The organism is Polyangium jinanense (assembly GCF_028435365.1).
Genome location: NZ_JAGTJJ010000001.1, coordinates 57,672 through 519,044, shown reverse-complemented (window position 1 = coordinate 519,044; position 461,373 = coordinate 57,672). Strand labels below are relative to the sequence as shown.

Sequence of the window (461,373 nt, the reverse complement as noted above, 5' to 3'; positions counted from 1 at the left end):
TCGCCGAGCTCAGGGGCGCGCCGCGGCCGCGCTCGGATGATTGGTAATCAAACGATCGGTGAGAGCTAGGGCCAGCCGATCGTCATGAACCGGACGCGGCCGGTGCCGCCGATGGCGTCGTCGCCGAAGAAGAGCGAGGTGCCCTCGCGGCCGGCGAACGAGGGGGAGACGTCCGCGTTGGCGCCGCCCGTGAGCGTGACGAGGGCCTTGAGCGGGCCAGGCGGCGCGCCAGGCGAGAGCTCGAACGCGTCGAGGATCATGCTGTCGCGGAGCGCCGAGGTGAGGACGCCGCGGCACTTCGAAGGGCCGCACGCGAGGGCCACGGAGGTGACCGCGCTCTGCTCCTCGCCGCGCACGAGGCGAGAGCTGCCGGCGAGGGTGCCGCGCTCGTCGAGGATGGCGATGCGCACGCCCGCCTCGGTTTCTTCGGGCTTTGCGTCGTGGGCGGCTTCCTCGATCCACGCGACGACCACGCGATCGCCGGCGAGCGCGATCGTGGGAGAGCGCGAGTGCCCGGGGGACGTGTAGAGGCGCGTCTCGGGGCCGACCTTCTGCAGCGTGCGCGTGTCGAGGCGGACGACGTGGATGTCGCCGGCACCCTCGTCGGGGTTTCCGCGCGCGTCGGACCACACGAGGAAGGTCTCCTTGCCGCGCACCGCGATCTGCACCTCGGTGGAGTCGCCGGGGGCCTCGGTGATGCGTCGGTCCTGGACGACCTTGCGCAGCGTGCGATCGACGCGCGCGGCGTAAATCTCGGCGTTGCCGTCGCGCGTGTCGACCCACGCGACGATGAAGCCGTCGTCGGTGCTCTTGCCCGGATCCGACGGAGGCGCGTAGGCGACGGCGACATCGGAGACCTCGCTCGGGACGCCGTCCTTGCTCGGCTTGCGCGCGATCGTGGTGAGCGGTTTTTGCGCGAGTTTGTCGCCCTCGGGGCCGAGCTTGGCGATCTGGACCTGCGCTTCGTTCTTGTCGCGCGCGGCCCAGACGAGCGCGCTTTCTTCGGTTTTGCCGCCCGGCGCGGAGGCGATCGCGACGCCGCCGATCGAGAGCGCGCGGCGGGAGAGGATCTGGGTTTTTCCGGGAACACCGGCCGCGGAGACGGGTCGCACGCCGACGGTGGCGAGCGGGTCGTCCTTGCGGGCAGGTTTGCCGCCGGCGCCGTCGTTGTTGCCTTCGATGAAGTAGGTGACCCACGCAGCAAGCGAGCCGCCGGAGGGGCGTTCCGTCGCGGCCACGCGGGCGAGGTGTTCGCCGTCGTAGAGGGCCGTGACGCCGAGCGGGCGCGGCGGGGTGTCGTCGGGATCGCGCGAGGCCGGCGCGCGCCACGGGCTTTGCCGCACGGGCAAGCCGACCGCCGCGAGCGTCGCCGGGGAGCCCTCGTTCGCCGCGAGCGTGGTGCAAGCGCCTGCCTGGCAGGACAAACCTCGCGTGAGGTAGGGGATGCCGTCGCTCGTCGCGAAGGCCTCGGCGCGCACCGGCTCGGCGGCGCGGACCTGGAGGTCGGGGCCGAAGCGCACGAACGTGGGCCAGATCGGCGCGTCCTTGGGCAGCGGGCCCGGCTCGCTCGACGCGGGCGCGAGCGTGAGCGCGGCGAAGCCGTCGCCGTCGGCGATGATGTCGGGCGGGCCGCTCGCGCTGAACACGAGCGTGGTGCGCTCGGCGCCGAGCTTGCCGTCGGGGTCCATCGTGGCGAGGTGGATGAGGCGTCCATCGCGCGGCGATCGCAGGAGATCCTCCCACGCGAGCAGCGCGCGTTTGCCCGCGCCTCCGCCCGAGACGAGCGAGACGAGCGCCTGCTCGCCGACGGGCGTGGTGGCGCGCTTCGGAGGCGTGACGATCTTGCCGCCGGGCTCGACGGCCGCGACGTACACGCTGGAGTCGATGTTGCGCACGTCGGTCCAGCCGATGAGCGTGCGGCCGCCCGCGCGGCCCACGATGATGTCGTTCTGCGCCGTGGCCTCGGGGTTCACGACGACGGGCGCCGAGACCTTCCCGGTGAAATCGACGTCGGCGTAGAGCACGCGGCCCACGCGGCCTTGCTCGGCCTGGTTCTGCGCGCCGCCCGCGCCGGCGACGACGCTCGCGATCGCGGCGCCGCGATCGGTCGCGACGAGGTCCCAGCCGAGGGCGTCGTGGGCGAGGACGACGGCGGGGGAGGGGGTTTTTCCGGGCGTCACGGGCGCCGCGAGCACGTCGGAGTGATCGTCGCGAGGAACCTCCCAGACGACGAGCGCCGAGCTCGGACCCGCCACGATCTGGACCCAGCTCACCTCGTCGGCGGACTGCGCGATCGTGACGGGCGCGCCACGCGCGGCGCCCGTGGCGTCGAGCGAGAGCAGCTTCACCGCGGCGTTGCTCTTCATGCCCTCGACCCACGCGGCGAGGTAGCCGTCGCCGACGGCCTCGACCGTCGCGACGGGAATCTCCGCCGCGGCGGGTCCGATGTCGATGGGCTCGGCCGTCCTCGGCTTTCCATCCGGCCCGCAAAGGCGCGTGAAGAGCCGGCCGCGCGCGTCGTAAAAGACGAGCATGTCCTCGCCGCGTCGCGCGACGTACGGCGCCGCGTTCTCGTTGTCGAGCCGCGCGATCACGTACGAGGGCAAGAGCGCCGGGCCCGGGATCGCGGCGGCGGGCTTGGGGTTTGCCGTGGGGCGGAGCGTGGTCTTCGGGCGCGAGGTGCGGGACTGCTTCGGAGGCGCGCCGCCGCAACCCAGCACGAGCGACGAGAGAGCCACGAGCGAGAGGGCGAACCGAGCGCGTGCCGTCGAGCTTCGCATGGTCGGACCATGCCAGAGCCGATCGAGGCAGGCCAGCGCCGAAGGCCCGCTTTTCAGACCTGGAGCGGAATGACTCGAAAGGGTTAAACGCTCTTGTCGGGCCCCCGAAGCGTGGCCTCGATCGCGGGCGGTTTGTCGAGCAGCGGCGGGCCGGACACGGGGAGCCACACCTCGAAGACCGCGCCGCCCTTCATCGCCTCGCGGTACGTGATCTCGCCGCCGTGCTCGAACACGATGCGCTGGACGATCGCGAGGCCGAGGCCGGTCCCCTTCTCCTTCGTCGTCGCGTACGCCTCGAAGAGCCGCGGCACCATCTCCGCCGGTACGCCCGGGCCGTTGTCGCGCACGACGATGCGGACTTTGTTGTCCGGTTGTGGCCCGATCGTCACGAGCACACGCGGGTCCGGACGCACGGCGCTCGCCGCGTCGAGGCCGTTCTGGATCAGGTTGGTCAAGACCTGCACCATCTGATCCCGATCAGCCATCACGTTCGGGATCGGCTCGGACGAAAGGTCGACCCGCCGCGTCCCCGTGCGCTCGACGCCTTCGCCCGCCGAGGCGTGCAGCGTGACCACGCCCTTCGCCACGGAGACGAGATCGATCGGCGCGGGGTTCGGCGGGGGCAGGCGCGCGAAGCGGGTGAACTCCGTGACGATGTTCGCGATCCGGTGGACCTCTTGAAGGACCGTGACCGTCGCCTCCTCGAAGTACTCGTCGAAGGCTGGATCTTCGCGGGCACGGAGCCTGCGGAGCGTCTCGACGGCGGCACGGATCGGGGCGAGCGGGTTCTTGATCTCGTGCGCGATCTGCCGCGCGACCTCGCGTTGCGCGGCGATGCGTTCCGTCGCGGCGAGGCGCCTGCGGATCGCGGCGAGCTCGGCGATCGTGCGGTTCCAGGCGTCGGCGAGGTCCGAGAGCTCGCGGCCCCCGCGCCCCTTCACCGTGCGCGGCGCGCCGGCCACGACCTCGCGCGTCTCGCGGGCGAGCTCGACGAGCGGTCGCGAGAGGCTTCGCGCGAGGACGAACGCGATCGCGAGGCCGAGGACGAGCGCGACGGAGCCGGCGAAGAGCATCGCGCGATCGAGCTTCGCGAGCGCGCCGTGGAGCTTGTCACGCGTGGCGATGGCGACGACGCGCAGGCCCGGGACCTCGGCGACGTCGATCGGACGGACGACGGCGTCGCCCGTCCCCTTCGCGCGATCCGGCCCTTCGACGCGCAGCTCGACGCCGTGCGAGGCGCCGATGCGCTCGAGGATCTTGCCGACGCGGCGCGCGCCGACGAGCCCGACCTCGACGCCGCCGCCCGAGCGCGCGCAGTGCACTTCGAGCGAGGCCTCGCCGCCCTTCGGATCGGGGCGGAGACGCGGCGCGCCGCCCGCCGGCGATCGCAAAAGCTTCGCGAGCTCGGGGGCCTTCGTGCCCGTGAGCGAGACATCCGAGGCGGCCAGGATCAGGCCCTTGTCCGTGACGAGCACGAGGTCGTCGAGCCCGAGCGCGCGCGCTTGATCCGGAACGAAATGCCGCATCGAGATGCGCGCATCCGACTCGAGCGCGGACTCGTCCCCCCGCGCGCGTTCGAGCAAGAGGTGCGCTTTGTCCACGAACGTATCGTGCGCGCAGAGCGGCCCGAGCAAGCCTTCGAGCGCGCGCGCTTCCCTCGCGAGCTCGCGACGAACGCCCACCGCGGCGGCCTCGATCCGGTCCTCGAAATCGCTCTCGATGATCTGACGCGAGGCGTCGCGCAGCGACAGACCCACGAGCGCCGCGGCGAAGATGGCGACGAGGCCGAAGGCGAGGAGCAGCCGGGCAGCGAGGGTCACAGGCGACGAGGCGTTGAAAGGGCCCGCATCATAAGCGCACCGGCGCTCTCGCGCCGCAACGTCCCTTGCGAGCGAGACTTCGCGTGGGCGAAAAATTCTCCACCCACGCCGTAGGGTGTCCAGGCCTGCCGACGTTCACCGAGTTCGGGGTTCCGAACATCAGCACATGGAGGTTCTTCCATGAGGAGACTCGTCGGCTTGCTGCTTCTTTCCGGGATGCTTGTGGGATGCGGCACGTTCATCGGCTCGAACGACCGTGCCCCGACCCGCAGACCTCCGCATCGTCGCGGATACGACAAGCCCTTCGGGACGTCGCCGGACTACAGCACGCCGGCGAAAAACGGCGCGGGGCAGGGGGATTCTCGGCGGACGGGCGGCGAGGGGGCCGAGGGGAGGGGCGGGTCCTAGGCCTCGATCGCGAGGAAATGATCCCTCTCCTTGCACCCGAGGCCCCGGCGCTCTTAACCTCGGCGAGCGTTCGCGTGTCGGCTCGGGCCTGCCTCTCGGCCGGAGCATCGTCCGACCCGCGCCACCCGCAAGCCGCTTCAGACCATGAACTCAAGGCAGCTCGGCCCCCCCGCCGTCGTCCTCGTCGCCGCCGTTCTCTTCGGCATCGGAACCAAGTCCTTCCTCAAGGACTTCACGTCCGAGCTCTTCTACCTGATAGGCCTCGTCGCCGCGGGCGCGGTCTTCGTCGCCAGCGCGTCCCAGGGCGCGAACGTCAAGCTCGGCGGGCTTGTCGACGCGCTGAAAGCCGCAGCCCGCGGCAAGAAGCCGGCGCTGCCCGAAGGCGTGACCGGAGAGCTCGCGGACGTCTACGAGGAGATCCAGCGTCTCTCGAAGAAGACCGCGGAACTCAATGAAGAGGTCGCGAAGCTCGAGCAGAACGCAGGCACGAGCAGCGTGAACGTCGACGAGGTGATCGAAGCCCTCGGTCGCGCCGCGGCTGGCGAGCGTCTGCGCGCTCCGGCCGGCGCGAAGCCCGACATGGCGCGCATCTACGCGGAGCTCTCGGGCGTCTCCGAGGTGGTCCGCGACGCGACGAAGGATGCGGACAAGAAAGTCCAGTTCGCCGAGGAGCGCGCGAACGTCGCGGAGCAACGCGCCGGCAGCGCCGAGCAGCGCCTCCAGTCGCTCGAGGCGCGGATCTCGGCCGCCGAGTCGCGCGCGATCGCCGCGGAGCAAGGGCTCGCCGCCGCCGAGCAACGCGCGCAGACCGCCGAGCAGCGCGAGACCCAGCGCCGCAGCGAGCTCACCGAGACGCTCGCGAACGTCGAGGCCGACGTCATCGACGCGGTCCAGCGCGTCGCCGAGGGCGAGCGCGTTCGTCCCCCGCCCGGTGCGAAGCCGGAGGTGGCCCGCATCTTCATGGAGCTCGCGTCGATCGGCGATCGCCTGACCCAGGCCGAGCAGCGCGAGCAGAAGCGCCGCGCCGAGCTCGCCGAGGCGATGCAGATCCTCGAGGGCGAGATCGTCAACGCCGTGCAGCGCGCCGGCGAGGGCGAGCGTGTTCGTGCGCCGGTGGGCGCGAAGCCCGAGGTCGCGCGGATCTACATGGAGCTCGCGTCGATCGGCGAGCGTCTCGCGGGCTCGGAGCAGCGCGAGCAGAAGCGGCGCGCGGAGCTCGGCGAGGCCCTCGGCGTCATCGACGAGTACCTGCCGCGGCTCGGCGACGGCCTCGGCACCGTGCTCACCTCGGCCGAGCAGGCGACGGCGCACGCGCGCGACATCAACGCCTCCCTGTCGACCTTCTCGCAATCGATCGAGATGCTCGCGACGAGCGCCGAAGAAAGCTCGTCGAGCATCCTCGAGATGACGGCGACGAGCGACGAGGTCGCCGAGAACGTCGGTGAGCTCGCGGCGAGCGTGCGCGAGACGGTCTCCTCGATCGAGGAGATGGCCTACTCGATCCGCGAGGTCGCGAAGAACGTCGACGGCCTGTCGCTGACGGCCGAAGAGACGAGCTCCTCGATGAACCAGATGGACGTGTCCATCGACCAGGTTCAGTCGAACGCGAACGAGACGGCGCGTCTGTCCGAGGAGGTCGCCATGGACGCCGAGAAGGGCGCCGAGGCGATCCTGAAGACGATCAGCGAGATCTACCGCATCAAGGAGTCGAGCCAGGAGGCCGTGAGCGTCATCTCGAACCTCGGCTTCCGCATCGAGGCGATCGGCCAGATCCTCGCCGTCATCGACGACGTCGCCGAGCAGACGAACCTGCTCGCGCTGAACGCCGCCATCCTCTCGGCCCAGGCCGGCGAGCACGGCAAGGGTTTTGCGGTCGTCGCCGACGAGATCAAAGAGCTCGCGGATCGCGCGGGCGGCAGCACCAAGGAGATCGCGGACCTCATCAAGACGATCCAGGCCGAGTCGAAGAACGCGATCGCCGCCGTCGAGCGCGGCGCGCACAACGTCGACCGCGGCGTGGAGGTCTCGAACGAGGCCGAGCGCGCGCTGAAGAAGATCCTCGACAGCTCGCAGAAGAGCACGAACATGGTGCGCGCCATCGCGCGCGCCACGGTCGAGCAGGCCAAGGGCTCGAAGCAGGTCACCGACGCGATCGGCCGCATCGCCGAGACCGTGCAGCAGATCGCCGCGGCCACGGCCGAGCAGGCGCGCGGCTCGGAGCTCATCATGAAGAGCGCCGAGAAGATGCGCACGATCACGCAGCACGTGGAGCGCTCGAGCCAGGAGCAAGCCCGCGGCGGTCGTCAGATGACGAGCTCGATCGAGCAGATCTCCGCGATGGTCAACAACCTGAACGCCTCGCAGCGCAACCAGAACCGCGGCTTCGAACAGCTCCTCGACGCCTCCAAGAAGATCGAGGAGGCGGCGCGTATTCAGGAGCAGACGATGCGCCAGCTCGGCAACGCCGTGGAGCGCGTGCGCCGGAGCATCGGCGCCTAGCGGCACGCGCGGCGAAGCCTTCCGCCGCGCGTTCGCCCGAGGATTCATGGCAGTCACGATCACGGTGCGGACGGGGGAAACGAGCGAGGAGCTCTCGCTCACCTTCGACATGCCGCGCGTGTTCATCGGCCGCGGCGAGGGCGCAGACCTCCGCCTCCCCGACCCCAGCGTCAGCCTCCGTCACGCCTCGATCCGGCAACGCGGCCACGAGTACGTGATCGTCGACGAGGGGAGCACGAACGGCACGGCCCTCGGCTCCGTGCTCCTGCCGCCGCAATCGCCACGCGTCCTCCGATCCGGAGAGCTCTTCCGCCTCGGCCGCGTGTGGCTCGAAGTGAAGATCGATCCGCTCGCGACCGCACGCGCGACGCCCGCGACGACGAAGGCGCTCGCACTCGAGCTCGTCACACGTGGGCTCGCCGCGCAGGGCGAGGACGCGGGCCCGAGGCTCGTCGTCGTCTCGGGGCCCGACGAAGGCAAGACGCTCGCGCTCACGGACGCGGGCAGGCGTTACGTGCTCGGCCGCGCGCGCGAGGTCGACCTCCCGCTCGACGATCCGGAGACCGCGTTCCGGCACGTCGAGGTGGGCCTCAAGGGCGAACACCTGCTCGTGCGGGACCTCGGCGCGAAGGCCGCGTTGCTCGAAGGCGCGCCGCTCGGCGCGACGGACGTCGCCTGGCGTGCCGGACAAACCCTCGCCATCGGCCGCAACGCCCTCGTGTTCGTGTATCCGGCAGCCGAGGCGCTCGCGGAGCTATCGCGGTGCGCGGACGAGCCGATGCGCCCCGAGGACGCGCCTCCGCCGCCCGTCGCGGAGGACGACACGCCTTCCGCGGCTGCCGCGCCCGAGCCCACGCCCGCCCCGGAGGACGCCTCGCGCCCGCTTCGGCCCGAGCGATCTGCCACGCCGGCGCCCGAGTCTGGCTGGAGTCTCACCGACGGTGTGGTGCTCGTCTTTGCGGCCTGCGTCCTCGTGCTCAGCGTCGTCGGGTTCTTCTGGTTGATCCGGCGTTAGGTGCTTGACGCCGCGACTCCGTGCGGGCCGGATGAAACGAGCGGCCGGACGGAGGTTTGGATGCAAGCGGTGTGGATGAGCCCGAGCGAGCGCGTGTGCAGCCCCGAGGAGCTGCGGGCCGAGGGGATCCTCGCCGAGGCGTTCGATCCACGGTCGATGCAGCCGTTCGTCGATCGCATCTGCGCCGAGCGTGGTTTCACCAAGCAGGACGACGTCCGGCTCAGCGTGGCGAACCCGCGCGACGAGGCGACCATCGCGCGCGAAATCGATGAGCATCTGCACCTCATCGCCGAGGTGCGGCTCTTCCTCGAAGGTGAGGGCGTCTACGACGTCCGCGCGACGGACGAGCGCTGGGTGCGGATCTGGGTCGGCCCCGGCGACGCGCTCGTGATCCCGGAGAAGCGTTATCACCGCTTCCTGCCGAGCGCGCAGACGTCGCTCCGCTACCTGCAGCCTTACGCGGAGCGCGGGGGCCTCTCGCCGCTGTATCGCGCGTCGAGCGAGGATACCCGCGCCGGCTAGTGCCGCGTCTTCTTCGTCTTCGCGACTTTTTTCGTCTTTGTCTTCTTCGGCCCGTTCGTGCCGCCGCGCGTGAGGCGACCTTTCGCCTCGGCCTTCGTCACCTTGCCACGGGCGCGTTTGTCTGGGCCGTTCGTCGACGCCGTGCGGCGGACCTTGCGGGGCCTCGCCTCGGACACGCCTTCCTCGTCCACCGCGATCACGCGCCTTCCGTAGATCGAGCGGCGCAGCACGGCGACGTCCTCGATCTGCACGAGCATCGTGTCGCCGAGCTTGATCTGCTCGCCGCTGCGCGTGCCCGTCACGTAGAGGCCCGTCTCGTCGACCTCGTAGCCGTCGGGGCCGAGGGCATCGAGCCGCACGAGCACGTCCACGAAGGGGTTGTCGATCGCCACGAACAGGCCCGTGCCCACGACGGCCGTCACCGTGCCTTCGTAGATCTCACCGATGTGCGAGCGCATGTAGAGCGCGCGGTAGAGGTCGACCACCTCGCGCTCGATGTCCATCCCGCGGCGCTCGCAGTCGGACGCGGTCGACGCGGCGAGGCGTAGTTTTTCCTCGGCCTCGGGGCTCGTGTCGATCCGCTCTCTCTGGAGCAGCGCGCGCACCATCCGGTGCACGACGAGGTCCGGGTAGCGGCGGATCGGCGAGGTGAAGTGCAGGTACGCCGTCGACGCGAGGCCGAAGTGTCCGCCGTTGTTCACGTCGTAGACGGCCTGCTTCATCGCGCGGAGCAGCAGCGAGTGCAGCACCTGCTTCTGCGGGTGGTTCGCGATGCGCTTCAGGAACGTCGAGAGCTTCTTCGGATCCGAGGCGTCTTCGAGCTCGAAGCCCACGTCGAGCGTCTCGCACATCGTGACGAAGCGCTCGAGGCGCTCGGGGTTCGGCGGCGCGTGCACGCGGAAGATCCCCGGCACGTTGCGGGTCACGAGCTCGCGCGCGACCGTCTCGTTCGCGAGCAGCATCAGCTCCTCGATGAGCTCGTAGGCCTTCTTCACGCCCGGATCGTGGGCGCGCTTTTCCACGTCGAGCGGCGCGCCCGTTTCCAGATCGAGCACGACCTTCGCCTCGGGCAGATCAAAATCGAGTGCGCCGCGCCGCATGCGCCGCGCGCGGAGCAGCCGCGAGAGCTCCCACAACACCGCGAGGTCCTCGCGCATCGCTTCCGCGTCGGGGTTTGCCACCGCGTGCTTGGCGAGCCCGAGCGCGCGCGCCACGGACGGGTACGTGAGAGCCGCGCGCGAGCGCATGAAGCCTTCGAAGATACGCGCGTGCGTCACGGTCCCGGTCGGGTCGAGGTCGATCTCCACGCACAAGCACAGGCGCGTGACATTCGGCACGAGTGAGCACAGGTTCGAGGAGAGCGCGCGCGGCAGCATCGGGATCGCTCGATCCGGCAGATAGATCGAGTTGCCACGCGTCATCGCGCTCTCGTCGAGCGCGGTCCCGAGCCGCACGTAGTGCGACACGTCGGCGATCGCGATCCACGCCCGATACGAGCCGTCTTCCTTCCGCACGGCCCAGACCGCGTCGTCGTGATCACGCGCGTCTTCCGGGTCGATCGTCGGCAGCGGCAGGTGCGTCAGATCCTCGCGGCCGGCGAGCGCCTCGTGCGGCACCTCGTCGCCGTACGCCTCCGCTTCCGCGATCGCCTCGGCCGGATGCTCCTCCTCGATCGCCTCGCGCACGAGCACCTTGGCGACCTCGACGTTCGGATCACCGGGCACGCCGAGCACGGCTTCGAGCACGCCCTCGGGGTTCTCGTCGGGCAGCTCCGGGAAGCGCGTGATCGTGGCGACGGCGGCGAGCCCGTCTTCGAGCTTCGTGCGCGGCTCGGATTTCAGGACGATCGGGCCACGCAGCCGCGAATCGTCCGGCTCGATCCACACGCTGCGCCCGCGCTTGCGCAAGACGCCCGCGACGCGCGTCGTCTTGCGTTTCACGACGCGCACCACCTCGCCCTCGATGCCTCGGCGCGACGTCGTCACCACGCGGATCGCCACGGTGTCGCCGTGCAGCGCGCCGGCCATCGCCTCGGGCGGCACGTACACGTCGTCGGGCAGATCGAGCACCGTGACGAACCCGAAGCCGCGCGGGTTCACGTTCAGCGTCCCCTCGTACTCCTTGGCGCGCCGCTCCTCGCGGGCGCGTGCGAGGCGGAAGCGCTGGCCTGGCAAGGCCACGACACTTCCGTCCCAGCAGAGGTCGTCGAGCACGCGCCGCAGCGGCTCGTAGGCGCCTTCCGTGAGGCCGAGCCGGCTGGCGATCTCGTGGATGTGCAGGGGGCGACTGTGCTCGGCGAGCACATCGGCGATGGTTACGCGGCCGATCGACGTCATGGGTCGTGGAGCCCGGAGGCCGGACTTCCCCTCCTGTTCGCGTTTTTGGGCACGCGCTGGGCGGTTTCCTAGCATGTCCCGAACCAAAGCCGGCTGCGAAAGGACGGCGCTTGTGCGAAACATGAGCCGATGCGCACCTTGCCCGTCCTCTTGCTCCGTTTGCCTCTGCTCGTCGCGATCGCCGCTTCCGCCGCGCTCGTCGTCGAGTACACGAACGCGGGCGATCCCGCGTTCTGCGGCGTGACGTCGGGCTGCTTCGCGGTGCGCATGTCCCCCTGGTCGCGCCTGTTCGGCCTCGCCCCGCTGCCGAGCCTCGGCCTCGCGGCCTACGCGCTTCTCTTCGGGCTGACCCTCGTCGCTCGGCGCAAATCGCAGCACGTGCTCGTCGCGTCGCTCGCCGTGCCCGGTGGCCTCTTCGCGGCCTTCCTCCTGTGGCTGCAAAAGACCGAGATCGGCGCGTTCTGCGCGTGGTGTGTCGCCGTCGACCTCTCCGCGATCGTCGCGGCGTTGGCCTCGGTGTGGGTCGCTCTCCGCGCGTGGAAGGACGAAGGCAGCGTCCTCTTGCCGCAACGCAGGTCCGTCACGACGGCCTGGGTCACGGCCGCGATGCTCGCGGTGCTCGTGCCTTTCGTCTGGGGTCGATACCCCGTCGAGCCGCCGCTGCCCGCGGCCATCCAGACCGCGAGCACGCCGGGCAAGGTCACGATCATCGGGTTCACCGACTTCGAGTGCCCCTTCTGCCGGCGCATGCACCCCGTGCTGCACGGCGTCGTCGAGAAGTACGGCGACCGCGTGACGCTCGTGCGCAAGATGATGCCGCTCTCGGGCCACCCGGGCGCCGAGCCCGCGGCGCTCGCCTACCTCTGCACGCCTCTCCCGAAGCGCGAGATCGTCGCCGACGAGCTCTACGCGGCCGAGCCCGAAGAACTCACGCACGAAAAGATCCCGAAGCTCCTCGCGCAGAAGGCGGGCCTCGACGCGGACGTCCTCGCGGGCTGCATGAAGGCGCCGGAGACGAGGGCCGAACTAGAGCGGGACAAAAAACTCTTCGAGGACCTCGGCGGCCGTGGTTTGCCGTTCACGTTCGTCGGCAAGCGCGTGGTGCTCGGGTTCAACCCGGACCGCGTCGAGATGGCCATGACGCAGGAGCTCGGGGGTCCGCGCTTGTCGCTGCCGCTCTGGGGCATGTTCGTCGTGCTCGGCGTGGCGTTCCTCCTCGCGGTGCTCGTCACGCTGATGACGCCGGTGGGCGACCCGGACGGAGACGCGCCGCGCAAGGACCGCTCGCCCTCCGCGTGACCCTTGCTGGCCGGGCGGATCGGCCTCCCCTCGCGGCGCCGTCCGTGTAACACTTCACCATGGATACAGATACAGCGACCGGCGGCGTAAGTACGCTGCCGCTCGAGTTCTTCCAGCAGCTTCCGAAGACGGACCTTCACGTCCATCTCGACGGCTCGCTGCGACTCGAGACGATCATCGACCTCGCCAAGAAACACGGCGTCGAGATGCCGTCGTACGACCCGGCAGAGCTCCGGCGCGCGATGCGGCTCGGCCAGAACACGGGTTCGCTCGTCGAGTACCTCAAGGCCTTCGACGTCACGCTGCGCGTCTTGCAGACCGAGGACGCGCTCTTCCGCTGCGCTTACGAGCTCGCCGAGGACGCGGCGCGCGAGAACGTCCGCTACATGGAGGTTCGTTACGCGCCGATGCTCCACACGCGGCTCGGGCTCAAGCTCACGAGCGTCGTCGAGGCGGTGCTCGCGGGCCTGCGCGCCGCGCACGACAACCTCGGCATCGAGAGCGCGGTCATCGTGTGCGGCATCCGCAACATCTCGCCGCACTCCTCGCTGGAGATGGCCGAGCTCGCGGTGGCGTACAAGAACCGCGGCGTCGTCGGCTTCGACCTCGCCGGCGCCGAGTACGACAACCCCGCCAAGCACCACAAGGCCGCCTTCCAGCTCGTCCGCGACAACAACATCAACTGCACGATCCACGCGGGCGAGGCGTACGGGCCCGAGTCGATCGCGCAGGCGATCCACGTCTGCGGCGCGCATCGCATCGGCCACGGCTGCCGCCTGCGCGAAAACGGCGACCTTTTGCATTACGTGAACGACCACCGCATCCCGCTCGAAGCCTGCCCGTCGTCGAACGTGCAGACCGGCGCGGTGCGTGATCTCGCGTCGCACCCGCTGAAGCTCTATTACAACCTGGGCCTGCGCGTCACGGTCAACACGGACAACCGGCTCGTCACGGACACGACGGTGTCGAACGAGCTTTGGCTCTGCCACACGAAGATGGGCATGTCGCTGAAGGACATCAAGACGATCCTCGTCTCGGGGTTCAAGAGCGCGTTCATGCCGTTCCACATCAAGCAGTCGTATCTCCGGCGCGTGACCGAGGAGCTCGAGCGGTTCCAGCCGGATGGGCGCATCCTGCCGGCGCGCAAGCCCGAGTCGTCGCGGAGCGAGCAGGAGACGTGGCTGCCGCGCGGCGTGCTGCCGCCGGTGAGCTTCGACGTGCAGAAGCCCGCGAGCGACGTTTCTCCGGTGCACGCCGCCGTCGAGCGCGCCATCGAGGACGGCGCGAACTGACACCCCGATCCGCGCGGACCGTACACACGGCCCGCGCGGCGTCTTTCGCCTGCTCTCCCCTCCAAACCATCCCCGCGGATTGCGCTGTCGGAACCAGGAGCGCCGAAACATTCGCCGTTCGCGGCGGACGGGCGCTGTTCGGCCATGGGACGAGCAGGCGAGCGACAGCGCGGGGAGGGTCTGGCGCCGGAACGACCCTGGCGCGCAGCATGCGGGCCCTCGGGGACGGAACAACGGTGGGACCCTGACGCGGCCCCGGGTTGTTTCCGGGAAACACGGCGCGGACGTCGCGTCGCCCCGGGGTTGTTTCGGGCGAAAACGGCCGGTGGGCAGGGCTCACGGGAGTGGTCGGGCGGCCGAACAGGGGGCGGCGTCCGCGACGGCATTGGCTTCGGGCGGGGACCGAGGACGAGCGGCCGGCTTGGAAAGCGGTCACGCGGGACCGGCGAGGGTCGACGTAGATCCCGAGGTCGTTTGGTTGGCAGGACAGGCGCCGGTTTTTTCCGCGGCGCTTGTTTGGGCGATTCGAGGGAGCACCGTCCCTCCGCCGCACCATTGGCGCGCTACGTTCGGGCCTTTGCCTTGAGCGCGGCGGCCTTTTCGAGCAGGGCTTTGGCCTGCGCCTCGAGCTCCTCGACCGCTTGCACCTGGGCCAGGCGCTCCTCGGCGGCGCGGGCTTCGGCCTCGGCTTCTGCTTCGAGTTTCGCGAGGAGCGCCTGCCGCTCTTCGAGCTGGGCCTGAAGCTCCTCGATCGACGTCTTGACCTCGTCGATCGTCTCCTCCTCGTCCCGCGGCGACTCGCTATAGAAGAAGCCATCGGCGAAATCCCGCGGCAGAGCGAGGTTCTCGAATGGCAGCTTGCCGAGCCCGCCATGCGCCTCCTTGCGGGCGGCATTGACCTTGTCGAGGAACTGCTTGCGCGTGCCGACGTCGCGGAAGTCGCGATTGGTCGATTGCGCATGCTTGCGTTGGTTTTCGGCGTCCTGGCCCGCGGCGATGAGCGTCTCGGCCTCGGGCGCAAGGGCGACGAGCGCCGGCACGCCGCATTTCGCGAGCGTCTCGGCCCAATCGCTCATGAGCTCGAGTTGCCCACCGAGTACCGGCCGCCGGAACTTCGCGAGCGGCTTGTTCTTGAAGAGCGCGGAGCGTAGCTGCTTGCGCGAATGGCCGCTGGTCGACTCGTCCGTGATGCGGGAGACGCGGCCGGCGAAAGCATCGAGCCCCTCGTCGGCCTTGTTGACGCTGGCCTGCGCCTGCGCCAGCGAATCGAGGATATCGATTTCCTCGAGGAGGATGAGCTTCCATTCGTCGCGAAGCGCCTGGAAGACCGGCACATAACCTGCCGCGAGCGGCTCCTGCTTGGCGCGGGAGAGGGTGTATTGCAGCTCCCGGAGGAGCGTGAAAAGGCCAATACGATAGGCGAGGATGCGAGCGGACATGGCGGGACGGTAACCGAGGCTACGGGGGAGGTGTCAAGAGGATTTGTGCGGATGGGTACCGGAAGGGCGCGGGCCCGCGGCGTCGTGTCGTATGCTCATGGCTCGGATGGCTGCCCGCCGATGGGGGTGAGGGCTGGTCCATTCCGAGAGACAGGAGCGGTCCATGCGACGATCGACTCGATTGGCTCGCCTTTGGCATTTCCTCGTCACGGCGCTTGTCCTGTGCTTCGTTTTGATTTTGACCGGATGCGCCTCCTCGCGCGATCCCACGATGGCGCGGATCTTCGAGGCGCCGAACGTCGTCCACGTCTGCGTACGTCCGCCGAACGTGGCGAAAGACAAGCGAATCTGGGGGGTCACCACCGATGGCACGCCCTTCTTCGGGGCCCGGGAGGTGGACCGCGCGAGAAGCAATGGCAGCCCCATCTTCGTTTTCGACGAGAGCTCGCCTCCCGCGAGCGCGAAACTCCTGCCGATTCCGTACAACACGCTCGAATGTCCGGCGCGGACTCCGCCGCCGAAGCCGCGCGTCGCCGCGGCGAAGGTCGACAGCAAAAAGAAGGACGAGGCCAAACAGGTCGAGCGACCGAAGCCGCTGCCGCGACCGATCGCGAGGTCGTCGGAGGAGCAGCGGTGCGCAGCGTATCGGGAGCCGGGCCAGACGCGGAGACGGAGCGGGACGGGCGCGGGTGCCTGTACGAGGTTGCTCGTCAAGTGGCGCTGCGCGAAGCAGGCTGTCGCGGACAAACAGCCGCCCGCGGCCGAGCCTTGCCCATTCCAGGAGCCCGAGCCGGCCGAGCCGAGAGAGTTGCCGGAGAGCGCGGCCCAGGCGTATGAGGACTGGGGACTCAGCCGTGCGGATACCTCCGCGCTCGCGAAAGACCGGGCCAGGGAGTGCCTCGAGGGGCTTTGCCATGCCCGGCATCCGAACTTTGTTCCGAAGTCCAAGAAGAAGCCCGCCGAGACGCACAACGGGCAATCGTTGTCAACGGGCAGCGGGAGCGGTGGGGGAGCGAGCGCGCCACAGGCCGCGCCGAAGACGACGACGGTCAAGACGACGACGAAGCCGGTCTCGAAGCCGAACGGCGCGGCGTCGGGGCAGGCGGGGTCGAGCGGAGGGAAGACGGCGGGAAGTGGAGGCGGTACGGTTGTTCCGGAGGGCAGGAGAATTCCTAACGATGAGCTCAAAGCGCCGCCGGCAAAACGTGGAAAAGCACCAACAGGAAGCGATGGGCATCCGGTTGAGTTGCACCACCGCGGGCAGAAACCGGATAGCCCTCTGGACGAAATGACTCGCACCGAGCACCGTGGCAAAGGGAACTTCTCGGAAAATCACTCGAATACCGGGCAAGAGCCCAGCAAAATTGATAGAAGGACCTGGAAAGAGCAGCAGCGGCGGTACTGGACGAAGGAGCACGACCGTGGGCGATTCGACGGCAAAAAGCAATGAGGTTCTCTTGCGCTTCGATCATCCGGATGGAAGCCTTGCGGTCGTCTTGGATGATGACAATCGAGTGGCGTACGCATACCTCCTTGAAGACGAGGAGGTCGTGGGCGATGTATGGCTTTATAATGTCATGGAGTCACCCGACACAGTCAATTGGGAGGACCCCAGTCCGATGCCCTTCCTCAATCCGAGAGACTACTGCAAATCCGAGAAGGTGCGTCGGTTGACCCCGCAGTCTGCTGTCCAGTGTGCATGGTTCGACGCGGGGGTTGAAGTAAGTATCGATGGCATACTATGGGCTCGGATCGAGCGCGGTTCGAAGCCGGGTTGGTCGCGTCTCGCGGCGCAACCCGGGCCGCTCGCCATCCCGTTGGAAGCACGTATGCCTAGCCGATAAGCCCCCAGGGCATCGTTTCCCGCTGGAGGACGGAAATCGACGCGAGCCGGTCGATTCCTTCGATCCAAATGTCTCGCCCGATCATGTAGGGGGACATGGCGCGCGCTACGATTCCCTCTCCGCTCACGACTGAACTGGTCGCGCTTCGTTCCCAGGTGGCAGGTATTCTGCAACGCCAGGCGGACACCCTCGCGACGGACAGGATGCAGGAGCTCATGCTGCGGGGATTCGCGGCGCTCTCCGGCTACACGTCCCACCCCGACGGGGTGCGTCCCTGGCTGTTCGGCATCGCCAAGAACCTACGGAGCGAGGAAAAGCGCCGGGCGCGGCGCGAGCGCGAGCATTTCTGTCCGGACCTCGGGGACGCCGAGCGCACGGCAATGCCCGACGTGTCGCCCGAGGAGGACGCTTTTCGTTCCGAGGCCCGCCGCGCGCTCCTATCGGCGCTGAAGACGCTCTCGCCGGAGCAGCTCGCCGTGCTCGTCCTCGTCGACCTCGCCGAGTGCTCGTGCTCGGAGGCGGCCGAGTTGCTCGACAGCCCGCTCGGCACCGTCAAGTCGAGGCTCCTCGCGGCGCGCACGAACATGCAGCGCGCCCGTTCGTTCCTTCGACGATATCGCCTCCGCCCGCGCCTGGTTCGACGAGCTCCAGTGGAATCACGCCTGACCGATCCATCCGCGACTTCTTGAACCGTCGTTGACGGCGGCCGAATGTCCCCGCATCGTCTGACCCTTGCTCGGATGGCTGCCCGCCGATGGGGGTGAGGGCTGGTCCATTCCGAGAGACAGGAGCGGTCCATGCGACGATCGACTCGATTGGCTCGCCTTTTCCTCGTCACGGCGTTCGCCGTTCTGTGGTTCGTTTTGATTTTGTCCGGATGCGCCTCCTCGCGTGATCCCACGATGGCCCGGATCTTCGAGGCGCCGAACGTCGTCCACGTCTGCGTACGTCCGCCGAACGTACCGAACGACAAGCGAATTTGGGGGGTCACCTCCGACGGCGCGCCCTTCTTCGGGGTCCGGGAGGTGGACCTCGCGAGAGACAATGGCAGCCCCGTGTTCGTATTCAATGCGGACTCGCCTCCAGAGAGCGCGCGGCTCTTACCGATTCCGTACAACAAGCTCGAATGCCCCGCGCGGACCCCGCCGCCAAAGCCCCGCGTCGCCGCGGCGACGGAGGAGGCCAAAGAGGCAGAAAAGAAGAAGGACGAGATCCAAAAGGCCGAGCAGCCGAAGCCGCTGCCGCGGCCGATCGCGAGGTCGCCGGAGCCGCAGCGGTGCACGGCGTATCGGGAGCCAGGCCAGACGAGGAGACGGAGCGGGACGGGCGCGGGTGCCTGTACGAGGTTGCTCGTCAAGTGGCGCTGCGCGAAGCAGGCTGTCGCGGACAAACGGCCGCCCGCGGCCGAGCCTTGCCCCGTCCTGGAGCCCGAGCGGGCTGAGCCGAGGGAGTTGCCGGAGAGCGCGGCCCAGGCGTATGAGGACTGGGACTCAGCCGTGCGGACACCTCCGCGCTCGCGAAAGACCGAGCCAGGGAGTGCCTCGAGGGGCTTTGCCATGCCCGGCATCCGAACTTCGTTCCGAAGTCCAAGAAGAAGCCCGCCGAGACGCACAACGGGCAGTCGTTGTCGACGGGGAGCGGCAGCGGTGGGGGAGCGAGCGCGCCACAGGCCGCGCCGAAGACGACGACGGTCAAGACGACCACGAAGCCCGTCTCGAAGCCGAACGGCGCGGCGGCGGAGCAGGCGTCAGCGGCGGGCAGCCCAGATACAGCCGCGGCGACGAACGGAAAGCGCGTGCCGAATCCGAACGGCAAGAAGGGCGGGAAGGCGCATCAGAACAAGGTGGCAGAGGTCGCGGCCGACATCGAGAAGCGCGGCCTCGAGCCGGTGAAGGAACATCCCGTCGACACCCCGGGCGGCGCGAAGAAGAGACGCTACGTGGACGTCGCCGGGCTGGATGAAAACAAGAAGCCTGTTGAGTTCCACCAGGTCGGAAAACAAACCAAGGACGGGCGGCCGGTGGCGCGAGAACGGAAAGCTATGGACGATGTGGAGCGCGCGAAGGGTGAGCGGCCGACGTTCCACCCGTACAATAAGGAGAAGTGACGAGAGCCATGGGACACCAGTCGACCTTCTACATCACGCCCAAGGATGAGGCGGACCTGGAGCAGCGGCTCCGGGAGCGGACGGACCTCGTCATCCTCCACTCTCGGTCGCCCACCGCCTCGCCGCGCATGGTGGACACGTTGAGCTTCTTCGAGAACGGAAAGCCGTGGTACTTCCTGTACCTCGCACGGCCCGAGGACCTGAACGCGGTCGTCATGCGCCACGTACCCGAGCAGGGGTATTGGAGGCTGCAGGACAGCCCATCGCCGGTGGTCGAGCTCCTTCGCTGCCGGTTGGACGGGAAGACCCTGTCGGAAGGACGCGTGTACTACGTCGACAAGTTCTTGGGTCCCGACAAGGACTGGGTGGAGAAGAGCGAGGCATTCCGGAAGTGGGCCAGGATGGTGCATACGACCATCAAGAAATCGTTGAAGCGCCGTGATTCGAAGTATGTCGACTACATCGGCGAGGACGCCCAGGCGTGGGTCGACGCCGGAGGACAGCTCGTGACTGGCGACGGGCGGCCCGTCACCTGGTAGCGGGCGGCCTGTAGACGGAGCCCAAGCCCTCCTCGCGTCGAGCGTCGTGCCGGTTGTCGCTGCGCCAAACGCTAGGGCGGCGACCGGCACGTGCGCAGAGGATGGAGCCACCTCGCTCCCTTTCGGCGGGGGCTGATTGCGGCGGCGAGCCTTGCGCGCAGTCCGTGTGGTCCTGGCCGCTCCCCGGACCGACGAGTGAATCCTGCCCGTCGATCACGAAGCCTGCCACCTCCACGACCACGACCGATTGGAAGTGGATTGGCCTCGCCTGCGAGGCGAAGGAGCGCGAGGGCACGTGCGAGACGTCCACGCACCGATGCTTGTACGATCTGCCGTACCCGTTCCTCCAGTGCGTCGCGCTCCGGGGGAAACACGACAAGTGTCCTGGCAATTACGACCGCTACGACCCCATCCACCTCTACGCGGAGCAGCCGGTCGACACGCGTGGCTGCACCTCGCCTACATGCCCGGCCTCTGCCTCGCGACGCGCGGGGAGCCCACGGGCGCGGCCTCGGAAGATCCCGCAGACGTCGTCACGTTCTGCTGCCTCGCGCCGTGTTCGGCCTCGGGCGGGTTTTCCGCGAAACGAAACGGCCCGCAGGGGAGGGCGATGGGGGCGGAGCGCGTCTGGGCAAGCACCTCTCGCCTCCATCGTCCTCTCCTGCGGGTCGTTTGTCCCTGATGTGCGCTTTTGAAAAAAGGAGAGCGCGACCATTGACCGGAGTGCCGAAAAGGCGGTTTTTCTCGGCCCGTCTCCCGGAGACCGGGTGGGTGACTCGAGTTCGTGGATCCGGTGTAGCCGCGCTCTCCGACACCTAGTTTGTCCAAGAACGGGTGTTCCGTCAAGCCAAACGTTTCTCGACCCGCAGAAGAGGGCGATGGGGGCGCGCGCATCTGGGCAAGCACCTCTCGCCTCCATCGTCCTCTCCTGCAGGTCGGATCCGTGACTTCCTGGAGGGAAACGGTACGACCTGTCGACGGACCCCCCTGACACGCTCTACCATCGCGTTCGTGTCCGGCTCCCCGCACCCTCCTCGCCCCACGCCTCTCATCAAGACACGGAAGATCGAGCGCCGCGTCGTCCTCGCAGTGCTCGTGACCGCCGTCATCCCGCTCGTCGCCGCGCTGCTCATGGCCCGGGCCATGGTGGCGCGTGTCAGCGCGACCGCGTTTCAGCCGGAGTTCGGCGCGCACCTCGACCGGGCCCTCGGCGTGTATGCCGACCTCGCGAAGACGATCAAGCAAGGCATGCGGTACGAGGCCGACGCCATTGCGATGCGGCCCGAGCTCTCCCGCGTGGCGAAGGCGGGGGAGGGGGATCGGGTCTCGGCCGAGCTCGCGCGGGAGTTTTCCGCACATCCCTCGCTCGTCTCCCTGAAAATCGAGGATGCGTCGGGTGCGGTCCTCGGCAAACACGAGCGCGAGCGGCCCGTGGATCCGGCCGTGGAGCGCACCCTGCTCGTGCGCAGGCCGCTCGGCGAGGCCTCCGAGGACGATGGCCCCTTCCTCGTCGCCACGTTCGCCGCGCCAAACGCGCGGTTCGCCGAGATGGAGTCCGCGCAGGAGTTCGTTCAGGCATACCATCAGATCGAACGGCATCACCGCGAGGAGTACGTCGACCGGACGTACACGCGGGCGTTTGGCCTCCTGTTCGGGCTTTTGATCTTGCTCGCGGCGCTCACCGGAATCGTGGTGGCACGGCCCGTCACGCGGCGGATCGCCGAGCTCGCGGCGGCGACGCGTCCCGTGGCGGCGGGTGATTTGACGGTGCGGGTCACGGTGACGGGGGACGACGAGGTCGGCGACCTCGGGCGGGCGTTCAATCGAATGCTCGAGGAACTCGACGAAAGTCGCGCCCGGATCGAGTTCCTCCGGCGCATGAGCGAATGGCAGAAGATGGCGCGGCACCTCGCGCACGAAATCAAGAATCCGCTCACGCCGATCCAGCTCGCCGTGCAGGAATGCCATCGCCGGTATGCCGGCGACGATCCCGATTATCGGCGCATCGTGCAAACCACACTGGAGGTCGTCGAGGAGGAAGTGGGCACGCTGCGCCGCCTCGTCGGCGAGTTCTCGAGCTTCGCGCGGCTGCCGCGGGCAGAGCTCGCGTCCGTCGACCTCGGGACCTTTTTGCGCGAGCAGCGGGACCATTTCTCGGCCCGGACGGAGGGCCCCATGAGCTCCGACGAAGAGGCGCTGCTCTCGCGGATCGATCTGCGCTTCGACGTGCCCGAGGGCGCGATGCCCGCGGTCCTCGATCGGGAAATGCTCCACCGCGTGCTCACGAATGTCGTGCAGAATGCGGCGCAGGCGCTCCGCGATGCGCGTAAGCGCGCCGGAAAGAGCGAGGGGACCTGGGGGCGCGTCATGGTTTCGGCGCGGACCGTGGGCGGCTCGTACGTCGTCGACGTGGACGACGATGGCCCGGGCATTGCGACCGAGGTGCGCGATGTGCTCTTCGATCCTTACGTGACGACGAAGCGCGACGGCACGGGGCTCGGGCTTACCATCGTGAAGAAAATCGTCGTCGATCACGGCGGCATCATCGAGGCCACGACCTCACCGCTCGGGGGCGCGCGGTTTCGGATTCGGCTGCCCCGCGCGGACAGCGCCGAGGCGCGCGCTGCCGTCGAGCGCTCTCTCGCGGCGGATGACGAAGAGGCGGTGCGATCGTCCTCCGCCGGTGCGTAGCGTCGTGCACGACGGCAACACCCTACGTGGCACGACCGCTGCAATGGTCACCCGTTCATGGCGCCCTGGCTCCGTATCGTTCTCTGGGTGGTGGCGATCGTGGCGCCCGGTGGATTCGCGCTCTTGCCCTTCCTCGCGGGTGAACACGTCAAGCGGAGGCGCGACGAGCAGTCGCGCGCCCTTGCCACCTCTTCGGTGAAGGCGGGGCGGTAGCGCGAGGTCCGCCTGGGACGGCCTCCGGGCGAGCTCGACTTTTTGCGTCAATTCTGCGGTCGAGTTTGGCGGGCCGAGCATCGAAGAATGGGCGTCGGGCCATTGCTCCTAGCTTGACGAAGAGGACCGATGAACAACGAGGCAGGGACCAAGACGCGTTCGCCGCTCCGCACGTTGCGCCTGGGCACGGTGACGGCGGGATCGGCCGAGACGGCGCAGCCCGTGTCCGAACGGTACGGGCCTCGATCCGTAATGCGCCCAATGGCGCCGGATTACTTCTCGATTCCGCCGGAGCCCTCGGGCGTGGTCCAGGCGCTCTCCGCGGAGCCGCGTTCGGGCCCCGGGAGCCGGAAATTTCGGACACCGCTGGACGAGGTGAGCGAACTCATCCGTAAAATGGAGATTCGCGAGCTCGGGGATGTTCTCCTCTATGCGCAACGATTGCTCGCAGCGCGCGGCAAGGCGCCCGACCCGGACGTGATTTCCGCGGTCCTCGCGGCCATGGGCCGACTGTACGCGGCCTATCGCAATGCACCCGGCGTGCCCGTGCCGATTCTGCGTGGGGCGCTCCCGGACATCCCGCGCAAGACGCTCGACGACGCGCTGCTCGAAGCGGAGGCGCGGCGCATGCTTCGGCTCGTCGTGGTCTCGCCGCTCACGCCGTTCGTCGAGCGGGCGGCGGGCCTTCACGATCCGCGGCGCGGACTCCTGTATTTCGTGTCGGCGCCGGACGGCACGCCGCGCGAGCCCGAGCCCATGCGAAAGCGTTGAATCGGGCCGCGCCCGATCCTCAGCCGAGGGCGGCGAGCACCTCGTCCGAGGCGCGCTCGCCGGCTTCGACGGCGCCTTCCATGTAACCGGTCCACACGCGCGCCGTCTCCGTCCCGGCCCAATGCACGCGGCCCACGGGCGCGCGCAAAGCCGAAGCGTGCGCGGTGAGCACGCCCGGGCCGAGGACCATCGAATAGCAACCACGCGACCAGCGCTCGGCGGGCCAGTCCTGATCGACGTAATCGATCGGCGCGGCCGCGCTCGGGCCGAAGAAACGCGTCAACGAATCGACGGCGGCCTTTTTCCGCTCCTCGGGGCTTTTTCCGCTCATGGCGCGCGCGTCCTTGCCCATGAAGAATCCGACGAGCGCGCCGTGCGAGCCGTCCTCGGGAGAATCGTCGAACACGAGTTTCACCGATCCCACGTCGGAGAGCGCTTCCCCCGAATATCCAGCTTGCCGCCAAAACGGTGACGCGTAGGTCGCGACGCACTTGATCACGCTGCCCATCGGCGACCGCTGCGTGAGCTGGTCCCGCGACGCGGGCAGGCCCGGCTCGTAATCGATCCGCCCTGCGAGCGCCGGCGGCACGGCCACGATCACCCGCTTGCACCGCCACGTCCCCGCGTCCGAGGTCACGGTCACGCCGCCCGCGTCCTGCGCGATGCGCCGCACCGGCGCGCCGAGGACCACCCGCTCCTCGCCGAGGGCGCGCGCGATCCGCTTCGAGACCTCCTGAAAACCCTCCGCGAGGCGCGTCTCCTGCGCGCCATTCACGATCTCCGTCAGGCGCATGAGTCCGCCGCCCTGACGGAGGTAATACAGGAAAAACAAGAGGGACAGCTCGGACGGCTCCGCCGCGAAGACGGCCCGCACCGCCGTGTCGAGCATCGCTTTGGCGCCGCGGGTCTTCACGTTTTTGCGTTTCCACGCCTCGACCGTGGTCCCGTCCCATTCGAAGGCTTTTGCGGCCGAAAGCGGATCCTCGATCGGGACCTCCTTCACGAGCGTCTCGATGCGCTGGATTGTGATTCCGAGGTCGACGGCGCCGATCAAGGACAGGCTCGGGATCGACGTCTTGTACGTCGTCAGCGTCCCGCCGAGCGACAGCACCTTCTTGCCGTCGTACCATTGCTTGAACGTCGACAAACCGAGCTCGGCGACGAGCTTCGTCATCCGGTCCTGCGTGGGGCCGATCCATTGCGCGCCGAGGTCCACGCGGTCGCCCTGCGCCGTCGTGTGGCTCAACGTCCGGCCGCCGACCCGGTCCCGCGCCTCCAGCACCACGACCGAGACGCCCGCGGCCGCGAGCCGCCGGGCCGCCACGAGGCCACTGAGCCCCGCGCCCACGACCACCACGGACGCCTCGCGCGGCGCTCCTTGCCCAGTTTCTTCCATCGCGGGGGCAGGATACCGCTGTTCGGGTCGGTCGTGTGCTCCGATTACGTGCGGGGCGCGAGCAGCGCGCGGACCTTCGAAAGGATCGCGACATCCGCCGGCGGGAAGAGCTCGTCCTGCAGATCTTCGGGCCCGGCCCACTTCACGTCCGCGACGTCGAGCGCCTGCGGATCGGGCGATCCGACCGCGCGCGTCACCGCAAAAAACAGGAGCAGCACGGATTTTTCCGGGTATCGATGGAACGTCACCTCGACGGGATCGCCGACCGAGACCTCCATCCCGATCTCCTCGCGCAGCTCACGCACGAGGGCCGCGCGCGGATCCTCGCCGGGCTCGACCTTGCCGCCGGGGAACTCCCAGGCGCCGGCGAGGTGTGTGCCGCGCTTGCGCTGGGTGAGCAGGACACGCCCCTCCTCGACGAGGACGGCGGCGGAGACGAGGACGGGCGGACGCAGCGAATCGGTCATGACGGCGACGAACCCTAGCACCTCGCCCCAAGCTGTGACATTCCGCCGGCATGCCCATCACCTACAGCCAGGCAGGCGTGGACATCGACCGCGGCGACGCCCTCGTCGAGCGCATCAAGAAGCTCGCGCGCCCGACGCGCATCCCCGAGGTCGTCGCCGACGTCGGCGGCTTCGCGGGCCTCTGCGCCCTGCCGAGCGGGCTCGTCGACCCGATCCTCGTGAGCGGCACCGACGGCGTCGGCACGAAGCTCAAGGTCGCCTTCGCCGCGAACGTGCACGACACCGTGGGTCAGGACCTCGTGGCGATGTGTGTGAACGACGTGATCACCGTCGGCGCGCGCCCCCTGTTTTTCCTGGACTATTTCGCGACCGGCACGCTCGAGCTCGACGTGGGCGAGGCCGTCGTGCGGGGCATCGCCGAGGGCTGCAAGCTCGCCGGCTGCGCGCTGCTCGGCGGCGAGACGGCGGAGCTGCCGGGCATGTACGCGCCGGGCGAGTACGACCTCGCGGGCTTCGCGGTGGGCGTGGTCGAGCGGGCGAAGATGCTCGACGGCACGAAGGCGCGGGCAGGCGACGTCGTGCTCGGCGTCGCGTCGAGTGGTTTGCACTCGAACGGTTATTCGCTGGCGCGCAAGGTGCTCTTCGAGCGCATGGGGCTCGGCATCCACGACCAGGTCCCCGGGCTCGGGCGCACGGCAGCCGAGGCGCTTCTCGTGCCGACGCGCATTTACGCCCGCGCGGTGCGCGAGCTGCTCGCGGCGTTGCCCGAGGCCGTGCGCGGACTCTCGCACATCACGGGCGGGGGCTTGCCGGGCAACCTCCCGCGTGTCCTGCCGGAGGGGCTTGGCGCGCGGCTCGATTTGTCCGCGTACGAAAGGCCTGCGATTTTCCGGGTGATCGCCGAGCAAGGGCCGGTCGAGGAAGCCGAGATGCGCCGCACGTTCAACCTCGGTGTCGGGCTCGTCGTGGTGGTCGCGCCCGAGGCCGAGGCCGCCGCGCTCGGCGCGCTGCGTGGCGCCGGCGAGCAGGCCTTCCGGCTCGGCGAGGTCATCGAGGTCGGCGCCGACGTGCCGTTCGAGGATCGGGTGCAATTCGACCGATAGCCCGTGGTGGACGCGTTTGCGCCGGTTACATTGGCGCGACCATGGATCCGCTCCTCCTCGTGCTCGGGTTTCTCCTTCTGGCGTACCTCCTCGCGGGCATCCGGCAGATCAACCAGTGGGAGGTCGCGCTGCGCTTCACGCTCGGCAAGCTCTCGGGCCGGGTCGAGCCCGGCGTGACGCTGTTCCTGCCGGGCTTCCAGTCGCTCCGCAAAATCGACACGCGCACGAAAAACCGCGACCTTTTGCGGCAAATGGTGATCACGCGCGACAACGTGACGACCATGGTCGACACCGTGCTCTATTACCGCGTCGTCGACCCGGAGAAGGCCACGCTGGCGGTGGAGAACTACGAGGCGGCGGTGAAGGATCGGGCGAAGGTCGTGCTGCGCGACGTCGTCGGCGAGACGCGCCTCGACGAGCTGCTCGCGCACCGCGAGGAGGTCGCCGCCAAGGTGCGCGCGCAGGTCGAGACCACGGTCTCGCAGTGGGGCCTGCACGTCGAGCTCATCGGCCTCCAGGACGTGCAGCTCCCGCCGCAAATGCAGGAGGTCCTGGCGAAGGTCGCGATCGCCGAGCGGGACAGGAAGTACGTGGTCATCAAGAGCGAGGCCGACGTGGAGAGCGCGAAGAACTTCGCCGAGGCGGCCACGATCCTCTCGAAGTCGCCGGGCGCGATGGAGCTGCGGCGCTTCGAGGCCCTCGCGAACCTGAGTCAGGGCAACACGAAGGTCATCTTCGACCTCGCCAAGCCCTACGACGACGTCCGGCACACGGCGGCGGCGATGGCCGAGGCGGCCACGACCGAGCCGCAACGCGTGCGCGTCGACAACCCCGGCGCAGGCGCGCTCCGCACGGCCTCGCAGCACGAGGCCGAGGCCATCGCCGAGGCCGAGGCCGAGCTCCAGGCCCGCAAGTTCATGGCGTCGGGCCGGAAGATCTAGCCGCGATGATCCCCGAAGGCAGCGCGCTCGCCGCGGGCGCGAGGAGCCTGCTCGACGTGTGGGGCGAGGCCGAGCTCTCGGCGCTCGTCGAGCGCAGCGCGGTCGAGCTCGCCGGCGCGGCCGATCGCTGGTCGATGGGCTCGCGCGAGGTGTGCGCGTATCGCGTCGTGCTCACGGTCTCCGCGACGGATCACGTCCTCCTCACCGCGCAACCGAACCTGCTCTCCACCGTGCGCGACGCGTTCGCCGCGGCCGCGCGGACGCCTGAAACCGAGCTCGAGAGCCTCTCGCTCGTGCTCGCGCTCCCGCCCACGGGCGTGGGGTTTCATCGCCACGCCTACCGCGACGCGCCGATGGCACGCGCCGAGCCGCCGCCCCCGCCCGCGGCCGTGCTCTCGGGTGCGGCCGAGCTCTGCAAGGCCCGGAAGAACCGCGACGCGGAGGGCATCCTGCGGCGGGCGTCGATGGAGCAATCATACGTGCAGGCCGCGGCCCGCTCGATGCGCCGCTTCTTGCTGCGCCTCGACCCGGCCGACTTTGCGCGGATCGAGCGGGATCCGCCGCTCGCCGAGAGCCTCCTGTCGGCCGTGCGGGATGCGGCGGCGACGGCGGACGACCCGGCGTCGGCCATTCATTTCGGCCTGCGCCTCGACGGGCCTCTGCCGGAGCTCCTGGACCCCGAGGCCCGGCTCGCGCTCTCGCTCGCGGAGAAGGGCGTCGCGTGCGTGCCCGTGGCGCGGCTCGAGGGAAAGAGCGTGCTCGCGGCGATGGGCTCTTCGGGGGTCGTGCTCGTGGAGGTCGCGTCAGGCGGGCAGGGCACCGCTACACGCGGCGGCGAGGTGAAGGTCTCGCGCCTGCGCGTGCCGGAGGGCGCGCTCGCGACGGCGGAAGGTGCCGATAACGTGAGCGTCCAGATCGTGGCCGCGCTCGGGGCTGCAAAAATCCGTTAAGGCGTCCCGAAATCCTGCGTCCAGTAGTTCTTGTACCCCGTCGTCCCCTGGTAATACCCCACGCCGATCTGCTTGAGCGAGGCATTCATGATGTTCTTGCAATGCCCCGTGCTCGTCATCCATCCGTTCACGACGGCCGTCGGCGTGCTATACCCGGCCGCGATGTTCTCGGCTGCGCTCTTGTATGTGTAGGCGGCGTTCTTGATGCGCTGCCACGGCGTCGAGCCATTCGATCCGGTGTGGCTGAAGAAATTGTTCACCCCCATGTCTTTCGAATGCTTGCGCGCGGCACACCGCAGCCGCTCGTCGAGCACGAGCGCGGGCGCGGGCGCATACGCTACTCCTCCACAGGTCGCGCCGGCCGCGCGTTTCTGGTTTACCAGCGTCAGCACCTGCGCCTCGTAATCGGACCAGGTCTGATTCCAGCTCACGATGTCGTCGCACCAGGCCACGAGATCCGCTTCGCTCTCCTCTTCGAGGGCAAAGGCCTTCGTGTCCTCGTCGTCGCCGATCTCCAGCGCCTCCCCCAGCGCTTCGCCCATTTCCTCGGCCACTTCGTCCGCGTAGTCGTCCTCTGCTTCCATGGGGCCACCGCAGCCGATCAGCGCCAGCGACCCCATCACGAAGAGCACGGAGCATGAAATGGTTTTCATGAACGAGGACGTTATCATCGTGTCCTCGATTCTCGAATCCCTCAATGGCGCCGCATTCGTGCTTCCATCGTAATCGTAATGGTTCGCCGTGGGCGGCACTCGTTTGAGGTAGAACAATCAGCGAACTGGGCCGTGTCCCCGCGCGATCCGGAGCGCGTATGCCACGCCGTCCCGCAGCGTGCCTTTTGTCACAATCGTTCCTAGCTCTGCACCATTTTCCACGAATGCCCGCGCGAGCTCCGGCCCCGTCCCCGTCGTGACCACCTCCGCGCCGAGCAGCCGCGCCGCCTGCGCCGCCCGCACGAGCGCCTCGGCCGCCTCCGCGGTCGCCTCTTTCACGCCCGTCAGGTCGAGGATCACGACCTTTGCGTTCTGCTGCCCGATCCCTTCGAGCAGCACACCAAGCATCCGCTCGGCCCGCGCCGGCTCGATCACCCCGACGAGCGGCATCACGAGCACGCCCTCCGCGATCGGCACGAGCGGCGTTCCGAGCTCTTCGAGCGCTGCTTTTTGCGTCGCGATCACCTCGGCCGCGAGCTTGCGCCGCTCCTCCTCCGCGCGTCGCGCCTCCGTCAGATCCCGGATGATCGCGCACCGCGCGACGCCTCGGCCTCGCTCGTCGCGCACGAGGAACGCCGTCACGTGCGCGTCGAACGTCGCCCCATCGGCGCGCTGGTACGTGAGCTCCCCGCTCCACGAGCCTCGTTCGAGCACCGCCTTCGCCACCTGTTCCCGATGCATCGACTCCGCGTGCAGCGCCACGAGCTCGTAGATCGAGCGGCCCAGGAGATCGCTCCGCCCGAGCAGCCGCTCGAGCGCCGGGTTCACATAGTGCAGCGTCCCGTCGGGCGTCGCCACGCCCATCCCGTCCGGCGCGTGGTGGATCAGCGCCTCGAAGATCTGCGCTTTGCGGTGCAAAAATTCCGCCCGCGCGCGGAGCTCTTCGTCGATGAGGTACAGCGCCTCGCTCGACGAGCGGATGAACGCGCGGATCTTCGACGTCGCCTCCGGCACGCCGGCCGCGCGGAGCTCGAGACCCGCGTCGATGAACACCTGCCGCATCGCGCCGAGCACACCCTGCAGCGTCGTCGCCGACCAGCCGCGCTGCACCGAGCTGTCGATCCAGCGCTTCCAGCTCTGCGTCGCGAACGACATGGTGCCGTCTTGGAGCGCCTCGATCGCCACATCGACCTCCCAGGCGCGATCCGCGCGGAAGGCCTCCATCGGCGCCCCGAGCGTCCCGCCGAGGGCCGTGAGCGCCTCCTCGGTCAGCCGCTCGACGAGTTTGTCCCGGTGCGAAGCAAACACCTCCGCGAACGACGCGTCCCCCGCTCCCTCGGGCCCGCTCATCGCAGAGGTCCCGCCCCTCGGCGCATCTGCCGCCGCTTCTGCCGCTCGTGCCCGATCGCGTGCGCCACGCCCGCGCGCAGCGTGCTCCACGTATCCATGCCGCCGAGATCCACGTCGAGATCGACCAGCGTCTTCGCCACCGCGCCTCGCACGCCCGTCAGGACCACCTCCGCGCCGACGAGCTCGGCGGCTCTCGCCGCGCGCACGATCGACTCGGCCACCTCCGCGTCCACCACCGGCACGCCCGTGATGTCCACGATCACGTGCCCCGCGCCTGTCCGCGTGATCCCTTCGAGCATCAACTCGATGATCCGCGGCGTCCGCGCGGCGTCGAGCGAGCCGACGAGTGGCATCGCCAGGACCCCTTCGGCGAGCGGCAGAAGCGGCGCGGCGAGCTCCCGCAGCGCCTCGGCTTGCGCCCTTTGTATCTCCTCTTCGAGCGCGCGCCGCTGCTCCTCGGACCGCTCTTCCGGCGTCGCATCGCGCACGAGCACGCACCGCGCGATCGTCTCGCCGTTCGCCGACTTCACGCGGAACGCCTTGAGCCGCGCGTTGAACGACGTCCCGTCGGCGCGCTTGTACCGGAGGTGTCCGTCCCAGTGCCCCACGTGCTCTGCGACCTCGGCGATCTGCGCGAGCTTCGGGCCCTCGTCCGGGTGCACGAAATCCGCGAAGTGCCCGCGGCTGGCCTCTTCCGAGCCCATCATCGTGCAGAACGCCGGGTTCGCGTACATCACCGACCCATCGGGTTTGGCGATGCCGATCCCGTCGGGTGCGTTCTCCGCGACCGAGCGGAGCACCGCCGCACGTTTCGCCGCTTCCTCCGCTTTCACCCGGAACGCTCGATTGAACGCGGCCGCGGCCGTGTTCATCGCGCCGACGACCCGCCGCGCGCCCACGTCCGCGCCCGGCACGCCCTCTTCCACCGCGTCGAGCGCTGCTTCGAGCATCGCTTGGCCGATACGTTCGAGCCAGATGAGCACCCTGCGCTCGTTCCAGCCGCGCGTCTGGGCGTCTTCGCCCAGGCGCGAGGCCCACGTTTCTGCCAGGTCCGCCGCCGGTTTTTCCAGGCCGTCGAGCCATGCGTCGAAGCTCGCGTCGAGCTCGGCGCGGAACGACGGCGGCACCTCGCCGAGCTCGGATGACGCGGGATCCGCGGCCGTATCCACGAGGCGTGCAAGGACGTCGGGGCGCCGTTGCAGCATCGCCCGTCGGAACGCGGAAACTTCGGCTCCCGACATGTAGGGCCCAGCGTAAGAGCATCCTGGTCGCGCTCGCAAGCGCTCCTGCCGCGCTGCGTGCGCCCGAACCGTGCCTCTCGCGACGACGCGGGGCGGCATACGTTGCGGCCGTGCCCGTGTTCGCCCTTGGGCCTTGTCGCGGGGAGAAAATCACGGTTGATTGTGCTCGGCGCGTCTCGCTCTGCCCCCGTCGGGGCGGAGGTGGCGCGCGCGAGGGGGGAAGGGCGAAAGGCCCACGTCAGGAGGAGGATCGTCGTTTTATGCGCGTGCTCGAGAACTTCATCAACGGCGCCTGGGTTGCTTCTGCGGGCACCACGTTGCTCGACGTGAAGAATCCCGCGACCGGGGAGGTGCTTGCCAAGGTCCCGCTCTCGACCTCGGCCGACGTCGACGCCGCGGTGCAGGCGGCCAAGGCTGCGTTCCCTGCGTGGCGCGCCGTCCCGCCGGTGCAGCGCGCGCGGTACCTCTTCAAGCTGAAGAGCCTCTTCGACCAGCACCGCGAGGAGATCGCGAACATCTGCACGAGCGAGCATGGCAAGACGTTCGCCGAGTCGTTCAACGATTTCGGTCGCGGCATCGAGAACGTCGAGCACGCGTGTGGCACCCCGTCCTTGCTCATGGGGCAGAACCTCGAGGACGTCGCCTCGGGCATCGACTCGAAAGTCCTGCGCCAGCCGCTCGGCGTCTTCGCGGCGATCACGCCGTTCAACTTTCCGCCGATGGTGCCGCTCTGGTTCCTCCCGTACGCGATCGCCACGGGCAACACGTTCGTGCTCAAACCGAGTGAGCAGGTGCCGCTCTCGCAGCGCCGCATCTTCGAGCTCATCCAGCAGATCGGCCTGCCGAACGGCGTCGTGAACCTGGTGAACGGCGGCCGTGAGGTCGTCGAGGCGATCTGCGAGCACCCGGACGTGAAGGGCGTCTCCTTCGTCGGCTCCTCGAACGTCGCGAAGATCGTCTACCGGAAGTGCGGCGAGACCGGCAAGCGCGTCCAGGCGCTCGGCGGCGCCAAGAATTTCATCGTGATCATGCCCGACGCGGACATGGAGCGCGCGGTGCAGAACGCGGTCGAGTCCTGCTACGGCTGCGCGGGCCAGCGCTGTCTCGCGGGCAGCGTGATCGTCCCCGTCGGCGACGCGTACGAGCGCGTGCGTGACCTCTTCGTCGCGTACGCGAAGAAGATCGTGCTCGGCGACGGCAAGGACCCGGCCACCACGCTCGGCCCCGTCATCTCGCGGGCGCACAAGGACCGCGTCCTCTCGTACATCGAGAAGGGCCTGCAGGAGGGCGCGAAGCTCGTGCTCGACGGCCGCAACGCGACCGTCCCGGGCCTCCCGGACGGCAACTGGATCGGGCCGACGATCTTCGAGGACGTGCGCCCCGACATGGTGATCGGCCGCGAGGAGATCTTCGGGCCGGTGGCTTCGTTCATGCGTGCGAAGGACCTCGACGAGGCGATCCGGCTCGCGAACGCGAGCGAATTCGGCAACGCGGCGAGCATCTACACGACGAACGGCAAGGCCGCGCGCGAGTTCGGTGCCCGCGTCGAGGCGGGCATGGTCGGCGTGAACATCGGCGTCGCTGCGCCCATGTCGTTCTTCCCGTTCGGTGGCCAGAAGGCGAGCCTCTTCGGCGACACGAAGGCGCACGGATCGGCTGGCATCGATTTCTACACCGAGCGCAAGATCGTCATCGAGAGGTGGTTCTAATGGCCAGGAAAGTCATCGGCGGGCTCATCCAGTGCTCGAACGCGCTCAATGATCCGGGCGCCTCGGTCCTCCAGATCCGCGACGCGATGTTCGAGAAGCACCTCCCGTACATCGAGGAGGCGGGCAAGAAGGGCGTGCAGATCCTCTGCTTGCAGGAGGTCTTCAACACCCCGTATTTCTGCCCCTCGCAGGACGCGAAATGGTGCGACACGGCCGAGGCGGTCCCGAACGGCCCCACGGTCCAGCGGCTCACCGAGTACGCGAAGAAGTACCAGATGGCGATGATCATTCCCGTCTACGAGCGGGAGCAGGCCGGCGTGTATTACAACACGGCCGCCGTCATCGACGCGGACGGGACGTATCTCGGCAAGTACCGGAAAAACCACATCCCGCAGACGAACGGCTTCTGGGAGAAGTACTTCTTCAAGCCGGGCAACCTCGGCTATCCCACGTTCCAGACGCGGTACGCGAAGATCGGCGTCTACATCTGCTACGACCGCCATTTCCCGGAGGGCGCGCGACTTCTCGGCCTGAACGGCGCCGAGATCGTCTTCAACCCCTCGGCGACCGTGGCCGGTTTGTCCCAGTACCTCTGGAAGCTCGAGCAGCCCGCGCACGCCGTGGCGAACGGGTATTACATCGCGGCGAGTAACCGCGTCGGCACCGAGGCGCCGTGGAACATCGGCAAGTTCTACGGGACGAGCTATTTCTGCGATCCGCGGGGCAATTTCCTCGCCGTCGGAAGCGAGGATCGTGACGAGCTCGTCGTCGCGGAGATGGACCTCGACGTGATCGAGGAGGTGCGTCGCACCTGGCAGTTCTATCGCGACCGCAGGCCCGAGACGTACGAGGACATGGTCAAGCTCTTGCCCTGATCGAGGGGCGTTCGGGAGGACGAGATGGGCATCCTGATCAAGAACGGCGAGATCGTCACCGCCTCCGATAAGTTTGTCGGTGACGTATATTGCGATGGCGACAAGATCGTGGCGGTCGGGTCCGGGCTCGTGAAGCAGGGCGCGGACGACGTCGTCATCGACGCCTCGGGCCAGCTCGTCTTCCCGGGCGGCATCGACGCGCACGTGCACATGGAGCTGCCGTTCATGGGGACGGAGAGCTCCGACGATTTCGAGACGGGCACCGCGGCGGGCGTCGCCGGCGGTACCACGTCGATCATCGATTTCGTCATCCCGGCGCGTGGCCAGCATTTGCTCGACGGCCTAGCCATGTGGAAGGAGAAGGCGAAGAAGGCCGTCGCCGATTATGCCTTCCACATGGCGGTCACCTGGTGGGGCGACCGCACGAAGTCCGAGATGGAGCAGTGCGTCCGCGAGGAGGGCATTCCCTCCTTCAAGACGTTCATGGCCTATCGCGGCGCGATCGGCGTCGACGACGTCGAGCTCATCCAGGTCATGCAGACCGCGAAGGACCTCGGCGCGCTCGTCACGGTGCACGCCGAGCACGGCGACATCGTCGTTGCTTTGCAGAAGAAGCTCGTGGCCGAGGGCAAACTCGAGCCGAAATACCACGCCCTCTCGCGCCCCGCGCCCGTCGAGGGCGAGGCCACGAACCGCGCGATCATGATGGCGCGTATGATCGGCGAGCCCATTTACATCGTCCACCTCACGTGTCGCGAGGCGCTCGACGCCGTCACCGACGCGCGCCGGCGTGGCCAGCTCGTCATGGCCGAGACGTGCCCGCAATACCTCATCCTCGACGACTCGGTCTACGACAAACCCGATTTCGAGGGCGCGGCGTACGTCATGAGCCCGCCGATCCGGCCGAAGGGCCACCAGGAGGCGCTCTGGGCGGGCATCGCTTCGGGGCTCATCCAGGTGGTCGCGACGGACCATTGCCCCTTCAATCAGGTCGGCCAGAAGGACATGGGCCGGGACAATTTCACGAAGATCCCGAACGGCGCGGCGGGCATCGAGAATCGCCTCGGTCTGCTCTGGACCTACGGCGTGCTCGGCGGCCACATCGACGTGAACCGCTTCGTCGATCTCTTCTCCACGCAGCCCGCGAAGATCTTCGGCCTCTATCCGCGCAAGGGCGCGATCGTGCCGGGCGCGGACGCCGATCTCGTGGTCTTCGATCCGAAGGGGTCGAGCGTCATCTCGGCGAAGACGCACCACCACCGCTGCGATCGCAACATCTTCGAGGGATTCGAGGTCAAGGGCAAGGTGAGCCACACCATCGTCCACGGCCGCGTCCAATACAAGGACGGCAAGCTCGACGTCGTGCGCGGCGCGGGGCGTTATCTCCCGCGCAAGCTCGAGGCGCCGGCTGCCGCAAGGGAGCTTCGATGAGCCATCATTCGCCGCACATCCCGGACGTCGAGGGGGACCGGCTCGAGGTCCTTTACGAGGACAAGAAGCCGCCGTACGAGGATGCCGAGGCCATCGCCGAGGCGAATCGCTGCTTGTATTGCGTCGACGCGCCCTGCATCAAGGCGTGCCCGACCGCGATCGACATCCCCACGTTCATCCGGAAGATCGGCACGGGCAACGTCAAGGGCGCGGCGCGCACCATTCTCACGCAGAACCTGCTCGGCAAGTCGTGCGGCCAGGTTTGTCCGGTGGAGGTCCTCTGCGCCGGCGCCTGCGTCTACAATGATTGGCACCGCGATCCGATCAAGATCGGCCGGCTCCAGCGATATGCGGTGGAGAAAGCGCTCGCCGAGGATCCGCAGCTCTTCAAGCCCAAGGCGCCGACGGGCAAACGCGTCGCGCTCGTCGGCGCGGGCCCGGCGTCCATTGCGGCGGCCGGCTGGCTCGCGCTCGAAGGGCACGAGGTGGCCATTTACGAGAAGAAGCTCCTGCCGGGCGGGCTCAATACGCTCGGCATCGCCCCGTACAAGATGAAGGTCGAGGAGGCGCTCACGGAGATCACGTGGGTGCTCTCGCTCGGCAATGTCGAGCTTTATCAGGGCGTGGAGATCGTCCCCGTCTCGGGCTCGCCCGAGGAGGTCTCGGTCGCGACGCTGCTCCAGCAATACGACGCGGTCCTCCTCGGCCTCGGCCTCGGTCCGGATTCGCGCCTCAAGATCCCCGGCGAGGACGGCGGCGGCGTGGTTGGCGCGACGCACCTCATCGAGCGGCTCAAGGCCGACCCGACGCTTCGCTTCAAAGGCGTCGATCGGGTGATCATCGTCGGCGGCGGCAACACGGCCGTCGACGTCGCGCACGAGCTTGCATTGCTCGGCATCGACGCGACCATGCTCTACCGCGGCGGCGACCACGAGCTCTCGGCCTACGAGCACGAGCTTGCGAGCGGCCGCGTCGACGGCATGAAGGTCCTCTGCGAGCGCTCGCCGGTCGCGGTTTTACGGGACAACATGGGCAAGGTCACGGGCGTCCGCGTGGTCCGGACCGAGGACAAAAAGCCTGTCCCCGGCACCGAGGAGGACCTGCGTGCGGACCTCGTGGTCGTCGCGGTCGGCCAGAGCCGGGCGACCGAGGTCGCGCGCTCGTTCCCGGGCGTCGAGCTCGACACGCGCGGCCGGGTCATCGTCGATCCGAAGACCCATCGCACCGGAAACCCCAAGGTCTGGAGCGCCGGCGATTGCGTCAACGGCGGCAAGGAGGTCGTGAACGCGGTCGCCGAGGCGAAGATCGCGGTCACGAGCATGCACGCGTTCCTCATGGGCGTGGGAGCCTGAGACATGGCAGATCTATCGATTGATTTCGCGGGTATCAAGAGCCCGAACCCGTTCTGGCTCGCCTCGGCGCCGCCCACGAATACGGGCGACCAGGTCATGCGCGCGTTCGACGCCGGCTGGGGCGGCGCCGTCTGGAAGACGCTCGGCAATCCGATCGTCAACGTGTCGAGCCGGTTCGGCGGCATCGATTACGGCAATACGCGCATGATGGGCCTCAACAACATCGAGCTCATCACGGACCGGCCGCTCGAGGTGAACCTGCGCGAGATTCGCGAGGTCAAGCGCCGGTATCCGAACCACGCCGTCATCACTTCGCTCATGGTCGAGACGAAGGAGGAGTGGAAGGAGATCATCCAGCGCGCCGAGGAGGCGGGCTCGGACGGCCATGAGCTCAATTTCGGCTGTCCGCACGGCATGTGCGAGCGCGGCATGGGCTCGGCCGTGAGCTCGGAGCCGAAGGTGCTCCGGGAGATCGCGCGCTGGGCCGTCGAATTCGCGACGAAGCCGGTCATCGTCAAGCTGAGCCCGAACGTGACGGACATCGTCGAGCCGGGCGAGGCGGTGCTCGAATCGGGGGCGCACGGGATCAGCTTGATCAACACGATCAAGTCGATCATGGGCATCGACCTCGACCGCATGGTGCCGCTGCCGCGCGTCGGCGACGCCTCGACGAACGGCGGTTATTGTGGCCCGGCGGTCAAGCCCGTCGCGCTGCACATGGTCGGCGAGTTGACGCGGCATCCGTACGTCGCGAAGCTGCCGATCTCGGGCATTGGCGGCATCTCGAACTGGCGCGACGCGGCCGAGTTCATCGCGCTCGGGTGCACGAGCGTGCAGGTCTGCACGGCGGTCATGCATTATGGCTACCGCATCGTCGAGGACATGATCGAGGGCCTGAACGATTTCCTCGATTCGAAGGGCCTGAAATCAGTCCTCGAGCTCCGGGGCCAGGCGGCGCAGCAATACAAGAACTGGGGCGATCTCGACCTCGGGTATCGCGTCGTCGCGGACATCTCGACCGACAAATGCATCGGCTGCCAGCTCTGTTACACGGCCTGCATGGATGGCGCGCACCAGTGCATCCACCTGCCTGGCCGCACGGAGGAGCAGGCGCGCAAGGCCGGGCATACGCATATCCCCAAGCTCATCCCGGACCGCGCGGTCACGGCGAAGGGCGGGACGCCGGGCGCGCGCGTGCCGTTTGTGGACGAGGAGGAGTGCATCGGCTGCAATCTTTGCCAGCTCGTTTGCCCCGTCTCGGGCTGCATCACGATGAAGGAAGTGTCCTCGGACAAACCGCACGAGACCTGGAACGACCGCGTCCAGCGCGGCGCCGATTTCGTACCCGGCGGGCTTCACGTCACGGAGATCGAGCGCGCCAAGCGGTAACGGCTGATCCTACCAAATCGGGGGTTCCCTCCATGATGAGCGACGCTCGCCTCGCCGTACGTGTCTCGGGTGACATTCACGAGCTCGAGGGCGAGATCGTCTCGCCCTACATCAATCACGACCTCGAGCCGACCCGGATCAAGCAGCGCAAGTGGGCGATGAAGGACATCGCCGCGCTCTGGATCTCCATGTCGGCCTGCGTGCCCACGTACATGCTCGCCTCCTCGCTCATCGCCGAGGGAATGAGCTGGTGGCAGGCCGTGGTGACGATCTTCCTCGGCAACACGATCGTCCTCTTGCCGATGATCTTGAATGCGCACGCGGGCACGAAATACGGCATTCCATTCCCGGTGTATTGCCGCCCGTCGTTCGGCATTCTCGGCGCGAACATCCCGGCGATCCTGCGCGCGCTCGTCGCGTGCGGCTGGTTCGGGATCCAGGCGTGGATCGGGGGCTGGGCGATTTTCAAGATCATCGCCGTCTTCGTCCCCTCGTGGGAGAGCGCGCCCACGGAAATCCTTGGCATCAGCCTCCCCCAGCTCCTTTGCTTCCTGTTTTTCTGGGGGATCAACATGTGGGTCATCCACAAGGGGATCGATTCGATCCGGATCCTCCTGAACATCAAGGCGCCCTTGCTCATCGCGCTCGGGCTCGCGCTGCTCGCGTGGGCGTATGGCAAGGCGGGCGGGTTTGGCCCGATGCTCGACACGCCCTCGGCATTCTCCGCGGGCGGGAAGAAAGAGGGCCAGTTCTGGTCGTTTTTCTTCCCCGCGCTCACGGGCATGATCGGCTTCTGGGCTACGCTTTCGCTGAACATCCCCGATTTCACGCGTTATGCGTACTCGCAGCGGGATCAGGTCGTGGGGCAGGCGCTCGGCCTGCCCACCACGATGGGGCTTTATTCGTTCATCGGCGTGGCGGTCACCTCGGCGACGGCAGTGATTTACGGCGAGACCATCTGGGACCCGGTCGTGCTCCTCACGAAGTTCAAGAGCCCGGTCCTGCTCGTGGTCGCGCTCTTCTCGCTTTGTATTGCGACGCTCGCGACGAACATCGCGGCGAACGTGGTGAGCCCGGCGAATGATTTCGCGAACCTCTGGCCGAAGGGCATCTCGTTCCGGACGGGCGGTTTCATCACGGGCGTGATCGGCATCCTGATCCAGCCCTGGCGGCTCGTTTCGGACCCGTCGGGGTACATCTTCACGTGGCTCGTCGGGTATTCGGCGCTGCTCGGCGCGATCGGCGGGATCCTCATCGCGGACTATTTCATCGTCCGCAAAACGAAGCTCGACCTCGTGCAGCTTTACGTCCGCGAGGGCTCGTACTGGTATCGGGGCGGCTTCAATCCGGCGGCCATCCTCGCGCTGCTCGCGGGCATCCTGCCGAACCTGCCGGGTTTCCTCGGGACGAGCAAGGTCATGACCGTCGCTCCGATCTGGATGAAGCTCTACAACTATGCTTGGTTCGTGGGTTTCTTCATCTCGGGCGCGCTTTACGTCCTCCTCGCGCCGATCCTCGGCCGGAGCGAGGCGACGCCGGTGAAGGTCGAGTCCTGACGAAACCTCCGTTTTAGCGGCCGGCGCCCTCTTTCCTGCCACGCCGCGCATCGACAAAGGAATTGAAATCTCGGTGGATCCCGGGATAATCGTGACTTAGGTCGCGGCTTTCCCGACGGAGGCGTCGATGCGGTTCGGTGTTTTGTCTGCCCTCATGGCCCTTGCCCTCGCGGGTCTGGGCGTCGCGAGCTGTACCCAGAATTTCGACCAGTTCGAACCGACGGGGGGCAGCGGCGGCAATGGCGGCTCGTCTCCGTGCCCGACCGGCCAGGTGAGCTGCAATGACACGTGCGTCTCCGCCGACGATCCGGCGTTCGGCTGCGGCACCGGGTGCACGCCGTGCAACGTCCCCCATGCGACGGCCGCCTGCGTCAGCGGCGCCTGCGCCGTGGGCACGTGCAACGCGGGGTTCTCCGATTGCGACGGCCTCGCGACGAGCGGGTGCGAATCGGATACGGCCACCGATCCGAACAACTGCGGCGCCTGCGGCACGGTCTGCACGGCGCCGAACGCTATGCCCACGTGCGCGGCGAGCATGTGCGGTGTCGGCCCGTGCACGCCGGGGTTCGCCGATTGCGACATGATGGCGGAGACCGGCTGCGAGACGAACACCGAGTCTGATCCGCAGCATTGTGGCGGTTGTGACTCGGCCTGCACCGTCTTCGAGACCTGCACCAATGGCGGTTGCGAGCCGAACCCCTGCGAACCGGGCACAGCCGATTGCAACATGGACAACGCCGACGGCTGCGAGACCACGCTCGGCACGCTGCTCGATTGCAATTTCTGCGGCGACGTGTGCGACCTCGCGAACGCAGCCGAGACGTGCGACATGGGCGCGTGCACGCTCGGCGCATGTGACGGCGGGTTTGCCGATTGCGACATGATGGGCGCGACGGGCTGCGAGGTGAACCTCCAGAACGACCCGATGAACTGCGGCGCGTGTAGCAACGTCTGTCCCGGCGGCGCGCTCGCGGCCTGCACGAACGGCATGTGTGGTATCGAGTGTGCGGCGGGGACGGCCGATTGTAATAACGACCCGTCGGATGGCTGCGAGGTGAACACGCAGACCGACGTGATGCATTGCGGCGCGTGCGGCCATGCTTGCTCGAACGCGAACGCGTCGGCCACCGTGTGCACGGCCGGCGCGTGCGTGCCCACGTGTAATGCCGGCTCCGGCGATTGCACGAAGCCCATGGCGCCCGCGGCGGACGACGGCTGCGAGACGAACACGGCGACGAGCGTCGACCATTGCGGCGCCTGCGGCCGCGCGTGCTCCGGGACGAACGTCGCCTCGAAGAGCTGCGCGGCGGGCGTGTGCGATTCGTCGTGTGATCTCGGGTTTGCGAACTGCGACATGCCCGCGATGGGCAATGACGACGGCTGCGAGCTCAACACCCAGCAGAACGACACGAACTGCGGCGGCTGCGGCAATGATTGCAGCGGCACGCTCGATTGCGACCGCGGCCCCCTCACGCAGAAGTTCTGCGGCTGCAACACGAACAACGAGTGTGGCGGGGGCGGCACGTGCAACGGCGGCACGGGGCTCTGTGCCTGCCTCTTGACGACCTGCGCGGCGGGCGAGGTCTGCGGGGCTGTGGGGTGCTCGTGCAATGGCGGCGCCGCGTGCGGCGCGAACATGCTCTGCTGCCAGAGCCCGGCGGGCTGCGTCAACCCGTACACCGACGCCGCGAACTGCGGCGCTTGCGGCCGCGAATGCCCCACAGGCTTCGTTTGCGGCGGCATGGCCCCGCAGGCGCCCACGTGCCGCTGCGACGCGGACGCCGATTGTAATGCCGGATCGGCGGGCACGTGCGGGGGCAACGGGCAATGCACCTGCGGCGGCACGCAATGCGCTGTCGGCGAGCGGTGCTTGCCGAACGGGATGTGCGGCTGATCAGAAGCGACGGCCGCGCCGCCGCGCGACGAGCGCCACGCACGCGCCTGCGAGCGCGAGAAGCGACCCGGCGTTCGTCTCGCGGCGCGCCGGCGCGGCCGTGCAGCCGCTTTCCTCCGCGACGGGATTGACGTTCGTCGGCGGAGGCGGGATTTCCTCTTCCGGAGGCACCGTCTCGGGCCGCGTCGTGTACGCGTCGTCGAGCTTCGGGCACGGCGAGGCGGGCGGTGGGCCTACCGGCACCGCGCAATCGCCGCCCGGGGAATCCGGCGTGCAGGTCGTGAACGGAAAGACGAGATCCTCGGTCGGGGAGACGCCGGTGAGCGTCTTGATCGATTTGTGCAGGGACGCGGTGTATTTCGTGGCCGCTTTCCAGGGCTCTTGCGCCGTGACCAGGACGACGTTCGCCCACTTGTCCCCGCGATACACGCTGACCTTCGTCGGGACCACGGACCCCGCGTCGTCGCGCACGGTCACGACCGCGTCGTCGATCGTGGCCCGGTCCATTCCCTCGCCGAAGAACAGCACGATTCGACCATCGGGCCGCGTGTTGTCGAGCGTGACGAGCGGATAGGCCTCGTCCGGATAGGCGCCGATGACGACGCCATCGGCGGACGAATTGCCATCGAGGCGGCGGAGGATCTCGCGGTAATAACCCTTCGTGACCCGGGCGCCGAACGGATATCCGCCGGGCGTCCGCGGATCACGCAGGCTTTGCCTGGCCCAGGGGAACCTCTTCCCGTAATCGTCGGCGCCGATGTAGAGGTATTGTGCGACCAGGAAGATACCGGACCTGGCCGTCGACATGGCCTTCTTGATGGCGTCGGGCGTGACGGGGTGGGCGATCTTCTGCTCGAAGATTTCGCTTTGCGTCTGCGTGTCGACGGCGATCTCGGGCAGGTAATATCGCGGATGGTCGTGGACGAGGAAGATGTCCATCGCCATGTCGAAGGTATCCATGTCCCCGGGATCGACCTGATCCGCGCGCTCGTAGAGGAGCGAATCGAATGTCGAATCCGTGATCCCGTGGGCGGCGAGGCCCATCAAGAACGCCACGTGCGCCGCGGCGTCCGGATTCTCGAGGGGTTTGTCGCCGTATCGGCTGCGGATGAGCTCGACGTAGCCCTGGACGTATTGCTCCCAGTGCGGAATTTCGCCTTGATCGTGGTCTTCGGCTGTGTAGCCGGAGTCGGGGAAGAAGGCGCCGTTCGAGAGGTCGTTCAGGTGCGCGTCGAACACGGCGCGCAGACGCGTATCCGTGACCTGCTCGGCGGCGCACTGGGCCATGTAGATATGGCCCTGCATGCCCGTGGCCGAGGCGGTCCCCGCGGCGCCGAGGGTCGAGAGGAGACAAGCGAGGGCGGCGAGGGGTCTCTCCTTCGAGGAAATGCGGGGGGCGTGCATCATCACCTCCAGGGAGGGATGATACATGGAAATCGAGGGGAGGGCGTCAGTTCGGCACGGCGCCGCACTCGACGCCGGTATAAAGCGCGTCGTTGTTCTTCTCGTGGCACTCGAGCGTCTGCGTTTGCGGGTCGACGCGGACGTAGATGTCGAGCCTCTTGCCCCCGAGATCGGCCTGGCAACTCACGATCGTGCACTCCGAGACGCCGAGCGCGACCGGGATCGCGGCCGTGCACAGCGCGGGCCCCTCGGCCGAGCCGTCATAAAAGGTGACCTCGGTGCCGCTGACCATCGGGAGCGTGCCGCGGTTGCATACCCGAGCCTCGATCGTCGCGAGGGTCCCGACGCATTTCACCGCGCCGACATCGCCGCCGGCCGTGAGATCGGGCTGCCCGAGCGCTTCGAGGTCGCCCTGCACGTTCTGGCGGAAATTGTTGAGCGCGGGATCTTTCCAGTTGAGCGCCACGCTCGACGATTTGGGGATCTCACCGTGATTGCCGACGTGCGTGACGGCATAGGCGTGCTGGTTCCACACCGGCCGCGAAGCTGCCCAGCGCTCCTGCTCGTCGCGCAGGACCAGGATGCCGTGGTTCTGGCTGAACGTCGCGTTCGGGAAGAGCGGATCCGTGGCCGGGCAGCCGAGGTTGCCCGCATAGTTGTTCACGGCCGTGACGATTTCGGTGTGGTAATCGCCGTCCACGTCGACGATCACCGGATTCTCGTACGTCGTCCCCGACGACCGCGCGACGCTGTAGATGACGGTGCCCGTCGTGCCGTCGTAGACCCGGAGGAAACACTCGTCCGCGTAGACCGCCTCGGCTTTGCCGTCGTAATCGAAATCGAAGACGCTCGACCCGGTCACGTTGGAGCTCGCGTCCTTCGAGGGCTGGCTCCAGAGGATGCCCGTCCCCGGGGACTGGCCTCCGCATTTCGCGGGGTCGCCGCCCGCGAGGCAGTCGAAATCGAACACGACGTACTGCGTGCCGCCCGCGCTCGCGAATTCGCGACGGCCATCCCCATCGAAATCGGCGATCGTGGGGGGACCACCGGTTCCGCCGCCTGGAATCGTGACCGGCCCGAAGACGACGGTACCGGCGAGCGTCTGCACGCGGATGGTCCCGCCCGACACGACCACGACCTCGGCGCGATCCTGCCCGCCGAACGCGTCGAGCGGGAAGCTCCCGAGCTCGGCGATGGCGACCTGACCGGCGGCGAGGTTGCCCGGCGTGAAGTACGCCTCCGCGACCCAGTCGCCGGTCGCGGCATCCCATTGATGAATGCCATTGCCGAGGACGAGCTCCATCTTCCCGTCCTCGTCGACGTCGGCGACGACGGGCACGTAGCCTTTGCTGTACGCCGGGAAGCCGAGGCTCGTCGAGGCCATGCACCCATCGGCGCGGTAGACCGCGGCGCCGTAAATGATCTCGGGTTTGCCGTCGTCGTCGAGGTCGTGAATCGACGGACCGCTCCATTTGTCATTGCCGCCCGTCGTATCGAACGTGGTCGGCGGGCCGGAGCCTCCGGGGCAGGTGCCGGAGCGCCAGAGCTGGGAGAACTTGTTCGCCGCGGGATCGAAACGGAACGCGATGACACCGCCGCCGTGGCGCGCCGCGACGATCTCCGCGCGCCCGTCGCCGTCGAGGTCCCCGGCGGCCACCGACGCGGGCGCCATGGTCGCGTCGGCCGCGTCGGCGAAGCTCCATTGCTGCGAGCAATCCTTCCCGCTGATGACGCGCAGCACGCCCGGATTCGAGTAGCTCCCCGTCGTGGGGAACGAGCTGAAGACGATGGACGGCGAGAGCGTCGTGGGATCGCTATCGAAATCGAAATCGACGACGATGGGCGTGGCCATCACTTGGAAGCTGTCCGGATGCGCGTCCCCGTCGGGCGGCCCCGTCCAGCGGCATTGCTCGGACGGCACGATGGCACCGATCTCGACGGGGCTCGTGCAGCTCGGATCGTTCTCCTGCGCGCCCGGAATCCCGTAAGGAATGCACTGCCCCGCGTTGCAGTAACTATCGAACAAGCAATCGTCGTTCGTCACGCAAGCCGGCTGCTCGCGGGCGCACGTGGTCCCGAGCACGCACGTCTCGCCCGTGGGGCAGCACGTGTCTCCGCAGATCAGCGCCGGCGGGCACCCGGCGTCCGTGAATACGTCACCGCCCGACCCCGCGTCCCCGCCCGTGCCGCCGCCGCCGGTATTCCCGCCGCCCGTGCCCCCGGAGCCGCCCGCGTTCGTGCCCGTGGGGGCCGTGCCGCTGCCGCCTCCGCAGGCGAACACCATTCCGCCCGTGAGCAGGCCGAGCGCCGCGAAGCGCATCGTTCCGCGCATCTTCATGATGGATTCCTCGCTTTCGCGGCGATCCTAGGCCGGCTTCGAGAGCGAGGTCAATGCCGGATCAGGCAGGCGCGGACTCCGCCACGGCCTTGCCGATGGCCTCACAAAGCGGTCGTATCTCCGCCGCGCGGAGCTTGTACGCCGCGCGGTTCGCGATGAGCATCGTGCTCACCTCGGCCACCGTCTCGATCACCTCGAGGTCATTCTCTTCGAGGGTTTTTCCCGTCTCGACCACGTCGACGATCAGGTCCGACAAACCCACGAGCGGCGCGAGCTCCACCGAGCCGGAGACGGGGATCACCTCGGCCTGAATCCCCTTTTTCGCGAAAAACTCCGCCGTGACGCGCGGGTATTTCGTGGCCACGCGTGGCACGTCCGGCGCCCGTTTGCCCCGCGGCCCGGCCACCGCGAGGCGGCAGCGGCCGATGCCGAGGTCGAGTGGCGTGTAGAGGTCCGCCTTCTTTTCGAGCAGCGTATCCCGCCCGGCGATGCCGAGGTCGACCGCGCCGTACTCCACGTACGTTGGCACGTCGTCGGGCTTCAGGAACACGTATCGGAGGCGGCCCGCCGCGTCGTCGCGCACGAGCCGCCGATCGTCGGCGACGAGCGGGCCCACGTCGAGGCCCGCGCGGGAAAACAGGGGCGCGAGCGCCTTGAGGATGCGGCCTTTCGGGACGGCGATCGAGAGCGGACCCTCGTTCACCCCGGCTGCCCCTTCATCCGCACCGTATCGGCCCCGAGCTGCGCGAGCTTGCGCTCCATGTACTCGTAGCCGCGATCGAGGTGATAGACGCGCAAGACCTCCGTCTCGCCCTCCGTCGCGAGCAGGCCCGCGATGACGAGCGACGCGCTCGCGCGCAGATCCGTGGCCATCACCTTCGCGCCCGACAGCGGGCGGCCGCCGTGCACGTGCGCCGTGTGCCCGTCGGTGTCGATCTCCGCGCCCATGCGGCGCAGCTCCGGCACGTGCATGAACCGGTTCTCGAAGATCGTCTCGACGATCCGCGACGTCCCGCGCGCCAGGCACATGAGCACCATGAACTGCGCTTGCATGTCCGTGGGGAAGCCCGGGTGCGGCGCGGTCATCACGTCCACGGGGCGCAGCGGCCGATCGGGGTCGCGGCGGATGCGCACGCAGTCGCCCTCGCGCCCGACCTCCACGCCCGTCGCGCGGAGCTTCGACACCACGGCTTCGAGGTCCTCGAGCGGCGCGTTCTCGAGCAGCACGTCGCCGCCCGCCGCGGCCGCCGCGACCATGTACGTCCCCGTCTCGATGCGATCCGAGATGATCGCGTGATCGAACGGATCGAGCTCGTCGCGCCCCTCGATGTGGATGACGTCGGTGCCCGCGCCGTCGACGCGCGCGCCCATCTTGTTGAGCACGCGGCCGAGCTCCTCGACCTCCGGCTCGCGGGCGCAGTTGACCAGCGTGGTGCGTCCCTTCGCGAGCGCGGCGGCCATCATGATGTTCTCGGTGCCCGTCACGGTGGGCATGTCGAAGACGACCTCGGCGCCCTTCAGCCGCTTGCACTCGGCGTGGATGTAGCCGTTCGAGAGGCGGATCGTCGCGCCGAGCGCTTCGAGGCCCTTCAGGTGCTGATCGACGGGGCGCGAGCCGATCTGGCATCCGCCGGGGAGGCTGACCTTGGCGCGGCCGTACCGCGCGACGAGGGGCCCGAGCACGAGCACGCTGGCGCGCATCTGCTTGACGAGCTCGTAGGGGGCCTCGGGGTTCGCCTCGGGGCCGCCGGCGACGCGCACAAGCGGCGGGTCGACCATCACGTTGCGGCCGAGCACGCGCAAAAGCTCGCCCGTGGTCTCGATGTCCTTGAGGGCCGGCACGTTGCGCAGGATGCTCTCGCCGTCCGAGAGGAGCGTCGCGCACAGGATCGGCAGCGCCGCGTTCTTCGCGCCGCTCACGCGGATCTTGCCCTGAAGCTGCTTTCCACCGCGAATCCGGATGACGTCCATGGCTTCGACTCTTCGCATGATTCGCTCGGGAAGGCGAACGTTTGGCGAGCGTCCCCCGGGGCCGCGCATGTAGGCGTGGGTAGGATCCGCGTGTCAGCTCGCAGGGCACGAGGTACGATGGGTCGCGGAGAGCGCATGGATTCCGAGGAACACGAACGCGACGAGGAGCCCGAGGCGCCGGCCGAAGACAGGGCCCCGCCGAGCCCCGAGATGGTCCCCTTCGCGCCGCCCGAGGCTACGCTCGCGGCGCCCGAACCGACGCCCTCCACGCACAGCCGACTCGCGGACGCCGCGCTCGTGATGTTGCTCGTCATCGGGTACGTCTCGCCGACCGTCGCGGCTCTCGTCGCGCTTGCCACGGGAGCCCGCGGCCTCGCGTTCATCTGCTTCGGGATCGCGGCCGTCGGCATCGGGATCTGGGCCGTCATCAGGCTCTACCGTCGCACCCGAACGCACGGGCGGGGCGCGGCTCTGGCGTGGGCGGATGTCCTCGTCCTCGGCATCCTCCCCGCGTGGGGGCTGCTCTACAACCACATCGTCAACGCGACGTGCCAGGTGATCGAGTGCGAGGCGAGCGGCGAGGTTTTCCGCCCGCTCGCCGAGCCCGAGGTCTTTGGCCTGCTCGCGTTTCACCTCGTGACGGCGCTCGCGTACGTGGTCTCGCGGCGCAGGCGCGCGGCGTTGCACCCGCCGATGGCCGAGCTTCTCGTGCACGCGGGCATGCTCGCGGGAATGGCCATCCACGTGCTGCTCGCGGTGCATTTCGGCAAATGGGTGCTCATTGGCGTGGTGTTCCCGCCGGCCTTCTTGCCCTGTTTGTCCCCGGTCCTGACCGTGATCCTCTACGGCGCGGAGCTTCGCCACCGCCTGCGCCTGCGCGGCGCGGACGCGCGGGCGATCGGAAAGCCGCTCGCCGTGTATCGCGAAGGCCCGGAGCAAACCTTCCTCCCGGAGAGGATCCACCACCCGACGCTCCTCCGCGCCCTCGCCCTGTCTCCGGTCGTGCTCGGCGTGCACGCGGTCCTCCAGGCGGTTTGGCTGGGCCATGCGGCGGGCGCGCTCCAGGTCTTCACGCGGACGTGCGACTACACGCTCTCGCGGCTCCCGGTGGAGTTGCTCCCCGGCGATTGCCATTACCTCTGCACCGTGGCCGCGCGCGGCCATTCCTGGCTCGTGCGCCCGCTCCGCATGGGCCGGCGCGGCGGCGTGCCGATCGTCGTGAACCGGCAGCTCGCGGTGGCGAACGCGTTCGAGGACCTGCTCCACGAGCGCTGGCCCCGGTTCGGTCGTTTGGCACGACGCACGTACGACCTCCTCGCCCGGCCCGTGTGCAACTACCTCCGCCCAGCGTGGGTCTCGGACGTCGTGTACCTCTTCATGAAGCCGGCGGAGTGGGTCTTCTACCTCGTGCTCGTGCTCCTGGATCCGCGGTCGCCGGAGACGCGGATCGACCGGATGTATCGGTGATCCGTTTGGGGCGAAGAACCCCGGGGACCAACATCGCCCCCTTTTCCCCGAGGTTTCACCTGGGCTAACCTACGCCCGCGTCATGCCTTTCTTCTCTTCGCGACTTGCCACGGGCCTCGCGCTCGCCGCGTCCCTCGTGGCGCGTTCGGCCGCGGCCATCGAGCCTGATCCCGTGCCCTCGCTTGATCTGCGCGGGTACCGTCCTTCCACCGATCCCGCCGCGGGCCTCTTCCTCGAACCCGTCTCCACGCCGGCGCACGGCGACTGGAACGTCGCCGTCTACGGATCGTATGCGTACAAATCAATCACGCTTCGCGATCCCGTGACGAACGAGCACGCGTTCGACGTCCTGACCCATCAGCTCACCGGCGACCTCGTCGCCAACATCGGCGCCCTCGGCCGCCTTTCCTTCGGCGTCAACCTGCCCTTCGCCCTGTACCAGAAGGGCAACCCCCCCGACTTCGACTCGATCGCTACGCTCGGACCGACGAACATCCCCGAGCAGGCCCTCGGCGACCTCGCGTTCACCGGCAAGCTCGTGATCGTAAAACCCACCGGCGGCGACCTCGGCGGGTTTGCCCTCGGCCTCCACGAGCGGTTCACCGTCCCCACCGGCGATCGGGGCTCCTTCCTCGGCGAAGGCGCCATCACCAGCACCACGCGCCTGCTCGCCGAGTACCGCCTCCTCGTCCTCGGCTTCCACCTCGCCGCGGGCGTCAAGCTTCGCGCGGAGACCGAGAATTTCGCCTGCGCGCACGTCCCCGTCACCGACCGCCCCTACGGCTGCCGCCAGCGCATCGGACACGAGCTCCCGTTCTCCTTCGGCCTCTCCTTCCGACCGCAAGCCCTCGGCATCGACGAAGCTGGGCGCTTCACCGTGTTCGTCGAGACGAACGGGCACGTGCCGGTCTACCCCATGGTGCCCACCCAGAACCGCACCCTCACCGCGTTCGAGGCCGCGGTCGGGGCGCGGGCGCAGCTCGGGGATTTTTCGATCCTCGCCGGCGCGTCGCGCGGGTTCTTCGGCGGCATCGGCACGGGGCCCTTGCGCGTCATGCTGGGCATCGGCTGGGCGCCGCGCGTGCGCGACGTCGACGAGGACGGCGTGCCGGACGAGGCCGACCAGTGCCGCGAGCTCGCCGAGGACAAGGACGGCTTCGAGGACCAAGACGGCTGCCCCGACGGCGACAACGACGACGACGGCGTGCCCGACAACGAAGACAAGTGCCCCAAGACCAAGGAAGACGAGGACGGCAAGGACGACGACGACGGCTGCCCCGAGCCCGAGTGATGTGAGTGGCCCTTGGACGGAATAATCCTGGGAGGGAAGAATCCGTTGGGGTCGATGAAGTAAGGTGGTTGACGGGCGAGGTGTCCCGTAGGATGCTGGGTGGTCTGCCTCGATGGCGCAACACCGCTTCCACTTCACGACGACTTCGCCCGATCGGGTCACGATCGAGATCGGCGGTGCGCTCGGGGATCTGATCGCGGAGGAGCTCACGGCGAAGACCGTGGAGGCGCTCGCGAACCAGACGACCACGAAGTTCGTGCTTCTGGACATCCGCGGGCTCACGGATTTCACGGTGATGGCGCGCGTCGGCCTCGGCACGTGCCAGAAGCTCCTCCGGCGGCGGCAGATCCGGACGGCGTGGCTCGTCTCGACGCCGCGGCAACACGGGCTCGCCACGCTCGTCACGTACAGCGCCGCCGATGACGGGGCGGGCGTGTTTCAGACGCTCGCGCAGGCCGAGGCGTGGTTCGCTGCGAAGAAGTCTACGTGAGCGAGCCGTTCTCCCGCGAGGGCTGAGCATGGGTCTCATCGCGAGGCGTCGCGCCGGGGCGCTGCCCCGGGCCCCGCGGGGGCTATTCGCCCCTCGACCCGAACCAGGGCAAGCCCTGGACTCGGGGTGGAAGAACTGCGCGATGCGCAGTTCTTCCAACAGGCCGCTGGGATCGCCCCGCCCGTCGAGACGTCAGCGCTGCTGTCGCCCGTCTCGACCGGGCCTGCGCGATGAACTGCGCACCGCGCAGTTCATCGTCCTGGGTCCAGCCCCTGGCTGGTCCGGGTGCAGGGGCGGACAGCCCCTGCTGGGGCCTGGGGCAACGCCCCAGCGCAGCGGCGTCGACATCTCAGGACACTAGGACGGCACGATCGGCAAGCGGACGGCCTTCTTCCGCTCCTGCTTGGCGAGATCGTGCTCCTTCACGGTGAGGGCGTTCTCGAATTCGGGCAGGGGCAGGTCCTTGTTCTTTGCGTAGATCGGGTGCCTACCGTATTTGCGGTACCACTCGGCGACCGTGGCGTTCGCCTTGATCTTTTCGAGCACGTTGCGCCAGCCGACGCCCGTGTTGTAGGCGCAGAAGCTGATCTCGCCCATCTGCGTGCCGTAGGGGATGATGCACATCTCCGTCCGGCGGAAATCGTAATTGAAAAGGTCCTGGAACCACATGCCGGCGACGAAGAGCACCCGCCACTCGTAGTCCTTCGCGTCGTTCTCGCCCGCGTGCGCGGCGCCCGTCTGGCTCATGAACTGCTTCACGAGCGTCTTCACGTCGAACCCGGGCGGCGCCATTTCCGGCTTGTAATGGCGGAGGATGCTCGTGAGCACCTGCGCCTTCGTCCATTTCGAGCCCCGGCCCGCGTCGAAGATCGTCCGGAAATCCCGCAGGATGCCTTCCATGTCGAGGAACTCGAGCAAGGGGACCATCTGCTTCGTCTTCTTGTTGACGAAGAGCACGGTGCCGATGCCGCAATTCGGGTGACATCCGCAATTGAGCTGGCCGAAATCCTTGTCCGGGCCGTCGAGCAGATCGACGACGTCGCCGAACGGCGAGAGCGCCGAGAGCGGGAACCAATCGCGCAAGGGCTCGGTGACGCCGGTCTGCGCCGCCACGTCGCGCGCCAGATGGCTCAGCGTGTACCGTTGCTTTTCGCGCAGCTCGTCGGAGATGTCCTCGTCGCGGCCGGTGAAGCTCACCGGCTGGAAGCTCACGACCGTGACCTTGTCGGCGTTCTCGATCGCGAACTGGATGATCGGACCGACCATGTCGTTGTTCACGCCATTGACGACCGTCACGACGAGGATGACGTCGATGCCCGCCGCCGCGAGCTCCTCGATCGCCCGGAGCTTCACGTCGTAGAGGTTCGCGATTTTGCGGTGGCTGTTCGCCTCGTTCGTGACCCCGTCGAACTGGAGATAGGCCATCCGCAGGCCCGCCTCTTTGCATTGCTGGGCGAAGCCGGGCTCCTGGGCGAAGCGCAGGCCATTCGTCGCGCATTGCACGGCGAAATAACCCTTCTTGCGGGCGTAGCGGATCGCGTCGAGGAAATGGGGCGAGAGCGTGGGCTCGCCGCCGGAGAACTGGATCGACATCTGCCGCCGCGGCCGCACGTCGGCTGCGTCGTCGAGGATCTGCGTGATCTCCTCCCAGGAGAGCTCGTGCACGTAGCCGACCTGATTCGCGTCCATGAAACACGGATCGCACATCATGTTGCAGCGATTCGTGAGATCGACCGTGAGCACCGAGCCGCGGCCGTACTTGATGGAGCTCGATCCATGCTGGTGGATACGGTCGGGCGTCATCACCACGTCGCGACCCTGGAAGAGGCTCTCGATCCGCTCGAGGAATTTCGGATCGATCGAGAGGACGTCGCTCACGCGCCCGTGCTTCGGGCACTCCTTCTCCATCCGGATCTGGCCGTCGCGCTCGACGATGTGCGCCTTGATCTCGCCGGGGCTCTCCGTGACGAGCTTCGTCCAGTCCGCGTCGCCGCGCAGGATCTCCGCGCGCGCCTCCTTGACGCACGTGGGGCACAAGCTGTCCGTCATCCGAGGCCAGCCGAGCGGCGGCTTCGTCCGCTCCTTGCCGCGCGGGATGGGGCGATCGCTCCATCGAGGCTTGAACGGCACGGGCTCCGGGCCGAGCGTGTTCAGCGTTTGCATCACCGACCAGGCCCGATTCGCGGAGGCCGTGACGAATTTCTCCAGATGGCGCACGGACAACATCGGTGCTGTTTTCCTCCTCGGCCCCCCCGAAGAGTGACGTAACGTAGTTGCTGCCCGCCGGGCCGACCAGCAATTTCGTTTCGTTCTGTCGATACGGAATCGTACGCGGGGCGTCATTTGGGGCCTGGCGAGCTATCGAAGGATTCACCCCCGAACAACCGAACGGTTCGACGCGCTGGAGGATGAGGCGTGACAACCCGGCATCCCTCGTCGATAGTGGCGCCTCGATGTCGCGCTGCTCCCGGGCTTTTACCGCGCTCTCCTTCGCGCTCTCCTTCGCCGCGTCTTCGCTCGTGCCCGTGGCGGCGAGCGCGCAAGGGATCGCGGTGGGCGTGGCGCGCAGGGCCGAAGCCGACGACGACTACGGCGAGCTGTCCGCTCCGAGCCGAGGGACGCTGCGTGGTCTGTTCGGCGTACCCGTGGCCGAGCGGCTGCTCGCGGCGGGGTCGGTCGAGGAGCGGCTGCGCGGCGTGCGCAGGCTCGGCGCGATCGGGACGCCCGAGGCGATCGACGCCCTGACGAACGCGTTCGAGCAGTCGTCGCTCCTTTCGCGCGACGGGCGCACGCGGCTCGAAGGCGTGCGGATCCTCGCGGCGCACGCCGATCGCGAGGCGGTGCGGCCGCTGCTCATCCGTGAGCTGACCGAAGGCGGACCCGAGGCGCGCGCCGTGTCACACGGAGGGCTCGCGCGCGGGGCCGCGGCGCTCGCGCTCGCGAGGAGCCGCGACAAGAAGGCCACGTCGGCGCTCGTGAGCGCGGTGCTTCAAGGCGGGCCGGGCGGAGAGGCGGCGTCCGCGGCGCTCGTGGTGTACCCGCCGGTGTCGATCGCTCCGCTGCTCGAAGGGCGTCGCCGGATCGAGCCAGCCCTCGCCGCGCTGCTCGGCGACCTCGGTGATGTGCGGGCGATCCCGCGGCTGCGGCAGGCCCTCGAGGACACGGATCCGGGCTTTCGCGCGGCCGCGGCGCTCGCGCTCGCGCGGCTCGGCGATACGAGCGCGCAGGTCGCGGCCCGCTCGTGGGTGAAGAGCGACGACGTGAAGCAAAAGCGCGCAGGCGCCGAGGTGCTCGCGCGGCTCGGCGTGGACGGCGCGGCCGAGGCGATCACGGCGCTGCTCGCAGCAGGCCCGACGCGCGTCGACGGCGTGCGCCTCGCGCTCACCGCGCCCTCGCCGGCGCTCGTCAAACCACTCGTCGCGGCGCTCGATGCGCTCGACGGCGACGATCGGGAGCAAGCCATCGCGGCGATCGGTCGCGCGGGCGGGCCGGAGGCCGCGGCGGCGCTGCTCGCGCAGCTCGGCAAGCCCGAGCATGCGACGGCCGCGGCGTTCGCGCTGGCACGGATGCCGGGCAAGGAGGCGCGCGCGGCCCTCGAACGGGCGCTCGGGAGCACGTCGGCGAAGAAGGGCGCGCCGCGCCGGCTGATCACGCGTGCGGCGCTCGTGCGCGCGCTCGTGCTCGGGGACGAGCCGAGCGGCCTCGGGGAAGCGCTCGACGCGATGGCGAACGAGAAGGAGCCGGCCGACCGCGCGGTGAGCGTCTTCGGCCGGGTCGCGACGGGCCGCACGAGCGTGCGCGCCGCGCTCGACGCGGCTTGCCCCGAGAAACGCCCGTGCGACGTGGCCCTCGTGGCCGCCGTGGCGCGCGCCTCGCTCGCGCGCGCGGCCACCGGCAAGGACGAGGCGCCGGCGGAGCTCTCGCGCGTGCTCGGCGCGAAGGCGGCGGGCAAGGGGGACGCACCTTCGGCGATCGAGGTCGCGGCGGGCGTCGCGCTCCTCGCCGATCCGAGCGGCACGGGCCTGTCGACGGCGCTGCTCGCGCGCTGGGCCGAAGGGGAGAGCCCGCTCGCGCCGCTCGCCGCGCGCGCCTTGCCGAGCCGCGACGACGAGGCGATCCGCGCCCGCATCAAGCGCCTGCTCGCGGGCACCGACCCGGTCATCCGCGCGCACACGGCGCTCGGCCTCGCGCTCGACCCCGAGCCGGACGCGACGTCGTTGCTCGCAAATGCCTACCGCTTCGAGGACGATCCGACCGTGCGCCGCGCGGTCGTGCGAGCCCTCTCCGCGCGTCGCGAGCCCCTGCGCGCGGCGACGCTCGAGCTTGCGCGCGACTTCGATCCGGACGACCAGGTCCGTGCTCTCGCGCGTGCGGCCTTGTCCGGCCGCACGCTTCTCCCGACGCTGGCCGTGACGGGCGGCCCGGTTGCGTGGATCTCGCTCGTGGCGAACGCGCCTTCGGCGCTCCCGTCGATTCAGGGACGCGCGGCGCGGCTCGTTCGCTCCGACGGCGTGGCTGTGCCGATCGTGGCGGATCCGGACGGCGTGGTGCTCGTCCCGGGCCTGCCGGACGGCCCGGCCGCGCTCACGCTTGCGCCCGAGGCCATCCCGGGGGACGCTGGGTCGCCATGAGCCAAGAGACGGCTTCGATGACCAAGCCTACCGGACCGGAGCAGGTGTCTGCGCTCTCGTTCGAGGAGTCGACGCGGAGGCTCTCCGCGATCGTGGAGGAGCTCGAAGGCGGGGAGCTCCCGCTCGAGCGATCGCTCGCGCTCTTCGAGGAGGGCGTTCGCCTTGCGCGTGCGGCGAAGGAGCGGCTCGACCGGGCCGAGCGTCGGGTCGAGGAGCTCCTCGGCGTCGACGCGCAGGGCAAGCCCATCGTGCGCGAGTTCGAGAGCTAGGAGCATTTTCCGTGCGAACGGCGGCGGCGCTCATCATCGGCAACGAGTTGCTCAGCGGCAAGATCGCGGACGCGAACGTGGTCGTGCTCGCGCGGGCCCTGCGTTCGCTCGGCGTGGTCCTTCGGCGCGTGGTGATGGTGCTCGACGAGATCGACGTCATCGCCGAGGAAGTGCGGACGCTGTCGAAAACGCACGACTGGCTCTTCACCTCGGGTGGTGTCGGCCCGACGCACGACGACGTCACGATCGACGGGGTGGCGCGGGCGTTTGGCACGCACGTCGTGAGCGAGCCGTCGATGGAGTCGATGCTGCGGACCTACTACGGCGAGAAGCTGACCGAGGGGCACCTCTTGATGGCGCGCATGCCGCATGGCGCGCGCCTCGCCGCGTCGAAGTCGATGCCGTGGCCGACGGTGGTGATGAACAACGTGTGGATCCTGCCGGGCGTGCCGGAGATCTTCCAGGCGAAGATCCCGCTGATCGCGGAGGAGCTCGGCGCGGACAAGCCGTTCATCTCGCACGCGGTGTTCACGACGCTCGACGAGGGGACGATCAAGCCGATGCTGGACCGCGTGGTCTCGGAGCACCCGGACGTGGAGGTCGGCTCGTATCCGCGGTGGAGCGCGGTCGAATATCGGACGAAGCTGACGTTCGATGGGCGCGACGCGGAGAAGGTGCGGACGGCGCGGGATGCGTTCGCGGCGAGTTTGCCGGAAGAGGCGGTTGTTCGGGTGGAGTGAGGGATCCACGCCCCGAACCTCAACGCGTATCGGTTCCGGCCCTCCCCCCCACGACCGGAACCTCAACGCGTATCACTTCCGGTCCTCCCCCCCACGACCGAAACCTCAACGCGTATCGGTTCCGGTCCTCCCCCCCACGACCGAAACCTCAACGCGTATCGGTTCCAGTCCTCCCCCCCACGACCGGAACCTCAACGCGTATCGGTTCCGATCCTCCCCCCCACGCCCCGAACCTCAACGCGTATCGGTTCCAGTCCTCCCCTGGACCTCCCGCACCTCAACGCCCGGCACCCTTCCAGCACCCACGCACGTTTCCGTCATGACTACGCCAGCCCGGCGTCCGTCCCACCCTCCGCTGCACCCCACACGTCCCCCGGCTCTGACCGGGAGGAGGAATCCGGATGCCTCGCTCGTTCTCGCCCATCCAGCTCGTCTCCTTGCCTCGCATGACCGCCGTCTCCACCGCTCGCCTCCTCGCCGAGCTCCTCGAGACGGCCTTCCGTGAGCCGATGCTCCCCGCCCCCATTGCCGACGATCGCACGACGCTCTCCGCCCTGCACGAGACCCTCCAGGTCGAGCTCGGCAAGCGTGTGGTCGCGGAGGGCGAGGCGCCGCCGGTCGTCAGCGTCGTCGATCGCATCGAGGACAATGCGTTCGGCGCGCTTTCGGATTGGCTCCTTTCCTTCAAGCGATTGCCGACGGAGCGTCATCCCGTGGCCGCGGACGCCGCGATGGTGCACGACACCCTCTTCGGCCAGGGACTCGGCTTCCTCAGGCTGCGCGCCGCCGACGAGTGGCAGGAGGCCGAGACGCGAATGCGAATCCTCAAGGAGAAAGGGCTCGACGTCGTGATCGAAAAGCTCGGAGGGAAGCCTTTCCTCGACGAGCTCACCTTCGCACACACAGCGTACGGAGAGGCACTCGGGATCACGAAGCCCCGGCCCGCGTCCGATCCGCCCAGCTTGGGCAAGGCCCAGAGCGAGGCGATCGATGCCCTGCGGAGTTACGTGCTGCGCGTCGCGGCGCACGTACGGGAGAACGAGCCCGCCACGGCGGAGCTCGCGGAGAGGCTGCTCGCGCCCCTCGCACAGTGGAGGGACCGGCCTTCGAAGAAACGCCGAAGCGCGAAAGCGGACGATTCCACGCGCTGACGGACCCCCCCACCCCCTGGCGGCCGCCAGGCGGATGTTTCGTTTCGCCACCCCCTGAGCCCTCCCATTGCCGCGAAGAACCGCGCGGCCTGGATCCTGCTCCAGCCGGGGCATGGACGCGATGCTCGAACTGGCGACGGCCAGTGAAACCCTCTTCGAGCCGATGCCGCTCGGGCCACGCGGCCCCCGCGAGCGCGCGCTCGAAGAGGGGATCTTGATGCTCTCGGACGCCGATCTGCTCGCCATCGTGCTCGGCACCGGGCTCGTCGGCTGCTCCGTCTTTCGCCTCGCGAACGAGCTGCTCGATCGGGTCGGCGGGCTCGAAGGGCTCGGGCGCCTCGGGCCGTCGGCGATCGCCGAGATCCCCGGCGTGGGCACCGCCAAGGCCCTGCGCCTCCTGGCCGGGCTCGAGATCGGACGGCGCTCGCTCATGCGCTCGATCCGGCCGCGCCCCGCGGTCTGCAACTCCGCCACCGTGGCCGCGTGGTTCACGAGCCGCCTCGCCTGGCGCGAGTACGAAGAGCTCTGGGTGATCTCGCTCGACGGCCGCAACGGCCTGCGCAGCGCGCGCCGCGTCGCCCAGGGCGGCGTGCACGGGCTCGGCATCACCTCGCGCGACGTCCTGCGTGTCGCCCTCCAGGACACCGCGGCGGCCCTGATCCTCGTGCACAACCACCCGAGCGGCGACCCCACGCCCTCGGACGCCGACGTGGCCATGACCCGCAAGGTCGCCGAGGCCAGCAACGTCGTGGGCGTACCCCTGCTCGATCACGTGATCGTTTCGAGCACGGGCGACTACTGCTCGATGCTGGACCGCGGGATCCTGCCCTTCGAGTGAGCCGTCGGGTTCGTACGGTCGCTCCCGTGGGGCACCAAGGTTCGCCGAGATCTTCCCTTTCGTGCCGGGATGATCGGACACTCGCACGTGGAGCTCCCTGATGCATGAACTGCTCTCCCGGCTCGGTCTCGCGCGCGACGAGAATTTCGGCGGCTTCGACGGCGAGCACTGGCTCGGCGAAGGCAAGCCCATCGACGTGATCACCCCGATCGACGGCTCGCGGATCGCCTCCGTGCGCCCGATCCACCGTGGCGAATACGAGCACATCGTCGCCCGCGCCGAGTCCGCCTTCCGTACGTGGCGCGAGGTGCCGGCGCCGAAGCGCGGCGAGGTCGTGCGCAGGCTCGGCGACGCCCTGCGCGCGCGCAAGAAGGACCTCGGCGCCCTCGTCACCCTGGAGATGGGCAAGATCACGGCCGAGGGCGAGGGCGAGGTGCAGGAGATGGTCGACGTCTGCGATTTCGCCTGCGGCCTGTCGCGCCAGCTCCACGGCCTCACCATGCACAGCGAGCGGCCGCGGCATCGCATGTACGAGCAATGGCATCCGCTCGGCGTCATCGGCGTGATCACCGCCTTCAATTTCCCCGTGGCCGTGTGGAGCTGGAATGCGGCGATCGCGGCCGTCTCTGGCGACACCACGGTCTGGAAGCCCTCGCCGAAGACCCCGCTCACGGCCATTGCCACCACGAACATCGCGGCGCGCGTCTGCCGCGAGAGCGGCGTTGATCCGGCCATCTTCTCCCTCGCCTTCGGCAGCGTCGAGGACGTCGGAGAGCCCATGCTCGCCGATGCACGATTGCCGCTCGTCTCGGCCACGGGCAGCACCCGCATGGGCCGGCGCGTCGCCGAGGTCGTCGGCCGGCGCCTCGGCCGCACCTTGCTGGAGCTCGGCGGCAACAATGCGCTCCTCGTGACGAGTCATGCCGACCTCGACCTCGCCACGCGGGCCATCCTTTTCGGCGCGGTCGGCACCGCCGGGCAACGTTGCACCTCGACCCGGCGCATTCTCGTGCACCGCTCGGTCCGGGACGAGCTCGTCGCGCGGCTCGTTCGCGCGTACGCCTCCATCAAGATCGGCGATCCACGCGAGCCCGGCACGCTCATGGGGCCCCTCGTCAGCCACGACGCCGTCGCCGCCATGCAATCGGCCCTCGCACGGCTGAAAGAGGAGGGCGGCGAGGTGCTCTACGGCGGCGCGCCGCAGGTCGGCCCCGCGTTCCCCGGCGGGCATTACGTCGAGCCTTGCATCGCCGCGGCGAAAAACGAGTATCGCATCGTGCAGGAGGAGACGTTCGCGCCGATCCTCTACGTCATCGAATACGGCGGCGCCTCACGGCCGAGCGATCACGCGACGCTCATGCGCGAGATGCGCGAGGCGATCACGCTCCACAACGCCGTCCCGCAAGGCCTCTCCGGCTCGATCTTCACGCACCACCTCATCGAGGCCGAGGCCTTCCTCTCCCACGCCGGCAGCGATTGCGGGATCGCGAACGTCAACATCGGCACGAGCGGCGCGGAGATCGGCGGCGCGTTCGGCGGCGAAAAAGACACGGGCGGCGGACGCGAGAGCGGCTCCGATGCCTGGAAAGCCTACATGCGACGACAAACCAACACCCTCAACTGGGGCATGGACCTGCCCCTGTCGCAGGGAATTGCCTTCGGGGAGCCCTGAGCATGCCGCGCCTGCCTCTCACCGAACCGGAACTGCTCTTTTCGAGCCAGGCCCCGCGCCCCTGGTCGGGCTTCCTCGAGCGGCCCGTCGTGACCGAGGAGGGCGTCCTCCTCGCGGGCGACGACGCCTCCGCCGTATGCGTCGACGCCGCGACCGGACGCACCATTTACACGCTCCACGTCCCGCTCGAAACCACCGACGCCTACACGGGGCTGCCAATCCCCTGGAACGACGGCCGCGCGCTCGTGCCGGTCTACCAGAAAGACACCTCGCTCAAGGTCTATGACGTCAGCCCCGCCGGGGCCATCGGCCTCGTCGATTCGCCCGGCGCCGAGGAGGAGGCCCGCGGCAACGACATGCGCATCCTCGCGAGCGACGCGGGCTGCAAGCTCTTCTTGATGCCCCTCGCCCGCGCGGCCGACGATCATTACCTGATTTCGTGGCTCTACCGCCAGGTCCGGTTTTACCGCACCGAATGCCGCTCCTTCACGCGAGGCCTTCGCTGGGGCAGCGAGGAGGCCATGCTCACCACCACCGCGGACGTCGTGCTCGGCGTGACCGCGCCCGTGCGCGGGACCGACGATCGGGGGACGCTCGTCGCGAGATCGGCCAAGGATGGCGAGGTCCTCTGGTCGCTCGGCGCCCGCAGCCGCACCGTCGCCGGGGCCGGCGCGGGCATGTTTTTCCTTCTGGATCGATCGGCCCGCGTGGCCGAGGACGCCGCGCGCAAGATCGCTTGCGACGAGGAGCTGCTCGAAGCGCTCGCCGAGGAGCCGGCGCTCATGGGAGAGGCCCTCCAATCGCTCCTCCGCGGCTTGCTCGCGCAGCGGCCCGTCCGCGCGCCCTCGCGGATCGCCGCGCTCGACGCCGAGACGGGGATCGTCCGCTGGGAGGCGCAGGTGCCCGGGGACGTCGTCTCGATGGGCGGACCGGGCGGGGGCGTGCTCGCGGCCGTGGGCGTCGAGGGCACGGCCGCGCATCTGTACCGGTTCGACGTCGAGACGGGCGCGCCGCGGGGCGCCTCGTCGCTCGGCACGGGCTGGCCCGGCTCGCCCTTCGATCCGTGGAGCGGGCGCCTCTCGTTCGAGCTCTGGTCGACCGAAATGCCGGCGATCGTCGCCGTCGACGAGCACGCCATTGCCTGGTCGAGCCCCGAGGGCCTTTTCGTCGAGCGCCTCGAAGAGCCGTTCACCCGGCTCTGGCGGTGGACCTTGCCGGCCCCTTGCCGCGCTTTCCGCCCTCGCGTCCTCGACCGCGTGCTCAACGAGCCGGCCATCAGCGTGGGCGATGGCCGCATCTACCTCCGCGACAGCTGGAGCCTCTGGGGCATTGGCGAGCGTCGGTAGCGCTGCCGACGTTCTTGCGTGTTTCACGCGGCGAGTTTTGCGCCCGAGGCCGGAAAATCGGCCAATGCTCCCATTTATTCGCGGGCAAACGCTCGTTCAAGCTTGATCGGGCTGCACGCTCGAATCACGTTCGGCTCCATCCGGGGGGGAACTTCAACCGGATGGAAGACAAATGATTGCACGCCGTGAATGGTCTTACTTCGTCGCCATGGCTCTCGCCGCCGTGGCGTATGGTTGTCAGGGAGAACAGGGCGAGACCGGAATCGACGACGCGGCGGATCCCACCGCGTCCGAGGCCGAAACGTCGGCCGATTCCGAGGGCGCCGCGTCCGCCGAGGTGACCGACGAGGCGCTCCTCTCCGCCTTCGGGGATGGCCAGCCCGAGGCGCCGGGCTCCTTGCGGGTTGGCAGTGGGGATCTCGAGCCGAACGATGCGAGCGCGACCGCCCAGCAAGCGCCGCTCGGCGTCACGAACAACCTCTCCATTACCAAGGGCGATGAAGACTGGTATCGTGTCGTCGTGCCCGCGCGCACCATCGCGCGTGTCGGCATCGAGATGAATCACGCGGCCGGGGATCTGGATCTCGTGGCGTATGATGCGCAGGGACACTTGCTCGGCTCCCGCAACGGCGCCGAGTACCCCTACACGTGGCGCGGCCAGGAGACGAACAGCGAATATTATGGCTTTTATTCCGAGGACGGCGGCGCGGTGTATTACGTCCGCGTCCTCGGGCATGCGGGCGCGACGAACACGTACAGCCTGCACGTCAATCATTACTCTTACGTGGACGGCCAGACCTGCACGGGCGCCGGTTTTTCCCTCGCCGATTGCGATGGGCGCGGCAGCGGCGGCAGCGGCCTGATCCCGTTCCCCTTCCCGGATCCTTCCGATTCCGTCGTCGGGGACGGGTACGACTTTGCCTCGTATTCCAACTACCGCTTTGCCCGGCGCGAGCTCGTCATGCTCGTGCGCCACGCCCTCGCCGAGACGCAGAAGGCGTTCCCGGGCACGAAGCCGCTCTCGCTCATCGACATCTGCCAGATGGACGGCGTCACGCCGGGCTACGACATCGGCGACCCGCGCCATCCGCAGAGCACGCATGATCAGGGCGGCAACATCGACATCTCGTACTTCCAGACCGACGGCTCGAACGACGCCGAGATCGTGTGCAACGACGGCGCGAACCACGCCGACGGGTATTGCACGTCCGCCGCGGCGCAGAAGCACATCGTCGATCTGCCCCGCCAGGCCTATTTCATGGCCAAGCTCTTTGCTTCGCCGCGCACGCGCGTGATCGGCACGGACACGGTCCTCGCGCCCCTGCTCCGCCAGACCGCGCAAGCGCTCGCCGCGCTCCCTGCCGGGGATCGCCGGAAGATCAGCCAGTCCGAGCTCAGCTCGTTCTCGAGCCGGCTCGCGTATGGCTCGGGGTGGCCGTACCACCACCACCACATTCACCTGAGCCTGCAATGGCTGCCGCAGGGCAGCAGCGCGCGTGGGGGAGAGCCGATGCCGCTGTCGGCGCCCGCGCCGTTCCACACGCTGCAGGCGCCCGGCGAGTCTGTCGATTCGCTCGACATGGCCTGGCCGCCGCGCCCCTGAGGCGCTCCGATCGCAGAGGCGCGGCGAGGGCTTTTCTTTCGCCCGCGCCTCTGCGATCGTCCTTTCATGACGGATGCCCGCATCCCGCTCACCGCCGAGGACCGCGTCCTGGTCTCGACCCAGCTCGCGAGCCGGCGCTCGGTGGCGAACCGGTTCGCGACCATCGTTGCGATCGCGACCGCCGTTTTCCTTCTGAAACTGGTCGTGAGCGTGCGCGGGGGCAATGGGCCCGCCCTGGCCGGCCTCGGGATCGCCTTCGTGATCGCGATCGGCCTGCTCGTCTGGTATTTCGGCTATCGCCTCGTGTCCCGCATCACCGCGGACCTCGCCGCGGGCGAGAAGCGGGCGATCACCGGCAAGATCGAGGACATTTCGAGCACCGGCAATGCGTACGGCGAGACGATCACGTACGTCACCGTGGGCGGCGAGAAGTTCGTGACGCGCGGCCGGTTCTTCGACAGATGCCGCGGCGGCGAGCCTGTCGTGCTGGAGATCCTGCCCCGCTCACGCGTGGCCATCCGGGGCCGCGTGCTCGAAGCCGAGGGCGCGTCGATCTGAATCAGGACGGTTCGTGGTTGTCGTCGTCGCCGAGCTTGCGCCAGCGGGCGAGGTCACGCGCGCCGGCGACGTTCTTGTAGCCGAGGAAGCAAAGCGCGCCCGAGAGCAGGAGGGAGCCCAGCGCCGTCGGGTGAAAAGTCTCCACGCCCGTGACGATCGCGGGCAGGCCGGTGACCGCGCCCATCGCGATCGACGTCGCGCCCCAGCCGAGGCTCGGCTTGCCGCGCCCGAGGTGCACGAGGTTCTTCACGATGACGAAGACCATCGCGCCCCAGACGACGAGGTGCACGACGACGAGGACGATGGCGAGGAGGACGAGGGCCTCGAGGAGGCGCTCCAGCTCCCGACCGTTGCACCCCGGCAAGAGGGCCATCGAGGCCACGAGGGCGGCGAGGATGGCGGCGCGGCGGGGGTACGAGGAGCCTTCGTGCTTGGTACTTGGGACCATGTTCGTTTGCGGCTCCCACTGAGCAAGAACCGCTCCCGCGACGAACGGGCCCTTTTCCGCGGCTTTTTGAGGCTCGCGCGGCTCGAAGAGCGCAGCGCCTTGCGCGATCGCCGCGATACGCGCTTCGCACGCGGCGCGTCGTTTACCCAGACAACCTGCGTCCAACGCAATGCGCGACGCTGTGCTTCGGGTTACCATTCTGACGCGAAGGCAAAAAAAGAGCGCCTACTCGACGGCGGGGGGGGGGACCGGAGCAGGCGCTCGCGTAGAGATAGAGCAACCTCTGGGCCAGGTACTTCCTGACCTGATTTCGAGGGGTTAACGCAACCAGGCCCCCTCAGCCCTTCAACCCTGCAACCACGAGCCGACAACCATGCAGGACCGGAGCTGGCTGCGGACGCCCACGAGGCGCACGCGAGGGCCGGCCGGACGCGCGGGTCAGGCGGCTCAGGCAGGCCTTTGGCTGCGGCACGGACGGAGGCGCGAGCGGACAGCCGGGAAGGGCGTCCACGGGCTCGCGCTGCGGCGTCTCGGCTGGCAGCGGACAAAAAAAGAGCGCCTACTCGACGGCGGGGGGGGGGACCGGAGCAGGCGCTCGCGTAGAGATAGAGCAAGCGCTGGGCCAGGTACTTCCAGACGTGAATTCGCTGGGTTTGCGATCAGGCGGCCCCCTCGGCATCGCATCGGTGAAATTCCTGATGACGAACCTGCAGGGGACGTAGGTGGTGGACCCTACGGACGCCGGATCAGTCGACCTTGGGGGCGGCGCGGTGGAAGCGCATCACGACGTTCGGGTCGGGGACGAGCGAGATGCCCGCGTCCTTCTTGCCCCTGTACTCGAGGATCGACAGCACGTGCCGGATGCTCTCGAGCCGCGCCTTCCGCTTGTTGTTGGCCTGCACGATGATCCACGGGCTGAAGCTCGTGTGCGTCCGGCCAAACATGCTCTCCTTGTACCGCGTGTAGCTGTCCCAGAGCGCCTCGGCTTTCCCGTCGAGGGGCGAGAGCTTCCATTGCTTGAGCGGGTTTTTTCGGCGTGCTTCGATGCGCGCGCTCTGGATCTCCTTCGAGATCGAGAACCAGAACTTCACGAGCACCACGCCGTCCTCGACGAGCATGTGCTCGAACTCCGGCACCTGGCGCATGAAGCGCTCGTATTGCTCCTGCGTGCAAAAACCGTTCACGGGCTCGACGACGGCGCGGTTGTACCAGCTCCGGTCGAAGAACACGATCTCGCCGCGGTTCGGGAGCTGGCGCATGTAGCGCTGGAAATACCATTGCCCCGTCTCCTCGTCCGTCGGCTTGGGCAGCGCCACCACGCGCATCGCCCGCGGGTTCAGGTACTCCGTGAAACGCCTGATCGTGCCGCCTTTGCCCGCCGCGTCGCGCCCCTCGAACACGACCGCGATCCGCCTGCCCTCCTCCTGCACCCAGCGCTGCATCTTCACGAGCTCGACCTGCAGCTTCTCCAGCTCGTTCTCGTAATCGACGGCCGCCTTGATGCGTCGGGCGTCCACGTTCTTCGAGCGCAAGAGCTGGATGAACTCGCGTGACGAGTGCAAGTCGGAGAGCTCTTCGAGCGAAAGGACGGACTCCGGCATGCTCGCCGGCGGCAGGTCGCAGAGCGCCTGCATCACGGGCCCGACCTCGCACGACACTCCGGGCGGATGAACCCGCACGCCATCCTGCTCCCCGCGCGCTTCTCGGCCCTCACCATTGCCTTCGTCCCGCCTGACCTCGCTGCTCCGATCGAGCGACATGCGCACCTCACCTCGCCTTGGTGGTCGTGGTGGCAAATGCTACCCATCGAAAGGTGAGCTGGCGCGTCGTCTTGTTCAATTTCGACGGTCACCCGCCGCCGAGCAAGCTCGTACGAGGCTTTCGGCCGAGGCCCATGGGCTCGCCTGCCTACGTCCGGGAGTCGATCTCGGCGCTGCTTTGCGACGTCGACTGGTCGGATCCGTCCCGGGCTATCTTCGACGAGGGCGAATACACGATGTGGCTCGCCTTGCCGGCCGGCGACGTCGTGGATCGTGTCGAGGTCGAGGTCGTGGGCGGCGGCAACCCCGTGCCCGTGCTCTCACATCTTTGCCAGGTCAACGGGTGGTTCGCGTACGACGTCGGCGAGCGTGTCTTTCTCGATCCCGAAGAGCCGCGGGCGAGCGGCTGGGAAGCGAGCTTGCGCGTGCCAAAGGACTGACGTGCAAGTGTGCTGTAACGACGTGCCATCGAGCTCAATCGCAGTCGCCCGCGTGCCTGCTTGACGCCGCGTCGAAATGCAATGACCCTGGGATCGGCCCCCCATGCCGGATGAGGACCCGCGAGCCCGGCTCGAATCGCTGGAGCGCGAGAACGAGCACCTGCGCCGGGAGAACCAGCGATTGCTGGAGGTACAACGCGGAGAATCCTCCGTTTCGGACGGATGCCTCCCGCCGAGCGCGCGGAGCTTGCGCCCGATCGCCGAGGCGCTGCCGCACCTCGTATGGATCTGGGGTCCGGACGGGGTCGAATACTACAATCGTCGATTCGTGGAGTATACAGGCCGGACGCTCGAGACCGGACGGAAGGTGAGCTGGCTCGAGTGGGTTCACCCCGACGACCGGGAAAGGGCCGGGCGCGCGTTCGGACGTTGCCAGCAGACAGGCGAGATTTTCGAGTGCGAGGAGCGGATACGCGGGATGGACGGCCAGTATCGCTGGTTTCTCTCGCGCGCCTGGCCTTTGCTCGGCCCGGACGGACGCCCCGAGCGATGGTTCGGCGCGCTCACGGACATCGACCAGCAAAAGCGCAACGAGGCGACCCTTGCGAATCTTTACGAAACGGCCGAGCGTGAGCGCAAGCGCATGGAGCGGCTGCAGGCATTCACCGCGGAGCTCTCGGCCGCGCGCACGATCCGCGAGGTGATCGACGCGACCGTGATCGAGGGGTGCGTGTCGTTCGGAGCCTCGCGCGGAGTGTTCGCGAAGGTCGTGGCGGAGCAGGGGGTTTTGGAGATCGTACGCCTTTGGGGTTTTTCCGAGGAGATGCACGCGATCTGGCATGGCCGGCGTTTGCCGCTCGTCGAGGAGCTGCCGCTGACCGACGCGGCGCGCACGGATTCTACTGTTTGTCTTGGCAATCGTCGCGTGATCGAAGCGCGTTATCCTCGATTCGCGGGGCGCGTCCTCGACCTTTCGGCGATGCTCGTCTTGCCGATCCGCGCGGGCGGCAGCCAGCTCGGGGTGCTCGGGCTCCTGTACGATGGTCCGGTCGAGTTCTCGGACGACGACGATCACCGGGAAATGCAGACGTTCGCGCGGCTCGCGGGGCAGGCGCTCGAGCGGGGCCAGCTCTTCGACACGGCCAAGGCCGAGATGCGGCGCGCGGAGGAGGCGAACCACGCGAAGGACCTCTTTCTCGGAATGATGAGCCATGAATTGCGCACGCCGCTCACGGCCATCCTCGGCTGGGCGACGATTCTGCGCGCGAGGACGCCGCCGCCGGAGACGCTGGCGAAGGCGCTGCAGGTGATCGAGCGGAACGCGCGGGCCCAGGCGCAGCTCATCGACGATCTCCTCGACGTGACGAAAATTCTCGCGGGATCGCTGCGGATCGAGGTGCAAGAGGTGGAGCCGATCGCCGTGATGGAAAAGGCGATCGACGACATGCGGGAGGCGGCGACGGCAAAAGGCGTGGAGCTCATCCGGGCCCTCGACACGGGCGTTCGCCCGCTGCGCGCCGATCCGGCGCGGCTCCAGCAGGTCGTGTGGAACCTGCTCTCGAATGCGGTGAAATTCACGCCGGCCGGGGGGCAAGTCTTCGTCTCGTTGCTCGGCGACGACAGCCATGTCGAGTTTGCCGTGGAGGACACGGGCAAAGGCATTTCGGCGGCGTTTTTGCCGCATGTGTTCGAGCCCTTTCGCCAGGCGGACGTGGGCACGACGCGCGCGCACGGCGGGCTCGGGCTCGGGCTTGCGCTCGTGCGCCATCTCGTCGAATTGCACGGGGGCGTGATCGAGGTGACGAGCAAGGGCGAGGGCAAGGGCGCGCGTTTCGTGGTGCGGCTGCCGCGAAAGCAGGATTCGCTCGTGGTGTCGGAGGGCGCGTCCTCGTTTTGGGGCCTCGGGAAAGCGCCAGGTCCGAGCCTCGAAGGTCACCGGATCCTGGTCATCGACGACGAGCCCGACGTGCTCGAAATGCTCTCCTCGTATCTGTCGAGCCGTGGCGCCACGGTCCTCGTGGCCGGCAGCGCCGCCGAGGGACTCGGGAAAATCAAGGAAGCGCGGCCGGACATCGTGATTTGCGACATCGGCATGCCGGGGCAGGATGGGTACGGGTTCATCGAGGAGCTTCGTAACTCGTCGCCCGCGGAGGGAAGCGCGACGCCGGTCGTCGCGCTCACGGCGTACGCGCGCCCCGAGGACCGGAATCGCGCGATCTTGCATGGATTCGACACGCACTTGGCGAAGCCGCTCGATCCGGGCGAGCTCGCCAGCGTGATCGAGCGGCTCTCTACTTCAAAGGCGGCTGTGCGATCTCGCGCAAGTTGAGCCCGCCGGGGTACCCATGAACGGGCCCTTCCCGGAAGGCCGCGGTCCCAGGTAGACTGCTTGTGATGCGTGTTCGTCGTTTCGCGCTCGTCGCCCTGTTCCTCGGGCTCGCAGGCTGCGGCGCGGCCGCCCCGGCGAACCCTTCTGCGTTCCCGGGAAAGGCCGCCGCGACGAAGGGACGCGCGGACGTGGAGTACGTCGCGATAGGTCCTCGCGCGCTGCTCGAAGGAATCGAGCCGCTGCTCGTGCACCGCGAGGCGCGGGGCCTCCGGGTCGCGCGGGTTTCGCTGGAAGAGATCGCCCGGCCGAACGGCGGCGGCGCGCCGTCGCCGGAGCAGATCGAAGGGGCGATCCGGCAGGTCGCGTCGCATGCGGGGAAACGACTTCGGTTCGTCCTGCTCGTGGGGGACGCGCCGGGGTATGGCGAGTCACGGGGCGGGTCCTCGTTCGTGCCGACGTTTTACCGGACAAAGATTCACTACGAGAACGAGGACATCGAGGAGTATGCGTTCCTGGAGGCGAATCTACGGGAGGAGGATCGCGGCCTCCTGCGTCACATGGAGGGGAGTTATGCGACGGACTTCCCGTATTCCCTCGCGCACATTGGTGCGCCCGGACAACCAGAGCTCTCGGCCCAGCGCGCGCCCACGGCGCTCGCGGTGGGGCGGGTGCCGGCGCGGACCGCGGACGAGGCGCGCGATTTCGCGAAGAAGGTGGTCGCGTACGAGACAGCGCGCCCCGAGCGCGCGTGGCGCCGCAGCATCACGCTTTTCAGCGCACCAGCGCGTTTTGGCCCGGTCGCCGATCTCCTGATCGAGAGAAGGATGACGCGTATCCTGGACGATCAGGTCCCGTACGACTGGGACGTGGACATCGTTTTCCCGAAGGCAGGGTCGCCGTACGCGTATCCCTTTCCGGAGCTTCGCCATCGGCTCGTCGAGCGGCTCGACGCGGGCGCGCTGATCGCCGGCTACGTCGGCCACGGGTCGCCGATGTTCCTCGACTCCGTCCGCTTCAATGGCGCTCGGTACAGCACCGGGAGCATCCTGGATCTGGAGCACCTGCGTATCCCCGATGGCAAGCCGTTTTTCGTGGCGATCACGTGCAGCACGGGGTTTTTTGATCTCCGAAACGGGCGCCGCTCCGTCGCGGAGGCCCTCGTCATGAATCCGGAGGGCGTGATCGCCGCGTTCGCGTCGAGCCGCGAGAGCCATCCTTATCCGAATGCGCTTTATGGAGAGGCGATCGTGCAGACGTTCGTCGAGGAGCGCGCGCCGACGATCGGGGAGGGGATCGTGACGGCGAAGCGGAGAATGCGCGAGGGCGAGGTCCCGCTCGCGCCGCTGCTCTTTCAATCGGACCCGGAGGAGCTCGCGGAGGAGCACCTCGGCCTCTACAACCTGCTCGGCGATCCAGCGACGGTGCTGCAATACCCGGCGAGCGCCAAGGTGTTGCTCGAAGGCGGCCCCGGGCCGCGCGCGCCGTCCGCCGATGTGGTCGTCTCGGTGGATACGCCGTCGATTCCGATGGGGAAAGCGCTTTTCACGCTGGAGACGAAGCGCAGCGTGGTGCGGACGAAGGTCCCGGGCGAGGCGGAGCTCGAGTCGATGCCCGAGGAAGCGGCGTGGGAGGCGTTGCGAAAGACCTACGCCGCGGCCTCGGACAAGGTGATCACGCGCATGGAAAAGGCCGTCAGCGATGGACGCGCGGAGTTTCTCGTGAGGTTGCCGCTCGACCCGGGTGATTACGTGATCAAGGTGTTCGTCGCGGGCAGTGGGCAGGCGGCCGCGGGGCACGCGCGGGTCCAGGTGGCGAAGCCGTAGGCACGGGCGCTGTCGCAATGCATGACGTTGGACAGCGCCTCTACGCGTCCGCTTTATCGACCGCTCTCGCCGGAAGGTTCTTCCACGCCGCGATCGCCATCCCCACGGCGACGGCCGCGGCCACGAGCGCCACCACGCCCCGCGCGCGCGGCCCGTCTCCGAGCAGCCCGCTCTTCCACGTCACGTCGACGAGCCCGCCGCGCAGCCCCACGCCTGCCAGCAGGATGAAGCCCGCGTGCGCCGCGACCGACGCCCACGCGACGCCCGTGCGCACCCAGAGCACCGCGAACAGCGCGCCCTGGGCGGCCGCGAGCACGAGCGCCTCCCATGACGCACCCGGCACGAGCGCGAGCGCCGCTGCGCCCGCGAGCACCGCGTACCCGATCCCGAAGCGCGTCCCGAGCCCCGCGCGCGCAGCCACCACGAGCGGCAACCCCCGGTAGAGCAGCTCGTCCCGCGTCGCCACGGCCGCCGCGCGGAGCAGGGCAAACCCGAGCGAGCTCGACGGGCTGCCCAGAGAGACCGAGGCAAACCCCGCGAGCACGGCCACGAGGAGCGGCACGGCCACGAGCACGAGCGCGACGCCGAGCCCGAGCCCGATGCCACGGAGCGCGCGTGCTCGTGGCTCCTTGCCGGTGCTCGGATCCGGGTCCCAGCGCACGCCGGCGCGGTACGTCCCGAGGTCCACGATGATCGCGCCGACGAGCGCAGCGACGAGCGGATTGCGACCGACGACGACCTCGGCGAGGCGCACGGCGGCCGCGGTGCCGAGCAGCCACGCGGAGCCCTTGGCGATCTCGCGCAAGGCGGAGCGGGATGCGTCGAGCCGTACGGTCGCGGAAGGCACGGGCCGCATGGTGGCATGTTTCCGCGAGGGACGCTTCGCTTGCCGCGGCGTGCGTGGCCCCGACAGACAGGCGTTGCGGGCCGGATCGCCTTGGAGTAGCTTGCGCGCGCTTTCCGCCCCGCGCGTGTTTCGCCGTGGCGGACGCGAACGTGGAGAAGAGGTCCATGGTCCGAGCGCCGGCGATGCAAGAGAACGATCTCGATACGAGCGGCTCCGTGCTCGGGCGCGGCACGCGCGTGCGTGGCCGCGTCGTGGGCGAGGGAGATCTGCGCGTGGAGGGCCACGTCGAGGGCGGCGTGAATCTCACGGGCGAGCTCTTGATCGAGGAGGGCGCCGAGGTGACCGGCGATGTCGAGGCCGCGGTCGTGACGATCGCCGGCACCTTGACCGGAGACGTCTCGGCGCGTGGTCCCGTGGCGATCCGCGCGTCGGCGAAGGTCTCGGGCAACCTCGGCGGCACCGAGGTGAGCCTCGACGAGGGCGCCGAGTTCTCCGGGCGAATCGAGGCGGATTTCGAGCTGCCGGCCGAGCTCACAGAGGGCCGCGCCGGCGGTCGGTGAAGGTTTTTCCGAGGAACACGAACGTGCTGCGGCGGGCGCGGCGAGGGAGCGTGGAAGGTGGCGGGTACGATCATCGGCAGCGGCATCACGATCGAGGGTGAGATCACCTCCGACGAGGAGGTGGTCGTGGCCGGCACGGTTCGCGGCAAGCTCAGCGTCGACGGCGGCGTGACCGTCGAGGGAGGCGCGGTCGTCGAGGCGGACATCGCGGCGGCCTCGCTCTCGGTCGGCGGCAACGTGACGGGCAACGTGAGCGCCTCGGATCGCGTCGATCTGCTCACCGGCGGGCGCCTCGTCGGCGACGTCAAGGCGGCGCGGCTGACCATCGCGGACGGTGCCTCGTTCAAGGGCAACGTCGACATGGACGTGTAGCCGATGACCACCCCCTCGACCATCGGCCGCGGGACCACGATCCGCGGCTCCATCCGCGGCGACGGGGACCTCGACCTCCACGGCTTCGTGGAGGGAAGCGTCACTGTCCAGGGTGAGCTGCTCATCGGCGAGACGGCGCTCGTCAAGAGCGACGTCTCCGGCCGCCGCATCATCGTGCGCGGCGCCGTCGCGGGCAACGTGTCGGCGACCGAGCTCGTCGTGCTCGAGCCCGGCGCGCGCGTCGTCGGCGACATCGGCGCCCCGCAGATCGGCATCCGGCCCGGCGCGCTCGTGCGAGGCAACGTCTCGACCGGCGCCCCGCTGCCGGCCCGCGCCCCGCAGCCCGCGGCCGCCGCGCCTGCACAGGCGGCCCCGCGTGGTCGTGCAGCTGCGCCTGCCGCCGCGCCTGCGCGTCCCGCGCCCGCCCCGGCCCGCGCGCCTGCGCCCGCGGCTCGCCCGGCGCCTGCGCCTGCGGCTCGCCCGGCGCCTGCGCCTGCGGCTCGCCCGGCCCCGGCGCGCCCGGCGCCTGCGCCTGCCGCGCCTCCTCCCCCGCCTGCTGCCGCCGCCGAGCCTGAGCTGGCTGCTGCGGAAGAGGCGCCGGAGAGCGCTCCTGCCGAACATTTGGGCGGCCCCCCGCCCCCGGTCGTGCCTGCGGTGCCCAAGGGTGCCAAGGCGCAGATCAGGCGCGGCAAGGGCGCGAAGTGAGCAAAACCGAGCGGGAGCGGCTCGTCGAGCTGCTCCGCGAACGATCATTCGAACGCAAACGAGTCGTGCTCGCCTCCGGGCGCGAGAGCGACTTCTTCATCGACTGCAAGCAGACGGCCTTGACCGCCGAGGGGCACTTTCTCCTCGGCGCGCTCATGTTCGACGCGCTCGACGGCCTGCCGCGATGCGACGCGGTCGCGGGCGTGGAGCTCGGCGGCTGTCCGCTCGCGAGCGCCGTCTCCCTGACGAGCTTCGTCCGCGGCCGGCCGCTCCCTGCGCTCTACGTGCGCAAGGAGGCGAAGGACCACGGCTCGAAGCGGCTCATCGAGGGGGATCGCGCGCTCGTGCCAGGGATGGCGGTGGTGATGTTGGAGGACGTGATCACGACGGGCGGGTCGACGCTCAAGGCCGTCGACAAGATCACGGCGGCGGGCGCGCGCGTGGTGGGCGTGGTGGCGATCGTGGATCGGCTCGAAGGCGGGGCCGAGGCGATCCGTCAGGCGGGTTTGCCGGTGGTCTCGATCTGCACGCGGCGCGATTTCATTCCGGACACGTGACGCGAGCGTTTGTCCGAGGGTGGGACGACCCGTGGACAGCGGCGGAGGAGGCGGGTAGGGTAGGCGTATGGCGCCGCCCGATCCTGCGTACGTGGTTGATCCGGCCGATCCTCGCGCGCCGAGCGAGGAGAGGTGGGCGTGCATGAGCGTGGAGGAGCGGGCGCGGGTCGTGGATCTGTTGCCGCCAGCCGAGAAGCACCTCGCGGCCGAAGCTGCAATCGCGGAAGAGCGAAAGCGCGCGGAGGCTGCCGAGGCCAAGGCGGAAGCGGCCGAGGTGGAGAAGCAGCGCGCAGAGGCAGAGAAGCAGCGCGCAGAGACAGAGAAGCAACGCGCCGAAGCGCGCCTCGCCGAGGCCCTCGCCGAGCTGGAGAAACTTCGGGGGCGGTAACCCCTTCGGCAACCGCCCCCTCCGCGCCTCACTCCGCCGCTTCAGCCACCTTCGGCATCAGCGGATACCCCAGCGCTTCCCGCTGCGCCAGATAGCTCTCGGCCACGAGCTTCGCGAGCCCGCGCACGCGACCGATGAACCTCTGCCGCTCCGTCACGCTGATCGCGCCGCGCGCGTCGAGCACGTTGAACCGGTGCGCTGCCTTCACCACGAAGTCGTAGGCGGGCAGCACGAGCGCCTTCTTCGGGTCCGGCTTCGCACCCTTCGCCGTCGCGTCGACGCCTCGGAAGAGCAGCCGCTTCACCTCGGACTCGCACTTGTCGAAGGCCGCGAAGTGCTCCTCCACGTCGGCTTCCTCGAAGTTGTACGTCGACCACTCCCACTCGGCCCGCTGGAACAGCTCGCCGTAACGCACCACCTGCCCGCCCGTGTTCGAGTACACGAGGTCGTACATGCTGTCCTTGTCCTGCAGGTACATCGCGATGCGCTCGAGCCCGTACGTCAGCTCGCCCGAGATCGGCTTGCAGTCGATGCCGCCGATCTGCTGGAAGTAGGTGAACTGCGAGATCTCCTGCCCGTCGAGCCACACCTGCCAGCCGAGGCCCCAGGCGCCGAGGGTCGGCGATTCCCAGTCGTCCTCGATGAACCGCACGTCGTGCTGCAGCGGGTCCGTGCCGAGCGCGCGGAGCGACTCCAGGTAGAGCTCCTGGATGTTCAGCGGGCTCGGCTTCAGGATCACCTGGAACTGGTGGAACTGCTGCGCGCGGTTCGGGTTCTCGCCGTAGCGGCCGTCCGAGGGCCTGCGCGAGGGCTCCACGAAGGCCACGTTCCACGGCTCCGGTCCGAGCGCGCGGAGGAACGTCGCGGGGTTGTACGTGCCTGCGCCGACCTCGGAGTTGTAGGGCTGCACGATGAGGCAGCCGCGCTCGGCCCAGAAGCGCTGGAGCGTCAGGATGATGTCTTGGAACGTCATGGCGACGGGCAAGCCATACCCCAGGCCCGACCGCTCGTCGACGGCGACCTCGCGCCTCGTGGCGCCCGGGGCGAACGGCTCCCCTCGTGCCTGTCCAGTCTTTTGTGTACGAACCGTCACAAACCGAAAATTACGCCAGAATTCGCTTGCGTATGAGGTTCAAACCTTGAACAATCGGTCCATACGTTGAACAAACGTAGAACAACAACCCTGGCCGGAAAACGCCCTTGACGCCCAAACCGAGGAGCGATACCCGCAATCACCAGGTGCCAAACAACTGACGCTTGTTTGGTGGGTTACCTCGGGGTCGGAGGGAATAGAACGGCTCTCGATGGTTCGGCCTGAGCAAGGTCGTGTCCGTCGGCATGGGTCGGTTAGCTTGGTCGGGGGCGCCGGGGAACGCCCACGGGAGGACGGTCCGATGCCGCGCATCCTGATCATCGACGACGACGCGATCTTCGGCGCCAGCGCGGTGCGGACCCTGGAGAGCGCAGGCTTCTCGGCGCGCTTCCACCGCGGCCCCTTCGGCAGCTTGCAGGCCATCCGCGAGACGGTCTGCGACCTCGTGCTGCTCGACGTCAACATGCCGAAGCTCGACGGTCCTCTGCTCGTCCGCATGATCCGCGACGCCTTCGGCCGCGGCGGCGTGAAGGTCCTGCTCTGCAGCGACATGGAGCCCGGGCCCCTCGAGCGGCTCGCGAAGGTGATGGGCGTGCACGGCGCCGTCCCCAAGCACCTGCCCGAAACGCATCTCGTCGATCAGGTGCGCGCCGCGTTGCCGCCGCGCGCCACGGCCTGATTCGAAGCGAACACGCTGTTCGCGCGGCGCTCAGCCGTGCTGTTTTTCCAGCGCCTTCTTGTCGATCTTGCCCGCGCCCGTGCGCGGTAGCTCGCGGACGAACACCACCGACTGCGGAACCTTGTACTTCGCGAGCCGCGCGCGGCAGTGCGCGAGGATCGGCTCGGCGTCGGGCGACGCGCCCGGGGCGAGCACCACGATCGCCCGGCCCACCTGGCCCCATTTCTCGTGCGGCACGCCGATGAGCGCCGCCTCCGCGACCGACGGGTGCCCCGCGATCACCGTCTCGACCTCGGCCGGATACACGTTTTCACCGCCGGAAATGAGCAGATCCTTGCTACGGCCCGCGATGTAGAAATGCCCCTCGTCGTCGCAGCGCGCGAGATCCCCTGTCTTTAACCAGCCGTCGACCACCACCTTCGCCGTCTCCTCGGGCCGGCCCCAGTAGCCGCCGAAGACGTGCGGTCCGCGCACCTCGAGCTCGCCCACCTCGCCGGGACGAACGGCATCACGCGCCGCGTCGACGACCCGCGCTTCCACGAAAAACAGCGGCGCGCCCACGGATCCGACCTTTCGACGCACATCCGCGGGCGGCAGCCAGAAATTGTTCGGCCCCGCCTCGGTCAGCCCGTAGCCCGTCTTCAGATCGATCCCTCGCTCCCAGTACGTGTGGAACAAGGGCTCCGGACACGGCGCGCCGCCGCTGATGCAGATGCGCAAGCTCCGGAGCTCGCCCTCGCCGAACCGGCGATGCTGCGACAGCGAGAGGAACATCGTTGGAACACCAAAGAACACCGTCACGCCCTGGTCGCGCACGCCCGCGTACACCTCGTCCGGATCGAAGGCGCGACAGACCACGGACGTGCCGCCCGCGAGCACGAGCGGCGCCGTGAACACGTTGAGCCCGCCCGTGTGGAAGAGCGGCGCGTTGAGCAGCGCCACGTCCGAGGACGAAAGCCCCCAGCTCGAGATCGTGTTCACCGCGTTTGCCGTGATCGACCGGTACGTCAGCATCGCCGCCTTCGGTGTGCCCGTCGTCCCGCCCGTCCCGCAAAGTACCCAGGGTTCGTCCCAGCCGATCTGGAGCGCCGGCGGCGGCCTGTCCGTGGCGGCGTCGCGCTCGCCGAGATCCACGTCGTCCCCGCGCGCCCGCGACGCGCCCTGCATCGCCACGAACGCGCGCGGGACGAAGCTCGCCTCGCGCCGGATCGCCTCGCTCGTCGCGGCGAAATCCGGCCCGTAGACGAGCACCTCGGGCGTCGTCGCGGCGAGGTACTGCCCGAGCTCGCCCGGCGTGAGCCTGTAGTTCAGCGGCGCGAAGATCGCGCCGAGCTTGCCGCAGGCGAACCAGAGATCGAGCATCGCGACATCGTTCATCGCGAGCGCCGCGACCCTATCGCCGCGACGCACCCCGAGTCGCTCCCGCAGGAAATGCGCCGTGCGGTTCGCCGTGTGATCCCAGGCTCGGTAAGTCAGGGCCCGCCCGCCTGCGCCGTTGTCGAGCAGCGCTATCTTGTCGGGGGTCAACGCCGCGCGTCGTCCGAGCCAGTCGCCGAGGTGCATGGCGCCCTGCGTAGCAAAGCCGCGCGCGCGCTGGAATGGCTCGCGTGCATTGTTGCGGCGCAACAGGCCATTGCGATCTGGACGATCGGGGTGTACGACCGTCCGCATGGTCGTGAAGAAGTACGGCAACCGGAGGCTGTACGACACCGAGGCGAGTCGTTACGTCACGCTCGAAGAGGTGGAGGCGCGTGTCAGGCGTGGCGACGACGTCGAGGTCGTCGACGCGAAGACCGGCCGCGACCTGACGCAGGCGACGCTGGCGCAGATCATCCTGGAGAGCCGCGGCGCCGCGCGCCTCTTGCCCGTGCCGCTCCTGCGCCAGCTCATCCGCATGGGCGACGATGCGCTGGCCGAGTTCTTCGAGCGCACGGTGATCTGGGCGCTCGACATCTACTTGCTCGCGAAGAAGGGCGCGCGTGTCTTTCCGATCGGCCCCCTCGGCGCGCTTCCGTTCCTCAACGCGATGCTCGGCGGCGGCAAGAGCCCGCCGTGGTCTCAGCCGCGCGAGCCCGAGCCCGAAGAGCAGGTCCCTCCGCCCGACCCGAACGAACGTGGCGAGCAGGCCGAGGAGATCGCCGCGCTCCGCCGCGAGCTCGAGGAGCTCAAGCGCATCGTCGGCAAGAAGCGCCGCGAGCCCTGAGCATTGTTGCAGTGCAACAATGTTTGCTTGACAGCGTGTAGGGCGGGGTTTAGGTTCGGCTCCCGACGGACGTGAATCGTCGTGAAATCAAGGCGATCCTGCTGGGGTGAGGAGCAGACGATGAGCGAAGGGGCCGATTCGCAGGTGCAGCAAAGTCGCGACGTCTTGCAGGGACGGAGCGCGCTCGCCGACGTGTTCGAGGGGCTCGCTGCGCTGGAGACGGCGGGGGTGGCGCAGATGGGCGTGATGCTGCGCGGCATGGCGCGCATCGGCCAGGCGTCGCTGCTCTACGGCGCGCGTGTGGCCGCGGAATGGCAGCGGATGGCGCTCGAAGCGACGAAACGCGCGGGCGACACGTTCGGCGCGCCGTTCCTTTGAGCGGCCTTCCAAGCAAAGCCGAGCTCGCGTAAACTCGGTTCGGTCCGGGCGAAACCAGCGAACACGCGCCGGCGAGCGGAGAAAAAGAGCATGTACATCGGGGACTGGATGGAGCGCGGTGAGCGGTATTTCCCGGAATCGCTCGCCGTCGTCGACGTGGCCAAGGGGGACGCCGGCCGCTTTTCGTATCGCGAAATGAACCGCCGCGCGAATCGCCTCGCCGGGTTCCTCCGCGACGAGGCCGCGATTGGCAAGGGCGATCGCGTGGGCATCCTGGCCATGAACGGCGTCGAATTCCTCGACGCGTTCTTCGCGTGCGCGAAGCTCGGCGCCGTGCTCGTCCCGTTCAACTGGCGCAGCCATCCGCGCGAAATCGCCGAGCTCACGAGCCAGACCGAGCCGAAGGTGATGATCTTCGGCGACGATTTCCGCGCCGGAATCAGCGAAATCGCGGGCCTTCCGGCGTGTGCGTCGGTCAAGACGTGGCTGCACCTCGATGGCGAGGGCATCGCGGGGAGCCTGCCGTATGCAGCGACGGTGCAGACGCGCGAGGCGCATCCCGTGAAGAATGACGCCGTCGAGGCCGAGGACATCGTTTGCCTGCTCTTCACGGGCGGCACGACGGGCCTGCCGAAGGGCGCGAAGATCTCCTACCGAATGATCGCGTGGAACACGCTGAACACGGTGGTCCACGAGCTCTCGCGCGGCGACGTCACGCTCACGCACACGCCGATGTTCCACACGGGCGCGCTCTTCGTGTACACGCTGCCCCTGCTCACGCTCGGCGGGACGGTGGTCATCATGCGCAAATGGACCGCCGACGACATGCTCTCGCTCATCGAGCACGAGAAGGCGACGGTGCTCTTCTGCGTGCCGACGCAATACCAGATGATGATGCAATCGCCGCGCTTCGAATCGGCGAAATTGTCCTCCCTGCGCTTCTTGACGAGCGGCGGCGCGCCCCTGCCCGTGCCGATCATCCGCGCGTACCGGGAAAAACACGGCGTCGTCTTCAAGCAGGGCTTCGGCATGACCGAGTTCGGCCCGGGCATCTTCTCGATGGACCCCGAATTCGCCGAGACGAAGGCCGGCAGCATCGGGAAGCCGAACTATTTCATCGACGCCCGGATCGTCGATGACGATAACACCCCCTTGCCCGTGGGCGAGGTCGGCGAGCTCGTGCTCAAGGGGCCGAGCGCGTGTTCGGGGTATTTCAACAATCCCGAGGCCTCGAAAGCGTCCGTGGACGCGGAGGGCTGGTTCCATACGGGCGACATGGCCCGCGTGGACGAGGACGGGTTCTATTACATCGCCGACCGCAAGAAGGACATGTTCATCTCGGGCGGCGAGAACGTCTACCCGGCCGAGATCGAAAAGGTCCTCTACGAGCACCCCGCCGTGGCGCAGGTCGCGGTGATCGGCGTTCCGGACGAGAAATGGGGCGAGGTCGGCCGGGCCATCGTGATCACGAAGCCGGGCGCGAGCACGACCGAGGAGGCGATCCTGGCCCATTGTCGCGATCACCTTGCGAAATACAAGGTGCCGAAATCGGTCGTCTTCGTGGACGCGATGCCGATCTCGGCGGCCGGCAAGATTCTGAAGAGGGAGCTGAAGGAAAAATACGCGCGGTGAGGCGCGAGAGGGAGAGGATGCCGTGGCAAAACAACCCACGAACAAACAACCGAAGCTCTTGACCCGCGTGGTGAAGGGCCTCGGTCATTGGCTCGGGCCGGAGACGCCGACGGGCAAGGCGTTCGTCGCCGCCGAGAAGGGCATGACCAAGGCGTTCGACAAGCTCGGCCGCAGCGAGCGGTACCTCGACCTCGTCGGCGGCGCCCTGAACCGCGCCCTGCGCGTCCGCAAAGCGTACGTCGAGGCCCAGGAAAATTGGCTCCACCTCCTCCGCCTGCCCACGTCGACGGAGATGGACGACCTGCGCGAAGAGGTACGCGACGTCAAGAACCAGATCGAGGCCCTCTCGTCGCAGCTCGAGCTGGTCGTCGACGCGTTCGAAAAGAGCCGCCGCGATGCCGAAGGGGTCGAGGTTGTCCGGACGAACGCGAACGGGAGCGCGTCGACCGATCGCCCCTCCTGACGGGGAGAAGGACGGGAAACACCATGACGACGCAATCGACCACAGCGCGCCTCCGCGCCCTCGTGGAGGGCCAGATCGAGCTCTCGCGCGAGATCATACACGCCGCGCAGAAGGGCTCGATGAGCCCGTACCACTACGTAAAACCGTTCATCCTCCGCGCCGCGGACGTCGGCGAGCCCCCGCTCGCGCCGACCCCGCACAAGGTGGTCTACACGAACGGCAAGATGCGCCTGCTCCGCTTCGAGCCCACGGTCCGCAAGCACGCGACGCCGATCCTCTTCGTCTACTCGCTCATCAATCGTTATTACATCCTCGACTTCCTGCCCGGCCGCAGCATCATCGAATTCATGGTCGGCCAGGGCTACGACGTCTACGCGATCGACTGGGGCACGCCCGGCGCAGCCGAGCGGCGGATGGGCTGGGACGACGTGCTCAACGTGCTCATCAAGAACGCCGTGAAGTGGACGCTCCGCCTGAGCGGCGCGAAGGACCTCACGCTGTACGGCTACTGCATGGGCGGCACGATGGCGCTCGCTTATGCGGCGCTGCACCCGCAGGGCCTCCGCAATTTCGTGGCACAGGCGACGCCGGTCGATTTCCACGAGGGCGGCGTCTTCGCCGAATGGACGAAGCCGAACCGCTTCGACGTCGACGCGCTCGTCGACGCCTACGGCAACGTGCCGATCGAGCTCATGGAGACAGGCTTCTCGTCGATGGCGCCGATCCAGCGCATGACGAAATGGCTCGAGGTCTTCCGCCGGATCGACGACCCCGACTTCGTGACCACGTTTCTCGGCATGGAACACTGGGCGTCGGACAACGTGCAGTTCCCCGGCGAGATTTACCGGCAATACATCAAGGATTGCTACCAGTACAACAACTTCTGCAAGGGCCGCATGAAGGTCGCCGGGCAGACCGTGGACCTCTCGAAGATCAAGGTTCCGCTGCTCAACATCATCGCCGACAACGACACGATCGCGCCCCCGAAGTCGAGCGAGATCCTGAACACGATCGTGGCCTCGACCGACAAGGAGATCATGCGCTTCCCGGTCGGGCACATCGGTTTGTCCACGTCGAGCAAAGGCCCGAAGCAGATCTGGCCGAAGGTCGCCGGATGGATCGCGAAGCGATCCGATCCGTGGACCGAAGTCTGAGCTTCGCTTCGATCAGGGGTTCGGCGGCGGGGCGTGGAACTGAAACTGCCCCGGCCGCTGGACCGGGGGGGCCTCGCCGAGGCGAGGCGGATAGGGCGCGAGAGGCTCGAGCTCCGTGATGAGCGCATCGACGAACGGGTCGGGCCCCTGCTGCTCCCGGATGCGACGCAACGCCGGGAGGTTGTGCGCGCAGACGGGGAAGGCGCCCCAGGGGCAATTCTTGCAAGGGTCGTCGAGGCGTTTGGCGCGGAGGCGCAAGGCCACCGTGCCGAGGCCGACGGTCGTCGCGACGACCGCGACGCGGATCACCCAGCCCCAAAGGGTGTTCGGGACGATCCACGCCGCGCCCGCGACGAGGCCAAAGCCCACGCCGAGGACGAAGCGCGCCGGGATTTTGTACCAGCGACGCTGGATGAAGGGCTGAAAGAAAGTCGGCACGGCGCAGCCGAGGGCCGCCATGGCGACCCAGAAAGCGGTCGCCATGTCGTGCGCGGGTGAAACGAAGAAAAGGGCGATGAGCGCGACCCCGATACCCGGATACATGCAGGCGCAGCCCAGGCACAAAGGCACGCCAAACGGGCGGACGAGGTGATGATCGTGCCGCCCGCAGGTCGGATGATGAGCGAAGGAAGGATAACGGCCGAGCTCGCTCAACGCGAACGCAGCCGGAGGTACCCCCGCGAGCTCGAGCCTGCGCGGGGATACGGGATCAGCCACGCTTGAAGACCAGCACGGCACAACGCTTGGGGCAGAACGGACCAAACGCGCTGCGCACGTCCATGAAGACGTTGGAGAGAACGAAGCCCTGCGCGCCCATCTGGTTCGCGAGGTCGGCGATCTTGCTGTGCTCGATGGTGCCGCCGCAGCCAGCATCGATCGTCAAGACCTGGAACGAAGCGCCGCCAGCCTGCGCGCCAGCGTAGCCACCACCATAACCGGGATTCTGTTGCACGACCGGGATCCTTTCCTGAAAGGAGACCAGGCGAACGCTACGTCCGAGACGGGGCGCAAGTCAACACCCTCGCGACGATCAACGCCACGTCGTCCCGGCCGAACCGTTCGTCCGTCCGCTCTGTTCCTGGCACAGTTTGCGCCGCCCGGAGGAGCCGCGCGCACGTCTCCCCCACGTCGTCCCCGCCGTCCCGGAGGATCTCGGTGATGCGGGCATCGTCGACCGGGTCCCAAAGGCCGTCGGTGCAGAGGAGAAATCGGTCGTTCGGACAAACCTCGATCTCGACGAGGTCGACGTCCACGGTGTCCTTGATGCCGAGCGAGCGCGTGAGGATGTTCGCGACGACGTTCTCCAGGTCGGCCTCCGGGATGCCGAGCTCCGCGCGCTTGTCGGGGTTCTGCCGGAGGAAGTGGGCGAGGGAATGGTCTTCCGTCAGGCGCCGGAGCGCGCCGTCTCGATAAAGGTAGACCCGGCTGTCGCCCACGTGCGCGACATAGGCGACCCGGCCGTCGTGCGGGAGGAAGAGGAGCGCCACCGTCGAGCCCATGCCGAGGAGCCGCCGGTCCGTGCTGCTCCGGTGGAAGATCTCTCGATTGGCTGCGGCGACGGCAGCGCGAATACGATCGGGCGCGGGGCCTTCACCCGGCGCGACGAGGAGGTCGGTCGTGAAGGAGACGGCGATGCCGGAGGCGACGTCCCCCGCGCCGTGCCCGCCCATCCCGTCCGCCACGACGCACACGTGTCCGGAAGGGCCGCTTAGAATGCGGAAGGCGTCGTCGTTCTGAAACCGCACTCCGCGCTGCGTGACGCCGAAGGCCTGGACCCCGCGCCCGATCGTCATGTCACTTCGGCGGCTCGAGCGGCGCGCACGTGGAGACGCCGGCCCCGACGATGCGGAAGCCGATGTTGGTCATGTACGCATTGTCGATGGTGCCCGCCACCGGGTCGTACTTCGTCACGTTCGAATAGTCGAGGCCCGCGGCGGCATAGAGGTAAAACGATCCGCCCCAGAACGAGAATGCCCACGCCGAGGGCGTCGCCAGGCCCGTGATCGCCTTGGCGTTCGTCACGGCGCCGGTCGCTTTGTTGATCTGGCCGACCTGGACCGGGCTTGTCGTGTAATACCCATAGAGCCGACCGTCACCCGTGCCCGTGAGCTCGGCGCTCTGGCCCGTGAACGCCCCGGGGGAGAAGTTCGCAATCGTCTCGACGCCGAACGAGAGCGGATTGATCTTCCCGAGCCCGGGGCTATCACCCGCGCCGATCGTGCCCGTGCCCGTGATGTAGAGCGTCTCGCCCATTCCGCCGTCGTTCGTGGAAAAACCCATTCCGAGGCGGAACCAGTTCGAGATGAGCTGCACCGTGGGCTGCGGGTCGCAGCTCGCGTCCTTCGTGCTGACCTTGTAGATCACGCCGTTGATGTCGTCCCCGAGGAACGGGTCGGATTCGACGTAGTTCACCCAGGCGACCGCGTTCCGGTCGACGGCCATCGAGTTCGGCTGCATCGTGGTGTTGCAGCCGAGCGTGCCGATCTTCGTGAACTTCTTCGCCGGCGGGTCGAAGCTGTAGAGCTCGTTCTCGTCCGAGAGCACGTAAATCAGCTTCGCCGCGTCGGTGCAATCCTCGCCGGGCGTGGAGCCGCCGCTCCCGCCCGCGCCCGGGATGAAGCCGCCGCCGGCGCCGCCGGCACCGCCCTGGTTCCCCGCGCCCGAGCCGCCGTCGCCCGAGCCGCCGCCGCCCTCATTGTCGAATTGACTGCCGCCCCCCGTCGCGCTGCAGCCGACGGCGAGGCCAATCGTAAGCACACTCAAAGAACCCCAGAAAAGCTTCATGTCGCTCACCTCCGAGCCGAGGGCCAGTATATCCGAGCGCGCCGCCCGCGAGGGGCGCAGGTGGTCATAAAATCGTCACCAGATCACGGCCGTGGGGGCGCCGCGATCCGTGGTCGTGCCGTCGCCGACCTCGCCGGCCCCATTTCCGCCCCAGCATCGTGTTGCCCCGCCTTCGAGCATCACGCACGTGTGCGCGCCGCCCGCGGAAAGAGCGCGCACGCCCGCGAGACCGGGCACGGGGACGGGGGAAGGTCGCGCCTCGGTCGTGCCGTCGCCGAGCTGGTTCCGATCGTTTTTGCCCCAGCACACGACCACGCCGCCTTCCTTCCGCGCGCACCCGTGCTCGGCGCCGAGCGCGATCGCCGTCGCGCCGGTCAGGCCCTTGACGAGCACCGATTCCGCCCGCGCCTCGGTCGTGCCATCACCGAGCTGCCCCGCGGCATTGTCGCCCCAGCAGCGCACGGATCCCTCTTCGAGCAGGGCGCAGCCGAACGCGGCGCCGAGCGCGATCGCGCTCGCCCCCTCGATGCCCTTGACGGAGACGAGGCGTGAGGTCGGGCGCGGGCCGGGTTTGGGTTTGGCAGGGGACGACGGGCGGAAATGGCCGAGCTCGCCGCTCTCGTTTTCGCCCCAGCAAGCGACCTGGCCGCCGGGCCCGAGCGCGCAGGCATGCCGGCCGCCGAGCGCGATTTTCGTGGCGCCGAGCAGGCCCGCGACAGGCGAAGGCGCGCCGCCCGAGGAGGCAGGGAGAGGCGAGGGGACCTCGCTCGCCGGGGGTTTGCCCGCGGGCCCCGCGGGTTTCGCGCCGAGCTGCCCGCGGCCTTCGCGTCCCCAGCAGACGACCTTGCCGCCGTTCACGATCGCGCAGGTATGCGCCGCGCCCGCCGCGATCGCGGTCGCGCCCGCGAGGCCGACGACTTGTGTGGGCGGGCGAGGCCCTTCCGTCGTGCCATCGCCGACCTGCCCGAATGCATTGTGACCCCAGCAAAGCGCGGTTCCATCGGCCCGCCGCGCGCAGGCGTGCGCGCCCCCGAGCGCGAGCTCGACCGCGCCGACGACGCCCGGGACCGGCGGCGCTCCGTACGCGCCCCGCCGCACGCCCGAGGCGCCGAAGCACGATGCCGATCCATCCTCGAAAAGCGCGCAGGTATGCGCCCCGCCGGCCGCGATTTGCCGGATCCCCACGCACGCTTTTTCCTTGCAGATCGGGCGTCCCTCGGGGCAGACCGCTGCCTTCCACGCGCCCTCGTCGTTGCACGTCGCGACGGCGTTCCCCTCGCAGCGCTCGGCTCCGGGCAGACACGCCCCGCACGCGCCTTTGCCGTTGCACACGCCGTCTTCGCCGCACGACTCGCCGACCGGGGCCGGCTCGTGCACGCCCGCGCCTTCCTTGCAGGTCGCTATCGTGCACTCGTTGTCGTCGTCGCCCGGCACGTCGACGTCGTCGTCGATCTCCATCGTGTGGCCATTGCCATCGCATACCCGCATGTGGCAATCGCCCGCCTCTTGATCACGCACGACCGTGTTCTGCGCGGCCGCCACCATCGCGCACTGCTGCTCGAAGCAGGTCGACACGATGCACGGATCGTTCGAGGGCGGGCAGTCCATCACGTTGAAACACGGGATCGGCTGCGTCGGGCTCTCCGCGACCCGGAGCCCGCATCCCGAGGCCTCGGGCAGCCCTCCGGCGAGCGCGAGCGCGGCCGCGAGCGCGAAGGAGCGCGGCAGGGAGGAAAATTGCGCTCGGGCCCACATGGTATCCGCGACTCTATCGAAGTCGGGCCCTTCGTCGCAAGGCGGTTCGCCTTCGGCGAACGGCGGCGCTTGGCACTCGAACGACGTTTCTGTATCGTTTCCGCCCCGATCGTGGGGCAGCGAGCGCGAGCCATGGAAGAGACGACGAGAGCCGAGCGCGGGGGCTGGGGCAAGGTGGCCGAGGTCGAAGGCGAAGACGCCGAGGCGAAAGCGCCGCGGATCAAGGAACGCGCGAAGACGCTCGCGCGCGACGTGGGCGCGGCGATCGAAGGTCGCGTCGCGCCCGCCGCGGACCGGGCGGCGCAGGCGGTGAAGAGCGGCGCGGGGACGGCCCTGCGTGCGCTCGAAGATCCGACGGCGTTCCAGGTCTCGGAGATCCTCGCGCAGGCGGATCTGCCCACGGTCTCGGGTGAGGACCCGCTCGCGGATCTCGCGATCCGGCTCGATCGCGAGGCCGATCTGCACCGCGGGATCGCCCTGCGGCAGCACGCGCGGGCGGCGTGGATGGATCGGCTCGGCGCGATCGGCGCTGTCGTCGCGCTCGTGGGGATCGTCGTCCTCGCCGCCATTGCAGGGTTTCGGGCCCTGTTCGCCCCGGAGGGCGCGCTCTTCGTGTCGCTGCTCCTCGGCGTCGGCGCGCTTCTCCTTTTGCTCGGCGCCTTCTCGCTCGGCCGCGCGACCGCGCGGATCCGCGCGAGCCAGGCGCAATCGGCGCGCGAGGCGCTCGTCCGATCGGACCTCGCGGAGGCGCGCCTGCACCGCGTCGCCGCGCTCCTCGCCTTGCGGCAGCTCGATCCGGAGGCCTTCAGCAAGGCGACCCAGGACCTCGAGCGCGACATGCGCGCCTCCGGATGAACGACATGACCGAACCCGACGTGATCGAGCGCCTCGCCTTTGCCCTCTCCGCGGCCTTCACGCGTGATTTCGGCGGCCCCGCCTTTCCGAATCCGGAGGGCTGGCGAAACAAGGGCGCCCGCCTCCGCACGTTTCGCCGCACCGTGCCCGTTGTCGAGCTCGAAATGGAGGGACGAACCCTCTCGTTCATCGTCACGCCCACGGATCCGGCCGAGCCCGCGTATCGCCGTTCGTCCCGGTACGATATCGTGTATTTCTCCGAGGACGTGCCCGATCACGAGCAATCACGCATTTATGCCCGCGACCGCGCCACGATCGATCGTTTCGTGGCCTGGGTGAAGGCCTGGGACCAGGCCGGCGGGGGATCCGTTTGAGCACCAACGAAACGGCGCTCGCGCGGCCCGAGGCGTCGGGGATGGAGATGGCCCTCGTGCCGCTCAGGCTCGGGGGATTTTCCTGCAAGGCGATCCTGCTCGAAGGCGAAGACCGGCTCACGGCGCGGTTCGAGGCGAAGGGCAGCGCGGACTGGGTCGAGGTCACGGTCCTGCCGCTCGGCGCGCCCGGCCCCGTGTTCCGGCGGCTCACGCACGCGGCCGTGCGGTATCGCGGCGCGATCGCCGAGCGCACGCCCGAGCGGCGCGAGGAGGTCTCGCGGCTCGTGATGGCCGTCGCGGCCTCGATCGACGCGCTGCTCGAACGGAGCCCGGGAAAAACGATCGCCGAGGTCCTCGGCCGCTCCCGCGAACGAGGACGCCTGATCTTCGGCCGCGACGGCCTGCGCGCCCTGCTCTCGCCGGAGATCGTCGAAGGCGCGCCCGCCGCGGCGGGGTTTTCCCTGGTCGACGTCTATCCGAGCTCGTACCTGCAAAAATCGCACGAAGGAGGCCTCGAGCTCGTGCTGGATTTCCGCCGGGAATCGGACGCGCGCAGGCTCCTCGTCCTCGTCGGGCGCCGCGACGACAACAAGCCCGCATTCGCCACGACAGCGCATTTTTCGATCAAGCACCTCTCGCTCGGCGCCGCCGATCCTCCCGGCGCGGACGAGCTCCGCGCGCTCGTCGCGTTCGTCCTGCAATTGCGCGATCACGAGGGACTCGATGTCGTTTTTCCGGACATCCTCTCGGACGTCGCCCCGGCGCTTCTCTTGCCGTCGGCATCCGAGGCGGTCGAGCCCTCGGCCGACGGCGAGGTCTTGAACCTCGCGATCGACGCCGATTGCGGGCAATCCTGCGCGTTCTGCTCGATCAAGGAGACGGCCCCGCCCGAGGACGGCGGGGATCGCGTGCTCGCCCGGCTCTACGCCGACCTCGAATCGAACCGCCGCCGCGGCGTGCGCAAAGTCCGCATCAATGGATACGATCCGCTCGCGCATTCGCGGATCCTCGACGTCCTCCGCCGCGCCAAGGACCTCGGCTACCAGACCGCGCACGTCTTCTCCCCGTGCACGCGCCTCGCCGACCCGGCCTTCTGCGACGACGTCGTCGCCGCGCTCCCCGAGGAAACACGCTTCCACGTGCCGCTTTATTCGGTATCACCCGAGGCGCACGACCGGATCGTCGGCCGCAAGGGCGCGCATGCGGAGGTCACCCGCGCCATAGGCAACCTCCTCGCCCGCGTCTCGCCCGAATCCGTGTGGATCCTCTGCGTTGCCACGCGCGAGGGCCTCGGCGAACTCGAAGGCGTCGCGCGATTCGCCGCCGCGCGAGGTTTGTCCTTCTACCCGCACATGCCGTACCCGAGCTTCGAATCGCGCGCCGATCGGTACTTTTCGTCCGCGCCGCGCATGACCGACGTGGCTGAAGTGATGTCCCGGGCGCTCGCGCGCGGCGTGCGCATGAACGTGCAGGGCGTCGTCCCTTGCGTGGTTTTTCGGCGGATGCGCGAAGACGGCGCGCCGCCGCGGACCTGGCTCGACGCGCCCGCCGAGCGGCCTCCGCTTCCGGGCACCGAGTACCGCGACCCGCGCTTCCGTCATCGCGCCGGCGAGGCAGAACACGCGGCCTTCCATGCTTCCGCGATCTCCTGTCCTCACGAGACCCGCTGCGTGCTCGCCTCCGCCTGCCCGGGCGAGATCCTGCGCAGTTATGCCGAGATCCACGGCCTCGCCGAGCTCGAGCCCGTCTCGTTGCGAGAGCTCGTGGAAGCGACGTAAAACTGCGCTAGATCGCGTGCAAGTGGCCGGACGGACCGGTCCTGTTTGCCAGAACCCCTTTCAACGAGCCGCGCGTTTGGTCTAGGATGCGCGAGCCGGTCTCCTCCATGCTCGTCACAGGCGCCTTGTTCCACGACCGTTACCGCGTCGTCCGCAGCATCAAGGCGGGCGGTATGGGCGCGGTGTTCGAGGTCCACGACGAGCCGACGAACCGCAAGCGCGCGCTGAAGGTCATGCACCCGGCCGTGCTGGAGAATTCGGTGATGCGCGGCCGCTTCGCGCAGGAGGCCACGGTCACCGGCGGCATCGAGAGCGAGCACCTCGTGCAGGTGCTCGACGCGGGCGTGGACAGCTCGACGCAACTGCCGTTTCTCGTGATGGAGCTGCTCGTCGGCGAGGAGCTCGGCGGCATGGTGAAGCGCCGCGGCCCATTGCCCGAGCCCGAGGCCGTGCTCTACCTCTCCCAGGTCGCGCTCGCCCTCGACAAGACGCACGCCGCGAACATCGTCCACCGCGATCTCAAGCCGGAAAATCTCTTCGTCACGACGCGCGACGACGGCCGGCCCTGCGTGAAGATCCTCGACTTCGGCGTGGCCAAGGTCGCCGTCGCATCGACCCTCGCGCACACCACCGCCGTCGTCGGTACGCCTCTCTACATGGCGCCGGAACAAATTCACGGCGATGGCGGGATCCGGGCATCCGCCGATATTTATTCGCTCGCCCACGTTGCTTATACACTGCTCGTCGGCGAGGCATACTGGAGGCCGGAGCTCTTGCAGCTTCCGTCCGTTTATGCGCTCTTCGGCAAGATCATCGCCGGCGAGCTGCCGGAGCCGCCCACGACACGCGCGTCGAGGCGCGGCGTGCAGCTCCCGGCGGGATTCGACGAGTGGTTCCGCAAGGTCGGGGCGCGCGAGCCCAAGGAGCGGCCCGAGCGGGCGAGCACGGCGATCGGCCTGCTCGCCGAGCTCTTCCGCGTCCCGATGTCCGTGCCGCCGTCCGGGCCCCTCCTGCCGCTCTCCGAGCTGCCTCCGCCCTCGCAGGCGGCGCGGCGCATCTCCCAGCGCCCGCCCATGGCCATTCCCGCGCCGCGCCCGTCGCGCGACCGGCTGCGTGACGACCCGACGCCGCCCCCGAGCGCGCCCGCGCCGGGCAGCACGAAGCCGCGGTCCCGGTTCAGCGACGCCCCCGTGACGTACGAGCCGACCTTGCGGAGCGAGGTGAAGGGCGTGCTCGACCAGCCAGGGCTCACGGAGGCCCTCGAGGCCGAGTACCAATTCAGCGCGAGCACGGGCATTCCTTTCTCGGTGCTCGTGTTCCAGGTGCAGGAGCCGTCGAAGCTGGAGGGGCCTCGCGCGCGGCCGCCCTTCGCCGGCTGGGGGCTCGAGCGCACGATCGGCGAGCTCGTCCATCTCGCTCGCGCGCTCGGTCCGGAGAAATCGACGATCGGGCGCTGGCCGAGCAGCACGATCGTGGTCGTCGTCCGCGCCTCGCTCGGCATCACGCTCTCGCCGAGCGAGGCCCGCGACATCCTCGCATTCGTGGGCAAACAGCTCGCGGGCCGGGACGAACTGCCCGAGATCCGCGGCGGTTATTCGCAATGCTGGCTCACGGACCGGTCGGGCATGGATGCCCTCGACCGCGCCCGTTTCGCCTTGAAGCCCTTCAACCGCTGATCAAGCGCCCGCGGCCGCGTCGAGGGCCTGCAAGAGATCCGCGACCACGTCCTCGGTCTCCTCGATTCCTACGGCGAGCCGCACGAGCCCCGGCGCGATCCCGACCGCCACGAGCTCCTCGGGCCCGAGCTCCGAATAACTCATGATCGCGGGCTGCTCGATGAGCGTCTCCACGCCGCCGAGGCTCGGCGCGATCCGCGCGAGCTTGCACGCGTCCACCACGCGCCGCGCCCCGTCCTTGCCGCCGCGCACCACGAACGACACGACGCCGCCGCCGCCCGCGAGGTGCTTCTTGGCGATCGCGTGATCCGGGTGGGATTCGAGCATCGGGTAATACACGCGCTCCACGGCCGGGTGCGCTTCCAGGCCGCGCGCGACCGCGAGCGCCGTCTGGTTTTGCCGGGATACGCGCAAGGACAGCGTCTTGATGCCACGCCCGATGAGCATCGCCGCGTGTGGATCGGACACGGCGCCGAGCACGTCGCGCGCCTCGTGCACGAGCGAGAGCAGCGACGACGGCCCCGACACGCTCCCGCCGAGCACGTCGTTGTGCCCGCCGAGGTACTTCGTCGCGCTGTGCACCACGAGGTCGATGCCCACGGCCGAGAACATCGCATTGACGGGCGTGGCGAACGTCGCGTCCACGAGCGTCTTCGCCCGCGTCTTCTTGCAGATGTCCGCGAGCCTCTCCACGTCGACGCAGCGCAGGTACGGGTTCGTCGGCATCTCGGTGATGACGAGCCGCGTCTTCGGTCCGATCGCCGCCGCGAGCCCGTCGAGGTCTCCGGGCTCGAGCAGCGTGTGCGACACGCCGAGCCGCGACAGCATCTTCACCACGAACTGACGCGTCCTGCGGTACGTGTCGCGGAAGAGCACCACGTCGTCGCCGGCCTTCACGAACGAGAGGATCGTCGTCGTCAGCGCGGCCATGCCGCTCGGGAAGAGCAGCGCGTCCTCGGTCCCGTCGAGCGCGGCGATGCGCGCCTCGACCTCGCGTACGGTCGGGTTTCCGTAGCGCCCGTAGTCGAGCCGCCCGGGGTCCGGATCCTCGCCGCGCATGAACCGTTCGAGGTCGTCCGAGTCGTCGAACGTGTACGTCGCGGTGAGCGCGATCGAAGGCGCGAGCGTGTGGTGCGGGCGATCGACGCGTTCCCCTGCGTGAACGGAGTCCGTGCTGGTCGGGAGGGCGGTCTTCACGGAACCGTCCTAGCGGAATTGGAAGCGGGCGCGAAGGCCCCAGCATCCTTCCGAGGTCTCCGGCCTCGAAAGATTGTCACACTTGACGCGTCGGAAAAGTGAGGGATAAAGTTGGCTGCCATGTCTGACGCAGCGTCACGTATGCAGACCGCGCTCGACGAGTACGCGGAGAACATTCAGCGGTTCAAGCGGGGGGAGATCACACCGGACCAGTTTCGCCCGCTTCGCCTCGGGATGGGCGTGTACGCGCAGCTCGCGCACGTGAAGCACATGCAGCGCATCAAGGTCCCGGGCGGGCGCATGACGGCGGCGCAGCTCGAGGTGGTCGCGGAGGTGACGGAGCGCTGGGCGCTCGGGCTCGCGCACGTCACGACGCGTCAAGACATCCAGCTCCACCACCTGGAGATCGAGGAGACGGTGGAGCTGCAGCGTGTTCTCGCGAAGGCGGACGTGACCACGGTGGGCGCCTGCGCCGACACGGTGCGCAACGTGACCGCGTCGCACCTCGCGGGCGTCGCCCCGGACGAAGTCTTCGACGTGACGCCGCACGCCCATGCGATCACGCAATACTTCCTGTTCCACCCGCACAACCGCAAGCTTCCGCGCAAGTTCAAGATCGGCCTGTCCGGCAGCGTTCGCGACCACGCGCAGATCATGATCAACGACCTCGGCCTGCTCGCGCGCGTCACCGACGCGGGGCGGGGCTTTGCCGTGTACGTCGCAGGCGGACTCGGATCGACGCCGGAGATCGCGCACCTCTGGCGTGACTTCGTGCCGGAGCGGGACGTGCTCGCCGCGTGCGACGCGGTGATTCGTGTTTTCTGGCGCGACGGCGAGCGCAAGAACCGCAAGAAGGCGCGCATCAAGTTCCTCCTGCGCAAGCTCGGCGAGGCCGAGTTCTTGAAGCGGCTCGACGACGAGCTCGCGAAGATCAAGGCCGAAGAGGGCGCGAAGATCGAGGCGGACCTCGATCGATACCTCGGCGAATACACGAACGAGGAGGCGCCTCCGCCGGCCCCGGGCGGCGACGCGATCGGCGACGCAGCCTTCGCGCGCTGGAAGAGGACGAACACGCTGGCGCAGACCCAGGCCGGCTACCGAGTCGTCACGATCAAACTCCCGCTCGGCGACATCACGGCCGAGCAGATGCGCAGGCTCGCGGCGCTGTCGCGCGAGTTTGGCAACGGCGAGGTTCGCACCACGAACACGCAGAACTTCGTGATGCGCTTCGTTCCCGAGGGTCACCTCGTGGGCTTGCACCGCGCGCTCTCGCAGATCGGCCTCGCCGAGCCCGACGCCGGGCACATCACGGACATCGTGGCCTGTCCCGGCGCCGATTATTGCTCGCTCGCGATCACGAAGAGCATGGGCGTCGGCGCCCGCGTGCGCGAGCACCTCTCGGAGAGCGGAAACCGCGCCGAGGCCGACGATCTCGTGCAGAAGATCGGCGCCTTCGACATCAAGATCTCGGGCTGCCCGAACTCGTGCGGCCAGCACCACGTGGCCGACATCGGCATGACGGGGCTCATGGTGAAGGGCAAAGACGGCGTCGAGCGCCCGCATTATTCGCTGCGCGTCGGCGGCGGCTGCGGCCCGGACGCGAAGATCGGCGACCGCCTCGACGGCCGCGTGCCCGAGGAGGAGACGCCCAAGGTGATCGCCGCGATCGCGAGGCATTACGTGACCGAGCGGGCCGAGGGCGAGAGCTTCCGCGAATTCGTGGCGCGCAAGGGCGCGAGCGAGATCGGGAGGATCGGATTCGCGGCGGCGACCGACGTGATCTGAACACGCGCGCCGGCCTCGTATCGGCCGGCCGGTCCTCCGTGATACCGTCGCGGCCACTGGAGGATCTTTCCATGCGTCGAACTCGTCTTGCCTACGCGCTCGTGCTCGCCACCCTCGGCGCGGCCGGGTGCGGCTCGGACCCCGCGCCCGTGACGCCGCCGCCCGCGGCGCCCAACGAATACAGCCTCGGAGGCACCGTATCGGGCCTCGAAGGGAAGGGCCTCGTCCTCGAGGTCGCCCTCCCCGGGGATCTCTTCTCGAATCTCGCCATCGAGGCGAACGGCGAATTCACCTTCAAGCCCGCCCTCGAAGGCGGCGACAGCTACGAGGTCACGGTGGCCGTGCAGCCCGCGGATCCCGCGCAGAGCTGTACCGTCAAGGGGGGCAAGGGCGTCGTGGCAAGCGCCGACGTGACCGGCGTCTCCGTCGAATGCGTGAGGCTCCCGGCGGATCCGCGCTGGATTGGCGGCGAGGTCTCGGGCCTCAAAGGAACGGGCCTCGTCCTCCAGAACAATGGCAAGGACGACCTCTCCGTCACGATGGACGGCGCCTTCCAGTTCGCGACGCCCCAGGCCGACGGCGAGACGTACGACGTCACCGTCTCCGCGCAGCCCACGAATCCCGCGCAGACGTGCGCCATCGAGGCGGGAAAGGGGACCGTGGACGGCGCCGACGTGAAGGGCGTCCTCGTTAAATGCACCGACGACCCGCCGGTCTTCAACGTGGATCCCAGCACGATCGACGTGACGAACGCGGATCGCTGCGATTTCCTGGACACCGCCCATTGCCTCTTCCCCTGGCCGAACGACCATTTCACCGTGGCCGACCCCACGACGAGCACGGGCCGCCGCGTCGCGCTCCACCCGCTTTCGATGCCCGTCAATGCCGAGGTCGACCTCTCCCCGGCGGTGAATGCACCGGCGGGCACGATCGTGAGCCCCGGCGGGATCGGAATGGATCCGACGGACTGGAACCGCGCCGATGGTTTTTCCCCGGGCCAGATGCTGCTCACGTACGTGCCGGGCCTCGACCTCGGCATGACCGGAATCGGTCCGATCACGCACATGGAGCGCTCACTCGAAGCCGATTCGCCGCTCGTGGTGATCGACGCCGAGACCCTCGAACGCCATCTCGTCTGGGGCGAGCTCGATTCGTATGCGACGAGCGACGCCACGCGCGCCCTCATCATCCGCGCCGGCATGAATTTCCGCGAAGGACACCGGTACGTCGTGGCGCTGCGCAACTTGAAGGACAGCGCCGGGCAGATCCTCGAAGCCTCGGACGCGTTCCAGGTCTACCGCGACGCGATCCCCTCGAACGTGCCGGCGATCGAGGCCCGGCGTGATTCGATGGAGAAGATCTTCGACGTCCTCGCGGGCGCGGGCGTCGAGCGCAAGGAGCTCTACCTCGCCTGGGATTTTACGGTTGCCAGCGCGAACAGCCTCGCCGGCCGCATGCTCCACATCCGCGACGACGCCTTCGAAAAACTCGGCAATGCGGCGCCCACGTTCACGATCACGCAGGTCCTCCAGAACCCCGACGCGAACCGCTCGCGCCGCATCATCGGCACGTTCACCGTCCCGAATTACCTGAACCAGGCGAACGGCGTCGCGGGTGCGTCCTTCAATTACAATGCGCCGGACGACGGCCTCCCGGATCAGTTCGACGGCAGTGGCACGCTCCAGGCGAACTTCATCTGCAACATCCCGCGCGCGGCCCTCCCGGACGGGAACGACGCGACCTCACCCGTCGTGCCCGGCCGCGCGGCGCTGTATGGCCACGGCCAGCAGGGATCGGCGAGCCAGGTGAACGGCGGAGCCGCGACCGGCGAGCTCTCGAACACGTACAATTTCGTGTTCTGCGCGACGGACTTCATCGGCATGTCCTCGGGCGACAACGAGAACATCCTCCGCCTCGTCACCGAGTTTGGCAGGATGAACACGCTCGCCGACCGGCTCCAGCAGGGCCTCTTGAACAACCTCTTCCTCGCGCGGCTCATGATCCACCCGCAGGGCTTCATCTCGGATCCGGCGTTCCGGGGCGGCCCGCAGAACCAGCCGCTCATCGACACGAGCGACGTCTTTTATTACGGCATCAGCCAGGGCGGCATCCTCGGCGGTGCGCTCGTCGCGATCTCGCAGGACATCCGCCGTGGCGTGCTCGGCGTCACGGGCATGAACTACAGCCTCCTTCTCGACCGCGCCACGGGCTTCGATCAGCTCCGCGTCTTCTTCGACCAGGCCTACACGAACGAGTTCGACCGGCGTTTCGTCTTCTCGTCCGTGCAAATGCTCTGGGATCGCGGCGAGACGAACGGGTATGCCTGGCACGTCGGCAATGATCCGCTCCCGAAGACGCCGACGCACGCGGTGCTCATGCAAAACGCGTTCGCCGATCATCAGGTCACGCAATGGTCGGCCGACGTCGAGGCCCGCACCATCGGCGCGGGGATCCACGTACCCGTCGTGAATCCGGGCCGCTCGATCGACACGACGCCTTATTTCGGCATCGAGCCGATCGCGAGTTATCCGCACTTCGGCTCGGCGGTCTTCGTCTGGGATACGGGGCCGTTCGATGCGATGCAGAACAAGGGCACGCCGCCGCCGCCCGTCGAGAACAAGCCGCTGCGCGACGGCGTCGATCCCCACGGCGTTCCGCGCGTGCAGCCCGGCGCGCGTCTTCAGATCTCCGAGTTCCTGCGCTCGACCGGCAAAATCATCGATCCGTGTGGTGACATGCCCTGCCTCGCGCCGTAGCAAGGCCCGCTAAGCGCGTTCGAGCGCGCGGGCCACGACCCGGTAGTGCTCGAGCATCTCCGCATACGAAAAATGCGCATTGCGCCCGCTGGGGTTCGGGACCACGAAGACCCGGGCCCCGCAGACCTCCTCTGGCTGCTCGCCGCAGGGGATGGGCTCCGAGGCCTTCTTGTTCAAATAACTCCGACAAACCGTGATGCCCACGAAGACCACCATGCGGGGCCTGAACTTCCGGATCTTCGTGGTGAGCGCGCGCCTGCCCGCGTCGTAGTCCTCGCGCCCAAGGTCCATCACGCCGCGTGTCGCGCGGGCGACCAGGTTCGTCAGCCCGAGGCCGTGATCGAGCAGGCGCATCTCGTCCTCGGGGGCGAGGCGCACGGGGACGAGGCCGCTCTCGTGGAGCAATTTCCAGAACGCGTTCGCCGGATTGGCGAAGTTGTGCCCCTTCTGCGCCGAGAGGAGCCCCGGGTTGATCCCGATGAACAAGGCGTCGAGGTCCGGAGCGAGGATGTCGGGGGTGGCAAACGTTCGCGAGGGCATGGCGAGAAATGCCCGATCTTAGTCCCCTCGCAGGGTTTGTCCACGGGAACCGTGATATCGTGCGGCCACCATGCCGTCTGCTCCTCCCGTCCTCGGCCTCGACCTCGGCGCGACCCTCACGAAGATCGCGTTTCGCCAAGGCGAGCTTCACACCGAGCGATGGCCCTCGCGCGACCTCGACGCCATCCGCGCGCGTATCGCCGAGCTCGCTCCCCGAAGCATCGTGGTGACGGGCGGCGGCGCGAGCGCCCTCGGCGCGGCCGTGGAGGGCGTCTCCGAGTTCGAGGCCTGGTCGCTCGGCGCCGCGGCCCTCGCCGCCGAGGAGGGCCTGGCCTTGCCCGCGCGGCACTTGCTCGTCTCGGCGGGCACGGGCACGTCGGTGCTCGTCGTCGACGGCGACTCGGCCGTGCGCGCGGGCGGGACGGGGCTCGGTGGGGGCACGCTCGTCGGGCTCGGAAGGTTGCTCGTGGGCGCGGCCTCGTTCGCCGAGCTTTCGGCGCTCGCGGCGCGCGGCAAGCGCGGGTCGGTGGACCTGCTCGTCGGTGACATCTATTCGCAAGGGGCGCCCATTCCGCCGCACCTCACGGCGTCCAATTTCGCGAAGCTCGCCTCGACGGAGCCGGCCGACCTCGCGCATGCGCTCGTCGGGCTCGTCGGCGAGAACATCGCGCTCGTTTGCGCGGGGATCGCGCGGCTTGCCGGCGCGGATACGGTCGTGCTCGGCGGCTCCACGCTCGCGGAGAACCCGGCGCTCGTCGAGGTCCTCACGCAGACGCTCGGGCTCACGGGGCTTTCCGCGCGTTTTCTTCGACGCGGCGCGTATTGCGGCGCCGTCGGGGCCCTCGTGGCCGGCGAGCGCCTCGCTCGGTCCGCCTGAGCGCTGCTTGCGAGCGCGAAACGAAGCGCGATACGATGTCACGACGATCGAGGGGCATGGGGCGATGAAACGCAATTGGCAACGAACGTTCGTGGTCGCAGCGGCGAGCCTCGCGCTCGTCGTGGCCTCCTCCGTGGCAGGGGCCGAGGGCGCGCCCTCGCAGCCGCAGCCGGGCTCCGCGCCGCCCGATCCGCGTTATCCTGCCCCGTATCCGTATCCCTATCCGTATCCTCCTCCGCCGTACGGATATCGTTTGCCGAGCGTCGACCCGCAGCCCGAGATCATCGAGTACGAGGAGGGCAAGCCGATCCCGCTCGGATACACGCGGGTCCATCGAAACCGCAGGAAGCTCGTCATCGCCGGCACGGTCTTGCTCGCGACGGCCTACGGGATCTCGCTCATGGGCGCGACGACCTCGGTGCTTTCGGGGGACGAACGATTCGCGATGATGTACATCCCCGTCGCGGGGCCTTTCCTCACCATCGGCGCGGCGAAGCGCGACTTGCCCAGCGGCCTGAAAACCGTGTTCTTGCTCGACGGTTTGACCCAGGTCGTCGGTACGGCGCTGCTCGTCACCGGCATCGCGTGGAAAGAGGATTTCCTCCAGCGGGACGATACGATCAAGCCCAAAGAAGCGCTCGTGCCGGAGCTCTTGATCGGGCCGGGATCGGCGGGTGTGCGCTTGCGGTTTTGAGCGAGTTCGTCCGGGCTAGCCCACGTCGAAGACCGTGCGTAGCTCGCCTTCCCGCGTGAAATAAGTGACGCAGGACGAGGAGCGATTGCCACGCAGCATCCGGAGCGCGTGCTCCAGCGTGGCGCGGCGTTCGCGCTCGTCCTCGACCGCGGGCAAGGCGAGGCCGAGCGCCTCCTCGGCGGCGTCCGCGAGGAGCCACGGCGCGCGACGCGTGAGCTCTTTCCAAGCTGCATCACGTGCATCGGTGTGGCCGAGGTCGTCCTCCGCGAGCCAGAGGTTCACCCAGGCGCTCGCGCGGGAGGGTGTGTCGCGGCACGTGCGCGCGAGGTCTTCCACGGCTGCGGAGTGATCCCCTCGCAATCGATGCGCCTCGCCACGAACCCCGTACAGCGTGGGACCCACGAGCGCCGGGGCGCAATCGATGCTGCGCTGGAAACAGGCGAGCGCCGCGGCGTATTCGCTCCTGAGGACGTGCACCGCGCCCATGCCGATGTGCAGCCATCGGGCGCGAGGCTGGATGGCGAGGCCACGACGGAAATCCTCCTCGGCCTCGTCGACGCGCCCGAGCCAGAGGAGCAATTCGCCCCGGTAGGCATGCGGGTGATGCGAGCGCGGATGATCTCGCAAAATGGCGTCGAATTCGCCGAGCACGTCCGCGGGGGTGCGGCTCCGGATCGACCATTGCAAGATCTTGGCGCGTTGCCGCGCCGAGCTGCGGAGCGGCGGCAGCGTGCGCGTGGGCGGGTCGCCGAGCCGCGCGAGCATCGCCTCGGGGAAGAGGTGCGCGAGGAGCCGGAGCCTTCGCGCGCGTGGAGCCGTGAGACCGCCTTCCTCCTCGTAGGATGCGTCTCGGAGTCCCCACGCGAGTGGCGCGAGCGCGGCCTCCGGGAGCACGTCCCAGGCGCGGTTCACGAGGCGCACGGCGCGATCGAGGGCGGGGGCCAGAAACCGCCGATACCGCGCGTGCTCGATTTCGGCTTTGCGGCTGGGTTCGTCCGGGCCACGGACCATCGCCGTGAGCGCCTCGACGTCGAGGAACCCGAAATGCCGCCGGCCGAGCGCGACGAGCTCCAGATCGATCACCCAGATCTGCGCCTCGTCCGCGATGTGTTTGGCCGCGAGCAGATCCCGAACAGCGCCGCGCGGGTCGCCGCTCGCGCTCTTCTCCCGGGCGCGCATCACGAGCGCTTCGGCCTCCGCGGACCGAGGATGGGATGTCTCCGAAAAGCTTGTTTCGTTTGGCGCGCCGAACGCATGCAGGAGGACGCCCGCGCGCTCCCGCAGCGCGGGTTCGTCGGGCGCCAGCGCGATCACTCGCTCGACGTGCCGTTTGCAGCCCAAAAACCGCCCCGCGCTGCGCTCGAAGCTCGCCGCGGCGAGGTGCACCTTCGCCGCCGCGCGTGGGCCCTCCGCCGTCGCGAGCGCGAGCGCCTGCGTGATCCATGCATCGAAGAGGCGAAGGTCGCCGAGGCGAAACGCGAGGCGCGCGGCTTCGAGCGCCTGATTCACGTCGCGGGCGGACGCCGGAGCGTGGCGCCCGAGCGCTTCCCAGGCTGCACGTGCTCCACCTTTGCGCCCCTCGTCGATCGTCACGACACGTTTCGATACGTCGAGCGTTCGCCGGCGTAAAGCGGGAACCGCCCTTTTTCGTTGGCACGCACGCGCCGGCGGGGCGAAGATGCGCGCTCGATGGTGCCCGCCCGCCGGATTCTGCCCCTCGCCGCGCTGCTCGTATCGGCCTGCGGATCTTCGAAGCCGCCCGAGGTCGCGAAGGCCGAGGGCCGCGACATGCAGTTCGCGCGCCCCTCGATGCAGCCGCCCGTGTTCCTCGATCCGCAGCGGAAAGAGAAGCTCGCCGCGGCCTTCCCCGCGATCGAGCGATATGTCGCGGACGAGGTTTCGCGCCGGGGGTTGCCCGGCGTGGCCGTCGGGATCGTGATCGACGGCGAGCTCGTTTATGCGAAGGGATTCGGCGTGGCTGACGTCGCGACGAAGGCGCCCGTCGACAAGGACTCCGTGTTTCGGATCGCCTCGGTGACGAAGAGCTTCACGGCGATGACCATTCTGCAGCTCCGGGACGAGGGAAAACTCTCGCTCGACGATCCGGCCGCGAGATATGTCCCCGAGCTTGCCGGCCTCCGGTATCCCACGCGCGACGCGGCGCCGATCACGCTCCGGCAGCTCCTCGGGCACGGCGCCGGGTTCCCCGAGGACAATCCCTGGGGCGATCGGCAGCTCGGCATTTCCGAGGCCGAGTTCTCGAAGATGATGCGCGAGGGGTTTCCCTTCTCGACGTCGCCCGGATCGACGTTCGAGTATTCGAACACGGGATTCGCGATCCTCGGGCGCGTGATCACGAACGTCTCGGGAATCGATTACGCGGACTCTTTGCGTACGCGGATTCTCTCGCCGCTCGGGATGAACCGGACGGTCCTCGACGAGCGGATGGTCGAAAAGAAGCATCTCGCGCGCGGATATCGGAAGGAGGGGGATACGCTCGTGCCCGAGGTGAACCTGCCGCACGGCGCGTACGGGGCCATGGGCGGGCTTTATTCGTCGGTCGCCGACATGGCGAAGTACGTGGCGTATCACCTCGCGGCGTGGCCGCCGCGTGACGAGCGGGAGGCGGGGCCGGTCCGGCGAAGCACGCTGCGCGAGATGCACGAGATCGGCCGCTCGACGGGGCTCTGGGCCTCGCCCGGACTCGGGGACGAGCCGCCGTCCGTGCGCGCGACGGGATATACGTTCGGGCTCGGCACGTTCGAGACGTGCGAATTTTCGCGAGGCGTCTCGCACACCGGGGGTTTGCCCGGGTATGGGTCGGTGATCCAGTTCTTGCCGGATCACGGCGTCGGGGTGATCGCCATGTCGAACCTCACGTACGCGCCCATGTGGCGGATCGCGCGCGAGGCGTTGCGGCGCCTGCACGAGACGGGCGCGCTCGTGCCGCGCGCGTTCGTGCCCTCGGAGGCGCTCGTGCGGGCGAAGGAGGCCACGAGCCGGCTCGTCGCGAAATGGAGCGATGCGGAGGCGAATGCGATCTTCGCGGATTCGATTTACCTCGACAAACCACGCGAAAGATGGGCGGCGGATGTCGGCAAGCTCCGCGCCGCGCACGGCGCTTGCCGAGAGGAGGGGACGTTCGAGGCGGAGAACGCGCTCCGCGGAACGTTCCGGCTCGAATGCGAGAAGGGGTGGATCGGCGTGTCGTTCACGCTCGCGCCGACCTCGCCGCCGCGGATCCAGTTCCTCGATTTCCGCAGCGTGCTGCCGCCGCCGAGCGCGCTCGCGTCGGGCGGGGACAAACTCGTCCGGCTCGTGAATCGATGGGACGACGCCGCGGCGGCGGAGCTCTTCGATGCGAGCGTGGACCTCGGTCGCATGAAGGCATCCCTCGCGAGCCTGAAGGAGATTCGCGGGGCGTGCCGGATCGGCGACGTGATCGGGGGCGACGGCGCCACGCGGGCGGGCTTCCGCCTTTCGTGCGAGCGATATCCGGTGGCCGTGGAGATCACGCGGAAGGCGGGCGCCGAGAAGATCGACGGCGCCCGGTTTTTCCCGGTACCCGGGGAGGCCGCGCGGTGCGCGCAATAGGCGCGCACCCGCTCATTGCTGCGGAACGCCCTCCGGCTTGACGCGCAGGACCACCTTGCCCGGCCCGTCGGCCGTCGCGCCGTCGAAGCGGTCGAAGACCAGGAGGTACCGCGAAACGCCGTCCGCGGCCGATTGCACGAGCCAGGTGGCGTCCGTCGGCGCGGGCGTCGCCGCCGCCCGATCGATCCAGTAGTCCGACAACGCGCTGAAGATCCGATCGCCCCGCCAAACGAGCTTCGGATCGGACAGCTCCGCATGTCCGACCGCGTCGAACCGCGGGAGCTCGGAATCATCCGTGCGCGTTTTGACGATGTCGAGCGTTTCGTCCTTCGTCTCGGCCGCGTGCAGATCGACGGCGGTCACGCCGCGCGGCCCGCCGAGCTCGCCATTGACGCTGACCGAGGCGCGGCGGAAGCAGAGGTGCCAGTCCTTCGTGGTGAGCGCCTCGGCCGGCGTGTGTTTCGTCCGCGCGCCCGTGCCGAGATCGAGGCATTCGCTGGGCGCGTCCTCGGGCGCCTGCGAGCCGCCCGCGGTGCCGTCGATGTCGGCGAGCGTCTGCGTCGGGCCCACGCCGGCGGACGTCACCTCGGCCCACCGGACCCGATAAATGGCCGCCACCGGCGCGCCTTGTTGCTCGGCGTAATACCCGAGGACCTGCACCTTCCATTGCTTGTCGCCGTCGCGCACGCCGTACACGTGATAACGCACCCAGAGCACGTGGACGCTCGGATCGTACGCCCAGAAATCACGGAACGCGCCGCCCGATTCGTCCTTCGTCATGAAGGGGACCGCCGGCGCGATGCCGTCGTCGAACGTCACCGCGTCGAGCGGACCGAACGCCCCGCCCTCGCCGGACCCGGACGCGCCGCTGTTCGTGAAGACGTCGAGTTTCTCGAATGCGAGATCCCAGGCCGTCGAGGCCGTGGCGTCACCCTCGGGCACGACGATCTCGGGTTTTGCGAGCGAGACGTAGGTACGCCCCTCGGCGGGGACGGGCACTTCGAACGTCGCGTCGTTCTCGTTGCCCGGGGGCTCTCCCGTCGTCGCGGGTTTGCCCACCTCCTCGCTGCAGGCGCAAAGAAGGAGCGGAAAAGCTGCGGCCAATACTGATCGTTTCATGGTTCCTCCGCGGGAAAGTCGGCCGTGAGGCCAAGGTAAAGGGTCCGCCCCTGGACCGGCCGCTGGTCGCCCAATCGGCTGGGGTCTTTCTGGGCGCCGAGCGCGTTGAGCACCCCGGCATAGGCGCGGACCCCGCGAAAAATCGGGCGCGCGATCCGCGCGTCGATCGTCTGGAAGCCGGGCGTGCGCAAGCCCTCGTCGAGGAAGGCATCGGTAACCATGCGATACCGGAGCACGAGCTCGAGCCGCAGCGGCAGGTCGGCCCGGATCGCGGTGACCACGGTGTGCGGCGGGCGGCCTTCGAGCGGGCGCTCGTTCTCGTCGTCCCGGGTCCAGAGATAGGAATACCCGGCCTCCGCGCGCAGCACGTTCGCGAGGGTGAAGGCGCCGTCGATCTGCGCGCCGAACGTGCGCGCACGGCCGATGTTGCGGTAGGTATAATCGTCGATGCCGCCCTGGCTCGCCGAGGGCCGGATGTCGATGTCGATGAGGCCGTCGATCCAGTTCGCGAAGACGCTGCCGCGGATCTGAAAGCCGTTTTTCGATCGATAACTCACGTCCCCACTCGTGCCCCACGAGGTTTCGGGGCCGAGATTGGGATTTCCGAGCACGCGATATCCGAGGGCGCCGTGATCGAAGGCGAACCCGATTTCCTTTGCCGCCGGGGCGCGAAACCCGCGCCCGACGGAGGCCCGCACGGTGACGCTCGGCGAGGGCTGATACGAGAGCGCGAGCCGCGGCACGGCGACGCCGCCATAACGCAGGTGCATCTCCACGCGGCCGCCGGCGAGCAGGGTGAGCGAATCGAAGAGCTTCCAGCCGAGCTGCGCATACCCCGCGACGCTGCCCAGCGTGACGGGGACGAGCTCCTCGATCGTTTTCGTCTGCACGGCGCCGCTGATGAGCTCGGCGCGCGTGAGCGATTGCGAGAGTTTTTCCACCTCGGCGCGCATGCCCACGACCCAGGTGCGCCGGCCGTCCGCGATGGTGCCGGTCGCCTCCAGGCTGGAGAGCGAGGCCTCGCGGTCGCGGGTCTCGTCGATCGGCGATTCGTATCGGTCTTTCTGGGTCGTGTCGAACGCCCATTGTTGCCCGAGCGCGAGGCGCAGGGTCGATCCGCGGCCGAGATCGACGAGCTCGACGAGATGGACGGCAAATCGATTCGTGCTCTGCGGCAGGTCGATCCGGTACGTCCCGAGGCCCGGGACGACCTGGCTTTGCCGGCCCTCGGATGCGTCGTGGATCCAGCGCACGCGGCCTTGCAGGCGCGTGCGAGTATTGATGTTTCCGCCGACCCGGAGCCCGACCATTCCCTGCAGGCGCGAGGGCATGGCGAGGTCGACCGCGTCTTCGAGGAGCGAGACCCCGTCCGTGCGGAAGAAATTGCCGTCGAGCGTGGCCCAGGCCCGCTCGCCGCGCCACGCCGCATTGCCCTGGGCGATGACGCCGCGGCGATTGCGACCTTCGAGCCGCGCCCGCCCGCTGAATCCCGGGTGCAGGGGTTGTCCTGTGACGACATTGACGACCCCGCCGATCGCGCTCGTGCCATAGAGCGAGCTCATCGGCCCGGCGACGACCTCGACGCGGGCGACGTCCGAGAGCGGCATGCGTGAGAGATCGATCGCGCCGCCCACGTCGCCGATGACGCGCTCGCCGTCTTCGAGGACGAGCACGCGTTGTTTGTCGAGGCCCTGGATCTGGATCGCGCTCGGATTGCCGATGTCGCCGTACGCCGACGGATTGATCTGGACGCCGGGCTGCCCCGCGATTGCCTCGGCCACGTTCGTCGCGCCGCGCCGCTCGGCCTCCTCGCGGGTGACGACGTCGACGCGCACCGTGGCGCGCTGGCTCTGCTCGGGCATGCGTGTGCCCGTGACGACGACCTCGGCGCCTTTGTCCTTGCCGCTCGGCGCAGGCTCCTCGGCGTGTGCCGTCGCCGCAGCCAGCAGCGAGGCCCCGAAACACAGGACGGCCGAGGTTGAAAGTCTCATCTGCGTAGATGAAAGTGACTTTCAAGTTCTAGACGGGAACGCTGAAGAAGTCAAGAACAAGCGGAAGACGTCCGGCCGCGTACGGTCTTCCGCTTGTTCTGTGTGCGTTGTCTCAGAGGTTCCGCACGAAATAGTCGCGGATGAGCTCCTCCATGTAGATGCGGTCCGGGGGACGGCGGGGCATGTGGCGCTCGTCCGGGAAGAGGAGGAGGTCGTACGGCTTGCGGGCGGCGATCATGGCATTGATGAGCCGCGCCGTGTGTCGGAAATGAACATTCTCGTCGATGAGGCCGTGCACGAGCATGAGCTTGCCGCGGATGCCATCGACGTGGCGCATCACGCTGCTGTCCTCGTAGCCGCGCATGTTCTCCGACGGCATACCCATGTACCGCTCGGTGTAATGGGTGTCGTAGCCGTCCCAGTGCGTGACCGGAGCGCCCGAGACCGCGACCTTGAACGTCTCCGGCGCACGCGCGAGGCACATCGCGGCCATGTATCCGCCGTAGCTCCAGCCATAGACGCCGACACGCGTCGGATCCGCGAGTCCCTGGGAGACGAGAAAGCGGACGCCGTCGACCTGATCGTCGACCTCGATCGAGCCCATGCGGTGCTTGATCGCACCCTCGAACGCGAGCCCGCGCCGCGCGCTGCCGCGGTTGTCCACCATGAACACGAGATACCCGAGGCTACGCAGCCATTGCGGGCGCATCGTGACCGTCATGTTCCAGCCGTTCGTCACGAGCTGCACGTGAGGGCCGCCATATACGTAGACGATCGTCGGGAAGGGGCCCTTGCCGAAATGCGCCGGCGGGCGATAGAGCGCGCCATACAAAGTCTCGCCGTCCCGCGAGGGGAACGAGACGATCTCGGGCGGCGTGAGGCCGAGCGCGGTGATGCGAGGATCGGGCTCGTCGTGGATCGTGGCGAGCACGGCGCCGTCCTCGATCGACCGGAGTTTTACGGTGGGCGGGCGATCGTTCGCGTGATGGACGTCGACGAAACGACGGCAGGCGCGGTCGCAGGTGACCACGTGCATGCCAGGCTCGGTGGTGATGCGTCGCATCTCGCCGCCGTCGAGAGGCACGGCATAGAGGTGGCTTTCGAGCGGGCCCGCGGCCGTGGCCGTGAAATAAACGAAGCCGCCCTTTTCATCGACGCCGCGGACGTCGTCGACCATCCACGCCCCGCGCGTCAGCTCGGCGACGAGGGTTCCTTCGTGGTCGTAGCGATAAAGGTGTCGATACCCCGTCCGCTCCGAAGCCCACAAGAATCCACCGTCCGCGAGCGGGCGGAGGAGGTCGTGCAGGTTGATCCAGACGTTCGTCTCCTCGCGCAAGAGGCGCGTCCGCGCGCCCGTCGCGCGGTCGAAGCTCACGAGCTCGAGCCAGGTCTGCACCCGATTCTGGAGCTCCGCCGCGAGCCGGCCGCCCGCGAGCCAATGGACGCGGGCGAGATACACTTCTTCGCCGTAGCTCGTATCCACCCAGACGGGCTCGCCACCCGACACGGAGACGACGCCGAGCCGCACGCGGGCGTTCTCCTTGCCGGTGAAGGGGTAATGGTGGTCCTCTTCCGCCTCGACGCCCGTCGTGGCCTTGCCCTGGTGGACGATTCGATAAATGGGGATATGCGTCTCGTCGACCTCGGCGAACGCAATCCATTTCCCGTCCGGCGACCACCAGTACCCGTGGTGCCGCGACATCTCCTCCTGCGCCACGTATTCGGCGAGGCCGTGCGTCTTGCCCGTGCCCCGCGCGCCCGAGGTGATCTGCCGCGGCGAGCCGCCGGCCGCATCGACCACATAAAGCTCCGCGTCACGGACGAACGCGACAAAAGCGCCGTCGGGCGAGAGCTGCGGGTCGAGGATCGGCGCGCCGCCGGACGCGACAAGCTTGCGGAGCGGCGCGCCGGGACCGTCCTGCACGTAGAGATCACCCTTGATGGGCACGAGCACGCGGCTTGCGCGGTTCGCCCAGGCGTACGTGGTGACGCCGATCTCGCGCTGGCGCAGCCGCTCGCGGCGTAGCGCCTCCGCGAGCGAGACGTTCTCCTCGGTGGTACCGCCGTCGGGCGGCGAGACGAAGAGGTTTTCTTTCCCCGTCTGGGGGTCGAAGACGAAGAGTTGCCGCACGAGGCTGCGCTCGGGGCTCTTCAGATAGGTGATCAGGCGATCGTCGGGGCTAAAAGCCACCTGATCGGGGATCGCCATGCCCGGCAGCGGGTGGCGGGCGACCTCCTCCACAGCGAGGGTGCCCTCGGCGGCTTCGAGGGCCTTCGGGGCGTCGGTTTCGGTAACGGACATCGTGGTTCTTTCCGGGTGAGCGTGGCGCGCAACGTATACCATCGCCGCGGGAAACTCCACGCGAGCGACCACGCCCGAGGGAGACGACGAAGAGGGCGGATCGTGAGCGGGTGTGATGTCGGCCACGGTTTGACCGGATTGCGCAACGGGTCGGGGGCGGGTTGCGCGAATTGCGCAACGGGCGTTTCACAATTCGCGCAAATGGCGCGGGGCGTCAGGAGCTCTCCTGGGCTTTCCGGGGGTGGATGGTCGGGCACGTTCATTGCCGATCGTCCGGACGAATCCCACGGGACGGCCAGGATGCGCGTCCCTTTAGCGCCCCGTGCAGGTACACAGGCAGGTAACCGCATGCGAATCTCCCTTCTCGTCGCCTCGAAGCTCGCGCTCCTCGCAACCCTCGTGACGGTCTCGGCGAGCGCCGCCGAGGACGCGCCCGTGGATGCGCCGCCGCCTGTGCCCGCGAAGCCGCGCCTGTTCCACGTGGGCATCTCGGGCGGCGTGGCCTACCAGACGGTGCGCGTGCCGATGGTGATCCCGACGGCGTACGCGGCCGCGACGCTCGGCCTGCACGCGGGTTACAACGTGACCGACCGGCTCTCGATTGGCTTCGAGGTGTCGACCATCGAGAAGAACATGGGGCGCGGGGGGCCCTTCCAGAGTTTCGATCCGGGGCTCGCGCCGCAAGCGGGGTGCAACAACTGCGAGCCGCCGCCGTTCGGCGGCTGGGTGAAGAACACGACGGCGGTCTTCGGGACCCTCGGGCCGCGCATCGAGTTTTCGCCCTTCGGCAAGGACGGCCTTTACCTCGGCGCCGCGGCCGGGCTCGCGTTCCTCTGGGGCGTCGATTCGACCTACGGCTTCGGCGGCGCGGGTCGCGTGGGTTATCGCGTGCGCATCGCCGACATCCTCGGCCTCGCCGTCGAAGGCGGCGCCCAGGCGCAGGCGTTCGGCAGCGGCGCCTACACGACCGCGCCTTACGGGATGGTTTATTTCCGGCCTTATTTCTGAGGGCATCACAAAGCCGCCCCCGATCCCGGATTGACGGGTGAAATTGGAGGGCGGTAGCCTCCGGACCCCGTGACCCAGATCCACGACGTGGTGGTGCTCGGCGGCGGGCCTTCCGGGCTCGCCGCTGCGATCGCACTCGGCGCGCGAGGCCGGAGTGTCGTCGTCCTCGAGCGGGGGCGGCTCGGGCGGCCACGCGTGGGCGAGACATTCGGGCCCGAAATCGAGCCGCACCTCGCCACGCTCGGGGTCCGCGAAGTGTTTCGGGCCGAGGCATGCGTGCCCTTTCGAGGCGTGCGTTCGGCCTGGGGCTCGGCGGAGATCACGGCGCGCCCGTCGATCGTTCATCCGCTCGGCGAGGGGTTTCACGTGGACCGCGCCCGCTTCGACGCGATGCTCGCGGGCGCCGCAGCCGAGCGCGGGGTCGTGCTCCGCGAAGAGACCGGGGTCCCGACGATCGAGGAGGCCGCCGAGGGATTTTTCGTGCGTTCGCGCGATGGCGTCGAGGTTCGGTGCAGGTTTGTCGTGGACGCGAGCGGTCGCGGCGCGCCCGCGGGCGCCGTGGGATCGAGCGCGCGGCGCTGGGTCGCGTGTGATCGCACGATCGCGATCCTCGCGCGGATGACGCCGCCCGAGGGCCGGGACGTGGAGCCCGAGCTGCTGATCGAGTCCGCCGAGGAGGGGTGGTGGTACGTCGCGCCGCAGCCCGGCCGGAAGCTCTTCTGCGTGCTCCTGACGGACGCGGACCTCACGGCCGGGGCGCCTCGCGCAGAGCCCCTCGAACGATTTCGCGCGGCGCTCGAAAGGACGAACCACGTGCGTGCGCTCGCGGAGGGATGCACGATCGACGAGCCGCCACGCGTGGTGCGGGCCGACGTGGGGATGCTCGTGCCGGGTCGGGGCGCGCGTTGGTGCGCGGTCGGGGACGCGCTCGTCGCGGGGGATCCGCTGGCCGGAGACGGCGTGGCGCGGGGGTTTCATTCGGCGATCGAGGCGGCGACGGACATCGATCGGGCCCTCGCGGAGGGCGCGGACGCCTTGCCCGAGGCGGCCACGGATGCGGCGGCGTTCCTCGCGGGGCATCTCGATCGACGCGCCCGATACTACGGCATGGAGCCCCGTTTTTCCGAGGCGCTCTTCTGGAAGCGGCGCCAGGCGTTCGATTGGCAGGCCGCGCCGATCGGCCTGGATCCGCGGGTGACCCTGCGATGGGACGGACGCGAGCCCGATCCGCATGCGATCGCGCCGATCGAGGCGCTCGTGCCGCCGAAGGCGCTCGCCTCCGTGCTCGATTTCCTCCGGAGCCCGCGCGCCGCGCACGAGGCGCTCGCCGCGCTCCGGTCCGCGGCGCCGCTCGGCGATCGACGTCTGCTCGTCGGGCTCGAAGGGCTCGTCGCGCTGGGGATCGTGAACGAAGAGGCCGTGAGCGCTCTCAGAGGATGAACGGGATCAGGGCGCGCCGTTCGACCGGGTAATCGGGGAATTTTTCGCGGTACCAGGCGTGCGTGGCGAACGCGCGCGGCACGAGGTTCGCCGCGCTGATGGCGAAGATGAAGACGCCGGCGAGCGACCACGTGCACAGGGCAAACCCGGCCCAGCCCGTGAGCTCGGTCAGGTAGCTCGGATTCGTGACCCATTGGAAGAGGCCGCCGCGGGGGATGCGGTAGATCCGCTCGCCGCTGTCGATCTCCGCGCGGGTGCGCAGGTTCCTGAGGATCGAGTCCGAGTGCAAGGTGAGGCCGAACGAAATGTAATAGACTACGAAACCCACAAGAAAGCGCGGGTCCGTGAGCCATTCGGGGCCGTACTGGGGGCCGAGGCGCGAGATGAAGTCGGCGTGGAGGTAGCCGTGCATCGTGGTGACGAGGACGCCCGTGCCCACGACGAGCAGGCCGAACGAGGAGCGCTGGCCTTTCGGGACGCGCATCGAGAGCGGGAAATAAAAGCCGCGGTTGCCGTAATGGAGGAGCCACATCCCCAGGAAGACGAGCGGGACGAGCTCGCCGCGGTGCGGGCCGCGAATGTAAAAGTACAGGAACGAGAGCGTCGCGGGCAGCTCCATGAGGAACCAGCCGAGGCGTGGATCGAGCGCGACGCCGAAGCGTGGGCTCGCGAAGCGTCCATACGGCGAGGGGACGAACCACGCGGCGACCGCGACGAACAGGGCAAAGCCGAGCGCGATCGAGAGGACGAGGTCGTAGGTGGCGTCGCCGGTGTAGGTGAGCACGGTTTCCGGGGTGATACTACAGCCTGCGCGGCGGGCACAAGCCAGCTCGAGGGGCGGCTGCTAGGATGGGCCTTATGCGATGGATGTCTTTTTTCACCGGAGCCGCGCTCCTTTCGGGGCTCCTTTGCGCGTGCGAGCCGGAGCCCGAGATCGTGGAGGGCTCCGCGGAAGACCACGGCAAGGCGCTCTTTTCGGACCCGACGATCACCGAGACCCAGGCGAATTCGTTCTCCTGCGCGACGTGCCACCCGACGTCGAAGCCGTCCGCGGACGGACCCATCCTGCCCGGCGCGCCGCTCGCAGGCGTGACGCGGCGGACCTCGTACTGGGGCGGAATGGAGCTCGAGCTGCTCCGCTCGATGAACCATTGCCTTTATTATTTCATGCTGTCGAGCAAATCCTGGTCGGCCGAGGACGAGCGGAGCCGCGCGCTGTATGCGTACCTCGACGCATTGCCCGCAGGGCCGGAGGACGAGCAGGCATGGCCGTTCACGGTGCCCGTGCAGATCTCGGCGCCGGCCGCGGCGGGCGACGCGACCGCGGGCGCGTCCGTTTACAGGCGCGCGTGCGAGAGCTGTCACGGCGCGGCAAAGACGGGGGAGGGGCGCCTCGTGGCGCGGGCGCCGATCCTACCGGATCAGACGCTCGCCGAGCACCCGCTCGGCATGTATACGGCGGAGCAACGCAGGCTCGTCTTCGTGCAGAAGACGCGGCACGGCGGGTTTTTGGGGTACGGCGGGCAGATGCCGCCGTTCTCGATGGAGGTGCTTTCGGATGAGCAGATGGCGGATCTGCTCACGTATCTCGGCGTTCCTTGACAGGCTCGATACCCTCGTCAGAGATGACATTCATCATGTCAGAATCCGACCTCTATCTGCTCGGGGGCAGCGCGCGGGAGGCAGAGCGTCTCCGCAAGCAAATTCAGGAGCTCGCGGGTGAGGCCCGGTGGTTGCTTGATCAACTCCAGATTCGCCCGGGTGCAAGGGCCATCGAGCTCGGCTGCGGGCCGCAGGGGGTGCTCGAGCTGCTCTCCGAGCGCGTGGGGCCGTCTGGGACCGTGGTCGGGCTGGATAAGAACGAGGGTTTCGTCGCTTCGGCACGCAAGCATATGGCGGAGCAACGGCGAACCAACGTCGAGGTCGTGCAAGGGGACGCGAGGGCCACGAACCTCCCCAAAGAATCGTTCGACGTGGTGTTCTGTCGGTTGCTGCTCGTGAACGTCCCAGAGCCAGAACAAGTCGTCCAGGAGATGGTCTCTTTGCTGCGTCCCGGAGGCGTCATTGCGAGCCACGAGGCAGACTATCTACCGCACATGTGCGACCCACCTTCCCCGGCCTGGGATCGTCTGTTCGAGATTTTTCAGGCATATACGCGCGCAAAGGGCGTCGACCTGTTCGTCGGGCGGAGAGTCCACCGGATGCTGCGTGACGCCGGGATCGTGGAGATTCAAGTGAATCCAGTGATCCACGTCTACCCGCATGGCCATAACCGCCGGAGCATCTTCCTCGACTTCGTCCAGAATATCCGCGACGAGCTCGTCAGGGACGGTTTCGCCAAGGACGAGGAGCTGAACGCGCTCACGCAAGACCTGAAGCGCCATTGCGACGACCCCGATACACTGGTCGTTTCGCACCTGTTCTTTCAGGTTTGGGGCCGCAAACCGGAAGGTCAGATATCGAGCGGGCCGAGGAGCCAGTGGCCGGGGGAGTCGGGTGATTCGTCGAAGTAATAACCGCGAATGGTCTCGACCAGATCGCTGACGGTGATGAAGCCGTCGTTGTCCTTGTCGATGCGGTGGAACGCATCTCGAACGACCTGTTCGGGCACGCGCATCAGCGTTCCCATCCAGCGAACCTCGTCGGTCATGGTGAGCTTCCCGTCGCGATCCAGATCGACGACATCCATCACCGCGTTGATGTAGGGGACATAGCTCTGATCGAACGTTTCGGGCGTCTCGAGCATGCCCGCCGCGAACGCAGCCTTGTACTCGGCCAGGCTGATGCGATCGTCTGCGTCGAAGTCGGCGACCTTCCGCAGGTGCTCCCACAAGCCCAAGCTGATCTCGACGAGCCTTTGCCGGGCGGGAGACTCGGGCCCGTGACCGAACTCCTCGGCCATACGCACGGCCGAGATCTCGAAATCACGTCGCTGCAAAAAAACATTGAGATCGTGGTCGTGAGCGCGAAAGCGTCGTGCGAGCCTGCGCGCGAGAAAGTCCGTCATCTGGGTCATGCGGTGGCCGGTACCACAGCGATGGGGAGGGTGTCAATCGGTGGCAGCGTCGGCTCAGGGATTCGCGCCCGGGATCTGCGCAATGCCGTCGGGATACACGCCGACGACAGTCTCGCTCTTCGTCTCGAGCGTCGCTGCGTCGAGCGTGAGGACCTTGCCTGCCGCCACGTGATCACCCTCGCAGATGAGGGCCACGCGCGTGTCGTCGAGTCGATCGACGACGTGCGGCCATTTGCATTCGTCGGCTGTAAAATCGCGGCGGGTGATCTCCTGGTCCGTTTCGAGATCCCAGAGGATGAGCGCGTCGGGGGATTGCGTGGGGATCCAGAGGCGCTTGCCGTCCGCGGAGAAGGCCGGGAAAAAGGGCGCGCCGAGCGTCTTGATCTGGCGGTCGGGGTCCATCGCGTTCGCCTCGACGTCGAAGAAACGGACGTCCTTCGAGACCGTGTTGCCGAGCACCAGGGTTTTTCCGTCGGGGGAGAGGATGGCCGAGTAGGGGCCATAGTCCGGATCGCCGATCGAGCCGCCGGAGGCGTCGACGGGAATGCGATCGATCACCTCGCGTTTGTCGAGGTCGACCACGGTGACGACGTCTTCGCCATAACAGGCGACGTAGGCGCGGGCGCCGTCGGGGCGCGAGAGGGCCATGCCGTGCGGCGCGACGCAGGTGGTGATCCGCGGCGGATCGACCGAGCCCGTGGGAAGGACGGCCGCGGGGTCGACGAGGGCGATCGTGGCGCGGGCCCTGTCGAGGTCCCCCGGGTACTTGATGGCGCGCTGCAGATCGTAATGGGAGACGACGACGCGACGGCCGTCGTCCGAGGCCACGATTTCGCCGGGATTCGCGTCGACGCGGACCTGGCCGAGGATGCGGAAATCGTCGAGTGCGAACTTTTGCACGTAGCCGGGCTGGATGCTGCTGCCGTGCGAGGCGTGCGGGCCGCCGGTCGCGACGACGGGATACGAGAGGCCGATGTAGGCGAAGCCGCCGGTTCGGTCGATGGCGACGTGGTGGGGGCCGTCGAGGCCGACGGGATCCCGGCCGACCGGGACATGCCCGATTTTCTCGCCGGTGCCGAGGTCGAGCAGCGAGAGCGTATCCGAGAGGCTGTCCGTGACGATTCCGAGTCCGCCCGGAGGGACGGCGACGGGCTCACGGCGATCGGGGAATGCTTCGCCCGTGTACGGGTCGTATCGATATTCGATGGGGGCGTCCCCGCACGCAGGCAGGGCGGCAAGCAGGGCGGCGCCGGCGAGGGCGCGAAGGTGAGGAGCGCTCATGGCGTGATCGTAAAGGTGGTTTTGCTGCCCTGGAAGGGGCCGCCATCCATGTCGATGCGGTTGTCGACGAGCTGCGCGCCCTGGAGCTCGACCGTGATGGTCGCCTTGGCCGCGGTGATACGCGCCCAGATCGCGTCCGTGGGTTTCCACGAGGTCTCGCTCGTGAAGACGCGGGCGAGCTTGGGATCGGCGTCGGAGGAGACGACGAGCCAGGTCGCATACCCGGTGAACGGCGTGCCATGCGCGTGCGCCGCGCGGACGGGGCCGAGGAGCGCGGCGAGCGGGGCGAGGAGGGGCTCGGCGCGCGGCTCGGCGGGCAGGAGCGACGGCGGCGCGGACGGCGTGAGGCGCGAGGTGGCGCCGACGGCCCAGGAGAATGTGGGAATGGTGGAGGCCGAGAGCATGGTGCCGGCTGGTGGCGAGAGCAGCCCGGGCGCCTGGGAGGGGACATTCGCCGGCGGGTTCGCATCGGTTGCGGTGAGGAACGCGGCGAGGGCCTCGTCGGTGGTCGTCCCGCCGTAGACGACGTCTTCGTATCCCGCGGGGACGCCCTCCTCCTCGTGACCGCAGGCATAGAGGGATACCGAGGCGAGCGGGATCAAAAGGGCGAGGCGATAAAGGTTTTTCATGGCAAGCTCCGTGTGGCGCGCGGGCCGTCGCTCTTCGGAGCGTAGCGCATCGGGCGCCCGGGGCCAGCGCGGCGTTCAGCGGGCGCGACGGACGAGGGCCGCCGCGTCCGTGGCGAGCGTGAGCGTCGGGCCCGAGAGCCGCACCTCGTCGAGGGAGAAGAGGAGCGACGCGGAAGGGAATTCGTCGTCTTCGAGGTCGACGTCGACGGGGGCGCCGAGATTGACGGCGACGTCGATGACCTCGCCCTCGTGGGCGCGGCGGAAGATGAAGAGGCTGCCCTCGGCGAAGACGATTTCGACCGTGCCGCAGCGGAGCGCGGGGGAATGCGCGCGGAGGGCGAGGAGGGAACGCACGATCGAAAAGGCACGCGCGCCGGCGGGGTCGGGGTGAAGTGGGAGGGGCATTCGATCGGGCCAGACGTCTTCGGGTTCGGTGACGGGCGTTTCGGCGAAGAGGTCGTATTCCTCGCCATAAAGAATCGAAGGGACGCCGGGCCATGCGAGGAGGACGAAGAGGCCGAGGAGTCCGTGGCGCGAAGGGCCGCCGTGTTTGCGCGTGATGCTGGCGAAGCGTGGGTGGTCGTGTGTCGAGACGAACCGGAGCGAGCGGGCGCCGGGGGCGCCTCGATCGAGGTCGAGGAGGGCGAGCCGCTGGGCCGCGAGCTCGGCGGGGACGGCGCGTTTCGCGAGGAAATCGACGAGGACGTCGTGGAAGCCGAAATCGGTGGCGCAATCGAGGGCGCCGCGGCTCGTCCAGCGGTGGGCGTGGGCCGGGACGAGCTCGCCGAGGACGACGGCGTCGTGAATTTCGCGGCGGAAGGTTTCGCGAATGGCGACGGCGAGGTCGTGCGGGACCTCGGCGGCCATGTCGAGCCGCAGGCCGGAGGCGCCGCGCTTCGCCCAGCGGGACGTGGCGGAGAGGACGAGGGCCCGGACCTCGGGGTGATCGAGATTGAGCAAAGGGGCGTCCTTGCGCCGGCCGTAATGGCGGAGCTTGGGCGCGCCGCGGGACGGGATTGTCCAGTGAAACCAGGCGGCGAACGGGGAATCGAGGCCGCGTGCGCGGACGTCCTCGTAGGGGGGAAAGCCGCGGCCGGCGTGCGAGAAGGCGAGGTCGACGAGGATGCGGATTCCGCGTGCGCGGGCCTCCGCGACGAGGCGTTCGAAGGCGGGTTCGCCGCCGACGGCGGGGTCGATCTGGAGAGGATCGACGAGGTCGTAGCGATGGCAGGAGGCGGCGAGGATCGTGGGGGTGAGGTAAAGGACGGTGATGCCGAGGTCGGCGAGGCGAGGCAATGCGAGGCGAATGCCGTCGAGGTGGCCGCCGGCGGGGCGATCACGGCCGGGATCATGGCCCCAGGAGGCGCCGGGGCGCGGGGCGAAACGGTCGACGAAAATCGTGTAGAGGACGGCGTTTTTCCACCAGGCGGGGAGATCGTCCGTGGGCGTGGGGACGAGGGAAAATGCTTCGCGCGGGCCGGGATCAAATCGGATGCGGAGAGGCCTCGTCGGGCCGGGAAGCGAGGCGCGGAAAAAGAGGTGCTCGTCCTCCTCGGCGACGCGGGTCATTTCGATTTCGCCGCCTTCCCAAAGGAGTCGCAGGTGCTCCCCGTGGCCACGACGCAGGCCGGCGCTGACGATAAGATGGTCTTCCTCGGGCGCGCGCACGACGAAAGGCGGCGCAGGGGCGAAGAGCAGCGGCTCGGGCGCGCCGCCGACGGAGAGAACGCTATTTCGAATTCGATCCCGCGAGCGCGTCCGCGGGTTGTCGAGGTCGAGCGACCAGTGGCCGCCGGCGCGGAGCTTGTACGAATACACGCCCACGGGGAGGTCGAGCGTGGCCTCGGCGATTCGTTCGCCGGGCGTTTCGGCAGGCATCGACGCCAGGGGGATCCCCGTTTGCCAGTCGCAGACCTCGCCGAGGAGCTCCACGGGCGCGCCGGGCTTCGCGCCGGGGAAGGCGCAACGCGCGCGCAGGTGGACGGAACGGGGATCGGGCGGAGAGGCCGGATCAGGCGGGAGGGGTGTGGTCGGGTCTTGTCGCGGCACGTGGCTTCATCTTACCCTCGGACAATGATCAAGGTGAGGGTGCGAAAGGCGGGGACGGGCGTCGCCGCGGCGTCGGGGCTCATCGCCCTTTCGGGGGCGCAAACGGGGTGCGTAGCCGAGCCGATCGAGCCGGGCGACGAGTCCATCGCCGAGGCCGAAGACGAGCTCTCGCCGGGCACCGGCACGCTCGCGCTCGACGGCTTCCCGGGGAACTTCAACGTGAAGCTCGTCAACGCGAACACGGACGAGTTCCTGCGCGCCGGCCAGGCGCTCACGATCGAGCTGCCCGTGTGGATGCTCTGGGACAAGCTCTACGCGGGGACGCCGCTGCCCAATGATCTCGAGCGGCTCAAGCAGATCACGGCGACGGTGACCGTGAGCGCGGTCGACAAGACGACGACGATCGCATCGCTGAAGGCGCCGGTGACGACCTACGCCGGCATGGATTCGTATGGGTTCAAAGCGATCACGAAGACGTTCATCGTGCCGTCGAAGGCTGACTGGCTCGGCTTCGCGATCACGATCACGGACCTAGAGCCCGGGGGCCTGAGCGCGAGCATCACGGCGGCGGAGCTCTCGACGCTCGCGGTCTTCGGCGGGGAGTTGCCGAACAAGAGCCTGTTCATGGATTGGGCGCAGGCGACGAAACGAAACCGGATCATCGAGGGCGACGATCCGATCGCGGGGGCGGAGCTTTTGCTCGCGGTGTCGGACTGGCGGGCCGACGTGGTCGTGGACAAATCGCTGATCGACACGCAGATCGGCAAGGCGCAGAGCGCGAGCCGGTTCGGCTGGGTGACGATCCCGATTTACGGCAAGATCGTGCACGAGGTCGCCTACGCGGTGCATTTCGACGACGGGCTCGACTGGCGGCCCGAGGTGATGCTCACGGAAAAACCGAATTCGCGCTTCCTGGGATCGGGCCGCACGACGTACGAGGGGACGATCCAGGTGCCCGCGAAGGCGCGGCGTATGATGCTGTACATGCACGTGAAGACGTACCTCGTCGCCGATTACACGGGCTATGCGAACATCACGGAGAAGTGGTACGCGGACGGGGCGAAGATGCTGAAGGCCGACAAGTACGACAACCCGAACGGGGCCTTCACGAATTATTCGTTCTCGATCGCGAACTCGCTCTGAATGCTCCTCCCGACGGACCTGCACGGGCACACGTTGTTCTCCGACGGCCGCGCGACGCCGGAGGCGTACGTGGATTTCCGTCGCGAGATCGGGATGCGCGTGATCGCCGTGGCGGATCACGACGTGCTCGCCGCCGTGCCGCGCGCCGCGCGGGCGGCGGCGGCGGCGGGGCTTCTGTTCGTGCCGGCCCTGGAGGTGACGTCGTTTCTGCATTTCGGGACGGAGCGGGCCGAGCAGTTTCACGTGCTCGCGTATTTTCCGCCGCGTTTCTCGGTGCTGCCGCTCCTCCGGCAGACGGCGCTGTTCCGGCGAGGCGAGCGGGTGCAGGCGAAATGGAAGGCGTTCGTGCTGGCCTGGATGGAAGGGATTTCGGAAGAGGAGCGGCGCGCGATTGATCCGGAAGGTACATTCGAAGCCCTCGCGCCGGTCGATTTTCCGGCGCTGCAATCGATGCTGGATCGGGTCGCCGCGCGGACGACGCTGTTTCCGGCGTTCCGTGATCATCACGTGCGGTTCTGGGAAGAGGATCGAGAGCTCTTCGGCTGGACGCCGGAGGAGGCGATCGAATGCATCCGGCAGGACGGCGCGCTCGACGTGGTGGCCCACCCGGGCCGGTACCGCGACAAGGAGAGGACACGCGCGGTGCTGCTGCGGGCGAGCGGGATCGAGGTTTATACGTCGCGCCACAAGGCAGAGGTGGCCGAGTCGTTTCGCGCATTCGCGGAGGAGCACAAGAAATGCTGGACGGCATCGTCGGACGATCACCAGAATGCACGGTACGTGAGGCCCGCCGCGGGGACGCCGGTCGCGACGATCGAGCGGATCCTGGGGCGAGCGCTGCCGATCGAGTCGATTCTCTCGGCTTGAAGCGTCGCTCGCTCGGGCTCCTGTCGGCGGCGCTCTTGCTCGCGCCCGGCGCGGCGCGCGCGGCCGATCCGCCGGCGGCGCCGGCACCGGTGCAGCCAGCGCCGACCCCGGGAGGATGGGCGGGCGAGCTCGATGCGCTGTCGAAATGGATCGCGGACCGGGGCAAAGGGCCGTCGTGCGCGGCGCGATGTTACACGCTCGAACGATTGAAGCTCTCGGGGCGGGTCGGGGAGGGGCCGCTCGAATTCGAGCTCGTGGGCCGGGTGCTCGCGGACGGGGCCGTGGATGTGCCGCTGTTCGGGCCGCCGAAAGAGGTGCGGCTCGAAGGCGTGACGGAGAACGACAAGGAAGCGGCGATCGGGTTCGAGGGCGATCGGTATTTCCTGCACACGTCCGCCAAGCGGTTCGTGCTCAAAGGAAAGATGACGCTCGGGAGTGATCTGACGCTCCAGATCCCCGGGCCCTTGAACACGCTGGAAGCGGATCTCGCGTCGGGCGCGGTCGTCGAGGGATCACGTTTGTCCGGGATCATGGGGACGACGATCCACCTGAATCGGCAGGACAAGGCGGCCGAGGCCGGGCCCACGGTGTTTCAGCTCTCGCGCGCGGTGCGCGTGGGGCGCGAGATCGGCTTCGAATATCGGCTCGTGATGCGCTCGGGGACGGACCTCGGGGTCGTGCGATTGCCGCTCACGCTCGGCGAGAAGGTGCTCGACGTGACGGGCGCGGCGGGGTTCCGGGTCGAGGGAAATGAGCTCATCTTGCCGACGTCGGGGCGGACGGCGGAGATGACGATCACGGGCACGCTCGCGAAGCTCGGCGCCATCGCGCCGGACGCGCGCTCGGGCTACGAGTGGTGGCTCATCGAGAGTGATCCGGAGCATCGCGTGGCGGTGGCCGGGGACGCGCGGCAGGTGGATTCGGCGGAGTCGCCCATTCCGCGGTCGCAGCCGACGTCGCGGCTGTTTCTGGTGCAAAAAGGCCAGAAGATGGAGGCGACCGTGACGCCGCTCGCGGCCGTGGACGCGCTCGCCGCCGTGGTGCAATCGCATCAGCGCACGGTCGTGGTGACGGCGCGCGGAGACGTGGTCTCGCAGGATCAGGTGAACTACGAGAACAATGGCGTCGATTACCTCGCGTATTCGCCCTCGGGCCGGCCGATCTTCCTGTCGACGTCGGGGAAGGCCGAGCGGATCATGCGGCAGGGCGCGGATGCGGAGGAAATCCTGGTGCCGCTCCGGACGGGGAGCCAGTCGGTGCAGGTGCAATCGCTCTCGCAGACGGGGCTCAAGCCGCTCTTCGGAACGGTGACGGTGCCGATGCCGTCGTATGCATTGACGGCGAGCCGCGTGCACCTGACCGTGGGATTGCCCGCGGGGGTGTTCCCGCTGGCGTTGCTCGGTGGGGATCGGCCGAAATGGGCGGTGGAGGGGAGTGATCTCCTGGTGTCGGGCATCGGCTTCGCGGCCGGGTTGGCCGCGGTGCGGCCGGGGCCGGGGACGAGCCCGGCGCGATTGCGGACGCTTCGGATTCTTGGGGGAATCGTGCTCGCGTCGTTGTGGTTCCTCTGGAAGCCGGGGTTCGTTCTTTCGCTCATCGCGCTCGGGCTCTGGGCGCTCATCTGGGCCGTGGGCGTGTTCGCGAAGGGCGCGGCGCGGGTGGCGGCGACGGTCGTGCTCGTGGGCGGGCTCGGGCTCGTGGGGCTCATCGGCCTCGCCGCGATGAGTTCGCGGTCGCCGGTGAAGTCGTCGGACATCAGCTACGAGCCGCCGGCGCAGCGGGCCGCCGCGCCGGCCTCGACGCTAAGCGGCGGAAAACTCGACGACGATCGATCGGGCAATGGGTGGGTGGACAAGGGCGGCGGGGTGCTGGAGGGCGTGACGCCGGTGCCGCTGCCGTTGCCGGATTATCGGCATTCGATGAGCGCGAGCCGCGAGCTCGTGACGAAGGATCGGCCGTTCCGGCCGACCTTGGTGTACGTGACGGACACGGCCGTGGCGCCCTTCGCGGTGCTCTGGCTCGTGGGGTTGGCGATCGTGGTGAGCGCGCATCGAGAGCGTATGAAGGATGGATACCGGCGGCTGCGCGAGCGGATCGACCGCGCGGCGGCACAGCCACCGGCCGAGGCGAAGGCGGCAATCGTCGAGGCGCCGAAGGACAAGGAAGGAGAAGAGGGATGATGAAGGCAAGCAAAGGCGGTTTCGTGTCGCTCCTCGCCGCGACGCTGCTCATGGCGTGTGGCGGTGGAACCCCGGAGCCCGTGACGCCCGCGGAAAAGGCGCCCGAGAAGGCCGTCGAGGCGCCGAAGCCCGAGGCGGCGCCGGCCGGGCCGGACGCGGAGAAGGCCGCGCAATGTATTGCGACGGCAAACGCGCAGCGCGCGAAGTTCAGCGGTGAGCCGCCGAAGGTGACGGTCAAGCACATCCTGGTGAGGTACAAAGGCACGAAGAACGCGGACGCGTCGATCACGCGCACGCGCGAGGAAGCGTGCCTGCGGGCGATGGAGGCGCGCGACAAGCTGCGCGAGGGCGCGGATTTCGACGAGATGGTGAAGGAGTACAGCGAGGAGCCCGGCGCGGCGTCGCGCGGCGGATCCGTAGGGGAGATCGAGCGCTCGATGGTCGTGAAGAACTTCGCGGACGCGGCGTTCGAGCTGTCCGTGAACCAGATGAGCGACGTCGTGGAGACGGAGTTCGGCTTCCACCTGATCGTCCGCTCGCAGTGAGCAGAAACGAAAAGGCGCGCCCCCGGCTCTCCGGGAGGCGCGCCTTTTTCATTTTCTTACGACGTCGAACGAATCAGCCCTTGCCGATCGCCTTCCGCCAGGACGGGCGCTCGCTGATGCGGCCCCACCACGCCGCGACGTTCGGGCGCTCCTTGACGATGTCGCCGAGGCCCGTGTCGAAGAGGTACTGGAAGTACGGCGCGTAGGTGATCTCCGCGATCGAGAACGAGCCGGCGATCCACTCCTTGCCGACGAGCGCGCGCTCGAGCACGTCGAGCGCCTTCGCCGCGCCCTCCTTGCCATTCTTCACGACCTCCGGGTCCGGCGTCGTGCCCTTCATCGGCGAGAAAAAGATCTCGAGGATCGCCTTCATCGCGGGCGGGCTGAAGTACGACTGCTCGACGCTGATCCACTGCTCCATGACGCCGAGGTCCTTCGCGTCCGTCGGGGCGAGGCCGCCGAACTTCGCGTTGAGGTAACGCAGGATCGCGCGCGACTCGTAGAGCACGAAGCCGTCGTCATCGAGGACGGGCACGACGCCAAAGGGCTGACGGGCGAGGTGCTCGGGGCTCTTCTGATCGCCCTTCATGATGTCGACGAGCACGAACTCGTAATCCACGCCCTTCTCTGCCAGAGCACAAAGGACCTTGCGCACACACGTGCTCGCCGGATGACCGTAGACCTTCATGTGAATCCTCCTCCCCGTCACGCAACGGGACGTTTCGCTCCGCTGCATACTCCCCATTCTCGGCGCCGTCTACCGTCGCGATAGGCCACGCGTGATTGTGCGCCGCGTCGGGCGCGGGCGTCACAATCCGTAAACGTGGACGTCGTCGATTCGCCATTCCTCGGCGAAGCCGTCGCCCCCGCCCGTCTGGTCGTCGTAATGGAAGCGGACGACGAACGGCTTGCCGGCGACGAGCGCCGAGAGGTCGAGGCGGACATGGCCCGAGGCGTCGAGCGTGTACGTGGCGACGGGGCTGAAAGCGCCCATGACGGAGATCTCGACGCTGGCGCGGTCCGTGGCCGAGGTCCAGTGGTCGAAGGCGTGGTCGAATTCGAGGAAGACACGCGTGAAGGGGCCCGCGTCGAGGGAAGGTGTCGCGAGGATCTCGCCGTCGAGCGCGACGTTGCTCTCGTCCTTGACGAGCATGAACGCGCCGCCGGAGGCGCTGCCCGTGGTGTTGTCCTGGGAGCAGCCGAGGAGCGGATCGCAGCGGTAGAAGCTCTTGCCGTCGCTGTTCGCGTCGGTGACGACGAACGGCTCGAAGCCGCTGGAAAAGTCTTGCGCGAGGAGGCTCGTCACGGCGGCGCATTTCGGGCCCATGCCGAGATCAACGCAGGCCGCGCCGTCAGCACAGCGGTTCGTCTTTCCAGACGCATCGCAGGCGAGGCCCGGGGCAAGGACGGGGCGGACCGTGGCTTCGAGGGCATACGCGCCGACATCCATGGCGCTGAAGCCGTCGACGACGACGTAATACGTGCCGGCCGCGAGGTTCGTCAGGTCGAATGACTCGGGATGGCCGCCGAGCTGGGTGTCGGCGCAGGCGAGCTCGCCCGCATTCATCGTGCAAGCGTCGAGCAGGTATACGCCGACGTCGAAGAGGGGCGAGGAGGGCGCGACGCGGACGGAGAGATCGGCCGGGCCAGGAAGCGTGAGCGCATAAACGGCCTCGGGGCCGGCGCCGGTGCAGCTCGCGGAGAGGGCGGCGCCGTCCGAGACGAGCGTGGTGCCGGCGTAGTTGCCCGCGGAGGCGACGGAGGAGGGCATTGCGCAGGTGCCCGAAGCGTCGACGAGGGCAAAAGGCTGCTCGGTGACGCGGAGCTCGTAGGGGCCGACATTCGCGGCCGCATACCCGGAGACGACGAGGAAGACGGGCGTCTGGGGCGGCAAAACCGCGGTTTCGAGGCGCGCGAGGGGGCCGTCGCCGCTGTCGTCGTCGCAAGCGTGCTCGGCGCTGGTGTCGAGGCAGTCGAGGTAGGCCCAGGCGACGGTATCGGCGAGCGCGCCGCCGATGTCGGTGGTCTCGAAGGTGACGCGCGCGAGGGAGGAGCCCGTGATGTAACGGTGCACGACGGAAGGCGCCGCGGTGCCGCCGGCCGAGCAGGTTTTCGTGCCGAACCCGACGACGGGCGAGCCCATCGTGGTGCCCGCATAAACGAGCGTATCGCCCTGCGTTTGTCCCTTCGTGAGGAGATCGACGGCGTCACCGCACGTGGTGCCGGGTTCGAGGAGACATTGGGAGGAGCAACCATCGGCAGGCATCGTGTTGCCGTCGTCGCAGGTCTCGCCGGGCTCGATGAGGTCGTTGCCGCAGACGAACGAGGAGCCGCCTTGGCCACCGGCGCCGCCATTTCCGATGCCACCGGCGCCGCCAGCGCCGCCTTGGCCACCGGCGCCGCCAACGCCACCGCTGCCGCCAACACCACCGCTGCCGCCAGCGCCACCGATTCCGCCAGCGCCGCCGGTGCCTCCGACGCCGCCAGTGCCGCCCGCGCCGCCTTCCCCGGCCGCGCCACCTTGCCCGCCTACGCCGCCTGCGCCTGCGCTTCCCCCTTGTCCCCCGGCGCCGCCGCTGCCCCCGTTGCCGCCTGCGGCGCCCTGTCCTCCCGCGCCTGCCGTGCCGCTGCTCGAGCTCGACGTGGACGTGGATGCGCCTTCGTCTCCACACGCGGCGAGCGCCACGGTCGAGGCGAACATGCAGGCAAGAAAAGCGTCGCGGACGTGCGCCATGAATCCTCCGTTCGAGGCGCGATGAAAGCATGCCGAACGGGGAATTTGGAGCCCGCTTTGCGTCACGAACGGCGCGGATCGGGGAAAGGCGGGCCCCCGTCGGGAAAGCACGCAGGCCCATGCACGCCCTCGCCGGAGGCACGAACGGTGGGGTTCACCGGTTGTTCACCGTTCGTGTTCGAAGCATTCTCGACATGTCGCGTTTCGTCCGCGCGATAGACGAATTCATGCGGACGAACGATACGCGGCGGTGCGGAGTCTCCGGGGGGAGGTTTCGATGCACGACCTATCGACGTTCTCGCTCGACGACATGATCAGTTGCGGCGCAATGCTGCGCGGGCTCGGAGAGGGCGCCCGGAGCATGGAAGACACGGCCGGCCGGGTCGTTCGCGCGCTCTACGAAAACCTGGCGCGCCCCGCGACGGGCGAGCGCTCGTGTGCGCTCGTGAGGTTCTTCGAGACAGAGCGATTCGACGCGCTGCCGGCGGACCCGCGGAAATTCGCGCAGCGGATGGCCGGCGGAGAGGCGCTCGCGCCGGACACGACGTGCCTGCAATTGCTGGCGACCGCAGGCGACGAGCCGGCCTGGAACGATCCGAGGGCGTCGGCCGGGCACGTCGCGATTCCGCTGCCGAGCGAGACGGCGCTCGCGCGCATGCCGATGATCGCGCGGCTCTGCGCGCAGCTCGGGATCGCGACGAGCTCGGTGCTGCGCCCCGCGCGGTTCACGGAGCTCGCGGAGCGGACGTACGACGTGTTCCACGTGGAGCACGCCGCCGAGAGCCCGTACGTGCCGGCCAAGGCGAGCTTCGTGGAGCGATACGGGATCCGCTCGGTCGTCGGCTGCGGCGGCATCTTGCCGAGCGGGCAGATGTTCGCCGTGCTCCTGTTCTCGAAGGTGCACGTGGAGCCCGCGACGGCGCAGCTCTTCCGGCCGCTCGCGCTCGCGATCAAGCTCGCGATCCTGCCGTGGTCGTTCGCCGAGCAAGAGGACCCCACCACGAGCGAGGCGCGGCGCGCCCGGGAGGTGGTCTCTTGCGCCCCGTGACGCTCGACAGTGAGACCGCGGTCCTGAGGGCCCGGGTGGCGACGCTCGAAGCGCTGCTCACGGAGCACGAGCGCGCCGCGGCGGAGCGCGTGCAGCGGATGGAGCAGCTCATCGCGGATCTGTCGGCGCGTACGCAGGTCTTCGAGGCGACGCTGCAGAGCATCGTCGACGGGGTGGTCGTGAGCGACACGGCGGGACGAATCACGCACGTGAACGAGGCCGCGACGTCGATCATGGGGTTGGGCCGGCCCGGCGTCGACGCCGCCGAGAACTGGGAGGAGAGGTACGGGTTCTTCTACGCGGACGGCGTGACGCCGTACCCGAGGGAGGAGATTCCGCTCCATCGCGCGGTGCGTGGTGAGCCGGTCGACCACGCGGAGATGCTCGTCCGAAGCGCGCAAACGCCGGAAGGGATGATTCTCGAGACGAGCGCGCGGACGATCCACGACGCGCGAGGGGAGCGGCTCGGCGCCGTGGTGGTCTTCCGCGACATCACCGATCGCAAGCGGCGCGAGCGGGAGATGGCGCAGCAGCTCGTGGCCGAGCGGGAGAGAAACGAGACGCTCGAGCGGCTGCGGATCGCCGTGCACGAGCTGTCGACGCCAATCCTCGAGGTCTGGGACGGCGTGCTGGCGCTGCCGCTGATCGGGGTCGTCGACTCGAAGCGGTCAGCGCAGGTGATGGAGACGCTGCTCGAGTCGGTGGTGCGGATGAAGGGCCGGTACGTGATCCTCGACGTGACCGGCGTGGACGTGCTCGATACGGCGACGGCCGATCACCTGCTCAAGATCGTGCGCGCGGTGGAGCTGCTCGGGACACGCTGCGTGCTGAGCGGCGTGCGGCCATCCGTCGCGCAGACGCTGGTCGAGCTCGGGGTTTCGTTCGGCAAACTGGTGACGCTCCGCAACCTGAAGCACGGCCTCAAGGCGTGCATGCGGTGGAAGGAGGGGGATGCGGAGCGTGCAGGAAGAGAGGCTGCACCTTTGACCGTATCTCCTCCAGGAATGCGGTGAGCCCCCGCCCCCGGCTCACCCCTCCGCGTCCTCGTTCGTCCCGGCCGCCTCGTCCTCGCTCGTCCCTTCGCTCGGCTTCTCGCCCTTCAGGAAGAACGACTCCACGAAGTCCCGTTGCCCCGGGAAGAGCGCGCCGAGCGATCGGTGCACGCGCTCGAGCTCCAGCCGGAGCCGGCCCTTCGCGACGAGTTCCTCGGAGCGCTCCTTCGACCAGCCCATCTGCGCGCCGTCGTTCGCGTCGATCGCCTTCTGCGCGCGCTCGGCGGCGTCCTTCAGCTTGCCCACGAGGCCCCCGCGCTCGCCGAAGTCTTCGCCGGCTTCGAGGCGCCCGGCCGCCTCGTTCGCGCGCTTGGGCCGCTCGTCGATCGGTGCGCGCGTAAAACCCGTGAGCAGGCCAGGCAGGAAGGAGAGGACCGCCGGGTGCTTCTTCGAGCCTCCACCAAGACGGATCGTGACGAGCGCGAGCGCCTCGTCGATCCTGCGCTTGAGCAAGACGAGCGTCGCGTTCTGCTTGGCCTGCGCGGAGGGGCGGCCGAAGAGCTGGACCTCCTGCGTGTCGCGCGCCTCCTTGAGGAGGGAGTCGATGTGGGTCTTGAGGGACGCCGCGAGCTTTTCGAGCTCGGTCCGATCGCTCGGCTTGAGGTCCGGAAACTCCGCCCAGGCGCAGACGGAAGACCACGAGAAGGATGCAAAGACGAGGTGAACCCAGGAGGAAGCTGTCTCGTTGGGCAGGCGCATGGGGAGAAGGCTCCGGAAAGGTTGGGGGACGTACGAGGAGGCGGGAAGGACGCTAACGAAAGCGAGGAGGACGCGTCAAGGCGGTGTGGAGGAGGCAGACGCTGCGTTGCAGGAGGGTCAGGGAGGCGGGGAGGTGGCGCCCGAGGCGTCACTGAAGCGTCCGTGCGGCGGGGAGGGGCCGACTGGCTAGTGCAACAGGAACCGACTGAGCACGAACAGCGCGATCATCCCGAGCGCGATGCCGATGCCCGCGGCGAGGATCAGGATGCCGCTACCGCTCGACGCCGTGTTCGGCGCGACCATCGGCTCCATCGGCGCGGGCGCCGCATGCGCCGCGGGCGCTGAAGGCATGTTCGGACGCGGCATGCTCTGCGGCACGCTCGGCAGGCGCATGCCGGCGTGCGCGCTGCCCTGCGCGCCGTAACGCATCGGCTGCATCTCGTGCAGCGCTGCTTCGAGACGCGCCGCGAGCACGCCCGCCGTCGGACGGCGATCGCGATCGCGGCGCAGGCAGTCGTCGACGATCGAGGCGAGCGCGGGCGGTAGGTCCGGCCTGCGCGAGACCACGGGGTCGGCGTCGCGCGTCATGATGCGGACCATGAGCGCGTTGTAGTTCGGCGCCTCGTGCGGGAGCGTCGCCGTGAGCGCCTCGTGCATGACCACGCCGAGCGACCAGACGTCCGCGCGGCCGTCGATGTCGTCGCGCCCCGCGGCCTGCTCGGGGCTCATGTACGCGGGCGATCCGACGACGGTGCCCGTGCGCGTGAGCGTGAGGTGCTCGGGGTTGCCTTCGAGCATCTTGCTGATGCCGAAGTCGAGGATCTTCAGGACGAGCTCGCCCGTGGCCGCGCGGTGCGCGTAGAGGTTCGCGGGCTTGAGGTCGCGGTGGATGATCCCCTGCTGGTGCGCGCTGTCGAGCGCGCGGACCACGCCGACGAAGAGATCGGTGAGCATCCCCGGGTCGAGCATGCGCTCGCGCGCGATCCACGCGTCGAGCCCCTCGCCGTGGAGGAGCTCGAACACGAGGAAGGGCGAGCCGTCCTCGGCCTGTCCGAGGTCGAGGATCTCGACGATGCTCGGGCTTCGTACGCGGCCGCTTGCCTTCGCTTCGTTGAAGAAGCGCTGCAACGACACGGCGTCGGCCGCGACGTCGGGGTGCAGGATTTTGAGCGCGACCTCGCGGTCGATGAGCTCGTTCTTTGCAGCCCAAACGGTGCCGCTCGCGCCGGATCCGAGCATCCGGACGAGGCGGTACCGTGACTGGATGAGATCGCCAGGGTTCAACCGGCTGGGGAGGATACCAAAGCTCGGCCCGCCGGCGTAGCCGAGAGACGCGCGGCGGGCGTTCCCGTCCTACGGATCAAGTGTCGTAGTAGAGGAAGAACTCGTAGGGGACGGGGCGGAGGCGCACAGCATCGAGCTCGCGCTCGCGCTTGTACTCGATCCACGTGTGGATGATGTCCCGCGTGAAGACGTCGCCCCGGAGCAGGAACTCGTGGTCGCGCTCGAGGGCCGTGAGCGCCTCGTCGAGCGAGCCAGGGCACTTCGGCACCTCCTTGAGCTCCTCGGGCGAGAGCGCGTAGATGTCCTTGTCGAGCGGATCGCCCGGATCGATGCGGTTCTGGATGCCGTCGAGGCCCGCCATCATCATCGCCGCGAACGCGAGGTAGGGGTTGCACGAGGCGTCCGGGAAGCGGACCTCGATGCGACGGCCCTTCGGCGAGTTGCCAGCGGCGACCGGGATGCGGATCGCGGCCGAGCGGTTGCGGCTCGAGTACGCGAGGTTCACGGGCGCCTCGTAGCCGGGGACGAGCCTTCGGTAGCTGTTCGTCGTCGGGTTCGTGAGGGCCGCGAGCGCCTTCGCGTGCTTCAGGATGCCGCCGATGTACCAGAGGCCGATGTCCGACAGGCCCGCGTAGCCGTCGCCCGCGAAGAGGGGCTTGCCGTCCTTCCAGAGCGACTGATGGCAGTGCATGCCGCTGCCGTTGTCGCCGAAGAGGGGCTTCGGCATGAACGTCGCGGTCTTGTTGTGGCGCTTGGCCACGTTCTTCACGACGTACTTGAACCACATGAGCGTGTCGGCCATCGAAGTGAGCTTGTCGAAGCGCACGCCGATCTCACACTGGCCCGCGCTCGCGACCTCGTGGTGGCCGACCTCGACGAAGACGCCGCTCTCGATGAGCGTGGTCATCATGTCGCCACGCACGTCGCCGAGCGAGTCCGTGGGCGAGACCGGGAAATACCCTTCCTTGTGGCGGATCTTGTGCCCGAGGTTCGGGCCCGCCTTGCCCGTGTTCCACACGGCCTCGTCCGAGTCGATCTCGTAGAAGGCGCCGCGCGGCGAGTTGTCGTAACGGACCGAGTCGAAGACGAAGAACTCCGCCTCGGGGCCGAAGAACGTCGTGTCGGCGATGCCCGTCGCGCGGACGTGGTTCTCCGCCTTCTGCGCGATGTACCGCGGGTCGCGGCCGTAGGGCTGGCCCGTGACCGGGTCGGAGATTTTGCAGATGAGCGAGAGTGTCTTCTGCGCGTGGAACGGGTCGATCTTCGCCGTCGTCGGATCGGGCGTCATCGACATGTCCGACGCGTTGATGGGCTGCCAGCCGCGCACGGAGGAGCCGTCGAAGCCGATGCCCTCCTCGAACATGTCCTCGTTCAGCCGACTCGCAGGGATCGTCGTGTGCTGCCAGATGCCCGGCAGGTCGATGAACTTGAGGTCGACGAACTTGCAGTCGTGATCCTTCGCGAATTGAATGACGTCTTTCGGCTTCATGATTTGTTCTCCGTCAGATCGCGTCCTCGCCGCGCTCCCCGGTGCGGATGCGGACGGCTTCGTCGACCGGGACGACGAAGATCTTTCCATCGCCGATGCGACCGGTCTTCGCGCTCTTCTCGATGGCGTCGATGACGCTCTGGACCATGTGGTCCGGGACGACGATGTCGAGCTTCACCTTGGGGACGAAGTCGACGACGTACGCCGAGCCGCGATAGACCTCTTTCTTGCCGCCGGTGCGACCGAAACCCTTCACCTCGGTCACGGTCATGCCCTGGATGCCGACCTCTGCGAGGGCATCCTTGACCTCGTCGAGCTTGAACGGCTTGATGATCGCCTCGACCTTCTTCATCTCTCGGACCTCTCGCTCGGGGGGCCGGACGTGGTCTACGGCCCCCTCGGTTTCGGGAATGTTTCAGGCCACGCGGGGCGGGAGAAATTCCGCGCCCCCCGCATGGAGGACGGAAATTTGGTGACCTTCGTCGCCAACATCCAGCCTCGGAGTGCAAGAGCCCACGGGAAGGCGTTCGCCCGAGGCCCGCACTTCCGGGCGTTCCGAAGGCAATCGGCATCCGCCTACGTCGTAGAGTTGTCGGCGGGTTCCACCTCGCCTACCCTCGCGGGCGAGTTCGCCCTTTTCCGTTCGTCGCCGATGACCTGATGGCCTCACCGACCTCGACGAAGCTACCGGTAGGTACCATCCTGTCGGGGAAGTACAAGATCACCCGCGAGATCGGCCGTGGTGGGATGGCGGCCGTCTACGAGGCCGAGAACATCGACATCGGCAAGCGGATCGCGATCAAGGTCCTCGCGCAGGAGCTGACCACCTCGATGGTGGTGGTGGAGCGCTTCTTCCGTGAAGCACGCGCCGCCGCCGCGATCCGCAGCCCGTACATCTGCGACGTGTACGACTCGGGCCGCCTCGAGGATGGTCCGCCGTTCCTCGTGCTCGAGCTGCTCGAAGGCGAGTCGCTCTACGAGCGGATGACGAAGGTCCGCTACTTCGACGTGCCGACGACGCTGGCGATCGTCACGCAGGTCTGTCGCGGCCTCACGAAGGCGCACGCCGCGAACATCGTCCATCGCGATCTCAAGCCCGAGAACATCTTCCTCGGCAAGGACGAGGACGGGCAGCTGCTCGCGAAGATCCTCGATTTCGGGCTCGCCAAGTTCTACACGCCGCTCGACGGATCGGGCGGGGCGCAACAAGCGCGTCTCACGCGTGAAGGCGCGGTGTTCGGAACACCCGCGTACATGAGCCCCGAGCAGGTCCGCGGGCAGGGCGCCGTGGATCATCGCGCCGATCTCTGGGCGCTCGCGTGCATCGTCTACGAGTGCTTCACGGGACGGACCGTGTGGCAGACGGAGCAAGGCGTGGCGATGACGTTCGCGCAGATCGCGAGCGCGCAGCCGCCCGATCCACTCGTCTACCGGCCCGATCTTCCGGCGACGTTCAAGGCGTGGTTCGACAAGGCGCTCGATCGAAAGATCGATCATCGCTTCCAGACCGCGCGCGAGTTCGCTGAGGAGCTGTCCGCCGCGTTCGAGACGACGCGGCCGGAGTTTTCCGGGCTCTTCCCCGCCGAGCAGCTCAACTCGATGGGCCGGACCGTGCCCGCGCCGCCGCCCTCGAAGTCGGGCCTGACGGCGACGGGAAGCGACCTTCCGAGGGTGTCGATGTCGCCGCCGTCGTCGACGATGCCGCACCCGTTCGCATCGATGCCGCCGTCCGTGCGCGGAGGTGCGCCGTCGGAGGGCGGGTCGCCGCGCCACACGAAGTCGACGTTCGAAGCGCCGCCGGGCACGCTGGAGCCGCTCGGCCCGGGTTTGTCGCAAGCGCCTCCGAAGCCGAAGACGGCGGCGCTCGGGATCGTGACGGCCGTGGTGCTGGTCGCGCTCGTGGGCGGCGGATACGCGGCCTGGTCGAAGTTCGGTCCAAGCACGAAGGGCGGCGAAGTGGGGACCACGTCGTCGTCTTCGCCAAACGGGAGCGCGAGCGTCGCAGCGCCGCAACCGGCGTCGTCGTCGAGCGTGCGCCCGGCGTCGTCGACGGAGCCCTCGTCGTCCCCGTCGACGCTGCCGTGGAGGCCGCTCGTCGCGGAGGCGCAAACGACGCTCGCGAAGGGTGATCACAAGGGCGCGCTGAAGCTCCTGAAGGACGCGTTCGACAAGGGCGGCCACGGCGTGCCGCGCACGATGCTCGAGCACGTGCAGGTGGCGATCTCGGGCGACGCGGCAAAGTCGCCGTGCTCGCTCACGGGCCTCGCGCGGCCGCGATCGTACGATCTCGGAGCAGCGCAGCCGCGTCGCGTGGGCTCGGGGCGTCCGTGGATCGCGCTCGGTTCGCGCGGGCCGGTCATGGTCTGGACCGACACGCACGAGGGCCCGGAGCACGCGTTCGCGGTCGCGCTCGATGAAGCGCTACGGCCGCTCTCGGATCCGATCGACGTGACGCCGGAGGGCGGCGCGATCACGCGGCCGGTGGTGATGTCGTTCGACGAGCAGCTCGTGCTGCTTTACGCGGACGGGCACGGGACGGAGGCGGGCGTGCACGCGCGCTTGCTCGATCCCGACGGTCGGATCGGCGGGCCGATGGTGAACATCGCGCCGCTGCGCGGGTCGAGCTCGGGCACGTCGATGCAGCGCGCGCCGGACGGCACGTTCCTCGTCGCCTGGTCGGCCGAGGCCGACACGGGCAACGAAGAGCTCTTCCTGCGGCGCCTCTCATCGAAGCTCGAACCCCAAGGCGAGGTCGCGCGCGCGACGGACTTCGTGCCCGCAGGCCCGCAGAAGCCGCGCGTGCGTTCGCCGATGGTCGGCATTGCGGGCGACGCCGCGCACGTGTCGTTCCGGCTCGAGCGCACGCCGAACCAGGTCGCGTATCACATGCGCCTGCCGCTCGCCGACGTGGGCAAGGGCGTCGAGCCGCGCAAGAAGGGCGATCGCAACGATCGGTGGATCGGCAACACGATCGTGGTGAACACCGACAAGTCGAAGGCCGACATGACGGGGATCGCGTGCAGCAAGGACGCGTGCTTCCTCGTGTGGGACGGCGAGAGCAACTCGGGCGTGTCGGCGGCGTACCTCGACGCGGCGAACGCAGAGCCGCTCTGGCGTGACAAACGCTTCAGCAAGCTCGGCGCTCACCCGTCGGTCGGCGTGGACGCCTCGGGCAACGCGCGCATCGTGTGGTTCGAGAAGGGCGGCGTGATGACCGCGCCGATCAGCCGCGACGGCGTCGGTCCTTCCACGAAGATCGCCCGCGTGAGCGGCGCGCAGCCGAGCCCCGCGATCATCGCCGGCAAGGCGCCCGGCGAGTGGTTCATCGCGTGGCTCGACTTCGAGGCGGGGATCCTCGAACCCTACGCGGCGCGCTTCGTCTGCAAGTAACCCGCATGCTGGTCATCCCGCCGCGCGCCGACCTCCGTGCCCAGCCCATCGAGACGCCGCGCCTCCTGCTCGCGCCCGTCGATCCGTCGGACTCGCCCGAGGTGTGGCTCGCGGTGAACGGCTCGCGGCCGATGCTCTCGAAGTGGCTGCCGTGGGTGCAGTACTACACGGAGCCCGCGTCGAGCGTGCGTTTCACGGAGGCGTGCGTGGCCGACTGGGATCAAGGGCGCGCGGTGCGCTTCGCGATCCGGGAGCGCGCGGGGCGCACGTTCGCGGGCGTGGTGGGGCTCGAGTCGTGCGTGCACATGCATCGCTCGTGCGAGCTCGGGTACTGGCTGCGCAAGGAGAGCATGCGTCGCGGGCTGATGACAGAGGCGGCGCGCGCGGCGGTGGAGTTCGCGTTCCGGTACATGGGCGCGCATCGCGTGCGTGTCGCGGCCGCGACGGACAACCACGCATCACTGCGGGTGATCGGGCGGCTCGGTTTCCGCTTCGAGGGCATCGCGCGGCAAGCCGAGTGGTGTGAGAACCGCTGGCTCGATCACGCGGTCTTCGCGCTTCTCGCGACCGATCCGCGCCCGACCTGAGCCTTCCCCTTGAAGGCCGTACGCGGGCGGATGATGCTCGTCCGCGGGGGAGACGAACGTGCGGCGCATCCCGTTTCGACTGTTCCGCGGCAGCCTCCCGCTCTTGCCGGTGGCGCCCGTGCTCGTGCTGGTGATCGGCACCGCGACGGCGTTCGCCATCGCGCTGCTCGGGATCGCGCAGCTTCGGCGGATCAGCGACGACGCATCCTCGCTGCGCGCCGCGGCGATCGCGGGAACGCTGGCCGCGCGGATGCGCGTCGCGACGGTGGAGGAGCGGCACGAGATCGTGGGGCGCGCGGCGAGGCGCAGCGGCACGGAGCTTCTGCTCGTCGAGCAGGGCGGGCAGATCCTCGTGGACGAGAGCTTTGGCCCGCCGAACAAGGCCGAGGTGCAGCGGCTGCTCGCGGCGGGCAGCGGCGAGACGCGCACGGCGCTCGGCCGCGTGCGGTTTGCCGCGCGTCCGCTGGATCCGCCGCTCGACGGGATCGCGGTGCTCGCGTTCGTCTCGGCGCCGAGCCCACCGCCGGGTTACGTGCCTCTCGTGAACGCGGTCGCGGCGCTGACCGTGCTTCTGCTCGGCGTGGCGGTCTCCGTCGCGATCGCCTTCACGAAACAGCTACGCGACGACGTCGACTACGTGCGTGAGCGCATCGTCGACATGGCGCGGCCCGACGCGGCGCCGACGGGCGAGCCGATCCCGATTCGCTCGCTCGATCAGGTCGGCGTGCTGACGGCCGCGTTCAACCTGCTCGTCACGCGTTTCGCGGCTGCCGAGCGCAGTTACCGCGCGGATTTGCTCCAGGCCTCGGAGATGGACAAGGAGCGCTCGGCGTTCCTCGCGGGCCTCAGCCACGAGCTGCGCACGCCGCTGAACGCGATCCTCGGCTTCGCGCACGTGCTCGAGAGCGAGGTCGACGGCCCACTCAGCGACGAGGCGCGCGAGTCGCTGGCCGTGATCCGGACGAGCGGCGAGCATCTGCGGCAGCTCATCGACGACATCCTCGAGCTTTCCGCGCTGGAGACGGGCACGCTGCAGCTCTCGCGTGGCCCCGTGGACGTCCGTCAGATCGCCGAGCAAGTCGTGCGCGAGGCGACCGCGACCATCAAGGACAAACCGTTGGGGCTCGAAGTAACGGGTGAGAGCCGGCTCTATGCGTACGCGGACAAACGGCGCGTTCGGCAGATCATCACGAACCTCGTTTCGAACGCGGTGAAGTTCACGGTCCGCGGATCCGTGACGGTGAAGATCGAGGCGCGCGGCTCGTTCGTCGCGATCGTCGTGCGCGACACGGGGCCGGGCATTCCGCGCGAGCAGACGGCGGCAATTTTCGAGGAGTACCGGCAGCTCGGCGACGCGCAATCGCGCCGCCGCGGCACGGGGCTCGGCCTCGCCATCACGAAGCGGCTCGTGCACATGCACGGCGGCACGATCGACGTGAGCAGCGAGATGGGGCGCGGCTCGACGTTCACCGCGACCCTGCCGTACCTCGCGGATCCGGGCGCGATCGTGGAGTCGTCGAGCGACTCGCGCGTGATCGATCTGTCCTCGGATCCGCCGCCGCGCCCCGCGCGCCTGCTCGACTCGATGACGCCGCCGCCGATGCCGCTTCCGCGCAGGGAGGGCGAGCGATGACGAACGTCGCCCGCACCTTCACGCGCAACATCCTGGGACGCCAGCTCCTCACGGGCTTCGCGGGCTTCTTCGCGATCGCACTGCTCGCGCCGAACCTCATCGTGCTCGACTGGACGATGACGAAGCACATCCTCGTCATCGGCGCCGCGCTCGCGGTCGTCGCGTTTGGCCTGTGCCTGCTCGTGACGCTGCTCCGGGTCCGCAAGCATCGCGCGCTCCTCCACGTGCTGTCGGGCGGCACCGCGACCGTACGCGCGCAGGACTTCGGCGAACTCGCCTCCCTGCCGAGCGCGATCACGATGCGGACCTTCGTCGTCGGCGCGGTCGTGTCCATCATCGGCCTCGCGCCCGGCGTCCGCCCGGACAAGCTCGATCAGGGACGCGCCATCAGCCTGCTCTGCCTCACGATCACCATCGTCGGGGCCGCGTCGCTCATCCAGTACGTGTTCATCCGCGCCGCCACGGTGCGCCTGCTCGAGCTCGTCCCGATCGAGCCCATCACGACGCTGCTCGAATCACAGGAGCTGCACCAGATCCCGCGTCGCAGGCTCTTGCAGAAGTTCTTGATCGCGGTCGTCGCGCCCGTCGCGCTCGTCGGCGTGGGCGCGGTGCTCACGACGCACGCGCACATGCGCACGCTCACCGAGCAGAGCCGGAAAAACACGGCGCTGCTCCTCGCGAAGATCGCGCTCGATCCAGGGCCGGGGCAGGGCAACAAGAACGCGCGGGAGGACGCCGTGGCCGCGGCCGCGGAGCACGGGTTCCTCGCGCGGATCACGGGCCCGCGGCGCGACGGTGATCCGACCTTCCGGCGCGAGGCCGACGGCGAGCTCGTGCTCAGCATGCCGCTCGAAGACGGCCAGGCCGACGTGCGTTTCACGGCCGAGCTCGATCCCGCCGTGACGACCGAGGGCGTGGGGATCGCTCTCGCGTTTGGCCTCGTCGCGGCGCTGCTCGGCGTGCTCATCGGCCGGGCCCTCGCGGACGATCTCAAGCTCGCGACGCACCGCGTGCGCTTGCTCGGCACGGAGAGCGTGCTGCGCGGCGTGACGCAGATCGCGCGGCCCGCGCGCTTCGAGCTCGTCGCGCGGCTCGGCCGGGCCATCGAGGTGCTCGCCGAGCGGTTTCGCATCTTCGCCGGCGCGCAGGAGCGCGCGCTCGAAGCGCAGGAGGCCGCGCAACGCATGCGAGGTCTGCTCTTCGCGAGCGTGAGCCATGACCTGAAGAGCCCGCTCAACGCGATCCTCGGCTTCGCAGATCTCGTCGGCCGCGAGGAGCTCACCGTGAGCCAGCGCGAGAGCCTGGCGCTCATCACGAACCGCGGCCGCGAGCTGCTCGGACTCATCGAGTCGATCCTGGACACCGCGCGCGTCGAGGCCGGTCAGCTCACGCTCATGCCGCGCGCGACCGAGGTCGCGCTCCTCGCGACGGAGGCCGTGCGCAAGGCGCGCGAGCTCGCGGGCGACACGCAGAGCGACGTCGTCCTCGAGGTCGCGGAGGGCCTGCCGATGGTCCCCGTGGATCCTGCCTACGTCGCGCGCGCGATCGCGGTCGTCGTGGCGCACGGGATCCGCACGTCCGCGGCCGACGCGGCCTCTCGCGCGGTTCGTGTGCGCGCCCTCCGTCCTGCCGAACCGGGCCAGGCCGTGCGGATCGACGTCGAGCTCGGCAGCCGCAACACCACACGCGCCGAGCTCGAAGCCCTCTTCGCCCGCCGCGCCACCTCGCGTGGCCGCGGCCTCACCCTCGGCTTGAGCCTCGCGCAGTCGATCATGGAGCTGCACGGCGGCTCCGTGAAGGTGGAAGACACCCCCGACGGCGCGCCCGTCATACAGTGCTGGCTCCCCCTCGTGATCCCGGGCAGTCGCCCGCGGCTCTCCTCGAAGCCCGCCCTCGGCTGAACCGGCGCCTTCCCTCCTTCCTTCGTACGGGCTACGTCCTCACGCATGTCCGAGCGCGTGATCTCTCCGGCGTCCACCGCGGACGACGACCGCTTCGATCGTCTCTTCCGGCCGGACTCGCTCGACGAGTACGTCGGGCAGGACAAACACCGGCAGAACCTCAAGGTCTTCGTCGAGGCCGCCAAGCGCAGGCGCGAGCCGGTCGATCACACGCTCTTCTGCGGCCCGCCCGGCCTCGGCAAGACGACGCTCGCACACATCGTCGCGCGCGAGATGGGCGTGAACCTGCACGCTACGAGCGGCCCGGCGATCGAGCACAAGGGCGCGCTCGCCGGCCTGCTCACGAAGCTCGAAGCGCGCGACGTGCTCTTCATCGACGAGATCCACAGGCTCACGCCGGCCGTCGAGGAGAGCCTCTACCCCGCGATCGAGGCGTTCAAGATCGACATCATGACGGGCGACGGCCCGTACGCGACGACGATCCAGCTCGCGCTCAAACCCTTCACGCTGATCGGCGCGACGACCCGCACGGGCCTGCTCACGGCGCCGCTTCTCTCGCGCTTCGGCTACGTCGTGCGCCTCGACTTCTATCCCGTCGAGGATCTGCAGCGCATCATCACGCGCAGCGCGCGCCTCATCGAGGTGCCCATCGACGACGCAGGTGCCCGCGAGCTCGCCGCGCGCGCCCGCGGCACGCCGCGCGTGGCGAACCGCCTCTTGCGCCGCGCGCGCGACTTCGCCGAGATCCTCGGCACGGGCCGCATCACCGCGAAGATCGCCAGCATCACCGCCGAGCGCCTGGAGATCGACGCCGCGGGCCTCGACGAGATGGATCGGCGGCTGCTCATGGTGATCATCGATCACTACGACGGAGGCCCGGTCGGCATCGACACGATCGCGGCCGCGCTCAGCGAGCCGCGCGACACGATCGAGGACGTTTACGAGCCTTACCTTCTCCAGCAGGGTTTCCTCGGCCGCACGCCGCGTGGACGTATCGCCACGCGAAAGGCCTACGAGCACCTGGGCAAGCCGATGCCCGTGAAAGGCACACCGCAGGGCGATCTGTTCTCCTGAGACGGAAGAGCGGCAGCACGTTTCCCTTCCTGCGCGACCGCGGATAATCTCGTTCCGTGCTCCCCGCGCTCCCCGTGCTCGTCGTCGACGACGACGCCGTCAGCCGACACGTGCTGACGCAGGCGCTCGCGGGCGCCGGGATCCCCGTGGCCACGGCGGCGTCCGGCACCGAGGCGCTCGCGTGGCTCGCCGAGCGAGACGCGTCGCTCGTCCTGCTCGACCTCGTCATGCCGCCGCCCGACGGCTTCGAGGTGCTCCGTCACCTGCGCGAAGACACGCGCATCGGTGATGTCCCCGTCGTGGTGCTGACGGCGCTCGACACCGACGACGACATCACGCGCGCCTTCGACGCGGGCGCCGACGACTTCGTCCGCAAGCCGTTCCGCCCCGCCGAGCTCCTCGCGCGCATCCGCGGCCAGCTCCGCATGCGCGAGTACGTCGACGCGCTCTGGCGTCGCGAGCGGGACGCGCGTGTCGTCCTCGAGCTCACGCAGGCGCTCTCGTCGACGCTCGACTTCCGCGACATCCTCTTCACGGTCGTGCGCCGCATCGCCGAGGTCGCGCGGGTCGATCGATGCAGCATCGTGCTCGTCGGCGACAACGTCGACACGGGTTACGTCGTGGCCGCGAGCGACGATCGCGACCTGCGCGATCTGCCCATCGTGCTCAACAAGTACCCCGAGATCCGGAGGACGCTCGAGACAGGCGAAGTCCTCGCGATCGAGGACGCCGCGACGCACCCGCTCTTCGAGGTCGTTCGCGCGGATCTGCCGCAGAACTCGTTCCGCTCGCTCGCGCTCGTCCCGATCGTCTACGACGACAAACCCATGGGCGTGCTCTTCCTGCGCGCCCGGCAGCCGGGGACGATGCGGGATCACGAGCTCTCGCTCGCGCGCACCGTGGCGAACGCGACGGCCATCGCCCTGCGCAACGCGAAGATCCTCCAGTCGCTTCGCGATCAGACGCAGGAGATCAACGTCGCCCGTTTCGAGGCCGAGCGCCGCCTCGCCGCGCTCGAACGATACGCCGACTTCTTCCACTCGGCCGCGGACGGCATCGTGGTCGTCGACGTCGACGGCCGGATCCTTTTTTCGAACCCGCGCGCGCGCGAAATCACGGGCCTCACCGAGGAGCAGCTCGCCGCGAGCCGCCTCGCCGACGTCGTCGATCCGAAGGACCTCCCGACGCTCAACCGCATTCGCAGGAGCTTCAAGCGGAACGTCTTCCCGAGCATGGTCGACATCACCATCCGCCGTTCGAGCGAGATCGCCTGCGAGCGCCGCATCATCAGCGTGAGCTCGAGCTCGGTGCTGCGCGAGGACGGCGGCGCGATCCTCGTGAGTCTGCGCGACGTGACCGACGATCGCGCGACGGCCGCCGAGCTGAAGAAGACGAAGGAGTTCTTGGAGCGCGTCATCGAGAGCTCGGTCGACGCGATCATCTCGGCCGACAACGAGGGCGTGATTCGTCTCTTCAACCGCGCCGCGGAGCGCATCTACGGCTACCGCGCGAGCGTGGTCATCGGCACGATGAACGTGCGTGATCTCTACGCGCCGAACCGCGCTTCGCAGATCATGCGGCTCATCAAGTCACCGGAGCACGGAGGCCCCGGGAGGCTCGAAGGCTACCGGACGGATGCGCTCGCCAAGGACGGCACGCTGATCCCAGTGCTCCTCTCGGCCGCGCTGATCGTCGAGGACGATCGTCCCGTCGGCTCCGTCGGTCTCTTCACGGATCTGCGCGAACGCCTGCGCATGGAGGCGAAACTGACGAAGGCGCAAGACGAGCTCCGCGCCCGCGAAAAACAGGCGCTCATCGCGGAGCTCGCGGGCGCGGCCGCGCACGAGCTCAACCAACCGCTCACGAGCGTGCTCGGCTACGCGGAGCTCATCAACCGGAGGGCGGAGGACCCGGCGTCCGTCCGCTCTGCGGCCGCGACGATCCTCGGGGAGGCGGAGCGAATGGCCGAGATCGTCCGGAAGATCGGCAAGATTACGCGCTACGAAACAAAGGCGTACGTGGGGGCAGCGAAGATCATCGACCTAGACCGGTCCAGCGAAGAGGACCCCAACCGAGCGCTCGGGTGAGAGATGGGTGCCGAAGGTCTCGAAGCTCCGATACGGGAATCTCAGATCCCGATCACGCAAAGGAAAGCGATGCGACGCGATCTCCCCGTCGAGTGGCTCGACGCTTTGCTCGTCGCCTCGTGCGAAATCCCGCCCGATGCGAGCGCAGAGCAAGCCGCGACGTCGCTCGTCGCCGCAGCCTTCGATGTGATGTCCGACGCGGCGATCGGCGTCTGCGTGCCCGGCGGCAGTGAGGGACAGGTCGTCGTGCGCCGCGGGGCGCGCAGCGACGGCGCCGAGTCCCCCGATCCGACGCGGCTCTTCCCCGAGTACGCGTTCGAGCGTGTCGTCGTCATCAACGGCGACGAGGGCTCGACGTTGCACCTCGCCTCCGACGACGAGGCGCGCTTCTCGGGCACGGGCTCGATGGAAGCGTTCGTCGATCGCCTCGCGCTCGCGCTCGGCGCGGCACTGCGCAACGCCCGCATGCATCGCGCGGCGCGCGCGCACGGCAGCGAGGTGAAGGAGCTCGAAGCGCAGGTCATCCAGGCCGGCAAGCTCGCCTCGCTCGGGCAGATCGCCGCCGGCATCGTGCACGAGCTCAACAACCCGCTCACGTCGATCGTCGCGTACTCGGACTACCTCCACAAAAAGGCCCTGCGCACCGAGGCGGATCCCGCCGACGTCGAGCGCCTCGCGCGCATCAACGAGGCTGCCGAGCGCATCCTGCGTTTCTCGCGCGACCTCATGGCGTACTCGCGCCCCACCGCGTCCGTGCCCGCGCCCGTCGCCATCCACGAAACGATCGAGCGCGCGCTCGTCTTCTGCGATCACGTGCTCGGCGAGCTGAACGTGATGGTCGAGCGCGCGTTCGGCGACGTGCGCCTCGTCCGCGGTGTCGCCGGTCAGCTCACGCAGGTCTTCGTCAACCTCTTCACGAACGCCGCGCACGCGATGCGTGAGAGCGGCGGACGCCTGATCATCAAGACCACGATGTCCGAGGCCGGCGACACCGTTCGCATCACGATTCAGGACGAAGGCCACGGCATCGACGCCGCGCACCTCGAGAAGATCTTCGAGCCGTTCTTCACGACGAAGACCGACGGCACGGGCTCGGGCCTCGGTCTCAGCATCGTGCGGAACATCGTGGCGTCGCACGGCGGCAAGATCCGTGCGTACGCGCATCCGGAGAGGGGCACGGTCTTCGAGCTAGCTCTCCCGCTTGCCGCGTCTCCGAGCGAGCCCCCGCAGCGCTGACGGCGCGCTCTACTTCGCGAGGAGGCGATCGCCCTTCTGCGGGAGCTCGACCGACGTCGCGCCGTTGCGCTCGTAGGGCATGTACCGCGGCGGCACACCGCGCGCGGCGTTCGCGTCCGCGTCCGTCATGATCTGCCAGTGCAGGTGCGGCGCGAACGAATGCCCCGAGTTGCCGCATCGACCGAGCTCGGTGCCGGCCGGGACGAACATGCCTTTGCGCACGCGCACGGTGCCCGGGATGAGGTGCGCGAAGAGCGAGTACTCGCCGTTCTGATGATCGAGCACGACGAAGTTGCCGTGCATGTCGTACTTGTTCGCGCGCCCCGGGACGTTGTCGGGCACGCCGTCGACCGCGATCACCACGACGCCCGGCGCATCCGCGACGATCGGCTGGTTGTACGAGGGATGGTCCTCGTTGCGCTGGGATCGCGGCATGTCGTCGTCGATCACGAGATCGAGCGCGTAGGCCTGGTCGTTGTTCGCGCCGTAGTGCGTGCGGTAGACGCGCCACTTGCCGACGACCGGGAGCCGGTAGGTCACCGTCCCGGGCGCGTAGCGCGGCATGTTCGGAGGAGGAGCGCTTCCGCCGCAGGCCGAGATCAGGAGGCTTCCGGCGATGAGGAGAGGAGTGAAGAAAGACGAGCGGGGGAGCATCCGCTCTTCACTATACCGAGTTCAGGGATTGACCTTGATCCCGATGACGAGGACGCCGCCCTTGTGGTTCTGGCCGGCCACGAAGAAGGTCTCGCCGGCCTTCGCGTTGACCTCGAGCAGCGGGAGGAAGTCGCTGCCGCCGGGCTTCTGGATGCTGGCGCTGATCACGTAGCGCTTCGGTTCGCCCTTTTTGCTCGGCTGGATCACGTCCTTCAGCGAGACCTTGAGCACCCGGTCGTTCGGGAGCTTCAGCGTGGAGGGGCTCGCCTTCGACGAGGTCTGCTTCGAGCGATCGAGCAGCTTGTAGCTGTTGTACGAGGAGAACGGCGGCTTCGCGAGCTCGGGCATCTTGCCGATCTTGGCGTCGATGCCCGTGCCGTCGTTCGTGCCGTGGAGGACCACGATCTCCATCGAGACGGACGTGTCCGCCTGAGCGGCGGCGTCCTGGGCATGCGCCACGGAGGGCCCGTGCCCGAGCGAGAGCCCGAACGCGGCCACGAGCAAAGCAATCAGCGGGAGCCTCATTGTTCTCCTCCAGCGGAATCGTCGGCCAACCACACGACGGTGGTGGTGTGGTTCGACGTGGCAGCCTCTGCCGGCACGTAAAAGATCGTGCCGATTTTGGTGCCAAAGTCGACGGCCGCGACAGCCACGCCCGGCTCGGCATCGCCGTCCTGCGCCTCCGATTCGGCCGCACGAGGCGCCTCCGCAGGCGTCGGGGCGGGCGCAGCGGGCAGCTCCTCGGGCGTCGTGACCGCGGCCACCGGCGCGCCTTGCGAATGCGGCGTACCCACGTCCATCCGCCCCCAGATCATGAGGCCCGCCGCCGCTGCGACCGCGATGGCCGCGAGCGCGAAGATCCCACGCGAGTTGTCGTTCGACGGCGCCGACTTCGCCGCCGTCTTGCCGAAGCCCGGCCGGAGCAGCGGTTTCACCTCGGCGTCCTTGCGCTCGACCGGCGCCTCCATCAGCGCGGGCGCGGCGTCCCTCGCGTCATGCGTCGGGCTCTTGTCGGCTGCGATCCGCGCCATGATCCCATCGGTCAGGTCGATCTCGGCGGCGCCGTTCTCGGCGTTCTCCCCGACGATCGACGACGCGAGCGACAGCGCGGCGACCTTGCTTCGCAGCACGCTGTCGCGCGCGAGAGCCTGACGAACCTCGCGCAGACGCTCGCCTTCGAGCTCGCCGTCCACGTACATCATCAGCTCGAGGTCCGTCGGCGGCCGCTTCGTGCGCGTCTCGCGCGCTTCTCCGTTCATCGTCTTCGTGGTCACGGCGCCTCCTCCGGCTCGGCTGCGATCTCGTCCGTATTGCCGCTCCGCGAACGCCCTTCCTCCGCGTAGCAATCCGCGAGCGCGCGCTGGAGCTTCTGCCGGGCGTGGAACAGCCGGCTCATGATCGTCCCCTTCGAGACGCCCATGGCCACGGCCATTTCTTCGTACGACATGCCTTCGACCTCACGCATCAGAATCACGCCTCGGTGGTAGGGGGGCAGGGCATCGAGGGCGGCCTGGATGCGACCCGCGATCTCCCGGCGGCGCATGACGTCGATCGGGTCGGCGCCATCGATGCGAGAGACCAGGGGAAACTCCGTCGGCTCATCCGAAGCGGCTTGCCCGTCGACGAGCTCGGCATCCCGACGCCCAGGCTTGCGCATGAGGTCGATCGCCAAGTTCGTGACGATCCGGTAGAGCCAGGTGAAAAACGACGATCCACCCTGGAAGGAGTTGAGGTTGCGGTAAACCCGCAAGAAAGCATCCTGAACCAGCTCGCGTGCATCGTTCTCGTCCCGGACGAGACCCATCGCGATCGCGAAGGCGCGGCGCTGGTGACGCTCCACGAGCCGCCTGAACGCCGCCTGGTCCCCCTTCTGTGCCCGAAGGATGAGCTCACGATCTTCCTCTGCCTCCCGCCTTCGGGCCTCTTTGTTGGACGCCTCCTGCGAAGACCTATTCACGCGGCCGAGACGGCCGATCGCGGCTTCAGGAGGCGGGGCGTCAGGGAGATCGTCCGGCAGCCCCAGGGCGCCTTCAATCTGGTCGTCCGTCGGGTCGGCCGGCTCGGGCCGGAGGGACTCGTCCGGGGGCGTGGGAATGGGGGGCACGGCGAGGTGGTACTCTAGGCGATCGGCCTTCCGGCCGGAAGGTCAAGGCTCCTCACGGTCGTCGATCGGCTCGAGCTCGGCAAGTGTCACGCGGACATCGAAGACCCGCTCGAGGCGCGCAATCCGCAAGGACACCGTCTTGTTGACACCCGCGATGCTCGCGAGCCACCGGAGCTCGTTCGGATCGGCGACGGGCTTGCCGTCGAACGCTACGATGACGTCGTCGGGCGAAAGCCCCGCACGATCGGCCGGCCCACCCGCGATCACCTTCTGCACCCACGCGCCCTTGCGATCCGGCCGGCGCAGGCGACCGGCCTCGATCGGGTTCAGCGCGTCGACGAAGACCCCGAGCGCGCTGCGTCGGATCTTGCCGTCCCGCAGCAACATGGGCAGGAGCTGCTTGACCATGTTGATCGGGATCGCGAAGCCGATGTTGTTCGCGTTCGCGCGGACGGCCGCGTTGATGCCCACGACCTCGCCGCGCATGTTGAGCAGCGGGCCGCCGGAGTTGCCCGGGTTGATGCTGGCGTCCGTCTGCAGGAAGTTGAAATAACCGCTGGGATCGAGGCCCTTCACGTCGTCGCGCGTGCGGCCCTTCGCCGAGAGGATGCCCGCCGAGACGGTGTGCGAGAGGCCGAACGGGTTGCCGATCGCGACGACCCAATCGCCCACGTCGATCACGTCCGAGTCGCCGAGCGAAAGCGAAGGCAGCCCTCGTTCGTCGACGCGCAGGACCGCGATGTCCGTGTGCTTGTCCCGGCCGACGACCGTCGCCCGCATCTCACGGCCATCGACGAAGCCGACGACGATATCCGTCGCGTCCTCGATGACGTGGTTGTTCGTCAGCATGAACCCCTCAGGGTCGTAGACGAACGCAGTGCCGAGGCCCTCGGAGACGGCGCGCCTTCGACCCGACGAGGTCTCTTTCTCGACGCGCGCCTTCACCGTCGCCACGGCCGGATCCGCCTTCTTTGCGAGAGGCGCGAAGGAGATCGGCGTGCCCTCGGCCGTCACGATCGCCGGTCCGGAAGGCGCGGTCTGCGCGAGCGCCGGAGGCGGAGCGGTGGATGCCGCGCCGCTCGGGAGAGGAATGGCGCCGGGCGGGAGCGACGAGGTCGGCTCGCCCGTTTGGGACGAACCGCCCGGCGACCCGCCGCCCTTGCCACACGCCGACGCGGTCACGAGGAGCCACGAGAGCAGGACGATGAGCGAGAGCGGCGGACGACGTGAGCTCACGTCTCTTTGGATACCTCCGCGAGACGCTCGCGCAACTCGTCGAGGGCCTGCGTGAGGAGCCGCTCCTCGTCGCCCGTGAGGTTTCCCCTCGTCTTTTCCTCGAGCAGCGTGAGGAGCTCGATGTCCTGCTGCGCGAGGTCGAGGCTCCGGTCCGAATGCCCATCCGGGCCGGGCATATCGCCGAGGTGGACGTGCGCCGAGCCGATGATGGACATCACGAAGATCGAGAAGTCGAGCTTCGGGAGCTGCCCCGGCGGCACGTCGCGATCGCCCTGGCTGCTCACGCCTCGCCTGCCTCGTCGGCTGCGTCGTCGATGTCGACGTCGTCCTCGACCGCAGCGCTGCTCGCGGTCGGGGCGGGGGCAGGAGCCGCCGCGACGGGCTGCGGCGCGGGCGCCGGAGCCGAGGTCGCGGAGACGAGCGCGGGCTGCGGGATGCCGAGCGCCTCGGCCTGCGTCTCGAGCTCGGGGAGCCCGGCGAGGTAACCGTCGACGTCCGTCGGCGTGATCACGCCAGCGTCGATGAGGCGCGCGCGCACCCGGAGATCATAGGCAAGCGCGGAAAAGTAACCCTGATCGGAAGCAGCTTTCATCGGTCGTTGTGTCTCCCTTGGTCGGACTTGCTCCCCCCCGGGTGCAGAAGTCTTCAGCGCTTGCGGAGCTGGACGAGCTGTCCGCCGCCCGCGGGCGCGTGGCCATGATCGTGGTCGTGATCATGGTCGTGATCATGGTCGTGATCATGGTCGTGATCGCAGCAACCGCCGCCGTCGCCGGTGGCGCGCTCTTCGAGCTCGGACTGCGCCTCCGCGATCTCCTCCTCGCTCGCCGCGCGCACGTCGTGCACGACGACCTCGAAGCGGACCTTCTGACCCGCGAGCGGGTGGTTCGTATCCACGACGAACGCGTCCGGAAGCACCTCGACCACGCGCATCGCGATGGACTCGCCGTCGGGGGCCTGCGCGATGAACTCGTCGCCGGGCGTCACGTGCTCGCTGTCGGGGAAGTCGGCCTTGTCGACCTCGAAGACGCCTTCGTCGTCGTGCTCGCCGAACGCGTCCGCGGGCTCGACGATGATCTCGCGGCGCTCGCCTGCGCGCATGCCCTCGACCGCTCGTTCAAGGCCCGGGAGGATCTGCGCGTAGCCGTGGACGTACTCGAGCGGCTCGCTTTCGGTCGCGCGATCGACCGTGTCTCCGTCCTCATCGAAGAGGACGTACGAGAGCGAGACGCGCGTATCGGGGCCAATGGCGGGCTGGGACATGGGCCCGTGGATGTGCCACGTAGGTGTCGCCCCATCAAGCCCTGCGTAAGATCCTTCGCCACGGCCGCGCCGGAAGGCTCCTCCGTGCTATCACGGGTTCCGTCATGGCCAATCCGGGAGTGCACCTCGATGCGGGCGGACAGGCCCGGAACAACGCAGCCGAGCGGCCCGACCTGAACAAGGCGCTGTCGCGTGTCGAAGGCCGCGGCAAATGGCTCCGCTGGCTCGTCATTCTGCTCGTCCTTGGCGGCATCGTCGCAGGCGGGATGCTCTACCTGCAGAAGACCAAGCCGCCGCCGCCCGCGCGCTACGTGAGCGCGGCCCTCACGCAAGGCGACGTTTTCGAGACGATCCAGTCGACCGGACAGGTCAAGCCGGTCACCGAGGTGCAGATCGGTGCGCAGGTCTCCGGCCGCATCACGAAGGTCCACGTCGACTTCAACAGCCACGTGAAGGCCGGCGATCTGCTCGCGGAGATCGATACGCAGCTCCTCGGCGCGGAAATCGACGCGAACGCGGCGCAGGTCGCAGCCGCGAATGCGAGCGTCAAGCGAGCCGATGCGAACCTCGAGACGGCGAAGGTGCGGCTCGAGCGGGCGCGCAAGGTGTTCAAGGAAGGCGTGGGATCGCAGGCGGATCTGGATGCCGCGCAAGGCAGCTACGACATCGCGCTCGCCGACGTCGCGGCCTCGAAGGCGCAGGTCGCGCAGCTCAACGCAACGCTGCGGCGCTCGAACACGAACCTCGCGTTCACCAAGATCTACTCGCCCATCGAGGGTGTCGTGATCAACCGCGCGGTCGATCCCGGCCAGACCGTGGCTGCAAGTTTCCAGACGCCGACGCTCTTCGTGATCGCCCAGGATCTCCGCAAGATGCGCGTGCTCGCGGACATCGACGAGGCGGACGTGGGGCGCCTGAAGGAGGGGATGACCGCAGACATCCGCGTCGACGCGTTCCCCGGCGAGTCGTTCAAGGGGCTCGTGAGCCAGGTGCGCTTCAGCCCCGTGAACCAGGCGGGCGTCGTGACGTACGCCGCGGTGATCGAGGTCGAGAACCCCGACATCAAGCTGCGCCCCGGGATGACGGCGACGGCGACGATCCACTCGGCCGAGGCCAAGGGCATCAAGCGCCTGCCCAACGCGGCGCTGCGCTTCAAGCCCTCGCCGCCGATGACAAAGGAAGGCAAGCCCATCCCGCAGGATCCGCTGCCGCCGCTGCCCGCGGGCAAAGGGCGCATCTACGTGCTCACGAACGAGACGCTGGGCGCCGAGCAGATCGAGATGCGCGAGGTCGACATCGGCATCACGGACGGCATCTACACGGTTCTCCGTACAGACATCGGCAGCCTGAAGGTCGTGACCGAAGAGACCGACGCAGGGGCCGCAGGCGGGCGCGGCGGCCGCAGGCCGTTCTAGGCGGGGGACGTGATGAAGGACGTCCCGTCGATCATCGAGTTCGTCGAGATCCACAAGGACTACGTCACGGAGGCCGTCGTCGTGCGCGCGCTCCGCGGCGTGAACCTGACGATCCGGCGGGGCGAGTTCGTCGCGATCATCGGGCAGAGCGGCTCGGGCAAGAGCACGATGATGAACATCATCGGCTGCCTCGATCGGCCGACGCGCGGCAAGTACATCCTCGACGGGATCGACGTCGGCTCGCGGAGCAACGACGCGCGCGCCATCGTGCGAAACCATCTGATCGGATTCGTGTTCCAGGGCTTCAACCTGCTGCCCCGCACGACCGCCCTCGAGAACGTCGAGCTGCCCCTCGTGTACCGAGGCGTCGGCGCCGCGGAGCGAAGGAAACGCGCGCTCGCCTCGCTGAGCGCCGTTGGCCTCGGCGCGCGCCTGCATCACACGCCGAACCAGCTCTCCGGCGGTCAGCAGCAGCGCGTCGCGATCGCGCGCGCCCTCGTGACGCAGCCGCCGCTCCTGCTCGCCGACGAACCCACGGGCAACCTCGATACCCGCACGAGCTACGAGGTGCTCGATCTCTTGCAACGGCTCAACCGGGAGCAGGGCATCACGATCGTGCTGGTCACGCACGAGCGCGACATCGCCGACTGCGCAGGGCGCGTGGTCGAGATGCGTGACGGCTCGGTGCGGCGCGACATCGTGAACGAGAGGCCGACGGACGCGGCGCGCGCGCTCGCGGAGCTGCCGGTCCAGGACGAGCACGGAGCCGCTTCGTGACGGCGATCCTCGCCGCGATCCGGCTCGCGCTGCGCGCCATCGTGCGCTCCAAGCTGCGCTCGAGCCTGACGGTGCTCGGCATCCTCATCGGTGTCGCGGCCGTGGTGATCGTGGTGGCGCTCGGCACGGGCGTGCAGGCGCAGGTCGTCGGGCAGATCTCGAACCTCGGCGCGAACGTCATCTTCATCTTCCCGCAGTCGACGCAGACCTCGGGCGTACGCAGCGCCGACGTCAATCGCCTCACGGAGGCCGATGGACGCGCGCTTCTCTCGGAGGCGACGAGCATCGCGAACGTCGCGCCGTTCAGCTCCACGGGCGCGCAGGTGATCGCGGGCGATCGCAACGCCGTGACGCAGGTGATGGGCGTGTCGCGCAGCTACTTCCCGGTGCGCGGCTTCTCCGTGGACAAGGGCCAGATGTTCACGGAGTCGGAGGAGCTGCTCAAAGCGAAGGTCGTCATCATCGGCGAGACCGTACGCGAAAAGCTCTTCGGCCCCGGAGATCCTATCGGCCAGTACGTGCGCATCGGTCGTTATCCGTATCGCATCGTTGGTCTGCTCGCGAAGAAGGGGCAGTCGCCCTTCGGCGAGGATCAGGACGATCGTGTGCTCATGCCGATTGGCAGCTTCCGTGCGCGCGTCGTGCCAAGTCCGCCGGGGCGCGTGCAGCAGCTCATCGCCTCCGCGACGGACGAGCGGACGGTCGATCGCGCCGTCGCGCAAATCAACGCGATCCTGCGGCAGAGGCACGGGATCGCGCCCGACGCGGATCCGGATTTCGCGATCCGCACGCAGGCCGAGTTCCGCAAATCGTCCGAGGAGATCGTTGGCACGTTGACCGCGCTCCTCTCCTCGATCGCCGCCGTCTCGCTGCTCGTCGGCGGGATCGGCGTGATGAACATCATGCTCGTCAGCGTGACCGAGCGGACGCGCGAGATCGGCATCCGCATGGCGATCGGCGCTTCGGCGGCAAACATCATGACGCAGTTCCTCGTCGAGGCGATCGTGCTCAGCGTGATCGGCGGCGTGTTCGGGCTCGGTATCGGCGCGGGCGTGATCAAGGCGATCGGCGGCGCGCTCGGGTGGTCACTCGAGCTTCCGATGCCCGCGGTGATCGCGGCGATGGCGACGAGTACGGTGATCGGGGTCGTGTTCGGGTTCTTCCCGGCGAGGAGGGCGGCGCTGATGGATCCCATCGTCGCGCTGCGGCAAGAGTGATCGGCCTTTTTCGCGTCTTCTCCGCGATCGCCATCGCCATGCGGGCGGTGCTCCGCAACAAGCTGCGCGCGGCGCTGACGATCCTCGGCATCACCATCGGCATCGCGGCCGTCGTGACGATGACCGCGCTCGGCGACGGCGCGCGCGCGAAGATCAACGGGCAGATCACGAACCTCGGATCGAACGCGCTGATCGTCTTTCCGCAGTCGGCGAGGGCCTCGGGCGCGCGCACGACGGGCGGCTCGAAGCTCTCGGAATCTGACTGTCAGGCCCTCGAGCGCGAGTCGACGAGCATCAGGGCGGCTGTTCCGTTTCTGCGTGCATCGGCGCAGGTCGTCTACGAAGGGCAGAACGCGAAGGCCGAGGTGATCGGCTCGCGCATCGCGTACCTCGAGGTGCGCAACTGGAAGCTCCAGCGCGGCGAGCCGTGGACGGTCTCGGCCGAGAACGTCTCCGAGAAGATCGCGGTCATCGGCGCGGGGACGGCCAAGGATCTCTTCGGCACGGCCGATCCCGTGGGTCGATGGATCCGCATCGGCCGGCATCCGTACCGCGTGCTCGGCGTGCTCGAGGAGAAGGGCCCGTCGCCGTTCGGTCGGAGCCAAGACGACGTCGTGATCATGCCGATCACCACGATGCGCTCACACGTGCGCTTCACGCGACCGGGCGAGACGGACGCCATCATGATGAGCGCCACGAGCCCGGAGACGACCGACCGCGCGAAGAAGCAAGCCGAGGAGATCCTTCGCCAGCGGCATCGCATTCGCGAGGGAGACGAGGACGATTTTCTCATCCGCACGCAGGCCGAGTTCCAGCAGATGCAGGACAGCATCTACGGGGTCCTCTCGCTCCTGCTCGTCGGAATCGCGGCCGTATCGCTCGTCGTCGGCGGGATCGGCGTGATGAACATCATGCTCGTCAGCGTCACCGAGCGGACGCGCGAGATCGGCATCCGCATGGCGATCGGCGCGCGCGAGATGGACATCCTCGTGCAGTTCCTCGTCGAGTCGCTCGTGCTCGCAACGCTCGGCGGGATCGTGGGGACGACGCTCGGCTACGGCGCGATCGTCGGCCTCGGCGCGGCGCTCGATCTGCCGATGAAGCTCGCGCCTCAGGCGCTCGCGGTCGCGCTCGGGACGAGCACGGCGATCGGACTCGTCTTCGGGTTCTTCCCGGCGCGACGGGCCGCGCGCATGGATCCGGTGCAGGCGCTCGGCCGCGAATGAATTGATTGGACCCCAAAAGGACACGCGCCCCGGGCCTCTCGGCCGCGGGGCGCGTGATCCTTCAGCCAGCCTCGATCAGTGGCTCGACTGGCTCTTCTTCATGAGGTCGGCGAAGGTGCCGAACTTCGCCTCGCGAGCGACGCCCGCGCGGTACGACTGGTAAGCCTGCTTCTCGGCGTCCTCCTTGAGGGCGCGGATCGAAAGCTTCGCCTCGCCGCGGCGCGGGTCGACCTCGAGCACCTTCGCGTCGAGCTTCGTGCCCACGGGGAACTCCTTGCGGAGATCCGTGCCGCGCGCCGTGCCCGTGTGGCCTGCCGGGATGAAGCCACGCGCCGCGCGACCGGTGACGCCGAGGACGCGGACCGAGAGGCCTCCCTCGACGGCCTGCACGACGGCGACCTTCACGGCCTTGTACTGCTGCACGCGCTGACGCGGCTCTTCCTCCTCGCCGCTCGGCAGCGCGGGGTGCAGGCCGATCTTGTGCGCGCCCGGATCGCAGCTCGCGACCACGACGTCGATCTCGTCGCCGACCTTCACCACCTCGCTCGGGTGCTCGACCTGCTTGAACGAGATGTCCGCCGTGTGGCAGAGGCCGTCGATCCCGGGCTCGAGCTCGATGAACGCGCCGAACGGCTGCAGGCGCGCGACCTTGCCCTTGTGCTTCGTGCCGACCGCGTACTTCTCCTTCACCGTGTCCCACGGATCCGCGGTCGTGGCCTTGTGGCTGAGCCACAGCTTGCCCTTGTCGTCGATGCGGATGACCTTGACGTCGATCTCCGCGCCGGGACGGAAGAGGTCGCCGAGCCGCGCGCTGCGGTCGTGGCTCGCCTCGGTCATGTGGATGAGGCCCTCGACGTTGCCCGCGTCGGGCAGCGCGACGAAGACGCCCCACGCCACGACCTTGCGCACGATGCCCTTGTGCACGCTGTTCGGCGTGACCTTGCTGAGCGCCTCGGTGCGCAGGCGGCGCGCATCCTCTTCGAGCATGCGCTTGCGCGAGACCACGATGTCGCGGCCCTTCTTCGCGTACTGCGCAACCACGAAGTCGAGCTTCTGACCGACGAGGTGCGAGAGATCCGCGCCGTGACGAAGGTCCACGTGCGAGGCCGGCGCGAACGCGCGCAGGCCCCCGAGATCGACCTCGAGACCGCCCTTCACCGCGCCCGTCACGAAGCCGAAGACCGGCTCGCCGCTCTGCGACGCGGCTTCGAGCTGCTTCTTCAGCTCGTCGAGCGGCTTCGGCTGCCCCTTGCAGAGCACCAGCATGCCGCCGCGAACGCCCGTGCTTTGCACGCTCGCGATGAACTGATCGCCCTCGGCCGGCACTTCCTCGTCGCCGAGCTCCTGCCGATCGAAGAGGCCCGTCGCCTTGCCTGCGATGTCGATCCAGATCGCCTGGTCCGTCACCTTGCAGACCTTGCCGAAGACCTCTTCGCCCACGCTGAACGCAGGACGCTCGCGCTGGGCTGCGGCCGCTGCAGCGGCCTGTTTGTCCTTGCGCCGATCCTTGCGCTTGCCTTGCGGCGCTTCCCCTTCGGCCTGGGCCTCGGAAGCCTCGCCGGCCTCCGTGTCCTCGCCTTCCGCGTCCTCGCCGCTCGCCTCGGCGCCTTCGGCCCCTTCGGCCGCGCCTTCCGCCGTCGGGCCTTGCGCGCCCGGGGGACCCTTGCGCTTCCTGCGGCGCTTGCGCTTCTTCGCGTCGCCGGCCGGACCTTCGGCCTTCGCCGCAGGGCTCGCCTGCGGACGACCGCCGGGGCCCGGCAGGCGGTTGCCAATGTCGTCTCCCGGCTGCTCATCCTCCCACTCTTCGCGGGAAGGAGCGGCGGTGGGCGAGGCGGCCTGGGCCTCGGTGCTCGCCTCGGGCTTTTGATTCTGCGGCTGCGCCTCGGGCGCCGCGGCGTCCTTCTGGACCTCTGCCGCCTCGGTGGTGTTGTTGTCCGTGTTCATCCGGGATCTCGGGCCCCGCTCGCGGCGCGCGTCGTCAGGGGACGACCTTCGCGCACACGCGTAGCTCGGAAGGGGACGGAAACATAACGTACCTCGCGCACAGGCGCGAGGTCTCCGCGCACAGCGCTCGAACTTCGAGGCGCTTTTTCAACGTACGATGGGTAAAAACCGCTGCTGGCCGCCGCTACGGTCGATGCGGAGGGAGCCCCCGCGACCGAGGTCGTGCACGCTCACCTTGGCCGCCAGCCGCTGCGCCACCTCGAGGAACGCCCGGCCGACCGAGCTGTCCGGCGCCGCCTGCACGACGGGCGTGCCTGCATCGCCCCACTCCCGCACCGAAGGATCGAGCGGGATCTGACCGAGCAGCGGGGCGCCCGCGAACTCGGCGATCTTCTGACCGCCGCCCGAGCCGAAGAGCTCGTGACGCGCGGAGCAACCGTCACAGATGAAATAACTCTCGTTCTCGACGACGCCGAGGATGGGGATGCCCACCTTCTGGGCCATCGAGACCGATTTGTAAACGTCCTGGAGCGCGACTTCCTGCGGCGTCGTCACGATCACGGCGCCCGTGGTGCGCAGCTTTTGCGAGATCGTCAGGGCGATGTCGCCCGTACCGGGGGGCAGGTCGAGGATGAGGTAGTCGAGCGTGCCCCAGTCGACGTCTTTCATGAACTGGAGCAGCGCGTTCTGGATCATCGGCCCGCGCCACACGACAGCTTGACGCGCGTCCTCGAGCAGGAAGCCGATCGACATGAGCTTCACGCCGAAGCGCTCGAGCGGCAGGAAATGCTGGCCGTCGGCCGAGGTCGGCCGGCCCATCACGCCGAGCATCGTGGGCACGCTGGGCCCGTACATGTCGGCGTCGAGAAGGCCGACGCGGCAACCGAGGCGGTTCAGCGCGAGCGTCAGGTTCGCGGCGACCGTGCTCTTTCCGACGCCACCCTTGCCGCTCATGACGAGCACGATGTTCTTCACGCCGGGGCAAGGATCGTCGGCCATGATGTTGCGCTCGGGAACGTTGGAGCTCCAAGTAATCGTCACGTTCCCCGCGCCCGCGGCCTTGAGCGCCGCCGTCACGTCGTCCTGGATCCGCGCCTTGTACGGGCACGCCGGCGTCGTGAGCGTGAGGCCCACGGTGACGGTGTCTCCCTCGACGGTGACGTCGCCGAGCATGCCGACGTCGACGAGGGGACGAGAGAGCTCGGGGTCCTCGACCTTTCCGAGCGCGGATTTCGCGGATTCGACCGTGATTGCCATGATTTCCTTCGGGGCAGCGCGGGGCAGCCGGTCTGTTAGGACCAGCCACGGGTGTCGTCAACCCGTTCCGCGGTCGCGCGGGCGCGCCGCCGCCGGGAAAAACGGCCGGGGCGAAACAAAAAGAAAACACGCCGCCCGGCACGACGAGCGGCCGGGCGGCGCGTCATGCGTCGCTCAGTTGACGGAGCCGGCAGCCTTGCCGCCGATGCTGGCGCTGGCCTCGACGGAGACCTGCACCTCGACGCTCGCGTCGAGCGCGGCGGCCGCGGCCGTCGTCGCGCAGACGAGGGCCTTGCCGCTCGACGTGATCGCGCCCTCGAGGTTACCGCCGACCTCGACGAGGACCTTGCCGGCGTCGAGCGCGGCCTGACCACGCTCGATGCCCGTCACGATGAGCTTCGGCAGGTGCTCCTCGAGCGCGACGACGAGCGCCTCGAGATCCGCGGTCGCGCCGCCCTTGAGCTCGATCGTGACCTTGGGCGGCGTGCACGAGGCCTCCGCCTGGATCTCCGCGTTGCAGCTCGCCTGGCAGTCGGCGTCGAGCTCGCACTCGGGCGGCGTGATCTTGCCCTCGCAGTGCGGGGCCTCGAAGTCGACGGAGCACTCGCCGCGGCAGGTGCCGTCGCACTCCACGGCGGCGTTGGCCTCGAGCTCGCACGAGCCCGAGCAGGTGCCCTCGCACGTGCCGTCGCAGCGGCCGTTGCAGTTGTTCGCGTCGCCCGAGGAGCACGTGCCGTTGCACTTGCCGTTGCAGACGGCGCTGCACGAGCCCCTGCACTCGACCGTGGCGCCGACGTCGGCCGTACACGAGCCCCTGCACTCGGCGGTGCACGAGCCCGCGAGCTTGCCGGGCTCGCACTTGGCTTCGAGCTGCGCCGGCGTGCACTTGGCGTCCACGTCGCAACGCGCGTTGCACTCGGCGGCCGCGTCGAGGCTCGCCTCACACTTGCCGCCCTCGACGAGGGCGACGAGCTCTACGCTCGCGTTGGCCTTCATCACCTCGTCGAAGCCGAGCTGCGCCTCGGCGCAGACGGCCTCGAGGCGCTTGGCGCCCTCGAGCGACGACCACTTCGAGTCGTCGCGCTTCGTCGCCTTGGCGATGCCCTCGCAGGCCACGGTGACGTCGGCGATCATCTGATCGGCGAGCGTGACGAGCGCGCCCGAGGCGCTCATGAACGACTTCACGCGGAAGTCGATGTCGAGGTTCGCGCCCCACTGCGCGTCGGCCCGGAACTCATTGCACCCCTCGGCGATGTCGGCGACGTCGCTGCAACCGATGCCGGCGGTGAGGCCGATTCCGAGCACGAAGGCGGGCGCGGCGGCGAAGCGGATCCAGTTATTTTTCTGCGACATGCGAAGCTCTCCTTGTTGAAGAAGTGATGACTACGTTGAAGCGCACGTGCAGCTTTTGCGCCATGCGACGTGCGGACGGAGCACCCTCCCGTCCATCCCCGGGACCCTCACGGAATGCCCGGATAAGGGAGGATGGGTGCGAAAGAGACGCGCCGCGCGTGGCGAAAAGTTTTGCGCAGCAAGGATCGGTCGAGATCAGAAGAGACCAGCTTGTCTTACCAGCAGCTCGCCTCGCCGCCCTGATTCGGGTTCGACGGGTTGGCGAGCGTGTAGGGCAGGAGCTGGCACTTCTGGTAGTTCTGCGAATTTGGGTTGAGATCGCACTCGGCGTGCTTGCCGCTCGGTGACAGCGGGCAGTCGTCGTTCGACATGCAGGCCCCGCCCGAGGTGGCGAGGTCGACGCAGCCGCGGCTTCCGTCGGTGGCCTGGATGCAGACGGAGGTGCCGGTGAGCGGGCCGCAGTCCTCGTCGTTCACGCAGGGCTCGCAGTAGTTGCCCTCGCCGACGCAGGCGCCGAAGCGGTGGAAGCAGGCTTTCGGCCCCTCCGGCTTGGCCGCGTCGACGGCCTTGCACTCGTAGGAGCGTCCGCAGTCGGAGTCCTTCACGCACTCGGAGGCGCAGCGCTTCGTGGTGTCGTTCGGGAGCGAGATGCAGTGGCTGTTCGGGATCTGTGAGCAGTCCAGATCAGTGTTGCACGGGGCGCACGTGTCGCGCTGGATGCACGTCTTCCGAAGTACACACAGCTGCCCCTCGAACATCGTGTTGCCCTGCCCGAGCGAGCTCGGCTCGATGCAGTCGTCGGACGACTCGCCGCAGAGGCCGTTGTTGCCCTTCGTCGGATTCATGCTGCCGCAGAGCTCACGCGCCTCGCGGGTCGTGCCGCAGTAGAAGCCACCGGGGCACTCGGCGTCGCTCTGGCAATCTTGCTTGGTGCAGAAAGCATCGGCGTCACCCTCGGCCGCCGAGAGGCACGAGAGCGGCGCCGTGCACTCGCCCGGCGCGCACGTGAGCACGGTGCACGGCGTGTTGTCGGGGCATTTTCCGACGAGGCAGTTCGCACGTCCGTAACAGAAGTCGACGTCGGGCTCGCAGGCGTCGGGCGCGCCGCCGCACTGATCGAGGAAGCACGGCGTGCCCGTCTCCGGGCAGGAGAGCGTCTTGCTGCACTCGTCGCCGAAGGGGCATTTGAAGCCGAAGCCGAAAGGCTTGTCGTTCGGCTGGCAGGCGAAAAGTTCGCGTTTCGTGTCGTCCTCGACCGCGGCTGTGCAGTCCTGCGTCCCATCCGCGAGGCAATCGGTGTGCGCGGCGCACTCGAGCACGCAGCGGTTTTCCACGCAGGTGTTGCCGGGCAGGCACTTGTCAGGGGTGCATTTCCCCTCGCATTTGCCGTCTGCAGTCACGAAGCCGCCGAAGCAGAAGGGCAGCTGCTCCTCTTCGGAGCAGGCGCCGAGCGCGCCACCGAAAAGGAGCGAGAGGAGCGAGAGGGCGGCGGCAAAACGAAGGCGCGCGGGCTGCCGCGGACGGAGAACGGGAGAATGCTGCATGATGACCTCGAACCTCGGAGGGCCGCCCCTCCGTGGATGTGGGTATGCATGGGACGGTGCCGTGTTCCACGCATCTTGCCTGGGTAAGGATCGGGTCCAGGCGAGGCCTTTTGCCAAGGAGGGCGCTTGACGCGCCGCACCCCCGCGAGGACCATTCCGACCTACCTCATTCCAGGCGCGGTGGCATCATGCGAAACGACGTGCTCTTTCGGGGCTTGGTTCTCGGTCTGACGGCAGCTATCGGTTTGATCGGCTGCGGCAGTAGTGACGAGGGCGAAGCCAACGTGACACCGGGGTTCCCCGATCAAACGGGGCAGCTCCCGCGTGGATCGTGGGCTCTCCCGTATCCCGCGGGTCCTTACGGCATCAGCAAGGGCTCGATAGCGCAGAATTACGAGCTCATCGGTTTTCCGAACGCGAAGGAAAAGCTCGCCGAAGGCGTGCGATTCATCTCCTTTGCGGAGTTCTACAATCCGACGGGTGACGGGGTTTTTCCGGAAAACTCCGTGTTCCCCAAGGACACGCCGAAGCCGAAGGCGCTCGCGATCATCATCTCCGCTTCATGGTGCGGGCCTTGCCAGTACGAGGCGGCCGAGGTGCTCCCTGGTCTGCGCGCGAAGTACAACCCGATGGGCGGCGAGTTCCTCCTCGCGCTCGCGGAAGGCATCTCCGGTTCGCCGGCGACGCCCGACGATCTGACGAAGTGGGTGAAGAAGTTCGTCATCGACTACCCGTCGGTGACCGATCCGGGCGGCAAGCTCGCGGCGCTCTGGGAGAGCGATTCGTTCCCGGCGAACATCATCATCGACACGCGCACGATGGAGATCGTCCAAACGTACGCAGGTCCGCCTCCCTCGACGTACTGGAAGACCTTCGAGAAGGTCATCGCAGGAACGTTGTAGTCGTCTCTCCGCCTCCTGCGCGCGTGCCGCCCTTCCTCGTTTGCGGCATGATGCGCGGATGAACGCGCGAAAAGCACACGTCCTCGGGGCCGCGATCGCCGGCCTCCTCCTCAGCTCGTGTGGTGGCGAAATGCCCTCCGCGAAGGCCGGCGGCGGCGCGACAGCGCCCGACTTCACGCTGCCGTCGCTCGACGGCAAGCAAGTCCGGCTCTCGGACTACAAGGGAAACAGCGTGGTGCTCATCGACTTCTGGTCGACCACCTGCGACCCCTGCATGATCGAGATGCCGCACCTCGTCGACCTTTACAAAAAGCACAAGGATCGCGGGTTCGTCGTGCTCGCCGTCTCCGCCGACGGGCCGGAGTCCCGCGCGCAGGTGAGCAGCGTGGTGCGCTCGAAGGACATGGTCTTCCCCGTCCTCTTGGACGAGGAAACCGTGGTGACGGCCCGCTACAACCCGAAGCGCGAACTGCCCTTCACCGTGCTCATCAGCAAGGACGGTTCGATCGTGCACAAGCGTGGTGGATACACCGCGGGGGACGAAAAAACCCTGGCAGCCGAGGTCGAGAAGGCCCTCGCGGACTGATCGGGCAGCGCGCGCGTCATGGTAGAAGGCGCGCGTGAGCTCCTCCTCGCGTCGCGCCGCAGCCGCGCTGGCCGTCACCCTCGGAAGCCTCGCGATCGCGCCCGCCGCGAGCGCGCTCGACCTGCCTGGGCCGGCCGGTGAGCCGATCGGTCTCGACGTCACCAACACCACGGTCGTCGACTACCGCTGGGACAACCGCAACCACGATCCAAGGGCGTTCAACCCGCGGCCGATCGTCGACGACGACTACGGCGAGTGGATCAACCGCCTCAACGTGCAGGCCACGTGGTGGCGCTTCCGCGTGGGCGTGCGGCTCGACTCGGCGCTCTACTACCTGACCACGACGCGCACCGAGGCGCAGGTGATCGCGCAGAAGCAGATCGACGCGGTGAAGCAGGCGGATCCGAACGCCCAGGTGCCGCAGACGATCGACTATGCGAACCGCTTCTACAACGAGCTCAACACGCGGTTTCTGAACAGCATCTACCCGGCCAAACTCTACGTCGGATACAACCAGCCGGGCCTCGACGTCACGATCGGCGATTTCTACGCGCAGCTCGGTCGCGGCCTCGTGCTCAGCGTGCGCAAGATCGACGAGCTCGCGATCGACACGACGATCCGCGGCGGCAAGGTCGTCTTCGACAAGAAGCTCGGGCCCGCGCGGATCGGCGCGACCTTGCTCGCGGGGCAGATGAACCCGCTGCGTTTCGACGAGGTGAGCGGCCGGCGCCTGCACGGCGCAGGATCGCCCTTGTTTTTCGGCTTTCCGGACGCGAAGGCCGCGACGACGTACGCCATCAATGGGCAGCCGGTCGTGGCCGCGCCGAGGCCGAGTTACCTCGAAGACACGATCTTCGGCGGCCGCGTCGAGGGCGGGATCGACGCCGTCCAGTTCGCCGCGAACGCGTCGGTGCTGATGCGCAAATCCTTCACCGAGGAGAACCTCGCGTGCAGGAACGCCTGCTCCACGGGCGACTCGACGTGCGTGGATCGCTGCTACGCCGAGTTCCCCGAGTTCACGGTCCTGCCCGGAGGTCGTTCGCACAACCAGATCCGCACGTTCAGCGGATCGGTGAACGTGCCGTCGATCGCGGGGATCGGCGACCTCTACGTGGAGGTCGCCGGGCAGCAGCTCCGCGACGGGCACGTGGGCGCGATCGACGCGCAAGGCACGGCCACGGAGCGGCAGGCGGACGTGTCGGGATACGCGGTTTACGCGAACGCGAACTTCGGTCTCGGGAAGCTGCAGCTTTCCTTGGAGGCCAAACATAATCGAAAGTTCTTCCCGCTCGGCTCGAACATCGACGTGACCACGCCGGGCTACAGCGCGCCCGAGTACAGCGTCGTCGCCTACAGCGCGCCGCCGACCGCGGAGCCGATTTACATCGAGCCGATCGAGTCGCCGAACGTGTGCATGACCGGCGGCCGCGCGACCGCGAACTTCAAGTACGACGAGCACACGTCGGTCTACGGCTGGCTCGGCCGGTACCGGAGCTGGACCGAGGTGCCCACGAACGACCTCTGCCAGTCGATGGACGACCAGTTCCGCACGGATACGTGGGACACGGCCGTGGGCATCGACATGAGCCGCGAGCAGGGCAAGTCGCACGCGCGCGCCTGGATCGGCGCGCGTATCGCGGAGCGCGCCGTGCCCACGCTCGGGACGCGGGCGCCGGGCGAGACGGACGTCCTCTATTACGAGGGCTACATCCGCTACGACCTCGTCAAGCACATCAAGGGACCGTTTTCGTTGCAGCTCCAAGGGTTCCACCGGAACCGCTACCTGCCCGCGACGCACGGTCGGGTGTGGAACGAGGGCGAGAACTACACGGCGCTCCACTGGTCGCCGCACCTCTCGGCGGTGTTCGGCTACGAGTATTCGACGCGGCCCGGCTGCCAGCCCGAGCTCGCCGGCGAAGACGAGTTCAAGGTGGTGCTCTGCCACTACCTGAGCGGCGGCCTCACGTACCGATCCGGGAGCACGGACACGTGGGCCTCGCGGCTCGTGAACACCGTGAACCTCTTCGTCGGGCAGCGGCGCGGCGCGATCCGCTGCGTCTCCGGCGTCTGCCGCCTGTTCCCGCCCTTCGAAGGCGCGCGGCTCGAGGTCGTCTCCCGGTTCTAGTCGGACAAACTGTTACTTCGCACGGAGCATCGCGCATGCGACGCCCGTGCGAACGCGCGGATCCGCGTCGACCGCGAGGAGCGCGGCGCGCCCGAGCTCGCCGAGCGCCACGAGCGACGTGCCCGCGACCTTGCGCGCCTGCTCGCTCGTCGAGCGCGCGTCCGTCGTGAGGAGCGGGAGCACCTCGCGCGCGCCCGCCCGCGCGAGCGCCGCCTTCGCGAGCAGCGCGCGGATGCCTTTGCCCTTGGCCATGCCGAGAAGCTTTTGCGTGATCTCAGCGCGCTCCTTGGGCTTCGCGCCTTCGCCTTCGGCCGGCGCCATCTCCAGGCCGCGGCCGAGCGCCGCGATGGCGACGTCCTCGTCCGCATCGGTCCGCGCCTTCACGAGCGCCTCACGAACGCTCGGCACGCTGAGCGTCGCCGCGTGGATCGCGAACACCCGCTCGCGCGTCGAGCCCGTCTCGATCGCCCGCGCGAGCACGCCTGCAGCGTCCTCCGCGCCCAGCCCCGGCTGGCGGACGAGCACGGCCGCGGCCGCGATCTGCGGCAAACCTCGCTCGATCTGCGACACGCGTACGAGCTGCGCTCGCCCGCCTGCGTCCATCGCCCGCGTCGAGGACCACGCGCCCACGATCGCGACCCGTTCGTCCTCGTCGGCCTTCACGAAGAGATCCTTCAGCGCGAGCACGACGCGATCGCCGCCGAGGTTGCCTACCGCGTCGATCGCCTGCAGGCGTACGGGCGGGTGCGGATCGAGCCGCGCCGCTTCGAGCAGCGCTTCGGTGTCGTTCGGATCGAACGCGTCGAAGGAGGCCTTGAGCGCCGCGAGACGCACGGCCTGGTCCCCGTCGGCGAACAGGCTCCTGCGCTGCGGACCGTCCGCGTACGCGACGAGCCCACGCGCTTCCACGGCGCGCCACGCGCTCGACGCGCCCTTCGACGCGAGCGCCGCGCGGGCCGCCTCCGCGAGATCGTCGCGATCCCAGAGGCGTGCATCGAAGCGGATGAGCGCCGCGATCGCCGCGACCTCGTCGCTGCCCGCGGCGCGCGCTTCGAGCACCTCGTCGAGCCCTTCCGCGCACGAAGGCAGCTCCTTCAGCTTGCTCACGCCCGCGTCCCCCTTCGCGGCCTTCACCTCTTGTTCGAGCACCACGCGCGCGATGCGACGCGCCTCGGCCTCGTCCACCGCCTCCTCTGCGGAGCCACTCGCGAGCACGCGTCGCGCGCCGCCGAGATCCCCTTGCTCTGCGGCGCGTAGCGCGGGGCCTCCGCCGCAGCCTGCGGTGAGAGCGAGGACGAGGAGACTTCCAAGGGCGCGCGGGAATTTCGTGCGGCGAGCGATCATCGGGCGTTCCTTTCGAGCTACCTGACCTCGCCCCGTCTCGCAAAGCCTTCCGTCTCCACGCGCGCTCGGCCCTTTCCCCCGGGCCTCCGGTGCGTCACCCTGCGCGGCTCGGGCGGCTCTTTTGTCTCCCGATCACGCCCATCGCGTCCGCTCCCCCACAGGCCCCGGCGTCGCCGAGGACCTCTCGTTCATGCGTTTCGACGTCATCGCCAACATCACGGCGCGCCTCTACCGACGAAGGCCCTCGCTCCTCGACGAGGTGAGGCGCACCTGCGCGGGCGTCGCCGAGGTTCACCCCACCTCCCGTGTCGACGAGCTCGACGCCGTCTGCGCGCGGCTCGCCGCGCGCGGCACGGACCTCGTGATCCTCTCCGGCGGCGACGGCAGCTTCATGGCCGGCGTCACGGCGCTCGCGCGCGCCTTCGGCGAGGCCTCGCTCCCGCGCCTCGCGCTCCTGCCCGGCGGCACCGTTGCCACGGTCGCGCGGAACTTCGGCATGAAGGGGGATCCCACGCGGCTGCTCGCTCGGATCTTCGCCGCCCGCGCGCTCACCTCGCGACGAAGGGCCACGTTGCGCGTCCGCGAGGCACGCGAGGGCGCGACGAACGAGCGCCTCGGCTTCATCTTCGGCACCGGCCTCGTCGCGCGGTTCTTCGACCTCTACTACGCGGACGGCGCGCGCGGGTATGGCGGCGCGGCGCGGATCGCCGGCCGGATCTTCGTCGAGTCGTTCGTCGATGGTCCGTATGCACAGCAAGTGCTCACGCCCATGCCGTGCACGATCGAGGTCGACGGCCGTCGCCTCACCTCCGATCGCTGGTCGCTCGTGTGCGCGTCCGTCGTGCGTGACCTCGGCATCGGCATGCGCGTCAATTACCGCGCGGGTGAGGACCTCGATCGCCCGCACCTCGTCGCGAGCCCTCTGCCTCCACGCTCGCTCGGCCCGCGCGCGCCGCTTGTCCTCCTCGGCAAATCCATCGGCGGCGCGGGTTCCTTCGACGACCTCGCGCGCTCGTTCGTCGTGCGTTTCTCCCCCGAAGGTCCCTACGTGCTCGACGGCGACGTGCTGCGCGCCTCGGAGGTCACGGTCTCCGCGGGCCCGCCCATCGACGTCGTCACGCTCTGATCACGTCACGCGCTTCGCCGCGTCGGCGTTTTCCTCGTCATCGCGCCCTTTCGCACGTGCGCCTTCGTCGAGACCTTCGGCACGATCTTCGTCGCCGTCCCCTTTTTCGATGCGATCTTTGTCGCCCCTCGCGCGGACGTCGCTGTCGCAGCGACCTTCGCCGTCCCCTTCGCGAGCGAGGGCCTCGGCCTCGTCGCCACGGGCGCACGCACCACCACCGGCTGCTTCGTGGCCTGCGTGATCGTTCCTGCCCGGAGCGCGTCGCGCGCCATCGCCACGAAGTCCGAATCGGTCACGATGCCGAGCAGTCGATGCGCCTCGTCCACCACGGGCAAGCAGCCGATCTTCTGCGTGAGCATGATGTCCGCTGCGTCCGCCGCGTCGTCGTCCGGCCCGATCGTATCGACCGACCCACGCATCACATGGCGCACGCACGTCTTGCGCTTCGCCTCGGCCATGTCGTCCGCCGGCAGCTTGTCGAGGACGCGGCCCGTGGCTGCCAGGAGGTCGCGGTGCGACAGCAGGCCCACGAGCACGTCGCCATCCAGCACGGGCAGGTGACGTACGCGCTCGACGGTCATGAGCTCCTCCGCGAACAGAATGTTGTCGCCGAGCTCGAGCGTGCTGACGGGCGCGCTCATGATCTCTCGCACCTTCACACGATCCTCCTTGCTCCCGCGCGCGTCGTGCGCACCGCCCAAGGCGATGACGCGCGACGCGCTGCACCACGCGTCATGCGTGCATCTCGCGAGCCACGCGTGTTTGCATGACCGAATCGTGACGGGACGCAGGGCGACGGCTGAAGAGCGCATGTGACAGTCGGCCTCGTGCAAACGGACGCTCCGGATTCAAAGCCTTCCATCACGGTCGTCGCCTCTTCGAGGTGGTCGCTGTCCGAGCTGTTCCACGTCGCCGCGCTCTTCGCGATGCACGTGGGCGTCGTCGTCGCGCTCGTGCGTGGCCCGACGTGGCGCCTCGTCGCGCTCGCCGCCGCGGCTTACTTCGTGCGCATGTTCGCGATCACGGCCGCGTACCACCGCTACTTCTCGCACCGCAGCTTCAAGACGAGCCGGCTGTTTCAGCTCGTGCTCGCCTTCCTTGGCACCACGGCCGTGCAGAAGGGTCCGCTCTGGTGGGCCGCGGCGCACCGCGTTCACCACAAGCACTCCGACACCGAGCGCGACGTGCACAGCCCCCTGCGTCGTGGCTTCTGGTACGCGCACCTCGGCTGGTGGATGGGCAAAGAGCACCAGGAGACGCGGATCGATCTCGTCCCCGATCTCGCCGGTTACCCCGAGCTCCGCTGGCTCGATCGCTACCACGTGATCGGCTCGGCCGCGCTCATCGCCGCGGTCACGATCCCCTTCGGCTTCGACGGCTTCTTGTGGGGCTACGTCGTCTCGACGGTCGTGCTCATGCACGCGACGTTCACGATCAACTCGCTCGCGCACGTCTGGGGATCACGCAGGTACGCGACGAAGGACACGAGCCGCAACAACGCGTTTCTCGCGCTCCTCACGCTCGGCGAGGGCTGGCACAACAACCACCACCACTACATGTCGAGCGCGAACCAGGGCTTCTTCTGGTGGGAGATCGACATCAGCTTCTACGTGCTGCGCGCGCTCGAGAAGCTCGGCATCGTGTGGGATCTGCGCCGTCCGCCCGAGCGCGTCCTTCGCAAGGACCTCGTCGCGGACGTGGGCGAGCGTTCGCCGCTCCTCCTCGGCAAGCAGACGTCGAGCGAGGACGACGGCGCGCCCTCGCTCGCTCGTACGGCCACGCGCGTCAGTTGACGGTGGATGAGCTCTTGGCGGGGCCGGGCAGCGTGCCTTGCGCCCCGCCGACGCTCTCCGTCCGTGGCTTGCGTTGCTCGCGCTGACGCTCGACGGCCGCGCGCACGAAGCGCGAGAAGAGCGGGTGCGCCGCCTGCGGGCGGCTCTTGAACTCCGGGTGGAACTGGCAGCCCAGGAAGTAGGGGTGATCCCGGAGCTCGACCATCTCCACGAGGCGCTGATCGGGTGACGTCCCCGAGAGCACGAGGCCGCCCTGCGAGAGCGCGTCGCGGTACTTGTTCGACACCTCGTACCGATGGCGGTGACGCTCGCTGATCGACGTCGCGCCGTACGCCTCGGCCGCGAGCGAGCCACGCTCGAGCACGCACGGATACGCCCCGAGGCGCATCGTGCCGCCCTTGTCGAGCACGCCCTTCTGATCGGGCATCAGGTCGATGACCGGATGCTGCGCGTTGCGATCGAACTCGGCCGAGTTCGCCCCGTGCAGCCCGCAGATGTGCCGCGCGAACTCGACCACGGCGAGCTGCATGCCGAGGCAGATGCCGAAGAACGGCACCTTCTGCTCGCGCGCGTAGCGGATCGCCTCGATCTTCCCCTCGGTGCCGCGGTCGCCGAAGCCGCCGGGCACGAGGATCGCGTCGAGCGCGCCGAGCAGCTCCGCCGCGCCCTTCTGCTCGATCTGCTCCGAGTCGATGTACTCGAGGTCGACGCGCACGTCGTTGTGCAGCCCGCCGTGCACGAGCGCCTCGTGCAGCGACTTGTACGCGTCGCGCAGGTGCACGTACTTGCCGACGACGCCGATCTTCACCGTGCCGCGCGTGGGCCGCTTGAAGCGCTCGACCACCCAGTGCCACTGCGAGAGGTCCGGCTGACGCGCCCAGATGTTGAGCTTCTCGGCGATCTTCTCGTCGATGCCCTCGGCGTGCAGCACGATCGGCAGCTCGTAGATACACCCGACGTCGACCGCCGCGATCACGCAGTCGACCTCGACGTTCGAGAAGAGCGAGATCTTCTCCTTCATGCCGCGCGACAGCGGCCGATCGCAGCGGCAGAGCAGGATGTCCGGCTGGATGCCGATCTCGCGCATCTCCTTCACGGCGTGCTGCGTCGGCTTCGTCTTGAGCTCGCCCGCGGTCGCGATGAAGGGCACGAGCGTCACGTGCACGCTGACCGCGTTCTGGCTGCCGCACTCGACCTTGAGCTGACGGATCGCCTCGAGGAACGGGAGCGATTCGATGTCGCCGACCGTGCCGCCGATCTCGACGATCGCGATGTCCACGCCCTCGGCGGCCGCGCGGACGCGGTGCTTGATCTCGTCGGTCACGTGCGGAATCACCTGCACGGTGGCGCCGAGGTACTCGCCGCGCCGCTCCTTCGAGATGACCGACTCGTAGACGCGTCCGGTCGTGAAGTTGTTCTGGCGCGTCATGCGCGCGAGCGTGAAGCGCTCGTAATGGCCGAGGTCGAGGTCGGTCTCCGCGCCGTCGTCGGTCACGAACACCTCGCCGTGCTGGTACGGCGACATCGTCCCGGGATCGACGTTGATGTACGGATCGAGCTTGATGTGGGTGACGCGCAGCCCGCGCGCCTCCATCAGCGCGCCGATGGAGGCGGCGCCGAGGCCCTTGCCGATCGAGGAAACCACCCCACCCGTGACGAAGACGAATTTGGTCCGCTTGCTCATGAACCGCCGCTCCGGCCCCGCGTGGGCGCATCACTCCCGAGCCGCGCTCGGTTGGTTTGTCCGTACGGTCGGACAGCTCTGCCCGCTTGGGGCAAACATCTGCCTGAACACGTCTGGGGGTTTGGGATGCATCACTCCGCTCGATGGAAGTGACGCCCCAAGCGTCAACCAGGGCGCAGTCTAGGCGTCCAGGGTGGCGCGTCAACGCGCTCGCCGCTGAAGAAAAAACAGCCGTTTTCCAGCCTGAAAGCCGCGACGCACCCGACGAGGGATGCTAACGTGGTCGATCCTGGTGCCGAGGCGCCCTGCCCATGCGTCTTGCCCGTGTCCTCCTTCCGTCGTCGCCGGTGCCACGAATCGCGCTCGAGCGTGACGGCTGCCTCTACGACGTCGCCGAGCTCGAGCGAAGGCGCGACGAGCCGCTGCTCGACGAGAACTCGTTCACCGCCGAAGATTTTTTCGCGCGCGTCTTCTCCGTCGGCGGCGCGGGGCTCGACGTCCTGGACGATGGTCTCTGCGCCGGCGAGCGCCCCACCGAAGCGAGGCTTTGGCCCGACGAACTGCTCTGGCTCCCGCCATGCCTGCCGGAGCGCGCGCTCCTCGTGCAGTTCGTCGATGCACCCGAACGTGAAGAACCTCGGTACCACCTCGGCAACCCGCGCGGATTGTTGGGGCACCAAGAATCCGTTCCTTTCCCGCCGAACGAGCCGCGGCCCGACGTCGAGATCTCGATCGCGGCGCTACTCGGCGACGAGCTCCGCGCCGCGACGGTGGAAGAAGCCGAGCGCGCCATCTTCGGCTTCACGATCCTCCTCGGCTGGGTCGCGCGGGAACAGGAACGAACGAGCGGCCCCTCTCGCGCGCGTGACTTCGCCGCGACGATCGGCCCCGTACTGGTCACGAAGGACGAAGCCGGCTCGCTCGATGAAGCGCGCGTGCGACTGCGCGTGGGCGGCGTGATCGAAGAGCTCGCGCGACTTGCCGCGCCGGCGCTCTCGTTCGCGGAGTCGCTCGCCTTCGTCAGCCGCCACGTCACGCTGCTGCCGGGCGATATCGTTGGTGCTCCACCGATCGAAGGAGGCAGCGAAGCCGCGCGTCGCCTCGGCCTCGCGTTCGGCGCGACGCTCGAGGTCGCCGTCGATCGTCTCGGAAAAATCGCAGCGCGGCCCGTGCTCGGACCCGAGCCGCCGCCGTATCGCCGCGTGAAGGGCTAGAACCTGCCGACGAGCCCGAGCCCGGTCATGTTCGGCGCCACGATCGGCACCGGCATGATGAACGCGCTCTGCTCCGCCTCCGCGGGCTTCGGCGCGACCGCCTCGGTCTTCATGATGATCGCCTCCGCGACGAGGGCGAGCCCGCCGATCTGCGCGAGGCCGCCGAGGCCCGTCAAAAGCCCGCGGATCCAGATCGATCCCGAACAATCGGTCGCCTCGGGATCACCACACTTGTTCTCGGCGATCGCCATCCACGGCCCGACGATCGGGATCTTCAACGACTCCGCGCCCGGCGCATCCGGCCAGCTCGTCGCGGCGACGAACCCGACGCCATAGGCGATCGCCGTGATCGCGAGCCCGCCGCCGATGAGCTTCGGCCGCACCGACGACGGCGGATACCGCGGCGGCGGAGCTTCTTCGGTCTCCTCGGCAAAACTCTGCGAAGCGCCGAGCAAGAGGGCGAGCGTGACGAGGATCGAGGCGTGCTTCATTCCGATCGTCACTTCTTCTTCGGCGGCGTCACCGCGGCGGCCTTCGCGGGCAGGTTCACCTTGTACTGCACGACCTTCGGATCACCGTCGAACGGCAGGCAGTACTCGCCGATGAACGAGCGCTTGATGCACTGCTCGACCGGCGTACCCGCGAACGGCGCGCCGACCTCGACATCGGTGATCTTGCCGATCTTGCCGTCGAACGTGACCGACACCGGGCCCTCACCCGTCGGACCGTTCTCGACGACGGTCGCGCAGTTCGCGGCCTTCGTCTGGCCACGCTTCAGCGCGATCTCCATCTGCTTGACCTGATCCTCGTTGAGCTTCGCCGGCTCGGCCGCGCCGGTCCACTTCGTGTCTTCGCCGGTGTCAGCGGCCGGCGCTTCTTCCTTCGGGCTGCTCTCCTCGGCCGCCTTCGCCGGCGGTTTTTCCCAGGTGGAGTCGTCGCCGGCTTGCTTCGGCTGAGCGCCGCCGCAGGCCACGAGCAGGATGGAGATCGAGAGCCCCAGGGTGAGATGCGAGGTCGAGGTGCGAAGAGCCACGGTCTTCTCCGGTCCCAAAGAGAGGATCGAGTTTGACCGGACCCTAGCAAGGTCTCGCGCTCTCCGCACAATGAAAGCCCACGTCTGCCCTCGTCGGATGCGCTCTCCCGACCCGGACGTTGTAGGAAGCTCCCATGCACCAAGGCAGCCGTCTCCGCCCCACGCTCGCCGGCCTCGCGCTCCTCGCCTTCACCGCCTCGGCGCGCTCGGAGGTCCCGACCCCCGCCGCGAGCCCGGCGCCGGCGCAGGCGGATCGGCCGAGCACCGAGGCCCCGGCGCGTCCTCGCGCGTCGATCGAGGCAGGGCCGATCCTGCAAGCGATCGACAAGCTCGCGGCGGACGTGAAGGGCTGGGGCGGGACCGCCGGGGTCGCGTTCGTCGACGTGGGAACGGGGGAGACGATCGCCGCGCGTGAGGGGCATGCGGCCTTCAATCCAGCCTCGAACGCGAAGCTCGTGACGGCCGCCGCCGCGCTGCGTCTGCTCGGGCCGGGGCATCGCTTCGTGACGGGCCTCTACGGCAAGCTCGACGGCGACCGCGTGCTGGAGCTCGTCCTGCGCGGGCAGGGGGATCCGTCGCTCGACGCCGGGAATCTCTGGCCGATGGTGCGCGAGCTCGTGACCGCGGGCGTGCGGCGCGTGGGCGCGATCGTCGTCGACCAGAGCTACTTCGACGATCGCTTCGTGCCGCCGGCGTTCGACGAGCAGCCGAATGAATGGGCGCCGTTCCGCGCGCCGGTCTCCGCGGTCGCGCTCGACGAGAACACGGTGACGCTCTCGGTGCGCGCGGCGGAGAAGGGCAAGGACGCGCAGGTGCGCGTCGATCCGCTCGGCTTCGTGGACGTCGTGGGGACGGTGCGAACGACGAAGAAGGGCGATCCGGAGAAGATCACGCTCGAGCTTTCGCCGAAGGGAGATCGCCTCGTCGCGCGCGTGGGTGGGCACCTGCCCGAGAATTCGCGCGTCGTGCGGGTCCGGCGGCGCCTCGACGATCCGCGTCTCGTGCCGGGTTATGCGCTGCGCACGGTCCTCGCGTCGGCGGGCATCGAGGTTGAAGGACCCGTGAAGCTCGGTGGCGCCAAAGAGAAGCGCCTGCTCGCGTCGCATCGATCCCGCCCGCTCGGCGAGCTGCTCGCGCTCCTCGGAAAGGACAGCGACAACTTCTACGCCGAGATGATCTTCAAGGCCGTCGGCGCCGAGAAGAAGGCCCGCCCCGGCACTGCGGAAGGCGCGGCGGAGGTCATCACCGGCTACCTCAAGGAGATCGGCGCGTTCGAGGAGGGGATGGTCGTGAAAAACGGCTCGGGTCTTTTCGACGCGAACCGCATCACGCCCCTCGGCACCACCTCGCTCCTCCGCGCCGCGTATCGCGATGTGACCATGGGCCCCGAATTCCTCGCGCACCTCGCGGTCGGCGGCGTCGACGGCACGCTGCGCGGACGCTTCAAGAACCTCGGCGATCGCGGCATCGTTCGCGCCAAGACCGGCACCTTGAACGCCGTCGCCGCGCTCTCGGGCTACGTGCTCGGTCCTCCGGGCCGCGCGCCGATCGCGTTCTCCATCTACGTGAACGGCATTCCCGACAAGGTCGGCCAGGCGCGTGGCTCGATCGACAAGGTCGTCGAGGCGGCCGCGCGTGCCCTCTGGAAGGACCGATAGCCCGAGAGCATCGCTTGCTCAGATCGCGCACGCCGTGCCCGTGCGTGTATGACAGAAATGTCATACCCCTCTGAACGTCGAAGGCCACGCCGGGGGTTTCTCCCGGGTGGCCTTCGGTCCTTCGATCCCGCGGGGTTGTGCCCCGCCGAACGTCAGTAGTAGTCGCGCATCTGCTTGCGGATCTTCACGAGCGCCTGCTCCTGGAGCTGGCGGATGCGCTCGCGCGACAGGTTGTACTTGTCACCGATCTCCTTGAGCGTGAGCTCGTCCTCGTCGTCGAGGCCGAAACGCCAGCGGATGATGCGCGACTCGATCGGCGTCAGCGTGGTGAGCAGCCGACGAACCTCGTCGCTCCACTTGCGATTCGCCAGGTGATCGAACGGCGAGAGCGCGTTCTCCTCCTGGAGGAAGTCGATGAACTTGCGCCCGTCCTCGTCGCCGACCGGGCGATCGAGGGAGAACGGGGTTTCCGCGTAGAAGTCCTTCACCTTGTCGAGCTTCTCGCGCGGGACGCCGGTCTCCTTCTCGAGCTCCTCGATCGTCGGCTCGTGACCCGTGCGCGCGATGATCGCCTGGGTCGCGCGGGCGACGCGGTTGTACGTGTCGAGCATGTGCACCGGGATGCGAACCGCGCGGCCCTTGTCGGCGAGGGCGCGGCTGATCGCGTGCCGGATCCACCACGACGCGTACGTCGAGAAGCGGTAGCCGCGGTTGTGATCGAAGCGCTCGACCGCCTTCATGAGGCCGATGTTGCCCTCCTGAATGAGGTCGATCAGCGGGAGCCGGCCGCGGTTGTAGCGGCGCGCGATCGACACGACGAGACGGAGGTTCGCCTTGACGAACCGGTTTTTCGCGTCGTGCTGCGCCTGGAACGTCTTCTCGACCCGATCGAGGTAACGCTTGTACGACGGCGACATCGGGAGCGTCGGACGCGGCGGCCGGATCGGCGCGCCTTCCTCCGTGTCGGCGATCGTGTCCTCCTCGAAGTCCGGCTCGCGCACGAGATCACGCGCGATGCTGCTGGCGCGCGACATCCAGAGGCGGTCGGAGTCCGGCAGGCGGATCACCGTCGCAAGCTCGTTCGTGAGCTGGCTCCAAGCCTTCTCGTGCTCGGGCGCGAGCTTGTACTTCTGCTTCTTCGCGATCTTCACGAGCTTCTGCAGCTCTTCGATCTGCGGCGCCTTCACCTCGTCCTCGCCGGCCTTCGCCACGTCCTCGGCGAGCGCGTCGAGCACGAACTCGGCCGCGGGCAGGTACGAGAGCAATGCGACCCAGTGATCGATCTCCGTGCGCTCGACGGCACGCGCGGTATCGAGCTCCTCCTCCGGGCCCATGACCGGGTGCAGCGCCATGTCGCGGAAATACCGCGCGAGCATGGAGTCACCGCCGCCCTCCTCGATGTCCTTGAGCTCGCGGTCGGCGTTGGTCCGGGGAGAATCCGGCCGGCTGAGCGGCGTGAACTCGAGGTCGATGAACTCGGCCGTCGTCGGCTCCGGATCGTGCATCTCGGGCCGCGGGCGAATGGCGGCGGCCTCTTCCGCGGCCGCGCCTTCGTCATCCAGCATGCCGATGTCGATGTCCGACGCGGCGAGCGGCTCCTTGGCGAGCGGCGGGTTCGGCGTCTTACCGCGCGCGTCGTCGAGGAGGGCCTCGTCGTCGACCGGCGCCTGCGTTTGCTCGGGCTCCTGGCCCTTGGTGGGCCGGCGCTCGATCGTTCCGCTACGACGAACCGGGCGCGCGCTCGCGACGGCGGCGGTACCGCGACGACCGGGCGCGCTCCCACGCGCGGGCTTGGGGGCCGAGGCCGAGGCGGTGCGCGTCGTGGAGCCCGTCATCGCGGCCTTGGTGGAGGGGCGGTTGGCATCGGGGCGGCGGGCGGTCGACGTGCTCATCTTGCTCTTCGTTGCGGTGGAGGGTTTTTCGTTCACTTCTTCGGAATCACCCTTTCGAGAGTGGAAGCTCTCGGCGGGGTCAAGGAGGGATCGGTCCGGGCTCGTCGGGGTTTCGAAGCTCGCCATGGCTGGGCCCTTGTTCCCGCTGCCCGATAGGGGGCTGAACGGGGGATTGTGCGGTTTGATTCCGGTGGATCCTCTCCGAGAAGAAATCGGCTGGCTCGGGCCGCCGTTCACGGATGCAATGTTGGAGACTGGATCGCTCGTCTTCTCGAGTAATTCTGCAAATTTCATGCCGTCATCGGTGTATGTTCCCGAATTTCCCGCTCCCGGGTCGGGCCTATCGCCGGTCGGCATGCTAGGAGCATCCTCCGACGAGGCATGCAGGGAGGCCGGCTCCCCGACATGCGAGGCGGTGGGCGACGGGCTGCCTCGATGACGGTGTGCTCCCATGCTTACGCGCTCCGTTGTAGTCGATGATGCCGACTGAGAACACGTCCAGTCGGACATTCGTCTTGCGTGTCGTTCACGAGCTCCGCCGGGACCGGCGAAACTGTTGGATGTTTTCTGGGGCTACCCTGGTGCAGGCGATAGCCCATGGAATCTTGGCTTCGTGCGCTGGCCTTCTCGGCCAAGCGCTGATGGGTAGGCAACTTGCTTCCTTCAGCGCCCTTGTCGACCCCCACGACGCCCTGCATCATCCGATTTTTCTGGCTTCTATCGGTCTCGGGGCGTCCCTTGTAAAGACGGCAGCCAGCACCTTCTCCATCTACGGTCAGAAGAGGGCTGTCTTTCAGGTCGGAAACGCAATTCGGCGCACGATCACCGCCGGGATCGTGCTGCAAGGACAAGCGCCGAGCGCGGCCGCCGCCTCCCTCGCCGCGATCACCGTGCGAATCCGCGACGTCGAGCGTGGCGTCGATGAAGGCGTGCTCGCGGCCGCCCGTTCGATTGCACACCTCGTTCCGCTCGCCGTGGCGCTTCTCTGCCTGTCCTCGCGCCTCGCGATCGCCGCAATCCTGCTGCTCGCGCCGTTCGCGCTGATCCTGGCCTTCGCGCGGCGGTTCGTCCGGGTGCATCACGCGCGGTCGGCACGCCTCGCAGAGGGCCTGCATTCCGCTGTAGACGAGCTGGTACGGCACCTGGATCTATGGCGAACGTACGGAGCCGCGCGGCGGGTTCATACGGCGCTGGGAAAGGCCGGCGATGAGGCCGGTCGCGCCGCCGCACGGGCCGAAGCGACGAGGGGCGCGATTTCCGGTGCGAACGAGGTGCTCGCCGCAGCCGCGTTGCTGGGTCTCGTCGTCTGGATCGAGCGATCCCAGCCTTCGCTTGGGGATGGGTCGCTCGTCGCATTCGCGGCGGTGTTTTTTATGACGTATCGGCCGCTGCGCGATCTCGGGGATGCGCGGACGGCGATCGAGCGAGGCGCGGCGTCGCTCGAGGCGCTCGAAGCAAGCGTGCAGGTCGGAGGCGCTGAGGCGGCGCTCGAAGCGGCCGAGGCGGCAAGTGTGCAAGGGGCGCGCAGTCGGTTCCGGCTGGCGCAGCTGTCGGTCGAAGGGCTGCGTTTCGACGCGGGCGGCGTGAGCGGGCGGCCGGTGCGGTTCACGGCGGAGCCAGGGCGGATCGTGGCGATCGTGGGGCCAACAGGGAGCGGGAAGACGACGCTGCTCCGGGGGCTGCTCGGGCTCGTGCCCGCGACGGAAGGGGCCCTTCGTTATGATGGGGAGGAGCTGACGCGCGCCGGGGTCGGTCCAGACGAACGGCCGTTCGCGTGGGTGCCGCAAGAGGCGGCGATCGTGTCGGGGACGATCGAGGAGAACGTGGGGCTCGGCGCGAAGGATGCGCCCGCTGCGGAGATTCGGCGAGCGCTCGCGGAGGTGGGAGGGCTCGGGCTCGCCGAGGCGAGAGGGGGGGCGAGGATCGTCGCTGGGGGGCACGAGCTCTCGGGCGGGGAGAGGCAACTCGTGGCGATCGCGCGCGCGGTCGCGAGCCATCAGCCGGTGCTGCTTCTGGACGAGCCGACATCAGGGCTCGATGCCGAGGCCGAGGCGCGCGTGCTGGCAGCGCTCGCGGCGCAGCGGGGCACGCGGACCATCCTGATCGTGACGCATCGGCCGGGGCCGCTTTCGATCGCGGACGAGGTGATCTCGTTCGAGGGAGCGGCGGCCGTCTCGGCCACGACGCTCGCGGCTCAGAACTGAGACAAGAAGCGCGGATCGCTCTCGAAGTTCAGGCGGATGTTCGGGATGCCGTACCGGAGCATCGCCAGGCGATCGAGGCCCATGCCGAAGGCAAACCCGCTGTACCGCTCGGGATCCAGGCCCGAGTGACGGAAGACGTCGGGATGGATCATCCCGCAGCCGAGCACCTCGAGCCACCCCGTTTGCTTGCAGACTCGGCATCCGGCGTAGGTGCCGTCAGGCTTGCGGCAGAAGACGCAGCCGCAGTCGACCTCGGCGCCGGGCTCGACGAACGGGAAGTAGCTCGGCCGGAACCGCACCGGCAGGCCCGGGCCGTAAAGGCGCTCGATGAAGGCCGTGATGACGCCCTTGAGCTCCGCGAAGCTCACCTTCTCGTCGACGAGGAAGCCGTCGATCTGGTGGAACATCGGCGAGTGCGTGACGTCGTCGTCGCGGCGATACACCGAGCCCGCCATCACCACGGCGAGCGGCGGCTTGCGGAGCAAGAACTCACGCGGCTGAACCGTCGTCGTGTGCGTGCGCAGGAGCAAGCCCGGGCCGAGCCAGAAGCTGTCCTGCATGTCGGTCGCAGGGTGATCGGGCGGGAACGCGAGCTTCGTGAAGTTGTTCTCTTCGAGCTCGATCTCGGGCCCGGCCTCGGCAACGAAGCCGAGGTCGCGGAAGATCGCGAGCAGCTCGTCCCGAACCTGCGCGATGGGATGGAAATGGCCGCGGTCGAGCTCGAGGCGGCCCGGCAAGCTGAGGTCGTAGGGCAGTCCGCGCAGCTCCGCCTCGCGGGCGGCGCGCGCGATCGCCTTGAGCCGCGTCTCGAACGCGGCCTCGACCTCTTCCTTGAAGGTGTTGACGCGGCTGCCGACCGCGGCCTTCTGGTCGGCGGGGACGTGGCGCATCAGCGCGAGGACGGCCGTGAGCTCGCCCTTCTTGCCGAGGACGCGGGCGTGCTCGAGGCGGAGGGCCTGCTCGCTCGTCGCGGCCGCGAACGCGTCGCGGTAGCGCGTGCCGAGCGCAGCAAGGCCCTCGTCGATGGCCTTGATCGCCTGAGCGGGATCCGCGGCGCTCACGCCCCGACCTCCCGGCCTAGCGGCTTCCGCCCGCGAGCTTCACGACCGCGCCGAACGACGCCGGATCGTGGATGGCGAGCTCCGACAGGATCTTCCGATCGAGCGTGACGTTCGCCTTCTTGAGCGAGCTCATGAGGCGAGAGTACGTCGTGCCGTTCGTGCGGGCAGCGGCGTTGATGCGGACGATCCAGAGGCGCCTGAAATCCCGCTTCTTCAGCTTGCGGCTGATGTAGCCGTACTCCCACGCGTGGCGCAGGACCTCGACGGCTTGGCGGTAGCGGTTCTTCCTGCCAAGGAAATAACCCTCGGTCAGGTTCAGGACGCGGTTACGACGACGACGGGCTTTGAACCCACGCTTGACTCTCGGCATTGGGCGCTCCTCTCTTGCTCGGGATCAGCGGTAGGGGAGGAGGAGCTTCACACGCCCCTCCATCGCCGTGTCGACGGTGTCGTTCTTGCGGAGACGGCGCAGGCGCTTCTTGCTCTTCTCCTGCATGCAGTGATTCAAGCCGCCCTTGCTCCGGCGGATCTTGCCGGAGCCAGTGACGCGAAAGCGCTTCGCGGCGGCCCGGTTCGTCTTCATCTTGGGCATGATGCCTTCTCGCTCCCGTGAGGGGTGCGCTCTGCCTGGCCTCGCTCCGACCGTCGGAGCGCCGTTCGAAACCAAGGTAGATGCGGCGGGGCGAGCTTTATGGCGGACGGGTGCGGGGGTTGTCAAGGCCGCGAAGGTCCCCAAGAGCTAGCCTCCCGATCCATGCTCGTCCGCGCCACCTTCGAAGAGCCGTCCAGCGACGGAACCCCCGTCCGTACCACCGTGAGCTTCCATGCTGGACATTCGCTCCTGGAAGTCGCGCATTCGCGCGGAATCGCGATCAACGCGCCCTGCGGCGGTCGAGGTTCGTGCGGGAAATGCATCGTCCGTGTGCTCGCCGGGAACGCGCCGCCGACCGAGGAGGACCGGGCCGTCCTGAGCGAGGGCATGATCCGCGAGGGCCTGCGACTGTCGTGCCGGATCCGGCCGCGCACGCCCGTCACGGTGGAGGTGCAGAGCCGGTTCGATCTGCGCGCGGCGCCAAGCGTGACGAGACTCGCGGCCGGAGAGCTGCCGAAGATCGTGGATGCGGCGGTGGATCTCGGGTCGACGAGCGTGCAGCTCCGGACGATCGATCCAGCGACGCGCGAGGTGCTCGGCGAGGCGAGCGTGCTGAACCGGCAGGTGCGTCGTGGTCACGACGTGATGACGCGGCTGACGCACGCGCTGCAAGGAAAGCAGGCGCGCGAGGAGCTGACGGAGGACGCGCGCGAGACGCTGCGGCTGCTCGAAGGCGCGGCACGAGGGCGGATCTTCCCGGAAGACGGCGCGATCCGGAGATGGGTCGTCGCCGCGAACAGCGCGATGACGACGCTGCTCTGGGGCGAGGACGTGACGAGCCTGGCCGAAGCGCCGTACACGCCGCCGTTCTTCGACGAACGGACCGGGCCGGCCGCGGGCTTGGGTTTGTCCGGGGAGACGTTGACGACGTTCCCGCTGCTCGGATCGTTCGTCGGCGGTGACACGGCCGCGGCGGTGCTCGCGACCGAGCTCGATCGACCGGGTCCTCCGCGCATGCTGATCGACATCGGGACGAACACGGAGATCGTGCTCGCGCACGAGGGCTCGCTCTACGCGGCGTCGACGCCCGCGGGGCCGGCGTTCGAAGGAGGAAACATCTCGGTCGGGATGCGCGCGGAGCCAGGCGCGATCGTGCGGGTCGAGGTGCGCGACGACGGGGCCATTCGCGCGACGACGATCGGGACGGTGAAGGCAAAAGGGATCTGCGGGACGGGGCTGCTCGAGGTGCTGGGCGAGCTCGTGCGCGCGGGGCTCGTGGCGAAGGACGGCGCGATCGCGTCGGGCGCGGATCGGATCACGCTCGCGCGGGGCGTGGATCTCCTGCAGATGGACATTCGCGAGCTGCAGCTCGCGAAGGGCGCGTTGCGGGCGGCGACGAAGTTGCTCTGCATGACGGCGGGGATCCGGGACAAGGACCTCGCGCGCGTGGCGGTGGCAGGCGCGTTCGGGACGCACCTCCGGCACGACGTGGCGATCCGGCTCGGGATGCTGCCGGAGGTAGATCCGTCGGCGGTCGTCGCGGTGGGCAACGCGTCGCTCGAAGGCGCGACGGTGTTCGCGCGGGATCCGGAGGCGGCGCGGGCGAGGCTCGCGGATGTCCGGTCGCGGGTCCGGCACGTCGAGCTCGCGACCCGTGACGATTTCCAGGATGTCTTCGTGGCGAGCCTCGATTTCTGAGCGACCTTTCGCGCATTCATCGACGGTGCCGCGTTCCGGTGCTAACCCGCCCGCCCGATGCCGCGCCGTGACGATCTGAGAAAGATCCTGCTGATCGGCTCTGGTCCCATCATCATCGGGCAAGCGTGCGAGTTCGACTACTCGGGTACGCAGGGCGCGAAGGCGCTCGCGGCCGAGGGGTACGAGGTGATCCTCGTCAACTCGAACCCTGCGACGATCATGACGGACCCAGAGCTCGCGTACCGTACGTACGTGGAGCCGCTCGACGTGCCGACGTTGACGGCGATCCTCGAGCAAGAGCGGCCGGACGCGATCCTGCCGACGCTTGGAGGTCAAACGGCCTTGAACCTGGCGCTCGCGCTCGACGCGGCAGGCGTGCTCGCGCGGCTCGGGATCGAGCTCATCGGCGCGAGCCCCGCGGCGATCCGCAAGGCCGAGGATCGCGCGTTGTTCAAGGCGGCGATGGAGCGGATCGGGCTCACGTGTCCGCGGTCGGGCCACGTGAAGAGCGTGGAGGAGGCGCGCGCGCTGGCCGAGACGTCGGGGCCGTGGGGCGCGCCGCTCGGGTATCCGGTGATCGTGCGGCCGAGCTTCACGCTCGGGGGCTCGGGCGGCGGGATCGCGTTCCGGCCGGAGGAGCTCGATGCGAAGGTGCGCTGGGCGATCGAGCAGTCGCCGACGCACGAGACATTGATCGAGGAGAGCGTGCTCGGCTGGAAGGAGTTCGAGCTCGAAGTGATCCGCGACAAGGCGGACAACTTCATCGTCATCTGCTCGATCGAGAACATCGACCCGATGGGCGTGCACACGGGCGACTCGATCACGTGCGCGCCGTCGATGACGCTGACCGATCGCGAGTACCAGAGGCTCCGGAACGCGGCGCGCGCGGTGATGACGGAGATCGGGGTGGAGACGGGCGGCTCGAACGTCCAGTTCGCGGTGAACCCCGAGGACGGTCGGTTCGTGGTGATCGAGATGAACCCGCGCGTGTCGCGGTCGAGTGCGCTCGCCTCGAAAGCGACGGGGTATCCGATCGCGAAGATCGCGGCGAAGCTCGCGGTGGGCTACCGGCTCGACGAGCTGACGAACGACATCACGGGCACGAGCGCCGCGTTCGAACCGACGATCGATTACGTGGTCGTGAAGTGGCCGCGCTTCGCATTCGAAAAATTCCCCGGCGCGGATCGGCGGCTCGGGCCGCAGATGAAGAGCGTCGGCGAGGTGATGTCGATCGGGCGCACGTTCGCCGAGGCGCTGCAGAAGGCGGCGCGCTCGCTGGAGACCGGGCGAGATGGCCTGGAGTCACTGCTGGGGAAGGTCGACTACCGGCAGCTCGGCAGTGATCCGAACCAGGCGCGCGACATGTTGATGGACGCGCCGCGCGAGCCCTCGCTGCCCGTGGAGATGCCGCCGGCGAGCCACGAGGATCTGGTCACGGCGCTGGAGAAGATCGTGGGCGTGCCCGTCGCCGATCGCCTCTTCTACGTGGCGGACGCGGTGCGGCTCGGGATCCCGCTCGAGTCGCTGTACGAGGTGACGCGCATCGATCGCTGGTTCCTGTCGCAGATCGATCGGATCGTGCGGTTCGAGCGGACGCTCGCGGAGGTCGCGAAGGAGAAGGGCACGCTCGACGAGGGGACGCTGCGCGACGCGAAGCGGCTCGGGTTCTCGGATCGAGCGATCGCGCGGCTCATCGGGCGGACCGAGGACGAGGTGCGCGCGCTCCGGATGACGCTCGGCATGCGCGCGGTGTTCGGCCGCGTGGACACGTGCGCGGCGGAGTTCGTGGCGAAGACGCCGTACCTCTACTCGACGTACGAGCGCGAGAGCGAGGCCGCACCGAGCGGGCGGCGCAAGGTGATCATCCTGGGCGGCGGGCCGAACCGGATCGGGCAAGGGATCGAGTTCGACTACTGCTGCGTGCACGCAGCCTTCGCGCTCAGGGACCTCGGGTTCGAGACCATCATGGTCAACTGCAACCCGGAGACGGTCTCGACTGACTACGACACGTCCGATCGGCTCTACTTCGAGCCGCTCACGTTCGAGGACGTGCTCTCGATCTGCGACGAGGAGCGCAAGGACGGCGAGCTCGTCGGCGTCGTGGTGCAGTACGGCGGGCAGACGCCGCTGAAGCTCTCGGTGCCGCTCGCGCGCGCCGGTGTTCCGATCCTCGGCACGCCCGCGGATGCGATCGATCGCGCCGAGGATCGCGGTCGCTTCGACGCGCTGCTCACGAAGCTCGGGCTCAAGCGTCCGCGCGCAGCCGTGGCGTCGAGCGTCGAGGAGGCGATCGAGGCGGCGGGATCGATCGGCTACCCCGTGCTCGTGCGGCCTTCGTACGTGCTCGGCGGTCGGGCGATGATGATCTGCCACGAGGAGAAGGAGCTCGAGGCGTACACGCACGCGGCGGTCGAGGCTGCACGCGAGGCCGGCACGCACACGATCCTCGTGGACGAGTTCCTGAAGGACGCGATCGAGGTAGACGTCGACGCGCTCGGCGACGGTCGCGAGGTCGTGATCGGCGGCGTGATGCAGCACATCGAGGAAGCCGGGATCCACTCGGGTGACTCGTCGTGCGTGCTTCCGCCGCATTCGCTGCCGCTGGAGGTCGTGGCGTCGATCGAGGAGCAGACGCGGCAGCTCGCGCTGGAGCTCGGCGTGATCGGCCTCATGAACGTGCAGTTCGCGGTGAAGGGCGGGACGATCTACGTGCTCGAGGTCAACCCGCGCGCGTCGCGCACCGTGCCCTTCGTGTCGAAGGCGACGGGCCGACCGCTCGCGAAGATCGCGGCGCAGGTGATGGCGGGCAAGACGCTCGCGGAGCTCGGGATCACGGACGGCGTGATGCCGCAACACGTGGCCGTGAAGGAGTCCGTCTTCCCGTTCGCGAAGTTCCCGGGCGTCGACACGCAGCTCGGGCCGGAGATGCGCTCGACGGGCGAGGTGATGGGCATCGCGCCGACGTTCGCGCATGCGTTCGGCAAGGCGCTGCGGGCTTCGGGGATGCAGCTCCCGAAGACGGGGTGCGCGTTCATCTCGGTGAAGAACGACGACAAACCCGCGGCGTGCGTCATCGCGCGGCGGCTGCGCGCGCTCGGCTTCACGATCCTCGCGACGAGCGGGACGGCGCAAGCGCTCGCCCGCGCGCGGATCCCCGCGACGCCCATCAACAAGGTGAACGAGGGCTCGCCGCACGTCGTCGACGCGATCAAGGCAGGGCAGGTCTCGCTCGTCGTGAACACGACGGTCGGCGCGCGGTCGATCCGCGACAGCTACCCGATCCGGCGGAATGCTTTGCTCGCCAACGTTCCGTACTTCACGACGATGGCGGCCGCGATGGCCGCGGTCGACGTCCTCGAGGCGAGCGCGCACGACGCGCGTGCCGCGTATCGGGTCCGTTCGCTCCAGGAGTGGAACCCGTCTACGTGAGAGGCTGCGAGGGCCGCCGGCGTTCGATGCGCCGGCGGTCTACGTGTCCTTCGACTCGTTCGTGTCGTTCTTGCTCGCGTCGTTCGCGTCGCGATCGTCGTCATCCGACGATTCACGACGCTCACGTGGCGTGAGCGCCGCGGTGAGGGCCACCGCGAGCGCGCCGACGACGACGCTCCCGTAAAAGAGAATGTCGATGGCGCTGCCCGCGGACGAGCAGTTCGCACCCGGGCCGAGGCGCACCGCGAGCACGCCTTCGGGCAGCTCGGGCGGCCCCTCCGGCGTGCTCGCGCGTTCGGTCACTTGCCCACCACGATGCGCTGGCCGAAGGCCCGATCGACGGCCTCGCAGAACGAGCGAAACGCCTCGTACTCGGCCGACGTGATGCGCGCCTTCTTGAACGACAGGCCCGTCCGCACCGTGACCTTGCCCGGCGCTTGTTCGACCGTGACGTGGAACGCGCCGAACGGCGTGTCGAGCTTCTGCGCCGTGGGCGCCGCGCGCACCTTCATGCCCGCGGGCACCTTGATGACCCACTCCTCTTCACGGCTCGTGAGCGCCGAGAGCGTGACGTCGAGCGTGCGCTTCGACGACGGCGCGAGCTCGGCGACGAGGCGCGGCGTGATGCTGGCGGGCACGCTGAGCGCGTCGCCTTCGCGCCGCGCGAAGCTCGTGGCCTTGCCGCGGGTACGGATCTTCACGGCCTGCTCGACGTCGTCGAGGTCGCCCGTCTCCACGCCCGCGCGGCCCTTTTCGAGCTCGATCGGTCCGAAGTCCGAGGCGAGGTCCTGCGACGCGCGTTCGTGGCGCGTGCCCTCGGCGAGGTAGCGACGGCGCCAGTCGGGCGCGTACGCGCCGGCCACCTGCATGTCCGACACGAGCTGCGCCGAGCCACCGTCCGCGAGCGTCACCTCGACGTGGCGGCGCGTGAGCGACTGCTCCGGCGGCGGCTGCGGCAGCCGCACGAGCTTGGGTTTGCCCTCGTTTACGAGCAGGCCGATCGCCGCACGGTCCATCACGGGCAGCTCCATCGAGCCCGTGTGCTCGGCCGTGCCGTCGAGGTAGAGGTCCATCGAGGGCACGTAGACGATCGCGTGATCGAACGGCGCGAGGCTCGCGGGCTCGGGCGCGATGTCGCCGCGCATGCGCGTGCGGAGCAGGACGATCGTCGAGTTGATGCCGAGCTCGCGCAGCATCGTGACGATCAGGGTCGCCTTGTCCTTGCAGTCGCCCCAGCCGCGCGCGAGCGTCTGCGCGGCGCGGCGCGGCCGGATGCCCTCGATGCCGAACTCGAGCGCGACGTAACGTGTCTGCGTGGCGAACTTGTAGATCGCCTTCACCTTCGCGGCGTCGTCGGTCAGGCCCTTCGTGAGCTCGCGGGCGCGCTTGCGCACCTCGTCGTCGACGTCGAACTGCTCGCGCGCGAGGCCCCAGTACCACGCGCCCACCGCGTCCCACGTGTCGAACGTGGAGACGTGCACGGTGCCGAGCACCTCGGACCACGGCGGCATGTTGGGCTCGGGCGCGAGCGCCGGGACGTTCGTCCCCGTGAAGCGGTAGATGCGCTTGTCGCCCTCCTCCTTCACGTCTTCGACGAGCCCGGGGAGACGGTCGGTGCGGATGAAGAAGCGGCGCGACTTCGGCGTGATGAGGACGTACTCGCTGCTCGCGATGGGCTTGTCGTTCTGGAGGTACTGGACCTCGCCGAAGTAGTCGCTCTTCTCGTTGCGCGGCGCGACGTCCTCCACGCGGTAGCGCAGCTCGACGACGTCGCCCGCGTTGAGGCGCGGGAAGAGGACGACGAACGCGCGCTGCGACGTGTACATCGAGATCGCGGGGTTGTCCGCGGCGCCCTCGCCGCTCTCGATCGCCTCGTCGATCTTCCCGTTCGCGCGATAGACGCGGGCGGCGCGCAGATCGACGGTCTGGCGATCGGCCTCGTAGGCGAAGTCGTACTGGCGCGCCGACGCGGCGCTCTCGTCGGTGAGCGGCTGGAAGACGACCTGGTGGAAGCGGCTCGCGAGGCCGTTCGGGTAGACCGTCGTCACCGTGAGGTTGCGCATGAAGCGCATCGGGTAGCCCTGCGCGGGCTCCTTGCGCATCGGCAAAAACTTCTCGGGCGCCCACGCGTACGCCTCGTCCGCGCGCGGCGCCTTCGGCTCGATGTGCTCGACGTACTCGCGCACCTCCTTCGCTTGCGGGACGATCGTGAGGATCTGCCGCAATAGGTCGAGCTGCTTGTCGCGATCGCCTTCCTCTCCGTAGAGGTCGGAGAGCGCGCGCAGCGTCTGCACGTCTTCGGGCGCCATCGCCAGCGCTTGCTGGTAGGTCGCGAGCGCGCGGTCCTTTTGCCCGAGCGCGCGGTACGTGCGCGCCGCGAGCCCACGCGCCCACGCCGAGCCCGCGTCGACGCCGAGGAAACGATTGAGCCATCGCTCCGCGCCCGCGGCGTCGCGACGCGCCACCGCGAGCTCCACCTTCTGGCTCAGGAAGTCGGCGTCGTCGAAGCGCAGCGCGGCGTAACGCGCCTCGACCTCCTCGGCCTCGGTGTCGCGACCGAGCGAACGAAGTTGCGCGGCGAGTGCAGAGAGGAGCGAGACGCAGCGCGGGTTCTTCTGCACCGCCTTCTCCAGCATGCCGAGCGCCGTGCGCTTGAGGCCCGCTTCGACGGAGAGCTCGACCAGGCCGAGCGTGCCGCCGAGGTTGTCCGGGTCGAGCGCGAGGATGCGCTCGTAGATCGGCACCGCGTCGCGCCAATTCGCTCCCGTGCGCGCGAGGTGCGCCTCGGAGAGCAAGACGTCGAGCTTCTCGTCGTTCGTCTTCGCGAGCGCGCTCGCGCGTTCGACCCACGCGCGCCGCTGGTTTCGATCTTCCGCGAGCTCGCCTGCGAGCAAGAGCCTCTGCACGGTCGGCTCGGCCTCGGCGGCGCGGCGCGCGAGGTCGCGCGCCTTGTGCTCGGCCTTCGGATCACCGCCGGTGATCGCGAGGTAGCGCGCGTACTGCTCCAGCGCGGCGGGCGCAGGGCTCTTGCCGGACGTGAGCGTCTCGAACGCCTGCACGGGCCCGACCACGCGCCCTTGCTCCTTCGGCTCCTTTTTCTTTGCGCGCTCCTTCATCGCGGCGGCGGCCTCGGTGCTCGCTTCGAGGTCCGCGCGCACCTCGACGTCGAGGTCGGGCTTGCCGGTCTCGTCGCCGATGCGCAGCGCGAACTTCGGCGCGTCCTCGTCGCCGCAGACCTTCACCGTGACGCGGCTGAACGTCGGGCGCAGCGTCACGGTCGTCGCGAGCCGATCGATGTCGAGCTCGCGATACGCCGCGTCCTCGAGGATCTTCTCGCCGTCGTAGTAGACCTTGAACGCGCCCGCGGAGCCCATCCACAAGGTCGCCTTGCGTGCCTTCGTGCCGGGGCGCGCGCGGATGAACGTCGTCGCGTAGCCGCACACCGACTCGCGCGGGCGGAGGATGTCGCCGAAGTCGAACCATCCGTACGACGACGTCGTCGGCGGCACGCGCCAGCGAACGGCGCGCTCCTTTCCTTCGTAGGCGCGGCCTGCGGGGATCGCCTCGGTCAGCTCCGCCTCGGGCTGGTAGTCGATCGCGAAGCCCGTCTTGTTGTCGTTGTCGAACGGGCCCACGGTCATGTAGCGGCCGACGAACCCGAGCTTTTCGATCCGCGCGAGCGCGCCTTCGAGATCGCCGCGGCGCCGCCTCGCGTACGCGCCGAGCAGCTCCGCGTAGACACGCACGGGCGCGGGCAGCGCCTTGTTCTCCGTCGCCGCGACGATCGCCTCCTCGACGTGCGTCGGGTCCGCGCGATCCCAGGTGCGCCAGAGATCCCGCAGCGCCGTGTAGGCCTCGGGCCCCTTCGCGGAGGCGATCGAGGTGCTCGCATCGAGCACCTCGGTGTGGATCGTCCCGCCCTCTGCGCTCGCCGGGTACGTCGGGGCGATCGCGCAGCAGGCGAAAGTCAACGCGAGGGCGAGCCGTGCCTTCGCGCGGGGCGCGCGATCCAGGTGAGCACCACGTAAACGAGCCATCGACGGGCTATCCCGTGCGATGACCGGCTGGTCAAGGGGATGACAACGGGCCGTCCAGCGAGCTTCCCGACCGTGCGGGCGCGGGGGGATCCGGCCGTCGTGTCGCTGGCGTTTTCACTGCGTTTTTGTGAGCTTTTGTGGGAAACGCACGAGCTGCGTGGGGTAGGGTGGTCATCCGCCTTACCACGCTTCTCGATCATCGGGGAGGTTCATGGTGCGGGGGCGCCTTGGGTTTGGCGCTCGTGGAGGGGTCGGGCAGGAATCTGCGCGTTCGTTCCGAAAGGCCACCTTGCTCCGCGGCGCCTGCTTCGGATAGAACCATCGCTGCACGCGTCGACTGTGCGCCCGTGCGAAGAGCTCGAGCGGGTGTGCGAGGGTGGCTCTCCCGCGCCGTCATTCGGGGACGGGGCCCTCCGGCGGATCCGGCGGAAACGAAGGCACTCTAGGCAACGAGACGAAGACCCCATCGCGGAAGCGCTGGCGGAGGAACGATGGTCAATCCTCAGATGGTGATGTACGAGGAGGAGTTCAATCAGATCCAGAATGTGGTGGATCGCCTCGTCAAGGACGCCAATGCGAAGGTCGTTTTCATCGTTGACAAGAACGGGCAGCTGATCGCTGCGAGCGGCGACGTGGACAATCTCGACACCACGTCGCTCGCGTCGCTGACGGCCGGCAACATCGCGGCCACCGGCGGGATGGCGAAGCTCCTCAAGGAGAACGAGTTCGCGACTCAGTTCCACGAGGGCGAGAAGGCGAACATCCACATCCAGCTCGTCGGTAACCGCGTCATCCTCGTGGTGATCTTCGACTCCAAGTCCAGCCTCGGCCTCGTGCGTTTGCGCGTTCGCCGGGCGAGCGAGGAGCTGAACAACATCTTCGAGGCGCTCTTGAAGAAGGTCGCGGATCCCGGCGCCGACTCTCCGTTCGCCGAGATCACCGACGAAGACATCGACAACCTCTTCAACGACTAGGAGCGCGCGCGATGAGCTTCATCAACTACATGGCGCGCGAGATCAACTGCAAGATCGTCTATTACGGCCCGGGTTTGTGCGGGAAGACGACGAACTTGCAGTACATCTACGAGCGCACGAACCCCGATGCGAAGGGGAAGATGATCTCGCTGGCGACCGAAACGGATCGCACGCTCTTCTTCGACTTCTTGCCGCTCGCGCTCGGCGAAATTCGCGGCTTCAAGACCCGGTTCCACCTCTACACGGTGCCCGGTCAGGTCTTCTACGACGCGAGCCGCAAGCTCATCTTGAAGGGCGTCGACGGCGTCGTCTTCGTGGCCGACTCGCAGGTCGACCGCATGGAGGCGAACGAGGAGTCCGTCGAGAACCTCAAGACGAACCTCGAGGAGCAGGGCTACAAGCTCGAGAAGATCCCGTACGTCATCCAGTACAACAAGCGCGACCTGCCCGAGGTCGCGAGCGTCGAAGAGCTTCGCGAGAAGCTCAACCCGATGAACGTCCCCGACTTCGAGGGCGTCGCCCGAACCGGCGTCGGCGTGTTCGACACGCTGAAGGCGGTCGCGAAGCTCGTGCTCACCGAGCTCCGTAAAGGCGGCCCCTAAACCGTCGTCTCAGGACATCACACAACGCCTCGGCTTCTCGCATGCGCGAGGGGCCGGGGCGTTCGTGTTCCATGACGACAAAATGCCGAACGGCCGAAGGTCTCTCGTGGAGACATCTTCGGCCGTTGGCTTTTCGGGCGAGAGCCCCGGGCTTACCCGCGCTGGTAGATCCGGTTGCGGCGACCCTTGTTCTTCGCCTTCAACTTCGCGCGGTGGCGCTTCGACTTGCTGCGGTTGGTCTTCCGAGGACCCTTCGAGAGCATCAGGAACATGAGCCGACTTCCTCGTCTTGTGCGGCGCGATGGACGGCCGCTCCTGTAGGGAGGGCGGGAAGGTAGGCCATGTCGGCTCGAAGTTCAAACGAGATCGCGAAGTTTTCATGCACGGTCGAGGTCGTCTGCGGAAGACGGCCTTCGCGGTAGACTCGACGTCGATGCGGAGAGCGCCCACGCCGTCACGTCCCCGAAGGGCTCTGCCCAGGGCGATCACGTGGGTGCGTCTCGGCCTCGGCGGCGTCGTGGCGCTCGTGACGGCCTCGTGCGGCGCGAGCATCAACGCCGTCTACGAGGGCGACGTGCGGTTCGAGCACTGCATGGCGCTCGACATGGAGAAGCACGTCAAGCCCACGATCCGGAAGGCGTGCTGGGAAGAGTGGACGAAGTTCTACACGTTCGGTCAGACGCGTGATCGCGTGGAGTACGCGAAGCTGCGCATGAAGCAGCTCAGCGGCGCGAGCGACTTCGAAGAGTCGGACCTCGGCACGGAGGAGCCGCGCGTGGCCTCCGCGGTGCCAGAGCCGACGAGCGCGCTCGCGCCGCCGCCGATGATGCTCGCGGTGGACGCAGGCGCCTCGGGGCCCGGCGCGGACGCGTCCGCGGATGGCGCGGTGGATGCGTCGACGGCGCCGCCCGGATCGGCGTGCGCGGCATCGTGTGAAGCGACGTGGAACGAGTGCAAGGCGGCCTGCACGACGGCGACGTGCGAGCGCGGATGCACGGGGCAGTACAAGCGCTGCATGCGCAAGTGCTACTGAGCACGGGCGCGCCTCGGCAAAAAGACCCGGAATCTTGACGTTTTGCTCGGCGTATGGGTATCGGCAAACGAGATGACGTCGCTACCCGCATACGAGGACGGGGTGGCTCCCCATGAGGGGGGGCGGGGTGCAATTCGGGTGTTGAAGCCGCGCAGGGCCGCACCCGCGGACGCCGTGAGGCCGACGCGCGCCGAGGTGAACCTCGCGCACTTGCGGCACAACTACCGCGTCCTCGAGAAGATGCTCGGCGACGGCCAGACGAAGCCGGCGATCTGGGGCGTGCTCAAGGCCGACGCATACGGGCACGGCTCGGCGGCGGTGGCACGTACGCTCGAACGAGCCGGGATGCCGGGCCTTTGCGTGGCGCTGCTCGAAGAGGCGATCGAGCTACGGGACGCGGGGATCCGCGTGCCGATCCTGGTGATGGGCGGCTACTACGGGCCGCGGCGCGAGGGCCTGGAAGAGATCCTCGCGCGAGACCTCGTGCCGGTCGTGTACGACGCCGGGCAGATCGAGCGCATCGCGACGCTCGCGCGCTACGAGGCCGAAGGACGGCCGGTGCGCGTGCACCTGAAGGTGGACACGGGCATGGGCCGGCTCGGCGTGACGATGTCGGAGCTCGACGACGTGCTCGACGCGTTCGACGGTCGGCCGGAGGTGCAGCTCGACGGGCTGATGACGCACCTCGCCTGCGCGGACGGTGACGATCTCGAGCCGACGCAGGAGCAGCTCGCGCGGTTCGCGGAGGCGCGAGCACGCGTGCGAGCGCGTGGGTTCACGCCGCGGGTCGTGCATGCGGCGAACAGCGCGGGCGCGATGCGGCTCTCGGAGGCGCGTTTCGACGCGGTGCGGCCGGGGATCGCGCTCTTCGGAGTGCAGCCGATGCGTGGGCTCGCGCCGGAGCTGAAGACCGTGATCCGGGTGCGGACGGAGATCGTCGCGTTGCGGACGGTCGAGGCGGGTCAGTCGATCGGCTACGGGTACACGTGGCGAGCGCCGCGGCAGAGCGTGATCGCGACCGTGCCGATGGGGTACGCGGATGGCCTCGATCGGAAGCTTTCGAACCGCGGCCACGCGCTCGTGCGCGGGCGGCGCGTGCCGATGGTCGGGACGATGTCGATGGATCTGACGATGCTCGACGTGACGGAGATCCCGGGCGCGCGCATCGGCGACGAGGCGGTGCTCCTCGGACAGCAAGAGGGCGCGCTTGGGCGCGACGTCATCACGGCGGAGGAGATCGCCGAGACGACGGGCACGATCCCGTGGGAGGTGCTGACGAGCATCTCGCGGCGTGTTCCGCGGTTCTATCGCGAGCCCTGACGGTCGAGAGCGCGTGGCCCGGTCCTGCTAGGATCGGGTGTGATGGACCATCACGCGCTTCGTTCGGCTCGGGGGATCGTGGCCTCGTTCGTGCTCCTGGGTGCGTGTGGAATCGCGTCGACGCTCGGGGGGTGTGGGTCCGCGAGTGATGATCGCCTCCCGCCGCGTCCGCCGCTGCCCGTGCCCGATGCGGGCGGCGAAGGCGGCTTCGATGGAGGCGGTGGAGGCGGACCGCCGGCGCCCGACGCGGGCGGGTACTGCGGCAACGAGGTGCACCAGGCGATCGTCGATGCGCCGAACCTCTACTTCGTGCTCGATGCTTCGGGGAGCATGAACGCGCCCGCGCCCGGGGGGACGCGGTACGACGCGGTGCGGGTCGCGGTCGTGGATCTCGTGCGCAAGCTCGGGCCGCTCGTGAAGGTGGGCGCGGCGATCCTGCCGGCGCACGGTTCGAATCAGGATCAATGCGCGCCGGGCAAGCAGGTCTTTCCGGTCACGCAGGGCGATCCGATCACGGGCGAGGACGGGCCCACGACCACGGGGATCCGCGCGACGACGGCGACGAACCCGGTCGGAGGGACGCCGATCTCGCCGACGCTCGAAGCACTCACGCCGACGCTGCTCGCGCTCGAAGGCAAGACGTACGTCATCCTCGCGACGGACGGCGGTCCGAACTGCAACGAATCGGCCGCGTGTGGGAGCGAGGATTGCCAGCCGAACATGGAGGGCGACGAGGCATGTCTGTCCACGGGGACGAACTGCTGCGAGCCCGAACAACTTTGGGGTCCAACGTTCTGCGTGGACGAGCCCGCGTCGGTGGCTGCGATCGAGACGCTTCGTGCCGGAGGGCTCGAGGTGTTCGTCGTCGGGATCCCGGGCAGCGAGGCGTACGCGGGCGTGCTCGACGCGATGGCGATCGCGGGCGGATCGCCGAAGGACATAGCGCCGTTCTACTACCCGGTGAGCGAGCTCGGGTCGCTCGGCGGCGTGCTCGCGGAGATCGCGGCGGTCGCGGTGACGTGCGAGTTCGCGATCGTGGATCCGCCGAGCGAGGAGGGCATGACGAACGTGTACCTGGACGACGAGGTCTTGCCGTACAACGATCTCGACGGCTGGATCTGGATGCCGCCGTATATCGTGCGGCTGCTCGGCAAGGCTTGCGAGCGGCTGCAGGGTGGGCAGGTGAAGCAGGTGCAAATCGTGAGCGGTTGCCCGACGGAAATGCCGAAGTGAGCGAGCGTCTGCAGGTGTCGGTAGCGCGCGTCGAGCGCGGGGTCGAAGACGCGGAGGAGCTCGCGGCGATCGCGCACGCGGCGTTCTCGGGACCGTCGTTCTCGCCGGTGGACGAGCTCGAACGGCCCTGGGCGCGCGTGTGGGTCGCGCGGGGCGGCGTGCCGGGAGAGGCGCCGCGCGCGCTCGGGTTTCTCGTCGCGTGGCACGTCGTCGACGAGCTTCACGTGCTCAACGTGGCGACGGCGCCGGAGGTCCGTCGGCGTGGGATCGGCGCGGTGCTCGTGGAGACGGCGCTCGCGTTCGCAGCCGAGAATGGCGTGCGGCTCGTGCTGCTCGAGGTGCGACGCTCGAACGAGCCTGCGATCCGGCTCTACGAGAAGTTCGGCTTCGTCGTGTCGGGGGTGCGGGAGAGGTACTACGCGGACAACGACGAGGACGCGCTGGAGATGCAGCGCGTCCTCGCGTAGAGCAGCGATTCAATCGCTGCTCTGCGAGGTCGCGCAGCGAGTTCGCCTCGCGTCCCCCTCGGGACAAGAGGCTAGCGACGGAACGGGTTGGGGAACCGCTCCTTGGGCTTGTCGACGTAGTTGCCGCCGCCGACGGCCGCGATGCGCGTGCCCGAGATGCGGAGCGGGTTCAGGAGCAGCGGCCGGAGCAGCGCTTTGGCCTTCTCGTCGAGCGGCTGCAGGAACGCCTCGACCTTCTTCGCCGCGTCCGAGAGCTGCTCGCTCAGGTTGATCATGTCGTTCGACGTGGGCGGCGCTGGGATGTCCTGCATGACCCGCCGCAGCTCCGTGAGGCTGTCGAGGTACTTCTGCAGCGGCGTGTCCGTGATCGGCTGACCCGGGCGCGTGTTCTCGGGCGGAACGCCGAACGAGATGAGGCCGGAGAACGAGGGCGGCACGGTGCTCGGACGCTCGCCCATCTTCGTCACGTCGACGTTCGTGGTGATGCGCAGGCCGCCGGTCTTCTGCGAGAACTGCTGCTGGAGCTTCGTGTTGAACATCTTGTTCAACTCGTCCTTGTTCACGCTCGGACCGTCGCCCTTCTTGTACTTCTTCCACTGCGTGTGGTCCTCGACCGCGCGCAGGATCTGCAGGTACGGGTAGGGCGTGTTGAGCAGGATGTTGTAGAGATCGAGCGCCTCTTTCACGGTCGACGGCGGGGCGATCGTGATGTCGGCGAGGAAGTCGCTCCACTGCTCGATGTAGCGCTGGTCGTAGTCCTCGGAGAGGCGCTTCAGGTTCGTCGGGATCTTGTCGAGCGCCTCGTCGGGCCCGAGCGGCGCCACCCATTGCTCGCTGAGCAGGAGCGCCTCCGCGTTCGCGACGTTGAGGACCACGATGTAGTGGCCCTTGTCCGTGTAGGGACCCTCGACCTCCTTGTAGCGTTTGTCCTTCTGGTACCGCGCGCTCTGGATGTACTTCGTCGCGTTCGGACGATCGACGAAGAGGTCGGCAAGGCTGAGCGGCGGGTACTTGCGGTTCTCTTTGCGATCGTCGCCGGCCTCGTCGTACCGCTCGTCGTTCAGGCTGTTGACGAAGAGCTCGTAGTAACGGTCCTGGACCGGGACGGACTGGAGCGTCTTGCGAACGCTGTCGACGAGGTCCTTGTCCGCGGGCAGCGGCAAGACCTTCTTCTCTTTGACGAGCTCCAGGTAGTACCGCACGTGCTTCGCGAGCCGCTCTTTGAGCTCGTACTCCGGCATCGTGCTGTTCGTGGCCTTCAGGATCTCGGCCCAGAGGCCCGTGAGGCGGCCCGTCTCCCAGTCGACGTCGAGGTTCGCGACGTCGCTCATCATGAGGTACGTCTTCAGGTCCGTGCGCTCGCGCAGGTACTGTTTGCCCTTCGCGGCCTTGAGGCGCGCTTCGAGCTTCGTCTTGCAGGGCAGCACGAAGCCGGTCTGCAGGAGCGCGACGTACGCGGTGACCGTGGGGCGGTAGATCTCCTCGCCGCGGTACATGCCCCAGCCGTAGCCGAGGGGCAGGTTGGCGCGGAAGTCGTCGAGCTCTTTCAGGCGATTGAAGACGGGGTCGAGCTGCTCGAGCTTCGGGCCTGGTTCGCCCTCGCCCCAGTTGATCTTCATCGCGTTCTCCACGCGCTCCTGCGTGGTGAACATGAGCTCGCGGTTCGCGGCGAAGGAGCGGATGCTTGGGATCGAGAGGATCAATCCGAGCGTGAAGGCGGCGGCGCTGACCGCGATGCGCATGATCTTCTGCCGCTTGATCTCGGCCGCGCTGCGCGAGGCGACGTCGCCGTCGGGGAAGACGACGTTCATGAAGACGTCGTGCAGGAAGTAGCTCTTCGACTCGGTGACCTGCTGCGCCGCGGTCTCCGGCGGGCGGATGCCCATCGCGTGGCCCATGCGCGCGAGCACGCGATCGAGCGGGCGTCCTTCCTGCGTGCCGCTCGTGAAGTAGAAGCCGCGCAGGAGCGGCGTGCCCTGGAAGGCGTTCACCGCGAAGATCGTCTGCACGAGCTCGGTGAGGTTGCGCTTGATGCCCGCGAACTCGAGCGGGAACTGGTAGATGCGCTCGCGGGCCTCGCGGTTTCGCTCCTGCGCAAGGCGCTTCAGCGAGCGGGCGTGGATCTTCTGGACGAGCGTGTCGAACTCGCGCTCGAAGACCTGCTGCGGGTTCGACTTGTTCTCGGCGAGCTTGATCGTGGCGCCCCAGGCCTGCGCGCGATCACTCTTGCGGATGTCGCCGAAGAACTCGATGAAGCCGGCGATGAGGTCGCACTTCGTGAAGAGCACGTAGACGGGCACGACCATCTGGAGCTGGGTCATGACCTCGTCGATACGGGCGCGTAGCTTCTTGCCGGTCGACTCGATCTGCTGCTCGGAGGCGTCGATGAGCTCCGCGATGTTGATGGCCACGAGCACGCCGTTGATCGGCTTGCGACTGCGGTACTTCTTCAGCATCTGGAGGAACGAGATCCACTCGTCGTGGTCGTCGCCCTCCGTCGTGTAGCGACCCGCGGTGTCGAGCAGGATCGCCTCGTTCGTGAACCACCAGTCGCAGTTACGGGTGCCGCCGACGCCGCGCACGCCGCCGCCACGCGGATCGGCGAAGGGGAAGACGAGGCCGGAGTGCTTCAGCGCGGTCGTCTTGCCGGCGCCCGGAGGGCCGATGATCACGTACCAGGGCAGCGAGTAGAGCGCGGCCGCTCCGCCCTTCTTGTTTTTGCCGAGCTTCGAGGTCTTGAGGGCGTTGATGCCGCCCTGGACCTGCTTCTGGAGCTCCTGGATCTCGGCGCGACGCTCGGGCCGCGCGTTGAGCGCCTGCTGCGCGCCTTGCTGCGCGATGGCGCGCTCGAGCGCGGAGGCGGCGCGGCTTGCCCGGATCCGGTTCCAGAGGAGCCGCACGATCGAGGCGAGCACGATGAGCACCGTGCCGACGATCGGGAGCCAGAGCGGCAGCTTGAGGATGTACCAGAGCGCCCAGACGATAAGCGCGAGGAGCGCAGAAAGAACCCACCACACGGTGAAGCGACATTATCACGAGGCGCCTCCCTCGCTCCGCATCCTTCGGATCGAGCCCGCCGCGCCGCGTCGCCTGTGGTTTTCGAGAGCAAGACGCGTGTTCAGGAGTAGTCGTCGGGCTCGAGGTGCGCGTCGGCTTCCATGCCCGCGGCCATGCGGCAGGCGCGGAGGGCCTCGACGATGATCTCGACGACTTCCAGGTGCGTCGACGGGGCGTGGTACTCCGCGTCGGAGACGGGCGGGAGCAAGGCGAGGCGCTCGGCGACGGCCGCTCGGTCGTCCTCGTCGAGCTCGAGAAGCGCAGGGCCGAGGTCATCCGTGGGATCCGGGACGACCGCTTCCTCGGGCGCCTTCTCGCTCTCCGCAGCGGCCTCCGTGCCCTCGTTTTCGTCTTCGTCGTCCTCGTCGTCCTCCTCGTCCTTGCGCTCGCGGATCGGAGACGTGTCGCGTGGGGGCGTGGGGGGTAGATCGAGCGCGCGCGTGGCGAGCTCGATCGGGCGGAGGATCAGATAGACGGGCTCGAGCTCGACGCGCCACGAGCGAGGATCGTGCTCGTCTTCGAGGCGCCAGAAGCCTTGGAATTGGCGGCGCGCGACCTCGCCGAGGTAGGCGCCGATCGCTTGCGCGAGGAGCGGGCGCGCCTCCTTGCGATCACGCGTGTCTTCGCGTGCTTTCTCGATGTAGTGATCGAGCACGGGCAAGGTCTCGGGCTCGAAGTCGAGCTTGAAGCCGAGGGCTCGCTCGACGAATCGCACGCACGAGTCCGCGAGGTCCTGGACCGCGCGCGGCGGCGGCTTGATGGGCGTGTTCGAACGTTCGTTCGCGCCCTGCGTGGTCGCCGATGGGATCGCGTGACCGTTGGTTTTGCCGTTGCTTTTCCCGTTCGTCCCTGTCACGCGAGCCTTCCTTCCATCTTTTCGGCGCGGGATCCACGAGCGCTCGCTTCGCGCTCGCGAGGCGCGAGAACACGCTGGATCTTGGTGTTCGTTCTCTAACGATGGGCAACGTTTTTAGCGACGAAACCCTTTGAAAAAGGCTGATCCGAAGCAAAAATTTTTTGTGCGAAAATACTACCGTAACGGTAGGTGCCTCATGCTACCCTCCGGTCCTCACGCACATGCGGATTGGAGTCTTCAGCGACACGCATGCCAACTACGAGGCGCTCAGTGCTGTGCTGGAGGCGTACCGGCGCGAGCGCATCGATGTCTACTACTGTCTGGGCGACACGGTAGGCTATGGCGGATCCCCAAACGAGTGCGCCGATCTGGTCCGGAAGATCGCCAAAAAAACGATCCTCGGGAATCACGACGCGGCCGTCGCCGGACGAATGGATTACTCGTATTACTACGAGGCCGCTCGTCAGGCGCTCGATACGCACGCGTCGATGCTCTCGGCCGAGAACGCCGCCTGGCTCAAGAACCTGCCGTACCAGGAGAAGTTGACGGACATCGGCGTCGACCTCTGCCACGGCTCACCGGTTCGCCTCGAGGAGTTCGAGTACATCTTCGCCCCGGAGCAAGCACGCGAGTGCCTGCCGATGTACGCCGAGCTCGGGCATCTGACCCTCATCGGCCACTCGCACCTCTGCAAGGTCTTCGCGCTGACGCCGACGACCGTGGAAGAGCTGCCCGCGGTCGACTTCACCCTCGAAGCCAACAAGAAGTACATCGTGAGCGTCGGATCGGTCGGCCAGCCGCGCGACTACGACAACCGCGCGAGCTACACGATCTACGACAGCGACGCGAAACGCTTCGAGTTCAAACGAGTCGAGTACGACATCGAGACCGCCGCAGAAAAGGTGCTGCGGGCGAAGCTCGAGCGAAACTTCGCGCATCGGTTGTACATCGGCGTTTAGGAAAACGCCGATGTACCGGTAGGGGGCTCCGGTCGGCTCGCGAAGCGAGCCTTCCTCTGCCCCCTACACCCCCGCGGGTTCGAGCTGAGGCGTTTGCTCCCCGCGGGTTTGATTGAGGCGCTGGGCTTGATCAGCGGCGGCGCGCGCGGGCGCGCAGGATGAGCGTGATCGAGTCGCGGGTTGGGGGCGAGCGGTCGAAGTCGCCCCACGCGTCGAGGATCTCGAAGCCGTTGTAGTGCAGGAGCGCTTCGAGCTCGCGCGGGTAGAACTGCCGGTGCGCGAGCGGCGTCATCCAGGAGTCTTCGCCGGAGACCGGTGAGAACTCCATCGCGACGAACAGGATCTGGCGGATCTTGTCGTAGTCGAAGCGCTCCGTGTACCGGACGGGCATACCCTTGCCATCGGGCGTCGGGTAGTTGAAGCGCGGCGTCGCATAAGCACGGCCAGGATCCCGCGCGAGCTCTTCGGGCTCGGGGATCGAGACGTCGAAGACGAGCTCGCCGCGCGGCGCAAGGTGCGCACGTACGCGCGCGAGGAAGCGCTCGACGTCGACCCGCGTGTAGAGGTGCAGGAAGGCGTTGAAGGGGCAAATGACGAGCGGGAAGCGCCGTCCGAGCCGGACCGCGCGCATGTCGCCGCGCTTCGTCGTGACCCGCGCCCGGACGTCCGCAGGCTCGTCGCGAAGGCGGGCGCGGAGGTCCGCGAGCATGTCGGCGGAGAGATCGACACCCGTGACGTCGAGTCCGAGCCGCGCGATCGGGAGCGTGATGCGGCCGTTGCCGCAGCCGTACTCGAGCACGGGGCCGCCGCGCTCCGCGGCGTAGTCCGCGTAGAAGCGGACGTCGTCCAGCCGGGAGCGGTACGTCTTGGTGTAGTAGGCGGGGTCTTCGTAATGAGCCGAGGTGCCAGCCTCGAGCTCGAGATCACGCCGGGCACGCGTGCGCGTGCGCTCGGAGCGTTTGCTCGGGGGAGAAGACATGTCCGGGGCTGCCCGGCGACGCGATCAGCGGTCGAGGGCGTGCTGGTGGCGGAGCCACTCGTACACGACTTCCGAGGAGTTCCGGTGGAAGTGCACCTTGCCAGCCGCGATCTCGCGCAAGCTTGTCACAGCGGGCTTGTTCCTCGTCTTCAGCAAAGGCTCGGCGCCCTTCATGAGCTGCCGGGTGCGGTTCGAGGCCAGGACGACGAGGGCGAAGCGGTTCTCTTCACGCTCGAGGCAATCTTCGACGGTGACGCGTGCCATAGGTGGGACTCGGGAGGTTAGCCGTCCTCGGACAAAGGCGCAACTTGCGTTCCCACACGGCCGTCCGTCGGGAACGCTTCGCTCACGCCTCGACGACGGTGCCGATGTTTTCGCCTTTGCAGACGCGCAGGATGTTCCCGCGCGTCGTCAACTTGAAGACGCGGATGGGGAGCTTGTTCTCGCGGCAAAGCGTGACGGCGGTCGAATCCATCACGCCGATGCGGTCGACGAGGAAGCGGTCGTAGGAGAGCTTCGTGAACATCTGCGCGTCCTCGTGGCGCGCCGGATCACGGTCGTAGATGCCCTCGACCTTCGTGGCCTTGAAGAGCGCCTGCGCCTGGATCTCCATGGCCCGGAGCGCCGCCGCGGTGTCCGTCGAGAAGAACGGATTGCCCGTGCCGGCCGCGAAGATGACGACGCTGCCCTTCTCGAGGTGTCGCATCGCGCGGCGCCGGATGTACGGCTCGGCGACCTGGCGAATCTCGATCGCCGTCATCACGCGCGTCGGGACGCCGTGTTTTTCGAGCGCGTCCTGAAGCGCGAGCGAGTTGATGACCGTCGCGAGCATGCCCATGTAGTCGCTCTGGGAGCGATCCATGCCGGCGCTCGCGCCCTTCAGGCCGCGGAAGATGTTGCCGCCGCCGACGACGATCCCGATCTGCACGCCGAGTGAGGAGAGTTCCGCGATCTCGGCGGCGACGCGCTGGAGCGTGTCGGGGTGAATGCCGAAGTTGCCCTCGCCGCACAGGGCCTCGCCGCTGATCTTGAGGACGATGCGGCGGTACTTGAGGCCAGGAGCCGGGCTCGGCGGAGGAGGAAGGGTCGAGTCGTCGCGGTCTTTTCGGGTCGCGTCGCGGGTCACGCGGGGTCTCGTAGCCCCGGTTCGCCTCGTCCGCAACGCGTCGTTCGGCAAAAGGCCGGAGAAGCGGCAAGGTGCCGCGCGCAAACCTCGCAGAACCGCCCCCCAACCGCGTCAGAGAAGTGCTAGACCGGCCGCTCGATGCTGGTGAGGCGCGCGCAATCGTCCCTGTTCGTCGCGGCAATCGTCGCGCTCTCCGCGGGCTGCAACGACAAGGCCGTGGCGCCACCCGCACCGGACGCCGCAGCGCCCGCAGCAGGGCTCTCGCAAGAGCAGGCCGCGCGGACGCTCGCGAAGGTCGGTGAGCGGGTGATCACGCTCGGCGACTTCGCCGCGACGCTCGAGCGGATGGATCAATTCGACAGGCTCCGCTACCAGACGAAGGAGCGTCGAAAAGAGCTGCTCGACGAGATCATCGACGTGGAGCTGCTCGCCGCCGAGGCGCGGCGCCGCGGGCTCGACAAGCAGCCCGAGACGGAAGAGGCGATCCGACAGATCCTGCGCGACGCAATCCTCGCCGACGCGCGCAAAGGCCTGCCCGCGCCGGGCGAGATTCCCGCGTCCGAGGTGCGCGCGTACTACGAGGCGCACGCGGAGGAGTTCCGCGAGCCGGAGCGGCGTCGCGTCGCAGCGATCGTGCTGTCCGACAAGAAGACGGCGGAGCGCGTGGTGAAGGACGCGACGAAGATCAAGACCGCGGCCGAGTGGGGCGAGCTTTTCCACAAGCACTCGGTGACGGCGCCGAAGACGAAGGATCCGAGTGCGTCGCTCGATCTCGCGGGGGATCTCGGCGTGGTCGGCGCGCCCGACGATCCGCGCGGCAAGAACCCGAAGATCCCCGAGTCGATCCGCGCGGCGGTGTTCAAGATCGGCAGCGTGGGGTCGGTGCTCGACGAGATCGTGGAGGCCGACGGTCGGTTTTACGTGGTGCGGATGAACGGCATCACGGCGGGGCACAACCGGACCTTGCAGGAGGCGGATCGATCGATTCGCGTAAAACTTCTGCAGCAGAAGATGCAGGAGCGCGAGAAGGCGCTCGAAGCGGAGCTGCGAAAGAAGTTCGCCGTGGAGATCGACGACGCGGCGCTCGCGAAGGTGAAGCTGCCCGAGGGCGTGAAGCCGTTTGAGGGCAAAGATCCGGGGCCGTGGGTGCTGCCCGGATACACGCCGCCCGGGCAAGAGGCGGCCGACGGCGGCGCGGGCGACGCGGGTTCGCAATAGGGTTCGGAACGACGAACCTCAGCGTGGGCTGCGGCGCGGCAGATCGTGCGCGACGCGGAAGCCGAGGTGCGTCGCGCGGGTGAGCGCGAAGAAGCGCGTGCGCGCGGCGCTGCGGGTGTACTCGGGCGTCGTGGACCAGCCGCCCGAGCGAATGACGCGCCACTCGGAGGCGTCGCGCACCGCGCCGGCCACGGGCTCGGGCTCGGCGCTCGTCTCGGACCACGTGCGCTCGCCGTGCACGTCGCCGACCCACTCGCGCACGCCGCCGGCCATGTCGCGCGCGCCGTACGGAGATTCGTCGAGCGGGAAGGTGCCGACGGGCTCGGGCTGCGGGAGGTAAGGGCGCGAGGCGCGCATGAGGCAGAAGGTGGGATCAAAAGGATCTCCCCAGGGGTGGATGCGGCCGTCGGTGCCGCGCGCCGCCTTCTCCCATTCGAGCTCCGTGGGCAAACGGATCTCGAAGCCCTCGTGTTCGGTGTGGAACGCGCAATAGGCAGCGGCGTCGAACCAGTCGACGAGCAGGACGGGCACGTCGAGAAGGTGCCCTTCTTCGTGCGGGAACTGCCTGCGCGCTTCGCCTTCGATCAGGCCGGGGACGGGCTCCCACTGGCCGTGCTTGCCGCGGCGCACGACGTAGCCTTCGGTGCCGCGGAAGTCGCGCGGGGCGCGCATGAGCGCGAGCGCGTGCGAGCGTTCCTCGATGCGGTCGAGGAAGTCGCAGTACTGCCGAAAGGTGACGGGGAAGCGCGAGATCGCGAAGTCGGCGACGACGGGCTCGGCGCGGGCGAGCGCGTCGGGCGCGTCGTCGTCGCCGCCCGCGATGAACGAGCCGCCGGGGATGTAGACGAAGCCCTCGCCGATCTCCTCCTCGGTGTAGAGGTTGACCGTAGCCTCGTGGCGCTCGCCGCGGCGGAGCAGGACGGGATAACGCACGTCGCGAAAGCCGGGGCGGCGAAGCACGAGCAGGTAGCTGCCCGGCGAGAGGCGGACCTCGGCGACGGGCGTGCGGCCGAGGTAGCGCTCTTCGCTCGCCACGAGGACACGATCCTTTTCGACGTAGCGATAGGCGAGCACGCGCGCGCCCGGAGGGTTCGTCTCGATCGCGAGGCACGCGTCGGAGCGGAGGAGCGCGGCGTAGCTGCCGACGTCGAACTCGGAGACGAGGGCCTCGTAATAGATGCGGCTCGCGTGGCGGCGCTCGGCATCGGCGGCGACGGCGCGGGCCCAGTAGAGATCGGCGAGGCCCGAGCGCGCCTCTTCGAGCTCGGGGTCGTATGCGAGCGCCTTCGTGTAGAGGTCGATCGCCTCGGCCATGGCGCGCGCCTGCTCGCGCTCGACGGCGGCGGCGCGATCTTCGAGGGCCCACGCGGGGCGCTTGCGGTCGATGGGATCGTAGCTCTTCACGTCGGCGCGCAGGCGTCGCGCCTCCGCGTCGAGCTGCGCGCGTTCGAGGCGCAAGGCCTTGTCGCGCTGGGCCGGCTCGCGCGCGAGCTCGCTGAGCGATCGCGCCTCGGCGCGGCGACGATCCCGCTCCTTCGCGCCTTCGAGGAAGGCCTCGGCGCCGCCCGCGACGGCCGCGGCGCACGAGGGCCGTCTCGCGGGATCCTTCGAGAGCATGGCGAGGCAGAGGTCTTCGAGCACGAGCGGGCAGCTCGGGGAGACGGCGCGCGGCGGTTTCGGATCCCGCGTCTGCGTCGCGAGGATCACGCCGAGCACGGTGGGCGCGTCGAACGGGTGTTCGCCCGTGAGCATCTCGTAGAGCACCACGCCGAGCGCGAAGAGATCGGCGCGGTGATCGATCTTCGCGCGCTCGCCGCGGATCTGCTCGGGGGCGATGTAGCCCGGGGTCCCGGACAAACCGCTCGGATAACCGATGAAGAAGGGGTCGTCGTCGGGGAGCGAGAGCGGCGAGGTGGGCTCGATGCCCGTGAGCATGCGCGCGTTGCCCCAGTCGCTCAGGTACACCTCGCCCTCGTCGCCGAGCAGGATGTTCTCCGGCTTGATGTCGCGGTGCACGACGCCGCGGCGGTGCGCGTAGGCGAGAGCGCGCGAGATCTGGACGAACGCGGAGACGAGGCGCGCGAGCGGCCACTTCGGGTGGAGGTCGGGCTGCGTGAGCACGTCGTGCAGGCTCTGCTGCTTGACGATGCGCATCGTGTAGTAGGGCCGGCGGTCGGGCAGGCGGCCGACGTCGTACACGGGGACGATGTTGGGGTGCTCGAGCTGCGCGGCGACGCGCGCCTCGTGGAGGAAGAGCTCGATGTTGTCGTGTGGATCGTCGCTGTCGTTCTTGCGCGTCTTCAGCGCGACGAGGCGGCTCGCGGCGCGGTCCTCGGCGGCGTAGACGATGCCCGTGCCGCCGCTGCCGAGGCGCTCGACGATGCGGTAGCGCGCGCCTCCGTCGGGGAGCGATGGAGCGAAGGGCTCCGTCTCCTCGAACGAGGGTGCATCACCTGTGGCGTTCGGCAGGGCCGACGCGCCGGCCTCGCAGGTCGGGGCGGGCTTCATGCGTTGTGTGCCCGAGGCGAGCGCGGCCCCCCTCTCTTCGTTTCCGTCGCTCTTCTCGTCACCGCGCAGGCGCGGGCTCGCTCGGGCCAGGAAATCGTACTTGGCGGCGAGCCCAGCGCAACGCCCGTTCGGTCGTCCTGTGGCGGGGGGAGGCGGCGCGCGCGCGCCCATGGTAGGGGCCCTCCCGCGATGTCCGAACAACAGAGCTCCCGCGCGAAAGACGCGATCGAACGACTCGACGACATGAACCGCCGCGCCCTCGAGGGGGGCGGCGCGGCCCGAATCGCAAAGCAACACGAGGCTGGCAAGCTCACCGCGCGCGAACGCGTCGAGCTCTTGCTCGACCCTGGCTCCTTCGTCGAGATCGACCGGTTCGTCGTGCACCGTTGCAACGACTTCGACATGGAGAAGACGAAGATCCTCGGCGACGGCGTGGTGACCGGCTGGGGGCTCGTCGACGGCCGCAAGGTCTGTGTGTTCGCGCAGGACTTCACGGTGATCGGGGGATCGCTCTCGGGAGCCTACGCGCAGAAGATCTGCAAGGTGATGGATCTCGCGATGAAGATCGGGGCGCCCGTCATCGGGCTCAACGACTCCGGCGGGGCGCGGATCCAGGAGGGCGTCGAGTCGCTCGCGGGCTACGCGGACATCTTCCTGCGCAACACGCTGGCGAGCGGCGTCGTGCCGCAGATCAGCGCCATCATGGGCCCGTGCGCGGGCGGCGCCGTGTACTCGCCGGCGATCACGGACTTCATCGTGATGGTCGAGGGGACGAGCTACATGTTCATCACGGGCCCCGAGGTCATCAAGACGGTGACGAACGAGGACGTGACCAAGGAGGACCTCGGCGGCGCCTCGGCGCACGCGGCGAAGAGCGGCGTCTGCCACCTGACGGCGCCCGACGATCGCGCCGCGCTCGCGCGCGTGCGGGAGCTGCTCTCCTTTTTGCCCTCCAACAATACCGAGGATCCGCCGCGCCGGCCCTCGACCGATCCCACGGATCGCGAGGTGCCGGAGCTCGACACCATGGTGCCGACGGAATCTTCGAAGCCGTACGACATCAAGAACGTCGTCCGCGCGGTCGTCGACGACGGCTACCTCTACGAGGTGCACGAGCGGTACGCGCAGAACATCGTGTGCGGCTTCGCGCGCGTCGGTGGCCGGACCGTGGGCGTCGTGGCGAACCAGCCGAACGTGCTCGCGGGCTGCCTCGACATCCGCGCGAGCATCAAGGGCGCGCGTTTCGTGCGGTTCTGCGACTGCTTCAACATCCCACTCGTCACGTTCGTCGACGTGCCCGGCTTCCTGCCCGGCACCGACCAGGAGTACGGCGGCATCATCACGCACGGCGCGAAGCTGCTCTACGCGTTCGCGGAAGCGACGGTCCCGAAGATCACGGTGATCACGCGCAAGGCCTACGGCGGCGCGTACGACGTGATGGCCTCGAAGCACATCCGCGCGGACTACAACCTCGCCTTCCCGACGGCGGAGATCGCGGTCATGGGACCCGACGGCGCGGTGAACATCGTCTACCGCAAGGAGATCCAGTCGGCGTCGGATCCGGCGGCGGCGCGCGCGCGGTTCGTCGAGGAGTACAAGGCGAAGTTCGCGAACCCGTACAAGGCCGCGGAGCTCGGCTTCATCGACGAGGTGATCCACCCGAGGACGCTCCGCATGCGCCTCGATCGCGCGCTCGAGCTTCTCCGGGACAAGCGGGACAAGAACCCGCCGAAGAAACACGGCAACATTCCGCTGTAGGCTGTCCCGAGGGAGACGCCTCGCGTCCCCCACTCGTCCGGGCAAAGCCCGGCCGATTCACCCCCTAGAGCGAGCTCGCTTCGCGATCTCGTTGCCTTGCCGATACGTCGCGTGTACGGACGCGTTTGTCCTCGTCCTCTCGTCCTTTTTTCGAGGCCGGGGGCGTACATCCTTGGAGGTTTCCGATGAAGTGGACGTTCGCGGCGGTGATCGTGTCGCTCGGGGCGCTCGTGGCGTGCAGCAGCGACGGCAGCAGCGGCAACGGTGGTGGTGGCGGCGAGGGCGGTGACGACTGGGGCGGCAACGGCGGCAGCGGCGGCAAGACCACGTCGGCGGCCTCTGCCTCGGGCGGCAGCGGCGGCACAGGTGGCGCGGGCGGCAGCGGCGGCGCCGGCGGCGGCGGTTCGACCTGCGACAACACCGGCAACTGCAACGGTTGCCAGCAGTGTGCCCAGACGAACGGCGGTCCTTGCGTGGACGAGGCCCAGGCGTTCCAGATGTCCCCGAACTCGCAGACGTTCTACAGCTGCATCACGCCTTGCACGATGCTGCCCGCGAACGAGCAGCAGACGTGCGCCCAGACCTGCTGCATGGCCAACCAGGCCGCGTGCATGTCGTACGGCACTTTCGTGAACTGTGTCCTTTGCGATACGTGTTACGCGGATTGCAACGGCGCCGGTCAGGGCTGCCCCGCGCCCTGAGGTTCCACGCAGCAGGCGGCCATGCCCCACCGTGACATAATCTGTCCGATGTAAGGCGATGTCGCCCTTTCGCGGTGAACCGCACCGAAGTACGCTGATCCGTTGCACTTATGGCGCAACGGATCGGCATTTTCGGGGCGGCGCTCGTGTTCCTTCTGGCCTGCGCGGACGCTGACCAATCGGGGGGGTTTTTCGAAGGGAACCAGGGGGGCGGTGGCATGGGGACCACGGTCTCCGGCAGCGTCGGTAGCGGCGGCGAGGCCGACGCGGGCGCCGACGCCTCGACCAAGCCCCCCGAGAACTGCGACGAGCTCGCCTCGTGCGGCGATTACAGCCGTGGCTGCACGGGCTGCGCGGTGAAGGGCCCGTGCGTCGTGGCCTACGAGGGCTGCTTCGGCGACAAATCCTGTGTCGAATTCAACATGTGCATGGCCGGCTGCGAGGACGACGTCGCCTGCCAGAACGGCTGCGCCATGGAAAATCCCCTCGGCGCCGAGCGGTACAACGCGCTCGTGACCTGCATCCTCTGCGACTCCTGCCCGACCTCGTGCGCCGACTCCGCGAGCCTCTGCCCCTAGGATCGACCCCGGCAGCGCGGCTGGAACCTTCCCGCTTTCCTGCACTTCCGCGGTTCGGCCGGCCCGACCCGAGCCGCCCTTGGTCGCGCCGCCGGGGGCACCGGTGAAGCGCGGGTCCGTCGCGAAGGACGATCCCTGAACGAAAGGCGAGCCAATCGGCTTCATGGCCCGGGCTTGTCGTGGTAACCCTTCGCTCGCGGCGCGGTAAGGGCGCTCCAGTGGCATGGGTAAGAATCTCCTCGTCATCAACGTCGACATCCGCGAGACGCGCGTCGCCCTCATCGAAAACGGGATCATCGCCGAGCTGCACATCGAGCGAGATGCGCAGAAGGGGACCCTCGGGAACATCTACCTCGGCAGGGTCAGCCGTGTTCTTCCGGGCATGCAGGCCGCGTTCATCGACATCGGGCTCGAACGCGCGGCCTTCCTGCACGTCGAGGACCTGATCCGGCCGGACGATTTCGACGCGTACCTCGCAGGTCGGCACACGCACGGCACGTCGCACGAAGAAGAAGAAAGGCCGGCGCACGCTCCGCCCGAGATCACGGCGCACGTGCCCGAAGAGCCGGTGCGCACCGAGCGCGACGTGTCGATCTCGCTGCCGACCGCACTCGACGTGATGGCCGAGCCGAGCGGCGAAGAGGTCTACGAAGAGGGCGAGGAAGAGCCGGCATCCGAGGCGCAGAGCACCGAGGGGCCAACCTCGGACGAACCGGCCTCGGAGGAGCTCGCCGCGGAGGAAGCTCTCGCAGACGAGGCGCGTGCCGAGGAAGAGGCGGACGACACGACGGAGTCGGAAGACGAAGGCGACGTCGAGGCTGTCGAAGCCGTCGAGGCGACCGAAGCGAGCGCGGAGCCCGAGGAGCAAGAGGACGCAGCGCAGGCCGAGGAAGGCGCGGAGGCGCAGGCGGCCGAGGTGAAGGTCGAGGGCGCAGCCAGCGAGGCGGCCGAGACCTCGCCGACGGAACCGCGCGGCGGGCGCTCACGGCGTGGTCGTGGGCAACGTGGTCGTGTGCGTCGGTCCGGACGAACCCGCGATCGTCGGCCGGAGGCCGCAGCTGCTGCGGTGGTGGTGGCGGTGAAGGAAGCGCCCAAGGAGGCCGCACGCGAGACGTCGCGGACGCCGAAGGAAGGGCGCAGCCGCGACCGCGGCGAGAAGGGACGCGGTCGGGATGGAGGTCGCGGAGGTCGTGATCGCGGGGGCGATCGTACGACCACGAAGCGAGCGCACGGCGGCCACCACGAGCCGATGCGCGTCTCGAAGACGACGCCGATCCGCGAGGTGATCCGCGAGGGCCAGGAGGTCCTCGTGCAGGTCTCGAAGGAGCCGATCGGGACGAAGGGCGCGCGCGTGACGAGCCACGTGTCGCTGCCGGGCCGGTACGTCGTGTACCTGCCGACGGTCGATCACGTGGGCATCTCGAAGCGCATCGGCTCGGAGAAGGAGCGCTCGCGGCTGCGCGAGGCGATCGAGTCGATGAAGCCGCCGCAGGGCGGGCTCATCGTGCGCACGGTGGCCGAGGGCCTGACGAAGAAGCAGCTCAAGTCGGACGTCGGCTACCTCGTGCGGCTCTGGGGCGAGGTCGTGAAGAAGCGCGAGAGCGTGGTGCGGGGGCCGGCGTGCCTCTACACGGAGCTCGATCTCGTGCTGAAGACGGCGCGGGATCTCTTCACGGACGACATCGAGAAGATCGTGATCGACAGCCGCGAGGAGTACGTGCGGCTGAAGCGCTTCATGGAGATGTTCATGCCGGAGCGCGTGGACGCCGTGGAGCTCTACGAGGGCGAGGAGCCGATCTTCGACGCGTACGGCATCGAGGACGAGATCCAGCGCGCCCTGTCGCGCAAGGTCCCGCTGCCCTCGGGCGGCCACCTGATCATCGATCAGGCCGAGGCGCTCACGGCGATCGACGTGAACACCGGAAAGTTTGTGGGCAAAGGATCGCGCGATCTCGAAGAGACGATCCTCACGACGAACCTGGAGGCGGTCGAGGAGATCGCTTACCAGCTCCGGTTCCGGAACATCGGCGGCCTGATCATCCTCGACCTCATCGACATGGAGCGCGCGGGCAACCGCGAGAAGGTGCGCAAGCGCCTGGAGGAGCTCCTGTCGAAGGACAAGGCCAAGACCACGTTCAACCGGATCTCGGAGCTCGGCCTCATCGAGATGACCCGCAAGCGCACGCGGGAAAGCCTCGGGCGCATCATGCTCGAGCCGTGCTTCTACTGCGACGGCACCGGGCAGCTCCAGTCGAAGCAGAGCATCGCGTACGAGATCTTGCGGCAGATCCGCCGCGAGCGCCTGAACCTCCCGGGGTACGTGGTCATCGTCAACGCGCACCCGGCGATCGTCGATCTTTTGAAGAACGACGAGCGTGTCGCCGTGCAAGAGGCCGAGCGCCTGTTCACGCGCCGGATCGAGCTCGTCCCCCGCAAGGAATACCACCTCGAACAGTTCGACCTGCTCGGCAGATGAGGTGACGCATGAACGAGAGCGACCGTCCTCCTGTTGACCACGGCCCGCGCAAGGACGAGCGCGTCACGATCAACAAGGAGTTCGAGAGCTACGACTCGTTCATCAACGAGTACGTGTCGAACATCTCCCGCACGGGCGTGTTCGTCCGCTCGAAGACCCCGCTCGAGGTCGGCACCAAGGTCAACCTGCGCTTCACCGTGATCATGGACGACATCGAGACGATCGAGGGCATCGGCGAGGTGGTGCGCATCCACGACGACCCGCCCGGCATGGGCGTCGTGTTCACCGAGCTCGACGAAGAGTCGAAGCGGATCGTCGACCGTCTGCTCGCCGCGCAGGCAAACAAAGAGTAAGCCCTCGGATCGAACCGAAGCGGATGTTCACGGGCCTCGTCGAGACCATCGGGATCCTCCGGCAAAGGGCCGGCAGCCCCGTCGCGCGCGCGTTCATCGAATGCTCGCTCGGGCCGCTCGAGCTCGGCGAGTCGATCAGCGTGAACGGCGCATGCCTCACGGTCGATCGCATCCGGCCGAGCGGGTTCGAGTGCGACATGTCCTCCGAGACGCTCGATCGGACGACGCTCGGCGCACTTGCCGTAGGCGCGCGGGTGCACCTCGAACGAGCGATGAAGCTCGGCGGGCGGATGGGCGGGCACATGGTGCTCGGGCACGTGGACGGCATCGGGCGCGTGAGCGAGCGGGCGCCGAGCGGAGACGCGACGAGGCTCGTGGTCGAGACCGACGGCGGGCTGGCGCCGTACCTCGCGGACAAGGGCTCGGTCGCGATCGATGGCGTGAGCCTGACGATCAACCGGGTGACGGATCAGGGGCAGGGGCGCTCGTCACGTGTCCTGTTCGAGGTCATGCTCGTGCCGCACACGCTCGGGCGGACGAACCTCGGCGATCTTCGACCGGGGCAGGCCGTGAATCTTGAAGTCGATGTGCTCGCGCGCTACGTGGCGCGGCAGCTTTCGATCGCGAGCGGAGTGCGCGCTACGCCTTCATCGGAAGAGGCGCCGGGGTGGGGAGGAGAGGTCGCAGAGAACGATGAGCACCACCACCACGAATCCAGGGACGAACGCCTCCTCGCGAAGCTCCGATCGGGGGGATTCCTTTGACGAGCTCGCGGCGGGGCGCGCGGGCGAAAAGGGCGGGGGCACCATGCCGCATCGACTGACGATCGACTCTGCCGTCCTCGGCCGCGTGAACCGCGCGCTCGACGAGATTCGGAGCGGCCGGATGGTGATCCTCGTCGACGACGAGGACCGCGAGAACGAGGGCGACCTCTGCATGGCCGCCGAGCGCGTGTCGCCAGAGGCGATCAACTTCATGGCCAAGCACGGCCGCGGCCTCATCTGCCTCACGCTCGAAGAGGAGCAGGTCGAGCGGCTGGAGCTGCCGATGATGAGCGCGCCGGGGCGCGGCGGTCCGCCCCTCGGGACGGCGTTCACGGTGAGCATCGAAGCGCGCACGGGCGTGACCACGGGCATCAGCGCGGCCGATCGCGCGAGGACGATCCAGGTCGCGATTCAGCCGGACGCGCGGCCCACGGACCTCGTCACGCCGGGGCACGTGTTTCCTCTGCGCGCGCGGCGCGGCGGCGTGCTGGTTCGGACGGGACAAACCGAGGGTTCGGTGGATCTCGCGCGGCTCGCGGGCCTGCGGGCCGCGGGCGTGATCTGCGAGATCATGAACGACGACGGCACGATGGCGCGGATGCCGGACCTCGAGCGGTTCGCCGCGCACCACGAGCTCGTGATCCTGTCGGTGGCGGATCTCATCCAGTACCGGCTGCAGACCGAGCGGCTCGTGCGTCGCGTGTCGGAGCGGCAGATCCGGCTCGATCTGACGGGCACGACGTGGACGGCGGCGGTCTACGAGATCATCGGTGAGGCGCGGCAGTTCCTCGCGCTCGTGAAGGGCACGGTGGACGGCGCGAAGCCCACGCTCTGCCGCGTGCATTCGGGCGCGCTCGTGGCCGACCTCTTCAGCTCGACGCCGTTCGAGGGTGGGTCGAACCTGCGCGAGGCGATCTCGCTGATCGAGAAGGCGGGCGAGGGCGTGGTGCTCTACATCCCGCCGCGGCTCGATCTCGCGGCCGAGCTCGAAGCGAAGGGCCGCACGACGCAGGAGACGCGCGCGCCGCAGCAGGCGCTGCGGGAGTTCGGGCTCGGCGCGCAGGTGCTCGCGGACCTCGGCTGCCAGAAGCTCCGACTCCTGACGAACAGCCAGACGAAGATCGCAGGGCTCGACGGGTTCGGGCTCGAGGTGGTCGAGCGCGTGCCGCTCGTGTCCATGCAGGGCGAGGCTTGAGGAAAGTAGGATGAGCACCAACGGAGAGCGCGGCGCTCCGCGCACGGTCGAGGGCCACCTGGTCGTCCCGTCGGGGGCGAAGTTCGCCCTCGTCGTGAGCCGGTTCAATCACTTCATCGTCGACAGGCTGGTCGATGGCGCGCTCGACGCGATCGCGCGGCACGGCGGTTCGATCTCGGACGTGACGATCGTGCGCGTGCCCGGCGCGTGGGAGATCCCCGTCGTGGTCCGCAGGCTCGCGGAGAAGCGCAGCGTGAGCGCGGTCGTGGCGCTCGGCGCGGTGATCCGCGGCTCGACGCCGCACTTCGACTACGTGGCGTCCGAGGTGACGAAGGGGATCGCGCAGGTCTCCTTGCAGACGGGCGTGCCCGTGACGTTTGGCGTCCTGACGACCGACACGATCGAGCAGGCGGTCGAGCGAGCCGGGACAAAAGCAGGCAACAAGGGCTGGGAGGCCGCCGTGAGCGCGATCGAGATGGTCTCGCTCGCCTCGGCCCTCGACGGCGCCGGGCTTTGACAGAAAGCTCTCGAGACCATGGGCGCTCGGTCGACGGGCCGCGAGGCCGCGCTGCAAATGTTGTTCGCGCTGGAGCAGGGCACGAGCTCCGCTGAGCGCGTGATCATGCACTACTGGCGTTTGACGCCCGGCGATCCGGAAGGCCGGCAGTACGCCGACCAGATCGTGCGAGGCGTCGAGAAGGACCTCACGAAGGTCGACGATACGATTCGCAAGGCGAGCGTGAACTGGCGGCTCGAGCGGATGGCGCGGGTCGATCGGAACGTGCTGCGCCTCGGCGCGTGGGAGCTCATCAACGGTGGGGACGTGCCGCGCGCGGTCATCCTCGACGAGGCGGTCGAGCTCGCCAAGCGCTTCGGCAGCGAGGACTCGTCGGCGTTCGTGAACGGTGTGCTCGATCGGATCGCCGAGGATCTCGGGCGCATCGATCGTGATCGCGCCGCTGCAAGCAAGCAGGCCGATCCCAACAAGGGCGCGGGCAAGCGCGACGGCGGCGGAGGCGGCGGAGGAAACCGGCCCGCTAAGCGCGGAGCCAGACGACCGTGACGCCGTCGCCGCCCTCGCGAGGTTCGCCGGGGCGGAGGCGGGAGACGTAGGGGCTCTGGCGCATCGCGTCCCGCACGGCGTCGCGCAGGGCCCCCTTGCCGTGGCCGTGGATCAGGAAAGCCACGCGGCGGCCCGCGCCGACGGAGCGATCGAGGAACTGCTCGGCCATGCCGACGGCCTCGTGCGCGCGGAGGCCGCGGAGATCGACGGTGTTTTCGCTCGTCTGGATGGGGATGTCGGGATCGGCGGCCGCGTCGAGATCGACGCGCTTTTTGCCGCCGCCCGCGCGGGTTTTCTCGGACGAACCCCCGTCGGCGGCGCGTACCTCGGCGACCGAGGTGGTGAGCTTGAGCGGACCGGCGGCGACACGGAGCTGGCCGCCCGCGAGGACCTCGACGACGTCGGCTTCGGCCCGCAGGCGCGGGACGTAGACGCGCGTGCCCACGCGAATCTCGGCCGGCGCGACGGTTCCGCGGGACAAACCTTCGTCACGCCCAGCGGGTTCGAGCTCGCCGAAGGTGCTCGTCTTCTGGGCGACGGCGTCGATCGCGCGGGCCGCGGCGCGCAGATCCTCGGCCGTGGGCTTGGCTCGGAGGCGCACCTGGGCGTCGCGGATGTCCTGCCGCGCCTTGCGGATCGACTCCAAAAGCTCGCGGCCGGCCTCGGTGACGTAGCGGCGCTCCTCGGCGCGGAGGCGCGTGAGCTCCTCGTCGAGCGCGCGTTGCTTGTCGCGTGCGATTCCGGCCTCGCGCTCGGCCGACGTACGCGCGACCTCGAGCGCGTTTCGCTCGGCCTGGAGCTTCGCGACCATGTCCTCGAACCGCACGGCCTCGCGCGAGAGGAAGCGATCGGCGCGTTCGAGCACGGTGCCCGGGATGCCGAAGCGTCGCGCCACGGCGAGCGCGCTCGACGCGCCGGGGATGCCCATCGAGAGTCGGAACGTCGGGCTCATCGTGGCGATGTCGAAGCCGACGGAGGCATTTTCGAAGCGCGGATCGGCGAGCGCGAGCGCCTTGAGGCCCTCGTAGTGGGTCGTCGTCGCGACGGTGCCGCCGCGCGCGCAGAGCGAGTCGAGCACTGCGGATGCGAGTGCCTCGCCCTCGCGCGGATCCGTGCCGCCCGCGAGTTCGTCGAGCAGTACCAGCGCGCCGGGCCGCGTGTCCGCGAGGATGTGCGCGAGGTTCTGCACGTGCGCGCTGAATGTGGAGAGGTTCTTGTGCAGGCTCTGATCGTCGCCGACGTCCGTGAGCACGACCTCGAAGACGTCGACACGCGAGCCTTCTTCGGCCGGCACGGGCAGGCCCGCGCGGACGCAGAGCGCGGCGAGGCCGAGCGTCTTCAGCGCGACCGTCTTGCCGCCCGCGTTCGGGCCCGAGACGATCATCGCGTGGCCTGCCGTGATCCCGAGGTCGCTCGGAACAACGGAGACGCCGTCGAGCGCGAGCAGCGGATGGCGTGCGCCCACGAGCCGGATCGTCCCGACGGATTCGGCCTCTGGCACCTCGGGGAACGTGAAGCGTAGATCCTTCGCGAGGCGCGCGGACGCGGCGCGCACGTCCGCATGTGCGAGGGCGAAGACGGCGGCCGCGACCGAATCGATCTCGCCGCCGATCTTCGCGCTGAGCGCCGCGTAGACGAGTTCCTCCTCGTGCTGCACGAGGGCCTCGAGCATCTTCAGGCGGTTGCCCATGTCGACGACGACACGCGGCTCGACGAAGAGCGTCGCGCCGCTCCCGCTCGTCGCATGCACGATCCCCGGGAACCGCTCGTGCGCGTCGGCGCGCACGGGCAGCACGTACCGTCCGTCGCGCTCCGTGTAGTACGTGTCCTGCAGGATGTCCGCGTGCTTGCGCATGATCTCGTCGAGCTTGCGGACGAGGCGTTCCCGCAGGTTCCGTCGTTCGCCGCGGAGCTCCGCGAGGCGCGGCGAAGCGCGATCGGAGAGCGTGCCGTCGGGATCGAACGCGGAGCTCACCTCGCGCTCGAGCGCGTCGAGGCCCGGATCGGTCGAGCAGGCGCGGAAGAGCAGCGGCAGCCGCGCCTTGCGCGCCGCGAGGAAACGACGCAGCCGGCCGGCCTCCGCGAGGCAACGGCCCACCGCGCGAAGCTCCTCGTTCGCCAAGGTCGCGCCGATGCGCGCGCGATCGAGCGCGGCCTCGACCCAGGGCACGTCGGGCGCGGGCAAGGGTTCGGCCGTGCGGTCGAGGTCGACGGCTTCCTGCACTTCGCCGAGCGCGACCCGTACGCCCTCGTGCGTCGAGGCGAACGGGAGATCGCGGGCGATGCGCTTGCCCGCCTCGCTCGCCGCGCGATCGGCGAGCGCCGCGAGCAGCCGATCCCATTCGAGATCGGCGCGCGTTTTGTCGGGACAGGGGTGGGCGAGGGTCCGGGCTTCGGTGCTTTCCATTCAGCCTTCGGAGGGATCCCGCGGCGTGCCGCCCGCGCCGCTCGGCATCGGGTTCTGCTCTTTCTCCAGGTACCGGAAGATGGTGCGTGGATCGACGCCGAGGTCGCGTGCGGTCTGCGTGCGGTTCCCGTTGTTGCGTTCCAGCACTTCGAGGACGTACCTGCGCTGGAATTCTTCTTTCGCTTTCTCGAGCGGCAAGATGGCGGTCTCCGCGCCGGGACCGAGATCGAGGTCCTCGGGGCCGAGCAGCGTCTTGTCGCAGAGCACGAGCGCCTTTTTGATGCGGTTTTCGAGCTGCCGGATGTTCCCGGGCCAGCCGTATTTCTTGATCGCCGCGAGCGCCGCGGGGCTGTAGCCGCGCACCGAGCTCCCGAGCTCGTCCGCGTACTTCGAGAGCAGCGCCTTCGCGATGATGAGCACGTCGTCACCGCGCTCGCGCAGGGGCGGGAGCCACAGGTTCACGACGTTGAGCCGGTAGTAGAGGTCCTCGCGGAAGTGGCTCACGCGGATCTCCTCTTCGAGGTTCCGGTTCGTCGCGGCGACGATGCGGATGTCGACCTTCTCCGGCTTCGAGTCGCCGACGCGGAAGACGACACGCTCCTGCAGCGCGCGAAGCAGTTTGACCTGCAAGTTCAGCGGCAGCTCGCCGATCTCGTCGAGGAAGAGCGTGCCTTTGTCCGCGACCTGGAACTTGCCGGGCCGGCTCGCGATGGCGCCGGTGAACGCGCCCTTCACGTGGCCGAAGAGCTCGCTCTCGATGAGGTTCTCCGGGATCGCGCCGCAGTTGATTGTGACGAACGGCCCGTTCTCGCGGTTCGAACGCCTGTGGATCTCGCGCGCGATGAGCTCCTTGCCCGTCCCGGTCTCACCCGTGATGAGCACGCTGATGTCCGTCGCCGCCACCTTCGTGAGCTTGCGGAAGACCTCGAGCATGCTCGGACACGCGCCGATGATCTCGCCGAACTTCTTGTCCTTGAGCTCCGCCTCGAGCTTCGCCTTGTCGGCCCTGAGCGCGCTGAGGAGCATCGCGTTCTGCAGGATCAGCGACGCTTGCGAGGCGAAGATGCCGAGCAGCTCGAGCTGCGTGCGATCGAAGAGGTGCTTGACCTTGTCGTTGCCGACGTAGAGCGCGCCGATCACCTCGCCCTGCGAGAGCAGCGGCGCGCACATGACGCTGGAGAGCTTCATCGCGATGACGCTCTCGCTGCGGCCGAACTGCGTGTCCGCGAGCGCGTCCGAGACGATGAGCGACCTCCCCGAGGCGAGGACCTGCCGCGCGATGCTGTCCGAGATCGAGCCCTGCGCATCCGTGATCGCCTCGCGCCGCACGTTGCGCGAGGCGCGCACCACGAGCTTGCGCTCCTCGCCCTGGGCCTCGCGACGTGCGCCCTTGCCCGGATCCGCGGCTTCCTCGGCGCCCTCGACGAGCAGGAGGAATCCCTTGTCCGCGTGCGTGAGCTCGATGATGTCGTCGAGCATCGCTTCGAGCAGCTCGTCGACACTGCGCCGGTTGATGAGCTTCTCGCTGAACGCGAAGAGCTTGCGCACGCCCGCGAGCTCGGCCGAGACGCCGGGTGTCTCGCGTTTCTCGCTCGGGTCGTCGTCGTCCTGCCGTGCCTTCGTGGCCTCGGAGAACATCGAGAAGCCGAGCTCGACGCTGCCGAGCGTGACGCGGTCGCCGTGGACGAGACGCGCGCGGCGCTTCTTCTTGCCGTTGATCTGGATGTCGCCGTCACGGTCGAGCTCTTCGAGGACGAAGTCGCGACCGTCGAAGGAGATCTGCGCGTGATGGTCCGCGAGCCCCGTCCCCGCGAGCGCGACGTCGTTTCCGAGCGCCTTGCCGATCGTCGTGACCGGCTTGTGCACGGCATACACCCGAGGCGCCCCGCGGGCGGCGAAGTACTTCAGTGTCGGCATGGGGACCCGGAGGATAGCGCTTTTGCCGCGGGCGTCGGCCCCGGCGCGCCGTTCGAGGTAGGGAGGCCCGGCTACGGAGCCGGGCTTCAGTAAAGCTCGCCGACGAGCGAGACACCTGCGCCGGGGCCCTGAACCGGCATGATGGAGGGGCCGAGGATGCGCGCGAACTTGGGGTGATTGCCGATGCCCATGGTCGTCGCGGGCGCCTGGGTCGTTTGGCTCTTGGACTCGGGCGCGCCGATGAGCGCGCCGCCGGCCGCGCCGAGCAGGGAGAGGACTCCCTGGAAGATCAGGCCGCTGCGCGGATCAGCGTCGTCCGAGAGCGCATAAAACGGATAGACGAGCGCAGAGACGGCGGCGCCCGCGCCGAAGCCGCCCCACATCCACCCGAGCTGGTTCCACGACGGCGTCCACACCGCGGAGACGCCCGCGGCCGCGACCATGCCGAGGTTGTAGCCAATCAGGCCGCCGAGGAAGACGCCGTCGTTGGCCCACGCGCTCCACGATCCGCTGCTGCCGCCGCCGCCGAACGCGCCGCCCGCAATCGCGCCCCAGAGCGCCGCCGAGCCGACGAACATGCTCGTCTGCGGGCGATACTTGAGGCCGTAATGCGTGAGGAAGCCGCCGACGCCGCCCAGGGTCGAGCTGATGACGTGGGCGCGGAAATATTGCTTCGGGCCCCACTCCTCGCCCGACTTGGCGGTGGTGTACTGGCGCGTCCAGATGAGCGCGGCCTCGCCCGAGCCGAGCATGATGCCGGTGGCGATCGCGGAGGGGCGGCCGAGGGGCATCTTTGGTCGGTCGAGGAAGAACATCGCGGTCGGCGCGGCGGCGCCGAAGAGCGCGGGCGCGATGAGCGCGAGGCCGGGGTTTTCCGTTTCCGCTTCGAGATCGATCCAGACGCCGGTGGTCACGCCCCAGGCGATCGAGGCGCCGTAGAGGTAGCCCATCTCGAGCTTCGTCCGATCCTGCACGAGCGGGACGACGGGCTGCGCTGACGGACAGGGCGGGCCATAGGGCTGCTGCACGCAGGGCTGCTGGCCATACGGTTGCTGCCCATAAGGTTGTTGACCATAAGGTTGCTGGCCATAAGGTTGCTGCCCATACGGCTGTTGGCCATACGGCTGTTGGCCATACGGCTGCTGACCGTACGGGTTTTGCTGCGGCTGCGTGGGTTGCTGCGGCTGCGTGGGCTGCTGCGGGATGAGCGGCGGCAGGCCCGGGATCGTGGGCAGGCCGGGGAGCGTGGGCTGCTGTTGCGGGGGCTGCTGCGGCTGGTTCGGATCCGGCTGCGGCGCGGGCTGCTGCGGGACGAGCGGCGGCAGGCCCGGGATCGTGGGCAGCGTCGTCGGCAGCGGGAAGGGCTGCGGAGGCGGCGGCTGACCGGACGGATCCGGGACCGGGTTTTGCGCCGCGGCGGTCGCGGCGACGCCAAGGGAAAGAGCTGCAGCAAGGAGAGCGAACCAACGCGCACGTAGCATCGCGCCAGAGAGTCTACACCTTTCCAGCTCTCCTGCCTTCTTCTGCGCAATGTCGACCGCGTCGGCGAGGCGCGATCGGGCGCGTCATTCCTTGCGCAGCGACCGGTTCATGAGGTCCACGACCGCCTGGAGCGCGGGCTTTTGCTCGTAGAGCACGCGGTAGACCTCGGTCGTGATGGGCATGTCGACGTCGAGCTTCACCCCGAGATCGTAGGCGCTCTTTGCGGTCTTGACGCCCTCGGCGACGTGGCCGAGGTGCGTGAGCACGTCGTCGAGCGTGCGCCCACGCCCCATCTCGTAGCCGACGGTTCGATTGCGCGAGAGCTCGCCGGTGCACGTGAGCACGAGGTCGCCGAGCCCGGAGAGACCCGCGAGCGTGAGGGGACTGCCGCCCTTGACCATCGCGATGCGGGCGATCTCCGCGAGGCCACGCGTGATCAAGCCGGCGCGCGCATTGTGCCCGAAGCCGAACCCGTCGGCGGCGCCCGCCGCGATGGCCACCACGTTCTTCAGCGCCCCGCCGACCTCCACGCCGACGACGTCGTCCGACTGATAGACGCGCAGCCGTTCCGTGGCGAACGCGTGCTGCACCGCGACGGTCTCGTCGTTGCTTTTGCCCGCGACGACGACGGCCGTCGGTTGCCCCGCGGCGACCTCCTTCGCGAAGCTCGGGCCCGACAAATACGACAGCCGCGGCTCCACGCCGCGCCCGAGTTCGTCGACGAGCACCTCGCTCATCAACATGAGCGAGTCGTTCTCGATGCCCTTCGTCGCGCTGCAGATGAGCGCGCGGTTCGGGATGTACGGCCGCGCGAGCTTCACGACCTCGCGCATCGCGTGCGAGGGCACGACGAGCACGACGAGCTCGGCGCCGGCGAGCGCTTCTTCGAGGTCGCCGGTCGCGCGCAGCGTCGGCGGCAGCGGGGCCGAGGGCAGGTACCGCTCGTTGACGCGTCGCTCGTTGATGAGGAGCGCGAGCTCTTCGCGGTGCGACCAGAGGAACGTCGGGTTTTGTTTGTCTGCGAGGACCTTCGCGAGCGCCGTGCCCCACGCGCCCGCGCCGAGGACTGCCACCTTCGACATGAGGCAAAAACGCTATCACCGCTTTCGACGCTTGGGGCTGCGCTCGGACAAGCCGAGCTCTGCCCCAAACCCCGCAACGCTTGGGGCTCCCGCTCGGACAAGCCGAGCTGCGCCCCAAACCTGCCCGAGGCCGGGCGTATGCACTATTCTCCCCCGCCATGTCCTTCCGTGCCGTCACAGCGCGCCTCCTCTCCGTCGCTTTCGCGCTCTCCTTCGTGGGCGCGAGCTGCGGCCAGACGTCGCTCGCGGTGATGCCCGGCGTCGTGAACGATCCGGGCAACCTCACGCTCCGCCGCGGCATCTTCTCGTTCGCGCGCGGCCAGATCTGTAGCGAAGTGCAGAAGCGCAGCGTGCCGCTCAAGCTGCGCGAGGAAGATCCCGCGACGGGTCGCTTCTTCCCGCTCTCCTGCGCCGCGCAGGAGCTCGCCTCGGGCAACCTCTTCCTGCAGTTCGGGGGCTACGGCTATGCCTGGACCAACATCACGAAGCGCATCGGCTTCGATGCGAGCGCGGCCGTGGAGTACGACCACGACTTCCTGATGGATGGCAGCACGATGTACGTCTACTTCCGCGAGCACGCGACGAGCGCCACGACGTTCAGCTCGCGCCTCGTCGAGCAGCCGCCCGCGCCCGGCGCCTTCGGCCTGCCCGGCGGATCAACGCAGGGCTTCCTCGATCAGGTCGGCGGCGCTGTCCTGAAGAAGGAGATCAGTCGCGGATTCACGGTCATCCGTGATGCCGACGGCAGCGTCGACTTCGGCCTCGGCGTCGTCGAGAAGGGCAAGCGGCCGGGTTCGCCGTACAAGACCGCGGACAACGGAAGGCTCGTGCTCACGAACGAGCGCGTCGAGGTGCATCAGAACCAGCGTGATTACGCGGGGCCCTTCGAGGTGAAGGGGAAGGGGCAGGCCCTCTACCTCAGCGTGGCGGTCGACGGCGCGCCCGCGGTCGACGTGATCGTCGTGCATCGCGGGGTGGGTGACGCGTGGTTGCAGCAGTACACGACGAACGCGACGCTCGGGCCTTCGCCCGCGCCCCCCGTCCTGGACGAGCCCGTGACGAGCGGCATGGTGTGGCGAAGACCGCTGCCGCTGCCGGCCGGGCAGTACTACGTGGTCTTCGACAACACGGCGGCGGCCGGCAGGACGGCTCCGCCCAGCGCGGCCGGTGATGACCGAGCCGCACTCGTGAGTTACGCGGTCGAAGTCGGGGCCGCACCTTGAGCTACGCGGCGCCTCTCGCCCTTGCCCTGCCCCAGGGCGGCGTATAGAAAGGCTACCCCCTTGGCAACCACGCCGGAAGAACGGTCTCCCGAGAGCTCGCCCGCCCTCGCCAAAGAAGGCGGCGCGACGGAGGGATCCGACCCGTCTCCCTCGCCCCGGCCGAACACGGGCAGCGCCGGACCGACCTGGCTCCGTGGACTTTTCTACGCGATCTGGATCGTCACGCTCCCGTTTGTCCTGGCCATCCTCGCCGTCTGGCTTCTGACCCCGGCACCCGGGGACGCCTCGGCCGGAGCCCTGCGCGTCTTCGTCGGGGATCAGCAGATTCCATCGGGCATCGTGCTCTTCACGATCTTCGCGATGCTCGCGTGGCACTACCGCTACGAGCTCCCGCTCTCGAGCGCGATCAGCATCGGGCGCAAGGACGTCCCGCCGCAAGCGCGGGCGCGGTACGAGGAGGCGCAAGCGCTCGTCGACGAGGCGCGGCGCATCCTCAAGCAGAACACGCGCGAGGTGGAGAAGGGTCTCCGGGCCGCCGAGCGCGAGCGCCTCGAGGAGGCGCTGCGTGGCCTCGAGAAGGTGATGACCGCCGAGACGTTCGATCTCGCGGAGTTCGACGCGGCCCACACGCGGGCCGACCGCGCGGTCGGCGAGCACCTGTCGCGCTGGCGCAAAGGCGAGATGCGCGAGTACGCCGAGTCGATCGGCGTGGCCGTGGCGGTCGCGCTCATCCTGCGCGCGTTCGTGATCGAGGCGTTCAAGATCCCGAGCGGCTCGATGATCCCGAGCCTGATGATCGGCGATCACATCTTCGTGAACAAACTGACCTACGGCCCGCTGATCCCGTGGACGGAGAAGCGGCTCTTCTCGAGCCTGCCGCCCACGCGCGGGGACGTGATGGTCTTCAAGTTCCCGGAGAACAAGGAGCAAGACTTCATCAAGCGGGTGATCGCGGCCCCCGGCGACACGCTGGAGGCGATCAACGGCCGCCCGATCATCAACGGCTGGCTCGTGCCGCACTGCTACGTCGGGCGGTACGGGAGCGACGGCTGGCTCTACGTGGAGTACCTGGAGGACAAGTCGTACTTCACGCTGTTCGCGCACGACGACACGCACCCGAACGGTCCCGACGAACCCGTGTGCAAAGGGCAAGAGGACTGCGGGATCGGGCAGTCGTGCAAGGCGGGGATCTGCGGCCATCACCAGGGCCCGTTCAAGGTGGGCGCGAACGAGGTGTGGGTGATGGGCGACAACCGCTACAACAGCCACGACTCGCGAAGCTGGCGCGGCGGGATGGGCGCGGGCGTGCCTTTCGAGAACATCAAGGGCCGCGCGATGTTCGTGTGGATGAGCTTCGCGCCGGGCGGCGGTATCGCGCAGGACAGGCTCTTCGTGAACGTGATGGGCCGTCCGAAGCTCCCTGGCGGGCTCGACGCTTCGCTGCAAGCAGGCCTCGACAAGTGCATGCGCGAGCGCCCGCCGGTCTCACAGACGACGCCGCCGCCGGGTCGCAAGCTGCGTTAGCCCGCTGCGTCAAGCAGCGTTCGCTCGCCTTGGGACTTGCGCAGTCGCGTGCCGCGACGACACTGGCCGACGTGTCTTTCGAGGAGGCGCACAACGTGAGCGACGCGATGCAGGCCCTGACGTACGACCGCGAGACCGATCCGTGGGACAACACCACGGGCCTGCGAAAGACCGAAGTCGAGCGGCCGCGCATCGACGAGGCGAGCGACTACCACGATCGGTCGATGGTGCTCATCAAGCCCATCATGACCGGCTTCTGCGGCTCGGATCGCGGCATCTGGTTCCGCACGGCCTTCAAGGACATGATCTTCAAGTCGCTCGAGCGCGACAAGAAGTCGTCCCGCGTGATCGGGCACGAGCTGCTCGGCCGCGTGGTGGAGATCGGCACGGACGCGAAGCGGCATTACGGGCTCGAAGTGGGCGACGTGGTGACGACGGAGAGCCACATCCCCTGCGGCGTTTGCTACCAGTGCCGCATCGGCGACACGCACGTTTGCGCCGACGACAAGATCATCGGCATCAGCGAGGACGGCTGCTTCGCCGAGCTCGTGAAGCTGCCCGCGAAAAACCTCTGGCGGACGGACATCACGAAGATCCGGCCGGAGGTCGCGGCGATCCAGGAGCCGTTCGGCAACGCGGTGCACGCGTGCACGAAGGTGAACCTGCGCGGCAAGCGCGTGGCGATCGTCGGATGCGGGACGATCGGTCTGTTCGCCGTGGCGGTCGCGCGGGCGATGGGCGCGAACTACATCATCGGCGTCGAGCCGATGGAGAGCCACGCGGAGATGGCGCGGCGGCTCGGCGCGGACGTGGTGCTCCGGCCGCAGTTGCAGAACGGTTCGAAGGACAAACCGCACAAGAGCGATCCGGAGCTGACGGAGCGCATCCGGAAGCTGACGGACGGCGTCGGCGTGGACGTGGCGCTCGAGATGAGCGGCGTGAACTCGAGCGTGAACAACGCGATTCACGCGGTTCGTCGTGGCGGCGACGTGATCCTGTTCGGCTTGAAGAGCGGCGACGCGGTGATCGAGAACTTCGATCGGCTGATCGTCGACGGCATCAGCCTGCACAGCGTGATCGGCCGCCGGATCTTCGAGACGTGGCACATCACGCGGCATCTTCTGGAGTCGCGTGATCCGAACATCCACGACCTCATCTGGGAGGTCATCCTGAAGCGCGGCGAGGGGACGATGTTCGACTTCCGGGAGTACGACGCGTCGGACTTCCAGAAGGCGATCACGACCTACCCCAAGGTCGTCATTCGCTACTGATTCGAAACACCCTCACCCCCAGCTCGAAACACCCTCACCCCCAGCCCCTCTCCCGTTCCCGGGAGAGGGGTGGAGAGGCGCGTTTTCAGCTCAGGACGCCGAGCTTCTTGCCAACGCGGGTAAACGCCTCGATCGCGTGCTCCACGTGCTCGGGCGTGTGCGCGGCGCTGAGCTGCACGCGGATGCGGGCCTCGCCCTTCGGCACCACCGGGTACGAGAAGCCGATCACGTAGATCCCTTCCTCCAGCATCGCCGCGGCCATCTCGCCCGCGAGGCGCGCGTCGCCCAGCATGATCGGCACGATCGGGTGGATGCCCGGCTTGATGGTGAAGCCCGCCGCCGTCATGCCCTCGCGGAAGCGGCGCGCGTTCGACATCAGCCGCTCGCGCAGCGCGGGCTCGCGCTCGAGCAGCTCGAAGACTGCGATCGATGCGCCCGCGATCGGCGGCGCGACCGTGTTCGAGAACAGGTACGGCCGCGAGCGCTGGCGGAGCAGGTCGATGATCTCGCGCCGGCCCGTGGTGAAGCCGCCGCTCGCGCCGCCGAGGGCCTTGCCGAGCGTGGACGTCATGACGTCGATGCGGTGCAGGACGCCGCACTCCTCGGGCGTGCCGCGGCCCGTCGCGCCGATGAAGCCCGTCGCGTGCGAGTCGTCGACCATCACCATCGCGCGGTACTTGTCCGCGAGATCGCAGATCACGTCGAGCTTCGCGAGGTAGCCGTCCATCGAGAAGACGCCGTCGGTCGCGATCATGCGGATGCGCTTGTCCTGCGTCTTGCGCAGCGCGTCCTCGAGCGCGGCCATGTCGCCGTTCGTGTAGCGGTGGCGCTCGGCCTTGCAGAGACGGATGCCGTCGATGATCGAGGCGTGGTTCAGCGCGTCGGAGATGATCGCGTCTTCCTCGCCGAGCAGCGTCTCGAAGAGGCCGCCGTTTGCGTCGAAGCACGACGAGTAGAGGATCGTGTCGTCGGTGCCGAAGAAGCGGCTGATCGTGCCTTCGAGTTGCTTGTGCAGGTCCTGCGTGCCGCAGATGAAGCGGACGCTGGAGAGGCCGAACCCGTGCGTGTCGATGGCGTGTTTGGCCGCCTCGATGACCGCGGGATGCGAGGACAGGCCGAGGTAGTTGTTCGCGCAGAAATTCAAAACCTCGCGCGGCGCGGCGCCTGCGGGGCCGCCGGTCGTGCGGATGTTCGCGCCCTGGGGCGTCGTGATGACGCGCTCGTCCTTGTAGAGGCCGGCCGAACGGATTTCGCTGAGGGTTTGGGCGTAGATGGACTTCGCGACGTCGAACATGGCGCGCGCAGTCTAGATCGAGGGGCGTTCGTGGTCGATGCCCGCGGCTCGCACACGGAATCGCGCCATTCCCCGAATCACGCGCAGGAGCGCGCAACCGCGGCCACTCGTCGGGTAGCCCGCGAACCCCGATAAGGGCCACGCATCCTTCGCGCGCGTCGAGGTCCGTGCCACCCACTTCATCGAATGTGGCACGAGCTGCAAGCGTGACGGCTGGGTGGGGAGGCCCATTGAAGGAGGAAGCATGAGGGAAACGAGGCATTTCCGCCTCTTGTGCCCCATCGCCGTGACGGGACTCCCCCTTGCCGTTTCTCGATCGAAATCAATTGTCATGGAAAGCCCTGCCTCGGCGGGGCTTTCCGCTATTTGGGGGAAAACTCGGGAAGCGAGAGGCGTGTGCCCGGGGGCAAACCTCGCATCGTCGGGTCGTCGAGGTATTTCTGCACGTAGGCGCGCTTCGCGGCGATCACGTCCTTCAGCGCGGGCGAGGCGCTCGCCGCGATGTCGTCGAGCGCGCGGGCCAGGAATTCGGCCGTCCGGGGCACGGTGAGGGTTTGTCCGCGGAGAATTTCGATTTTCTCCGCGTCCGTGGGCGCCGCACGGAGCGCCTCGATCACGACGAGCTCGGGCAATACGTCCATCGCGAGGCACTGCACGACTTGCATGCGACGCATGCCCTCGCCCCCGTCGAAGGCCGCGAGCACGGCATTTTCGGTGTCGTCGTACGAGACGAGGATCCAGGGGTCGCCGATCTTCGGCGGCGGCGAGACACGAATGCCCTCGTTCGGAAGGTCGAAGCCGGAGATGTGCCGCGCGGACAAACGCGCGCCGAGCCGCTCGGGGTGGTCGAGCGGCGGGAGGATGCAGACGGCCGCGACATACGCGACGAACGCGGGCGACGTGGCCCTCGCGAGCGCCGCGTCGACGTGCGCCTGCGTGAGGCGCGCGGGCAGGCCGCTGCTCGGTCCGACGGCCGGGCGCAGGGTGATTCGGCGGCTGCCGCTGCCGAAGAAGGCGAGCGCGACGAGAAGCACGATCCCGGCGAGACCAACGGGGAGCCTGCGATTTCCGAGGCGCGCGGCGACCCGCGGGCGGTCGAGGGCCACGACGAGCGCCATGAGCCCGAGCACGGCGACGTAAAAACCCAGGAAATGGCCGCCCGACATGCCTCCGCTCATGGGAGGACCCTAGCAGCCGGGAGCGACGGGCGTTTCACCCGCGGGAGGGTCGGGATACGATGAAGTTTCGTGGAGGTGGGCATGGCCAGTCGCTGGGTGACAAGGTGCTTTGTTATCACGTGGCTCGGCGCCTTCGGGGCCGGGTGCGTCGATCCGGGGCGAGAGGACAGGGCGCTCGCCGAGATCGATGCCGTGCGGCGGGAGTCCGCCGCGCGGGAGACGCAGATTCGCGTGCTGGAGGAGCGGCAAGCCGCGTTCACGCAGCAGATGGCCATGGTGATGGCCCTGGCGCAAGCGAGCTATGGCCGCGACGCGCGGAGGGACAAGGACGACGAGCGCGACCAGCGGATCGCCGAGATGGCCGCCCGGCTCGCCCGCGTCGAGGGCATGGTGTCGCGCATCCACGCGACGGACGTGCCGCCCGAGGGCGACGCCGCGGCGGCCCGGCGCGCGTCGGAGCAAGGCTCGGCCGAGGAGCGAGCGGCCGCGGTGCGCAAGGTGCAAGCGCTGCTCGATTCGGGGCAGGTGAAGGTGACGGTGCGCGGGGGGAAGGTGCAGATTTCGCTGTTGCGCCCGCTCGACGCGAAGGATCCGTACACGGGCAAGGACGCGCCGCCGCCGAAGCCCTCGACGCCGCCGCCGCAGTTGGAGGCGGACATGCTGCAGTGGCGTTGAGCTAGCCCGTTCGTTCGTCACAACATGCTGCGCTTGCCCATGTCCGTGGGGCCCACGCCGAGGCAGCGGAGCCCGTGGCCGCATTCGAGCGACGATCGGCAAGGTTTGTCCGCGGCGACCACGCCGCACGAGGCCGTCACACGCCGCGGGGAGCGTCGTGCTCGCTGACGGTGCGGCCTCTCGGCCCGCGTCCTTCCCGCACGTGCAGCCGCTGAACAAGCCGAAAACGATGGGCAGAAGGTAAGCGGGCCTCATGCGTGGTCATCGCATCGCAGACACGGTCGCCGCCCAGCAAGGCGTTTTTTTGATACGTTTTCGCGGGGCCGGAGAGGCCCGTTGCGCGTAGCGCGTGAAGCCATCGTGCCCCCGAGCGAGCGTATCTCCCGAACCCCGAGCAAGCGTTGCCGCGCAGCCCTGCTCGTCCTCGTGATCCCCGCCTGCAACAAGGCGCTCGCGGCGTTCCTCGCGTCGAAGGACAAGGACCACGACGAGGCGCTCGCGCCAAAGAAGGCGAGAAGCTCGTGCGCGAGGCGCTCGCCATGAACCCGCACTTCGATGCGGCCGCCGTGGCCGAAGCGAAGAAGCTCCTCGGCGAGGGAGGTTAGCGCGTGCGATCTCGCGCCCTCTTCGCCGTGCTGATCACGCTCCTCGGCGCGCTCGTTTTGCTCCTGCCGCGGGTCGCGTCGGCCCATCAGGTGGGTTTGTCCCGGGGCGAATACAAGATCGACGGGGCCACGATCACCGCGGAGCTCGTCTTCGCGCGGCGTGAGGTGCTCTCGCTCGTCCGGAGCATGGACGAGAACGGCGACGGCGCGATTTCACCGACCGAGATCCAGCACGCACGCGAGGCGCTCGGCCGCGCGGTGGTTGATCGCGTCTCCGTACGCGCTGGCGAGGGCGTTTGTCCAGGGACGCTCGACGACGCGTTCCTCGTGGAAGAGGACGGTTTTTCCGTGCGCATCGTGTACCGATGCCCCGCGTCTCCGCGAGCCGTGCGCGTGCGCCTCGACGTGCTCGACGATCTCCCCTACGGCCACCGCCACATCGCGCGCGCGGACGTGGGCACAGGGCCCACCGAGCACGTGCTCTTCGGCGCGAATCGCGAGATCGGGATCGCGGGTTTGCCCGGGGGCGGCGAGGCCCCGGCGGCGCCAAAAGCCAAGCACGAAAGCGAAGGCTTCTTCGGCTTTTTCCGGATGGGCATCGAGCACATCCTGTTCGGCTACGACCACCTCGTTTTCCTCTTCGGCCTCGTGCTCGTCGGCGGCCGTCTGCGCGCGCTCTTGCTCGTCGTCACGGCGTTCACGGTGGCGCATTCGATCACGCTCGGGCTCGCCGTGCTCGGGATCTGGGCGCCGAGTGGGCGGATCGTGGAGCCGATCATCGCGCTCTCCGTCGCGTACGTCGGGGTCGAGAACCAGTTCGTGAAGGACGCCGAGAACCGCTTTCGCATCACGTTTCCGTTTGGCCTCGTGCACGGCTTTGGGTTCGCAGGTGCGCTCGGGGAAATTGCGCTCCCGCGGCCGCAGATTCCGGGGGCGCTGCTCGCGTTCAACCTGGGCGTCGAGGCCGGGCAGCTCGCCGTGCTCGCGGTCGTGCTGCCGCTGCTCGTCACGGCGCAGAAGCGCAAATGGTTGGAGAAGCGCGGCGTGAAGATCCTGAGCCTCGGCATTGCCGCGCTCGGGCTCGTGTGGTTTGTCCTGCGAATCGTGGACGCGGACGGCTGACGTCAGCGCTTTTGATCGTCCGGGACCAGGGCGGGGACCGGAATCGAGACGCGCGGCGGGGGCGGGACGAAGGGGCGGGGCACGCGGATCGAGGCGGCGACCTGCGCGACCTCGGGGAACATCTTGCCGATCCCCTCGACGAACGCCGCGCGGGAGGTGTCGTCGGGCGACCGCGCCGAGGCCCCGGCCGTCGCGAGCGCGGCCGAGAGCTCGTAATACCAGGCCGAAAGAGATGCGTGCGCCTCCAGGAGATCCCGGAGCGTCTCCTCCGACACGATGACATTTTTACCCATACCCGCTCAGCATAACCCAGGAGCGCGTTAGCCAGGCAGCCAGAGCAGGCCTTCCATGATGGGTTCGAGGCAACTGACGACCTGCGAGCCGACATCTCCACACGAGAGGTTTTTCAGGCAAACCTCGAACGCCATGCGGCCGCGCCGGTTCATCGCGCCGACAGCGCGCTCGAGGTGCGGCGCGAGGCCATTGCCGAGCTCGCCCCGGCACTCGTCGTACGTGGCCTCGCCGCAACGGGCCATGCGCCCGCAGATCGCCGTGACGTACGGCGTGATCTCCTCGACCCTCACCTCCACCGCGTCGAGCGCGGACGAGCCGCAGCGGCTCACCTCGGCCGCGTAGGCGCTCGTGAACGGGTCGCCGTCGAACTTGTCGAGCGCGGCGCGCGAGCAGCTCGCCGTGCGCCGTAGCATCTCCGGCGACGCCATCGTCTTCGCCTCGATGCACTCGTCCCGGCTCGGCCAGCGCTCCTTGTCGCCCGTGGCGCGGTGGTAGAGCGCTTCGAGGTACTCGCACCAGACGCGCTGCGCGGCTCGTTCGTCGGCCGCTTCCACGACGGCCGGATCTTCGGTGGTTCCCGCGACCTTCACGATGTTCGGATTCGCCGAGCGGGCGGCCCGGTTTCCCTTCGGCGCGGCTCCACAACCGGCCGCCGCGAAGGCGGCGGAGGCCGTGGCGAGCGAAAGCAGGAGAGCGCCGAGGGAGCGACGACGGAGTTTGCGTGACACGAGCCACCTGACCTTCCCGGGCGGAAGCCCACGGACGAGAGGGGGCAAACAACGGGCCTCGGTGATGGGCAGATCGGAGCCGCTTTCGAGAGGACGTCCGGGCTGCAAGGGGGTTCGGGGGCGTAGCTCGGCGTGTCCGAGCGTAGCCCCCGAGCGTCGAAAAAAACCTCAAGGCCGCGCGATCATCAGCGCTTTGAAGAGCGGTCCTTCGAACTCGGGGCCCATCGCGATCCGCGGGACGTTGAGCGGGTCCGCTCGGTCGCGCATGCAGAAGCCCGTCGCGTTCGTGAAGCCGAGGTCGAAGCCCGCGTCGCGAGCGACACGCAGGAACGGCCCCTGCACCTGATGGCCCACGGGATACGCCACGGTGCGCACGTCCTCTTCGAGCACGTCGGAGAGCACGCGGCGCGATCGTCCGAGATCGGAGAGCGCTTCGTCGGGCGTCATCGTGGCGATCACGCGGTGCTCGTGCGAATGCGAGGCGACGCTCATCCCGGCGTCCGCGAGCGCCCGGACCTCGCGGAAGCTCATGATGGTGCGCGTCGCGATCGAACGCTCCTCCGCGGGGTCGAGCGTGACGTCGACGGCGCGCGAGAGCTCCTCGAAGAAGCGCGCGAGATCGAGTCCCGGCGTGCGCTTGACGAGCCCGAGCAAGAAGCGCTTGGCGGCGGCGGGATCACGCCCGAGGTCGAGCACGATCGGGCGCGGATACGTGAGCACGAGCGTGCGCTTCTGGCAGCGCCGGAGGAGCAGCGCGATGCGATCCCACCAGAACATGCGCCCCGCGTCGGGGAAGGCCGTGGGGACGAAGAACGTCGCGGTCGCGCCGGCTTTCTTCAGAATGGGCAGCGCGACGTCATGGCAATCGCGATAGCCGTCGTCGAAGGCCAGCATCACGGCGTTCGCGGGCAGCGGCCCGCCCCGGAGGAAGCGCCGCACGTCGGGCAGCGACACGAACGCGCCGTGCTGCTTCACCACCTTGATCTGCTCGGCGAGCCCGCGCGCGTCGGTCTCGCGCACGTCGGCGTCGAGCTCCCCCACGGCCGCGGCGTCGGCGATCCGATGGTACGTGAGCACCATGAGCGATCGCGTGGCGAGCTTCGTCCGCATGGAGAGCAGCCGGTCCAAGATTCCCAGCGTGTCGAGCGCACGCGCGAGCCGCGCACGCTTGGAAGGCCACGCCGTGGGGCGCACGGGGTCGAGGTACATCGAGGTGATGTAGTTCAGCACACTTTCTGCGAAGTGCCCGTGCCCCACGGTTGTGCTCGTTTGGCCCGATTTTTCCGTCTGTAGCGGTGTGGGACCTGCGCGGGCGGACAGGATCCGCCGACAGCGTGCCTGCGATTTGGGGAAGACGACTCGGCTCCGGTATGATCGCGCCAATGTTCCCGAGTGAGCCCGTTCCCGAGCGTATCGGGGCGTACAAAGTGCTCCGAAGGTTGTCCGGAGTGGGCTCGGCGGACGTGTACGTCGGACGCATGGAAGGCCCGATGGGCTTCTCGCGGCTCTGCACGCTGAAGCTCGTCCGGAACACGATCGAGGGCGACGCGCACTTCGCCGAGGAGCTCGTGCGCGAGGCGGCGATCTGCGCGGTGCTGAACCACCCGTCGATCCAGCGGATGTTCGACTTCTTCGAGCACGATAAGCACCTCGTGCTGGTGCTCGAGCACGTGGAAGGCGTGACGCTCGATCGGCTGCAGGACGTGCTCGGGCGGCAGAAGTCGAAGCTCGACGACCGGACCATCGCGTTCATCGGCCGCGCGCTCGGCGGCGCGCTCGCGCACGCGCACGCGGCGAAGGACGAGGAGGGGACGCCGACGCCCGTGATTCACCGGACGATGCACCCAGAGAACGTGCTGATCGGGTGGGACGGTCAGGTGCGGCTGACGGGGTTCGGGCTCGGGAAGATCCTCGGGCGGAGCCCGGACACGGTGGCGTTCGTGATCAAGGGCGCGCCGGGGTTCATGGCGCCGGAGCAGGCGCGCGGCGAACGCGTGACGCCAAAGGCGGACGTGTACGGGCTCGGGGTCCTGCTCTGGTCGCTCTACGCGGGGACGAAGCCGCCCGAGGTGGGCACGAGGCCGATGCCGCTCGCCGTGCTGCGGTCGGATCTGCCGAAGGAGCTGACGAACGCGATCGACGCGGCGCTGGAGCCGTCCCCGGACAAACGCAAGGTGTCGTGCCAGGAGCTCGAGCGGGTCCTGAACAAGGCGCGGGGGATCGAGGAGGGGCAGAAGGACCTCGAAGAGAAGGTCGCGCCGCTCAAGGGGCCGCGGTCGAAGGCGACCGAAGGGGACGTTCCGCGGCGGCGGTTGCCGCTCGAGTCGGTGCGGCCCGCGAAGCCGCCGCCGTCGAGCAAGCAGAGGCTGTCGGCGCCGCCTTCGCGGCCGCCGGGGCGTTTGTCGGAACGACCCGGGGACGGCGGTGATGGGCCGGCCTCGGTGTACCCGCTCTTGCGGGCCCTCGCCGAGCGCGTGCCGGGTCCGCCGAAGCTGCCGCTCGCGGTGGTCGAGGCCGAGGCGGATGTGCAGCCGGAGGCGCCCACGGTGCGGCCGGCGCAGACCCCGGCGGGCGCGGCGCGAGGGCCGTCGAAGCCGACGATCGCGGCGCCGCTCGGGGCCGTGGTGCCCGAGAGCGAGTGGAAGGAGTCGGTGCCGGACGAGGAGCTGTTCGACCAGCTCTTCGAGGACGCGACGTCGCGCTCGGGCATCAGCCTGGCGGCGATGGGGTTTTCCGCGGAGGAGCGGGAGAAGGCCGCGCTGGCGATCACCGAACCCGATCAGGTCACGGCGCGAAAAGACAGGGTGACGCCTCCACCAGGTCCGCCCACGCTCGGATCGGGCAAGGTCATGCCTGGACCGGCGAAGGTGCTGACCGGGACGGAGAAGGTCGTCCCGCCGGGGCCGAAAATCGCGGGCAGCGCGGACAAAGTCGTCCCCGGTCCTTCCAAGCTCACGCCCGGAGCGGGGAGGGTCGCGCCCGTTCCTCCCCCGCTCACGCCCGGAGCGGGGAAAGTCGACGCTGCGCCGGCCGATCTGGGTGCAGGTGCGCCCAAGGCCGTGCCGCCGACGCTGCCGGAGGTGCTCGATCCGGCGGCCGCAGGGAAGGTGGGGGGCAAGCGGCTGGAGCTCGCGGACACGGTGATGGCGCTGCCGAAGCTGCCGGAGCCGACGCCCGCGGCGCCGCCTGCGTTGCCGGCGTTCGCGCCGCCGCCCGTGCCGCCGGCCGCGCCGAAGCCGCCGCCGATGGCCGCGCCGCCGGTGCCGCCGCCGATGGCCGCGCCGCCCGTGGCGCCACCGATGGGCGCACCTCCGGGGTTGCCTCGGTTTGGGACGCCGGCGGCGCCGTCCGCGCCGGGGGCCGTTTCCAAGTCCGCGCCTCCTGCGGCTCCTGCGGCCGTCTCCGCCTCCGCGCCCCCAGCCGCACCCGCTGCCGAGCCCGCGCTCGCACCGGCGCAACCCGCCAGTCGAAAGAAGCGACCGCCGCCGCTTGCGCTTGCGATCGCAGGAGGCGCGGTCGCGTTGATCACCGCGGGGGCCGTCGTGATGCTCACGGGCGGCTCGGATCCGGACGCGAATCCGAACGCCGGCGCCTCGGCGTCGACCTCGGCCAAGCCTCCGCTTTCGACGCCCGAGACCCAGCCGTCCGACTCCGCCGTCGCGCCGCCGTCCACCGCGCCCTCGCCGCCTCCCGCGGGATACGGGCTCTTGACGGTGGTGTTTCCCTCGGAGGGAAACGTGTACGTGAGCGGAAAGAAGCTCGGCCGCACGAACGAGACGTTCCAGGCGCCGTGCGGCAGCAAGTTCGTGCGCGTGTCGAGCTCGGCCGAAGGGCGCTATCCGGAGTGGCTCTCGGCAGGGGAGACGGTGCTCGTGCCTTGCCAGGAAATGCTCCGGATCGAGGTCGTTCCTGGCAGGCCGCCGCCGCAGGTGCCGCGGAAGAAGAAGCGTTAAGCGGGAGCCGCGGGGGAAGGTTCGCCCGTGCGGGCGAGGCAGAAGGTGATCACGTCGCGCGCGCCCGCCTCGACGAGCGCATCGCGGCAGGCCGAGAACGTGGCTCCCGTGGTGGCGACGTCGTCGACGAGGAGGATTCTGCGACCTCGTACGGCTCGTGGGGCTCGCACGACGAACGCTCGCGCGACGTTCGTGCGTCGCTCGGCGCGTCCGAGGGTCGCCTGCTGCGGCGTGTTCCGAAGCCGCACGAGCGCGCGCGCCGCGAGAGGCACGCCGAGCTCGTCGGCGGCTGCATGCGCGAGCAGCGCCGCCTGGTTGTAGCCGCGCTCCGCGAGCCTTCGCGGATGTAGCGGTACGGGGATCACGAGGTCCACGACAGGCGCCTCCTCCCGCACGAGCCCGCGCAGGAGATGGCCGAGCGGGCGCCCGAGATCGGGCCGCTCCCCGTACTTGAACCGCTTCAGCGCGGCCGCGAGGGCGCCTCCGAACGCGGCGAACGCGAGCGGCTCGTCGGGCGTGTTCGCGGTTCGGACGACGGTCGCCGCGCACGGCTGGCAAAAGACGCGGTCGCGGCGCACGGGCGCATCGCAGGCCGCGCAGGCCGGAGGGCTGAGGGTGTCGAGCAGGGCGCGGGCGATCGCACGCGCGGCCAGGAACGCGAGAACGAAGGGACGCAAGAGGGGCATGCCCGAACATCGAAGCCAAAGGCCCCGAGTTGCGTCGCGGCGAACGAAATTCCGCGCAACGTCGCAGGGGTCGCTGTACGATTCGCGCGAGGTGCTCGCCCGACACGAACTCGATCTGCGCACGACCTGCTCCACGCGGAGGCCCGCTTGACCGGCCGTGACGAGTGGCGCTGGACCGACGAGCAAGGCGTGCAGCGGCTCGTGCGAACCGACGAGCTGCGGGAAGCCATCGCGACCCGTGTGCTCCCGCCGTCCGTCCTCGTCTGGCGCGAGGGCATGGAAGAGTGGGTCCCCGCCTTCACGGTGCCCGCGTTCGCCGACGTCACGCCCACCGCGCAGGAGCTGATCGCTCCGCTGCACGAGCCCGCCATCGTCGCGCCGCATCGCTTCGGCGGGTCGCTGCCCGAGAAGCGCGGGCAGATGGGCACACTGCTCGGAATCCCGGGCCCGGCCGCGCCACAGAACGGCGCCCAGGGCGTGCCGATCGTCGTGCCCTCGGGCGCAGGCACGGAAGCCGCACCCCCGGGCGCCGCGCCGATCACGCTGCGACCCGAGTACGGCGGCGCGGCGTTCGAAGCCGCCGTTCCCCGAGGCCCGACCGCATCCCCCGAGCCACCGGCCGTCGTTCGACCGCCCCCGCCCGCGGGCCCTCTGCCACCTCCTGTCGCCGAGCCGGCCCCGAAGCGTCCGGCGACGAGCGCGAGTGCAGTCGACGAGCTCTGGGGCGACGTCAACGACGACGAGACGACGAACGTCGGGGATCTCGCTCCGCCTGCTGCAAAGCCGCCGAAAGAGACCACGGCCGCAGCGCTGCCGAAGCCTGCGATGATCGCACCTCGCGCGGCGGAGAGCCCCGCGAAGCCGCCTGCCGCGACGTCTCGATCGAGCCGACCGCCGCCGATCGCCGCGCCCGCCAAGCCCGCTGAGGGCCCGCGTGGGAAGGCCAGCGCGGAGAACACGTCGATCGGCCCCGCGCCGAAGCCCCTTGGCCCCAAGACGTCCGAGTACTCGACGGTGGGTCCGAGCCCGATGCGCGCGCCGTCGAAGGTCCTCACGAAGCCCACGACGGACGCGGCCGCGAAGCCCGCGGTGTCGCCGACGATCCCGCGGCCGGTCGCGGACAAGGGCGCGGACAAGCCCTCGGCGATCCTGAAGCCGTCGGCGCTGCTCAAGCCTGCCCCGGTGCCACGCGCCGGCGCGGCTCCGGGCACGTCGACCACGTCGACCGCAAAACTCTCGCCGAGCACGCCGCCGCCTCCCGCGCCGGTCGATCCGCCGGTCGCGCAAGCGCCGACCGCGCCTTCGGCCGAGCCGCCCGCCGCGGCCGCGCCTCCGCCGCTTGCCCCGACCGAGCCGCCGCCGCCCCTCGTCCCGTCGTCACCCGAGCTCGCGCCCGTGACGGCGCCCTCCCGCGTCGACGAGCTGCCTCCGGCGCCGCCTCCACGCGAGCCGAGCACGACCGCGATCTTGCCGCCCGACTTCACCTCGGGCGCCTACCCTGCCGCGTCCGGCGGATACACCGGCCCGTCGATGGCCGGCGCGGTGAAGCTTCCGCACGAGGTCACGCGGACGATCCGGATCGACAGCTTGCTCGTCGATCCCTCGACCGCGCCGCTGCCCGAAAAAGAAGCGTCCGCGCGGGGTTCGTCCGAAGAGGTTCGCACCTTGCCGTCGGCGGTCGAAGAGAGCCCGCCCGTGGCCCCGAGCCCGCCACCGTACACGTACGCGGAGACGCCGCGTGGACGTGCCGCGCTCGACGCGACGTCGGACGGCATGCGTGCGGTCAAGCCCGAGCAAGCGTCGAGCACGCTGCCGATCAAGGTGATCGCCACGAGCAGCGGCTTGCTCGTGATGATGGTGATCTCGGCCTTCTTCGTGGGTCGTTGCTCGGTCAAGCCGACGGTGGCCGGCGGCGGCGCGCGCGCGGTTCTGGCGAACACGGTCCGCGCGATCCGCGACGCCTTGCCGCAACCGCCGAAGCCTTGCTGGGTGGCGAAGCAGCCCGTGCGCTGGGCGCCCGTCGTCTCGAACAAGATCCCCTTCGAGCTCTTGCCGCTCCCCTCGGGCAACATCTCGATCGGCTACGCGAAGAGCTCGGACGAGGCCGTCGGCATCGAGGTCACGCCGTCGAGCGGCCAGGTGAACGAAGGGTTCGTCGAGAAGGTCAGCGGCGAGATCGATCGCGTCGCGCCAACCGGCACCGACAAGGGCTACTTCGTCGCCGCGAAGGAGTCGTCGGGCACGCTGAAGTCGATCGTGCAGGTGCCCGCGTCCACGCCGTTTTTCCTGGGCGTCGCCGAAGGCAACCTCGCGACGGCCGATCGTGTCGACGCCGCGCCGCAGTCGCTCTGGCCGATCGCGGGATCGGATCCGCTCGACGCCGCGCGCGTGGTGATCACCGACGACAAGGGCTACGCGCTCTCGTTCCGTCGCGACGGCGCCGTCATGGGCGGCTTCATCGGCCCGGATCACAAGCCCATCGGCGAGCTCGTGAAGGTCGCGGGCTCCGGCGGGCAGGTCGGTAAGCCCATGAGCGGATGGAACGGCCGCGAGGTCGCGATCCTCTTCGCCGATCGCGAGACCGAAGGGAGCCCGTGGAAGATCCGGCTCGGCCACGCACAGGCGGGCGCGATCCCGTCGTCGACCCAGGTGATCGAACTGCCGGCCGGAGGCCCTGGCGGCGACGCGTTCGCGCCCGGGATCGCGGGCTTGCCCGATGGGCGATGGGTGCTCATCTGGACCGAGGGATCGGCGGGCGCGCGCGCCGTGCGTGCGCAGACGCTCGGCCCGGACTTCGTTCCCGTGGGTGATCCGATCGCGCTCTCGCCGCCCGCGGGCAACTTCGGTCAGGGCATGGCCGCCGTCGCCGGCGCGTACGTGACCACGGTCTTCCTCCAGAGGGGCAAGTCGAGTTACGAGCTTTGGGGAGGCGTGCTCCAGTGCGGATGAGACTGTCGTCGAGGCGATCGTTCGCGTGGGCCTTCGTCGTGGCTGCGAGCCTGTCCTCGCTTCCCGCTTGCGGGCCGTCGCTGTCGCAGATCGAGCAAGGCAAGGCGATCACCACGAAGGAAGCCGCGCTCGACGACTTCTTCAAATCCGTCGTCGCGCTGCGTGGCGAGGTCGATCGCGCCGAGGGCGATCGCAAGGCCGCGCGCGTCGAGCTCGTGAAGGCCCTCGGCCTCGCGGAGACGGCGGAAGCGAGCGAGGCGCTCGAAGCGGCCGCGAAGAAGGCGAAGACGCTCGACGAGGCGGGCACGGCGCTGCACCTCGAGCTCACGCCCGACGCGAAGCTCATCGTGCTCGTGCAGAAGCGTGGCAAGACGAGCGAGGATCCCGAGGCGCTCGCGAAGGCCGTGGAGCAGTCCGTGAAGGCGTCGCTCGACGTGGCGCGGCGCATGGGCGAGCTCGAACAACGCGCGCGTTTCCTCGACACGAAACGAACGGAGCTTTCCACGACGCCCGCGGCGAAGTCGGGCGACGCCCCGCGCGAGCTCGAGGGCGCGCGGATCGTGCTCGCCGATCTGCGTGGACGCGCGACGACGGAGGCGGGGCTCGCGTCGTCGTTCGTCGTGGGCCTGGCGATGGCGCTGGAGACCGGCGGGGCCGACGCGGCGCTCGCGAAGTTCACCGGCAAGAATCCGCGTCCGCGGCCCGGCGGCGGTGGTGGCGGCGGCGCCGCGCCCGCGGGAGGATCGCCGGCGCCGAAGCCCAAGCCGAGCGACGATTTCGAGCCCTGACATGACGAGACCGAATCCTTCCGTATTCGCCGCGGCGGCTGCGCTCGCGCTCTCGTTCGCGAGCCCCTCCGCAGAGGCGCAGGCGACGCCCCTGCCCGAGTCGATCCCCGTCGGATCCTTCACCTTCCGCCCGTCGTTCGAGCTCCGCGTGCGCGGCGAATTCCGCACCGATCCGTTCGACATCGGCGGCGTGAACTTCACGCGCGGGGCGGTGCTCGAAGACGCGTACGGAACGAACCTGCCGCCGCGCTTCAACGCGCCGACGTACATGACGCCGATCTACACGTCGCAGTGGGCCGCGACGAGCCGCGCGCGGCTCGGGCTCGCCGTGGATCGCGGCCCGGTGACGGCGGCGATCGTGCTGCAGGACGCGCGGCCGATCGCGGGCGCGCCGGGAAGCGGCGTGCTGCAAAGCAGCCAGCTCGGCACGGGTCTCGGCCTCTTCGAGGCGTACCTCGACGTGCACCGCAAGAACCGGCGCGTGTGGTTCCGCCTCGGCCGCCAGCGCGTCGTGTGGGGCGACGGGCGCCTCGTCGGCGAGAGCGATTTCACGCAGCGACCGCGAGCGCTCGACGCCGCGCGGCTCGGTTTGTCCTGGAAGAACATCGATGTCGAGCTGCTCGCCGCGCTCATCGGCTCCTCGCCCTTCGGGGGGCTCGGCACCGTCGGGGCGGCGGGCGGGACGGCCGGCTCGGGATCGGCGGGTGACACGGACACCACGGTGCCCACGACGGTCCGCCCCCAGACGGGCAGCCAGCTCTACGGCGCGCACGCGATCTTCCGCATCTTCCCGCTGCTCGCGATCGACGTCACGGCGCTCGCGCGGATCGTCCGCCCGCCCGCCGCGCTCGATCTCACGCCGAGCGACACGTACGTGTTCGACGCGCGTTTCTCGGGCGACTACCGCGGCGTGCGGTACGCCGTCGAAGGCGCGTACGAGCTCGGCCGCATCTCGAGCTTCGGCGCGAATCGCGATCTCCGCGCCTTCGCGGGCGCCGCGCGCGTCACGTGGGAGACGGCGCTTCCGTGGCACCTCACGTTCGGCGCGGCGGGCGCGTACGCATCCGGCGACAACGGCAGCACCGACACGCTCGCCGTGCAGACGCGCTTCGATCCGATCCTCCCCGAGGAGCGCCCGATGCACGGCCGCATGGGCCTCTACGCGTGGTCGAACGTGATCGAAGCCGGCGCCGACATTGCGGCGCGCCCGACCGACGTGTTCTCGATGAACCTCGGCTACCGCTTCGTTGGCCTCGCCGAGCCGAAGGGCCGCTGGACGAGCGCGTCGCTGATTCCGATCGGCGCCTCGGCCACCAACGAGTCGCACATCCTTGGCCACCAGATCGACGCGACCTTCGGCCTGCGTGTTTGGGATCCGCTCGCGATCGAGGCCTCCTACGGCCTCTTCCTGACCGGCGAGGGCGCGCAGAACATCCTCGAAGCATCGAGCCGCGGCCGCCCCGAGATGCAGCACTTCGCCTATCTCCAGGCCGTGCTGCGCGCTCCTTAAAACCCGCTCCAGCGCCGCTTCGGCCCCGTGTCGACGTGGACGAACCTGTCGCGCCTCCCCGCGTAGGTGCCGAGCCCGCCTTGCCACTTCGCCTGCAGGATCTCGGCAGCGAGCTCCGGCACGGAGAGCCCGTCGACGCGGAAATCGATCGCCATGCCGAGCGTGTGCTGGCTGTGCGACGCCACGTGCCGGCCCTTCTTGCGCATCACCTCGTTGCGCTTGGGGCTCCGGTAGCCGCTCACGATCTCGATCCGTGTGCCCTCGTGTTTCTTCGCGATCGTACGAAGAAGATCGAGCAGCCGCGGATCGATCCGTGTCTCCTGCTCGTATCCGTGATCCGCGAGGAACGTGGAGAAGCGCTCGATCGTGGGTTCGTCTTCGGTGAGCGCGAGCGTCTCTTGCGTGTGACCGTGCACGATCGTCGCGAGCGGCTTCTTCGCGTGAGCGGCGTTCGCCGCGGGATCGGCGGGGCTTGGATCGCTCGATGGCGCAAGCGCCGCCGCCGCGTCGATCACGGAGGCGGCGGTGCTTCTGCGTGGGGGAGGAAGGGGAGCTTCGGAGAGCGGGGAGGGGACGGGCAGGGCGAACGCCGCGGCGACGAGGGCCGGGATCGCCCTGCTTTTCACGTGCTCGGAGCGGGCTTCGGCGCGCCGAAGATGCTCGCCGCGCGGCGCTTCTCCTTCGCGGCGCGCTCGCGGTCGGCGTAGGTCGGGATGACGACCTTCTGCCGCTCGGGCAGCTCGCGCCCGGCCACGATCGCGTCGACCTCCTCGGCGTCGAGCGTCTCGCGCTCGAGCAGCGCGTTCGCCAGCTTGTCGAGCGCCTCGCGGTGCTCCTCGAGCAGGCGGCGCGCCTCGGCGTGGCCGTCGAACACGAACTTGCGGACCTCGTCGTCGATCTGATTCGCGACCGTCTCCGAGTAGTCGCGGCGCTGGCTCGTGAAGTCGCGGCCGAGGAACACGCTCTCCTCGTTCGCGGCGTACGAGATCGGGCCGATGACGTCGCTCATGCCGAACTCGGTCACCATGCGGCGCGCGAGGTTCGACGCTTGCTTGATGTCGTTGCCCGCGCCCGTCGTGAACTGACCGAACACGATCTCCTCGGCGACGCGGCCGCCCATCAGCACCGCCAGGCGCGCCTTCGCGAAGTCGCGCGACATGCTCAGGCGGTCTTCCTTCGGGAGCTGCTGCGTGATGCCGAGCGCCGGGCCGCGCGGGATGATCGTCACCTTGTGCACGGGGTCGGCGTTCTTCTCGAGCAGCTTCGCCACGAGCGCGTGACCGGCTTCGTGCCACGCCGTCGTCTTCCGCTCCTCCTCGCTGATCACCATGCTGCGACGCTCGGTGCCCATGAGGACCTTGTCCTTGGCCATCTCGAAGTCGACCATCGAGACGAGGTCCTTGTCCTGACGCGCGGCGAGCAGCGCGGCCTCGTTGACGAGGTTCTCGAGGTCGGCCCCGACGAACCCGGGCGTGCCGCGGGCGATGATGTCGAGGTCGACGTCCGGACCGAGCGGCACCTTCTTCGTGTGCACGCGGAGGATGCCCTCGCGGCCGCGCACGTCGGGGCGGTTCACCACGATGCGCCGATCGAAGCGTCCGGGCCGCAGGATCGCGGGATCGAGGACGTCCGGCCGGTTCGTCGCGGCGATGATGATCACGCCCTCGTTCGACTCGAAGCCGTCCATCTCGACGAGGAGCTGGTTCAGCGTCTGCTCACGCTCGTCGTGCCCGCCGCCGAGGCCCGCGCCGCGGTGCCGGCCGACGGCATCGATCTCGTCGATGAAGATGATGCAGGGCGCGTGCTTCTTGCCCTGCTCGAAGAGATCGCGCACGCGGCTCGCGCCGACGCCCACGAACATCTCGACGAAGTCCGAGCCCGAGATCGAGAAGAACGGCACGCCCGCCTCGCCCGCGATCGCCTTCGCGAGCAGCGTCTTGCCCGTGCCGGGCGGGCCCATCATGAGCACGCCCTTGGGGATGCGGCCGCCGAGCTTCTGGAACTTCTTCGGATCCTTGAGGAACGCGATGATCTCTTCGAGCTCGTCCTTCGCCTCGTCGATGCCGGCGACGTCGGCGAACGTCACCTTGTTCTGCGACTCCGAGAGCAGCCGCGCGCGCGATTTGCCGAAGCTCATCGCCTTGCCGCCGCCCGCCTGGAGCTGCCGCATGAACAGGTAAAACATGACGAGGAGGAAGACCATCGGCAGGATGGTCACGAGCGCGCCCGACCAGAATGGCGAGGCGTCCTCCTTCTCGAAGGTGACGGCGACCTTGTTGTCGACCAGCGTCTTCGTGATCTCGTCGGCGTTGTCCGGGCCGATCGTGACCTTTTTGACCTTCGAGTTGCTCTTCGGGTCCTTCACCCAGAACGTGTATTCACGATCCTTGATCGAGACGGAGTCGACGTGCGGGTCCTTCTCTCGATCGGCCCGAACCTGGCTCATGAACTCGCTGAACGAGACCTGCGTTGCGGGCGGGCGATCTGGGCTCAGGAACTGCCAGATCACGAGGAACATCATGATCAGCAGGACCCAAAGCAGGAGCGTCTTGTGCGATTGCTTCACGAGGATCCTCGGGTTGCCCGACCCGATCTCCTCGGGACGAGCAGACTGCGTCCAAATGTAACGCTTCTTTGCACCAGCATGCCACGCGGTGGCATGCCCGTCGATGGAAGCCAAGCCGCGCCGTCCATTCGGGAAGGACGCGGCTCGATCATTTCTTTTCGTTAAGGACGATCTTCCCCGCTGGGAAGGTCACGTCGAGCTCCCGCCCTCCCTTCATACGAATCTTCACAATCCGAGAGCCCTTTTTCTGCGCTCGCTCGATCGTCGTCCGTTGTGCCCGGCCGAGCCCGCTCATCGGGTCCTCCGCGGGACAGACGTCGTGCAGCATGTCCGCGAGGGCACAGAGATGGTCGATGATCCGTGGTGAAAGCTCCTCCAAGAGCGGGATCAGCTCGCGGCGCACCCGGACACGCGTGAAGCGAGGGTCGAGGTTCGAAGGGTCGCGGGCGTGGGCGATCGCGTGGCGATCGAGGTGGAGCAGGACGTCGGACCGGCGCGCGCAGACGAGCGGACGCACGAGGTCTCGCGGGCTTTCGCCGCTGCTCGGCGGCACGGGCGCAGGCGCGCGCGGTTCGAGCACGGCGAGACCACGCGGCCCCGCGCCGCGTAACAAGCGAAGGAGCACGGTCTCGGCCTTGTCGTCGGCCGTGTGTCCCGTGGCGATCACGGCGGCGCCACGCCGCGCTGCAGCGTCCTGCAACGCCCGATGACGCGCTTCACGCGCCCGCGCCTGGAGGTTGCCCCCGGGCTCGACCTCGAGACGCGTCACCTCGAAAGGAACACCGAGCTTGTCCGCGAGCTCGGCCGCGAGCGCGAGCTCGTTTGCCGCTTCGGGGCGCAATCCATGGTCGACGCCGTGCCCGATCACCTCGTGGCCGATCGTGCGTCGGAGCAGCGCGAGCACGTGCAGGAGCGCCGTCGAGTCGGGGCCGCCCGAGCAGGCGACGAGCACGCGATCGCCGCGATCGAAGAGCGCTTCGTCGCGGATCGTGCGCTCGGCGAGGCGCCGTAACGAAGGCGGGTGCGAGGACTTGGTCAACGGAGCTCGAAGGCCTTGCAGAAGACGACCTCGTCACGCGCGTCGAGATCGGGCTCTTGGTGCATCACGTGCGGGTATCCGAGCGAGCAACGATCGGCTTCCGGATCGTACTGCGCGCAGTCGCCGCACGTGAACACGAGGCGAAAGCGGCGCGCCTCCTGCCGGAGCCGTTCGTCGACGCGGTGGATCATCCGGCGAGAGCGTAGCGCACGCGAGCGCTCAGCGCGCGCCGCGACGACGCACGAGGCGGGCCACGGTCTCGACGTGGCTCGTCTGCGGGAAGAGCTCGACCGTCTCGAGGTGCGTGAGCTCGAAACCCGCGCGCACGAGCACGCCGAGGTCACGCGCGAGCGTGGCCGGATCACACGCGACGTAGACGACCCGATGCACGCGCGAGGCCGCGATCGCAGCCGTCGCGCCCTCCGCGCCAGCGCGCGGCGGATCGAGCACGACGACCTCGACGCGCGGCGGAATCGGGTAAGCGTCCGCGTCCGCGACGACGACCTTGCCCGGAAGATCCCGCGCCGCAAGGTTTTCCCGCGCCGAACGCGCAGCTCCCTCGTCCGACTCGACCGCGACGAACGACGCGGCTCCACGCGCGAGCAGGATCGAGAGCGTGCCGCTGCCCGCGAAAAGCTCGAGCACGTGCCCGTTCGCCTTTTCGTCCGCGCCTTCCCGCGGCGCGTCCACCTCCGCGCGAGCGAGCTCCGCGGCGCGACGCGCGAGCAGCGTTGCGCCACGATCCGAGCTCTGCGCGAACGATCCCGCCGCGACGACGAGCGGCGCGCCGTCCGCGCCTTCGAGCACCGGCCGCGGATCCCCGAACACGGCCGGCGTCTTCGCGCCTTCCATGCGTACACGCGCGCCGGCCCACGCGCCCTCCGCGACGCGTCGATCGAGCGCCGCCCACGCCGCAGGCGCGATCTCGCCGCGCCACGTGGCATCGACGACGAGCCGCCCGCCCGCGCCTCGCGCGATCTGCACGTCGCCTTCGCCCGACGAACCCGCGAGCACGGTCGGGATCTCGTCGAGCGCGCCCGCGATCGACGGCGCGAGCACGATACAAGCCGGTGTCGCGACGAGCGCGTGCGAGCCCGGCGCGCGATACCCGATCCGCACCCGCCCTCGCTCGCCGCGCACGTAGAGCCGCGCGCGCGTGCGATAGCCGAGCGGCTCGGGCGCGCTGTGCACCTGGATCGCGGGCGGCGTCTCGCCCGTCGCGTGCGCGACCGCGCTCCGCACGATTTCCGCGTGCGCCGTTTCCTGCGCGTGCTGCGACAGATGCATGAAGTCGCAGCCGCCGCATGCATCCGCATACAGGCACGCGGGCTCCACGCGATCGGGGCTCGCCTCGATCACCCGCAGGAGCCGCCCTCGCGCGGGGCGCGTGTTCCTGTCGACCTCGGCCTCCACGCGCTCGCCCGGCGCCGTGCCCGGCACGAACACGGCCGTGCGATCGGCGAGTCGAGCCACGCCCGCTCCACCTGCGGCGAGGTTCTCGATGTGCAGGATCTCCGGGCGAGGCGCTTGCTTCGGCCTCGACGGTTTGTCCCTGCGGTCCGGCTTTCCAGCGGGACGCGTTCCTTGCGGCATCGAGGGAGACTACGTCACGACGAACGCACGTGCACCGCCCGCCCCGCCAGAAGGGCGAGCGGCCACGTTCGTCACTTCATCGACACGCGTTGCGCCGTCACCTGACCGGACACGACGATGACCGAGATGACCTTCGTCATGTCGCCCTTCTTGAGCGTGACCCGGTGCGAGCCCGGCTTGACCGAGAGGTGCACGATCGGCGAGGGGCCGAGCGAACGACCGTTGTCGAGCACGTCGTCGCAGAACGGGTTGCACACGATCGTCAGGAAGCCCGGCTCGCCGGACGCGGCCGCCGCGCTCGCCGTGGCCGTCGGCGCGGCCGCAGGCGTGGTCGCGGCCGTCTTCGCGGTGGCCGGCGCGTTCCCAGGCGCGGGGCCCGGCGCGGGCGTGGGCGCGGCCGTCTCCGTCGGCGCGGCCGCGGCCGTTTCGGTCGGCGCGGGCGCGGGCGCAGGAGCCGGTGCTGGCGCGGGTACGGCGACCGTGCTCGGGATCGCCGGCGCCTCGGGGACGGCCGTTCCCTGCGGCTGCGCCGTTCCCTGCGGCTGCTTCAGCTTGAAATACACGAGCACGCCGATGCCGATCACGCTGAGCGCGACGAGCGCGACCACCAGGACGAACACGCCCGTGTTGCGCTTCGGCCCGCCTTGCTGACGAGCCGCCTCCTGCTGCGCCATCCAGAGCGCGGCGGGATCGGGGCGCGGCAGCGACATCGCGGTCTCGATCTGCGACTGCGCGACGCGCTGGCCGTATTGCTGCGGCACGTGCACGTTCGGGTTGCTGATCGGATATTGCGGCTGCGGCTGCCCGTACTGCGGTTGCGGCGGCTGCTGCCCGAAGCCGAAGCCCGGCTGCTGCGGCGCCATCGCCCCGTTGAAGCCCGGCTGCTGCGGCGCGGGATAACCGCCGAATCCAGGCTGCTGCGGCGCGCCAAACCCTGGCCGCGGCGGCCCGGGATCCGGGATCTTCGAGTTTGCCGGGAGCGCGATCGTCGCGTTCAGATCGTCCGCGTCGCCCGGATATCCGCCGTTCGGCAGCGCCGCGGTGCGCTCGTTCTGCCCCGGACCGGGCATGCCCGCCGCGGGGAGCGGCGTCGTGAGCTGCGGCCTATGCTGCGCCTGCGGCATGCCCGGACGACCCGCGCTCGGCAGCGGTCCCCCCTGGGATTTTTCGAGGTGCTCGCGCGTCGCCACCGTGGTCGGCACGTCCTCGTCGTCGTCCATGAGCGACGTGGCGGCCATCTGCTGCGATGCGGATCGATCCTCGGGCGGCGGCATCGCCGCGGGCGCGCGGTTCGCGATCGGCTGCGCTGCCGACTTCGACGGCGCCGTCCCGCTCGCGCGGCCGCGGCGATCGTCGTCCTCGTCCTCCAGCAGCGGATCATCGTTCAGGCCGCCCTGCGCGCGGAGCTGATCGACGTTGACCGTCGACGTCACCTCCGCGGCCCACGCGAGATGCGCCTCGCGCTTGGCGATGCGATCGGTGAAGACATGCCGGACGAACTGCGCGACCTCCTCGGGTCCGACGAACGCTCCGCTCTGGTTCAGGTAGACCTGCAGGGCGCGGGAGAACTCGCGGGCCGTCTGGTAGCGGTCCTTCTTGTTCTTCGCGAGCGCCTTCATGACGACCGCTTCGAGCCCCTGCGGATAGCCGCGCACGATCGTCGAGGGCAGCGGCACCACGCAGGCCTGCACCTTCTCGAGCGTGTCGAGATCGGTGTCCATGCGGAAGAGGCGCTGGTTCGTGGTCAGCTCCCAGAGCACGACGCCGAGCGCGAAGATGTCCGTCGTGCGATCGACGTCCGCGCCGCGCACCTGCTCGGGCGACATGTACGCGAGTTTGCCCTTGAGCGTGCCCGCGCGGGTCGACGCGAGCCGATCGGCGACCTTCGCGATGCCGAAATCGACGACCTTCGTGTAGCCGTCGTACGTGACGAACAGGTTGTGCGGCGTCACGTCGCGGTGGACGAGCCCGAGGAGCTGGCCGTTCTTGCCGCGCAGCTCGTGCGCCGCGTGGAGGCCCTCGGCCGCGTCGGCGCAGATGCGCGCCGCGAGCTCGGGGCTGATGTTCATCCGCTTCTCCTCGGCCCGCCGCATGACCTCGCGCAGCGGCTCGCCGTGGAGGTACTCCATCGCGATCCAGTACGTGTTGTCGTCTTTGCCGAGATCGAAGACCTGCGCGACGTTCGCGTGGTTGATGCCGGCCGCGATGCGGGCTTCGTCGAGGAACATGTCGACGAACTGATCGTCCTCGACGAGGTGCGGGTGGATGCGCTTGATCGCGACCCACTTCTGGAAGCCGCCGGGGCCGTCCATGCGCGCCAGATGCACGCTCGCCATGCCTCCGACGCCGATCTCGTCGACGACGCGGTATCGTCCGAGGAAGAAGGTCCCAGGCGGCTGCTGCTTTTCCGGTTCCTTCGGGCGGGGACCGGACGAGGAGGCGGGCGCGCTCCTGTTGTTCGCCGGTGCCGGACCGCCCGGTCGCGAAGCAGCGGGTCGAGGCGGAGGTTGAGCCATGACGCGTTGATTGAATCCTACCGCGAAAACGATTCCACTTTCCATGCGCGGGAGAGAGCGCATGGACGCTTCCGGATGTTCAGCGGGCGAGCATGCTCCCCTTGGGCCAGAGGTAGGGAGCCTACCGAAGCGCCGCGAACTTCAGGGGAAGGGCTGTCCGGGCTGTCCGCGCTCGAAGTAGAAGCGGAAGAAACCCGTCACACGCGATTGCAGTTCCTTCGGGATCTCGTTCGCGGGCGCGTCCACGGGAGCGTCGCGCGGATCACCCATCCACACGTCGAACTCGGCGTCCGTGTACTTCTCCGCGGCCTCGGCCTCGTTCGGGTCCCCGCTGAACAGCGAATGAAACGTGATCGAGCCATCCACGGCATAGAGGATCACGTTCTGGTTGTGGCAAGAGCGCTGGAGGTAGAGCGCGACGTGAATCGCCGGCTGATCCGCGGGCGGCGGCGTCGGGAAATCCGAGCCCGGAGGCAAGACGCCCGGCGAGAGCGTCACGTCGAGCGGCTTGCCGATGAGCTCCTCCCGCACCTGGCTCACGTCCTCGACGAGCACCGCGAGCCCGTCCGACACCTCTTGCAGATCGGTCCCGCGCTGCACGCGCATCTGAAGCGTCGAGCGGTACGGCACCGCCGCGAAGAAGTCCGGGCGCAGATCGTAGGCGTCGAACCAGCAATCCTTCGCGACGAGCGCGTCGCTCTTGACCTCGCCTTCGCCCTGCCCGAGCGAACAACCCATCGCGCCGAGCGCGAGCAGCGACGCGACCGCGAGGCAAAGACGCGCGCTCATGCCGCGCCTCCCGCGCTCGCGTGGATCGCGGCCTTGATCGTGGCCCCGCCGCAGACACGATCGCCGTCGTACGCGACCGCCACCTGCCCGGGCGAGACGGCCTTCACCGGCGTATGGAAGCGCGCGACGAGCACTTCGCCCCGCTCCGGATCCTGCACGCGCTCGATCGTCGCGCGTTCACCCTCGTGACGCGCGCGCACGCGCACGTCGGCTTCGAGCGGGAACGCCACGTCGTCGCTCCACGCGCCCGCTTCGAGCAGCGCGCCCGTCGCGAGCAGCGCGTCCTCGCCGCCGAGACGCACCGCGCCGGAGTCCGCGTCGATCCCCACGACGAACGCAGGCCGACCGAGCGCCACGCCGATGCCCTTGCGCTGGCCGATCGTGAACCGATGCACGCCCTCGTGGTGCCCGACCGTGCGCCCCCGCTCGTCGACGATCGGGCCCGGACGAACCCGCTCGCGCCCCGCCCGGTTCTCGACGAACGCGCCGTAGCCGCCGGCCGGGACGAAACAAAGCTCCTGGCTCTCGCCCTTGTCCGCGCGCGGGATCCGCCGCGCGTGCGCCTCGGCGCGCACCTCTTCCTTCGTCGCGTCCCCGAGCGGCAGGACGAGCTTCCGCAGCTCGTCCTCGCGCAACATGTGCAGGAAGTAGCTCTGATCCTTGACGCGATCCTTGCCCCGATAGAGCCGCCCGCGTCCGTCCGCGCCGATCTCCGTCCGCGCGTAGTGGCCGGTCGCGATGAACGACGCGCCGAGCCGCTCCGCGAGCGGGAAGAGCTCGCGCATCTTCACCGAGCGGTTGCAGGCGACGCAGGGGCTCGGCGTCTCGCCGTCGAGGTACGCGTCGACGAACGGATCGACCACGTGCGCCCGGAAGAGCTCCCGCCGGTCGAACGTGTAGTGCGGGATGCCCAGGTGATCCGCCGAGCGCCGGGCGTCGTGTTGATCCTCGGGCGCGCAGCAACGACCCCGCTCGCTCCGGTCGTCGGGGTAGTCCCAGAGGTGGAGTGTCACCCCGATGACGTCGTAGCCGGCGTCGCAGAGGCGCGCCGCCGCCACGGAGGAGTCGACCCCGCCGCTCATGGCGACCACGATCCGCGTTCCTTTCGTCACGGAGCCCAGCTTAGCGCCGAAAACCCCGCCGCGCGCGGCCGAATCCCTTCGGCCGGCCGGGCCGAGACGTGGGCTCCCGCGCCCCCGAGACGAAACCGACCGGGCGGACCCCTTGCGACTTGGCCCCCCGGCGAGCGCACGTGATACGGTTTCGCCAATGCCCCGAGGGCTCGTGCTCGTGATCGAAGACGACGAGTGGGTCAGCAGCCTGCTCTCGGGCGCGATCCGTGACGCCGGCTACGACGTCATCGTCTGCAACACCGCGCAAGCTGGGCTCGATACGGCCTGCGATCGCGAGCCGGACTGCATCATCTGCGACATCGATCTGCCCGACAACGACGGCTACTGGGTCGCGCGAAACGTGCGCACGCAGCCGTCGCGTGTGTCGGTGACGCCGTTCCTCTTCCTCTCCGCCCTCGACGATCAAGAGGCGCGGCTCGAAGGGTTTCACGTCGGCGCCGATGCGTACATGACGAAGCCCTTCCGCGTCGACGAGGTCGTCGCGCAGGTCGGCGCGCTCGTGCAGATGGCGTGGCGTCTGCGGCAACGTCGCAACTCGCTCGTCTCCGTGCCTCCCTCGTCCGCGACCGAGACGACGGCGATCCAGGGCGATCTCAGTCAGATGTCGATCGCCACCGTGCTCACGGTGCTCGAGCTCGAGCGTCGCACGGGCATCGTCGAGGTCATCAGCAAGAAGCGCAAGGTGCAGCTCGACGTCGCCTCCGGCTTCATCGTGACCGGCACCATCGGCGGCACGACGACCGATGCGATCACGATCCTGCGCAACATCCTCGGCTGGAAGGTCGGTCGGTTCTCGTTCGTCCCGCAGCCCGATCGTCCGCCGACCGGAAGCGCGCAGCCGATCGGTCACCTCTTGCTCGAAGCCGTGCGTCTCGAAGACGAGAGCATCCACAACGGCGAGCAACCTCGTTCGAGTAGCAACGCGCCCTCCACGCGCCTCTCCGCGCCCGCGATGGGCGGGCCTCCGTCGCGTCGCACCGATCTCGGTCCTCCTTCGTCGAAGGCGATCGCCGAGCCGCCGAAGCCGATCAAAGCCGCCGCTGCGCCGGCCGCGCACGACGACGACAACGATCGGAAGGCCTACTACGACTGGGCCGACTTCGGCATGGACGAGCCCGTGGCGCCGCCGCAAAGCGGAGGCCGCGCGGAAGCCGCGCCGGGCTCGCAGGAGCTCGTGCCCGAGTCCGCATACGGCGACGAAGCGCAGCTCGTCGACGAGCCCGAGCAGCTCACCGAGCTCGCCGCTGAAGCGCTCGACGAGGTCGATGTGTCGCCCGCGTCCGAGTACCAGCTCGAAGAGGAAGATCTCGACGGCGCGCCGGCGTATCGCCCGAACTGGGGCACCGCGCCAAGGCAGCAACCCGGCGCGAGACCCGCGCCCGCAGGCGGTGCGCAGCGGCCGGCGGGAACGTACGCAGCGGGACCGGTTCGTCCGGGCGCCATGGCGCCACGATCGCCCCATCAGCCTCCGCCGCGCCTCACGCCGGCCGGTCGACCTGCGGTCTCCCCGGCTTTGCCCGGTCCGCCGCCGCGTCAGCCCGTACCGACGCGGACCGCGGGCGGTTTGCCCGGACCACCGCCTCGCGCGGCGGGCGGTGCGACGCGGCTGCCCGGTCCGCCGCCGCGACAACCACTCGCGCCAGCTCGTGCGAGCGGCGAGTACACGCGCCCGTCGTTCCCCGGCCCCGCGCCCGCGGCGCGCCCGCCGGCCCCGCACGGCCATTCGAAGAGCACGCCGCCACCGCTGCCGAACCCGGGCACGGGCCCGGTGCCGCGCTCGCCCACGCCGCCGCCGCGGCAAGCCGTGCAGACGCGACCCGATCTCACCGAGAGCGGCGTTCGTCCGGCGCCCCCGCCGCTGCCGCCGCGTCAGACAGGTCCGGTCAACGACAAGAAGCGCTGAGCGCGTTCACAACGAGCGCGGTTTTTCAGGCGAGGTTCTGCTCGGGATCGTTTCCCGGATCGTGATCACGCAGGTACCCGAGGTTCACCGCGTTCACGATCGCGTGCGCGAGCAGCGGCCCGACGAGCGAGCCCGTGGCCGCGAAGATCGCCCCGAGGATCAGGCCCACGACCGTCGCCCACCCCGTCCACACCCAGCGACTCGGCCCGCGCATCTGATGCAACAGGCCGAAGAGCACGCCCGATCCGATGACGCCGATCACCGGCGTGAGGAGCCCGCGAAAGAGGACCTCCTCGCCGAGGCTCGACAGACCCGCGAGAATGAAGATCTGTCCGACGGATAAATCTTTCGCGACCGGACGAAGTTCGCCGTGCAGCCTGCGCGCCCAACCGAACCGACCGACGGCGAAGCGCGTCGTGACCACGAGGATCGTGGCGAAGATGATCCCGGAGAGCGCGCTCGCGAGTGTCCCGACGGTCGACGTCAGGCCGAGCCACGGGTCCGGGTACAGCCAGGGCGCGCCGTCCCGCAGCGCGAGGGCGAGGGCTGTCGCGAGGCACGCGAGGAGTGCATAACCGGCGGCCACGCTCCACGCTGCAGCGCTCCGGCCCGTCCGGGTCCACCGTCCCCGCATGTCCCGCATGTTGGCACGTTCGCGCCTCGCCGTGAAGCCAGCCGAGCCGTCCTGACCGTGCGCCCGTCCGCATCCGCCTCGCCCGGAGCGTCGATCGGTGCGCTCTCCTCTGGCCGTGGGACCGGCCCCGGATTAGATGCGCCCATGATGCACGCGACCGTGTTCATCATACCGGCTCTGAAGGGCGCGAGGGCGACGCGCGGACGGATCGCTCGCGTGTCGCCATGACCGCCGGATCGGCCGAAGGTCGCTGCGTCGCCTGCGGCGTGGGCGTTCCCGCGGGCGCTGCGGTTTGTCCGCGCTGCGGAACCTCGCAACGCATGGAGGCCTGTCCGCACTGCGGCGCCACGGCGGGGGCCACGCGCGACGCGGAGTTCCGGTTCCGCTGCGACGTTTGTGGCGGCCCGCGCGTGCCTCTCGACACGAAGAAGATGCGGCGGAGCGGCAAGGAGGTCACGGCGCTCAAGCGCGCCGAGCTCGCGCGGAAGGGGCGCGCGAAGAACCGCGCGGCCGCGGTGTTCACGGGCGTCGCGCTCGCGGGCACGATCGGCATCCTCGCGATCTACGGGCTGCTCGGCGTCATCGGCGTGGTGAACCCGGGCCTCGGGTTTTTCCTCGCGAGTCTTTTGACGGCCGGCCCGCTCGCCGCGCTGATCGCCTGGTTCCTCGCGCGCTCGCGGGAGCAAGCCAAGGAGATCGTGCCCGCGCTCGACGAGGCGTGGCTCTCGGTGGCGGCGGACGTGGCCGCGCAGATCAAGGGACCCGTCACGGCGCGCGCGCTCACGGAGGCGCTCCCGATCGAGGAGCCGCAGGCCGAGGAGATGCTCGCGCTGCTCGAAGCGCACGAGATCATCCGCAACGACGGCAGTCTCACGCGGATGCGGATCGGCGCCTCCCCGGACAAACCCGACCTCGCGGCCGTCGAAGCAGAGGCCGAAGCCGAGGCGGAGGCCGAGGCGCGCGCGCCCGGCGTCACGCGCGAGAAAGTGTAATGCGCGAGCGCACGAAGCAGAACGAGCGGACGAAGCCCGGCGAGCGGACGAAGCCCATCGAGCGAAGAAGGCCTGGCGAGCGAACGAAGCCGAGGTCCAGCGAGCCGACGAAGCCGATGCCCAGCGAGCCGACGAAGCCCAACGTGCGGCGCGCGCTCTCCCACGTCGGTGGAGAGACCAACGTCGAGGGAGATTCTGCGCGTGGCGCGGCGCTCGTCCGAGCGCTCGACGTGCCTCCGTCCGAGGTCGCCGAGGAGGCCGCGCGCGCGCACGTGCACGGCTTCCACAGCTACCCGGCGCGCATGCATCCGGTCACTGCGCAGCGACTCGTCGAGTCCTTCTCGCGCCCCGGGAACGCCGTGCTCGATCCGTTCTGCGGCAGCGGCACGGTGCTCGTCGAAGCGCGCCTCGTGGGTCGCAAGGCGATCGGCGTCGACGCGAACCCGCTCGCCGTGCGCCTCGCCGCGCTGAAGCTCCGCGACACCACGGAGGCCGATCGCGCTGCGTTCGTTGAAGCGGCGCGCGCGGTCGCGCTTTTCGCGGACGAACGCCGCAAGGCGAAGAGCGGACCCACGCGGCGTTATGGCCCCGAGGATCTCGCCCTCTTCGATCGACACGTTCTTCTGGAGCTCGACGGCGTGCGCGCTGGGATCGATCGCATCGACGATCCCACCGTGCGCGGCGAGCTCGAGCTCGTGCTCTCGTCGATGCTCACGAAGCTCAGCCGCCGAACCTCCGACACCTCCGAGCGCGAGCTCGAACGACGCATCGCCTCCGGCTACGCCGCGCGCCTCTTCGTGCGCAAGGCCGAGGAGCTCATCGCGCGCCGCGCCGAGGTAGAAGCGCGCCTCGCCGCCGCGCCGCCCGCGCGTGTCCTCGAAGGCGACGCGCGCCGCCTCGACGGCATCAACGATCGCTCCGTCGATCTCGTCGTCACCTCGCCGCCGTACCCGGGCGTCTACGACTACCTCGCGCACCACGAGGCGCGCCTCCGCTGGCTGCGCCTTCGCCCCGAGCGCTTCGAGCGTGCCGAGATCGGCGCGCGTCGCCGCCTCGATCCCATGGGCCCAGACGAAGGCGTGGCCCGCTGGGAGCGCGAGATTGGCGACACCCTCGCCGCGCTCGGCCGCGTCATGCGTCCCGAGGGCGCTGCGATCCTCCTCCTCGCCGACAGCGTCGTCGCGGGCCGCCCCGTTTACTCCGTCGACGTGATCCGCCGCGTCGCGCCGCGCGCGCGCCTCCGCGTGGACACCGTCGCCTCGCAGCCGCGCCCACACTTCCACGCGCCCACGCGCAGCGCCTTCACCTCGCGCCCGCGACAGGAGCACGCGATCCTGCTCGTCCGCTCGTAGCGCCTGCGCCGCGTCGCCACGAACTGTCCTCGCTCGGTCCTCGTGTGGCAGGATGCTCGCGGCTTTCCCACGGAGACGTTCGAGATGCGCAGTGAAACGGTCGCGTTGGTCTTTGCGGTTTCTCTTTTGATGTTCGGCTGCAACAAGGGCCGCGAGGGCGAGGGGACCGCTGCCGAATCCGAGGGCGCGATCGGCGTCGCCGAGTGCGACGCGTACGTGAAGAAGATGGAGGCCTTCCTCGACAGTTTGCCCGAGGAGGCGCGCGCCGCGCGGGAGCCCGGCTTCAAGGCGATGCGCCAAGCGTGGCGTGACGCCGCGCAGGCGCCCGGCGGCAAGGAAGGGCTCGCCGCGACGTGCAAGGAGAACCTCGCGAACGTGCCCTCGAAGTAGCGCGCGCGTTCAGCCGAACGTGGGCACCTCGGCGGGGTAGTGCTCGCGGAGGAACGCGGCCCACGGCGGACGTCGCTCCACGTGGAACACGTCGCCCGCGAGGATCGACGTGATGAGCCTGCGGATCGTCGTCCGCTGGTTCGGCTCGAACAACGTCTCGCGGAACTGCCCTGCGTAGAAACTCTGCACGACGCCCAGGAACAGATCGACCGCGTACCGCACGTTCGCTTCGTACGAGGCGAACGCCGCGCGCGACACATCGCCCGTCGTGAGCGCGTGATCGATCGCCTCGGCCGCGAGCGAGGCGCCCTTGATGGCGAGGTGCGCACCCGTCGAGAACAGCGGATCGAGGAAGCCGCCCGCGTCGCCGACGAAGAGCCACCCATCACCGGCGAGCTGATCGATCCGATACGAGAAATCCGCCAGCGCGCCGACAGGCCGGAGTCGCGTCGCGCCGCTCAAGAGCTCGCTCGCCATCGGTGATCGCGCGAAGGTACGATCGTAAAACGATTCGAGCGTCTCGCCTTTTTGCTTCTGCCGCATCCACTCCGACGACACGACCACGCCCACGCTCGTCACGTCGCCGAGGAACGGGATGAACCAGAACCAGCCGTGCTCGAAGATCACGATCTGGATGTTCCCTTCGTCCTGTCCACTCGGCCGGAACGTGCCGCGGTAGTGCGAGAACAGCGCAGTCTTGTCGAGCCGCGCGATGTTCGCCTTCCGCCGCGTGCGTGAGGCCAGGAGCGTGTCGCGCCCCGTCGCGTCGACGACGACCGGCGCGAAGAGCTCCACCACCTCGGAAGGATTCAGGAGGTTTTTCGCGCGCACCCCGACGGCGCGGCTGCCTTCGAAGAGCACGTCCGTCGCCTCCCACTGCTCGCGCACCTCGGCGCCGAGCTTGCGCGCGTGTTCGAGCAGCACGTGATCGAACTCGGCGCGTGGCACCTGATAGGCGTACGTGAACTTCGGATCGAAGCTCTCCTCGAAGCGATACGTGCTCTCGCGCCTCGTCGTGCAGCAGAGGAACCGCGCGCCGTACTTGCGCAGAAACCTCCGATCGAGCTCCTCGTCCACGCCGAGCTCGGCGAAAACCTCGCGCGATCGCGGCAGGAGCGACTCGCCGATGTGAAACCGCGGGAACTTCTCCCGCTCGAGCACGAGCGCCCGCCGGCCGCGCCGCGCGAGGCTCGCGGCGAGCGTGGAACCACCGGGCCCGCCCCCGAGGATCAATGCATCCCACCCATGATTCGACATCGCCCCTGGATATCGCGGCCGCTCGGCCTCGCCAATGCCGAGGCAGCGGGTCGACGTCGCGCGCGCCTTCCGTTAGAGCTGCCTCGTGATCCGGGTGGAGTTCCTGGCGAACGATCTCGGCCCCGCCGCGGCCGTGGACGCCGAGCCTGGCGACGCGCTCGTCGACGTCAGCGACGCATGCCGCGCGCCCGTCTCGTTCTCGTGTCGCTCCGCGAGCTGCGGAACCTGCCTCGTCGAGGTCCTCGAAGGCGCCGCGCTCCTCGAACCCCCTTCGAGCGACGAGTCCGACGTGCTCGACGTCTTCGACGCGCCGCCTTCGCAGCGGCTCGCTTGCTCGGCGCGTCTCGTGGCTCGGGGGGAGGGGCTCGTGCGGCTTCGCTGGGCGGGGAGTGACGAATGATCGACGGTGCGGCGCGTCGTTCGCGTCTTCCTCAGTCGAAGACCCACGCGCCGCGCAGGCCTCGCGCGAGGCGCCACTCTTCTTCGCGCCGCGCGATCAGGGGCGCCAGCGTCCCGGCCGTGAACGCGAGCGTCAGGCCCGCGAGCACGTCGATGGCGTAGTGCCAGCGCAGGAACACCGTCGAGAAGATGATGTTCGCCGCGAAGAAGCCCGTCACGATCGCGGGCCAGAACCAGCGTCGATCCGTCTTCGCGTTGTGCAGCGCGTGCAGCGTGAACCACGTCGGCACGGCCGTGTGCAGCGAGGGGAAGATGTCCTTCATCGCGCTGCCGGCCTGCACCGTGTCCCAGACGCAGCCCCAGAAAAACCCGCCGTTGATCGGGCCCTTGAACTGCTGGGCCAGGTACTGGTGCGGGCCGTAGCCGGGCACCGCCATGTAGCCGAGTTGCCCGATGCCGAAGACGAGCAGCGTCCCGATCGCGAACGCCGTCGTCCGGCGACTCGGCTTCGTCAGCCACACGCTGACGATCATGTAGGTCGCGCCGATGAAGAAGTAGCTGAAGTAGAAAAACGAGAACCACTCGACCACGGGCCGCACGTTGAAGACCTCGAGCACGAGCGCTGGCTCGCGACCGAAGATCGCCTCGTCGATCCGGAGGAGCGTCCCGTCCACCGAATCCGGCCGCACCACGGGCAAGAGCCAGCGCAGCACGAGGTAGTTCTGGAGGAGCACGCCGACGATGCTCACGCGGTAGACGATCTTCCGGACGAGCGGCGGGATGCCGGGGATCACGCGGCCGATCAGCACGGCGCCGAGCACGACGCCGATGCAGAGCTCCGTCGTCCGCGCGCACGACACCTGATCGGCCGTGGCTTGCCGCTGCGCGAGCAGCAGCCGCACGACCGTCAGGTAGACGAGCAGGATGACGTCTTGCACGGTGAAGCTACCGAGCAGGAACTTGAGCCAACCGCCTTGCATGGCGGTGATCTGCGCGGGTGCTCCCTCGACGTGCTCTTCGGAGGCACGCATGTCCGACGGGCTCCAGAGTCCGTTTTGGTGCGTGGAGGTGCTCACTTGTTCTCTCCGCTTAGCCGAGATCCAGCGACGAACCGCGACGCCGCGGGAGATGACGCGGCGGAGTCTAGGGGGGAAGGCTCAGCAGGTCGAGGCTTCATCGCCATGGGTCGTGCGGCGGCCTCAAGCAAGATCGGCGCCCATCAAAGGTGCGCGAAACGTCGAGGTTTTGTCGAATTCGAGGGAACGACGTAGGGTGGAAAGGTCCTCGGCGCGTAGCTCGATGCGCTGTCGTCTCGCTCTCGGAAATTCTCTACGCACCGCCTTTCGCGTCCGCGCCCGCGTCGGTCGCCGGCGCGCCTTCCCCGATGAAGCGGAAGCATGCACCGGCCCGGCAAACGAGCCCTTCGCCGCACTCCGCGTCGCTCTGGCAGCCCGGCTCCTCGGGCGCGCCGAGCGTGCATGCGACGAGGCCGGTAGCGATCGGCGTGAAGGCGACGAGCAGGAGGAGGAGACGCCGCGCGCGCATGCGGAAATGCTCACCCGAGCGCTCGCCACGCTGCAAGCCGGCTCGTTCGTCGCGACGTCCGCTAGGATGCGGGGCATGCGCGTCGCCCGAGCGTCGCTCCTCGCGTCGTTCCTGTTCGTGGGCCTCGCTTGCGCGGCCGAGCAGAAGGGCTCCATCGGCGCGGTGCTTTCGCGGGACAACGACACAGGCGCGCTCTACGTGCGCGACCTGTCCCCGGGCCTTGCCGCCGAGCGCGCGGGCCTCTTGCCGGGTGACGAGCTCCTCATGATCGAGGGCCGCTACGTGCGCGACCTCGACGCCAAGGAGATTCGCGCGCTCCTGCGCGGCGACGTCGGCACGTCCGTGCGCCTCACCATCGTGCGCGGCGAAGAAGTCCGCCGGGTGCGCGTCGAGCGTCGCGCCCTGCTCGACCCGAAGAAGGAAGAGCGTCCGCGCACCGAGACGATCACCGAGTGAGAGGTTCGTCCTGCCGGGGTTCGCCCCGAACGCTCTGCACTCTTCTGCGTCACGGACTCGCGAGCTTGTGCACGTCCTCGTGATGTTTGTCGGCGTAGAACGAGAGCACGTCCACGGCGTCGCGGATCTCGCTCGGGTCGAGATGCTCGATCCGGTACTCGACGCTCAGGATGATGTCGCCGTCGTCGTCGACCGAGTACTTGGCGAGGTTGATCTCCCGGTTGAGCTTGAGCAGGCGCGTCATGACTGCCTCGGCCGTCTCCGGCTCCTCGGGCAAACGCGCGTAGGGGATCACCGCGAACGTCACGAAGAGTGGTTCGAGGTGCACGAACAGCGGAAAAATCCGGTCCTTGCTGCGGAAGCGGCTGCGCAGCGTGGCCTCGGAGAGCCGCTCGACCGGCCACTGTTGCGCCTCGAGGACGGCGCGGATCTCATCCAGGGTCATCGGGACGCTATCATCAGGGTTTTTCGCGATGCGGCAACGTGAATAACGTCATCGCAGCGACGTCCACTGTCCCGTGACGCCCTCTTCCTGGAACGCGACGCTCGATGCTGCGGTGCATCGTGCGTGCGTGCGGGGCGAGCCTGTCTGTTCGAGAGCGACAAGCTCCGGTATACGAACACGCGAAGGCCAGGAGCAACCCTCGAGACACGTCGCGTACGAGGGTCGGAAGAACCGAGACGGAGGCTTCTGATGATGCTGCGAAGAGCGATGGTGAAACTCCTCGGCGCCCTGACGGTCCTCGCGGGGATCGGCGCGTCGCAGGATGCAAGTGCGGCTGAAGTGATCAAGATCGGCACGCTTGCGCCGAAGGCGAGCCCCTGGGGGCAGGTGTTCAGTGTTTGGGAGAAGGCCGTCAAGGAGAAGAGCGGCGGCCGGCTCGAGCTGCAGTTCTTCTACAACGGTCAGCAAGGCGATGAAGGCGCGATGGTCGGCAAGATGAAGGCCGGCCAGCTCGACGGCGCCGCAGTCACGGCGGTTGGTCTCGGCAAGATTTACAAGCCAATCCTCGCGCTCCAGATGCCGGGCCTCTTCAGCTCGTGGGCGAAGCTCGACGCCGCGCGTGAAGCCATGCGGCCCGAGTTCGAGAAGGGCGCGGCGGACGCCGGCTTCAGCATCGTCGGCTGGGGCGACGTCGGACAGGCGCATCTCATGTCGAAGGGCGTCGCGATCCGAGCGCCCGAGGACTTCAAGGGCACGAAGCCCTACGTGTGGCGTGACGACGCGATGATGCCTGTGTTCTTCCAGGTCGTCGGTGGCACCACGCCGTTCCAGGCGAACATCCCGGAGGTCCTGCCGAACCTCAACACGGGCGCGATCAACGTGATCGTCGCGCCCGCGGTCGTGGCGGAGCAGCTCCAGTGGGCGTCGAAGCTCGACACCATCGTCGCGGACGCGTCCGGCTTCGCGGTCGGCGCGCTCGTCCTGACGAGCAAGAAGATCGACGCGCTGCCGGGCGATCTCAAGACCATCCTCCAGGACACGGGCAAGGTCGCCAGCGCGGCGCTCACGAAGCGCATCCGCAGCGAGGATGACGCCGCGTTCGGCCGCCTGAAGGGCAAGATGACGGTTGTCGAGCTGACGGCCGATCAGAAGGCCAAGTGGCAAGGCCTCTTCAAGCAGGTGCGCGGCCGTTTGGCGCAGGGCACGTTCCCGGCCGAGGTCGTCACCAAGCTCGAGGGGCTCGGCGGCTGACAGATTTCCAGAGACATTGCCCGCGTGCGCCGGGTCGCCTTTGAGAGGCCCGGCGCTTCGCTTTTGTCGTGTTCGGCGCGTTGACGGTGCATCGTCCACGGCGTATGCGTACGCCCCGTCCGTCCCAAGGAGCATCCATGCGCCGTTACCAGTTCACGTCCGAGTCCGTCACGGAAGGCCATCCCGACAAGATTTGCGATCAGATCTCCGACGCCATCCTCGACGGCATCCTCGCGCAGGATCCGACGGCGCGTGTCGCCTGCGAGACGATGGTCAAGACCGGCATGGCGATTGTGGCCGGCGAGATCACGACCTCTGCGTGGGTCGACATGCCCGTGGTCGTTCGCAGCACGATCAAGGACATCGGGTACACGGACTCGTCGATGGGCTTCGACTACGAGACGTGCGCGGTGCTCACGGCGATCGAGAAGCAGAGCCCGGACATCTCGCGCGGCGTGACGGAGGGCGAGGGCCTGTTCAAGGAGCAGGGAGCGGGTGACCAGGGCCTGATGTTCGGGTACGCGACGGACGAGACCCCCGAGCTCATGCCCGCGCCGATCTCGTTCTCGCACCGCATGGCGCGCAAGCTCGCCGAGGTCCGCAAGTCGAAGAAGGTCAACTGGCTCCGGCCGGACGGCAAGACGCAGGTGACGGTCGAGTACGAGAACGACGTCCCCGCGCGCATCGCCGCGGTCGTGCTCTCGACGCAGCACGGGCCCGACGTCAAGCACAAGGAGATCGTCGAGGCGATGCGCACGCTCGTCATCGACAAGGTCCTGCCGCAGAAGCTCATCGACAAGAACACGAAGTTCTACATCAACCCGACGGGCCGGTTCGTCATCGGCGGCCCCTACGGCGACGCGGGCCTCACGGGCCGCAAGATCATCGTCGACACGTACGGCGGCATGGGCCGGCACGGCGGCGGCGCCTTCAGCGGCAAGGACCCCACGAAGGTCGATCGCTCGGCTTGTTACTACGCGCGGTTCGTCGCGAAGAACGTCGTCGCGGCGAAGCTCGCGGCGCGTTGCGAGGTGCAGATCGCCTACGCGATCGGCGTCGCGCAGCCGGTCGGCGTCCACGTGAACACCTTCGGCACGGGCCGCGTCGCCGACGAGGTGCTCGAGAAGTACATCCTCGAGAACTTCGACATGCGGCCGAAGGCGATCATCGAGCAGCTCGACCTGCTCAAGCCCATCTACCGCAAGACCGCGGCGTACGGGCATTTCGGCCGGGACGAGTTCACCTGGGAGAAGACGGATCGCGCCGCGAAGATGGCCGACGATCTGCTCCGCCCGAGCGTGTCGGCCACGAACGGCTCCGCGCAGGCGAACGGCAGCGGCAAGAAAGATCAGAAGAAGCGCAAGAAGGCTTCCGCGGCCTCGCCCGAAGCGTGAGCACGCGCGCGCCTGCGCCACGTTCCCACCCCTCCCGCGTCCTTCCGACGCACTCTTCTCCAGCACCACGGTAGCGCCCCGAGCGCGTGACAGCATGCCGGCCGTTCGGCTAGGCTAGGCATGCTTGCGCTCGCCGTGTCCATCGATACGCGCGTCTTCCTTTCCCCGAGGTACCGCTCGCTCGACGTGGCCGATCCGGCAGGCCATGGGTCGACGACGGCGACCGTGAGTCCCCGAGGAATCCTTTTTCATCACGAGGGCGTCGTCATGAAGCGGTCGAGAACATCCACATGGTTCGGGCTCGTCGGGTTGTGCGTCGTCGCCGCGACGGCGGCGGGCGCATGCGCCGCGGGCGGCGGCAGCGGAAACATGGGGGGCAACGGGGGAGAGGCTGGATCCGGCGGCGCTGGCGGTGTGGGCGGCACCGCCGGCAACGGCCAGGGCGGCGACGTCCTCATCACGACGAGCAGCTCGTCGAGCGGCACCGGCGGCGCGGGCGGCGGCGCTTGTGATGAAGGCTTGCCCGACAAGGACAACGACGGCGACGGCTACACCGAGCTCGAAGGCGACTGCAATGACTGCGACAAATTCGTCAATCCGAGCGCGGTCGAGGTCATCGCCGAGGAGGACGAGAACGGCAACCTCCCCGAGCCTGCGGACGAGGACTGCGACGGCACGGTCGACGTCCTGCCGTCGGCTTGCGACAGCGGCCTCGCGCTCGCGAGCCTCGATCCCATCGACGCGGCCAAGGCGATCGGCGTCTGCAAGTTCCTGAAGAGCGCGAAGTGGGTGCTCTCGGACGGCAGCCCGCCGCCGGTGAACGAGACGCAGAAGGCGAACTTCCACCTCGGGCACGGCATCGTTGCGAAGCTCGGGACGAACAACAACCCGCAGGAGGGCAACTCGATGCTCTTCCTGTCGTCGGGCAAGGCGCGGGACAAGAGCGACGCGGACGCCACGTACCGCACGTTCGACAAGGGCTACACGAGCAACGCGCCCTTCGGCTTCCCGAAGGCGAGCCCTTCGTGCCCCAACGTGATCACGGGCCTCCCGCACGACGCGACGGGCCTCGAGATCGAGGTCGACGTCCCCTCGAACGCGCTCAGCGTCTCGTTCGACTTCCAGTTCTTCAGCTACGAGTGGCCGGACTTCTTGTGCCGCGAGTACAACGACTTCTTCATCGCCTACATGATCCCGTTCCCGATGGGGCAGAGCGACGGGAACATCGCGTTCGACATGCTCGGCGCGCCGATCAGCGTGAACAACAAGTTCTTCGAGGCGTGCGGTTGTCCGGGCAACCCCGTGGGGCCCACGGGCGAGTGCGTGGCGAGCACCTTCCCGTTCAAGTGCTCCCTCGAGACGAAGCAGCTCGTTGGCACCACCTTCGAGAAGGACGAAGCGAACGCCGGGTGGAGCCATGGCTCGACGGGGTGGCTGCGTACGACGACGGCGGTGACGCCTGGCAGCCCGATCCGGTTGCGCCTGGTCACCTACGACTCGACGGACGGGAAGGTCGACTCGTCTACGTTGATCGACAACTGGCGCTGGTCGGGCAAGCCCGGGACGACGGTGACCGAGGTCATCATCCCGAAGTGACGCGCCCGGACGTGTCCGGAGCGTCCTCGAACCTGTGTCGCTCCGGACGCGATCTCTCTTCACGCCCCGACGTGCATGGGTACACTTTCGAATGCGGTCCGCGCGCGGGGTGTACGGCTCTGTGTTCGCGTCCGGCTTGGCTTGTCCTCCGTGCGAGCGGGGATGGAGAAGGATCATGAAGCGTAGCCATCTTGTTCTGTTCGGTCTCGCCGCAGTTCTGGGCGTCGCTGCGGCAGGCTCCGCGGGTTGCCAGGCGACCGGCGGTCGTAGCGTCTTCGACAGCGACGGCGGGTCCGGTGGAGAGGACTCGAGCGGCAAGGGCGGCTCGGGGGCCACCGGGCAAGGTGGCGACGGCGGTTCGGACAGCGTGGGCGCGTTCGTCGGCCCCGGCGCGAGCGGCTCCGGCGGCGGCGGAGCGCAATGCAGCAACGATCAGAACGTCGACGACGACGGTGACGGGTTCTCGGAGGCGGCGGGCGACTGCAACGACTGCGACCCCAACGTCTCGCCGGGCTCGATCGAGGTCGCCACCAATCCGGACGATCCGATGGCGACGCCCGCGGACGAGGACTGCGACATGGTCGTCGACAACGTCGCGCCTGTGTCGTGCGACGACAACATCGCGCTCACGGATTCGAATCCGGAGAACGGCGCGCGCGCGCTCGACCTTTGCCAGTTCATCACGCCGGCCGACAAGAAGTGGGGCGTGCTCAGCGCGCAGTACGTGCGCGCGAACGGCAGCCCCGCCACGTACACGCAGCACATCGGCATCCAGAGCAACTTCGGGCCGAACGTGAACGTGCAGAAGGGCACGCGCATGCTCACGCTCTCCTCGGGCTACGCGCGCTTGCCGAACCAGCCTGGCGCTTGCGGCGGCCTGAGCTGCAGCCAGATCGGCGCCGGCACCGCGCCGGCGGGCTTCCCGCAGGACGTGCCGGGTTGCGCGGGCGAAACGGACATCAACGACGACGTCGGGCTCGAGCTGAAGATCCGGTCGCCGAAGAACGCGACGGGCTACAAGTTCAAGTTCAAGTTCTACTCGATGGAGTTCCCCGAGTACGTCTGCACGGCGTTCAACGATCAGTTCATCGCGCTCGTATCGCCGGCGCCGCAGGGCTCGATCAACGGCAACATCTCCTTCGACAAGAACACGAACCCCGTCAGCGTCAACATCGCGTACTTCGACGTCTGCGCGTACGACCCGATCTACCCGCAGTTCACCTGCCCGTCCGGTCCGGGCGAGATGGAGGGCACGGGCTTCGGCACGTGGGACGAGGCGGGCGGCACGTCGTGGCTGCAGACGCAGGCCCCGATCAAGGGTGGCGACGAGGTGACGATCCGCTGGGCCATCTGGGACACGGGCGACGACGCGTGGGATTCGACGGTGCTCGTCGACGGGTTCGAGTGGGTCGCGAACGGCGGCACGGTCGTCGTCGGCACGGATCCGATCGAAGATCCCAAGTGAGCTGAGCAGCTCGCTCCGAGGGAAAACGCCCTGTTCGCGCGGGGCGTTTTTCTTTTGTGGTCCTACGATCGATCCCGGCAGGCGAGGAGATCGGCCATCGTCGCGCCTTCGAGCGGGATCTCCGAGAGGCCCGCGTCTTCTCGTGCTGCGATGCGAGCGAGCGCCCAGCGCGGCGCGAGCACGTCTCCACCGAGCCAGGCGCGCCGCCCGCCTTCAGGCTCGACCGCGGCTTCGATCCAGCCGATCGGAACACGCACGGCCGGGCGAAGGATCAGGCCCTCGGGGACAGGATCGAGCGCGTGCTCGATCGGAGCGAACGGACGCGTATCGAGCTCCTCCGATGCGATCGTCATCGTTGCGCTCATCGGCTCGGCGCGTGTCCGCAAGCCTTCGAAGAGCGCGTGTGCAAACCGCTCGAGGTCGAGTGGCGCGTCGGTCGCGAGCTCGGCGAGCGAGGCGGGCTTCTTGCCGAGGAACCGATCGACCGCGCGTTCGCTCTCCGTCGTGATCTCTTCCGGCAGCGCGATTGCCGCCTCGTACCCGACGAACGCTTCCACGAGCACCGCGCCCGACGCCGCGACGTCGAACCCGAGCAGCACCGCCGGCCGACGACGCAGCGAGATCCATTCGCGTCCGAAGTAATGCGCGATGAACCCTGCGCGGGTAAACCCTCCGAGGAGCGGGCGCACGTTCCGGTTCAGCAGCGTCCGCGGCGTCGCGTCGGCGACCAGCGCCGCGACGTGCGGCAGCGCCAGTGTCACCACGAGGCCACGTCCGCCGAGCCAGGCAGCCGTCCCCGTCGTCGCGCGTCGCAAGATCGGGATGCCTCTCTGCGCGCACGCTGCGAGGTCCACGACGCGGCCTGCGCGTTGCGCCGCGCCGAGCACCACGGCCGATCCATCGATCAGGCTCAGCGCCACGTGCGCCGCCTGCGCTTGCTCGGCCCGCTCGAGAAGCGCGGGGCCGAGCGCGAGCGCTTCGGGGATCGCGCGCTTCTTCAGCTCGATCGCGTGCATTTTCGTCCTGCTCCGGTTGACAGCCTCCCGAGGCCCGCCTAAACCTTCCGTTAGGTAACCCTAACGCGTGCGTGAGGGTTGGAGTTTCGGATGCGGCCGGTTCGCCACCTACCTTTAGCGCGGGGTTTCGAGAGAGGTGTCCTTCCTCTCCCGGATGACGTTCGTGCGCATGGTGGTGTGCAGCGGGCCGAGGCGGGGCTCGTGCCGCCGGATCTCGACGACGATCGGGACGGGCACGGGGGCGAGCGCCTCCTTCAGGTCGGGGACATCGCGCGTGCCGTCGGCAAGACGGTGCGGGCGATTCACCATTATGAGGAGGTCGGTTTGCTTCGGCCGCACGCGCGGTCGAAGGGCCGGTATCGGCTCTACGATCGGGCGGCGGTCACGCGGGTCCGGTGGATCGGCAAGCTGCACGATCTCGGGCTCAGCCTCGCGCAGATCCAGGAGATCGTCGCGTTCTGGGAGAACGCGCCCTCGGCGCCCGAGGCGATGGCGCGGGTCCGATCGATCTACCTGCAGAAGCTCGAAGAGACGCGCGCGCAGATCGCGCGGCTCTCCTCGCTCCAGCGTGAGCTCGTGGCGAGCATCGACTACCTCGACACGTGCGACACGTGTGCTCCCGACGAGATCGTGGCCGCTTGCACGGACTGCAACGTGCACGATCGGACGCAGGCCGAGCCCGAGCTGGTGGCCGGAATTCACGGCGGAAACGGGCATTCCCGAGGTGGCGCGGACCGCTAGAGGGTGCTTCGAAGAGAGACGAAACCGATGTCGATCCAGATCCCGATTTACATGGACTACCACGCCACGACGCCGGTCGATCCGCGCGTCGTGGAGGCGATGCTCCCGTATTTCAACGCCCGGTTCGGCAACGCGGCCAGCCGGAGCCACGTCTTCGGGTGGACGGCGGAGGAGGCGGTCTCGCGCTCGCGGGAGATCCTGGCGAAGCTCGTGGGCGCGTCGAACCCGAAGGAAATCATCTTCACGTCGGGTGCGACCGAGAGCAACAACCTCGCGATCAAGGGCGTTGCCGAGCTCTACAAGGAGAAGGGCAACCACATCATCACCACGGTGATCGAGCACAAGGCCGTGCTCGACACGTGCAAGCGCCTGGAGAAGCAGGGCTACGAGGTGACGTACCTGCCCGTTGGCAAGGACGGGCTCGTGAGCCCGGACGACGTCGCGAAGGCGATCACGGACAAGACGATCCTCGTCTCCGTGATGCTCGCGAACAACGAGGTCGGCACGGTGCAGCCGATCGCGGAGATCGGCAAGATCACGCGCTCTCGCGGCGTCCTCTTCCACTCGGACGCGGTGCAGGGCGTGGGCAAGGTGCCGTTCGACGTCGAGGCGATGAACGTCGATCTCGCTTCGGTCACCGCGCACAAGATGTATGGGCCCAAAGGGGTTGGTGCGCTCTACGTGCGCCGGTCGAAGCCGCGCGTGCGCCTCGTCGCGCAGATGGACGGCGGCGGCCACGAGTACGGCATGCGCTCGGGCACGCTGAACGTGCCGGGCATCGTGGGTTTTGCCCGGGCCGCCGAGATCATGCTGGAGGAGGGACGCGCGGAGAGCGCGCGCATCCTCGCGCAGCGCGAAAAGCTCCGCCGGCGCATCACGAGCGAGCTCGACGAGGTCATCGTGAACGGTTCGCTCGAGCACAGGCTCCCGGGCAACCTCAACGTCTCGTTCGCGTTCGTCGAGGGCGAGGCCCTCATCATGGCGATCAAGGACGTGGCGGTCTCGAGCGGTTCGGCTTGCACGAGCGCGAGCCTCGAGCCCTCGTACGTCCTGCACGCGATGGGCATCGGCGACGACCTCGCCCACTCGTCGATTCGTTTTGGCCTCGGTCGTTTCACCACCGAGGAGGAGGTCGACTACGTAGCCGACCTCGTGATCCGCAAGGTAAACAAGCTCCGCGAGATGTCCCCGCTCTACGAGATGCACAAGGAAGGCATCGATCTCGCTTCCGTGCAGTGGGCCGCGCATTGATTTGAGGTAGGAGAGTTTCGAGCCATGGCATACAGCGAGAAAGTGATCGAGCACTACGAGAACCCGCGCAACGTGGGCACGCTCGACAAGAACGACGAACACGTCGGCACGGGGCTCGTCGGCGCGCCCGCTTGCGGCGACGTGATGCGTCTTCAGATCAAGGTGAGCGACTCCGGCGTCATCGAGGACGCGAAGTTCAAGACGTTCGGATGCGGCTCGGCGATCGCCTCTTCGTCCCTCGCTACGGAGTGGCTCAAGGGCAAGACGATCGACGAGGCCGAGCAGATCAAGAACAGCATGATCGCGGAGGAGCTCCACCTGCCGCCGGTGAAGATCCACTGCTCGGTGCTCGCCGAGGACGCGATCAAGAGCGCGATCGCCGACTTCCGGTCGAAGCAGGCGGCGAAGAAGGCCCTCGCGGGGCAGTGACGTCGCCTTCGGGACGGCGGACGGAGAACGTACGATGAACGCCAGCAGCGAAGTTTCGCAGGGCAACCAGACGGAGCAGCGGCCCGCGCCGACGGACGCGAAGAAGACGATCGGCGTGACCACGTCGGCGGTCGAGGCGATGCGGACGAACCTCGCCAAGCGGGGCACGCCCGACGCCGCGATCCGCGTCGGGATTCGCGGCGGCGGCTGCTCGGGTTTCTCGTACGTCATCGAGTTCGACGACGACGCCCCGCGCAAGGGCGACCTCGTCCTCGAGTTCCCCGAAGACGGCAAGAGCACGGTCCGCGTCTACTGCGACAAGAAGAGCATCCTTTACCTCGGCGGCTCGGTGCTCGACTGGGAGAAGACCCTGATGTTCCAGGGCTTCAAGTTCAAGAACCCCAAGGAAGCGAGCCGTTGCGGCTGCGGCCACTCCTTCACCGTCGGCTGAGCACGCGCCGCGCGCCGCGGCGCGCACGCTGCATTCCACCGCTCCTCTCACGATGATCGATCCCTTCCAGACGCTGGGCGTCGAGGCCCGCTTCGACCTCGATCCGGACGACCTCGCGCGCCGGCATCGTGACCTCTCGCGCGCGCTCCACCCCGATCGTTACGCGGGCGCGCCCGCGGCCGAGCGCCGTTTGTCCCTGTCGCGCGCGATCGAAGTGAACGACGCCTTCCGCGTGCTGAAGGACCCGATCCGCCGCGCCGAGGCGCTCCTTCGCCGCGCTGGCGTGCCCGTCGGAGAGACCGCCGAGCCCAAGCCGTCACCCGATCTCCTGATGGAGATGATGGAGCGTCGCGAAGAACTCGGCGATGCGCGGCGGCGGAAGGACCTTGCGGCTGTCCATGCGCTCGCGGATGCGATCCGCCTGCGTGAGCGCGAGGTGCTCGCATCGATGGGCCGCCAGTTTGCAGTTTCCGATCCGGACTCGACGAAGCTCGCGGCCGTCCTGCCCGAGCTCGGCGAGCTCCGTTATCTTCGGCGCTTCCTCGACGAGGCGAGCGCGATCGAGGAAGAGCTCTCTTCCTGATCCTGAAAGGCCCTCATGGAAACGATGGGGGCTCCCGGAACCCCCATGGCTCTACTCGAAATCTTCGACCCCAAGGCAGCCCCGAGGCCGATTGGCATCGACCTCGGCACCACGAACTCGCTCGTCGCGCGTGTCCGTGACGGCAAGCCCGTCGTCATCACCGACTGCAACGCGGAGAAGCTCGTCCCTTCGGTCGTGCACTACGACCCGCGCGGCCGCGTGATCGTCGGCGCCGACGCGCAGCGCCTCGCGGTCGATTTTCCGCGCGAGACCATCGTCAGCGTGAAGCGCTTCATGGGGCGCGGGGCCGACGATCCCGAGACGCGCCGGCTCGGCACGTACGAGTTCGTAGAGCCGAAGACGCCCGAGGAAGCGAAGAGCGTGCGGTTCAAGGTCCGCGATCGCTCGGTCACGCCTGTCGAGGTCTCGGCCGAGGTCCTCAAGGTTCTCCGTTCGCTTGCCGAGGACGAGTTGCGCTCCGTCGGCGGCGCCGTGATCACCGTGCCTGCGTACTTCGACGACGCGCAGCGGCAAGCGACGAAGGACGCGGGCAAGCTCGCGGGCCTCGACGTGTTGCGGCTCCTCAACGAGCCGACGGCGGCGGCGCTCGCGTACGGGCTCGAAAAGCAGAAGAACGGCCTGTTCGCCGTGTACGACCTCGGCGGCGGCACGTTCGACGTGACGATCCTCCTGCTCGACGACGGCGTCTTCCAGGTGCGCTCGACCGGCGGCGACAGCGCGCTCGGCGGCGACGACATGGATCGCGCGCTGGCCGAGCGTCTGCTCCAGGACCTCGGCGTTCCTGCGGACAATCGCCCGCGTGAGCTCGTGCGACTCGCGCTCGATACGGCGCGCAAGATCAAGCACGGGCTCACCGAGAACGATCGCGTCGAGGCCGAGATCGAGGTCCCGGGCGGCACGCGCAAGCTCGCCGTCACGCGTGACGAGTTCGAGGCGCTCATCAAACCCATCGTCGAGCGCACGGGCGTCGCTTGCCGGCGCGCGCTCCGCGACGCGGGCATCTCTGCCGACGAGCTCGACGGCGTCATCCTCGTTGGCGGCTCCACCCGCGTGCCGTACGTGCGGCAGTACGTGGAAAGACTCTTCGGCAAGCCGCCGCTCTGCGACCTCGATCCCGAGGAGGTCGTCGCGCTCGGCGCCGCGATCCAGGCCGACATCCTCGCAGGCACCAAAGAACGCGCCGACGAGGTCCTCCTGCTCGACGTCCTGCCGCTCTCGCTCGGCCTCGAGACCATGGGTGGCGTCGTCGAGAAGATCCTCCCGCGCAACACCACGATCCCGGCTGGCGCGCGACAAACCTTCACCACGTACGCGGACAACCAGACCGGCTTCGACCTGCACATCGTCCAGGGCGAGCGCGAGCTCGCGGTCGATTGCCGCTCTCTCGCTCGCTTTGTCCTCAAAGGAATCCCGCCCATGCCTGCGGGCCTCGCGCGGCTCGAAGTGACGTTCCGCGTGGACGCGGACGGCTTGCTCAGCGTGACCGCGAAGGAGCTCACGACGGGCGTCGAGCAAAAGGTGGAGGTCAAACCAAGTTACGGCCTCACGGACGAAGAGGTCGAGGCGATGCTCATGGCCGCGCTCGATCACGGCGAAGAGGACCTCGAAAAACGCCAGCTCATCGAGGCGCGCGTCGAGGCCGAGCGGGTCGTGCTCGCCACGCGAAAGGCCCTCGTCGCCGACGCCGATCTGCTCGAAGGCGACGAGGAGCGCGCGCGCATCGACGAGGCGCTCGCCGGGCTCGAAGAGGCCATCCGCGGCATGCGCGCGGCGATCATCCGCGGCCGCACCGAGGTCCTCGACGACGTCACGCACGGCTGGGCGGGCAGGCGCATGGATCGCGCGATCGCGCGGGCGATCGCGGGCAAGGACGTGACGGCGATCGAAAGCACCGTGGCGCAGGCGAGGGGCGTCGAGGCCCACCTCGCCGAGCATGCGGGGCATAACGCACCGGAAGGCGACGCCTCCGGGACGGGGAGCTGATGGCAAAGGTACGGTTTCTGGCGCACGGGTCGACGTACGACGTCGAGGTACCGATCGGGACTTCGCTCCTCGAAGCGGCGCGCAAGGTCGAGGCGCCCGAGGGCTCGGCGTGTGGCGGCGTGTGCGCGTGCTCGACGTGCCACGTCTACGTTTTGCGCGGCAAGGAGCTGCTCTCCGAGGCGGAGGAGGACGAGGAGGACATCCTCGACAAGGCCTTCGACGTGCGGCTGAACTCGCGGCTCGGTTGCCAGGCGAAGATCCATCGCGAGGGCGACATCGAGGCCGAGATCACGCGCGAGAGTCTCGACGCCTTCTACAACGAGCACCCGCAGTACCCGGACCCGCGCAAGGCGAAGAGCTAACGCTCGTGCCCGCCCGCGGGCTTCGGCTTCGCGTCGGGCAGGGCCGGGGCGCGCTTGGCTCGTTCGACGTTCGCGGCCACCTCGTGGGCGAGGTCGCGCGCCGCGTGCGCGAAGGCTTGCGCCGCCTCGCGCGCCGGCTTCGTGGAGAAGATCGCCACGACGTGTTGCGCCGACGTCTTGCCTCCGACGGGGACGAGGAAAAACGCGAGGGCCCCGAGCAGGAGCACCACCCCGTTGACCAGGCGCTTGACGAGATCACCGAGCACGCAAAGCCGACCGTAGCCCGTAGGGCCCCGAACCCCCCAATTTTCGGCCGCGATCCTCGCCAGGGAGTAAGCTCTTCCCGCGATCGCGGCCCGCTTGAACATCCGGGGGCACTCGCGCACCTTAGGCGGAGCCGGCCAGCTCGGCCGCTCCTCGACTTGCCACCGTGACGGACGCACCTCGAACCTCGACCCTGACGCCCAAGCCCGCTGCGGCCGTGGAGCGCGCGCCCGAGGGGGCCCTGAGCCCTGCCGTCGTCTGGCAGATGGTGCGCAAGTACTGGTCCACGGCGCTCGCGGCGGCGCTCGTGGTCTCGCTCGCGGCGACGTTCAATACGCTCGGCCAGGTCAAGATCTACCAGGCGCAGTCGACGATCCTCTTCGACCCGAACCCGCCGCGTCCCCTCGGCCAGAAGGTCGAGAACATCGTGGACCTCGGCGCGGGCAGCTTCTGGGACAACCGCGAGTATTACGAGACGCAATACAAGATCATCCAATCGATGAAGGTCGCGACGGCCGTCGTGAGCGAGCTCGGACTCCAGCACGATGGCAGCTTTCTCGGCAATCTCCCGCCGGGCACGCCCGCGCCGGATGCGAACGTGCCCGAGGAAATCGCGGCGGAGGTGCTTCGCGGCCGCGTCAAGGTCGACGCGATCAAGGAGAGCCGGCTCGCCGTGGTGAAGCTCGAGGACGCCGATCCACAGCGCGCCCAGCGCATTCTGAACGTCCTCGTCGATACCTACGTCCAGCAGAACCTCGACGACGCGGTGACCTCGACCGCGACGGCGGCCGATTGGCTGCGCAGCCAGCTCGACAAACTCAAGGTCGACCTCGAGTCGAGCGAAATGGCGCTGCACGAATACAAGGAGACGAAGAACATCCTCTCCGTCGCGATCGACGATCAGTCGAACATGCTGCGCGAGGAGATGAAGCAGCTCAATGACACGCTGACGTCGGTCCGTACGCGGAAAGAGGAGGTCCAGGCGCGGCGGGACGAGCTCGCGAAGGTGAAGGGGGAAAACCCCACGGATTTGCCGGCGAGCGAGCTTCTGGAGAGCCACGTCTTGATGGGCCTCCGGACCTCGTACGAGGAGGCGATTCGCACGCGCGACGGCCTGCTCGGCGAGGGCAAGGGGCGCAATTACCCCGACGTGAAGGAGGCCGACGCGCGGGCCGAGGCGGCGAAGAAGGCTTTGCTCGCCGAGGTGAAGAACATCCAGCGCGCCCTCGACAAAGACCTCGCCGTCCTGAAGCGCCAGGAGGCGGGGCTCTCGGGGCTCTTCGAGCGGGCGAAGAAGCAGGCCCTCGATTTGAATCTGCTCGAGATCGAGTACAACCGCCTCCGCCGCTCGAAAGAGAACAACGAAAAGCTTTATTCGCTCGTCCTCGAACGCACGAAGGAGAGCGATCTGGCGCGTGTGCTCCGCGTCAACAACATCCGCGTCCTCGATCGGCCGCTCGTCCCGCGCGCGCCCGTGCGGCCGCAGGTCACGCGCAGCATCGCGATCGGCGTGTTTTTGGGCGTCCTCCTCGGCATTGCGACGGCGCTCGCCCGGGGGCTGCTCGATCGCAGCTTGAAGACGCCCGACGAGGTCGAAAAAGACCTCGGCTTGCCGTTCCTCGGCCTTTTGCCCGAGATCGACGAAAATGGGGCCCGCCCCGGTTCGTATTCGCCGCGGCGGCAGCGCGGCAAGCCCGTGCGCGTGGCGAATTCCGAGCTCATCGTGCACGAGCAGCCGACGAGTGGCATCGCCGAGGCGGCGCGCACCATCCGGACGAACCTGCTCTTCATGGCCCCGGACAAACCCTACCGCACCCTGCTCGTCACGAGCGCGGGGCCTTCGGAGGGCAAGACCACGGTGGCCACGTGCATCGCGATCGTCATGGCGCAGGCGGGGCAGAAGGTCGCGCTCATCGATTGTGATCTGCGCCGGCCGCGCGTGCACCGCGTCTTCCGGAAGACCTCCGAGGTCGGCGTGACGACGGCGATGCTCGAGGATTCGCTCGACGAGGCCGTGCTCGACACGGACGTGCCGAATCTGTGGGTGATTCCCGCCGGCCCGATTCCGCCGAATCCAGCGGAATTGCTCCATAGCGAGAAGTTCAAGAAGTTCCTCGACGACGTGAAGAAGCGCTTCGACCGGGTGATCATCGACAGCCCGCCGATCGTGCCGGTCACGGACGCGGCCGTGCTCTCCACGCTGGTCGACGGCACGGTGCTCGTCGTGCGCGCGTTCAAGACGACGAAGGATCTCGCGCGGCACGCGGTGCGCGCATTGCAGGACATCGGCGCGACGAAGGCGGGCGCGGTGCTCAACGCCGTGAACTTCAACCGCCACGAATACAAGTATCGATATTATTATTACCGCCGCGAAGGGTATTACGAGGGCGACGAGGCGGCGGCGGCGCGGCCCGCGCGGAAGGCGGCGGCACGGGCAAAAGCGGCCGAGGACGAGCACGGCGCAGGGAGCGCTCCGCCGGCTTGAATCGATCGGCATCCGCGTCCCGCGGCGCTCTCCTCGTCGCGGCGGCCTTCTGCGCGACCAAGCTCCTCCTCTGCCCCCTGCGCAGCGGCGATTGGCTTTCCCGACCTCTCGGCGACGACGCATTTTATTACCTGACCATCGCGCGGAACATCGGTGAGGGGCAGGGGATCACGTACGACGGCGCCCCGACGAACGGCTTTCAACCACTCCAGATGGTGGTGTGTGTCGTGGTCGGTCTTCTCACGGGCTTCGACCTGCGGCTCGCGCCGATGGCGCTCGTCCTCTTCAATCTGGCCGTGTTTCACCTGCTCGGGACGTGGCTCCTCGTGCGCCTCGTGTCGCGCTTCGTGCCCTTGACCCTGCCGCTCGCGGCTTCGCTCGCCGTTCTCTGGAATGCTTCAGGCGCGGGACTCTCGAGTTATACGGGGCTAGAGACGCCCCTCGCGCTTTGCGGCTGGCTCTGGGTCCTCACGGCCCTTCACGATTACCACGCGGGCCCGTCCCTGCGCGCCGCGGGCTCACTCGGCGTGGCCGGGGGTTTTGCGTTTCTGGCGCGGAACGACATCGCCGTCCTCTGCGGCCTGGCCGTGCTTTCCATGGTGTTTCCGCGCATGCTCGGCGCCGCCTCGGCGGGAACTCCGCTCGGAGCGCGGGCGCGGTTCGCGTCGATCGCGGGCGCCGTCATGGCGATCCTCGCCTCGCCATGGCTCCTCCGAAACCTCGTCTTTTTCGGCTCACCCATGCCGCAGAGCGGGGCCGCCGAGGCCGTGGGCAGCCTGTACGACGCCGGTCGAATGGCGCAATGGCACGCCGTCGCCGTGTCCGCCGTCGTCAATCTGGCCGTCGCGATCATCCCCGTCGATTCGCTCGTGTGGCTCGGGCACGTCATGATCCTCCTCGGCGTCCCCCTCGCTCTCGCGGGCCTCGTGCTTCTGTGGCGCATCGAGCTTCGTGCTTCCACCGTGCTCCGTTGCGCCGCGGCGGCCTCGCTCGTCCTCGTTCTCGTCTACGGAACCGCGTTTGGCGCGGCGCACATGGTCCGGCGGTGGCTCGCGCCGCTCGTGGTGGTCGGGATCCTCGGGGCGACCGCGTTTGCGGCCTCGAAGCGCCCGCGCGCCCTCCACGCCTTCGCGGCCGCCGTCGGTTTGCTTTACGTGGCGAAGCTCGGCATCGAGGCGCGGCGCATTTCGAGCGGCGGCGGGAGCTTCCGCACGAATACCGTGGATCTCGCCGCGTTCATCGCGCGTCAGCCGGCGGGGACGCGGATCGGCGCGCTGCAAAGCGGGCTCCCGGGGTGGGTGCGTCCCGGCGTCACGAATCTCGACGGCAAGATGGATCGACGCGTCCTCGCGGCCATTCGGGCAGGAAACTTCCCCGCGTGGCTCGCCGCCTCGGACCTGGATATCGCCGTGGATCACGGTTTCTTCGGGCGGGACCTCGATCCCGCTGTCCTCGCCCAGTTCGACCGGTGCGTCGCGCCGCACGGCCTCATCGTGCTCCGCCGGCGAAGCAAGGACGTGGCCGCCTTGGATCCCTGCGCTGCCGCGGATCCTCGATAGCGGCGAACCGTCAGAACATGTCCATGTCCGCGTCGCGGTACTCCCACGCGTGATACGGCGAGAGATCCGCGTTCGTCGTCGCGATCCCCACGATGGGCGTCGAGGAGCGCCTCGATAGAAAACCCAGCGTCGCGAGCGCGCTCCCGATCCGGGCCGAGCGGGCGATCGTATAGACCTGCTCGAGGGAACGGCGGCGGGCTTCCATCGCGCAGGCCGCAAAAAGCGCTCGAAGCGCGCCGCGGCTCCGCGGGTCGACGAGGAAATCGCCGACGTGCAAGCGCGGCGGCTCGCTCGGGATGGGGAGGCGCGCCGCTGCCCAGCCGCGGAGCACGCCACGCTCGTCGCGTATCCGCACCTCGATGTATTCGCGCCGCGGACGGGACAGGCGCCAGCGGACGTATGCATGCGGGCGTTCGAGCATGCAATCGGAGGCGGCGAGCACCCTCGCCATGAAGCCTTCCCATTCGTGCCCGCCGGCCGGTCCGATCTCGTGCTGGTAGCGCCCGAGGCGCAGCGGCAGCATTCGATCGAACGCGGCGCCCGCGCATTCCGCAACGAAGACGCCGGGCCTGCCGAACCGCGCGCCGAGCGGGCCGAAGGACACCGGACGAGCGGATCGGTCCACGTGGAACATCGCCGAGAAGCCGAGGCGGCCCAGATAAATCCGCAGCGCGGTTTCGTTGGGCCAGCCGAAGACGGCTTCGTAGCCCCGTGCGCCCGCAACCTCGACGAGGTACCGGATCAACCGCTGGAAGAGCCCCTTGCCGCGGTAGTCGGGATGCGTGAACGCGCTGCTCAGGATCGCGGCCGAGACACGCCGCCCGTTCACGCGAAGGTGCTGCGCCGCGAAACCCACGTAACCGACGAGTTTGTCGCCGTCGAACGCGCCCGAGAGCAGCCCCTCGTGCGTGGGGTTCTGGAAGAACCACCAGTCCATGAAATCGGCGTCGAATTCCTCCGGCCGCACGCCGTGGAGCAGCGCGAAGGACGCGACGTGATCCCTGACCTCGTCACGCGCGATTGCACGAACCAAAAGCTCCGTCATGGGCTCCTCAGGCGCGGCGGTGCAAGCTCGCGCGCAAGCGGCGCTCCACGCGGAACGTGAGGAGCTGCCGCGCCACGGGCGAGAGACGATACCGATCCCGCGGGCTCTGCATCGACGCGCTGATCACGTCGCGGTAAAGCCAGAAAATCGAGGTGGCGTCGTTCCGCGCCGGACCAAAGCTCGAGCACGCGGCCTCGTAGCCGGCGCGGCGCACGGCGCGGACCACGCGCGCGGAGAGCGAGCCGCCCGGATAAGCGAAAAGGGTGACGGGTTTGCCGAGCAGATCCTCGAGATCCTGCCGGCTGCCGCGGAGCTCCTCTTCCAACTGCGTATCGTCGAGACGCACGAGATCCGGATGCGTCCGCGTATGCGAGCCGATCGTCATGCCCGCATCCACGAGCGCCCCGAGCTCCGCGGGGCCCATCCGCTTCGGGCACGAAACGCCCTTCCGCAGGTGGTCCGTCGTGACGAAAAACGTCGCCGGGATCCCGAGCGCCCGCAGGATCGGCAGGGCGTGCTCGTACTGGTTTTGCCAGCCGTCGTCGAACGTCACGAATGCCGAGCGATCGTCCTCCGCGATGCCGTCGTCGATCTGGCGAACGAGGCCATCGAGCGAGCCGAACCGATATCCCCGCCGCTCGAGCTCCTCCAGGTGAAATCGGAACGCCTCGGGGCTGTGCCGGAAAAAGAGCCCATCCTCGTCGGAGAGGCCCGCGGCGTCGCCCTCGGGCAGGATATGATGATAAAGCAGAATCACCGCGGGAAAGCCTTGGCCATCCGAAAGCGGCCGTCAAGCCTTCTCAGGTCCCCGACGCGGCCTCGAGCGCCGGCGCTTCGGCCGCCTCCGCTTCCGCGAGCACCCGCGGCGCAAGACGGCTCTTCACGCGCGCGAGGCTCGCCTCCACCAGGTCCGTCACGACCTGGAGCAGCACCTCGGTCTGCGGCGAGACGTCGCCGAAATCGCTGCGCAGGCCGAATTTGAGCTCTGCGCGCGCCGCGTCGTCCCGGCCGATCGGATAACGCGCCGACACCACGTCGCGGCCGTAGGGATCCTCGTCCGTCGGGTTCGTCCAGCGAAACGCCGTGGGCTCGCCGTCGGTCACGGGGAGAATCTCGACGTATGCGAGATGTCCTTCGAGCGCGAAGGTCCCGATCGCCGAGAGCACGTCGGCCTCGGACCGCGCGGCCTCGAAACGCGCCGGGAGCCGCGGCAAGAGGCGACGCAAGATCTCGCTGTCACGCGAGCGCAGCCGTTCTTTTTGACGCCGCCGCCCGTGTACCTGCTCGAAATATCCCACGGTGCGCACGAGCCCGATGAACACCACGCTGCTCGCCACGAGCGCGAGCCCCACTTGCCAGCTCCGGCCGAGCGAGATGCCGATCGCCGCCACCGTGAGCAGCACGCTCACGCCGTAAATGATGAGCACCGCGCGACGGTGCGTGATGCCCATGTCGAGCAGGCGGTGATGGATGTGCCCGCGATCCGGGGAGAACAGCGGCCGGCGTTCGAGCCAGCGCCGCACCATCGCGAAGAGCGTGTCGAAGATCGGCACGCCGAGGGCGACCACGGGCACGAGCAGCGAGACCGTGGTCGACGCCTTCTGCGTCGCGCCGATGAGCGACGTCGCGGCGATGATGTAACCGAGGAAATAACTCCCCGAGTCGCCCATGAAGATGCGCGCGGGGTTGAAATTGTAAAAGAGAAACCCGATGATCGCGCCCATCATCGTAGCCATGAAGAGCGCGGGCAGCGTGCCGAACGATAGATAAGCGACGACGAAATTCGTCAGGGCCGCGAAAAACACCACGCCCGCGGCGAGGCCGTCGAGCCCGTCGATGAGGTTCACCGCATTCACGATGCCCACGACCCAGAGCACCGTGATGGGCAGGGCGAAGATGCCCATCGAGAGCTCGCCCACGAAGGGCAGGGAGATCGCCTCGATCCGGAATCCGCAGGCGAACGCGAGCACGGCCACCGCCACCTGCGCGTAAAGCTTGTGCAGCGCGCGGAGGCCCCGCGTGTCGTCGATCGCGCCCACGGCGCAGAGGACCGCGCCGCCCGCGAAGAGGCCAATGACCTTGCGTACGTCCTGCGTGAAGGCCTGCGCCACCACCGATTGCACGAAAAACAGGCCCACGAGCGGCGCGAAGAACCCCGCGCAAATCGCGAGGCCGCCGAGCCTCGGCGTCTCGTGGCGGTGTACGTGCCTGCCGCCGGGACGCGAGACCGCACCGAGCCGGAACGCGAGGAGGCGCACGAGCGGCGTGAAAATCCCACTGACGAGCGCCGAGAGCGCGAACGCCGCCAGGTAGGTCCTCATGAGCCGATGCCTCCCATCATCGCTGGATCTTGGTTGTGCGGTGGGTCTTCCACATTCAAGCGTGCTGCGCGACGGGGGTTCGGGGGCGTAGCTCCGCTCGCCGGAGCGTAGCCCCCGAGCGGTAACTACGGGCTTTCTTTCGACGCCTCCTTCAAGAGGGCGCGGAAGCGGGCCGAGGATACGGGACGATCGTACCGTTCGTCGAAGATCCTGCGGGCCCGCGCGCCTTTCTCGTCCCACGCCGCCCTCCGCGTGACCGCGTCCTCGAGCGCGCGGCACAGGCCTTCGACGTCGCCGGGGCGACCTGTCCAGCCGAGATCGTCCTCACGCACCACGCGGGCGACCTCGCAGCGCGGCGGTCCGAGGTAGATCACCGGCCTTCCCGCAGCGAGCGCGCCGTAAAGCTTGCTCGGGACGAGCAGGCCTTCGAGATCCTCGCGCAGTGACACGAGGTGGGCGTCCGCGGCGGTGAGGCTCTCACCGATCGCGTCGTGGGGCTGATACGGCAGGAAACGCACGTTTTCGAGGCCCTTCGCGAGCCCCTCGGCCTCGGCGCGCCGCGCGCCGTCGCCGATGAACAGCATGACGAGCTCGGGCAGCTTGTCTTTCAAGCGCCGCGCGGCCTCGACGAACGTCCAGACGTCGTGCCCGATGCCGAGGTTGCCGCTGTACATCGCCACAAATCGTCCGTCCAAACCGTGGGTTTTTCGGAAAGGATGGCCCTCGCGTTCGCGCGGCGACACGAGGCGGCCGTCGGACCAGTTCGGCAAAACGCGGATGCGCTCGCGGGGCGCGCCCTGCGCGACGAGTCGGTCGGCCATGCCTTCGGAGAGCGCGACGATACGGGCGGCGGCGCGGTGCGTGGCGTGGCCGAGGCCGAGCAGCGCGAGCGACGCGGGGCCGCGAGGCGCGAGGTAGCCGAGCTGGATTGCGGCCTCCGGGTAGACGTCTTGCACCCACGTCACGAGCGGCAGGCGGCGGGCGAGGGACACGAGCGCACCACCCGCGGCGATCATGGGCGGGGTCGTGAGGACGAGCAGCACGTCGGGTTTGGCTTCGCGAGCGGCGGCGAGCACGCTCGTGGCCCAGAACGACAGGTAATCGGCGAGGCGACCGGCCATCGTGGCCTTGCCGAAGCGCGTGGCGAAGGGGCGGACGACGTCGACGCCGCGGATGTGCTCGCGGGCGGGCAGCGCCTCGCCGCCGAGGTATCCGCCGCGGCTCGCAATGACCGTCACGTCGTCGCCCGCGGCGGCGAGGTCCTCGCAGAGCTCCGTAAGGAGCTGCGAGGTGGCGGCGTGGTCGGGGGCATAAAATTGGTTGACGGCGACGACGCGCATGCGAAGGAGATCCCGCGGGCCCGGGCCGAGCCGGCTTGACGCTGCCCGCTTTCGATCGCTACCTTCCGCCTCCGCGCGCCCTGAGCGCAACGGAGAAATGAATGTCTCGTCTGGTCTTGGGCATCAATTCGGCCCACGGGGATGCGTCGGCGGCGCTCATCGGTGAGGGGGGCATCCTCGCGGCGATCGCCGAGGAGCGGATCAACCGGAAAAAGCACTGCGCAGGTTTTCCGCGCCTCGCCGTGGCCGAGGTCCTGCGCCTCGCCGGGGCGACGCCGGGGGACGTCACGGACATCGCGGTGGCGCGTGATCCGCGGGCGAACGTCGCGTCGAAGGTCGCGTTCATCGCGTCGCGGCCGTTCACGGGCGTCCCGAGCGCGGTGAAGCGGCTCGCGGTGCATCGCGAGGTCGCGACGAGCGGCGGGCTCGTCGCCGAGGCGCTCGGCGTTCCGGAGGCCTCGATCCGGGCGAAATTCCACCGGGTCGAGCATCACCTCGCGCACGCGGCGAGCGCGTTTTACTGGTCGCCGTTCGATCGGGCCACGGCGATCACCTGCGACGGCGCCGGCGATTTCGCGACGAGCCTCGTCGGCCTTTGCCAGGGCAATCGCATCGAGATCCTGCGCAAGAACCTCTGGCCTCACTCGCTCGGCGTGTTTTACACGGCCATCTGCCAGTTCCTCGGCTTCGACAGGTTCGGCGAGGAATACAAGGTGATGGGTCTGTCGGCGTACGGCGTGAATCGATTCGCCCGGGAGATGCGCCGCGTCGTTCGCTGGGATCCCGAGCAGGGCATCCGGCTCGATTTGACGTGGTTTCGGCACCACAAGACGAGCGAGGGAATGGAGACCGTGGACGGCGCGGAGATCCAGGTCCCGCGGCTCTGGTCGGACGCGATGGCCTCGCTCTTCGGCCCGGCGCGGCGGCGCGGGGATCCGATCACGGATCGGGAGCGGGACGTCGCGGCGTCGCTGCAGACGCGGTTCGAGGAGGTGTATCTCGCGCTGGTGGCGGACGCGGTCGAGCGTACGGGCGTGCGCAGCGTGGCGATGGCGGGCGGCTCGGTGCTGAATTCGGTCGGCAATGGTCGAATGATCACCGAGGGCTGGGTCGACCGGGCTTATTTCCAGCCCGCGGCCTCGGACGACGGCACGGCCGTGGGCGCGGCGCTCTGGGTGAAGCATGGCGTGCACGGCGAGGCGCGGACGCCCGAGGTGCGGCATGCGTACTGGGGGACGAGCTTCCGCGACGACGAAATCGAGGCGGCGCTCGTGAATTCGGGCCTCCCGTTCCGCAAGCTCGGCCGGGACGAATTGCTCGGGGCGGCGGCGCAGGCGCTCTCCGAGGGCAAGATCGTCGGCTGGTTCCAGGGCCGCGAGGAATGGGGCCCGCGGGCGCTCGGCAACCGCAGCATCCTCTGCCACCCCGGCTGGCCGGGGATGAAGGCCACGCTGAACGCGCGCATCAAGAACCGCGAGCCTTTCCGCCCCTTCGCGCCCGTCGTGCGGCTCGAGAAGCTCAGCACCTGCTTCCGCGGGGATCACGAGGTGCCGTTCATGATCATCGTCTACAAGGTCCGCCCGGAATGGAAGGACAAACTCTCGGCGATCACGCACGAGGACGGCACGGGCCGGGTGCAGACGGTGCGGCGGGCCGACAATGAATTGTATTACGACCTGCTCGGGGTCTTCGAGGAGAAGACGGGGATCCCGGTGCTGCTCAACACGTCGTTCAACGAAAACGAGCCGATCGTGCACACGCCCGACGAGGCGATCGATTGTTATCGGCGCACGAAGATGGATGCGCTGGGGATCGGGTTGTTCTGGCTGGAAAAACCGGGCGGGGAGGGCTGACGGCGTATCGGCGGGGTGTTAGGGTGAAGGTGGAGGTGCGGGGGGCCATGATGGAGCCGGCGAGGAGGCACGACGTTACGTTCGCCGAGTATCTGGCCTTCGAGCTGGCGAGCGAGACGAAGCACGAATACGTGGACGGGCAGATCCTGGATAGGTTCGGAGATAGCCCGGAACATGCGCTCGTATCGGCGAATGTGGTGGCTGAGCTGGGCAACGAACTCCGTGATCGGGATTGTCGCGTTTTCGGCCCTGATGTCCGTATCCGCGTCCAAGCGACAGGTGCGTCGATGTACCCCGACGTAACCGTCGTTCGCGGCAAGCTCCAGCTCGATGCCGAGGACAAGGACGCCATCGTAAACTCCGTCGTGCTCGTCGAAGTTCTTTCGCAGCGCACCGAAGGTTACGATCGCGGCGACAAGTTCGCGCATTACCGGCGGATCCCCTCGCTCCGCGAATACGTGCTCGTCTCCTCCAAGACGAGGCGCGTCGAGGTGTTCCGGCGCCACGATCTCGGCGGCTGGGCACTGTACGAGGCGCAAGGCAGCGAGACGATCGAGCTCATTTCGATCGGCTGCACGCTCGCGCTCGACGAGGTGTATCGCGGAGCTTTCGAGGAGCCCGAGCTCGCCTCCTGATCGGACGGCCGTGTCCTCCCTCCTCCGCGCCGCCTTCGTCCGTGTCCCCGGCCAGCGGGATCGTATCTACGTCCACCGGAGCAACGGCACCGAGGTCTCCTGGGTCTTTCCGACCTACGGCGACGAGCTGCCGCACGACCTCGTGCACATGGTCGTCGAGGCGGCGTTTGGCCTGAAAAAAGGATTTTGGGGGCGCGTCGACGCGGGCTTGGATCCGGCGCGCATCAACGACGAGGCCAATCGCAAGGGCGGGGGAAGCAAGTACGCGGGCTTCGGGGACGATCTCGAGGAGCTCCTGCTCGCCGAGGGGCTCGCGGGCGCTCCGTGGTCGGATGCGGAGGTCTCCGACGCCGCGATCCTGGAGGTCATCGCGTCGAATTGCGCTCGCGCCGGTATCGAGGCCGCCGCCGTGCTCACGACCGATCGGGTGCGCGAGGTGCGGCGCGTGCTCCCGCGCCTCCGGGAGCAGTGGCGCGCGTTCGCTGGAAAAGGGACGATCACGATCGTCTTCGACCCGCAGGATCCGGCGCGGGGGTTTGCAGAGCTCCTCCGTGCGTGACGCGGCGCGAGATTGCGCCGCCCGTCCGCTTCGTGGTACCTTGCGCTATCGCATTAACGCCGAGGAATGGCATCATGGCGAGATTGCTTGGTATTTGCTTGATGGTCGCCGCGCTGCTCACGACGGCGTCGCTCGTCTGCGCGGAGGAGACATCGCCCCCGGCGCCGGCCGCGCCGTTCACGTACGATCCCACGCTCCTCGCGGCGTTGCCGCGGATGTGCAGGCCTGGCGCGCAGGCTCGTTGCGCCTGCCAGGACGGGCGGCCGGGCACGCAGACCTGTGATTCGCGGGGCATCTTCTCGCTGTGCGCGTGCGCTTCGGTGACGATCGACGTTCCGCAGTTGCCCGTGGTCTCCGCGACCCCCGTGGAGGTCGACGTGGAGCGGCTGCGGCGGCCCAAGAAAAAGAAGACGCGCTCGTCCGGCGTGGGGCTCCTGATCGGCGGCGCCATTACCCTCGGGATGGGTACGGCGAGCCTCGCCTGGGGCATCGATCGCGTGCGGGACAAAGGAAAGGACCCGCTCGGCATCGTGCTCATCTCGACGGGCGGAACGGCCATGCTCGTGGGTTTGCCGCTCACGATCGTCGGCATCGTCTTCGTGGCGACGCGCCCGTCGAGCCCGGACAAACCGACGAGCGCAGCGCGGAAGGACGAGAGCAAGGTCCGGTTCCTGCCGACGGCGGACGGTTTCGCGCTTTCGTTCTGAGAGCGACGCTCCTACCAGAACAAATGCAGCACGAGGACGTTCTGGCCTGACGGGGTCTTCGTGCGCTCGATGCGTGGCACCGCGTCGCCCTCGCCCGTGTAGACTTCCACGAGCGCGCCGTGCTCGGCATGCCCGCTCTCCAGATGGAGATCGAGTCGCTCGAGTCTCTTCTCCGGAACGTCGCTCAGCGCCCAGTCCCCGAGTTTCGATACCAAATGCACGCCGATGATGGAGCGAATCGCCGGCGTATCATTCGGAGCACCGATCACGATGTGAGGTCTCCCGGCGTCCGGGAGCAAGCGCTCCACCGAGACAGGCCCATCCACGATGTGACTCAGCGCCGTGGCGATGAGCTGCACGAGCATCTCCTCGCGAGCCGCGTCCTTCGCCACCTTGCCGCTGACCTTGCGGTGGATGAACTCCGCCACGCGCCCGAGCGCTTTCTCCAAGAATTGCGGATCCGACCTTGGAATACGCGTCGGTCCTCCCGCTTCGAGCTCATCCGCAGCCGTCTTGCTCAGCGCCGTGCTCATGCGCCGCTCGTCCACCACGTTCGCGAGCAATGCCGGATCGTCCACCTTCGCCGCCGCGGCCCGCGCCACCTTTTTCGCCACCTCTTTTGGCATCCGGCTGCTCGGCGCCTCGATGCCCAGCACCTTCGCGACCTGCCTTTGCACGGCCTCCGGCGCGGCTTCCACGGCCTCCTCCGTCGCCTGGGCCAGATGCCTCCGCAATACGCTCGGCGTCCGTTTCTTCTCGGGCACGGCGAACGTGTGGGTGTATCCGTCCTTCGCGTCGTCCGGAAACACCTTGGTATCGAGCACCCACGGATCCGCGCCCGAGGCGTACATGTACGGGGTGATTCGCACCTTGCCCGATCGCGGACGGAGCTCGCCGAGCAGGCAACCATTCGGCCACGGGCTTCCCTGATAGGCCGACGGCGCCGCGAGCTCGACGAACCCGCCGCGCTGCGAGGCAATGCCGCGGCTCTTCGGCTGGTGCATGTGACCGCGCAGCACGAGGTCGAAGAGGCGCTCGAAGCGATGCTCGATGATGTCGCGCTCGAGCTCGTGCAGTTCCTCGAACGGGTGGTGCAGGAGCGCGATCGCGGCCTGCGCGCCCTCGTCCGCGATGCGATCGCCGGCCCGATCCACGTTGGGCTCGCCGAGCCAGAGCTTTCCGTGATCGTCGTCGCCCTGCGCGAAAAACGCCGAATTGAACGATGCCACCGCGATCCGCGCGCCGCGCACCGTCACGACCTCCACCGCATTCGCGCCGACGCCGAGGCCGAGCGTGCGGTCCTCTCCGAGCAGCGACGCGAGCGCCACACGATACGCTTCGAGCTTTTGCGTGTGGAATCGCCGGGCGTGCTCGTCCTCGAAGAAGACGATGGCCTCCTCGTCCTTGTCGAGCGTGCGCCGGAGCCATCGGCCCACGTCGCGATCGACGTCGTGGTTGCCGGGGACGACGAAGAAATGGGATGGCGGGACGCCCGTCACGTCGAGGATGCGCTGGAAGAGGTCGACCACGAGCTCGAACTCTTCGGGTTTGCCGCTGTGGGCGAGGTCGCCCGTGATGAAAATGAGGTCGAGCGGGAACCTCTGGTGATCCTGCTCCAGGAAATCGACGAGGCCGCGGAGAACACGATCCTGATCGTACCGTTTCACCCGCTGGGGCCTCAAATGGAGGTCCGAGAGGTGGAGGAATCGAATGGGCGGCTCCTCCGAGGGCACGCCGGGCGCGCGGTCCGGCAGGGCGCCGAGCTTCCGGGCAATCGCGACAAGCTCCGCGGGCGCGGGCAGCTCGTACGTCCGCGCGGCCCACGTGAAGAAATCGGGCGCTTTTTGCCGAAGAATACGCTCCGTATCGCGGGAGACGACGAGCAGCACGGGCCCCGCAAGCCGGCGCAAGAATTCGCGCTCGGCATTCAGCAACCCCGCGAACGCGCCGCCGCTGAACGGACCCCACGGCGCCGCGGAGAGCACGTAGGCGTCCGCCGCGCGCTCGTGCGTGAGCTCCACCCAGCGCGCGGGGCCCATGTCGACGTCACACGCGCCGAGGTCCTCCACGCGCATCTGCGCCCTTTGCAAAATGCCCACGAGCAGCTTACGCGCCTCGTCGAGCGTCGCGTCGGATTCGGCCACCACGACGAGCAGGGACGGCGATCCCTGCGCCAGCGAGATACGCGCGGAGAGCTCCTCGATGCGCGCTTCCGGCGTCATCCGGCCCAGGTCTCCATTTGCCGGAGGAGCTGCTCGACCGGATCGGGCAGCGAATACCAGGCGATGCCATTGCGATATTCGATCACCCAGAGCCCGTAGAGCAGCTGCTTCGTCACGTCGCCCTGGCCTTCGAGGCGGAACTCGCGCCGCACCTTTTCGAGCACCGGCAAGAAGCGCGGATCGTAGGCGCGGCGGAACGATTCGCGCTGGTCGGCGATCGCGGCGGACACGTCCTGCTCCTCGATGAACGTGCCGCGGCGGACGTGCGCCTTGACCACGCTCGATTGGAGGAGCCGCGCGAGCTCGCGGATGTTGCCGCCCGAGCCCACGATCGCGCGCTCCACGGCCTCGGGCATCACGATCCGCGCATCGATCGGCTCGACGCGCGCCTCCACGATGCGGCGCATGATGCTCACGCCCTGCTCGGAGCGCCTGCGCGTGTTCGTGTGGGGGTTGAGATCGTAGAGACGAACCGCGGGGAGGACCGCGCTGCCCGCGTTGTTGTACCTCTCCGAGAGGACGTTGAACGTGGGCTCGTAGATCAGCGAAATCGGGATCGTCAGGATCGCCGCGCCCGGCGCCTCGACCATCGGCTTCTTTTCGTCGCCGAGGAATGCGTCGCGCGCCTGCACGGGCGGGAGTTTGTCGAGGCCGTCGAGCAGCACGACGGGCCTGTGCTCTTCGAGGTCGTCGAGCAAGCCCGCGAGCATGTCGATCGGCTCGAAGCCCGACTCCTTGATTTGTCGGCGCAGCTCGTCGCGCAGGAGCTTGCTCTCGCGCACCGTCGAGAGCAGCCGGCGGAGCGCGGCGCCGAGGGCGTCGAGATCGGGCGCGACGGGCGAGGCGAGCAGGCGTTCGAGGGCGCTGCGCAGCATCTCGGCCGTCTTCTCGGAGAGGCTGATTCCCGCTTTTTTCACCTCGGCCACGAGCTCGGCCTTGGCGGCGAGGTACATCTCGAGCGAGCCGAGGTCCTGCACGGCCGTCTGCGCTTCGAGGTCGACGAACGCGACGAGCCGCCCCTCGCGCCGCAGCCGGTGGGCGATGCTGAGCAAGAGCGTGGTCTTGCCGCAACCGGGCTGGCCTGCGAGCAGGAGCTTGGCGTTGTCGTTCAGGTCGAGCGCGGCTTCGAGCTCGGCGCGATAGTGCTCGTGCGCTTCCGGGACGTACGACGAGCCGGGTCCGTCGTCGGCGTCGAGGTACGGCCGGTAAATCGGGTCGAAGACCCGGGTCAGCGCACGGAATTTCGCTCGAGGATCGGGGCTCATGCCAGAAGCTCCGATGAAACTAGCGGCCCCGTGGCCGGGGGGCAAGCGGGCGGCACGGTCAGCTCCGCGGCTTCCGCGCGACGAGGAGTTGGATGTCCCCGATCTGCGTGACCACGCTCTGCCTGCGGCGCTCCCACGCGCCCGGGTCGAAATGACGAAGCGCGCGCCCGAGGACGACGCCGACCAGCACATTTCGAAGGCGCCGCGCCACGTACCTGGGCGCCGAGCGCTCGAACGAGGGCGTCGAATACACGACGTCGAGGCCCGCGGCCCAGACGAGGCGCGAGAGCGATCCGTACGAGAAGACGTGAATGTGCTCGGGCGGGCAGAACCAGTGCGAGCGCGCCGCGACGTCGCGCTCCGAGGCGTCGCCGCAGAGGGGCGTATCGCAAAAGAAAAAACCACCCGGCTTGAGGACGCGGCGCACCTCGCGCATCGCCGCGTGCGGGTCGCGGACGTGCTCGATCACGGCCCAGGACGTGACGGCGTCGAAGCTCGCGTCCTCGAACGGCAGCCCGCCCTCGGCGTCGAGGTTGCCCGGAAAAACCCGGACGCCGGGCGGATATTCCTTTCGCACCGAATAATCGCACCCGACGGCGTCGAAGCCAGCTTCGAGGGTCTGCGAGAGGAACCCGCCTTCCCCGCAGCCGACGTCGAGCAGGCGGCCGGAGGGCTGGTGACGACGCACGAGCGCGAGCTTCGCGGCGTGGCGCTTCGGCATCTCGCGGGCGAACCGCTCGGCGCCCATGCCGGCTGTGTAGCTTTCGGAAAAACCTGCGTAATGTTGGGCCAGCTCTTCCACGGTGGGCAGAACGTTCGATTGCACCGTGCCGCAGGTGGCGCAGCGGAAACAAGCGATCTCCTCGAAGGATTCTTCCGGCGCTCCACGCGCCCCGCAGATCCGGCACGCGGAACGCGTGGTTTCGCCCGTCATGCTCATCGCGCCGCCGAACGTAGCGGGAGCGCGGCGCGGGGGCAAGCGCGCGGGTTCATCGCACGCGCAGCCGATCGAGCCGCGGACCCAGCGCGGCGAGCGCGTCCATGGCGAGTTTTCCGAGCCGCGGCGGGCGCGCGCGGGCCGGACCTTCGGCGATCGCGCGCGCCACGGGCGAGAGCCGCGCAGGATCCTCGTCCCGCGGAGGACCACGCCGCGCCTCGCCCCGCGTATACCGCTGGAGCACCGCACGAAGGGATTCGGCATCCTCCGCGACCTCGATCCGCCCTTCATGCCCCAGGGCCGCGACGATTTCGAGCTGGTGATCGTTGACGATCTCGCCAAACCCGGCGCGGCGCGCGGCGACGATCGGGCGATGGCCGCGGCGAAGGGCCTCGGAGAGCGTGCCGACGCCGGCGTGGCAGACGACCACGTCGGCGTGTTCCATTTCGCGCTCGAATTCGGCGCGGGAGAGGTGCTCGCGTGGCGTGAGCTCGCGCGGACGAACCAGGCTCGGGCCGTGCTGGCAGAGGCCTTCCACGGGCACGTCGAGCGCGGACGTGGCCTCGTCGACCCAGCGGAGGAGCCGGTCGAAGGGGACGAGCGCATTGCCGACGGTGACGAAGATCCTCATCCGAAATGAATGCTCGCCTTCTCGGCCCGCGGGAAGAACCGCGCGAGCGTGTCCCATTGATAGAAGAAACGATGCGCGAGCGGCGCCATCAGCCGACCCGTGAGCGTGGGCCGGACGATCGCCGCGGCCGTCTCGACGAACACGACCCGTGCCCGCGTGCCCATCCGCGCCACGAGCGCGACCGGGACCGCCGGCCCCGCGCCGGCCGAGAGCACGATGTCGGGATCCTCGTGGCGCAGGATCCGCGCGGCTTCGAGCAGGTTCAAAAGCACGCGGATGTCGCGCTCGGCGTGCGCGATGCGGTAGACCCGGGCAAACGGGAAATCCGGCAATGCGGCGTCGTCGTTGAGGACGAGGACCACCTCATGGCCGGCGAGGATCGGGGCGAGCTGCATGATCTCGGTCAGGTGACCGCCCACCGAGGAGACGACGAGGATTTTCATGGTCGCCTCTCGCCGGCGACGATCTCCTCGTAATGCCCGAGCATCTGCTTTGTAATGGCGTCCCAGCCGAACCCCGCGGCCACGGCGCGCCCCGCTTCTCCCATGCGCCGAGCGCGCGCGGGGTCTTCGAGGACCGAAAGCAGCGCCTCGGCGATCCGCTCGGGCGTATTCTCGACCCAGGCGCCCGCGCCGCGCTCTTCCAGGATTTTCCAGGGACAAGCCTTGCTCACGACGACGGGTGTCCCCGCAGCGAGCGCCTCGGCGACCACAATGCCAAAATTCTCGCCGTGCGAGGGCAGCACGAGGACCGTGGCCGAAGCGAGAAGCTCCAGTTTGTCGTTCCCATACACAGGCCCGAGAAACCGCACGCGGGGGCGAGGTGTGACGCGGGCGAGGAGCGCCTCGACACGCGCCTGTTCCCCATCTTCGTCGGGGCCGGCGACGAGCGTTTCCACCTCGGGCATCACGGACGCGACGCGAGCGAGCGCAGGCACGAGCACGTCGAACCCCTTGACGGGATGAATGCGGCCCAGAAAAACGATCCGCTGCTTCTCGCGGGGCACGTCGGGAAGCACGTCGGGCAAATCGACGCCGTTTGGCACGACGAACGTGCGCGCCCCGGGGACGTGCCGGAGGATCTCGCGCGCTTCCTCGTCACTCGTCGCATGCACGCCCGCGGCGGAGAGCACGTTCTTCCGCTCGACGAGCTCGATGTACGGCGCCTTTTTCCAGCGCTTCGAGCCAATGGCCCAGGGCATGAGCGTGCCTTGGGGCGAGAGCACGGCGGGCACACCCGCGCGCCGCGCGAGGGCCATGGCCGCGGCCGAAGAAAACGAGAACAGGGCCGTGACGTGGACCAGATCCCACCGCGGGATTTCCCGGGCGAGATGAAGCGCGAGGGGCGCGGAGAACGCGAAACGCGTGCGAGGCCGCCGCGGAAAATAACGAACGGGCACGCCCTCGGCGAGCGTCTTTTCCGCGTGGGGCACGGGCAGATCCCCCGCGCCGTCGGCGTCTGTCGTGACGACCTCGACATTCACGCCGAGGCGAAGAAGCCGCTGACAAAGCCGGAGCACGCCTTCGATCGGTCCGCCATACCGCGTCGCGGGCCAGAAGCTCGGAATGACGTGGAGAACGCGGAGGGCCATGAAACGTCAGGCGAAATCCGCGAGGATGGTTTCGAGTCTGTGCCGATACGTGTGCTCGGCGAGGGCGCGCCGCGCGCCGGCCTCGCGGATCGCGAGCATGTCGGCCGGGAAGCGGCGCGCGTGTTCGAGGTGGCCGCGGAGCTCCTCGTACGTTTCGAACGTGAGCACCTCTTTACCGGGCTCGAAGCACTGGAGCAGCGTCGGCCGGAACTCCACGAGTTGGAGCCCGCCCGCACCCGCGATCTCGAACGCGCGGCAATTCAGCGAATTGCCCTCCGCCAGCGCGAACGTATTCAGGCAGGCCATTCCCGCCCCGAACACGCGGCTCTTCTCCTCGCGGACGACGTATTTTCCGGAAAAACTCGCCCGGATCTCCTTCGCCGACCAGGGCGGAGGCTCGGTGCCGTAGAGTTCGAGCCGCGCGCCGTCGCGGAGCAGCCGCAGGAGGACGGCTTGTCGGAACGCATAATAGTTTCCGGCGACGACCACGGCATCACTCGTTTGCTTCGCGAGCGGCCGATGCCAGCGCGGATTCATCGCCTCATGCAGGAGCGCGCACGCCTTGCCCGCGAGCCGGAGTTTTTTCACGGCGTCCGGATCCTTGACGTACACCTTGTCCCAGAAGGGATTCACGAGCCCGAACCTGCGACTGTTCGCGGGCGCGTCGCCCCACCAGAGAATGCGCCGCCCCGGCACGAAGCGGCCGAGCGCGTCGAGGATCTCCGGGTGCACGTCCCACGTGAGCGCGAGCAAGACGTCCGGGCGTCGATCCTTCACGAGCCGGAGGAGCTTGCGATCCTGCGGCAAAGGCGCATCCCCGAAGACCCGCTCCTCCACCATGCGCAGCGCGCGCCGAGGGACCGACCAGTACGCGGCGTGATCGACCTCCTCCGCTCCGAGGACCTCGTGGCCCATCTCGACGAGCGTCTCGGCGACGTTGTCGGCAAAGCCGTCCGCGAATCGGGGGCCGAGGACGAGGATACGCATGGCGCCGCCTAGCCCTCCTTCCGCAGCCGGAAGAGCATGTCCGACGAATAAATCCCGCCGCGCGTCGCCCCGTTTTCCACGAGAAACCACGCCTCGATCGCGCCGCGCAGCGCGCGCCAGGCGACGTACCGGATCGCGCTCTTCACGCCGTACGGCACCGGGCCGCACTCGCGGAACTCCACGCGGTCGCCCCAGCCCGTCATCGCCGCGAGCTGCGTGATGCTGTTCGGCGTGAACGCGATCCGATGCGTGATGTCCCAGTATCGCGCCGCCGCGCCGAACGGAGAGACGGCGTTCGGCACCATGCCCACGAGCGCGCCGCCAGGGCGAAGCACGCGGTGCGCTTCGCGGAAGAAGTCGATGAGCCGATCCTTGGGCAGGTGCTCGACGATGTTGAAGGCCGTCACGAAGCCGTAGGCGTCCTCGCGCTGCGCCGCGAGGTGGTCGATCACGTCGCCGACGACGAGCTCGCCGCGCACGAACTTCCGGGCTTCGTCGAGCTCCTCGACGCAGAGGTCGACGCCGTGTGTACGAGTGAAACCGCGCTGCTCGAGCGCGTAGATGAGCTCGCCGCAGCCGCACGCGAGGTCGATGCACGGCGTCGTGCGATCTTCGGGGAGCCAAGAGCCGAGGCGGCGGAGGAGGCCCGCGGAGCTCGTTTTGTAGTGTTCGGCGGTCGGGCGATGGCCACGCGAGGCCGTCGTCTCGTAGTAGCGCCTGGTGATGTCTTCGAGCGACGCCATGTGCGGGAGCGCATGGTGAAGAAGCCGGAGCGCCGAGGCAAGGGCGCGGCAGCGGTTCAGCCCGCGGCCGACATCTCGCGGTACTGCGCGACCGTGAAACGCGCCCAGGCGCCCCGCGCGTCGCGCAGGTGCACGGCCACGGGTTCGAGGGCGTCGAGCGCGCGAGGATGCAGCTTGCACTGCACCCCGCGCGAGCCGCGGCGATCGACGGCGAAATCGGGCTGCGTCTCTCCTTCGGCCGGCTCGGCCGGGGCCGTGGTCTTCGGCTGCGCCGGCGTGTCACGCCCGCCTTGCAAGGCACGCGTCGTCCGCAGCTCCAGCACCGCCGCGGGCCCGCCCGAGCCCGCGCGCCCGGCGTCGAGCGCGGTCGACGTCGCGAACGCCGAGCCCGTCCGCCCGTTCACGCTGGCCCCGATCCCCGACCGCAAAAGGACGTTGAGCCCGGCATAACTCGTCGCATGATACAGCGCCGAGCCGGACGCCAGCGTGAGCGCGCCGGTTTTCCCGGGCGCCGAAAGGCGTTGCGCGGCGCCGGATCCGTTTGTCCGAGCCACCGTGGCCGGATGCGGGGACCGCTCCTTGCGCGCGCCGCCGGGCGCGGACGTTTTTCGTTGCACCGTGGCCGGATGCGGAGGCCGCTCCTTGCGCGCGCCGGCCTTCGCGGTCGACTTCTTTTGCACCGTGGCCGGGTGCGGCGGCCTGCTCGGACGTTTTTCGGGCTGCGCCGCCGTCGTTTTCCGCTGCACCGTCGCCGGATGCGGCGCCCGCTGCTTTTTCCCCTCGCCCTCGCCGTTCGCCATCGCCGCCTCCTCCGCGTCGTTCCCTCGGGAAAAACCTTATCGCAGTTTTTCGTACACGTCGCGCGGCCCGCGTACGGATCCGCTCACGGGCGTCTTCACGTCGGCCGCGCGGAGCACGTCGAGCGCGAAGGCCGAGCATTGCTTCGATTGCAGGTTGAACCGGTGTCGCCCCGATTGATACTCGGCCACCTTCGCCATCGCCGCCTGCGCCTGCGCCGCGTCGATCGGATATTCCTTGAGCCGCACCCCGGGCTTCTCGAAGGCCGACTTGTCGTCGTGCACCACGCCGGGCACGCCCGACATGAGCTTGCCGAGGTCCCGGTGTGGATCATAAGAGCCGTAATTCTGGGGCGAAAAACCGAAGGCGTGCCGTTCCCCGGTCGGCTCCTCGAGCGCGACGAAGCTGTGGCCGGCGAGCGGCTCCGGGAGGCTCTCGTTTTCGTGCATGTACGTCCCGAAGATGAGCCGATATCCCGCGCCCTTCGCCTGCGCCGCCCGCATTTGCAACGGACCGACGTTCTGCGCCGGAGGCCCGAAAGCGGGGAAGGGGCGCGCATTCGCCGCCATCTTCGGTTGCCCCGTGGCCACCGCTCTCCCCATGCGATCCGCCTCTGCTTCCAGCTCGAAATCCTGCACCACGGCGATTCCGTCGCCCAGCGGATTCGCCACCCGCCCCTCGCGCTGCTGCACCACGTGCGTCAGCTCGTGCCCGAGGAGCTCCTGCCCTCGCGACGTGTGTGGCTCGTAAAACCCGGGCGCGAAATGGATGTCGCTGCCCAGCGTGAACGCGATCGCCCCGATCGACGCCGCCTCGCCGCCCACGTGGACCCGCACGTCGGAGAAATCGGCCTCGAAGAACGTTTCCATTTTTCGAAGCACCGAGGGCGGGAGAGGCTGCCCGTCACGCGCCGGTTTGCCTTCGAGGAAACCCGCGGGCGGCTGGAACGCGTGCACGCCCGAGGGCTGCGCCGGGTTGATGGCGGCCGTTTCGTCCGTGGCGCGCCTTTGCAGCGGGGCGCCACGCGTCGCGGCGTGAGGCGGACGTTCCGTGGGCCCCGGGGTTGCGCTTTTTCGTTGCGCCACCGTGGCTGGATGCGGGGGCAGGGACGTCGTGCTTCGCTGGATGGCCTTGGCCGCGTGCGGCGGTCTCGTCGCGTGCGGCCGGAAAAAGGCCTGCGCCAGCATCGCTGCCGGGATACGATTGGCGGGATAACACGCCTGGATGACGCGTTGTTTCGGGCTCATGGCGATCGCGTCCGGGCTGCACGGGGGCCGGGCCCATGCCCGGGGCCCTCCGGGGCCAGATAAGATTGAGCGTACCACCGCACGCGACGAACCAGCAACGGAGCGGCATTTTCCGTGCGGCCCCCCCAGGTCACCGTGCTCGCGGCCAGCAAAAGGAGGACCAGCGCCGGCACCCCGACGAGCGCCGGCCGGAGGCGCCGTAAAAGCGCCCGCCGCGCTTCCACGCGCCGCGCCATTTCCGCCCGCCGCGCCGCCTCGCGCTGCGCGCGCGCCTCCACGAGCGCCTCTTCCCCGAGCGTCCGGTCGACGAGATAGACGAGCCCCGCCGCCGCGCTCCGATGCCCGAGCGGATCCTCGACGTTCGCGGCTGTCGAAAACCAGAGATCGTGCCCGGGCCATCGCGTCCGCATGAAGTCCGCGATGTCCGTCGCGAAGGCGGATACGTCGGCGTCCACCGCCGCGGCCTCCGCGCGCCGCGCCTCGATCTGCGCGGGGTTCGTGAATGCCCCCCGATCGGCCGGCAACATGCGACCATACCGCGCGAAGAGCCGATCCCGCGCCGCCGCGTCCTCGTCGTCGGTGCTCCCGAGCGCGACGAGATCGGCGAAATTGAGCTGCACGGCAATGGGCACGTCGCGGGCGTCCTTGCCCATGCGCCCTGCGAATTGCTCCACGAACGCCATCACGGCGTCGATCCGCGCGCGCACCTCCTCCATCTGCGCGGCCGCGGGCTCGGCCGTGGCTTCGCCAGCGGGGAAAAGGTCGCCATACGCCGGCACGAGCGAGGGATGTACGTGCCCTGGGACCAAGCCTTTTCGTCGCGGCGGCACTGGCGGAGCCACGCAAAGGACGATGCCTCCGATGCGACCGATCCGCGGCTCCAGCGTATCCCGCAGCGCCCCGGCGTCGTCCCGCGCCGCGTCCACGATCGCCCCCGGCACGTCGATCACCCGCACCGCGCGCTCGCCGATTTCGACCCGATGCTCCGTCACCGCCGCCGTCGGCGCCGGGTTTGCCCCCGTCTCTACCCGCGGAGGCCCGATTCCCTCGGCCGTCACCGGCGCCATGCGGGCGTACTGGCTCCAGCGCATCCGCGTCCGGGTTTTTCCGGACCGACGCCAACCGAGCAGCAGGATCACAGGCTCGCGTTCCCGATCCGGCGCGGGGCTCCCGCTCATGCGCGACCCTCGGCGGTTCGTGGGCCGAGGGCGCGGAGGACAAACCCCGTCACGCGCGCACGCTCGCCCTTGCCGATCCACTCCACCGCGGGCAAACCTTCGATTTCGTCGGGTCGAATCCGATTCGTCAGGAAATGCAAACGCTGGTTCGACGAGCCCCGCAAGGGCAGCCGTGCCGCGAGCTCGGCCTCGTACCGGCCGTCGATCAGCAGATCGACCTCGGCGAGCAGCGCCCGGGCGTGGGGCCGCACGTCTCCTTCGATCTCCTCCCGGGTAAAACCCGAAAACGCCACGATGTCCGCGCCCTCGGCCCGAAGCGCGCGGCAAAGCGTCGCGAAGCCGAGCGCTTGCTCGAAAGGCTCACCGCCGCTCAACGTCACCCCGCGCAAGCCTCGAAACGAGCGCACCCAGGACGCGGCTGCATGCACCGTGCAGATACGCCGTGGCGCCGGGCCCCAAGTTTGCGGGTTGTGACAGCCCCGGCACTGGAGCGAGCAGCCCTGCGCCCAGAGGACCGCGCGCGCGCCGGGACCGTTCGCGCGCGACGGCGCGACCGCGTCCGCGAGGTTGAGCAGGAGGTCCGTCACGACGACCCCTGCCTCCCCGTCGTCGCCCCGTTTTGCAGGACAACCACCGCGCCGCCCGCGCCGTCGCCCCCCGCGGGCCACAAGGCGCGCCCGTCCTCGCCGTAAAGCTCGGCCTCGACGCCCTGCGCCCGCAGCGCCCCGAGCACGTCCGCATAACCGCCATGCACGCAGGCCGGGCCGTCCCACTCTGCGGGCCCCCGCATTTCGATCGCGTCGATCTCCGGGAGCGCGGCCCACGACACGAGGTGCTCTGCGATCCGCGCGAAGACGCCGTGATCATCGGAGAGCTCGGCGACGAACGCGCCTTCGCGCGCCTCGAATCGGACCTCCGAGGCCCGGAGCCCCGCCGCGACGCCACCCTCGCAGAGCGATACGACCCGCGCCCGCGCCCGTGCCGCGAGGAGCGCGTCGAGTTCGCCGAGCAGGCTCGCGACATTTGCAAGGCCATCTTGCATCCTTCGTCCCGCCAAACCTCGGAGATCGGCCGCGAGCCCGGGGCGAAAGGCTTCGAGCTGGCGCTGCCACGCGGGCGCTTCCAGCACGGCGAGCGCGCGCGAGAGCGCCTCCTGCCGGGCTGCAATAACTTCTTCCAGCGTGCGCGGCGAGACCCGCGCGACGAGCGCGTCCACGGCCCCGATCCGCGCCGCGTCCGGCTGACGCGTGAATTCGACGAGCCCGCCGCGGGCCTGCTCCGCCTCGCGATCGAGCGCAACACCGAGCGCGACGCACGCCGACAAAAGCCCGATCGACCGCTCGACGCGACGGAGGCACGCCTCCACGGGAGCCGTCCTTGGCACATGGACCGGCGGCAAAGGCTTCGAGGCTTCTACCTTCGAGGCCTCCTCGCGCGCCTGCTTCGCGCGCTCGGCCGCGGCCCGCCGCAAAGCCTCCTCGTCCCTTTGGCTCGACCGAATGCGCAGCGATTTCACCCCGCTCATGGCCTAACCCCCTTGCCAATCGATCTGGGCCTCGATGCGCTTCAGGGCTCCGTCCTCGCCGCTGTCGTCGACGGGCGGGGAAGGGGGCGCCTCGGCGGGGCGGGGCAGGGGGCGCGGCCGCTTCGGGGGCGCGGGCGGGCGCAGGCACGTGTACTCGAAGATCGGCGCCTGCCCGAAGCGGAGATCGTGCCGATGCGTGACGAGCCAGCTCTCGAGCTTGCGCAAAAGGCCTGCGCGATCTTCCGGGTCGAGCCGCGGCCCGGCGGTCTCGATCTCCCATTGCGTGAAGAGGGATTCGGCGAGCGCCGAGAAGCTCTGCCGCCGGTCCAGCGTGAGCTCGCAGAGCGCGGTCCGTCCCTCGTCGCGCGTGGTTCGAATACGAATGGTGACCAGCATCGGGCCTTCCGGGCGAGTTTCTCCCTCCGGTGGGACGAGGGTACCAGGCGTCGCGAGGGCAGGGCCAAGTAGCTGGCGACGGCGCACCACGCGTGGTTGTGCATCGCCGCGGATCCGCGTACGATCGGCGCGATATGTCGCGCATGTCCAAGGCTCGGACCCTGGCCCTCGCGCTCCCCGTCGTCCTCGGCATGGGGTGCTCGCTCCTCCCGCAGCAAGTGCAGACGCAAACGCAGACGAGTGGCTTTGGAGAGCCCGAGCCGACCCTGATCCCGCCGGAGAATCGCGCCGCCGCGCGGGCCGCCGAGGTCGAAAAGGAAGAGGACGCGGAGGCTGCGCGCGTGGAGGAGATCCACAAAGAGCTCGCGTCGCTGCGCATGAAGATCACGGAGGGCAAAAACCTGGTGGACGACGCCACGTCCTTCGCCGAGCACGTGATTGAGCTGAGGCGCACGAAGGTCGCGAGGAACGGCGAAATAGAGGTGGCCAAGCTGGAGCTCGAGGCCGCCGGGTACCTCGAAAAGGCGATCGAGAAAACTCCCTCGCTCGAATCGTTCGACCTGCTCACTGAAGTCGCGCCGCACGCCGATGCCGACGCCATCGTTCTCCGGGCATGTCATCGCGTGAGGCCCAAGGTCCCCGCGGACGATGTCCCTTCCTTTACCCGTGCGTGCCTCCATTGGGCGCACGACGACCCAAAGAAATTGAAATGGGCGAGCGCGACGAGCGACGTCGCCAAGTTCCGCAAGCTCGAGGCCGAGCGTGTCGCCGCCGAGGCCGCGGCCCAGGAAACCGATCGAAAAGCGCAGGCGAAGACCGCGCGTTACGTGGCCGCCGCGGTCTTCGCCGCGGGCCGATGCAAGTTCAGCAATTGCCTGAAGGACGGCTGGACGAGCTCGACGCCCGAGGGCGACATCGACGTGCGTTGCTCCTTCGGCGACTGCATGAAAGACGGCTGGGAGGCCCGCTACCCGGATGGCACGACGGCGCGGACGCGGTGCTCGTTCTCCGATTGCCTGAAGAACGGCTGGGAAACGGACTTGCCCGGCGGTGAAACGGCCCGCACACGGTGCTCGTTTTCCGATTGTACCAAGGATGGCTGGACCACGGACCTGCCGGGCGGCCGGAGCGTGGCATGCCGCTGCAATTTCCAGAAGTGCTTCGAGAACGGGGCTACCTGCAATTGACGAGCAGAAAACTTGCTGCCCCGCGCGCGCCCTGCTCGTCTGCCCGGGCGCCTCATGGAGATCCCCGCCCTCGTCCAGAGCCTCGACCTCTCCCGCGAGGACGATGTCCCCTCGAGCGGCTGGCTCGTCGAGAGCTGCGAGACCCCGGATTCCTTCTGGTCCGCCCTCTTCGAGTTCGTCCGCGAGAAAGGCCCGCCGCTCCGGAGCCGCCCGGGAAAACCGCAGGATCTCTATCACGACGCGGTCCTGCGCCACGTCGCCGCGGGCCGGCCAGCGTTTGTCTGGTATGAACGTTCCACGGCGCGCTCGCTCTCGTTCTCCGCGCTCGACGCGCGCGCCTCCGCGTGCGCGGCGGCATGGGCGCAACGTGGCGCCAAGGCAGGAGCGCCGATCGCCATTGTCCTTCCCCTTGGACCTGCGTTCGTCGTGGCCCTCGCCGCGGCCCTGCGCCTCGGCCTTTGCGTCTCCATCCTCGAACCCGCGGGCGCCCACGCGCTCGCCCCGCGCCTCGAAGCGCTCGGGCCCGCGCACGTCGTCGTCGATCCCGACGATCCGCCGCCGCTCGGCGATTTCGCCGCGCTCGCGTTGCCCCTCGTCGAGAATGGCCCGGCCCTGCGCGCGCCCCCATATGCGTACGCGCCCGACGAACCCTGCGCCCGGCTCTTCTCCCCGCTGCGCACGCCCCTGCTCGTCCCCGTCGATCTACCCGCCGCGCGTGCCTTCGAAGACGCCTTGCGCGACGCCGTGTTCGCTTATCGCATCGGCCCCGGCGACGCTCTCGCAGCGCCGGATTTTCCGATGCAACAGCACATGCCGGCCCTGCTCCTCTCGACCTGGCTCGCGGGCGCGGCATTCGTTCACATTCGAAAGGCCGACATCGAAGAAGACCCGACCCTCCTCGAAAAATCGCCGATCACCGTGCTCGGCGTGGCTCCGGCGGTCGCGGCCCACCTTCGCCGCAAACCCGCGCGTCTCGCGCGCCTCCGCCACGTCTTCCGGAGCGTCGACGAGCCGCTCGACTGGATCGCCCACAACGAGTTCGTCAAGAAAAACGACCTGGCGCGTGTTCCCGTGAGCAACGTCCTCGTCGACGCGGCCAGCGGCGGCTGCCTGCTGTTCTCCACCCGCCGGCCTGGCAGCAGCAACGCCCGCGTTTTGCCCGCGCCCGGTCGCCCGTACCTCCTGCTCGATTCCGGCGGCAGCGGTGAACCTGCCGTGGGCGCGACCGGTGTCTTCGTCCCCCTGCCCGGCAAAGAAGGGTTTTTTCTTGTCGCGAGCCTGGGCGCCGAGTTCCTTTATGGCTCCACCCTCGTCCCGCGCCGCGCCGCGCGCGTGTATCCCGCGAGCGAGGTCACGGCCCGCGTCTCCACGCTGCCCGGCATCGTGGGCGCCGCCGTCGTGCCCGTGCCGACCGGCGAACCCGGCGCCCGCTGGGCCTTCCTCCTCCTCGTCTTCATCGGCGCGAACGACGTCTCCGCAAAGGACGTCTCCGCCCTCGTTTCCCGCACGATCCGCGAGGATCTCGGCGAGGACTTCCTCCCGGAGCGCGTGGAGGTCTTCCCCCTCTTCCCCCGGCGCGTCGGCAAGGAATTGGACCTCGACTGGTGCCATCGGCAATACTCCTCGGGCATCCTCCTGCGGAAGGCGGGCAGCCCCGTCTTTCGTGATCTGACCGCCCTCCGGGCGCAGATGCTCGGGATCTGAAAGGTCTGTCCCGACATACGCCCGGTCCGAGGTCTTCGTCATGCTCGATCCGAACCTCGTCACGCACGCCCTCTCCGGCCCCGGAATGGATGCGACCACCGCGGCCGTGGACGATACGTTGCGCCTCGCCCAGGGGGGCGAGCTTCGCGCCGCCGCCGAGCGTGCCTCGCTCTCGATCGAGGACGGCGCGACCGACGCCCGGCTCATCGCGGCCTTCCTGCTCGGGGTCTTCGCCGAGCGAGGCCCGGTGGCATTGCCCGAGATCCTCGCGACCGTGCGTTTCGCCCTCGAAGGAGGCTTTCGCGCGCTCAGGCCGTTCCAGCGCAAAACGCGCGTCGCCGACTCCGCCTGGACGCTCTTGTTTCGGGGGATTCGATCATCCATCGATTTCTACGAAGCCAAGCGAGACGCGACGTGGAAGACCTGGGCCACGACGATCCCGCGCGATTTGACGGCGAAGACCGCCGCCGAGGCCGAGGCGCTCGCCAAGGCCATCACGGCCGTGATCGAGTCGCCGCAATCCGTGCGTGAGCTCGCCGCGCTCCGCGCCCGCAGCGAGAGCGTCTTCCAGCGCGTGCCGCCGCCGCCGCCCCCGCCGCCGCCGCCCCCGGCGGAGGTCACGCCCGCGGAGCCGGCGCCGATCGAGGAGCAAGCCGTGGACGAGCCCGAAGAGAACGCGCCCTCCGACCCCGAGCCTGTGTTCGATTCGGAAAAACTCCATCCCAGCGCGCCGCCCGCACGCACGATCGAGGTCTCGGCCGCGCTCGAGCAGTTCATCCGCAAACTCGAAGCGTTCGAGCTCCTCGTGAGCCGCGGCGACATGGGCAAGGCCGCGATCGTGGCCCAGGATGTGCGCCGCGTCGTCGATCGATTCGATCCGCGCGTGTACCTGCCCGCCTTGCTCGCCCCTCATTTCCGCCTTCTCTCGGCGAACATCGGCGACATCGCGCCCCACTGGGAGGCCGAGGGGGGCCCGGCGTGGCAGGCGCTGGAACAGCTCTATCAGGTCGACCTCGACGCGTTTGTCGGGACCTGACGCATGGACGGGCCGGCGCCGCTGTCCTCCGAAATGCCCAACGCCCCGCCCGGCGCAGGCCGCGTCGCGCTGGAGGAGGCCATTTCGCGCGCCGCCCCGGCCTTCGAGCTCCCGGCCCTCGTGGCCTTGCTCCGCGCGCGGTTTCCCGACCGCACCTTGCGATTTCGCAGCCACCCCTCGCTCGCGCTCGAACCCACGCTCGTTCGTGCGGTCGAGTTTGTCGGCGACCATATCGCCGTCACCCTGAACCTCGGCCTGCGCGCGGTCACGACCCCGCTGCCGTCGTATTTCCAGGAGCTTTTCGCGCATCCACAAGCCGGTCCGGCGCTCGAAGGCATCGTCGCGCTCGCCGACCATCGCCTCCTCGCCGATCACGCCGACACGCGCGCGCCCGTGGAGAACGAGCGCCTCGTCCCGCGCCCTCGTTCCCTACGCAGCTCGGCATTCACGCTCGCTCGCCCCTCGTCGCCGATGACGCTGGGCTGGCTTTTTCGCAAGGTTTATCCCGAGCTCGAAGTCTCGGTGCGCCGCGCCGGACACGAGCGTCGTTTGCCCGCGCCCGACGCGCGGATTGGACAGGCGACGCTCGGCATTTCCGCGCTCGGCGGCGAGGCTGAGGTCTCGGTGCCCGGGATCGACGCCATTCTGGTCACGGACGCGTCGCGGACCTGGACGAACGAGCCGTGGACGCGCGAGGCGCGCGCTCGTCTCTTCGATCACGTCTTGCCCGCGCTTTCCGGCGCGGCCGTGCACCTGCGCGTGCTGCTCGTCGACCACGAGGCGTCGGGCAAGCTCATCGTCCGCGGGCCAGGCGAGCTCGGCTGGGATCCACTCGCGAAATCGCGGCCTTCCGAGATCCACACGCTCTTCGAGGGGCGCCCGCCCGACCGCCCTGCGTGACGCAAATTTGTCCCTGGGAGCGCACCCATGAAACGCTATGCGCGATTGGAACCGTAAAGCCCCGAGCCCCCACGGTTCGGTCCTCGGGTTTTCTGCACGAGGGGGGCAAAGGCGAGCGGCGCATCGCTGGCAAACGCGCGCCTTGCCTCGTTTTGACGAGGTGGTGGGGAAGGAGAACCGATCTTGAGCAAGTACATCCAGGACCAGATTTTCAAGTCCAGGCTCACCATCACCTACCGGACCAACATCACCGGCACGCCGCAGCAGGAGAAGCTGCCCTACCGGATCCTGGTCCTCGGTGAGTTCGAGGGCCGCTCCAAGCGCGCAGCGGGGCTCCTGCCCGCCCTCTCCGAGCGGAACATTCGCTCGATCAAGCGCGGGACCACCGTGGACGATCATCTCCACGAAATCGTGCCGACCTGGCATTTGCCGAAGGCGCTCTCGCACCTCAAATCGAGCCTGCCCGGCACCGTGACCCTCGACCGGATCGTCTGCACGGTCCCGAGCGGCGCCATCGCCCGCAAGGAAGCCGGCAAGTATCCGCTCACCGGCAAGGCGCATTTCCAGAGCACGCCCGAGGAGAACGGCCTGAGCCGCGTCGACGGCGAGATCGTCGTGGGCGGCACGCTCGACGTGAAGTCGATCGACGACGCGGGCAATCTCGAGGTGCAGGGCGCGACGATCACGTTCTCCGGCGAGGTCGCCGGCGATACGATCGACCCGTCGACCCGCAAAAAGGTCGGCCTCGTGACCGGCCTTTTGCGCAATCGCGTGGTCGCGCTCGAGGCGGCGAACGTGCCGAAGCCCGAGGCCCAGGACAGCGACGACGACGACGTCTCGAAGGGCAGGGTGTATGTCCTGCCAATCACCACGCCGCTCAAGGTCAGCGCGGAGCGCACGGTGCCCTTCGCGTCGATGAAGGATTTCTCGCCGGACGCCGTGGCCAGCAGCATCCCCGAGCTCCAGCGCCTCCGCGTCATCAAGCTGATGATGCTCGAGCTCCAGTCCATGCTGCGCAACCGCCCCGAGCTGCGCGCCCAGATGAAGCGCGCGCTCGCCTCGCCCGACGGGCTCAAGGAGCTCCAGAAGTGGGCGAAAGACAATTACAAGGTGCTCGAGATCTGAGGTCGAGGAGCGATCATGCCTGCCACCAATACAACTCCCAAAAACGCCGACGAACTCAAGGCGGATCTTCTCGGGGCGTTCGGCGAGACCGCGGGCGACCTCAAGGAAGGTGACTCGCTCAAGCTCCTCATCAGCGAGGTCAAGCCGGCGGCGCAGCCGAGCGACGGGTCCGGCGGCGCGCTTTCTCTCGCCGACGATTCGAGCGCGACGGCGCCGCTCAAGTTCGACGACCGCAACGTCAACATCAACGACGGCGCGCGGTTCATGAACGACCTCGCGGCGCTGCTCGTCAATTGCGGCGACGACCTCACGCTCTCGCGCGGCGAAGAGCTCGGACCGCTGCACGTCTTCGCGAGTTATTCGAACGTCGTCGAGGCGATCGCGCTCGTCGCGCAGAAGGTCGACGAGAAGCTCGGCAAGCACCTCGACGACGTCTTCCACGACGATGATTTCCAGGCCCTCGAAGCGGTCTGGCGGGGGCTCCACCACCTCGCGTCCGGCGTCGAGAGCGAGGACGTCATCATCGATTTCCTCGACGGGAGCAAGGCCGAAATCGGCGCCGACGTCATCGATCACGACACCGACATCTTTGGCGGCAGCCTCTTCAACAAGGTCTACATCCAGGAGTACGATCGGTACGGCGGCAAGCCCTTCGCCACGATGATCGGCCTCTACGAGTTCGACTCGTCGGACGAGGACATCGACTGGCTGCGCGCCATGGGCCGCGTGGCAAACGCCTCGCATTGCCCGTTCGTCTCCTCGGTCGCGCCCACGTTCTTCACGCCCTGCAAGACGATGCAGGAGGTCGCGGAGATCGGCGACCTCGACGCGGTGCTCACGCATCCGCATTTCGGCAAGTACAACGAGCTGCGCGACACCGATTACGCCGCGTACCTCGGGCTCGTGCTGCCGCGGTACCTCCTGCGCCGTCCGTTCGGCCATTCGTACAAGCTCGAGCCGGGCAACGTCGTCGGCTACAAGGAGACCGTCCAGCCGGGCCTCACCGACGACGCGAGCAATTTCCTCTGGGGCAACGCGGCCATTCTCTTCGCGAAGAACATGGTCCGCTCCTTCGAGGGATCCGGCTGGGCCCAGCACATCCGCGGTCCGCGCGGCGGTGGCCTCGTCGAGGGGCTCACGGTCTACACGTACGAGAAGAACGGCTACGAGCACCAGCAGCCGCCCGTGGAGATCGCGATTCCCGATTATCGCGAGCTGCAGTTCGCCTCGAACGGCTTCATCCCGCTCGTGCACAAGAAGAACGAGGCGGTGGCCACGTTCTTCAGCGCGCAGTCGCTCAAGAAGCCGCGCACGTTCGTCGAGGATCTCAACACGAAGAATGCGCACCTCGTGACGAACCTCGCGTACTCGTTCTCGATCACGCGCATCGCGCATTTCGTCAAGCGCATGATGCGCGAGTACATCGGCAGCACAGCCGACGGGCCGTACATCCAGCAGGTGCTGGCGAACTGGCTCGGCGGATACGTCACGACGGTCGTCAATCCCGATGATCTGACCTTGCGGTTCTATCCGTTCAAGGCCGTGACTGTAGCCGTGGAGCCGAAGCCGGGGCCGTTCGGCTGGTACAAGTCGGTCATCTCGGTCCTGCCGCACGCGCAATTCGAAGGAATGGACGTCGAGCTCCGGCTCGAAGCGGCCCTGGGCGGGCCCTGATACGGGATCGAGCATTCAGGAAAGGATGAGCGGCCATGCCGGAATTTCGTAAAGTCCTCGACGTTTATCAGGGCTTCAACTACAAGAAGGACAAGCAAACAGCGGTCGGTTTCATCACGTCGATCAAGGTCGGAGATACGACGCTGACCGCCGATCTCACCTGCAAGAACCCCATGAACCCGACCGAGGACCTGGCGGTCGTCGCGGTCCTGCGCGACATCCTCTGGGAGACGGGCGTCACCGACGCGGTCTATCTGACCGGGCAGGTCTCCGCGACGAACAAGCAGAACATCGCCCTCCTGATTTACACATCCATGACGAACGTGCTGGTCACGTTCCAGTTCTCGGTCTACGAGTACGACCCGGTGCAGAAGGAGTATTACCTCTGCTTCCACTCGAACTCGACCGACATGAATGGGATCCTGGAGAAGCGGGGCGATGAGCTGAACCTCTCGGTGGCGGACGACGCGTCGGCCGAGGTGCAATCGCCCATCAACTTCACCTTCAACACCGGCATCAAGCCCCAGCCCTCGGCGCAATCGCTGCAGGTCGCCGTTGGCAAGGGGAAGAACTTCGCCAAGCTCTGGGGCTTGGCGCAAAGCTAGCCGGGACGAACCGTGGCGGCGCTGGCACGGCCGAAATGGCGGATCGGGCAGGTCCTGCTCCCCGAGCATTTCCTCGGTCTCGAGGATGCGCTCTCGGCCGAAGCCGCGCTCAGGGCGAGCCACCTCGGTTTGCCCCTCACCGGGATCGCGCGGCTCGAATGGAACGGCGACGATCCCAAGAATGGCGTGCTCTGGGTGTCGGGCCTCTCCGCCGTCCTGCCGGACGGGGCGCTCGTGGACGTGCCCGGCAATGCCCGGCTCAGCGCGCCGCTCGATCTCAAGTCCGTCGGGCGGCGCCGCGTCGAGGTGTTCGCCCACATCCTGCCTCCGGACGACGAGGCGAACGCGGAGGGGGCGCTCGAACCGCCCTCACCCAAGGAAATCCCGCGCGTCTTTCTCCGCGTCGTGCTCTCGTCCGAGGCGAGTATCGAAGGCAGCATGGGCCGGGCGGAGCTCGGCCATTTCGAGGTCACGACCGGGGGCCAATTCCGCCTCGCGACCGATTTCATCCCGCCGCTCGTGCGGATCGGCCCCACACCCTACCTCGCGCCGCGCCTCACGCGTCTGCGCGGCGAGCTCGCCGAGATCGAAGGCGCGCTCGACGAGCTCGCGCTGGAGGCCGTGGCGCGCGGGGATTCGGCGGCGCCGCTCTTTCGTGTGCGTGTCGAGGCCCGCAAGCTCGGCGGGCTGCTCGGCGACATGGACCGCGGGGTGCACCTGCACCCGTATCCGGTCTATTCGGCATTACGCAATTTCGCGCTCGAGCTCGGCCTGCTCGACGAGCGGGCCGCGCCGTTCGCGGCGCCTCCCTACGACCACCACGATCTCGCTCGCATCTTCTGCGTCGTGTTCGACGAGATCTCCTCGCGCGCCCGCGTGCCCCTGCCCGAGGAGCCGGCGCTCTCGTTCGTCGCCGAGAATGGTCGCCTCGTCGCCGGGGATCTGCCGCAGCAGGCCCTCGGCGCGACCGAGCTTTACGTGGTGGTCCTCAAGAATCGCACGGCGGACAAACTGCCGCTCGAAGGCACGGTGCTTTCGAGCCCGGGGCGGCTCCGCCTCGTGCGTGAGCACGCGCTCCGCGGCATGCGCCTCGTGTATTCGCCGAACCCGCCGTTCCGGCATCGGTTCGGCGGGCCGGTGGATTTTTTCCGGATCGTGGGGGCGGGCTCGTCGGCGGGCGACGACGCGCGCGAGTGGGGGGCCGTGCTCCGGGAGCGGGCGATCTGTTTTTTGATGCCCAAGGAGCTCGAGGGCTTGCAGGTGCTGCTCTCCTGGAGGCGGTCGTGATAGAAGGGACCGCGGAGGAGGCCGTCGTTGTCGTTTTACGGCAAGCTCAGGGGCGATCACGAGCCCCGTCTGGAGAGCATCGCGCGCAACCTCGAGGTGTCGCTCAACGCGAAGGGCGGGTATGCCTCGGCGGTCGAGGTGTACGGGCTCGGCCGGTACGACGGCCATTTCGCGACGAAGCCGCTGCTCGACGAGCTGTGCGCCGAGATGCTCGGGGTCGTTCGGTCGTACGAGCCGCGGCTGCTCGAACCGAAGCTCACCCTGATCGGCCGCGACCGGGGCCTCTGGGTGCGATTCACGCTCACGGGCCTCGTGGGGGAACAACCGGTGACGTATCACGTGTTTTTTCACAGCGTCCTCCGGAACGTGTCCGTGCGTCGCGGGTAGGCTCGGCCGGCGGGGGCGGGCCTTGAAGGAAAAACTCGCAATCACGCTGACGCTTAAGGTCGGGGGGACGGAGCACACGATCCCGGGCGGCAACGTGCGGGGTTTTTCCTTGCGCATGGAAGCGTGGGGCGTCTCGGGTTCCGTCGAGTTCGTCATGCAGGACGACTCGTCGTGGGGCGGGAAATACACCGACGACCTGCTCGCGGATTTCGTGAAGGCCGACCTCGGCGAGGTTTCCCTTTCGATCAAGCCGGGGCACCTCGAGACCGACACCGAGGCCGACGACGCGGAGATCAAGACGAGTGGCCTCGTGCTCGAAAAATCGGTGCGCGAGGAGACGACGCAGCGGGTGATGGACGAGCCGGCAGTGCTCTTCCGGCATTACCGCGTGACGTTCGTGGACCCGGCGCAGGCGCTCTGGCGCCAGCATTTCCCCTGCGCGCTCTACACCGAGACGACGTTCAAGGACGTGATCGAGGCCCACAAGGGCGACAAGATCAGCCTGACCTACGATTGGGACGTCATCACCACGACGGTCTCGCAGATCTTTTTCCATCTCGACCCCGCCGCGCGCTCGAGCTTTTACGATCTCGTGATCTGGTACGTCCGCCACCGGAACGGCGTTTTCACGTACGATCATGCAGAGGGCACGTATTCGATCAAGGGGGCCAAGGACACGAGCGGGGAGGCTTCGGAGCTCTTGCTCGACGACCTTTCCTCGATGACCTCGTTTTTCCCCGAGGTCCCGCGCTACAAGCCGCGCGTCCTGAACTCGTACACCGAGAGCACGGCGACCCAGCTCGTCGACAACACGAATGCGGCTACGGGCATGTATCGCGACACGCTCCTCCGCACGCCGATCGCGCAGGACGTCGACGATCGCGTCACGCTGGAGACCGCGCGGCCCCTCCTGCCCAAGCGCGAGGTCGAGCTCTCGTTCCGGCGTTTTCCCACGGTGGCCGTCTCGCCGGGCAGCTTGCTCGACATCTCCACGACGGGTGGTCATAGCTCGAATCTGATCGCGGCGACCGAATCTTTCCGCGTGGTTTTCCTCTCGCTCGAAGCTCGCGCGTCGGGCGCCGGGCCCGAGCCGACCTATGGCGATACCGCGGCGAGCTTTTCCGTTGATTGCACGGCGCGCCTCGAAGAGAAGAGCGAGCCGCGCGTTCGCCTGCCGTCCATCGTCGATCCGCGCTTCCCCGGGCACCTCGAAGGCAAGATCGTGAGCGCCGTCGGGGCAGATACCGACATCACGTACGATTTCGCGACGGACGACGACACCTCGATCGATCAATACACGGTCAAGATCCCGCTCTTCGAGAGCAAGGAGATCAGCGCGCCCTACGAGCCGGAGAGCGGGGCGGGGAACCTGTATCTGCCGCTCTACAAGAACCAGCGCGTGCTCGTGGCCCTCGATTTCAGCAAGGCCACGGTCATCCGGATGATCGATTGGCGTTCCGAGGCGCGTGTGGCCAAGGACGGGCAGGGGCAGCACCTCTTCCTCGGGAAAACCTCGACGAACAACACCTCCGTGCTCCACGATTACCAGGACGAAAAACCCGTCCTGCGCGTGCTGCGCACGAACGACAAGGACACCGTGCTCCTTCGGCTGGAGGAGGGCAAGATGACCCTCAAAGTCGAGGAGACGGGAGGGTAGTCGGTCATGCCGCTGGTCTGCACCATCGAGATGGACAAGACGGCGGGGATCACCGTGACCGTGGTCAACGCCGACGCGAGCATCACGCAGACCATCGTGATGGACGGGACGAAGATCGAGATCAAGGTCGCCGGTGATTCGGCCACGAGCACGATCACGCAGACATCGGAGAAGATCGCGATCGCCTGCAAGCAATTCGAGGTCACGGCCGACGAGACGATCACCATGACGTCCACGAAGGCGTCGAGCTGGACGAGCCAGGATACGTTTTCCGTGCAAAGCACGAAGGACGCGACGATCTCCTCGGACGCGAACGTGGCCATCTCGGGGGCGCAAAACGTGACCGTCGAGGGGACGTCGAAGGTGGGGCTCACGGGCGCGAGCTCGAATACGTTGACGCTCGAGAGCGCGGGCGCGACGCTGTCCACGTCGGCGACGCTCACGCTCGAAGGGACGAGCCAGATCTCGGCCAAGGGCGCGATGATCGAGGCCAAGGCCGATGGCACGATGAACCTCGAATCGTCCGGCATCGCGACCCTCAAGGGCGCCATGACGAACGTGCAGGGAAACCTGGTGAATCTCGGATAGGAGGGGACGATGGCAGAGGCCGAGACCTTGAATTCGCTCTTCCTGGAGGAGCTCTCCGCGCTCGACGCATTCGCCGCGCGTCGCGAGGCCGAGGGCGCGCTTTCGCTCGGGGCCGAAGATCCCGACGTGCGTCGGATCCTCGAGGCGCAGGCGTTCTTTTCGGCGAGGACACGCGCCGCCGCCCAGCGCGCGACGGCCGCGGCCGTTCGTCGCATCGCCGCCGGCACGCTCGACGAGCTGCTCGTCCCGGCGCCCGCGTCGATGATGGTCGAATGCGTGGTCGGCGAGGAGCGCGTCGAGCCCGCGATTTTGCCGCGAGGCACGCTCTTCCGCGCGATGTCGGCCGAGGGCAAGGTCGGGCTCTTTTCGATGATGCGGCCGCTCTCGATCCTGCCGATCGACGTCACGGGCGCGCGGCTCGTCGAGCAGAGCCGGCGGCTCTTCGTGCGGATCCGCCTCCGCGCCCGGCGTTCCTGGAAAAACGCGGCCACGCTCTCGTTTTACGTGCGGCGCCTCGACGATTATCGCGCGTCGCTCGCGCTGCACGACGCGCTCTCGCGCCACCTCACGCGCGCCTTCGCCGTGGCCGGTACCGACGGGCCCGAGATCGCTTGCCGCGTCTCCTTCGGCGCCCCGCGCGCGAGCGCCCTCGAAGACGGCGACGACCGCGGCCCGCTCGCACGCATTCGCTCGTTTTTCCACCTGCCCGAGCAGGAGCTTTTCGTGCAGGTCGAGGTGCCGCAGACACGCACGGCATGGGACACGCTCGACCTCTTCCTGGAGCTCGACGAGGAGTTCCCCACGAGTTTGTCGGTCTCGAACGATACGTTTCGCCTGCACGTCGTCCCCGTGGAGAACACGTGGGTCGATTTCGGCGAGCCGATCCTCTGGGACGGGACGCGGACGTCGGCGCCCGTGCGTTCGCCGTCGCCGTTGCTCGAAGGCGTCGAGGTCGCGGGCGTGCGCGGGGTCTACAAGGCGACCGATCGCGGGCTCGTGCCGATTCTGCCTGCCGCGCTCGCGCAGGATGGCGATACGTACGAGATCGAAGAAGGCGACGGGGTGACCGAGCTCCGTCTCTCGATCGACGGCGCCTTCGAGCAGCCCTGCAAGGTGCTCGCGGAGGCGCGTTTTTCGCAGCCGGTGCTCTGGTCGGCGTCGCCTGGCAAGCTCGCGCTCGGCTTGCAAACGCGGCATTTGCCGGGTGTATCGTTCCGGCTCGTGGGCAGCATGCGCGCGCCCGCGGAGAGCACGCTCGCGCGCGACCCGGCGCGGTGCCTCGACGTGCTGTCGCTCCGCATGCGGCCGTCGCTCGGGCGGCGGGATCTCGTGGGGATGCTGGAGATCCTCGGCGCGAGCGGAGATGGGGCGTATCGAGGGTTTGCCACGCTCGTCGACGAGCTCGATTCGCGCGAGGCGCCCGATCCGGCCCGGCGCGCCGGCGGAATCCGGCGCGTGTATCGGCTCGCGGTGCGGCAAAGGACGCCCGAGGAAGCACCGCTCGTGCGGCGGCTCGCAGCAGAGATCGCCGCGCTCCTCGACGCGTGGACGGAGGAGCCCGTGGACGTGGAGATCACGACGCGCCCGATGGCGGGCCAGCGCGTGCTTTCCGGAGGGACGAAGGCATGAGCGCGACGGGCACGCTCGATACCCGCGCGTTCGCGGAGATCGTCGCCTGTATCGAGGACACCGCGCGGATCCTCGACGCGGCCGTGCGAAACCATAGGACACGCGACGTCGAGGCGCTCCGCGCGAAGCTCCGGCGCAGGCTCGACGATCTCGACGCGAAGCTCGACAAGATGGTCTCGCCGAGCACCATGGAGGGTGTCCTCGTCCCGCTCGTGGTTTTCCTCGACGAACGCGTGCAGACGCGGCTCGCGCGCGAGGGCGATCCGGAGAGCCCGCCGTGGCCGCTCTTGCAATGGGATCTGCTCGGCGAGACCGACGGCGGCGACGAGTTCTTCGAGCGCGCGGGGCTCCTCACGCCCGAGAGCAAGCCCGAGCCGCTCGTGGTCGCGACGTACCTGCATTGCCTGGAGTCGGGTTTCGTGGGCCGCCATTTCGACGAGCCCCAGGAGATCCGTGCCTGGAAGGAGAAGCTCGCGCGCTGCCTGCCGCGGAGCGAGGACCCGGCCAAGACGGCCGCGGCCCCCACGGTCCGAGCCCGGGCCGCGCTGCGGTACGCGCTGCTTGCCCTGGGCGTCGCGGCAGGTTTTCACGCGGTTTTTGCCCTCGTCAGCCTTCTGTGGTGAAGTGCCGAGGGAATGGCGGCCGGAGGCAAGGAGAGTGATCCGCGGTCCTCGCTGCTCGCACGATGGCGAGCGAGCGGGCGCCGTCCGTCCGCGCCCCCAGCGCCTCCCCGGGTCGATGTCGAGGACGCGCCCCACTCGCCGCCTCCGCCGGACGCGGCGGCCCTGCTCGCGGCGGTCGAGGCGCACGCCGTGGGCGTCGTGCCTCCGCATGTCCTCGCGGCCGTCGTGAAGCCCATCCGCGAGGCCCTCGCCCTGCCGCCCGAGGCGCGGGATCCGAAGGTGCTCGCGCTGGCCTTCGATCGGGTGGAGGAGCTCTTCGAGGCCTTTTTCTTCGCCGGGCAGCGTATGCCCGCGGGGAGTTAGGGCGGCGAGGAGGCGCGCGCGATGCAGCAGGCCGCAGCGCTGGGAGCGTCCTTGAACCCCTGGGTGATCGCCGCGATCGCCCTCGTGGGGGTCTTGCTGCTCGTCCTCGGCATTTATTTGTTCGTACAGTCGCGTAAGAAGTCCGGCGAGGAGGCGCCCAAGGTGCCCTCGCCGCGCTCGCTCGGCCGAACGTGGGACGATTTCGTACGCCGCTTGCCGGAGAGCGTGCAGGGCGCGCCGATCGTCGTCGTGCTCGGCGAGCGTCGGGCCGGCAAGACGAGCGTGATCCAGACGGGGCTCGCGCGTTCGGGTTCGGCCTCGCAGGTCGCGCCGAGCGATACGTCGGACGCGCGGCTCTCGATGTTCGCGGGCCAGCACGCGCTCGTGCAGGAGATCAGCGGCGAATTGCTCGAAGACACGCGGCCCGAGGCGCGCTCTTCGCTCGCGGATCTCTGGAAGCCGATCGCGCTCCGGGTGCCGGTCGTCCTTTTCGTGATCGACGCGCGCGCGCCCTCGTTCACGCCCGCGGGCCTCAGGCGCCTCGGCGCGCTCGGGCGGGACGTGGTCGATCGTCTCACGTCGCTCCGGCGCGGGCGCGCGCCGCGGGTGCGGGTCGTTCTTTCGCACCTCGACGAGCGCCTCGAAGGGTTCGTCCCGCTCGCGCGCGTGGCCGAGGACGAGGGACACGCGACGCAGACCTTGAAGCCTGCGGGCCGGCGCGCAGCGGACCTCGAAGTGTTGCTCGCGCCGCTCGACCCGTGTTTGTCTTCCGCGATCAAAACGCTGCCGGCCGCGCAGACGGCGGCGGTGACGAAGCTGCTCGCGGGCGGCGGGGGCAGCGTGTTCGCGGCGCTCGAACCGTTTCTCGATGCATTCGTGGGGAGCGCGACGCAGGTCGCGACGCCGGCGCTCGACGGGATCGTGGTCGCGGGTTTGCCCGAGGGCGCGGACGCAGGGATGGTGGGCGAGCCGCTCGGCCTCGACGCGCAGACGGTGCAATCCGATTTTCATGCGCACGAGCAGCGGCGGACGCTGGGCGCGCTGATCATCGGGGCCTCGATCGCGGGGCTCATTGGCGCGCTTTATTTGTGGCACTGGCAGGACGTGAAGGCCGTGCCCGCGCAGGTCGCGGGTTTCACCACGCTGCGCCTGCCGCGCAACGTGGAGATCGATCGAGCGGAAGGGAAAGCCGCGAAGGCGCTCCGGGCGGCGCTCCGGCCACGCTGGTGGCCTTTGCGATTCGCGTATCCGAACGCGAAGGAGGAGATCGACCGGCCGCGGACCGAACGCGACGGAGGCGGCGAACGCGAGGCGTTCCTCGGGAAGATCCGCGAAGTGTATCTCCTGCCGGCGGCGAGGGCGTCCTCGCTGCCGGTGCGGCTTTATGCGGTGGCGCTGCTCAGGGCCTCGGAGGACAACGATCTCGGCGAGCTCGCGCTGCGCGACAAGGAGACGTTCGCCCGGGTGCTCGAGGTGCCGGAGAGCGTGGTCAGCGATTACGTGACGTTCTCGTATTCGCCGTGGTGGGGGGCGATCGAGGGGCTCGACCAGGGCATTCCGCGGGGCGATTGGGAAGGGTTTCTGGGCTCGCTCGACGATTCGTTGAAGAAGGGCGCGGTTCCGCCTGGCGAGATCGGCGCGCTCTCGGAGAGCGCGCGCAGGCTCTCGGATGCGCTGCGCGGCGTGGATGACGCGCCCTCTCAGAAGGAGCTCGAATCGCTACTCCGCACGGAGAGCCCGGAGGACGCGGATAAACTGCTCGGCCCCGGAGGCAGCCACCAGATCCCGGACTGGGCGCAGCAGAAGAGCAAGGAGCTCGAAGGGCTGCTCGGCGAGGTCGACGGATCGAAGGTCGAGGTGCCGAGCGCGGAGAACCGGACGCTGCGGCAGATCGTGGGTGATCTCGAGGGGATGAAATGCCCCGCGGGGGACACGGCCTCGAAGGAGACGTATCCGATCGACAAGAACCGCGTTTATCGCGCGGAGGACTGGGACAGGCTCGTCGCGTCGAGCAAGTCGTCGGCGTACGTGAAGGCGTTCGTCGAGGATGTGCGTGCAAAGCAGCGCTCGCCGTTCTTTGGGCCAAACCAAACGTTCCCCGCGGTGGGCGCGAGCGACATGCCGGGGCGTGGACCGAGCCGGCCTTTGCCGGGGCTTTACACGGTGCGGGCCGTCAATGACGAGCTCGTGCCCGCTTTCACGAAGCTCGACGCGGCGCTCACGGGGGCGTGCGTGCAGCAGACCGAACGCGACGAGCTCGCGCGGCTCGCGCGCGACGGGATGGACCAGTACGCGACGGCCTACCAGAACGCGCTGTTTTCCTACGTGCAGGGCTTCGGGTTCTCGTCGGGCTCGCTCGCGTCGCTGCGGACCGATCTGCAGGACATGGCCACGCCGAGCTCGTGGTTCGGCCAGTTCTGGACCACGGTGGCGGAGAACGCGGCGGTCGATCCGGGAAGCGACCCGTACCTCGCGATCCTGCGAAATGCGCTCCGCTCGTTCGATCCGATCGTGGCGCTCCAGCCCGAGAAGGGCAAACCCGTCAATCTCGACAAGTATTACGCGATCCTGACGCCGCTCATCGCCTCGCTGGAGGACGGGCCGCTCCAGGCGGCGGGCGCGCCGCTCGGGGATCGTTTGCCGCTCGTGGGAAAGCTGGGTTTGTCCTTGCTCGACCCCGACCCGAAGCACCCGCTGCCGCAAGTGAAAGCGTGGCTCGACGCGGCGCGGATTCCGGGCGGGGACATGCGGCGGCCTTTCCTTCTGCCGGTGAATCAGGTCTACGAGTATGCCCTGACGAACGTGGAGAAGGCCGTCGAGAAGATCTACAAGAGCGAGATTCGACCGCTCGGCGAGCCGCTCTGGGTGCGGTTTCCCTTCATGCCGACGGCGAAGGTCGAGGCGCCGCCGAGCGAGGTCGATTCGGTCTTCGGCGTCAAGGGCACGATGCGCCTCGCCTTCCAGGACGGCGTGGCGCCGGCCGCGCGGCGGAGCGATGGCGGGGCGTGGGTGGCGAAGCGGCCGCTCGATTATCGCGCGGTCGTCTTGCCGAAAGAGGCGCTCGAGGTCGGCGGCTGGTTCGACGCGCTTTCGGGCCTGCTCTGGGACGAGGCGGGCAAACCCAAGGCAATCGCGCTTTCGGTGCGGCCGCATGCGCTGCCCAAGGTGGAGCGGGATGATCGGGTGGCCGTGACGATGTCCTCGCTCAGCGCGGGAGAGACGACCGTCGCGGGGTTCAATCAGGCGCCGGCGTGGAAACCGCTGCCCGTGCCCTGGTCGACGTCGACACCGGCGATCGTGAGCGCGGAGCTCACCGACCTTTCGAGCGGCGGGAAGACGTCGCGGTCGCAGGAGGGGACGGGCGAGGCATGGCAGACGTTGCGGCTCGTCTGCGAGGCGCCGACATGGCGGGGATCGACGGTGTCGTGGATGCTCGGCGCGCGCGTGGCCTTTGATCTCGGCTCGGATCCGTGGGAGGTGCTGCTCCCGCCGCCGAACCGCGGGGTTCGTTGCCCGTCGCGGCCACAGCCCACCACGACGACGCTAAGTGGACAAGCCACGACGCCTCGTTGATACTGCGCTCGTGCGAGGTCACGCCTCCCTCTGCGGCCTGACCGCGCTCCTCGCCTCGATGCTCGGGGCCGGTTGCGCGTCGTCGAATGCTTCCCAGGTGGAGCTCGTGCTCCGCCCGGCCGCCGACGCGAATGGCGCGCGCTCGGTTTACGTGCTCGCCCGCGCGATCGACGAAAAGACGTTCGGCGCGGAGTCGTACGAGTCGGTCGCGGCACGCGTGACCACGCCCGACGAGTCGGTGCAGACATCGGTGGTGGTGCTGCCCGGGCAGACGAAGGTGATCCAGGTGCCGGTGCCGGAAAAGGGGACGCTCGCGATTTACGCGCTCCTCGAACGGCCGGACCGCGACGCGTGGCGGGTGCTTCTCTCGTCACCGCCGCCGGAGAAGATCGAGGTGCGGATCGAGCGGAGCAGGCTTTGCCGTGTCTCGAAATCGGGCGAAGTCTGCGTGCCGGAAGCGCCCTGACGCGGGGCGGGTGCCTCCTGCGAGGGACTTGATTTCTACCATGTCGGCCACCTCGAGCCACCTTTGGGGCTCGTCGTTCGAGTGGCAGTAGGGGCAGCTCTCTTCTTCCGTGTCGGTCTCCTCGGGCCACCATTGGGGCTCGTTGTCCGTGTGGCAACTGGAGCACTTTTCCTTGATCTCGCGATCGATGGGCCCCACGAAGGGGTCGAGGGTGACGTCGCAGAGCTGGCCGTTGTTGTCCGGATCGATGTGGATGCCCATGAACGGGAGCTCGTTCGTGGAGACTTCGACGACCCTCGGGGTGCCGTCGTCGTTCGTGAGGCCTTCACAGGGATACTCGCCCGGAGGAATGGGCGAGACGGCGTTGAACGGAGGCGTGCCGCTGCTGCAGCTCACGGCGACGCGTTGCACGTTGCACGCGGCGGGCACCACGCCGGTCGTGACGATCTCGGCCTCGCAGCCGCACCCCACAGCCGAGCTCAGCATGGATTCGAGCCCCACACCTGGGCCATAGATCCAGGCCGCGGTGAGGCAGCCGAAAGCAGGGTTCGAATTCACGTTCGCAACGCACGGGGGCGGCGGAGGTGGAGGCGGAGGGGGCGGCGACGTGGGATTCGTGGGCACGATCGTGATGCCCTGGATGCCGCTCTCGGGGGCATCACCGATACGCACGGCATCGTCGTCCCCGGCGGAAAGGCACGCGGTCGCGCCCGCGCAGGAGGCCGCGAGCAAGAGGAGGTGGGTGAAATGAAAGCGGCTGGAAATGGGCGTACTCATCCCGACGGTACGCCCGCCAGCCTCGGCCGGATCCACCCCTCGAAGCCGCTGCGCTGGCGCTGGGGCGTTGCCCCAGGCCCCACCAGGGGCTGTCCGCCCCTGGACCAGGGGCCTGCGCAAGCGCTGGACCCGGGGTCGATGAACTGCGCGATGCGCAGTTCATCGAACAGGTTGAGGCAAGACCGGCGAGCGACGCTGCCCGCCAAGACGGCCTCAACCGACAACGCTGCCTTTGGTCTTGCCACGGGCCCGTGGGAAGAACTGCGCATCGCGCAGTTCTTCCCCAAATGGTCCAGGGCTTGCCCTGGTTCGGGTCGAGGGGCGAACAGCCCCCGCGGGGTCCGGGGCGGCGCCCCGGCGAGGCGCCGCCCGTGTCCCCGCCGCGCGCGGAGGCGTCGCGCGCGAGCGAGGTGCGAGGCGTGTGGGCGCGTCTCCGAGGCGCGTGGGCGCAGGAAAATGACGCGTGGGCGGGGAGCAAAGGCGCGCGCGCGTGAGGTCGAGACGCGTGCGCATGACGTGGAGATCGTTCGGGAATGTCATGAAGGCGCGTGCCCGCGACGCGGAGATGCGTGGGCACGAGGGGAAGGCGTGCCCGCGTGACTTGGCGACGCGTGCACGCGACTTGGAGACGCGTGCACGCGACTTGGAGATGCGTGCACGCCACCTTTGGGTCGAGATCAGGTGGTGAGAAGGCTCACGTGCAAGGCGGCGGCAGGACCGGACATCTCGCGGGATTTGTCCGAGGAGGCGCGGGCGAAGGCTTTCTCTCCAGAATGACGAACGTCGCGCGCCGGGGCGCTGCCCCGGTGGGGCCTGGGGCAAAGCCCCAGCGCAGCGCCTCCCAAGATGAGACCAATGCTCAGCGGGACGGGAGAGGGGCGAGGGAATTTTAGCCCGGGATCGCGGCTCCCATTCCAACACCCCACTCCCCATTCAGGGCGGATCGTGGGGTTCTACCACGACGAACCAATCCCTCATTCGCGATTGCCTCGCGCCCCAATTCATGAGGCAAAACAAGCGACGCCAGCCGGTGCTGGTAACACCGACAGGCGTCTCACCTGCAAACCCCGAAGCACCGGAGTTCACAAGCTGTGAGCAACGTAGACGTCTGCCCTGAATCCGCCAAGAAACCTACACCGTACCCTCCCCGGAGGCCGCCTTCGCGTGGTTTTACCGCGAATACCGTGGCTTCGTCCGTTCGGTCCTGCTGAAGCATGGCCGCGTCGAGGAGCGCGAGGCGGAGGACCTCGTGCAGGAGGTCTTTCTCGTCGCGTGGCGCCGCCGTGTGACCCTCACATCGGGCGAACAGGCGCGCTCCTGGCTCTGCACGGTCGCTTTTTACGTCGCGGCGAACCATCGCAGGCAAGCGCGGCATTGCCGGGAGATGCTCCCGGGCGAGCTGCCGGAGCCTGCGTTCCACCCACGCGTGACGCAGGCCATGGACGCGGCGCGGCTGCCCCGGACGGCCATCCAGAAGCTCACGAAAAAGCTCGCGGCCGTGCTCTGGGCCTACGAAATCGAAGGCCGCTCGATGCCGCAGATTGCCCGCGCGCTCCGGATCCGCCTGGATACCGCGTACGCCCGCCTGCGCTTCGCGCGGATCCGCCTCGCTAACGCACGCGCACGCGCACGCGCACGCGCCTCCGCCTCCGCCCCCCGCCTCCGCTTCGGATTCCGGGGCCCCTTGCACCGACGACTATCCGCAACGCGGACGGTAAGATCGACACAATCGGCCGGCCGATTGTCCTACATCATGGCATCTAGGTGCCTGAAGGCGCGAGCGTGGGGCCGTCGGACGCGCAGGTAGAACGATCGCGCGCGCGACCGCGCGCCGGAGATGCGATGCTCTCGCGCGACCCCGAAGCACACGTCCGCCTCCGCCTCCGCCTCCGCAGCGCGGGCGATCGGCTCGGCCCTATGGCACGCTGCGGGCGTGCGAACGATGACAGCAACGCTCGGCGTGATCCTCGGCGCGTGCGGCACCGCGCGCGCGGTGCCACGGGAGACGGTCGATCCCGCGAGCGATCCCGCGCTCGCGTCGGTGCACGCGGCAGGCGTCGAGCAGGTGCGGCGCCGGATGTGGTGGGCCTACGCGGACGACACCGTGCTCTACCGCGGCACGATCGACGCGCGGAACAACCTCGGCGCGCTCCCCGACCATGAGGACGAGGTGGTCTCGGGCTCGATGGTGGGCCGCCTCGATCGCCAGCCGATCACGGGGTCGGTCCTGGGTCCGGCGGTGGCGATCCGTCTGGTGCGCGACGGCGACGATCGCGGCGCGCTGCTCTTGTGGCAGCCGGCGAGCGACGCGACGATCACCGGGATCGTCGGCCCGTTCGAACGCACGGACGGAGTGGGCCTCGATGGAACGCGCTGCACGGGCTGCGTGACGCCGTTCGCCGCGGCGCCGCCGTCGATCCGAGTGGACGCCGCGGCGACGGGCGCGTGGGGCGACGGCACCGCGGCGCACGCGTGGGCGCGCGGAGAGCTCGCGCGGATTGCACGGGGCGATCTGCGAGCGCCGGAACTCGCGGCGCTGATTGAGACCGAGTGGGGCATCGAGGCCGAGGCGCACGACGGCGCCGTGTCGCTCCCGATCGATGGCGTGCTGTCGCGCAAGCTCGCGATCGATCCCCCACCGGCCGAGGGCCACACGGCCTGCGCCGAGACGCGCGCGTGGACCGCGGTGGGCAGGATCGCGCTGCCCGACCTGACAGTGCGGGTGACGGACGTCGAGCTGGGCCCCTCGCGCGCAGCGTGCTGCGTCCCGGAGCACGTGCCGTGCAGCGGGCCGAGGTGCGTGCCGGTGCCGGGGCGTTGATGAATTTTGCGGCAACAGTCGCGAATTCCAGATCGCCCGAGGCGTTATGTATACTGCACCATGATCTCTCGATGGATGAAGGCTGCGTTCACGACCTCGATCGGGGTAGTCGCGGCGTGTCGCGGCGCCGCGCCGTCGCCATCGAGCATCCCCTCGCCATCGAGCATCCCCTCGCCAAAAGCGAGCGTTCCCCCGAGCCCGCCCGACGGGGACGCTCATGCGGCGCCCTCGAGCGACGGAAAGTGTAACGCGGGAGCGCCGAAGGCCGATGCGGCGTTCACGCCGGTCACGCTCCGCTTCGATCAGCGCCCGGATGGAACGACCATGGTCGAACCCGAGGTCGCGAGGCGATTCCCGGCGATGAGCGACGATGGTCGAACCATCGCCATTCTCGACGAGCGATGGACCATCGAGGAAGGAGCCAGCCTGCACCTCGCCTTCCTCGACGTCCGAACGAACAAACAGGTCGTGTTCACGCTCTGGGCACACTCGGCACGGGCCACCCGTCGCCCGCAGGCGCAGCGAGCCTTGGACAAGGGCCGCTGGCAATCGCTGATCCCGGGAGAGATCGGCGGCCAAGACTGCGGCCCTTCCGGTGTCGCCGTCGATCCGCACGCGCTGCGTTTCAATGCGGTCGAGTTCCAGTTCGTGGGCGAGGGCTACAAGGTCGAACTCTTGCGGCGCACGCGCTCCGGAGACGCCAAGCTGCCGCTCGTGGCGCACGGGCTCCCGGGGACGATGGGCGAAGCGGCTGTGCCGACTCGAGACGTCGGCGGGTCCTGTGGGGTCTGGGATCACCTGGAGGCGGGCTGGGTGTCTCAGGACGGCAGGGTCTACGTGTTCAAGCTCGGCGCGAACCTCGGTGGCCGATGCGGTCCAGCGCCCACGCCCGTCGAGTATTGCTCCTGGGTGTCGCAATGACGTGCGCGCTCCGCCCCACGCGTCGGCCCACTCGCTCCGGCCCGCTCCCCATATCGAGCGGCAATGCGCAAACGCAATGAGCATCAGGACCGTCATGCACTGCCCAACAAGCCGTTGCTGCCGACGGGCCGGGCATGTTCGCTTCGCTGGACGGCCCCGGCCCGCGGCAGACCGTGGCGTTGGGCCGCATTGAGAGTGAATCGCAAAGTGCAGGAACACATCCACCCAAGCAATTTCTACCTACGCCCGCCTCTCCCTCGCCCGACGGCACCTGCCAATGCTCGCGCCCGCCTGATCCGCCTGCGCACGCACACGCGCACACGCACACGCACGCGCACGCGCCTCCGCCTCCGCCTCCGCCTCTGCTTCGGATTCCGGGGCCCCGCACCCTACAAAACCCACAAGATCCCGCCCCCTCTGACCACGGAGCGCCCCCGTTGGCGCGCTTCGCACGTACCCGTCTAGAAGTGGTACGCTTGAAGCAACCAAGAGCAGGAGGAGCATGCGCACGTGGCGGCAACGACAATGGGGGCCCTACCTGGGGGTGCTGATGAGCCTCTTTGGTGTGGGATGCGGGGGGAGCGCACAGGACGCGCGGGTACTCGATTGGGTGCATGCGCAGAGCGTCGCGCCCAAATCCACGCAAGAGATTTCCCTCCCGGGCGATCTTGCCGGGGCGAGCACGGATGCCCAGGTGCACGTGGCGCGGCTCGCTGATGGGCGCACTTGCATCCTCCTCAAGAAGTCAATCGGATGGAAAAGCAACTTCGAGGGGGTGCTCCTATGTGACGCCCCCCTGCTTCCTGCCGAGGTCGTAACGGCGCCGCCCGCTCCACGCGCCTACGTGAGCCTAACCGGGCACGCGGTGTTCGAGGAGCTTTATGTGCGAACCCAGCGCGACAAACGCACCTTCGACGTGTACTTCGATCTGAACTGACCCTACCGCCTCCGCCTCCGCCTCCGCCGCGCGCGGGAGCGCGCCTCTTGGACCGGCCCCGCTGGTGACACGCCTACGTGCGCCGGGGATGGGCTCTTCATCACAAGAACATTGACGCTCGTTCGAGCGCGAGCGTAGCATGCCGGGTGAGGGGGCTACGCATGAAGAAGGAAGCCATCGAAGCGTACGTGAACCGCGTCAAGGAACTGGCCGACCATGTGAAAGGCAACGAGCAGGCGACGAAGCAAAGCCTGATAGGTCCTCTTTTTACCCTGCTCGGGTACGATCTGACCGATCCACGTCAATGCGTCCCTGAGTACAAGGTGGATTTCGGCAAGGAGCGATCCTCGAAGCCGATCGATTGGGCGTTCTTGCATGGGGGGCACCCCCTCTTCTTCGTCGAGGCCAAGGAAGTAGGAAAGAAGCTAGCCGGTTACGACGAGCAGTTGGCCGATTATTTCGCCAAGGCGCTGGAGGTCAAACTGGGGATTTTGACCAACGGCGTCCAGTGGAAGTTTTATACGGACCTGGTCAACGAGAACGTCATGGACAAGGACCCGTTCGTGACGTGGGACGTCTTGGGCGAGGAACCGCCTCTCGATCTCCTGACGGTCCTCGAAAAGTCGGAATACAATTCGAGCCTACTCAGGACGTTCGCACAGCGGACTCGCCAGCGAAATTTGCTCATTGGCGAATTGACCCGGTTACTTGAGCCCTCGCCGGAGTTCACTCGGCTGGCCGTTTTGAACATCGAGACACGAAACCTCACGGCTGCGGTCTTGGACGGCTGGAAACCCGCTCTCACAAATGCGATCAGCGAATGGGCAAAGCAGCGAGTGCTCTCCAATATGCTTCGTGAGCGAGCAGCGACGCAGGCGAGCGAAGAGCCCGCCACCAAGGGCGTCGCCATCAAAGCCGAAGCGCTGAAGACCACGGAACCGAAGACCACGGAACCGAAGACCACAGAACCGAAGACCACGGAGCCGAAGAGCACGGAGCCGAGGATCACGGAGAGCAGGACCGCGGAGGTGAAGTCCGAAGAGGCCAAAGCGGAGAAGGGCAAGATCGACACGACACAGGAGGAGCTCGATGCATTCGCGATCGTCCAGCGGATGCTCGGCCCGACACGCCCCATCCTTTACGAGGACACGGCCTCCTATTTCAAGATTCACATTGCTGATCGTCGTAGCTGGGTCATTTGCCGCTTCTTTGGCGGCCGAAAGCGACCTGCGATCTGGGTGCCGCTGCCGCCCGAGCGGGCGACCCCGATCGCCGGTTCGCTTCCGGTGGCAACGACGCCGTACGCTGAATGGTCGAGCGTTACGATGGATTCAATCAACGACCTCGAAAGGCTAGGGGAACTCTTCCGGACGACATGGGATCAAGTGAAGTCCGGACGTGCCAAAGCCGATAAGGGCGAAGAGGAGGCGTGAGCGGGAACGCGCGCATCGATCGCGCCTTCCGTTCTGCTTCTCGCTCCCAAGCCCGGGGTGCGTGCGCATGGCGTGAGCCGCTGTCACGGCTCCCAGAACCAGCGCTCGGCGTCGGTCCAGTTCTCGGGCGGTGGTCTTACGCCCGCCTGCGCCTCGCCCGGATCCGCCTCGCGCTCTGCCCCACCCGGTAACGCACGCGCCCGCGCCTCCGCCTCCGCCTGGCCTGCACGGATGACGCTGGCCGATCGTCGACGGCATGCTGCAATGCGATGGCCGGCGCTGCGACGGGCGAATCCGCCGGGCCGTGCCCCCTCTGCCGGCGACGGCAGCGGGGGCGACGGCTGTCTCTCAGAGCCCGTTGGGGATCACGGTGAGGGTGGCGGAGCCCCTGTTGGTCAGGATGAGATCGTCATACCCGTCGCCATCCAGGTCCGCGACGGCAATGGCGTTGAGGCCGGGCGAGGTGCCTGTCGTGACGAGGGCGCCCGCGGTGAAGCCTCCGTTGCCATTGCCGGTCATTGGGCGGACGCCGCCCGTGGCTGCGGTGGCCAGGATGTAGGCGTCGAGCTTGCCGTCGCCGTTGAAGTCACTGGCCACGACCCCCAGCGCCGAGTTGGCGACTGCGCCGGCTCCCGTGGCGGACTGCACGCCGTTAGCGACGGTGCCGTCGCCATTCCCTTTGAAGAAGAAGAGGTATGCGCCGGCCGCGCCGTTCGCGAGGATGTCGAGCTTGCCGTCTCCGTCGGCGTCGCCGAAGGCGATGCCCGCGGTCTGGCCGTTGAGGGCGTTGGTGTAGGAGACCGGTGCGGCGAACGAACCGTCGCCCTGGTTGAGGAGGATCGAGAGGCGCGCGGAGCTGGGGCTCGTCACCACGATATCGGGGTGGTTGTCGCCGTTCAGGTCACGGCAGGCGATGGTCGACTGCACGCCGCCGGTGGACGGGATGGTGATGAGCACGGGCGCGCCGAAGCTGCCGGCGCCGGTGCCGAAGATCACGCTCACCTGGTTCGTGACCACGCTGGTGGTGGCGATGTCGACCAGCCCATTGCCGTCGAAGTCGCCCGCGCAGAGGTGGACCGAGCCTGGGGCGCCGGTGGTGAAGCTCGTCAGCGCGCCGAAGGTCCCGGGCGCGCTTGCGCCAAGGTTGCGGTAGACGCTGATGTTCCCGTTGGTGGCGGGCAGGTTGGTCTGGCCGTCGACGGTGACGGCGTCGAGCCACCCGTCGCCGTCCACGTCGGCCGCCACCACCGCGTTGCTGGAGAGCGTGGCGCCCGCATAATTGACCTCTGCCTGGACGGTTGCGTCGCCGTTGCCGTAGAAAACGGAGACCGAGCCGGAGGGGCTCATCGTCGAGCCCGATTCGGCGTTGGCCACCAGGATGTCGAGCTTGCCGTCGCCGTTTACGTCGGCGACCGCCGGAGCCAGCGGGGTGTGCGTGGCCGGGACGCTGATTGGTGTGCCGGGGACCTGGCCGGAGGGCGGAGCCTGGCAGGCGCCGTTCGAGCAGATGTCGCCCGTCGAGCACGCGAGGTTGCACGCGTTGCAGTGGTCGGCGTTGCTCTGGAGGTTCGTCTCGCAGCCGTCGGACGTGAGTCCATTGCAGTCTGCGAGGGTGCCGGCGCAGGCCTCGCATTGGGTCCCCTCGTAGGTCGGCGCGCATTGGCACGTGTAGCCATTGATGCCGTCGGTGCACGTCCCGCCGTTCTGGCAGGGGTTCGGGGCGCAGTCGTCGACGTTGGTCTCGCAGTTCGTCCCGCCGAATCCGGGCGCGCATTGGCACGTGTAGCCATTGATGCCGTCGGTGCACGTGCCGCCGTTCTGGCACGGGTCGGGGGCGCAGTCGTCGATGTTGATATCGCAGTTGGTCCCGGTGAATCCGGGGGCACACTGGCACGTGTAGCCGTCGACGCTGTCGGTGCACGTGCCGCCGTTCTGGCAGGGGTTCGGGGTGCAGCCGTCGACGTTGGTCTCGCAGTTGGTCCCGGTGAAGCCGGGCGCGCACTGGCAGGTGTATCCGTCGACGCCGTCGGTGCACGTGCCGCCGTTCTGGCAGGGGTTCGGGGTGCAGTCGTCGACGTTCGTGCACGTGCTGGGCTGCTCGGAGCAGGTCCAGCCGCTCTCGACCGCGCAGTCGCTGGAGCAGCCATCGCCGCTCGCCTCGTTGCCGTCGTCGCACGTCTCCGGCGCGGCGAGGGTACCGTCGCCGCACACCGCGTTCACGCCGCCCTGGCCGTTGTCGATCTGGCTGCGATCGACTCGGGCGATGATCTCGCACCCCGTCGAGCCGAGCATCGCCCCGAAGACGAGCGCCCAGTAGCCAACCCGCCCAACCACACGCAACGTCGTCACGTTCATGAAAATGAAGAGGAGTGCATCATCGGAGCGCGCTTATAGCCGAAAGCGCACGCGCGCGGTCGACATTCGATGAACGACTTCGTCCCCTCGTGCTTTCGTCGGCATCCGACGGCAGTGGTCACGCCGAACCCGACGCGCATCGCGCCCGTCGTCGCAACCATGCGGCAAGCGCGAGCAGCACGAACCAACGGCCTGTCGACGCAAAAAAAGCCCCCTCGGACGAACCGAGGGGGCCTTCTTCATTTCAGCGATTCGCCCTGGCGACGATCAGCCGAACAGCGGCAGCTCTTCCTTCTCCTTGATCGGGAAGCGCGCCGCGACCTCGTTCTGATCGATCCCCGCGAGCCTGCGCAACGCGCGGTGCACGTGGCCGGGCTTCAGGCGGACGCCGCCGCCCTCGACCGGCTCGAGCGTGTTCGGGTCGATGTTCATCGGGTTGTGACGCTCGGTCGTCTTGCCGATGACCGTGTTGCCCGGGATACCCGCGCCCATCAGCAGCATGCTGGTGATCGACCAGTGGTCCTTGCCATTGCCGGAGTTGTACCCCGGCGTCCGGCCGAAATCGGACCCGACGACGATCACCATGTTGCCCCAGACGCCCGTCGCCTTCGCCTCTTCGACGAGGTAATCGATGCCGTCCCAGAGCTCGGCCAGCCGACCGAACTGCTGGTCGTCGTTGTTGCCGTGCGTATCGAACCCGCCGATGCCCAGGTTCGCGCTGACGCAAATGCCGGCGCGGTAGGCGGCGAGCGCGATTTGCGCCTGACGACGGAGGTTCGAGTTCTCGAGCTGCGCGGGCAGGTACTCCGTCAGCTTCTTGAGCTCGTTTTGCCCCGAGCGCGCCGTGAACAGCATACCCATCGACTGCTGGATGCGCGGCAGGTTCTGCTTCTCGGCGTATGCCATGTGGCGAGCAGAGCGCGTCTCGGCAATACGCGCCTCCGTTTCCTCCGTGTAGTACGGCGTCTTGTTCTCGTCGTACATCGGGTCGATGATGTTCGGGTAGGCGATGCGACGGATCGCGTCGATGTTGCCCACCCGGGTCACCGCCACGGTGCCGGCCGTCGTGTCGTAACCGCCGTACGAGATGTACGCCATTGGCAGCGAGCCGCCCGCGACGGCGGCCGTGAGCGCCGCGAACGAGGCCTTGTTTTCGGCCAAGGTGCCCGCCCACGTCACGCGCGTGCCGACGTCGTGGCTGTTCGTCGACGTATCGACGCCGTTCAGGACCATCAGGTCATTCACGTACTTGTCGAAGAACGCCTTGTTCGCGCCGTCCGGATCCGGGGCGTATCGCATCGGGAGCTTGCTCTTGCTCCCGACCGCCGTCCCGATCGCGTCCGCGAGGTAGTGGTTCATCGGATCGGCATCATCCGGCCCCTTCGAACCCTTCGGGTCGCAGTGGCTCGTGACGTCCCAGCCGCCGCCGGCGTGGATCATGATCCAGAACTTGCCCGTATAGGGCGCAGCTCCGGCGTCGCTGGTGAAAGGAATGGTGCTCGCGGCAACGCCGAGCCCCGCCGTCGATGCAATCTTGAGGAAATCTCTTCGGTCCATGGGGGCTCGCCTCTCACTCGTAAAGGAAGTGGTAGTCGGACAGCATGTACGTCACGACCGTCATCCACGAACGGATGACGTAATTCGGATCCTCGCGCAGGCGATCCTCTTCAGGCAGCGGCGTACGCGTCCAGTAATCGTTCTCCACGCGGCACGGCCCGGCCAGCCACGTCGAGTACTTGCCCTCGGGCTGCGACGCGTCGCTCATGCCCTTCACGCCCTCGCGATACGTATCGAGGAAGAGCTTGTAGGTGCGCTCGATCTCGGGATGCCCGTCGGGCAGCGTCTCGCCGAGGATGTGCTTGTGGAGGTACTGGATGTTCTTCTTGATGGCCGCGACGGCGGGCTCGACCGCGAAGCCATTCTTGTCTTCCGGCTCGAAGCTCGTCTCGACGTACGGGAAGAGCGTGCGCTCCTCCGTCGGCTTCCACATGTCGCGCGGGACCGCGATGCAGGACATCTCGTTCCCCATGCGCTCGCCGATGTTCGCCATGATGCCGTTCGGGCTGATGACGCGCTTGACCACGTCGGCCGAGTCGATGCCGCCGTAAAGCATGCGGTAGGCATCGCCGCGGAGCAGGTAGTCGTACGTGCCGCCGTTGTCCTCGTACGCGCGGGGACGCCACGGATAGCCGAGGACGGCCTGGATCTTCCGGTGGAGCTGCTCGGGCGTGATGAGGCGGCCCATGCCGACCTCGCCGAGCCGCGCCTTGCCGGCCGCGTCGAGCGAGCCGCTGTTCTTCGCGCGGAAGTAGGGCGAGTGGATGATCTGCTTCACGACGACCTTGAGGTCGTAGCCCGAAGCCTCGAACTCGCGCGCGATCTTGCTGAACTCCGTGTACTCGGCGAGGTAGGCCTGGAACTCGGTCGAGAAGTCGCTCGCCTTGCGATCTTGCGGCGCCACGAGCGGCTTCTGCCCCGTGAGGCCCTCGAAGACAATGTACACGGCCGAGAGGGCGAAGCGCGGGTCAGCGGCGACGCGCGGGGCGAGCCACTGCAGGCCTTGCGGCAGTTGCTCGTACGGCGTCTTTTCGCCCTTGAAGCCCGGCGGACGCATGTCGTCGAGCGGAGGCGTCATCGGGTCGTACGCCGCGCGCCCGTTCCAGTGCCGGAACGCGCCGGCGACCGGATCGATCTCCACGTGGCATTGCTGGCAAGCGGCCGCGTTGAGGGTCGGGTTGACCTCGGTGATGAGCGTCTGATCGAGCGGCTGCTGGCCGGTCTTCAGGATGTCGGTGCCGAGGAAGAACTGGTAGACCATGCGCGCGCGCGCCCGGTTCCGGTTCGTCTCCGTCGTCGGGAAACGGTTCAGGAACATCGGCGACGTGAGCACGCCGGCGTGCGGCAGGCTCGGGATCTGCGCCTCGATGAACTCGTTCGGGTCGGCGTCGTTCTTGAAGGGCAGGTCGTCGCCGAGCATGAACGCCTTCGCGGAGAAGGGGTTCACCATGATGTAGTTCGCCGTCAGGACTTCGCTGAACGGCCGGTTCTCGCGCACCACGTGGGCCACGAGCTCGAGCGGCTCGCGCGCCACGCCGCGGTTCGTCCAGGAACGCAGCTTGTTGTAGAGGTCGTCGGCGTTCCAGGCGCCGTATTTGCCGATGGCGTCTTCCATCGCCTTCGGCTCGGCGTTCGCGCCGTCGAAGAACTGGTCGTACCAGTAGGGGTTGTAATAATCGATGTCGTTGAGGAGCTGCACCGCGTCCTCGTTCCCCAGGTAGCGATCCGTGAGGAACTGGTCGTTGTAGATCTCCTTCAGGCGCGTGTAGAACGTCTCCTCGGTCATCATGTTGTCGAGGATCGGATCGAGCGCGCGGATGCCGCCGGCCTCGATGGCATCTTCCTCTTCCACGGTGGGCAGTCGGCCGACCAGGGAGAGCGACGCCTTGCGCAGCGTCTCGGCGGGCGTCGCGAGCTGCACGCCCGTGAACGTCGCCGAGAGGTTCGTCTCGCAGGACGAGGGCTCGTTGAAGCGGTTCACGAGCTCCTCGAGCGCCTTGAACTCGTCGCTGCCCGGCTGGATGACCACGCCACCCGGATGCTTGCGGGAGGCGGTGCCGCCGGTGGGCATGGCGAGCAGTTGCGACATGCCGTCCTGCTGGAGGGCGGCAGCGTTCTTCATGATCTCGTAGTTCGTGTCGAGAAAGCCTGCTTCGCTGCTGCCTCGAAGCACGAGGCTCGAGTCCTTCGCGACCCCGTTCGAGGTATGGCAGGCGATGCAGTTGTTCGAAAGGATCGGAGCCCAGACCTGCTCGGCGAAGAACATCTGGTCCGAAACGCACGGACCATCGTCCTCCCCAGCGATGCAGCCGGTGAACCCCAGCGCGCCGATCGCGGCCAGGGACACCAGACCAATGGAGCCAAGATGCTTTCCGAGTCGTCTTCGCGTTCGCGGCATGAGCGGCCTCGTAGGTGGTTCCAGCCTCGTCGGGACGAGTCTGGAAAGTCATACGTAACGGAAGCTCTCTTCTACACGAGGACCGCCGCCGCTGGAATGGTGGGAATCTAGGCCCTACTTCCCTACCTCGGGGCCATTTTGGAAAAGGAATGGACTTTTCCCCTCGCAGCATAACGCGAAGGCATGTCCGCGACGCTCGATACATCACGCAAGGTTGCGTGCGTATTCTCGATTTTGGCGAAATCAGGCCCCGCCGGCGCCGCCCGCGCCGCCGGCCCCACCGGCGCCCGCGGCTCCACCGGCCCCACCGGCTCCACCCGCGCCGCCGGCCCCGCCGGCGCCGCCCGAGCCCGTGGAGGCAGCGGTGCTCGCTGCGGTGCTCGACGATGCGCTCGTGCTCGACGTGGCGCCGCTGCCGCCGCACTTCTCGAGCGGCTTGCAATCGTTGCAGGAGCAACCTTCGAGGTACTCGACGCACGAGCCGTTGTTCGTGCAGTTCGTCGTGCACCGGTCGGTATTCGTGCAATCGGCGCAGGTGCAGTCCTCGTTGATCAAGCACGCGCCGTCGTCTTCACAGCCGACGTTTGCCGGGGGACAACTGGCGACCTTGAAGTAACAATCGTTGCACGTGCAATCTTCGGTCCCCATCTCCCCGTTGTCGCAGGTGTCGTTGTCCTGGCAGGTTCCGACGCACGCGGCCTGATCGACGCAGTCGGGGCACGCGCAGGTCTCGGGGTTCTGGCCGTGGTAGTTGCAGAAACCATCCGGCTGGTTGTTGTTGCAGCCGTTGCTCTGGACTCCGCCGCCGCCGCCGGAGAAGTTGCTCGCCGCGGAAGTATTGTTATTGGAGTCGCCTCCCGAACAGCCGACGAAGGGGAGCGCGACAAGGAGAAACGAGGAAGCAAGGATCGCTGTCAGGGTGCGCATGGTCCGAGAGGATCGCCGCCTGCGCGGGACTGCGTCAACAGAAGAAAGGTGCTACAGGGCTCGCCATGCCTCGCCCGACGAACTCTTTTTCTGCACTGGCGCTGCTCGTTTCCACCCTCGGCCTCGGCCTCGGCTGCGGCGCCGAGCCCCCGCCTCCGGCTGAATCGGCCTCGTCCTCGTCGTCGACCGACGGCGCAAAGGAAGGGCAGAAGGAGGGCACGAAGGCGGCGGAGGTGAAGGGACCGGAGCGCAAGCCTTTCGAGAATCCCGGTGGCATGTGGGTGCCCTCGCAGCTCGCCGAGCATGAAGCGAAGCTCAAGGGCGCGGGCCTCGAGCTCGATCCGAAGGCGTTCACCGATCCGATGCAGCCGCCGCTCGCCGCGGTCGTGAGCCTCGGCGGCTGCTCGGCTTCGTTCGTGTCGCCCGATGGCCTCATCGTCACGAACCACCACTGCGTGACCGGCATCCTGCAGTACAACGCGACGCCGAAGCAGAACGTGGCGAACGACGGTTACCTCGCGAAGACGCGCGCCGACGAGAAGTGGGCCGGGCCCACGAACCGCATCTTCGTGACCCGCTCGTTCAAGGACGTCACGAAGGAGGTCCGCGACGGCCTCGACAAGCTGCCGAATGATCGGGCGCGCAGCGATCAGCTCGAGGCGCGCGAGAAGAGCCTCGTCGCGGCGTGTGAGAAGGATCGGCCCGAGGTGCGTTGCTCGCTGAAGGCGTACTTCGGCGGCGCGCAGTACCTGCTCGTCGAGCAGCTCGAGATCCGTGACGTGCGCCTCGTGTATGCCCCGCCGGAGGGCGTCGGCAACTTCGGCGGCGAGATCGACAACTGGCGCTGGCCCCGTCACGGCGGCGACTTCTCGTTCCTGCGCGCCTACGTGGGCAAGGATCAGAAGCCCGCGGATCACGCGGAGACGAACGTCCCCTACAAGCCGGCGCACTACCTGCGCCTTGCGCAGAAGCCGCTCGCCCCGAACGACTTCGTGATGGTCGCGGGGTATCCCGGCACGACGAACCGGCTGCGCACCTCGTTCGAGATCAAAGAGGCGCTCGAATGGGGATATCCGCGCCGCATCGCGGCCTTCGAGGAGGGCGTGAAGGTGCTCGAGGCCGTGAGCAAGCAAAAGGAGGAGATCGCGATCAAGGCGAACCCCTTCCTGCGCGGTATCTCGAACGCGCTCACGAAGATCAAGGGCCTGGCCGAGGGCCTCGGCAAGGGCGGCGTGGCCGCGGAGCGCGCGAAGAAGGACGCCGAGCTCGCGTCGTGGATTTCCGGGGATGCGGAGCGCAAGGCCGCTTATGGCGACGTGATCGCCAAGATCGAGGCGCTCGTCGCGGAGCGGAAGAAGACGCGCGAGGAGGACATGGCGCTCGGCGACGTGATGATGAGCGCGAGCCTGTTCCAGGCGGCGACGGCGATCGTGCGGATGGCGGAGGAGCGCCCGAAGGCCGACGCCGATCGCGATCCGGAGTACCAGGAGCGCACCTGGAAGCGACACGAGCAAAAGATGGCGCGCCTCGCGGTCTCGTATGACCGGGTGATCGACCAGGCGATGTTGAAGCTCGCCCTCGAGCGGATCGCGAAGCTGCCCGAGAAGGAGCGGCCGGCGTTCGTCGCGACGATCGCGGGCAAGAAGCTCGACGCGGCGTCGATCGAGAAGGCGGTGAAGGGCCTTTACGAGGGGACGAAGCTCGAGGACGAGAAGGCGCGGCTCGAGCTGCTCAAAACGGCAAAGCTCGACGATTTGAAGAAGAGCAAGGACCCGCTCATCAAGCTCGCGGTGGCCCTGCGCCCCGTGTACAAGGCCTCCGAGGATCGGGGCAAATCGTTCGACGGCGCGATGGCGCTGCTCCGGCCGAAGTATTTCGAGGCGCTGCAGAAGATGATGGGCCAGCAGATCGCGCCCGACGCGAACGGTACGTTGCGCGTGACGTACGGCAGCGTGCGTGGCTATCGCCCGACGAAGGACGCGCCGGTCTATACGCCGTTCACGACCGTGTCGCAGATGGTCGAGAAGCACACGGGCAAGGATCCGTTCGAGGCGCCCGCGAAGCTGCTCGCGGCGGCGAAGGCGAAGAAGTTCGGGCCCTACGCGGACGCGGCGCTCGGCGAGGTGCCGGTGGATTTCCTGAGCGACCTCGACATCACGGGCGGCAACTCCGGTTCGCCGACGCTGAATGGAAAGGGCGAGCTCGTGGGCCTCGCGTTCGACGGCAATTACGAGGCGATGGCTTCGGACGTGATCTTCCTGCCGGAAATCACGCGGACGATCCACGTCGACCTGCGGTACGTGCTCTGGGTGATGGACGTCGAGGGGGCGGACAACGTCCTGCAAGAGCTCGGCGTGAAGCCTTCGATCGACTGACTCTTTCGCCGCCATGTAGAATGGAGGCCTCCGGGCCTCCATGCGTTTGCCCTCCCTCCTCCTCGGCTTCGCGTTTCTCCTCGGGAGCCCAATCGTTCGCGGGGAAGACGCGCCCGATCCGCGCCCCACGCCAACGGCCGAGGCCTTCGTGCACATCGAGTCCGACGCGCCGCTCTCGCTGCGGTGCAACAGCCTTTTCTCGCGACAATCATCGCGGGCGGCGCCCTCATGCTGACGGGCGCCATCGGTACGCCGTTCGCCGAGGAGAAGGGCACGCAGACCGCGCTCTCGGTGGTGGGTTTCACCGGGCTCGTCCTGCTCTTGCCCGTTTCGAGCGTTCTCGGCGGCGTGTCGACCGCGTATTCGACAAGCAACGTGACCTTCAAGGATCCGCGGACGCGGCCGGATCTGCGGGAGCGGATTCGTTAGGACCGGGAGCGGCGTCGCCGGAAGGGACGCGCTGCCGCGGTGAGGAGGAGCGAGAGCAGGGCGAGAGGCGTGGGCGTGGGAGGTGCGCCGACCATGCGGCAGCCGCAGGCGTCGTCTGCTGCGGGATCGACGGTATCGGAGCCGCCGGTGCCGCCCGCGCCGCCGGTGCCGCCCGCGCCACCGCTACCGCCCGCGCCGCCGCTACCGCCAGCGCCGCCGGTGCCGCCAGCGCCGCCGCTACCGCCAGCGCCGCCGCTACCGCCAGCGCCGCCGCTACCGCCAGCGCCGCCACTGCCGCCTGTGCCACCCATACCGCCCGCGCCACCGCCGCCACCTGCGCCGCCGCTGCCTCCTGCGCCGCCGCTACCGCCTGTGCCACCATTGCCGCCCGCGCCTCCGGTGCCGTCCGTGCATTCGCCTTCGAGGCAAACCCCGTTGTTGCACGCCGTCCCGTCAGGGAACGTCATGTCGAGCGGGCACGTGGTCGACACGCCCGTGCATTTCTCCGGCACGTCACACACATCCGCCGCCGGCCTGCACGTGACCGTCGTGTCGGCGATCACGTCCGCCGTGCAGCCCTTGCCGACCCCGTCGCATTTCTCTGGCACGTCACAGGGCCCGGCCGCAGGGCGGCAGACCGTCATGACGTCGGCCACGAAATCGAGCGGACAGGCGACATTCGCGCCGTCACACGATTCCGCGACGTCACAAGGGCCGGCCGCGGGTCGGCACACCACCATGGGACCCTGGAGGACGTCGCCTGGACACGCGCCGCTCGCGCCCGTACACGCCTCGGCGATGTCGCAGACCCCCGCCGCCGCGCGGCACGTCGTGCCAGCGGGTACGAGGACGTCGCTGGGGCATGCGGCTGTATTGCCGGGGCAAACCTCGGCCACGTCGCAGGCGCCCACCGACGCGCGGCAGGTGGTCCCGGCGGCGACGAACGTGTCGCCCGGGCAAACGGCTGCGTTGCCGGGACAAACTTCGGCCACGTCACAGGCGCCCACAGGCGCGCGGCAGGTGGTGCCCGACGGGAGGTACGTATTGGCAGGGCAGGCGACGCTGCTCCCGGTGCAGCTCTCGGCCACGTCGCAGGCGCCCGCGGCGGCGCGGCAGCTCGTGCCGGCCGGCTTGAGCGCGTCCGTCGGGCAAGCCGCCGCGTCGCCGGTACAGCTCTCGGCCACGTCGCAGACGCCCGCCTGGGCGCGGCAGGTCGTGCCGGCCGGCTTGAAGACGTCGTCGGGACAAACCACGCCGGACCCCGTGCAGAACTCGGCCTCGTCGCAGGCGCCCTCGGACGGGCGGCACGACGTCCCCGCCGGGGCGATCACGTCGGCGGGGCAGGCCGCACTGTTCCCGGGGCACATCTCCGTCACGTCGCAGGCGCCCGCCGCGCCGCGGCAGATCGTTCCGGCGGCCATGTATTTGTTGGACGGGCAGCTCGTCGAGGAGCCATTGCACGTCTCCGCGACGTCACAGCCGCCGTTCGCCGCGCGGCACACGGTTCCGCTCACCGCAGGGCCACACGTGCCGTTCATCGCGGCGCCCTGGGCCACGCTGCACGCCTGGCAATCGGTCGAGACGCCGGAGCCGCAGGCGCTGTTGCAGCACACGCCGTCGATGCAGAAGCCGCTCGTGCACTCCTCCGCGACATTGCAGGCCGCGCCGTTCGGGAGCGCTTCGAAGAGCTCGAACACATACGCCGCGCCCGCGTCCCCCTTCGCGTCGAAAGACTCGGTGACCGCCCCGACGAGGAAGTGATTGCCGCTCATCGAGACGCTGTACCCGAACAACCCGAGGCCGTTCGGCCCGTCGATCTGCGTGAGCTGCGACCAGGTATTGCCGCTGCGCACGAACACGTACGCGGCGCCGACGGCCGTGTTGCCCAGGGGCGCGGCGCGGTACGCGCCGACGACGGCCCGGTCGCCGCGGATTGCGACGGCGTTGCCGAAGATCATGTTCTCCACGGCGTTGCCCGCCACGAGCTTGGCTTGCTGGGTCCACGTATTCACGCTTCGCGTGAACACGTACGCCGCTCCGACGTCGAGCCCGAACGCCGCGTTGTCGTAGGGGCAGCCGATGAGCGCCGCGTCGCCGCTCAAGGCGACCGCGCTGCCGAACCGGTCGTCCGACGCGCCGTCCGACGGGCCCATCGAGGCTTGTTGCGTCCACGTGGCGCCGGTCCGGACATAGGCGTACACCCGGCCCGCCGCGGTCCCGTGCGGCGAGCCGACGAGCGCCGTGTCGGCCTCGACCGCGACGGACCGGCCGAACACCCCGCCCGCGACCCCGCTGCTCGGCAGGAGCTGGGCCTGCTGCGTCCACGTGGTGCCGCTCCGGACGAAGACGTAGGCCGAGCCCGAATCCACGCCGGTCGCGGTGTCGTCGAGATCGGCGCCGACGACGGCCGTGTCGCCGTCGAGCGCGACCGACAGGCCGAACCCGTCGCCCGTCGCCGCGTCGGACGCGACGAGCTGCGCCTGGAGCGACCATGACGTGCCATTGCGGACGAAGACGTAGGCCGCGCCCGCGTCCGCGCCGGCCGCGGTATCGTCGCCCCGGGCCCCGACGAGCGCCGTGTCGCCGTCGAGCGCGACAGACGAGCCGACGAAGTCGTTCTGGGCCGCGCCCGGCACGACGAGCTTCGCCTGCTGGGTCCACGTGAGGCCATTGCGGATGAACACGTAAGCCGATCCGGCGTCCGTGCCGCCGGCATAACTGTCCCCGTCGGCGCCGATGAGGGCGGTGTCGCCGTCGATCGCCACGCCGCTGCCGAAATAGTCCGACGCCTGCGCATCGGAGGCGACGAGCCGGAAGCGCGGAATGGCGACGAGCGGATCGACGTGGAGCGGATACGCGGCGCCCGCGTCGTCGACATGGATCGTGATGCGCCCGCCGCGCACGCCGAGCGAAGACGGCACGGGTTTGCCCGTCGCGTCGGCGACGTACAGCTCGCCGTACCGAAGCCGCGCGAGGCCTTCGTCATCGACGAGATCGATCGCCTCGCCGCCTTTCGCGATCGTCGCCGCGAGCCCGCCCGACACGGCCATCTCGAACGAGAGTCCGCCCTTGCAGCCCGGCGCCTTCGCGACGTCGAAGCCCTGCTCGATCCCGAGCGGGCCGTTCACGTACCATTCCGTCACGTTCCCGCGCCGGTATTCCGTGCGGTTGCCCGTGGCCGTGGGCTCGGCGGGAGCCGGTGCGCGGAGGTCGCCTTCGCAGCCGAAACCCGCGAAGGCCATGGAGACCTGAAATGCCTCACCGCCGCCCGTCGAGCGCTCGATCCGAACGGATGCCGCATCCATTTCGGCGACGAACCCTTGCGCCGGATTGTCCGCGCGGAACGGTCGCCTCGGCTCTGCCCGGGCGAAACGATACGCCTCCCCCGCCTCGGCCTGCCGCGCTGCGATGGCCGCTGCACGGAGCGCGATCGGCATCTCGGCCGTCGCGGGGCTCGGGCGCGCCTCCACGTCGCGAGGGCGCTCCTCGGGGGCACCGCCCCGCTCTCCGCACGCCGTGGCGCCGAGGAGGTACAAGATTCCGATCGATGAAAGGGAGGACGCGCGCATGCGCGACCCCTAGCCAAATCACGGCGTGTCTGGATCTCCTATCTTTGCGAATGCGATTTGCATTTTCGCGAGCGACAGCCAGCCCGAGGATCAAGGCATGTCGACGAACGCCGCGTGGTCGAGCTCGTAGCAGGCGCAGAGCCGCGCCGTCGCCGCGAAGAGCGCCCGCACATGCTCTTCGGAAAACACCCCGGTCCGGACGAAGTACGCCTCGAAGTAAGACGTATCCAGGAAGTAACGGATCGGGTCCCGGAACGACGCGAGCCCGAGGTACTGCACCTCCACCGCGTGCCTGGCGAGCTGCGCGAGCGGGCCGAGGTCCTCGTTCAGGTGGTGGCGCACGTTCGTCCGGACGTACGATTCGAGCTCCTCGCTCTGAAGGTAGCTCCGGAAAAACACGTTGGATGCGTAATCGGCGATCCGCGTGAGCATGACCCGGGCGAGCGCGCGCCCGGGGTGGGAAGGATCGGCGCCGAGCTCGTCGAGTTCGCTTTTCACGTCGTCTTCGAGGCGCGCGGGCATGGCGGCGACGAGCACGTCCCAGCTCGTTTCGAGCGCCGCGAGGGCCTCGGCGTATTCGGGCATTCGCGCCTCGGGGATACGCACGAGGCCGGCCTCGTGCACGAGGTGGCCCCATTCGTGGACCACGCGGGCCGCGAGGAGCTGCCGATGGTACGGCGGCCCTTCCTCGCGGAGTGGATCGAAACCGGGCTGGCGCAGCTCGTACACGATGCGGCGCAGATCTGCCCGCACGTACACGCCGCCTTCGAGATCCACCTCCGCGCTCGTCCGAAACAGCACGTCGGGATCCCGGAGCGTCGCGAGCACGGCGCGGCTCTTGTCGCTCGCGAGCCGGAGATCCTCGCGCAAGCCCTCGGCCGCGCGCACGGAGGCGAGGGGCGCGAGCGCTTTGCGGACTTCCTCGAGGTTTGTCCCGTCCTCCGGCCGATACACCACACGGTCGGGCGGCTCCACGACGAGGACGTCCGGGCGCTCCTCCGAAAGGAAAACGCACACGGAATCGACCGCCTCTTGTCCTGCTGCCCGAGGTGCCTGCGCCGCGAGGAATGCCGTTTCCATCTCGCGCGCCGCGGCGTCGAACGCGCCGAAGAGGGCGAGCAGGTCCGGACGTGTTCCCTTGGGGATCAAAAGATCCGCGCCGTCGACGTGGCCGAGCGGCTCACTCGTTTCGGCGGGCGGCTCGCGCAGCGGGAGGTGATAAAGCGTCCGGATCCAGTGCAGCGCGCGGGCGAGGGCCACGAAGGCCGGAGCGTCGGGCCGCGTCGAGCGCGAGGCGGCGCGGGAGAAATCGTGCAGTTCGTCCTCGGTCCGCGTGAGGAAGTAACTCAGATTGAAGCAGACGGCCGCGCGCAGGGCCTTGAGGAAGGCGAGGCGCTCGACGTGGAAGATCTGATAACAGACGAACTCCTCGTGCGAGCGCGCGGGATCGAGGTCCGACGCGTACAGGGTCCACGTGACGCCGAGGAAAGGCGCGCTGTACGGCCGGACGCGCGAGGGATCCGTGATGAAGAGGACGTTCGCCTTGCGCGGCGGCAGCCACGATCCCGGCGCGCGGGCGTGCAGCGAGGCCGCGCGCTCGCGGTAGAGCCGGTAGCCGCGCTCGAACAGAGCGATCTGCTCCTCCGACAAACCACGCCCCTCGCGGAGCAGCGTCCGCACGTCGGCCGAGACGGAGCCCTCGTCGAGGTGTTCGGCCGGAATCAAGAAAGCGCCCGGATGGGCCAGGCAGAATCGTTCGAGGTTCAAGGCAAGCCTCTCTCTCACCGCTTCTTCGCCAGGACCGCCGCGAGCCCCGTGCATTTTTTCCCGCGCTCGATCCCGAACGACGCCGCGAAGTCGCAGAGCTTCTGGCCGAGCTCCATGTCCTCGGGTTTTCCGCTCAGGATCGCCTTTGCCGCCGCTGGCTCGGCGCGCCGGGTGAGTTCGTCCCGGTACGGCTTCGTGGAAACGTCCTTGCCGCGGAGCGCGTCGCGCAGGTCGTCGGAGACGCGTGTCGCCTCGGTCCACACCTTCTTCGAATCCGCCGCCGCCGCCGCGTATGTCCCGAAGAACCGGTCCTTCGACGGGCTGTCCTGGCAAGGCATGTCCTTCGGCGTCGCGAGCAGATCCTCGACGCCGAGCTCGCGCTTCTGCGCGCGTTCGAGGCGCGGCGCCGCCTCCTTGGCGACCGCGAGATCGTCCGCCGAGAGCTTGCCCGCATCGAAGTTCTTCGCGAGCGTCTCGCAAGCCGCGACGTACCGAGCGCGGGCCCGCCCAGACGCGCAGGCTTCGAGGCGCGATTTCTCGCCCGTGACCTGCTCCGGCGTCGCGAGCGTGATGTCCTCGGGCGCGAGCTTCTCGACCGCGCACGGATCCTCGGCGCGAAGCGCGGCGTCGACGCGGGCGCGCGCGTGCTCGATTTGCTTCGTCTTGTAGGCCGATCGCCCCGCGACCGAGAACGATCCGAGGATGACGATCACGAGCGCCGAGCGGACGAGGATTTTCCGCCGCGCATACCGCGTGTGCAGCGGGCTCGATTCGAGCCGATCGCCGCACTGCGAGACGAGCGTCTCCCACCCGGAGACCTCCGTGCCGAAGAGCTCGATGGGCCCGCAGACCCTCGGATCGGCCGCGAACCGCTTCGCGACCTTGAAGAGCGCCTCGGCGCCGGTCTGCTTTCGCGCGTCGAAGGGCGCTCCTCGCGTGGGGCCCGAGAGCGGCCCGCCCACCGTGGCCATGTGCTGTTGCACGGCGCGCAGCGCGGCGATCTGGGCGGCCTCCAGGCGATCGAGCGTGGGCAAGAGCGCATCCCACGGCAGCAGCGCTTCGACGTCGACGTTTCGGAGCTTGAAGACCGCCGCGGCGTTCTCGATGCCCTGCCGCAGGCCGGCGAGCAGATCGGCCTTCGAGAGCGCGGCGATCCCCTCGCCGATCGCCCCCTCGCCGAGGCGCGCGTTCGCGGCCTGGATCGGCGCGCGCGCGGCCTTCACGAGGGCATCCCCGAAGTCCTTCCGTTCCTGCATCGTGTGAATCCTACCCCTCGAAGAGGCCGATTTCCTAGTATGATGCCGGAGGGCCGCGGCGTTCGGCGCGGCGAACGGAGGGAGCGGCGATGGCGTTGGATGCGCTCGTGGTGGGGGCGGGCCCGGTGGGGCTCGTGATGGCGGCGGAGCTCTCGCGGCACGGTCTCGCGTGCCGGATCATCGACCAGGGCGAAGGCCCTTCGATCTGGTCGAAAGCGCAAATCATCCACGCTCGCACCCTCGAATGTTTTCACGACATGGGCGTGGTCGACCCCATCCTCGAGCGCGGCCGGCAGGTCGCGGGCGCGCGCGTCATGACGCCCGCGCTCGAGCGTATCGCGCGGGTCGAGATCGGCGGAATCGACTCGCCGTATCCCTATTTGCTGAGCCTGTCGCAGCGCGAGACCGAGCTCGTGCTCGCCGAGCACCTCGAACGCGTGCACGGCATCAAGGTCGAGCGCAAGGTCAAGCTCCAGGGTTTTTCGCAGGACGAGGGCGGCGTGACGGCCGCGCTCGCCGCGGAGGACGGGTGGGTCGAGGAGGTGCGCGTGCCGTATCTGCTCGGCTGCGACGGCTCGCACAGCACGGTCCGCAAGACGCTCGATCTGCCGTTCGAGGGCTCGACGTACGACGTGCGCATCATGCAGGCCGACGTCCGCGTCGATCTCCCGGTCGCGGTGCACGAGGACGAGATCGCGATTTTTCTCGGCCCGAACGGCATGCTCGGCTTCTTCCCGCTGCCGGGCGAGGGGCGGTATCGCATGCTCACGTTCGTCGACCCCGACGATGATCGCCCCGTCGAGCTTTCGTCGTTTCAGGCGCTGCTGAAGGAGCGCGGCCCCGCGGGTTCGTCCCTCGGGGATCCCGCGTGGATGATCGATTTCCGCATTCATTGCCGCATCGTCCCGCATTACCGCGTCGGCCGCGTGTTCCTCGCCGGTGACGCGGCGCATATTCACAGCCCGGCGGGCGGGCAGGGGATGAACATGGGGATCCAGGACGCGTACAACCTCGCCTGGAAGCTCGCGCTCGTGGCGCGCGGCGTGGCGAAGGACGCGCTTCTCGATTCGTACGAGGCCGAGCGGCGCCCCGTCGCCGCGGAGACGTTGCGCTTCACGGACGTGAGCACGCGCGGGCTTCAGACGGCGCTGGCGCTGAAGAGTCCGCTCACGATCGGGATCCGGAACCACCTCATGAACTTCGTGACGAGCCTCGGCTTCGTGAAAGAGCGCGCGGGGCGGACCGTGTCGCAGATCGAGGTCGCCTATCCGAAGAGCCCGATCGTTGGGCAGGATCAATCGTCCTTGTGGAACATCCGCGTCACCGGCGCGGACGAGCGCCCGGGTTTGTCGGACTGGATCCATTTCGGCGACGGCCCCGCGCCGGGGGCGCGTGTGCCGGACATGCCGGTCGGAAGCGACACGCTGCACAACCTCCTTCGCGGCACGGAGCACACGCTGCTTTGCTTCGACGGCGCGGCCGCGACGAACGAGGGCTACGAGCGGCTCGGGCGCGTCGTGAACGCGGCGCGTGCGCGGCTCGGCGAGCGCGTGCGTGCGTATGTCATCGTCCCCGGGTCCGAGGTCCCCACGGCCTTGCCCGCGGCCGTGCCCGTCCTGCTCGATCCGGACGGCGAATTGCACCGGCGCTTCGGAGCGCGCTCCGAGTGCATTTACATGGTGCGACCCGACGGTTACGTCGGCTATCGCAGCCAGCCGGCGGACGAGGAAAAGCTCGCGGCGTGGCTTGACCGCCTCATCGTTTGAATTTCAGTACCGGACGCCGTTGTAGAAGACGAACTCGCCGCGGCGCACGCCCTCGGCGAGTGTCTCCTTGACGCCGGGCTCCCAGCGTTTGTCCGTCCAGGTGGGGAAGCAGCGACCTTCGTTCGCGAAGTAGCCGTTCCTGCAGCCGTTGGCCGAGCTCGGCAGCGCGTCGGGGCTCACCCAGTGCGTCGAGCCGTTCGTCGGATCGTTCTTCGCCGGATCCTTGTCGCGGAGCCTGCGGCAGGCGGCCTCGATCGACTCCGTCATCTGTTTCGCGAAGAGCCCGGCGTTGCTGTCGTTCATGCCCTGGGCGCGCGTCCCGATCGATTTGTAATGCGAGATCTCGGCGGCATTGTTCGGCGCGCGTGGGACGCCCTTCGTGCGGTTCATGTACGCGTAGGCCACGGCCGTCTTCGCGTTCATGCTGTGCGAGCCCGCCTCGTTGTACACGACGTTCGCCAGGTTCATGAGACCGTCGCCGTGGCAGGCGCACTCGTTGATCTTGTCGTTCAGCTCCTTCTTGCGTTGCTTGAGCTCCTCGCCGCGCCGCTTGATGTTCTCGAGGTTCGGATCGCCCTCGGTCGGCCAGCCCTTCTTCTTGTAGGACGCGACCTTCGAATCGTAGTTGTTCTGGTTGTTCGTGATGGCCGTGTCGAGCTTCGCGTTGACCGCGGCGATGTCGGCCTTCATCTGCGGGCTCATCGTCTTTTCCGGATCGCAGGGGCACGGCTTGACCGCGCTGCCCTCGTCCGGCGACGAGACCTGCTTCGAGTCCGCTTCTCCGCTCGACGAGGCCTTCTCCGGTGTGCCTCCGCCCGGAAATCCCATCGCAATCACTCCTTGTGCATGAAGCGGAGGATCCGCTCGCAATAAAGCCCTGCCTCGCTCACGATCGCCTGCATGTCGCCCCCGCGGAGCAACGTGTCCGCCCAGGCAAAGAGCGGATCGGTCGCGAAGCCGTGCCCGAGCAGGCATGCGAGGAGCGCGTAGACGACGGCCGCGCCGCCGCGACATCCGTGGGCTTGCGCGAGCGAGGCCCACTGGTCGGCGGCCTTGGCCTCGCCTTCGGGCCCGAGGTAGTCGAGCCGCTCGGGGAAAAGCGCGCGCGTCTCCTGCAGGATCACCGCGCGCATCGCCTCGGGCGCGACGTCCATGGAGAGCGCGCGCGTGGCGATCGGCTCGAACCGTCGCATCGCCGCGAGCGTGCGCTCCTGGCCGATTCCGGGCACGGCGCGGAGGTACTCCATCATGGCGTCGTGCAGGCGATCGGCCTTCTGGGCTTGCGTCGGGTGCGCCTCGGCGAGCACGGCTTCGGCCCAGGGAAAGAGCGGGTCGTCGTCGAAGGCAGAGCCAAAAAGGATCATCGTCTCGACGAAGAGCCGCACCGGCCCCACGCGGGTGAGCCCACGGCGCGCGGCGCGCTCCACGCCGAGCCGCGTCACCGCGGCGATCGCGCGCTCCGGCACGATGGCGAAGCAGCCGGGCGAGCGTTCGCCGAGCCGGCGGATCACGTCCCGCTGGAGCTCCGCGATGCCGACGTCGCGTTCCAGCACGTCGAATTGGTCTTGCCGGATCCAGAAAGCCATCGTTTGCGCGCGCGTCGACGTTACAGCGATGTCGGTGCGTTGCCAAGGCGGCTCGGGTAGACTCGGCTCCCGGAGTCCGATGAACGACGCTCCCGCCGCGACCTCGCCCACGTCCCCCGGCGCGCTCACGCTCGAAGACGCGCGCCTCTTTCTGGAGCAACACGTTCGCACCACGACATGGGGGCGGCGTGGGCTCGCGGCGCGGCTCGACGTGACCTCGTTCGAGCGCAGCGGCGCATTCGACGTGGTGTTTCAATCGTACACGGAGACGCGCGTCCCGGAGGAGACACACGAGCCGTACGCCGGCGGACCCGTCGACGGTCCCGCGAACGGGCGGGCGCCGGGGCCCTGGGAGATCCTCCTTCAAATGCCGCCGCTTTTCACGCAGGAGCACCGCGTCATCGTGCGCGTGCCGCACACCGACGAGGTGCGCACGTGCTATCGATGCACCGGCGCCGGCCGCGTCACGTGCAGCACGTGCAGCGGCGGCGGGCGCGTGATCTGCTCGCACTGCGGCGGCGACGGCCGGACCACGGAGACGCGCACCACCACGGAGACGGATGCGCAGGGCAATACGTCGACGCGGACCGAGACGTACACGTCGACCTGCTCGGGGTGCTGGGGCAGCGGGCGCGTGACGTGCGCGACGTGCGGCGGCAGCGGGAAGGTTACGTGCGGCCCCTGCGCGGGGCTCGGACGGCTCTGTCATTTCCGGCGTGTGCACGTGTGCTGGTCGACGCGCACGAATTCGCGGCAAATCGAGAAGACGGATCTGCCGGACGAGCTCGTGGGGCTCGCCGGCGGGGACGTGATCCACAGCGAGGAAGAGGCTCGCATCGAGCCGGGGCGCGGCGGGGAGGGCGGGGCCGGTCCGTATCGCGGAGCCTTTACGAGGGTGAACGCGGACGTCGAGGTGGCGGCGAACGCGCTTATTGCCTCGCACGTGTTTCCGGAAAACGAAAAACTCCACGGTCAGCGGCTCGTCGTGCGCGCGGTGCCTGTGTACGAGGCGCGTTATCGCTGGGGCAAGGAAACGCGAACGTTCTGGGTTTTCGGGACGGACCGGCGGGTGCATGCGCCTCGGTATCCCGTCTCGCCGTGGCGGGTGGGCGGCGCCGTGCTCGGGGGCGTCTCGGTGCCGGCCGCGCTCGTCGGGGCAAACCTCCTCGGACAAACGGCGCCGCCGCCGCCCCCCGTCCCGGAGTCCCGGATCGAGGTCGTCGCGCCGCCCGTCCTTCCTGAGCCGCCGCCGATCCCCGCGCCACCTCCGCCCCCGCCGGAGCTCGTAAAGGCGAAGGGGCCGAGGCCCAATGTCACGGCCGGAAAAACAGTGATCGAGCTGCGGACGGATCCGCCGGGATTGGATGTATTCGTCGGGGGCAAGAAGCTCGGCGTCTCGCCTTTGTGGATCACGATCCCATCGAAGGGCGCGGGGCCGTGCAAGCAGGGAAAATGCGCGCTCGGCCGGTGCACGGACGGGGCCTGTGAATCCGTTACGAAGGTGGAGGTACGCGGCGCCGAGGGCGCGCGGATCGTCGAGGTCGCTCCTTCGGACGGCGATCTCGTCGAGCTTCGCTGAGCAGATATTTGGACTTCAAAGCGAGGTGCGCCTGCCTACGCGGGACGCTAGAGATACGTGCGGATCGGGGGCGCGGGCCATGGATTTCTTATTCTGGCTGGCATTTGCGTTCGTGGCGTACACCTACGTCGGATATCCGCTCGGGATCTGGGCGCTTTCCCGATTTCGACGCGAGGATCTCGTCGATCCGGACGTCGTGGGCGAATGGCCCGCCGTCACCGTGGTGATCGCGGTCCATGACGAGGCGGCGCGGATCAAGGCCAAGCTCGCAAACCTCCGCGCGCTCGATTATCCGCCCGATCGTCTGCATTTTCTTTTCGTCTCGGATGGGTCGACGGACGCGACGGAGGCCATCCTCGGGCGCGAGCCCGACGTGACGCTCCTGCGGTATTCGGAGCGGCGGGGCAAGGCGTACGCGCTGAATGTGGCGATGGCCCACGTGGAAACCCCGATCGTCGTGTTCGCGGACGTTCGCCAGCAGATCGAGCCGCGGGCTTTGCGGCACCTCGTGACCCGCTTGCTGCAGCCCGGCGTCGGGGCCGTGAGCGGAGAGCTCGTGCATGTCGATCCGAGGACGCGGGCCGCGGCGCACATCGGGCTTTACTGGCGATACGAGAAATGGATCCGCAAGGCGGAGAGCCGCTTCGCCTCGACGGTGGGCGTCACCGGCGCGTTGTATGCGATCCGGCGCGAGGACTACACGCCCCTGGAACCGGGCACGCTGCTCGACGATTTCGAGCAACCGATGCACCTCGCGCGCCGCGGCCGCCGCGTGGTCTTCGAGCCGCAGGCCGTGATGTACGACGAGCTGCAGGAGGACGTGGCCGGGGAGCGAAAACGGAAGATTCGCACGCTCACCGGCAATTTCCAGTCGTTCGTGCGGCACCGCTGGTTGTTCGTGCCGTGGCAGAACCCGCTCTGGGTACAGTTCGTCTCGCACAAATGGTTCCGGCTGCTCGTGCCTTATGCGCTCGGTGTGATGTACGTGTCGTCCGTGCTGGCCCCCGGGACGTTTTACCAGGCGGCGGCGACGCTGCAGGGCGCGTTTTACATGCTGTCCTTCGCGGGCGCGGCCATCCCGACGCTGCGCCGGAGCCGGCTCGTGAGCTTCGCGGAGGTGTTCGTCGAATTGAACCGGGCCTCGGTGCTGGCGCTGCGCAACTACCTCGAAGGCCGCATCGACGCGCGGTGGGAGAAGACATGAGCCGACTCGTCGTCCTGATGTATCACGCGCTCTACGAGGGCGAACGGGAGTTTTTGGCGATCGACCCGGCGGATCGGCCGTATGCCGTCTCTGTGGACGCGTTCGAGGAGCAGCTCGACATCCTCGCGCGAAAGGGGCTCCCGGTGGCGGATCCTGCCGCACTGCCGAGGGGGATCCATACGAGTGATCGTATCGTGCTCACGTTCGACGACGGCCACGTGAGCAGCCACCGGCACGCGTTGCCGCGCCTCTTGCAGCGGGGGCTCCGGGCGGCGTTTTTCGTCACGTCCGATTTCATCGTAAAACGTCCGGGGTTTTGCGATTGGTTCGATGTGCGCGAGATGGCGGATCTCGGCATGTCGATCGGCTCTCACGGGCGGACGCATCGATTTCTCGACGATCTGCCGGAGGGGGAGGCGCGCGCGGAGCTTCACGATTCCAAAGCGACGATCGAGGATCACGTGGGCCGCGCCGTGGAGCAAATCTCGTTCCCCGGCGGTCGATTTCGGCCGCGTGACGTGGAGGCAGGGATTCTGCTGGGCTACCGGGTGTTCCATTCTTCGCGCGTCGGCGCGCACAGGTCGGGGCGTTTGCCCGAGGGCGTGGTGCTCAGCCGGATCGCGGTTCGTCAGGGCACGTCACCGCGCGAATTCGAGGCCCTCGCGAGCGCGTCGCCGGCGTGGCTCCTCCGGGCTCGTGTGCTCGGCGGGGCGAAGGCGGCGGTGCGGCGGGCCCTGGGGAATGGGCTTTATCACGCGCTGTACGAGCGAATGGCGGGCGGGGCGGGTTAGGCGACGTGCCGCACGAGGAGCTCGCCCATCTTGTCGATCGTCGCTTCCCCGCAGGCGAGACCCGCTTCACGAACACACCGCGGCATACCATACACGATGCACGACGATTCCGACTCGACGAGGAGCCTCCCGCCCGCCGCGTGGATGGCACGCGCTCCCGCGAGGCCGTCGTCGCCCATTCCCGTCAGCACGACGCCCAGCGCGCCGGCGCCGAATCCCTCGGCCGCGCTCCGGAACAGGAGATCCACCGAGGGGCGGTGCAAAGCCTCGACGTGGCCTTCCTCGATGCGCGCATAGGAGCGGCCCGCCCGTCGCTCGACCCTAATGTGCGTGCCTCCACGCGCGAGAACCACGAGGCCGGGGGAAAGCTCCTGGTCGTCCGCAGCCTCCTTGACCGAGACCGCGCTCGCCTGGTCCATCCGCCGCGCGAGCGCATCGGTATACCCCGGCGGGATGTGCAGGGCCGCGACGACGGGCACCGGAAAATCGCGCGGCAGCGAGGTGAACAGGCGCGTGAGCGCTTGCGGGCCGCCCGTCGAGGCCCCGACGACGACGAGGCTCGTCTGATGCAATCGCGGCTGCACGGCCGGCGTTTCGATGTCCGATGCCGCGCATCGCTGGTGTTTGGCCGCTGCAAGGACACGACCCACGAGTTCGTTCGATAACTCGTACAGCCGATCCGTCGCGAGCGAGGTGGGCTTCTGGACGAGGTCGACCGCCCCATACGCGAGCGCTTTCTTGCCGAGCTCGCTTTGCGCGTCCGAAATGCTGACCGCCACGACCGCGGGCGCGCCGGTTGTCGGGAGCGCACGTAATACGCCAATGCCGTCGAGGTGCGGCATCACCAGATCGAGCACGACGACGTCGGGGTGAAGCTCGGCGATCTTCTCGAGCGCGTCGAGGCCGTCCCGCGCGATATCGACCACCTCGATGCCCGGCTGCTTGCCCAGGACCTCCCGCAAGACTTTGCGGGCGAAGGCCGAATCGTCGACGATGAGGACCCGAATTGGCTTTTCCATCATGGCGGAGCCCTCAGCCCACCTTCCGGTAGACGAAGGCTCCGCCTCGCTCCTCGCACCGGAGCGCCGTGCCGAGCCGCAAGAGCGACTCCGATACCCCCACGAGCAGGGCGCCGTTCGGCACGAGGACCCCGGTGAGCGCGTCGATCACGCGTCGCGCCGTCGAGTCCTGGAAATAAATGAGTACGTTGCGACAAACGATGGCGTCGAAGAGACCGAGCGTTTTGATGGCGTCCCCGTCGAGCAGGTTGATGCGTCGGAAATCGACAGCATTGCGGATGTGGTCGCTCACCACGATGCGCTCGCCATTCTTCTGCAAGAAGCGCCAGGCGCAAGGCGGGACCTTCACCTGGCTGCGCAGTGAGCGGGGGCCGTATTCGCCCGCCCGTGCCGCCGCGAGGGAGCGCGTGCTGACGTCGCTCGCCACGATCTCCACCCGATCGAGCAGGCCACGCTCGGCGAGGAGCATGGCCATGCTGTATGGCTCCTCCCCGGTCGCGCAAGCCGCCGACCAGACCCGGACATTGCGTGATCCGGAAGCCTCGGCGAGGGGGACGAGGATCTCGCGCACCAGGGCTTCGAGTTGATCGAACTCGCGAAAAAAATAGGTCTCGCCGACGACGAGCACGTCGGCCAGCGCGTCGAGCTCGACCGGCCCCGAGGGATCGTAACGCAGATAATAGTAATAATCGAGCAATGAATCGAAACCCGCCTCGACGGCCCGCACGGCGACCTTGTCGCCGAGCAGGTCCTTGTCGAGGGGCCCGTAATGGATGCCGAGTTTTTCCTCGATCAAGGCGCCGAGGATGGCGAAGACCTGGGGGGATATCGGCAATCCGTTCATGCGCCCCATTGCGCCACGACGAGCGAGCACACCCGCCGGACCTCGGGATCCGGATCCACCGAAGCCGCCTGCTCGAGCGCAGCGTGGGCCTGCCGCGTGCCGAGCGCCGCGAGCGTGGTCGCCGCCGCCTTGCGCGCCGCGGGGTTTGGCAGGCCAAGCGCCGCCAGGAGCGCCTCGTTCGCGCTGTCGCGGCGCATCCGCGCCAGGGCCGAAGCGAGCCGCGCGGCGAGCTCGTCGTCCGCCGTCGCGAGCGACTCCAGGATGCCCTCGATCCGGCCCGGCAAGGGCGCGCAGAGCGCGGCGAATGCGCGTTGCGCCGCCGGATTCGCAGCGTAGAGCCCGACGAGCGCCCTCGTCGCCTCGACCCCGGGCCGCTGCGCGAGGATGCCCATGGCCGTGGCGGCGACGCTCTCGTCTGCGTCGCTCGCCGCCCGCACGAGCGCAGGCAAGACCTCGGGCGAAGGCACGCCCGCGATCGCCGAGACCGCCACGATCCGGGTCGCGACGTCGGGCGAGGCCATCCCGGCCACGAGGTGCGGAACCAACTCGGGCCGTCCCATGAGGCCGAGGCCGATGAGAGCCGCGCGCTGGACGTCCGGATCCCGCTCCTCGGCCGCCTTTTGCAGCGCAGCCGCGGCGACCTCGCCCCGCAGGTACGCGAGCGCCTCGACCGCCCCCACACGCACGTGCCCCGCCTCGTCGTCGAGCAGCGCGGCGATCCGTGGCGCCGACGCCTCGTCCCCCAGCCGTCCGAGGGATTTGCACGCGAAATAGCGGACCCACGCGTCCGCGTCGCCGAGCGCGTCCACGAGGCAGGCAACGACGCGGCCCTCCGCGGTCGATTGTCCGAGGGCACGTACCGCCGCCGCGCGCGTTCGCGGGTCGGGACCGGTCGCCAGCGCGAACAGGGCGTCGAGGGCCGAGGGCGCGTCGAGGTAGGGCAGGCCGGCGATGGCGACGTCGCGGACGCGCGTGTCGGGATCGCCGAGGGCATCGAGGAACACCGGCAGCGCCGCGTCGTAGCCGAAATACCCGAGGATACGCAGCGCAGCCCGGCGGACGGCGGGGCGCTCGCTCCGCGCGGCCTCGAGCGCGAGCGCCTCGGTGTCGGTGCTGCCGAGCGACTGGATCGCCGAGCTCGCCGCATGCACGACGCGGCCGTTCAGGTCCGCGAGGAGAGGAAAGAGCACGCGGACCGCGGAGGGATCGCCGATGCGACCGAGCGCGTCGCACGCCGCGGCCCGGACCTCGGGGTCCTCGTCGCCGAGGCAGCGGACTACCTCCGCCATCGCAGCGCGGCTCGTGACGAGCGGCAGGAGGAGCAGGCGACGAGGCGAATCGCCGTCGCGCAGGGCGTCGAGCACACGCGCGTCCGAGCTTTGCCCGAGCTGAAGGAGCGCGCCGGCGGCCGCGGCCGCCACGGCGGACGGGCCATCGAGCAGCGGCCGCAGGTCCGGGATCGCAGCTTCGCTCCCGAGCGCCGCCAGCACCGCGCAGATCGCAACCTGTTCGGCCTGATTCGCGCCGCGCAGGCCCTGGACGAACCGCCGCACGGTCGCGGGCACGGGCACCGAGCGGCGCAGCGCCTCGTCGATCGGCGCGACCACGCCGTAGAGCTCGGCGTGCCTCTCGCGCAGCTCCGCGAGCGCCAGGGCCACGGAGCGGACGATCGCGTCGCCGGGACGCGCGAGCAGGCGTACGAGCGGCGCGACCGCGGCGCGATTGCCGGTGCGGCCGAGCGCACGCGCGGCCTCGAGCATGTACCGCATGTCGAGGAGCAGGTCGGCGAGCGGCTCGACGGCGCGTGGATCGCCGCTGCGGCCGAGCACGTCGATGGCCGGGAACGTGCGGAAGAAGTTGCCGCCCGTCACGACCCGCACGAGCGACTCCACCACGCGCCGGCCCCCGATGCGCCCGAGCGCCTCGACCGAGGAGACGGCCACGTTGTCGTCGGGATGCGAGACGAGCTCGGCGAGCCTGGGCAGGGCGAGCATGCTCTTGCGACGGCCGAGGATCTGCGCCGCGTCGGCGAGGACCGCGGGAGCGTCGGCATCGGCGAGCGCGAGGACCGCCGGGTCGGCATTCCCGGCCGAGGCCGAGAGAGCGTCGACCGCGGCGGCGATACGCGCCTCGTTGTCGCGCCTGTCGCGCAGCGCGACGCAGAGCGGCTCCACCGCGACGTCGCCCATCGCGGCGAGCGCGGCGACCACCTTGCGTCGCACGGTCCAGCTCGGGTCGACGAGCATCTCGACGAGCTCCGGCACACCGGAAGCGCCCATCGCCTCGAGCATGCGGATCTCCTCGATGCGCTCCTTCTCCGCGTCCGAGAACGTGAAGCTCCCTGGGGCCGTGCTCATGACTCCGATGCCGCTCCTCCGGCGGTCCCATTCGTGGGCGCCCGTAGTTTGGAGAGCGCCGACCACAGGCTCGCCACGGTGTCCGCGTGCCCGGCGCTCGCGTCCCGGATGCGCGCCACCTGATCGACAACCTGCCCCAGCGTGTCCCGCGCGGCGAGCGCATCCCGCGCCTGCACGAGCAGCGCGCCGGCCGCGGCGCGTGTGCGCCCGCGCATGTCGACGAACGTCTTCGCGAGCTTCTCGGCGGCGCTCGCTTGCTCCGCGGAGGAGCTCGTGATCGTCTGCATGGACGTCGTCTGCCGCGCCGCGGTCGTGGCCAGCATGGCGACCGTCTCTGCTTGCTCTGCGACCGCGCGCGCGGCCTGCTTCGCGATGCGCCGCACGGCCTCGCCCTCCTTCGCGAGGGCCGCGGTGGCCTTGGTCTGCTCGGCGGCCGCGGCCTTCACCGCCGCCGCCAGCGTGGCGACCTGCCGCGACGCCGCGTCGACCTGCTTGGCCGCGCGCGAGCGCTCGGTCACGACGCGGGCGACCTGCACGGCCTGCTTGCGCGCGTCGTCCACCGCCCGCGCCACCTCGGCCGCGCCGGCCGCCTGCTCGCCGAGGCCCGTGATCATCCGCTGCGCCGCGCTCGTGACCTCCTGCGCGAGCGCGCCTATGCTCGTGAGCGCCCGCGTCTGCTCGACCATCGCCGCGCTCGTCTGGTGCGTCAGCGCGCGCATTTGCACGGCCGCCTTGGCGAGCTGCACGGCCCCGGCGGCTTGCTCGCTCATCGCCCGCGAGACCTTCTCGGCGCTCTGCGTGAGGAGCGTGTTGGCGCGGACGACATCACGCAGGCTGCGGGCCTGCTCGCCCGTTGCCTCCTTCGTCTGCCGGGCCATGCGGCGCATCTCGCTGCTGCCTTGCGCGAGCGACTGGATGGCGCTCGTCTGCTCGGCGGCCCCGCGCGCGATCACCTTGCCCTCCTCGTTCACGCGCGCCGCGATCTGGGCCATCGAGGTCACGGCCTGGACCTGATCGCTGTTTGCCCGCTCGACCTCACGCACCGACCGGCCGAGCCCCTCCACGCCTTCGAGGATCGTCCCGAGCGCGCGCTCGGCGTCGACGGCGAGGCGCGAGGCGTCCTCGGCCGTCTTCACGCCCTCCACGGACGCGCTCACGGCTTCCCGCGCGGTGACCTGCAGGCCTCGGACGATCTTGGCGATGTCGGCGCTCGCCGCGGCCGCGCGATCGGACAGCGCGCGGATTTCCTCGGCGACGACCGCGAAGCCCCGCCCGTGCTCGCCCGCGCGCGCAGCTTCGATGCTCGCGTTGAGCGAGAGGAGATTCGTGCGATCCGCGATCATGTTGATCGTCTGCACGATGTCGCCGATTTCCTCGGCGCGGCGGCCCATCTCCTTCATCACGCCCGACGACTCGACCATCGCCTGGCGGATGTTCCCGAGGCCCGCGATGGACTTGCCCACCGTGGCCGCCCCTTCGCGCGCGGTCGCCACGCTCTGGTCGGCGGTTTTGCGCGCGTTCTCGACGATCCCGACGATGCGCCGCGTGGAGGCCTCGACCTGCGCCGACGCCGCGGCGCTCGTCGCGGCGAGCTGGTTGATCTGCTCGGCGCCTTGCGCCATCGACTGCGCCGAGCGCGCGAGCTCTTCCGCGGCCGCCGCGTTCGCCTCGATCGCCGCGGCGTTCCTCTCGGCGGTCGCCGCGACCTGCTCCACGGACGCCGCGATCTCGGTGATCGAGCTGGCGTTCCCCGCCGCGGCCTCCTCGAGGCCCTTCGCGTGGTCGGCGACGCTCTTGATCGACCGCGCCATCTGCTCGGCCGTGGCCGACGTCTCCTCGACCGCGCTCGCCATCTCCGCGGCGTCCCGCGTCACCCGTTCGAGCGCCGCGCCCGTGCTCGTCACGGCCGTGGCCATCCCGAAAATCCGCTCGCCGACGCCCTTGGCGTCCGTGGAGAGCCTCCCGATGCCCTTGGCCATCTGCTCGATGGTCGTCGCGACCTCCTCCATCGAGGCCGCGTTCGACTCGCCCCGCTCGGCGAGATCGGCGAGGTCCTTCGAGTTCGTCGTCGAGGTCGCGAGCAGCTCCTCGCTCGCGGTCGCGAGCTCCTCGGCGTTCTGGCCGACGCCCTTGATCGAACGGGCGATCTCTTCCGTGCCTGCCGCCGTCCCCTCCGCCGAGGCCGCGAGCGCTTCGGTGTCGCTCCGGACGCCGCTGATGCTCGGCGCGAGCTGTTGCAGCCCGGTCGCCGTGGCTTCGAGGCCCCGGAGCGCCTCGACTGCGTCCTCGCGGATGCGCTGCTGCCCGCGCGCGAGCGCCTGCAGGGCGACGCCGGTCGACTCGACCTCGTCCGCGAGCTCGTCCAGCGAGGCGCGGAGCTCCTGGCCCGACGACGCCCGCCCTTCGGTCCCCGCCACGAGACGCGACGCGGCTTGTTCGAGCGCGCTCGCTTGTGTCGCCGTCCGGCGCAGCTCGCGCTCCGCCTCCGCAGCCTTCGAGAGTGCGAGGTCGATCTCAGCCGTTCCGTTCATCGACATAAATGCCTTCCTGACCGATGATTTTCGGGAAATTGACCAGCATCACGAGACGCTTCTCGCCCGGCCTGCGCTCGACGTGGGCCACGCTCTTCACGAACCCGGAGCTCTCGCCCCCCATCCACGACGGCGGCGCTTGCAGCCCCTCCGGCGCGATCTTCATGATCTCGCGCGCGCTATCGACGAGCAGCCCCACCGTGCGTTCGCCGCTCTGGACCACGATCACCCGTGAATCCATGGTCGGCTCGATCCTCGGCAATCCGAAGCGCAGGCGCAGATCGACGACCGGCACGACGCGGCCGCGGATGTGGATCAGCCCCGCGACGTACGGCGGCGTCCCCGGCACCTTCGTCGCGCCTGCGAAGGACTCCATCTGCAGGACGTCCGAGGCCTGCAGGACGTATTCGCAGTCCTCGACCTTGAAGACGACGTAGAGCTCGCTCATACGGCCACCTCCGTGCGGTTCTGGGAAAGCGCCCCGGAGAGCGCCACGAGGTCGAGGACCAGCGTGGGCCGGCCGTCGCCGAGATCGGTCGAGCCGGAGACGCCGGACACCTTGACGAGCGGGTCCTCGAGCGGCCGGATCACGACCTCCTGCTGCCCGACCATCCGCTGGATCCCGAACGCCAGCGGGGCACCATTGCGCCGCACGAGAAGCGCCTTCGGCTCGTCCCCGGCGGCGAGCGCGAAGACGGACGCGAGGTTCACGAGGGGCACGATCTCCCCGCGCCGCTCGAGAAACCTCACCTCGCCGAAGCGCGTGTGCCGCGAAGGCCCGCGCACGAGCCCCTCCGGCGCGACCTCGACGATCTCCTCGATCGCCGCGACGGGCGCCACGAACGTCTGATCGCCGCAGACGAAGGAGAAGGCGTCGACGATGGTGATCGTGAGCGGGATGCGCAGCGTGAACGTCGTGCCGGCGCCCGGCGTCGTGCGCAGCGACAGCTCGCCGCCGAGCTGATCGACCACGGCGCGCTTCACGATGTCCATCCCGAGCCCCCGCCCGCTCGTCTTCGTCGCTTGTTCGAGCGTCGTCAGCCCTGGCATCGTGATGAGATCGAGCAGCCCCGCGTCGTCCGCGGGAACGGGGCGGGATGCCTTGCGCGCGACCGTTTCACGGTCGATGCCGCGCCCGTCGTCGAGGATGGCGAGCTCGAGCTGGTTCGTGGAGCGCTCGAAGCACGTCACCCGCACGAGACCCTCCTCGGGCTTGCCCAGATGACGCCGTTCGGCCGGCGGCTCGATCGCGTGATCGACCGCGTTGCGGATGAGGTGCACGATCGCCGGGAAGATCCGTTCCGCCACCGCCTTGTCGAGCTCGGCCTTGCCGGCGTCGATCACGACGCGGACCGGCTTCTTCGTGGCGCGGCTCAGCCCTCGTACGATGAGTGGCACGCGGTCGAGCAGCTCGGCGACGGGCACCATCCGGGCGCGCATGATCGCGCCGCGCAGATCACGCACCTGCCGGCCGTAGCTCTTCACGATGTCGCCGAGCTCGCCCACGGCCGCGCCCTGCGCGGCGAGCGCTTCCACGGCGCGCGCCAGGCGAAACCGGGTGATCACGAGCGCGGAGAGCCGCTCGAGCGCGTCGTCGAGGCGCGCCACGTCGACACGCACGATCCCACGCTTTCGCCCCTCGGTCTCGCCGACGTCTTCCTCGGCCGCCTCCGGCTCGCCGAGCGGATCCGCCCCGCCTTCGGGTCGGGGGTGGAGCACCTTCCGCACTTGCTCCGGCGTGGTTCCTGCAGCCGCCGCGAGCTCCTCGTCGCGTACGTCCGTGAGTACGAGCAAGGCGAAGGCGAGCCCGCCGGGCGCCGCGTCACTCGTCGGAATCGAGAGCGGCACGACTTTCACGATTTCTGCGAACGTGCCGATCCGCTCACGGACGGTCGTGATGGTCATCCCCTCGGCCGCGCGGGCGGGCGAGGGCACGAAATCGACCCGCAGCGCGCGCCGCCCGCCCTCCACGCCTTGAATGAGCTGGGCCTTTTCCGCGGCGGAGAGCTTGCCGAGCACGCCGGGCTCGAGGTCGAGCTCGACCGCGAGGGGCGCCTCGTTTTTCGCGATCTCCAGCGCCGCGAGCGCGTCGAGCAACTGCGGCGGCGCGGGCGCGACGGGCGCGTTCGCCGACAGCGCCCGCACCCGCTCGCCAATGGCGCGTAGCCCCGCGAGCAGGGCCTCGACCGCTTTCGCCGACAGCGCCCCGGCCACGCGATCGGCATGGCGCAGCACTGTCTCCATGGCGTGGGCGATGTCCACGATGGGCTCGACCCCCACCATTGCGGAGAGGCCCTTGACGGTGTGGAGCGAGCGAAAGAGCTCGCGCACGGCCCGCGGATTGTTCTCGCCTTTGCGCAGCGAGGCCTCGACAGCGAGCAGGTTCATCGTCGAGGCGGAGAGGTGCTCCTCGGCCTCGACCAGATACCCGGCCAAAAATTCGCTCGCGTCGAACGCGCTACTCATGGAATCCCGCCGCATCCTGGCGGAGCACGGATTGCACGTTCGCCAGGATTGCATCGGGTGTGAAAGGCTTCGTCATGAACTGCGAAGCGCCCGCGCCGAGGGCGCGCGAGCGGGATCCCTCGTCGCCTCGGGTGGTCACGACGAGGATGGGCAGGCGTTTTAGTTTGTCCTGGCCACGGACAAACTCGATGACCTCGAAACCGCCGATGTCGGGCATGTTGAGGTCGAGCACGACGAGATCGAAGCTCTTGAGCGCCAGCTTTTCGATGGCCTCGAGACCACTCGCGGCGTGGGTGAAAGTGAAGTCCTCGACCGCGCGCAGGCAGGCGACGATCATTTCACGCATCACTTTGCTGTCGTCTACGACAAGTATTTCCGTCACGCGACCCCCGAAGTCCGTCCATTAACCCCCTTCCCCGAGCCCGTCAAGCACGCCCACGTAGAATGAGCGTGATCTTTGGATGTCCAATGATAGCGACGCATTGCAGCGTGCGTGCGTTCGCCAGAAGCCAGGATCCGGCCTCGGCACATTGACAGGGGGGCGGCCGCAGTGTAGCGAAGCTGTATCACCATGCCTGCTGCAAGCCGCGTTCCCCAGAGGCGGATCGTCTGGATCGTCGATGACTCCGCACTCGACGCCGAGCGCGCTCGCCGCGCCCTGGCAAATCATTACGACGTTCAGGTTTTTCCCGACGGCACGGCCGTCCTGGAAGCGCTGGGGAGCCATCAGGCACGGCCTGACGTGCTCGTGCTCGATTGGGTGATGCCAGGTGTTTCCGGTATCGAAGTTTGTCGATTCGTTCGTGCGATCAGTACGCACGCCCGCATGGGCATTCTGCTGCTCACCGCCCGGCAGCAAACCGAGCAGGTGGTCGAGGGGCTATCGGCCGGCGCCAACGATTACTTATCGAAGCCGTATGCGACGAGCGAACTCGAGGCACGGGTGGACGCGCTCGTGCGCTCGATAACGTTGCTCGAGCGCGCCGAGAAGGCAGAGGCGACGGTGCGCCAGGTATTGGCAAACGTTCCGGACGCTCTTTTGGTCCTGGGGGAAGAGCAGCGCATCACGTATGCGAACCCGGAGGCGCAAAAGGCACTCCATCGCTGGTCGCCTTCGATGCTCGTCGGCCAGTCGATCTGCGATCTCTTGCCAGAGCTCTCCGCCGAGCTTTTCGCGGCCGCCACGAGCGAGGAGGCATTCGCGCTGCCGGACATCACGATCGATGGCGAAGTGTACGCGCCGACGGTCCGCGTGTTTCCCGTCGACCTCGGCGGAGGCTCGACCATCCTCGCACTGCGCAACGTGACCACCCGGCGGATGGCCGAGGTGCGGCGGCTGGATTTTTATTCGATCATCGCGCACGACCTGCGCTCGCCACTCAGCGCGATGCTGATGCGCTCCGAGCTCATCCTGATGGGCAAACACGGGCCCCTCCCGCGCGAGACCGTGGTCGATCTGCACAAGATGCAGGGCTCGATCCGCGCGCTCGTGGGAATGATCAACGACTTCCTCGACCTCGCAAGCCTCGAGGGCGGGCACGTCAAGCTCGTCAAGGAAGAGGTCGATCTCGTGTCGCTCGTCGACACCGTGGCCGACGTTCTGCGCCCGCTGCTCGTCTCGGGCGAGCTCTCCTTCGAGATGCACCGCGCGCAAAGGCCCGCAGTGCTGGCCGATCGCCGGCGCCTCGGGCAGGTCGTCGCCAACCTGCTCTCGAATGCCATCAAATTCACCCCGCGCGGCGGCACGATCACAGCCACGCTCGAAGAGACGGATACGTACGTCGAAGCAGCCGTGGAAGACACCGGCAGCGGCATCCCATCGAACGAGATCTCAAAGCTGTTCCAGCGTTACAGGCGGGCAAACTCCGGCATGGCAGGCACGGGCCTCGGGCTCATGATCGTGCGCGAGGTGGTGGAGGCCCACGGCGGCACCGTGGGCGTCGACAGCGTCCTCGGCCGCGGGAGCCGGTTCTGGTTCCGCCTGCCGAAGGCCAGCGGGCACGGCGCGCATGCTCCACGCGTCGCGCGCGCCGGGTGATCGCATCGGGAGCCGCCGCGCTGGGGCTTCGCCCCAGGCCCCACCGGGGCTATCCGCCCCTGGACCCGGACCAGCGCAAGCGCTGGACCCAGGGTCGATGAACTGCGCGATGCGCAGTTCATCGAACAGGCCGAGGAACGACCCCTGTCAACCGAGACCGCCGCGCTGCCATTTCAACTGGCAACGCTGCCTGTGGTCTTGCCACCGGCTCGTGGAAGAACTGCGCATCGCGCAGTTCTTCCAACCCGAGTCCAGGGCTTGCCCTGGTTCGGGTCGAGGGGCGAACAGCCCCCGCGGGGTCCGGGGCAGCGCCCCGGCGCGGCGGCTTGCAATCGCGGGAAACGCGGACTTGCTCAGCGGGATGGGACAGCCTTCGGACGGCTTCCGACGAATGCCGCCAGGTGCTCGCCGGTCAGCGTCGACTTTGCCGCCACCAGGTCGGCTGGGGTGCCTTCGAACACGATCCGCCCGCCGTCGTGGCCTGCGCCTGGCCCGAGGTCGATGATCCAGTCGGCGTGCGCCATCACCGCCTGGTGGTGCTCGATCACGATGACCGACTTGCCGGAGTCGACCAGCCGGTCCAGGAGGCCGAGCAGCTGCTCGAGGTCGGCCAGGTGTAGCCCGGTGGTCGGCTCGTCGAGCACGTAGACGCCGCCGTCTTCACCCATGTGCGTTGCGAGCTTGAGCCGCTGCCGCTCGCCACCTGACAGCGTGGTGAGTGGTTGGCCGAGCCGCAGGTAGCCGAGCCCCACGTCGGCCATGCGCTGCAGGATCGCGTGCGCGGCTGGCGTACGCGCCTTGCCGGCGCCGAAGAAGTCGACCGCGTCTTTGACCGGCAGGTCGAGCACCTCGGCGATGTTGCGCCCGCCGAACCGGTACTCGAGCACAGACGCCTGGAACCGCTTGCCCTCGCAGTCCTCGCAGACCGTCGTGACGCCGGCCATCATCGCGAGGTCGGTGTAGATCACCCCGGCGCCATTGCAGGTCGGACACGCGCCCTCGGAGTTGGCGCTGAACAGGGCGGGTTTCACGTTGTTCGCCTTCGCGAACGCCTTGCGGATCGGCTCCAGCAGATCGGTGTAGGTCGCTGGGTTGCTTCGCCGCGAGCCACGGATCGGGGCCTGGTCGACCGACACCACCCCGTCTCGGCCCGACACCGAGCCGTGGATCAGCGAGCTCTTGCCGGACCCCGCCACGCCGGTCACCACCACCAGCACGCCGAGCGGGATATCGACGTCGACGTTCTTCAGGTTGTGCGTGCGGGCGCCGCGCACCTTCATCACACCCGACGGTTTCCGCACCGACCGCTTCAGCGAAATCCGGTCGCTCAGGTGACGCCCGGTGAGCGTACCGCTCGCCCGCAGCCCGTCGACGGTGCCCTCGAAGACCACCTCGCCGCCCGCGGTGCCGGCGCCGGGGCCGAGATCGACGACGTGGTCGGCGATCGCGATCGTCTCCGGCTTGTGCTCGACCACGAGGACGGTGTTGCCCTTGTCGCGCAGCCGCAGCAGCAGATCGTTCATCCGCTGGATGTCGTGGGGGTGCAGCCCGATCGTCGGCTCGTCGAAGACGTAGGTCACGTCGGTGAGCGACGAGCCGAGGTGGCCGATCATCTTGGTGCGTTGCGCCTCGCCGCCCGACAGCGTGCCGGTCGGCCGGTCGAGGCTGAGGTAGCCCAGCCCGATCTCCACGAACGAGTCGAGCGTGTGGCGTAGCGCCGAAAGGAGCGGCGCGACGGACGGTTGGTCCAGACCGCGCACCCACGCGGCGAGGTCGCTGATCTGCATCGCGCAGGCGTCGGCGATGTTCTTTCCCTTGATCTTGGAGGACCTGGCGGCCTCGCTGAGCCGGGTGCCGCCGCACTCGGGGCAGGTGGCGAACGTGACCGCCCGCTCCACGAAGGCGCGGATGTGCGGCTGCAGCGCGTCGACGTCCTTGGACAGGAACGACTTCTGGATCGTGGGGATCAGGCCCGCGTACGTCAGGTTGATGCCGTCGACCTTGATCTTGGTCGGCTCCTTGTGGAGCAGGTCGTGGAGCTCCTTCTTGGTGAACTTGCGGATCGGCTTGTCCGGGTCGAAGAAGCCGCAGCCGCGGAAGATCCGGCCGTACCAGCCATCCATGCTGTAGCCGGGGATCGAGAGCGCACCCTCGTTGAGCGACTTCGTGTCGTCGTACAGCTGGGAGAGGTCGATGTCGCTGACCGATCCCATGCCCTCGCATCGCGGGCACATGCCGCCGGTGCGGGTGAAGACGACCTTCTCGGCCTTGCCGGCTCCCTTCTCGACCGTGATCGACCCGGCCGCGCGGACCGAGGGGACGTTGAAGGCGAAGGCCTGGGGCGGGCCTACGAACGGTTTGCCGAGGCGGCTCCACAGCACCCGCAGCATCGCGTTGGCGTCGGTCACCGTGCCGACCGTCGAGCGGGGGTTGCCGACCAGTCGCTCCTGGTCGACGATGATCGCGGTCGTCAGCCCTTGCAGGACGTCGACTTCGGGCCGGTCCAGCGTCGGCATGAATCCCTGCACGAACGCACTGTAGGTCTCGTTGATCAGCCGCTGCGACTCCGCCGCGATTGTGCCGAACACCAAAGACGACTTGCCCGATCCCGAGACGCCGGTAAACACGGTCAGCCGCCGCTTGGGGATCTCGACGCTGACGTCCTTCAGGTTGTTCTCCCGGGCGCCCTGGACGCGGATCAGATCGTGGTTGTCTGCGGGGTGCTGGCTTTTGGAGACCATGTTGGGCTCATGTCATCGAGCACCAACGGGTTTGTCAAGAGACGCCGCCGGGTTTGTCCAGGGACCCCGCAGGCGTCTCGGATCACCCACGAGATCGAGCAGACGCCTCGCTACGTCGTCTTCGACGACCGCTTCCTGCGCGGCTGCGGCAAAGGCCCTGTCCCGCGCGCCCTGCGCTCGCTCCCTGGCGGCGGTGAGAACCCCGCGGTTTCGAGCTCACGCACCGTCACCGCGCGTGCCTCCGGCGGCGTCACGAGCGCGGCCCGGAAGAGGATCCCTTCGAGCTCCGCGTCGTTGCCCGGGAAATCGTAGTCCACGAGCGCCGCCAGCGCGCGCGGATCGATCCCGAGCGGCGCCTGCCGCAGCCGCTTTCCGATGCGCGTGAGCGTCTCCAGCACGAGGAGCGAGAGATCCTCCCCGCGCGACGAGAGCGCCGGCAGCGCCACGGACCGATCCCCGAGCCGATCCGCCAGCGCCTCCGAGAGCTTCCCGCTCGCCGCCAGCGAGTCCACCGTGCCCGGCAGCGCCACCACGAGCCCCACGTCCGCGGGCAAACCCGACGCGATCCGCATCTGCACGAGCTCCGGCAGCACGTGCGCGTCGAGCAAGACGAGTGTCCCACCCGCGGCAAGCGCGAGCGGCGACGCGACCCGATCCTGCCACTTCGCCGTGTCGTGCTCCGCCGGGTTCGTCCCGTCCACGATCACCATGACGCCCTTCTTGCGCGCCGACGCAAGGTGCACGAGCGCCGCCCACGCGACCGCGTCGATCCCAGGCGACGTCAAGAGCGTGACCGGCACGTCCACGCCCGCGAGCTGCTCCAGCCGCTGCACCGCCGCCTGCGCCGCGGGGCTGTAAAGCGCGACCCGCGCCCGCTGCTCGAAGCTCTTCGCCACGGCCTCGAACTGGCCCTCGATGCGCCCGAGCTCCGTCGCGAGGCGCGCGCGCTCCGCTTCGCGCGTTTCGAGGTCGCCCCGCGCGACGAGCTCACGCTCGCGGGAGCGCGACAGCATCGACGACACGCCGAGCACCGCGGCCAGCCGATCCGAGAGCTGCCGCAGAGCCCGCACGTCCGAGAGCGCCTTGGGCGCGACCCGCGCCCCCGCGGGCACCGTGAGCGCCCCGATCGGGCCATCCACGTCGCGGACCACGCTCACGGCCGAGAGGTGGTTGTCCTCCATCCACGCGATGAGCGGACGCACCTCGGGCTTCCGCACCGACACCGCATGCATCACCTCGATCCGCAGGATCCGCTCGGGCTCCGCGTCCGCGAGCGAGACGAGCCGCGGCGGCATCTCGGCCTTTTTCGTGTGAAGGAAGCCAGCGCGATCGACGCTGACCTGTTCGGCCGGGAAGAACCGGTAGAGGGCCGGCGGATCGCCGTCTTGCCCGAGCGCGCCGCGCAGCTCGAAGAGCGCCGATCGGAGCGCATCTTCCGGATCAGGCGTCATCGCCGCCCGCGTCGCAGCCTGCAGCGCCGGCAAGAGCCGCCCGCTCCCGGGCCCCGCCCGATGCGCGAGCCTCTGCGCGACGAGCGCCGCAATCGCAGCCGCCCCCGCCGCCCCGAACGCGATCGGCCCCGCCACGGCCGGCCGCACGTGCGCCGCATAGACCGCGCCAAGCGCGATCGGCGCGACGAGGCCCGTCGTCGCCAGCGTGAGCCGAAGGACCGAGAGGACCGTCTCGGGCTCACGGCTCGCCGCCGCAAACGCCGCGCCGACCGACGCAAGCACCACCGCGATCGGCAAGACCCGCTCAGGCGGGAGGACCTGCGCCGCGGCCGCGAGGATCCCCACGGCGAGCGCGATCGAGCCGAGCCAGAGCGCCGCCTGCGCCCGCTCCGCCACGCCGATCTCAGCGCGCCGCGTGGCCGCAAGCCGCGCCGCCGCGAAGAGCTGGACGCCGAGCGAGCCGATCGACGCAGCCACGGTCGCATAGTCGATGAGCAGCGGATCGAGCCCCTCGGTGCGCTCGGGCAGCATCGCAGCCGCGCCGGGCAGCGCCGCCGCGACCACCCAGAAGAACGCGGCAAACGCAGCAGCGTCGAGCCTACGCGCCGAGGGACTCGGCTCCGCGAGCCCACCAAGAGGTTTGATCCGCGCAATGGCCCACAAGGAGCCCATCGCTGCCAGCGCGACGCCGAGGTTCTCGCCTGCGACGAAGCCCGGCGCGCTCGCCCCGCATCGCGACGCAGTGAAGAGCGCAGCGCCAGCGATCGTGAGCCGCGCAGCCGAGCGCGCGCCCGGATCGAGCGTATCGTCGCCGCGCACGTCCTCCGCAGTCAGCCTCCAGCCGACCACACACGCGAGCGGCAAGAGCAGCGCAAACCACGTGCTCGCATCCCCGCCCGTCGCCCAGAGCCCCGCAACCGCGGCATACGCCACGGCGAGAGCCGCGATCCAGAGCGAGCGGGTATGCCAGGGCATCGCCCGGCAGGGTAGCGGAAGGGCAGCCGCTGGGCCAAAGGGCAGGGGCGCCGCGCCGGGGCTCTGCCCCGGACCCCGCGGGGGCTGTTCGCCCCTCGACCCGAACCAGGGCAAGCCCTGGACTCGGGTTGGAAGAACTGCGCGATGCGCAGTTCTTCCACGAGCCGGTGGGACAGGGACAGCGTTGCCAGTCGAAAGGTCAGCGCTGCTGTCTTGGTCGGCAGGGTCGTGGCTGGTCTTGCCTCGGCCTGTTCGATGAACTGCGCATCGCGCAGTTCATCGACCAAGGGTCCAGCGCTTGCGCTGGTCCGGGTCCCGGGGCGGACAGCCCCGGGTGGGGCCTGGGGCAACGCCCCAGCGCAGCGGCCCCCCTCCTCAGCCGAGGGGCTTACCGCCCGTGACGCCGAGCACCTCGCCGTTCACGTAGCTCGACTCGTTCGACGCGAGGAACACGTACGCTGGCGCGAGCTCTGCTGGCTGCGCGGGCCGCTCCATGGGGCTGTTTTCCCCGAAGCGCGCGTTCTTGTTCGCCGGGAACGACTGCACGACGAGCGGCGTCCACACCGGCCCTGGCGCCACCGTGTTCACCCGGATCCCGCGCTCGATCAGCCCCTGCGCGAGGCCCTTGCTGAAGGTGACGATCGCGCCTTTCGTGGCCGCGTAATCGAGGATCTCCGGGCTCGGCTGGTAGGACTGGATCGATGCCGTGTTGATGATGACGCTGCCCGGCTTCATGTGCGGCAGCGCGTGCCGGACGATGTGGAACATCGCGAGGATGTTCACGCGGAAGGTGCGCTCCACGCGCTCGGCGTCGAGCTCCTCGAATGTCTCGACGGCCTTGCCCTGCTCGGCCGCGTTGTTCACGAGGATGTCGATGCGGCCGAAGGCCTTCACCGCGTCCTCCACGAGCTTCTTGCATGCCGTGTCGGACGAGAGATCGCCGGGGAAGAGCGCGGCTTTCTGGCCGGCTTCCTCCACGAGGCGCTTCGTCTCGTTCGCGTCCTCGTGCTCGCTCAGGTACGCGATGCCCACGTCTGCGCCCTCGCGCGCGTAGGCGATCGCGACGGCGCGCCCGATGCCGCTGTCGGCGCCGGTGATCAGGGCGATGCGGTCCTTCAGCCGTCCGAGCCCTCGGTACGACGTCTCCCCGTGGTCCGCTCGAGGCTGCATGCCCGACTCGGCGCCGGGGTGCTCCTGCTCCTGCGCTGGGAACGGAGGTTTCTGCCCGAGGTCTTTGGGATCCTTCTTCGCGGCTTGCTTCATGATTCCCCCCGGCGACGTACCTGGGGTCCGGAGGGACCAACCGAAAGGATGGACGCCGGATGGGTTCGTCCGCCGCGATCATCCCTTCACTTCAGGATGAGCCGCATCGAGAAGGGGCCCGCGGGGCTCCCCGCGTTCGTATCGACGAACAGGATCGTGGGCGTCACGCCGCCGGGGATGCGGATGACCTCGTCGCCCTTCTCCGGCGAGTCGATGCACCCGTCCTGCGCGAGCTGGGACATGTCGTTCTCGCAATCGGTGCGCGCGTAGAGCACGGCGTCGAAGGTCGCGTCGAGCTGCACCTCGATCTCCTTCGCGAGCGGCGCCTTGATCGAAAAAATCGTCTGTCGCCCTTGCCCCGCGCAATCGTTCGTGTCGCAGGCTCCGCATTTCGCGTCGTTGTCGGGGCCGACCTTGTTCACGCCGAGCACCATGGCGGTGGTGCCGATCGGCGTGCCGAGCACGACGGGCACCGGGCCCGTGCAGCTCGTGCCTGGAAAGAAGCTCACGGTCAGGTGGTAGGCGCCCCGATCCTCCGACGTCCGGCCGTCCACGAAGAGGTAAATCCGCTCGCCCGTCATGACCGGGAACGAAAGGAGCTCGCCGCCGAGGGCGCTCTGGTCATGGCAAAGCACGACGCCGTCCGGGTTCGAGCAACTCGTCCGGCGCGCGTAGAGAACGCTGTTGAAGCTCGTCGCCGTGGCCGGCAGGCTCGCCGTGAGATATCCGGTCTGCTCCGCGTCGAAGACGTAGACGTGCTCCGGGCCGCTCGACGTCGTGCACCCCGTGAACGGGCCACTCTCGATCGTGCCCTTTGCCTCGGTCGTCTCGGCGTCGATCTCCACCGTGCCCCAGTCCACGAAGACGAGCGGAATGGCGTCGTCGCAGCCGAGCCCCTGCGGAGGCGCGCCTCCGGGACCGCCGTCCGCCTCGTCGCCGCCGGTGCCGCCGGTGCCGCCGCCACCACCACCGCCCGCGCCCGAGGTGACACCGATGGGCTCGATGCCCACCACGAGCCCGCAAGCCGAGAGGCTCGTGGTCGCGACGGCAAGCGCCCCGAGGACACGAAGACCCAAAGGACGAGCAGCGCCTCCCATCAGAACGCTCCTCGCACGACGCCGCCCACGCTCGCCGGCTCTGCGACCGGCAGGATCTCGATGCGCCCGGCGGCCGGCCGTTTGCCCGACCCGCTCGTGAGCCAGACGATCGCGCCCGCCGCGAGCGCGGCGCCTCCCACGACGAACCCTGCCGTCGACGCGCCCGCGAACCGCGACGCCTCGGCCCCCTTGTCGGCCACGGCTTGCGTGCACCCGGACAAACCCGCGGGCGCGCTGCATTGCCTGGGCGCCATCTCTTTGACCTCCTCCCATTTCGCGAAGGCCAGCCCGCCGGTCACGCCGCCGACCGTGAACCCCGCGAGGGCCACGCCCCCGAGCGAAAGGACCAGCGGGGGCGGAGGGCTCATCCCTCGCCGTTCGTCGCGTCCACGTGGCACCTCGCGCACGCGCGGCGCCCACGCTGCGGGCGCGGGGATGGGCACGGTCACCGTCTCGCCATTCCTCGACACGTTCACGACGCTCTCCCAGGCCTGTTTGTCCGGCCGGATGGCGCGGATCGTGTGTTTTCCGAGGTCCACCGGCATCGGCGTGCCCCAGAGCGCCTCGCCGACCGCCACGCCGTCGCGCGTGATCGTGAGGCCCTTCCGGTCCGCGACGGACGCCGGCACCATCAGCACGAGCCTCGGCAGCTCGGCATCGAGGGCGTCGGCGCGGGCGCGCGCCTCGGCCTCGCGCGCTCGGTTTTTCCCGGTCGCCTTGTCGGCCTCGGCGACCGCGACGTAGAGCGCCCACGCGCTCGCGGGCCGCGCCGTCGCCTCGTAACACCTGGCGAGCTCGAGCTTCGTCCCGTTCGCCGGATCGAGCCGATCGCTCTCCTCGTACATCTCGCAGGCGCGCGCGTGATGCCCCTCGAGCGCGAGCACGTACGCGTCCTGGTAGAGTTTTTCCGCGGTCGCGCGGACATCGGGCGGCACCTCGGCGGACGCGCTGCCCGCGAGCGTCACCGCGAACGCGGCCCCGAGGAGGAGGGCCGCGGCGCGGGGGAGATTCCTATCGATAATCACGCGAGCCAATAGGACCATTCTAGGCAAGCCCCCGTGCGCCATGGCGCAGCCGTCCTCGCGCAGATGATGTTCGTCAATAGCGCGGAGGAGGTCGGGGTGTCGAGCGATTCTGTGGAAAAACCGTCCGCCCTGTGGTCGAAGGAGGCGCCGACCCCGACGAAATCGGAACGACCCCGACAGAAGCGGCCGCGGGCGCGACCGTTTTGGCCTCGTTCGGGGCCTGCTCCGACGCGGACAAACCCGTGCTCGGGAGGGTCGCGGGGAGGGGAGGAAACAGAAAAGACGATGCGGCGGGGACCGGCGACGCGGTCGTATGGGCCCCGGGGGACATCTTGTAAAAGAATCCGCCGAGCGGCACGCTGAGCGTGAGCACGATCGCGGCCGCCGCGAAATGCCGCACCATGGCGCGCCGCGGCTTTGCCGTATGCGTCTCGGTCGGCGCGCCGAGGTTCGACGGGAGCGTCCCGCCCTCTGCTGGAATCGTCGTTTGAATGCCTGCGCGCGTCCACGGCGGAGGGGTGCGGCCGAGGTCCATCGTTTGATCGGCTCGCAGCGCGAAGCTCGCATCGACCTCTGGCACGGCGGCGATCGACATCGCGGCTTTTTTCGTCGCCTGAGCGTGCACACGCTCGATGCGCGCGACGAGCGCCGCCGGCGGCTCCGGGTCGGGGCGCGCGAGCGGCGCGAGATCACGCGCCAGGGCGACCACGTCCGGATAACGCCGCTCGCGGTCCTTCTCCAGGCAACGCAGGATGATCGCGTCGAGGCTCGGCGGCAGGTCCTTGCGGAGCGAGGACGGCACGGGCGGCTTCTTGTTCGCGAGCTGGGAGAGGATCTGCAGCACGTTGCTGCCGCCGAAAGGACATTCCCCCGTGACGAGCTGGAAGAGGATGATCCCGAGCGCCCAGATGTCGCTTCGCCCGTCGATGTCGCGCGCGGCGTTGATCTGCTCGGGGGACATGTAGAGAGGCGAGCCCACGATCGCGCCGGTGCTCGTGCGGGTCGGGCCTTCGTCGCGGAGGAGCTTCGACACCCCGAAATCGAGCACCTTGACGCAGGGCGAGCCGTCGTGGGCCTGGGTCAGGAAGAGGTTGTCGGGCTTGAGGTCGCGATGGACGATGCCGAGCGCGTGGGCCTCGGCGAGCGCCTCGCATGCGTGCAGGACGTGGATCGCCGCCTCCTCCACGGGCAGCGGACCGACCTCGGCGAGCCGCGAAAGCAAGGTTTGTCCTTCGAGGTACTCCATGACCATGAAGGGCGCATCGTTCGGCAGGCGTCCGACGTCGTAGACGCGCGCGACGTGCGTGCTGCGCAGCTCGGACAGGGCCCGCGCCTCGCGCAGGAAGCGCTCGATGCAGAGGGCCGAGGCGACCACGTGGGGCTGCATCACCTTGATCGCGCGGCGCGTGCGCAGCTCGAGGTGCGTGGCCGCGACGACCACGCCCATCCCGCCGGAGCCGAGGAGACGATCGACGCGGTATTTCTCCGCGATCACGTCCCCGATTGCGACCGGCAAACTCATGGCGCCCCCGCCCCCCTGCGTCGACCCTCCGTCTCGGCCGATTTCGTCCCGTCCGGCCCCACCTTCGACGCAAAATTCAGACGCATTATGGCATGGCATCCCGATACTTCAAAATCGGGGCCGTCGGAAACTGCACCGTCCTTCGACCGAGACAGACCCTCGCCGCCCAGACGCGCGCTTCAGCGCCGGAAGGGCCTCTGCGCAGGACGCGACGCCGAAAGCGCATCCCGCAGCGATCGCATCACCGCCGCGCCCGCGAGCTCCGCGCCGCTCTGCACGAGCTCCCTTGCAAGCGCCGGCCGCACGCCCGTCACCATCGGCCGCGCGCCGAGCAGCCGCACGGCGCTGATGAGCCGCACGAGCTGGGCGAGCCCTGCGCCCTCCGAGGCCGTCGCGCCCGTCAGATCGAACACGACCACCTGCGCCCCGCGCTCCATCACCGCGGGCAAGAGACGCCGTTCGAGCTCTGCGCTCCGCGCCTCGGTCAAGGCCGCGACGATCGGCACCGCGACGACCCCTTCGGCGACGTCGAGCAGCGGCGCCGACAGCTCCAGGATCTCGCGCTGCTGCGCCTCGATCAGCGCCTCGCGCTCCCGCCGATTCGTCACGTCCACCTGATGCACGACGACCGCGTACTTCCCGGTCGCCGGATCACTCGTCCGCCGCGCCTCCACGGCGTGCCACCGCGGACCGTCGTTCGTGAGCGCGACGAGCTCCTCGTGCAGCACCTCCTGGGTCTTGGCGACCTTCAGGATCCGCGTCGCCGCGCTTGGGTCCTCGAACCAGGCCGACGGCGTGCTCGACCTGCCGAAGGCGCGCTCGGCGGCCGGGTTCGTCACGAGCACGGAGCCTTCCGTGGAGAGAAGCGCGACCATCGCGGAGACGTGCCGCAGCGCCTCGTCGCTACGTAGGATCCTCGGGTCTTGCTGCTCGGTCCGCACGTGGCCTTCGTAAAGCAGGGCGAAGCGGCCGTCGTCGAGCTCGATGGCGGACATGAAGACCCGCAGGTGCAAGGGCTCGCCGCGGGGATAGAACGTGAACGTGTGCTCGATGTGCGCGTCGCGGCCCGCGCACAGCTTGCGGAGCAAGCCCTCGTTGCGGCTGCGGGTCGCGGCGGAGGCATCGGAGTAGTCGCGGGTGAGGAACTCGTCGAGGTTCGGCGAGCGCCAGATCTCGAGGGCGGCGGCGTTCCCCCAGGCCATGCGGGCCCGCTCCACGTCGAAGACCCATACCGGCAGGCAGAGCCGCTCCACACCACGCAAGCGCTCCACGAGGGTGGTCTCAGGCATACGTCCCTGGCGGTATACCTCCGATCGGGGCGGAGTGTGGAGATGCTCGAGGCCTGAAATGTGCGGCGCGCGATGGCCGGTTGGCTGCGTCACGACAATACGTTGCCCGTGGTCGCGTATAGTGTCCTGGAACCAGAGTTTGTCGAAGCTCACCTCGCCCGCGCCAGCGCGAACACACTCTACGGGAGGATGATGCTGCCGCCCGTATGCTTCGACCGCCAGACCACCGCGGCCTGGTCCTGGCACTCCGTGGCGGCGGTGACGCTGGTGTCGTTTTCGGCATTGAACGTGGCCTGGATGCGATACTTGCGCGCGCGGCCCCCGGTATTGGTGGCGTTCGAGCGGAAGCGCGCGCCCACGCCGAACGCTTCGAGGTCGATCGTGTCGACACCCACGAACGTTCCAGCCTCGTCCGTGCACTGCACGGTGACGCTCACGAATACGCCATTGCCGTCGCAGCTCCCCGGCTGGCCGAACGGGACGGCCTTCGACGCGCAGATGGCCATTTCGCGCTCGTGACCCCACGAGGTCTCGACCCCCCCGCCGTTGTCCGGGAGCGACAGCAGGGTGGTGGCGCCCTTCAAGACCTGGATCGCATTCCCGGTGATCTGCGAGTCGGCGTTGAAGCTGCTCTGGAACGTCCCGATCGTGAAGGAGCTATAGCCCGTCGACGCATTGTAATCGTCGAGCGTCCCAGCCCAGCCCCAGCAGTTGAGACCCGAGTTGTGGTAGTCGAAGGGCTCGTTCGTGAGATTCTGGACCGCGGGCATCACGAACATCGGCGCGAGCTTTCGTGGCTCCGCGGGCACCGTACCGGTCCGGGCGACGACCTCCGCGTGGTGCTCCACGAGCCGCGACGGGACGGGCGTCCCTTCCGGCGCGAGCGCGAGGAAGACCTCGAGCGCGGAGGCATTCTGCTCGTGGAGCAGCGACGAGAGATCGACGTTGCCGATCTCCCAGAACCCGACGCCATCCCCCTCGTCGACGAAGATCACCTTCCCGCTGGACAGCTCCAGGGTCGCGATCTTTCCATCCACCTGTGCGCTCTCGGGCGCCGCGCCCGGCATCTTGATGCCGTCCTCGATTTCCGTCGTGGAATCGACGACGCAGGCCGGGAGCACGCAGGCGAGGAGGGCGAACGCGTGCAAAGCAACGGTCTTGTACATATGGCTTCGTCACTCTTCCTTTCTCGCGAAGGCGGATGCCGCTTGCGAAAATCCGTCTCGTCGGGTAGTTGACGAAGCCATCGCAAAGGCGATGCCAGCCGCGCACGATCGCCGAATGCGGCCTTTTTCCGCAGCGCAGCGGTGCGCGCATCCCATCCATGACACGACGCCGTGACGGGTGTCATGTCCGCGTGACGCTCGCTGTCACGGCCGCATGACACGGCCGCGTGATCCCCTACGGCCCGCCCCCGCCGTCTCCGTTTCCGTCTTCACCGCCCGTCGGCATCTGCGCCGAAATCCAATCTCGCACGCAGGCGAGCTCCTCCGGCGTCAGCGTTGGCTTTCCGATCGGCATCGGCGACCCGCAGCTTGGCAGCGGCAGCAATTTTTCGTAAAGCAAGCTCGATTCCGGGACCACCGGGTCCACGAGGATCCCCGGGCAATCGCGTCCCATCTTGTCGACGAGCCGTGAAACCACGCCCGGCGCTATCAAATCGAGCCCCGCTGCCGGCTCGGCGCCCTCGTGGCAGATCGACCCGCCGCAGCTCTTCGGAAAGAGCTCCGTCACGACGTCCGGGCAGGTGAAGCCGCCGCCGTCGAGGAAGCGGTCGGGGTCTTCCAGCCGACCGGGACAACCCGCGGCGAGCAGTGTGATCACGAGCGGCAAGAGCGCGGAGGCGAGCGCGCGCCGGAGGGAACGGTTTTCACGGGGCATAGTCGATCCCAAGCTTCACACCGCCGAATTGATCGAGCGCCCCGCCGGCCACGTACGCGTCGCCGGGCACGGGCACGAACGTCGAGAAGAACCGCGTATATCCGAACGAAAGCGAGATCTCCGTGCCCTTCGCGAGCGCGAATGCGACGCCGAGATCCGCGTCGATCCCGCCGAGCGTCGCATCACGAAACCGCTCGTAGAGCGCCCCGCCCGAGGTGGGCTCCAGATACTCGAATGCCGCCACCAGCGTGAGCGGCCCGGCGAGCCCGATCCGCCCGTCCAGGCCCACGCGCACGAGCCTGTAGCTCACCGTCGGGATCTCCGCCGCGAGGGGCCCCGTCTCCTGGAATGAAAAACCGAGCCAACCGTACCCCACGCGTGGCGCGACCACCGGCGCGCGCTCCCCGCGCCCGAGCCGGATCGGCACGCGGAGCGCCACATTCCCGCGATCCCAGCTCGTCTGGATATCGCGCCCCTCGGTCACGGCGGACGTGAGGTGCGGCGCGAACGTGTACGCCCCCGTGATCGCCACGCCTTCGAGCACCGGCACGCGTGTCCAGCGCAAGGGCTGGATCTCGCCGCCGAGGGAGATCATCGGTACCCCCACGACGTCGTACGGCCGCAGGTTCGTGGCGATCTTCAGCGGGTCCGAGTACGCGAACCAACGCGCCGCGACCTCCACGCCGAAGTGCAAGCTGCCCCCGACCGGCGAGGCGGAAGCGGGAGCGGCGGCGGATGCGGCCACGGAGGCGGTGGCGATCGCGGTCGTGATCGCGATCATCCCGGCGACGCGGCGGATTCCCCTTCTCGGCACGGCCCGCAGGGTAGCGATCTCTCCCTCGCCGTCGAGCCGAAGCACGCGTACGGCATCAGGAAATGGTCGACGGCCGGCCCACCTTCTTCTACGCTCGGAGAGCCGCGGCCAAGCCCCCGCGGATCCTTGCTCATGACCTACGCTGTGCGCTTGCCCTGGCTTCTCGGTGGCGCCCTCGCCCTTTCTGCGGCGGCGTCCCTCGCGGCTTGCTCGGGTCACATCGGCGACCCGCCGGGTGAAGATACCGGGGAGGCTCCTGCCTTCCAGTGCGTCGGCACGATCCCCGGCAAATCGCCCATCCGGCGCATGACCCGGTTCGAGTACAACAACACCGTCCGCGACCTGCTCGGCGACGACACCCAGCCCGCTTCGAGCTTCGTGCCCGAGGAAGAGGCCATGGGCTTCGACAACCAGGCCACGGCCCTCGGCGTCACCCAGATCCTCGCCGAGCAGTACATGGTCGCGGCCGAGCAGATCTCCGCCCGCGCAGTGAAGAACCTCGGCGCCCTGCTCCCCTGTGATCCCGAAACGATCGGGCAGCAGGCGTGTGCCACCACCTTCATCCAGACCTTCGGCCGCCGCGCGTATCGCCGCCCCCTCACGGACGACGAGGTCTCGCGCTTCCAGGACGTCTTCTCGTGGGGCCTCGGCGAGGACGGTTTTTCCAAGGGCATCGAGCTCGTCCTCCAGGTGATGCTCCAGTCCCCGCACTTCCTCTACCGCGTCGAGTTCGGCATGCCCGACCCCGTCGAGGCCGACGTCGTGCCCCTCTCCCCCCACGAGATCGCCTCGCGCCTCTCGTACATGCTCTGGGGCACCATGCCGGACGAGGCTCTCTTCTCCGCCGCGGACGAGGGACGCCTCGACACGAAGGAAGAGATCGCCAAGGAAGCGCGCCGCATGCTGGGCGATCCGCGGGCGCGCGAGGCCGTGGCGAACTTCAACGCCCAGTGGCTCGGCCTCTCCCACCTCGACAACATCAAGAAAGACAGCTCCACGTACCCCAAGTACTACGAGGGCATCCGCCCGCTCTGGCGGGCCGAGACCCTCGCGTTCCTCGAAGACGTCATCTTCGAGGGCCAGGGCGACATCGGCAGCGTCTTCACCGCCAACTACTCGATGCTCAACGCCGAGCTCGCCTCGTTCTACGGCGTCGAGGATGGCCCGGCCACGCAGAGCTTCGAGCGCGTCGAGCTCGATCCCACGAAGACCTCTGGCATCCTCACGCACGCGAGCGTCCTCGCCGCCACGGGCAAGCCGAACCAGACTTCGCCCGTGCATCGCGGCAAGTTCGTCCGTGAGCGCCTCCTCTGCCAGATCCTCCCGCCGCCGCCGAACAACGCCGCCTTCAACGCGCCCGACGTCCGCCCCGACGCCACCACGCGCGAGCGCTTCGCCGAGCACTCGGAGAACCCGGCTTGTGCGGGCTGCCACGTGAAGATGGATCCCGTCGGCTTTGGCTTCGAGCACTATGACGGCATCGGCCTCTACCGCGACACCGACCAGGGTTTGCCCATCGACGACTCCGGCGAGCTCGTCGACACCCGCGGCATCGACGGCCCCTTCGAGGGCGTCGTCGAGCTTGGCCGGCGCCTCGCGCAGAGCGAGGAGGCGCGCCAGTGTGTCGCCACCCAGTGGTTCCGCTTCGCCTACGGCCGTGTCGAAGGCGAGGACGATCGTTGCTCGATGAGCGAGATCCAGCAGGCCTTCGCGGCGAGTGGCTTCAACGTCCAGGAGCTGCTCGTCGCCCTCACCCAGACCGACGCGTTCCGGTATCGCCGGGCCGTCGTGACGCAGGCACCATGAAACAGAGGACCCTGAGCCGTCGCACGCTCCTTCGCGGCCTCGGCGGCGTGGCCGTTGGCCTGCCGTTCCTCGGGGCCATGGCCGATTCGGCCCGCGCCACCGCCTTCCCGAAGCGTTTTGTCGTCTTCTTCACGGGCCTCGGCACGGTCAAACCCGCGTGGATCCCCACGGGCACCGAGACCGACTTCACCTTCGGCCCCATCCTCGCCCCGCTCGAACCCTTCAAGAAGAAGGCGATCCTCCTCGAAGGCGTCGACTACGAGTCCGCCTACCACGGCCCCGGCGACCCGCACCAGCAGGGCATCGGCCATGCGCTCACGGGCACCGAGCTCCAGGAGGGCTCGCTTTTCCCGTACGCTTGCAACCCAGGCAAGATGGTCGGCTGGGGCGGCGGCATCTCGCTCGATCAGTTCCTCGCGGATCAGATCGGCCAGACCACGCGCTTCCCCTCGCTCGAGTTCGGCGTCCAGGTCCAGTACGCCAACGTCTCGGCGCGCATCTCCTACCGCGGCCCCGGACAACCTGTCCCGCCCGAGGACGACCCGTACCAGGCGTACACGCGCATCTTCTCGGACCTCGGCACCGACCCCGAGGCCCTCGCGCGCCTGCGTGCGCAGAGGAAGACCGTGCTCGACGCCGTGACCGGCGACTACAAGCACCTCTCCTCGCGCCTCGGCACGAGTGATCGCATGAAGGTCGACGCGCACCTCGAGGCCGTCCGCGAGATCGAAAAGCGCCTCGATGCGCCTGGCGTCATTGGCGGCTCCTGCAATCCGCCCGTCCTCGGCGCGCCGGTCGAGCCCCTCGAAAACGACAACTACCCGGAGATCGCCAAGACCCAGCTCGACCTCCTCGCGATGTCGCTCATTTGCGACCTCACGCGGGTCGCGAGCATCCAGTGGACCACGGTCCAGACGGGCAAGGTCTTCACCTGGCTCGGCCAGGACGAACCCCATCACACGCTCTCGCATTCGAGCGATTCCGACACGAAGCGGCAGCAGGCGCTCATCGACATTGGCAACTGGCACGCGCAGCAGCTCGCGTACCTCTGCCAGAAGCTCGACAGCGTCCCCGAAGGCGACGGCACGGTCCTCGACAACACCGTCATCCTCTGGTGCAGCGACATTGCGCAGGGCAACACCCACGCGCGCCGCGACGTCCCGCTCCTCCTCATGGGCGGCGCGGGCGGCGCGCTCGCCACCGGGCGATGGCACAAGCATTCCGGCGCCTATCACAACGATCTTCTGATCGCGATCGCCCATGCCATGGGCGTGCCCGTCACGACGTTCGGCAATCCGGCCTTTTGCAAGGGGCCGCTGCCGGGCTTGCTCGTCTAGCCCTCAAGCGGCCGCTCCACGCGCCACTTCCGCTCGAATTGCGTCCACGCGCCCCGCCGCGAGGAGCCCTCGGACGAGCGAGACCAGCAGGCCCCCCTTCGCGAAGATCTCTGCGATCCCGCTGGCGGACATGAACGCCAGGAAAAACAGGGCCGGCGCGGCCACGTACCCGAGGATCTGCGAGAGCAGCCAGATCCCGAGCGCCACCGCGAACGCCGCGTTCGGGGATCGACGCGACCAGGCCGCGCAGGTGATGAGCAGCAGGCCGAGGCCCCCGTTCGCGAGGAGGGGGAGCGTGTCCGCCCACGAATCGATCGAGGTCGACACGGTCTCGACACTCCGGGCCAGGTAAAAGACGAACAGCGCAAGCACGACGTACAACGCGCCGCCCACGAACAGCACCGTCGCCGACCGGCGCATGCTTTGTTTCGCCTCGCCGTACTCGGTGTGCGCGCGCTCCAGCCGCGCTTCGAGGTCGTCGCGCAGCGCCCGCGACACCGGCGTCTTGCACGCGGGGCAAGCGGTGTGCTGGAACGAGACGTCCGCTCCACATGGGCAAGGCACGCTCACGTCGATCATGGCTCGGGCGCGCAGCCTCGCACGGCGCGACGGCGCACGGAAGTACGTCGCATCCCACCTTGGGCCGAGCGTTCTCCGTCCTCCCCGCACCTTCCCTTTGCATCCGGCCGCATCTTTTGGCATCCATCCCCCATGATCCCGCGCGCTCGCCTCTCCGCTCCCTCGCTTTTTGTGGGCTCGGGCCGCGCGCGGCTCGGCGCCTTCACCCTCGCCGTTCTCGCGGCCCTCACCGCCCTCGGCTGCAAGCGCCCCGGCGCGGCCGCGCAGACCGACGGCGGCGTCCCCGACGACGCGGCTGCGCCGCCGCCTGCCGTCCAGGGCCAGAACGCGGTTCCCGAGCCCCCGCCGCCTCCGGACAAACCGCTCCTCGGCATCACGGCGTTCGTCACCACCGTCTACGCCGAGCCGCGCGACACCGCGAAAAAGCTCGGCTACCTGCGCGTCGGGGCCAAGGTCGCCCGCTCGGAAGAGCCTGTCGGCAAGGCCGGTTGTCCGGGCGGCTGGTACGAGATTCACCCGAAGGGCTTCGTTTGCGCCGGGGACGAGGCCACGACCGACCTCGAAAATCCCATCCTCAAGGCCGCCGCCAAGCGCCCGGACCTCAAGGCCGCGCTCCCGTATCGATATGCGTTCGTCCGGGCCGTCCTCCCCCTGTACGTCAAGGTCCCCACGGCCAAGCAGCAGTACGACTCCGAGTTCAAGCTCCAGGAGCACCTCGACTGGTACAAGCAGAACGAGGCCACGGTGAACCAGGTCGTCCTCGGCGCGCCCGACGTGCCGATCGACGATCGTGGCGTCCCCGTTCCCGGCAAGCACATCGGCGAAATGGGCCTCGGCAAAAATTCGCAGGAGCTCGCACTCGGCCAGCTCCTCGGCGGCGAGAGCGACGCGGATCCCATTCCTTTCTGGCTCGAAGGCGGAAAACGCCTCATCCCCAACATCAGCGATTTCAAGGTCCCTGATTTCGCCGTCTTCGCCGACCGCGCGCGTCGCCACACCGGCCTCTCGCTCATCGGCTCCTTCCCCACGGGCGAGGACAACCTCAATCGCCGCTTCGCGATCACCACGGATCTGCGCCTCGCGCCGAACACCAAGATCAAGCCCGACCTCGGCTCGCCCTGGCATGGGCTCGAGCTCACGGACGAGTTCTCGCTCCCGCTCGCGTTCGTCCGCACGCAGGGCGCCAAGACGTATCGCATCTCCAAGGGCAAGGCCATTCCCGAAGTCGACGTCGAATGGCGCAGCGTCCACGCGCTCGCCGGCACCATGAAGACCGTCGAGGGCGTCAAGTATTACCGCACCAAGGACAAACGCTGGCTCAGCCAGCTCGACGTCGGCCTCGCCGTCCCGCCCGCCTCGTTCCCCGAGGACGCCGAAAAGGGCAAGAAATGGATCGAGATCTCCATCACGAACCAGACCTTCGTGATGTGGGAGGGCAAGCGCCCCATTTACGCGACGCTCGTCTCCACGGGCAAAGCTGGCCTCGACGATCCCAAGAAGACCACGGCCACGGTCCGCGGCGTCTTCAAGATTCGCAACAAGCACATCACGGCCACCATGGACTCGAACGAGGGCTCGAGCGTGGGCGGCGCCAAGGTCACGACCGTCGCCGCCTCGCATTCGCCCGACGGTGGCGGCAAGGCCGCGGCGCCGAAGGCCGGCGATAAGAATGCAAAACCCGGCGGCAAGCCCGATCCCAAGGCGGCCGCGAAGGGCGGCAAACCTGCGGCGAAGCCGGCCGCCGCGAAGCCCGGCGCTGCAAAGGGCAAACCCGCCCCTGCGGCCGGGGGCGCCGAGAAGATCCCGACGAAGGGCGACGGCGAGTACGGCGTCACGCGGCGCCGCGGCGAGGGCACGTTCCAGCTCCGCGACGTCCCGTACATCCAGTATTTCGAGAGTGGATATGCGCTCCACACGGCGTACTGGCACGACGTCTTCGGCACGCCGCGCAGCCACGGCTGCGTCAATCTCTCCCCCGTGGACGCGCACCGCGTCTTCCTCTGGACCGACCCGCCCGTCCCGGAGGGCTGGCATGCGGTGAACGCAGGCGAGGATTTCGGGGAGGGGACCACGGTGATCGTTCATGAATGAGCCGGCCCAGGGCGCGGCCTCGGGCGCGCCGTACATATTTTACGGCGACCTCAATTGCCCATTCTGCCACGCGCAGAACGAGCGGCTCCTGGAGCTCTGTGCGGAGCGCAAGGTCGAATGGCGCGGCATCCGCCACATGCCGCACCTTCCCATTCCTGCGAAGAATACGACCCCCGAGCGTGAGGAGCTCCAGCGCGAGGTCCTCTCCGTGCGGCAACGCGAGCCCGCCGTCAGCATCAGCACGCCGCCGGCGCGGCCGAACACCGAGCGGGCGACGCTCCTCGTCGCGGCCGCTCGCCGGCACGACCCGGCCCGCGCGGAGTCCTTGAAGACGCTTCTGTATCGGGCCTTGTGGGTTCACGCCCGGGACATCTCCGACTCGTGCGTGCTCGACGAGCTCCGCCGTGTCGCGGGTTTGCCCGAGCTCATCGTCGGGGAAAACGACAAAAAGACCCTGGAGACCTGGCAAAAAGAATGGGAGCAGGGCCCGTTCGACCGGAGAATCCCGGTGCTCGTCTCGCCGCGCGGGGCACGCCTCGTCGGTATGGGCGAGCGTGGCCGCCTCGAAGTGTTCCTCCGATCCGGCATTCTCAATGCGGACGGAGCCGGCCACTGCGATTGACCGGGCTCGCCTTCCGGGAGGTCTCCGGCTAGGGTGCGCCCATGTTCACGGTCCACCGGTACCAGATCTTCCCGACGATCCCGCCGGAGCTCGCGCCACTCGTCACGATTGCGCAAAACCTCTGGTGGACGTGGACCCCGGCCGCGCGTGAGCTCTACGGGCGCGTGGACGCCGAGCTCTACGAGCGTGTCGCGCACAATCCGATCCTCCTGCTCAAGCTCGCCTCGCAGCGCCGCCTCGATGAGCTCGCGCGGGACGACGGATATCTCCGGGCTCTCTCCGCGGTCGAGCGCTCCCTCGGGGATTACCTCGACCGCTCCACCTGGTTCGACCGAAAATACGGCAAAAACGCAGCGTCGCGCGGCACCATGGCCTATTTCTCCATGGAATTCGGCATCCACGAGTGTTTGCCCGTGTATTCGGGGGGCCTCGGCGTCCTTGCCGGCGATCACCTGAAGAGCGCGAGTGACCTCGGCTTGCCGCTCGTCGGCGTGGGAATCGCGTTCTCGCAGGGGTATTTTCGTCAGAGCCTCGATATCGAGGGCTGGCAGAACGAGCGATATCCGCCGAACGACTGGCACGATTTGCCCGTCTCGCCCGTGAACGACGAAAAGGGCCGTCGCGTGGTCACCTCCGTCGAGCTCCCCGCACGTGCGGGGGCGGGCCGGCGCGAGGTCAAGCTCCAGGCCTGGCGCGCGCAGGTCGGCCGCGTCCCGCTTTATTTGCTCGACGCCGACATCCCCGAAAACCCGCCCGAGGATCGGGCGCTCACGAATACCCTTTACGGCGGCGACCGCGCGCACCGCATCTGCCAGGAGGTCCTGCTCGGCGTGGGCGGCGTCCGGCTCCTCTCGGCCATCGGCCAGGAGCCGCGCGTCTGCCATATGAACGAAGGCCATTCCGCGTTCCTCGCGCTCGAACGCGTCCGTCAGCTCATGGGGCGCACGGGAGCGCCTTTCGTCGCGGCGTCCGAGGCGGCCGCGGCGGGCCACGTCTTCACCACGCACACCCCCGTGCCGGCCGGAAATGACGCATTCGCGCACGACCTCGCTCTCCCGTATCTGAAGGTCCTCGGCGAGGGCCTCGGGCTCGGGGCCGAGGAGGCCATGCGCCTCGGCCGCGTCGAGCCCGATCGTCCCGGCAGCGAGTTCTCCATGCCGGTCCTCGCCATTCGAATGGCCGACCGTTACAATGGCGTCAGCATGCTCCACGGCCGCGAGGCGCGCGCCATGTGGAGCGTCCTCTGGCCTGGCCTCCCGGTAGACGAAGTCCCGATCGGCTCGGTCACGAACGGCGTCCACGTCCCCACCTGGCTCGACGGCGAGCTCGCCTTGCTGTATGCGAGTTACCTCGGCGCCGATTTCCTCGAACGTGCCGCCGAACCCGGCGTCTGGGCGAAAATCGCCGAAATCCCCGACGAGGTCCTCTGGGCCGCGCACGGCCGCCGCAAAGAGCGCCTCGTGAAGCAGATTCGCGCCCGCCTCGCCGCCATTTCCGCGCAGAAGGGGCGCGCCGAGGATCCGGCGCGGATCGAGCGCCTCCTCGACCCGAAGGCGCTCACCATCGGGTTTGCCCGCCGCTTTGCGACGTACAAGCGCGGCACGCTCCTCCTCCGCGACGCGGCGCGCCTCGCGCGGATCCTCCACGAGCCGCATCGCCCGGTGCAGCTCGTCTTTTCCGGCAAAGCGCATCCGCAGGACTGGGGCGGCAAGGAGCTCATTCGCGACATCGTGCGCGCGGGCATGGCCGAGCCTTTCCGCGGCCGCATCGTCTTCGTCGAAGATTACGACATGGGCGTCGCGCGCACGCTCGTCGCGGGCGTCGACGTCTGGCTCAACACCCCGCGCAGGCCCCTTGAAGCGAGCGGCACGAGCGGCATGAAGGCCGGCCTCAACGGCGTGCTCAACGCGAGCATCCTCGACGGTTGGTGGCCCGAGGGATATGCGGGCGACAATGGGTTTTCCATTGGCCGCGGCGAGGAGTACGCGGACACCGGCCACGGCGACCACGTCGAGGCCCAGGCCCTCTATCGATTGCTCGAAGAAGACATCGTCCCGCTTTATTACGAGCGTGATGCTTCCGGCCTCCCGCGGAGCTGGATCGCCCGCATGAAGCGCAGCATTACCACGATCGGCCCTGCGTTCAACACGACCCGCATGGTGCGCGAGTATGCCGAAAGGTATTACGAGCCTGCCCTCGCGCGACATCGCCGCTTGACGGAGGACGGCCTCCTCGCGGCGCGCGCCGCCTGCGAATGGAAGGCCCGCGTGCGCGCCGCCTGGGGCTCCGTACGTGTCGATTCCGTGGCGCAGCTCGGCCCCTCGCGCCTTCCGAGCGGCGAGCCTTTGCGCGTCGCGGCGGAGATCCACCTCGGCGCCCTCTCGCCGAGCGACGTCGTCGTCGAGCTTTATTATGGTCGCCCGGGCCCGAACGGCTCGCTCCGCGGCGCGGAGGCGGCTCCGATGCGTCACGCGGCGGATCTCGGCGGCGGCCGCCATCGTTTCGAGGGCGAAATTCCCACCGACGAGAGCGGTGAGCACGCTTTCGGCGTCCGCGTCATCCCGGCGCACGAGTCCTTGCCGGATCGTTACGCGGCGCGCCTCGTCCGCTGGCATTAGACATTTTCGCGTGACACGCGCCTGGCTTTCTGGCATGGGTAGGGCGCCCCCTCACGTCCCTCCCGATGCCAGATACAGCCATGTCCACCGCCGAAGCGGCCTCGCGCGAGAAGGTGCGCGACCGCGTTCTCTTCGTCGTCGTCCTGACCGTGTTCCTCGACCTCGTCGGGTTCGGGATCACGATTCCGCTCTTGCCGTTTTACGTGAAGCCGATGGTGTCCGAAGAGTGGTCGGGCACCGTCACGGGAATGCTGATCAGCAGTTATTCGCTGGCGCAGGCGCTGGCGACGCCGTACCTCGGGCGTTTGTCCGATCGGTTCGGCCGGCGTTTGGTCATCGTGCTGAGCCTGCTCGGCAATGCGGCGAGCATGGTGCTCTTCGCGGCGGCGGTGCACTACCAGGTGCTCTGGTGCCTGTTCGTGTCGCGTGTGCTCGCGGGGGCGACGGCGGGCAACCTGGCCGCGTGTCAGGCGGCCATCGCGGACGTGACGGACAAAAAGGATCGCGCGGCGGCCATGGGGCGGCTCGGGGCGGGGATCGGGCTCGGGATGATCATGGGGCCGGTGATCGGCAGCATGACGGCCAAGATCGCGACCTGGGCGCCGCCGATCGCGGCGGCCGTGATGGCCCTGGCCGACCTGATCCTCGCGGCGGCGCTCATGCCGGAGACGCGTCCCGTGCGCGAGCCCGAGCGCGGCGGGCACGACGCCTATCGTGGCCCCACGCGGGACGAGCCCCGGAAGGAGGCGACCTTCACGGAAATCGTCTCCGACAAACGCGTCGTCACGATCCTGCAGATGTATTTCTTGACGTTCATGGCCATGACGGTCCTGAACGTCGCGTTCCCGCTCCTCTCGCATGATCGTTTCGGGTGGACGGGTGAGCAGGTCGGCTACATGTTCGCGATCTTCGGCGTATCCGGGGTCGTGATCCAGGGCTTTTTGATCAAGCGCCTCTCGGCGCGTTTCAGCGAGCTCACGCTGGTCGAGTGTGCGGCCGCGCTCATGCTCGCGGGCTTGCTCTTCGCGGCGTTCTCGATGCATTCGTGGATGATGGTCCTCGCGAATGTCCTCATCGGCGTGGGCGTGGCCATCAACAACCCGTCCATTTCGTCGCTGGCGTCGAAGTTCGCGCGGGAGGACCAGCGGGGCACGGTGCTCGGCTATGCGCAATCGACGGGGAGCTGGGCGCGTACGATCTGGCCCGTCACGTGGGGCTTCATGTACAACCGCGTGGCGCCGATTTCACCGTTTCTCGGCGCCGCGGCCGGGGCGGCGATGTTGCTCGGTGTCGCGTTGATGTTGCACAAGCAGGCGGCGCTGGCTTCGGAGCAGGGGTAGGGGAGTCAGGGGGGAGACGGGGTATGGTGAGCGGCACGCCGCCGCGTACCGCTGTTAAAACCCGTTCAGCTCGTCCACCACCTGGAACAGCGCGCCGAGATCGTAAAAATCGACGGCCACGAAATTCGGGATCTGCCCGCCCTCCGTCTGGCATTTCTTCGCCCGCGCCGACAGCACCTCGTACGCGTTCGCCGTCTCGCCCCGCTCGGGCGTCGGGAGCGGCCCGATCCAGTGGTTCAAGAGAAACAGATCGTTCCCCTGCGTCCCCCGATTCGGCGCGCAGTTGAAGTCCTCCACGCTCTCGAACGAATACGGCGTGTCCCAGGCGATGTCCCAGAAGTGGTGATACCACGCGGGCGGCGGCCCCTCGTCCTCGGCGCCCACGACGAGCTGCTTTCCGTCGAGCAAAAGCTCCCGCAGCGTCGGCCAGGGGGCTCCGTCCTCATGCGCGTACGTGCGACCTGCGAGCCCGGCTTTCTCGAACACGCCCGCCGTCTCGTCGGGCGTGATGCCGTCCTGGATGATGAGCGTCACCACCTCGTGTGGGTGTGCGTCGAGGAAGACGCGCATCTCGACGAGCGCGTCCACGAGGAGCGTATGCCCGAGCTCGCAGATCGAGTGGCAGAGATAGAGATCCTCGTTCCAGCGGTGCGTATCGATCAACATCGCGCGGATGCCGTCTTCGAGCTGGCGTTTCATGCCGAAGTTCTGGTTCGGCGCGGCCCAGCCGAGCTCGAACGAGGACATGGCATTGTGCGTCGCGGGGAACGCCACCGCATCGAAGGGCCTGTCGCAGAGCTCTGCGCGGCCGTTGCATTCGGAGGGCGGTGGGGGCTTTTCGGGCCCCGGGTCCGGATTCGCCGGATCCCCGGAGCCGCAGGCGAAAAGCCCGAAGGAAGCGGTCCAAAGCAAAGCGTGAAGCGAAAAGCGTGTCCCGTGCACGCCCGCGAGCGTACACGGGATCGTCACCTGCGAGAAGTACAGCGTTCGACGCTTGGGGGCTCCGCTCGGCAGAGCCGAGCTATGCCCCCAAACCCCCTCAGCGCGCCTTCTTGATGCCGAGATCCACCTGGAGTTGCCGGCGGATCTTCTTGACGTCGGCGTTCGAGAGCTGCCGCAGGAGCTCCGCCACGTGGGCGCGCTCGTCCTCGGCCGGGAAGGTCAGGATGTAGAGCGGCGGCACGTCGAAGCCGAGCGCGAGGCGCTCGATCGTCTGGATCGTGATGGCGGCGAGCCCGTGCTCGACGCTCGAGAGGTGGCCTTTCGACAGTGCGCTCGCGTCCGCGAGGGCGGCGAGGGACATGTTTCGCTCGAGGCGCAGCTCACGGATACGGGCGCCCACCTGCATCGCAAACGGATCGGGAACGGATCGTCGGGGCATGGTCCTCGTCTTTCTCGGGCCAAAAAAGCGCGGCCCGACCGGCGAAACACGCCGGCAAGTCGTAAGTTCGTCGAAATGGAAGTCCCCGCGTGAATCGGCCGGATCTCACGGGGCCAGCCATCATGCACGTCCTCGGACGCACGGAGAATCAAAAAATGGTCCTCGATCGGACGTTTTACGTCCTACCGTGCCCGACGCGCCGTGACGCGGCGCGCGGGGCACGGTGGGACGAATTTTGTCCTAGCTGCGCTTGACGCGGATGCCGGTCTCCTCCTGGATCCGGCGGCGGATCTTGCGCACGTCGGCGTTCGACATCTCGCGGAGCAGCTCCGCCGTCTTCGCGCGCTCGTCGTCCGCGGCGAACGTGAGCAGGTAGAGCGGGGGCACGCCGAAGCCGAGCGCGAGCCGCTCGATCGTCTGGATCGTGATGGCGGCGAGCCCGTGCTCGACGCTCGAGAGATGGCCCTTCGACAGATAACAGGCGTCGGCGAGCTTGCCGAGCGACAATCCGCGCTCCTTGCGCAGCTCACGGATACGGGTGCCGACCTTCAGTGCAAACGGCTCGGGAACGGTTCGTCGCGGCATGATGATATGGTTCTCGGGCGACCCGGAAAAAAGGATCCCCGACCGGCCCTCCTGTGCCGGGATCTCTGAGGTTTCACGAGGACGTCTCTCCGTCCTCGCTGCGAAAGACTCGATCGCGAGATCGGGCGCGCCGGCGACTTCTCCGCGCCGCGCCGAACCCATCGAACGCGTCCATCTTGCATCCATTGGACGAACTCGTCACGCGCGAATTGTGAGTGGTAGGACATTGTTCGTCAGGGGACCGGCCTCCTTCCATCACCACGTGCGAGCGTGTATCTTCGTTCCGTCGTGGCGAACATGGATGCCGGCTTCGAGCGGATGGGGGCGCACGGGTCCCGACGAGAAGGAGCGATCCTCGTCGTGCGCTGGACCGGCGAGGTCACGCGGGACGACATGAAGGCCCTCTACGCGCGCATCGACGAGATGAGCCGCGACGAGCCCGCGGTCTATTGCCTCTTCGACAGGGCGCACTCGATCTCCGTGACGCGCGACGCGCGCGTCTGGGCCGTCCGCGAGGCCAAGGGCGCCAAGGCAATCCGCGGCGTCGCCGCCGTCGGCGCGTCCTTCCCCGTGCGTGTCCTCGGGACGATGCTGAACCGCGCCACGGACGCGCTCCTCAGGCACGGCGTGCCGCTCGCGTTCTTCGATACCGCCGAGGAAGGCCGCGCTTACCTCGAAGCCGAGCGGAAGAAACACGCCGCCCTTCGCTGATTTCGAATTCTCCGCATTCGCAAACGCAGCTCGGCCCGCCCTCCCGGCAGTTGACGATCGGGGGGGCTCGACCGGAGGTTTCCCGTGAGGGCGGCGTAGCGGCCCGGAGGCCTGTGGCTCTTCCGGTCTGGCCTCGCGCCCCGGGAGGCCATCGTGGGGGAGCCGAGCGGCGCGCCGCCGCGCGGATGGGATACGTCCGCGCCGAGGCCGGAAAGCACCATTCGAATCGAATCGATCCGGGTCGACTCCGATCACGGCACGCTCCGCGGCTGCGACGAGCCGAGCGGCTGGCGCTTTTCCGATCACGACTGCCCCGAGCCCGAATGGACGCCCGCGTCCCACGTCCCCGTGAGCCATACCCTCGGCGAAAAGGTCCGCCTTTCGCTCACCCTCGACGCGGCCGCGGTGCTGCCTGGCCCCGCCACCCTGAAGGGCGAGGGTCCGGGAGGGATCCAATTTCGACAAACCCTTCCGGTCTCTCCCGGGACGTCGGTGATCACGCTCGTATCCGACAATCCGCTTGCGCGCAAGCTCGACGATCTCTCGTTCGACGTGCGCTGGTCCGCGTCCGAGGCCGCGATCGTCGCGCCCGCCGTCACATCCATTCCCATGCTCGTCACGATGGGGCCGCCGCGCTCCACGCCCATCGCGCCCTACAAGGAAGACGGCGCGACCCCGCGGCGCGTGGCGAAGGCCGTGGAATGGGCGAAGCAGGCGAACAGCCTGGATCCGCACGCCATCGTCGAGAGCTTCCTGCGCCGATTCCCGTATTACGCTCTCCTCCCGAACCCCGACGTGCCCGCGGAGTACGACCACCCGCGTTATTTCAACGAAGTCGGCGGCGCCTGGCCGATGGTCGATTACGTCGCCGCCTCGGGCGAGTGCCAGGCCATCGTGCGCCTCGTGCGGGGCATGCTCGCGCAGATCGGCGCGCCGGGCGAGGCGCGCATGCTCGTCGTCTGGGCCGATCCGGATCAGGGCAACGGCGAAAAGCCCCTCGTCGCCGATTGGGAGAAGGAGCCTCGCGCGGGTTTGTCGAAGACGATACAGGTCGGCGAAAAGCGCCTCTCCGCGGCGCTCGTGGACGGCCCGGTCGTGGAAGGAAAAACCTACCCGCCCTCGCATACCCGCCTGCCCGACGGTAAGGTGAGCCCCGGCCTCAACCGATACGAGGCGTGCCTCGAATTCTCGCACGGCGGCACGACGCGTTATTATTGTGGCGGTGTCGGCGTCCTCTCCTCCAAGCACGACATCCTCAAGGTCTTCTGGGGCCTCGTCTGGGTCGAGTTTCTCCCGGACGAGGGATTTCGGGTCGAGAAGATCGTGCGGCGATACCGGAACGGCGAGGCATCGCCGCCCCGTGAAACCGCGCGCGACCGCATCCGCTCGTTTTTTCGTCGTTTTGCGAGGCGAATCTCATGAAATGGCTCGACGACATCGAAACCGCGCAATCCGAGGGCTTCGACGATCTCGACGGCCGCGCCGACGTGCCCGGCCAGGCCCTCGCCGAATCGAGGCACTGGGCCCGCACCCTGTTTGCCCAGGGAAAAAGCCCTTACGACGCCGCCCGTCCCGTCCGGCGCCTGGTCCATCGCGCCACCAAGGCCGCGCCGGATTTTCTGCGCCACGAATACGACGTGGACGACCTCCACCTCTCGATCGTCGAGGGCCGTTCGTTCGTGTTCGTCATCGTCTCGCGAGACAGCCTCGACGTGCTTGCGCTCCCCGAAGGCGAGCGCGCCGGGGCCATCGCGCGGATCGCCGCCACGCTCTTTCACCCCGTCTGCGTCTCCGGCGGCGTCTGCTTCCGCTTTCCCGAGCGCATCGAAGAAGGCTCGTTTTTCTCGACGAACCCAGATCTCGATCCGCGGCTCCTCGGTGCCTGGCAGGATCGCCTCGACGCCGGCATCCGCGGCGGCGAGCTCGTCTTCCTCGCCTACAAGCGTTTGCCCTGGATGGCCGGCTTCGCCGACCCCTTCGCGTGGCTCCGCGAGGGCGAACGGATCGATCAAAAGCCGCGTTTTCGTTTCCCGTTCCGGAGATCAGGCCCCAAGCGCAAGCGCCGCTGAGGGCCGGACTCGTCCATCGCCGAGGGGCGAGGGTGCTCGCAGGATCTCCTCCAGAATCGCGTCGGCCTCGTGCGCCACGCCGTCGAGCGCCTGCCCGAGCCGCGCGTGATCGGCCGCGTCGAGCGGCGCGAGCCCGAGCCGCGCGCGCACCCCGGAGACGCGAATCGCGACCCCCTCGCCGTATTGATACCCTTCGATCCACGGCCCCCGCTCGATTTCCGCGCGGAGCCGTTTCATCCGCGCGTCGAACGCGGCGCGCTCCTCCGCGGTCCGCTCGTGCGTACCGAAATGGTGCATCGTCGCGGCGGGCTCGAAATCGCCCTCGATCGCCAAAAACCCCTCCGTGAGGGCCGCGCGTGTCGCCTCGAAACCCGCGCGCCGGAGGAGCGCGCCGTCCAGGCACATCTCCCACGTGACGTGCGCGAGCAGCCCCATTCGTTTCGCCTCGAGCTGTGCCTCGCGAATGCGCGCCGCGACGAGCTTCTCCCCTTCGAGGAAGACGCGATCGCCGTGAAACCAATGGTCGACCGCCACGTGGTGCCGGATCCCCACGAGCACCTCCGCGAGCCGGCCTCCGAGCAAGCCGCCCATCTCGACGGGACGGCACGGCCGCACGCGCCTGTCCGCCATTCGCCAGAGGTCCGGCAGCATCGCGCCCGCGCCCGCCGCGCGTGAGCCCGTATGCGCCTCCGCGAGGTGCCTGTGCAGGAGAAAGTTCACCTTCGAAGCCTAGCACGCCTTCGTTCTTGCTCGGGCTTTCCATCGCGCCTCATGCGTGCTAGCCACGAGTCGCCCACGGGACCGGCCCCCCGGGCTCGGCCCTGGGCAGGAGACGAACATGAAACGTTTTGTGACTTCCTTGATCATGCTGGCCCTCGCCGGCGTGGGTTCCCTCATCGGCTGCAGCGACGACTCGAACAATACGACCGGCGGCCCCGGCGGCGGCGGCGGAAACGGCGGAAACGGCGGAAACGGCGGCGGCGGCGGCGGCGGCGACGTCCTCATCCCCATCGACGACATCGGCACCGCGACCGCCAAGTTGTACTGCGGGCTGGTCTACTCCTGTTGCACGATGGCCGAACAGGACAAGGCGTTCGAGGGCATTACCCCCAAGCCTCAGAACGAGGCCGAGTGCGCGCAGACCTTCAAGGGCATTTATGACATGCTCGTGCTCCCGCGCCTGAAGAAGGCCGTCGGGGAGGGCCGCATGGAGTACGACGGATATGTCGCGGCGAGCTGTCTCGACAAGCTCGAGGGATCCTGCACCGTGATCAACGGCGATCCTTTCGAGTCCGACCCCGAATGCCAGAGCGTTTTCATCGGCAAGGTGGCCGACGGCGGCGATTGCAGTGGCGACGACGAGTGCGCGGGCGCCGACTCCGTGTGCGTGGGCGATACCGATACGGAGCTCGGCAAGTGCCAGCCGCGCGGCGCGGCCGGAGCGGCGTGCGAGTTCGACGACGACTGCGCCACGAATTATTGCGACTTCCAGACGAGCATGTGTGCCGCGCAGAAAGCCGTCGGCGAGGCGTGCGCTGGCTTCAGTCAGTGCAAGGACTCGTATTGCGACTCCGTGACCAGCGTCTGCACGGCCAGGAAGGCCGACGGCGAGGCGTGCGTAACGCCCGACGAGTGCAGCGGCACGTGCGACTCGATGACGAGCACTTGCACCACGCCCGCGCCGATCTGCGACGGGATGTGACGTCCGCGCGGCGGTAGCATTCCTCGGCCCTCCCCACTGCTCCTTCCCACATACCGCCCCCCGCGGCCCGTCGCCTGTCGCCTCAAAGCGTCGTCCTCCGCCGGAGACACCTCCCGGGCAACCTGCTAGAGTAGCGCCGCCCGGGAGGGAACCCGGAATCGGAGGAGGACATGGAAGCGGCGCAAGCGAAGATCGGCCTCGTCGGCCTCGGGGTGATGGGAGAAAACCTCGCCCTCAACATCGAGCGGCATGGTTTTCCCATCGCCGTCTACAACCGCGAACCCCAGAAGGTGGACCACCTGCTCGCCACGCGCGCGAAGGGTCTCCGTTTCTTCGGGGCGCACAGCCCGGCCGAACTCGCGCGTGTCCTCGAACGTCCGCGCAAGATCATCCTGCTCGTGAAAGCGGGCCAGCCCGTCGATTGGACCGTCGACCAGATCCGTCCGTACCTCGAGCCCGGCGACATCATCATCGACGGCGGCAATTCCTGGTACGAGGACACCGAGCGCCGCCAGCGCGAGCTCGGCGCATCGGGCATTCGTTTCCTCGGCTCGGGCGTCTCCGGCGGCGAGGAGGGCGCGCTCTGGGGCCCCTCGCTCATGCCCGGCGGCGAGCGCGCGGCCTACGAGGAGATTCGCCCGATCTGGGAGGCCATTGCGGCGAAGGTCGACGACGGCCCGTGCGTCACGTACATCGGCCCCGGCGGCTCGGGCCATTTCGTCAAGATGGTCCACAACGGCATCGAATACGGCGACATGCAGCTCATCGCCGAGGCGTACGACATCCTCCATCGTGGCCTCGGCTTCTCCGCCGATCGCCTCGCCGAGGTCTTCGCGCGCTGGAACGAGGGCGTCCTCTCCTCGTTCCTGATCGAAATCACGGCCAAGATCTTCCGCGCCAAGGACTCCGAGACCAGCGCGCCGCTCGTCGACCTCATCCTGGACAAGGCGGGCCAGAAGGGCACGGGCCTCTGGACGTCCAAGGTCGCGCTCGACCTCGGCGTCGCCATTCCCACGATCGACGCCGCCATCATGGCGCGCCTCCTCTCGGGCAAGAAAAACGAGCGAATCGAGGCCGCGAAGGTCCTCGAAGGGCCTCGGCCCGGCGCATTCCAGGGCGACGAGAACGAAATCGTCACGGCCGTGCACGACGCCCTCTATGCCGCGAAGATCTGCTCCTACACGCAGGGCATGGCCCTCCTCCGTGCCGCCTCGGACACCTTCCACTGGGACCTGCCGCTCGGCGAGATCGCCCGCATCTGGAAGGGCGGTTGCATCATCCGCGCCCAGTTCCTCGACGGCATTCGCGAGGCCTACGCGAAGCGCCCCGACCTGCCGAGCCTGCTCCTCGACGACCGGTTCCGCGAGGCGATGGCGAAATCGCAGCCCGGTTTCCGCAAGGCCATCGCGTTCGCGCAGAGCCTCGGCATTCCTTGCCTCGCGTTCTCGTCGAGCCTCGCCTATTACGACAGCTATCGCTCGGCGCGCCTCCCGCAGAACCTCACCCAGGCCCAGCGCGATTACTTCGGCGCCCATACCTACGAGCGCGTCGACAAACCCGAGCTCGGCGCCGTGCACACCGACTGGCCCTCGCTCGTCGGCTGAGCGAAGTAGGGGCTTCCCCGCACCCGTCCGGTCGCCCCGCCGCTCGTTTTCGCTCCTCTCCGCTCGCCTGCCTGCCTGCTCGTTCTCTCTATCGGCCGCTCGTTCGCCCAGGAAAGCAGCAACGCCGCCCCCCTGATTCCCATCGAATGCTGCTGGATGCGCCCGCGGCGCGCTCGCCGTGCGGACGTCCGAGAAGGCACGAGGATGGCGGCACTCTTTCGTCCCTGGACCAATACGGCCTTCCGGATCGCGCTCATCGGTATCGTGGGCGGCGCCTTCACGCTCGTGGCCGCTCCCATGATCTGGGTGCGCACGCCGAACTGGCGAAAGCAGCTCGATCCGGTCGATCAACCCGTCGAGTTCGATCACCGGCATCACGTCCAGGATGACGGTATCGATTGCCTCTATTGTCACAAGGAGGCGACGGTATCCGCCACGGCCGGGATCCCCTCGACCGACCTCTGCATGGGTTGCCACAACCAGATCTGGAACAAGAGCCCCATGCTCGAGCCCGTCCGGCGGAGCTACTTCTCGGGTTTGCCCATTCCGTGGAATCGCGTCAACGACGTCCCTGATTTCGTCTACTTCAATCACGCGATCCACGTGAACAAGGGCGTCGGGTGCGTCAGTTGCCACGGGCGCGTCGACGAGATGGGCCGCGTCTACCAGTTCGCCGACCTGAGCATGAACTGGTGCCTCGATTGTCACAGGCAGCCGGAGAAGTTCGTCCGGCCGCTCGATCGGGTCACCGACATGACGTGGAAGGCCGCGGATCAAAGCACCCTCGGGCCGTACCTGGTCCGCGAATACGGCGTTCGAAGCGTCACCAACTGCACCGCCTGCCATCGATAGGAGAGCACCTTTGGGCAACGACGTACGCGCGCTCTGGGAGAGGATCCTCGCAGGCAAGACGGGCCGCGATTACTGGCGCAGCCTCGCCGAGCTCGTGTCCGAGGGGTCGCCGCCGGAGGACAGGCAAAGGGAGTTTCCCGAGGGGGCGGACGAGCGTCCGGACGAACCCTCGCGCCGCAACTTCTTGAAGCTCCTCGGCGCCAGCATGGCGCTCGCGGGCGTCACGGGCTGCGTCAAGGACCCCGTCGAGAAGATCCTGCCCTACACGATCCGTCCGCCCGAGGTCACGCCGGGTCTGTCCAAGTATTACGCGACGAGCATGACCCTCGACGGATTCGCGACGGGCCTGCTCGTCGAGAGCCGCGAAGGGCGACCCATCAAGATCGAAGGCAACCCCGAGCATCCGGCCAGCCTCGGCGCGGCGGGCGTCCTCGAGCAGGCGTCCATCCTCGGCCTTTACGATCCGTACCGCGCGCGGGCCGTCATGCAGAAGGGCGCGCTCACGTCGTGGGATGCGCTCGCGACGGAGCTCGCACGTCCGCGCACCGATCGGGGCGCCGGCCTCCGCATTCTGATCGAGCCCACGGCCTCGCCGCTCCTTGCGAGCCAGCTCGGCCGGCTTCTCGCGGCATATCCGGCCGCGCGCGTCACCGTGCATTCGTCGACCGAGACGGGCGCCGCCGCGCAAGGGGCCGCGCTCGCCTTCGGCCGCCCGCTGGTGCCGCAACTCGACCTCCGGAACGCCTCGGTCATCGTCTCGCTCGATTCGGACTTCCTCGACGGGCAGGGCATGCATTTGCGGCACTCGCGCCATTTCGCCGAGCGCCGCCGCCCGGGCTGGCCGAACCCCACGATGAACCGGCTCTACGTCGTCGAGAGCATGCCGAGCTGCACGGGCACGGTCGCGGATCACAAATTGCGCCGGCGATCGAGCGAGATCGGCACGTTCGCCGCGGCCCTCGCCGCCGAGATCCTCCTCGGCGGTAAGCCCCCTTCGGCCGTCTCGCCCGATATCATCATGGCGCTCCGCCCATTCCTCGGCCGTGAAGAGCGCGCCCTCGTCGGCGCTATTGCGAGGGACCTCGTCCGCGCGGGGAAAGGCGGCCTTGTCATCGTCGGCGACCGGCAACCCGCGCACGTCCACGCGCTCGGCGCGCTCGTGAACTCCGTCCTAGGCGCCTTCGGCTCCACGGTCTCCATGACCGATCCCATTCTCTGGAATCCTGCCGCGGCCGGGCAGGACCTCGCGGCGCTCGTCGCCGAAATGCGCGCCGGCGCCGTCGACACGCTCGTCATCCTGGGAGGAAACCCCGTCTACACCGCGCCGGGCGACCTCGATTTTGCCGGGGCGCTCGGCAGCGTCCGCCAGAGCTTTTACCTTGGCCTCTACGCGGACGAGACCGGCGCGCGGACGACGTGGTTCGTCCCGGAGACACATTACCTCGAAGCCTGGGGCGATGCCCGCGCGGGGGACGGGACAGCGTCCGTCGTGCAGCCGCTCATCCGTCCGCTCTTCGGCGGCCGCACGGACGTGGAGATCCTCGCGACTCTGCTCGGCGACATCTACCCGAGCGCGCACGCCCTCGTACGTGAGCAATGGCGGACGCTGCTCGGCGAGACCGATTTCGAGGCGCACTGGGAGGCGACCTTGCGCCGCGGCTTTTTGCCCGGCTCCGAGGCCCCCGTTGTCCGGGCCGAGCTCGCGCCGCCTGGGATCGCAGCGGCCCTCGCGACCCTCGCCGCCGCGCCCGCACCCGCGCCCGACCGGTACGAGCTCGGGTTTTACCACGATTCCAAGGTTCACGACGGCCGGTTCGCGAACAACCCGTGGCTCCAGGAGCTGCCCGATCCAACGACCAAGATCACCTGGGACAATGCGGCGCTCATGAGCGTCCGCACGGCGAGCGAGCTCGGCGTCGCGAACGACGACCTCATTGAAATCACGCTGCCCGGGTTCGATCCCACCGTGCCCGCGGTCACGACGAGCCCCCCGCCGGCCACGACCATCGTTTTGCCGGTGTTCGTCCTGGCGGGCCACGCCGATCGGGCCATTTCCTTGCGCCTCGGGTACGGCCGCGGGGCGGCATTGCCCGTCGCCGAGGGCGTCGGGAAAAACGTCCAGCCCCTCCGCCGCCAGGGCCGCTCGTTCCTCGACGGCGCGTCCGTGCGGCCCACGGGCGAGAAACACACCCTCGCGCAGACCCAGAAGCACTGGGAGCTCCACGACCGGCCGATCGCTCTGGCCACGACGCTCGAAGCATACCGCGACAAACCAGAGTTCACGCGCGGGCAGAAGGGCCCCGTGCTCTCGATCCTGCCCGCGGACGATTTCAAGGGCGACCAGTGGGCGATGAGCATCGACATGTCGATCTGCACGGGCTGCAGCGCGTGCGTCGTCGCCTGCCAGGCCGAGAACAACATCCCCGTCGTGGGCAGGGAGGGCGTCCTCCGGAGCCGCGAAATGCACTGGCTCCGCATCGACACCTATCACACGGGCGAGGTCGACACCCCGGAGGTCGTGCATCAGCCGATGCTGTGCCAGCACTGCGAAAAGGCGCCGTGCGAGTACGTCTGCCCGGTGAACGCCACCGTCCATAGCCCCGACGGGCTCAACGAGATGGTCTACAACCGCTGCATCGGCACGCGGTTCTGCTCGAACAACTGCCCCTACAAGGTGCGGCGGTTCAACTGGTTCGACTGGATGGAGGAGAAGCCCGGGTTCAACGGCGACATCCGTACGCTCCAGAAAAACCCCGACGTCACCGTCCGCGAGCGCGGCGTGATGGAGAAGTGCACGTTCTGCGTGCAGCGCATCCGGCGCGCCGAGATCGACGCTAGCATCGAGCGCCGCGCCATTCGCCCGGGCGAGGTCACGACGGCCTGCGCGGACGCGTGCCCGACGCGCGCCATTCGGTTCGGGTCGCTCGCGCACAAGGAGACCGACATGGTCCGCTGGCGCGAGGAGCCGCGCAGCTTTGGCGTCCTGCACGAGCTCGGCACGCTTCCACGCATTCGATACCTCGCCACGATCAAGAACCCGAACCCGGAGGTGGGTTGATATGGCCACGGAGCCGGTCTTCATCGGGCGCCCCACGGACGCCGAGCTCTCCGACCAGCTCCTCTCGACCGCCTGGCGGCCGTGGAGAAGGCTCGGGAAAATCGGTTTCCTCGTCGCCATCATCGGCACGTTGTTTCTGTTCACCGGGATCACGCTCACCGTGATGTACGGCATCGGGATGTGGGGAAACAACATCCCGGTCGCCTGGGGGTTCGGCATCATCAACTTCGTCTGGTGGGTCGGTATTGGCCACGCGGGCACGTTCATCTCGGCCGTGCTCCTGCTCTTCGAGCAGAAATGGCGTACGAGCATCAACCGCTTCGCCGAGGCGATGACGCTCTTCGCCATTCTCCAGGCCGCCATGTTCCCGGTCCTCCACCTCGGGCGACCGTGGTTCGCCTACTGGATCTTCCCGTACCCATCCACCATGGGCGTCTGGCCGCAATTCAAGAGCGCGCTCCCCTGGGACGCCGCGGCCATCTCGACCTATTTCACGGTCTCGCTCGTCTTCTGGTACACGGGCCTCATCCCGGACCTCGCGGCCATGCGTGATCGCGCGCCGACCCGGGCGAAGCGATTCATTTACGGCATCTTCGCGCTCGGGTTCACCGGCGCGTCGAGCTCCTACCGCCATTATCGCGTCGTCTATGGCCTGCTCGCGGGTCTCTCGACCCCGCTCGTGCTCTCCGTGCACTCGATCGTGAGCTCGGACTTCGCTATCACGCTCGTGCCCGGCTGGCACTCCACCATCTTCCCGCCGTTCTTCGTCGCCGGCGCGATCTTTTCGGGGTTCGCCATGGTGCTCACCCTGGTGATCCCGGTGCGCAGCCTGTTCCGGCTGGAGAACGTCATCACGAAGAGGCACCTCGACAACCTCGCCAAGATGGTCCTCGTGACGAGCTGGGTCGTCACGTATTCGTACATCCTCGAATTCTTCATGGCGTGGTACAGCGGCGACGAATACGAGATCTACCAGTTCTTCGAGGCGCGCCCCTTCGGGCCCTGGGCCTGGATCTTCTGGATGATGATGATCTGCAATTCGGTCATCCCGCAGGTCTTCTGGTCGAAGAAGGCGCGGAATAGCCTCGCCGTGCTCTGGACCGTCTCGCTCCTCGTCAACGTCGGCATGTGGGCCGAGCGCTTCGTGATCATCGTCATGGGCCTGCAGCGCGATTACCTGCCCTCGGCCTGGGACGTGTTCGTTCCGACATACGTCGATTGGATGATCTACCTCGGCACGATGGGATTCTTCCTGCTGCTCTTCCTGCTCTTCTTGCGGTTCGTCCCGTTCGTTTCGCTCGCCGAGGTGAAAGAGCTCAAGCACGAGCTCTCGCACGAGGAGGAACATTAAAATGCGGAGGACGCAGCAAAGCGGGATCGTCGGCGCGTTCGACACGCCCGAGCAGATCATCCGGGCGGCCCACGAGCTCCGCAAATCCGGGTACCGCAGGCTCGAAGGGTACACGCCGTACCCCCTCCTCGAGCTCGAACGGGCCATCGGCCGCGGGCGCTCTCGCATCGGATTCGTGGTGTTCCCGTTCGCCATCGCGGCGGCCGCGGTCGCCTACCTCGTGCAATGGTGGACGGACGGTGTCGATTACCCCCTGAATGCCGGCGGCAGGCCCGCCCACGCGCCGCCCGCGTTCGTCCCGGCCACGTTCGAGATGGCCGTGCTCTTCTCGGCGCTTTCGGCCTGTGTCATCCTCGCCCTCTGGTCCGGCCTGCCATCCCTGTGGCAGCCGATCTTCGAGGTGCCGGGCTTCGATCGCGCCAGCATCGACAAGTTTTTCCTGGCCGTCTCCGACCTCGATCCCGCCTTCGATCGCGAGGCGACCGCGCGCAAGCTCAGGGAGCTCGGCGCGAGCCGCGTCGAGCCGCTCGGGGCGCATCCGGCGACCGACGCCGAGCTCGACGAACGGCTCGAGCGAATGGAGGGAGAGGAGTCGTGAAGACCATCGCCGCCCTTCCGCTCGTCCTCGCCGTGTGCCCGCTCCTCGCGAGCTGCAACAGTTCGGGCACCGAGCGTGATTTCGAGCGCATGGTGAACCAGGCGCATTTCGAGTATTACGAGGAGGCACCGTTCTTCGACGATCGCCGCGTCATGCGCGAGCCTCCCGAGGGCACCGTCCCGCGCGAGCGGTTTCTCGGCCCGCCCGAGGTGATCAGCGGAATGGTAGACGGGAAGTTCGTCGAGGCCATTCCCATCCCACTCTCGCGGCCCATGCTGGATCACGGCCGGGAGCGCTACGAGGTCTTCTGCGCGGCCTGCCACGGCGTGGGCGGCGATGGCGTGAGTGTCGTCGCGGACAACATGGAGCTGCGCAAGCCTCCGAGCTTTGTCGAGGCGCCTGTCCTCGATTACCCCGTGGGGCGCGTCTACCAGGCCATTGCCCAGGGCTACGGGCTCATGCCCACCTATGGACAGGAGCTTGGCGTCGAGGAGCGCTGGTCCGTCGTCGCCTACGTGCGCGCGCTCCAGCTTCGTACGAAAGGCGTCGCCGTCGGCGTCTTGCCCGAGCCCGTCCGCGTGCGGATGCAGGAGGAGCTTCGATGAACACGGAACCCAGCATTTTCACCGGAGGAGGTCGGCTCATCCTCGGAGGCTTCCTCGCGTTCGTCGTCGGCGCGATCGCGCTCGTCGTGGGCGGCGTCGCCCACGGCCGGGACGCATTCTACGCCTACCTCTCGGCCTATGCGTGGCTCGTCTCCCTGCTCGTCGGCGGACTCATCTTCCTGATGATCGTCCACGCGATGGACGCGAAATGGCCCGTCGCTCTCCGCCGCGTCATCGAGGGCGTCACGGGCGTCCTGCCGCTCGCCGTGATCGGATTCATTCCGATCGCCGTCGGCATCACCACGATTTATCCCTGGACGTCGCCGTCCACGATCCACGAACACGAAGTCCAGCATCTCGTCGAGCACAAGCTGCCGTACCTGAACACGTCCTCGTTCTTCGTCCGCGCGTTCCTGTATTTCGGCGTTTGGCTCGGCATCTCGTATTTCCTCCGCCGCTGGTCGCTGCGCGGGGATTGGGCCCCGGCGGCCACGGACAAACCGCGGTTCCGCGCCCTCTCGGCGCTCGGGCTGCCTCCGGTCGCGCTCGCGTTCACGTTCGCGGGCGTCGATTGGCTCATGTCCCTCACTCCTGCCTGGTATTCGACCATGTTCGGGGTGTACTGGTTCGCCGGCGGTTTCCTGGGCGCGCTCGCGCTCCTCGTGCTCGCGACCTATGGCCTGCAGCGCGCGGGCATGCTCACCCGGGTGGGCAGCTCCCATTATTACGCGCTCGGCCGGCTCCTGCTCGCGTTCACGATCTTCTGGGCGTACATCGCGTACTTCCAGTTCTTCTTGATCTGGATCACGAACAAGCCCCACGAGGCGTCGTTTTATGCGCCCCGCATGAGGGAGTTCGCCCCGCTCAGCATCCTCGTCGCGGCCGGCCGTTTCGTCATTCCGTTCTTCGCGCTGCTCCCGTATCGGGTCAAGCAGCAGCCGAGCACGCTCGCGCCGATCGCGCTCTGGATCCTCTTCATGCACTGGGTCGACATGGAATGGCTCGTCATGCCCTCCGTGCGCGCCGAGGGGCCCATCGTGCACTGGCTCGACGTCGCCGCGCTCGTCTGCGTCGGCGGGGCCGCGCTCGCGTTCGGCACGTTCCGCCTGCGTGGTCGCCCGATTGTCCCGAAAAACGACACCTCGCTCGAGGCCGCATTCCGGTACGGGAGCCTTTGACCATGAGCCATCCCGAGCACGAAAAGCGTCACGGAATCGTCAGGCAGGAGGAGGACGTCCTCCCGCCGCGCCTGATCATGTACGCTGTCCTGGGTTCCATTGCGTTCGCCCTCGTGCTCACGGGGGTCTCCTACGTGCTTCAACGGTACCGCGAGGCCGAGCTCCGGCCCTCGGGGGTCTATCCCGAGGAGCACCTCGGCCCCATCAAGGAGCGCTCGAACGTCCACGAGGAGCTGTTTTCGAACCTCGGGCGAGGGCAGATCGTCCACCTCACGAAACGTCAATCGATCGAGCGATTCGAATGGGTGGGCGAGGATCGCAGCAAGGTGCAAGTCCCGATTGACGTGGCCATGGACCTCGTCGTGAGCGGCGCGGGTCGGTAGCGGCATCGAAGGAGCGCCGCGCCCTCTGGGGGCGTGGGCGTTAGGGGGAGCTCTTGGTGAGACGATTCGGCTGGGCCATGGCCCTCTCCATGATGCTCGCGGGCGCGCCGGTCGCCGCCGCGGAGGAGACGCGCGCGCTCCCCATGGCGGCAAGGCAGGCGGACGTCGACGAGCGCCTCGGCGGCTACGTTCCGCGCGATATCGTCCTGCGCGGCGAGCGCGGGGAAGAGGTGAAGACGGGCGAGCTCCTCGCGGGCGATGTCCCCGTGCTCCTCGTGCTCGCTTATTACCGCTGCCCGATGCTCTGCCCGCTTTTGCTCACGGGCGTTTCGAAGGGCCTCGCGGAGGCGGGGTATACGCCCGGCGAGGATTATCGGCTCGTCACGGTCAGCATCGATCCGGAGGATACGCCGACCGATGCCGCGAAGCGCAGGGATGCGCTCGCCGAGAAGCTCGGCGCGAAGCCGGAAAGCCTGCGGTTCCTCGTGGGGACGGCCGAGGCGTCGCGCGCCGTGGCGGACGCCGTGGGCTTCCGTTATGGCTATGATTCCTCGACCGAGCAATATGCGCACCCGGCGGTCGTCACGGTGCTCGCGCCGGGCGGGCGCATCTCGCGGTACCTCTACGGGCTCGAGCCCTCCGCGTGGGATTTGCGGCTCGCCCTCGTCGAGGCTGCGGCGGGCAAGGTCGGCACGATCGTCGATCGCGTGCTCGTCACCTGTTATCGCTACGACCCGGCGACGCGAAGGTACGGGCCGTACATCACCGGGTTTCTCCGCATTGGATCGCTCCTGATTCTGTGCACGGTCGGAACGACCCTGGGCATGTTGTGGCGCCGGGATCGGCGCCGGGGACGAGGGGGTGAACCCCGATGAACGAGCTGCTCCGTACGATCCTGTTTTTGCCGCGGCAGGCGTCCACCATTGCCGAGGAGATCGACAAGCTCCATTATTTCGTCATCATCATGACGATGGGGGGCGCCTTGCTGGTGACCCTCATCGGCGGGTGGTTCTTGTTCCGCTATCGCCGCACGGCCGTCCAGAAGCACCCGTCGCGCCGCGTGCCCGAGGCGACGCCGGCCATCTGGCTCGAAGCCGTGGTCGTGGTCGGCCTCTTCGGCATGTTCATCGTGTGGTGGGTGATCGGATTCTGGCAATTCATGACCATCCGCGTCCCGCCGGAGAACGCGCTCGAGATCTACGTCACGGGCAAACAATGGATGTGGAAATTCGCGTATCCAGAGGGCGCGAACTCCATCTCGACGCTGTACGTCCCCGCCGGGCGGCCCGTGAAGCTGATCCTCACCTCCCGTGACGTCATTCACAGCTTCTTCGTGCCGGATTTCCGGCTGAAGCAGGACGTGCTCCCGGGGCGACTCACCACGCTCTGGTTCGAGGCGAAGGAGCCGGGCCGGTACGACATCCTGTGCACGGAGTATTGCGGCGTCAGCCACTCGACCATGCGCGGCGAGGTCATCGCGCTCCCGCCCGAGGAATACGAGCGCTGGCTGCAAGGCAAATCGCCGGAGCCGGCCGTGGCGGGCCCGGTCGACCTGCGCCCGTCCTCCGTCACGGAATACGCGCCGCCGGAGCCCCTGAGCATGGTTGAACAGGGAAAACGGGCCGCGGCCGAGCTCGGCTGTTTTCGCTGCCATACCATCGACGGCACGCCGCACCTCGGTCCGACCTGGGCGGGCCTCTACGGCACCACGGTCCCGCTCGAAGGCGGCGGCAGCGCGAAGGTCGACGAGGCGTATATCACCGAGTCGATGATGGATCCGTTCGTGCACGTTCACGCGGGGTATCAGCGCATCATGCCGAGTTTCCTTGGCCAGATTCGCCCGGCCCAGGCGGGCGCCATCATCGAGCTCATGAAGAGCCTGCGTGACGTGCGCCCGAAGCCAGGCGCGACGCCCTGGGGCACGGTCACCGTTCCGGAGACGCAGGAGGGGGTGCAATGAGCCAAGCGACCATCGACGCCGATGAAAGGCCGGAATCGCTCGGCGTCGGCGCGGACCATCCGGATTATCTGCGCGCGGACAGCGGCCTGCGCTCGTGGCTCCTCACGAAGGACCACAAACGCATTGCCCTGATGTTCTACGTGGGCGTGATCCTCTTTTTGGGGCTCGGCGGCGTCTTTGCCCTCGTGCTCCGCACGGAACTGCTCACGCCCGAGCAGACCTTCATCGACGCGAATACGTACAACCAGATGTTCACGCTCCATGGCATCACCATGGTCTGGTTGTTCATGATCCCGGCCATTCCGACGGTCTTCGGCAACTTCGTCCTGCCGATCATGCTCGGGGCCAAGGATCTCGCGTTCCCGCGCATCAACCTCGCGAGCTTCTACGTCTACGTCCTCAGCGCGATCATCCTGCTCGGGGCCATGCTCGCGGGCGGCGCGGACACCGGCTGGACGTTTTACGTGCCGTACAGCACGACGTCGCCGACGGCCGTCACCTGGATGGGGATCGGCATTTTCGTGAACGGCATCTCGTCGATCATGACGTCGGTCAATTTCATCGTCACGACGCACACGTTGCGCGCGAAGGGCCTGAGCTGGCACCGGATGCCACTTTTCGTGTGGGCCTCGTATGCGACGAGCATCATCATCCTGTTCGCGACGCCCGTGCTCGGGATGTCGCTCATCCTGATCGCGCTCGATCACGCGTTCGGCCTCACGCTCTTCAATCCTCGGTACGGCGGCGACCCGGTGCTCTTCCAGCACCTCTTCTGGTTCTATTCGCACCCGGCCGTGTACATCATGATCCTCCCCGCGTTCGGGGTGATCAGCGAGGTCGTCTGCTCGTTCTCGCACAACCAGCCGGCGAGCTACCGGGCCATCGCATACTCGTCGCTCGGCATCGCGTTCATCGGCTTCTTCACCTGGGGCCACCACATGTTCGTGGCGGGCCTCAGCGAGTTCGACGCGGGCGTCTTCGGCGCGCTCTCGATGTTCGTCGGGATCTTCTCGGCGATCAAGGTGTTCACCTGGGTCGCGACGCTGCGCGGGGGTGCGATCAGCTTCGCCACGCCGATGCTGTATTTCCTGTGGTTCCTCTTCCTGTTCGTCTTCGGCGGGATGACGGGCGTGGCCGTGGCGACGCAATCGCTCGACGTGCACTGGCACGACACGTATTTCGTCGTCGCCCACTTCCACTTCATCATGGTCGGCGGGACGCTGACATCGTTCCTCGCCGGGGCGCATTACTGGTTCCCCAAGATGTTCGGCAGGCTCTACGACGAGCGCGTCGGCCTCTTGACCTCGGTCGCCGTGTTCATCGGGTTCGTGTTCACGTTCTTGCCCCAGTTCCTCCTCGGTAACGGCGGCATGCCGCGGCGGTATTTCACGTATCCCGAGCGATACCAGTGGCTCAACGTGCTCTCGACGGGCGGCGCCTGGCTGCTCGGGGCGGGGCTCATCCTCGCGCTCGGTAACCTCCTCGTCGCGCTGAAATGGGGCAAGCGCGCCGGGCCGAACCCCTGGGGATCGCGCAGCTTCGAGTGGATCACCGCGTCCCCGCCGTCGAAGCACAACTTCGAGGAGACGCCCGAGATCGAGCGTTCGGCCTACGAATACACGCTCTCCGAGGAGGTGGCCCGTGAGCGCGCAAAGGCTCGTTGAGCAATTCGAGACCCTCGAAAAGCAGGACCACGCCGCGCGGCTCGCGATGTGGATGTTCCTCGGCAGCGAGACGCTGCTCTTCGGGGCCCTCTTCGCGGCCTACGCGTATTACCGCGCGATGTACCCGGCCGGGTTCGTCCAGGCGCTCCACCACAACAGCGTGGCGCTCGGGACGACGAACACGGTCGTGCTCATCACGTCGAGCTTCACGGTGGCCCTGGGCGTCCATTTCATTCGGGAAAACAAGGCCCGCCTCGCCGCCGGGCTCCTCGCCCTGTCGACCGCGTTCGGCGCCGTCTTCCTCGTGGTCAAGGGCTTCGAATACGCCCACCACATTCACGAGAACGCGCTCCCCGCCGGGATGTACTCGTTCGTGGAGCAGCCGCCGGCCGGCGTGGTCCTCGGGTACACGCTCTACTGGTTCATGACGGCCCTGCACGGCCTGCACGTGATCGCCGGCATGATCATGCTCGCCGCGGTGGCCGTGCTCTGCTTGAAGGGGAGATACGGCACCCATCGCTACGTCGCCGTCGAGAATGTCGGCCTGTATTGGCACCTCGTCGACGTCGTCTGGATTTTCCTCTGGCCCCTCTTCTACCTCACGGATTGAGAGGCGACATGATCAGCGCGCACGTCACCACACCCAAGCTCATCGGCTCGTGGATCGCCCTGCTCGTGCTGACGTTCCTGTCGTTCGGGATCTCGCGCCTCGGCCTCGGCGAAGCGGAGCTCGTCATTGCGCTCGCGATCTCGGTCGCGAAGACGTTCGTCGTGCTGTTCATCTTCATGCACCTCGTCGAGCAGCGCTTCGCGAACAGGCTGATCGTCATTCTGACGTTCCTGTTCATCGCGCTGCTCGTCGCGCTCACGGCCGCCGATCCGTTGACCCGCAAGACGTTCCCGCCGCGGCCCGATCCTGCCGCGCACCCCTATCCGTGATTCGGAGAATTCACTCCTCGGTCCGCGTCCAACGCGGCGGCTCTCCGTCCGCGGGCAAACGCGGCAGGATCTCCTGCGGGTGGAACGCCGCCTTGTAACGTAAGGACGGGCAGCCCGCGACGCGATATCCGAGATAGACGTAAGGTTTGCCCTGCCTCTGGGCGATCTCCACGAGCGCGAGCACGTTGCCCACGCCGGGCGAGCGCCAGGCATAGGCGGGATCGTAAAAACAATACACCGCGCTCCAGGCGCGCGGCGTCTCGTCGCAGATGCCGATCGCCACGAGGCGCCCGCCGGCCTCGTCGTCGTAATACGCGACCTCGCGCGCGGACGGGTGCGGGAACGCGAATTGATAGAAATAATCGCGCGAGGTCAGCTTTCCCGGCGTCCATTCCCGCGCGCGCTCCCGGTCGGCGTGCCAGGTGTGATAGAGGGCGATCCGATCCGCGTCGACGCGCGGCGGCCCGACCACGATACGAAACTCCGCGCCGCGATTGCGCGCGCGGCGCTGGCTGCGGCTCGGCTTGAACTCGCTCGCGAGGATACGCGTCGGGACGCACGCGGCGCAGGACGGGCACACGGGGCGGAAGTAATCGGGACCGAAGCGGCGGACGCCTCGCTCGAGCAGGGTGTCGAGCTCTTCGGGATCGACGTCGAGCAGGATGTGATGTTCGAGCGATGCGCGCTCGTTCGGGATGTACGAGCAGGCGCGCGGGGGTTCGACGATGTGCTGAATCAGGCGGGCCATGGACGCGATCGGGCTCGGCAGCAGTGTCGCACGGACGGATAGCGCTTCACCAGAGCCCGGTCACGCGAGGCTGTCCGGCTGCTTTATTTGGTGCATTTTTCGTCGGGCACGTCCTTGCGCCGCGACCAGCCGCGGCCGCTCGCGGAGGGCCCGGCAGGCCGGTATTTCGCGTTGATGCGGTCGTCGCCCCGCTGCACGACGATCGTCACCGGCACGTCGCTCCGCCCCGCCGAGGTCAAGCCTTCGACGAGCTCGTCGCCCTCGCGCAAGCCCGCCTTCGCCGCAGGTCCGTCCGGACGAACCCCCACGAGTACGGGCGGGATTTTCGCGCGCGTCGCGGCCTCGTCGAAGCCGAGGTCGTACCGCTCGTAGCGCCGCGTTTCCCTGCGGAAACAAGGGCCGAGCGCGTTGTCGGGCAGATCGAGCTTGCCCCCGCGCTCGATCGCCTCGGCGAAGACCTCGACCTCGGCCGGGCTGATCTCGGCCGTGAGGGCAGAGGTCCACGCCGAGACGGGCAGCGGGCCGCGTCGCTCCTTGGCCTTCGCGTAGAGCGCGCGCAGGACCTCCTGGAGGCTCTTCTGGCCGCCGCTCTTCGCTCGGATCGCAGCGTCGACATGCAGCGCGTAAAGCGCCCCGCGCGCGACGAGCAGCGGCACGACGCCGGGCTCGCGGAAGCTCTTCGCGAGCGCCGCGTTCCCCTCTTTGCTGCGTGGCGACGTCGCGATCACGGACTCGAGCCCGTTCACCTCGTCGGCCACTTCGAGCGGCGTCACGAGGCCGAACCGAAAGAGCATGTCCCGCGCGAGGTGTCGCACGACGCCTTCGGCGAACCACGCGCCCTCGGCTTGACGCGCCGGATCTTCGGGCCCGATCCAGAGCCGCTCGCCGACCCACGCGCGGAGCATCTCCACCGAGGTCGCGATGCGCAGCGGCCCCGACCAGGGTTCGCCCACGGCGACGTGCAAGAGCACGCTGCGCGTGCGTCGCGCCGCGACGAACCTGCCGACGGGGCCGGGCTCGGGCACGATGAGGAACGTTTGCGGGATCGGGCTGCGCTCGCCGAAGAGCTCACCTGCGGCGGTGCGGAACGCGGCGGTGTCCGCGGAGACGGGGCGCGGATCGAAGGCGGTGTAGCCGAACCACGCGGCCTCGTCGTGCCCTTCGAGCGTGTCGAAGACAGCCGTGCCCATGCGGCCCGTGACCATCACCGCGCCGCGCAGCTCGTCCGCGGTCGTGTTCACCTCGCGCGACGCGCCGATGCCGAAGCTCGTCGCCGCGCCGCTCACGGAGGCGCCGCTCTCCAGCGTACCGTAGGGGCTCAAATCGATTTCGAGCTTCACGGCGAGGCGCAGATCGCGCGCGGCGTCGGGCAGGAGGAGCGCGTCGCCGGTGACCTCGAGGCGGTCGGGATCCGAGAGCAGGAAAGGCAGTTTTCCCGGCGTCACGCGCGACTCGACGGTGTACACGAGGCGAAGCTCGCCCTCGGGGGCGCGCGCGAGCTCGATCGCGACGTGATCCGGGTGCGGAGCCGGGCGCGCGTCGATCGTCCCGCGCGCGTCGCGCGCCTCCTTCATTCGAAAGGCCTTCGGATCGGGCGTGCGTATCGAGAACGTGCGGCCGGGGAACGCGCCGGCGCCGCGGAACGCGAGCGTCACGTCGATCGCGGCCGCCGCGGGGACGGGACGGATCGTGACGTCGAGGCCGGGTCCTTCGCGCGTCGGAGAAGCCGCGGGAGACGCGGGGACGGGTTTGGCGCCGGAGGTTTTCACGCGCTCGTTCGTGGGCTCGGGGCAGCGGGAAGGCGCGTTCGGGGGAGGCGTCGTGCAAGCGGCGGCGGCGAGGGCGAGCGCGAGGACGAACGAGCGAGAGCGCATACGGGAAAGCGAGAATACGGGTTATCCCCGGGGTTGACGAGGGCCAGCCGGGGCGGCGCATGGCCTGGGCTTTTGCCCGGCGTGGAGCTGTGCGATAGTCGTCTCGCGCATGGCCCAGACGAAAACGGACGTACTCCCCCTCGGCGCGGCTGTCGTGATGCTCCTCCTGCCGCAGCGGCCGCCGCTCTTGCTCGTGGATCGGATCGAGGGGTATTCACGCGCGCCCCGCCCCACGCTGCATGCGTCGCGCGCGGTGAGCGTGAACGAGCCGTTTTTCTCGGCCGAGCTCCCGACGCCGCCCATGCTGCCGCGGGCGCTCGCGCTCGAGGGCATCGTGCAGGCGGCGAACATGCTGCAGATCTTCGTGGCCGTGCAGCGCGAGCTCGAAGCAATCGGCCGGAACGCATCCGAGCTCGTGTCGGCGCTGCGCAACGCGGACGTCGGATACCGCCTCGAAACCGGCTTCACGCCGGGCCTCGGCGAGGACATCCTGGCCGCGATCACGATGGCGGGCCCCATGCGCACGGGCGCGATCGGCGCGAGCCAGCTCCGCTTCTTGCGCAACGTCTTTCCGGGCGACGTGCTGAGCTACGAGATCCGGCTCATCCGCGAGGGCGCGGACGTGCAGCATTTCGAGGCCGATGTCGAGGTGCGCGGGCAGACGGTGGCGCAGGGGATGCTTTCGTTATCGAAGGTCGAGGGGATCCTGCGGTGACGAGGGCGACGCGTCGGGCGTGATCGCCGGGGTCTCGATCGCGTACGCGCACTGATCGTTCAGCGATTGCTCCCACGCGGAGAGGTACGCGCCCTCCGTGTACGTGCGGCACTGCTGTCCCTCCGGATCGGCGTAGCTCTGCGTGACCTCGCCGAAGCGCGACTCGCAGCAGGATTCGAATGCCGCGCCGCAAAGCGACGGCGGCTTGCGGGGCAGGTAGTCGGTCACGCCCAGGCCATCCAGGGCGATGGAGAGATGGCAATAGAGCTCAGCGCCGATCTCGCCGACGATCTTCCCCTCGCTGCAACAATAGGCGCTGCACCGGCCCCAGACGCCATGCAGCGCCTCGTAAATGCCCTGGACCGTCCCGGCGTATTCGCAGATCGCGCGGGGGTTGTTCCGTAGCCCGCGCGGCGATCGGCGCGCTTTCCTCATCATGCGTTCCGCGACGCGGTCGAGGCGCTCGCAGACATGGGCGTGCTCGACCTCCTCCCGCGCGATGGCGCGCCCGGGGCCGCGGCCCGCCTCGAAGCCCGCCTTCTCCGCGGAGCCCCGGCATTTCCGAGGGACGAAGGGGGGCTCCGCCCAGGCCTCCGGCGCGTGTCCGAGGCCAACGATCGACGATGCGAGCATGGCTGCAAGGATCTTCATGGGAGGTTTTTCCGTAGTTCGAGGAGGATCGCCGGACGTGGGCGAAGCCCGGGGTGGCTATTCGCCGGTGCAGGCCAGCGAGCGGAACCTGTCCGGTGGATTCGTGCTCATCAGTTCGCCGCAGGTATTTCGCGCCGACTGGTCGAACTGGCGGCGACACTGCATCCGGGCGGCCGCGCCGCAGACGCGGCGGGGACCCGAGGAGAACTGCTCCACCGGAATCGAGAGGCCCCCGAGCGCGCAGTACGTATGGGCCGCATAATCGCCCACGGCCCAGTCCTGCTGCAGGACGCAGGTGCGGCAGGAGCTGTCGATCGCCGCGATCGCGTCGTAGTAGCCGTCGTGCATGCCGCTCATGCGGCAGGCGACCATCATGCTCGTGGTCGGGACCGCTGCCTCCGCGAAGGTGCTACGCACGATTTCGCGGAAATCCCGGAGCTTGCTGCAGCGATTGATCCGGCTCCAGGCGCGCTGCAGGAGGCTCTGGCCGTTCTGGTACCCGACCTCGTACATGCGCTGCAACGTGTCGGTGTCGCAGGCCGGGGGCGGCGCCGCAAAGGCAGGACGCGCGCCCGTCGCGACCAGAGAAAGCATTGCGACACCGAAAAACATACCGAATTGTCCGCGCTTCTTCATTTCGTCCTCCCCTCACAGACACAGAACCTCGACAAGGGGCTCGCCCTGCAATCTCGGCGCCGTCCCAGGCTGCGCGAGACCCTCGCGCAGCCTGGGCTTCCGTGCTCCGGGCGTGCCTTTCGCTTCCCGTTCCGCTACTCCGCGGGCGTGTAAAGCGCGATGTTCATCCGGCTCCAGAGCTCCGCCAGCCGGATCTCCGGGCTATCCGCGGGCGCGAGGGCCCCGATGCTGATCGGAGGCGGCGCGTAGCAGGCGTTGTTCATCTCGGTCCTGTACGAAGCCTCGAACATCCCTCGCGTGTACGGGCCGCAGCCCGGGTAGCTCTGAGCAGTGGCGAAGAACGTCGTCTCGCACGTGAGCCTCATGTTGATCCCGCAGATCCCGAGGGGCCCTTGAATGAATTGAGGCGCGGGGGCGATGCCGCCGAGAGCGATGGAAATCAAGCAATAAAGTCTCGCCATGACGTCGCCGATCTGCTCGCCGGTCTGGATACACTGGTTCGTGCACGTGTTGTCGATATCCAGGAGCTTCTGGAAGATGCCGTCGCCGGTTCCGCCGATGCGGCAGGCGGCGAGCCTCCCCGAGCCCGGGGCCACACTGAGCAGATCCAGTGCATCCTCGATCAGGTTGTAGAAGGACTCGAGCGCGAAGCAATCGTTCACCTGCGCCCAGGCCCGCGCCGTGAGGCTACGGCCATTGGCGACCCCCACGTCGTACATCGTCGCCGCAGAGCCCGAGTTGCAGCCGGGAGGCCGGGCGAAGGCCGCGGCGGAGCCCAGCGTCAGGCCGATTCCCACCATTGCACCCAGCATTCCTGAACGGCACTTCATTGCACACCCCCCCTGCTCGCCCTGCGAGCGCTTCGGTCCCCCATCACGAGGCTCTACTGTTTCGCCATCCACTCCAGGGTCTTTTCGGCAGACGACGACCCAGCGACCTCTCGCATGCACTTAAGAGAGGCATCCGTCCCGGTCAACGAGCGAGCTCTCGAATGTCTCTATCGGGCCATGTGCGCGGAGACGGATGAGGGAAGGGCGTCCTCGACGCCGCGGGAAAGCGCGCGGGATTCGTTCAGGGGATTCGAGCGCGTCCGGGGGCCATGGGACGCCTCCTCGAATCGAGGCGACATCCGACGCGGCTCAAGCCACCCGCGGCCGATTCTCTCGCTCGCCCGTCCTTCCGGCGTCCGTGCGCACGAGCGGCTTCGGCCGACTCTCCGCGCAATCGACGATCTCCCAATCGATCGCCTCGCCGAACGCGCGCCCGAGCCGCTCCTCGACGACACGCCTCGACTCGGGGCTCCGGTCGATCCCGAGGAAGCGACGCCCGAGCCGCGTGGCCACGCTGAGGGTCGTCCCCGAGCCGCAGAAGGGATCGAGCACGACGTCGCCCTCGTTGCTGGCGGAGAGGACGACACGTTCGAGCAGCGCCTCGGGCTTTTGCGTCGGATAGCCGAGCCGCTCTTTGCCCTTCGCCGCGATCACGCCGATCTCCCAGACGTCGGAGAGCGGCGGCCCTTTCGTCTCCTCGTCCGAGACGCCGGGCTTTCTGTGCCCGGCGGAGAAATCCGCGCGCTGCTTTTTCGTGCCGAACGTCTTTTTCGTGGACTCCGCGAGCTCTTCGTACCCGTAGAGCGCGTGGAACGTATGCTCGTTCGAGGCCTCGCGCGTGTAGAAGAGGAGCACGTCGTGCATGCGCTGGAAGCGCCGCGCGCGGGCGGGCCAGCGGCGGTAGCGCCAGATGATCTCGTTGCGGAAGCACTCCGGCCCGAAGACCGCGTCCATCAGGATCTTGAGGTAATGGCTCGCGGTGGGGTCGCAATGCAAAAAGACGCTGCCCGTGGCCCGGAGGACGCGGCGCATCTCGACGAGACGAGGCGCCATCATGGCGAGGTAGGCCATCATGTCGCACGGGCCGAGGAAGCCGTGGAGGCCCGCGAGCGCGCGCCCGACGGGCTCGCCCTGGGCGACGAGGGCCGCGAGCGCGCGCGCGGCGGCATCGCCCCAGGACCACGTATCGTCGAACGCGACCGCGCCAGGTTCGTCCGCCGCGACACCTGTGTAGAGGTGGTACGTCCTTCCGCTTTGAAACGGGGGATCCAGGTAGACCAGATCAACCGACGCGTCCGGGACGTGCTCCCGCAGGACGTCGAGGTTGTCGCCGATGAAATAGGCGCCGCGGCGCGCGGGCGGGAGGGGCGAGGGTTGGCTCGACATGAGGGGGCGAACGGCTCCTAGCAGGGAGCGCGGGCGCGGGCCAAGATGTCGGCAGGGACGTTCAGAAGTCGAGGCGCGCGCCCGCCTGTAGCCAGCGCGGAGCGCCGGGGCGAGCGCCATAAGGACGGCGGGAGGCGATGTAGGCGTTGTCGAGCAGGTTCCGTCCGAGCGCGTAAATCGTCAACCATTTCAGGGGACGGACGTTCACGGAGGCGTCGAGGAGGAAATAATCGTCCGTCGCCGTGCCCGGCGCGGGTTCGCCTTGCGAGGCGAGCTCCCGCATGCGGCTCGTGTACGTGCAGCCCACGTTCACGCCCCAGCGCGGCGTCTCGACGCCGATCGACGCCGCGACCTGGTGCTTCGGGACATACGGCAGCTCGTCGCCCGCCTCGACGTCGCCGAAGATGGGATCGGTGGATTGGAAGGTGTTCGTGAACTGCGCGTTCGTATAGGTCCAGCTCAATCGGCCGGGGAGCGCGAGGTTTTCCCGCAGCTTGATCTCGCTCTCGGCATACGCTTCGAAGCCGAGTACGCGCGCCTGTCCGCCGTCGGTCTGCTGGTCGAGGTTCTCCTGCACGCAGCCCGAGGAGAAGGAGCACAGGTTCGTGAGGTTCTTGTAATCGCTGTAGAAGCCGATGATCTCGGCGCGCACGCGCTTCGGCGCCCAGCGTACGCCGGCCTCGTAGTTCCAGCTCTTCTCGGGCCGGACGAGGTCGTTTTGCCCCGGCGGGATGGGGGAGAAGCCCTGATGCACGCCGAAGAGAAGTCCGAAATCGCGCGGCAATGCAAGGAAGACGCCCGCGCCGGGGAGGACGACCTGCTGGATGGTCAGGTTCTCTTCACCCGTGAGGTGATTCTCGAGCACGCTGCGGATCGATTCGAGCCGCGCGCCGGCCGTGAGGGTGAGCGGGCCCCAGGTCGCCGCGTCGGTCGCGTACATCGAGAGGGCGTGGGTGTACGCGTCGTTGTCGGCGGTCGTCTCCGTGGGGCGCCCCTCGGGGATCGGGTTGCCGCCCTCGATCAGGAAGCCGTCCTGGGTATGCTGGCGGCGGATCGAGTCGTAATGGAGGCGGACGCCATACTCGATCCGGTGGGAGATCGGGCCCGTTTTGGGGCGCCACGACACGGTGGATTGGAGGCCTTGCGAGACGAACGTCCGGTCGTTCGGCCCGATCATGAGCGTCTCGTCGTCCGTGCTCGGGGCGATGGCGCCCGTGAGGACGCCGTAGTAGAGGGCATTGCGCGGATCGGTGGGGTTCGAAAGGACGTCGGCGACCGAGGTGCCGCGGAACCCGTTCACCTTGCGCCAGGCCCGATGCAGGTCGTGGCGATAGGCGATCGTCGTGACCTCCAGGTTCGGGCGGAAGCGCGCGCGGTGCGTGAGCTGGAATTGCGTGCGGTTCCATTCCATGCGATCGAGCCGGCTCGCCCCGTAACGGCGATACGGCGTCGCCCGGAAGTCCGCATCGCTGAGGCCCAGGTACGTCTCGTTCGAGAGTTCGTTCTGGTAGCCCACCTTGAGCTCGAGCTCGTTCACCACAGAGCCCACGGGATCGAAGGTGTATCGCCCCTTCATCATGACGTCGGTCCGGGCAAACCCGGTGTCGCCGCCCCCGTCGAGCTCCTTGAACCCATTGTTCGCGACGTGCACGGCTTCGAGGAGGACGCCGTATTTGTCGTCGGCGATTCCTTGTCGCGCGTGCACCTTGCGGAACATGTACTGGCCGAACGAGACGTCGAGCATGCCGCGACGCTCGGAGGGAATGGCGGCCGTGGTCATGTCGATGGCGCCGCCGACCGTATGCGGGCCATAACTGATTGCCGAGGGGCCCTTCACCACGCGCACCGCATCCATGCGGCCGATGAGCGGGAAGTAATACGCGGCGGGCGCCGAGTAGGGCGCCGGCCCGAGGAGGACGCCGTCCTCCATGATCGTGACCTTCTTGCTTCGATCGGAGACGGCGCCACGAATGCCGATGTTCGGGCGCAAGCCGAAGCCGTCCTCCTCGCGGACGTAGACGCCGGGGACGGCGAGCAGGATCTTGTGGGGATCGTCGTACTTGAAGCGCTGGAGCTGCTTCGTCGTCACCACGTGCGCCGAGCCGCTCGTCTGCTGGAGGCGCGTGCCGACGACCGAGATTTCAATGGGGGGAGGAGGCTCGGCGTTTTTCGCATTCGGATCCTCCGCCGCAGCGTTTGGCGGCGAGCCCTCGGGCGGCGGGGCGGCTTCGGGCGGCGGCAGAGGCGGCGGTTCGCCTTGGGTCTGGGCGAGCGCCGCGGGCGAGAACGAGAGCAAAAGGAGCGCGGGGAGCGTCGTGCGTCGAATCAGGGGCGATGCCATGCCAGGGACTCGAGGTGAATGGGAGGTGCCGTGGGGACGGGCCGGATCCAGGTGGCCTTGGCGAGCCCGTCGGAGATGGACGCGAGATCGACCGTCGGATCGATGAGCAGCTCCGCCGGACGGCCATTGAGGGATACGGGCGCGTGCGCCCGGACGATCGGGCGCACGCCCTCGCGCGCCTCGAAATCAAGAGCGATCTGTTGCGCGAGCCGCAGGATGAGGTCGGGCTGCGTGGAGAAATCGCGCTCCTGCCTGCCATTGAGGTACTTGCGCGGGGGGACCTCCTGGGTGCGGCCCGTCCGCGGGTCCGTCACGAGATACGTGACGCTCCCGTTTTTCTCGCGGAGCATGACGCGCCAGGAAAACCGGATTCCCTGCTCGTGCCAGAGGACGTTGCCCCCATAGAGGTGCGTCCGGAGGGGCCAGAGGAGCTGGAAGGCGCAATAACAGGCAGCCACCGCGACGCGCGCGCCGAAGAAGCGGGGGAGGGGCGCGGCGGCGGGCGCGGGCAGGGCAGGGGCGGGCGCGGAGGCGCGGCGGCGGAAGAAACGGGCGAGGTTCCGCGGCCAGCTTGGCGAGAAAAACACGAGCGCCGCGACGACCATGATCGCCGGGAACATGCCGATCGGAAAGAGGAGTTTTGTAACCCCGTGGAAGAAGAGGACGACGGCATACGCGGCGACGCGGGTCCTCGGCGTCAGCAAAAAAGCCACGACGGTGAGGTCGAAGAGGCAACCGGCCCAGCTCATGGCGAAGGCGACCCAGCGCTCGCCGAGCAGCGGTCCGATGATCGGCAGGTACGTGCGCGACGAGAGCCAGATGTTGAGCGGCTGCGCGTGGAGGAGCCAATCGCTGTTGACCTTCGCGAGGCCCGCGAAGAAGTAGACGGCGCCGACCTGGACGCGGAGCAGATACGTGCACCACGCTGGCAAGGTCGCGCTCCTTTGCTTGGGGAAGAGCCAAGCGTCCACCGAATACGCGCGGTGGAGGGGCATGAAGGAGAGGAGGAGCGCGAGCAGGCTGACGAGGTAGTAATGGTTGAGGTAGTTCGTGACGTCGAGGAGCTGGACGTAGGTGAAGCCGAGCAGGAAGAGGACGATCGCGGCGCGATAAAGGAAGCCGACCGCCACGCACGCGCTCACCACGGCGAGCGCTACGAAGAGCGCGTGCATGCCCCGCGCGGAGAGCGGCGCGAGCCAATCGAAACCCCAGTAGGACAGGAAAAACCGGGGTTTTACGAAGAACTCGTCCACCCAGCCATACGCGAGGAAGCGGATCGCGCTCACGCAGCCGAGGACACCGAAGCAGAATCGGAACGCGGCAAGTGCCGCGGCGTCCTCGGGGCGGAGGAGGAGGGACGCGAGCCGCGCGAGGCGGCCCGGGGGGACCGCTTCGGCTCGTTCAGTCATTGTCCCCTTCCACGATCTGCGGGAGCTCGAGATCGAGCACCGTGACGAACTCGGTCTTGAGGCTGTCGGTGATTCGCTTCACGGCGTCGTGGAGCTGCTTCACGCTCTCGGGGGTTTCCGCGATGGCCTGGGCGAGATCGTCGGCCGGGATGGCATCGGCCGCGGCGATGGCGGCATTCACGTCCGCGTTCATTTTCTCGGCGAGCGCGGTCGCGCCGATCGCGACGAGCACGTCGTCGAAGCCCACGCCCTCGCCGTCCTTGCAGCCGCTCATCAGCATGCGGAAGCCGACGAGGTTGTTTCGCACGTGCGGCCGCGATCGGCGGGCGAAGCGGGATTCGACGGCCTCCGGGCAGGTCGCGTTGCTGCAATCCAGGATGCCGAGCGGACGCGCGAGCTTCAGGTCCTTCACGTGCGTCTCGACGTGGAACATCGCATCGCTCACCGCATTGAGGGCCATCTGCTCCGTCGTGTAGACCGAGCCGTTCTTGCCCGGGTCCCTGAGTTGCGCGGCGAAATCCCCATCGCCCGGACGCCAGGCGCCGAGGAGCTTGCCAGCCATTGCGGCGATGCCCGTCGAGACGGACGACGCATACGCGGCCTTTCGCGAGGCGAGCTCGTCTGCGCTCAGGGCGGCCCACGAGCCCGTGGCGTTGATGCCCGTCGCGGGGCTGCAGGCGTTGTCCGTGCCCGTGTAGAAGAGGAGGTATTCGGCGGCGGCGAGGCCACGCATGTTGATGAGCGCGGTGGTGCCGAAATCGGGCGCCTCGTACGCCTTCGAAACGATGTTTTGCTCGACGAGGCAACGGCTCACGAGCGGCCAGGAGTAAAGGGTGTCCCGCAGGCCCTGGCCGCCGGGCGTGTTCGTGGGGCCGCCGGGGCCGAACTGGAAGGGCTCGGCGCGTTGCCAGAGGTCGATGGCTTTGACCCACGCGGCCTGCGCCTCGACGCGGCCCGCGGGGTTCATCTTGGCTTCGGCGGCCTCCGTGGCGAGCTCCTCTGCGGCTTTCTGGAATGCGTCGAGGAGCTCGAGGTTGCACGTGGCAATGGCGTCGAGCAGCGTCGCGCGGGTCACGGTGTTCATTCCGCCCGTCGGATCGCCGCTGCTGCCGCCGGTCGAGGACGAGGCGGTCGTGGAGCCCGCATTCGAATCCGGCGGGGGACGGCCCGTCGAGTAAAATGCGATTCGCTCGCAGCCTGCGACGAGGCCCACGGCGAAAATACCCCCGAGGAGCGCGCGCGCGACGCTCCCGCCTTGCAACCACCTCCTGGGAGGCGGAGCGCTCACCTGCGATTCCTTTTGCATGGACATCCTCTTCCGGTTCGAAGCTTGGTCCCGAGCAGGAAGGCGGATGTTAGCACGCTTGTCGAACTTGAAAACTACTTTCAACTTCTGCCGAAACGAAGCATGCTCCTTGGACGGAGTTCGGTAGGCTCGGTTCGTTGGAGCACCAAATTTATGTAAATTGGCTCGCTTTCCAGTTCGTTGCTGCCCCAAGGATCTGTGAAACAGCTCTCTTTCGGCGGAAAGAGCGGCGATCGGGGGGCGATTTCAGGTTGACATGCTGCAGGCGGTGAATTACCCAGCTATCGTTGTTGAAAATGTCTTTCATTTTCCTTTTCAGGTCAGGGCGTGAGGTTGCTGGGCACCACGCCGGGCACGACCGAAAGGAACATAAGGAGGATCGTCGAATGAACGCGAATACGGGAGCCATCCGCCGCGCGTGGGCGCGAAACACGTACCTCGTTCCCCTCTCGGGCTGCCTGCTGCTCGGCGCGCTCGCGATCGGCTGCGGGGACGACGGCCCGACCAATACGAGTGGCTCGGGAGGCCAAGGCGCGACGGGTGGAACGGGCGGGATGGGCGGGACGGGCGGCGTCGGCGGGACGGGCGGCGTCGGTGGCGTCGGTGGCGCAGGCGGCGCGGGCGGCGCAGGCGGCGCAGGCGGCGCCGGTGGAATGGGCGGCGCGGGCGGCGGGGGCGGCTCCGAGGAGGCGAAGCCCGTGACCGTGCCCATTTCGGAGATGGGGCACGATCGGCTGTACGGCGTGGCGTTCGACGCGCAGGGCAACATCTACGCGACCGGCAACACGGCGGCGAGCACGGCCGCGGACGCAGATTTCTCGACGATCGTCGTGAAATTCTCGCCGAGCGGGGAGGTCGATACGACGTTCGGCGACAAGGGCATCGCGACGCACAACGTGGCCGTCGGGACGAACGGCGAGGTGACGCGCGGGATCGTGGTACAATCGACGGGGAAGATCGTCGTCGCCGGCACGGTGGAGCACGTGGGCGCGGCGGACGCGCGGGATCGCGATATCGCGGTGACGCGGTTCAACGCCGACGGGACGCTCGATACGAGCTTCGGGACGAACGGTGTCGCGCTGCTCGATCTGAGCGAAGGCGAGCTCGTGGGCAATACCTACGTCGCGGATACGCAGTGGGGCCTCAACGTCTATTCGGACGATCGGCTGCTCGTCGTCGGCGCGCAGAAGGCGCCCGGCCGCACGGACACCGATTTCGCCGCGGTGCGCCTGAGCGCCGACGGGGCGATCGACAATGGCTTCGGGACGAACGGCGTCGCGCTGCTCGACATCGCCCAGCAGAACGCGACCCCGAAGTCGGGCCGCATTCTCGCTGATGGCAGCGTAATTCTCGCCGGGTACAACCGGGACGCGGACAACATCGTGTCCCCCGTGATCTACAAGCTCGACGGCGCCGGTAAGCTCGACACGACGTTCGGCGTGGGCGGCGTGTTCAACCAGATCGTGCTCGCCTCGGTCGCCGAGGCCTACGACGTGGTGCCGCAAGGGTCGAACTTCGTGACCGTGGGGTACGGCTCGAATGGCGGTAACGATAACCTCGACTGGCTGTCGCTGCGCATCACGGGCGACGGCAAGCTCGATACGACGTACGGCCAGAATGGGTTCGTCCGCGTCGACCTGGCCGGCAACAACGACAACGGCCGCGCGCTGATCAGCCTCGGCGACAAGCGCTCGCTGCTCGTAGGTGGCGGGAGGCCGGCGGCCGACAACGTCGACGCGATGGTCTCCGTGCTGACCGAGAACGGGGCGGTCGACACGACGTTCGCGCCGAACGGCTGGAAGCAATACGATCTCGGCGGGTCGGCCGATATGTTCTGGGGCGTGGCGCTGTCGCCCGACCAGAAGCACGCGGCAATCGTCGGGACGAAATCCGTGGGCATGGGCCCCGGGAACGACGACGGCGTGCTGCTCCTCCTGCCCGTCGGGAACTGACGTCGCCGTCCCGTCATTGCTTGTTCGTCGTCTGGCCGAGGCCCGAGGCGATCTCGGGCAGGATCCCGAGCCTGACGTAGATCGGCCGCGCCGCGCGGCGCAGCGCGGGCAATTTCCGTAAAAAGATCGCCACGCCGACGAGCGTCACGAAGCCGCCGAGCCGCACCGTCATCGGCGCGCCGACACGCGCGCCGAGCCAGCCCGCCGAAAGGCTCCCGAAGGGGGCCATGCCGAAGAACGCCATCGTGTAAAAGCTCATCACGCGGCCACGTTTGTCCTCGTCGACGAGCGTTTGTAGCAGCGTATTGCTCGCCGCCATCTGCACCATCATGCCGCCGCCGACCACGACCATGAGCACGATGGAGACGGGCAGCCATTTCGAGAACGAGAATGCGACGAGCCCCGCGCCGAAGAGCGCGCCCGCGATGACCAGCATGCGCCCGAGGCCGAGCACGCTGCGTCGCGACGCGAGGAGAAGCGCGCCCGCGACAGCGCCGATGCCCGAGGCGCCCATGAGGAGCCCGAGGGAATGGGGGCCGCCGCCGAGGACGCGCGCGGCGAAGATGGGCATGAGCACGGTGTACGGCACGCCCGCGAGGCTCACGAGCGCGAGCAGGAGCAGAATGGCTCGAACGGGCGCGAACGAGGCCACGTAGCGGAGGCCTTCGCCGAGATCCGCGAGGATGCGGCTCCGCGCGGCCGCCGGCGCCGCGGGCCGCAAGCGCATCATGAGGAGCGACGCGAGGACGGCGAGATAGCTGATGGCGTCGATCAAAAAACAAGTTCCCTCGCCGACGGCCGCGATGAGCACGCCGGCGACGGAAGGGCCGAGCAGGCGAGCGGCATTGACCATGGAGGAGTTGAGGGCGATCGCATTCGCGAGATCCGCTCGATCCTCCACCATTTCGACGACGAACGCCTGCCTGGCTGGTGTATCGAAGGCGTTGATGATCCCCTGGAACGCCGAGAGCACGAGCACGTGCGCGACCGTGATCGTGTGGGTGAGCGAGAAGAACGCGAGCAGGGCCGATTGCACCATCGCGAGCACTTGCGTGACGACGAGCATGCGGTGGCGGCTCGAGCGGTCGACGAGCACGCCTCCGAACGGGGCGAGGAGGAACGTCGGGATCTGGCCCACGAAGCCGACGAGCCCGAGCATCAGCGCGGAGTCCGTCAGCCGATACACGAGCCAGCTCGTGGCGACGCGGGTGAGCCACGTGCCGATGAGCGAGATACCCTGCCCGAAGAAAAAAAGCCGATAATTGCGGTGCAGAAGCGCCCGGCCCATGGCCCTCAGCGTCGATTCGCCGGGCACTTTCGGGCTCACGAGGCGGATCCCTCATGTGTACAGGCGCGCATCATGCGTGGTCGTGGATGAGCAACAAGCACGCCAGCGCCGGCGCGAGGTCGGCCTCCCGCGCTCTCGCCTCAGGCTGCGCGGCCGCGCGAGAGCCGGAATGCATGCGTGATCGCCGCCTGCAAATTCGCGCAGGTGACGAAGCCCGAGAAGTCGGCGCCGATGTCCACGAGGGTGCGCGCCACCTCGGAGCGAATGCCGCTCAAGATCATCTGCGCGCCGAGCAGGCGCACGGCGTGCGCGGTCCGGACGAGCGCGGCCGCCACCTGTTCGTCGAGGTCGACCACGCCGGTGACGTCGAGGATGGCCACGCGCACGCGCCCGCCGCTGATGCCCGTGAGGAGCACCTCGAGCACCCGGTCGGCGCGGTTCGCGTCGATCGCGCCGATGAGCGGCATGGCCACGACATCGTCGCGGATCGGGACCAGGGGCGTGGAGAGCTGGCGCAGGCGCTCCTCGCTGGTCTGCAGCGCCTCGAAGGCCCGCTTCTGCTCGGTCATGTCGAGGATCTGCGAGATGAAATGGACCGGCGCGCCGTCCTCGTCGCGCACGAGGGCGACGTGGAGCAGGACGTGGATGATCGAGCCGTCCCGGTGGATGTACCGCTTCTTGAGCTTGTAACGCGGGATCTCGCCGCGGATGGTCTTGCCGACGAGCTCGATGTCGGTCTCCAGGTCATCGGCGTGCGTGATGTCCTGGAAGCGGAGCGCGAGGAGCTCCTCGGGCGTGTATCCGAGCATCTCGGCGAGCGCGCGATTGACGCTGATGAACCGCCCTTCGAGGCTGACGGTGGTCAGCCCGATGGGCGCGCAGTCGAAGATCTGCTGGAATCGCTCCGCGTTGAGGTACCGCTCCCGGTCGGCGAGCGCGTGTTCCTCGATGAGCAGGCGCGCCTCCTCGACCTGGGCGCGGAGCGCCTGGTTCTCGGCGAGCAGCTCGGTATTGCGGCGCTCCAAATCGGCGTAACTGGGCGCACTGTGGCTGAGGATGTTGGTGCTCATGGTCCCGGTGCGGCGAGGAATGTCAGCCCAGGATACACCCCCTTGCGCGCCTCAGGAACTGTCTGAATTTGTAATGTTTAATACGACATGATCTGCGGTTGCAGAAGCCGTGTGGTGTTACTTTCTGCCAAACCATTGACGGCGATGGCGATTGCAGAAGGACTGGAATTCCTATGTCCGCAAAATCGCCCCGCCTCCGACCGCGTCCACGACGCGCACCCCGCCCGGGGGAAAGCCGATCGCCACGAGCCGCGGCGCGCCCTTGGGTTGCGTATGATAACGCTTCCACACGGGCGAGACACCGCCGCCGTGCCGTCGGAAGACCTCCCGCTCGGTGACGAGCCAAGGGACGCCCTCGTCGTCGAGGCCCATCGCCACGGGAATGCCCTCCGCCTCGGAGGCCTCGACCGCGGAGCCGGCACGATCGAAGCGCATCACGATGCCCACGCCCGCGGCCCACGCCTCGCCCTCGGCGCCCGCCACGCAAAGGAGCAAGGCGGGTTTGTCGTTCAAGCTCGCCGCGGAGGAGCGGACCTCCTGATCGTATCCAATCCACAAGGCGCGCGCCTTCTTGCCGCGCAAGCTGCCCGCGACGAAGAAGCCGAGCGGGCCCGAGGCAATCGCGGAGACCTCGCCGCCGAGCGGCAAGAGCAGCGGTTCGGCCCAGCGCACGCCGTCATTCGAGAGCCAGAGCTCCGGCCCGCCCTCGCCCGCGTCGGCCGTCACGACCCCGAAGGCGCGGCCGTCGCCGAGCGCCGCTACGATCGGACCGACGGGCCCCTCGTCCGCGCGCCGGGGCAACGTGCCCTGCACGAACGATTCGCCGCGCTGCAGAAGGACGTGGGCCGGGCCCACGAGCGCAATGCCGCCGCCCGGGCCACGCACGAGCCAACGCGACGCGGCGATCTGCGCTCGATAAGGCCGGGGGACGTCGACGGAGAAGGTGCGCGGTTCCTTTTTGGACAAACCATGCAGCTCGCTGCCCGAGCGCGCGAATCCCCAGGGGCCCGGGAGGAAGACGACGCCGTCTGGCGAAAGGAGGAGCGGCTTTTCGCTCGTGGTCCGCGGCGGCGCGAGCGCGTCCATCGCCGCGAACACCTCCTCCTCGGACGGCAGAATACGCGTCTTGCGGAACGAGGTCATCGGCTGGTGCTCGCGCGCCGCGATTTCGATCCACCGCGCCGCGGCCGCTTCGAGGGGCGGGAGCAGCGCCTCGGCGAAGGCGTCGATCGAGGGGAATCGCGGCGGCGAGCCCTCGAACATGGATGCGCCGAGCAATTTGCGGGCGTGTGGCTCGTAAAACGTGGCGCCGTCGAGTCCCCACGTCCCCTCGGGCAATACCGGCGAGGCGCCCTGCCGGAGCGCGAGATCGATCGCGCCGAGGAGCTCCTCCGCCGCCAGAAAGCCGCGGTGGAGCTTCTTCGCCGTGCGCAGGCTGCGACGCTCGCCCACGTACCACGAAGGCATCGAGCGGCACCACTCCTCGCCCGTGAGCATGAACCAGATCGTGGAGGCGAGCGCGTGCACGTCGGTCCACGGGCCGACGAGCGGATTGCGCCGCGCGGGGGCAACCGACGAGAGCGCCTGCTCGGGGCCGCCATACCCGAGCGTGATCCCCTGCACCGTGGCGAGCGTGAGGCCGTCGACACGCGCGATGCCGCAATCGGCGATCTTCGGCGTCTCGTCGTCGAGCGGGCCCGCGACGAATACGTTGTCGGGCTTGAGGTCCCGGTGGAGGATGCCGAGGCCGTGGAGGACGCGGACGCCTTCGAGCATGCCACGCGCGAGGCGAAACGCGCGCACTGGATCCACACCCGTCTCGCGGGCCTTGTACACGCGGTCGGTGAGCGTCGCGCCCTCGCTCGACGCTTCCACGTATTCGAGCGCGATCCAGGGGAGCACGAGGGGCGATTCCCCTTCCAGTGCGACGAGGGCGCTGCCGTGCCCGTAATAACCGATCACGAATTCGCTGGGCGGGACGAGGTTCTTCACCCGATCGAGCGCCTCGATCTCGCGCTGGGCGAGATCCCGGCTCGTCATGCCCATCTGCGAGAGGCCCTGCTCGGTCCCCGGCTTGACGAGCTTCACCGCGACCCGCGAGGGCGCGAGCTCCGAGAGCCCGGGCGCCGCAAAATCCGCGTCACGCTCGGCGAGGAATACGGCGGACATTCCGCCGGAGCCGAGCCACTGCACGAGGGAGAGGCCCGAGGGCTCGCCGGTCTCGGGGTCGACGAGCGCAGGTTTGTCGTCGGCGAGATCGGTGAGCTCGAGGTCGGTGCACCGCAGAACGGGAATCATGAGCCGCCCGCACGATACCTTGCCGCGCGGCGTCAGGGAAGCCGGTTCAGAAGCGCATCCGGCCTTCGATCACGAGCACCGCGCCCCCCGCGAGCAGGACGCGATCGCCGGCGAGCGTACAGTCGAGCTCGCCCCCACGCGCGCTCACCTGCCGCGCCCGGAGCCGCGCGCGGCCGAGCGTGGAGGCCCAGAGGGGCACGAGCGTGCAATGCAGCGATCCCGTCACGGGATCCTCGGGGACGCCCTTCGCCGGCGCGAAGAAGCGCGACACGAAATCGACGTCCGCGTCGATTCCCGTGCCTTTTGCAGTGACGCCCACCGCGAACGTCTCGAGCGCCGCGATCTTCGCCATGTCGGGCCGGAGCGCGCGCACGTCCTCGGCGCTCTCGTAGACGGCCACGATGTCACGCGCGGCATGGGCCGCGATCGGCCGCTTGCCAAGCGCCTCGGCGAGCGCGTCCGTCACGTGCGTGGGCGCGGGCGGGCGCGCGGGCAGGTCGATCGAGAGCAGGCCCTCGGCGCGTCGCACGACGAGCTGGCCGCTCCGCGTGTGGAACGAGACGAAAGGGAGGTCCGGCGAGAGGAGCTCGAGGACCACGTATCCCGCGGCGAGCGTGGCGTGTCCGCAGAGGTCGACCTCGACCGAGGGCGTGAACCAGCGCAGCTCGTGGCGCTCGTCCTTCCGCACGATGAATGCGGTTTCCGAGAGGTTGTTCTCCGCGGCGATCGCCTGGAGCGTCTCGTCGGGGAGCCACGCGGGCAGGGGACACACGGCCGCGGGGTTGCCGGCGAAGGGGCGGAGCGTGAAGGCGTCGATCTGGTAGAGCGGGATCTCGGTCACGGGTCTCCTCCGAAAAGACGTTTACCATGATACGTCGGAGCAGACACCGGCCGCATTCGCGCGGAGGGCGAGCGCCTCGGGCACATGCGCCCCGTGCACCGGCAAACGTACGACGAATTCGCTGCCCTTGTCCTTGCCGTCGCTATGGGCCGTGACGCTCCCGCCGTGGAGCGTGACCATGCTGCGCACGATCGCGAGCCCGAGCCCGAGCCCGAGCCCGCCTTGCGAGCGGTCGAGCGCTTGTTTTTCCTGGGTGAAGAGGTCGAAGACCTGCGCGAGCATCTCCTTCGCGATCCCGATGCCGCTGTCCTTCACACGCAAAACGACGTCCGCGTCCTCGCGCGAGGCCGTCACCACGATCCGCCCGCCGGGCTCGGTGTATTTCGCCGCATTCGTGAGGAGGTTCGAGACGACCTGCGCGAGCCGCCGGGGATCCCCATGCACGGCGAGCCCCTCGCGCGGGACCGTGAGCGTCAGGCGGTGCGCTCGTTGCTCGAGGAGCGGGCTCACCATTTCGACGGCCCGCCCCACGACCTCGCTGAGCTCGATAGGCTCGCGGGAGAGCTCCACCATGCCGCGCGTGATGCGCGAGACGTCGAGCAGGTCGTCGACGAGGCTCACGAGGTGCCGGACCTGCCGCTTGATGACCGTGACTTCTTTTTCGGCGCCGGAGGCGCCCCGCATTTGCAAGAGCTCGAGCGCGGTCACGATCGGCGACAAGGGGTTGCGCAATTCATGGCCGAGCATGGCCAGAAATTCGTCCTTGGCGCGGTCGGATTGCTCGGCCCGCCGGCGCGCCTGGTTCGCCTCTTCATAGAGGCGCGCCCGATCGAGGGCGATGCCGAGCTGACGCGTGACGTCGTCGAAGAGGGCGCGCTCGTGCGAAGCGAAGGTCCGCTCGTCGTGGTAACCAAAAGCGACCGCGCCGAGCCTGCGGCCGCCGGCACTGATCGGGAGGACGGCAAGGGCCCGAGGCGTCGAGGCGACCGCCGGAGGGAATCGCTCGGCGATGGCATGGGGCGTCGAAAGAAACGAGGCGGTCCCAGCCTGGAATGTCGCGACGAGTGGCTCCGTGTCCTCGATGCGATCCCCGAGAAAGCGAAGCTCGGCCATCTCCGCGTCGATGAGCGCGAGGGCGCAGAAATCGGCGCCGACGCTGGCCCGGATGTCGCGGTCCATCACCTGCGCAATGGCCGCAGGATCGCCCGCTTCGGAGAGCGCCGCCGTGATGGTTTGCAGGCGCGCGAGCTGCTCGGCGATCCTCCGTGCGGCGTGCTCCTTTTGCGTGAGCTCCTCGAAGGCCGGCTCCGCCGCCGCGCTCGCCCCTGCACCTTCCGCGAGGTGTGCGAGCGCGGCCGTGGCGCACTGCACGGAATCCCACGAGCCAGTGCGGCGGGCGAGCGCGATGTCGTGATTGCGGACGACGTCGAGGATTGCGTCGGGCGCGCAGCGGCTGAGCGAATACGTACAAACCGCGATGATCCGCCGGCCGTGGAATCCCTGGTGGACGCAGGCCTCGTAGGAGACGAAACTGTCCCAGTCCTTGGGCTCGACGAAACTCGTGTTTCCGGTGAGGCGGAGGCCGGAGAAGCCGCGGCGAAGGGCCTCGGCTTCGCGATCGAGCCAGCGCTGCAAGACGGCATCCTGGGAGAGGTTTCCCTCGCGGAGATACCAATCCGTGTGGTCCAGGATCTCCAGTTGGCCCTTGCGCTCGTAATCTTCGAGGTTGGGAACCACGGCGCGGAGGGCCTCGCGCGCCTCGGCCGCCCGCAGGGGCTCTGCGGCGATCCAGAGGCACTGCTGGCCATGGGCGAGCCCGAACTGGAAGTAGGGGATCAGCGTGTCGAGAAGCTCCTTTTGGCCCCGATAGAACTGGCAGACGTGCGCGCCTCACGGCAGCTCGCCGAGCGGAGGAGCCCCAGCGGAAGCCGCGCGCAGCGTCGTTTTGGGCATCGGGACAGCCATGGGAGAATGGTACGGAAATACCAAGAGCCCGGCAACGCCCATATTTGGCAAAGGGGCTCCAGGTTCTCCGGTGATGGGCGTCCTTCCTAAAGGCCCGCGCTTTTCGAAGGGGGCGCTGTACGCTTTGTCATGAATGTCGGGGTAGCGAGCGAATGTACGAGGTCAAAGGGTTGACGGCGAGGCGCGTTTGTCGAACACCATGACCACGTCGGCCCCCGGGAGAGCGACCTCCACTCCGGTTTGTCCGGCATGCACCACGTCCTCGAACGATTGCCCTGTTTCGAGGTCGATGGTCGTGCGATGGTAGGCGCCTTCGTCGAGACGAGCGCCGAGGATACGAATGCTCCTCGGGGAAGCGGCCGTGATCCGGATCGTCAGCCAATTTCGCTCCCCGAGCGCGAGTGCGGGCGAGGGCGGGATGACGACGATGGGGCGGCTCTCGGCGCGAGGATGAAGGGCCAGGCGGCTTCTGTCGAGCACTTTCGCCGCGGTCCGAAATTCGCCGTAAAGATCATGCTTTTCGACGAGATCCCAGTACCAGAACATGGGCGTGCCGGCCTGATTGCGGAGCATGCCGGCATAGATGGCGTCGCGGACGAAGGCACGAAGGTTCACCTGCGCGGGGTGCGACGGGCCGATCTCGCCAAAAAAGGCCGGCGCGCGGGTCGGGAGCCAGCCGAGGCGCGCGAAGAGCGTGACGGCGTCCGTGTAGAGGTGGGGTTGGAGGAAGTCCATGGCGCGCCACGTCGACGGCGGCGCGAGCAGCGCGCTCGTGGTCACCGGATGGCCGTAGGGATCGAGGGCGCGGATGTAGTGCGCCATTTCGTCGTGCCACGCCGTGATGTCCGAGAATCGCCCGGCGAACGAGGCATCCGTCCACTCGACCTCGTTCCAGAGCTCCCAGGCGAAGAGGGACGGCGAATGCGAGAAGCGGGCGACGGCGTGGCGGAGCCACATTTTCATGCGCCGCTTCGCCTCGGCGTCCGCGAAGACGTCGGCCGCGTCCGTCAAGAAGCCGCCGCGGGCCGCATTCCACGGATGATCGGGCCAGTTCGGGTTGACGAGGGTGCTGAAGGATCCGTGATTGAAGAGGACCATTTGCATCGAGATGCCCGCCTTTTCGCAGGCCCCGAAGAGGGCATCCCATTTCGCGAGCGCCGGCGGCCAGAGACGATCCCGCGGCGCCGCCGGATCATCCACGGGCCAGAACGGGTTTTTCCCGTCCCAGGAGCTCGCCCAGATGCGCGTCCACTGGATCCCGGCCGCGCCCATGCGCGCGAGCTGCTCGGCCATGGGCGGCATGTCCGGCATCTGCCAGCCGAGATTGAAGCCGAGCGGGTAATACGGCGTGCCGTCGTCCCACACGAAGCGGTTTGGATTGCGCGCGTCGATGCGGAGGAAGCCGCGCGGCAGGCGGTCGTCGAGACGAACGTACGCACTCCGGGCCTCGATGGGCTGGAGGACCCCATTGCGATAGAGGAGCGGGCGATACGGCCCGGGCCGCGGCGCGACGAGGACGGCCGCGTAGGCGGAGGTCCCGTCCGGGTACGCGATACGCTCGAAGCGCTCGCCGTTCGCAGAGATGAAGACGACGCGGACGTCGTTTTCTTCAGGATCGTAGGGATTGCCCGGGAACGCCGCCTCGAATCGCGCGACGGCGGGGCCGTACCAGGTCGTGGGGAGATCCACGACGGGATCGGCGAGGGCGGGCGGCGCGGGGACCATGGTCTCCGCGAACCGTAGGGCCCGCCCGTCCGGATCGAAAGTCGGCCTTCTCGTCGTTCAGCGCGTCGCGACGAAGCCGAAGCTCGTGGCCTGGCCCGGCGCGAGGGTGGCATTGTGTGCGGCGCCGACGAAGTGTGTCGTGCCGTCCGTCACCGTATAGCCCGCATTCCAGATGTTGTCGATCGTGCCGTCGACCTGCATCGGGATGGACCAGGTGAGGCTTTCTTTTCCGATGTTCGTGACCTCGACCGTGAGCTGATACCCGCTGCCCCAATCGCTGTCGACGGTGGTCGCCACGACGTACGGGAGCGTGGGGCCGGGATCACCGCCGCCCGCGCCCGCGCCGCCGGAGCCGGTGGGATCGCCACCTCCCGCGCCGCCGGCGCCGGAGCCGCCCGCGCCCGTGGGATTGCCGCCGGGCTCCGGGGGATCCGCGACGCGCTCGGTGAAATGCGAGGTGCGCGTGAGCGCGACGAGGAGGTCGAGGACACGGAGGTTTCCTTTCTGGAATTCGTCCGCGACCTGGCTGGAAAGGCAAGCGAGCCGGCCCTCGTCGAGCTGTCCGTACGCATAACGAAGCCACGAGCGCGCATAACAACCCTGCGCGTCGGCGCTGCCCGCGAGGACGGAGGCGAGCTCGGGGACACCCACGAACGAGCCCGTGGTGGACGGGGCCGAGAGGATCTCGCCAGAGGCGTCGATCGGCAGGCCATTCTCGTCGGCGCGATACCGGCCGATGCCATCGAAATGCTCGAAGGCGAAGCCGATGGGGTCGACGAGGTCGTGGCAGCTCTTGCAGAGCTCGACGGTGGTGTGCGCCGCGTAGCGCTCGCGGGTGCTCTTCGTCGGATCGACAGGCGGCGGCTCGGCGACGACGCCGGGCGGCGGCGGCGGCAAGGGCTGGCAAAACAGGCGTTCGCGGACGAGCTTGCCGCGATGGACGGGCGAGGAGCCGGCCGGTTTTCCGTGCGTGGCGAGGACGCTGCCGTGCGAGAGGATGCCGGCGCGGCCGGAGCCTTCGAGCTCGACCCTGCCGAAATCGTTTTCGCCCCCGGCGCCCGCGGGCGCGGGCAAACCGTAATAAGCCGCGAGTTTCGGGCTCACGAAGGTGTAGGGGGCATCGAGCAGCTCCGCGATCGTGCCTTCACCATTGCGGATGACGTGGCGCACGAAGATGCGCGTCTCCTCGATCATGGCGGCGCGGATCTCGGCGTTCCATTCGGGGTAGGTGGCGGAGTCCTTGGGCGCGGCTTCGATCCGATCGAGCTCGAGCCAGGCAATGGCGAACCGCTCGAGGATCTCGTCGCTCCGGGGATCCTCGAGGAGGCGCTTGGCCTGGGCCTCGATCTGCTCCGGCGTGCCGAGCGCATTCGCGTCGGCGGCGGCGAAGAGCTCGTCGTCCGGCATCGTGCCCCAGAGCATGTAGGAGAGCTCGGTGGCGATCTCGTAGGGGGTCAAACGAACGCGGCCACCCTCGCTGGTGACGGATTCGTCGCCGAGCTCGGTGCGATAGAGGAAATGCGGCGACTGGAGCATGGCCGTGATCACGGCCTCGATGCCCTCGTTGAAGCCCTCCTTGGAGGCGATCGTCTGGTAGAGCGCGAGGTAACGCTTGCTGTCGTCTTCGCTGAGCGGGCGGCGGAAGGCGCGCTTGCCGAACGTCTCGACGAACGTCTTCGCGCAGGCCTCGGGGCCGGCGGCGACGGGGTCGCACGGCAGGATGCTCGAAGGGTTCGTCAGGGCAAGCGTTGCGATCTCCTCGGCGGCGCGGCGGACCTGGTCGGCGAAGAGCGGGCTCACGCGGAGCGCGTCTTCGTTGTTGTCGAAGCCGCCGATGACGATGTCGGGGACGAAGGAGGCGCCCCATTGCGACTCGATGCCGAAGAGCTCCGCGATCGTGGCGTCGTATTCGCCGCGGGTGAGGCGCCGGAGGACACGCGGTCCTGGCTGCACGGTGGTGCAAGCGGCGGACGGCGCGGCGCAGCCTTCGCCGCGGGTTGTGCGCGTGATGAAGAGCGAGAGCGTCGCGTAATCAGGGCTGCCCGGCTCGACGATGGTGCCGCCGGGGTGGCCATTCGGGTGCTGGCCCGAGGGGCGCGAGAGGAGGACCGAGACGCCAGCGGGCTGGTCGACGGCGAGCGCGCGAGCCACTTCGAGATTCTTTTCGAGGGCGTCGGGCTCGCTCCGCGGCGTGAGGACGAGGCGGCTCTTGCCGGCCATGCCCGTCGCGCTGTGGCAGACGAAGCATTTCTTTTCGAGCAGGGGCTCGTAGATGTTGTTCTCGAAGAACGCGAGGTCGTCCGGACAACCGACTACGCCGGGCGCCCCCTCTTTTTCGTCTTCCCCGCCGAGGCAGCCGGCGAAGGCGGCCGTGAGGGCGAGGGCGCCCGTGATCCGGATCGAATTCGAGCGAAGGAAAGTGCGCAGCATGGCCATGGCTCCCACGTTTCTAAAAAAGGGTTTCACGCGAAGAGCTCCGGCAGGGGACCCGAGCCTTTTGCCGGATCGCCGAAGGTCTTGTTGTCGAGGCCGAGGGCGTGGCAGACGGAGACGAGGAGGCGGTTGTGCGGCGCGCCGCCGAAGCTCAGATACCGGCCCGTGGAGAGGCCGCCGCCGCCCGCGAGGACGAACGGCACGGACTTGCAATCGTGGAGGCGGCTGTCGCCGAGCTCCTTGCACCAAAGGACGACGGTGGAATCGAGGAGCATGCCGCCCTGCGGATCGGGCGTGGTGGCGAGGCGCTCGAGGAGGTAGGCGAACTGCTCGGCATACCAGCGCTCGGTGGCGATGAACTCGGCGACGCCCTTGGAGTTACTGTCGTCGCTGTGGGAGAGGCCGTGGTGGCCCTCGGCGACGCCGAGCCAGCTCATGACGACGGGCCCGACGGTGTGGTTCCATTGCACGGACGCGACGCGCGTCATGTCGCAGGCGAGCGCGAGGACGAGCAGATCCATCTGGGATTTGCCGATCGTGGGGAACGCGTCGTTATCGTAGGTGCCGACCGAGGGCGGGGCCGCGGGCGGGGCGCAGAGCGGGCCTTCGAGGCCGGATTCGAGTTTCTTCAGGGATTCGAGGTGCTCGTCGAGTTTCTCGCGCTCCTGCGAGCCGACGCGGCCGCGCAAGGTGCCGAGCTCGCCGCGGAGCAGGTCGAGGATGCTCTTTTTGCGGGCGAGGGCCGCGTCGAGCTCCCCCGGACCGCCGACGGCGTCGCCGAACATGCGGGTATAAACGCTCTTCGGGCTGTCGTCGGGCGGGACGAACTGGCCGGGGCCCGCGTAGGAGATGCGGGTCTGGATGCCGCCGCCCCAGGCGCTCGTCTGCACGCCGAGCTCGAGGGAGGAGAATCGATCGTTCTGGCCGATGCGGGAGGCGACGTATTGATCGAGGCTCTTGCCCGCGGTCTCCGTGCCGACGGTGCCTCCGCCGGTGAGCATGGCGCCCATGCCGGCTTCGTGGTTGTCGACGCCGTGGAAATCGATGCCGTCGCACACGATGAGGCGGCTCTTGTGCGCGGCGAGCGGCTCGAGGATGCTGCCCGCGGGGAACGAGAAGTTCGACCCGCTGCCGCTCGGGCGCCAGTGCTTGTGAATGGTGCCGTTTGGCGAGAAGAACACGACGAGGCGACGGGCCGGCGTCGCGTTTTCGGCGCGAATATCACGCTCGAGGAGGCCGAGGACGGGGGCGGCGACGAGGGCCGCGCCCATGCCCGAGAGGAAGCGTCGACGGTTCCAGTGCTTCATGCCCCGGCCCCATCGCAACGGGCATGCCGGGGCGAGAGGATCAGGAAATCGGCCGGAAACGAAGCGCCCGGGGGAGAGGGGTGATCCGCTCGTTCATGGGGGGGTGATCGGGGCCATCACCCTGGCGCGGGACGATCCGTCGAACGGGAGGGGGCCGCCGAAGAAGGCCGCGGCGCCGCCGGGCAGGGGCGTGATGGCAAAGGCGGTCGTGGGGGTTTTTCCGGGCGAATTCTGGGGGCGGGTGAACCAGAGGACCGTGGCGACGCCCAGGGAGACGACGGACACGCCGAGGGAGACGTTGGCGAGAATGAGCTTGGTACGTACGGGATCGACGAGGTCGTCCGTACAGCGCGGCGCACAGGTCCTGTCGAGGTGATCGTAATCGCTCTTCGCGCTCACGGCGAGGCCGGTGAATGCCGCGGCGCCCGCGAGGGCCACGCCGCCGAGGACGAGGGGCGCGAGGGGAAGGGGGCGCGGCGGAGGCGCGGCGGGCGCAGGGGTTTTGGGCGGAGGAGGCGCGGGGGGCGTGAATCGAACGGAGAGGCGACGGCGGTGTTCGCCTTCGCGGAGGACGATTCGCTCCTCGACGAAAGGGGCGCCCGGCCACTCGTAACGGAGGCGGTGTTCGCCGGGATCGAGGGGGATCGCTTTGCCGTCGAGGGACGCGGCGAGCTCGCGTTCACCTTCGAGGACGCGGACGTTGGTGAGGTCCTGGCCTTCGGGGCCGCGGGCCTCGAGGACGATGGAGGGGGTGCGCTCGTCGAGGTCGGCGAGCCAGTCGGCGCAGTCCTTGCGGATGATGGGCGGACAGGCTTCCGCGGCGCAAGCGAGGAAGCGCTCGCGCGCGGCGAGGAGCTTGCCCTGGTCGCGCAGCTCCTGGCCTTGCTCGGAGGCGTCGGCGCAGGCCTGTTTTTGCTCGTCGGAGGGCCCCGGAGGCGCGGCCGCCGCGGCGCGCGGGCAGGCCCCGACGAGGCCCGCGAGGGCAAAGGGAAGGAGGCAAAGGGGCGCTTGGGAGGGACGCATGGCGCGAGGTCGACGACGGCGGATCCTTCTTTCCTACCGCTCGTGTCCGCCGGCGTCGAGCCTTCCGGTCGAAGCGCCCCGCGGCAGGCCGCGAAGAAGCCGCGCACGAAAGCGCGCGCGCAAAACCTTGCCGCCGAGGAGGCGCCGCCGCATGGAGAGGGACCAACCGGAAACACCGAGGAGAGGTGTGATGGCAAGCGAAGGCGAAGGCGAAGGAACGAGGGACGTGACGGCTCCACCGGAGCCCTCGGCGTTCCACCATGCCTACGAGGAGGGCGTGCACGCGCCCTGGGACATCGGCCGGCCGCAAGCGGACATCGTGGCGCTGGCGGAGGCGGGGGCCTTCCACGGCGACGTGCTCGACGTGGGCTGCGGGCCGGGCGACAACGCGATTTTCCTCGCGGCGCGGGGGCACGCGGTGACGGGGCTCGACATGGTGGAGAACGCGCTTTCGAAGGCCCGGACGCGCGCAGAGCGGAGCTCCGTGCCCGTGCAATTCGTGCGCGGCAATGCGCTGGAGCTCGAGATGCTCGGGCGGACGTTCGATACGGTGCTGGATTCGGGGCTGCTCCACGTGTTCGGCAGCGAGATGCGTCCGCGATACGTGGAGAGCCTTTCGCACGTGGTTCGTCCGGGCGGCATGTATCACGCGCTCGTTTGGAGCGACAAGGAGCCGGGCACGGAGGGGCCGCGGCGGCTCTCGGAGGCGGATCTTCGCGCGGCATTCGCGTCCGGCTGGAAGGTGCGGCAGATCCGGCCGGCGCGGTTCGAGCACATGCTCGGCGGCAAGGGATACGCGGAGGCGTGGCTCGTGTCGATCGAGCGGACGGAGTAATCGATTCCGCCCGCGGCCCGGGCTCGCCCGACCGCGCCGCGGCACGTCCCCTGCAATGCCGGCCTCGTCGGGGGCTCGCATGGTGGCACGATTTACGCGGCGCACGTTCATCGGTTCGGTCGGCGTGGGCCTCGCGCTCACCGCATGTGCATCCACGCGAGACAATGGCGGCGGGTCGGGTTCATCGGATGCGCCGCCGCGCGGGCCGCGTCCCGGCGCGCCGCGAGAAGGGGACATCCCGCTCCCGGCCGGCGCGACGATGCCGACGCGTGTGCTCGGCCGGACGGGCGAGCGCGTGAGCGTGGTGGGGCTCGGGGGGTTCCACGTCGGGATGCAAAAAGACCCCCAGGAGAGCATCCGCATCATCCGGATGGCGCTGGATCACGGGGTCAATTTCCTGGACAACTGCTGGGATTACAACGACGGCGAGAGCGAGCGCCGCATGGGTGTGGCACTCCAGGATGGATACCGGCAGAAGGCGTTCCTGATGACGAAGCTCGACGGCCGCACGCGGCAATCGGCGGCCGAGCAGCTCGATCAATCGCTGAAGCGGCTGCGCACGGACGTGATCGATCTCGTGCAGATCCACGAGGTGATCCGCGGAAGCGATCCGGCGCGGGTCTTCGGGCCGGACGGGATGATGGAGGCGCTCTTCGCGGCGAAGCAGGCCGGAAAGCTGCGGTACATCGGTTTTACCGGGCACAAGGATCCGGCGTACATGGTGGCCATGCTGAAGGCGGGGTTCGAGCACGGGTTCACGTTCGACACGGTGCAGATGCCGCTGAACCCGATGGATGCGCATTACAAGAGCTTCGAGAAGGATGTCTTGCCGGTTCTCGTGGAGCACGACATCGGCGTGCTCGGAATGAAGCCGCTGGCGTCGGGGATCCTGCTCGAGAGCGGCCTGGTGAGCGCGCCGGAATGCCTGCGGTATGCGATGTCCTTGCCGACGTCAGTGGTGATCACGGGCTGTGACACGGCGGGCGTGCTGGAGCAGGCGCTGCATACGGCCTATACGTTCGAGCCGTTGCGCAAGGAGGAGAAGGAGACGCTGCTCGCGCGGACGGCGCCGGCGGGCCGGAGCGGGCAGTACGAGCCGTTCAAGAATACCGAGCGCTTCGACGGGACCGAGAAGAACCCGAAGTGGCTGACGACCGCGGAGCTCTGAATTGCGCGGCAGGGGCTTGTTCGGGTAGTCTCGCAGCCGCCATGATGAACCCCTTCACCCAGGTCTCGACGAATCGCTCTTTCGGCGGCCACCAGAAGGTGCTGCGGCACGAATCACGCGCGCTCGGCTGTAGCATGAACGTGGGCGTCTACCTGCCCCCGCAGGTCGAGTCCGGGCGTTGCCCGGTGCTCTACTGGCTCTCCGGGCTCACGTGCACGGAGCAGAACTTCGTGACGAAGGCAGGCGTGCAGGAGCACGCGGCGCGGCACGGGATCATCGTGGTCGCGCCGGACACGAGCCCGCGCGGCGAGGGCGTGGCGGACGATCCGGCCTACGACCTCGGGCAAGGGGCCGGGTTTTACGTGGACGCGACCGAAGAGCCGTGGGTGCGGCATTATCGGATGCACCAATACGTGGCCGAGGAGCTGCCGGCGCTCGTGGAGGCGCACCTGCCGGCGCTCCCGGACCGTCGGGGGATCTTCGGGCATTCGATGGGCGGGCACGGCGCGCTCGTGCTCGCGCTGAAGCATCCGGGCCGGTATCGATCGGTGTCGGCATTTTCGCCGATCGTGGCGCCGAGCCGGGTGCCCTGGGGCGAAAAAGCGCTCTCCGCGTATCTCGGCGCGGACCGGGAGGTGTGGAAGGCGTGGGACGCGACAGCGCTCGTGCGCGAGGCGAAGGAGCGGCTTTCGATCCTGATCGATCAGGGGGACGCGGATCAATTCCTCGCGCGGGAATTGCAGCCGGAGCTGTTCCGGGAGGCGTGCGAGGCCGCGGGGCATCCGCTGACGCTGCGGATGCAGCCGGGGTATGACCACAGCTATTACTTCATCGCGACGTTCATGCGCGACCACGTGGAGCACCACGCGGCGGCGTTGCGATGAGTCCGATCCCGCCTACCAGGCGGCTCACTTGAAGACGCAGGAAGTGCCCCCGAGCCACTTGATGAAGATGTTCGAGTATTTGTGGTAGGCGCCCGGCTCGCTGGTCCCCTTGTAACGCATATCGTCGCGGTCGTGGCTCGCCTGGCAGTCGGACGCGAACAGCTTCCACGTCGCGACGCCCCCGTCCGAGACCCAGTAGGTGAGCTTGGTCTCCCAGGGATCCGACGGCGTCTCCTTCTGGAACGCCTCGAACAGCGTTTGGCCATTACACGAGAGGACGTGCTCCTTGGCCGCGCACGCGGTGGCGTACGGCGGACCGTAGTCGTCCGCGACCGGGTTGGTGCTCGCCGTGTGCTGGTGCGCCGTCACGGTGTCGGAGCTCGTCCAGAGGTGAAGCGAGCAATCGGCATAGTCCTCGACGTACTCCTCGATGAACGGGACGAAGGAGTTGTTCCAGCCGTACGTATAGGACCACTCGGTCGGGTTGTCGCAGTAGTAGCTCCCCACCATCGTCATGGGCGACGGCGTCTTCGGGACGCCGAGCGTGAACGGCTTCAGCGGCCGGTACTCCTCCATCGTGCGGGCGCCCCGATCGACGGCTGCGACGAGGTCGTCGGGCAACGCCATGTTCTCGGGTGCCACGGCGCGCAGGACCTCGGTGGGCGTCGTGTACGTATCGAGCACGCTCACCGCGCTCCCATCGGCGGGGAGCTCTTCCAGGACGCCCGTTTTCCCATTGCCCATGGCGCAGAACACGTACGTGGCGCCGGAGCGGGCATGCACCACGGCGAGGGTCTGATCCCCACACGGGGCGCTGTTGTCGCGGGCCTCCGGCTCCGGGAGGGCGCGCGCAGACGGCCCGTAGAAATCACCGTCGCCATTGAGCCGAGCGGACTCGGTATCGGCCATCGTCGGGACGAACGCCTCGTTCTCCGAGGTGTCCACGCCGACGCAGGCCATCGTGGAGGCTGCGAGAAGCAGGGGGAAGGTGAATGCGAGGCTGCCGGCCTTGGTGAGGGTCGTCTTGCTCATTGGAATCGTGCTCCCGGTTGTGGCCATTGCATCGTGGCCCGTGTGACCGAGTGCATCGCAACGAGCGTGCCGGAGCGCGTGACCCGTCGAAGAAGCCGATTTCCGAGGCGCGCGCGCGCCGGCAGGGGAGCGTTGTCACGCCCGCGTGACGGCGGGCGTCACGGCGGCGTACCAGTGTCACGACCGCGCAACAGGGTCGTCCTCTACCGCCTCGGATCGACCTGTTTCCCACGGGCGCGACGTAAAACCTCCTCGGCCACGAAGGCGGCGACATCCGAAGGCTTCGTGCCGGGGCCGAAGCCGCCTTCGTAGCCGAGCTCGAGCGCGAGCTTGTTGTCGATGCGCGGACCGCCGAGCAGCAGCAGGAAGTTGTCGCGGACGCCTTGTTTCTTCAGGAGATCGATGAGCGCCGCCGCGTTTTCCTTGTGGCAGTTGCGCTGCGTGATGACCTGCGAGACGAGGATCGCGTCGGCCCCGAGCGCCTTCGCGCGCTCGGCGAGCTCGACGTTCTCGACCTGCGCGCCGAGGTTGTGCGCGTCGAAGCACTTGTAGCTCTCGAGGCCCTTTTCCCCGGCGAATCCCTTGTAATTGAGGATCGCGTCGATCCCGACGGTATGCGCGTCCGAGCCGGTGCAGGCGCCGACCACGACGATCTTGCGGCCGAGCTCCTTGCCCATGGCCTCGATCTGCTCGCGGGAGAGCGGCTTCGCGGCGAGCTCGGCGACGTCGATGGTGTCGACGTCGATCTGGTGCGCGGAGTGCCCGTAAGCCACGAAATACGTGTGCTGCTGCGAGCATTGCTCCATCGTGGTGATGAGCGGGTCTTTCAGGCCGTGGGCCTCGGCGAAGCGCTTCGCCGCCTCCCGCGCGCGATCCCCGGGCAGGAGCGCGAGCGTGAAGGTCATTTGCACCATCCCGTCGCCTTCACGGTCTCCGTAAGCGCGTAGCCATTTCGCCATGGTCAGCGGCCTCCTTCGAGCTCGTCGAGGATCGGGTTCAAATACTCGGGATCACGCGCCACCACGCCGGCGTGCCCCTTTCCGCCCGTGCGCTTGCGCTTCACGTCGCCGAACGCACCCCGGCCGATCGCGTCCCAGATGCCTTCGCCCTTCACCTGGGCCAGAAGCTCGTGCGCGTTGTGCAGCACCTCCTTCGCGCGCCGCTCCACGATGCCGCCGGGCTTCCACTGGATCTCGTCGCCGAGGTGCCTGGCCGTGCCGAAGATGTATTTCGCGCTCTTCAGCGCGAGGAATCGGTCCATGAGCAGGGGCGTGTGGATCGCCTCGCTGAACATGCCGAGCAGCTCGATCGACTGGTGCGTCATGATGCCCGCGAGGTTGAACATCGCGTCGTGCACGTGGCTGTGGAAGACGTCGCCCGTCTTGAATTTCGTGGGCGGCATCCACTTGATCGGGTGCTTGTCGAAGATCTGTCGGATGAGCTGCGCCTGCGCGACCTCGAAGAGGAAGCTGTCCTCGAGCCAAGGGTCGATCTCGAACGCGTGCCCGAGGCCCATCTGCTCGTCCGAGAGCCCCGCACGCCGCGCGAACGCCTCGTTGATGAACTGCGAGGCGAGCACGGTGTGGGCTTTTTCGACCGCGTCCGCCGTCGTGAGGTAGTTGTCCTCGCCCGTGTTGATGACGATGCCGCTCCTCGCCACGATCCGGCGCGAGAAGTATTGATCGACGAACGTCCGCTCCATGTTGATGTCGCGGAACAGGATCCCGTACATCGCGTCGTTGAGGAGCATGTCGAGCCGCTCGACCGCCGCCATCCACGCGATTTCGCTCATGCACAGGCCCGACGAGTAGTTCGTCTGGGCGAGGTATTTGCCGGTCTCCTCGCTCGCCTCGTCCGCGGCCTTGCGGATGATGCGGAAGTTCTCCTGCGTGGCGTACGTCCCGCCATACCCCTCGGTCGTCGGGCCCTCGGGCACGTAATCGAGGAGCGATTGCGCCGTCGCGCGGATGACCGCGACGATGTCCGCCCCGGCGAACTTCGCGGCCTTGGCCTGGACCGCGTCGTCGTAGATGTTGCCGGTCGCGACGATGACGTATTTGAGCGGGAGCTCGGGCTCGGGGAAGCGGCTCTTGAACCGCGTGCGCGCGTGCCGAGCTTCGTCGATGCGGGCGATCGCCTTCTGCGTTTCGAGCTCCAGGGCGCCGCGGCATTCGTTCGTGGTGGGGCCGCCCTCGACGTCGAGCGAGGCGCCGCCGTAGGCGATCTGCTCGGCCGCTTCCTGCGCGGAGCTCGCGCCTTCGACGAGCGCGCGTCCGAGGAAGTAGGCGACGCCGCGGCCCGTGTGCCCCGCCTTGTGGATGCGGTCGACGAGCGCGTTCGCGAGCGGCGTGCCCTCGGGATCCGCGCCCGTGACGCCGTAGGCGCGCGCGACGGTGCGCTCGAGGCCCACGGTGGTGTGGCGGTCGATGAAGCGCTGGACGTCGTCGGCGATCGCGGCCGCCGCTGCGCGGCACGCGTCGACGGTCGCGTGATCGAGGGGGACCTTGGCCATGGCGCTCCGAGATGGCGCGGATGGGGTCGATTGTCAATGACGCGCGCTCGGGCCCGGAAGCCGCGCCGCAGCGCGTGATCCGAGGCCTCATCGAGCGAGCGGCGCGATGGTAAGCTGACGCCGTGCACGTCTCCGCGAAACCCCCGCTCGCCGTGGCAAAGCTCGTCTGGCAGCCACGCCCCGACGCCTTCGTGATGACGGTCCTCTGCAAGGCCACGTACGCGCTGCGAAACGGGCCGTGCGAGCTCCTCGGTACGCCGGACGCGCCGCAGACGATCGACGTGTACTGGCAGGATGGTTCGCCGCGCAGCATCCGCCTGCCGAACGATCTCGCGCCGTTCAAGCGGCACGTGGACGTGATGGTCGTGGGGCATGCGTGGGCGCCCCATGGCCAGGCCGTGCCGTCGCTCGTCGCGCGTCTCGCGGTGGGCGGCGTGAACAAGGCGATCGTGGTGTACGGCGATCGGTACTGGCTGCCGGAAGGCAGGCTTTCGGACGCGGTGCCGTTCACGCGGATGCCTCTGCGTTGGATGCGCGCGGCGGGCGGGCCGAGATCGTGGAATCCCGTGGGGATCCCGCCGTGCGTCGATGCGACGACGCCGGGACATCCGCCGAATTTCGAGCCGGTGGGTTTCGTATTGCGGAGCCCCACGCAGGAGATTCCGTCGGTCGGGCTCGGGCCGATCGCGGCGCGGTGGCCGACGCGCGCCGAGCACCTGCGCGCGCATCGCAATGCGTGGTCGCACGAGGCGTGGCACGAGCAGCCGCTGCCCGCGGGCGTGGATGCGTCGTACTGGAACGCGGCGCCGAAGGACCAGCAGATCACCGAGCTGCCGGCCCAGGCGCATATCCTCCTCGAACACCTGCACCCGGAGCTGCCGCGGATGATCGCGGTGGTCGAGGATGTCCGGCCGCGAGCGATGGTGACGCGTAGCGGGGGCGGCCCGCAGGAAGTGTGGCTGCGCGCGGATACGCTGCTGATCGATACGGATCGAGGGGTCTGCAGCGTGACGTGGCGCGCGGCGGTGCCGCTCCGGCACGCGAAGGAAGATGGGGTCGTGGTGGTTGCGCCGACGCGGGGGACCGCGGCGGCGAGTGTCGTGCCGAGTGTCGTGCCGAGCCCGGCGCCGAGCGTCCCGCCAAGCGTTCCGCCGAGTGTCCCGCAGGCCCCGGCGATGCCCGAGAGGCCTCGCGGCCCACGCACGATCACGATGCTGACCGACACGGCCCCGAAGCCTGCGGCCGCGCTTCCCTTCACGCCCTCGAGCACGCCGGCGATGCCTCCGCCCGAGCCGCGGCGTGAACGCCCGCCCGTGTCGTTCACGCGGGACGACGACGAGCCGACGCTGACCGGAAACGTGAGCAAACCCGAGGGGTTTTCGACCCTGCCGTTCCAGCGCTCGCCGCTGCGCCCGCTCCCGGAGAGCCATCCGGCGCCCGCGCCCGCCGTGGCGAAGACCCTGCCGCTGATCGATCCGGACGACGATGGGACCGAGACGCGTGTCCCGGAGGCGAGGGCCGTGGCGGCCGCGCCGCTGCCATTCGTCGCGGCGGGCGCAATCGATCCGGACGACGATGGCACGCGGACGCTCGTCCCCACGGCGAAGCCCGCGGCGTCGCCCGCGCTGCCCTTTCGCCCAGCCACGCCGGCCCCGGCGGCGGACGAGCCCGAGCCGGAGACCGAGCGAAAGCCGAAGATTCCGCCCGATGCAGCGCTGCCGTTCGGAAAACCGAGCCCCACGGCGACGCCGCTCTTCGTCCTCTCGGCGCCGGGAGCCATGGTCACGCCGTCGGGAGCCATGGTTACGCCGTCGGGAGCCATGGTTACGCCGTCGGGAGCCATGGTTACGCCGTCGGGAGCTATGGTTACGCCGTCGGGAGCCATGGTCACGCCGTCGGGAGCCATGGTTACGCCGTCGGGAGCCATGGTTACGCCGTCGGGAGCCATGGTCACGCCGTCGGGAGCCATGGTTACGCCTTCGGGAGCCATGGTTACGCCGTCGGGAGCCATGGTCACGCCGTCCGGAGCCATGGTCACCTCCCCGAGCGCAGCCGCGCCGCGCGGGGAGCTCTCGATCGAGCGATATGCGCGGATCAAGGTCGATCTCTGGGGCGCGCGCGACGCGCTGCACGAGGTGCTTTCGCGCTACGGAATCGACGAGGTCGCGTGGCGCGTGCACGAGCGGCAGCAAGCAGAAGCACTCGCGGGCGAGGCGCGCGAGGGCCGCTGTGACCTCGCCCTCGCGCTCTGCGCCGCGTTCGAGGCCGCAAAGGCCCCAGGCGTCGCGCCGCCACCCCTCGGCGGGATCGCGTGATGCGCGAGGAAGCGATCCGCACGCGCCGCGGACTCGTATAGAATCCGAGGCCTCTGGAGGAGCCATGAAGCGTGCCACCAACGTGCGCGGGATCGAAGCAGCGTCGGCGAAACGGGGGCCGCGGCTCCAGCCCGTGCCGGGGCCGGCCCGGCGTCCGGCATTGTTCACGGCCGAGGTGCACGCACTCCGCGAGGACGGCGTCGTGCTCGGAATCGGCTCCACGACCGCACCCGCAAAGCTCGATCCGTCGGTCCACCCAACCGTGATCGAAGGCGCCCGCGCGCGATGCGAGCGCGTGCTCGTCGAGGAAGGCGCGGACGGCACGCTCGTCGTGATCGGCGCGCTACGCACGCAGCCGACGCCCGGCGTAGACGCGGCCGAGAGCTACACCATCAAGGCGAAGCGGATCGCGCTCGACGCCGGCGAGGAGCTCTCGCTCTCGGCGCAGACCGCAGCCGTCGTGCTGCGCGCGATCGGCGAGGTCGAGACGTACGCCGAGCGGATCCTGTCGCGCGCGGAAGGCGTGCACAAGATCGTCGGGCGCATGCTGCGCTTGAATTGATCAGGTTTGCCGGGGCAATGCATCGCGGGCCGCCGCGAGCGCGCGCTCCTGGACGACGATCCAGCCCGCGACGTCGAGGTGCACCGCTCTGCGGGTCACGAGCGCGAGCTCGCGTGCGAGGATCGGCCGTTCGCCTTGGCGCGTTCCGCGCGCCGTGAGCTCGGTGAGGATCGCGGACGGCGTCCACGGCTGGCCAAATCGCATGCGGGGGTTGTCGAGGGGCCGTCGCTCCTCGAACGCGCGTAGCCATGCTGCGAGCCGCTCCTCGAAGTCGCCGCCCGCGAGCGCGCCGGGGCGTGGTGCCGAGCCGCCGCCGATTCGCTCAAGGGCCTGCCCGATTCGATCTGCCTCGTCGAATGCCCCGTTCGCGGCTGCGCGGCGGATGCCTTCGATGAGAACGGGCACGTGGTCGGGGTGCCCGTGCCAGCCGAGCCAGGGCAAACCCTCGCGATCGAGGCTCGCTTCGGTGCCGAGGAGGTTCCGATCGAAGGGGCTGCCGAGGAGGCACAGGGCTTCGAGGGCGATGCGGCGTGCGCGCAAGGCCGCGACGTCGTCCGTGCGGGGACGCTGGAGCAAGGCGCGGAGGTGCTTCGGGCCGCGGGCGTCGCCGAGCGTGGTGAGGGCCGCGGCGGCGCTTGCGCCGGTGTCGGGGTCCGGGCTGTCGAGCAGGCGCGCGAGCAGCGGCGTGGCCGCCTGTGCGGGCAAACGCGCCGCGAGGTCGATCGCCTTGTCGAGCACGGCCGGCGAAGGTGAGGGCCGCATGAGGAGCAGCACCGCGCTCGCCATGTCCACGCGGCCGCGCCGCGCCATCGCGGAGAGCGCGACCTCGACGAGCGCGGGATCGTCCTCGCGACAGAGCTCGACGAGGGTGCGATCGATCGCCTCGTTCGAGCCGAGCGCGAATGCATCGACGAATGCCGGGTACGTCCGTGGGTGCGAGCGGCGCAGTGCCAGCACGACCCAGCGCATCGCCGTCTCCGAGGCGAGACAGGAGAGCGTGAAGGCGAGCGCGAAGGTCCGGCCGAAATCGGGCACGACCCACTCGATGGCGTATGCGAAGAGCGACTCCACGAGCCCGAGCGAGGGCGCGGCTGGATCGAGCGGCCGTTCGAGCGCGACGAGCGCGTCGAGGTTGTCGAGCAGGCGCTGCTCGAAGGGGCCGGCGTCGACCCAGGGCTCGTGATCGTAGAGCCTGCGCAGGCTGCCGAGGCTTGCGATGTCCTCGAAGCAGTCGCGCGCGAGGGCGCGGATCTGCGCGAGCTCCCCCGCGGCGCCCCGCGACGCTGCGAGCAGGGCCCGCCCGCGTGCCCCTTCGGCGGCCGTCGCCTCCTCGCGCGAGAGCACCCGCGGCGGCGGCACGACGACCGGATGTGCCCGCGGGACGCCCACGCTCGCGACGATCTCCTCGTTCTGCGTGGCTTCCGCGGCCGCCCCCAGGGCCCGCGCCGGCAGCCGTCCGCGCAGCCGCTCGCTCGCGTCTGCGAGCCAGCGCGCCGCGCCCTCGATGCGGTTTGCCACCACCTCGTCGAGCGAGATCCGCTCGCGCGCCGCCTTCAGCGCGGTTGAGGTGCGCGACAGGGCTTCGAGCGCGTCCAGGTCGCGCGGTTCGTCCGCGACGAGGCGGGTCAGGAGCGCGATCCCCTCGCGGAGCGCCTCGGCGAGCTCGGCCGTGTCCGATCGATCGGCGATCGCGAGCAGGCTGTCTTCGAGCGCGGACCGCACGCCTTCGAGCAGCGGGCGCGTCGATGTCGTTCCGGGCAAACCTTGCAGCATCATGGCGCCCCCAGGGCGAAGGCGCCGCGGGCGGGGCCCTCGGACGCGAGCGTGACGAGCGCCTCCGGTGCCGGGGCGAACCCCAGGCGAAACGCCATGCACGCGTACGCTGCGTGCACGGCACCGCTCGCCGCGCCCACGTCGCCGAGCTCGTCGTAGAGGCGCGTCTCGATCGTCTTGGCCTCGTCGAAGGCCGATCGGTTCCGGATGCGCACGAAGCTCCACTCTTTCACGCGGTGCCGCTCCCCGTTCACGTCCGGCAGGACCCACGGCACGGGCGCGCGCATCGCCCCGGCGACGCGGAGCGCGACCTCTGTCGCGGCCTCGCCGATCTCCGTCCCGTCCTCGCGCTCCATCCCCGTCGCGACTGCGAGCACGCGCGCGATCGGCGGGGCCGCATCCTGCCGCGCGAGCACCACGAACGCCGCGGCCTCCGACGGGATGAAGCCGTTCCACGCCCCCTCGGCGTGCAGCCGCCGCTCCTTGTCGAGCGCCGCGAGCACGGCCGGATCATGGTGGCTGTCGACGCCGCCCACGACCACGCACGGGCCCGCTCCCGGCGCCGCGAGCGCCGCGAGGCCCCGCGCGAGCGCCGCGGCGAAACCCGCGTGCCCCAGCACCACGGCCTCCGAGGCCGCGAGCGCGACGGCCACGCCCGCGCGTTTGCCGAGGACGTCGAGGAAGTCCGGCCCGAGCGGCTCCTCCTCCTCCGCGCGTCGCGGCGGCAGCGAGAGGAACAGCGGGATCGGCCCTTTCGCCGCGCCGATCCCGCGCGTCGCCTCCACGAGCGCCGGCGCCGCGAGCTCGATCAGCCGCTCGCGCCCCTTGCAGGCGTCGTCGATGCGGATCGCGCGCACGTCTCCGATGGAGTTTCCGCGCCGATCCCGGTGCCCGGTTTTCCCGGGCGAGAGCTTGCGCGCGCGCAGCATGAGCGCCGACTGCCGCGCGTCGAGCCCGAGCGGCGTTGACATCCCCACGCCCGCGACGAGGCCCATCGTGGTCATCGACCGCCCTCCTCACGCGCCCCGCCTTCACCGAGCTTCGGCCCTTCGCGCGGTGTCTCTTCCTCCGCCATGAGGCGCGCGAGCTCCGCGGCGAACGCCTTGTCCTCGGCCGCCTTCTCGCGGAAGCGCCATTCGAGCCGCCCGAAGGCCGCGATCCCGAGCCCCGCCTTCGCGAGCACCTGCGTCGGATCCTCGCGCTTCATCTTCGCCGCGATCGCCACGAATTCCTTGGGCGTGATCGCGGCCTCCCGCGGCGTCGCGAGCGCCTGCGAGGCGCGCCGGTAGGCCCGGACGTACTCCCCGCTCGGCCCGCCGTCGGCCTCCTCGCGCACGCTCGCGAGCCGCTGCGCCCACGCGCGTTCCTCGATCCCCCAGGTGTACTCGTCGATCCTGTGCTTCGCGAGCACCTCGCCGCGAGGCCATCGCTGCTCGGCGAGCTCCGCCGCGACCTGCGCGGCCTCGTGCGGCTGCATCTCCGGCTCGGCGGCGTTCGGGTGTCCCCACGTTTCGTAGCGAGCCATCAGGAGCTCCTCCTGCCGCAGGGCGGGCGGATCCTCGCCCTTCAGCACATCCTCGCGCTCCACCGCGAAGCGGAACCGCCCGCGCGGCAGCTCCCGCAAAACATCGTCCCACGCGCCCGCCGCGTCCTCGCTCCAGCGCCGGGGAGGGGCCCAGCCGATCACGATCCGGTCCACGTCGAGGTGTGGTTTGTCCGTGGTCTCGACGAGCCCGCGAAAGGTCACGTCCACCGTCGATTGATCCAGGTCGATCGCGACGCCGTCGAGGAAGAGCTGCACGTCCCCGCGGCGCACGCGGGCGGAGCTGTAGTCCACGAGCGCGCGCGGCACGTACGCCGGCAGCGCGATCTCCCACGTCGCCGCGGGATCCGGCCCGAGCCCCGCGAGGTAGATCGAGGTCACTTCTTCGACCTCGTACGAAATCTCCGGCGTCCCCGCCTGGTAGACGCTCAGGTCGAACTTCTCCGGGTGCAGGAAATCGTGCCTCGATCCGTCGTGACAGGCCTCCGGCCCGAGATCGATCTCACGGCCGTGCGGCGTCCGCGTATACGGCGGCCGGAGCGGGATCCGCCCGGGTTTGTCCGCTTGCACCAGGAAGGGAAGGCGCCGCGCCCCGAGGCCCACCTCGGCGAGGCGCGGCAGCGCGCTCGGCCCGAGCGTGCCCGAAGGCATGGGGACGATCTCCACGTGCCCCGCGAGCGTCAGATCGACCGCGAGGCGCAAGGGAACGAAATCGTCGATCCGCACGGGCTCACCGGGCGCGCTCGGACCTGCGTGCAGGCGCCGCGGCGGCGCGGGTTCGAGCGGGATCGACCGATGCGTCGCGCTCCGATCGAAGCGGAACGTGGCGACGACGAAGATCGTGAGCCAGTTCCGATCGACGGCCCAGGGCAAGACGCCGACGTGACAAGGCAGGGGTTTGGCGTGGCGCTCTCCGGCGGGACGAACCGGCGACTCCGCGACGAGGATGCGGCGAAAAGGCTCGGCCTTGGGCATCAGTTGCTGATGAGGGTTGCGAGGTCCGTCTTCTTGAACTCGGTCTTGAGGCAATCGGGCCACCACTCACCGGTCTGCTCGTAGCTGTAGAACCAGACGTCGATCTTGATGAGACCCGTGAGCCCCGCCTTGAGCTCGCCGTCGTCCGACTTGAGCGCGAGGCCGGCGTCGCTCGCCTCGAGCAGCAGCGCCCATTCCGCCTGGACCTGGATGCGGCCCTCGATCTGAAGCCAATCACGCACCTGGACGCGGATGAAGGCGTAGATCTTGACCTCGACCGGCAGCTTCACCCCCGCCGTGTCCCATTGCCAGCCGCGCGCCTTCGTCCATTTGAACGAGATGTACGCCGCGGCGGAGATGCTCACCTCGACGCCGAACCCGATGCTCGCCTCGGCGCCCATGCGCTGGATGATCCAGCCGACCGCGCTCGCCGCGACGCCGCCGACGAACGGGACGATGGCGAGGAAGTTCGTGAGCGGGCAGCTCGCCTCGAACGTGAGCTCGAAGAGGAGGCCGCTGACGCTGACCTCCGCGGTGCGCACCATCCGGTAGAGATCCGCGTCCTCGCCCGGCTCCCACTTGAACTGGATCTCGACCTTGAAGTCGTCGCCGGGGGCCTTGATGCTGCCCTCGGTCTCGACCCTGCCGAGGCGCGCGAACTGCTGGACGGTTTCGAGGCTGCGGTTGATCCAGCGGCCCACGCGAATGATGGGCTCGAGCGGGAGCTCGAACGTGAACTCCCCCTCGGGATAACAGTGCACCTCGTAGCTGACCCCGCCGCTGCACGCGCGGCCGGTGATCAGGATCCGCACCGGGTTCTGGTACGCGCGCCAGGCCCAGAGGAACTCGGCCAGCGTGCGCAGGTTGTTCAGCGCCGCTTCCTCGAGCTGTTTGTCGCGCTGGACCTGCTGGTACGCCTGCCGCCCGTCCTGGTTCTCGACCCGCGACGAGCCACGCGCCGCCGCGTTCTGCTGCGCGTAGCGGTTCTTGTCGTTGATCCGCCGGCGCTTCGTCGCGTCCGAATCGTTCTGCGAAATTTCGCCGGAGAACTCGATCGGGCCGCCATACGGCGGGTTCCAATCCTCGCCGAGCGTGATCTCGTCGCCCTCCATCTCGCCCGTCTTCTCGGGGATCGCCGCGCCGAGCGCGGTGAGGCCGCCCGATCGGGTGAGCAGCCACTTCATGTGCGGCGGCTGAACACAATCCGGCGGCGCGTCGGGCACCTTCGCGTTTTTCCGCTTCGCGACGATCTTGATCTCGTCGCCGCGCTTGATGTCGATCTGCGGCATGTTGCCGACGAACGGGGCTTCCTCGTCTCCGCCCTTGATCTCCGACGTGTCGTAGGAGCAGCGCTTGAAGAACTCCTCGGGGTTGTCCGTGAGCAACTCCGGCGGCACGTCCTGCAGGATCTTGCCCGTCGTGTTCGAGTGGTTCTGCGTCGTGGGATCATCGGTCCGCGCGGGCGGTTTGCCCTCGGCGCGGACGTCGGGCGAGCCGGCCGTGGCCCGCGCCTCCTCGCGGTACGTGCCGCTGACGACGCCGCCGCCCGAGTCCCCGTGCGCGGGATCGCTCGGCGTGATCGCCTCGCCCACGCGCACGACGTTGCCGTTCTGGAAGAGCGTTTTTCCGGACGTGTGCTCGACGGCCTTGTCCGTCGTCACGTGGTTGATGTGCGGCACGGGCTTCTGCTTCGGCGGATCGAAGCAGACGTCCGTCGGGCCGATCGTCATCGCGGTGTGCTCGCTGGTCTTCGTCGTGACGCCGCGGTCTTCGTTCGTAACGGTCGCGCCCATCGCTCGTTCCTCCGTCGCCTCGAGATCGGTCCGTCAACAGAAAATGCGCCAGCGCCCATCGAGACGCGTCATGTAGAAGTTCGAGCCCCAGCCGAGCGTGGGTTCGTCGCGGTGCTGCGCGCGCACGGCGGGCTTGCCGGAGGCGCGGCGCACGTAGGCGACGCGGCCGTCGGCGTAGCGGTCGAAGCGCAGGTCGTGCGCGTCGAAGGGCTCCATGAGCCATGGCTCGTTCATCCGCTTCAAGGCCTCGGCGCGCGAGAGGGGCTGCGGGCCGTAATAACGCTCGAACTCGCGCACCTTCAGGTCCATCGCCGTCTCGAAGCGCCCGGCGTCGCGCGTCGCGAACGCGTCGTAGAGCTCCTGCACGGCCGCGCGTTGATCGAGGGTGCCCTCGACCGGGAACTCCTCGCGCGAGCCGCGCCGATACACGGGATCGGGCAGGTCGTCGTCGATGCGGAGCACGCCGCCGCCCACGAGCGGCAGATCGATCGGCAGGCCCAGCGCAGCGACGCTTTTCGGGTAGTCCCAGGTGAAGATGGCGTGATCGATGTCCTCCGCGAGCCGCACGGAGATCTCGAAATGCGGCCCGAGATCCGGCGTGAGGGGCGAGCGCGGCGAGGGCGAGAGCTCCACCGTGATCGTGTTCTCGCCGCGGACCAGCCAGTGCGTGACGGGGCCGACCGGCGCGACGTTGTCGGGGACGATCCGGTCGTAGATCGGGATGCCGTTGATGAGGGCACGCGCGTGCGACGCCGGCCTGTGGAAGATGCGATAGAGGTAGTTCGTGTGGGCCATCGCCTTCCTCAGTTCTGCGACGACGTCGTCGATGCGAGGTTATTGGCCTGCTGCGTGTCGATCGTGATCTCGCTCGGCGCCTTCATGTCGATCCGGCCGCTCTTCAGGTGGATCTCGGTGTCGCCGACCTTCAGCGTGATCTCGGGCGCGGAGAGGGTCGTGCTCGTGGACTCGATGCGGAGCCGTTCGAGGCCCGCGAGCAAGAGCTCCTTCAGCGACACGCCGATGTAGTCGCCCGCCACGGTCGTCGTGCGCGACTCCTCGGCGCGCGACGCGTGCTTCTCGTCGGCCTTGCTGAAGACGAGGCCGCTCACGGTCTCGTTCCGGACCTTCTCCGTGTTCTCGGCCTTGTTGAGCTTGCCGATCTCGACGATCGAGCCGCCCACGACGAGCGTCGAGGTCTTGCCGGCCGTGACCGCGTTCGTGTGCCCGGACTGCTCGAAGACGTGCCCGGCGATGAGCTCCGTCATGTTCTGCTCGACCGCGACGTTGTCGTCCGCGTGCGTGTCGCGCAGGTGCGAGCCGCCGATCGAGATCGTGTGGTCCTTGTGGACCGTGTCCGTCTGCGAGGCCGAAATGGTCGCGGTACGGTTGCCGCCGATGTTCACGGTCAGGTTGCCGTCGACCTTCGACGCGCTGTCGTCCGTCACGTTGATGGTCTCGTTCGCGCCAATCCGGATCGCCTCGTTGCCCTTGACGGTCCGCTGCTCGACGTTGCCGACCTTCTCGTCTTGGTTGTTCGCGACGACGATGTTCTGATCCTTCTGCGCGTGGACGTGGATCTCCTGCGCGCCGGCCAGGTCGTCGAAGCGGATCATGTTGTAGCCCGAGGGTTTGTCCGTCGAGCGCGGCGAGGTCAGCGAGTGGAGCGAGGTGCGCATCTTGCGGATCGGCAGCTCCTCGAGGAAGGGATCCGCCGCGTTGAAGACACGTCCGAGGATGACGGGTCTGTCCGGATCCCCCTCCAGGAACTGGCAGAGCACCTCCCAGCCGATGCGCGGCATCGCCGACGATCGACCCGTGTTGTCCTGCAAAACGGGGATCCAGTGCGAGCAGGTGTCGTCCTTGGGCTGCAGCCGATCCCACGGGAAATGCACCTTCACGCGGCCCCACGCGTCCGTGTGGATGTCCGCGCCCGCGGGGCCCGTCACGAAGCCCGTGAGCGGGTTCGGCAAGGTCGGCACGTGCGTCTCGCAGAGCGGGCGATACACGACGTCCGCGGGCAGCGCCTCGAACGCGACCGAGAACGACGACGCGGTCCGATCCCACGCATGCACGACCTTCGTCAGGACGTACGCGCCGTCCGCGACCCCCGAGGGCGCGTCGAGGAGCGAGAAGATCGTGCCCGTCGCCATGCGCCCCGCCGTCGATCGACCCGCGAGGCGGCGCTTCACGCAGGCGAGCGCCGCGGCCCGGAGGTTCGCCTTGGCCTGGCCCTGCGCGGGCAGCTCGTACTCGCCCGGATAGTCGTACCACTCGGGTCCCCACGCCGTCGGGCCCTTGGCCGAGACGTCCATGTCGAGGCGCGGCCGCTCCGGGTTGAAGTCGCGCAGCGAGACCTTGCCCGCCGTCGCGCGGCCCGCCCAGCCGACCTCGAAGATCGCGTCGCGGTTCTCGTGCAGCCCCGAGTCATGGTGGAACGCGAGCGTCCCCGGGCCCTCGACATACGCGCTCGTGAAATCGCCGAGGACCATGCGGCCCTCGTCGTCGACCACGTAGAAGATCCCCTCGTCCTCGAGCAGCCGCGCCGCGAAATCGAGGTCCGACTCGCGCATCTGCACGCAGTACGGGCGCTTGACGTACGAGCCCACGAGCCGCGGTTCCACGGTCACGCCGTGCGCGCCGATCACCTCGGCCACGATCTCGGGCGCGGATTTGTCGCGGAAGATCCGGATGTCGACGCGGTGCCGCGCGGTCGCGAGGCGCGGTTCGAGCACGAGCGTCACCTTGCCCGTGCCCGCGTTGCCCTTGCGCGTCGCGGCGCGCTTGATCTGGGTCACCACGCCCTGGATCCGCCGCTCGTCGGCGGCGCGCGTCAGCGTGACCGTGGCGTCCGTGAAGATGAGCGCGTCCGGATCCAGCGCATCGGTGGGCTCGACCTGGAGCGTGATCTCGAAGCGGTACGGCCGCGAGAGCGCCTCCTCGCCCGTGATCGTCTTGACGGGGTACGTCGCGCCGCCGAGCTCGATGAAATAACGAAGCGGATCCTCGGTTGCCACGGCGTCCTCCTCAGTTGTGCTCGATGATCCCGCTGTCGGCGTCGAACGTCGCGCCCGACAGATCGAGGCTCGGGGTCGTGATCGTGATCGCTTCCGTGGTCATCGTGAGCACGCTCGATCCGCACGAAAACCGGATGCTCTCGACCGCCTCGATGTGCACGACGGGCGCGCTGCCGAGGACCGACGACGTGACCTTCCACGTCGACGTCGTGTCGGCGTTGTCGAGGTACTTCTCGTTCGAGACGCAGACGATCGAGCCGCCGACCTCCTCGTTCCACACCTTGTTCACGTCGAGGGCGCGGTCCTTCTTCGCCACCTCGATCTTCGAGCCGGCGATGACCTGCACCGAGTCCTTGCGCGCGACCTCGGAGACGTCCTCGCCCGCGATCTTCACGACGCTGCCGCCGACGACCGTCACCATGTCGCGCGAGGTCCGGTTGATGTTGTTCGGCGTGATCTCGATCAGCGACCCGCCGACGGAGAGCGTGCGATCCCCCTTCACGGACGTTCGGTGCGCGTCGCCCACGCGGATCGTCCGCGAGCCGCCCACGGTCTCCGTCTCGTTGCCCGAGACCGACTTGATGCGCAGGCCCGAGACCGTCAGCGTCTCGTTGCCGCCGATCCGGATCTGCTGATCGCGGATCACGCGCTCCTCCTGGGAGGCGTGGATCGTCAGGTCGTGGTTTGCCGCGACCGTGCGCGTGGAGTCGTTCTGGATGCTCTCCCAGCGCGAATCGAGGACGATGTAGTTCATGTCGCGCGAGGCGTTGATGAACATCTCCTCGGCGCCCATCCGGTCCTCGAAGTAGATCTCGTTCGCCGTGCCGTCCGCGGGCACCGTCGCCGTCTTCCACACGACGCGTGTCATGTTGCCGGGCAGCTTGTACTCGGGCAGGCGCTGGCCGTCGTGGATGCGCCAGATCACGCTCGGCGCGTCGACGCCGCCCTCCTCGTTGAAGGTCGCGACGTTCCAGCCCATGCGCGGAAACAGCATCGATCCAGGGGCCGCGCGCTGCGCCACGCGCATCCACGTGCCGCCCTTCTCGTTGCGCGGGCCGAGCCGATCCCAGTGCAGGATCGTCCGCACCCGCGCGAGCTCGTCCGGATGCACCTCCTGCCCGTCGGGCCCGATCACCTGCCCGAGCTGGAGCCCCGCCTGCTTCGCCTCCGGCGTCGCTCGCTCGGGCCGGAACGCGACCTCGGCCCGGATCGCCCAGAAGCGCGTGTCGCACGGCTGATGCTCGTCGCCGTCGACCTCGACGCGCGTCACGAGGTAACGCCCGTTCAGCTTGCCGACCGGGTGCCCGTCGATCTCGAGCGTGACGCCGGGGTAGGGGCGCACGCTCGTCGACAAACCCATCACGCCCGCCCGCGCGGCCACGGCCGCGTCGCGCTGATCTCGCACCCGCACCGCGAGGATCGCCTCCATCCCCGTGCCCCCGCCCGGCGCGTCGTACACCTCGTGCCGGCCCGCGCCGGCCTGCGCCTTGATCGGCACGAGCGGACGTTTGAGGTCGTACGACTTCGCCGCGAACCGACCCGTCGAAGCCGCGCTCACCGAGCCGAGCTGCGTCACGGCGTCCTGCTTCGGCTGGAGCGCGCTCTCGCGCACCCACGGCAGGAGCGCGCCGCCCGGCATCTCCGGCGCGGCCGTCGAGTTGTCCGAGAAGACGGTGATCGAGCCCGCGTCGTGATCGAACCAGTAGTAAATCCCCTCCTCCTCGAGGAGGCGGCTCACGTAGGTCCAGTCGTCCTCGCGGTACTGCGCGCGGTAGGGGTAGCGCGGGTAGCTGCGCGTGAGCGCCCAGCGGTATTTTCCGGTGTAGTCGGCGAGCACATCGTCGACCACGTCTTGCACACGGACGTCCTGCGACGCGTAGCAGTCACGCCCGAGCGACTGCCGCCACATCATCGGCCGGAGGACGAGCGTCGCCCGCCCGCGCTCGCTATCGAGCGCCCGTGCGCTCGCCTCGGCCACCACGCCCGTGACCACGCGCTCCTTGTGCGCCTGATCCCGCAGGGTCAGCGTCGCCTCCGCGCCGATCACCACGTCGACGTCGGGCAGCGGCAGCTCGACCTCGACCTCGACCTCGTACCGGAAGAGGGTCGAGAGCGCCTCCTCTCCGCGGAGCGAGAGCACGCGGCGCACCTCGATCCCCGTGACGACGACCTCGGCGAATGCAAGTTCCATCGCGCGTTCTCCTTCAGGGCGTCAGCTTCTCGGGGTTGCCACGCAGGGTGATCTTCGTCTCGCTCTCCTGCTTGAGCGGCCCGGTGATGGTCACGTTCCCGGGCGTCATCTCGATCGAGAGCGCCCCGGCGCGGAGCGCGATCGAGGCCGACGAGACGAGCTCGATCACGCGGCTCCGGAGCTCCATGCGCTCCGCCGATCGGAAGAGCGCCGAGCCGCCCACGTTCACCTTCGTCTCTTTCGCCGACACGCTCATGTCGCTCTTCGACTTGCGCAGGACGAACCCGCTCACGAACGTGCCGAGGTTCTCGGCCACCGCCTCCTTGACGCTCTCCTCCATGCCGATCGTGATCTTCGACCCGCCGGCGTACTCGAAGAGCATCTCGCCGCCCTCGTGGGCCACCGAGCCGCCCGCCATCGAGATCGACGAGCCGCCCACGATGCGCGTCAGCGTCTTCTGGATCGAGCGATCGATCGAGCCGGTCTCGTCGTTGCCCGAGCGCGTGTAGCGGGTCCCGCCCACCGTCTCGACGTCGTTCTCCATCACGGAGGTCTCGACGCCGAGCGTGACGTCGATGGTCTCCTCCCCGCCGATCGTGTGGTCCCGGTCCACGTTGACCTTGTGCACGACGTGCCGGCCCACGGTCCGCGTCTGATTGCCGCCGATGTCGATCGTCTGGTTTTTCTCGACCGTACGCGTCGAGTTGCTCTCGATGAGCACCGTCTGGTTGTTGCCGATCGTCTCGGTCCGGTCGTGCTGGACGAGGGTCTTGAAGTCCTTCTGGGCGTGCCAGTCCATGTGCATCGAGCCGGCCGAGTCCTCCAGGCGCAGCTCGTTGAACCCGGCCTTGCCCGGGTACGTCTCCGTGCGGATCGTCATCCGGTTGCGGAACGAGGGCTGGTTGTACATCGGGACCATCTGCCCGTTGATCTGCCGCGCGAGGCCCACGGGGCGCGTCGGATCGCCGTCGATGTAGCCGACGCTGATCTCCCAGCCGACACGCGCGAGCGCGATCGAGGTCGAGATCTCCTGCGTCATGCGGATCCAGCGCGAGTCCTCGTCCGTGCCCTTGGCCTCGCGATCCCAGTGGAACTGCACCTTCGCGCGGCCGTAGGCGTCCGTGTGGATCTCCTCGCCCGCGGGGCCACGCACCATCGCCGTGTGGTTGCCCTCGATCTCCGGGCGCTCCGTCCGGACCGCCGGGCGGAACGGGACGTCCGCGGGGATGGCCCGGAAGCGGTTCTCGTAGTGCGCGACGCCCGCCTCCTCGCGATACTCGTGCTCCACGTGCACGAGCAGGTAGCGGCCGCTGAAGCTCGCGCCCTCCTCGTGCGTGAACGAGAAGATGCGCGCCGGCGCGAACGAAAAGACCGTGCTCGTGCCCTCCACGAAGCGCTTTTCCGCGCAGAGCGCCTCGACGCGGAGCTTGGCCAAAACCTCGCCCGCCGCCGGATCACGATACCCGACGGGGTAATCGTACACCTCGAGGTGCGTGTCCTTCGCGCCCGTGGCCGAGGCGAGGAGTGACAGGGCCGGCGTCTTCCAGTTGTGGTCGTTGACCGTGGCCTTGCCGGATCCCACGACCGCGCCGCGCTCGAACGAGGTGACGCCGAAGTCGCCATGCGAGAGCGCGCCCGCCGAATCGATGAGCTCGAACTCCGCGCCGCCCTCGACCTCGGGCGAGGCCGAGGACGCGTCGCCGACGATCATCGTGCCGTCGGGATCGAACGTGTAATAAAAACCCTCGAACTCCAGCATCCGCGACACGAATGCGAGGTTTGTCTCGCGATACTGCACGCAGTACGGCTGCGACGCCGATTGCCGCGTGGTGCGCCACGCGTGTTTGACCGAGCCCTCGCCGAGGACCTTCGAGACGATCGGCTCGGCGGGCTGGTCGCGCCACTTGCGCGTGTTCTTGTCGAGGCCGAGGAACCAGAGCGAGGGCCGGAGCTCGAGCTCGTAGTGCAGGTGGCCGTCCTTCTCGTCGAGGAAGCGGCCCCGCGCGAGCTGCATGGAGAACCGCCGCTTCTCCTGCCCGTCCCAGAAGATCACGACCGTCGCCGGCTCTTCGAGCAGCCCCTCGACGTCGAGATCCGAGCCCACCGCGACCTCGACCCAGGCCCCGCCGAGCTCGCTCATGCCCTCGTCCACGCGCAGCCGGAGCGCCGGCCAGGAGGCGTCGCCGATGCTCAAGAAGACTTCGATCCGCAACGCTTTCTTGCTCATGGCCTACACACTCCTCGCGCGCGTCGGATCCGCGGCCCGTCCCGCCCCTACGCTCCGGCTCGGGTCGCGGATCACGTCCTCCGGGAGCGTGCCCACCCCGAGCACGTAGATCCGCTCGAGCCGCTCCCATTTTCGCGGCAGCACGATCGACGCCCGCCACGTGAGCTCCACGGCGCGGGTCTCGGTATCGATCAGAAACCCGTCGAGGTGCGTCTCGTACGCGACCTTCTTGCCGTCGATCTGGCTGCCGAACTGCACGGCGTACCGGGGCAAACGGAAGCGCCAGACGCCGTCCGGCAAGACGCCGCCCACCTCGACCGGCTCGTCGCCGAGGAGCGGCGTTCCGCTGTGCAAACCCGGGACCGACCAGGTGTGGTGCATCGGATCAAAATCGCGCGGCCGCACGGGCGCGCGGCTCTTCGACCACGCCGCGTCGTGCGTGCCGATGCGCGAGCGCCGCGGCTCCCAGTGCGCCGGGATCGGCGCGAAGGCGCCGTACGAGGCGTGACACGGGGCGCCGCCTTCCTCGATCGAAGCCGGTTCGAGCGGCGGCGCGGGCTCGCCGAGGAGGCGGGTGGGCTGGCTTGAAAAACCCATCCCGATGGGATTCGCAGGCTCGAACGCGCCCGTGATGGGGTCGAGGCCGCCGTGACACTTGTCGAAGCGGAGCGGCACGGGCTCGACGAACGGCGCGGGATCCGAGGGAGCGACGGCGCCGCGCCAGTTCTTCACGTGCACGCGCGGCCCGTGCACGACGACGACCTTGCGCAGCGTGCCGACCTGGAGCCACGCATAAACGCGCCCCTTGGTCCCGGCTGAGCGCGGCGGCGGATACGCGACGCCCACGAGGCCGACGTCGGTGCCGGGTTTCTCGTCGGCCACGAGATCCGCGGGAAAACGCACGCCCCCGCCGCCGTCCCCCTCGTCCACGCGACGCACCGGCGCGAGCGCGAGCCTCGGCGCGCCCTCGCGGCTCACCTTGTAGGCGACCTTGGCGACGACGACGGCGACGTCACGGCCGTGACGGTCCATCATCGTCTCGCCGTCTACGCTCGCCCAGCTGATGTTCTCGACGAGCGTTTCGAAATTCATTGCGGAACGGATGGTAAACGCGGAAGGCGCCGCGCCACAAGCGTTCCGGGCGTGAACGAATCAGGAATCGAACGCGAGATCGGTGCGGGTCTCGCGCTCGCGCGGCGAGATCCGCGCCGTGGCTTTGCGCGCGCGCAGGTGATCGCCGAGGTCGAGGAAGAGGTGGGCGAGGCTCGTATAGATCTGCGCGGCCTTGCGCGTGCCCGGCTCGAAGCCGCGATCGGCCTCCTCCAGCGCGCGGCACGCGTTCATGTATGCGGCGTCGCGATCACTCTTGCTCACGGCGAGTCGCGCGAGGCTGTAATGGATACGCGCCATTCGACGGTGCGGGGTCGCGCCGGTCGAGGTCATGGCCATTTCGTTGTAAAAGTTCAAAGCCCGCTCGAGCCGCTCCTGCGAACGCGGCGTCGTGCCCGAGAGGACCTCGACCCAGCCGAGATCCATGTCGATCTCGGCGCAGAGATCGGCGGGCGCCGAGCCGCGGCTCCCGAGGTCGTGGGCTTGTTCGAGCAGCTCGCGCGCCTCGGCATACGAGAGCTCGCGCGCGCGCTGGTTGCCCACGCGGGCGAGGAGCTCGGCCGCGGGGACGAACTCGATCTGGTGCTCGACCGCGGCCTTCGTGGTCTCCTGGACGTGCGGCCAGAGCTCGGTGCGCTCGCGCGCGCTCGCCTCGAGGTAGGCCATGAGCAGGAGGTCGAGCGCCTCGTGCAGGGCCGCGATGCGCTGATCGGGCGAGAGCAAGTCGCGCACGCGTGCCCGGAACGTGGGCTCGTAGGAGACGACATCGGCCTCCTCGCGCAAGAAGCCGAGCTTGAGCAGGACCGGCAGGGCCTCGCCGAGATCGCCGAGGCGCTCGCGCGGCAGGTCCGCCTCGGCGAAGAACGCGAGCACGCGGGCGAGGCGCACGGCGCGTGGATCCTTGCGGCTGGCCTTGAGGAGGGCGCGGTCGGGCGAGACCTCGACCTCGGCGTCGACGCCGGCGAGGGCGCGGAGCTTCTTCTCGATGCTCGTGAGCTCGGCGCCGTGGGCGTCGTCCGAGCCCGGCATCGGCAGCTTTTCGAGCGCCTTGCGGGCGAGCTCGGGCTTACCTTGATCGAGCACGACGCGGCCGAAGACGGCGGCGAGCTGCGCGGGCGTGGGGAGCAGGCCGGGGAACTCACGCGACCAGCGGCCCGGCAGGGCCATCGGCGAGAGGAGGCGCATGGCGCGGTCGAGATCCTCGAGGCCGCTCTCGATCTCGCCGTGGTACGCCTTGGCGACGGCGTGCGCGTGCCAGGAGAAGACGTCGCCGCCGGGCATGAGCTTGCCGAGGATGGCGCCGTGTTTCTCGGCGACCTCGCGCGAGAGGAGTCCGTCGTACGTGCCCTCGCGGCAGCGAGCGATCCAGCGGAGCGCGAGGACGAGCTGCTGGGTCGTCTCCATGCGGCTCGACTCGACCTCCTCGTCCTCCTGAGGATCGTCGAGCCAGAAGAGGGCCTGCTCGGCGTGGTTGACGAGGAGGAAGGCGGCCGCGCGGAGGATGTCGGGCTGCTCGCGCGAGGGGATGGCGATGACGCTGCGAGGCTGGCCGGCCCAGAGGAGGAGGCGACCGGCGGCTTTTTCGGGCGGGCGCGGGCGGTTCGGGTCCTCGGAGTCGGGCGGCGGGGCGTGGACGAGGTCGGCGACGGCGCGACCGAGCGCGGCCCACTCGGCGAGGGGACGGCCCTTCTTGAGGTCGGCGCGGAGGGCGGTGACGACGCCGTGCAGGTGCTTCGAGGAGCGCAGGAGGTTCGCGAGGCGCGCGTCGGCGCACTCGGGCGACCACTCGGAGGCCGGGAGGAGCCCGCAGGCGCGGCCGATGCTGCGGAAGACGTCCTCGTCGATCTCGCCGGCGACGCTCTTGGCGTGAGCGAGGCCGAGGTGCGCGGCGCCGGAGGAGGCGTCGAGGCGCAGGGCGGCGCGGTAGTGCTCGACGAGCGTGGCGGGATTCGTGCCCTCGTGCTCCTCGTGCTGGGCCGCGACGAGGTGCATGAGGACGAACGACTGCGCCATGGTCGGCGCCTTCGCGACGCGCGTGGCGGCCGGCGGGCCGAGGAGGATCTTCCACTTGCGGTTGTGCTCGTAGAAGCGGTCGATGGTGGTGACGATGCCCTCGGTGCCGCCCTCGCCCTCGTGGCGGCCCGCGATGCCGATGAGGCGCTGGCGGCTGTCGAGGAGGGGCCCGCCGGCCTCGTTTTCGTGGACGACCTGGAGGAGGCGCGGCAGGGGCGGGAGGGTGTCGGGCTGGGACTTGCGAGGCGGCGGCTCTTCGGGTTCGCCGGCGATGAGCGAGACGCTGCTCCAGTGCAGGACGACGGCGCGCTTGGCGAGGGCGTTCTCGACGCTGTCGCGGAAGCCGACGAGGGTGACTGGGGTGTCGAGGTCGAAGTCCTTGAACTCGTCGGCCGGCATGAGCCGCAGGACGTGCGGCAGCTCCTCGGCGCAACGGAGGATGGCGAGGTCGCCCTCTTCGGGCGGCAGGACCTGCACGATCTCGGCGGTGCGGACCTGCTCGCCGGCGCGGAGGAGTTTTACGTAAGGGGCGTTCTCGCAGACGCGCCCGACCGTGAGGAGGTGGTGGGGGCCGACCGCGACGGCGGTGAAGTGGCCGCCGCCGGGAGCGAAGGCGAGCCAAATCGCCGCCTCGACGGCGGGCTGCGGGGAGGGGGCCACCATGGGCGCGAGTGTACCGGAAGCGGGCCCCGGAGAGGTAGGAAGTGATGGACGGGCAGGAAGCGGGCGTGGGAGCGGGAGCGGGAGAGATCACCTTCGCGACGCTCGTCGTACGCCACGACCGCCGCCGGCAGCGCAAGCGGGTGCGTGGTCATGGAAAGAACCCACGGGGAATCCTGCAAGAGGTTCAAGAGCGGGTGGAGTTACCCGCGCGGAAGCCACCTCCAGGCCGAAAGCTCGTACTTGACCCCTCCTCGGAGACCTCCCGAAGGTCATCGGCGCGATATCGATGCCGACACGCGGACCTTCCCGAGCCTTCCGGCTGGGGGTTGATGTCGGCTTGCCGACCTCGCAGTGGTCTCCGGCTGGGGGTCGATGTCGGCTTGCCGACCTCGCAGTGGTCTCCGGCTGGGGGTTGATGTCGGCTTGCCGACCTCGCAGTGGTCTCCGGCTGGGGGTCGATGTCGGCTTGCCGACCTCGCAGTGGTCTCCGGCTGGGGGTCGATGTCGGCTTGCCGACCTCGCAGTGGTCTCCGGCTGGGGGTCGATGTCAACTCAACCGCGCTCCAGCGCCGGGCGGACGAGCTCGAAACATGAGCGTTACCGGTCGAGTTGATGGGTGTTGTCATACCTGCGTTGCCATGCGCCACCGATTGACGTCCTCCGGTGCCGCGCAAGAGAGCGCGCATGCGATACCTCGCGCTCACGTGCGACTATGACGGCACGCTCGCCAAGCACGGCGCGGTCACCGACGAGACCTTCGCAGCGCTGGAGCGCCTGCGCGCGACCGGCCGGAAGGTGGTGCTCGTGACCGGACGCGTCCTCGGCGACTTGTTGGCCATTCTCCCTCGCCCCGAGCTTTTTGATCGCATCGTCGCCGAGAACGGCGCCGTCCTTTATCGTCCCATCGGGCGCGAGGAACGCGTCCTCGCGGAAGCACCGCCGCCGTGGTTCGTCGATAGGCTTCGCGAAACGGGAGTGGGTCCTCTCTCTGTGGGTCGCGCCATCGTGGCGACGCATGCCTCGCAGGATCGTGCGGTGCTCGACGTGATTCGACAGAGCGGCCTGGAGTTACGGATGGTGTATAACCAGGACGCACTGATGGTGCTCCCTGCGGAGGTCGGCAAAGGCAGCGGTCTCCGCGTCGCCTTGCAAGAGCTCGGAATGTCGCCGCACGAGGTCGTAGGCATCGGCAATGCCGAGAACGATCACGCCTTCCTCGCGCTCTGCGAGTGCTCCGCGGCCACGGCCGACGCCGTTCCATCGCTCAGGGAGCGCGCGGACCTCGTAACGAAAGGCGAAAACGGGCGGGGGGTCATCGAGCTCGTCGACGGGCTCCTCGACGACGACCTGCGCCACGTCGAGCCCCGCCTGACGCGCCGGCACGCGCTGCTCGGTACGACGGACGACGGCCAGCCGCTGCTCATCCCTCCGTACGGAGGCAACGTCCTCGTGGTGGGCCCGTCCGGCAGCGGCAAGACGACATTCGCAATGGCGCTGCTCGAACGGCTGGCGGAGCAATCGTACCAGTTCATCGCCATCGATCCCGAGGGTGACTATTCTCGATTCGAAGACGCCATCGAGCTCGGGGACATGCGTCGTCCGCCGAGCATCGACGAAATTCTGCGCGTGCTCGACAACCCCGACACGGACGTGTCGGTCAATCTCCTTGCAATCGCGCTCGGCGACAGGCCTGCGTTCCTCGAGCAGCTCTTCCCCCGGCTGCAATCGATGCGCGCGCGGACGGGTCGACCCCACTGGATCCTGATAGACGAGGCGCATCATGTCTGGCCGTCCGCTTGGGGACCCGTGTCCCTCACGTTTCCGCAGGAGGTGGGCGAGCTCGTCCTCGTCACCCTCCATGCCGACGAGATTGCCGTCCCGATCCTCGAGCGTATCGACGTCGTGATCTCGGTCGGGCCGATGCCTGAACCGGAGCTCGTGGCCTTCAGCGTGGCGATCGGAGTCCCACCGCCTCCGGTGACCGAGCCTCCGCGCCCCGGGGACGTGCTCGTATGGAATCGCGGCGCGGGTCAAAAGCCGCGCTGGGTGACGCCGGCGCCAGGGCGGGGGGAGCACCTGAGGCACCTTCGGAAGTACGCCGAGGGCAACCTTCGCGAAAAGAGCTTTTATTTCCGGGGCCCGGACGAACGGCTGAACCTTCGTGCCCGTAACCTGGCCGTATTCGTCGAGATCGCAGACGGGGTCGACGACGAGACGTGGCTCTACCACCTCGCGCAGGGCGATTACACGCGTTGGTTTGCCGAAGCGGTCAAGGACCCTGCCTTGTCAGCGACGGCCGCGGAGATCGCCGCGCGCACGGATCTCACGCCCCGGCAGAGCCGCGCGTTGATCTCCGAAGCCATCACGACCCGCTACACGCTGCCTGCCAGGCCGTAGTCGTGCAAGTCTCCCATGTTTCGTTCTCATGTTTCGTCGAGGAAGGTTTTGATCATGACCGGTCCACGGGGCGGAACGCGACAGGCACGAGGCGGCGGCAATACGATCTGCGCGGTCCGGCTCAAGCGGGCATACGAGGAACCTGAAGCGGCCGACGGGTACCGGGTGCTCGTGGACCGCCTATGGCCGCGGGGCGTGCGCAAGGATGCGCTTGCGATCGATGCCTGGATGAAGGAAATCGCGCCGAGCGCCGAGCTTCGGCGCTGGTTCGGTCACGATGAGGCCCGATGGGAGGAGTTCGCGGTGCGTTATCGCGCCGAGCTCCGCCAGCAGCCGGCTGCGAGGCTCGTGGACGAGCTCGTGGAGCGGGCAAAGCGGGGGACGGTGACGCTCGTCTTCGGGGCCAAGGACGAGCACCACAACCAGGCGGTCGTCCTCCACGGCGTGATCGCTCGGATGTTCCGCGGGACCGTCAAGGCCGCGTCGCGTTCGTCGGGGCCCGGTGTGAGGTCGACGTCGTCCGGCGCCTCCACGGCTTCGCGCAAGGCGTCGACCCGTCTCTAGCCAGTCCACGAGGGTATCCAGCCCGGCGGATCGCTTGCGGGAAACGATTGATCGGACTCTCGATCCACCCGCTCCAAGATGTCTCCGGATTCTCGCGGACCGGACGAGCTGCCGACGCTCCTCGGCTTTGTCAGCCGCTGCTGTGCCGATTCCGGCGGAGCGTCGGCCTCGAGCACGCCGGGGCCATGATCGACGAGTGCGAGAATGTGCGCCATGGGCGGGAAGCCTGCTGTCTGCGGACACCATCGCAAGCCACCTGCGTGCCTCTCTTCATGGTTCGCTTTACTCGACCGTTGAGCCTTCATTCGGACGGGTCATCCTCGGCGGACGTGGAGCTACGGTTTCAAGCTCGGGGACCGCGAGCGCGCCGCGGGGCGCTTGCGTGAAGCAGCCAAAGCCTACCGCCATCGGTGCGCGACGATCCGGCTCTGCCCTCGGCGACGGCTGTGGCAAGCGCCCGTGCGCTTCGGCTACGTAAGGCGCGTTCTCGCAGACGCGCGCGACGGTGAGGAGGTGGTGGGGGCCGATCGCGACGGCGGTGAAATGGCCGCCGCCGGGAGCGAAGGCGAGCCAAATCGCCGCTTCGACGGCGGGCTACGGGGAGGGGGCCACCATGGGCGCGAGTGTACCGGAAGCGGGCGCCGGAGAGGTAGGAAGTGGTGGACGGGCAGGAAGCTTCCGTGGGAGCGGGAGCGGGCCGGATCACCTCCGCGGCGCGACGAACCTCCGCGCGGTCAGTCGGTCGGGAGCAACGCCAAGAGGTCGTCGATGCCGGCGAGGATCGTCCGGGCGCCGAGTTCTCCGGCGACCCGCTCTCCGACGCCGTCGGGGTCGCTGTCGACGCCGAGGATGTCTTGCCCCGCTCCCGGGTCACGCCCGACGCCGAGGTAGCCCTCGACGATCAGGTCGGCTCCGAGGAAGACCTGCACGGGACGAGACGCGTGAAAGGGCGAGGGCTTCGTGAGGTCGTGCTGCCAGAGGCGCCTGCGAAGCTCCCAGCGAAGGCGGAGGGGATGAACCGCCACGTTCTTTCCATGGCTGGCCTGGCCGGCCAGCGGCGTGATGAGCGCGTCGGCGCGGGCATCGCCTTCGGCCCGCTCGAGACTGCCGTCCTCGTGCACCCGTAGCCAGAGCCCCGGCCGTTTCTGCAGTCGCAAGAGGAGCGGGCTGCCCTGACGAGAGCGCGTGGCGATGTGCGACGCCGCCACGCTCGGTTCGAGCAAGGAATCGCCGAGGTCGTAGAGGAAAAGGTCGCCGTTCGAAGCACCGACCGCGAGGAGGCGGTCGTCCGGAGACAAACGCTGGCAGGAAAGGGTCGCCGCTGGCACCTCGCAGGGCAGCATCCCGAGCGCTCGCCCGCTGCGAAGCGAATGAAACATCACGGAAGCTTTGCCGACGCTCGCGACCCAGCGCTTGCTCCGGGCCATCGTCAGCAGCGGTTTGTCGCCATAGGGATATCCCAGGATTTCCGTGTCCCAGCAATGCACGTCGGAATCGAGGTCCCACTTGTAGAGGCGCGGCCGGACCGGATCGTCATCACGGTTGAGCGATGATTTCACGGCCACGGCGCATCGCTCGGGAGAGAGCACGAAGCCTTCCCCGAGGGCCACGTCTCGGTCTTCCTTGAACCGCGCGATCTCCGCGCCCGTCCGCGTGTCGAAGCCCACGAGATCCCACTCGAAGAAGCACCACAGCTCCTCGCCATCCCGGGCGAGCGACAAACTGCATTCGGGCTCGAAGGAGGGAATGTCCCGGAGGAGCGGCTTCGGGTCCTCGCCGGGGCGCCACGACCAGACGACGGTGTTGTCGTCGCCGAAGCCCGCCCAGTACACCCCGCCGCCCGGAGACACGCAAAGCGCCCGGGGATGGCGCATCATCTGGCGCGCGCGCGCGAGCTCCTCGCCGCTTTCAAGCGCGTATACACGAACGACCCGATCGTCGAACGTGGCGGCCAGCCGGTCCCCGGTCGGGAACAGGCAAGCCTGGTTGACGCCCTTCGCGATCTCGAGCTTCGATATGGTCCGCGCGGAATCGACGTCCCACACGCGAACCGTGGGGTCCTTCGACGCCGCCGAGACGAGCCGCGACGCGTCTCGGGTGAAGTCCGCGGCGAGGATGGGCGTGGAATGGCCGGTGAGCTTCGTGCCCGGTCTGTGAAGGTACTTCTTCATCGAAATCGCGTGGGATTGGGTGCGCACCCGCCTCTCGCGTCAAGCCCAAACCGCGGATCCGGCCCGCCGCGCTGCCCGCGCTGCTCAATCCCAGACGAGCGGCAGGCTCGTGACCGCCAGGTTGAAGCCACCCGTGAACCGCGGCGGCGCCTGGGGGTCGAGCCGGAACGGCGGAACGCGCTTCAACCACT

At 68.6% G+C, this 461,373-nt stretch carries 377 protein-coding genes and 2 pseudogenes (2 of these 379 running past the window's edge); 199 read left to right on the top strand and 180 right to left on the bottom strand.

What is annotated here, in order from left to right:
* Positions 1–47, top strand: the 3' end of a protein-coding gene (locus KEG57_RS02085; protein WP_272418320.1) for an aminotransferase class V-fold PLP-dependent enzyme. 1,192 nt of this gene lie to the left of the window's left edge; 47 of the gene's 1,239 nt are visible here — the last part of the coding sequence; the start codon falls outside the window, past its left edge; the stop codon is at positions 45–47.
* Positions 48–65: 18 nt separating this feature from the next.
* On the opposite strand, the gene KEG57_RS02080 is transcribed toward KEG57_RS02085, so the two are convergent.
* Positions 66–2,780, bottom strand: a complete 2,715-nt coding sequence (locus KEG57_RS02080) for a TolB family protein (protein WP_272418321.1) — start codon at positions 2,778–2,780, stop codon at positions 66–68.
* An 83-nt stretch (positions 2,781–2,863) separates the two neighbouring features.
* Positions 2,864–4,600: a sensor histidine kinase gene (locus KEG57_RS02075; RefSeq protein WP_272418322.1), complete on the bottom strand. Its 1,737-nt coding sequence runs from the start codon at positions 4,598–4,600 to the stop codon at positions 2,864–2,866.
* A gap of 552 nt (positions 4,601–5,152) precedes the next feature.
* On the opposite strand from KEG57_RS02075, the gene KEG57_RS02070 reads away from it, so the two are divergent.
* Genes KEG57_RS02070 through KEG57_RS02060 form a run of 3 tightly spaced genes read left to right on the top strand, consistent with a single transcriptional unit; the run spans position 5,153 to position 9,044 of the window.
* On the top strand, positions 5,153–7,507 hold the full coding sequence (locus tag KEG57_RS02070; RefSeq protein WP_272418324.1) for a methyl-accepting chemotaxis protein: 2,355 nt from the start codon (positions 5,153–5,155) through the stop codon (positions 7,505–7,507).
* A 46-nt stretch (positions 7,508–7,553) separates the two neighbouring features.
* Entirely contained in the window at positions 7,554–8,522 is a 969-nt protein-coding gene (locus tag KEG57_RS02065) for an FHA domain-containing protein (RefSeq protein WP_272458050.1), read from the top strand.
* Between the two features lie 60 nt (positions 8,523–8,582).
* The gene (locus tag KEG57_RS02060; protein ID WP_272418329.1) at positions 8,583–9,044 is read left to right on the top strand and encodes a 1,2-dihydroxy-3-keto-5-methylthiopentene dioxygenase; all 462 of its coding nucleotides are present in this window, start codon (positions 8,583–8,585) and stop codon (positions 9,042–9,044) included.
* Here KEG57_RS02060 and rnr read toward each other — a convergent pair.
* On the bottom strand, positions 9,041–11,380 hold the full coding sequence (gene rnr / locus KEG57_RS02055; protein WP_272458049.1) for a ribonuclease R: 2,340 nt from the start codon (positions 11,378–11,380) through the stop codon (positions 9,041–9,043). The two genes, KEG57_RS02060 and rnr, sit on opposite strands and share 4 nt — an antisense overlap.
* Positions 11,381–11,509: 129 nt before the next feature.
* Between rnr and KEG57_RS02050 the strand changes: the two genes are divergently transcribed.
* Both KEG57_RS02050 and add read left to right on the top strand, forming a co-directional pair.
* Positions 11,510–12,679 carry a vitamin K epoxide reductase family protein gene (locus KEG57_RS02050; protein ID WP_272418331.1) on the top strand — a complete coding sequence of 390 codons (1,170 nt, stop codon included), beginning with the start codon at positions 11,510–11,512 and terminating at the stop codon, positions 12,677–12,679.
* Between the two features lie 59 nt (positions 12,680–12,738).
* The gene (gene add / locus KEG57_RS02045) at positions 12,739–13,971 is read left to right on the top strand and encodes an adenosine deaminase (RefSeq protein WP_272458048.1); all 1,233 of its coding nucleotides are present in this window, start codon (positions 12,739–12,741) and stop codon (positions 13,969–13,971) included.
* Positions 13,972–14,534: 563 nt separating this feature from the next.
* Here add and KEG57_RS02040 read toward each other — a convergent pair.
* Complete coding sequence (locus KEG57_RS02040) at positions 14,535–15,410, bottom strand: hypothetical protein (protein ID WP_272418333.1); 876 nt, start codon at positions 15,408–15,410, stop codon at positions 14,535–14,537.
* Positions 15,411–15,573: 163 nt separating this feature from the next.
* On the opposite strand from KEG57_RS02040, the gene KEG57_RS02035 reads away from it, so the two are divergent.
* The 7 genes from KEG57_RS02035 to KEG57_RS02005 all read left to right on the top strand — a co-directional run bounded on the left by KEG57_RS02035 (position 15,574) and on the right by KEG57_RS02005 (position 23,575).
* Positions 15,574–16,860: an HNH/ENDO VII family nuclease gene (locus KEG57_RS02035; protein WP_272418334.1), complete on the top strand. Its 1,287-nt coding sequence runs from the start codon at positions 15,574–15,576 to the stop codon at positions 16,858–16,860.
* Between the two features lie 489 nt (positions 16,861–17,349).
* Positions 17,350–17,943 (top strand): RNA polymerase sigma factor, encoded by a 594-nt coding sequence (locus KEG57_RS02030; protein WP_272458047.1) that lies wholly within the window; start codon positions 17,350–17,352, stop codon positions 17,941–17,943.
* Between the two features lie 1,106 nt (positions 17,944–19,049).
* A complete protein-coding gene (locus tag KEG57_RS02025) occupies positions 19,050–19,361 on the top strand; it encodes a hypothetical protein (protein WP_272418336.1) in 312 nt (103 codons plus the stop codon).
* An 8-nt stretch (positions 19,362–19,369) separates the two neighbouring features.
* A complete protein-coding gene (locus tag KEG57_RS02020; protein ID WP_272418338.1) occupies positions 19,370–19,900 on the top strand; it encodes a DUF8467 domain-containing protein in 531 nt (176 codons plus the stop codon).
* Between the two features lie 1,011 nt (positions 19,901–20,911).
* Positions 20,912–22,591 carry a sensor histidine kinase gene (locus tag KEG57_RS02015; protein ID WP_272458046.1) on the top strand — a complete coding sequence of 560 codons (1,680 nt, stop codon included), beginning with the start codon at positions 20,912–20,914 and terminating at the stop codon, positions 22,589–22,591.
* A 57-nt stretch (positions 22,592–22,648) separates the two neighbouring features.
* The gene (locus tag KEG57_RS02010; RefSeq protein WP_272418340.1) at positions 22,649–22,804 is read left to right on the top strand and encodes a hypothetical protein; all 156 of its coding nucleotides are present in this window, start codon (positions 22,649–22,651) and stop codon (positions 22,802–22,804) included.
* Between the two features lie 129 nt (positions 22,805–22,933).
* The gene (locus KEG57_RS02005; RefSeq protein ID WP_272418341.1) at positions 22,934–23,575 is read left to right on the top strand and encodes a hypothetical protein; all 642 of its coding nucleotides are present in this window, start codon (positions 22,934–22,936) and stop codon (positions 23,573–23,575) included.
* 19 nt (positions 23,576–23,594) lie between these two features.
* Here KEG57_RS02005 and KEG57_RS02000 read toward each other — a convergent pair whose 3' ends face one another.
* Positions 23,595–24,971: a flavin monoamine oxidase family protein gene (locus KEG57_RS02000; RefSeq protein WP_272458045.1), complete on the bottom strand. Its 1,377-nt coding sequence runs from the start codon at positions 24,969–24,971 to the stop codon at positions 23,595–23,597.
* Positions 24,972–25,015: 44 nt separating this feature from the next.
* Complete coding sequence (locus tag KEG57_RS01995) at positions 25,016–25,438, bottom strand: (deoxy)nucleoside triphosphate pyrophosphohydrolase (RefSeq protein WP_272458044.1); 423 nt, start codon at positions 25,436–25,438, stop codon at positions 25,016–25,018.
* A gap of 50 nt (positions 25,439–25,488) precedes the next feature.
* On the opposite strand from KEG57_RS01995, the gene purM reads away from it, so the two are divergent.
* From purM to KEG57_RS01980, 3 genes are read left to right on the top strand one after another with little or no spacing between them, the layout of a single operon-like run.
* The gene (gene purM / locus KEG57_RS01990) at positions 25,489–26,541 is read left to right on the top strand and encodes a phosphoribosylformylglycinamidine cyclo-ligase (RefSeq protein ID WP_272418344.1); all 1,053 of its coding nucleotides are present in this window, start codon (positions 25,489–25,491) and stop codon (positions 26,539–26,541) included.
* Positions 26,542–26,582: 41 nt separating this feature from the next.
* On the top strand, positions 26,583–27,482 hold the full coding sequence (locus KEG57_RS01985; protein WP_272418345.1) for an SPFH domain-containing protein: 900 nt from the start codon (positions 26,583–26,585) through the stop codon (positions 27,480–27,482).
* 5 nt (positions 27,483–27,487) lie between these two features.
* The gene (locus KEG57_RS01980) at positions 27,488–28,432 is read left to right on the top strand and encodes a hypothetical protein (RefSeq protein ID WP_272418347.1); all 945 of its coding nucleotides are present in this window, start codon (positions 27,488–27,490) and stop codon (positions 28,430–28,432) included.
* Here KEG57_RS01980 and KEG57_RS01975 read toward each other — a convergent pair.
* The 3 genes from KEG57_RS01975 to KEG57_RS01965 all read right to left on the bottom strand — a co-directional run bounded on the left by KEG57_RS01975 (position 28,429) and on the right by KEG57_RS01965 (position 31,640).
* Positions 28,429–29,085, bottom strand: coding sequence for a CAP domain-containing protein (locus tag KEG57_RS01975; RefSeq protein ID WP_272418348.1), 657 nt, complete (start codon positions 29,083–29,085; stop codon positions 28,429–28,431). The two genes, KEG57_RS01980 and KEG57_RS01975, sit on opposite strands and share 4 nt — an antisense overlap.
* A gap of 117 nt (positions 29,086–29,202) precedes the next feature.
* The gene (locus KEG57_RS01970) at positions 29,203–30,435 is read right to left on the bottom strand and encodes a PAS domain S-box protein (RefSeq protein ID WP_272418349.1); all 1,233 of its coding nucleotides are present in this window, start codon (positions 30,433–30,435) and stop codon (positions 29,203–29,205) included.
* Positions 30,432–31,640, bottom strand: coding sequence for a PAS domain S-box protein (locus tag KEG57_RS01965; protein ID WP_272418350.1), 1,209 nt, complete (start codon positions 31,638–31,640; stop codon positions 30,432–30,434). The genes KEG57_RS01970 and KEG57_RS01965 overlap by 4 nt, the downstream gene beginning before the upstream one ends.
* A 296-nt stretch (positions 31,641–31,936) precedes the next feature.
* Here KEG57_RS01965 and KEG57_RS01960 point away from each other — a divergent pair, with 296 nt between their 5' ends.
* From KEG57_RS01960 to KEG57_RS01930, 7 genes are all read left to right on the top strand, one after another.
* Entirely contained in the window at positions 31,937–33,385 is a 1,449-nt protein-coding gene (locus KEG57_RS01960) for a CoA-acylating methylmalonate-semialdehyde dehydrogenase (protein WP_272418351.1), read from the top strand.
* Entirely contained in the window at positions 33,385–34,260 is an 876-nt protein-coding gene (locus tag KEG57_RS01955; protein ID WP_272418352.1) for a nitrilase-related carbon-nitrogen hydrolase, read from the top strand. The genes KEG57_RS01960 and KEG57_RS01955 overlap by 1 nt, the downstream gene beginning before the upstream one ends.
* A 24-nt stretch (positions 34,261–34,284) precedes the next feature.
* A complete protein-coding gene (hydA, locus tag KEG57_RS01950) occupies positions 34,285–35,691 on the top strand; it encodes a dihydropyrimidinase (RefSeq protein ID WP_272418353.1) in 1,407 nt (468 codons plus the stop codon).
* Positions 35,688–37,043: an FAD-dependent oxidoreductase gene (locus KEG57_RS01945; RefSeq protein ID WP_272418354.1), complete on the top strand. Its 1,356-nt coding sequence runs from the start codon at positions 35,688–35,690 to the stop codon at positions 37,041–37,043. Before hydA ends, KEG57_RS01945 begins: the two co-directional genes overlap by 4 nt.
* A gap of 3 nt (positions 37,044–37,046) precedes the next feature.
* Positions 37,047–38,432 carry an NAD-dependent dihydropyrimidine dehydrogenase subunit PreA gene (preA, locus tag KEG57_RS01940; protein ID WP_272418355.1) on the top strand — a complete coding sequence of 462 codons (1,386 nt, stop codon included), beginning with the start codon at positions 37,047–37,049 and terminating at the stop codon, positions 38,430–38,432.
* A gap of 32 nt (positions 38,433–38,464) precedes the next feature.
* The gene (locus tag KEG57_RS01935; RefSeq protein ID WP_272418356.1) at positions 38,465–39,988 is read left to right on the top strand and encodes an NCS1 family nucleobase:cation symporter-1; all 1,524 of its coding nucleotides are present in this window, start codon (positions 38,465–38,467) and stop codon (positions 39,986–39,988) included.
* A 154-nt stretch (positions 39,989–40,142) separates the two neighbouring features.
* Positions 40,143–41,882 carry a hypothetical protein gene (locus tag KEG57_RS01930; RefSeq protein ID WP_272418357.1) on the top strand — a complete coding sequence of 580 codons (1,740 nt, stop codon included), beginning with the start codon at positions 40,143–40,145 and terminating at the stop codon, positions 41,880–41,882.
* Here the strand turns inward: KEG57_RS01930 and KEG57_RS01925 are convergent, their stop codons facing one another.
* From KEG57_RS01925 to murA, 4 genes are all read right to left on the bottom strand, one after another.
* Positions 41,883–43,313, bottom strand: coding sequence for an Ig-like domain-containing protein (locus tag KEG57_RS01925; protein ID WP_272418358.1), 1,431 nt, complete (start codon positions 43,311–43,313; stop codon positions 41,883–41,885). It lies immediately after the preceding gene.
* 19 nt (positions 43,314–43,332) lie between these two features.
* Entirely contained in the window at positions 43,333–45,624 is a 2,292-nt protein-coding gene (locus KEG57_RS01920) for an FG-GAP repeat domain-containing protein (RefSeq protein ID WP_272418359.1), read from the bottom strand.
* Between the two features lie 61 nt (positions 45,625–45,685).
* Positions 45,686–46,327 (bottom strand): ATP phosphoribosyltransferase, encoded by a 642-nt coding sequence (gene hisG, locus KEG57_RS01915; protein ID WP_272418360.1) that lies wholly within the window; start codon positions 46,325–46,327, stop codon positions 45,686–45,688.
* Positions 46,324–47,613: a UDP-N-acetylglucosamine 1-carboxyvinyltransferase gene (gene murA, locus KEG57_RS01910; protein WP_276072239.1), complete on the bottom strand. Its 1,290-nt coding sequence runs from the start codon at positions 47,611–47,613 to the stop codon at positions 46,324–46,326. Before murA ends, hisG begins: the two co-directional genes overlap by 4 nt.
* Positions 47,614–47,730: 117 nt before the next feature.
* Between murA and KEG57_RS01905 the strand changes: the two genes are divergently transcribed.
* From KEG57_RS01905 to KEG57_RS01895, 3 genes are all read left to right on the top strand, one after another.
* Complete coding sequence (locus KEG57_RS01905) at positions 47,731–49,062, top strand: DUF6688 domain-containing protein (protein ID WP_272418361.1); 1,332 nt, start codon at positions 47,731–47,733, stop codon at positions 49,060–49,062.
* Positions 49,063–49,144: 82 nt separating this feature from the next.
* Complete coding sequence (locus KEG57_RS01900) at positions 49,145–50,353, top strand: hypothetical protein (RefSeq protein ID WP_272418362.1); 1,209 nt, start codon at positions 49,145–49,147, stop codon at positions 50,351–50,353.
* A gap of 112 nt (positions 50,354–50,465) precedes the next feature.
* On the top strand, positions 50,466–50,843 hold the full coding sequence (locus tag KEG57_RS01895) for a hypothetical protein (protein WP_272418363.1): 378 nt from the start codon (positions 50,466–50,468) through the stop codon (positions 50,841–50,843).
* A gap of 357 nt (positions 50,844–51,200) precedes the next feature.
* Here KEG57_RS01895 and KEG57_RS01890 read toward each other — a convergent pair whose 3' ends face one another.
* The gene (locus KEG57_RS01890; RefSeq protein ID WP_272458043.1) at positions 51,201–53,069 is read right to left on the bottom strand and encodes a radical SAM protein; all 1,869 of its coding nucleotides are present in this window, start codon (positions 53,067–53,069) and stop codon (positions 51,201–51,203) included.
* Positions 53,070–53,296: 227 nt separating this feature from the next.
* On the opposite strand from KEG57_RS01890, the gene KEG57_RS01885 reads away from it, so the two are divergent.
* The 9 genes from KEG57_RS01885 to KEG57_RS01845 all read left to right on the top strand — a co-directional run bounded on the left by KEG57_RS01885 (position 53,297) and on the right by KEG57_RS01845 (position 63,651).
* Positions 53,297–55,474, top strand: coding sequence for a HEAT repeat domain-containing protein (locus KEG57_RS01885; RefSeq protein WP_272458041.1), 2,178 nt, complete (start codon positions 53,297–53,299; stop codon positions 55,472–55,474).
* Between the two features lie 17 nt (positions 55,475–55,491).
* A complete protein-coding gene (xseB, locus tag KEG57_RS01880; RefSeq protein ID WP_272418366.1) occupies positions 55,492–55,743 on the top strand; it encodes an exodeoxyribonuclease VII small subunit in 252 nt (83 codons plus the stop codon).
* 11 nt (positions 55,744–55,754) lie between these two features.
* A complete protein-coding gene (locus KEG57_RS01875) occupies positions 55,755–56,483 on the top strand; it encodes a competence/damage-inducible protein A (RefSeq protein ID WP_272418367.1) in 729 nt (242 codons plus the stop codon).
* A gap of 401 nt (positions 56,484–56,884) precedes the next feature.
* On the top strand, positions 56,885–57,634 hold the full coding sequence (locus KEG57_RS01870; RefSeq protein WP_272458040.1) for a hypothetical protein: 750 nt from the start codon (positions 56,885–56,887) through the stop codon (positions 57,632–57,634).
* A gap of 112 nt (positions 57,635–57,746) precedes the next feature.
* Positions 57,747–58,472, top strand: a complete 726-nt coding sequence (gene radC / locus KEG57_RS01865; RefSeq protein ID WP_272458038.1) for a RadC family protein — start codon at positions 57,747–57,749, stop codon at positions 58,470–58,472.
* Positions 58,473–58,572: 100 nt separating this feature from the next.
* The gene (amaB, locus tag KEG57_RS01860) at positions 58,573–60,144 is read left to right on the top strand and encodes an L-piperidine-6-carboxylate dehydrogenase (protein WP_272418370.1); all 1,572 of its coding nucleotides are present in this window, start codon (positions 58,573–58,575) and stop codon (positions 60,142–60,144) included.
* A 2-nt stretch (positions 60,145–60,146) separates the two neighbouring features.
* Entirely contained in the window at positions 60,147–61,490 is a 1,344-nt protein-coding gene (locus KEG57_RS01855) for a PQQ-binding-like beta-propeller repeat protein (protein ID WP_272458036.1), read from the top strand.
* A 172-nt stretch (positions 61,491–61,662) separates the two neighbouring features.
* The gene (locus KEG57_RS01850) at positions 61,663–63,093 is read left to right on the top strand and encodes a PPC domain-containing protein (RefSeq protein WP_272458035.1); all 1,431 of its coding nucleotides are present in this window, start codon (positions 61,663–61,665) and stop codon (positions 63,091–63,093) included.
* Positions 63,094–63,159: 66 nt separating this feature from the next.
* Positions 63,160–63,651, top strand: coding sequence for a hypothetical protein (locus KEG57_RS01845; protein ID WP_272418373.1), 492 nt, complete (start codon positions 63,160–63,162; stop codon positions 63,649–63,651).
* Between the two features lies 1 nt (position 63,652).
* On the opposite strand, the gene KEG57_RS01840 is transcribed toward KEG57_RS01845, so the two are convergent.
* Both KEG57_RS01840 and ppk2 read right to left on the bottom strand, forming a co-directional pair.
* The gene (locus KEG57_RS01840) at positions 63,653–64,099 is read right to left on the bottom strand and encodes a hypothetical protein (RefSeq protein ID WP_272418374.1); all 447 of its coding nucleotides are present in this window, start codon (positions 64,097–64,099) and stop codon (positions 63,653–63,655) included.
* A gap of 746 nt (positions 64,100–64,845) precedes the next feature.
* Positions 64,846–65,859, bottom strand: a complete 1,014-nt coding sequence (gene ppk2, locus KEG57_RS01835) for a polyphosphate kinase 2 (protein WP_272418375.1) — start codon at positions 65,857–65,859, stop codon at positions 64,846–64,848.
* A gap of 53 nt (positions 65,860–65,912) precedes the next feature.
* On the opposite strand from ppk2, the gene KEG57_RS01830 reads away from it, so the two are divergent.
* From KEG57_RS01830 to KEG57_RS01820, 3 genes are all read left to right on the top strand, one after another.
* Positions 65,913–66,299: a hypothetical protein gene (locus KEG57_RS01830; protein WP_272418376.1), complete on the top strand. Its 387-nt coding sequence runs from the start codon at positions 65,913–65,915 to the stop codon at positions 66,297–66,299.
* Between the two features lie 103 nt (positions 66,300–66,402).
* Positions 66,403–68,628, top strand: coding sequence for an ATP-binding protein (locus KEG57_RS01825; RefSeq protein ID WP_272458033.1), 2,226 nt, complete (start codon positions 66,403–66,405; stop codon positions 68,626–68,628).
* A 65-nt stretch (positions 68,629–68,693) separates the two neighbouring features.
* Positions 68,694–70,451 (top strand): C25 family cysteine peptidase, encoded by a 1,758-nt coding sequence (locus KEG57_RS01820; RefSeq protein WP_272418378.1) that lies wholly within the window; start codon positions 68,694–68,696, stop codon positions 70,449–70,451.
* 40 nt (positions 70,452–70,491) lie between these two features.
* On the opposite strand, the gene KEG57_RS01815 is transcribed toward KEG57_RS01820, so the two are convergent.
* Positions 70,492–71,298: a CPBP family glutamic-type intramembrane protease gene (locus tag KEG57_RS01815; RefSeq protein WP_272418379.1), complete on the bottom strand. Its 807-nt coding sequence runs from the start codon at positions 71,296–71,298 to the stop codon at positions 70,492–70,494.
* Between the two features lie 164 nt (positions 71,299–71,462).
* Here KEG57_RS01815 and KEG57_RS01810 point away from each other — a divergent pair, with 164 nt between their 5' ends.
* The 5 genes from KEG57_RS01810 to KEG57_RS01790 all read left to right on the top strand — a co-directional run bounded on the left by KEG57_RS01810 (position 71,463) and on the right by KEG57_RS01790 (position 73,880).
* Positions 71,463–71,858, top strand: a complete 396-nt coding sequence (locus KEG57_RS01810) for a bactofilin family protein (protein ID WP_272418380.1) — start codon at positions 71,463–71,465, stop codon at positions 71,856–71,858.
* A 57-nt stretch (positions 71,859–71,915) separates the two neighbouring features.
* A complete protein-coding gene (locus KEG57_RS01805; RefSeq protein WP_272418381.1) occupies positions 71,916–72,230 on the top strand; it encodes a bactofilin family protein in 315 nt (104 codons plus the stop codon).
* Between the two features lie 3 nt (positions 72,231–72,233).
* Positions 72,234–72,935 (top strand): bactofilin family protein, encoded by a 702-nt coding sequence (locus tag KEG57_RS01800; RefSeq protein WP_272418382.1) that lies wholly within the window; start codon positions 72,234–72,236, stop codon positions 72,933–72,935.
* Positions 72,932–73,492 carry an orotate phosphoribosyltransferase gene (gene pyrE, locus KEG57_RS01795; protein WP_272418383.1) on the top strand — a complete coding sequence of 187 codons (561 nt, stop codon included), beginning with the start codon at positions 72,932–72,934 and terminating at the stop codon, positions 73,490–73,492. Before KEG57_RS01800 ends, pyrE begins: the two co-directional genes overlap by 4 nt.
* A 67-nt stretch (positions 73,493–73,559) precedes the next feature.
* Positions 73,560–73,880 (top strand): hypothetical protein, encoded by a 321-nt coding sequence (locus KEG57_RS01790; protein ID WP_272418384.1) that lies wholly within the window; start codon positions 73,560–73,562, stop codon positions 73,878–73,880.
* Between the two features lie 28 nt (positions 73,881–73,908).
* On the opposite strand, the gene glyQ is transcribed toward KEG57_RS01790, so the two are convergent.
* On the bottom strand, positions 73,909–74,853 hold the full coding sequence (gene glyQ / locus KEG57_RS01785; RefSeq protein WP_272418385.1) for a glycine--tRNA ligase subunit alpha: 945 nt from the start codon (positions 74,851–74,853) through the stop codon (positions 73,909–73,911).
* Positions 74,854–75,274: 421 nt separating this feature from the next.
* Here glyQ and KEG57_RS01780 point away from each other — a divergent pair, with 421 nt between their 5' ends.
* Entirely contained in the window at positions 75,275–75,652 is a 378-nt protein-coding gene (locus tag KEG57_RS01780) for a response regulator (RefSeq protein WP_272418386.1), read from the top strand.
* Between the two features lie 30 nt (positions 75,653–75,682).
* On the opposite strand, the gene KEG57_RS01775 is transcribed toward KEG57_RS01780, so the two are convergent.
* Complete coding sequence (locus KEG57_RS01775) at positions 75,683–77,215, bottom strand: acyl-CoA synthetase (RefSeq protein WP_272418626.1); 1,533 nt, start codon at positions 77,213–77,215, stop codon at positions 75,683–75,685.
* 106 nt (positions 77,216–77,321) lie between these two features.
* On the opposite strand from KEG57_RS01775, the gene KEG57_RS01770 reads away from it, so the two are divergent.
* The 5 genes from KEG57_RS01770 to KEG57_RS01750 all read left to right on the top strand — a co-directional run bounded on the left by KEG57_RS01770 (position 77,322) and on the right by KEG57_RS01750 (position 81,482).
* Positions 77,322–77,855, top strand: a complete 534-nt coding sequence (locus tag KEG57_RS01770) for a polyhydroxyalkanoate synthesis regulator DNA-binding domain-containing protein (protein ID WP_272418387.1) — start codon at positions 77,322–77,324, stop codon at positions 77,853–77,855.
* A 120-nt stretch (positions 77,856–77,975) separates the two neighbouring features.
* Positions 77,976–78,233, top strand: a complete 258-nt coding sequence (locus tag KEG57_RS01765; protein ID WP_272418388.1) for a hypothetical protein — start codon at positions 77,976–77,978, stop codon at positions 78,231–78,233.
* Positions 78,234–78,323: 90 nt separating this feature from the next.
* A complete protein-coding gene (locus KEG57_RS01760) occupies positions 78,324–79,865 on the top strand; it encodes an acyl-CoA synthetase (RefSeq protein ID WP_272418389.1) in 1,542 nt (513 codons plus the stop codon).
* Positions 79,866–79,887: 22 nt separating this feature from the next.
* A complete protein-coding gene (locus KEG57_RS01755; protein ID WP_272418390.1) occupies positions 79,888–80,328 on the top strand; it encodes a hypothetical protein in 441 nt (146 codons plus the stop codon).
* A 23-nt stretch (positions 80,329–80,351) separates the two neighbouring features.
* On the top strand, positions 80,352–81,482 hold the full coding sequence (locus KEG57_RS01750; protein WP_272418391.1) for an alpha/beta fold hydrolase: 1,131 nt from the start codon (positions 80,352–80,354) through the stop codon (positions 81,480–81,482).
* Positions 81,483–81,494: 12 nt separating this feature from the next.
* Here the strand turns inward: KEG57_RS01750 and KEG57_RS01745 are convergent, their stop codons facing one another.
* The 5 genes from KEG57_RS01745 to KEG57_RS01725 all read right to left on the bottom strand — a co-directional run bounded on the left by KEG57_RS01745 (position 81,495) and on the right by KEG57_RS01725 (position 86,021).
* Entirely contained in the window at positions 81,495–82,199 is a 705-nt protein-coding gene (locus tag KEG57_RS01745; protein ID WP_272418392.1) for a hypothetical protein, read from the bottom strand.
* Positions 82,192–82,434, bottom strand: a complete 243-nt coding sequence (locus KEG57_RS01740) for a hypothetical protein (protein WP_272418393.1) — start codon at positions 82,432–82,434, stop codon at positions 82,192–82,194. The genes KEG57_RS01745 and KEG57_RS01740 overlap by 8 nt, the downstream gene beginning before the upstream one ends.
* A gap of 37 nt (positions 82,435–82,471) precedes the next feature.
* Entirely contained in the window at positions 82,472–83,275 is an 804-nt protein-coding gene (locus KEG57_RS01735; protein WP_272418394.1) for a PP2C family protein-serine/threonine phosphatase, read from the bottom strand.
* Between the two features lies 1 nt (position 83,276).
* Entirely contained in the window at positions 83,277–84,266 is a 990-nt protein-coding gene (locus KEG57_RS01730; RefSeq protein WP_272418395.1) for an NHL repeat-containing protein, read from the bottom strand.
* A gap of 75 nt (positions 84,267–84,341) precedes the next feature.
* Entirely contained in the window at positions 84,342–86,021 is a 1,680-nt protein-coding gene (locus KEG57_RS01725) for an RCC1 domain-containing protein (RefSeq protein WP_272418396.1), read from the bottom strand.
* Positions 86,022–86,153: 132 nt separating this feature from the next.
* Here KEG57_RS01725 and KEG57_RS01720 point away from each other — a divergent pair, with 132 nt between their 5' ends.
* From KEG57_RS01720 to KEG57_RS01705, 4 genes are all read left to right on the top strand, one after another.
* A complete protein-coding gene (locus KEG57_RS01720; protein ID WP_272418397.1) occupies positions 86,154–86,876 on the top strand; it encodes a hypothetical protein in 723 nt (240 codons plus the stop codon).
* Positions 86,877–86,881: 5 nt separating this feature from the next.
* On the top strand, positions 86,882–87,250 hold the full coding sequence (locus tag KEG57_RS01715) for a hypothetical protein (RefSeq protein ID WP_272418398.1): 369 nt from the start codon (positions 86,882–86,884) through the stop codon (positions 87,248–87,250).
* Positions 87,247–89,028: a radical SAM protein gene (locus tag KEG57_RS01710; RefSeq protein ID WP_272418399.1), complete on the top strand. Its 1,782-nt coding sequence runs from the start codon at positions 87,247–87,249 to the stop codon at positions 89,026–89,028. Before KEG57_RS01715 ends, KEG57_RS01710 begins: the two co-directional genes overlap by 4 nt.
* A gap of 86 nt (positions 89,029–89,114) precedes the next feature.
* Positions 89,115–90,704, top strand: a complete 1,590-nt coding sequence (locus tag KEG57_RS01705) for a serine/threonine protein kinase (protein ID WP_272458032.1) — start codon at positions 89,115–89,117, stop codon at positions 90,702–90,704.
* Here KEG57_RS01705 and KEG57_RS01700 read toward each other — a convergent pair whose 3' ends face one another.
* On the bottom strand, positions 90,705–91,901 hold the full coding sequence (locus KEG57_RS01700; protein ID WP_272418401.1) for a trans-sulfuration enzyme family protein: 1,197 nt from the start codon (positions 91,899–91,901) through the stop codon (positions 90,705–90,707).
* 120 nt (positions 91,902–92,021) lie between these two features.
* On the opposite strand from KEG57_RS01700, the gene KEG57_RS01695 reads away from it, so the two are divergent.
* Together KEG57_RS01695 and KEG57_RS01690 are read left to right on the top strand one after the other, a co-directional pair.
* Positions 92,022–93,686: a nitrite/sulfite reductase gene (locus tag KEG57_RS01695; protein WP_272418402.1), complete on the top strand. Its 1,665-nt coding sequence runs from the start codon at positions 92,022–92,024 to the stop codon at positions 93,684–93,686.
* 71 nt (positions 93,687–93,757) lie between these two features.
* The gene (locus KEG57_RS01690) at positions 93,758–96,442 is read left to right on the top strand and encodes an acetylxylan esterase family protein (protein ID WP_272418403.1); all 2,685 of its coding nucleotides are present in this window, start codon (positions 93,758–93,760) and stop codon (positions 96,440–96,442) included.
* A gap of 9 nt (positions 96,443–96,451) precedes the next feature.
* On the opposite strand, the gene KEG57_RS01685 is transcribed toward KEG57_RS01690, so the two are convergent.
* Complete coding sequence (locus tag KEG57_RS01685) at positions 96,452–96,982, bottom strand: mismatch-specific DNA-glycosylase (RefSeq protein WP_272418405.1); 531 nt, start codon at positions 96,980–96,982, stop codon at positions 96,452–96,454.
* Positions 96,983–97,052: 70 nt separating this feature from the next.
* Between KEG57_RS01685 and KEG57_RS01680 the strand changes: the two genes are divergently transcribed.
* Both KEG57_RS01680 and KEG57_RS01675 read left to right on the top strand, forming a co-directional pair.
* Positions 97,053–97,859: an acetate and sugar kinases/Hsc70/actin family protein gene (locus KEG57_RS01680; protein ID WP_272418406.1), complete on the top strand. Its 807-nt coding sequence runs from the start codon at positions 97,053–97,055 to the stop codon at positions 97,857–97,859.
* A 64-nt stretch (positions 97,860–97,923) separates the two neighbouring features.
* Entirely contained in the window at positions 97,924–98,553 is a 630-nt protein-coding gene (locus KEG57_RS01675) for a hypothetical protein (protein WP_272418407.1), read from the top strand.
* A 15-nt stretch (positions 98,554–98,568) separates the two neighbouring features.
* Here KEG57_RS01675 and KEG57_RS01670 read toward each other — a convergent pair whose 3' ends face one another.
* Complete coding sequence (locus KEG57_RS01670) at positions 98,569–100,146, bottom strand: tetratricopeptide repeat protein (RefSeq protein WP_272418408.1); 1,578 nt, start codon at positions 100,144–100,146, stop codon at positions 98,569–98,571.
* A gap of 96 nt (positions 100,147–100,242) precedes the next feature.
* Between KEG57_RS01670 and KEG57_RS01665 the strand changes: the two genes are divergently transcribed.
* On the top strand, positions 100,243–102,147 hold the full coding sequence (locus KEG57_RS01665) for a serine hydrolase domain-containing protein (RefSeq protein WP_272418409.1): 1,905 nt from the start codon (positions 100,243–100,245) through the stop codon (positions 102,145–102,147).
* Between the two features lie 12 nt (positions 102,148–102,159).
* Here the strand turns inward: KEG57_RS01665 and KEG57_RS01660 are convergent, their stop codons facing one another.
* The 3 genes from KEG57_RS01660 to KEG57_RS01650 all read right to left on the bottom strand — a co-directional run bounded on the left by KEG57_RS01660 (position 102,160) and on the right by KEG57_RS01650 (position 107,559).
* Entirely contained in the window at positions 102,160–103,266 is a 1,107-nt protein-coding gene (locus tag KEG57_RS01660; RefSeq protein ID WP_272418410.1) for an HmuY family protein, read from the bottom strand.
* The gene (locus KEG57_RS01655) at positions 103,263–105,257 is read right to left on the bottom strand and encodes a TonB-dependent receptor plug domain-containing protein (protein ID WP_272418411.1); all 1,995 of its coding nucleotides are present in this window, start codon (positions 105,255–105,257) and stop codon (positions 103,263–103,265) included. The genes KEG57_RS01660 and KEG57_RS01655 overlap by 4 nt, the downstream gene beginning before the upstream one ends.
* Before the next feature lie 112 nt (positions 105,258–105,369).
* Positions 105,370–107,559 carry a S9 family peptidase gene (locus tag KEG57_RS01650; protein WP_272418413.1) on the bottom strand — a complete coding sequence of 730 codons (2,190 nt, stop codon included), beginning with the start codon at positions 107,557–107,559 and terminating at the stop codon, positions 105,370–105,372.
* Between the two features lie 348 nt (positions 107,560–107,907).
* On the opposite strand from KEG57_RS01650, the gene KEG57_RS01645 reads away from it, so the two are divergent.
* Both KEG57_RS01645 and KEG57_RS01640 read left to right on the top strand, forming a co-directional pair.
* Positions 107,908–108,567 carry a hypothetical protein gene (locus KEG57_RS01645; protein ID WP_272418414.1) on the top strand — a complete coding sequence of 220 codons (660 nt, stop codon included), beginning with the start codon at positions 107,908–107,910 and terminating at the stop codon, positions 108,565–108,567.
* A 69-nt stretch (positions 108,568–108,636) separates the two neighbouring features.
* Positions 108,637–110,007, top strand: a complete 1,371-nt coding sequence (locus KEG57_RS01640) for an NAD(P)/FAD-dependent oxidoreductase (protein WP_272418416.1) — start codon at positions 108,637–108,639, stop codon at positions 110,005–110,007.
* On the opposite strand, the gene KEG57_RS55415 is transcribed toward KEG57_RS01640, so the two are convergent.
* The gene (locus KEG57_RS55415) at positions 109,997–110,791 is read right to left on the bottom strand and encodes a phosphatidylethanolamine N-methyltransferase family domain-containing protein (RefSeq protein ID WP_272418417.1); all 795 of its coding nucleotides are present in this window, start codon (positions 110,789–110,791) and stop codon (positions 109,997–109,999) included. The two genes, KEG57_RS01640 and KEG57_RS55415, sit on opposite strands and share 11 nt — an antisense overlap.
* Positions 110,792–110,865: 74 nt before the next feature.
* Between KEG57_RS55415 and KEG57_RS01630 the strand changes: the two genes are divergently transcribed.
* Both KEG57_RS01630 and KEG57_RS01625 read left to right on the top strand, forming a co-directional pair.
* Positions 110,866–111,609 carry a c-type cytochrome gene (locus KEG57_RS01630; protein ID WP_272418418.1) on the top strand — a complete coding sequence of 248 codons (744 nt, stop codon included), beginning with the start codon at positions 110,866–110,868 and terminating at the stop codon, positions 111,607–111,609.
* A gap of 23 nt (positions 111,610–111,632) precedes the next feature.
* Complete coding sequence (locus KEG57_RS01625) at positions 111,633–112,520, top strand: methyltransferase domain-containing protein (protein WP_272458031.1); 888 nt, start codon at positions 111,633–111,635, stop codon at positions 112,518–112,520.
* On the opposite strand, the gene KEG57_RS01620 is transcribed toward KEG57_RS01625, so the two are convergent.
* The 4 genes from KEG57_RS01620 to KEG57_RS01605 all read right to left on the bottom strand — a co-directional run bounded on the left by KEG57_RS01620 (position 112,460) and on the right by KEG57_RS01605 (position 116,982).
* Positions 112,460–113,023, bottom strand: coding sequence for an EF-hand domain-containing protein (locus KEG57_RS01620; RefSeq protein ID WP_272418420.1), 564 nt, complete (start codon positions 113,021–113,023; stop codon positions 112,460–112,462). The genes KEG57_RS01625 and KEG57_RS01620 overlap by 61 nt on opposite strands.
* Positions 113,024–113,077: 54 nt before the next feature.
* On the bottom strand, positions 113,078–114,304 hold the full coding sequence (locus KEG57_RS01615) for a YncE family protein (protein WP_272418421.1): 1,227 nt from the start codon (positions 114,302–114,304) through the stop codon (positions 113,078–113,080).
* Complete coding sequence (locus KEG57_RS01610) at positions 114,301–114,933, bottom strand: hypothetical protein (protein ID WP_272418422.1); 633 nt, start codon at positions 114,931–114,933, stop codon at positions 114,301–114,303. Before KEG57_RS01610 ends, KEG57_RS01615 begins: the two co-directional genes overlap by 4 nt.
* A gap of 75 nt (positions 114,934–115,008) precedes the next feature.
* Positions 115,009–116,982 carry an alpha-amylase family glycosyl hydrolase gene (locus KEG57_RS01605; RefSeq protein WP_272418423.1) on the bottom strand — a complete coding sequence of 658 codons (1,974 nt, stop codon included), beginning with the start codon at positions 116,980–116,982 and terminating at the stop codon, positions 115,009–115,011.
* A gap of 24 nt (positions 116,983–117,006) precedes the next feature.
* On the opposite strand from KEG57_RS01605, the gene KEG57_RS01600 reads away from it, so the two are divergent.
* Genes KEG57_RS01600 through KEG57_RS01585 form a run of 4 tightly spaced genes read left to right on the top strand, consistent with a single transcriptional unit; the run spans position 117,007 to position 121,717 of the window.
* Positions 117,007–118,125, top strand: coding sequence for a hypothetical protein (locus KEG57_RS01600; protein ID WP_272418425.1), 1,119 nt, complete (start codon positions 117,007–117,009; stop codon positions 118,123–118,125).
* Positions 118,126–118,992: a PHP domain-containing protein gene (locus KEG57_RS01595; RefSeq protein WP_272418426.1), complete on the top strand. Its 867-nt coding sequence runs from the start codon at positions 118,126–118,128 to the stop codon at positions 118,990–118,992. It begins immediately after the preceding gene.
* Positions 118,989–121,172, top strand: a complete 2,184-nt coding sequence (locus tag KEG57_RS01590) for a hypothetical protein (protein ID WP_272418427.1) — start codon at positions 118,989–118,991, stop codon at positions 121,170–121,172. Before KEG57_RS01595 ends, KEG57_RS01590 begins: the two co-directional genes overlap by 4 nt.
* Positions 121,169–121,717, top strand: coding sequence for a peptidylprolyl isomerase (locus KEG57_RS01585; protein ID WP_272418428.1), 549 nt, complete (start codon positions 121,169–121,171; stop codon positions 121,715–121,717). Before KEG57_RS01590 ends, KEG57_RS01585 begins: the two co-directional genes overlap by 4 nt.
* Positions 121,718–121,790: 73 nt before the next feature.
* Here KEG57_RS01585 and KEG57_RS01580 read toward each other — a convergent pair whose 3' ends face one another.
* Together KEG57_RS01580 and KEG57_RS01575 are read right to left on the bottom strand one after the other, a co-directional pair.
* A complete protein-coding gene (locus tag KEG57_RS01580; protein WP_272418429.1) occupies positions 121,791–122,405 on the bottom strand; it encodes a glutathione S-transferase family protein in 615 nt (204 codons plus the stop codon).
* A 120-nt stretch (positions 122,406–122,525) separates the two neighbouring features.
* On the bottom strand, positions 122,526–124,451 hold the full coding sequence (locus tag KEG57_RS01575) for a myxococcus cysteine-rich repeat containing protein (RefSeq protein WP_272418430.1): 1,926 nt from the start codon (positions 124,449–124,451) through the stop codon (positions 122,526–122,528).
* Between the two features lie 277 nt (positions 124,452–124,728).
* On the opposite strand from KEG57_RS01575, the gene KEG57_RS01570 reads away from it, so the two are divergent.
* Together KEG57_RS01570 and KEG57_RS01565 are read left to right on the top strand one after the other, a co-directional pair.
* A complete protein-coding gene (locus KEG57_RS01570; RefSeq protein ID WP_272418431.1) occupies positions 124,729–125,499 on the top strand; it encodes a hypothetical protein in 771 nt (256 codons plus the stop codon).
* Positions 125,496–126,512 (top strand): STAS domain-containing protein, encoded by a 1,017-nt coding sequence (locus KEG57_RS01565; RefSeq protein ID WP_272418432.1) that lies wholly within the window; start codon positions 125,496–125,498, stop codon positions 126,510–126,512. Before KEG57_RS01570 ends, KEG57_RS01565 begins: the two co-directional genes overlap by 4 nt.
* Positions 126,513–126,527: 15 nt before the next feature.
* Here KEG57_RS01565 and KEG57_RS01560 read toward each other — a convergent pair whose 3' ends face one another.
* From KEG57_RS01560 to KEG57_RS01545, 4 genes are all read right to left on the bottom strand, one after another.
* Positions 126,528–127,250, bottom strand: coding sequence for a hypothetical protein (locus tag KEG57_RS01560; protein WP_272418433.1), 723 nt, complete (start codon positions 127,248–127,250; stop codon positions 126,528–126,530).
* A 186-nt stretch (positions 127,251–127,436) separates the two neighbouring features.
* Positions 127,437–128,534, bottom strand: coding sequence for a serine/threonine-protein kinase (locus tag KEG57_RS01555; RefSeq protein WP_272418434.1), 1,098 nt, complete (start codon positions 128,532–128,534; stop codon positions 127,437–127,439).
* Between the two features lie 76 nt (positions 128,535–128,610).
* On the bottom strand, positions 128,611–130,023 hold the full coding sequence (gene glnA, locus KEG57_RS01550) for a type I glutamate--ammonia ligase (RefSeq protein ID WP_272418435.1): 1,413 nt from the start codon (positions 130,021–130,023) through the stop codon (positions 128,611–128,613).
* Between the two features lie 13 nt (positions 130,024–130,036).
* A complete protein-coding gene (locus KEG57_RS01545; RefSeq protein ID WP_136930265.1) occupies positions 130,037–130,375 on the bottom strand; it encodes a P-II family nitrogen regulator in 339 nt (112 codons plus the stop codon).
* A gap of 308 nt (positions 130,376–130,683) precedes the next feature.
* On the opposite strand from KEG57_RS01545, the gene KEG57_RS01540 reads away from it, so the two are divergent.
* The 7 genes from KEG57_RS01540 to KEG57_RS01510 all read left to right on the top strand — a co-directional run bounded on the left by KEG57_RS01540 (position 130,684) and on the right by KEG57_RS01510 (position 141,931).
* Positions 130,684–133,413 (top strand): serine/threonine protein kinase, encoded by a 2,730-nt coding sequence (locus KEG57_RS01540; protein ID WP_272418436.1) that lies wholly within the window; start codon positions 130,684–130,686, stop codon positions 133,411–133,413.
* A 5-nt stretch (positions 133,414–133,418) separates the two neighbouring features.
* A complete protein-coding gene (locus KEG57_RS01535; RefSeq protein ID WP_272418437.1) occupies positions 133,419–134,000 on the top strand; it encodes a GNAT family N-acetyltransferase in 582 nt (193 codons plus the stop codon).
* Between the two features lie 58 nt (positions 134,001–134,058).
* Positions 134,059–135,633 (top strand): sensor histidine kinase, encoded by a 1,575-nt coding sequence (locus tag KEG57_RS01530; protein WP_272418438.1) that lies wholly within the window; start codon positions 134,059–134,061, stop codon positions 135,631–135,633.
* Positions 135,630–137,534: a sensor histidine kinase gene (locus KEG57_RS01525; RefSeq protein ID WP_272418439.1), complete on the top strand. Its 1,905-nt coding sequence runs from the start codon at positions 135,630–135,632 to the stop codon at positions 137,532–137,534. Before KEG57_RS01530 ends, KEG57_RS01525 begins: the two co-directional genes overlap by 4 nt.
* A gap of 45 nt (positions 137,535–137,579) precedes the next feature.
* Positions 137,580–138,608 carry a Holliday junction branch migration DNA helicase RuvB gene (gene ruvB / locus KEG57_RS01520; RefSeq protein WP_272418440.1) on the top strand — a complete coding sequence of 343 codons (1,029 nt, stop codon included), beginning with the start codon at positions 137,580–137,582 and terminating at the stop codon, positions 138,606–138,608.
* A gap of 56 nt (positions 138,609–138,664) precedes the next feature.
* Positions 138,665–140,695, top strand: a complete 2,031-nt coding sequence (locus KEG57_RS01515; RefSeq protein ID WP_272458030.1) for a PAS domain S-box protein — start codon at positions 138,665–138,667, stop codon at positions 140,693–140,695.
* A gap of 69 nt (positions 140,696–140,764) precedes the next feature.
* On the top strand, positions 140,765–141,931 hold the full coding sequence (locus KEG57_RS01510; protein ID WP_272458029.1) for a sensor histidine kinase: 1,167 nt from the start codon (positions 140,765–140,767) through the stop codon (positions 141,929–141,931).
* A gap of 9 nt (positions 141,932–141,940) precedes the next feature.
* Here the strand turns inward: KEG57_RS01510 and KEG57_RS01505 are convergent, their stop codons facing one another.
* Genes KEG57_RS01505 through KEG57_RS01470 form a run of 8 tightly spaced genes read right to left on the bottom strand, consistent with a single transcriptional unit; the run spans position 141,941 to position 147,185 of the window.
* Positions 141,941–142,585 carry a M23 family metallopeptidase gene (locus tag KEG57_RS01505; protein ID WP_272458027.1) on the bottom strand — a complete coding sequence of 215 codons (645 nt, stop codon included), beginning with the start codon at positions 142,583–142,585 and terminating at the stop codon, positions 141,941–141,943.
* Between the two features lie 21 nt (positions 142,586–142,606).
* On the bottom strand, positions 142,607–143,110 hold the full coding sequence (locus KEG57_RS01500; protein ID WP_272418444.1) for a hypothetical protein: 504 nt from the start codon (positions 143,108–143,110) through the stop codon (positions 142,607–142,609).
* The gene (locus KEG57_RS01495) at positions 143,107–143,859 is read right to left on the bottom strand and encodes an anti-sigma factor (RefSeq protein ID WP_272458025.1); all 753 of its coding nucleotides are present in this window, start codon (positions 143,857–143,859) and stop codon (positions 143,107–143,109) included. The genes KEG57_RS01500 and KEG57_RS01495 overlap by 4 nt, the downstream gene beginning before the upstream one ends.
* Positions 143,856–144,689, bottom strand: coding sequence for a sigma-70 family RNA polymerase sigma factor (locus tag KEG57_RS01490; RefSeq protein ID WP_272458024.1), 834 nt, complete (start codon positions 144,687–144,689; stop codon positions 143,856–143,858). Before KEG57_RS01490 ends, KEG57_RS01495 begins: the two co-directional genes overlap by 4 nt.
* Positions 144,690–144,731: 42 nt before the next feature.
* The gene (locus KEG57_RS01485) at positions 144,732–145,925 is read right to left on the bottom strand and encodes a S1C family serine protease (RefSeq protein WP_272418447.1); all 1,194 of its coding nucleotides are present in this window, start codon (positions 145,923–145,925) and stop codon (positions 144,732–144,734) included.
* Positions 145,922–146,209, bottom strand: a complete 288-nt coding sequence (locus KEG57_RS01480) for a DUF1844 domain-containing protein (RefSeq protein WP_272418448.1) — start codon at positions 146,207–146,209, stop codon at positions 145,922–145,924. The genes KEG57_RS01485 and KEG57_RS01480 overlap by 4 nt, the downstream gene beginning before the upstream one ends.
* Entirely contained in the window at positions 146,206–146,517 is a 312-nt protein-coding gene (locus KEG57_RS01475) for a hypothetical protein (protein WP_272418449.1), read from the bottom strand. The genes KEG57_RS01480 and KEG57_RS01475 overlap by 4 nt, the downstream gene beginning before the upstream one ends.
* Before the next feature lie 53 nt (positions 146,518–146,570).
* A complete protein-coding gene (locus tag KEG57_RS01470) occupies positions 146,571–147,185 on the bottom strand; it encodes an FKBP-type peptidyl-prolyl cis-trans isomerase (RefSeq protein WP_272418450.1) in 615 nt (204 codons plus the stop codon).
* Positions 147,186–147,289: 104 nt separating this feature from the next.
* Between KEG57_RS01470 and KEG57_RS01465 the strand changes: the two genes are divergently transcribed.
* Genes KEG57_RS01465 through KEG57_RS01450 form a run of 4 tightly spaced genes read left to right on the top strand, consistent with a single transcriptional unit; the run spans position 147,290 to position 151,820 of the window.
* Positions 147,290–148,600, top strand: a complete 1,311-nt coding sequence (locus KEG57_RS01465) for an efflux RND transporter periplasmic adaptor subunit (RefSeq protein WP_272418451.1) — start codon at positions 147,290–147,292, stop codon at positions 148,598–148,600.
* 12 nt (positions 148,601–148,612) lie between these two features.
* The gene (locus KEG57_RS01460; RefSeq protein WP_272418452.1) at positions 148,613–149,377 is read left to right on the top strand and encodes an ABC transporter ATP-binding protein; all 765 of its coding nucleotides are present in this window, start codon (positions 148,613–148,615) and stop codon (positions 149,375–149,377) included.
* Positions 149,374–150,594, top strand: coding sequence for an ABC transporter permease (locus KEG57_RS01455; RefSeq protein WP_272418453.1), 1,221 nt, complete (start codon positions 149,374–149,376; stop codon positions 150,592–150,594). The genes KEG57_RS01460 and KEG57_RS01455 overlap by 4 nt, the downstream gene beginning before the upstream one ends.
* The gene (locus tag KEG57_RS01450; protein ID WP_272418454.1) at positions 150,591–151,820 is read left to right on the top strand and encodes an ABC transporter permease; all 1,230 of its coding nucleotides are present in this window, start codon (positions 150,591–150,593) and stop codon (positions 151,818–151,820) included. Before KEG57_RS01455 ends, KEG57_RS01450 begins: the two co-directional genes overlap by 4 nt.
* Before the next feature lie 75 nt (positions 151,821–151,895).
* Here the strand turns inward: KEG57_RS01450 and KEG57_RS01445 are convergent, their stop codons facing one another.
* The 4 genes from KEG57_RS01445 to KEG57_RS01430 form a co-directional block, all read right to left on the bottom strand.
* Entirely contained in the window at positions 151,896–153,764 is a 1,869-nt protein-coding gene (locus KEG57_RS01445) for a S1 RNA-binding domain-containing protein (protein WP_272418455.1), read from the bottom strand.
* Positions 153,765–153,911: 147 nt separating this feature from the next.
* Positions 153,912–155,021 carry an Mrp/NBP35 family ATP-binding protein gene (locus KEG57_RS01440; RefSeq protein ID WP_272418456.1) on the bottom strand — a complete coding sequence of 370 codons (1,110 nt, stop codon included), beginning with the start codon at positions 155,019–155,021 and terminating at the stop codon, positions 153,912–153,914.
* Between the two features lie 174 nt (positions 155,022–155,195).
* Positions 155,196–156,374, bottom strand: a complete 1,179-nt coding sequence (locus KEG57_RS01435) for a hypothetical protein (protein ID WP_272418457.1) — start codon at positions 156,372–156,374, stop codon at positions 155,196–155,198.
* Between the two features lie 215 nt (positions 156,375–156,589).
* Complete coding sequence (locus KEG57_RS01430) at positions 156,590–157,918, bottom strand: hypothetical protein (protein ID WP_272418458.1); 1,329 nt, start codon at positions 157,916–157,918, stop codon at positions 156,590–156,592.
* Between the two features lie 284 nt (positions 157,919–158,202).
* On the opposite strand from KEG57_RS01430, the gene KEG57_RS01425 reads away from it, so the two are divergent.
* From KEG57_RS01425 to KEG57_RS01415, 3 genes are read left to right on the top strand one after another with little or no spacing between them, the layout of a single operon-like run.
* The gene (locus tag KEG57_RS01425; RefSeq protein WP_272418459.1) at positions 158,203–158,820 is read left to right on the top strand and encodes a TlpA family protein disulfide reductase; all 618 of its coding nucleotides are present in this window, start codon (positions 158,203–158,205) and stop codon (positions 158,818–158,820) included.
* 58 nt (positions 158,821–158,878) lie between these two features.
* A complete protein-coding gene (locus KEG57_RS01420; RefSeq protein ID WP_272418460.1) occupies positions 158,879–159,406 on the top strand; it encodes a peroxiredoxin family protein in 528 nt (175 codons plus the stop codon).
* 34 nt (positions 159,407–159,440) lie between these two features.
* Entirely contained in the window at positions 159,441–161,531 is a 2,091-nt protein-coding gene (locus KEG57_RS01415; RefSeq protein WP_272418461.1) for a DUF6029 family protein, read from the top strand.
* 12 nt (positions 161,532–161,543) lie between these two features.
* Here KEG57_RS01415 and KEG57_RS01410 read toward each other — a convergent pair whose 3' ends face one another.
* Positions 161,544–162,875: a HEAT repeat domain-containing protein gene (locus KEG57_RS01410; protein WP_272418462.1), complete on the bottom strand. Its 1,332-nt coding sequence runs from the start codon at positions 162,873–162,875 to the stop codon at positions 161,544–161,546.
* A gap of 190 nt (positions 162,876–163,065) precedes the next feature.
* Between KEG57_RS01410 and KEG57_RS01405 the strand changes: the two genes are divergently transcribed.
* Positions 163,066–164,001, top strand: a complete 936-nt coding sequence (locus tag KEG57_RS01405; RefSeq protein ID WP_272418463.1) for a diacylglycerol/lipid kinase family protein — start codon at positions 163,066–163,068, stop codon at positions 163,999–164,001.
* Positions 164,002–164,006: 5 nt separating this feature from the next.
* Here the strand turns inward: KEG57_RS01405 and KEG57_RS01400 are convergent, their stop codons facing one another.
* Positions 164,007–164,660, bottom strand: a complete 654-nt coding sequence (locus KEG57_RS01400) for a CBS domain-containing protein (RefSeq protein WP_272418464.1) — start codon at positions 164,658–164,660, stop codon at positions 164,007–164,009.
* 168 nt (positions 164,661–164,828) lie between these two features.
* On the opposite strand from KEG57_RS01400, the gene KEG57_RS01395 reads away from it, so the two are divergent.
* Complete coding sequence (locus KEG57_RS01395; RefSeq protein ID WP_272418465.1) at positions 164,829–165,794, top strand: acyl-CoA desaturase; 966 nt, start codon at positions 164,829–164,831, stop codon at positions 165,792–165,794.
* Here KEG57_RS01395 and pyrG read toward each other — a convergent pair.
* Complete coding sequence (gene pyrG / locus KEG57_RS01390; protein WP_272418466.1) at positions 165,787–167,478, bottom strand: CTP synthase; 1,692 nt, start codon at positions 167,476–167,478, stop codon at positions 165,787–165,789. The two genes, KEG57_RS01395 and pyrG, sit on opposite strands and share 8 nt — an antisense overlap.
* Positions 167,479–167,789: 311 nt before the next feature.
* Between pyrG and KEG57_RS01385 the strand changes: the two genes are divergently transcribed.
* A complete protein-coding gene (locus tag KEG57_RS01385; protein ID WP_272418467.1) occupies positions 167,790–168,692 on the top strand; it encodes a fumarylacetoacetate hydrolase family protein in 903 nt (300 codons plus the stop codon).
* Here the strand turns inward: KEG57_RS01385 and KEG57_RS01380 are convergent.
* Both KEG57_RS01380 and KEG57_RS01375 read right to left on the bottom strand, forming a co-directional pair.
* A complete protein-coding gene (locus tag KEG57_RS01380; RefSeq protein WP_272418468.1) occupies positions 168,689–169,183 on the bottom strand; it encodes a hypothetical protein in 495 nt (164 codons plus the stop codon). The two genes, KEG57_RS01385 and KEG57_RS01380, sit on opposite strands and share 4 nt — an antisense overlap.
* Before the next feature lie 8 nt (positions 169,184–169,191).
* Positions 169,192–169,725, bottom strand: coding sequence for a hypothetical protein (locus KEG57_RS01375; RefSeq protein WP_272418469.1), 534 nt, complete (start codon positions 169,723–169,725; stop codon positions 169,192–169,194).
* A gap of 134 nt (positions 169,726–169,859) precedes the next feature.
* Between KEG57_RS01375 and dacB the strand changes: the two genes are divergently transcribed.
* Positions 169,860–171,383 carry a D-alanyl-D-alanine carboxypeptidase/D-alanyl-D-alanine endopeptidase gene (gene dacB, locus KEG57_RS01370; RefSeq protein WP_272418470.1) on the top strand — a complete coding sequence of 508 codons (1,524 nt, stop codon included), beginning with the start codon at positions 169,860–169,862 and terminating at the stop codon, positions 171,381–171,383.
* A 152-nt stretch (positions 171,384–171,535) separates the two neighbouring features.
* On the opposite strand, the gene KEG57_RS01365 is transcribed toward dacB, so the two are convergent.
* Positions 171,536–173,275, bottom strand: a complete 1,740-nt coding sequence (locus KEG57_RS01365) for a sigma-70 family RNA polymerase sigma factor (protein WP_272418471.1) — start codon at positions 173,273–173,275, stop codon at positions 171,536–171,538.
* A gap of 836 nt (positions 173,276–174,111) precedes the next feature.
* On the opposite strand from KEG57_RS01365, the gene KEG57_RS01360 reads away from it, so the two are divergent.
* Positions 174,112–175,479, top strand: a complete 1,368-nt coding sequence (locus KEG57_RS01360) for an ATP-binding cassette domain-containing protein (protein ID WP_272458023.1) — start codon at positions 174,112–174,114, stop codon at positions 175,477–175,479.
* Here KEG57_RS01360 and pheS read toward each other — a convergent pair.
* From pheS to rpmI, 3 genes are read right to left on the bottom strand one after another with little or no spacing between them, the layout of a single operon-like run.
* Positions 175,470–176,540: a phenylalanine--tRNA ligase subunit alpha gene (pheS, locus tag KEG57_RS01355; RefSeq protein ID WP_272418473.1), complete on the bottom strand. Its 1,071-nt coding sequence runs from the start codon at positions 176,538–176,540 to the stop codon at positions 175,470–175,472. The two genes, KEG57_RS01360 and pheS, sit on opposite strands and share 10 nt — an antisense overlap.
* A gap of 16 nt (positions 176,541–176,556) precedes the next feature.
* Entirely contained in the window at positions 176,557–176,910 is a 354-nt protein-coding gene (gene rplT, locus KEG57_RS01350) for a 50S ribosomal protein L20 (protein ID WP_272418474.1), read from the bottom strand.
* A 24-nt stretch (positions 176,911–176,934) separates the two neighbouring features.
* On the bottom strand, positions 176,935–177,132 hold the full coding sequence (rpmI, locus tag KEG57_RS01345) for a 50S ribosomal protein L35 (protein WP_153819534.1): 198 nt from the start codon (positions 177,130–177,132) through the stop codon (positions 176,935–176,937).
* Between the two features lie 222 nt (positions 177,133–177,354).
* Between rpmI and KEG57_RS01340 the strand changes: the two genes are divergently transcribed.
* A complete protein-coding gene (locus tag KEG57_RS01340) occupies positions 177,355–178,830 on the top strand; it encodes an ASKHA domain-containing protein (protein ID WP_272458021.1) in 1,476 nt (491 codons plus the stop codon).
* Positions 178,831–178,887: 57 nt separating this feature from the next.
* Positions 178,888–182,259, top strand: coding sequence for a carbamoyl-phosphate synthase large subunit (carB, locus tag KEG57_RS01335; protein WP_272418476.1), 3,372 nt, complete (start codon positions 178,888–178,890; stop codon positions 182,257–182,259).
* 39 nt (positions 182,260–182,298) lie between these two features.
* On the opposite strand, the gene KEG57_RS01330 is transcribed toward carB, so the two are convergent.
* Positions 182,299–182,562 (bottom strand): hypothetical protein, encoded by a 264-nt coding sequence (locus tag KEG57_RS01330; protein WP_272418477.1) that lies wholly within the window; start codon positions 182,560–182,562, stop codon positions 182,299–182,301.
* Positions 182,559–186,296, bottom strand: a complete 3,738-nt coding sequence (locus tag KEG57_RS01325; protein ID WP_272418478.1) for a DUF3857 domain-containing protein — start codon at positions 186,294–186,296, stop codon at positions 182,559–182,561. The genes KEG57_RS01330 and KEG57_RS01325 overlap by 4 nt, the downstream gene beginning before the upstream one ends.
* 491 nt (positions 186,297–186,787) lie before the next feature.
* Between KEG57_RS01325 and KEG57_RS01320 the strand changes: the two genes are divergently transcribed.
* From KEG57_RS01320 to rimI, 6 genes are all read left to right on the top strand, one after another.
* Complete coding sequence (locus KEG57_RS01320; RefSeq protein WP_136930304.1) at positions 186,788–187,270, top strand: roadblock/LC7 domain-containing protein; 483 nt, start codon at positions 186,788–186,790, stop codon at positions 187,268–187,270.
* An 11-nt stretch (positions 187,271–187,281) separates the two neighbouring features.
* Positions 187,282–187,872: a GTP-binding protein gene (locus tag KEG57_RS01315; RefSeq protein ID WP_272418479.1), complete on the top strand. Its 591-nt coding sequence runs from the start codon at positions 187,282–187,284 to the stop codon at positions 187,870–187,872.
* Positions 187,873–188,365: 493 nt separating this feature from the next.
* Complete coding sequence (locus KEG57_RS01310) at positions 188,366–188,905, top strand: hypothetical protein (protein WP_272458019.1); 540 nt, start codon at positions 188,366–188,368, stop codon at positions 188,903–188,905.
* 174 nt (positions 188,906–189,079) lie between these two features.
* The gene (gene alr, locus KEG57_RS01305; protein ID WP_272418481.1) at positions 189,080–190,225 is read left to right on the top strand and encodes an alanine racemase; all 1,146 of its coding nucleotides are present in this window, start codon (positions 189,080–189,082) and stop codon (positions 190,223–190,225) included.
* Between the two features lie 42 nt (positions 190,226–190,267).
* The gene (locus KEG57_RS01300; protein WP_272418482.1) at positions 190,268–191,458 is read left to right on the top strand and encodes a vWA domain-containing protein; all 1,191 of its coding nucleotides are present in this window, start codon (positions 190,268–190,270) and stop codon (positions 191,456–191,458) included.
* Positions 191,455–191,925, top strand: coding sequence for a ribosomal protein S18-alanine N-acetyltransferase (gene rimI / locus KEG57_RS01295; RefSeq protein ID WP_272418483.1), 471 nt, complete (start codon positions 191,455–191,457; stop codon positions 191,923–191,925). The genes KEG57_RS01300 and rimI overlap by 4 nt, the downstream gene beginning before the upstream one ends.
* A gap of 71 nt (positions 191,926–191,996) precedes the next feature.
* Here rimI and tssM read toward each other — a convergent pair whose 3' ends face one another.
* Together tssM and KEG57_RS01285 are read right to left on the bottom strand one after the other, a co-directional pair.
* Positions 191,997–194,942 carry a type VI secretion system membrane subunit TssM gene (tssM, locus tag KEG57_RS01290; RefSeq protein ID WP_272418484.1) on the bottom strand — a complete coding sequence of 982 codons (2,946 nt, stop codon included), beginning with the start codon at positions 194,940–194,942 and terminating at the stop codon, positions 191,997–191,999.
* Between the two features lie 101 nt (positions 194,943–195,043).
* Positions 195,044–195,838 (bottom strand): hypothetical protein, encoded by a 795-nt coding sequence (locus KEG57_RS01285; RefSeq protein WP_272418485.1) that lies wholly within the window; start codon positions 195,836–195,838, stop codon positions 195,044–195,046.
* A gap of 221 nt (positions 195,839–196,059) precedes the next feature.
* On the opposite strand from KEG57_RS01285, the gene KEG57_RS01280 reads away from it, so the two are divergent.
* The gene (locus tag KEG57_RS01280; RefSeq protein ID WP_272418486.1) at positions 196,060–196,797 is read left to right on the top strand and encodes a metallophosphoesterase family protein; all 738 of its coding nucleotides are present in this window, start codon (positions 196,060–196,062) and stop codon (positions 196,795–196,797) included.
* A 130-nt stretch (positions 196,798–196,927) separates the two neighbouring features.
* Here KEG57_RS01280 and KEG57_RS01275 read toward each other — a convergent pair whose 3' ends face one another.
* The 3 genes from KEG57_RS01275 to pyrH all read right to left on the bottom strand — a co-directional run bounded on the left by KEG57_RS01275 (position 196,928) and on the right by pyrH (position 198,902).
* Positions 196,928–197,776 (bottom strand): class I SAM-dependent methyltransferase, encoded by an 849-nt coding sequence (locus tag KEG57_RS01275; RefSeq protein ID WP_272418487.1) that lies wholly within the window; start codon positions 197,774–197,776, stop codon positions 196,928–196,930.
* Between the two features lie 24 nt (positions 197,777–197,800).
* Complete coding sequence (gene rpoZ, locus KEG57_RS01270) at positions 197,801–198,040, bottom strand: DNA-directed RNA polymerase subunit omega (RefSeq protein WP_136930313.1); 240 nt, start codon at positions 198,038–198,040, stop codon at positions 197,801–197,803.
* Positions 198,041–198,122: 82 nt separating this feature from the next.
* Positions 198,123–198,902 carry a UMP kinase gene (gene pyrH / locus KEG57_RS01265; protein ID WP_281317878.1) on the bottom strand — a complete coding sequence of 260 codons (780 nt, stop codon included), beginning with the start codon at positions 198,900–198,902 and terminating at the stop codon, positions 198,123–198,125.
* A 138-nt stretch (positions 198,903–199,040) separates the two neighbouring features.
* Here pyrH and KEG57_RS01260 point away from each other — a divergent pair, with 138 nt between their 5' ends.
* Positions 199,041–200,120, top strand: coding sequence for a peptidyl-prolyl cis-trans isomerase (locus tag KEG57_RS01260; protein WP_272418488.1), 1,080 nt, complete (start codon positions 199,041–199,043; stop codon positions 200,118–200,120).
* A gap of 18 nt (positions 200,121–200,138) precedes the next feature.
* Here KEG57_RS01260 and KEG57_RS01255 read toward each other — a convergent pair whose 3' ends face one another.
* A complete protein-coding gene (locus tag KEG57_RS01255) occupies positions 200,139–202,799 on the bottom strand; it encodes a bifunctional serine/threonine-protein kinase/formylglycine-generating enzyme family protein (RefSeq protein WP_272458016.1) in 2,661 nt (886 codons plus the stop codon).
* 18 nt (positions 202,800–202,817) lie between these two features.
* Between KEG57_RS01255 and KEG57_RS01250 the strand changes: the two genes are divergently transcribed.
* The 9 genes and pseudogenes from KEG57_RS01250 to nusB all read left to right on the top strand — a co-directional run.
* Positions 202,818–204,386 (top strand): acyl-CoA carboxylase subunit beta, encoded by a 1,569-nt coding sequence (locus tag KEG57_RS01250; RefSeq protein ID WP_272418491.1) that lies wholly within the window; start codon positions 202,818–202,820, stop codon positions 204,384–204,386.
* A gap of 185 nt (positions 204,387–204,571) precedes the next feature.
* On the top strand, positions 204,572–205,087 hold the full coding sequence (locus KEG57_RS01245; RefSeq protein ID WP_272418492.1) for a hypothetical protein: 516 nt from the start codon (positions 204,572–204,574) through the stop codon (positions 205,085–205,087).
* Between the two features lie 110 nt (positions 205,088–205,197).
* Entirely contained in the window at positions 205,198–205,665 is a 468-nt protein-coding gene (locus KEG57_RS01240) for a hypothetical protein (protein ID WP_272418494.1), read from the top strand.
* Positions 205,666–205,888: 223 nt separating this feature from the next.
* Positions 205,889–208,141 carry an Rne/Rng family ribonuclease gene (locus KEG57_RS01235; RefSeq protein ID WP_272418495.1) on the top strand — a complete coding sequence of 751 codons (2,253 nt, stop codon included), beginning with the start codon at positions 205,889–205,891 and terminating at the stop codon, positions 208,139–208,141.
* Between the two features lie 8 nt (positions 208,142–208,149).
* The gene (locus KEG57_RS01230) at positions 208,150–208,494 is read left to right on the top strand and encodes a PilZ domain-containing protein (RefSeq protein ID WP_272418496.1); all 345 of its coding nucleotides are present in this window, start codon (positions 208,150–208,152) and stop codon (positions 208,492–208,494) included.
* 23 nt (positions 208,495–208,517) lie between these two features.
* On the top strand, positions 208,518–209,258 hold the full coding sequence (locus tag KEG57_RS01225) for a riboflavin synthase (RefSeq protein ID WP_272418497.1): 741 nt from the start codon (positions 208,518–208,520) through the stop codon (positions 209,256–209,258).
* On the top strand, positions 209,188–210,453 hold the full coding sequence (gene ribB / locus KEG57_RS01220; RefSeq protein ID WP_272458015.1) for a 3,4-dihydroxy-2-butanone-4-phosphate synthase: 1,266 nt from the start codon (positions 209,188–209,190) through the stop codon (positions 210,451–210,453). The genes KEG57_RS01225 and ribB overlap by 71 nt, the downstream gene beginning before the upstream one ends.
* Before the next feature lie 10 nt (positions 210,454–210,463).
* Positions 210,464–210,970 carry a 6,7-dimethyl-8-ribityllumazine synthase gene (gene ribH / locus KEG57_RS01215; protein ID WP_272458014.1) on the top strand — a complete coding sequence of 169 codons (507 nt, stop codon included), beginning with the start codon at positions 210,464–210,466 and terminating at the stop codon, positions 210,968–210,970.
* Between the two features lie 18 nt (positions 210,971–210,988).
* Positions 210,989–211,408 (top strand): annotated as a pseudogene (gene nusB / locus KEG57_RS01210) (transcription antitermination factor NusB); the annotation flags it as partial.
* Positions 211,409–211,490: 82 nt separating this feature from the next.
* Here the strand turns inward: nusB and KEG57_RS01205 are convergent.
* The 4 genes from KEG57_RS01205 to KEG57_RS01190 all read right to left on the bottom strand — a co-directional run bounded on the left by KEG57_RS01205 (position 211,491) and on the right by KEG57_RS01190 (position 218,404).
* Positions 211,491–213,923: an endonuclease MutS2 gene (locus KEG57_RS01205; protein WP_272458012.1), complete on the bottom strand. Its 2,433-nt coding sequence runs from the start codon at positions 213,921–213,923 to the stop codon at positions 211,491–211,493.
* Entirely contained in the window at positions 213,924–215,840 is a 1,917-nt protein-coding gene (locus KEG57_RS01200) for a sigma 54-interacting transcriptional regulator (protein WP_272418501.1), read from the bottom strand. It abuts the gene before it with no gap.
* Positions 215,841–215,926: 86 nt separating this feature from the next.
* The gene (locus tag KEG57_RS01195) at positions 215,927–217,321 is read right to left on the bottom strand and encodes a hypothetical protein (RefSeq protein WP_272418502.1); all 1,395 of its coding nucleotides are present in this window, start codon (positions 217,319–217,321) and stop codon (positions 215,927–215,929) included.
* 84 nt (positions 217,322–217,405) lie between these two features.
* Positions 217,406–218,404: an NAD(P)H-dependent glycerol-3-phosphate dehydrogenase gene (locus tag KEG57_RS01190; protein WP_272418503.1), complete on the bottom strand. Its 999-nt coding sequence runs from the start codon at positions 218,402–218,404 to the stop codon at positions 217,406–217,408.
* A gap of 158 nt (positions 218,405–218,562) precedes the next feature.
* Here KEG57_RS01190 and KEG57_RS01185 point away from each other — a divergent pair, with 158 nt between their 5' ends.
* The 3 genes from KEG57_RS01185 (at position 218,563) to KEG57_RS01175 (ending at position 222,422) form a co-directional block, all read left to right on the top strand.
* Positions 218,563–219,627 (top strand): hypothetical protein, encoded by a 1,065-nt coding sequence (locus KEG57_RS01185; protein WP_272418504.1) that lies wholly within the window; start codon positions 218,563–218,565, stop codon positions 219,625–219,627.
* Between the two features lie 60 nt (positions 219,628–219,687).
* The gene (lepB, locus tag KEG57_RS01180; RefSeq protein ID WP_272418505.1) at positions 219,688–221,151 is read left to right on the top strand and encodes a signal peptidase I; all 1,464 of its coding nucleotides are present in this window, start codon (positions 219,688–219,690) and stop codon (positions 221,149–221,151) included.
* 71 nt (positions 221,152–221,222) lie between these two features.
* Positions 221,223–222,422 (top strand): zinc-binding dehydrogenase, encoded by a 1,200-nt coding sequence (locus KEG57_RS01175; protein ID WP_272418506.1) that lies wholly within the window; start codon positions 221,223–221,225, stop codon positions 222,420–222,422.
* An 85-nt stretch (positions 222,423–222,507) separates the two neighbouring features.
* Here the strand turns inward: KEG57_RS01175 and kbl are convergent, their stop codons facing one another.
* Together kbl and KEG57_RS01165 are read right to left on the bottom strand one after the other, a co-directional pair.
* Positions 222,508–223,716, bottom strand: a complete 1,209-nt coding sequence (gene kbl / locus KEG57_RS01170) for a glycine C-acetyltransferase (RefSeq protein WP_272418507.1) — start codon at positions 223,714–223,716, stop codon at positions 222,508–222,510.
* A 362-nt stretch (positions 223,717–224,078) separates the two neighbouring features.
* The gene (locus KEG57_RS01165) at positions 224,079–224,894 is read right to left on the bottom strand and encodes a hypothetical protein (RefSeq protein WP_272418508.1); all 816 of its coding nucleotides are present in this window, start codon (positions 224,892–224,894) and stop codon (positions 224,079–224,081) included.
* Between the two features lie 81 nt (positions 224,895–224,975).
* Between KEG57_RS01165 and KEG57_RS01160 the strand changes: the two genes are divergently transcribed.
* On the top strand, positions 224,976–225,569 hold the full coding sequence (locus KEG57_RS01160; protein ID WP_272418509.1) for a hypothetical protein: 594 nt from the start codon (positions 224,976–224,978) through the stop codon (positions 225,567–225,569).
* Positions 225,570–225,586: 17 nt separating this feature from the next.
* On the opposite strand, the gene KEG57_RS01155 is transcribed toward KEG57_RS01160, so the two are convergent.
* A complete protein-coding gene (locus KEG57_RS01155; protein ID WP_272418510.1) occupies positions 225,587–225,709 on the bottom strand; it encodes a hypothetical protein in 123 nt (40 codons plus the stop codon).
* A gap of 196 nt (positions 225,710–225,905) precedes the next feature.
* Between KEG57_RS01155 and KEG57_RS01150 the strand changes: the two genes are divergently transcribed.
* Both KEG57_RS01150 and KEG57_RS01145 read left to right on the top strand, forming a co-directional pair.
* Positions 225,906–226,112: a hypothetical protein gene (locus tag KEG57_RS01150; RefSeq protein ID WP_272418511.1), complete on the top strand. Its 207-nt coding sequence runs from the start codon at positions 225,906–225,908 to the stop codon at positions 226,110–226,112.
* 65 nt (positions 226,113–226,177) lie between these two features.
* Complete coding sequence (locus KEG57_RS01145) at positions 226,178–227,296, top strand: HupE/UreJ family protein (protein ID WP_272418512.1); 1,119 nt, start codon at positions 226,178–226,180, stop codon at positions 227,294–227,296.
* Between the two features lie 2 nt (positions 227,297–227,298).
* On the opposite strand, the gene KEG57_RS01140 is transcribed toward KEG57_RS01145, so the two are convergent.
* The 3 genes from KEG57_RS01140 to KEG57_RS01130 form a co-directional block, all read right to left on the bottom strand.
* Positions 227,299–227,589 (bottom strand): hypothetical protein, encoded by a 291-nt coding sequence (locus tag KEG57_RS01140; protein ID WP_272418513.1) that lies wholly within the window; start codon positions 227,587–227,589, stop codon positions 227,299–227,301.
* A gap of 27 nt (positions 227,590–227,616) precedes the next feature.
* Positions 227,617–228,318, bottom strand: coding sequence for a hypothetical protein (locus KEG57_RS01135; RefSeq protein WP_272458011.1), 702 nt, complete (start codon positions 228,316–228,318; stop codon positions 227,617–227,619).
* A gap of 168 nt (positions 228,319–228,486) precedes the next feature.
* Positions 228,487–229,575 (bottom strand): polysaccharide deacetylase family protein, encoded by a 1,089-nt coding sequence (locus tag KEG57_RS01130; RefSeq protein WP_272418515.1) that lies wholly within the window; start codon positions 229,573–229,575, stop codon positions 228,487–228,489.
* A gap of 113 nt (positions 229,576–229,688) precedes the next feature.
* Here KEG57_RS01130 and KEG57_RS01125 point away from each other — a divergent pair, with 113 nt between their 5' ends.
* On the top strand, positions 229,689–232,271 hold the full coding sequence (locus KEG57_RS01125) for a serine/threonine protein kinase (RefSeq protein WP_372518255.1): 2,583 nt from the start codon (positions 229,689–229,691) through the stop codon (positions 232,269–232,271).
* On the opposite strand, the gene KEG57_RS01120 is transcribed toward KEG57_RS01125, so the two are convergent.
* Positions 232,268–232,957 (bottom strand): ComF family protein, encoded by a 690-nt coding sequence (locus KEG57_RS01120; protein ID WP_272418517.1) that lies wholly within the window; start codon positions 232,955–232,957, stop codon positions 232,268–232,270. The two genes, KEG57_RS01125 and KEG57_RS01120, sit on opposite strands and share 4 nt — an antisense overlap.
* Before the next feature lie 147 nt (positions 232,958–233,104).
* On the opposite strand from KEG57_RS01120, the gene KEG57_RS01115 reads away from it, so the two are divergent.
* Genes KEG57_RS01115 through KEG57_RS01105 form a run of 3 tightly spaced genes read left to right on the top strand, consistent with a single transcriptional unit; the run spans position 233,105 to position 238,204 of the window.
* Positions 233,105–235,906, top strand: coding sequence for a GYF domain-containing protein (locus KEG57_RS01115; RefSeq protein ID WP_272418518.1), 2,802 nt, complete (start codon positions 233,105–233,107; stop codon positions 235,904–235,906).
* Positions 235,903–236,694 (top strand): hypothetical protein, encoded by a 792-nt coding sequence (locus tag KEG57_RS01110; RefSeq protein ID WP_272418519.1) that lies wholly within the window; start codon positions 235,903–235,905, stop codon positions 236,692–236,694. Before KEG57_RS01115 ends, KEG57_RS01110 begins: the two co-directional genes overlap by 4 nt.
* Before the next feature lies 1 nt (position 236,695).
* Positions 236,696–238,204, top strand: a complete 1,509-nt coding sequence (locus tag KEG57_RS01105) for an alginate export family protein (protein ID WP_272418520.1) — start codon at positions 236,696–236,698, stop codon at positions 238,202–238,204.
* On the opposite strand, the gene KEG57_RS01100 is transcribed toward KEG57_RS01105, so the two are convergent.
* The 8 genes from KEG57_RS01100 to mnmA form a co-directional block, all read right to left on the bottom strand.
* Complete coding sequence (locus KEG57_RS01100; protein ID WP_272418521.1) at positions 238,201–238,830, bottom strand: YcbK family protein; 630 nt, start codon at positions 238,828–238,830, stop codon at positions 238,201–238,203. The two genes, KEG57_RS01105 and KEG57_RS01100, sit on opposite strands and share 4 nt — an antisense overlap.
* Positions 238,827–240,770, bottom strand: coding sequence for an ATP-dependent zinc metalloprotease FtsH (gene ftsH / locus KEG57_RS01095; protein ID WP_272418522.1), 1,944 nt, complete (start codon positions 240,768–240,770; stop codon positions 238,827–238,829). The genes KEG57_RS01100 and ftsH overlap by 4 nt, the downstream gene beginning before the upstream one ends.
* Positions 240,771–240,918: 148 nt before the next feature.
* Positions 240,919–241,809 carry a tRNA lysidine(34) synthetase TilS gene (gene tilS, locus KEG57_RS01090; RefSeq protein WP_272418523.1) on the bottom strand — a complete coding sequence of 297 codons (891 nt, stop codon included), beginning with the start codon at positions 241,807–241,809 and terminating at the stop codon, positions 240,919–240,921.
* A complete protein-coding gene (locus KEG57_RS01085) occupies positions 241,806–242,000 on the bottom strand; it encodes a hypothetical protein (protein ID WP_272418524.1) in 195 nt (64 codons plus the stop codon). Before KEG57_RS01085 ends, tilS begins: the two co-directional genes overlap by 4 nt.
* A 28-nt stretch (positions 242,001–242,028) precedes the next feature.
* Entirely contained in the window at positions 242,029–243,402 is a 1,374-nt protein-coding gene (locus KEG57_RS01080) for a class I SAM-dependent RNA methyltransferase (RefSeq protein ID WP_272418525.1), read from the bottom strand.
* Positions 243,403–243,473: 71 nt separating this feature from the next.
* Positions 243,474–245,918, bottom strand: coding sequence for a serine/threonine protein kinase (locus KEG57_RS01075; protein WP_272418526.1), 2,445 nt, complete (start codon positions 245,916–245,918; stop codon positions 243,474–243,476).
* Between the two features lie 141 nt (positions 245,919–246,059).
* Positions 246,060–246,707, bottom strand: a complete 648-nt coding sequence (locus KEG57_RS01070; protein ID WP_272418527.1) for a hypothetical protein — start codon at positions 246,705–246,707, stop codon at positions 246,060–246,062.
* Positions 246,704–247,819 (bottom strand): tRNA 2-thiouridine(34) synthase MnmA, encoded by a 1,116-nt coding sequence (gene mnmA / locus KEG57_RS01065; RefSeq protein WP_272418528.1) that lies wholly within the window; start codon positions 247,817–247,819, stop codon positions 246,704–246,706. The genes KEG57_RS01070 and mnmA overlap by 4 nt, the downstream gene beginning before the upstream one ends.
* 157 nt (positions 247,820–247,976) lie before the next feature.
* Between mnmA and KEG57_RS01060 the strand changes: the two genes are divergently transcribed.
* The gene (locus tag KEG57_RS01060) at positions 247,977–249,743 is read left to right on the top strand and encodes a response regulator (RefSeq protein ID WP_272418529.1); all 1,767 of its coding nucleotides are present in this window, start codon (positions 247,977–247,979) and stop codon (positions 249,741–249,743) included.
* Between the two features lie 25 nt (positions 249,744–249,768).
* On the opposite strand, the gene KEG57_RS01055 is transcribed toward KEG57_RS01060, so the two are convergent.
* A complete protein-coding gene (locus KEG57_RS01055; protein WP_272418530.1) occupies positions 249,769–250,377 on the bottom strand; it encodes a CPBP family intramembrane glutamic endopeptidase in 609 nt (202 codons plus the stop codon).
* Positions 250,378–250,601: 224 nt separating this feature from the next.
* Between KEG57_RS01055 and KEG57_RS01050 the strand changes: the two genes are divergently transcribed.
* The 3 genes from KEG57_RS01050 to KEG57_RS01040 all read left to right on the top strand — a co-directional run bounded on the left by KEG57_RS01050 (position 250,602) and on the right by KEG57_RS01040 (position 253,111).
* Positions 250,602–251,369, top strand: a complete 768-nt coding sequence (locus tag KEG57_RS01050; protein ID WP_272418531.1) for a zinc ribbon domain-containing protein — start codon at positions 250,602–250,604, stop codon at positions 251,367–251,369.
* Positions 251,369–252,721 carry a DNA methyltransferase gene (locus tag KEG57_RS01045; protein WP_272418532.1) on the top strand — a complete coding sequence of 451 codons (1,353 nt, stop codon included), beginning with the start codon at positions 251,369–251,371 and terminating at the stop codon, positions 252,719–252,721. Before KEG57_RS01050 ends, KEG57_RS01045 begins: the two co-directional genes overlap by 1 nt.
* An 84-nt stretch (positions 252,722–252,805) precedes the next feature.
* The gene (locus KEG57_RS01040) at positions 252,806–253,111 is read left to right on the top strand and encodes a hypothetical protein (protein WP_272418533.1); all 306 of its coding nucleotides are present in this window, start codon (positions 252,806–252,808) and stop codon (positions 253,109–253,111) included.
* Positions 253,112–253,120: 9 nt separating this feature from the next.
* Here KEG57_RS01040 and KEG57_RS01035 read toward each other — a convergent pair whose 3' ends face one another.
* A complete protein-coding gene (locus tag KEG57_RS01035) occupies positions 253,121–254,368 on the bottom strand; it encodes an NAD(P)/FAD-dependent oxidoreductase (protein ID WP_272418534.1) in 1,248 nt (415 codons plus the stop codon).
* Positions 254,369–254,453: 85 nt separating this feature from the next.
* Here KEG57_RS01035 and KEG57_RS01030 point away from each other — a divergent pair, with 85 nt between their 5' ends.
* Positions 254,454–254,768, top strand: coding sequence for a 2Fe-2S iron-sulfur cluster-binding protein (locus tag KEG57_RS01030; RefSeq protein ID WP_272418535.1), 315 nt, complete (start codon positions 254,454–254,456; stop codon positions 254,766–254,768).
* Positions 254,769–254,799: 31 nt separating this feature from the next.
* Here the strand turns inward: KEG57_RS01030 and KEG57_RS01025 are convergent, their stop codons facing one another.
* Together KEG57_RS01025 and KEG57_RS01020 are read right to left on the bottom strand one after the other, a co-directional pair.
* Positions 254,800–255,798 (bottom strand): phosphatase PAP2 family protein, encoded by a 999-nt coding sequence (locus KEG57_RS01025; protein WP_272418536.1) that lies wholly within the window; start codon positions 255,796–255,798, stop codon positions 254,800–254,802.
* Positions 255,799–256,096: 298 nt separating this feature from the next.
* Positions 256,097–256,312, bottom strand: a complete 216-nt coding sequence (locus KEG57_RS01020) for a hypothetical protein (protein WP_272418537.1) — start codon at positions 256,310–256,312, stop codon at positions 256,097–256,099.
* 75 nt (positions 256,313–256,387) lie between these two features.
* On the opposite strand from KEG57_RS01020, the gene KEG57_RS01015 reads away from it, so the two are divergent.
* On the top strand, positions 256,388–256,768 hold the full coding sequence (locus KEG57_RS01015) for a PDZ domain-containing protein (RefSeq protein WP_272418538.1): 381 nt from the start codon (positions 256,388–256,390) through the stop codon (positions 256,766–256,768).
* A gap of 49 nt (positions 256,769–256,817) precedes the next feature.
* Here KEG57_RS01015 and KEG57_RS01010 read toward each other — a convergent pair whose 3' ends face one another.
* Positions 256,818–257,213: a YbjN domain-containing protein gene (locus KEG57_RS01010; protein WP_272418539.1), complete on the bottom strand. Its 396-nt coding sequence runs from the start codon at positions 257,211–257,213 to the stop codon at positions 256,818–256,820.
* Between the two features lie 249 nt (positions 257,214–257,462).
* On the opposite strand from KEG57_RS01010, the gene dctP reads away from it, so the two are divergent.
* The 4 genes from dctP (at position 257,463) to KEG57_RS00990 (ending at position 262,919) form a co-directional block, all read left to right on the top strand.
* The gene (gene dctP, locus KEG57_RS01005) at positions 257,463–258,464 is read left to right on the top strand and encodes a TRAP transporter substrate-binding protein DctP (protein ID WP_272418540.1); all 1,002 of its coding nucleotides are present in this window, start codon (positions 257,463–257,465) and stop codon (positions 258,462–258,464) included.
* A gap of 137 nt (positions 258,465–258,601) precedes the next feature.
* The gene (gene metK / locus KEG57_RS01000; RefSeq protein ID WP_272458010.1) at positions 258,602–259,858 is read left to right on the top strand and encodes a methionine adenosyltransferase; all 1,257 of its coding nucleotides are present in this window, start codon (positions 258,602–258,604) and stop codon (positions 259,856–259,858) included.
* Positions 259,859–260,125: 267 nt separating this feature from the next.
* A complete protein-coding gene (locus tag KEG57_RS00995; protein ID WP_272458009.1) occupies positions 260,126–261,454 on the top strand; it encodes a choice-of-anchor L domain-containing protein in 1,329 nt (442 codons plus the stop codon).
* A gap of 175 nt (positions 261,455–261,629) precedes the next feature.
* Positions 261,630–262,919 (top strand): choice-of-anchor L domain-containing protein, encoded by a 1,290-nt coding sequence (locus KEG57_RS00990; RefSeq protein WP_272458008.1) that lies wholly within the window; start codon positions 261,630–261,632, stop codon positions 262,917–262,919.
* A 62-nt stretch (positions 262,920–262,981) separates the two neighbouring features.
* Here KEG57_RS00990 and KEG57_RS00985 read toward each other — a convergent pair whose 3' ends face one another.
* Positions 262,982–263,935 carry a lipoyl protein ligase domain-containing protein gene (locus KEG57_RS00985; protein WP_272418544.1) on the bottom strand — a complete coding sequence of 318 codons (954 nt, stop codon included), beginning with the start codon at positions 263,933–263,935 and terminating at the stop codon, positions 262,982–262,984.
* A 177-nt stretch (positions 263,936–264,112) separates the two neighbouring features.
* Between KEG57_RS00985 and KEG57_RS00980 the strand changes: the two genes are divergently transcribed.
* The 7 genes from KEG57_RS00980 to KEG57_RS00950 are packed head-to-tail and all read left to right on the top strand — an operon-like array spanning position 264,113 to position 269,756.
* A complete protein-coding gene (locus KEG57_RS00980; RefSeq protein WP_272418546.1) occupies positions 264,113–264,676 on the top strand; it encodes a MerR family transcriptional regulator in 564 nt (187 codons plus the stop codon).
* Between the two features lie 27 nt (positions 264,677–264,703).
* Positions 264,704–265,927 (top strand): IscS subfamily cysteine desulfurase, encoded by a 1,224-nt coding sequence (locus tag KEG57_RS00975; RefSeq protein WP_276072245.1) that lies wholly within the window; start codon positions 264,704–264,706, stop codon positions 265,925–265,927.
* 24 nt (positions 265,928–265,951) lie between these two features.
* A complete protein-coding gene (gene iscU, locus KEG57_RS00970; protein WP_272418547.1) occupies positions 265,952–266,356 on the top strand; it encodes a Fe-S cluster assembly scaffold IscU in 405 nt (134 codons plus the stop codon).
* 34 nt (positions 266,357–266,390) lie between these two features.
* A complete protein-coding gene (locus KEG57_RS00965; RefSeq protein WP_272418548.1) occupies positions 266,391–266,807 on the top strand; it encodes a HesB/IscA family protein in 417 nt (138 codons plus the stop codon).
* Positions 266,808–266,859: 52 nt separating this feature from the next.
* Positions 266,860–267,390 (top strand): Fe-S protein assembly co-chaperone HscB, encoded by a 531-nt coding sequence (gene hscB, locus KEG57_RS00960; RefSeq protein WP_272418549.1) that lies wholly within the window; start codon positions 266,860–266,862, stop codon positions 267,388–267,390.
* A gap of 45 nt (positions 267,391–267,435) precedes the next feature.
* Positions 267,436–269,394 carry a Fe-S protein assembly chaperone HscA gene (gene hscA / locus KEG57_RS00955; RefSeq protein WP_272458006.1) on the top strand — a complete coding sequence of 653 codons (1,959 nt, stop codon included), beginning with the start codon at positions 267,436–267,438 and terminating at the stop codon, positions 269,392–269,394.
* Positions 269,394–269,756, top strand: coding sequence for a 2Fe-2S iron-sulfur cluster-binding protein (locus KEG57_RS00950; RefSeq protein ID WP_272418551.1), 363 nt, complete (start codon positions 269,394–269,396; stop codon positions 269,754–269,756). Before hscA ends, KEG57_RS00950 begins: the two co-directional genes overlap by 1 nt.
* Here KEG57_RS00950 and KEG57_RS00945 read toward each other — a convergent pair.
* On the bottom strand, positions 269,753–270,022 hold the full coding sequence (locus tag KEG57_RS00945) for a hypothetical protein (protein WP_272418552.1): 270 nt from the start codon (positions 270,020–270,022) through the stop codon (positions 269,753–269,755). The two genes, KEG57_RS00950 and KEG57_RS00945, sit on opposite strands and share 4 nt — an antisense overlap.
* A 164-nt stretch (positions 270,023–270,186) precedes the next feature.
* Between KEG57_RS00945 and KEG57_RS00940 the strand changes: the two genes are divergently transcribed.
* Positions 270,187–272,505, top strand: a complete 2,319-nt coding sequence (locus KEG57_RS00940; protein ID WP_272418553.1) for a GumC family protein — start codon at positions 270,187–270,189, stop codon at positions 272,503–272,505.
* Positions 272,502–274,064, top strand: coding sequence for a hypothetical protein (locus KEG57_RS00935; RefSeq protein ID WP_272458005.1), 1,563 nt, complete (start codon positions 272,502–272,504; stop codon positions 274,062–274,064). Before KEG57_RS00940 ends, KEG57_RS00935 begins: the two co-directional genes overlap by 4 nt.
* 10 nt (positions 274,065–274,074) lie before the next feature.
* Here the strand turns inward: KEG57_RS00935 and KEG57_RS00930 are convergent, their stop codons facing one another.
* From KEG57_RS00930 to KEG57_RS00915, 4 genes are all read right to left on the bottom strand, one after another.
* The gene (locus KEG57_RS00930) at positions 274,075–275,109 is read right to left on the bottom strand and encodes a GNAT family N-acetyltransferase (RefSeq protein WP_272458003.1); all 1,035 of its coding nucleotides are present in this window, start codon (positions 275,107–275,109) and stop codon (positions 274,075–274,077) included.
* Between the two features lie 7 nt (positions 275,110–275,116).
* Entirely contained in the window at positions 275,117–275,866 is a 750-nt protein-coding gene (locus KEG57_RS00925; protein WP_272418556.1) for a polysaccharide deacetylase family protein, read from the bottom strand.
* Positions 275,867–275,909: 43 nt separating this feature from the next.
* Entirely contained in the window at positions 275,910–277,430 is a 1,521-nt protein-coding gene (locus tag KEG57_RS00920; protein WP_272418557.1) for a glycosyltransferase family 4 protein, read from the bottom strand.
* A gap of 125 nt (positions 277,431–277,555) precedes the next feature.
* On the bottom strand, positions 277,556–278,770 hold the full coding sequence (locus KEG57_RS00915) for a glycosyltransferase family 4 protein (protein WP_272458001.1): 1,215 nt from the start codon (positions 278,768–278,770) through the stop codon (positions 277,556–277,558).
* Between the two features lie 101 nt (positions 278,771–278,871).
* On the opposite strand from KEG57_RS00915, the gene KEG57_RS00910 reads away from it, so the two are divergent.
* From KEG57_RS00910 to KEG57_RS00895, 4 genes are all read left to right on the top strand, one after another.
* Entirely contained in the window at positions 278,872–280,623 is a 1,752-nt protein-coding gene (locus tag KEG57_RS00910) for a carbamoyltransferase family protein (RefSeq protein WP_272418559.1), read from the top strand.
* A 47-nt stretch (positions 280,624–280,670) separates the two neighbouring features.
* Positions 280,671–281,258 (top strand): Uma2 family endonuclease, encoded by a 588-nt coding sequence (locus KEG57_RS00905; protein WP_272418560.1) that lies wholly within the window; start codon positions 280,671–280,673, stop codon positions 281,256–281,258.
* A 10-nt stretch (positions 281,259–281,268) separates the two neighbouring features.
* Complete coding sequence (locus tag KEG57_RS00900; protein WP_272418561.1) at positions 281,269–281,817, top strand: hypothetical protein; 549 nt, start codon at positions 281,269–281,271, stop codon at positions 281,815–281,817.
* A 74-nt stretch (positions 281,818–281,891) separates the two neighbouring features.
* A complete protein-coding gene (locus KEG57_RS00895; protein WP_272418562.1) occupies positions 281,892–282,524 on the top strand; it encodes a hypothetical protein in 633 nt (210 codons plus the stop codon).
* A gap of 11 nt (positions 282,525–282,535) precedes the next feature.
* Here the strand turns inward: KEG57_RS00895 and KEG57_RS00890 are convergent, their stop codons facing one another.
* From KEG57_RS00890 to KEG57_RS00825, 14 genes are read right to left on the bottom strand one after another with little or no spacing between them, the layout of a single operon-like run.
* Entirely contained in the window at positions 282,536–284,746 is a 2,211-nt protein-coding gene (locus tag KEG57_RS00890; protein ID WP_272418563.1) for a metallophosphoesterase family protein, read from the bottom strand.
* A complete protein-coding gene (locus tag KEG57_RS00885) occupies positions 284,743–286,011 on the bottom strand; it encodes an AAA family ATPase (RefSeq protein WP_272418564.1) in 1,269 nt (422 codons plus the stop codon). Before KEG57_RS00885 ends, KEG57_RS00890 begins: the two co-directional genes overlap by 4 nt.
* A 58-nt stretch (positions 286,012–286,069) precedes the next feature.
* Positions 286,070–286,951 carry a class I SAM-dependent methyltransferase gene (locus tag KEG57_RS00880; RefSeq protein ID WP_272418565.1) on the bottom strand — a complete coding sequence of 294 codons (882 nt, stop codon included), beginning with the start codon at positions 286,949–286,951 and terminating at the stop codon, positions 286,070–286,072.
* Positions 286,952–287,000: 49 nt separating this feature from the next.
* Positions 287,001–287,579 (bottom strand): glycosyltransferase, encoded by a 579-nt coding sequence (locus KEG57_RS00875; RefSeq protein WP_272418566.1) that lies wholly within the window; start codon positions 287,577–287,579, stop codon positions 287,001–287,003.
* Positions 287,576–288,022 carry a glycosyltransferase family protein gene (locus tag KEG57_RS00870; protein ID WP_272418567.1) on the bottom strand — a complete coding sequence of 149 codons (447 nt, stop codon included), beginning with the start codon at positions 288,020–288,022 and terminating at the stop codon, positions 287,576–287,578. The genes KEG57_RS00875 and KEG57_RS00870 overlap by 4 nt, the downstream gene beginning before the upstream one ends.
* Positions 288,019–289,170, bottom strand: a complete 1,152-nt coding sequence (locus tag KEG57_RS00865; protein ID WP_272418568.1) for a glycosyltransferase — start codon at positions 289,168–289,170, stop codon at positions 288,019–288,021. The genes KEG57_RS00870 and KEG57_RS00865 overlap by 4 nt, the downstream gene beginning before the upstream one ends.
* 6 nt (positions 289,171–289,176) lie before the next feature.
* Entirely contained in the window at positions 289,177–290,157 is a 981-nt protein-coding gene (locus KEG57_RS00860) for a CgeB family protein (RefSeq protein WP_272418569.1), read from the bottom strand.
* Positions 290,158–290,165: 8 nt separating this feature from the next.
* Entirely contained in the window at positions 290,166–290,900 is a 735-nt protein-coding gene (locus KEG57_RS00855; RefSeq protein ID WP_272418570.1) for a class I SAM-dependent methyltransferase, read from the bottom strand.
* A gap of 56 nt (positions 290,901–290,956) precedes the next feature.
* Positions 290,957–291,700 (bottom strand): hypothetical protein, encoded by a 744-nt coding sequence (locus tag KEG57_RS00850; protein WP_272418571.1) that lies wholly within the window; start codon positions 291,698–291,700, stop codon positions 290,957–290,959.
* A gap of 36 nt (positions 291,701–291,736) precedes the next feature.
* Positions 291,737–292,945, bottom strand: a complete 1,209-nt coding sequence (locus KEG57_RS00845; protein WP_272418572.1) for an eCIS core domain-containing protein — start codon at positions 292,943–292,945, stop codon at positions 291,737–291,739.
* On the bottom strand, positions 292,942–294,123 hold the full coding sequence (locus KEG57_RS00840) for a hypothetical protein (RefSeq protein WP_272418574.1): 1,182 nt from the start codon (positions 294,121–294,123) through the stop codon (positions 292,942–292,944). Before KEG57_RS00840 ends, KEG57_RS00845 begins: the two co-directional genes overlap by 4 nt.
* Positions 294,120–294,710, bottom strand: coding sequence for a 4Fe-4S single cluster domain-containing protein (locus tag KEG57_RS00835; protein ID WP_272418575.1), 591 nt, complete (start codon positions 294,708–294,710; stop codon positions 294,120–294,122). The genes KEG57_RS00840 and KEG57_RS00835 overlap by 4 nt, the downstream gene beginning before the upstream one ends.
* Positions 294,707–295,648, bottom strand: a complete 942-nt coding sequence (locus KEG57_RS00830) for a hypothetical protein (RefSeq protein WP_272418576.1) — start codon at positions 295,646–295,648, stop codon at positions 294,707–294,709. Before KEG57_RS00830 ends, KEG57_RS00835 begins: the two co-directional genes overlap by 4 nt.
* Positions 295,649–295,651: 3 nt before the next feature.
* Positions 295,652–296,044, bottom strand: a complete 393-nt coding sequence (locus tag KEG57_RS00825) for a hypothetical protein (RefSeq protein ID WP_272418577.1) — start codon at positions 296,042–296,044, stop codon at positions 295,652–295,654.
* A gap of 143 nt (positions 296,045–296,187) precedes the next feature.
* Here KEG57_RS00825 and KEG57_RS00820 point away from each other — a divergent pair, with 143 nt between their 5' ends.
* The 16 genes from KEG57_RS00820 (at position 296,188) to KEG57_RS00745 (ending at position 314,848) form a co-directional block, all read left to right on the top strand.
* On the top strand, positions 296,188–297,231 hold the full coding sequence (locus KEG57_RS00820) for a hypothetical protein (protein WP_272457999.1): 1,044 nt from the start codon (positions 296,188–296,190) through the stop codon (positions 297,229–297,231).
* A gap of 54 nt (positions 297,232–297,285) precedes the next feature.
* Positions 297,286–298,935: an AMP-binding protein gene (locus tag KEG57_RS00815; RefSeq protein WP_272457998.1), complete on the top strand. Its 1,650-nt coding sequence runs from the start codon at positions 297,286–297,288 to the stop codon at positions 298,933–298,935.
* Between the two features lie 40 nt (positions 298,936–298,975).
* Positions 298,976–299,971, top strand: a complete 996-nt coding sequence (locus KEG57_RS00810) for a type VI secretion system protein IglI family protein (protein ID WP_272457997.1) — start codon at positions 298,976–298,978, stop codon at positions 299,969–299,971.
* 33 nt (positions 299,972–300,004) lie between these two features.
* Positions 300,005–300,871, top strand: coding sequence for a type VI secretion system baseplate subunit TssG (locus KEG57_RS00805; RefSeq protein ID WP_272457996.1), 867 nt, complete (start codon positions 300,005–300,007; stop codon positions 300,869–300,871).
* Between the two features lie 183 nt (positions 300,872–301,054).
* Positions 301,055–301,996, top strand: a complete 942-nt coding sequence (locus tag KEG57_RS00800; protein ID WP_272418583.1) for a type VI secretion system contractile sheath small subunit — start codon at positions 301,055–301,057, stop codon at positions 301,994–301,996.
* Positions 301,997–302,011: 15 nt separating this feature from the next.
* Positions 302,012–303,670 carry a type VI secretion system contractile sheath large subunit gene (gene tssC, locus KEG57_RS00795; protein ID WP_272418584.1) on the top strand — a complete coding sequence of 553 codons (1,659 nt, stop codon included), beginning with the start codon at positions 302,012–302,014 and terminating at the stop codon, positions 303,668–303,670.
* A gap of 35 nt (positions 303,671–303,705) precedes the next feature.
* Positions 303,706–304,275: a hypothetical protein gene (locus KEG57_RS00790; protein WP_272418585.1), complete on the top strand. Its 570-nt coding sequence runs from the start codon at positions 303,706–303,708 to the stop codon at positions 304,273–304,275.
* Positions 304,276–304,287: 12 nt separating this feature from the next.
* Positions 304,288–305,562 (top strand): type VI secretion system baseplate subunit TssK, encoded by a 1,275-nt coding sequence (tssK, locus tag KEG57_RS00785; RefSeq protein WP_272457995.1) that lies wholly within the window; start codon positions 304,288–304,290, stop codon positions 305,560–305,562.
* A 27-nt stretch (positions 305,563–305,589) separates the two neighbouring features.
* Positions 305,590–305,949: a GPW/gp25 family protein gene (locus tag KEG57_RS00780; protein ID WP_272457992.1), complete on the top strand. Its 360-nt coding sequence runs from the start codon at positions 305,590–305,592 to the stop codon at positions 305,947–305,949.
* Positions 305,950–305,971: 22 nt separating this feature from the next.
* Positions 305,972–307,606: a hypothetical protein gene (locus tag KEG57_RS00775; protein ID WP_272457990.1), complete on the top strand. Its 1,635-nt coding sequence runs from the start codon at positions 305,972–305,974 to the stop codon at positions 307,604–307,606.
* Between the two features lie 6 nt (positions 307,607–307,612).
* A complete protein-coding gene (locus tag KEG57_RS00770) occupies positions 307,613–308,194 on the top strand; it encodes a hypothetical protein (protein WP_272457988.1) in 582 nt (193 codons plus the stop codon).
* Positions 308,195–308,203: 9 nt separating this feature from the next.
* Entirely contained in the window at positions 308,204–309,823 is a 1,620-nt protein-coding gene (locus KEG57_RS00765) for a type VI secretion system baseplate subunit TssF (RefSeq protein WP_272457987.1), read from the top strand.
* The gene (locus KEG57_RS00760) at positions 309,820–310,446 is read left to right on the top strand and encodes a DotU family type IV/VI secretion system protein (protein ID WP_272457986.1); all 627 of its coding nucleotides are present in this window, start codon (positions 309,820–309,822) and stop codon (positions 310,444–310,446) included. The genes KEG57_RS00765 and KEG57_RS00760 overlap by 4 nt, the downstream gene beginning before the upstream one ends.
* A gap of 12 nt (positions 310,447–310,458) precedes the next feature.
* Positions 310,459–310,809, top strand: a complete 351-nt coding sequence (locus tag KEG57_RS00755; RefSeq protein ID WP_272457984.1) for a hypothetical protein — start codon at positions 310,459–310,461, stop codon at positions 310,807–310,809.
* Between the two features lie 21 nt (positions 310,810–310,830).
* The gene (locus tag KEG57_RS00750; RefSeq protein ID WP_272457983.1) at positions 310,831–314,382 is read left to right on the top strand and encodes a type VI secretion system membrane subunit TssM; all 3,552 of its coding nucleotides are present in this window, start codon (positions 310,831–310,833) and stop codon (positions 314,380–314,382) included.
* A 10-nt stretch (positions 314,383–314,392) separates the two neighbouring features.
* Positions 314,393–314,848, top strand: coding sequence for a type VI secretion lipoprotein TssJ (locus tag KEG57_RS00745; RefSeq protein WP_272418594.1), 456 nt, complete (start codon positions 314,393–314,395; stop codon positions 314,846–314,848).
* On the opposite strand, the gene KEG57_RS00740 is transcribed toward KEG57_RS00745, so the two are convergent.
* Positions 314,753–315,625, bottom strand: coding sequence for a hypothetical protein (locus KEG57_RS00740; RefSeq protein WP_272457982.1), 873 nt, complete (start codon positions 315,623–315,625; stop codon positions 314,753–314,755). The two genes, KEG57_RS00745 and KEG57_RS00740, sit on opposite strands and share 96 nt — an antisense overlap.
* Before the next feature lie 1,117 nt (positions 315,626–316,742).
* Between KEG57_RS00740 and KEG57_RS00735 the strand changes: the two genes are divergently transcribed.
* The 5 genes from KEG57_RS00735 (at position 316,743) to KEG57_RS00715 (ending at position 321,737) form a co-directional block, all read left to right on the top strand.
* Positions 316,743–317,432, top strand: coding sequence for an RNA polymerase sigma factor (locus KEG57_RS00735; protein WP_272426179.1), 690 nt, complete (start codon positions 316,743–316,745; stop codon positions 317,430–317,432).
* 135 nt (positions 317,433–317,567) lie between these two features.
* Positions 317,568–318,446: a hypothetical protein gene (locus KEG57_RS00730; protein WP_272426101.1), complete on the top strand. Its 879-nt coding sequence runs from the start codon at positions 317,568–317,570 to the stop codon at positions 318,444–318,446.
* Positions 318,447–318,506: 60 nt separating this feature from the next.
* A complete protein-coding gene (locus tag KEG57_RS00725) occupies positions 318,507–319,367 on the top strand; it encodes a hypothetical protein (protein ID WP_272426099.1) in 861 nt (286 codons plus the stop codon).
* 550 nt (positions 319,368–319,917) lie between these two features.
* Positions 319,918–320,304 carry a hypothetical protein gene (locus KEG57_RS00720; protein WP_272426098.1) on the top strand — a complete coding sequence of 129 codons (387 nt, stop codon included), beginning with the start codon at positions 319,918–319,920 and terminating at the stop codon, positions 320,302–320,304.
* A 161-nt stretch (positions 320,305–320,465) separates the two neighbouring features.
* The gene (locus KEG57_RS00715) at positions 320,466–321,737 is read left to right on the top strand and encodes a hypothetical protein (protein WP_272426096.1); all 1,272 of its coding nucleotides are present in this window, start codon (positions 320,466–320,468) and stop codon (positions 321,735–321,737) included.
* Positions 321,738–322,085: 348 nt separating this feature from the next.
* Here KEG57_RS00715 and KEG57_RS00710 read toward each other — a convergent pair whose 3' ends face one another.
* The 4 genes from KEG57_RS00710 to KEG57_RS00695 all read right to left on the bottom strand — a co-directional run bounded on the left by KEG57_RS00710 (position 322,086) and on the right by KEG57_RS00695 (position 328,974).
* On the bottom strand, positions 322,086–324,092 hold the full coding sequence (locus tag KEG57_RS00710; protein WP_272426095.1) for an FG-GAP-like repeat-containing protein: 2,007 nt from the start codon (positions 324,090–324,092) through the stop codon (positions 322,086–322,088).
* Between the two features lie 267 nt (positions 324,093–324,359).
* Positions 324,360–325,649 carry a DUF1501 domain-containing protein gene (locus tag KEG57_RS00705; RefSeq protein ID WP_272426093.1) on the bottom strand — a complete coding sequence of 430 codons (1,290 nt, stop codon included), beginning with the start codon at positions 325,647–325,649 and terminating at the stop codon, positions 324,360–324,362.
* A gap of 13 nt (positions 325,650–325,662) precedes the next feature.
* Entirely contained in the window at positions 325,663–327,996 is a 2,334-nt protein-coding gene (locus KEG57_RS00700; RefSeq protein WP_272426090.1) for a DUF1588 domain-containing protein, read from the bottom strand.
* Positions 327,997–328,290: 294 nt separating this feature from the next.
* A complete protein-coding gene (locus tag KEG57_RS00695) occupies positions 328,291–328,974 on the bottom strand; it encodes a hypothetical protein (protein WP_272426088.1) in 684 nt (227 codons plus the stop codon).
* 65 nt (positions 328,975–329,039) lie between these two features.
* Between KEG57_RS00695 and KEG57_RS00690 the strand changes: the two genes are divergently transcribed.
* Both KEG57_RS00690 and KEG57_RS00685 read left to right on the top strand, forming a co-directional pair.
* Positions 329,040–331,349, top strand: a complete 2,310-nt coding sequence (locus KEG57_RS00690; protein ID WP_272426087.1) for a S46 family peptidase — start codon at positions 329,040–329,042, stop codon at positions 331,347–331,349.
* A 183-nt stretch (positions 331,350–331,532) separates the two neighbouring features.
* Complete coding sequence (locus KEG57_RS00685) at positions 331,533–331,778, top strand: hypothetical protein (protein ID WP_272426085.1); 246 nt, start codon at positions 331,533–331,535, stop codon at positions 331,776–331,778.
* Here KEG57_RS00685 and KEG57_RS00680 read toward each other — a convergent pair.
* From KEG57_RS00680 to KEG57_RS00670, 3 genes are all read right to left on the bottom strand, one after another.
* Positions 331,775–335,347, bottom strand: coding sequence for a hypothetical protein (locus KEG57_RS00680; protein ID WP_272457980.1), 3,573 nt, complete (start codon positions 335,345–335,347; stop codon positions 331,775–331,777). The genes KEG57_RS00685 and KEG57_RS00680 overlap by 4 nt on opposite strands.
* Positions 335,348–335,437: 90 nt before the next feature.
* Positions 335,438–337,114, bottom strand: coding sequence for a hypothetical protein (locus KEG57_RS00675; RefSeq protein ID WP_272426081.1), 1,677 nt, complete (start codon positions 337,112–337,114; stop codon positions 335,438–335,440).
* Positions 337,115–337,128: 14 nt separating this feature from the next.
* Positions 337,129–338,370, bottom strand: a complete 1,242-nt coding sequence (locus KEG57_RS00670; RefSeq protein WP_272426080.1) for a hypothetical protein — start codon at positions 338,368–338,370, stop codon at positions 337,129–337,131.
* Between the two features lie 89 nt (positions 338,371–338,459).
* Between KEG57_RS00670 and KEG57_RS00665 the strand changes: the two genes are divergently transcribed.
* A complete protein-coding gene (locus tag KEG57_RS00665; protein WP_272426078.1) occupies positions 338,460–340,136 on the top strand; it encodes an FAD-dependent monooxygenase in 1,677 nt (558 codons plus the stop codon).
* Between the two features lie 3 nt (positions 340,137–340,139).
* On the opposite strand, the gene KEG57_RS00660 is transcribed toward KEG57_RS00665, so the two are convergent.
* Positions 340,140–340,964, bottom strand: a complete 825-nt coding sequence (locus KEG57_RS00660) for a hypothetical protein (RefSeq protein ID WP_272426076.1) — start codon at positions 340,962–340,964, stop codon at positions 340,140–340,142.
* A 5-nt stretch (positions 340,965–340,969) separates the two neighbouring features.
* Positions 340,970–341,722, bottom strand: coding sequence for a hypothetical protein (locus KEG57_RS00655; protein WP_272426075.1), 753 nt, complete (start codon positions 341,720–341,722; stop codon positions 340,970–340,972).
* 79 nt (positions 341,723–341,801) lie between these two features.
* Between KEG57_RS00655 and KEG57_RS00650 the strand changes: the two genes are divergently transcribed.
* The 3 genes from KEG57_RS00650 (at position 341,802) to KEG57_RS00640 (ending at position 345,296) form a co-directional block, all read left to right on the top strand.
* Positions 341,802–343,301: a hypothetical protein gene (locus KEG57_RS00650; RefSeq protein ID WP_272426073.1), complete on the top strand. Its 1,500-nt coding sequence runs from the start codon at positions 341,802–341,804 to the stop codon at positions 343,299–343,301.
* Between the two features lie 79 nt (positions 343,302–343,380).
* Positions 343,381–344,505 carry a glycosyltransferase family 2 protein gene (locus tag KEG57_RS00645; protein ID WP_272426072.1) on the top strand — a complete coding sequence of 375 codons (1,125 nt, stop codon included), beginning with the start codon at positions 343,381–343,383 and terminating at the stop codon, positions 344,503–344,505.
* Positions 344,502–345,296, top strand: a complete 795-nt coding sequence (locus KEG57_RS00640; RefSeq protein WP_272426071.1) for a polysaccharide deacetylase family protein — start codon at positions 344,502–344,504, stop codon at positions 345,294–345,296. The genes KEG57_RS00645 and KEG57_RS00640 overlap by 4 nt, the downstream gene beginning before the upstream one ends.
* Here the strand turns inward: KEG57_RS00640 and cheB are convergent.
* Genes cheB through KEG57_RS00605 form a run of 7 tightly spaced genes read right to left on the bottom strand, consistent with a single transcriptional unit; the run spans position 345,293 to position 354,895 of the window.
* On the bottom strand, positions 345,293–346,318 hold the full coding sequence (gene cheB / locus KEG57_RS00635) for a chemotaxis-specific protein-glutamate methyltransferase CheB (protein WP_276074407.1): 1,026 nt from the start codon (positions 346,316–346,318) through the stop codon (positions 345,293–345,295). The genes KEG57_RS00640 and cheB overlap by 4 nt on opposite strands.
* Before the next feature lie 10 nt (positions 346,319–346,328).
* Positions 346,329–347,159: a CheR family methyltransferase gene (locus tag KEG57_RS00630; protein WP_272426069.1), complete on the bottom strand. Its 831-nt coding sequence runs from the start codon at positions 347,157–347,159 to the stop codon at positions 346,329–346,331.
* Positions 347,156–349,516 (bottom strand): HEAT repeat domain-containing protein, encoded by a 2,361-nt coding sequence (locus KEG57_RS00625; protein ID WP_272426067.1) that lies wholly within the window; start codon positions 349,514–349,516, stop codon positions 347,156–347,158. The genes KEG57_RS00630 and KEG57_RS00625 overlap by 4 nt, the downstream gene beginning before the upstream one ends.
* A complete protein-coding gene (locus tag KEG57_RS00620) occupies positions 349,513–352,047 on the bottom strand; it encodes a methyl-accepting chemotaxis protein (RefSeq protein WP_272426065.1) in 2,535 nt (844 codons plus the stop codon). Before KEG57_RS00620 ends, KEG57_RS00625 begins: the two co-directional genes overlap by 4 nt.
* Positions 352,031–352,495 carry a chemotaxis protein CheW gene (locus KEG57_RS00615; RefSeq protein ID WP_272426063.1) on the bottom strand — a complete coding sequence of 155 codons (465 nt, stop codon included), beginning with the start codon at positions 352,493–352,495 and terminating at the stop codon, positions 352,031–352,033. The genes KEG57_RS00620 and KEG57_RS00615 overlap by 17 nt, the downstream gene beginning before the upstream one ends.
* Positions 352,492–354,513: a chemotaxis protein CheA gene (locus KEG57_RS00610; protein ID WP_272426061.1), complete on the bottom strand. Its 2,022-nt coding sequence runs from the start codon at positions 354,511–354,513 to the stop codon at positions 352,492–352,494. The genes KEG57_RS00615 and KEG57_RS00610 overlap by 4 nt, the downstream gene beginning before the upstream one ends.
* Complete coding sequence (locus KEG57_RS00605; RefSeq protein ID WP_272426059.1) at positions 354,506–354,895, bottom strand: response regulator; 390 nt, start codon at positions 354,893–354,895, stop codon at positions 354,506–354,508. Before KEG57_RS00605 ends, KEG57_RS00610 begins: the two co-directional genes overlap by 8 nt.
* Before the next feature lie 189 nt (positions 354,896–355,084).
* On the opposite strand from KEG57_RS00605, the gene KEG57_RS00600 reads away from it, so the two are divergent.
* Positions 355,085–356,551, top strand: coding sequence for an ATP-binding response regulator (locus tag KEG57_RS00600; protein WP_272426058.1), 1,467 nt, complete (start codon positions 355,085–355,087; stop codon positions 356,549–356,551).
* A 353-nt stretch (positions 356,552–356,904) separates the two neighbouring features.
* Here the strand turns inward: KEG57_RS00600 and KEG57_RS00595 are convergent, their stop codons facing one another.
* The 10 genes from KEG57_RS00595 to KEG57_RS00550 form a co-directional block, all read right to left on the bottom strand.
* Positions 356,905–359,292, bottom strand: a complete 2,388-nt coding sequence (locus KEG57_RS00595) for an ATP-binding cassette domain-containing protein (RefSeq protein WP_272418629.1) — start codon at positions 359,290–359,292, stop codon at positions 356,905–356,907.
* 110 nt (positions 359,293–359,402) lie between these two features.
* A complete protein-coding gene (locus tag KEG57_RS00590) occupies positions 359,403–361,718 on the bottom strand; it encodes an AAA-type ATPase lid domain-containing protein (protein WP_272418630.1) in 2,316 nt (771 codons plus the stop codon).
* Between the two features lie 375 nt (positions 361,719–362,093).
* On the bottom strand, positions 362,094–362,981 hold the full coding sequence (locus tag KEG57_RS00585) for an SDR family oxidoreductase (RefSeq protein ID WP_272418631.1): 888 nt from the start codon (positions 362,979–362,981) through the stop codon (positions 362,094–362,096).
* An 86-nt stretch (positions 362,982–363,067) separates the two neighbouring features.
* The gene (locus tag KEG57_RS00580) at positions 363,068–364,078 is read right to left on the bottom strand and encodes a hypothetical protein (protein WP_272418632.1); all 1,011 of its coding nucleotides are present in this window, start codon (positions 364,076–364,078) and stop codon (positions 363,068–363,070) included.
* Entirely contained in the window at positions 364,078–365,103 is a 1,026-nt protein-coding gene (locus KEG57_RS00575) for a hypothetical protein (protein WP_272418633.1), read from the bottom strand. The genes KEG57_RS00580 and KEG57_RS00575 overlap by 1 nt, the downstream gene beginning before the upstream one ends.
* A 73-nt stretch (positions 365,104–365,176) precedes the next feature.
* On the bottom strand, positions 365,177–366,625 hold the full coding sequence (locus KEG57_RS00570; RefSeq protein WP_272418634.1) for a serine/threonine-protein kinase: 1,449 nt from the start codon (positions 366,623–366,625) through the stop codon (positions 365,177–365,179).
* A gap of 179 nt (positions 366,626–366,804) precedes the next feature.
* The gene (locus KEG57_RS00565; protein ID WP_272418635.1) at positions 366,805–367,914 is read right to left on the bottom strand and encodes an STAS domain-containing protein; all 1,110 of its coding nucleotides are present in this window, start codon (positions 367,912–367,914) and stop codon (positions 366,805–366,807) included.
* 179 nt (positions 367,915–368,093) lie between these two features.
* Complete coding sequence (locus KEG57_RS00560; RefSeq protein WP_272418636.1) at positions 368,094–369,080, bottom strand: hypothetical protein; 987 nt, start codon at positions 369,078–369,080, stop codon at positions 368,094–368,096.
* A 235-nt stretch (positions 369,081–369,315) separates the two neighbouring features.
* Positions 369,316–369,795 carry a hypothetical protein gene (locus KEG57_RS00555; protein ID WP_272418637.1) on the bottom strand — a complete coding sequence of 160 codons (480 nt, stop codon included), beginning with the start codon at positions 369,793–369,795 and terminating at the stop codon, positions 369,316–369,318.
* Complete coding sequence (locus KEG57_RS00550) at positions 369,785–370,609, bottom strand: hypothetical protein (protein WP_272418638.1); 825 nt, start codon at positions 370,607–370,609, stop codon at positions 369,785–369,787. Before KEG57_RS00550 ends, KEG57_RS00555 begins: the two co-directional genes overlap by 11 nt.
* A 132-nt stretch (positions 370,610–370,741) precedes the next feature.
* Between KEG57_RS00550 and KEG57_RS00545 the strand changes: the two genes are divergently transcribed.
* Both KEG57_RS00545 and KEG57_RS00540 read left to right on the top strand, forming a co-directional pair.
* A complete protein-coding gene (locus KEG57_RS00545; protein ID WP_272418639.1) occupies positions 370,742–372,415 on the top strand; it encodes a DUF1592 domain-containing protein in 1,674 nt (557 codons plus the stop codon).
* On the top strand, positions 372,412–373,752 hold the full coding sequence (locus KEG57_RS00540) for a DUF1552 domain-containing protein (protein ID WP_272418640.1): 1,341 nt from the start codon (positions 372,412–372,414) through the stop codon (positions 373,750–373,752). Before KEG57_RS00545 ends, KEG57_RS00540 begins: the two co-directional genes overlap by 4 nt.
* A 3-nt stretch (positions 373,753–373,755) precedes the next feature.
* Here KEG57_RS00540 and KEG57_RS00535 read toward each other — a convergent pair whose 3' ends face one another.
* Positions 373,756–374,331, bottom strand: a complete 576-nt coding sequence (locus KEG57_RS00535; protein WP_272418641.1) for a hypothetical protein — start codon at positions 374,329–374,331, stop codon at positions 373,756–373,758.
* 132 nt (positions 374,332–374,463) lie between these two features.
* Here KEG57_RS00535 and KEG57_RS00530 point away from each other — a divergent pair, with 132 nt between their 5' ends.
* The 4 genes from KEG57_RS00530 (at position 374,464) to KEG57_RS00515 (ending at position 381,002) form a co-directional block, all read left to right on the top strand.
* Positions 374,464–376,422: a L,D-transpeptidase gene (locus KEG57_RS00530; RefSeq protein ID WP_272418642.1), complete on the top strand. Its 1,959-nt coding sequence runs from the start codon at positions 374,464–374,466 to the stop codon at positions 376,420–376,422.
* A complete protein-coding gene (locus KEG57_RS00525) occupies positions 376,415–377,044 on the top strand; it encodes a DsbA family oxidoreductase (protein WP_272418643.1) in 630 nt (209 codons plus the stop codon). The genes KEG57_RS00530 and KEG57_RS00525 overlap by 8 nt, the downstream gene beginning before the upstream one ends.
* A gap of 41 nt (positions 377,045–377,085) precedes the next feature.
* Positions 377,086–379,662, top strand: a complete 2,577-nt coding sequence (gene glgP / locus KEG57_RS00520) for an alpha-glucan family phosphorylase (protein WP_272418644.1) — start codon at positions 377,086–377,088, stop codon at positions 379,660–379,662.
* An 80-nt stretch (positions 379,663–379,742) separates the two neighbouring features.
* Complete coding sequence (locus KEG57_RS00515; protein ID WP_272418645.1) at positions 379,743–381,002, top strand: MFS transporter; 1,260 nt, start codon at positions 379,743–379,745, stop codon at positions 381,000–381,002.
* Positions 381,003–381,056: 54 nt separating this feature from the next.
* Here the strand turns inward: KEG57_RS00515 and KEG57_RS00510 are convergent, their stop codons facing one another.
* The 3 genes from KEG57_RS00510 to KEG57_RS00500 form a co-directional block, all read right to left on the bottom strand.
* On the bottom strand, positions 381,057–381,971 hold the full coding sequence (locus tag KEG57_RS00510) for a phosphoinositide-specific phospholipase C-related protein (protein ID WP_272418646.1): 915 nt from the start codon (positions 381,969–381,971) through the stop codon (positions 381,057–381,059).
* 70 nt (positions 381,972–382,041) lie between these two features.
* Complete coding sequence (locus KEG57_RS00505; RefSeq protein WP_272418647.1) at positions 382,042–382,383, bottom strand: helix-turn-helix domain-containing protein; 342 nt, start codon at positions 382,381–382,383, stop codon at positions 382,042–382,044.
* Positions 382,384–382,623: 240 nt separating this feature from the next.
* Positions 382,624–382,968 (bottom strand): helix-turn-helix domain-containing protein, encoded by a 345-nt coding sequence (locus KEG57_RS00500; protein ID WP_272418648.1) that lies wholly within the window; start codon positions 382,966–382,968, stop codon positions 382,624–382,626.
* Positions 382,969–383,265: 297 nt separating this feature from the next.
* On the opposite strand from KEG57_RS00500, the gene KEG57_RS00495 reads away from it, so the two are divergent.
* The 3 genes from KEG57_RS00495 (at position 383,266) to KEG57_RS00485 (ending at position 385,748) form a co-directional block, all read left to right on the top strand.
* Complete coding sequence (locus KEG57_RS00495) at positions 383,266–383,679, top strand: SpoIIAA family protein (RefSeq protein WP_272419260.1); 414 nt, start codon at positions 383,266–383,268, stop codon at positions 383,677–383,679.
* Between the two features lie 153 nt (positions 383,680–383,832).
* On the top strand, positions 383,833–385,101 hold the full coding sequence (locus KEG57_RS00490) for a hypothetical protein (RefSeq protein ID WP_272418649.1): 1,269 nt from the start codon (positions 383,833–383,835) through the stop codon (positions 385,099–385,101).
* Entirely contained in the window at positions 385,098–385,748 is a 651-nt protein-coding gene (locus tag KEG57_RS00485) for a hypothetical protein (protein WP_272418650.1), read from the top strand. The genes KEG57_RS00490 and KEG57_RS00485 overlap by 4 nt, the downstream gene beginning before the upstream one ends.
* Here KEG57_RS00485 and KEG57_RS00480 read toward each other — a convergent pair.
* Positions 385,722–386,468 carry a hypothetical protein gene (locus KEG57_RS00480; RefSeq protein ID WP_272418651.1) on the bottom strand — a complete coding sequence of 249 codons (747 nt, stop codon included), beginning with the start codon at positions 386,466–386,468 and terminating at the stop codon, positions 385,722–385,724. The two genes, KEG57_RS00485 and KEG57_RS00480, sit on opposite strands and share 27 nt — an antisense overlap.
* Positions 386,469–386,586: 118 nt before the next feature.
* On the opposite strand from KEG57_RS00480, the gene KEG57_RS00475 reads away from it, so the two are divergent.
* From KEG57_RS00475 to KEG57_RS00410, 14 genes are all read left to right on the top strand, one after another.
* Entirely contained in the window at positions 386,587–387,450 is an 864-nt protein-coding gene (locus KEG57_RS00475; protein ID WP_272418652.1) for a hypothetical protein, read from the top strand.
* Positions 387,451–387,620: 170 nt separating this feature from the next.
* Positions 387,621–389,054 (top strand): NADP-dependent phosphogluconate dehydrogenase, encoded by a 1,434-nt coding sequence (gene gnd / locus KEG57_RS00470; RefSeq protein WP_272418653.1) that lies wholly within the window; start codon positions 387,621–387,623, stop codon positions 389,052–389,054.
* A gap of 204 nt (positions 389,055–389,258) precedes the next feature.
* Positions 389,259–389,906, top strand: a complete 648-nt coding sequence (locus tag KEG57_RS00465) for a cytochrome c3 family protein (protein WP_272418654.1) — start codon at positions 389,259–389,261, stop codon at positions 389,904–389,906.
* Positions 389,907–389,916: 10 nt separating this feature from the next.
* Positions 389,917–392,964, top strand: coding sequence for a TAT-variant-translocated molybdopterin oxidoreductase (locus tag KEG57_RS00460; RefSeq protein ID WP_272418655.1), 3,048 nt, complete (start codon positions 389,917–389,919; stop codon positions 392,962–392,964).
* Between the two features lies 1 nt (position 392,965).
* Entirely contained in the window at positions 392,966–394,315 is a 1,350-nt protein-coding gene (nrfD, locus tag KEG57_RS00455) for an NrfD/PsrC family molybdoenzyme membrane anchor subunit (protein WP_272418656.1), read from the top strand.
* Between the two features lies 1 nt (position 394,316).
* On the top strand, positions 394,317–394,913 hold the full coding sequence (locus tag KEG57_RS00450) for a DUF3341 domain-containing protein (protein WP_272418657.1): 597 nt from the start codon (positions 394,317–394,319) through the stop codon (positions 394,911–394,913).
* The gene (locus KEG57_RS55410; protein WP_272418658.1) at positions 394,910–395,518 is read left to right on the top strand and encodes a c-type cytochrome; all 609 of its coding nucleotides are present in this window, start codon (positions 394,910–394,912) and stop codon (positions 395,516–395,518) included. The genes KEG57_RS00450 and KEG57_RS55410 overlap by 4 nt, the downstream gene beginning before the upstream one ends.
* Positions 395,515–396,696: a hypothetical protein gene (locus KEG57_RS00440; RefSeq protein WP_272418659.1), complete on the top strand. Its 1,182-nt coding sequence runs from the start codon at positions 395,515–395,517 to the stop codon at positions 396,694–396,696. Before KEG57_RS55410 ends, KEG57_RS00440 begins: the two co-directional genes overlap by 4 nt.
* A 2-nt stretch (positions 396,697–396,698) precedes the next feature.
* Positions 396,699–397,079, top strand: coding sequence for a hypothetical protein (locus KEG57_RS00435; protein WP_272418660.1), 381 nt, complete (start codon positions 396,699–396,701; stop codon positions 397,077–397,079).
* A 56-nt stretch (positions 397,080–397,135) separates the two neighbouring features.
* Entirely contained in the window at positions 397,136–397,954 is an 819-nt protein-coding gene (locus KEG57_RS00430) for an SCO family protein (RefSeq protein ID WP_272418661.1), read from the top strand.
* Positions 397,951–399,039 (top strand): cytochrome c oxidase subunit II, encoded by a 1,089-nt coding sequence (gene coxB / locus KEG57_RS00425; protein WP_272418662.1) that lies wholly within the window; start codon positions 397,951–397,953, stop codon positions 399,037–399,039. Before KEG57_RS00430 ends, coxB begins: the two co-directional genes overlap by 4 nt.
* Complete coding sequence (locus tag KEG57_RS00420) at positions 399,036–400,703, top strand: cytochrome c oxidase subunit I (protein WP_272418663.1); 1,668 nt, start codon at positions 399,036–399,038, stop codon at positions 400,701–400,703. The genes coxB and KEG57_RS00420 overlap by 4 nt, the downstream gene beginning before the upstream one ends.
* Positions 400,681–401,313 carry a cytochrome c oxidase subunit 3 gene (locus KEG57_RS00415; protein ID WP_272418664.1) on the top strand — a complete coding sequence of 211 codons (633 nt, stop codon included), beginning with the start codon at positions 400,681–400,683 and terminating at the stop codon, positions 401,311–401,313. The genes KEG57_RS00420 and KEG57_RS00415 overlap by 23 nt, the downstream gene beginning before the upstream one ends.
* 8 nt (positions 401,314–401,321) lie before the next feature.
* Positions 401,322–401,642 (top strand): cytochrome C oxidase subunit IV family protein, encoded by a 321-nt coding sequence (locus KEG57_RS00410; protein ID WP_272418665.1) that lies wholly within the window; start codon positions 401,322–401,324, stop codon positions 401,640–401,642.
* 10 nt (positions 401,643–401,652) lie between these two features.
* Here KEG57_RS00410 and KEG57_RS00405 read toward each other — a convergent pair whose 3' ends face one another.
* Both KEG57_RS00405 and KEG57_RS00400 read right to left on the bottom strand, forming a co-directional pair.
* Positions 401,653–402,390, bottom strand: coding sequence for an arginyltransferase (locus KEG57_RS00405; protein WP_272418666.1), 738 nt, complete (start codon positions 402,388–402,390; stop codon positions 401,653–401,655).
* 83 nt (positions 402,391–402,473) lie between these two features.
* Positions 402,474–404,264 carry a M61 metallopeptidase family protein gene (locus tag KEG57_RS00400; protein ID WP_272418667.1) on the bottom strand — a complete coding sequence of 597 codons (1,791 nt, stop codon included), beginning with the start codon at positions 404,262–404,264 and terminating at the stop codon, positions 402,474–402,476.
* 109 nt (positions 404,265–404,373) lie between these two features.
* Here KEG57_RS00400 and KEG57_RS00395 point away from each other — a divergent pair, with 109 nt between their 5' ends.
* Positions 404,374–404,979, top strand: coding sequence for a hotdog family protein (locus KEG57_RS00395; protein ID WP_272418668.1), 606 nt, complete (start codon positions 404,374–404,376; stop codon positions 404,977–404,979).
* On the opposite strand, the gene KEG57_RS00390 is transcribed toward KEG57_RS00395, so the two are convergent.
* From KEG57_RS00390 to KEG57_RS00360, 7 genes are all read right to left on the bottom strand, one after another.
* Positions 404,950–405,630, bottom strand: a complete 681-nt coding sequence (locus KEG57_RS00390; RefSeq protein WP_272418670.1) for a hypothetical protein — start codon at positions 405,628–405,630, stop codon at positions 404,950–404,952. The genes KEG57_RS00395 and KEG57_RS00390 overlap by 30 nt on opposite strands.
* A gap of 57 nt (positions 405,631–405,687) precedes the next feature.
* Complete coding sequence (locus KEG57_RS00385; RefSeq protein WP_272418671.1) at positions 405,688–406,266, bottom strand: hypothetical protein; 579 nt, start codon at positions 406,264–406,266, stop codon at positions 405,688–405,690.
* Positions 406,267–406,400: 134 nt separating this feature from the next.
* On the bottom strand, positions 406,401–407,066 hold the full coding sequence (locus KEG57_RS00380) for a hypothetical protein (protein ID WP_272418672.1): 666 nt from the start codon (positions 407,064–407,066) through the stop codon (positions 406,401–406,403).
* A 339-nt stretch (positions 407,067–407,405) separates the two neighbouring features.
* Positions 407,406–408,482, bottom strand: coding sequence for a DNA-methyltransferase (locus KEG57_RS00375; protein ID WP_272418673.1), 1,077 nt, complete (start codon positions 408,480–408,482; stop codon positions 407,406–407,408).
* A gap of 61 nt (positions 408,483–408,543) precedes the next feature.
* Entirely contained in the window at positions 408,544–410,823 is a 2,280-nt protein-coding gene (locus tag KEG57_RS00370) for a TonB-dependent receptor family protein (protein WP_272418674.1), read from the bottom strand.
* The gene (locus KEG57_RS00365) at positions 410,808–412,232 is read right to left on the bottom strand and encodes an HTTM domain-containing protein (protein WP_272418675.1); all 1,425 of its coding nucleotides are present in this window, start codon (positions 412,230–412,232) and stop codon (positions 410,808–410,810) included. The genes KEG57_RS00370 and KEG57_RS00365 overlap by 16 nt, the downstream gene beginning before the upstream one ends.
* Positions 412,225–413,538: an imelysin family protein gene (locus KEG57_RS00360; RefSeq protein WP_272418676.1), complete on the bottom strand. Its 1,314-nt coding sequence runs from the start codon at positions 413,536–413,538 to the stop codon at positions 412,225–412,227. The genes KEG57_RS00365 and KEG57_RS00360 overlap by 8 nt, the downstream gene beginning before the upstream one ends.
* 386 nt (positions 413,539–413,924) lie before the next feature.
* Here KEG57_RS00360 and KEG57_RS00355 point away from each other — a divergent pair, with 386 nt between their 5' ends.
* Entirely contained in the window at positions 413,925–415,490 is a 1,566-nt protein-coding gene (locus KEG57_RS00355) for a delta-60 repeat domain-containing protein (protein WP_272418677.1), read from the top strand.
* A 13-nt stretch (positions 415,491–415,503) separates the two neighbouring features.
* Here KEG57_RS00355 and KEG57_RS00350 read toward each other — a convergent pair whose 3' ends face one another.
* The 10 genes and pseudogenes from KEG57_RS00350 to KEG57_RS00305 form a co-directional block, all read right to left on the bottom strand.
* The gene (locus KEG57_RS00350) at positions 415,504–416,817 is read right to left on the bottom strand and encodes an MFS transporter (protein ID WP_272418678.1); all 1,314 of its coding nucleotides are present in this window, start codon (positions 416,815–416,817) and stop codon (positions 415,504–415,506) included.
* Positions 416,818–416,918: 101 nt separating this feature from the next.
* Entirely contained in the window at positions 416,919–417,848 is a 930-nt protein-coding gene (locus tag KEG57_RS00345) for an STAS domain-containing protein (protein ID WP_272418679.1), read from the bottom strand.
* A 171-nt stretch (positions 417,849–418,019) separates the two neighbouring features.
* Positions 418,020–420,146, bottom strand: a complete 2,127-nt coding sequence (locus KEG57_RS00340; RefSeq protein ID WP_272418680.1) for a serine/threonine-protein kinase — start codon at positions 420,144–420,146, stop codon at positions 418,020–418,022.
* Positions 420,147–420,192: 46 nt separating this feature from the next.
* On the bottom strand, positions 420,193–420,987 hold the full coding sequence (locus KEG57_RS00335; RefSeq protein WP_272418681.1) for a PhzF family phenazine biosynthesis protein: 795 nt from the start codon (positions 420,985–420,987) through the stop codon (positions 420,193–420,195).
* A gap of 21 nt (positions 420,988–421,008) precedes the next feature.
* Positions 421,009–421,560 carry a sensor histidine kinase gene (locus KEG57_RS00330; protein ID WP_372518168.1) on the bottom strand — a complete coding sequence of 184 codons (552 nt, stop codon included), beginning with the start codon at positions 421,558–421,560 and terminating at the stop codon, positions 421,009–421,011.
* A gap of 12 nt (positions 421,561–421,572) precedes the next feature.
* Positions 421,573–422,859, bottom strand: a pseudogene (locus KEG57_RS00325) (MEDS domain-containing protein); the annotation flags it as partial.
* A 255-nt stretch (positions 422,860–423,114) separates the two neighbouring features.
* The gene (locus KEG57_RS00320) at positions 423,115–424,677 is read right to left on the bottom strand and encodes a glycoside hydrolase 5 family protein (RefSeq protein ID WP_272418682.1); all 1,563 of its coding nucleotides are present in this window, start codon (positions 424,675–424,677) and stop codon (positions 423,115–423,117) included.
* Positions 424,678–424,734: 57 nt separating this feature from the next.
* Positions 424,735–427,107, bottom strand: a complete 2,373-nt coding sequence (locus tag KEG57_RS00315) for a DUF1592 domain-containing protein (RefSeq protein ID WP_272457978.1) — start codon at positions 427,105–427,107, stop codon at positions 424,735–424,737.
* A 32-nt stretch (positions 427,108–427,139) separates the two neighbouring features.
* Positions 427,140–428,417, bottom strand: coding sequence for a DUF1552 domain-containing protein (locus KEG57_RS00310; RefSeq protein ID WP_272418684.1), 1,278 nt, complete (start codon positions 428,415–428,417; stop codon positions 427,140–427,142).
* Between the two features lie 93 nt (positions 428,418–428,510).
* On the bottom strand, positions 428,511–429,440 hold the full coding sequence (locus KEG57_RS00305; protein WP_272418685.1) for a hypothetical protein: 930 nt from the start codon (positions 429,438–429,440) through the stop codon (positions 428,511–428,513).
* Positions 429,441–429,630: 190 nt separating this feature from the next.
* On the opposite strand from KEG57_RS00305, the gene KEG57_RS00300 reads away from it, so the two are divergent.
* The 3 genes from KEG57_RS00300 to fghA all read left to right on the top strand — a co-directional run bounded on the left by KEG57_RS00300 (position 429,631) and on the right by fghA (position 432,327).
* Positions 429,631–430,275 (top strand): class I SAM-dependent methyltransferase, encoded by a 645-nt coding sequence (locus KEG57_RS00300; protein WP_272418686.1) that lies wholly within the window; start codon positions 429,631–429,633, stop codon positions 430,273–430,275.
* 79 nt (positions 430,276–430,354) lie between these two features.
* A complete protein-coding gene (locus tag KEG57_RS00295; RefSeq protein WP_272418687.1) occupies positions 430,355–431,443 on the top strand; it encodes an aldo/keto reductase in 1,089 nt (362 codons plus the stop codon).
* Positions 431,444–431,484: 41 nt separating this feature from the next.
* Positions 431,485–432,327: an S-formylglutathione hydrolase gene (fghA, locus tag KEG57_RS00290; protein ID WP_272418688.1), complete on the top strand. Its 843-nt coding sequence runs from the start codon at positions 431,485–431,487 to the stop codon at positions 432,325–432,327.
* Between the two features lie 24 nt (positions 432,328–432,351).
* On the opposite strand, the gene KEG57_RS00285 is transcribed toward fghA, so the two are convergent.
* From KEG57_RS00285 to kamD, 3 genes are all read right to left on the bottom strand, one after another.
* On the bottom strand, positions 432,352–433,359 hold the full coding sequence (locus tag KEG57_RS00285) for a hypothetical protein (RefSeq protein ID WP_272457976.1): 1,008 nt from the start codon (positions 433,357–433,359) through the stop codon (positions 432,352–432,354).
* A 203-nt stretch (positions 433,360–433,562) separates the two neighbouring features.
* Positions 433,563–434,318 (bottom strand): lysine 5,6-aminomutase subunit beta, encoded by a 756-nt coding sequence (kamE, locus tag KEG57_RS00280; protein WP_272418690.1) that lies wholly within the window; start codon positions 434,316–434,318, stop codon positions 433,563–433,565.
* A 2-nt stretch (positions 434,319–434,320) separates the two neighbouring features.
* Positions 434,321–435,871, bottom strand: coding sequence for a lysine 5,6-aminomutase subunit alpha (gene kamD, locus KEG57_RS00275; protein ID WP_272457975.1), 1,551 nt, complete (start codon positions 435,869–435,871; stop codon positions 434,321–434,323).
* 122 nt (positions 435,872–435,993) lie between these two features.
* Here kamD and KEG57_RS00270 point away from each other — a divergent pair, with 122 nt between their 5' ends.
* Both KEG57_RS00270 and KEG57_RS00265 read left to right on the top strand, forming a co-directional pair.
* Positions 435,994–438,186 carry a DUF2169 family type VI secretion system accessory protein gene (locus KEG57_RS00270; RefSeq protein WP_272457974.1) on the top strand — a complete coding sequence of 731 codons (2,193 nt, stop codon included), beginning with the start codon at positions 435,994–435,996 and terminating at the stop codon, positions 438,184–438,186.
* Positions 438,187–438,250: 64 nt separating this feature from the next.
* Positions 438,251–438,748 carry a hypothetical protein gene (locus KEG57_RS00265; RefSeq protein ID WP_272418693.1) on the top strand — a complete coding sequence of 166 codons (498 nt, stop codon included), beginning with the start codon at positions 438,251–438,253 and terminating at the stop codon, positions 438,746–438,748.
* On the opposite strand, the gene KEG57_RS00260 is transcribed toward KEG57_RS00265, so the two are convergent.
* Genes KEG57_RS00260 through KEG57_RS00215 form a run of 10 tightly spaced genes read right to left on the bottom strand, consistent with a single transcriptional unit; the run spans position 438,749 to position 456,050 of the window.
* The gene (locus tag KEG57_RS00260) at positions 438,749–440,524 is read right to left on the bottom strand and encodes a HEAT repeat domain-containing protein (protein WP_272418694.1); all 1,776 of its coding nucleotides are present in this window, start codon (positions 440,522–440,524) and stop codon (positions 438,749–438,751) included.
* On the bottom strand, positions 440,521–441,525 hold the full coding sequence (locus KEG57_RS00255; RefSeq protein WP_272418695.1) for a hypothetical protein: 1,005 nt from the start codon (positions 441,523–441,525) through the stop codon (positions 440,521–440,523). The genes KEG57_RS00260 and KEG57_RS00255 overlap by 4 nt, the downstream gene beginning before the upstream one ends.
* A complete protein-coding gene (locus KEG57_RS00250; RefSeq protein WP_272418696.1) occupies positions 441,522–443,039 on the bottom strand; it encodes a hypothetical protein in 1,518 nt (505 codons plus the stop codon). The genes KEG57_RS00255 and KEG57_RS00250 overlap by 4 nt, the downstream gene beginning before the upstream one ends.
* Positions 443,039–444,832, bottom strand: a complete 1,794-nt coding sequence (locus KEG57_RS00245; protein WP_272418697.1) for a PAAR-like domain-containing protein — start codon at positions 444,830–444,832, stop codon at positions 443,039–443,041. The genes KEG57_RS00250 and KEG57_RS00245 overlap by 1 nt, the downstream gene beginning before the upstream one ends.
* A 33-nt stretch (positions 444,833–444,865) precedes the next feature.
* Entirely contained in the window at positions 444,866–445,627 is a 762-nt protein-coding gene (locus tag KEG57_RS00240) for a hypothetical protein (RefSeq protein ID WP_272418698.1), read from the bottom strand.
* A gap of 8 nt (positions 445,628–445,635) precedes the next feature.
* Complete coding sequence (locus KEG57_RS00235; RefSeq protein ID WP_272418699.1) at positions 445,636–447,846, bottom strand: type VI secretion system Vgr family protein; 2,211 nt, start codon at positions 447,844–447,846, stop codon at positions 445,636–445,638.
* A gap of 10 nt (positions 447,847–447,856) precedes the next feature.
* Positions 447,857–450,037: a type VI secretion system Vgr family protein gene (locus KEG57_RS00230; RefSeq protein WP_272418700.1), complete on the bottom strand. Its 2,181-nt coding sequence runs from the start codon at positions 450,035–450,037 to the stop codon at positions 447,857–447,859.
* A gap of 13 nt (positions 450,038–450,050) precedes the next feature.
* Entirely contained in the window at positions 450,051–452,264 is a 2,214-nt protein-coding gene (locus KEG57_RS00225; RefSeq protein ID WP_272418701.1) for a type VI secretion system Vgr family protein, read from the bottom strand.
* Positions 452,265–452,267: 3 nt separating this feature from the next.
* Positions 452,268–453,356: a DUF2169 domain-containing protein gene (locus KEG57_RS00220; protein ID WP_272418702.1), complete on the bottom strand. Its 1,089-nt coding sequence runs from the start codon at positions 453,354–453,356 to the stop codon at positions 452,268–452,270.
* 60 nt (positions 453,357–453,416) lie between these two features.
* A complete protein-coding gene (locus tag KEG57_RS00215) occupies positions 453,417–456,050 on the bottom strand; it encodes a hypothetical protein (protein WP_272418703.1) in 2,634 nt (877 codons plus the stop codon).
* Positions 456,051–456,734: 684 nt separating this feature from the next.
* Here KEG57_RS00215 and KEG57_RS00210 point away from each other — a divergent pair.
* Both KEG57_RS00210 and KEG57_RS00205 read left to right on the top strand, forming a co-directional pair.
* Positions 456,735–458,447, top strand: a complete 1,713-nt coding sequence (locus KEG57_RS00210) for an HAD hydrolase family protein (RefSeq protein ID WP_272457973.1) — start codon at positions 456,735–456,737, stop codon at positions 458,445–458,447.
* A gap of 54 nt (positions 458,448–458,501) precedes the next feature.
* The gene (locus KEG57_RS00205) at positions 458,502–459,011 is read left to right on the top strand and encodes a DUF488 domain-containing protein (protein ID WP_272418705.1); all 510 of its coding nucleotides are present in this window, start codon (positions 458,502–458,504) and stop codon (positions 459,009–459,011) included.
* A gap of 734 nt (positions 459,012–459,745) precedes the next feature.
* Here KEG57_RS00205 and KEG57_RS00200 read toward each other — a convergent pair.
* The gene (locus KEG57_RS00200) at positions 459,746–461,182 is read right to left on the bottom strand and encodes a WD40 repeat domain-containing protein (RefSeq protein WP_272418706.1); all 1,437 of its coding nucleotides are present in this window, start codon (positions 461,180–461,182) and stop codon (positions 459,746–459,748) included.
* Positions 461,183–461,266: 84 nt separating this feature from the next.
* Positions 461,267–461,373: the 3' portion of a cytochrome P450 gene (locus tag KEG57_RS00195; RefSeq protein ID WP_272418707.1), read on the bottom strand. It continues 1,129 nt past the right edge of the window; 107 of the gene's 1,236 nt are visible here — the last part of the coding sequence; its start codon lies off the right edge, out of view; the stop codon is at positions 461,267–461,269.

Coding starts and splice junctions, on each gene's coding strand:
- KEG57_RS02080 (WP_272418321.1), bottom strand. CDS start 2,780: ATGCGAAGCTCGACGGCACGCGCTCGGTTCGCCCTCTCGCTCGTGGCT.
- KEG57_RS02070 (WP_272418324.1), top strand. CDS start 5,153: ATGAACTCAAGGCAGCTCGGCCCCCCCGCCGTCGTCCTCGTCGCCGCC.
- KEG57_RS02065 (WP_272458050.1), top strand. CDS start 7,554: ATGGCAGTCACGATCACGGTGCGGACGGGGGAAACGAGCGAGGAGCTC.
- KEG57_RS02060 (WP_272418329.1), top strand. CDS start 8,583: ATGCAAGCGGTGTGGATGAGCCCGAGCGAGCGCGTGTGCAGCCCCGAG.
- rnr (WP_272458049.1), bottom strand. CDS start 11,380: ATGACGTCGATCGGCCGCGTAACCATCGCCGATGTGCTCGCCGAGCAC.
- KEG57_RS02050 (WP_272418331.1), top strand. CDS start 11,510: ATGCGCACCTTGCCCGTCCTCTTGCTCCGTTTGCCTCTGCTCGTCGCG.
- add (WP_272458048.1), top strand. CDS start 12,739: ATGGATACAGATACAGCGACCGGCGGCGTAAGTACGCTGCCGCTCGAG.
- KEG57_RS02040 (WP_272418333.1), bottom strand. CDS start 15,410: ATGTCCGCTCGCATCCTCGCCTATCGTATTGGCCTTTTCACGCTCCTC.
- KEG57_RS02035 (WP_272418334.1), top strand. CDS start 15,574: ATGCGACGATCGACTCGATTGGCTCGCCTTTGGCATTTCCTCGTCACG.
- KEG57_RS02030 (WP_272458047.1), top strand. CDS start 17,350: ATGGCGCGCGCTACGATTCCCTCTCCGCTCACGACTGAACTGGTCGCG.
- KEG57_RS02020 (WP_272418338.1), top strand. CDS start 19,370: ATGGGACACCAGTCGACCTTCTACATCACGCCCAAGGATGAGGCGGAC.
- KEG57_RS02010 (WP_272418340.1), top strand. CDS start 22,649: ATGGCGCCCTGGCTCCGTATCGTTCTCTGGGTGGTGGCGATCGTGGCG.
- KEG57_RS02005 (WP_272418341.1), top strand. CDS start 22,934: ATGAACAACGAGGCAGGGACCAAGACGCGTTCGCCGCTCCGCACGTTG.
- KEG57_RS02000 (WP_272458045.1), bottom strand. CDS start 24,971: ATGGAAGAAACTGGGCAAGGAGCGCCGCGCGAGGCGTCCGTGGTGGTC.
- KEG57_RS01995 (WP_272458044.1), bottom strand. CDS start 25,438: ATGACCGATTCGCTGCGTCCGCCCGTCCTCGTCTCCGCCGCCGTCCTC.
- purM (WP_272418344.1), top strand. CDS start 25,489: ATGCCCATCACCTACAGCCAGGCAGGCGTGGACATCGACCGCGGCGAC.
- KEG57_RS01985 (WP_272418345.1), top strand. CDS start 26,583: ATGGATCCGCTCCTCCTCGTGCTCGGGTTTCTCCTTCTGGCGTACCTC.
- KEG57_RS01980 (WP_272418347.1), top strand. CDS start 27,488: ATGATCCCCGAAGGCAGCGCGCTCGCCGCGGGCGCGAGGAGCCTGCTC.
- KEG57_RS01975 (WP_272418348.1), bottom strand. CDS start 29,085: ATGAAAACCATTTCATGCTCCGTGCTCTTCGTGATGGGGTCGCTGGCG.
- KEG57_RS01970 (WP_272418349.1), bottom strand. CDS start 30,435: ATGAGCGGGCCCGAGGGAGCGGGGGACGCGTCGTTCGCGGAGGTGTTT.
- KEG57_RS01965 (WP_272418350.1), bottom strand. CDS start 31,640: ATGCTGCAACGGCGCCCCGACGTCCTTGCACGCCTCGTGGATACGGCC.
- KEG57_RS01960 (WP_272418351.1), top strand. CDS start 31,937: ATGCGCGTGCTCGAGAACTTCATCAACGGCGCCTGGGTTGCTTCTGCG.
- KEG57_RS01955 (WP_272418352.1), top strand. CDS start 33,385: ATGGCCAGGAAAGTCATCGGCGGGCTCATCCAGTGCTCGAACGCGCTC.
- hydA (WP_272418353.1), top strand. CDS start 34,285: ATGGGCATCCTGATCAAGAACGGCGAGATCGTCACCGCCTCCGATAAG.
- KEG57_RS01945 (WP_272418354.1), top strand. CDS start 35,688: ATGAGCCATCATTCGCCGCACATCCCGGACGTCGAGGGGGACCGGCTC.
- preA (WP_272418355.1), top strand. CDS start 37,047: ATGGCAGATCTATCGATTGATTTCGCGGGTATCAAGAGCCCGAACCCG.
- KEG57_RS01935 (WP_272418356.1), top strand. CDS start 38,465: ATGATGAGCGACGCTCGCCTCGCCGTACGTGTCTCGGGTGACATTCAC.
- KEG57_RS01930 (WP_272418357.1), top strand. CDS start 40,143: ATGGCCCTTGCCCTCGCGGGTCTGGGCGTCGCGAGCTGTACCCAGAAT.
- KEG57_RS01925 (WP_272418358.1), bottom strand. CDS start 43,313: ATGTATCATCCCTCCCTGGAGGTGATGATGCACGCCCCCCGCATTTCC.
- KEG57_RS01920 (WP_272418359.1), bottom strand. CDS start 45,624: ATGAAGATGCGCGGAACGATGCGCTTCGCGGCGCTCGGCCTGCTCACG.
- murA (WP_276072239.1), bottom strand. CDS start 47,613: ATGCGAAGAGTCGAAGCCATGGACGTCATCCGGATTCGCGGTGGAAAG.
- KEG57_RS01905 (WP_272418361.1), top strand. CDS start 47,731: ATGGATTCCGAGGAACACGAACGCGACGAGGAGCCCGAGGCGCCGGCC.
- KEG57_RS01900 (WP_272418362.1), top strand. CDS start 49,145: ATGCCTTTCTTCTCTTCGCGACTTGCCACGGGCCTCGCGCTCGCCGCG.
- KEG57_RS01895 (WP_272418363.1), top strand. CDS start 50,466: ATGGCGCAACACCGCTTCCACTTCACGACGACTTCGCCCGATCGGGTC.
- KEG57_RS01890 (WP_272458043.1), bottom strand. CDS start 53,069: ATGTTGTCCGTGCGCCATCTGGAGAAATTCGTCACGGCCTCCGCGAAT.
- KEG57_RS01885 (WP_272458041.1), top strand. CDS start 53,297: ATGTCGCGCTGCTCCCGGGCTTTTACCGCGCTCTCCTTCGCGCTCTCC.
- xseB (WP_272418366.1), top strand. CDS start 55,492: ATGACCAAGCCTACCGGACCGGAGCAGGTGTCTGCGCTCTCGTTCGAG.
- KEG57_RS01870 (WP_272458040.1), top strand. CDS start 56,885: ATGCCTCGCTCGTTCTCGCCCATCCAGCTCGTCTCCTTGCCTCGCATG.
- radC (WP_272458038.1), top strand. CDS start 57,747: ATGGACGCGATGCTCGAACTGGCGACGGCCAGTGAAACCCTCTTCGAG.
- amaB (WP_272418370.1), top strand. CDS start 58,573: ATGCATGAACTGCTCTCCCGGCTCGGTCTCGCGCGCGACGAGAATTTC.
- KEG57_RS01855 (WP_272458036.1), top strand. CDS start 60,147: ATGCCGCGCCTGCCTCTCACCGAACCGGAACTGCTCTTTTCGAGCCAG.
- KEG57_RS01850 (WP_272458035.1), top strand. CDS start 61,663: ATGATTGCACGCCGTGAATGGTCTTACTTCGTCGCCATGGCTCTCGCC.
- KEG57_RS01845 (WP_272418373.1), top strand. CDS start 63,160: ATGACGGATGCCCGCATCCCGCTCACCGCCGAGGACCGCGTCCTGGTC.
- KEG57_RS01840 (WP_272418374.1), bottom strand. CDS start 64,099: ATGGTCCCAAGTACCAAGCACGAAGGCTCCTCGTACCCCCGCCGCGCC.
- ppk2 (WP_272418375.1), bottom strand. CDS start 65,859: ATGTCGCTCGATCGGAGCAGCGAGGTCAGGCGGGACGAAGGCAATGGT.
- KEG57_RS01825 (WP_272458033.1), top strand. CDS start 66,403: ATGCCGGATGAGGACCCGCGAGCCCGGCTCGAATCGCTGGAGCGCGAG.
- KEG57_RS01820 (WP_272418378.1), top strand. CDS start 68,694: ATGCGTGTTCGTCGTTTCGCGCTCGTCGCCCTGTTCCTCGGGCTCGCA.
- KEG57_RS01810 (WP_272418380.1), top strand. CDS start 71,463: ATGGTCCGAGCGCCGGCGATGCAAGAGAACGATCTCGATACGAGCGGC.
- KEG57_RS01800 (WP_272418382.1), top strand. CDS start 72,234: ATGACCACCCCCTCGACCATCGGCCGCGGGACCACGATCCGCGGCTCC.
- KEG57_RS01790 (WP_272418384.1), top strand. CDS start 73,560: ATGGCGCCGCCCGATCCTGCGTACGTGGTTGATCCGGCCGATCCTCGC.
- glyQ (WP_272418385.1), bottom strand. CDS start 74,853: ATGACGTTCCAAGACATCATCCTGACGCTCCAGCGCTTCTGGGCCGAG.
- KEG57_RS01780 (WP_272418386.1), top strand. CDS start 75,275: ATGCCGCGCATCCTGATCATCGACGACGACGCGATCTTCGGCGCCAGC.
- KEG57_RS01775 (WP_272418626.1), bottom strand. CDS start 77,215: ATGCACCTCGGCGACTGGCTCGGACGACGCGCGGCGTTGACCCCCGAC.
- KEG57_RS01770 (WP_272418387.1), top strand. CDS start 77,322: ATGGTCGTGAAGAAGTACGGCAACCGGAGGCTGTACGACACCGAGGCG.
- KEG57_RS01765 (WP_272418388.1), top strand. CDS start 77,976: ATGAGCGAAGGGGCCGATTCGCAGGTGCAGCAAAGTCGCGACGTCTTG.
- KEG57_RS01760 (WP_272418389.1), top strand. CDS start 78,324: ATGTACATCGGGGACTGGATGGAGCGCGGTGAGCGGTATTTCCCGGAA.
- KEG57_RS01750 (WP_272418391.1), top strand. CDS start 80,352: ATGACGACGCAATCGACCACAGCGCGCCTCCGCGCCCTCGTGGAGGGC.
- KEG57_RS01735 (WP_272418394.1), bottom strand. CDS start 83,275: ATGACGATCGGGCGCGGGGTCCAGGCCTTCGGCGTCACGCAGCGCGGA.
- KEG57_RS01730 (WP_272418395.1), bottom strand. CDS start 84,266: ATGAAGCTTTTCTGGGGTTCTTTGAGTGTGCTTACGATTGGCCTCGCC.
- KEG57_RS01725 (WP_272418396.1), bottom strand. CDS start 86,021: ATGTGGGCCCGAGCGCAATTTTCCTCCCTGCCGCGCTCCTTCGCGCTC.
- KEG57_RS01720 (WP_272418397.1), top strand. CDS start 86,154: ATGGAAGAGACGACGAGAGCCGAGCGCGGGGGCTGGGGCAAGGTGGCC.
- KEG57_RS01715 (WP_272418398.1), top strand. CDS start 86,882: ATGACCGAACCCGACGTGATCGAGCGCCTCGCCTTTGCCCTCTCCGCG.
- KEG57_RS01705 (WP_272458032.1), top strand. CDS start 89,115: ATGCGCGAGCCGGTCTCCTCCATGCTCGTCACAGGCGCCTTGTTCCAC.
- KEG57_RS01695 (WP_272418402.1), top strand. CDS start 92,022: ATGTCTGACGCAGCGTCACGTATGCAGACCGCGCTCGACGAGTACGCG.
- KEG57_RS01690 (WP_272418403.1), top strand. CDS start 93,758: ATGCGTCGAACTCGTCTTGCCTACGCGCTCGTGCTCGCCACCCTCGGC.
- KEG57_RS01685 (WP_272418405.1), bottom strand. CDS start 96,982: ATGCCCTCGCGAACGTTTGCCACCCCCGACATCCTCGCTCCGGACCTC.
- KEG57_RS01680 (WP_272418406.1), top strand. CDS start 97,053: ATGCCGTCTGCTCCTCCCGTCCTCGGCCTCGACCTCGGCGCGACCCTC.
- KEG57_RS01675 (WP_272418407.1), top strand. CDS start 97,924: ATGAAACGCAATTGGCAACGAACGTTCGTGGTCGCAGCGGCGAGCCTC.
- KEG57_RS01665 (WP_272418409.1), top strand. CDS start 100,243: ATGGTGCCCGCCCGCCGGATTCTGCCCCTCGCCGCGCTGCTCGTATCG.
- KEG57_RS01660 (WP_272418410.1), bottom strand. CDS start 103,266: ATGAAACGATCAGTATTGGCCGCAGCTTTTCCGCTCCTTCTTTGCGCC.
- KEG57_RS01655 (WP_272418411.1), bottom strand. CDS start 105,257: ATGAGACTTTCAACCTCGGCCGTCCTGTGTTTCGGGGCCTCGCTGCTG.
- KEG57_RS01650 (WP_272418413.1), bottom strand. CDS start 107,559: ATGTCCGTTACCGAAACCGACGCCCCGAAGGCCCTCGAAGCCGCCGAG.
- KEG57_RS01645 (WP_272418414.1), top strand. CDS start 107,908: ATGCGAATCTCCCTTCTCGTCGCCTCGAAGCTCGCGCTCCTCGCAACC.
- KEG57_RS01630 (WP_272418418.1), top strand. CDS start 110,866: ATGCGATGGATGTCTTTTTTCACCGGAGCCGCGCTCCTTTCGGGGCTC.
- KEG57_RS01625 (WP_272458031.1), top strand. CDS start 111,633: ATGACATTCATCATGTCAGAATCCGACCTCTATCTGCTCGGGGGCAGC.
- KEG57_RS01620 (WP_272418420.1), bottom strand. CDS start 113,023: ATGACCCAGATGACGGACTTTCTCGCGCGCAGGCTCGCACGACGCTTT.
- KEG57_RS01615 (WP_272418421.1), bottom strand. CDS start 114,304: ATGAGCGCTCCTCACCTTCGCGCCCTCGCCGGCGCCGCCCTGCTTGCC.
- KEG57_RS01610 (WP_272418422.1), bottom strand. CDS start 114,933: ATGAAAAACCTTTATCGCCTCGCCCTTTTGATCCCGCTCGCCTCGGTA.
- KEG57_RS01600 (WP_272418425.1), top strand. CDS start 117,007: ATGATCAAGGTGAGGGTGCGAAAGGCGGGGACGGGCGTCGCCGCGGCG.
- KEG57_RS01595 (WP_272418426.1), top strand. CDS start 118,126: ATGCTCCTCCCGACGGACCTGCACGGGCACACGTTGTTCTCCGACGGC.
- KEG57_RS01585 (WP_272418428.1), top strand. CDS start 121,169: ATGATGAAGGCAAGCAAAGGCGGTTTCGTGTCGCTCCTCGCCGCGACG.
- KEG57_RS01580 (WP_272418429.1), bottom strand. CDS start 122,405: ATGAAGGTCTACGGTCATCCGGCGAGCACGTGTGTGCGCAAGGTCCTT.
- KEG57_RS01575 (WP_272418430.1), bottom strand. CDS start 124,451: ATGGCGCACGTCCGCGACGCTTTTCTTGCCTGCATGTTCGCCTCGACC.
- KEG57_RS01570 (WP_272418431.1), top strand. CDS start 124,729: ATGCACGACCTATCGACGTTCTCGCTCGACGACATGATCAGTTGCGGC.
- KEG57_RS01560 (WP_272418433.1), bottom strand. CDS start 127,250: ATGCGCCTGCCCAACGAGACAGCTTCCTCCTGGGTTCACCTCGTCTTT.
- glnA (WP_272418435.1), bottom strand. CDS start 130,023: ATGAAGCCGAAAGACGTCATTCAATTCGCGAAGGATCACGACTGCAAG.
- KEG57_RS01545 (WP_136930265.1), bottom strand. CDS start 130,375: ATGAAGAAGGTCGAGGCGATCATCAAGCCGTTCAAGCTCGACGAGGTC.
- KEG57_RS01540 (WP_272418436.1), top strand. CDS start 130,684: ATGGCCTCACCGACCTCGACGAAGCTACCGGTAGGTACCATCCTGTCG.
- KEG57_RS01535 (WP_272418437.1), top strand. CDS start 133,419: ATGCTGGTCATCCCGCCGCGCGCCGACCTCCGTGCCCAGCCCATCGAG.
- KEG57_RS01525 (WP_272418439.1), top strand. CDS start 135,630: ATGACGAACGTCGCCCGCACCTTCACGCGCAACATCCTGGGACGCCAG.
- ruvB (WP_272418440.1), top strand. CDS start 137,580: ATGTCCGAGCGCGTGATCTCTCCGGCGTCCACCGCGGACGACGACCGC.
- KEG57_RS01510 (WP_272458029.1), top strand. CDS start 140,765: ATGCGACGCGATCTCCCCGTCGAGTGGCTCGACGCTTTGCTCGTCGCC.
- KEG57_RS01505 (WP_272458027.1), bottom strand. CDS start 142,585: ATGCTCCCCCGCTCGTCTTTCTTCACTCCTCTCCTCATCGCCGGAAGC.
- KEG57_RS01500 (WP_272418444.1), bottom strand. CDS start 143,110: ATGAGGCTCCCGCTGATTGCTTTGCTCGTGGCCGCGTTCGGGCTCTCG.
- KEG57_RS01475 (WP_272418449.1), bottom strand. CDS start 146,517: ATGAAAGCTGCTTCCGATCAGGGTTACTTTTCCGCGCTTGCCTATGAT.
- KEG57_RS01470 (WP_272418450.1), bottom strand. CDS start 147,185: ATGTCCCAGCCCGCCATTGGCCCCGATACGCGCGTCTCGCTCTCGTAC.
- KEG57_RS01465 (WP_272418451.1), top strand. CDS start 147,290: ATGGCCAATCCGGGAGTGCACCTCGATGCGGGCGGACAGGCCCGGAAC.
- KEG57_RS01460 (WP_272418452.1), top strand. CDS start 148,613: ATGAAGGACGTCCCGTCGATCATCGAGTTCGTCGAGATCCACAAGGAC.
- KEG57_RS01445 (WP_272418455.1), bottom strand. CDS start 153,764: ATGAACACGGACAACAACACCACCGAGGCGGCAGAGGTCCAGAAGGAC.
- KEG57_RS01440 (WP_272418456.1), bottom strand. CDS start 155,021: ATGGCAATCACGGTCGAATCCGCGAAATCCGCGCTCGGAAAGGTCGAG.
- KEG57_RS01435 (WP_272418457.1), bottom strand. CDS start 156,374: ATGTCGCAGAAAAATAACTGGATCCGCTTCGCCGCCGCGCCCGCCTTC.
- KEG57_RS01430 (WP_272418458.1), bottom strand. CDS start 157,918: ATGCAGCATTCTCCCGTTCTCCGTCCGCGGCAGCCCGCGCGCCTTCGT.
- KEG57_RS01420 (WP_272418460.1), top strand. CDS start 158,879: ATGAACGCGCGAAAAGCACACGTCCTCGGGGCCGCGATCGCCGGCCTC.
- KEG57_RS01410 (WP_272418462.1), bottom strand. CDS start 162,875: ATGATCGCTCGCCGCACGAAATTCCCGCGCGCCCTTGGAAGTCTCCTC.
- KEG57_RS01405 (WP_272418463.1), top strand. CDS start 163,066: ATGCGTTTCGACGTCATCGCCAACATCACGGCGCGCCTCTACCGACGA.
- pyrG (WP_272418466.1), bottom strand. CDS start 167,478: ATGAGCAAGCGGACCAAATTCGTCTTCGTCACGGGTGGGGTGGTTTCC.
- KEG57_RS01385 (WP_272418467.1), top strand. CDS start 167,790: ATGCGTCTTGCCCGTGTCCTCCTTCCGTCGTCGCCGGTGCCACGAATC.
- KEG57_RS01380 (WP_272418468.1), bottom strand. CDS start 169,183: ATGAAGCACGCCTCGATCCTCGTCACGCTCGCCCTCTTGCTCGGCGCT.
- dacB (WP_272418470.1), top strand. CDS start 169,860: ATGCACCAAGGCAGCCGTCTCCGCCCCACGCTCGCCGGCCTCGCGCTC.
- KEG57_RS01365 (WP_272418471.1), bottom strand. CDS start 173,275: ATGAGCACGTCGACCGCCCGCCGCCCCGATGCCAACCGCCCCTCCACC.
- rplT (WP_272418474.1), bottom strand. CDS start 176,910: ATGCCGAGAGTCAAGCGTGGGTTCAAAGCCCGTCGTCGTCGTAACCGC.
- rpmI (WP_153819534.1), bottom strand. CDS start 177,132: ATGCCCAAGATGAAGACGAACCGGGCCGCCGCGAAGCGCTTTCGCGTC.
- carB (WP_272418476.1), top strand. CDS start 178,888: ATGCCGCGCCGTGACGATCTGAGAAAGATCCTGCTGATCGGCTCTGGT.
- KEG57_RS01325 (WP_272418478.1), bottom strand. CDS start 186,296: ATGGCTCGTTTACGTGGTGCTCACCTGGATCGCGCGCCCCGCGCGAAG.
- KEG57_RS01320 (WP_136930304.1), top strand. CDS start 186,788: ATGGTCAATCCTCAGATGGTGATGTACGAGGAGGAGTTCAATCAGATC.
- KEG57_RS01315 (WP_272418479.1), top strand. CDS start 187,282: ATGAGCTTCATCAACTACATGGCGCGCGAGATCAACTGCAAGATCGTC.
- KEG57_RS01300 (WP_272418482.1), top strand. CDS start 190,268: ATGGACCATCACGCGCTTCGTTCGGCTCGGGGGATCGTGGCCTCGTTC.
- KEG57_RS01280 (WP_272418486.1), top strand. CDS start 196,060: ATGCGGATTGGAGTCTTCAGCGACACGCATGCCAACTACGAGGCGCTC.
- KEG57_RS01275 (WP_272418487.1), bottom strand. CDS start 197,776: ATGTCTTCTCCCCCGAGCAAACGCTCCGAGCGCACGCGCACGCGTGCC.
- rpoZ (WP_136930313.1), bottom strand. CDS start 198,040: ATGGCACGCGTCACCGTCGAAGATTGCCTCGAGCGTGAAGAGAACCGC.
- KEG57_RS01260 (WP_272418488.1), top strand. CDS start 199,041: ATGCTGGTGAGGCGCGCGCAATCGTCCCTGTTCGTCGCGGCAATCGTC.
- KEG57_RS01255 (WP_272458016.1), bottom strand. CDS start 202,799: ATGGGCGCGCGCGCGCCGCCTCCCCCCGCCACAGGACGACCGAACGGG.
- KEG57_RS01250 (WP_272418491.1), top strand. CDS start 202,818: ATGTCCGAACAACAGAGCTCCCGCGCGAAAGACGCGATCGAACGACTC.
- KEG57_RS01245 (WP_272418492.1), top strand. CDS start 204,572: ATGAAGTGGACGTTCGCGGCGGTGATCGTGTCGCTCGGGGCGCTCGTG.
- KEG57_RS01240 (WP_272418494.1), top strand. CDS start 205,198: ATGGCGCAACGGATCGGCATTTTCGGGGCGGCGCTCGTGTTCCTTCTG.
- KEG57_RS01235 (WP_272418495.1), top strand. CDS start 205,889: ATGGGTAAGAATCTCCTCGTCATCAACGTCGACATCCGCGAGACGCGC.
- KEG57_RS01230 (WP_272418496.1), top strand. CDS start 208,150: ATGAACGAGAGCGACCGTCCTCCTGTTGACCACGGCCCGCGCAAGGAC.
- KEG57_RS01225 (WP_272418497.1), top strand. CDS start 208,518: ATGTTCACGGGCCTCGTCGAGACCATCGGGATCCTCCGGCAAAGGGCC.
- ribB (WP_272458015.1), top strand. CDS start 209,188: ATGAGCACCACCACCACGAATCCAGGGACGAACGCCTCCTCGCGAAGC.
- ribH (WP_272458014.1), top strand. CDS start 210,464: ATGAGCACCAACGGAGAGCGCGGCGCTCCGCGCACGGTCGAGGGCCAC.
- KEG57_RS01205 (WP_272458012.1), bottom strand. CDS start 213,923: ATGGAAAGCACCGAAGCCCGGACCCTCGCCCACCCCTGTCCCGACAAA.
- KEG57_RS01200 (WP_272418501.1), bottom strand. CDS start 215,840: ATGCCGACACTGAAGTACTTCGCCGCCCGCGGGGCGCCTCGGGTGTAT.
- KEG57_RS01195 (WP_272418502.1), bottom strand. CDS start 217,321: ATGCTACGTGCGCGTTGGTTCGCTCTCCTTGCTGCAGCTCTTTCCCTT.
- KEG57_RS01190 (WP_272418503.1), bottom strand. CDS start 218,404: ATGTCGAAGGTGGCAGTCCTCGGCGCGGGCGCGTGGGGCACGGCGCTC.
- KEG57_RS01185 (WP_272418504.1), top strand. CDS start 218,563: ATGTCCTTCCGTGCCGTCACAGCGCGCCTCCTCTCCGTCGCTTTCGCG.
- kbl (WP_272418507.1), bottom strand. CDS start 223,716: ATGTTCGACGTCGCGAAGTCCATCTACGCCCAAACCCTCAGCGAAATC.
- KEG57_RS01165 (WP_272418508.1), bottom strand. CDS start 224,894: ATGAGCGGAGGCATGTCGGGCGGCCATTTCCTGGGTTTTTACGTCGCC.
- KEG57_RS01160 (WP_272418509.1), top strand. CDS start 224,976: ATGGCCAGTCGCTGGGTGACAAGGTGCTTTGTTATCACGTGGCTCGGC.
- KEG57_RS01140 (WP_272418513.1), bottom strand. CDS start 227,589: ATGGGTAAAAATGTCATCGTGTCGGAGGAGACGCTCCGGGATCTCCTG.
- KEG57_RS01125 (WP_372518255.1), top strand. CDS start 229,689: ATGATCGCGCCAATGTTCCCGAGTGAGCCCGTTCCCGAGCGTATCGGG.
- KEG57_RS01120 (WP_272418517.1), bottom strand. CDS start 232,957: ATGCCCCTCTTGCGTCCCTTCGTTCTCGCGTTCCTGGCCGCGCGTGCG.
- KEG57_RS01110 (WP_272418519.1), top strand. CDS start 235,903: ATGAGACTGTCGTCGAGGCGATCGTTCGCGTGGGCCTTCGTCGTGGCT.
- KEG57_RS01105 (WP_272418520.1), top strand. CDS start 236,696: ATGACGAGACCGAATCCTTCCGTATTCGCCGCGGCGGCTGCGCTCGCG.
- KEG57_RS01085 (WP_272418524.1), bottom strand. CDS start 242,000: ATGATCCACCGCGTCGACGAACGGCTCCGGCAGGAGGCGCGCCGCTTT.
- KEG57_RS01080 (WP_272418525.1), bottom strand. CDS start 243,402: ATGCCGCAAGGAACGCGTCCCGCTGGAAAGCCGGACCGCAGGGACAAA.
- KEG57_RS01075 (WP_272418526.1), bottom strand. CDS start 245,918: ATGGCTCAACCTCCGCCTCGACCCGCTGCTTCGCGACCGGGCGGTCCG.
- KEG57_RS01070 (WP_272418527.1), bottom strand. CDS start 246,707: ATGAGCGCGCGTCTTTGCCTCGCGGTCGCGTCGCTGCTCGCGCTCGGC.
- KEG57_RS01060 (WP_272418529.1), top strand. CDS start 247,977: ATGCCCCGAGGGCTCGTGCTCGTGATCGAAGACGACGAGTGGGTCAGC.
- KEG57_RS01055 (WP_272418530.1), bottom strand. CDS start 250,377: ATGCGGGGACGGTGGACCCGGACGGGCCGGAGCGCTGCAGCGTGGAGC.
- KEG57_RS01050 (WP_272418531.1), top strand. CDS start 250,602: ATGACCGCCGGATCGGCCGAAGGTCGCTGCGTCGCCTGCGGCGTGGGC.
- KEG57_RS01045 (WP_272418532.1), top strand. CDS start 251,369: ATGCGCGAGCGCACGAAGCAGAACGAGCGGACGAAGCCCGGCGAGCGG.
- KEG57_RS01040 (WP_272418533.1), top strand. CDS start 252,806: ATGCGCAGTGAAACGGTCGCGTTGGTCTTTGCGGTTTCTCTTTTGATG.
- KEG57_RS01035 (WP_272418534.1), bottom strand. CDS start 254,368: ATGTCGAATCATGGGTGGGATGCATTGATCCTCGGGGGCGGGCCCGGT.
- KEG57_RS01025 (WP_272418536.1), bottom strand. CDS start 255,798: ATGCGTGCCTCCGAAGAGCACGTCGAGGGAGCACCCGCGCAGATCACC.
- KEG57_RS01020 (WP_272418537.1), bottom strand. CDS start 256,312: ATGCGCGCGCGGCGTCTCCTCCTCCTGCTCGTCGCCTTCACGCCGATC.
- KEG57_RS01015 (WP_272418538.1), top strand. CDS start 256,388: ATGCGCGTCGCCCGAGCGTCGCTCCTCGCGTCGTTCCTGTTCGTGGGC.
- KEG57_RS01010 (WP_272418539.1), bottom strand. CDS start 257,213: ATGACCCTGGATGAGATCCGCGCCGTCCTCGAGGCGCAACAGTGGCCG.
- dctP (WP_272418540.1), top strand. CDS start 257,463: ATGATGCTGCGAAGAGCGATGGTGAAACTCCTCGGCGCCCTGACGGTC.
- metK (WP_272458010.1), top strand. CDS start 258,602: ATGCGCCGTTACCAGTTCACGTCCGAGTCCGTCACGGAAGGCCATCCC.
- KEG57_RS00995 (WP_272458009.1), top strand. CDS start 260,126: ATGAAGCGGTCGAGAACATCCACATGGTTCGGGCTCGTCGGGTTGTGC.
- KEG57_RS00990 (WP_272458008.1), top strand. CDS start 261,630: ATGAAGCGTAGCCATCTTGTTCTGTTCGGTCTCGCCGCAGTTCTGGGC.
- KEG57_RS00985 (WP_272418544.1), bottom strand. CDS start 263,935: ATGCACGCGATCGAGCTGAAGAAGCGCGCGATCCCCGAAGCGCTCGCG.
- KEG57_RS00975 (WP_276072245.1), top strand. CDS start 264,704: ATGTCGATCCAGATCCCGATTTACATGGACTACCACGCCACGACGCCG.
- iscU (WP_272418547.1), top strand. CDS start 265,952: ATGGCATACAGCGAGAAAGTGATCGAGCACTACGAGAACCCGCGCAAC.
- KEG57_RS00965 (WP_272418548.1), top strand. CDS start 266,391: ATGAACGCCAGCAGCGAAGTTTCGCAGGGCAACCAGACGGAGCAGCGG.
- hscB (WP_272418549.1), top strand. CDS start 266,860: ATGATCGATCCCTTCCAGACGCTGGGCGTCGAGGCCCGCTTCGACCTC.
- hscA (WP_272458006.1), top strand. CDS start 267,436: ATGGCTCTACTCGAAATCTTCGACCCCAAGGCAGCCCCGAGGCCGATT.
- KEG57_RS00950 (WP_272418551.1), top strand. CDS start 269,394: ATGGCAAAGGTACGGTTTCTGGCGCACGGGTCGACGTACGACGTCGAG.
- KEG57_RS00930 (WP_272458003.1), bottom strand. CDS start 275,109: ATGACGGAGCTTTTGGTTCGTGCAATCGCGCGTGACGAGGTCAGGGAT.
- KEG57_RS00920 (WP_272418557.1), bottom strand. CDS start 277,430: ATGAGGACCTACCTGGCGGCGTTCGCGCTCTCGGCGCTCGTCAGTGGG.
- KEG57_RS00915 (WP_272458001.1), bottom strand. CDS start 278,770: ATGCGCGTCGTCGCCGTCAACCAATTTTATGCCCCCGACCACGCCGCC.
- KEG57_RS00910 (WP_272418559.1), top strand. CDS start 278,872: ATGTCTCGTCTGGTCTTGGGCATCAATTCGGCCCACGGGGATGCGTCG.
- KEG57_RS00905 (WP_272418560.1), top strand. CDS start 280,671: ATGATGGAGCCGGCGAGGAGGCACGACGTTACGTTCGCCGAGTATCTG.
- KEG57_RS00895 (WP_272418562.1), top strand. CDS start 281,892: ATGGCGAGATTGCTTGGTATTTGCTTGATGGTCGCCGCGCTGCTCACG.
- KEG57_RS00890 (WP_272418563.1), bottom strand. CDS start 284,746: ATGACGCCGGAAGCGCGCATCGAGGAGCTCTCCGCGCGTATCTCGCTG.
- KEG57_RS00885 (WP_272418564.1), bottom strand. CDS start 286,011: ATGAGCCCCGATCCTCGAGCGAAATTCCGTGCGCTGACCCGGGTCTTC.
- KEG57_RS00880 (WP_272418565.1), bottom strand. CDS start 286,951: ATGAGCATGACGGGCGAAACCACGCGTTCCGCGTGCCGGATCTGCGGG.
- KEG57_RS00875 (WP_272418566.1), bottom strand. CDS start 287,579: ATGAGGATCTTCGTCACCGTCGGCAATGCGCTCGTCCCCTTCGACCGG.
- KEG57_RS00870 (WP_272418567.1), bottom strand. CDS start 288,022: ATGAAAATCCTCGTCGTCTCCTCGGTGGGCGGTCACCTGACCGAGATC.
- KEG57_RS00865 (WP_272418568.1), bottom strand. CDS start 289,170: ATGGCCCTCCGCGTTCTCCACGTCATTCCGAGCTTCTGGCCCGCGACG.
- KEG57_RS00860 (WP_272418569.1), bottom strand. CDS start 290,157: ATGCGTATCCTCGTCCTCGGCCCCCGATTCGCGGACGGCTTTGCCGAC.
- KEG57_RS00855 (WP_272418570.1), bottom strand. CDS start 290,900: ATGGCGTCGCTCGAAGACATCACCAGGCGCTACTACGAGACGACGGCC.
- KEG57_RS00850 (WP_272418571.1), bottom strand. CDS start 291,700: ATGGCGAACGGCGAGGGCGAGGGGAAAAAGCAGCGGGCGCCGCATCCG.
- KEG57_RS00845 (WP_272418572.1), bottom strand. CDS start 292,945: ATGAGCCCGAAACAACGCGTCATCCAGGCGTGTTATCCCGCCAATCGT.
- KEG57_RS00840 (WP_272418574.1), bottom strand. CDS start 294,123: ATGAGCGGGAGCCCCGCGCCGGATCGGGAACGCGAGCCTGTGATCCTG.
- KEG57_RS00830 (WP_272418576.1), bottom strand. CDS start 295,648: ATGAGCGGGGTGAAATCGCTGCGCATTCGGTCGAGCCAAAGGGACGAG.
- KEG57_RS00825 (WP_272418577.1), bottom strand. CDS start 296,044: ATGCTGGTCACCATTCGTATTCGAACCACGCGCGACGAGGGACGGACC.
- KEG57_RS00820 (WP_272457999.1), top strand. CDS start 296,188: ATGTCCAAGGCTCGGACCCTGGCCCTCGCGCTCCCCGTCGTCCTCGGC.
- KEG57_RS00815 (WP_272457998.1), top strand. CDS start 297,286: ATGGAGATCCCCGCCCTCGTCCAGAGCCTCGACCTCTCCCGCGAGGAC.
- KEG57_RS00810 (WP_272457997.1), top strand. CDS start 298,976: ATGCTCGATCCGAACCTCGTCACGCACGCCCTCTCCGGCCCCGGAATG.
- KEG57_RS00805 (WP_272457996.1), top strand. CDS start 300,005: ATGCCCAACGCCCCGCCCGGCGCAGGCCGCGTCGCGCTGGAGGAGGCC.
- tssC (WP_272418584.1), top strand. CDS start 302,012: ATGCCTGCCACCAATACAACTCCCAAAAACGCCGACGAACTCAAGGCG.
- KEG57_RS00790 (WP_272418585.1), top strand. CDS start 303,706: ATGCCGGAATTTCGTAAAGTCCTCGACGTTTATCAGGGCTTCAACTAC.
- KEG57_RS00770 (WP_272457988.1), top strand. CDS start 307,613: ATGCCGCTGGTCTGCACCATCGAGATGGACAAGACGGCGGGGATCACC.
- KEG57_RS00765 (WP_272457987.1), top strand. CDS start 308,204: ATGGCAGAGGCCGAGACCTTGAATTCGCTCTTCCTGGAGGAGCTCTCC.
- KEG57_RS00760 (WP_272457986.1), top strand. CDS start 309,820: ATGAGCGCGACGGGCACGCTCGATACCCGCGCGTTCGCGGAGATCGTC.
- KEG57_RS00755 (WP_272457984.1), top strand. CDS start 310,459: ATGGCGGCCGGAGGCAAGGAGAGTGATCCGCGGTCCTCGCTGCTCGCA.
- KEG57_RS00750 (WP_272457983.1), top strand. CDS start 310,831: ATGCAGCAGGCCGCAGCGCTGGGAGCGTCCTTGAACCCCTGGGTGATC.
- KEG57_RS00740 (WP_272457982.1), bottom strand. CDS start 315,625: ATGAGTACGCCCATTTCCAGCCGCTTTCATTTCACCCACCTCCTCTTG.
- KEG57_RS00730 (WP_272426101.1), top strand. CDS start 317,568: ATGACAGCAACGCTCGGCGTGATCCTCGGCGCGTGCGGCACCGCGCGC.
- KEG57_RS00725 (WP_272426099.1), top strand. CDS start 318,507: ATGATCTCTCGATGGATGAAGGCTGCGTTCACGACCTCGATCGGGGTA.
- KEG57_RS00720 (WP_272426098.1), top strand. CDS start 319,918: ATGAGCCTCTTTGGTGTGGGATGCGGGGGGAGCGCACAGGACGCGCGG.
- KEG57_RS00715 (WP_272426096.1), top strand. CDS start 320,466: ATGAAGAAGGAAGCCATCGAAGCGTACGTGAACCGCGTCAAGGAACTG.
- KEG57_RS00710 (WP_272426095.1), bottom strand. CDS start 324,092: ATGAACGTGACGACGTTGCGTGTGGTTGGGCGGGTTGGCTACTGGGCG.
- KEG57_RS00705 (WP_272426093.1), bottom strand. CDS start 325,649: ATGGACCGAAGAGATTTCCTCAAGATTGCATCGACGGCGGGGCTCGGC.
- KEG57_RS00695 (WP_272426088.1), bottom strand. CDS start 328,974: ATGCGCACCCTGACAGCGATCCTTGCTTCCTCGTTTCTCCTTGTCGCG.
- KEG57_RS00690 (WP_272426087.1), top strand. CDS start 329,040: ATGCCTCGCCCGACGAACTCTTTTTCTGCACTGGCGCTGCTCGTTTCC.
- KEG57_RS00680 (WP_272457980.1), bottom strand. CDS start 335,347: ATGCGCGCGTCCTCCCTTTCATCGATCGGAATCTTGTACCTCCTCGGC.
- KEG57_RS00670 (WP_272426080.1), bottom strand. CDS start 338,370: ATGCAGGAACGGAAGGACTTCGGGGATGCCCTCGTGAAGGCCGCGCGC.
- KEG57_RS00665 (WP_272426078.1), top strand. CDS start 338,460: ATGGCGTTGGATGCGCTCGTGGTGGGGGCGGGCCCGGTGGGGCTCGTG.
- KEG57_RS00660 (WP_272426076.1), bottom strand. CDS start 340,964: ATGGGATTTCCGGGCGGAGGCACACCGGAGAAGGCCTCGTCGAGCGGA.
- KEG57_RS00655 (WP_272426075.1), bottom strand. CDS start 341,722: ATGGCTTTCTGGATCCGGCAAGACCAATTCGACGTGCTGGAACGCGAC.
- KEG57_RS00650 (WP_272426073.1), top strand. CDS start 341,802: ATGAACGACGCTCCCGCCGCGACCTCGCCCACGTCCCCCGGCGCGCTC.
- KEG57_RS00645 (WP_272426072.1), top strand. CDS start 343,381: ATGGATTTCTTATTCTGGCTGGCATTTGCGTTCGTGGCGTACACCTAC.
- KEG57_RS00640 (WP_272426071.1), top strand. CDS start 344,502: ATGAGCCGACTCGTCGTCCTGATGTATCACGCGCTCTACGAGGGCGAA.
- cheB (WP_276074407.1), bottom strand. CDS start 346,318: ATGATGGAAAAGCCAATTCGGGTCCTCATCGTCGACGATTCGGCCTTC.
- KEG57_RS00630 (WP_272426069.1), bottom strand. CDS start 347,159: ATGAACGGATTGCCGATATCCCCCCAGGTCTTCGCCATCCTCGGCGCC.
- KEG57_RS00625 (WP_272426067.1), bottom strand. CDS start 349,516: ATGAGCACGGCCCCAGGGAGCTTCACGTTCTCGGACGCGGAGAAGGAG.
- KEG57_RS00620 (WP_272426065.1), bottom strand. CDS start 352,047: ATGAACGGAACGGCTGAGATCGACCTCGCACTCTCGAAGGCTGCGGAG.
- KEG57_RS00615 (WP_272426063.1), bottom strand. CDS start 352,495: ATGAGCGAGCTCTACGTCGTCTTCAAGGTCGAGGACTGCGAATACGTC.
- KEG57_RS00610 (WP_272426061.1), bottom strand. CDS start 354,513: ATGAGTAGCGCGTTCGACGCGAGCGAATTTTTGGCCGGGTATCTGGTC.
- KEG57_RS00600 (WP_272426058.1), top strand. CDS start 355,085: ATGCCTGCTGCAAGCCGCGTTCCCCAGAGGCGGATCGTCTGGATCGTC.
- KEG57_RS00595 (WP_272418629.1), bottom strand. CDS start 359,292: ATGGTCTCCAAAAGCCAGCACCCCGCAGACAACCACGATCTGATCCGC.
- KEG57_RS00590 (WP_272418630.1), bottom strand. CDS start 361,718: ATGCCCTGGCATACCCGCTCGCTCTGGATCGCGGCTCTCGCCGTGGCG.
- KEG57_RS00585 (WP_272418631.1), bottom strand. CDS start 362,981: ATGAAGCAAGCCGCGAAGAAGGATCCCAAAGACCTCGGGCAGAAACCT.
- KEG57_RS00580 (WP_272418632.1), bottom strand. CDS start 364,078: ATGGGAGGCGCTGCTCGTCCTTTGGGTCTTCGTGTCCTCGGGGCGCTT.
- KEG57_RS00570 (WP_272418634.1), bottom strand. CDS start 366,625: ATGAGTTTGCCGGTCGCAATCGGGGACGTGATCGCGGAGAAATACCGC.
- KEG57_RS00565 (WP_272418635.1), bottom strand. CDS start 367,914: ATGCCTGAGACCACCCTCGTGGAGCGCTTGCGTGGTGTGGAGCGGCTC.
- KEG57_RS00560 (WP_272418636.1), bottom strand. CDS start 369,080: ATGTACAAGACCGTTGCTTTGCACGCGTTCGCCCTCCTCGCCTGCGTG.
- KEG57_RS00555 (WP_272418637.1), bottom strand. CDS start 369,795: ATGCCCCGTGAAAACCGTTCCCTCCGGCGCGCGCTCGCCTCCGCGCTC.
- KEG57_RS00545 (WP_272418639.1), top strand. CDS start 370,742: ATGACCTACGCTGTGCGCTTGCCCTGGCTTCTCGGTGGCGCCCTCGCC.
- KEG57_RS00540 (WP_272418640.1), top strand. CDS start 372,412: ATGAAACAGAGGACCCTGAGCCGTCGCACGCTCCTTCGCGGCCTCGGC.
- KEG57_RS00535 (WP_272418641.1), bottom strand. CDS start 374,331: ATGATCGACGTGAGCGTGCCTTGCCCATGTGGAGCGGACGTCTCGTTC.
- KEG57_RS00530 (WP_272418642.1), top strand. CDS start 374,464: ATGATCCCGCGCGCTCGCCTCTCCGCTCCCTCGCTTTTTGTGGGCTCG.
- KEG57_RS00525 (WP_272418643.1), top strand. CDS start 376,415: ATGAATGAGCCGGCCCAGGGCGCGGCCTCGGGCGCGCCGTACATATTT.
- glgP (WP_272418644.1), top strand. CDS start 377,086: ATGTTCACGGTCCACCGGTACCAGATCTTCCCGACGATCCCGCCGGAG.
- KEG57_RS00515 (WP_272418645.1), top strand. CDS start 379,743: ATGTCCACCGCCGAAGCGGCCTCGCGCGAGAAGGTGCGCGACCGCGTT.
- KEG57_RS00505 (WP_272418647.1), bottom strand. CDS start 382,383: ATGCCCCGACGATCCGTTCCCGATCCGTTTGCGATGCAGGTGGGCGCC.
- KEG57_RS00500 (WP_272418648.1), bottom strand. CDS start 382,968: ATGCCGCGACGAACCGTTCCCGAGCCGTTTGCACTGAAGGTCGGCACC.
- KEG57_RS00495 (WP_272419260.1), top strand. CDS start 383,266: ATGGATGCCGGCTTCGAGCGGATGGGGGCGCACGGGTCCCGACGAGAA.
- KEG57_RS00485 (WP_272418650.1), top strand. CDS start 385,098: ATGAAATGGCTCGACGACATCGAAACCGCGCAATCCGAGGGCTTCGAC.
- KEG57_RS00475 (WP_272418652.1), top strand. CDS start 386,587: ATGAAACGTTTTGTGACTTCCTTGATCATGCTGGCCCTCGCCGGCGTG.
- gnd (WP_272418653.1), top strand. CDS start 387,621: ATGGAAGCGGCGCAAGCGAAGATCGGCCTCGTCGGCCTCGGGGTGATG.
- KEG57_RS00465 (WP_272418654.1), top strand. CDS start 389,259: ATGGCGGCACTCTTTCGTCCCTGGACCAATACGGCCTTCCGGATCGCG.
- nrfD (WP_272418656.1), top strand. CDS start 392,966: ATGGCCACGGAGCCGGTCTTCATCGGGCGCCCCACGGACGCCGAGCTC.
- KEG57_RS00450 (WP_272418657.1), top strand. CDS start 394,317: ATGCGGAGGACGCAGCAAAGCGGGATCGTCGGCGCGTTCGACACGCCC.
- KEG57_RS00440 (WP_272418659.1), top strand. CDS start 395,515: ATGAACACGGAACCCAGCATTTTCACCGGAGGAGGTCGGCTCATCCTC.
- KEG57_RS00435 (WP_272418660.1), top strand. CDS start 396,699: ATGAGCCATCCCGAGCACGAAAAGCGTCACGGAATCGTCAGGCAGGAG.
- coxB (WP_272418662.1), top strand. CDS start 397,951: ATGAACGAGCTGCTCCGTACGATCCTGTTTTTGCCGCGGCAGGCGTCC.
- KEG57_RS00420 (WP_272418663.1), top strand. CDS start 399,036: ATGAGCCAAGCGACCATCGACGCCGATGAAAGGCCGGAATCGCTCGGC.
- KEG57_RS00410 (WP_272418665.1), top strand. CDS start 401,322: ATGATCAGCGCGCACGTCACCACACCCAAGCTCATCGGCTCGTGGATC.
- KEG57_RS00405 (WP_272418666.1), bottom strand. CDS start 402,390: ATGGCCCGCCTGATTCAGCACATCGTCGAACCCCCGCGCGCCTGCTCG.
- KEG57_RS00400 (WP_272418667.1), bottom strand. CDS start 404,264: ATGCGCTCTCGCTCGTTCGTCCTCGCGCTCGCCCTCGCCGCCGCCGCT.
- KEG57_RS00395 (WP_272418668.1), top strand. CDS start 404,374: ATGGCCCAGACGAAAACGGACGTACTCCCCCTCGGCGCGGCTGTCGTG.
- KEG57_RS00390 (WP_272418670.1), bottom strand. CDS start 405,630: ATGAAGATCCTTGCAGCCATGCTCGCATCGTCGATCGTTGGCCTCGGA.
- KEG57_RS00385 (WP_272418671.1), bottom strand. CDS start 406,266: ATGAAGAAGCGCGGACAATTCGGTATGTTTTTCGGTGTCGCAATGCTT.
- KEG57_RS00380 (WP_272418672.1), bottom strand. CDS start 407,066: ATGGTGGGAATCGGCCTGACGCTGGGCTCCGCCGCGGCCTTCGCCCGG.
- KEG57_RS00375 (WP_272418673.1), bottom strand. CDS start 408,482: ATGTCGAGCCAACCCTCGCCCCTCCCGCCCGCGCGCCGCGGCGCCTAT.
- KEG57_RS00370 (WP_272418674.1), bottom strand. CDS start 410,823: ATGGCATCGCCCCTGATTCGACGCACGACGCTCCCCGCGCTCCTTTTG.
- KEG57_RS00365 (WP_272418675.1), bottom strand. CDS start 412,232: ATGACTGAACGAGCCGAAGCGGTCCCCCCGGGCCGCCTCGCGCGGCTC.
- KEG57_RS00360 (WP_272418676.1), bottom strand. CDS start 413,538: ATGCAAAAGGAATCGCAGGTGAGCGCTCCGCCTCCCAGGAGGTGGTTG.
- KEG57_RS00355 (WP_272418677.1), top strand. CDS start 413,925: ATGAACGCGAATACGGGAGCCATCCGCCGCGCGTGGGCGCGAAACACG.
- KEG57_RS00345 (WP_272418679.1), bottom strand. CDS start 417,848: ATGAGCACCAACATCCTCAGCCACAGTGCGCCCAGTTACGCCGATTTG.
- KEG57_RS00340 (WP_272418680.1), bottom strand. CDS start 420,146: ATGATTCCCGTTCTGCGGTGCACCGACCTCGAGCTCACCGATCTCGCC.
- KEG57_RS00330 (WP_372518168.1), bottom strand. CDS start 421,560: ATGGTGGAGCTCTCCCGCGAGCCTATCGAGCTCAGCGAGGTCGTGGGG.
- KEG57_RS00320 (WP_272418682.1), bottom strand. CDS start 424,677: ATGGTCCCCGCGCCGCCCGCCCTCGCCGATCCCGTCGTGGATCTCCCC.
- KEG57_RS00315 (WP_272457978.1), bottom strand. CDS start 427,107: ATGCTGCGCACTTTCCTTCGCTCGAATTCGATCCGGATCACGGGCGCC.
- KEG57_RS00310 (WP_272418684.1), bottom strand. CDS start 428,417: ATGAAGCACTGGAACCGTCGACGCTTCCTCTCGGGCATGGGCGCGGCC.
- KEG57_RS00305 (WP_272418685.1), bottom strand. CDS start 429,440: ATGCGTCCCTCCCAAGCGCCCCTTTGCCTCCTTCCCTTTGCCCTCGCG.
- KEG57_RS00300 (WP_272418686.1), top strand. CDS start 429,631: ATGGCAAGCGAAGGCGAAGGCGAAGGAACGAGGGACGTGACGGCTCCA.
- KEG57_RS00295 (WP_272418687.1), top strand. CDS start 430,355: ATGGTGGCACGATTTACGCGGCGCACGTTCATCGGTTCGGTCGGCGTG.
- fghA (WP_272418688.1), top strand. CDS start 431,485: ATGATGAACCCCTTCACCCAGGTCTCGACGAATCGCTCTTTCGGCGGC.
- KEG57_RS00285 (WP_272457976.1), bottom strand. CDS start 433,359: ATGAGCAAGACGACCCTCACCAAGGCCGGCAGCCTCGCATTCACCTTC.
- kamE (WP_272418690.1), bottom strand. CDS start 434,318: ATGGCGAAATGGCTACGCGCTTACGGAGACCGTGAAGGCGACGGGATG.
- kamD (WP_272457975.1), bottom strand. CDS start 435,871: ATGGCCAAGGTCCCCCTCGATCACGCGACCGTCGACGCGTGCCGCGCA.
- KEG57_RS00265 (WP_272418693.1), top strand. CDS start 438,251: ATGAAGCGTGCCACCAACGTGCGCGGGATCGAAGCAGCGTCGGCGAAA.
- KEG57_RS00260 (WP_272418694.1), bottom strand. CDS start 440,524: ATGATGCTGCAAGGTTTGCCCGGAACGACATCGACGCGCCCGCTGCTC.
- KEG57_RS00255 (WP_272418695.1), bottom strand. CDS start 441,525: ATGACCACGATGGGCCTCGTCGCGGGCGTGGGGATGTCAACGCCGCTC.
- KEG57_RS00250 (WP_272418696.1), bottom strand. CDS start 443,039: ATGCCCAAGGCCGAGCCTTTTCGCCGCATCCTCGTCGCGGAGTCGCCG.
- KEG57_RS00245 (WP_272418697.1), bottom strand. CDS start 444,832: ATGGGCGCGACCGTTACGAACGAAGACCGCGGCGTCACGACGAAGACC.
- KEG57_RS00240 (WP_272418698.1), bottom strand. CDS start 445,627: ATGGCCCACACGAACTACCTCTATCGCATCTTCCACAGGCCGGCGTCG.
- KEG57_RS00230 (WP_272418700.1), bottom strand. CDS start 450,037: ATGGAACTTGCATTCGCCGAGGTCGTCGTCACGGGGATCGAGGTGCGC.
- KEG57_RS00225 (WP_272418701.1), bottom strand. CDS start 452,264: ATGAGCAAGAAAGCGTTGCGGATCGAAGTCTTCTTGAGCATCGGCGAC.
- KEG57_RS00220 (WP_272418702.1), bottom strand. CDS start 453,356: ATGAATTTCGAAACGCTCGTCGAGAACATCAGCTGGGCGAGCGTAGAC.
- KEG57_RS00215 (WP_272418703.1), bottom strand. CDS start 456,050: ATGGTGGCCCCCTCCCCGCAGCCCGCCGTCGAGGCGGCGATTTGGCTC.
- KEG57_RS00210 (WP_272457973.1), top strand. CDS start 456,735: ATGCGATACCTCGCGCTCACGTGCGACTATGACGGCACGCTCGCCAAG.
- KEG57_RS00205 (WP_272418705.1), top strand. CDS start 458,502: ATGACCGGTCCACGGGGCGGAACGCGACAGGCACGAGGCGGCGGCAAT.
- KEG57_RS00200 (WP_272418706.1), bottom strand. CDS start 461,182: ATGAAGAAGTACCTTCACAGACCGGGCACGAAGCTCACCGGCCATTCC.